Below are 455,686 nucleotides of genomic sequence, written 5' to 3'. Positions count from 1 at the left end.
GGAGATCGCCGAGCCCGACAAGGAAGGCGGTTCGCTGCGTTATCGCGGTGTCGACATCGAGGACCTGGTCGGCCATGTGTCCTTCGGGAACGTGTGGGGCCTGCTGGTCGACGGGAAGTTCAACCCCGGTCTGCCGCCCGCCGAGCCCTTCCCCATCCCGGTGCACTCCGGCGACATCCGGGTGGACGTGCAGTCCGCGCTCGCCATGCTCGCCCCGGTGTGGGGTCTCAGGCCGCTGCTGGACATCGACGAGGCGGAGGCGCGCGACGACCTCGCGCGCGCCGCCGTGATGGCGCTGTCGTACGTCGCCCAGTCCGCGCGCGGCCAGGGGCTGCCCATGGTGCCGCAGAAGGAGATCGACAAGGCGCACTCCATCGCCGAGCGGTTCATGATCCGCTGGCGCGGCGAGCCCGACCCCAAGCACGTCGCGGCGGTGGACGCGTACTGGACGTCGGCGGCCGAGCACGGCATGAACGCCTCCACCTTCACCGCCCGGGTCATCGCCTCGACCGGCGCGGACGTCGCCGCAGCGCTGTCCGGCGCGGTCGGCGCCATGTCGGGCCCGCTGCACGGCGGCGCGCCGTCCCGCGTCCTCGGCATGATCGAGGAGATCGAGCGGACCGGGGACGCGGAGGCGTACGTGAAGGCCGCCCTCGACAAGGGTGAGCGCCTGATGGGCTTCGGCCACCGCGTCTACCGCGCGGAGGACCCGCGGGCGCGCGTGCTGCGGCGTACGGCGCGCGAGCTGGGCGCGCCGCGCTACGAGGTCGCGGAGGCGCTGGAGAAGGCGGCGCTCGCCGAGCTGCACGCCCGCCGCCCCGACCGGGTGCTCGCCACGAACGTCGAGTTCTGGGCGGCGATCATGCTGGACTTCGCGGAGGTCCCGGCGCACATGTTCACCTCGATGTTCACCTGCGCCCGTACGGCCGGCTGGTCCGCGCACATCCTGGAGCAGAAACGTACCGGCCGCCTTGTCAGGCCCTCGGCGCGCTACGTGGGGCCCGGTGTCCGCGGACCGCGGGACATCGAGGGTTTCGCGAGCATCGCGCACTGAACCGCGGCGCATTTCGGCGCAGGGCGCGGGAGGGCCGTCGGGCCGGTCCTCGCGCGCCCCTTCGCCGTTTCGCGCGCCGGTGCGCGACGCGGGGCCAGGTGCCCGGCCGGCCGGGGCGCACACCCTGTGTGACACCGTCTCACCCGATGGAACGCTCCCGGAAACACGCCCGTGACGGACTACGCTGCGACCGTGGCCGATATCGAGATTCCCGCTGACATCAAGCCCGCCGACGGACGATTCGGGGCGGGCCCCTCCAAGGTGCGGACGGAAGCGCTCGAAGCGCTGGCCGCGACCGGGACGTCCCTGCTCGGTACCTCCCACCGGCAGGCGCCGGTGAAGAACCTGGTGGGCCAGGTCCGCCAGGGAGTCAAGGAGCTCTTCTCGCTGCCCGACGGCTACGAGGTGGTGCTCGGGAACGGCGGCTCGACCGCGTTCTGGGACATCGCCACGCACGGGCTGATCGACAGCAAGTCGCAGCACCTGTCCTTCGGCGAGTTCTCGTCGAAGTTCGCGAAGGCGGCGCAGCTCGCGCCGTGGCTCCAGGAGCCGACGATCGTGAAGTCGGAGCCGGGTACGCACCCGGAGCCGGTCGCCGAGGCGGGCGTCGACGTATACGCCTTCACGCACAATGAGACGTCCACGGGTGTCGCGGCGCCGCTGCGCCGGGTCGCGGGCGCGGACGACGGGGCCCTGGTCCTGGTGGACGCCACCTCGGGCGCGGGCGGTCTGCCCGTCGACATCACCGAGACGGACGTCTACTACTTCGCGCCGCAGAAGAACTTCGCGGCCGACGGCGGGCTGTGGGTCGCCGCCTTCTCCCCCGCCGCGCTGGAGCGGGCGGCCTCGGTCGCCGCGTCCGGGCGGCACATCCCGGCGTTCTTCGACCTGCCGACGGCGATCGACAACTCGGTGAAGAACCAGACGTACAACACCCCGGCGCTGTCGACGCTCTTCCTGCTCAAGGAGCAGCTCGAGTGGATCAACGGCCAGGGCGGTCTGGAGTGGGCGGTCAAGCGCACCGCCGACTCCGCGTCGCGGCTGTACGGCTGGGCGGAGAAGTCCTCCTTCGCGACGCCGTTCGTGGCGGACCCCGCGCAGCGCTCGCAGGTCATCGGCACCATCGACTTCGAGGACGGCGTCGACGCGGCGGCCGTCGCGAAGGTGCTGCGGGCCAACGGGATCGTGGACACCGAGCCGTACCGCAAGCTGGGCCGCAACCAGCTCCGGGTCGCGATGTTCACGGCCGTCGACCCGGCCGACGTCGAGGCGCTGACCGCCTGCATCGACTACGTCATCGGTCAGCTCTGACCGCTGCCACACATACGGCAACCGCGACCCCGGCCAGGCAGGACGGCCGGGGTCGCGGCATACCGTCGTATTGTCGGCCCGCCCGGCCCGCTCATACCGCCCGTACGCCCGTACGCCCGTACCGCCCCTACGCCCGTACCGCCGCGCCCAGCCGGCGTCAGTCGCGGTGGCGTTCCCGGTTGCGGCGCAGCAGCTTGCGGGCGCCCACGCCGATGGCGCCGATCACGGCGAGCACCCCGATGCCCACGACCCTGCTGCCGGTGCTCGTGGTGCCGGTGTCCTTGGCCGTGCCCGGTGAGGCCCCGGGAGAGGCTGCGGAAGAGGCTTGAGAGCCCTTGTGGTCGTCCGCCGACGCGCTCGCCGAGGCGGCCACGCTGTCGGGCAGTTCGTCGCCGCTGAGCGGCGCGCGCCACACGTCGCTGTTCTTGCCCTCGCTGCCGAACATCAGATTCCGGCCGTCGGTGGTGAAGGTGACGGACTCGCCCTGCCGTTGCATGGGGACGTCGAGGCTGCCGATCTTGTGCGGGGCCCCGTCGGCCCAGCGGTAGCCGGTCGCCCCGAGGTAGCCGCGCAGCACCAGGCGGGTGCCGTCGGGCGAGAAGGCGCCGTCGGTCACCCAGGGGACGTCGGCTATGCGGTGGAAGGTGTTGACGCCGCCCGCGCTGAGCTCGGCCGGACCGGCGTAAAGCGCCCCGCCGTCCTGATTCTTGCTGGCGATGTACACCCGGCCCGTCTTCGGATGCACCATCAGGGCCTCGGCGTTACGGGGTCCCGCGTCGTAACGGACGGTGTAGCGGGTGACGTCGACGGTGCGGTCGCCGAGCTGCTTCGGCTCGGGGAAGCGGTAGATCCAGACCTCGGGCCAGGTGCCGCCCAGATTGTCGCCGATGTCGCCCACGTAGAGGTCGCCGTCGGGGCCCAGGGAGATCGCCTCCACGTCCCGCGCGTGGATGCCGCGCATGGTCACCCTGGCCACGGTCTTGCCGGTGGCCGAGTCGACGGCGTAGACGTACGGGCCGTCGTCGCTGTCGTTGTGCGTCCAGTACACGCCGGGGTGGAGGCGGCTGGCGGCCAGGCCGCTGGACTCGGTGATCCGCGGGTCGCGGAGGGAGAAGGCGACCGAGGGGCCGCTGTCGGCGACGGCGGGTACGGCGGTGCCGCAGGCCAGGGCCACGGCGGCGCACGCGGCGGCCGTCAGGAGATACGCACGCATGCACCCCAGTGTCCCTGGTCGGCGGGCGGTCGGGGATGATGCCCGGCATGCGTTACCTATTCGTCGGCGACTCCATGACCGTGGGCGCCGCGGGCGACTACACGTGGCGCTACCGCATGTGGCAGCACCTGAACGAGCTGGGCGAGCCGTTCACGGTGGTGGGGCCGCGCACCACGCTGTACGACACGGCGGCCGGCGCGGCCGTCTCCTCCGACTACGCCGACCCGTTGTTCCCGGAGCGGGCCAGGCGGCATCTGGCGGGCTGGGGCGAGGGCTGGCACCACATGGTGCCGATGATCGGCGACGTCGTACGGGAGCACCGCCCGGACGTGCTGCTGATATCGCTCGGCCTGATCGACCTCGGCTTCTACACCGACGCCGAGCAGACCGCGCGCAATGTGGAGCGGTTCATCGCGGCGGCCCGCGCGGCGGGCCCCGCGCTGCGGATGGTGCTGCTGCCGGTCATCCCCAACACCAGGGCCGATCTGGATCCGGGCTTCGCGGACCAGTGCGCGGAGCTGAACACCCGCATGGCGAAGGCGGTCGCCGAGCACGACTCGCCCGCCTCGCCGCTGCTGCTGGCCTCCCGCCCCGAGGGGTACGACATCCTGCTCCACACCTATGACGGCACCCATCCCAACGCGGCGGGCGAGCACAAATTGGCGGCGGCTTTCGCGGACGCGATGTACCAGGCGTGGGACATCGGGGCGCCCTACAACGAGTACTGAGCCGAACGGCGCCAGGCCCGCGGGCCGAACGGCGGACGACGCCGCGGGTGCCCCCCGGATTGCCCCTTGATTCGAGCGCACTCCAAGAGCTTGGCTGAACGCCATGGAGTACACACAGCTCGGACGTACCGGCCTCAAGGTCAGCCGTCTGGTTCTCGGCACGATGAACTTCGGCCCGGAGACGGATGAGGCGGACAGCCACTCGATCATGGACGCGGCCCTCGCGGCGGGCGTCAACTACTTCGACACCGCCAACGTCTACGGCTGGGGTGAGAACAAGGGCCGCACCGAGAAGATCATCGGCACCTGGTTCGCCAAGGGCGGCGACCGCCGCGACAAGACGGTGCTGGCCACCAAGGTGAACGGCTACATGGGCACCGCGGACGAACCCTGGCCGAACCACGACAAGCTCAGCGCGCTCAACATCCGGCGCGCCGTCGAGGCCAGCCTCAAGCGGCTGAACACCGATTACATCGACGTCTACCAGTTCCACCACGTCGACCGGGACACTCCGTGGGAGGAGATCTGGCAGGCGATCGACGTCCTGATCCAGCAGGGCAAGATCCTCTACGCCGGGTCGAGCAACTTCGCGGGCTGGCACATCGCGCAGGCCAACGAGGCGGCGGCGCGGCGCGGTTCGCTCGGTCTGATCACCGAGCAGTGCCTGTACAACCTGGCGGAGCGGCGGGCGGAGATGGAGGTCATCCCGGCGGCGCGGCACTACGGCCTCGGCGTGATCCCCTGGTCGCCGCTGAACGGCGGTCTGCTCGGCGGCGCGCTGCGCAAGCAGCGCGAGGGCGGCGGCGCGCGTTCCACCAGCGGGCACACCGCGAAGGCGCTCCAGGACGGCAAGCTGCGCGACCAGGTCCAGGCGTACGAGGACCTGTGCGACAAGCACGGCCTCCAGCCCGGTGACGTCGGTCTCGCCTGGCTCCTCACCCGTCCGGGTGTGACCGGTCCGATTGTCGGCCCGCGCACCCAGGACCAGCTCGACTCGGCGCTGCGCGCGCTGGAGCTGGAGCTGTCGGAGGAGTTCCTGGCGGCGCTCGACGAGATCTTCCCCGGTCCTGGGCCGTCCCCGGAAGCCTTCGCCTGGTAGGTCCCGGCACCGAGGGAACCCAGAGGAACCCTGAGGAACACGGCGGGTACGGCGGGCGCGGCGCTCGGAACAGCCGCGGCGGCCGTGCCCGCCGAGCCGTGATCCGGCCCGGACGGCCGGATGGCCAGGCGGCCATGCGGCCCCCGCGCAGCCGGGCGGTGTGGACGGACTGTCCGGGGTGCCGCCGCGGGTCAGCCCAGCGCGGCGGCGACGACCACCACCACGAGCATCAGGACGAAGGCGGCGGTCATCACACGAGTACGGGTCTTGGGGTCCACACCCCGAGGTTAACCGGCCCCGGTCACCCCTCCGGCCGGTGGGCCGCCGGGCGCCCCAGCGGCCAGGACTCCTGCGTCGTGTAGCGGGGCTGCTCGCCGGGGACCCCGGAGCGCGGCAGGGCGCTGCTGACCAGGTGGAGGGTGTCGGCGCTCCAGGCCGCCCCGTGGAGGGCGGTGAGGGCGTCGGCGAAGGGCCGCAGGCTCACCGCGTGGCCGCGCTGGGCGCGGGCCAGGGTGAGGTGGGGCCGGAAGGCGTGCTCCGCGTCGGGTGGCGCGCCCGCCCGCCGGGCCGCGTCCCGTACGGAGCCGGCCAGCGCGGCGAGACCGGTCAGGTCGCCGTCGGCGCCCGCCCACAGCGCGCGGTCGCCGAACCGGCCGCCGCCGGACAGCCGCAGTGCGCAGGGATCGTGACGGGCGGCGGCCCGGCCGAGGCGTTCCGCCAGCTCAGGTCTGACGGGGTCGGCCACCTCGCCGAGGAAGGCGAGGGTGAAGTGCCAGCTCTCCCGGGCGGTCCAGCGCAGCGCCGAGGCGTCGGGCAGACGCCTCAACGGGCCGACCGCGTCGGCCAGTTCGTCGGCGACGGACGGTGGCGGCAGCAGCGCGACGAAGAGCCTCACGGCACCGGCCGTACCGGGACCGGGCGAGCCGTGGCCCAGCGAGCCGTGACCGGGCGGCCCGGAACCCGCCGGGCCGGAGCGAGGCATGCCATAAGCAGGCGTGCCCGAACCGACCGGGCCGGAACCGGCCGTGCCCGAACCGACCGGGCCGGAACCGGCCGTGCCGGAACCGACCCGGCGGGGGCCACCGCCCGCACCGGCTCCGTGAACCCGCGCGGGCTCATACGGGCCGCGCCTGGGACCGGGTCCGGGACTGAGCCTGGGACCGGTCCCGCGCCTGGGCCGCTGCCCGCACCGGCCCCGTGAGCCCGCGCGGGCTCATACGGCCGGGGTGAGCCGGGGCGCCGACTCGTCGTCCTGAGGCTGGGTCTGAGGCCGCGCCTGGGCCTGGGACCGGTCCCGCGCCTGGGACGTGGCCCGCGCCTGGCCCTGAGGCGTCGGCGTCTTCGCGTTCGGGCCGGGCGCCGGAGCGCCCTCCCCCGCCGCCTCCGGCGCGTCCTCGGCGTCCACGTCGCCGGTGACCGGCTCGCGGGGCACGAAGGAGAGCAGGGGCCGGCCCTTGGCCCTGCCGCGGCGCAGGTTCAGACGGGGCCGGAGGCCCCCGATCCGCGCCAGGACGACGGCGACGGCCACCGCGGCCACCGCGGAGATCAGGCCGCCGGACAGGAAGCCGACGCGGGCGCCGTAGGTGTCGGTCACCCAGCCCATCACCGGACCGCCGATCGGGGTGCCGCCGACGAAGACCATCATGTACAGGCTCATCACCCGGCCGCGCATGACGGGTTCGGTGGCGAGCTGGACGGTGGCGTTGGCCGTCGTGTTGAAGGTCAGGCCGAAGATGCCGATCGGGACCAGCAGGACGGCGAAGATCCAGAAGGCGGGCGCCACGGCCGCGGCGGCCTCCAGCAGCCCGAAGACGCAGGCCGCGGCGACCAGCATGCGCAGCCGGGTACGGGTGCGGCGGGCGGCGAGCAGCGCGCCGAGCAGGGAACCGGCCGCCATCAGGGTGTTGAGCAGGCCGTAGGTGCTGGCGCCGCTGTGGAAGACCTGGTTGACGAAGGCGGAGAGCCAGATCGGGAAGTTGAAGCCGAAGGTGCCGATGAAGCCGACCAGGACGATCGGCCAGATGAGGTCCGGCTTGCCCGCCACGTAGCGCAGGCCCTCGCGGAGCTGGCCCTTGCCGCGGGGCACGCGGTCGACCCGGTGCAGCTCGGAGGTGCGCATCAGCAGCAGGCCGACGAGCGGGGCCATGAAGGACAGGCCGTTGAAGAGGAAGGCCCAGCCGCTGCCGACGGCCGTGATCATCACACCGGCGACGGCGGGGCCGATCAGGCGCGCGGACTGGAAGTTCGCGGAGTTGAGCGAGACCGCGTTGCGCACATGGCTCGGGCCGACCATCTCCATGACGAAGGTCTGCCGCGCGGGGTTGTCGATCACGGTGACCATGCCGAGCAGGAAGGCGATCGTGTAGACGTGCCAGACCTGGACGACACCGCTGAGGGTGAGGGCGGCCAGCAGGAGTCCCAGGAGGCCGAGTACTGCCTGGGTGAGGATCAGGATCTGCCGCTTGGGGTAGCGGTCGGCGATGACGCCGCCCCAGAGGCCGAAGAGCAGCATCGGCAGGAATTGCAGCGCGGTGGTGATGCCCACCGCGAAGGACGAGCCGGTGATGCTGAGCACCAGCCAGTCCTGGGCGATCCGCGACATCCAGGTGCCGGTGTTGGACACCACGGCGCCGGTCGCGAAAAGCCGGTAATTGCGGACCTTGAGCGAGCTGAAGGTGCTCGTCCTGCCGTCCTCGGGTCGGTCAGGTTCGGTTGCGGTGCCTGGTCCGGCTGCCGAACTCAATCGGGTCTCGCCTCCCCTTCAACAGGTGGTCGGTCATGCTGTCCGATGGCTCGCGCGGCACAGGTGTCGTACGGGTCATACAGCTCGTGCGGTGCATACGGTCGTGCGGTTCGTGCGGGTCGTGCTGGTCATACGGTTCGTGCAGGTCATACGGTCATACGGTTCGTGCAGGTCACACGCTTCGTGCTGGTCATGCGGTCATACGGTTCACGCGCGTCGTACGACGTCCTACCGGTCACAGGTGAGCGAGCTTCTCCAGGACGGGAGCCGCCTCGCGGAGCACCGCGCGCTCCTCGTCGGTCAGCCCCTCGGTGAGCCGGGCCAGCCAGGCGTTCCGCGTGTCGCGGGCGTCGGCGAGGATCGCCTCGGCCTGCTCGGTCTGGCTCACCACGACCTGGCGCCGGTCGTCGGGGTGGGGTTCCCGGCGGACCAGCCCCTTGGCCTCGAGCATCGCCACGATGCGGGTCATCGACGGCGGCTGCACGTGTTCCCTGCGGGCCAGTTCGCCAGGGGTGGCGGACCCGCAGCGGGCCAGGGTGCCCAGCACCGCCATCTCGGTCGGGCTGAGCGTCTCGTCGACACGCTGGTGGCGCAGTCGGCGGGACAGGCGCATCACCGCGGAGCGCAGCGAATTCACCGCGGCGCGGTCGTCCTCGGACAGTTCGGTCACGTTCATTAGGTTAGCTCATTAGCTAATCTAAGTAAAACTTGGCCAAGCGGGACCCCACTCAACCCTCATGTGCCCTTATCTCACCCATACGGGTGAGATGGCCGCCGAAAGTCCCCCGCGGCGGCCCCCCGTCCGGGGACCTTTGGGCGTATGGCATCGAGAGTGCTCAGCCTCCGCATAGACGCAGACCTGTGGGACCGGATCCGCGACCATGCCGCCAAACGCGGAATGAGCGCCCAGGACTATGTGGTCCAGGCGCTCATCCGTGACGACTTCGACGAACGGTTCAAGACGGCCGTCGACGAGACGGAGCGGTTCTACGGGCAGGACGGGCCGCTGAGCGGACCCGCCCCCACCCCTCAGGCACCGGCTCAGAGCAGGCCGAGCGCGGGCATCAGGTAGTAGAAGGCGAAGACCGCGGCCACGGCGTAGAGCGCGACCGGCACCTCGCGCCAGCGGCCGGCGGCCAGCCGCAGCAGGCAGAAGCTCAGGAAGCCGATGCCGATGCCGTTGGTGATCGAGTACGTGAACGGCATCATCACCATAGTCAGGAACGCCGGCACCGCGATGGTGAAGTCGCTCCAGTCGATCTCCCGGACCGAGCCCGCCAGGATCAGGAAGCCGACCGCGACCAGGGCGGGCGTGGCCGCCTGGGCCGGGACCATGGTGGCCAGCGGTGTGAAGAACAGCGCGAGCACGAACATCAGGCCGGTCACGATGCTGGCGAGACCGGTCCTGGCGCCCTCGCCGACGCCCGCCGTGGACTCCACGAAGCAGGTGTTGGCGGACGAGGAGGAGGCGCCGCCGACGGCGGTGGCGATGCCGTCGATCATCAGCACCTTGTTGATGCCGGGCAGGTCGCCCTTCTCGTCGAGCAGATCCGCCTCGTCGCTGACGCCGAGGATGGTGCCCATCGCGTCGAAGAAGCAGGACAGCAGCACGGTGAAGACGAAGAGCACGCCGGTCAGGATGCCGACCTGGTGGAAGCCGCCGAAGAGGCTGACCTTGCCGATGAGGCCGAAGTCGGGGCTGGCGACCGGGTTGCCGGGCCACTTGGGAACAGTGAGGCCCCAGTTGGCGGCGGGGATGTCGGCGACGGCGTCCACGATCACCGCGAGGACCGTCATGGCGACGATGGAGATCAGGATCGCGCCCGCGACCTTGCGGATGATCAGCGCCAGGGTGAGCAGCGTGCCGAGGATGAAGATCAGCACGGGCCAGCCGTTGAGGTGGCCGTCGGAGCCGAGCTGGAGCGGCACGGTGGTGTGAGCGGCGTCCGGGATACGGGTGACGAAGCCGGAGTCGACCAGGCCGATCAGCATGATGAACAGGCCGATGCCGATCGCGATGCCCTTGCGCAGGCCGAGCGGCACCGCGCTCATCACGCGCTCCCGCAGCCCGGTGGCGACCATGATCATGATCGCGAAACCGGCGAGCACGACCATGCCCATCGCGTCCGGCCAGCTCATCTTGGGCGCGAGCTGGAGGGCGACGACGGTGTTCACGCCGAGCCCGGCGGCGAGCGCGATCGGCACATTGCCGACCACGCCCATCAACAGGGTGGTGAAGGCGGCGGTGATCACGGTCGCGGTGACGAGCTGGCCGCCGACCAGGTGGTGGCCGTACTTGTCCACGGCGGAGCCGAGGATGATCGGGTTGAGCACGATGATGTACGCCATCGCGAAGAACGTGGCGAGACCGCCGCGAATCTCCCTCGGGATGCTGGACCCGCGCTCGGAGATCCGGAAATAGCGGTCAAGGCCGGGGGCGGCGGGCGGCATACGGGTCCTCAAGGTGCTCAGCTTGGATGATCATACGAACAAATTCGGCCAGCGCGTGGCTGCTTCAGTATGAATAAACAACTTGTCAAACGCCATCTGCGCGCGTAGATCCTTGAACCGCACGGCCGCCACCACCTCGCGGACACCGCGACCGGCCCCCTTACGATGGGCGCATGAGCAGCAACCGGACCCCCCTGCGCGAGGCCCCAGAGCCGCTGGAGGCCAACGATGTGGCCACTGTCACAGTCGGCACGATCATCTGGGCCGTGCTGTTCGTCGTGCAGCTCCCCTTCTACGGCTGGTACGCGGATCACGGCCATACGTGGCTGATCTGGACCTGTCTGGCGGGTGCGGGGCTCGGGCTGATCGGCCTGAAATACGTCACCGCGCGGCGGGCCGCGATCCGTCGCGCCGCCGCGGCGCGCGGTCAGGAAGGGACCTCCGCCGGGTAGAAGCGCCGGGCGCCACGTACCGTCGGACCCATGACGGAACGCACGGACACGGAGGTCGTCACCCGGAAACCGGGACTGACCGGCGGCGAGGTCGCGGAACGCGTCGCGCGCGGCGAGGTCAATGACGTACCGGTACGCTCCTCCCGCTCAACTTCCGAGATCGTCCGGGCGAATGTCTTCACCCGGTTCAACGCGATCATCGGCTTCCTTTTTCTGATCATTTTGGTGGTCGGTCCGATCCAGGACGGCCTCTTCGGCTTCGTGATCGTCGCCAACACCGCGATCGGCATCATCCAGGAGCTGCGCGCCAAGCGGACCCTGGACAGCCTCGCCGTGATCGGCGAGTCCAAGCCCTCGGTGCGCCGTGACGGTGCGTCGGCCGAGATCCACACCTCGGAGATCGTCCTCGGCGACCTCATCGAGTTGGGCCCCGGTGACAAGGTCGTCGTGGACGGCGTCATCGAGGAGGCTGACGGCCTGGAGATCGACGAGTCGCTGCTGACCGGTGAGGCCGACCCCGTGCTCAAGCACGCCGGGGACCAGGCGATGTCGGGCAGCTTCGTGGTGGCGGGCGGCGGCGCCTTCACCGCCACCAAGGTCGGCCGGGAGGCGTACGCGGCGCAGCTCGCCGACGAGGCGTCCCGCTTCACGCTGGTCAACTCCGAGCTGCGCAACGGCATCAGCCAGATCCTCAAGTACGTGATGTGGATGATGGTGCCGACCGCGGTCGGCCTGATCATCAGCCAGTTCACGGTGGAGAGCCACGACGGCAGCGAGGCCGTCCGCCGTACGGTCGGCGGCATCGTGCCGATGGTGCCGGAGGGCCTGGTGCTGCTGACCTCGGTGGCCTTCGCGATCGGCGTGATCCGGCTGGGCCGCAAGCAGTGCCTGGTCCAGGAGCTGCCCGCGATCGAGGGCCTGGCCCGGGTGGACATCGTCTGCCTGGACAAGACCGGCACCCTCACCGAGGGCGGCATGGACGTCTCGGACCTGCGCCCGCTGGACGGCGCGGACCGCGACTACGTCGCCCGCGTCCTGTCCGCGCTCGGCGCCTCCGACCCGCGCCCCAACGCCAGCCTCCAGGCCATCATCGACGCCTACCCCCGGCCGGGCGGCAGCGCTTCGAAGGACGGCTCCAACGGCGGCTCCGAGGGCGGCCACCGGGACGACAGCGCCGCCAAGGACACCGCCGCGGACGGCGGTTGGCGCTGCACCGAGGCACTGCCCTTCAGCTCGGCCCGCAAGTACAGCGGCGCCGCCTTCAACGAGCCCGACGGCACCAGCAGTACGTGGCTGCTCGGCGCGCCCGACGTGCTGCTGCCCACCGGCCACGGCTCGCTCGCCGAGATCGACCAGCTCAACAACGAGGGCCTGCGGGTGCTGCTGCTGGCCCGCACCGACCGCCCGCTCGACGACCCGCGGGTGGCCGAGACCGTCACCCCGTACGCGCTGGTCGTCCTCGAACAGCGGCTGCGGCCCGACGCCGGGGACACGCTGCGGTACTTCGCCGAGCAGAATGTGCAGACCAAGGTCATCTCCGGCGACAACGCGGTGTCGGTCGGCGCGGTCGCCGGCAAGCTCGGGCTGCCGGGCGCGGACGCCCCGGTGGACGCCCGCCAACTGCCCACCGACCAGGACGAGATGGCGCAAGTGCTGGAGGACGGCGCCGTCTTCGGGCGGGTCACGCCGCAGCAGAAGCGGGACATGGTCGGCGCCCTCCAGTCCCGCGGGCACAACGTGGCGATGACCGGCGACGGCGTCAACGACGTACTCGCCCTCAAGGACGCCGACATCGGCGTGTCCATGGGGTCGGGTTCCGAGGCCACCCGCGCGGTCGCGCAGATCGTGCTGCTCAACAACAGCTTCGCGACGCTGCCTTCGGTGGTCGCCGAGGGCCGGCGGGTGATCGGCAACATCACCCGGGTCGCCACGCTGTTCCTCACCAAGACGGTCTACTCCGTGCTGCTCGCGGTGCTCGTGGTGTGCTGGCAGGTGCCCTACCCCTTCCTGCCGCGGCACCTCACGCTGCTGTCCACGCTCACCATCGGCGTGCCCGCCTTCTTCCTGGCGCTCGCGCCCAACAAGGAGCGGGCCAAGCCGCATTTCGTCCGGCGGGTCATGCGGTACTCGACCCCCGCGGGGATCATCTGCGGGCTCGCGGCGATGCTGTCGTACCTGCTGGCCCGGCACCACTACTCCGGCAGCGGGGCGCTGGACGCCGAGACCAGCGCGGCCACGCTCACGCTGTTCCTGCTGGAGGTGTGGGTGCTGGCGATCGTGGCCAGGCCCTACACCTGGTGGCGGATCGCGCTGGTGCTGGCGATGGGCGTCGGCTTCCTGATCGTGCTGGTCGTCCCGTGGCTCCAGTCCTTCTTCGCGCTGAAGCTGGTGGGCGCGCAGATGCCGTGGACGGCCGTCGGTATCGCGGTGGCGGGCGGACTGGTGCTCGAAGTGGTGTGGGGGTGGGTGCGCAGGCGCGACACGGCGTGAGCCGCCACGCCTGAGGGCCCGTCAGTCGAACCAGCGGTCCATGGCCAACTCCTCGGTACGGGTGGGGTCTTCGAGGAGTGCGGCCAGTTCGAAGCGGCGGTGCCAGTGGGCCGTGGCCCACGCCAGGCCCGCGGCCACGCCCTCGACCGTGGAGGCGTGCAGGGTGCCGTCGACGTAGCGCCATGAGAGTTCGACGTCCCCGTTGACGAGCAGTTCCTCGTGCTCGATGTACGTGGCGGGGGCGCCGGGGAGCAGGTCGTGAACGGCGGGCAGCACGTCGTGGATCTCGCCCTCGGAGACGACACGGGCCTCGACGGCGTCGCTGAGGCGGCGGACCTGGAAGAGGTCGGCGAGGTCCGCGGCCAGCCGCGGCGGCACGGGCAGCAGGGCGCGGCCCGCGGCGAGCGGCAGCAGGTCGGGGGCGTCGGCGACCAACGCGTCGGCGGCGTCGACCACGCGGGGCACGCCGTCCACGACGGCCCGCAGGTCGTCGGGGAGCGTGACCTGCTCGGGGTCGAGTTCGGCCAGCGCCGCGTAGAGGTGGTGGAGCTGGGCGGGGGTGACCCGCCGCTCGGGGTCGGCCAGCCGCGCGAGGAGTTCGGCGGCCCCGCCCGGTTCGTCCAGCAGCGCGCGTACGGAGGTGCGGACGCCCAGCGCCCGCAGCACCTGCTCGTCCACGGCCGTGCCGGTGGCGGCCTCGTCGTAGAGCCCGGCGAGCAGCGGGTCGCCGCCCGCCGCGCGCAGGCCGACCGGGCGGCGGCCGTCGAGCACGGGGTGGTCGCGGAGCCACCAGGCGGCGTAGGGGCGTACGGAGTCGGTGGTGCCGTCGGGGAGCAGGACGCGTACGGGCGCGGTGATCGCGTCGCGCAGCGGGGGGCGGGAGAGCAGCGCCAGCGCCTGCGGCCAGGCGTCGTCGTCCACCAGGTCGAGGTCGCGGACGCCGATCACCTCGGTGGCGACCGGCGGCACGTCGGTCTCGGGGAGGCGGTCCAGGACGTCCTCGCACCACACGTCGACGGCGTCGAGCAGGCCGATGTCGTCGGGCTCGGCCCAGTCGCTGTCGCGCGGTTCGAGGTCGTCGGGGTCGAGGACGACGTCGGCGGCGCGGACCAGCGCGAAGGTGGCGAGCACCCCGACCGCGGCGAGCGGCTGTTCGCCCCAGCGCTCGGCCAACTCGGCGTCCACGGCGGCCAGTTCGCCCTCGCGCAGGACGGATTCCAGGGCGCTGCCGGGGAAGACCAGCTCGCCGGCCGGGGCGAGTTCGCCCTCCTCGTCGGGCAGCGCGAGGGCGGCGAGCCACGGCTCCTCGCCGGGCGCGAGCCCCGCGGCGCGGGCCAGAGCGAGGACGGTGTCGGCCAACTCCTCGGTGTCCAGGGCGTTCTCGTCGTCCCAGGCGGCGCCCTCGTCGTCCAGCGAGGCGGCCACGGCGGCCCTGACCTGAGGGGTGGTCAGGACGGCACGCGGGGTGGCGGGGGACGCTCCGAGCTTTTCGAGCAGCGGGTGCACGGCGTCGGCGTGGGCGACGCGCAGGCCGAGGCGGGCCAGCGCGGCGGGGTCCACCGCGCCCGTGTCGCCGTCGTCCCCCTCCCCCGGCACCGGCAGCAGCACCTGGCGCGGGCCGACGACCGTACGGCCGTCGGCGAGCGGCACCGGGAGGCCGCTGAGGACGTCGGCGTCGGTTCCGGCCAGCGCGTCGTACAGGCGCCACCACCAGCCCGCGGGGCGTTCGGTGCCCGCGAGGCGGTCCACGGCGTCGGCGAGGGTCAGCCGGGCGACGCCCAACTGGCGCAGCGCGGGCCGCCGTTCGAGCGTGGAGGGGACCAGCGTCGGCAGCACCTCGGCCAGGACGCGTACGGCTTGCGCGGTGGCGCCCTCCACGACCTCGGCCTCGACCGGGCGCAGCGCGGGCGCCTCACCGGCCAGCGGGCCGCCGCCGTCCCAGGAGCCGTCGTCCGCGGCCTTCTCCGCCGCCTCGGGGCCGTCGGGGCCGTCGTCGGGGCGCGGCTCGGCGGCGCGCGGCAGGAAGGCGGTACGGGGCAGCTCGGCGAGGATTCTGCGGCGCAGCTCGGCGTCGAGTTCGCCCTTGCCCAGCGGTCCCGGCACCAGGTCGACCACGCCGGTGCCGACCGGCCGCCAGCCGGCCAGCAGCGCCACGTACGACTCGGCGGCGCGGGCCAGCAGGAAGTCGGTGAGCGGGCCGAGGGCGGCGTGGCGGCGGGTCGGGTCGAGCGGGAAGGAGGCGAGCAGCAGCGCGGGCAGGCCGTGCGGTTCGTCGGTGGGCGTGGGCGCGTGGACGACGGGCGCGGTGCGGGGCGCGGCCGGGGCGCCCTCCTCGTCCACGGGGACCGCCCAGGTCACCGACCAGACGGGGCGCAGCCGTTCCTCGACGGGGCGGTCGGCCAGCAGGTCGGGGGTGAGGGCGCCGGAGGCGGACGACACCCGCCAGCGGGCGGCGCCGTCGCGGTCGCTGTCCTCGATGACCACGTCGCCGTCGTCGGTCTGACGGCGGGTCAGGGTCCGTACCCCGTCCGGGGTTTCCACCACGACCTCGGACAGGCCCGGCAGCGCGAGCAGCAGCGCGTCGTCCACGGCCGCCAGCAGCCGGGCCGCGAGGTCGCCCGCGGCGCCGTCGCGCAGCGGCAGCAGCACGACGGTGTCGTACGTGTCGGGCGCGCGGCCCTCCGCGGGGAACGGCAGCCGCAGCAGCGGGACATGGCCGTCGCGGCGTCGCAACTCATCGGTCAGGCCGGGGACTTCGGCGGCCAGCGCGCGGGCCTCGGCCAGCGACCAGCGGACGCCGCCGGTGCGGCCCACCACGGCCGGTTCGTCGCTGACGGCCAGCACCGCCGCGAAGCCGACGCCGAAGCGGCCGACGGCGGCCGGGCCGTCGTCGCGCTTGGCGGAGGCGCGGAGCGTGGACAGCGACTCGACGGCGGCGGCGTCGAGCGGGGCGCCGGTGTTGGCGGCGGCCAGCAGGGCGGGGTCGTCATCGCCCTCACCGGCCCCGTGGAGGGTCAGCCGCAGGCGGCCGGGGACGCCGGCCCGTACCGCCGCGTCGGCGGCGTTCTGGGCCAGTTCCACGACGAGGCGGTCGCGGTAGCCGCCGAGGGCCAGGTCCTCCTCGGCGTTCGCGTCCTCACGGAAGCGGGCGGCCGACGCGGACCAGGCGGTGGTCACGCCCGCACGGAGCGCGGCGGTGCCGAAGGGGTCGCTGGTGGCTTCCGTGACGACCGTCGGTCGGGTCCCTGCGCGGCTCACGTGGCCCTCCGGTTGTTGCTGCGGCCCGCGGCCGGGCCCCTGTCGGGGCGACCGTACCGCCAATGGCGCCGCGCCCGCGCGGCGCGGTCGCCCGCACGGGGTTCACCGCCGCCCCCCGGCCGACCGGCCGGGGGTACCGCGGCTACGAGCGGCCCGGCCCGTCCGCCGCGGCGGCGTCGTCGTCCGCCGGGGACACGCGGCCGGGGTGCAGGGAGACCTGCTCGGTCTCCTCCATGTCGTCCAGGACCATCGGCGGCGGGGTGGGGGTCTTGGGCATCACGGCGGCCTCGGAGTGGCCGCCGCAGCCGTAGGACAGGGAGACCAGGCGGCCGTCGGCGGGCGAGAACTCGTTGGCGCAGATCCCGAACGCCTGGCTGAGGGAGCCCTTGATCGCGACGAGGAAGCCGCAGCTCACGCAGTTGGCGGGCGCGGCCTGGGCCATGGGCGTCTTGGCGCCGAACTGCTCCTCCCAGCGGTCGGCGGCGGCGTGCAGACCGTAGCGGGAGAGCACCCGCGGCCGTCCCATGCCGATCTCGGCGGCGACCGCGGTGATCGTCGCGGGCGTGGGCACCACGAAGTCGGCGTCGGAGGAGTCCGCGCCGCTCTCGGGACCCGCGGAGCCGTCCGGGGCGTCGGCCGACCCGTCGGGGAAGCCCGGGAAGCGCTCGTCGTCCTCGCCGGTCCACCCCGGCTCCAGGCGCAGGTCGTCGGCCTCGGTGGGCAGCAGGTCGCCGGGGCCCATGTCGCCGGGCCGCAGCCGCTCGCTCCACGGCACCCATTCGGGCGCGAGAATCGCGTCGTCGCCCGGCAGCAGCACCGTCTCGTCGATGGTCACGACCTTGGCGCGGGAGGCCCGCGTGAGGGTGGTGGCCCAGCGCCAGCCGCGGTAGGCGGGCTCTTTACAGGCGAAGTAGTGGGTGACGACGCGGTCCCCCTCGGCGACGACGCCGAGGTGCTCGCCGACGGACTGCGGCCCCGCCGCCTCCTCCGTCACAGCCAGCGCGACATCGACCGCCTCGGCGCACAGGCGGTCAGGGGTACGGCTTCGCATCGCAGCACTCACAGAAATCGTTTCTCTCTCTACGCCGTCTCACGTGTGCGCCGCGACGCGACGGACCCGACGCGGAAAACCGGGGCGGAGCGGACCTGCGGACCGCTTCGACGCCTTGGTTTTCTGCCTTCGTGGCCCTGCCCGAGCGTCTTCGGGCGCACCTGTTGTCACCCATTCTGCGCGATCGCACGCTACCTGTGCGCACCACGTGCGCAAAGGAGGGGGTGCGTGGTCTTCCGATTGGGGCAGGATTGCTGTCGTGGCACGAACGGTGACTGCGGGCCCAGGGCCCGTGCGCAGGGCCGGACGCGCCCTCGCTAACGGCGTGGGGCGGTCCGGCGGTGCCTTGCGCCGTCGTATCAGGCGTACGACACACGCGGGCGGCGCGGGCGAGTCGGGGCTGGCGAAGCTGATCGAACTGCACGCCGTGAACTCGGCGGGCGACATGTTGATCACGATCGCGCTCGCGAGTTCGGTGTTCTTCTCGGTCCCGACCGGACAGGCCCGTGGCCGGGTCGCGCTCTACCTGCTCGTGACGATGGCGCCGTTCGCGCTCCTGGCCCCGGTGATCGGTCCGCTGCTCGACCGGCTCCAGCACGGCCGCCGGGCGGCCATAGCGATGGCGATGATGGCGCGCGGCGTGCTGGCCTGGACGATGGCCGGGGTGATCAGCACCGCGGGCCTCGGCCTGTATCCGATGGCGCTGGGCGTGCTGGTGGCGTCGAAGGCGTACGGCGTGGTGCGAAGCGCGGTGGTGCCACGGCTTCTGCCGGACAGAACGACACTCGTGAAGGCCAATTCACGGGTGACGCTGGCGGGTCTGCTCGCGACGGCCATCGCCGCGCCGGTCGGCGCGGGGCTGCACGCCTTCGGCCCGCAGTGGCCGCTCTACGGCGCCTTCGTGATCTTCATCGTCGGCGCGCTGCTGTCGATGTCGCTGCCCTCGAAGGTCGACTCCTCGCGCGGCGAGGGCAAGGTCCGGCTGTCGGCCGACGAGGAGGCGCCGCCGGAGCCGTCGGGGATTCCGGGCAAGCGGCCGAGCCTGCTGGGCGTCGGCTCCTCGGTGCTGCACGCCCTCCAGGGCAACGCGGGGCTGCGCTCGCTGTCCGGCTTCCTGACGATGTTCCTGGCGTTCATGCTGCGCGAGCATCCGCTGGGCGGCCTCACCGCGGCGACCTCCCTGGGCGTCGTGGTCGTCTCCGCCGGCGCGGGCAACGCGCTGGGCACGGCGCTCGGCGCGTGGCTGAAGGCGCGCGGCCCCGAGATCATCATCGGCAGCGTCCTGATCTGCTCGCTGACGGCGACGATCGCCGCGGCCACCTGGTACGGCCTGGTCACCGTCGCCGCCGCGGCGGCCGTCGCGGGCATCTCGCAGGCCCTGGCGAAGCTGTCGCTGGACGCGCTGATCCAGCGCGACGTGCCGGAGTTGGTGCGCACCTCCGCCTTCGCCCGCTCCGAGACCGCCCTCCAGCTCTCCTGGGTGGTCGGCGGCGGCCTGGGCATAGTGCTCCCGCTCAACGGCCAGCTCGGCATGTCGGTCGCGGCCTGTCTGGTGCTGGTGGCGTTCGTGGTGTCGGTACGCGGCCTGTTCGGCTCGGCGCGGCGCGGCGGCAACACGGCGTCGGCACGGGTGGCGTAAGGACACCGGCCGTACGCGGTAGGGGCCCTGGCGTACGCGGCGGGGGTCCGGCGGTAACCGGTACGGGTGTACGGCGGCGGTGATCGCCGGGCCGTCGCGGGACACGTCCCACCCCCGCGCGGCCTGGGGGCAACAGCCCGGTAGCCTCCTGCCATGAGCATTCGCCGCGCTGCCACCACCATCGGTGCCGTCTCCCTCGGGCTCGTCGCCCTGACCGCCTGCGACAAGCCGACCCCCCTGGCAACCGTGACCGTGGGCACCCGGTCCGTGACCGCGGAAGCCGTGGACAAGTGCTACGCCCACGGCAAGCTGCTCCCCCAGGCGATCTTCGAGGCGTGTCTGACGGCCGCCCCCAAGCACCACCTCACGGTCGGCCTGGGCGACCAGGTACGCATCGGCGTCGACCCGAAGCTGGCGAAGAAGGGCTGGCTGCTCGCCAACGGCACCCAGCTCGTCACGCAGGAACTGCTCAAGAACCAGACGTACTGGACGCTCGACAGCGGCACCCTGTTCACCGTGCAGGACCAGCAGACCGGCCAGTCCACGCAGGTCAAGGAAGTCACCTTGAACATCGTGGAGTCCGGCGACCTGACGGGCCGCAAGACGTACGGCATCTGGAAGATCAAGCTCGTCCGCGGCAAGTGACACCCGACCGCGCCGCCGGTCCCGCGCCGGGCCCGGAACCCGGTCCCGCGCCCGCGCCTTATGGCAGGCTCCTCGTCGTGACCGCGGTGGACGCCGAACGCGCGGCCGTCGAGGCCGGGCTGAGCGCGGCGCCACCGCCCACCGCCGTGACGGCGGACGTGATCGCCGCCGGTGTGGGTCCGGCGGCAGCGGCGGCGGGCACCGCGACCGCGCTGGCGCTGGCCGAGGCGGCGGGTGCTCCGTACGGCCTGGTGGTCTGCGCCGGGATCGCGGGCGGTTTCGCGCCGGTCGCGCCCGTGGGCCATGTGACGGTCGCGGAGACGGTCGTGGCGGCGGACCTGGGCGCGCAGACCGACGAGGGCTTCGTACCGGTCGTGGAGCTGGGTTTCGGCACCTCTGAGCACCGGCCGCCCGCGCGGCTGAGCCGGGGCGTGGCGCGGGCGCTGGGCGCGGCGTACGGCCCGCTGCTGACCGTGAGCACGGTCACCGGCAGCGGGGAGCGGGCCGCGGAGCTGAGCGGCCGTCACCCGGGCGCCGTCGCGGAGGCGATGGAGGGCTTCGGGGTGGCGGAGGCCGCCGCGGCGCACGATGTGCCGATGCTGGAGATCCGCGCGGTGTCGAACGCCGTCGGCCCCCGTGACCGCGAGGCGTGGCGGATCGGCGACGCGCTGGCGGCCCTGACGGTGGCGTTCGGGAAGCTCCCGGCCGCCTTGGAGGTTGAAGCCACACATGACGACTGACACCGCGAACACGGGCCCGGCCGGGGCGCCGCACGACGCCGCGCTGCGGATCGCGTACTCCCCCTGTCCCAACGACACCTTCGTCTTCCACGCGTGGGCGCACGGCCTGGTGCCGCAGGCGCCGCCGCTCGACGTGACCTTCGCGGACATCGACATCACCAACGGGATGGCCGAGCGCGGCGAGTTCGACGTGCTGAAGGTGTCGTACGCGGTGCTGCCGTGGGTGCTGGACGAGTACGCGCTGCTGCCGTGCGGCGGGGCGCTGGGGCGCGGCTGCGGGCCGCTGGTGCTGACCCGGGAGCCTGGCGCGGATCTGGCGGGCAAGACGGTCGCGGTGCCCAGCGAGCGGTCGACGGCGTATCTGCTGTTCCGGCTCTGGGCGGCGACCGAGGTGCCGGGCGGGGTCGGGGCGATCGTGGTGCTGCCGTTCCACGAGATCATGCCCGCGGTACGGGACGGCCGGGTGGACGCCGGTCTGGTGATCCACGAGGCGCGCTTCACGTACCGGAACTACGGCCTGCACAAGCTCGCGGACATGGGCGAGCACTGGGAGGCGACGACCGGGCTGCCGATCCCGCTGGGCGCGATCATCGCCAAGCGCTCGCTCGGCAAGGAGCGACTGCACGCGCTCGCCGAGTCGGCCCGTACGTCGGTGCGGATGGCGTGGGACGACCCGGAGCCGTCGCGCGACTACGTGCTGGAGAACTCGCAGGAGATGGATCCCGCGGTCGCGGACCAGCACATCGGGCTGTACGTCAACGAGTTCACCGCCGATCTCGGCGAGGACGGATACGCCGCCGTACGCGGACTGTTGACGCGGGCCGCCGCCGAGGGACTGGTGCCGCCGCTCGCCCCCGACGCGCTCGCATTCTGACCGAGATTTTCGTCGGGTGGCCGGAATTCACCGTGCCCGTTGCGCACTTGCGCACTTCGGCACTTGCGTACTTCGGCACTTCGCCGCTTTACCGGAAGGCGGGCTTCCGGCAAAGCGGCGCTAAAAACGGTCGACTTCCCTACGTCATAGCGGACTCATACGTCGAGCTGATCGGCGACAACGCGCAGTACGGAAGCGATCTTGTGTCCGTGCGCCTTGTCGGGATACCGGCCGCGCTGGAGGGAACGCGCGACGTCTTCGAGCAGCGTGGTGAGGTCCTGGACGATCGGCAGCAGCTCATCGGGTTTACGGCGCTGTGCCGCCGCCACCGAGGGAGCGGGATCCAGAAGTGTCACCGAAAGCGCCTGATCACCGCGCTGTCCTGCGACGACGCCGAATTCCACGCGCTGGCCGGGCTTGAGCGCAGCGACTCCGTCAGGCAGCACCGACGAGTGCACGAAGACGTCGCCGCCGTCATCGCGGGAGAGAAAGCCGAAGCCCTTCTCGCTGTTGAACCACTTGACTTTGCCGGTAGGCACGTCCGACCTCGTCCTCATTGCTCGAAACGACTCTGAATAAGACTTCAGCGGGTCCATCGGAGACCCGCTGGCACCAAGGCTAATGGCCTGGTGCTGTGTGACAAGACGCCAAGGTCCCGTTCCCCGGCCGTTCGACCGCCCCCTGAACGGATCTACCCTTGTCCGGTGAGCAAACAAACCATGGGCGCCGGTGACCTCCTGGTCCGTGTCGGCGCGATCGTCTTCCTCGTGGGCGCGGTCGGCACTCTCGTCACCGTCGCGCCGCTGTTGCTGGGCACGCATACGCTGCCGACGCCCGCGTATTTCGTGTCCATGCTGATGGGCGTGGGTATGGCGGTGGCGCTGTGCGGGCTGCTGCGGTCGGCCCTCGCGCAGCGGCAGACCTCACGGGAGCGGGGCGCGGCCGGTTCCTGAACCGGCCGCCGGGCTCTCCCGCCGAAGCCGGCGGCGGCTTGCGCCGTCCCCGGTGCGCTCAGGCAGCCGCGGACGTGTGGGCCGCGAACCAGGCCGGAAATTCGGTGAGATCGTCCAGGACGACATCGGCTCCGGCCGCCCGCAGTTCCGCCGCGTCGCACGGGCCCGTGGCCACCGCCACCGACAGCGCGCCCGCCTTCCGCGCGCCGCGCACGTCCCCGACGTGGTCGCCGACGTACACGCTCGCGCCGTACTCGATCAGCGCCTGCGCCTTCTGCTCCGCCCACAGCCAGCCGCGCACCTCGGCCTCGATCCCGACGTGCGCCAGGTGCAGTTCCGCGTTGGGCCCGTACTTCGCCGTCACCACCACGGGCCGCCCGCCGCCCGCCCGCACCGCCGCGACCGCCTCCGCCGCACCGCGCATCGCGGGCGTCGGCGCGATGGCGTGGTCCGGATACAGCGCCCGGTACAGATCGCCGATCTCGGCCACGCGCTCCGCGGGGAACCAGTTCGCCAGCTCGTCGTCCAGCGGCGGGCCCAGCCGCGTGACCGCCAGCTCCGAGTCGATCCACACGCCGGTTTCCGCCGAGAGCCGGTCGTACACGGCCTTGATCCCCGGGCGGGAGTCGATGAGGGTCATGTCGAGGTCGAAGCCCACCGTGAGGGTGGGCCGGGGCGGTACGGGGCTGAGGTCGCTGGTCACGCCCTCCATTCTCCCCTGCCGGGTCAACCCGATTTTCGTCCCCGTAGGGGGCGCGGGGAACTGCGCGGCCCGCCCCCACCGGCCGGTGGTCGGGACACCACCGATCTGCCCCTCTGGGGCCGGTGGTGACCTGCGGGAGCATCGTGGCTGAGCGCGCAGTTCCCCGCGCCCCTAAAAGATCGGCCCGCCGCCCAGCGCAAAGGGGCCGCCTGGGGCCGCGCCCCTAAATGATCGGCCCGCCGCCCAGCGGAAAGGGACCGCCTGGGCAGCGCCCCTAAAGGAGCGGCCCCCCGCCCCGGGGAGAACCCGCCTTCGCGAGGGGGGCGTACCGGGGCGGAGCCCTAGGCGCGGCGTCGGGCGCGGAGGATCAGGTAGAGGGCGGAGCCAACGGCGGCGACGCGGACCGCGAAGGGATAGGCGTCCTGGAAGGCGTGGCCCATCTGCCCCTGGGCGATGGGATCGCCCCATTTGCCGGTGTCGCGCCCCCAGACCCAGACGACGAGCCCGAGGGCGGCGGCCCCGGGAATCCCGAGGATGCCGAATTTGGCCTGGCGGCGGGTGAGTTGGCGGGAGAGATAACCGGCGAGCCAGCCGAGGCCGAGGGGAATCCAGGAGCCGATGACGGCGCCCGCGACGAGAAGGGCGGCGGCGAGCAGGAGCAGCGGGCTGCCCCAGGTGACGGTACGGGCGGCGCGGCGGCGCGGCAGCCAGCGGCGGCGCGGACGGGCGGCGACCTCCTCCTCGTACGCGGCCTCCTCCTCGGCGTCTTCCTCGACCGGTGCACGCGGCGCCCCGGGCCTGACCCTGGCCCGGGTGTCACCGTCGTCGTCCAGATCCTCGTCGTCGAAGGGGATGAAGACGCCGCCGGTCATACCGGGCAGGCCCGTGAGTTCGTCACCGGCCCTCAGGTGACCGTCGCGGCGCTCGTCCCGGTCCCACCAGTCGTCCTTCTTCCCCGCGCCCCCGCCGCCGCCCCTGCCGCCGCCGCCCTTGCCGCCGTCGGCCTTCTCCGTACCGTCCCTGCCCGCCGTCTTCCGCATCGACGGCACGCCGTACGGGCCGTAGGAGCCCCCGGCGGGCGCGGACGGGGACGAGGGCGGGGCCGGGACCTCGGGGGCGGCGGCACCGGACGAGGCGTCGCCGGAGCCGCCTGCCGCGGCCTCCACGACGGCGTCCGGGCTGCCGATCCGGCCCAGGATGCGGCGGACGGTCGCCGGGTTGTCGCTGTCCTTGCGCTCCCGGTCGATGTCGGTGCGGAGCTGCGCGACCAGCCGCATGCGCTGGGAGGCGGGCAGCGCGGTCTGCGCGAGGTCGCCGATCCGGCTGAGGTAGTCGAACACCATCTGGTCGCTCTCGACACCCACCGCCAAGCCCCTTTGTCCGCGCCCGTGTCCGACCCTGCACCGACCGTACCCGTCCGCCGTCACCGCTGTCCTCATCCGCGGCCGCCATCCATGGCCGCCGCGACGAGGGGGGCTAATGTGGAACGGATGACGACCGGAGGGCAAGGATCTGTCCCGCGCACGCTCGCGGAGGACCTGCGCGCACGTGACGACGAGGCGCTGGGGCGGCTGCTGCGTGCCCGGCCGGACCTGCTGAGCCCCGTACCGAACGACCTGACGCAGCTCGCGACCCGCGCCTCCACCCGTACGTCGGTGGTCCGCGCGCTGGAGCACCTGGACCGCTTCACGCAGCAGGTCGCCGAGGCCCTGTCGGTGACGCGGGACCCGTGCTCGTACGGGACGCTGCTCACGCTGATGACGGGCGGCCCCGAGGGCACCGGCCACGCGGAGCCGCTGGACGCGGAGCTGGTGGCCGCGGTGACCGCCGCGCTGCCGCGCGCCGTGGACGTACTGCGGGCGCGGGCGCTGCTGTGGGGCCCCGACGACCGGCTGCGGCTGGTGCGCACCGTGCGGGACGTGCTGGCGCCCGCCGCCACCGTGCCGTCCGCGACCGGCCTCGGGCCCTCGGTGAGCGAGGCGACCTCGGGCATGTCGCCCTCCCGGCTCCAGGAGATCCTGGCGGACGCCGGGCTCGATCCGACGCACGACCCGATGAGCGCGGTCACCGCGCTGGCCGGACTCTTCGCGGACCGCGACCGCACGGCGGCGCTGCTGGACACCGCGCCGGACGGGGACGCGCGCAAGGTGCTCGACCGGCTGGTGTGGGGGCCGCCGTACGGCGAGGTACGGGACGCGACCGTGCCGGTGCGGGCCGCGGACGCGGTGACGCCCGTGCAGTGGCTGCTCGCCCGCGGCCTGCTGCTGCCCGCGGGTCAGCACAATGTGCTGCTGCCGCGCGAGGCCGCGCTGAGCCTGCGCGGCGGCCGGGCGCACCGTACGCCGGAGCCGCTGCCGCCCGCCGTCGCGCCGGTGCCGCGTACCGAGCGGACCGTGGACATGACGGCGGCGGGGCAGGCGTTCACGGCCGTCAGCACGGTCGGCGAGCTGCTGAAGGAGTGGCAGACCGGCGGTCCTTCGGTCCTGCGCGCGGGCGGCATCAGCGTCCGCGACCTCAAGCGGACCGCGACCGCGCTCGACCTGACCGAGGCGCAGGCCGCCTTCTGGCTGGAGCTGGCCTACGCGGCCGGGCTGATCGCGACGGACGGCGAGCTGGACGAGGCGTACGCGCCGACGCCCGCGGCCGACGAGTGGCTGCTGCTGCCCGCGCAGGAGCGGTGGGCGACGCTGGCCAGCGCCTGGCTGACGGCGACGCGGACGCCGGGCGTGGTCGGCAGCAAGGACGCCAAGGGCCGCGCGCTGTCGGCGCTCGGCCCCGACCTCGACCGGTCGCTCGCGCCCCGGGTGCGCCGCCGCGCGCTGCGCGTCCTCGCCGATCTGCCGCCGGGCTCAGCGGCGGCCCCCGACGAATTGCTGGCCCGGCTGCGCTGGGAACGGCCGCTGCGGCCCGGCGCGGACGCGCTCCGCGCCGACCTGCTGCGCTGGACGCTCCAGGACGCCGAGAATCTGGGCCTGACCGGGCGCGGGGCGCTCGCCGCGCACGCCAGGCCGCTGCTGGGCGGCGCGGGGACCCGCACGGCGGCGGAGTCCGCCGCGGCGGCCGGTGCCGCGGCCGGGCTGCTCGCGCCGCTGCTGCCCGAGCCGCTGGACCACGTGCTGCTCCAGGCCGACCTGACGGCGGTCGCGCCGGGGCCGCTGATGGCGCCGCTCGCCGAGACGCTCGGGGTGCTGGCCGACATCGAGTCCAAGGGCGGCGCGACGGTCTACCGCTTCACCCCGGAGTCGGTACGGCGCGCCCTGGACGCCGGGCGCACGGCGGCGGAGCTCCAGGACTTCCTGACCTCGCACTCGCGCACGCCGGTGCCGCAGCCGCTGAGTTACCTGATCGACGACGTGGCGCGCAGGCACGGCACGCTGCGGGTGGGGGCCGCGTCGGCGTATCTGCGCTGCGACGACGACGCGCTGCTGACCGAACTGCTCGCCGACCGGCGCGCGTCGGGCCTCGGGCTGCGCCGCCTGGCGCCGACGGTGCTCGCGGCCCAGTCCGAACCGGCCGTGCTGCTCGACAAATTGCGCGCGATGGGCCTGGCGCCCGCCGCCGAGTCCGCGGACGGCGATGTGCTGATCACCCGCGCCGATGCCCGCCGCACCCCGCCGCGTACGCCGCCCACGCCCGTCACGGACGGGCCGCCGGTGCCCGCGGAGGCGCTGCTGGGGGCCGCGGTGAAGGCGGTCCGCGCGGGCGACCGCGCCTCGACCGCCGTGCGCCGCTCGCCGGACTCCGCGGTGTCCTCGGCCGCCGCCGGGAGCGCGGACGGCGGCCTGCCCCGTACGCCCGCCGCCGACACGCTCGCCACCATGCAGGCGGCGGTGCTGAGCGGCGAGTCGCTGTGGATCGGCTACGTCAACGCGGACGGCGCGGCGAGTCAGCGGGTGATCGCGCCGGTACGGGTCGAGGGCGGCTATGTGACGGCGTACGACCACACCGTGGACGAGGTGCGCACCTTCGCGCTGCACCGGGTCACGGGCGTTTCGGAGCTGGCCGACGACCCGGCCTGACGCGCGCCCGCACGGTCCCTTCCGGCCGCGCGGTCCCTTCCGGCCGCGCGATCCCTTCCTGCCGCAGGCCCCGCCGGACGTCCCGGCGTCCGTCCTGGCGCGGTCCGCTGTCCGGGCGCCTGCGCTGCCACCAGTGGTGGCGGCGCGGGTAGAGGGCGCGGCCGAGGCGCAGGCCCAGCAGCAGGTAGCCGATGAGGGCGCCCGCGGTGTTGAGGATGACGTCGTCGATGTCGAAGGACCGGCCCACGATGATGACGCCCTGGGTGGTCTCCACCGTCAGCATCACCAGACCGGTCAGCACGCCCACCCTGAGCAGGCCGCGCGCCTTCGGGAACAGCATCGGCAGCAGGATTCCGAAGGGCACGCCGAGCAGGATGTTCCCGCCGATCTGCTTCACCGCGTCGCGCGTGCTCGGCCCGTTGAGGTAGGCCCTGATCGAGTGACCCGGATGCAGATTGGAGTGGATCAGCGAGACGGAGGCCGGTGACGGCACCAGCGTGACCTTCGCCAGCGCCACCGCGAAGGCCACCATCCCGACGATCGCCGCCGCGAGCACCACCACGCGGGCGAGCGTCGCGCCCCACGAACGGCGTTGCAGCAGGGGGACGTACGGCTCCTCGACCGGCTCGGGCTCGACGACGGGCGCGGCCTTGGGCTTCGGCCCGAACCTGGACTTCAGCGTGGGCCTCGGCTCGGGCTGCGGGGTCGCCTTCGGACCGGCCTCGGCGGCCGGGGGCGCGGCCTTCGTCCAGGGCCAGGTCCGGGCGGGCGCCGTGTCCCGAGCCGTCGTCCGTGCCGTCGCTGCCGTCTTCGCGGGTGCTTTCGCCGGTGCCTTCTGACGGGTCCTGGCCTGGGCGTTGGTACGCGGCTGGGCGGCCTTGCGTACGGGGGTGCGTGCGGGCTTGGCCGCGGACTTCGCCGTGGTGGCCGGGTCCGCCGTGGCCTTCGGCGCCTTCGCCTTCGGCCCGTCCTTCGGTTCCTTCGGCGCCGTGCGGAACAGCGCCATCCTCACCGCCATGAACCCTTGCCCCCCTCGGATAGGCACCGTCATGGCGGCGCATACCCGCGACCGGCCGCCGTACGCCGTCCGCACACGACGACTCGGACGGCCGATCTCCTTGGGCGGCAGGGGACTTCAGCCGTGGCGGCCCCTGCGGCGCGTCGCCGCGACGAGCAGCCCGCCCGCTCCCAGCGCTCCGGCCGCCGCGACGGCCAGCCACTCGGTCTCCGCACCGGTGTGCGGGAGGTGTCCGGGGGGCGAGGTCGGAGGAGACGTGGGCGGGGAGGTCGGGGGCGTCGTCCAGCCCGTCGTGGGCGGAGTGGTGGGGGGCGTCGTGGGGGGTGTCGTCGGAGGTGAGGTGGGGGGCGTGGTCGGCGGGGACGTCGGGGGCGTCGTGGGAGGCGTGGTCGGAGGCGAGGTGGGCGGCGAGGTGGGCGGCGTCGTCCAGCCCGTCGTGGGCGGGGTCGTGGGGGGCGTGGTCGGAGGCGAGGTGGGCGGCGTGGTCGGCGGGGTCGTCGGAGGCGTCGTCCAGCCCGTCGTCGGCGGCGTGGTGGGCGGGGACGTGGGAGGCGAGGTCGGAGGCGTCGTGGGAGGCGTCGTGGGAGGTGACGAGTACGGCGGGGTCGTCGGCGGGCACGACGTGCTCTCGCCGGGCGACGGCCACCCGGTGTCGGGGGCGGACGACCATCCCGTATCGCTGTACGAGGGCCCGTCCGCCGGGCTCGGGGCCGCGCCGGCCGCCGAACCGGGGAGCAGCAGCCCGGCCGCGGCCATGACCGCGGCGCCGACGACGGCTGTGGAGGCCGCTACGGCCCGCAGCTTCCCCCGCTCACGCGGGTCTGCGGGGGGAAGCGCGGGGGGAGGAGACAGTGGGTTGTCCATAGCGGGCAGATAACAGCAGGTCGGGTGCGACGCGCCGGTCGCCACGTACGCGATCGGCGCAGCTTCGCTCGGATGGCGAACGGTTGCGCGCAGGGTTGGCCGCCATCGGGGTGAACCGCGACACGCGGTCTTGACCGCCATTCGCAGTACAATTCTCTGTTCGGTCCCGTCAGCGGAGGTAATGCGTGTCCTGTCTCATCGTGCAGAGCGACAAAACGCTCCTCCTGGAGGTCGATCACGAGCAGGCGGACGCCTGCCGCCGCGCCATCGCGCCCTTCGCGGAGCTGGAGCGCGCCCCCGAGCACATCCACACCTACCGGCTGACCCCGCTCGGCCTGTGGAACGCGCGGGCGGCGGGCCACGACGCCGAGCAGGTGGTGGACGCGCTGGTCGAGTACTCGCGCTATCCGGTGCCGCACGCGCTGCTGGTCGACGTGGCCGAGACCATGGACCGCTACGGGCGGCTGCGGCTGAGCAAGCACCCCACCCACGGCCTGGTGCTGACCAGCACCGACCGCCCGGTCCTCGAGGAGATCCTGCGCTCGAAGAAGATCCAGCCGCTGGTGGGCGCCCGGATCGACCCGGACACGGTGCTGGTGCACCCCTCCGAGCGCGGCCAGATCAAGCAGGTGCTGCTCAAGCTCGGCTGGCCCGCCGAGGACTTCGCCGGTTACGTGGACGGCGAGGCGCACCCGATCGAGCTGGACGAGACCGGCTGGGCGCTGCGGCCGTACCAACGGCAGGCCGTGGAGAACTTCTGGCACGGCGGGTCCGGTGTCGTCGTGCTGCCCTGCGGCGCGGGCAAGACGCTGGTCGGCGCGGGCGCGATGGCCGAGGCCAAGGCGACCACGCTGATCCTGGTGACGAACACCGTCTCGGCGCGGCAGTGGAAGAGCGAGCTGATCAAGCGGACGTCGCTGACCGAGGAGGAGATCGGCGAGTACAGCGGCACCCGCAAGGAGATCCGGCCGGTCACCATCGCCACGTACCAGGTGCTGACGACCAAGCGGAAGGGCGTCTACGCGCACCTGGAGCTGTTCGACTCCCGCGACTGGGGCCTGATCCTCTACGACGAGGTGCACCTGCTGCCCGCGCCGGTCTTCAAGTTCACCGCCGACCTCCAGGCGCGGCGGCGGCTCGGCCTGACCGCGACGCTGGTCCGCGAGGACGGCCGCGAGTCCGACGTCTTCTCCCTCATCGGCCCGAAGCGGTTCGACGCGCCCTGGAAGGAGATCGAGGCGCAGGGCTACATCGCGCCCGCCGACTGCGTCGAGGTCCGCGTCAACCTCACCGACTCCGAGCGGCTCGCCTACGCGACCGCCGAGCCCGAGGAGAAGTACCGCTACTGCGCCACGACCGCCACCAAGCGGCGCGTCACCGAGGCCCTGGTCGCCCAGCACAAGGGGCAGCAGACCCTCGTCATCGGCCAGTACATCGACCAGCTCGACGAGTTGGGCGAGCACCTCAACGCCCCCGTCATCAAGGGCGAGACCACCAACGCCCAGCGCGAGAAGCTCTTCGGCGCCTTCCGCAACGGCGAGATCTCCGTCCTGGTCGTCTCCAAGGTCGCCAACTTCTCCATCGACCTCCCCGAGGCCACCGTCGCCATCCAGGTCTCCGGCACCTTCGGCTCCCGCCAGGAGGAGGCCCAGCGCCTCGGCCGCGTCCTGCGCCCCAAGGCCGACGGCCACGAGGCCCGCTTCTACTCCGTCGTCGCCCGCGACACCATCGACCAGGACTTCGCCGCCCACCGCCAGCGCTTCCTCGCCGAACAGGGCTACGCCTATCGCATCATCGACGCCGACGGCCTCCTGGAAGGCGAGACGGCCTAGACCGTTTCCGATCTCCTGGCCGTTTCCGATCTCCAAGGCCACGAAGGGGATCTCCGTATGCGCGGGCACGGCGTCCGACGACCGGGGAGAGGGCGGTGAGCAGCGCTTCATGCCACACGGGACTGCGCTCACCGCGCTGAGGGACGCCGTCGCCACCGGACGCGACCAGTACGAGGTGCGGCTCACCTCTCCGGGCCTGAGGAAACTCGCCGCCTACGCCTATGTGGCCGAGCAGTTCGGCTACCGGTACGCGGGCCCGGCGCCCGGCAGCCGTTCGATGAACCAGCCGCTGATGACCTTCCGGGGGAGCCCGGAGTCGGGGGATCTCGCCGCGCGGACCGCGGCCCGGTATCCCGACCCGGCCGGGGGCGGTCCGCTGCCGGGGATGGTCGAGGGACGCGGACTGCGGCCCGCGAAGTCGGCGGCGGGTGAGGTGCGCCTGATCCATTCGCGGATGGTCGTCGACGCGTGCCTGCGCTACGGCCGACGGGTGCGGAAGAACATCCTGGTGCTGCTCGTCGTCATAGCGGTCGTCCTCTTGTTTCCCGGATACACCGTGCGTCACGTCCTCGTCGGCGCGGGCGTATGGCTGGCTTTCTTCGCCGTGTACCTGATCGGGCTCGGCATCGCGCGGCTCAGACTCGCGCGGCACCGGAACCGCTTGGCGGCAAGCGGAGTCCGGTGGCCGCCGCCGTAGATCCAGGCGGCGGGCGGAAGTCCGCGGAGGCGACTGCGACCGCTGCCGTGCGGGCCCGGCGTCATGACGACGGGGCTCAGCCGGCGGCGGGGAGGTGGAAGTAGATCAGGAGGGTGGTGACGGCGAGGAGCGGGGCGGCGAGGGAGGCGACGGCGCGGGTCGTGCGGTGGCGCAGGCGCCAGGGGAGGGCCCAGGACACGACGAGCGCGACGACGGCGAGCAGGAGGACGGCGGGGGCGACCAGGAGCATGGTGGTCAGCGCCTGGCAGCCGTTCGGCGTGCAGGAGTCCGTCGCCATCGGGGAGAACATCGCGATCAGGCCGCAGAAGGCGATGACCGGGCCGCCGAGGACGGTGGCGATCAGCGGGGCGACGTAGGCGTGGCTGTCGTGGTCCGGCGGCCTGAAGCGGGGCACGAAGGGAGGCATGACGGGGGCGGGGCCGTAGGCGGGGCTCTGCCGGACCTGCGGACGGGCGCCCGCGCCGTGCTGCCACTCGTGCGGCTGCGGCGGGCCGTACGGGTCCTGCGGGACGTACGGGCGGCTGTTGGTCATGTCATCCATTCAACGGACCGGACGGCCGGGCCGGATCCGGCGTCGTACTCAGGTCGGCGTGGGCGGGTACTCAGGGCGGTGCCGGCCAGCAGGGCGAGGCCGAGCAGGGGGTAGGGGGCGGCGAGGGGCTGTTCCCACCAGGAGAAGCGCAGGTCGCGGTCGCCCTGGTGCGGTACGAGCCACATGCTGCGGCCGTAGAAGACGGCGGCGCACCCGAGGAGCGCGGCGCGGCGGCCGAGCAGGACGGCGGCGCGCGGGCCGCGCGACCGTGCTGTACGGGAGCCGGGGCCGGGACCGGGCCCGCTGCCTGGGCCCGGGCCCTCCGCGGACAGGCGCGTGGCCAGGAACGCCAGGAGGGGCACGCACCAGACCCAGTGGTGGGACCAGCTCACCGGCGAGACCAGCAGCGCGGTGACGGCCGCGCAGAGCAGGCCGAGCGCGGGCCGGCCGCCGCGGTGGGCGCGGGCGGCGACGGCGAGTCCCGCGGCGGCGGCGACCAGGGCGGACGCGGCCCAGAGCAGGCCGGGGGCCGGGGTGTGCAGGACACGGGCGAGCAGACCCTGGAGGGACTGGTTGTCGACGATCCAGACCTCGCCGACCCGGTCGGTCTCGTAGAGCCGGGCGGTCCAGAAGTCCAGCGAGGCGCCGGGCAGGACGGCGAGCCCGAGCGCCGCGCTCGCCGCGAATCCGGCGGCGGCGCGGGCCGCCTCCCGGCGGCGGCCGGTGAGCGCGAGGTGCACGGCCAGCAGCGCGGGCGTGATCTTGACGCCCGCCGCGAGGCCCAGCGCGAACCCCTTGCCGCGCGCGCCCTCGGGGCGGGTGAGGTCCCACAGGACGAGGACGGCGACGGCGAGGTTGATCTGCCCGAAGACCACCGTCTGGAAGACGGGTTCGAGCCAGAGCGCGCCCGCGGTGCCGAGCAGGACGGGCGCCGCGTACCGCCGGGACCGTACGGCGTCGGCGGCGGCGGTCCCGGTGTCCGCGGCCAGCCGCAGGGAGAGGCGGACGAGGGCGGCCAGCAGGGCCAGATTGGCGGCGACGCAGGCCGCGCGGGCGGCCGACAGCGGGAGCCGGGCGACCGGGGTGAAGAGCAGGGCCGCGAAGGGCGGATACGTGGCGGGCAGCCGCCAGCGTGTGACGCGGAATCCGTACAGGTCCCGGCCGCCGAGGACGGCGGCGCCTTCGGCGCGGTAGACCTGAAGGTCGGCCATCGGGACCGGGCGGCGGAGCCACCAGGCAGCGAAGAGGGCGAGGGAGAGCGCGAGCGCGGCGAGCGCCAGCGCGGTGGTGCCGGGACAGCGGGCGCTACGGGGACGGCGAGGGTCGGCGGGACGGTCGGCGGGGGGCGCCGGGCCGAGCGCGGGAGCGGTCACCGCGGCGACAGTAGTGGACCTGCCCGCCGGTGATCGTCAACGCGACGCGGGGCCGCCGCTCAGTGGCGCTTGCCCTCGCTGCCGAGCAGCACCACTTCGACGGCCGTGACGGCGAAGACACGGACCGCGCGCAGCGTGCTTCCCAGCAGGTGGCGGGGGTGATCGGGGCGGGCACCGAGAGCGGTGCCGCCGTGGACGGTGGGACCTGGGGCAACGGTGGTGGTGGTCATGAATCCACCGTACGAAATCAGGCATACGGCCTACGTCGGGCTCAGGGCTTAACTCGCACGCTCCGTGTCCGACTCTGGTCTGACACCGGACCCTGACCCGGGTATCAGGGTCACCCCTGAGGCCCTACGACCTGCGGCTCCCCCGGGCCCCCGGGCCGCGTCTCCGCCCCGTCCGACCGCAGGTCGAACGGGGGGTGAAATTCGTTCGCGGCTCCCCGCGCGGACGCGTATGATCGCCGGTCTTGCCGCCTCCCCACGGGAGTGCCGCCGGCCGGACGGAAACCGGTCGGCTCGTCGCCTCGCCGACGACCCCTCGCGTACGCACTCGTATCAGCCGGAGGCAAAGCCGTGCCCTCGCACGTCCCGACCCAGGGCAGCAGCCCCAGCCCGCAGGACCGCACCGACCACTCCCCCGACCCGCTCGGCAGGGAACGCTCCCACCTCGCCTCGTCCCGTACCGCGCTGCGCGCCATGCGGCACGACGTGGAGTCGCTCGACATCACGGACGTGACGGGAAACTGGGTCAACGCCAAGATCCTCGCCGCCGAGATCGACGACCGCATCAAGGCGCTCTCCGACCTCGCCGACACCCCGCTCTTCTTCGGCCGCCTGGACTACCTGCACGCGCCCGGCACGGAACTGGCCGAGGGCGCGACCGGCGAGCAGTTCTACATCGGCCGCCGCCATGTGCACGACGCGGACGGCGACCCGATGGTGATCGACTGGCGCGCGCCGGTCTCGCAGCCCTTCTACCAGGCGTCGCGCCGCAAGCCGATGGACGTACGGCTGCGCCGCAGGTTCGGCTACACCGGCGGGGACCTGACCGCGTACGAGGACGAGTACCTCACCGACCCGCCGGAGGGCGCGGCGGATCCGGGGACGTCGAGCAAGCTGCTCCAGAGCGAGATCGAACGGCCCCGCGTCGGCCCCATGCGCGACATCGTCGCCACCATCCAGCCCGAGCAGGACGAGATCGTCCGCGCCGACATCACCGGCAGCGTCTGTGTGCAGGGCGCGCCCGGCACCGGGAAGACCGCAGTCGGCCTGCACCGGGTCGCGTATCTGCTCTACGCGCACCGCGAGCGGCTGGCGCGGACCGGCACGCTGGTGATCGGGCCGAACCGGTCCTTCCTCCAGTACATCGAGCAAGTGCTGCCCGCGCTGGGCGAGTTGCAGGTCAAGCAGGCCACCGTGGACGACCTGGTGGCCCATGTCGAGGTGCGCGGCACCGACTCGGCGGCGGCGGCCACCGTCAAGGGCGACGCGCGGATGGCGGAGGTGCTGCGACGGGCGGTGCGGTCCGGCATCCGGATGCCCACCGAGCCGGTGATGGTGGTGCGCGGCTCGCGGCGCTGGCGGGTCCCGGCGTACGAACTGGAGGAGATCGTCAAGGAGTTGGCGGCCCGCGACATCCGGTACGGCGCCGCGCACGACGCGCTGCCGCAGCGGATCGCGCACGTCGTCCTCGTACAGATGGAGCGCTCGGGCGAGGCGCCGGACGACCGCGTGCAGGACGCGGTGGCGCGAACTCCCGCCGTGAAGGCGGCCGTCAAGGCGTGCTGGCCCGCGGTCGATCCGGCCAAGACGGTGCTGCGGCTGCTGTCGGACCCGGAGTTCCTGGCCGAGGCGGCGGACGGGGTGCTGGACGCCGAGGAGCAGCGGACGATCCTGTGGGCGAAGCCCGCGCGGGGGCTCGCGTCGGCCAAGTGGTCAGCCGCCGACGCGGTGTTGATCGACGAGGCGTACGACCTCGTGCAGCGGACGTCGTCGCTCGGGCATGTGGTGCTGGACGAGGCGCAGGACCTGTCGCCGATGCAGTACCGCGCGGTGGGGCGGCGCTGCTCGACCGGGTCCGCGACCGTGCTCGGCGACCTCGCGCAGGGCACCACGCCCTGGGCCACCGGCTCGTGGGCCGAAGCGCTGGGTCATCTCGGCAAACCGGACGCCCGCGTCGAGGAGTTGACGGCCGGTTTCCGTGTGCCGCGCGAAGTGATCGCGTACGCCACGCGGCTGCTGCCGCAGATCGCGCCGGGCCTCGCGCCCGCCACGTCCGTCCGTGAGGCGGCCGGCACGATGTCGGTACGGGCCGTCGCCGCCGGCGCGCTGGACGCGGCCGTGCTCGCGGCCTGCGACACGGCGCTCCGGCACGAGGGGTCCGTCGGCCTGATCGCCGCCGACCCGCGGATTCCCGTACTGGCCACGGCACTTGAGGCCGCCGGAATCCAGTACGTCTCGCCCGGTGAGGAGACCTCCGCCGAGGCCCGCGTCACGCTGGTGCCCGCGTCCCTGGCCAAGGGCCTGGAGTACGACTACGTCGTGCTCGACGAGCCCGCGGACATCGTGGCCGCCGAGCCCGACGTCCGCACCGGCCTGCGACGCCTGTACGTCTGCCTCACCCGCGCCGTCTCCGGCCTCGCGGTGCTGCACACCGCGCCGCTCCCCGAGGCCCTGGCCCCGGCCTAGGCCGCGTCCGCAAGGTCTCGTCTGGCTGGCGCGCCGCTGCGCGCTACGCCTGCTCGATGCGGAAGAAGTTGCCCGCCGGATCCCGTACGGCGCCGTCCCGTACCCCCCACGGCTGGCTGGCGGGCTCCTGGAGCACCTCGGCCCCCGCCGCCCCCGCGACGGCCTCGAACGTCGCGTCGAGGTCGTCGCTGCGGAAGTGCAGCGGCCGCAGTTCCCCCTTGGCCAGCAGCGCCGCCAGCGTGTCCCCGTCCTCCTTCGACCGCCCCGCGTGCGGCTGCGACAGCACGATCTGGATCTCCGGCTGGCTCTTGGTCGTCAGCGTGATCCACCGGAAGCCGTCGTGCTCGACCTCATTGCGCACGGTGAGACCGAGGGTGTCCCGGTAGAAGACGAGGGCGGCGTCGGGGTCGTCGACGAAGACGTGCACGGCACTGATGGAAACGGTCATACGGCCGATGCTAGGGGCTGTGCGGCCGATATCGGAGGCGACGGGCGCGGGCTCACAGCGGCGAACGCGCGGCGGCGCCTCCCGTCTTGCGGGGGCGGGTCACCAGCATGACCTGGCAGCCGGGGACGACCTCCAAGTCGCTGTGGTCGCGGGCGCGGTAGGCGCTGGGGGTCTCGCCGACGATCTGGGTGAAGCGGGCGGAGAAGGAGCCGAGGCTGGTGCAGCCGACGGCGAAGCAAGCGTCGGTGACGCTGACGTCGCCGCGCCGCAGGAGGGCGGTGGCGCGCTCGATGCGGCGGGTCATGAGGTAGGAGTACGGGGTCTCGCCGTACGCCGCGCGGAACTGGCGGCTGAAGTGGCCGGTCGACATCAGCGCGGTCCGGGCCAGGGCCGGGACGTCGAGCGGCTGGGCGTACTCGCGGTCCATACGGTCGCGGGCACGCCGAAGGAGCCGCAGCTCGTCCAGGTCCATGACGCTCATGGCTCCATTGTGGCGCGGGGGTACGACAACCGCCGGTACGCGCCCCGGCCCGGCGGGACCGTCCGGGGCGGCGCGACGGCCGTACCGCCCGGCCTCAGGAGACCGGGACCGGGGTGTCCAGGGCGGCGCGCCAGCGGGCGACGGCGCGGACGTCGACCGGGGAGGCCCAGCCCGCGGGGCGCACGGCGCCGCCGACGTGGAAGCCGTCGAGCCCGGCGCCGCGCAGGTGCGGCACATGCTCCAGGAGCAGGCCGCCGCCGACGAGGAGCTGGGGTTCGTACCCCGGCTCGCCGGTGCGCGCGGCCTCGTCGCAGAGCACCGGGAGCCCGGCGGGCACGCCGTCCGCGGCGCCCGCGGTGAGGTATGTGTCGAGGCCCGGCAGCCCGGCGAGCTGGAGGCGGAGCGCGTCGCGGTCGGCGGCGCGGTCGATGGCCCGGTGGAAGGTCCAGCGGCAGCCGTCGATGACGTCGACCAGCGCGTGCACGGCGTCGAGGTCGGCGCGCCCGCCGTCGTCGAGGAAGCCGAGGACGAACTCGTCGGCGCCCTCGGACCGCAGGGACTGCGCGGCGGCGCACAGGGCGTCGAGGTCGCGCGCGTCACCGGCGCTGAATCCGTCGGACAGCCGCAGCATGACGCGCAGCGGGATGTCGACGGCCGCCCTGATCGCCCCGAAGGTGGCGCGGGAGGGGGTGAGCCCGTCCGCGGCCATGTCGGTGACCAGTTCGAGGCGGTCCGCGCCGCCGTCCCGGGCCGCTACGGCATCGTCCGCGCCGAGGGCGATCACCTCGAAGATTGGTCTAGACATATGAGCAAGGGTGCCACATGCGTCACTCCCGCGCGAGACGTGTAGCGCACAATTACCGGCATGTCCTTCACGCCCGCCGCCCCTCACCCCCGCTACGACGCCCTGCTCGCCGAGTGGTGCGACCTGCTGCGCCGCTGCCAGGAGCCGACAGCGGACGACGCGCCCGCCCCCGACCCCGCGCCGTACGGCGCCGATCTGCTCGGCCGCTGGGCCGAACCGCAGCGGCGTTACCACACGCTGGACCATCTCCAGGCGGTCCTGGACCACGCCACCGAACTGACCGCGTACGCCGCCGATCCGGACGCGGTGGCCCTCGCCGCCTGGTTCCACGACGCGGTCTACCGCCCCGACCGCTCGGAGAACGAGGAGCGCAGCGCCCACCTCGCCGAACGCGCCCTGCCCGAGGCGGGCGTGGCCGCCGACCGCACCGCCGAGGTCGCCCGCCTGGTGCGTCTGACGGTCACCCACGACCCGGCCGAGGGCGACCACAACGGCGAGGTCCTCTGCGACGCCGACCTCGCCGTCCTGGCCGGCGACCCCGCCGCCTACGCGGCCTACGCCGCCGCCGTCCGCTCCGAGTACGGCTTCGTCCCCGACGACGCCTTCCGCGCCGGCCGCGCCGCCGTCCTGCGCCAACTCCTCGCCCTCCCCGCCCTGTTCCGCACCCCTTACGGCAAGGACCAGTGGGAACGCACGGCCCGCCGCAATCTGACGACGGAGCTGGAGCTGCTCACGGCCTGACGGAGCCGGACCTGCTCACGGCCTGACGTATTTGCGCCGCCGCAGGCCCGCGGCGGTCAGCAGGCGGACGATCTCCTTGCTGCCGGTCTCGACCGCGCCGAGGGCGACCGCGTCGGCGTACCGCTCGGAGGGGATGTCGTAGTGGTCGCGTTCGAAGGCGCGGGACGGGGCGCCGAGGCGGGTGGCGAAGGCGTGCAGTTCGGCGTAGGAGACGTCGCTGACCAGGTGGGACCAGTGGCGGCCGTGGCCGGGCCAGGTCGGCGGGTCGATGTAGAGGGTCATGAGGGGTCCGACTCGGCGTCGTGGGTCATACCGGGTTCACCGGGGTCAGGGCGCCGACGGGGGCGACGACGGCGCCGCGGGCCTCGCAGACCCAGTGCGGGTCGGGGCCGAGTTCGGGTTCGACGGCCAGGGCGTGCGGGTCGTCGCAGTCCGGGCACAGCGGCCAGCGCCCGTAGCGTTCGAGCAGGGCGTCCTGGACGTCCTGGGCGAGCAGCCCGGGGATGTACTCCGCGCCGTCCGGCCACTGCTCCAGCCACCAGCGGCGCTTGCTGACGGCGTCCTCGACCAGCGAGACGATATCGGCCTCCGCGACACCGCGGGCGCTGAGGTCGGACAGCACGAGAGCGCGGGCACCATGCAGCACGGTTTCACCTTCCATCCCTCCATTGTCGCAAGCCCGGCGGACGCGGACGCCGTGATCGTCGGGTGCCTTGACGTACGGCCGTCTCTGAAAATACCTTTCAGAAGGTGACCTATAGCGTGAAGGAAACTTTCTCCCCGAGCGTCCGCGCCCTCCGCGGCGTGTCCGGCGCGCCCGTCCTCCCCGTCACGCCCCCCGACCCGGGGGCCCTCGCCGCCAAGGTCCGCACCCTCGCGCCGTCGATGACCCGGTCCATGCACCGGGTCGCGGAAGCCGTCGCGGGTGATCCGGCGGGCTGTGCCCATCTGACCGTCACGGCGCTCGCGGTGCGTACCGGCACCAGCGAGGCGACCGTCGTCCGCACCGCCCGGCTGCTGGGCTACCCCGGCTACCGCGATCTGCGGCTGGCGCTGGCCGCGCTCGCCGCCCAGCAGGCCACCGGGGCGCCGCCCGCCGTCACCGCCGACATCGCCGTCGACGACCCGCTCGCCGACGTGGTCACCAAGCTGGCCATGGAGGAGCAGCAGACCCTCGCCGACACCGCCGCCCAGCTCGACATGGGCCAACTGGAGGCCGCCGTCGCCGCGTTGGCCGCGGCCCGGCGGACCGACATCTACGGGATAGCCGCGTCCGCGCTGGTCGGCCAGGACCTGGCGCAGAAGCTGCTGCGGATCGGCCTGATCGCGCACGCGCACGCCGACCCGCACCTGGCGGTCACCAACGCCGTACAGCTCAAGCCGGGCGATGTGGCGCTGGCCATCACGCACTCGGGCAGTACGCACGACGTCATCGAGCCGCTGCGGGCCGCGTTCGACCGGGGGGCGACGACCATCGCCATCACCGGCCGGGCGGACGGCGCGGTCACGCAGTACGCCGATCTGGTCCTGACCACGTCCACCTCCCGCGAGAGCGAGCTGCGGCCCGCCGCGATGTCCAGTCGTACGAGTCAGCTCCTCGTCGTCGACTGTCTGTTCATCGGCGTCGCGCAGCGCACCTACGAGACCGCGGCCCCGGCGCTGTCCGCCTCGTACGAAGCGCTCGCGCACCGGCACAGTCCCCGCTCGGGCCGCGCCTGACGGCCGGTCCGCACCACTCCACGACCCCCACAGCAGAAGGATGAACGAGCCGCATATGTCGCACTACACCGAGCTGCGCCGCGAGCTGGAGACCCTCACCACCGAGGCGTTCCGGCCCGAGCTCGCCGAGATCGACCGGATGCCCACCCTGGAGATCGCGCGGACCATGAACGGTGAGGACGCCACCGTTCCGGCCGCGGTCGCCGGGCAGTTGCCCGTGATCGCCGCCGCCATCGACGGGATCGCCGCCCGGATGGAACGCGGCGGACGGCTGATCTACGCGGGCGCCGGTACGGCGGGCAGGCTCGGCGTGCTCGACGCGAGCGAGTGCCCGCCGACCTTCAACACCACGCCGGGACGCGAGGTGCTCGGACTGATCGCGGGCGGCCCGTCCGCGATGATCACCTCCATCGAGGGCGCGGAGGACAGCAAGGAGCTGGCCGCCGCCGACCTCGCCGCGCTCGGACTGACCCCGGCCGACAGCGTCGTCGGCGTCTCCGCCTCCGGGCGCACTCCCTACGCGGTCGGCGCGGTGGAGTACGCGCGCGCCACGGGGGCGCTCACCGTGGGCCTGTCCTGCAACGCGGACTCGCCGCTCGCGGCGGCGGCCGACCACGGCATCGAGGTCGTCGTCGGGCCCGAACTGATCGCCGGTTCCACCCGGTTGAAGTCCGGCACCGCGCAGAAGCTCGTGCTCAACATGCTCTCGACCATCACCATGATCCGGCTCGGCAAGACGTACGGGAACCTCATGGTCGACGTGCGGGCCTCCAACGAGAAGCTGCGGGCGCGCTCGCGGCGGATCGTCGCGCTGGCCACCGGCGCGGACGAGGAGGCGATCGAGGACGCGCTGACCGCCACCGACGGCGAGGTCAAGCACGCCATCTTGACGCTGCTCGCCCATGTGGACGCGGCCACGGCGGCCCGGCTGCTGACGGAGTCGGGCGGCCACCTGCGGCAGGCGCTGGAGGCCGCGCCGAAGTAGCCGCGCGGGAGCGGGAGTTCACTGGCGCTTGGCGGACTCGGCCGCCATCATCACCGAGGCCAGCCATTCGCCGTCGAAGAGGGTGGCGTCCGCCAGGCGGTGGGCGCCGCCGTACGCGTTGAGCATCGTCTTGGCGGCGCGCAGCGCGGCCGGGGAGCGGCGGAGCATCGGCCGCGCCCACTGGTCGACGGCGGCGTCCAGCCCGGCCTCGGGCACGGCCTTGTGCAGGACGGACAGCTCGACGGCCCTGGCCGCGTCGAACGCCTCGCCGGTGAGGACGAGTTCGCGGATGCGGGCGGCTCCCACCTCGTTGAGCAGCCGGGGCAGGATGCCGCCCCAGGCGGGCGGCAGGCCCAACGCCAGCTCGGGCAGCCGGAACCGGCTGGTGTCGGCGCCGACCCGCAGGTCGCAGAACATCGCGAGCGCCACGCCCGCGCCGATCACGTCGCCGTGCACCCGCGCGACGGTGACGGCGCCGAGCGTGGCGAGCGCCTCGCACACCTGCCGCGCCTTGTTGCCCATGGTGCGCAGGCCGGACCCCGTGGGGTCGGCGGCCAGCGACTCGGCGAATTCCCTGCGGTCGCCGCCGAGGCAGAAGTGCTCGCCGGCGCCGGAGAGTTCGAGCACCCGTATGCCGGGGTGGTCCTGCACCGAGCGCAGTACGGCCAGCAGTTCGTCCAGGACCGGGCCGGTGACGGCGTTCCCGGTCTCCGGGGTGTTCAGCCGTACGCGCAGCAGCGCTCCTTCCTGGCTGACGCGCAGGACCTTGAAGTAGTTCATCATGCTGTCGTTCGCCACCGGTTCTCTCGTACGGTCGTGCCGCGTGCGGCCTACAGGTCTCTGGGGCCCGCCTGTTCGGGGACGCGGGCGGACGCGGAGTCGGACACCGTCAGTGTCGTCATCCGCCGGAAGGCGACCCGCGGCGCCCACTCGGGGTCGCGGTGGACGCTCAGTCCCGGCAGCTTCCTGAGCAGCGCGGTCAGCAGCGCGGTGGCCTCCATCCTGGCCAGCGGGGCGCCGACGCAGTAGTGGATGCCGCCGCCGAAGCTGAGGTGGCTGACCTTGCGGCGGATGTCGAAGATGTGCGGGTCGGCGTACTGCGCGGGGTCGTGGTTGGCGGCGGCGAGCATCAGGTGGACGGTCTCGTCCTTGGGCACCTCGATGCCCGCGAGCGTCATGTCGTCGCCCGCGACCCGCGTCACGACGTGTATCGGCGGGTCGTAGCGCAGCACCTCCTCGACGGCGCCGGGGATGTCCTGCGGGTGGGCGCGCAGCCAGCCCATCTGGCGGGGGTGCTCGGCGATCAGCCACGTCATGGTGGACAGCAGATTGGAGGTGGTCTCCAGGGCGGCGAGCACCACCAGCAGCGCGAGGTAGTAGACGGCCTCGTCGGCGCGGTCGCGGTCCGGCTCCAGCCCGTCCCAGGTGCGCAGCCACTGCGAGACCGGGTCGTCCCCCGGTGACCTGCGCCTTTCGCGCACCAGCGCGGCGAAGTACTGGTGCAGTGTCACGGTGGCTTCGTCGGAGATCGCGAGCTGGCTCGGGGTGGGCAGCAGCTCCTGGGTGAACACCTGGGCGTGGGTCAAGTCCCGCAAAAGGGGGAAGTCAGCGGAGGGCAAACCCATCCACTCCCCTATCGCGCGCACCGGCAGCTCCTCGCTCACCAGTGAGACAAAATCGGCCACTCCGTCGCGCAGGCGTTCCGCGAGCCGGCCGACCAGGCGGTCCGTTGTCTTTTCCACCGATATCCGAATGTCACCGAGCGCCCTCCGGTCGAACATATTTCCGACCGAGCGGCGCATCAATGTGTGATGCGGTGGATTGAGCCGGACCAGAGTCTGACCGATCTGCCGTGAGGAAGGCGCGCTCCAGCGCGTTCCCTGGCCTTGCCTGGCGGCCCATTCGTTGTCGGTCACACGCCAGGCCCGGTCCCTCAGCACCTGGTCGCTGAGGCCGAACGACGTGATCAGGTGGCCGCCCCAGGGCGCTGGGACGACATCCCCCATCGAGCGAAGCTCGTCGTAAAGAGGCAGCGGACTTTCCTGTCCGCCGGGCTTACGGAGTCGGGAAAAAAGTGATACAACTCTTCGCCGGTCGGTGGGGGCGACCGAATACGGTGTGACCATGGCGGCATTTCTCCTTGGTCCTCAATGCCAGGCCGGATTGACCTGTCCTGCATACCCCGGGCACGAGATGCGTATCCGATCGGACACTGCTCGTAATTGTGGCAAGCGTCACACCGTCGGCGATGATTTCCGGCCAGGTCCGTTCTTTATCGAAACCGGCCGACCGCGAAGCCGCGGTCGGCCGGTTTTCGACTTGTGCGTCGCCGGGTGTTACGCCTTGAGCCAGTTGAGGAACGAGCTCCAGCGGCTGGCCGCCTTCGGCTTGCCCTGCGTGTGGTCGGCCGGAGCCTGAGCCGACTGGCTCTCCTGCGAGCGGACCGGCTGCCGCGCCGGGGTGAACCGGGCGGGCAGCGAGGTGAGCGCGCGGTGGAAGGGGCCCGGACGCCAGGTCAGGCTCTCCACCGGCACCGCCAGGTCGATGTCCGGCAGCGTGTTGAGCAGCTTCTCGATGGCCCGCAGCGAGATCAGCGTGGCCGGGTCCTTGGCCGGGCAGACATGGGGACCCGCGCCCCAGCCCAGGTGCGCCCGCTTGCTCATCGTCTGGCCGCCGCCGCCCAGGCTCGGGTCGGTGTTGGCCGCCGCGTAACTGATCACCACGGGGTCGCCCGCGCGCAGCGTGATCCCGGCGAGGTCCACGTCGTGCACCGGGTAGTGCACGCCGTAGTTGGCCATCGGCGGGTAGTTCCACAGCACGTCGTTGAGCGCGTCCTCGACCAGCAGGCCCGCCATGTGCTGGCTGTCGGCGTACTTGTCGTCGGACAGCAGCAGCCGCAGCGCGCTGGAGATCATGTTCTGCACCGGCTCGGTACCCGCGGCGATCATCGGGAAGAGCTGGTGGATCATCTCCTCGGTGGTCAGCGCGGAGCGGTGCTGCATCATCCAGGAGGTGATGTCCTCGCCCGGCGTGGTCCGCTTCAGCTCGACCAGTTCGACCAGCGCCCCGGTCAGCACCTCCAGCGACTTCTCGACATCGATGCCATCGAAGATGCCGGAGATCCCGAACACCAGCCGGTTGCCGATGTCCTCGGTGCAGCCGAAGAGGTCGTTGAAGACCAGCAGCGGCACCTGCTGCGCGTAGTCGGCGACCAGGTCGGCCCGCCCCTTGGCGCTGAACTGGCTGATCAGATACGAGGCGACCTGGTCGACGTGCCGGCTCAGCCGGTGCGAGTCGACCATGGCCAGGCTGTCGGTCGCCGCCTGCCGCAGCCGCATGTGCTCGGCGCCGTCGGAGAACAGCAGATTCGGCCGGTAGGCCATCATCCCCATCACCGGGCTGTCCGCCGGTATCTGACCCTCGTTCATCGCGCGCCAGCGGCGCGAGTCGCGGGCGAAGGTGCCCGGGTTCTGGAGGACCCGCAGCGCCTCGGTGTAGTCCGTGACGAGTTCGGCCTCCACGCCCGGCGCCAGCTCCACCGGAGCGCTCGGGCCGAACTGCCGCATGTAGGAGTAGAACGCCTCCGGAGCGGCGGCGAACTCCGGGCCGTACAGCGGCACACTCTGGCCGCTGTCGTGCGCGGGGCAGCCGGGCGGCGGGGCCTGGAAGTCCGGAGGGGTCTGCATGCCTGTGCTCCTCGTTGAAATACCTGAGCTACCTGAACTACCTGCGGTGACCTACTAGTTGAGGCGAGACTGCAAATACTGCACCAGAGCGATCAGTGAACCCGCCGATGACCGCTCGTCGCGTGCGTCGCACGAGACCACCGGGGTCTCGGGAAGCAGATCCAGCGCCTCGCGCACCTCTTCGAGCGAGTGCGGGGGCGCACCGTCGAAGCGGTTCACGGCGATGGCGTACGGCAGACCATGCCGCTCCACGAGGTCCATCACGGGGAAGGACTCCTGGAGCCGCAGCGGGTCGACCAGCACGAGCGCGCCGAGCGCGCCGCGCGACAGGTCCTCCCACAGCCGCACGAACCGCTGCTGGCCCGGCGTACCGAACATGTACAGCACCAGTTCGTCGCTGAGGGTCAGCCGGCCGAAGTCCATCGCGACCGTGGTGGTGGTCTTGTTGGGCGCGCCCCTGAGGTCGTCGATGTCCGCGCTGGCCTGCGTCATCACTTCCTCGGTGCGCAGCGGCGGGATCTCCGACATGGTGCCGATGAACGTCGTCTTGCCCACGGCGAAGTGCCCGACCACGAGGATCTTGGCGACCGTCCGTACCGAACTGGGCAGATAGACGTTCTCGCGCGGCGTCTGGGGAGCACTGTCCCTATCCGAAGCGAGCCCGGAGCCCATGCAGCACCTCCTCCAGCAGTTCCCTCTCGACCAACTGCGCGCGGGGAACGGGTGCCCGCGCGAGCAGATACCCGTCCTCCACCAGATCCGACAGAAGGATCTTGACCACGCCCATCGGCAGCCCGGTGTGCGCGGCGATCTCCGCGACCGCGAGATAGCCGCCCGAGCACAGTTCCATCACCCGCAGCTTCTCGGGATCAAGAACCCTTGTCCGGGGCGCGTTTTCGGATACGGCGACCAGTGTGATCATCGTGAAGCCGCCGTCGACCGGAAGCTCGCGACCGTTGGTGATCACATACGGGCGTACTAATTCCGTGGCTTCTAACTCCAGCTCCGGTTCGCCCGTCAATTGACGTCAGCGTTCTCGCGAGGAGGTGTGGTCAGCACCTTGCCGAGTTGGCCGACGAGCTGCTGCATCCGGAAGGTGATCTCCGCGAGGTCCGCGTCCGGGGACGCGGAGACCGCGAGATAGGCGCCTTCACCTGCCGAGATGAGGAAGACCCAGCCGTGGTCGAACTCCACCAGGGTCTGCCGCCACTCCTGGCGGCGGTCGTCGCCGCCGACGAAGTCGGACACCGTACGGCTCAGCGACTGCATGCCGCTCATCGCCGCCGCGACGGTGTCGGCGTGGTCCCTGCCGACCTCGTTGGAGCGGGCCATCAGCAGGCCGTCGGCCGACACCAGGATCGCGTGCCGGGCCTCGGGCACCTCAAGGGCGCTGTCGAGCATCCACGACAGATCTCTTCCGATCATTGGGCTCATTGGGCGTCCTGCCCTTCGCTGCTCGCGCCGATGGAACGGCGGCCGGACTGAGTGCCCCGCTGGAACGCGCCCATGCGGGAGGCGACTTCGTGGCTGTCGCGCACCGGCTCGGGCGCCCGCTCGACTCTGTCCCCGGCTCTGTCACTGGTTCTGTCGTCGGACCGCTCCTCGGCCGTGGGCACTATCGAGATCGGGTGCCGGAAGCGCCGCCGCTTGGGCAGGCCGCCGAATGTGGTGGCGGGCACCACCGGCTCGGGCGCGCTCTGCTCCACCGGCTCGGACGCTTCACCCACGACGGGAGTCTCCTCGGGCTCGATGGTGGTGGTGAGGAGTTCGTCGGGGAGCAGCAGCACGGCGCGCACTCCGCCGTACGGCGAGGTGGAATCCACCGAGACGCTGAATCCGTAACGGTTGGCGAGTACGCCGATCACCGCGAAACCGAATTGCGGCGGATTTCCGAGGCCGGAAACACCCGGAGTGCGCTGGCCGGTGAGGAGTTCTCCCGCCAGCGTCTTCTCTTCGTCGCTCATGCCGACACCCGCGTCGTCGACGACGATGCAGACGCCCTTGGGCACGGGCTGGATATTGATTTCGATGGACGTTTCAGGGGCCGAATAACTCGTGGCGTTGTCGAGCAGTTCGGAAAGGGCGAGTGCGACCGGTTCGACCGCGCGGCTCACCACCGCGAAATTGCTCTGCGAACGGATTTCCACGCGCGTGAAATGCCGGATGCGGCCCTTGGCGCTGCGGACCACGTCGTAGACGGACGCCGCGTTCTTGCGGCGGCCGAGCCAGCCGTCGCAGAGCACGGCTATGGACTGGGCGCGCCGGGTGAACTGCGCGTTGCCGTGGTCCACGTCCAACAGGCCCTGGAGCGCCGCGTGCTCGCCGTTCTCCCGCTGGAGCTTCGCGATGGCGACCTGCTGCTCGCCCGCCAGACCCTGGAGGGTGCGCATGGCGGCCTTGAGCACGCTCTTGGTGCCCTCCTCGGCCCGGCGTCTGGCCTCATCCACGATCTGCTCGCGGCCGACTTCCAGGGAGGCGCGGCGCGCCGACTGCTCGGCGAGCGCGGCACGGAGCTTCGCATTAGTTTTCCGGCTGAGCGCAATCGCGGTCGCGGCGACAGGAGTACCTGCGATCAGGCCCCAAAGTGCTGGATCATGTAAGTAGGACGTCATGAGGCTCTCTTCAGGCGAGGGGCCGCCATTTGCGGAATCTCTTTCAAATCCGAACAAAAATGCGGAACACTTGCGCATGACACTTGCCAAGCAATGAGAGCCTAGCAGCAGGTTTGACCCCGGTACCCCCCGTACTTGTCCTGCTACCGGCATCTGACGGTAATTCAAAATTGCCCCGTTTTGGGACAGTCTTGGTGAATTGTTCCGAACAATGCGCCGGACACAAAGACGGCACCCCCCGGGTGACCGGGGGGTGCCGTCGTGCGGTCCTGCTGATCCGGGCTCGCGCCCCGTGGATCAGAAGTCCATGTCACCGCCGGGCATGCCGCCCGGAGCGCCGCCGGGGGCGGCCTTCTCCGGCTTGTCGGCGATGACGGCCTCGGTGGTGAGGAACAGCGCGGCGATGGAGGCCGCGTTCTGGAGCGCGGAGCGCGTGACCTTCGCCGGGTCGATGATGCCCTCGGCGATCATGTCGACGTACTCACCGGTCGCGGCGTTGAGGCCGTGGCCGACGGGGAGGTTGCGCACCTTCTCGACGATGACGCCGCCTTCGAGACCACCGTTGACGGCGATCTGCTTCAGCGGGGCCTCCAGCGCGAGCTTCACGGCGTTGGCACCGGTCGCCTCGTCGCCCTCGAGCTCCAGCTTCTCGAAGACCGCGGTCGCCTGGAGCAGAGCCACGCCGCCACCGGCGACGATGCCCTCTTCCACGGCGGCCTTCGCGTTGCGCACCGCGTCCTCGATGCGGTGCTTGCGCTCCTTGAGCTCGACCTCGGTGGCGGCACCGGCCTTGATGACGGCCACGCCGCCGGCCAGCTTCGCCAGGCGCTCCTGGAGCTTCTCGCGGTCGTAGTCCGAGTCGCTGTTGTCGATCTCGGCGCGGATCTGGTTGACCCGCCCGGCGACCTGGTCGCTGTCACCGGCACCGTCGACGATGGTGGTCTCGTCCTTGGTGATGACGACGGTACGGGCGCGGCCGAGCAGGTCCAGGCCCGCGTTCTCCAGCTTGAGGCCGACCTCTTCGGAGATGACGGTGCCACCGGTGAGGATGGCGATGTCGCCGAGCATGGCCTTGCGACGGTCACCGAAGCCGGGCGCCTTGACGGCGACGGACTTGAAGGTGCCGCGGATCTTGTTGACCACCAGGGTCGACAGGGCCTCGCCCTCGACGTCCTCGGCGATGATCAGCAGCGGCTTGCCGGACTGCATGACCTTCTCCAGCAGCGGGAGCAGGTCCTTCACCGAGGAGATCTTGGAGTTGACGATCAGGATGTACGGGTCGTCGAGCGACGCCTCCATACGCTCCAGGTCGGTCGCGAAGTAGGCGGAGATGAAGCCCTTGTCGAAGCGCATGCCCTCGGTGAGCTCGAGCTCGAGCCCGAAGGTCTGCGACTCCTCGACGGTGATGACGCCTTCCTTGCCGACCTTGTCCATGGCCTCGGCGATCAGCTCGCCGATCTGGGTGTCGGCGGCGGAGATGGAGGCGGTCGAAGCGATCTGCTCCTTGGTCTCCACGTCCTTGGCCTGCTCCAGCAGAGCGGCGGAGACGGCCTCGACGGCCTTCTCGATGCCGCGCTTGAGGGCCATCGGGTTGGCGCCGGCCGCGACGTTGCGCAGCCCTTCCTTGACCAGGGCCTGGGCCAGGACGGTCGCGGTGGTGGTGCCGTCACCCGCGACGTCGTCGGTCTTCTTCGCGACCTCCTTGACCAGCTCCGCGCCGATCTTCTCGTACGGGTCCTCGAGCTCGATCTCCTTGGCGATGGACACACCATCGTTGGTGATCGTGGGGGCGCCCCACTTCTTCTCGAGGACGACGTTGCGGCCCTTCGGGCCGAGGGTGACCTTGACGGCGTCGGCGAGCTGGTTCATCCCGCGCTCGAGACCGCGCCGTGCCTCCTCGTCGAACGCGATGATCTTTGCCATGTGAAGTGTCCTCCGCGGACTGGGGTTCCCCCACCGGAGCAGGGGGCGACGGCTCGGACCGTGTGGTGCCCGCGACGGACGGCCGACCTGGTCGCCGGTTCCTTCCCGGCGGCCGGGCGGGCCTCACCGACCCGGTCCTTCAGCACTCTCACTAGGAGAGTGCTAACGCCAATGATTAGCACTCGACCCCATCGAGTGCAAGCGCCTGTGGACAACTCCGGGCCACGCACGAAGGGCCCGTCCCCCCTAAGAGGTACGGACCCTTGGTGCGTGAGTGCGTCGTGTCGGTCGCCGAGCGCGCCGGGCCGTCAGGCGGTGGCCAGCCGGACCATGTCCGCCTGCGGCCCCTTCTGACCCTGCGAGATCTCGAACTCGACCCGCTGGCCTTCTTCGAGGGTGCGGTAACCGTCCATCTGAATCGCGCTGTAGTGGACGAAGACATCCGCACCACCGTCGACCGCGATGAAGCCGTAGCCCTTCTCCGCGTTGAACCACTTGACGGTGCCCTGAGCCATTCCTAACTCCCCTATTACTGGCCCTATCGCGGCCCCGCACTCCGCGGGTCCGGGTCAGACCTCACCGCCGGGGAAGCCGTTGTCTGAGCGACAGGGGATCCCTGGTGGTGTGCGCCGGAACGCGTCGACCGCGGCTGAATGTATCTGCACGGATGCCCTCTGCAACAGGTCAATCGGACGAGAATTCGGGGAGCGACCGATCGGAAATACACCAGAATAGGGCGCTATGGCGGGGCATCTCGGACCGGACATACGTCGCCTATGCGACAATCCACACGTGAATTTGGCGATAAATCGCCGCACTGACCGTTCGCGGCGGCAACTTGCCCGTGGCAACAGTACAACCTTTCAACTACCGCCCAGGACACAGCCGTTCGGCCCGGTCCGGCCCCCGTACAGCACTGTGCCCCATCCACCGCAAAAGGGTGAACGGGGCACAAAACGGCAGGTGTAGCCGGGCCGTTACGGGAAGTTGATCAGCCGCCCGCTACCGCCGGAATGATCGAAACGCTCGCGCCGTCGGGGACAGCGGTGGCGAGACCGTCGGAAAAGCGAACATCGTCGTCGTTGACATAGACGTTCACGAAACGACGGAGTTTTCCGGTGTCGTCGAGAACGCGCGCCGAAATGCCCGCGTGATTCTTCTCCAGCGAGTCGATCACCTCGGCCAGCGTGCCGCCCTCGGCCGGAACCTCGGCCTGGCCGCCGGTGTAGGTGCGGAGAATGGTGGGGATACGAACAGAAGCACTCATGCGAGGCCAGCCTCTCGGAACGCGTCAAGGGTCGGGCGGATGGTGGCGGTCGGGCCGGTGGTCGGCGCCACCGCGTCCAAAGTCTTCAGTCCGTCGCCGGTGTTGAGGACGACGGTCTCGGCGGCCGGGTCGAGCTGCCCGGTCTCGATCAGCTTCTTCAGCACCCCCACGGTCACCCCGCCCGCGGTCTCCGCGAAGATCCCCTCGGTGCGCGCGAGCAGCTTGATCGCGTCCACGACCTGCTCGTCGTTCACGTCGTCGACCGCGCCGCCGGTCCGCCGGGCGATGTCCAGCACGTACGGGCCGTCCGCCGGGTTGCCGATCGCCAGCGACTTGGCGATGGTGTCCGGCTTCACCGGCCGCACCACGTCGTGCCCCGCCTTGAACGCCGCCGAGACCGGCGAGCAGCCCTCGGCCTGGGCGCCGTAGATCTTGTACGGCTTGTCCTCGACCAGGCCGAGCGCGATCAGCTCGCGCAGGCCCTTGTCGATCTTGGTGAGCTGGGAGCCGGACGCGATCGGGATCACCAGGTTGTCGGGGATGCGCCAGCCGAGCTGTTCGCAGATCTCGTACGCCAGGGTCTTGGAGCCCTCGCCGTAGTAGGGCCGCAGATTGACGTTGACGAAGCCCCAGCCCTCGCCGATCGGGTCGCCGATCAGCTCGGAGCAGAAGCGGTTCACGTCGTCGTACGAGCCCTCGATGCCGACCAGTTCGCCGCCGTAGACCGCGGCCATGACGACCTTGCCCGCCTCCAGGTCGTGCGGGATGAACACGCAGGAGCGGAAACCGGCGCGCGCGGCGGCGGCGCCGACGGCGCCCGCGAGGTTGCCGGTGGAGGAGCAGGAGAGCGTGGTGAGGCCGAAGGTGCGGGCGGCCTCCAGGGCGATGGCGACGACGCGGTCCTTGAAGGAGTGCGTCGGATTGCCGGAGTCGTCCTTGATGTGCAGGCCGCCGGTGATGCCCAGTTCACGGGCGAGGTTGTCGGCCTTGACGAGCTTGGTCCAGCCCGGGTGGAGGTTGGGCTTGTCGGTGACGTCGGCGGGGACCGGCAGCAGCGGCGCGTACCGCCAGATGCTGGTGGGTCCCGCCTCGATCCGCTTGCGCAGCGACTCGGGGTCGCCGAGCGGCAGGTCGTACGCGACTTCGAGGGGCCCGAAACACTCCTCGCAGGCGAAGATCGGGCTCAGCGGGAAGCGGGTGCCGCACTCCCGGCAGGACAGCGCGGAGGCGGGTCCGAAGGGGGGAGTGCTGGTGCTGTCGTGGGTGCTGGCGACGGTCTGCACAGCCATGATGGCGAGGCCCTTTCTCCTCATCTTCCTTGTGACGTACGTCGCCACAAGACGGAATTGGCACCTTCCCCACCGTGTGACCTCGCGGTCGGCGGGAGGGTTGCCGGGGCTTCAACGGGCCGTTCCCTCTGCCCCTCTGGATGAGCGGTATGGCGCCTGCCCGCCTTCTGTGCGGCGGCGACGCGTTTGTCACGCGCTACGACCCCCGGCATGCGGCGGTCATACGCGTTGTTCAAGACTGTAACCGACAAGCGTGACAGTTGAGATAGTCGTCCGAACGGCGAGATGGCCGCTGGGGCGGCCGTCCGGCTGGTTTCTGAGGGCTCCCACCGTACGAAAAGGGGACGGGATCGTGCTCGATGAGGTGGAGCGGTGGCTGGAGCGGCGGTCCTGGTCCGCCGCCGACCGGCCGCTCGACCTGCTGCTCGCCGCGAAGCGGGCCGCGGGGCCGCAGGGCACGGTCAGCGTGGTGCTGCCCGCGCTCGACGAGGAGGCGACGGTCGGCGAGATCGTGGCGGCGATCCGCCGCGACCTGATGACCGACGAGGTGCCGCTGGTCGACGAGCTGGTCGTGGTCGACTCCGGCTCCCGCGACCGTACGGCGCAGGTCGCGGCGCGGGCCGGGGCGCGGGTGGTGCAGCGCGACGCGATCCTGCCGCGGCTGCCCGCGCTGCCCGGCAAGGGTGAGGTGCTGTGGCGGTCGCTGCTGGTCACCCGCGGCGAGATCGTCTGTTTCGTGGACGCGGACCTGCGCTCGTTCGACTCGCGCTTCGTGTCGGGGATCGTCGGGCCGCTGCTCACCGAGCCGGACGTGGAGCTGGTCAAGGCGATGTACGACCGGCCGCTGGAGACCGGCGGCGCGGTGGTGCCGGCGGGCGGCGGGCGGGTCACCGAGCTGGTCGCCCGGCCGCTGCTCAATCTGCACTGGCCGCGGCTGGCGGGCTTCGTCCAGCCGCTGGGCGGGGAGTACGCGGCGCGGCGCTCGCTGCTGGAGCGGCTGCCGTTCCCCGTCGGGTACGGCGTGGAGCTGGGCATGCTCATCGACGCCCTGTCCCTGGCGGGGCTCGACGCGCTCGGGCAGGTGGACGTGGGCGTCCGGCACCACCGGCATCAGGACGGGCAGGCGCTCGGGCGGATGTCGGCCGCCATCTATCGCACGGCGAGCCTGCGGCTGTCCCGGGCGCCCCTGGTCCGCCCCCGCCTCACCCAGTTCCACCGGGACCCCTCCGGGGGGTTCACCCCGCTCACCCACCCCGTCGACGTCGACGAACGCCCGCCCATGGCCCACCTCCCCGAATACCTCGCCCGCCGCGCCGCCTGACGGCTCCCCCGCCAGGCGCCCGCGCCGCCGGGGCCGCGGGGCTGACCGGCGCGGTCTCCTACGGAGCAGGAGGGTCCACGACGTTTGGGGCGGAGCCCACGCGGCTAGGCTGGCGGCATGGTCGAAACGCGTGCGGCACGGATTCTGGTCGCTTCGAATCGGGGGCCGGTTTCGTATGCGCTGGGGGACGACGGGGAGCTGAGCAGCAGACGCGGCGGCGGCGGCCTGGTGTCGGGCCTGAGCGCGATCGGACCCGAGGCGGACGCGGTGTGGGTGTGCGCGGCCCTGGGCGAGGGCGACCGTGAGGCGGTACGGCGCGGGGTCGGCGAGCCGGGCGCCCGGATGATCGCCGTCGAGGAGAGCGTCTTCGAGGCCGCGTACAACGACATCGCCAACTCGGTGCTGTGGTTCGTCCACCACCTGCTCTACCAGACGCCGTTCGAGCCGCTCTTCGACGAGGACTTCCGCGGCCAGTGGGCGGCGTACCAGGCGTACAACGAGGCGTTCGCCGAGGCGCTGGCGGAGGAGGCGGCGGACGGCGCGCACGTCCTGGTGCAGGACTACCACCTGTCGCTGGTCCCGGCGCTGCTCCGGGCCCGCCGCCCCGACCTGCGGATCGGCCACTTCACGCACACCCCGTGGGCGCCGCCGGACTACTTCCGGCTGCTGCCCGACGACATCGCCGCAGAACTGCTCGAAGGCATCCTCGGCGCGGACCGCGCCGCGTTCCTGACCCGGCGCTGGGCCGACGCCTTCGCCGCGTGCTGCGTCAGCGTGCTGGGCGCCACGCTCGGCGACGACGGCCGGGCGGTCACCCACCGCGGCCGTACGACCCGGCTCGGCGTGCACGGCCTCGGCGCCGACGGCGACTTCCTGCGCGAGCGCTCGCACCGCCCGGACGTCGCCGAGCGCATCACCCGGCTGCGGTCGGAGACGGGTGCCGACCGCAAACTGATCGTGCGCGTGGACCGTACGGAACTGTCCAAGAACATCGTGCGCGGCCTGCTCGCCTACCGGCAGCTCCTCCAGGAGCACCCCGAATGGCTCAGCCGGGTCGTCCACGTCGCCTTCGCCTACCCCTCCCGGCAGGATCTCGCGGTCTACCGCGAGTACACCGAGGGGGTCGCCCGGCTGGCCGAGGAGATCAACGCCGAATTCGGCACGCCCGACTGGCAGCCGGTGCTGCTCAAGGTCGACGACGACTTCGCCCGCTCCCTGGCCGCCTACCGGCTCGCCGACGTGGCCCTGGTCAACCCGATCAGGGACGGCATGAACCTCGTCGCCAAGGAGGTCCCCGTCGTCTCCGACAACGGGGTGGCCCTGGTGCTGTCCCGCGAGGCGGGCGCCTTCGCCGAGCTGGGCGACGACGCGATCGTCGTCAACCCGTACGACATCCGCGAGACCGCCGCCGCCCTGCACACGGCCCTCACCCTCCCGGAGGCGGACCGCGCCGAGCGCACCAAGCGCCTCGCCGACGCGGCCACCGCGCTTCCCCCGTCCCGCTGGTTCCTGGACCAGCTGCACGCCCTGGACGGCTGAGCACCGGGTCCGGGCTCAGTCCAGGGCGTCCGCGAGGGCGTCGAGGAGGGAGACGACGCCCTCGGGGCCGGGGACGGCGAGGTCGGCGGCGCGGAGGACTTCCTCGGGCGTCTCGGGCGCGGCGCTGGCGACGAGCAGGCCGGGCAGGCCGTCCTCGCGCAGGGCCTGGACGGCGGCGAAGGCGGCGAGGTCGCCGAGGTCGTCGCCCGCGTAGAGCACCGAGCCGGCGCCGACCTCGCGGAGGTAGGCGGCCAGGGCGACGCCCTTGTCCACGCCGGGCGGGCGCAGTTCGAGGACGAAGCGGCCGGGCTCGACCATGAGGCCGTGCCGGGCGGCGAGTTCGGCCAGCGGACCGCGCAGCGCCTCGAAGGCGGCGTCGGGGTCCTCGGCGCGGCGGGTGTGGACGGCGACCGCGCGGCCCTTGTCCTCCACCCAGGTGCCGCGCCAGGCGCCGTTGCGGTCGAGGAAGCCGGGCAGCTCGGCGCGGACCGAGGTGACGCCGGGGTGGTCGCCGGGGGTGTGGACGGAGCCGGTGGGCGCGTCCCAGCGCTCGGCGCCGTAGTGGCCGAGCACGACGAGGTGTTCGAGTCCCGCGACCCCGGCGAAGCCGCCGTAGCGTACGGCGACGCCCGCCGGGCGGCCGGTGACGACGGCGACGGCGGCGAGGTGCGGGGCGAGCCTGACGAGGGCGGGGACGGCGCCGGGGTGGGCGCGGGCCTGCTCGGGGTCGGGCACGATCGGGGCGAGGGTGCCGTCGAAGTCAAGGGCGACGACGGCGCGTTCCGGCCGCGCGAGCAGGGCCGCGAGACCTTCCTTTCCCTCGGGCGTGGTGGGGGCGGGGATGTCGGCGGAGGCCATGCAGCCGACCCTACCCGCGTCCCCCGGGCGCATGCCCGGCGTACGGTGGCACGCGCGCCCCGCGCGGGCCGTCAGCGCAGGTCGCGGCGGGCGTCGCGCTCCTTGCGCAGCCGGTTGACCGTCACCGGGTCGTGGGCGACGGCCCGGGGGTCGTCCAGCAGGGCGTTGAGGAGCTGGAAGTACGCGGTCGGGGACATGCCGAGGCGTTCGCGTATGGCCCGTTCGCGCGGTCCCGGTCCGGTCCAGGTCCGGGCGGCGATGGCCAGGACGGCGATGTCGCGCGCGGAGAGCGGTTCTTCCCGTGTCATGGCGCCCCTCTCCCCTGTCGGTGCGGTCGGGCCGTCGGCGTACCCGACGGCCGTCACCGTACCGCCGCGGGCCGCTACTTGCCGGAGTCCGTCGTGAGCGCGAAGCGCTGGAGGTCGGACAGGACCGTCTTCGGGTCGCCGTGCACGGCCTGGCCGATGTTCTTCTTGACCTCGTCGCTGACCGGGCCCCACGAGGTCTTGTTGACCGGGTAGAACACGGCGTCGGGCAGCAGGTTCAGGAACTGGACCAGGTCCTTGTTGGCCGGGTTCTTCCGCATCGCCTGGGACGCGGTGATGGTCACCGGCAGCAGCCCGTACTGGTTGAGGAACTTCAGCGAATTCTGCTCGTTGAAGACGAACTGGAGGAATTTGCCGTCCGCGTCCCGGTTGCCGTTCTGCTTGAACGCCATCATCCAGTCGGCGACGCCGAGGGTGTCGCTGCTGGGGCCGCTCTGGCCGGGCAGCGGGACGACGCCGACGTCGATACCGGCGGCCTTGGCCTGGGTGAGCAGGGTGGGGTGGCCCATGACCATGCCCGCCTTGCCGGCCAGGAAGGCGGCGAAGGTGTCGCGGCGGTTGGTCTTGGCGGGGTCGGTCGGGCCGACCAGGCCGGTCTGGACGAGGTTCTTCTTGACCCAGGCGAACGCCTCGACGTTGGGCGCGGAGTCGAAGGTGTAGCTGCCGACGGTGTCGGTGTAGCCGCCCTGCGCGCCGAGCATCCACATCAGGGACTCGGCCTGCGCCTCCTCGGGGGCCAGCGGCAGTCCGTAGGGCACCTTCACGCCGTCGGCCTTGAGCTTGACCGCGTCGGCCTTGAGCTCGTCCCAGGTCTCGGGGGCGTGCTTGATGCCCGCGCTCTTGAAGAGCTTCTTGTTGTAGAAGAACATGCGCGAGCTGGAGACGAAGGGTATGCCGTACTGGGTGCGGTCCACGGAACCGGCGTTGACCATCGAGGGGATGAAGTCCGACTGCATGCTGATCGGGAACAGCTCGTCGGCGCTGTAGAGCTGCTTGCCGGCGGCGTAGGCCGCGTAGGAGCCGATCTGCGCGACGTCGGGGGCCTTGTTCGCCTTGACCATCTGGGCGACCTTGTCGTCCACGTGGTCCCAGTCGATGATCTCGACGTTGATCTTGATGTGCGGGTTGCGCGCCTCGAAGGAGCGCGCGAGGTCGTCCCAGTACGTCTTGGAGCTGTTGTTCGTCTTCGGGTCGCCGTAGTCGGCAGCGACGAAGTGCAGGGTGACGTCGCTGTTCAGCGGTGAACTGTTGCCGCACGCCGTAAGAGTGGTGATCGCCAGGGCCGACGTGATGCCGATCGCCGCCAAGCCGTGAAGTCGTCGCCGCTGCACCGTTCCTACCGCCTTCTTGCACACTTGCTCGCGTACCGCTACGGAAGCGTCGAGTCTTCCCCACACCTTTGCCCAAGGTCTACACCATGAGTGGTATCGCTTGCGCAACGGGTCCGCGCGCGGACCGGCGACGGGTCCGCGCGCGGACCGGCGACGGGCGCGCTCCGGGACCGGCGGGAGACCGGCACGCGAGCGGCACGCGACCTGCGCGGGACCAGCCCGGAAAGCGGCCAGGAAAGCGGCCCGGAAAGCGGCACGGAACCGGCGTACGTCCGGCGGGCGTCCGTCGTGTGTCCCCCGGATGTCCCGTCGCGGCGCGCCCGAGTGTCCCGTTGCTCCGCAAACGCCGCCTGACGCGTGATCTTTCCTCGCGGAGTGGACTAGACCTTTTTAGGTGTTAGCCGCGACACTGTCCCCGTGAGACATGTCATCGCTCTCGATGTGGGCGGCACCGGAATGAAGGCCGCGCTGGTCGGCGCGGACGGAACGCTCCTGCACCAGGCGCGCCGTCCGACCGGCAGAGAACGCGGCCCCGACGCCGTGGTCGCCGCGATCCTCGACTTCGCGGCCGAACTGCGCGACCACGGCGTGCGCGAGTACGGCGAACCCGCCGCCGCGGCCGGGGTCGCGGTGCCCGGCATCGTCGACGACGTCAACGGGATCGCCGTCTACGCAGCGAACCTCCGCTGGAAGGACGTCCCGCTGCGGGCGTTGATGTCCGAGCGACTGGACGGCGTACCGGTCGCGCTCGGCCACGACGTCCGCACCGGCGGCCTCGCCGAGGGCCGGATCGGCGCGGGCAACGGCGCCGACCGCTTCCTCTTCCTCCCGCTGGGCACCGGCATCGCGGGCGCCATCGGCATCGAGGGCCGGATCGAGGCGGGCGCGCACGGCTACGCGGGCGAGATCGGGCACATCGTGGTCCGCCCCGGCGGCCCGGAGTGCGGCTGCGGGCAGCGCGGCTGTCTCGAGGCGCTGGCCTCGGCGGGCGCGGTCTCGCGCGCCTGGGCCGAGGCGAGCGGCGACCCGGACGCGGACGCCGCGGACTGCGCGCGCGCCGTCGAGACCGGCGACCCGCGGGCGCTCGCGGTGTGGGGCGAGGCGATCGGCGCGCTGGCCGACGGCCTGGTCACCGGGCTCACCCTTCTGGACCCGCGCGTGCTGATCATCGGCGGCGGGCTCGCGGAGGCCGGGGACACCCTCTTCGGGCCGCTGCGCGCGGCCGTGGAGGCACGTATCACCTTCCAGAAACTTCCCCTCATCGTCCCCGCCGCGCTGGGGGACACCGCTGGATGCCTGGGCGCCGGCCTGCTCGCCTGGGATCTACTCTCCGTGGAGGTAACCGCCTGATGGCCCCCGTAACGACAACGCAGCGCACGGTGCTGGCGGGTGCCCGTGTGGTCCTGCCGTCAGGTGTGGTGGAAGGCGGCCGGCTGACCGTCGAGGGCACCCGGATCGCGGCGAACGAGGCCGACGAGCACGTCTCGACGGCCACCGTGGACCTCGCGGGCCACACCGTCGTGCCCGGCTTCGTGGACATCCACAACCACGGCGGCGGCGGCGCGTCCTTCACCTCGGGCACCGCCGACGACATCCTCACCGGTGTGCGCACCCACCGCGCGCACGGCACGACCACGGTGGTCGCCTCGACCGTCACCAACGCGCTGGACGTCCTGGCCAAGCAGGCCGGGCTGCTGTCCGAGCTGGTGGAGCAGGGCGACCTCGCCGGAATCCACTACGAGGGCCCGTTCATCTCGCCGTGCCGCAAGGGCGCGCACGACGAGGCGCTGCTGCGCGACCCCGACCCGGCCGATGTGCGCAAGCTGGTCGAGGCGGGCCGCGGGGCCGTCCGGATGGTCACCCTGGCGGCCGAACTGCCCGGCGGAATCGATTCCGTACGGCTGCTGGCCGACCTCGGCGTGATCGCGGCGATCGGCCACACCGACGCCACGTACGAGCAGACGCTGGAGGCCATCGACGCGGGCGCGACCGTGGCCACCCACCTGTTCAACGCGATGCCGCCGCTCCAGCACCGCGCGCCCGGCCCGATCGCGGCGCTGCTGGAGGACGAGCGGGTGACCGTCGAGCTGATCAACGACGGTACGCATCTGCACCCGGCCGTCCTGGAGCTGGCCTTCGGGAGCGCGGGCGCCGGGCGGGTCGCCTTCATCACCGACGCGATGGACGCGGCCGGTTTCGGCGACGGCCACTACGACCTGGGCCCGATGAAGGTCGAGGTGCTCGACGGGGTCGCGCGGCTGGTCGAGGGCGGCTCGATCGCCGGGTCGACGCTCACCCTGGACACCGCCTTCAAGCGGGCCGTCACGCTGGACGGGCTGTCGCTGACCGACGCCGTACGCGCCATCTCCACCAACCCGGCGCGGCTGCTCGGCCTGGACGACCGCATCGGCACGCTGGAGCCCGGCAAGGACGCGGACCTGGTGGTGCTGGACGCGGCGTACGACCTGGTGGGCGTCATGCGCAAGGGCGAGTGGGTCGTCCGGCCCGACTAGCCGTCGCCGGAGGGTGCGCCCGGGAGGTGTGTTCGGGGGCGCCCGGGCGGTGGGTTCACCCGATTTTCGCGGATTCTCGCTAAAAGCTGCGTAACGGCGGTCGGCGCGCACTGGGCCGACCGCCGTACTTTTGTCATCATCGTCAGGTGATCATCACCGTCACGCTGAACGCCGCCCTCGATGTGACCTACCGGGTCCCGTCGCTCCGACCGCACTCCACCCACCGGGTCACCCACACCGCGGAACGCCCCGGCGGCAAGGGACTCAACGTCGCCCGCGTGCTGGCCGCGCTCGGCCGCCCCGCCGTCGTCACCGGCTTCGTCGGCGGCCCGGTCGGCGCCGAGCTGCGCGAACGGCTCGCCGAGCGGGCCGCCGAGTACGACGACGGGCTGCTGACCGACGCGCTGGTGCCCATCGCGGGCACCACCCGCCGCACGGTGGGCGTCGTGGACGACACGACCGGCGACACGACGATGTTCAACGAACCGGGGCCCACGGTCACCCCGCGCGAGTGGGGCGGGTTCCTGGAGCGCTACCGCGCGCTGCTCGCCGACGGCCGCGCGACGGCCGTGGCGCTGTGCGGCAGCCTGCCGCCGGGACTGCCGGTGGGCGCGTACGCGGAGCTGGTGCGCGAGGCGCGGGCCGCCGGGGTGTTCGTGCTGCTGGACACCAGCGGGGAGCCGCTGCGCCGCGGGCTGGCCGCGCGCCCCGACCTGATCAAGCCGAACGCGGTGGAGCTGACCGGCCTGACCGGCTTCTCCGAGCCCGCCCGCGCGGCCGGTGACGCCCGGCGGCGCGGCGCCCGCGCGGTGGCCGCCTCGCTCGGCGAGGACGGGATGCTGGCGCTGACCGAGGAGGGCGGCTGGCAGGCGCTGCCGCCCGCGCGCCTGGCGGGCAATCCGACGGGCGCGGGCGACTCGGCGGTGGCGGGGCTGCTGTCCGGGCTCGCGGAGGGCCTGACGTGGCCGCGCCGGCTGGCGCGGGCCGTCGCGCTGTCGGCGGCCACGGTCGCGGCGCCCGCGGCGGGCGAATTCGACGCGGCCGTCTACGCGGAGCTGCTGCCCCAGGTGACGGTGGTGCCCGCGGAGCCCGGCGCGGCGGTGTGAGGGCGGGCCCCGGCGGCGGCTACTCGGTGACCTGGCCCTGCTTGAGTTCGAACTGGTCCAGGTTGACCGCGCACTGATTGCCCTGCTGGCAGCTCAGCGTCACGGTGTTGGAGCCCTCCTTGAGGTCGATCCAGGAGTAGGTGTGGTTGTTCCACGCCTTCGCCCAGTCCGTGTAGTGGCCGTAGTTCTTCAGATTGACGGGGCCGCTGCGCGCCTTGCCGTTCACCCCGAGGGTGAGCGTCGCGTCGTCGCCCGCGTTCCCGTAGTACGTGAAGAGCGTGTACGGGCCGTCCTTCGGCACCGTCACCGTCCACGTCACGGTCGCGCCGACCTGCGTCAGGTGGTCGACATAGGTGCCGCCCGCCGCGCTCGCGCCCGGGTGCTCGGTGCTCGTCTGCGCGCCGCCCGTCAGGACGAGCGTCGAGGCGTCGGTCTTCTTCGAGTCGTACGGGGTCGGCTCCGCGGAGACCGACGGCGTCGTCTCGGTGGGCGCGGCCGAGGTGACCGCCGGACTGGACGGCTTGTCGCTGGCCTTCTTGTCGCCGTCGCCCGAGCCGTTGGTCATCGCGAAGGCGATGCCGATGGCCACGGCCGCGACCACGGCGACCGCCGCGATCAGCAGACCCTTGCGGTTGGGCGCGCCGCCGCCCTGCTGGCCGCCGCCGCCCGCGCGACGGGTGTGCGGGGGCTGCGCGGGAGGCTGCTGGCCGGGATAACCCTGCTGGCCCGGGTATCCCTGCTGGCCCTGCTGCCCTTGCTGGCCGCCGTACTGCTGCTGGCCGGGCTGCTGGCCGTACGCCTGCGTCTGCTGCTGGGTCTGCTGCGGATAGCCGTAGCCGGAGGGCGACTGCTGCTGCGGGTAGCCGTAGCCCGAGGGCGTCTGCGGCGGCTGCGGACGACGCTCACCGACCCGCTGGATCTGGTGGTGCGAGGTACGCGGCATGCCCGGCTGCTGCACCGGGGCCTGCTCGGGCTGCTGCTCGCCGCCCTCCGACCGGTAGAGATAACCGAACGGGTCGTCGTTCTCAGGGGCGCCGTCGTTTCCGGCAGTCATCCGCTGTCCACTCCCTCACTGCACTGCACACACGCTGCACACGCCGTCGCGGCGCCTGTGGTATCTCCGGAACACTACCGGCCCCGAGAGACACCCCGCTCAAGCCTTCGACGCATCTCCAGGTCAGGAAGGTTCCCCTGTGAGCAGGCACACTTCACCGGACACGTACCGTTAACCCCGTGGACAGCGAGTGGCGGGAGCGGTGGGTGCCCTGGCGGGAGGCCATGGACCGCGCCCTGTACGGCCCCGAGGGCTTCTTCGTACGGGAGTGGCCCGCGGCGCATTTCCGTACCTCCGTGCACGCCTCCGCGCTCTTCGCGGGGGCCGTCGCCGAGCTGCTGGTCCGGGTCGACGCGGCCCTCGGGCACCCGGCCGAGCTGGCCTTCACCGACATGGGCGCGGGCCGCGCGGAGCTGTGCTCCGGGGTGCTGGCCGCGCTCCCCGCGCCGGTCGCCGGCCGCGTACGCGTCCACGCCGTCGAACGCGCGCCGCGCCCGCCGGGGCTCGACCCGCGGATCACCTGGAGCGACCGGCCGCCGCGCGGTGTGCGCGGCCTGCTCTTCGCCAACGAGTGGCTGGACAATGTGCCGCTCGACGTCGCCGAGACGGACGAGGCGGGCGTGCCCCGCCAGGTGCTGGTCCGCCCGGCCGACGGCGCGGAGCGCCTCGGCGAGCCGGTGCGCGGCGCCGACGCGCGGTGGCTGGAGCGGTGGTGGCCGCCGTCGCCGGAGCCCGGCGCCCGCGCCGAGATCGGGCTGCCGCGCGAGGCCGCCTGGGCCGAGGCGGTCGGCTCGCTGGACGCCGGGGCGGCCGTCGCCGTCGACTACGCCCACACGCGCGCGGCGCGGCCCCCGTACGGCACGCTCACCGGCTACCGCGACGGCCGCCAGGTGGAGCCCGTCCCCGACGGCTCCCGCGACCTCACCGCCCATGTCGCCCTCGACGCCCTGCCGGGCACGGCGCTCCCCCAACGCGCCGCCCTGCGCTCCCTCGGCCTCTCCGCCGCCCGCCCCCCGCTCGCCCTGGCCGCCGCCGACCCGGCCGCCTACGTCCGCGGCCTCGCCGCCGCGGGCGAGGCCGCCGAACTGACCGCCCGCGGCGGCCTCGGCGACTTCACCTGGCTGGTGACGGAGGTCGGCGTGACCGGCGTCCTGGCGGCGGTTCAGGACTCGGCGGACGCACGGCGGTCGCCGCGGGCGCGCTGAGCCCGCGGGCCCGGCACCGCCCGTGGGATACGGGCGGGGAGTCCTGAGAGGATGGCGGCATGACGGAGACCACGATCGGAGTCGGCGGGGCGGCCGAGGGCACCGACATGGTGCTGAACATCGGGCCGCAGCACCCGTCCACGCATGGGGTGCTGCGCTTGCGGCTGGTGCTGGACGGGGAGCGGATCCGCAGCGCGGAGCCGATCGTCGGATACATGCACCGGGGCGCGGAGAAGCTGTTCGAGGCGCGGGACTACCGGCAGATCGTGATGCTGGCGAACCGGCACGACTGGCTGTCGGCGTTCGCGAACGAGCTGGGTGTGGTGCTGTCGGTCGAGCGGATGCTCGGCATGGAGGTGCCGGAGCGCGCGGTGTGGACGCGGACGCTGCTCGCGGAGCTGAACCGGGTGCTGAACCACCTGATGTTCCTGGGCTCGTACCCGCTGGAGCTGGGCGGGATCACGCCGATCTTCTACGCCTTCTCCGAGCGGGAGAACCTCCAGCACGTGATGGAGGAGGTCTCCGGCGGCCGGATGCACTACATGTTCAACCGGGTCGGCGGCCTGAAGGAGGACCTGCCCAACGGCTGGCAGGGGCGGGTGCGCCAGGCGGTCGCCGGGGTGCGGTCGCGGATGGGCCGCTTCGACGACCTGGTGCTCGGCAACGAGATCTTCCGCGGCAGGACCCGCGGTGTCGGCGTCCTGTCCCGCGAGGCCGTGCACGCGTACGGCGTCAGCGGGCCGATCGCGCGCGGCTCCGGCGTCGACTTCGACCTGCGGCGCGACGAGCCGTATCTGGCGTACGGGGAGCTGGGCGACACCCTGAGGGTGGTCACCAGGACCGAGGGCGACTGCCTGGCGCGCTTCGAGGTGCTGCTGGAGCAGACGCACAACGCGCTGGACCTCGCGGACGCGTGCCTGGACCGGCTGGCGGAGCTGCCGCCGGGGCCGATCAACCAGCGGCTGCCGAAGGTGCTCAAGGCCCCCGAGGGGCACACCTACGCGTGGACCGAGAATCCGCTCGGCATCAACGGCTACTACCTGGTGTCGAAGGGCGAGAAGACGCCGTACCGGCTGAAGCTGCGCTCCGCGTCGTACAACAACATCCAGGCGCTGGCGGTGCTGCTGCCGGGCACGCTGGTGTCGGACATGGTCGCGATCCTCGGGTCGATGTTCTTCGTGGTCGGCGACGTCGACAAGTAGCGCCGCCGGGCGGTCCGCGCGTCACATTCGGGGTCACTGGTCCGTCAGGAGAGTGACGGCATGTGACGGAGGACCGACCGATGGACGCACCCATGGACGACGGCTTGGACGACGGTGGGCACGACGGCGTGCCCGACGGCCTGGAAGACGGCAGGCACGACGGCAAGGACGACAGAGAGCTGCTGGCGGCGCGGTTCGAGGCGAACCGCGCCCATCTGCGGGCCGTGGCCTACCGGATGCTCGGCTCGGCCGACGAGGCGGACGACGCCGTCCAGGAGGCGTGGCTGCGGCTGAACCGCACCGACGCCGCCGAGGTCCGCAACCTCGGCGGCTGGCTGACCACGGTGGTCGGCCGGATCTGCCTGGACATGCTGCGCTCGCGCCGCACCCGCCGCGAGGAGCCGATCACCGCGCCGGACGGATACGAGTACGGGTACGTGGGCGCGGTGACGCTGCCCGCGCCGGGGCCCGAGCAGCAGGCCCTGCTGGCCGACTCGGTGGGGCTCGCCCTGCTCGTCGTCCTGGAGACCCTGGACCCGGCCGAACGGCTCGCCTTCGTGCTGCACGACATGTTCGCCGTGCCCTTCGACGACATCGCGCCCATCGTGGAGCGCACCCCCGCCGCCGCCCGCCAGCTCGCCAGCCGCGCCCGGCGCCGCGTCCAGGGCGGCACCGAGGTCTCCGACCCCGACCCGGCGCTGCGGCGCACGGCCGTCGAGGCGTTCCTCGCCGCGGCGCGCGACGGGGACTTCGACGCGCTCCTGGCGGTCCTGGACCCCGAGGTCACCGTCCGCTCCGACGTCCCCGGGCGGCCCGGCGTCACCTCCACCCGCCGGGGCGCGGCCAACGTCGCGCGCGGCGCGGTCAGTTACGCCGCGATGGCCTCCACGGCGCGGCTGGTGCTGGTCGACGGGCTCCTGGCGGCGGCGGTGGACCTGGACACCGCGGACGCGCGGGTCCTGACCTTCGCGGTCTCGGCGGCGGACGGGCGGATCACGGCCGTCGACATCGTCACCGAGCCGGGGCGGCTGGCCGCGCTGGACGTGCGCCCGCTGGCGTGAATCCCCCGCGCCGTCAGGCCTGGGCGCGCAGTTCCGACATGTCGAGCTGTTCGGTCTCGTCGTGGGCCGTGAGGTCGATGACCTCGGGGCCCGACTCCGCGACGGCCTGGGCGTGTTCCGCGACGGCCTCGTCCCCCACGACGTCGTCCAGGTCGGCCACGTCGTCCAGCGCGTCCACCCCGGAGACGTCCTCCGGGTCCGCACCGCCCGCGGGCTTCTGCGTGCCGAAGAAGTCGAAGCCGCCGATGGCCCGGCTGCCGTTGCCGCCGGGGGCGCCCGGCGAGCGCTGGGGCTGCGCGTAGGGCAGGACGGCGGCGGCGACGGCCGGGACGAGGCGGTGTTCGCGGACCGGCAGACCGGCCGGTGACGTGGCGGGCGCGGCGGTCCGGGTGTGGCTCTCGGCCTCCGCCGCGTGGCGGCCCTGCGGCTCGTCCTCGGGGCCCGCGGTGTCGCGGCGGCGGGCGTCCTCGACGGTGCGCCTGGCCTGCTGGCGGGCGGCGTTGCGGCCGAGGTCCCGCAGCGCCTGATCGGCCTTGAGGAAGGCGGCGGGGCCGACCGGCGAGGCACCGCCGGTGAGGGCGAGCTGCCGCGGGGCGGAGTCCAGTTGGAGCTGACGGCGGCTCTCCAGCACCTGGGCGCGCTCGCTCTCGGCGGTGGCGTACCGGCGGAGCAGGTCGGCGTGCTCGGTGCGGAGCCTCGCCAATTCCCCGCGCTTGGCCCGGAGTTTCTTCTCCAGGCGCCCGCGTATCTCGCGGGACTCCTCCAGGTCCGTCTCCAACTCGGCGGCCCGCTCGTCGGTCCGCCACTCCTCGCGGACGCGCGCCGCTTCGAGTTCGGCGACCGTACGGCCGGCGGAGCGGTCCCAGGTGCGGGCGAGGGCGGCGCCCGCGCACGCGGTCAGCGCGGTGGCGACGGTGAGCACCCGGATCACGCCCGTATCGCCGGAGAACAGGGCGGCGGCGGCGAGGACCGCGGCGCTGCCGACGACGGTCAGCGGCGGCAGCATCCGGTGCAGCGGCTGCGAATGGCGGTGACGTCCACGGGGCATGGCCAGAAATTTAGCGTGTGTGAAGGGATCGTGGGGAGGCGGGTCCCGAATATCTGGGCGGATTCTCACGGCGATTCGTCCGGCGAATACGGAGGGCATTCGGCGCTGCACGATGTGTCCCCCCATGTGCCGTCGGCCAATGCCGTCCTCATGTGCCGCCGCGGCGGCGCCGAGGCCCGTCCGCGCCGCCCCACCGGGCCCCGGGGCCGCCCCCGTTGGGTCCGGCGCGGGGTCCGGTGCCGGGCCCAACGGGGGCGATTACGGCGGCGCCGATACCCAGGTTCGGCGACCTGGGTCCGACGTCAACTCCGGTTCGCGGAAGGGGTTGTTGGGGTATTCCCCGACGCACTCCGGGAATTTGATCTTGAGCTTCCCCGCGACGGGATCAGTGCCGCGATCAGAGCGCGATCGGTAGCGGGATCAGTAGCGGGATCAGAAAGCGCCTTCGGCCTGTGCCGCGATGTGCGCGGTGGGGACCGTCGGGGTGCCGTCCGGCGCGGTGACCGGCAGGCCCGCCGCGCGCCACGCCTGGAAACCGCCGTCCAGGTCGGTGGCCGCGCGCAGCCCGAGGTCCTGGAGGGAGGCGGCGGCGAGCGAGGACGCGTACCCCTCGTTGCAGATCACCACGACGGTCAGGCCGGGGCCCGTCGCCTGCGGGAGGCGGTGGGTGCCCTCGGGGTCCAGCCGCCATTCGAGTTCGTTGCGCTCGACGATGACGGCGCCGGGGATCGTGCCGTCGCGGTCGCGCAGCGCGCCGTAGCGGATGTCGACCAGCAGGGCGCCGTCGTGTTCCGCGGCGCGGGCGGCGGCCTCGGGGCCCAGCCGGTCCAGCCGGGCCCGTACGGCCGCCAGGCGCGCGTCGAGCGCGGTCACCACTCCTCCGGGCGCTCGACCAGCTCCAGGCGCAGCGTGCTGCCCTTGCGGCTGTAGCGGCGGATCAGCGGCAGCGGCGGGTAGTAGGCGTGCACCGAGACGGCGTGCGAGGACGGGGAGCTGTTGGTGACCTGGTGGACGTGGTTGCGGCCGAAGGCGCGGCCGACGCCTTCCGGCAGCACGCGCCTGCGGTCCAGGCCCTCGGCCAGTTCCAGGGAGCGCCAGCCCTCGGAGGGCAGCGGCACGGACAGCGACTGCTCGGTCAGCTCACCGGCGGCGGTGACGAAGACGCCGTACGAGCCGCCGTGGTCGTGCCAGCCGGTCTCGGCGCCGGGCGGCCAGCCGATCAGCCACGCCTCCGCGCCGCCGGGGCCCTCCAGCCGTACCCAGGTGCGGCCTTCGGGGTCGAGCGGCAGATCGCCGACGACGGCGGGGTCGGCGGCCACCTTGCGGGCGAAGTCGAGGAGATCGGCGGCGGTGGGCGCGGCGGGAGCGGTCGAGGGCGCGGTGGAGACAGTGGACACGGCGGAGGCGGAAGCGGCGGCGGGTTCGGACGAGGGAGCAGCGGAATTCAAGGGACACCACCCGGGGATACGCCGCGTCGGCGGGCAGCGGGGGCGTGCGTACGAGAGATCCCTTGAGAATGAAGCGTGCCGGGTTCGTACGAAAATCAGGCCGGGGCTGCGGCTACGACGCGAAAGATGAACGAAGGACGTCGGAGGCGCGCGTCAGCGCGCGGTCGTACAGATGCAGCCCGCGTACCGGACGAGGTCCAGGTGGACCTTCCGGTGCAGATGCCATCCGGGTTCGCTCACGTAGCGGACTGAACCACGCCACCCGCCCGCCGGTCAAGCCGGACGTCCGAGTGGTGGCGTCGGCCCCGCAACGGCGGGGACCACGGGTGTCGGATACGTCTCAGGATGCGGGATACGTACCCGGGGGCGGGAGGTGCGGCCGGGACACGGGTACCTCGGGCGCGGGTCAGCGGCGGTGCGGGGTCGTGCCGTGCGGCACCGTGTCGTCGTCCTCGGGGAGGCGGCAGACCCGCTCCAGGAAGATCGCGGCGGCGATCACCGCGATCCCGGCGACGACGGCCAGGCCCGCGTAGATGGCCTGCTGGCGGCGCGGGTCCATGTCGAGGTCGTACATCACCAGGTAGAGCCCGGTGCCCGCGTACATGCCGACGACGAGGGCCGCGACGAGGGCGCTGGCCTGGCCGAAGACGACCGCGCGGGCGGCGGCCAGCGGGTCGACGCCCTTGGCGCCCGGGTGCCGTTCGCGCTGCGCCTTGAGCCGGGCGCGCAGCGACAGCGCGGTGGCCAGGAGCGCGACGGCGATCAGCGCGAGCACGATCGGCGCGGCGACCGGCACGCCCGGCAGCGTCCCGACGTGGTCCCACAGCCGCGCGGCGGCCCATGAGAGCACGCCCGCCACCGCGAAGAGCCCCGCCAGCGTCCTGATCCGCAGCGTCCTCACCGAGTGCCCGCCTCCACTTTCTGTGCAGTGCGCCGTCCGCGCGCCTGTGTGCGCTCGTCCGCCCGCGCCCGCCCGTGGCGGATGCGCGGTACGCAGGTCCCAACGATTATTCGGGCAGCCGGAGTTCCACGTCCGTGCGCCGTCGCACCCCCGCGGAGCCGACCGCCCCGATCAGTTCCGCGACCGGGCCGTGCCCCGGCAGTTCGGCCGCCGGGTCCACGTCGTACCACGGCACGAGCACGAAGGCACGCTCGTGGGCGCGCGGGTGCGGAAGTGTCAGCGCCGGGTCGTCGGAGGCCACGTCCTGGTACGCGATGATGTCGACGTCGATGGTGCGCGGCCCCCAGCGCTCGGTGCGCACCCGCAGGAACGCCTCCTCGATGGCCTGGGCGCGCTCCAGCAGCGACTCGGGCGGCAGCGTGGTGCGCACCAGCGCCACCGCGTTGAAGTACGTGGCCTGGGAGCCCTCGGGAACGCCCCAGGGCTCGGTCTCGTACACGTGCGAGACGGCCTTGACCCGGACGCCGGGGGTGTCCTCCAGCGCGTCGACCGCGCCTTGCAGGGTCTCCAGCCGGTTGCCGAGGTTGCCGCCGAGGGCGATCACCGCGGTCTTGGGGTTGTTCAGGGTGAAGTCCGCCGCGTCGACCTGCGCGACCACGGAGGCCGGTACGGGCTGCACGGTCGGGTCGAACGCGGGCTTGTGGGCGTGCTCCCGACGGGGGGAGTTCACGGGCGCCTCCGGGTGATGGTCACGGTCACGTCGTCGAAGGGCACGGTGATCGGCGCGTCCGGTTTGTGCACGGTCACCTCGACCTCTTGCACGACGTCGTGCGCCAGGCACGTGTCGGCGATGCGCTGGGCGAGGGTTTCGATGAGGTCGACCGGTTCGCCGGAGACGACGGCCGTGACCTCTTCGGCGACCACACCGTAATGCACGGTTCTGGTGAGGTCGTCATCGGCCGCCGCGGGGGCCGTGTCGAGGCCCAGCACGAGGTCCACGACGAAGACCTGGCCGTCCTCGCGCTCGTGCTCGAACACACCGTGGTGGCCCAGGGCCTTCAGGCCCCGCAGCGTGACACGATCCACGAACTCTCTCCCGCCGGTCGGTCGGACGGCCGCCGTCCGGGGTGTCCCGGCCGGCGGCGGACGGGGCGGTCCGCCCCGTCGTCTGCTCCGAATCTACCGTCGGTCACCGACAGAGCCGGTCACGGGCGGCCCGCGGTCACGCTCCCGCCGTCCCGTCGAAGCCCTCGTCGTCCAGCAGATCGTCGCCGGGACCGCCGGATCCGCCGGGGCCCTCGCCGTCCTCGTCGTCCTCGTCGTCGTCCTCGGCCAGCACCGGCGAGCCGTGGTGGACCCACATCCGCCAGCCGTCGGCGGTGCGGCGGAAGACGTTGGTGGCCACCACCAGGCCGCCGACGAGCGAGCCCGCGGAGCCGTCCTCCTCGGCGGGGCCGCCGGTCAGGATGTTCTCGGTGCAGGTGACCACCGCGCTGTCGCCGTCGACGGCGACCTCCACGTCGGTCAGGAAGAACTGGATGTAATCCGTGTTGGCCATGATCAGCGCGTACGACCGCATGACCTCGCGGCGTCCGCGCAGCACCGGCCAGCCGGGGTGCACGACGGCCACCGACTCGGCCAGCGGCCCGTCCAGGACCACCGACTCCAGCGCGTCCAGGTCCGAGGTCTCCACGGCGTCGTAGAACGCCTGGTTGGCCCGCTCGACGGCGCGGGCCTCCGCGGTGCGCGGCGTCATGCGCGGACCCCCCCGATCTCGATGGCGCGGGCGACGCGGACGGCGTCGGCGCTGGCGTGCACCTCGTGGACGCGGACCGCCCAGGCGCCCTCGCGGGCGGCGATGGCGGTGACGGCCGCGGTGGCCGCGTCGCGTTCCCTGGCGGGCGGCGGTTCGCCGTTGTCACCGGCCAGGATGCGGCCGAGGAACCGCTTGCGGGAGGCGGCGACCAGCAGCGGACGGCCCAGTTCGCGCAGCGCGCTCAGGTGGGCCAGCAGCGTCAGGTCGTGGTCCGCGGTCTTCGCGAAGCCCAGGCCCGGGTCGAGGATCACCAGGCCGGGGTCGATGCCGCCGGCCACCGCCCGGTCCAGGCCCGCGCGCAGTTCGGTGACGACCTCGCCGAGCACGTCGGTGTAGACGGCGCGGTTGTTCATGTCGATGCTCTGGCCGCGCCAGTGCATGACGACGAACGGCACCCCGGCGGCGGCGACCGCGGGGACCATCGCGGGGTCGGCGAGGCCGCCGCTCACGTCGTTGACCAGCCGGGCGCCCGCGGCGACCGCCTGCTCGGCGACCGAGCCGCGCATCGTGTCGACGCTGACCAGCACCCCGGCCGCGGCCAGCTCCCGCACCACCGGCACGACCCGGCGCAACTCCTCCGCCTCGTCGACCCGCTTGGCGCCGGGCCGGGTGGACTCGCCGCCCACGTCCACCATGTCGGCGCCCTGCGCCACGAGATCGAGGCCGTGCTTGACGGCCAGCTCCGGGTCGAACCACCGCCCGCCGTCGGAGAACGAGTCGGGCGTGACGTTCACCACGCCCATGACCGCGCAGCGGTCCCACTCCGGCAGTCCGACGGGCCTGACGCGGCCCAGCAACGTACTCATGCGCCCAGCGTAGGGGCTACGCCCTACGCCACCGCACTCCGCTCGGTCGCGTCCACCGACGTCGCGTAACCGGGCTTGTGCCGGTGCGGGGGGCGGGTGGCGCGCCCGGGCAGGAAACGCTGGACGGCGTCGGGCAGCGGAAGGGACAGCGTGACGAAGCCCTCGGCCTGCATGATGGCGAAGCCGATCCTGGGCAGATCACGGGAGTTGGGGAAGACCAGGAAGCGCGGCACCCACTCGGGCTGGAACTTCGCGTTGAACTTGTACAGCGACTCGATCTGGAACCAGCGGGACAGGAACACCAGCAGACCGCGCCAGCCGCGCAGCACCGGGCCCGCGCCGATCCGCTCGCCGCGGGCCAGCGCGGAGCGGAACATCGCGAAGTTCAGCGACACGCGGGCGATCCCGAGGGCGGGCGCCTCCTGGAGCGCGGCGACGATCAGCAGTTCGTTCAGGCCGGGGTCGGCGGCCCGGTCGCGGCGCATCAGCTCCAGGGACATGCCGTCCGCGCCCCAGGGCACGAAGTGCAGCACGGCCCGCAGGTCGCCCAGTTCGGGGTGCGGGGCGCCGGGCTCGCGGTCCTTGTGCGCGGTGACGACCACGCAGTCCCCGTCCAGATCCTCGCCGAAGCGGCCGAGCGCCATGGAGAAGCCGCGCTCGGTGTCGGTGCCGCGCCAGGCGTCCGCGGCCAGCCGTACGCGGTGCTTCTCGTCCTCGCTGAGGTCCCGCACCCGGCGTACCCGGCACACGTATCCGGACCGCTCGATGCGCTTGACCATCTGGCGGACATTGCGCATGGCGCGGCCCTGGAGGGTGAAGGCGGAGGTGGTGACGATCGCCTCGTCGCCCAGCTCCAGGGCGTCCAGGCCGGTCTCGCGGGTCCACACCTCGCCGCCGGTCTCGCTGCACCCGACGACGGCGGGCAGCCAGGCGTGCGCGCGGGCCAGCTCCATGTACTGCTCGATGGCGCCGGGCCACGCCTCGACGTCGCCGATCGGGTCGCCGCTGGCGAGCATGACGCCGGACACCACGCGGTAGCAGACGGCGGCCTTGCCGCTGGGCGAGAAGACCACGGACTTGTCGCGGCGCAGCGCGAAGTGGCCGAGCGAGTCGCGGGCGCCGTGCCGGGCCAGCAGCGCGCGCAGCCGGTCCTCGTCGGCCTCGCTCAGCTCGGCGACCGGGCGTCCGGGGCGCAGCGCGAGGAAGGCGGTGGAGATCGCGATGAGCAGGCCGAGGCCGCCCAGCGAGTAGCCGACCAGGTCGTTGACCCGGTCGCTGGTGTACGTGACGGGTCCCTCGAAGCCGAACAGGCCGAGCAGGACGTGCTCGCAGCGGTCGAGGAAGCCGGGGTTGCCGCGCTCGGAGGACGGGTGGGCGCTGGTGATGACCAGGCCGAGGGAGAAGGCGACGGTGCTGAGGCCGACGAAGTTCAGCAGGGCCCGCCAGCGGGTGCGCGGGTCGGACAGCGCGGTGAACTCGTCGCGGTAGGAGATCAGCACCCACAGCAGGCCGAGCGAGACCAGCGCGCCGAAGATCGAGTGCCGGTAGACGAGCTGGGTGGCCGCGCCGACCGGCAGCAGCACGACGGCCGCCCACCAGGCGCGGACCTTCCCGCGCTTGAGCGCGTGCGCGAGCATCAGCAGCAGGACGCCGGTGACGACCGCGGTGGCGGCGGCGAGCGAGCTGACGGTGCCGGGGAAGACCGCGGCCATGTGGTGCATCCGGCCGTTGCGGAAGGCCGGGAAGACCGCGGAGACCACGTCCAGCAGCCCGATGACCGCGGCGGCGCTGCCGATGATCCCCGGGACGGCGGAGGGTCGCAGCCGCCAGCGGCGCGAACGCGGGGCACAGGCACGGTCAGCGGACATGCTTCACCAGGGTCCAGTACGAGCGAGTGAGTGGCGCCCAGTAGGACGCGAAACCCTGTCTGTGGGTTCCTTCGCGGGCAACGCAACTGTGACAGCTACGGCGCGTCTACGTAACGGCTACGGCGGCCCGGTACCGCACCGTGCCTACCGGGGCCGCCAGGCCCGTGCCCGAGCAGGCCCATGCCCGGAGGCAGCCCGTGCCCGGTCAGCCGCGTGCCCGGTCAGCCGCGCCCGAGGATCAGGCTCATCGCCTCCGCGCGGGTCGCGGGGTCGCGGAGCTGGCCGCGTACGGCGGAGGTGATGGTCTTGGCGCCCTGCTTGCGGACCCCGCGCATCGTCATGCACATGTGCTCGCACTCGATGACCACGATCACCCCGCGCGGCTCCAGGATGCGCATCAGGGCGTCGGCGACCTGCGTGGTCAGCCGCTCCTGCACCTGCGGGCGCCGGGCGTACACGTCGACCAGCCGGGCCAGCTTGGACAGGCCGGTGATCTTGCCGCTGACGGCCGGGATGTAGCCGACGTGCGCGACGCCGACGAACGGCACCAGGTGGTGCTCGCAGGACGACATCACCTCGATGTCCTTCACCAGCACCATCTCGTCGTGCCCGAGGTCGAAGGTGGTGGTCAGCACGTCCTCCGGCGTCTGCCAGAGCCCGGCGAATATCTCCTTGTACGCGCGCGCCACCCGCGCCGGGGTCTCCCGCAGGCCCTCCCGGTCGGGGTCCTCGCCGACCGCGTACAGCAGCTCGCGCACCGCGGCCTCGGCCCGCTTCTCGTCGAACTCGCCGATCGAACCCTCGCCGTCGATCGTCACGGGGTCGGTCATGATGCCTCGTTCCTCCGAAGTTCGGCGAAGTGGGAAAGCTGGCCCAAAAACGGCAATGGCCCCAAGGTTAAAACCCTGGGGCCACTGCCTGCATTCCGGGTCCGGCCCGGACTGCCTGTTCTCGTGCCTGACCGGCTCGCGCCGGTCAGCTCTCCGGCGTGCCGTCCTCGGGACGGTCGACCGGCTCCGCGACGGGCTTGGTCGTGCTGACCGAACCCGTCGTGATGCCGTTGGCCGGCTGCGAGCCGTTGGTCAGTGCCAGCTCCTTGGGAGAGAGCACCGGCGGGCGGGTGGACGGCGTACGACGGGCGGAGCCCGTCCAGGCCGGACGCGGGGGACGCCTGACGATCGGAGCGAAGATCTCGGCGATCTGCTCCTTGTTCAGGGTCTCCTTCTCCAGCAGGTTCAGAACGAGGTTGTCCAGGACGTCCCGGTTCTCGACCAGGATCTCCCACGCCTCGTTGTGCGCCGTCTCGATGAGCTTCTTGACTTCCTCGTCCACCAGCCCGGCGACCTCTTCCGAGTAGTCGCGCTGGTGACCCATCTCACGGCCGAGGAACGGCTCCGAGTCGCTGGAACCGAACTTGATCGCGCCCAGCCGCTCGGTCATGCCGTACTGCGTGACCATGGCACGGGCGGTCGCGGTGGCCTTCTCGATGTCGTTCGACGCGCCGGTGGTCGGGTCGTGGAAGACCAGTTCCTCCGCCGCCCGGCCGCCCATCATGTAGGCGAGCTGGTCGAGCATCTCGTTGCGCGTCGTGGAGTACTTGTCCTCGTCGGGCAGCACCATCGTGTAGCCCAGCGCGCGGCCGCGGGACAGGATCGTCACCTTGTGGACCGGGTCGGAGTTCGGCGAGGCCGCCGCGACCAGGGCGTGTCCGCCCTCGTGGTACGCGGTGATCTTCTTCTCCTTGTCCGACATGATCCGGGTGCGCTTCTGCGGACCGGCCACGACGCGGTCGATCGCCTCGTCCAGCGTGGCGTTGTCGATGACCTTCTTGTTGCTGCGCGCGGTCAGCAGCGCCGCCTCGTTGAGCACATTGCTCAGGTCGGCGCCGGTGAAGCCGGGGGTGCGGCGGGCGACGGCCATGAGGTCGACGTCCGGTGCGACCGGCTTGCCCTTCTGGTGCACGCTGAGGATCTCCACGCGCCCCTGGAGGTCCGGCGGGTCGACCGCGATCTGCCGGTCGAAACGGCCGGGACGCAGCAGCGCCGGGTCCAGGATGTCGGGCCGGTTCGTGGCGGCGATGAGGATCACGCCGCCCTTCACGTCGAAGCCGTCCATCTCGACCAGGAGCTGGTTGAGGGTCTGCTCGCGCTCGTCGTGACCGCCGCCCAGACCCGCACCGCGGTGCCGGCCGACGGCGTCGATCTCGTCGACGAAGACGATGGCCGGGGCGTTCGCCTTGGCCTGCTCGAACAGGTCGCGGACGCGGCTGGCGCCGACACCCACGAACATCTCGACGAAGTCGGAGCCGGAGATCGAGTAGAACGGCACGCCCGCCTCACCCGCGACAGCGCGGGCCAGCAGGGTCTTGCCGGTACCCGGACGGCCGTACAGCAGCACGCCCTTGGGGATCTTGGCGCCGACGGCCTGGAACTTCGCGGGCTCCTGGAGGAATTCCTTGATCTCCTGGAGCTCCTCCACCGCCTCGTCGCAACCGGCCACGTCGGAGAACGTCGTCTTCGGCGTGTCCTTGGTGATCAGCTTCGCCTTGGACTTGCCGAACTGCATGACGCGCGAGCCGCCGCCCTGCATCTGGTTCATCAGGAACAGGAAGACCACGACGATGAGGACGAACGGGAGCAGCGACAGCAGAATGCCGACGAAAGCGTTCTGCTTCGACGGCGAGACGGTGTAACCGTCGGGAAGGGTGGTCCCCTTCACCTTGCCGTCGACGATGTTCTGCAGCTCCGCGGCGATGGCCGAGCCCTGGTTGCCGATGTAGCTGGCGCGGACCTTGGAGCTGCCCTCGACCTTGGATCCGTCCCTGAGCTGGATCTTGATGGAGTTGTCGTCGCCTGTCGTCAGCTCGGCGGACTTGGCCTGGTTTGATTCGATCGCATGTAGAACCTCGCCGGTATCCACCGTCTTGTAGCCGCCGCCGGACCCGACGACCTGCATCAACACGACCACGGCGAGGACAGCCAGCACGATCCACATGACTGGCCCACGGAAATAGCGCTTCACGTCCATCCATGCGGGGCGAAGTCGCCCCGTCCCTCCTGCCACAGTGAGGCACCGCCGCCTGCTGGCCGCGCGTGCATGCCGGTGTATGACCCGACCTTCGGACGGTACCCCAGCATTGTCACCCGAGGTTGCCGCCGACCGTTAACAATCCCGCCTTCCCCTGCTCCAACGGCGGGAAACCGACTGGGGTTCCCGGGGCCGAACGGGGTGTGGCCGACGTCATGACTGTGCCGCGCCGGACCGCCGGCGGCGGGCCGACGGGAGTCAGCCACCGTATACGTGCGGGGCGAGTGTGCCCACGAACGGGAGATTGCGGTACTTCTCCGCATAGTCCAGGCCGTATCCGACCACGAACTCGTTGGGAATGTCGAACCCGGTGTACTTCACGTCGAGCTGGACCTTGGCCGCCTCGGGCTTGCGCAGCAGCGTGCAGACCTCCAGGGAGGCGGGGCCGCGCGAGCCCAGGTTGCTGATCAGCCAGGACAGCGTCAGCCCGGAGTCGATGATGTCCTCGACGATCAGGACGTCACGGCCCGCGATGTCGGTGTCCAGGTCCTTGAGGATGCGCACCACACCCGAGGACTTGGTGCCGGCGCCGTAGGAGGACACCGCCATCCAGTCCATCGTCACGTTGCTCGACAGCGCCCGTGCGAGGTCCGCCATCACCATCACGGCGCCCTTGAGGACACCGACGATCAGCAGGTCCTTGCCCGCGTAGTCCCGGTCGATCTGCGCGGCGAGCTCGCTGAGCTTCGCGTCGATCTCTGGCTTGGAGATGAGCACTTTCTCAAGATCGGCGCCCATGTCGTTCTCGTTCACTGCGCGGTATGTCCCTCAAGTAGTCGGCTCCCGGGTCGCTGGGCGACGGCAGCTCTACGACGGCGAGAACACCAGTCTGCCATTGGCCCTGAGAACGGCGACGCCGCCCGGCAGGTTGAGGGCTTTCTGTCCGTGCCAGCCGGTGACCAGCCGGTCGACCTCCTCGATGTGCCGGGCGAAGAGGAAGCCGGGGGGCGAGCCGGCGGCGATGGCGGCGCGGCGCAGGACGCGGCGGCGTACGGCGGCGGGCAGGCCGTGCAGCCGCAGCGCGTCCAGGCTGCCGTCGTCGCCCGCCGCGTCGGCCTCGGCGTCCGCGGCCCACTGGTCCAGCGCGTCGGCGTCGTCCCTGGAGAGCTGCGCGGTGCGGGCCAGCGCCTCGACGACGCCTTTGCCGAGGGACTTCTCCAGGACGGGCAGGGCTTCGTGTCTGACGCGGGAGCGGGTGTACGCGGGGTCGTGGTTGTGCGGGTCCTCCCACACGGTGATGCCCTGGGCGAGACAGCCCTTGCGTACGGTGTCGCGGTCCAGCAGCAGGAAGGGGCGCCGGTACCGGCCGCCGGTACCGGAGACCGCGGCCATTCCGGCCAGCGAGCGGGTGCCGGAGCCGCGGGCGAGGCCCAGGAGCACCGTTTCTGCCTGGTCGTCACGTGTGTGGCCGAGCAGGACGGCGGCGGCGCCGTGCGATTCGGCGGCGGAGTCGAGCGCCGCGTACCGGGCGTCTCTGGCGGCGGCTTCGGGACCGCCCTGGCGGCCGACGGTGACGCCGATCGCGTCGACCGGGTCGAGGCCGAGGCCGCGCAGCCGCCCGGCGACCTCTTGGGCGCGGCCGGCGGAGCCCGCCTGGAGGCCGTGGTCGACGGTGACGGCTCCGGCGCGCACGCCGAGCCGGGGTGCTTCGAAAGCGAGGGCGGCGGCCAGCGCCATGGAGTCGGCTCCGCCGCTGCACGCGGCGAGCACCAACGGGTGCGGGTCGGTGGACGCGGTGAGGACGTCGTGCAGGACGCGGCGGACCGCCAGGCGTATCGCCGCGACCGTGGGGTGGGGTCCCATGTCCGGTTTCCCTCCTGAGGAGGCTATGAGGAAAGCGCCGAAGTGACGCAGGGTATCCAGATGGTGACAGAAGCTCGGGGCTTACCCGAGCATCGCACGCGCTACCCTGCGCCTACGGTCCCTCGGACGGGTGAACCCGAGGGCGGACACGGCCTTCATGAGCGGTTACGCCCTCACGATTCGCTACGGCTGTGCACCCGCGCGACCCACTCGGCGGGTTTGGCGATCTCCGCCTTGGTGGGCAGCGTGTTGGGCGAGGTCCACACCCGGTTGAAGCCGTCCATGCCGACCTCGTCGACGACCGCCCGGACGAAGCGCTCGCCGTCGCGGTACTGGCGGAGCTTGGCGTCCAGGCCGAGGAGCTTGCGCAGCGCCTGGTCCAGGCGGCCCGCGCCGCTGGCCCTGCGCTGGCTGAACTTCTCCCGGATCTCGGCGACGGTCGCCACGACCTCGGGCCCCACGCCGTCCATCACGAAGTCCGCGTGGCCTTCGAGCAGCGACATCACGGCGGTCAGCCGGGCCAGGATCTCCCGCTGGGAGGGGGTCTGCACCAGGTCGACGAGGCTGCGGTCCTCGTCCCGGTCCTTGTCGGCGTCTTCTTCCTTGCCGCCGCCGGAGCCGGTGAAGGACTGCACGGCCTCCCTGACCCGCTCGATCACCGTCGAGGCGTCCAGTTCGGTCTCGCCGAGGAACGCCTGGATCTCGCCCTCGATGTGGTCGCGCAGCCACGGCACCGCGGAGAACTGGGTGCGGTGCGTCTCCTCGTGCAGGCACACCCACAGGCGGAAGTCGTGCGGGTCGACGTCCAGCTCGCGCTCGACGTGCACGATGTTCGGCGCGACCAGCAGCAGTCGACCGGCGCGGGACTCGCCGGGGCCCGGCTTGACCGGTCCCGCGGGCATGTCGCGGCTCGGCGGCGCGAAGGTCTCGTACTGGCCGAGCACCCGCGAGGACAGGAAGCTCAGCAGCATGCCGACCTCGACGCCGGTCACCTTGCCGCCGACCGTGCCGAGCACGACTCCGCCGGGGCCGCCGGGGCGGCGCGCCTGCATCTTCCCGAGCAGGGGCTTCATCACCTCCCGGAACCCGGCCACGTTGGCCTTCACCCAGCCCGCCCGGTCCACGATGAGCACCGGGGTGCCGTGCGGTGGCACCTCCGCGTCCCCGTACATCCGGGTGAACTCCCTGACGTGCGCCTCCGACTCCTGCGCGTGCGCCCGCAGCTCCGCCACGATGGCCCGAGCCTCGTCCCGGCTCACCTCAGGCCCCGGCCGCGTCAACCGCTGCGCGGTCGCCACGGCGAGGTTCCAGTCGACCATCTCGCTTCCACCGATGCTCGTCATGCCTTCACGGTACGTTGCCGCTCCCCCTTTGGGCTCCCCCGCCAACAGGTTCCCCCTCCGGCCGCCCCCCGAAATACGGCTTCAGCCCCTCCGGCTAACGCCGCCTCAAACGCCGGCGGGGCTGTTCCCCCCACCCACCCGCCCTTCCCCCTGCCGGGGGGGGGCACCCCACCCGGAGACGTCGTTCAAGGCCAAAGCCAGCGCCTGGCGGGCGCGCCAGAAACACCGATCCAGCCCGTCCGGCGATTGAGGACACCAGCCCGTGGCCCGCGCCCGCTTCTTCAAGCCCGTTCGGCGATTGAGGACTCCCGCCAGTGCCCCAACCCCGTTTCTTCGAGCCCGTCCGGCGATTGAGGACATCGGGGACGCGGGCTAGGGGTGGGTGGTGAGGGCGGCGGCCAGGTGGTCGAGGGCTTTCTGCGCGCCGCCAGGCGAATCCGTGCCGTGGGTGAGGAACGCGAAGGCGAGGAGGCGCCCCGCGGGGGACACGGCGGTGCCGGCGATCGTGTTGGTCCCGGTGAGCGTCCCGGTCTTGGCGTGGACCACCCCGGCGCCCCCGCCGCCCCGGAAGCGGTCGGCGAGCGTGCCGGTGAAACCGGCGACCGGCAGCCCGGTCAGGACCGACCGCATCTCGGGATGCGCGGGACTCGCCGCGAGCGCGAGAATCCGGGCCAGCGTGGTGGCCGACAGCGCGTCGTCCCCGTCGAGTCCGCTCCCGTCGTGGAAGGCGGCGCCGGCGAGCGGCACCCCGAGCCGCCGCAGGGCGTCGGGAATGGCGCTCGCCGCCCCGGCGAAACTGGCGGGCCGCCCGAGCGCGCGGGCCACATGCCGGGCCAGCGCCTCGGCCACGTCGTTGTCGCTGTCGGTCAGCATCCGCTCCACCAGCTCCGACAGCGGCGCGGACTGATGGGCCGCCAGCCGCGTACCCCCGTGCCCGCCGGCGGGCGCCGCCTCGCCCTTGACCCTGATCCCCCGGTCCCGCAGCAGGTCCGCGAAGGCGTCGGCGGCCGACTCGGCCGGATCGTCGGCGCGTTGCGCGGGCCCGCTCGAACTGTGGTCGAGCCGCCCCTCGCGGACCATGAGCGCGGTGACCGGCGCGAGGTTCTCGTTGGGCCCGATGGGGTGGAGCGCGGTGCCGCTGAACAGGGACGTGTCGTAGCCGAGCCGTACGGACGTGGTGCCGCGCGCCTTGAGCGCGGCGGCGGTGTCGTCGGCGAGCCCGCCGAGTTCGAGGGTCGGGTCGCCGCCGCCGACCAGGACGACCCGGCCGGCCGCGGTGACCACCACGGTCGTGGTGAGGCGGCGGCCGGGCCCGAGCGTGCCGAGCGCGGCCGTCGCGGTGGCGAGCTTGGTGGTGGAGGCGGGGGTGGACGGCGTACCGGCCCGGTGGTCGTACACGACGGTCCCGGTGGCCACGTCGATGACGGTCCCGGTGCGTACGGTGCCGAGCCCGTCGGCGTTCATCAGCGGGTCGAGGAGGGACTTGAGGGCGGCCGGGTCCGGCGGCGTACCGGCGGACGAGCCCTTGCCCGTACCGGGCGCGGCGGCGGGTACCGGGGCCAGTACGGGGGCGGCGGACGGCGCGGGCGGGGTGATCCGGGGCGTGGGCGCGGCGGTGCGCGGTCCCGAGGCCACGACGTGGTCCCGGCCGGCCGCGTGCTCGCGCTCGGCCGTACGCTGGCCTGCGTCCCACGGGCCTGCCGCGGCCACCGCCCCGGCCGCCACCGCCAGACCTATCGCGGCCGACCCCGCCACGACCTGCCACGTCTTGCCGTGCGGCACCCCCGACCAGCCCCTTTCGCGACCACCCACATGCGTGGGAGACACTTAATCACCCGCAGTATGCGCTGATCATGGAGGAGTAGGGCCTTGGAGTTCGACGTCACGATCGAGATCCCGAAGGGTTCGCGGAACAAGTACGAGGTGGACCACGAGACCGGTCGTATCCGCCTGGACCGCAGGCTCTTCACCTCGACCAGTTACCCGGCCGACTACGGCTTCATCGAGAACACCCTCGGCCAGGACGGCGACCCGCTGGACGCGCTGGTCATCCTGGACGAGCCGACCTTCCCCGGCTGCCTCATCACGTGCCGGGCGATCGGCATGTTCCGCATGACGGACGAGGCCGGCGGCGACGACAAGGTGCTGTGCGTGCCCGCGTCGGACCCGCGCGTGGAGCACCTGCGTGACATTCACCACGTCAGCGAGTTCGACCGGCTGGAGATCCAGCACTTCTTCGAGGTCTACAAGGACCTCGAGCCCGGCAAGTCCGTCGAGGGCGCCAACTGGGTCGGCCGCACCGAGGCCGAGACGGAGATCGAGGAGTCCTTCCGCCGTCTGAAGGAGCAGGGCCCGGGCCACTGAAGCCCCGCCGCACCTGAACGCCGGGCGGCCGACACGTCATCAGCGACGTGTCGGCCGCCCGGCGTTTCCGTGCCCGAGCGGGGTCAGAAGCCGCGGGTGCGTTTGGCCGCGCCGCGCGGGGCGGCGGGGCCCGGCGGCTTGAGGACCAGGCGGGCCAGCTCGCCGCCGAGGTTGACGCCGATGGCGATGGCCAGGGCGAGGGCGGCGGCCCGGGTGAGCAGGGTGAACGCCTGGTCGGAGTGGTTGTTGGTGAGGGCGAGCAGCCCGAAGTACGTGGCGGATCCGGGCAGCAGCGGGCCGATGGCGGCGGTGACGTACGGCAGCACGGACACGTACCGGTAGCGGGCCATCAACTGGCCGAAGAGGCCGACGAGTCCGGCCGCGGCGGCGGTGGCCGCGACCTGGTTGCCGCCCGCCTGCTGGTGCAGGACGCCGTAGACCGTCCAGGCGATGCCGCCGTTGAGGGTGACCAGCGGCAGGACGCCGCGCTCGCACTGGAGCAGCACCGCGAAGGCGAGGGTCAGCACCATCGCGGCCAGCAGCTGCACCCACGGGTGGTCGTACGCGCGCAGCGCCTGGTCGGGGTTGAGGTCGGCGCCGAGGGTGGTGAAGCCCGCGTAGAGGATGACGGTGACGCCGATGACGATGCCGACGACGAGGTACATCACCTCCAGCAGCCGGGCGGAGGCGGTGATGTAGAAGCCGGTGAGGCCGTCCTGGACGGCGGCGACCAGCGCGCGGCCCGGCAGCAGCGCGAAGAGGCCGCCGGTGATCACCGCCGACGCCTGGACGCCGTTGGCGCCGGGGATCCAGTGCGCGTACCGGTCGATGAGGACGCCCATCGCGGCGGCGGGCATCGCCGCCGCCGCGAACTGGTAGAACTCCGGCAGCCCGCGCCCGGCGAGCAGCCACGCGAGCCGGTCGCCGAGCATCGCGGCCAGCGCGGCGGCGGCGAAGATGACCGGGCCGCCGCCGACCAGGACGCTGGCCGCGCCCGCGAGCAGCCCGGCGGCGCCGGTGAGCGCCCAGGAGCTGTACGGGTGCCGGTTGCGGCGGATCTCGGCGAGCCGGCGGTACGCGTCCTCCAGCGTCGCCTCGTGCGCGGTGATCTCCTCGACGAGCTGGAAGACCGCGGCGAGCCGGGTGTAGTCGGTGCCGCGGCGGCGCACCGTGCGGCTCATGGTCAGCGGCGGGTCGGTGAGCGAGGGCTGGAAGGAGATGCCCAGCAGCGTGAAGGTGACGTTCGGCTCGACGCGGGCCAGTCCGTACGCGTAGCTGACGCCGAGCATCGCCGCCTCGACGTCCTCGGCGCCCTCGCCGCCCGCGAGCAGCAGTTCGCCGATGCGCAGGGTCAGGTCGAGGACGCGCGGTACGGGGACCAGGTGCGCGGTTTCCTGGCGGTCCGCGGGGGTCTCGGGTGCGGGGCGCTCGGTGACGGGGATGCGGACCATGGCCCGCATCCGGTCCTGCCACCGCGCGTCGGTGGGCGGCAGGACGACCATCGGAATGCTCCCGGTGGTGCTGGTGAGGCTTGTCGGGCCCGTCGTACCCGTTGTTCCGGAAGCTCCGGCTGTTCCCGGTGCTCCTGTTGCTCCGGGCGTTCCCGCTGTTCCCGCTGTTCCCGCCGTTCCGCCGGGCGGGGCGAATGCGCTGCCCGTGACGACCGGGGGGAATGTGGTGCCTGTGGGGGGTGTGAATTCGGAGCGGACCTCGTCCGACTCAGGTTTTCCGTCGTCGGACACCGGTCGTGCTCTCCTTTCCGCAATCCGCGTTTCTGTGAATCCTGTGAATCACGGGAATCCCGCCGACGCCCCCGTTCCCCCGTTACGGCGTCGGTTCCCGCAGGTCAGCGCTTTTGCGCGCGGTGCCGGCCGGGGGTGCGCGGCGCGGCCGGAACCGGCTCGGGGCCACCCGCCGCCGGGCCCGCACCGGCTCCCGTACCCGGAATCACGGCCTCCTTTTTCGCCTTGCCGCGCGACCGCAGGTATTCGATGCCGATCGGCACCACCGAGAGCAGCACGACCAGGACGAGCATCGCTTCGATGTTCTTGTGCACGAATTCGATCTGGCCGAGCCAGTATCCGAGTACGGTGACACCCGCACCCCACAGTGTCGCGCCGATGAGGTTGAAGGTGACAAAGGTGCGGTAGTTCATTCGGCTGACGCCTGCGACGATTGGGGTGAACGTTCGTACGATGGGCACGAAGCAGGCCATCACGATCGCCTTGGGTCCGTGGCGCTCGAAAAAGGCATGTGCCTTCTCGATATTCTCCATCTTGAACAAGCGTGAGTCGGGCCTGCGGAACAGCGAGGGTCCGACCTTGCGGCCGAACAGATATCCCGCCTGTTCGCCGAGCACCGCCGCCACCGCGATCAGCGCGGCCACCAGCGCGAGCGGCTGGTGCAGCGTGCCGGTCGCCACCAGCAGACCGGTCGTGAACAGCAGTGAGTCTCCGGGCAGGAAGAAACCGATGAGGAGCCCGGACTCGGCGAACACGATCAGCAGTACGCCCCACAGGCCGTACGTGTTGATCAGATGGTCCGGGTCGAGCCAGCTCGGGCCGAGCGCGATGGTCGTCACGGACCAAAACTATCAATCCAGTGTTGATACAAACGTTCCGCAACCTGCGGTTGGTGCACTACCTTCTCCGCAGCGTCATCCACGCACCACCCTAAGTTTCGCAAGTCTGGCATCTCTCCCCCCACGTGCCCCGTCACCGCGTCCGACCACCTGGCGGCTCCCGTTATGACTCGCGCCATCGCACTGCACGAAGTTTCCAAGTACTACCCGAAGCAGCCGTCGCCTGCTGTGGACCGGTTCTCGCTCGACATCGCACCCGGAGAGTTCCTGGTGCTGCTCGGCCCGTCCGGCTGCGGCAAGTCCACGGTCCTGCGCATGATCGCGGGTCTGGAGGACATCACCACCGGCGAGTTGCTGCTCGACGGGGAGTACTCCAACGACCTCGCACCCGGCGACCGCCGGATGGCGATGGTGTTCCAGAACTTCGCGCTGTACCCCAGCATGACCAGCCGGGAGAACATCGGCTTCCCGCTGCGCTTCGAGATGCCCGGTGAGGAGCACGGGCCCCGGGTCGACGAGACCGCCCGCATCCTCGGCATCGAGGAGATCCTGGACCGCTACCCCGGACAGCTCTCCGGCGGCGAGCGGCAGCGGGTCGCGATGGGCCGGGCGATCTCCCGGCACCCCTCGGTCTTCCTCATGGACGAGCCGCTGTCCAACCTGGACGCAAAGCTGCGCGCGCACCTGCGCGCCGAGATCGCCCGGCTGACCCACGGCATGGGCGTCACGACGGTGTACGTGACGCACGACCAGGCCGAGGCCATGTCGCTGGGCGACCGCGTCGCGATCATGCGCAGCGGTGTCCTCCAGCAGATCAGCACGCCGCGTGAGGCGTATCACCTGCCGGAGAACGTGTTCGTCGCCGCTTTCGTCGGCACGCCCCGGATCAATCTCCTCCAGGCGACGGTCCTGGCGCCGCTCGGCGGCGGCATGTGGATCGACTTCGGCCGCCAGCGGCTCGGCATGCCGGAACCGCTCAGCCTCGACCACCAGATGCTCCGCATCCAGCAGGGGCGCCGCATCATCGTCGGGCTGCGCTCGGAGGCCGTCCGCATCGCGCAGCCGAGCCAGGCGCACGCGGGCGAGGTCGTGCTGAGCGGGATCGTCGAGCACGTGGAGTACCAGGGCCACGAATCCCTGGTGCACCTCAACACCGGGTCGCGGCCCGCCGTCGTCCCCGAACTGGAGGCCCCGCGGCCCGCGCAGGCGCCGTCCCGCTCGGGCACCCGGCGCGCGGCGAACGGCTCGGGCACCAGCCTCGGCAAGCTCGCGCAGAAGGCCGCGCGGCGCATCCAGGCGTCGGTGCCGGCGCGGGACGGCGGCTCCAACGGCGGCGGCGTCCCGCCGCGGCCGAACCACGCGCCCGGCCGCGCTCCGGTGACGGTGATGGACCGCCCCCTGGGCGCGCCCGAGACCCAGACCGGCGACCTCGTGGTCCGCACCGGCCCCGACATCCGCGTCCGCCGCGGTGACCGCGTGCCCCTGCTGGTGGACCTCGCCCACCTGTACGTCTTCGACCACGAGGGCCAGCGCATCTGTCCCGCCCCGGTCCAGGCCCCCCGCCTGGAATAGCCGCGTCGGCGTATTCGCGGGTGCGGAGCGGGGAGGTGCGGGGCAGGCTGCCGATATGGGAATCGAAGAGTACGGCGGCGGCCAGGAGCAGGGCGCCGAGATCATTGTCGTCACGACGAACGACGTGCCCGGCTTCCGGGTCGAGCGGGTCATCGGTGAGGTCTTCGGCCTCACCGTCCGCTCGCGGCACCTGGGCAGTCAGATCGGCGCCGGGCTGAAGTCCATGATCGGCGGCGAACTCAAGGGCCTGACGAAGACGCTGGTGCAGACCCGTAACCAGGCCATGGAGCGCCTCGTCGAACAGGCCAAGGCGCGCGGCGCCAACGCCGTCCTCATGATGCGCTTCGACGTCACCGACGCCGCGGACCTCGGCACCGAGGTCTGCGCGTACGGCACCGCCGTGGTCCTCGCCCGCGAGTAGCCGCCGCGCGGGGCGCATGAGGTCCGGGTCACCTGAGGGGCGGCGCCCGGTCCGGGGTCTTGTCGTACCCCGGTGGAATGCTGGGCGTCGCCGACCTCAAGGAGGATGCCATGCAGGACACCTCGTCCCCGGACCCCGAGACCACGATGCTGCTGTCGTACCTGGACGCCCAGCGGCGTCACGTGCTGGGGATTCTGGAGGGGCTGGACGAGGAGGCGCTGCACCGGCCGGTGCTGCCGTCGGGGTGGAGCTGCGCGGGGCTGGTGCGGCACCTCGCGCTGGACGTGGAGCGCTTCTGGTTCCGCGGGGTGGTGGCCGGGGAGAAGGCCGTGATCGACGCGGCGCTGACCGGCCCCGACGACGCCTGGAAGGTGGGCCCGGAGGTTTCGGCCAAGGGCGTGCTCGACCTCTACCGCCAGGAGACGGCGCTCGCGGACGCCGTGATCACCTCGACGGCGCCGAGCGCCGCCCCGGCCTGGTGGCCGACCGAACTCTTCGGGCCCGACGGCGGCATTCGGGACCTGCGCGAGGCGATCCTGCACGTCACGGTGGAGACGGCCTGCCACGCGGGTCACCTGGACGCCGTCCGTGAGCTGATCGACGGCAGGAAGTGGCTCGTGCTCACCGAGTCCTGAGCCGGACGCCCGGCCCAGTCTCCTGGGGGAAGTTCCGGGGCGGGAGCGGGCGCGGGGCGGCGGGCGGGTGCAGGCTGGGCGGGTCGGGAAAGACGCCCGCGCACGCGCTGCCGGGCTCGCCACGGAAGGCTGACATGTCACTGCACAAAGGCACGGACTCCGCCCGCAACATCGCCGTCAACCCGTTCTTCGGTGAGGCGGACCCGGTCGACGGCCGGATGACGGCTCCGCCCAAGCACAAGCTGGCGGACGGACCCATGCCGCCGCACACCGCGTACCAGATCGTGCACGACGAGCTGATGCTGGACGGCAATTCGCGGCTGAATCTGGCGACGTTCGTCACGACGTGGATGGAGCCGCAGGCCAGTGTGCTGATGGCGGAGTGCGCCGACAAGAACATGATCGACAAGGACGAGTACCCGCGTACGGCGGAGCTGGAGCGCCGCTGCGTGGCGATCCTCGCCGACCTGTGGAACGCGCCGGACCCCAGCTCGGTGGTGGGCTGTTCGACCACCGGCTCGTCCGAGGCGTGCATGCTCGCGGGGATGGCGCTCAAGCGCCGCTGGATGCGGCGCACGCCCGGCTATCCGGCGACCGCGCGGCCCAATCTGGTGATGGGCGCGAACGTGCAGGTGTGCTGGGAGAAGTTCTGCGCCTTCTGGGAGGTCGAGGCGCGGCTGGCGCCGATGGAGGGCGACCGGCTGCACCTGGACGCGGAGTCGGCGCTCGCCCTGTGCGACGAGAACACCATCGGTGTGGTGGCCGTGCTGGGCTCGACCTTCGACGGGTCGTACGAGCCGGTCGCGGAGATCTGCGCGGCGCTGGACGCGTACGAGGAGCGGACCGGTACGCACATCCCGGTGCATGTCGACGGCGCGTCCGGCGCCATGATCGCGCCGTTCCTCGACGAGGACCTGGTGTGGGACTTCCGGCTGCCGCGGGTGGCGTCGATCAACACCTCGGGCCACAAGTACGGCCTGGTGTACCCGGGCGTGGGCTGGGCCCTGTGGCGGGACACGGAGGCGCTGCCGGAGGAGCTGGTCTTCCGGGTGAACTACCTCGGCGGTGACATGCCGACCTTCGCGCTGAACTTCTCGCGGCCGGGCGCGCAGGTCGTGGCGCAGTACTACTCCTTCCTGCGGCTGGGCTGGGACGGCTACCGCGCGGTGCAGCAGGCCAGCCGGGACGTGGCGATGTCGCTGGCGGCGCGGATCGCGAAGCTGGAGGACTTCACGCTGGTCAGCGCGGGTGACCAGTTGCCGGTCTTCGCCTTCACCACCGCGCCGGGGGTGGAGAACTACGACGTCTTCGACGTGTCGCGGCGGCTGCGCGAACGCGGCTGGCTGGTCCCGGCGTACACCTATCCGGCCGACCGCACCGATCTCGCGGTGCTGCGCATCGTCTGCCGCAACGGCTTCTCCGAGGACCTGGCGGACCTGCTGATGGAGGACCTGGGCCGCCTGCTGCCGGAGCTGCGCCGCCAGCCGCACCCGCTGAACCGCCCGGAGAACGTGGCGACCGCCTTCCACCACTAGCTGTCCGGGGGTCTCACGGCTGGCTGAGGCTCACCGCCAGCACCGCGCGGTCGTCGGCGACGGGCGCGCCGCCGGTCCAGGTGACCAGGTCCCGCAGCAGGACGTCGATGGCGTGCTGCGGGCCGGTCACCGGGCCGAGGCCGGAGAGCCGGATCTCGGGGTCGTAGAAGACGCCTTCGCGGTCGCGGGTCTCGGTCACGCCGTCGGTGACCAGCAGCAGTGTGGCGCCCGGCGGGAAGGCCAGCTCTTCGGGCACCGTGCGGACTCCGCCGAGGTCGCTCATGCCGAACGGCACGTCGGGGGCGGCGGCTTCGAGGGTACGTACGGTGCCGCCGTCGAGCAGGTACGGCGGCGGGTGGCCGCGGTTGAGCAGCCGCAGGGTGTCGCACACCTCCTCGGGGTCCTCGGGGCGGTGGACGAATTCGGCCAGCAGCCCGGTGGTGAAGCCCTCCAGGTACTCCTCGCCGCTGCCGCCGCCGCGCCGTTCCCGGTCCCGGTCCAGCGCCCGGTCCAGGCGCCGCGCGAGGCCCGGCAGGTCGGGTTCCTCGTCGGCCGCCTCGCGGAAGGCGCCGAGCAGCACCGCGACGCTGGCGACCGCGCCCATCCCCTTGCCGCGCACGTCCCCGATCAGCAGCCGTACGCCGTAGCGGGTCTGCTCGGCCGCGTAGACATCACCGCCGATCCGCGCCCCGCTCTGGGCGGCCTCGTACCGGGCGGCTATGGCCAGCGGGCCGATCCGGGGCGGCGGGTCGGGCAGCAGGGCGCGCTGGGCCGACTCGGCGACGTCCCGCACGGTGGCGAGCCGCCGCCCCGAACGGGTCAGCGCCCGGTTGACGGCGAGGCCGATGACGGCGGAGAGCACCACGTTCAGGATCTCGGCCACGCCGACGCCCTCGCGGATGATGCCGCCGTGGACGGTGAGCACGAAGACGCCCACCAGCGACGCCAGACAGGTGAGGACCGCGATGCGGGCGGACTGGATCGCGCCGGCCAGTACGCAGGCTCCGGCCAGCATTGTGTCGCCGGTGTAGGGATTGGGCGTGACGAGGTCGAAGACCAGTCCGCCGACGATCATGGCGGCCGGGACCCAGCGCATCATGGCGGTGGGCCAAGGGGTCACAGTCCGCACATCGTCCACTTGAGGATAATATGCCCGATTCGGGGTGAAGGGGATGCCCCGGCGGAGCCGTCCGGGACGGAACGGGACGGATGCGTCCCGCGGTGATGCGGGCCGCGCCCGTCTGCGGCACGGTGGAGGGACCTCCGAAGGAAAGGTCCGTCATGGCCGAGCACACCTATCGGGTCACCGAGATCGTCGGCACCTCGCACGAAGGCGTGGACGCCGCCGTCAGGAACGGCGTCAAGCGGGCCGCGCAAACGCTGCGCGGTCTCGACTGGTTCCAGATCACCGAGGTCCGCGGGCACATCGTGGACGGCGAGGTCGAGCACTACCAGGTGGGGCTGAAGGTGGGGTTCCGTCTGGAGGACACGGACGGCTCCGCCGGGTAGCGCCCGCCGCACGGGGTGCGCCCCGTCAGGGGCGCCGGGCCCGCGACGGGCGCTGCGGCACCGCCCCGGACGGCCGTACGGTGTCACCCGCTCGGCGCGGCCGCACCCCCGTTCGGCGTATCACCGGTCGCCGTATCCGACAGGGCGTCAGATCCTTTTGTCATTAAGGCGGGTCATAGCCGGATTCGGCCCCCGCCGTGGACGCTGACGCACTCTCGGGAGCCCGTATGAGCCAGGAGACGCCCACCCCGCCGCCCCCGCCGGGGTACACACCCCCGCCGCCCACGCCCCGCGAGTCCGCGTGGGCCGCCGGTGGCACCGTCTTCGCCGGGATGATGCTGGTGTTCGGCGGCGCGCTGGCGATCCTGGAGGGGATCGTCGGCATCAGGAAGAACTCGGTGTACGTCTCCACGCGGGACTACGTCTACAAGTTCGACGTCACGTCCTGGGGCTGGATCCACCTGGCGCTCGGCGTGGTCGCCGTCCTCGTCGGCTTCGGCCTGCTGGCCGGTTCCGCCTGGGCGCGCTGGGGCGGCATCCTGATCGCCGGGCTCAACCTGGTGGCGAACTTCATGTTCCTGCCGTACCAGCCGGTCTGGGCCGTGGTCATGATCGCCATCGACGTCTTCATCATCTGGGCGCTGGCCACGTACGAACCGGCCGGGCACGGTCACGGGTCGCACGGCGGCTCGCACGGCGGGCGGCACGGCACCTCCGCCCCGGGCGCCGGGGGCCGGCTGTGACGTACACGAGCCCCACACTGGAACAGCTCCGCCGCTGCACCGTCGCCGTCGACATCGGCGCCGCCCGTACCCGCGTCTACGTCCGCAACGTCGGCGTCGTCGCCGACGAGCCGAGCGTGGCCGCGGTCGACGTACGCACCGGCGCGCTGATCGCGGTCGGCGAGCGCGCCGAGCAGATGGCCGGGCGCACCCCCGGGCACATCCGGGTGGCCAGGCCGGTCGCGGGCGGCGCGGTCGTCGACATCGAGATGGCGCGGCGCATGCTCAAGCACGTGCTCGGCGACAAGCTCGGCAAGCGGTGGCGGCGCATGCCGGTGCTGCGCGCCGCGGTGTGCATGCCGCACGGCAGCGAGCCGATCGCGCGGCGCGCGGCCATCGAGACGCTGTACGGGCTCGGCGCGCGCAAGGTCGAGCTGGTGGACACGCTGATCGCCGCTGCGGTCGGCTGCGGGCTGCCCGTCGAGCACCCCGAGGCCACGATGATCGTGGTGTGCGGCGCCGGTACGACGCAGGTCGCCGTCCTGTCGCTGGGGTCCATCGTGGCCGCGGAGACGGTGCCGGTCGGCGGTGACGCCATCGACCGCGCGGTCGTCCAGCACCTGCGCAACCACCACGAGTTGATGCTGCCCAGCCAGTCGGTACGGCCGCTGCACCAGATGCTCGGCTCCCCCGGCACCGGCGGGACGGTCACCACCGAGGTCCACGGCCGCGACGTCGTCAGCGGCCTCGCCCGCTCCGTCCTCGTCGAGACCGAGGGCGTGCGCCACGCGATGCGCACCCCGCTCACCTCCGTGCTCGACGCCATCACCACCGTGCTGCGCGCCTGCCCGCCCGACCTGGTCGCCGATCTCGCCGACCGGGGCATCATGCTGGCCGGCGGCAGCGCCCTCATGCCCGGCCTCGACCTCATGCTCGGCCAGGCCACCGGCATGCCCGTCCACATCGCCCCCCGCCCCGACACCGTCGCCGTCCAGGGCCTCGGCGCCATGATCGAGGGCCGGGTCCGCCCCATGGTCCTCGACCCCCTGACGGTCTAGGCGTATTGACCACCAGCCCCCCCGTCACCCGCGTCGACAACCCTCCGGGTCCCTACGCCCAGGGCGGTCCGAGGGCACCCTCCCCCCACGGCGGGTGCCCTCCCAGGACGCGCCTTCAGCGCGCGGCCCGGTACGCCAGGCCCCGTACGAAGGCGTCCCGCACGCTCGCCCTCAGCTGCCGGGCCCAGGGCGGGTCGGTCTCGCCGCGCGCCGTGCTCCAGCAGGCGAGGGCGTAGCCGTACTCCGCCGGGCTCAGGTACCCCATCCGGTACCAGGGCTCGTCCCCGCGGCCGGTGAGCATCCGGTCGGTGAGATCGCCGACCGGCACCACCGAGTACCCGGCCGCCTTCACGTAGTCGTCCGCGGCGTTGGCCGTCAGGACGCCCATGCCGAGGTGGACGGTCACCAGGTCGGTGAGGCGCTCCTCCTGCGCGCGGGAGATGCCCAGCCCGGCCACCCGCCGCTCGCCGACCAGCCGGGCGTGCGCCAGCTCGTGGGCGACGAGCCCCGCGAACGCGTCGGGCCGCGCGGCCACACCGCGGTCCAGTTCGATCACCGCCCAGCCGAGCACCTTGCGGTACTCACCGACCCGGTGCCTCTTGCCCGGGACCCGCTCCGGGGAGTCCACCAGCAGCACACGGACGCCGGAGACGTCCGCGCCCATCACCGCGCCGATCCGCCGCACCAGCGGCTCGACCCGCTCCCGCGTACCGCTGAAGTCCGCGGGGACGAAGCCCGGCAGCGCGATCTCGCGGTGCGCGGTCGCGGGCCCGAACTCCTCGGCGCACCACCGCAGCCACCGCTCGGTCCAGGCGCGCTCCCTGTCCGGTACGGGACACGCTCCCGGTACGTCGGCCCGCAGCCACGGTTTCGGCCCCGTCGTCCTCGGCCCGCCCGGCGCCGGGTCCCTCCCCCGCAGCCAGTCCGCCACCCCGTCCGGCACCCGTCGGCCCATGCCACCCCCCGGTGTTCCCACCCGCCCCCTCCCCCCAGGACGCCCCCCGACCTCCCGCCAGTTGCACCGGCCGGGCCCGCCGCTCGCCACTGACCGGCGCGGGTCCTCGCGGCTCCCGCCGCCGCGGCCGCCGGAGGTGAACACGGCGTGGCCAGGGGCGGAAATGTGGTCGGCGGGGATCGCGGGGGGCGCCAGGGGGCTGGGAGCATGCGGGCGTGACGGGTGCGGCGGCGGGACAGTTGAGGCGGCGCCTCGGTGTGGGGGACGCCGTGGTGATCGGGCTCGGGGCGATGATCGGCGCCGGGGTCTTCGCGGCGTTCGCTCCCGCGGCCCGCGCCGCGGGCACCGCGCTCCTCGCGGCCCTGGCGGTCGCTGCCGTCGTGGCGTACTGCAACGCGACGTCCTCGGCGCGCCTGGCGGCCCGCCACCCGCGCTCCGGCGGGACGTATGTGTACGGCACGGAGCGGCTCGGCCCCCTCTGGGGCTACCTGGCCGGGTGGAGCTTCGTGGCGGGCAAGACGGCCTCGTGCGCGGCGATGGCGCTGACGGTGGGGGCGTACGCGTGGCCCGAGCACCGCCGCGCGGTGGCGGTCGCGGCCGTGGTGGCCCTGACGGCCGTGAACTGCCTGGGCGTACGGAAGGCCGCCTGGCTGACCCGGCTGATCGTGGCGGTGACCCTCGCGGTCCTCGCGGCGGCGGTCACCGCGTGCCTGACCAGTACGCGGGCCGACGCGGGACGGCTGGCGTGGGACGGTGCCGCCTCCGGCCCGCACGGCGTGCTCCAGGCCGCCGGTCTGCTCTTCTTCGCCTTCGCGGGGTACGCCAGGATTGCCACGCTCGGCGAGGAGGTGAAAGACCCGGCGCGGACCGTCCCCCGCGCGATCCCGCTGGCGCTCGGCGTGACCCTCGTGGTCTACGCGGCCGTCGCCGTCGCCCTGCTGACCGTTCTCGGGCCCGACGCCCTGGCCCGCTCGGCCGCGCCCCTCACCGACGCCGTCCGTACGGCCGGGGTGCCGGGTCTGGCCCCGGTGGTCCGCGTCGGCGCGGCCGTGGCCGCCCTCGGCTCCCTGCTGGCGCTGATCCTCGGCGTCTCCCGTACCACCCTGGCGATGGCACGCGACCGGCACTTCCCGTACGCGCTCGCCGCCGTCCATCCGCGCCACGGGACCCCGGTCAGGGCGGAGGCGGCGGTCGGCGCCCTGGTCGTGGCGCTCACCGCGACCACCGATCTGACCGGGGCGATCGGCTTCTCGTCCTTCGGCGTCCTCGTCTACTACGCCGTCGCCAACGCCAGCGCCCTGCGGCTGGGCGCGGACGAGCGCCGGCCGCACCCGGCCGTTCCGGTCGTCGGCCTGACCGGCTGCGCGGTGCTGGCCGCGAGCCTCCCCCCGGCCTCGGTGCTGGCCGGTCTCGGCGTGACGGCGGTCGGCGCGGTGGCGTACGCGGTGGCCCCGCGCCGGGGCGGCCGGTCGTCCTGAGCGGCACCCGGTGTCGACCGCGCCGAGCAGTGCCCGCGCCGGGGCGGACGACCGGCGTAAATCGCGTGACCGCCTCCAGGGGCAGCGGCGAGACTGACGCCATGACCGGTTCCGCACCGCCTCACCCGCTGCGACCGCGCGCGCTGGGGCCCGGGGATCTCGTGGTCCTCGCGGCGCTGTCCGGTCCGCTGTCCGCCGCGCACGAGCCCCATGTCGAGCGGACGGTGGCGGTGCTCGAACGGATGGGATTCCGCGTGCGCCGGGCTCCGCTGCTCGAAGCGGGCCGAAGCCACTGGTGGAGCGCGGCCGCACCGGCGGAGATCGCCGCAGAGCTCAACGGCCTTCTGCGTGATCCCGAGGTGCGCGCGATCGTCGCGAGTGACGGCGGCCAGACGGCGCTCGGCTACCTCGACCTGATCGATGTCGAGGCGATCAGGGCCGACCCCAAGCCGATCCTCGGCTACAGCGACATCTCGCTGCTGCATCTGGTGCTCCACGCACGCACGGGCCTGGTCGGGTTCCACGCCGACATGGCCGTCCCCGGCTTCGGCGGGCACTGGCGGTCCGCGCCCGCTGCGCGCCAGGCGGAACTCGAGAAGCTCTACTCCAGGCTGCTGACCTGTACCGAGGCGATCGGCGCGCTGCCCGCGAGCCCGTCGTGGGAGTGCTGGCGTCCCGGTCGTACCGAAGGCCGTCTGATCGGAGGGGTGATCAACCGCGTCGTGCTGGCGCAGGCGACGCGGTTCGCGCTGCCGCTCGAACGGTTCGACGGCGCGGTGCTGTTCTGGGAGGAGACGGGCGGCCTGGCCTCGCACGTGTGGAGCTATCTGCATGTGCTGCGGCACTCCGGCGTCCTCGACCGGATCTCCGGCATGGTCGTGGGCGTTCCGGGCGGGATCGGCGGACTTGAGCCCGGCGCGTCCCCGACCCTGCCCGAGCTGGTCCTCGACGTCCTCGGCGACCGTGACATCCCGGTCCTGGGCAATGTCGAGTTCGGGCACGCCGGTCCGAATCTGCCGATGCCGGTCGGCATTCGCGTCGGCCTCGACGCGCGACGGCGGACGTTGTCGCTCCTCGAACCGGCGGTGGGGCCGCGCGCGACGACAGGCACGGTCGGCTGAGCACCGCCGATCAGCGAGCGGGGCCGCGCGCGGCGACGGGCCCGGTCGGCTGAACACCGCCGATCAGTGAGCGGACGGCGGGCGTACGCGGTCACCGGCGGTGAGAGGGCGTCCACGCGGACGCGACCGTGGGGGCCGGGCGCGGGCTCTCCTGAGACGAGCGGTGGGGCCGGGGTTCAGAAGCGGGCGCGGTCGGCCGCCGCCTCGCCGTGGCGCCAGCCCTCGGCGTCGCGGCCCTTGAGCCGCGAAGTGGTGGTGGACGGGAACATGCGGCGGGTCGCGTCGCGTACGTCGACCTCGCGGGCGGCGAGGACGGGCAGCAGGTCGGCGGGCGGGGTGGCGGTCTCGGCCTGGGCCTCCCGGGTGGCGGCGGCCAGGCGTTCGCGGACGCGGCCCGCGTAACCGATCAGGAAGGACTCGCGGAAGTCGCGCGAGCGCGAGGTGCCGCCGCGCAGGGCGTGGTCGGCCTGGACGAGCAGCGAGGTGTAGAGGAGTTCGACGGCCTCCAGGTCGGTCGCGAAACCGACCACCGTCGAGAAGCCGAAATCGGCCGCCCACACCGCCTGGCAGCGGTTCGCCGCCGCGACGGCGTCCAGCAGCAGGGCCTTCGCGCCCTCGTACGGGCGGTCCACCCCGATCCGGCACGCGCCGGGGCCCCGGCCCGGCGCCCCGGGCGCTCCCGTGGCCGCGACCAGCGCCTCGTCGATGCTGTGCCTGGCCATCAGGTGCTGGGCCTTCGCCGACAGCGCCTCGGCCTCCTCGGGGAAGCCGGTGGACTCGGCCTTCGCCAGCAGCGCCCGGATGCGGGCGAGCATCTTGGAGTGCGGGCCGGTGGCCGGGGGCGCCGACGCGGGGCCCGGCGTCAGGGGGGTGATGCGGGGCAGCCGCCCGTACAGGCAGAGCAGTTCCACGAGGGCCGTCGCCGCGCTGAAGCGGTCGAGCCGCTCGCTGCGGGCGAACTCCGCGAGGAAGGGTTCCTCGCCGTCCCCCGCGGCCCGCGCCAACCGCTCGTGCCGCGCGTCGAGTTCCCGCCCGGCCATCCGTACGAGGTCCCGAAGCTCCCACCCGCGCGCCCCGCACTCCCGCACCACCCGCCCGGCCAGCTTCCCGGCCGCGCCCTCCCACCGCTCACCCGCGGCGGCCAGCACCGACGCCGCCGCGTCCACGGCGGCTTCCTCCGCCGTCGCTCCCGCGCCGGAAGCCACCGCCGCCGCATACGCCCGCTCGAACTCGTCCACGGATCCATGGTCGCCGACGCGGCGCGCGTCGCTCGCCGGCCCCCGCTGGCCGAGCGCGTACGCGGTCCCCCGCACGGGCCCCGAGAGCCGGAACGTGTTGCGGCCATGTCAATTTGTCCCTTAGGTTGACGCGCGTCGACACAGCCTGCGCGCAGAGGAGTTGATGTGCTGTCCGTGTTCTGGTGACGCCGCCCGGACCGGGCTCACCGGCCGCTCACAGTCCCGGCACCCCCACCCCGACTCCCACCGCCGACGACCGCACCGCTACACCCCCGGCTCAGCGCGTCAGAGCGTGTCCCCCTCCACACACCCCTGGGAGCATCATGTCCGCAACCACCCCCTCGCGGTTCAGGCCAGCCACCCGCGGTACGGGCTCGGGCCGGAAGACGGCGTGCGCGGCCGGGCTGCTGGCCGCCGCCGTGACCCTGCTGGTCCTGCCCGGCACCGCCTCCGCGTCGACCGCCGCCGACGACGGCCGCGGCACCCCGACCCGTATGACGCACCCGGATCAGGACCACGCCGGATCGGGGCTCGGGAGCCCGGGCGCGGGAACGCTGTCGGCCGCGGCGCGGGCGGCCGTCGGCACGGGCCCGGCCGGTCTCGACGTCAGCGGTTACCAGGGCAACGTCGACTGGGCGTCCGTCAAGAGCAAGGGCGCCGCCTTCGCCTACGTCAAGGCCACCGAAGGCACCACGTACACGAGCCCGAACTTCTCCCAGCAGTACAGCGGCTCCTACAACGCCGGGCTGGTCCGCGGCGCCTACCACTTCGCGCTGCCGAACAATTCGAGCGGTACGGCGCAGGCCGACTGGTTCGTCGGCCACGGAGGCGGCTGGAGCGCCGACGGGAAGACGCTGCCGCCCGCCCTGGACATCGAGTACAACCCGTACGGGGCCACCTGCTACGGGCTGAGCCAGAGCGCGATGGTGAGCTGGATCCGGGACTTCAGCAACGAGGTGCGCACCAGGACCGGGCGCTACCCGACGATCTACACCACCACCGACTGGTGGACGTCGTGCACCGGCAACAACAGCGGTTTCGGCGCCACCAACCCGCTGTGGGTGGCCCGTTACAGCAGCGGCCCCGGCACGCTGCCGGCCGGCTGGTCGGCCCAGACGATCTGGCAGTACGCCGACTCCGGCACCTTCCCCGGTGACCAGGACACCTTCAACGGCACCCTCACCGACCTCCAGAACTTCGCCAAGGGCAGCGGCTACAACCCGCCGCCGACCACGAGCTGGCCGACCGTCCAGCAGGGCGCGAGCGGCGAGCGGGTCAAGACGGTCCAGTACCTGCTCAACGCGCACGGTTCGTCCTTGGCGGTGGACGGTGCCTTCGGCGCGGGCACCAACACCGCCGTCCGCTCCTTCCAGTCCGCCCACGGCCTCACCGCCGACGGGATCGTCGGCCCCAACACCTGGCAGGCCCTGATCGTCACCGTGCAGCAGGGCTCGTCGGGCGCCGCGGTCCAGGCCGCGCAGAGCCAGCTCAACGCGCACGGTTCGTCCCTGGCGGTGGACGGTGCCTTCGGCGCGGGCACCAACACCGCCGTCCGCTCCTTCCAGTCCGCCCACGGCCTCACCGCCGACGGGATCGTCGGCCCGAACACCTGGCAGGCCCTGGTCTCCTGACCCTCGGCACACCCTGACCGGACAGCGGCACCACCCGCGATCCCGGTACGGCACCCCGGCCGCGCTCCTCCGGCCGGGGTGCCGTTCGCGTGAACGCGGAAGGCACGGGTCACCGCGCGCCGGCGCCGCGCGACATCGGCCCCCTCCCGGGGCCGGGGGCCTCGGGCGACGGGCGACGGGCGACGGGCGACGGGCGACGGGCGACGGGCGACGAGGTCAGCGTTCGCCCTGGGCGACCTCGATGGAGCCGTGGAGGTCGTGGGCGGCCTGGAGGGCGCTGGCGGCGGACAGGGCGAGGCAGGAGGCCAGGACGAGGGCTATGGCGCGGGGGGCGCGGGCGCGGAGGTGGGGGGTGGTCGGGGGGTGGGCCAGGAGGGCGGCGACGCGGCGCGGCACGGGCCCGGTGGCGGCCGGGAGCGCGGCGTGCGGCCGGACGCCGGGCCGGGAGGCCAGGGCGGCGCGCCCGATGGCGCGGGCGGCGAGGCGGCGGTCGCCGACGGCGAGGGCGGCGGACTCGTCGGCCCAGCGTTCGAGGGCGTAGGACAGCGGCCCGCGCAGGCCGCGCAGGGCGGGGTGGCAGGAGGAGGCGAGGGCGAAGGCGGCGAGGAAGAGGTGGTGGCGCCCGGCGAGGTGGGCCCGCTCGTGGGCGAGCAGCGCCTCGCGCTCGGCGGGACCGAGGGCGCGCAGCATGCCGGTGGTGACGACGATCCGGCCGGGCCGTCCGGGCAGCGCGTACGCGTCGGGGCCGGGGTCCTGGAGGACGGTGAGGTCACCGGCCGCCGTACCGGCCGCGACGGCGCGCCTGCGGGCCCGCGCGGCGAGCACGAGGTGGCGGCGCGAGGTGCGGACCAGCGCCGTGACGACGGCGGCCAGCAGCACGGCGGCGACGCACGCGGCGGCCACCGTCACCTGGTCGCCGACCACCGGCAGCACGAAGTGCGCGAAGGCGGCGACCGGCGGGAGCCGCAGGGCGCCCGCCCCGGCGAGCAGCAGCAGCGCGGTGGTGCTGCACGCGGCGAGCGCGACGGCGGACCCGGCGAGCAGCCAGGCCGCGGCGCGCGGCGGCAGCGCGTCCGCCAGCCGCCGCGCGGCGGGCACGGCGAGCAGCGGGAGCAGCAGCGGCGCCCAGACGGCGAGGTTCACGGGCGGCGGCCCTCCGGGGCGGGACCGGCGGGGCCGGAGGCCGGGGACGGCCCGTCGTCCTCCGCCTGGACCAGCAGCTCGCGCAGCAGCCGTTCGTCGTCCGGGTCGAGCTGGGAGACGAAGCGGGCCAGGACCGTACCGCGGTCGTCCTCACCGGACTTGTCCAGCTCGGTGCGCATGCGGCGGGCGGCCAGGCCCGGCGAGTCCTGGACCGGCAGGTACGCGTAGCCGCGCCCCGAACGGGTGCGGCTGACGGACCCCTTCTCGTAGAGGCGCGCGAGGATCGTGGTGACGGTGGTGCGCGCGAGGGCGGTGCCCAGGTCGCGCTGGACGTCGGCGGGGGTCAGGGCGCGGCCGTCGGCCGCCCACAGCGCGGCCAGCACGCTCGCCTCGAGTTCACCCGAAGGCCGCCGGGCCGACGCGTTGGCCTCCGTCATGGATCGCCCCTTCCGGCTCGTTCGTCTACAGTTCTGTAGACCGACTACACGACTGTAGTCGGGGAGGGTGCCGCGCGGCACCCCAGGACCCATTATGGGAGGGCCCCACCGTCATGCCCCTGCCCGCGCTCGATCAGGCCGTGAACGTCCTGGACGCGACCTCCCTGCTGTCGTCCTTCGGGGCCATCGGCATCGCGGTCATCATGTTCGCCGAAACCGGCCTGCTCATCGGCTTCTTCCTGCCCGGCGACTCGCTGCTCTTCACCGCCGGGCTGCTGTGCGTGCCCGGCGCCTCCGATGTGGTGCATCTCTCGCTGTGGCAGGTGCTGCTCGCCGCCGTGGCCGGGGCGCTGCTGGGGGCGCAGACCGGTTACGTGATCGGACGGCGCGGCGGCCCCGCGCTGCTGAACCGCACGAAGAACGCCAAGCTGCACCAGGGCGCGGCCAGAGCCGCGGAACTCCTCGAACGGTACGGCCACGCCAAGGCCGTCGTCCTGGCCCGCTTCATCCCCATCGTGCGCACGGTGCTCAACCCGCTCGCCGGGACGCTGAACGTGCCGGTCCGCACCTTCACCGTCTGGCAGATCGCGGGCGGCGCCGTCTGGACCGTCGGCCTGGTGCTCGGCGGCTACGGGCTCGGCTCGTCGATCCCGCACGTGGACACGTACCTGCTGCCGATCGTCGCGGTGATCGTGGTCGTCTCGCTGGCGCCGCTGGTCCTGGAGGTACGGCGCAGCCGCCGCGACGGCGCGAAGGCGGCCGACGCCGAGCCCGTACCCGCCGCGTCCGCGCCCGCCGTGACGACCCCCGCCGCCTCTGACCCGGAGCGCCCGTGACCTCGCAATTCGACGCGGGCCTGTACCGCTGGATCACCGACCTCGCGGGGCGCACCCCGCAGCCCGTGGACGACACCGTCCGCTTCTTCAGCGACTACGGGCTCGGCCTCTTCGCCGTCCTGATGCTGATCGTCTGGTGGCGGGCCCGCCCCGCCGGGTCCGCCGCGATGGCGGCGGCGCTGGCCGTGCCGTTCACCGTCGTGGTCGCCTTCCTCGTCAACGACGGGGTCAAGGCGGTCTTCGACGAGCAGCGGCCCTGTCAGACACTGCACACCGTCACGGTCGAGACGTGTCCGGCGCTCGGCGACTGGTCCTTCCCCAGCAACCACTCCGCCATCGCCGCGGCCGCCGCCGTCGGCCTGCTCTTCGCCGACCGGCGCCTGGGACCGCGCCTCGCCGTCCCCCTCGCCCTCCTCATGGCCGCCTCCCGCGTCTGGATCGGCGTCCACTACCCGCACGACGTCGTCGTCGGCCTCCTCGTCGGCGCCCTCGTCGCCTGGCCCGTCTCCCTCCTGGCCCCCCGCGCCGCCCCCGCCGTCGACCGCCTCCGCGCCACCAGACTCCGCCCCCTGGTCCACGCCCTGCGTCCCGCCGCCGAATAGCCTTCCGGGGTACGGCCCCGGTCGGTCGACCGCGCCGCGCTGTGGCGCGGCCTGGGGCTCGGGGGTTTGCGTACGGGTCTGCGTACGGGGCTACATGCGGGGCTACATGCGGGATTTCAGGACGTCGACCTCGCAGCCCGGGGCGAACGGGTCGAAGCCGTGTTCGGTCAGCCAGCGGACGCCCAGGAGGGCGCGCAGGGACCACCAGGCGCGCAGGGCGTCGAGGTCGACGTCGGCGCCGTAGCCGGTGAGGAGGTCGCCGAGGCGCTCCTCGTGGCCGAGGGTCAAGGTGGCGAGGTCGAAGAGGGCGTCGCCCCGGCCCGCCTCCGACCAGTCGATGACGCCGGTGACCTCGGCGCCGTCGACGAAGACGTGATCGATCTGGAGGTCGCCGTGCGCGAACACCGGCGTCCACGCCCGGAGCGCGGCCTCGGCGACCCGGCGGTTGCGGGTGACCAGGGCGGCGGGCAGGACGCCGCTGGTCACCAGCGCCTCGCACTCGGCGTCGAGTTCCACCGCCAACTCGCCGGGGTCGCGGCGGCGCCGGCCGGGCCAGGGCGGCAACGGCGCGTCGTGCAGCCGCCGGACGGCGGCGCCCGCCGCGGCCCACGCCGCCGGGGACGCGGGCGACGGCTCACCGAGGCGGCCGAGCGCCGTGCCCCGGACCGCGGCGAGCGCGAGCACGGGCGGCTCGCGCCACAGGACCTCCGGGGTCGGGACCGGCGCCAGGGCCATCGCCTCGACCTCGACGTCGATACGCGCCTGATCGGCGTCCACCTTCAAGAACACGTCGCCGACGCGCAGGGTCGCGCGCTCGGAGTGGGCGACCACCACATTGACCTCGTCCATGGGCGGCAGTATCCGGGAGGAGGGCCCCGGCGTCACCGGATTTGCCGCGTGGGCCGACGCGGCCGGCCGTGTCCCGCTACCCCGCGGCCGTACCGCCCCCCGCGTAGGCGGACCTGATGGCGGACCACCGGGCCGCCTCGGCGGGGGTGAGCCGGTCGCGGAGGGCGGCGAGGTGGAGGAGGGCGGATTCGGCGCCGGAGGCGAGGGTCTGGGCCTCCGCGCGGTAGTGGTCGTCGATGACGGCCTCCAACTCGGCCTCGTTCATGGCGGGTTGGATACGGGCGGCGAGGCGGGACATCGTGCGGTAGGAGCCCTGGAGGAGGAACGGCGGCTCGGTGCGCGAGGCGTCGGTGCGGGCCGCGGACGCGATATAGGCGGCGTTGACGGCCAGCACGGTGGCGCGGGCGCGCAGCAGATGGCGCAGGACGGCCACGATGTCCTCGCGCTCGGCGGCCGGATAGGGGTGGGCGAGGTCGTCCGCGCGGGCGGTGGGGTCGTCCTCGGCGAGCCGGATGAGGAGTTCGAGGTCGCCGCGCTCGCGCCCGGCCAGCGGCGCGAGCGTCTCGTTGGCGGTGAGCGCGTTCTCCACGTAGCTCAGCGCGAAGAGCGCCTCCCTGCCGGTCAGGACGTCACCGAGGTTCCAGACGTCGGCGCGGTTGGCGAGCATGTCCGGGACACGGAAGAGGCGGCCGGACTCGGTGTACGGGTTGCCCGCCATGCAGACCGCGAACCGCTTGCCCCGCAGGTCGTACGTGCCCGCCGCGCCCTCGACGCGGCGCTGCGCGTCGCACAGCGTGATGAATTTCTGAAGGAGCTCGGGCGAGGTGTGCTGGATGTCGTCCAGGTAGAGCAGGACGTTGGAGCCCAGCTCCAGCGCGAAGTTGATCTTCTCGACCTCGCGGCGCGAGGTGGCGTCGGGGGCGCGCTCGGGGTCGAGCGAGGTGACGCCGGTGCCGAGCGCGGGCCCGTCGATGGTCACCAGGGCGAGGCCGAGCCGGGCGGCCACGTACTGCACGAGCGAGGTCTTGCCGTAGCCGGGCGGCGACATCAGCATCAACAGGCCGCCGGACGGGCCGAATTGGCGGGCGAGGTTGTCGCCGATGAGCGGCAGCGACACCTCGTCGAGCAGCCGGTTGCGGACGAAGCCGGTCAACGGCCGCGGGCGGTAGGCGTCCAGGTCGAGGCGGTCGCGCTCGGCGGCCACCACGGAGGTGCGGTGCCGCTGGTAGGTGCGGTAGGCGGGGACGTCCTCGGCCCTGAACCGCCGTACGCGGGTGAGGGTTTCGTCCAGGCGTACGGCCATCCGCCGCGCGGTGATCCGGGGGTGGGTGCCCAGCAGCCCGGTCACGGTGGTGCCGACGGCGGCCTCGGAGGCGTAGACCGCGAGGTCGGGACCGCAGACGAACGCGGCGGCGGCCTCGGCGAGTTCACCGTCCGCGGTAGAGACGGAAGAGACGGAAGAGGCCGAAGAGGCCGAGGAGCTCGTGGCATGCGCGCCGAGCCAGCCCGTCACGAGCTGCCAGCGCGCGCCCAGGTCGTCGCCGAGCGCCCCGAGGTCGTCGAGGAACTCCTTGTACGGCACGCCCTGCGCGCCGCCGAGCGCGGAGACGAACCGCTCCCGCAGCGCCCGCGCCTCGGCGCCCCCGACGAAACCGGTCCGGTCGGCGGCCAGTTCGGCCACCAGGTAGTCGCCGACGGGCGTCCCCTCCCCCACGGCGCCGATCCGGCCGAGTCCGGCACGAGCCGCGAAGTCCCGGACGGCGGCGTCGAGTTCGGCGGCCAGCTCGGTCAGCGCGGGCACGGCGGCGGCGGAGTCGCCGAAGGCGGACGCGGCCCTGCTCAGCGAGCGGGCCCTGGTGGTCCAGGCCGGCCGGGCGGCCGGGGCGGCGCCATGGGTCCAGAAGAGCTGGGCCAGGGCGCGGTCGGCCGCGGGGTGGCGGAGCAGGCCCGCGGCCGTGTCCAGCTCGTGCAGCGCGGTCAGCAGCAGCGTCGCGTCGTGGTCGTGGACACCGCGCTCGTAACCCTCGTCGAGCCGGGCCGCGGCGGCCTCCTTGACCAGCGCGGGGATGTCGGTCAGAGCGCCGGGGGCGTCGAGCAGCAGGGTCGCGGCGAGGTATTCGGCGCGGTAGAGGTCGGGCGACTCCGAGACGACCGGGCGGTCCCAGAAGCGGCGGGTGGCCGCGAAGGCGGGGTCGGCGACCGGCACGAGGTAGTCGGTGCCCGAGATGGTGAAGGCGAGGCCGTCCGCGTGCGGGACGAGGGCGAGTTCCAGCGGCTGGGTATTGACGGCGAAGCGGTGGCGGCCGAGCCGGATCACCGTGCCGTCCGCGTCGTAGAGGTCGAGCCGGTCGCGCAGCGAGCGGCCCGCGTCCTGCCGGGCCGCGGCCAGTGCCGCCTCGGCCTCCGCGGCCCGCGCCGGGTCGCCGAGGTCCCGCAACTGCGCGGCGATCCGCCGGTGCTGGGCGGCCATCGGGTCGGACGCGAAGTAGGTGTTGACGTCGTCAAGGCTGGGCAGCGCGGCGGCGCGGCGGCGCACCCCGGCCAGGACGCGCTCGGCGGAGGCCGCCAACCGCTGGGCCCGCTGTGCGCGTTCGTCGGCGAGCGCCTGCTTGCGGGCGGCGAAGGTCTGGTGGATCTCCTCGCGACGCTCGTCCAGGGCCGCGAGCCGGGTGTCGTCGGCGGCGAAGCGCGTGGTCAGGTTCTCGATCCTGACCAGCAGCCGGCCGAGCTGTTCCTCGCAGCTCTCCGGGGTGTCGGCGGCGGCCAGCGCCCCGCTGACGCTCTGTGCCAACAGCGCGCTCTCGGCGGCGAATTCGCCCTCGGACTCGGCGGCTGCCAGCTCCCTGCGGCGGCCGTCGAGCACGGCCCGCGCCTGGTTGACGGCGCCGAGCACGTCGGCGACGGCGGCCAGGATGCGGGTGCGGACGGTCGCGTCGTCGATCTCCAGGGTGCCGACGATCTCGGTGACGGTGGCGAGCCCGGTGGCCTGCTCGTCCAGGACGGCGGCGACCTCGGCCGCGTCCGCCGCGGCCCCGATGGCCTCGGCGTCGGCGGCGGTCGCGGCGACCCGGTCCCGGTAGCCGTCGAAGGCGTGCTCGTCGGCGAAGTACCCCGCCGCGCGGCGCGCGGCGTCCGCCAGGTCCTTGGCCAGGCTCGCGGTGAGCGCGTCCAGGCGCTCGGCGTCGACGTACCGCATCTCGCGCAGGGACATCAAGTGGCCCTGCGCGCGCCGCAGTTCGGTGAGCCGTTCGACCCACTCGTCCGCGGACTTCACGGCCTCGCCGCGCGCCTGCCGGACGAGGACGGCGATACGGGCGGCGCTCTCGTCGACGGCGGTCGCGGCGCGCGCGGTCAGGTCGCGTACCCGCGCGTACTCGGCGAGCACCTGCCGTCCGGTGTCGCGGACCTGGGCCAGCGGCGCGACCAGGTCGCCGGAGGCCGCGTCCGCCGAAGCGGCGTCCTCCTCGATGTCGCCGAGCCAGTGGTAGCGGTCGAGCACCCGCTCGCACTCGCCGACCAGCGCCTCGTAGCCCGGCAGCGCGGGCGCGGCCTCCAGGGCCAGGGCGGTACGGGCCACCGACAGCGTGTCCGCGACGGCCCGCACCAGGTCCGGGTTGCCGATCCGCTCCAGCGGGCCGCCGCCGACCGGCTGCGCGGCGGCGTAGGCGTCGGACAGGAACGGCGTCTCCCACCGCTGCACCATGTGCACGCGGGCCGCCTCGCCGCCGTCGGCCGGGCGCAGCGTCAGCAGCGTGCCGTCCTCGTAGAGCGCGGCGCCCTGGACGTGCAGCGGCGCCGCGGCCTCCTTGCGGATGAGGTTGTACGGCAGCAGCAGGCGGCGGCCGTCGGCGGCGAGGAAGACGTACAGCACGTCCTCGCCGTTCGCGGACCGCACGATCCGCTCGAACTCCAGCTCCTCCGGACCGGTTTCGTACGCGCGGGTGCCGCCGGTGGCGAGCGCGTAGCCGCCGGGGAAGACCACGCCCTGGTCGTCGGGGAGCCGCAGGCACGCCTGGCCGAGGGCGTCGAGCCGTTCGATCTCGCCGGTCCTGGTGTTGACCGCGAAGTGCCGGTCGGCGTTCTCGCGGTACGGCCGGACGCGCAGCAGCACCAGCGGGCCGACGGTGGCGTAGGCGACGTCGGCGTCCGCGAGGGCCTGGAGCGCGTCCTCGACGGGCTCCTCGTACGACGCCTCGTCGGCGCCGATGGCGAGCGTGCCGCCGGAGGTGGCGACGGTGACGGTGCCGCCGTCGGCCGCGGTCAGCGCGAGGTGCGGGTCGCGCCCCGCCACCTGGTCCTCGCGGGTGACGGCCGCCCAGGTGACGGTGTAGACGCCGCCGTCGGAGTCGGCCCACTCCTCGCGCGCGGTCCCCTCGTACGCGCAGCTCCCGTCGGGCGCGACCCGCCAGCCGACCACGCGGACGTCGCCGACGCCGGGCCCGGTGCTGAAGACCGCGAGCAACCGCCCCTCGGCGACGCGCAGCCGCAGCAGCCGCGTCTGCCGGTAGTAGCGGTACAGCTCGCCGAACTCCCGTACGAAAACGGGGTCGTCGAGCAGCCCGGCGGGACCCGCGTCGCCGCCGCCCGCACCGCCCTCGCCGCCCGCACTGCCCTGCCCGCCCCCACCGCCCTCGCCGACCGACGCCGCCGGGAGCGCCTGGAAGACGTCGCCGACCGAGGTGACCTCCGGCGGGTTCGAGGCGAAGAGCAGATACGGGCCGACGGCGGCCACGTCCGCCGCCTGCGCGGGGTGGGCGGTGCGCAGCCGCTCGGTGCCGTCCAGGCGCAGTTCGGTGGTGCCGAACACCTCCTGGCGGCGGGAGTTGAGCGCCCCCGCCCGGTCCGCGAGCAGCCGCGCGGACGCGGTGAGCCGTGCGCGCAGCACCTCGTACGCGTCCCCGTCCAGCCCGCCCGCGGCTGATCCGCCCGCCGGGCGCGGCCCCCCTGAGGCCGCGCCCGGCGAACCCTCGGGTGCCGTGCCCCGCGACTCCTGCGCCCCGCTCACGCCCGGCCCCCTCACTTCTTGACGAGGCCGTTGGCCGAGGAGGCCGCGGGCTGGGCGTCGGGCGCGGCACCGCGCAGAGCGCTCAGCGGCGCGTCGGCCAGGCCCAACGACCGTGCCTGGTCGAGGAGTTTGTTCAGCGAACCCGTTTGGGGACCGCCCTCGGCGATCAGGCGGCCGAGCACCGCGGAGACGGTGAGGTTGGCGACGTCACCGGACCCGAGCGAGGACAGCACGCGCGTGGCGTCCTCGGTGAAGCTGTTGCCCGAACCGTCGAGCCAGGTGCCCGCGAGCGTCTTGACGGTGTCGGAGTTCGCCACGAAGTTGTCGACGCTGCGCCCGGCCGAGACCGCGCCGAGCAGCTTGTCGAAGAAGACGCTGTCGCCGCCGACGATCTGGATGTCGGCGTGCTCCAGGCCGGTGGCCAGCACCGTCGCCTGCGCCTCCGCGATGGAGCGCTGCGTGTCGAGCCCGGCCATCCGGATGTCCTTCTCCGCGGCGAGCCGCAGCCGGTACTCCTCGTGGCCGCGCGAGGCGTCGTCGAGCGCCGCCATCGCGGCGGCCTTCTCCGTCAGGCCCTCGGCCTCCGCCTTCAGCTTCTCGCCGATCATCGCCGCGTCGGCCTTCGCCTGCGCGGTCGTGCCCTCGGCGTTGGCGAGCGCCAGCAGCCGCGAGCCCTCCGCCTCCGCCTTGAGCCGGGCCTCGGTGGCCTCGGCCTCGGCGTGACCGACCTTGGTGATCGCCTCCGCGCTGCGCTCGCGCACCTCGACGTCGGCGAGCCCGGCCGCCGCGGCCTCCGCCCGGATGCCCTCGGCCAGCCGGATCTTGGCGGCGGCGTCCAGCTCGGCGGCCTGCTTGCGGGCCTCGGCCATGGTCAGCGACTCGCGTGCCTTGTGGTGCGCGGCCTGCTCTGACGCCTCCGCCGCCTTGATGTCCTTGACGAGCTGCTCCTGCGCCTGCGCCTCCGCGGTGATGATGAGCGCCTGCCGCTCGCGCTCGGCCTCCTGCACCAGCCGCAGCGCCTTGATCGACTCCTCCTGCTCGGCCACCGTGCGGTCGACCGCGATCCGCTCCCGGATGACGTCCGCGACCTCGCGGCGCTCGGACTCGACCTCCTTCTCCTTGGAGATCCGGGACAGCTCCGTCTCCCGCTCGCGGGCGATGACTTCGAGGACGCGGTCCTTCTCGATCCGCTCGTTCTCCACGGCGATGACCCGCTCGCGGTTCTTCTGCGCGACCGCTATCTCGCGCTGCTGGTTCTCGCGCTGGACGCCGAGCACTTCCTCGGTGCGGATGAACGCGCCCTGCGCGCCCAGGCGTTCCTCCTCCTGCACGCGGGCGGTGGCCGCCTCTTCCTTGGCGCGCAGCGTCTCGACCTCGCGGCGCTGCTTGATCTCGGCCTCGGCCTGACGGCGTTCGAGCTCCAGGATGGTCTCGCGCGCGTCGACGTTCTGCCGGGTGATCTCCTTCTGCTCGGTGCGCTGGAACTCGTTGGTGCGCACGTGCTCGATCGCCGTCAGCTCGGTGATCTTCCGGATGCCCTGCGCGTCCAGGATGTTGGCCGGGTCGAGCTGCGTCATCGGGGTCTGCTCGAGGAAGTCGATCGCGCAGTCTTCCAGGTGGTAACCGTTGAGGTCGGTGCCGATGACCTGGATGATCCGGTCGCGGAAGTTCTCGCGGTGGGTGTAGAGGTCGACGAAGTCGAGCTGCTTGCCGACGGTCTTCAGCGCCTCGGAGAACTTCGCGTTGAACAGCGTCTGCAACGTCCCCTGGTGGCTGGCCCGTTCGGTGCCGATCGCCTGCGCGACCTTGATCACGTCCTCCTTCGTCTTGTTGACGCGGACGAAGAAGGTCAGGTGGATGTCGGCGCGGATGTTGTCCTGGCAGATCAGGCCCTCGCGGCCGGTCCGCTGGATCTCGATGGTCTTCACCGAGATGTCCATCTGCTCGGACTTGTGCAGGACGGGCAGCACGACGGCGCCGGTGAAGGTGACGTCGACATGCTTCGCCTTGGAGATGATCAACGCCTGGCCCTGGGCGACTTTTCGGAACAGCCGGCTCACGGTGAACAGCGTTCCGAGGGCGATGAGCAGAAGCACTCCGAAGAGCACGCCGATTCCGATGGCGGTGGCATCCATGGCAGATCCTCAGGTTCTACGGGTCTGGTGGTGCGGGGACGATGTGCCGCCGTACGGCGGGTTGGTGCCGCGCGGCGAGGCGGACCGGCCGGAGTGGTCCGGCCGGCGGGGACGTTCAGTGGGGACGTTCAGTGGGGGTGCGGACGGGCGGGCGCGGCGAGGCGTCGCGGCCCCGAGGCGGTGAAGCCTTCGGGCGCCGCGGCCTTCAGGGGTTGAACCGCTCAGACCGTCGCGGGGCCGATGCGTTCGTAAGGGTCGAACGGCGCGACCCAGAAGAACTCGCCGTCGGGCTCGTACGCGTAGATCAGCGCGGTGCTGCCCGCCGCGTACCTGTCCTCGCCGCTCTGCCGGACCTGGACCACCGCGGTGGAGCCGTCCGGCGAGGTGACCTCGGCCTGGCCGAAGGCGCCGGTGACGCGTCCGGTGCGGATCACGCAGGGCTGCCCGACGAAGTCCTCGCGTGAGGGCGGGCGTTCGTGCGGGAAGAGCCGTCGCAGCGGGCGGACCAGCACCCAGGTCAGTGACCAGGAGCCGATCACGGCGCCGCACAGGACGGCGAAGGACAGCAGCGTGCGCACCAGGCCCGGCGGGCCGGCGCCGTCGAGCGCCGCGGAGCCGGCCAGGCTCAGGAACCAGGCGAGCGCGGTGAGCAGCGAGAAGACGACGGTGACGGGCACGCCGTCCAGTCCCGTGGCGGCCAGCAGGCCGCCGAGTCCGCCGTGGCCCTCGTGGCCGCCGTCCGGGGCGTCGTGCGCGTGCGCGTCGAGCCCGCCGTGACCGCCGTGACCGGCGCCCCCGAAGTCGGCGTCGGGGCCGTGGTGTCCGGGTCCGTTGGCATCGGCCCCCCCGAGGAGCACAACGAGCCAGAAGCAGACCACGACCACCAGGGCCCCGCCGAACAGGACGGTCGGAAAGCCGAGAACGATGCTGGTGAACTCCCCCATCCCCAACACCTCCCCCCTGTGCGGCTCTCCCCCGCCCCGCGATGATTGTCGCAGTCCGGGAACCTTTGTCGCATTGCCGGTTCCCGGCAGTCTTCACCGCGTCTACACGTCCTGAACCGACCGCAACCGAAACGGCTCCGGCCGCCGTCCGCGCGGAGTGACCCGTACGGAGGGCGGCCGGAGCCGTGGAATACGCCGCGCGAAGGCGGGAGAACGCGTGATCTGCGGTGCCGTGGATGGGCGGGGCGCGGGGGCCTCAGCCCTGGGCGGCCTCGATCTCCAGCGCGATGCGGATCTTGTCGCTGACGGCCGCGCCGGCGGCGCCGCCGGTCACGCCGAAGTCGCTGCGGCTGATCTCGGTGGCGGCCGAGAAACCGGCGATGGCGTGGCCCTGAGGGGCCGTGCCGAAGCCGTTCAGTTCGAGCTGGAGGGTGACGGTCTTGGTGACGCCGTGCAGCGTCAGGTCGCCGTCGACCTCGAACAGCTCGGAGGTCTTGGGGCGGATCGCGGTGGAGGTGAAGGTCAGCTCCGGGAACTTCTCCACGTCCAGGAAGTCCGCGCTGCGGACGTGGTTGTCGCGCATCTCGTTGTTGGTGCTCACCGAGGTGGTCTTGATCACCGCGGAGACCTTCGAGTCCACCGGGTTCTCGGCGGTCTCGATGGTGCCCTCGAAGCTGTCGAAGCTGCCGCGGACCTTGGAGACACCGAGGTGACGGACGTAGAAGGAGACATCGGAGTGGACCGCGTCGATCGTCCACTTGCCGGCGACGTAGCCGTCGATCACTTCGGTCTGGGAGGACATGTGGGGCTCCTTGAGCGGTGAACCGGGGTATTTGGTTGAGCGCTCACCCACCATAACGCCATGGTGTTGAGAGTTCAACCACCCGTATGCTGGTGGGCATGGACGATGTGCGCTGGCTGAGCGACGACGAGCAGGAGATCTGGCGTGCGTATATGACCGCCAGCGTGGAGTTCTCGGCGTATATCGACCGCCAGCTCCGCCGCGAGTCCGGCATGCCCATGGCCTACTACGAGATTCTGGTGCGGCTCTCGGAGGCGTCCGGGCGCAGCCTGCGGATGAGCGAGCTGGCGGAAGCCTCGCAGTCCTCGCGCAGCCGCCTCTCGCACGCGGTGTCCGCGCTGGAGAAACAGGGCTGGGTGGTACGCAGCCCCGCCGACTGCGACCGGCGCGGCTGGGTGGCGACGCTCACCGACGCCGGGTTCGCCGCACTGGAAGCGGCGGCCCCCGGGCATGTGACGGCCGTCCGCGAGCACCTTTTCGACGTCCTGACCCCCGAGCAGCTGGCCACGCTGCGCGACGCGGGCCGGGCGATCAGCGCCGGGCTCAAGACGGAGTGCGAGGAGGCCCGCTCGGAGGAGGACCGGAGCTGCCCGACGCAGGAGGCGGAAGCCGCCGAAGTGGCCGCCGCCCGCGCCGCCGGAGCGGCCGCGATACCCACCGGCGCGACACCGCCCCCGCCGGCCGCGTAGCCCCGGCCGCCGCGTCGGCACACCAGCCACGTCAGCGCACCCGCCGAGCCGTCCCGCCCGCCGCGTGGGCAGGGCCCTGGCTCGGGCGCGCCCGTCCCCGTCAGCGCACGCGCCGCGTCGGCGCGCGGCTCACAGCGGTTTGGTCGGCCAGTCCAGCAGCCTCGCGCCCATCGCGGCCGTCTCCAGGGTGTAGCGCTGCAAGGCGTCGTCCGGGTCGAAGCCGGTCACGGCGGCGATACGTTCCAGCCGGTACGACAGCGCGCGCACGCTCAGGTCGAGCCGCCGGGCGGCCTCGGCGTTCACGTACCCGGCGGCGGCGTACGCGGTGATCGTCTCCAGCAGCGGCAGCGCCCCGCCGCGCGCCTCCTCCAGCGGGCCGAGCACCGTCTTGACCAGGTCGAGCATCGCCGCGCGGTCCCGCATCAGCACCGGGAAGACCAGCAGGTCGGCCGCGTTGAGCACGGTCGCCTCCAGGCCGAGCCGGTCGGCGAGGTCCAGGGCGCTGAGCGCTTCCTCGTACGAGCGGACCACGCCGGAGGCGCCGCTGTGCGAGCGGCCGACGGCGGTCCTGGGCGCGGCGACAGTCTTCACGAAGGCGTCGAGCACCTGGCGCTGCGTGCCGGGCACGACGCAGACCATCCGGCCGTCCTTGGGCGCGACCAGCGCGTCGTGGTCACCGAAGCGGCCCGCCAGTTCGCGCTCGACCCGGCTGAGCGCGGGGTGCGTCTCGTCGTACGGCCCGTCCTCGGGCGCCGCGGCGACCGCCACGACGTGCTGGCCCGCGAGCCGCAGTCCGAAGCCCTCGGCCTGTTCCGCGAGGCGGCCGGGGTCGCTGCGGCCGTAGAGCAGGTCGTCGACGAAGGCGCGGCGGGCGAGGGCCGCGCGGCGTACCGAGTGCCGCTGCGCCCGGCTGTGGCCCTCGGCGAGGGCGGCGACACCGGTCTCCAGGGCGGCCAGGACGGCGGCGCCGACCTGCCGCAGCTCGGCGGTGCTCCTGGCGTCCGCCACGCCGGGCAGTACGGGCCAGGTCTCGCGGACGGCGGTGAGGTGGGTGCCGATCAGCGACGGCAGGGCTATGCCGGAGTCCGCCGCCTGCTCGCCCAGCGCGCGGCGGCTCTCGCGCTCGGCGCGGCTGAGCGGGCGGCAACTGCGGGAGACCTCGGCGAGCGTTTCGGGAAAACCGGTCAGAAACTCCGGCGGTACGGCTTCCGCGGCGCTGTCCGTACCCGTGGTCACCACTGGCCCCCCGTCACTCCACCGGATCCGGCCTTCCGGTTCCTGGACATCAGGAACGTATCAAGGCTGCCGGATCCCGGAAACGGGGGGCGGGGGCAGGCCGCGTCCCAGCGGCGTCCGGCGGGGGGCCGACGGGCGCTTCGCGGTGATTCGGCCGGATACCCGGCGGACGCGGCGGTGAACGCCGCGCGCGGGGCGGCTACTTGGCCGTGGTCGTCGGCTGCGGAGTCGGGGTCGTCTCGCTCGCGGTCACGACGTCGCTCGGGGTGATGGCCTCGGGCGCCGGGGTGGCGGTGGCGGTCGGCTCGGGGCTCGCGGGCCCCGTGTCGTCGCTCTTCATCGCCTTCGCCTCGGACTTGAGGATGCGCATCGACTTACCGAGTCCGCGGGCCGCCTCCGGCAGCTTCTTGGAACCGAACAGCACGATGACGACGATCGCCACCACGATCAGGTGCCACGGCTCCAGCCCGTTTCGCAACATGGAGATCCTCGCTTCTTTCAGGGGGCCAACTGTGCCGAATACTTCAGCTTCGACTGTCGCATTGTCACCCGAAAGCCGTCGCCGACGGCACCCGGGTACTCAAAGCATGCGCAAAAAGCTTGTGAACGGGAAGCCCCCCTTCCCCCGGTCCGGTCGGCGGCGGACCGGAGGAGGGGGCGGGGGGAAGGCCCTGCGAGGCGCCGGGGGACGGGCCGGGAGACGGGCCGGGGAACGTCCGGGCCGGGGGCGGTGTCAGCCGCCGTACGTGCCCGCCAGGCGGGCGGACGCCTTGTCCTTCGCCGACGGGTCCATGGCCGCGTTGTCCCTGGTCGCCTTGTCCGGGTCGGGCAGCGCGTCGATCACCCGCTGCCAGCGCGGGTCGGTGACGATCTTGGCGAGCTGGGCCGAGCTGAGCGGCGGATTCGGACGTGAGATCGGGGCGTCCTTCTCATCCCTGGAATTCCACTCGCTCAGGCTGATCACGGCGCCGGAGGGTGTGACGAGGGTCGCGTACCACTCCTTGGTCTCGGCCCGGTGGTCGGAGTACTCGAAGCCCTTGGAGATCGTCAGCGTGCCGCCGTGCACGTGCGTCGACGTGCACGAGGTGTCCGGGTCCTGCGAGGGGAAGTCCGGGCACGACGGCACCGCCTCGCCCACGCCGATGCCGAGCGTCACCAGCCCCTTGTTGAAGACGACCGCCGCCAGCGGAATGCCCTCCTCGGTGCCGCGGCTGGGCCAGGTGGACTTCGTGACATGACCCTTGGGCAGCGTCGCCAGGAACAGGTCCATCACCTGCTTGGCCGTCATCGCGGGCCTGGCCGGCTTCGCCGCGGAACTCGCCTTGTCCGAGGCCGCGGACGACACCGCGGGCTTCGTGGGCGCCGACGCGACCCCGCTGCCCCCGTCGCCCTTGACCAGGCCGCCGACCAGCGCGCCGCCCACCCCGACCAGGGCGAAGGCCGCGACGCCCGCGGTGATCGCGGCCGTACGCCTGCGGCGCAGTCTGCGGCCGTGCGCGTGCCCCTCCGCGACCAGGCCGCGGGAGTCGTCCGGCTGGAACGTGTCGGCGGTGCGGCGCAGCGCGTCGCCCAGCTCGTCTTCGAATTCGATCGGTTCGATGGGCATGGCGGAACCACCGTCTCGGTTTGGTGTGTACGGATGCGGTCTACGTGTGGGGGTACGGCCACGGGTGCGGCCGGTTGGTCTGTCTGTCTGTCGACGGAAATCGGTTGCAGCCGACGCGGCTCAGCGGGCGATGAGATCGGCGAGGCTGCCGCCGAGGTCTGCCCTGAGCCGGGCGAGCGCGCGTACCGTGCGGGTCCTTATGGCTCCCGGTGTGGAGCGCAGGGCCTCGGCGGTCTCCTCGATGCTGCGGTCCTCCCAGTACCGCAGCACCAGGACCGCCCGGTCCTTCGGCGAGAGCCGGCCGAGCGCGTCGAGCAGCGTGATCCTGAGCGTCGCGTCGTCGCCGTGCCGCGTGGGGCTGTCCGGCAGCTCCGCGCTCGGGCGTTCCTTGCTACTGCGCCGCCGCTGGTGGGTCAGGAAGGCGCGGACCAGAACCGTCTGGGCGTACGCGGCCGGATTCCCCACCTTCGCCATCCGGCCCCAGACGACGAACATCCGGCCCAGCGTCTCCTGGACCAGGTCCTCCGCCAGGTGCGTGTCGCCGCTGGCGAGCAGACAGGCCGACCGGTACAGGTGGCTCGCGCGGACCGCCGCGAACTCCAGATACGCCGCCGTCTCCCCCTCTCGCATCCCGCTCCCCTTCCCCCGTCCGACCCTTCACCTCTTCGACGCGGCGGGGAACGGGGAATGTTACGGGGCGCCCGGGGACGTCTCCGGGCCGTTACGCGGCTGCCGCCACACCGTCCCGGTCCAACGGCTTCGCGGCCTCGCGGGTGCCCTCGCGGGCGGCATCGCGGGCGGCCTCGCGGGCGGCCTCGCGGGCGGCCTCGCGGGCCGGGTTCCGGGTGGGGAAGACCAGAAGGCGCAGCGTCGCGAAGCGGGCGATGCCCGCCAGGGCGGAGGCCCCCAGGTACACGGCCTGCGCCAGCAGGGCGCCCGGGTGCGGGTGCGCGTGGTCCAGCGTCAGGACGGCCGCCGTCGTGAACAGGTATGCCCCGAGCAGCGTCAGCGCCGACTTGCTGTGCACCCGCCACCCCGCCCATCCGCCTTCGGCGGACCTGAACGTGATCCGGTGGTGCAGCTCCGTCGCCAGCAGGGTCGACACCACGGTGACCACCGCGTTCACCAGCGCGAACGGGGCGTGGCCCGCCGCCGCCACCAGCACCGCGCTCGACAGCAGGCCGACGCCTCCGCCGCACACCACGAATTTCCCGAACGCCGCCGCCTTCGCTGCCGCTCTCTCCCCGCCCACCGTCTTCTCCATGCCCCCACCCTCCCCCCGCCCACTGACACGCCGCCCACACCCCACTGACACGCTCCCGCTGTGGGCCCCCCGATCTTTCCCGGCCCGCGCCCCCGAACAGCGCCCTTTGCCCAGGGCGGCACACCGAATCTTTTAAGGGGCGCGGGCTCTTGCGGATGAGGACGAGGGCCGCTGGCCTTGCGCGAGGCGGGGCATTTCAGGGGCGCGGGGAACTGCGCGGCCCACCCCCACCGGGCTGCCAGCCCGAAAACAACCGCATCTGCCCCACCGGGGCCGGTTCTCACGGCGCACCACCGCCGTGGCTGAGCGCGCAGTTCCCCGCGCCCCTAAAAGATCGGCGTGGCGCCCTGGACAAAAAACGGTCCGCCCCACCAGGGGCGCGGGGAACTGCGCGGCCCGCCCCCACCGGGCTGCCAGCCCGAAAACAACCGCATCTGCCCCACCGGGGCCGGTTCTCACGGCGCACCACCGCCGTGGCTGAGCGCGCCCACGCGGCGGCAGCCGCACATCAAACACAGCCCCGCGCCCCTAAAAGCCCGTGCCTGCCCCCCGGACAAAAAGCGGTCCGCCCCACCAGGGGCGCGGGGAACTGCGCGACACGCCCCCACCGGGCTGCCGGCCCGAAGGCGACCGCATCTGCGGCGTGCGCAGGGGCACGGCCTTGCGGAGAGGCGAGGCGGTCTTCCCGCGCCCGGAGGGCGGGAGGGGGCGAAGTGGTCGGGTCCGGCCGCGGCGTGCCGCGCCCCCGTTGCGGCGGTGGATGGACCCACCCGCGCCGCCGGGCCGGACCCGGAGGTCAAGCATGGAGGGGGGCGCCAACCGGCCGCTAACATGGGGCTAACGCGCCGTTCGGGGGAACGGCCAGAGAGGGCCACGGATGCGGTTCGAGCTGCTCGGAGCTGTGACCGTGGAGGGTGGCGGCGTCGGCTCGGCGAAGGCGCGGGCACTGCTGGCCGCGCTGTTGAGCAGTCCGGGCCGGGCGGTGCGCCCGGAGGCCCTGAAGGCGGCGATGTGGGGCGAGGAGCCCCCGCCGACGGCGACGGCGTCGCTGCACAATCATGTGGCCCGGCTACGACGGCTGTTGGCCGAGGACGACCGCCCGGGTTCGCGCCTGCGGGCGGTCCCGCAGGGCTACGTACTGGACGTGGCGGTCGGCGAGCTGGACGCCGAGGTGTTCGTACGGCATCACGCGGCGGCGCGGGCGGCGCACCGGGACGGGGACTGGCCGGCGGTGCTGGCCGAGTGCCGGGCGGCACTGGCGCTGTGGCGCGGCGACCCGCTGGCGGACGTACCGGCGCTGTCGGACCCGCTGCGGGCGTACGCGGCGCATTTGGCGGAGGCCCGGCTCCAGACCCTGGAGTGGCGGTTCGACGCGGAGTTGGCGCTGGGCCGCCATCAGGGAATGGCGGCGGAATTGGCGGCGCTGACGGCGGCGCATCCGCTGCGCGAGCCGTTCCACCGCCAGTGGATGCTGGCCCTGCACCGAACGCACCGGCAGGCGGAGGCACTTGCCGCCTTCCACGACCTGCGCCGCACGCTGGTCGACGAGTTGGGCGTGGAGCCGGGCCCCTCGGTGCAGGCCGCGTACCGCGAGATCCTGGCGGCCCCCGAGGACGAAGCGGCCCCGCAGGAAGCCCAGCCGTCCACTCCACCGGCCCAACTCCCGGCCGACACCGGCGACTTCACCGGCCGTACGGACGAACTGGCCGCGCTGCTCGGGGTGATACGCCCCTGCGACCCGGACGCCCCGCGCGTGGCGGTCGTCACCGGCATGGGCGGCATAGGCAAGACGGCGCTCGCGGTGCACGCGGCGCACCGGGCGCGCCGCGACTTCCCCGACGGCGTGCTCTACGCCGACCTGCGCGGCTTCGGCGCGGGTGACGCGCGCCGCCCGCGCGACCTGCTGGCCCGGTTCCTGGGCGATCTGGCCGACGGCGGCGCGCCGGGCACCGGCGGCGCGCTGCCGCTGCCGGACGACCCGGACGACCTGTCGGCGCTGCTGCGGCAGGCGCTGCACGGCCGCCGGGTGCTGCTGGTGCTGGACAACGCGGGCGACGCGGCGCAGGTGGTGCCGCTGCTGCCGGGCCGCGGCGACAGCGCGGTGATCGTGACGAGCCGCAGGACGCTGGCGGATCTGCCCGGAGCGGTACGGCTGCCGCTGGAGCCGCTGGGCGCGGAGGAGCAGCACCGGCTGCTGGTCGCGGTGTGCGGGCAGCAGCGGGTGGCGGCCGAACCGGCGGCGGCGGCCGGGGTGTTGGCGGCCTGCGGCGGACTGCCGCTGGCGCTGCGCATAGCGGGCGCCCGGCTGGCGGCCCGCCCCAACTGGCCGCTGACCGCGCTGGCGGAGCGGCTGGACGGCGCGGGCGACCGGCTGCACGCGCTGTCCGCGGGCGGCCTCGCCGTGCAGGACACCTTCGCGATGAGCTATCTCGCGATGCGTGACAGCCCGCAGGCCGCCGAGCGCGAAGCGGCCCGCGCCTTCCGGCTGTTGGGCCTGTGGCCGGGCCATCCGCTGGACCTCGTCCCGGCCGCCGCGCTGATCGGCCGCGACCCCGCCCCGGCCGAGGACCTGCTCGAAGCGCTGGTCGACACGCACCTGTTGCAGACTCCGCGGGCCGGCCACTACTCCTTCCACGATCTGCTGGGCGAGTACGCGGCGACCCGCGCCGCCGAGGAGGTGCCGCCGCGGGTCCGCGAGAACGGCCTGCGCCGCCTGCTGGTCTGGTACACGGTCACGGTCGCCGGGACCGCGGCCCTGCTCGCGCCCGAGGGCCATCCGATACCGCCGCTGCACGAGCAACCGGCCGTGCCCCCGCTGGAGTTCGACAGCGAGGAGGCCGCGCTGCGGTGGTGCGTCAAGGAGCTGCCCGCGATCAAGGAGGCGATACGGCTGGCGGCGGCGCGCCGCTGGCCCGACGTGGCGTGGCGGCTGGCGGCGGGTCTGTTCGGCTACGCGCAGGCGTACTGGTGGACCGGTGAGTGGGACCTGTGCCTCCAGGAGGCGATGGCCTGCGTGGAGGAGACCGGGGACGTCCAGGGCAGGGCGTGGATGCACAGCAGGCTCGGCGTCGCGCACGGCATGGCCGACCGGGTGGACCCGTGCCTTGAGCATCTGGGCGTCGCCCGGCGGTACTTCGAGGCGGCGGGCGACCTCCAGGGGCAGGCGGCGATCCTCAACAACCTCTCGGGGCTGCACCACGCGCTGGGCGACCACGATCTCGCGCTGGAGTACGGCAGGCAGTCGCTCGACCTGCATTACGCGGTGGGCGACGCCGACCGGGTCGCGACCGTGCTGGGCAATCTCGGTGACGCGCACCTGGGCGCGGGCGACCCGGCCGCCGCGATCGCCTGCTACCGGCGGGCGTTGGGGATGTGGCGCGAGCGCGGGCTGCTGACCAGCACGGCGCGCAGCCTCACCAGCCTCGGCGAGGCGCTGCGCACCGTGGGCCGGTACGACGAGGCGGTCGCGGCGCTGGAGGAGACGGTCGCGATCCTGGACCGGCTCGGGGACCGCGGTACGGCGGCCGACACCCTGGAGGTGCTGGCCCGTACGCACTTCGAGCGCGGCGACCCCGCCTCCGCCCGCAAGCACTGGGACCGGGCCCTGGAACTCGCCCGCACCTACCGCCTGGAGGCGAAGGCGCGGACGATACTGGCGGGCCTGGCGCGACTGGACGCGTGCGAGTCGGCGTGCGTGCGGCAGAGCGAGGACGGGGTCGCGTAGCAGCGGGGCCGGGCCTCCGGCCCGAACTCCGCCGCGCGGCAAGGGCCTTGGGCCCGCGGGCCCGGTGGTCAGACGGCCATCTCGCGCGGCACCGCCGCCAGCGCGTCCTGGATCGCGGTGATCAGCGCCCGCGCGGAGTCCGCGGTCAGCTCCAGGGCGACGCGGGCCGAAGGCCCCTTGGCGGGGGCGGCGAAGTCGATGTTCAGGGTGTGCTCGGCCAGCGCGTGCACGGGGTGGTCGAAGTAGACGGTCACGTCGGTGACGTGGAACCAGGAGCCGCCCGGCCCCTTGGCGCTGCCCTCGACCTCGGCCTTGACGGTGGAGTACGTGCACATGGTCAGCCCTCCAGGTGCTTGCCGTAGAAGTCCGCGATGCGCTCCCAGCCGTCCTGGACGGCGGGCACGTTGTAGTTGGGGCGGTCGACGGCGAAGAAGCCGTGTCCGGCGCCCTCGTAGCTGTGGAACTCGTACTCCTTGCCGAGGTCGGTGAGGATGCGCTCCAGCTCGGCGACCTCGGCGGGGCTGGGGTGGCTGTCGGCGGCGCCGAACAGGCCGAGCAGCGGGGCGCGGAGGCCGGGGAGCTGGTCGACGAGGTTGGTGATGCGCAGGACGAAGCCCTCGGGGACGGTGCCGGTGACGAAGGCGCCGTAGCAGTCGACGGCGGCGTCCACGTCGAGGTGGCAGGCGCTGAGCACGGCCTGACGGCCGCCCGAGCAGTGGCCGATGACGCCGGCCTTGCCGTTGGAGGTGGGCAGGGCGCGCAGGTACGCGACCGCGCCCTCGACGTCGCCGACCAGCCGCTCGTCCGGAACCCCGCCGTTGGCGCGGCCGACCGCGGCGGCGTCGTCGGGGGCCGCGCCGGGGGCCTCGCGGTGGAAGAGGTTGGGGCAGACGGCGTCGTAGCCCATCTCGGCGAACCGCCGCGTCATCTCCTTGGTCGGGCGGTCGTATCCGGGCAGGTGGTGGATGACGACGACACCGCCGCGGCGGTGGTCGCCCTCCGGTCGGGCCACGTACGCCTCGATCTCGTCGCCGCCGTGGCCGGTGATCGTGACGGTGGTGGCGGTCAGCGAACCGCTGGGGGAAACAGTCATGCGCCAGCTATACCATAAGCCTGGACTGATAAGTTTATACTGATCATCATGACGACCAGCAGCGACGCGGCTGGCACCGCGGCCGACGCGACCGGCACGGCGGCGAGCCCGGACGACCCGGGCGACCCGGCCGGTACGGGCAGTCCGGCCGAGGCCGGACGCATCGCGGTGGACCTGCGTGTGGCGCTGAGCCCGCTGGTGCGGCGGCTGCGGCAGGTGAAGCCGGACGGGGAGCTGACCTTCTCGCAGATCTCGGCCATGGTCCGGCTGGACCGGGAGGGCCCGGCCACCGCGACGGAGCTGGCCGCGGGCGAGGGCATCAGGCCGCAGTCGATGTGCACGATCATCGGCGTGCTCCAGGAGCGCGGCCTGGTCGTCCGCGACCCCGACCCGTCCGACGGCCGCCGCATCGTCGTCTCCCTCAGCCAGGCCGGTCTCGACGGCCTGCACGGCGCCCGCGCCGAGCGCGCCCGCCGTCTGGCCCGCGCGATCGACGAGGAGCTGACCCCCGAGGAGCAGCGGCTGCTGGCCGACGCGATTCCCCTGCTGGAGAGGATCACCCGCCGTGTCTGACCCCGCGGAGCCCGACCCCTCGGACATACCCGCCCGCGCCGCCCCGCCCGGTCCCGGCCCCGCGGGCCCCCGCCCCGACCGCTACAAGTGGATCGCGCTGTCGAACACCAGCCTCGGGATGTTCATGGCGACCGTGGACTCCTCGATCGTGATCATCTCGATGCCCGCGATCTTCCGCGGCATCCACCTGGACCCGTTCGCGGCCGGGAACATCAGCTACCTGCTGTGGATGATCATGGGGTATCTGCTGGTCACCGCGGTCCTGGTGGTCACCCTCGGGCGGCTCGGCGACATCGTCGGCCGGGTGCGGATCTACAACCTCGGCTTCGTCGTCTTCACCCTCGCCTCGGTCGCGCTCTCCTTCGACCCCGCGCACGGCGGCGCGGGCGCGATGTGGCTGATCTGCTGGCGGATCGTCCAGGCCGTGGGCGGCTCCATGCTGATGGCGAACTCCGCCGCGATCATCACCGACGCCTTCCCCGCCGAGCAGCGCGGCATGGCGCTGGGCATCAACCAGATCTCGGCGCTGTCCGGCCAGTTCGTCGGCCTGGTGCTGGGCGGGCTGCTGTCGGCGTGGGACTGGCGGGCGGTGTTCTGGGTCAATCTGCCGTTCGGCATCCTCGGCACCGTGTGGGCCTACCGCTCGCTGCGCGAGACCTCCACGCGCAGGCAGTCCCGTATCGACTGGTGGGGCAATCTCACCTTCGCCGTCGGCCTCGGTCTGCTGCTGGTCTCCATCACCTACGGCATCCAGCCCTACGGCGGCCACACCATGGGCTGGCTGAGCCCGAAGGTGCTGACCGGGCTGATCTCCGGCGTCGTGCTGCTCATCGTCTTCGTGGTCGTCGAGACGCGCGTGGCGCAGCCGATGTTCCGGCTCGCGCTGTTCCGCAGCCGCGCCTTCGCCGCGGGGAACGCGGCCTCGCTGCTGGCGGCGGTCGCCCGCGGCGGCCTCCAGTTCATGCTGATCATCTGGCTCCAGGGCATCTGGCTGCCGCTGCACGGCTACGCGTTCGACGACGCGCCGCTGTGGGCCGGGATCTTCCTGCTGCCGCTGACCGCCGGGTTCCTGATCGCGGGGCCGCTGTGCGGGTGGCTGTCCGACCGGTACGGCGTACGGGCGTTCACCACCGGCGGTCTGCTGGTCTTCTCGCTCAGCTTCGTCGGCCTGCTCCTGCTGCCGATCACGTTCTCGTACTGGGCGTTCGCGCTGCTGATCATGTGCAACGGGATCGGCTCGGGGATGTTCTCCGCGCCGAACACCTCGGCGATCATGAGCAGCGTGCCCTCCACCGACCGCGGCGCGGCGTCCGGGATGCGCTCGACGTTCCAGAACTCCGGGATGTCGCTGTCGATCGGGGTGTTCTTCTCGCTGCTGATCGCGGGCCTGGCCGACCGGCTGCCGTCGGCGCTGGACAGCGGGCTGCGGGCGCAGGGCGTGCCCCCGGACGTGGCCCACCACGCGGCGTCGCTGCCGCCGGTCTCGACGGTCTTCTCGGCCTTCCTCGGGGTCAATCCGGTGCAGACGCTGCTCGGGCCGACCGGTGTGCTGGACACGCTGCCCGCGCACAACAGGGCGGTGCTGACCGGGAAGGAGTTCTTCCCGCACCTGATCTCGGCGCCCTTCCACCACGGGCTGGTGATCGTCTTCGCGACGGCGGCCGGGATGGGCCTGCTGGCCGCCACCGCGTCGCTGCTGCGCGGTGGGCCCGCGACGCGGGCGGTGACGGCCGAGGCCACGCCGCCCCAGGTCAGGGCCGGTTCAAGACGATCGAGTTGACCGGGGTGAGGTTGTACGACCAGTGGTCGTTCAGCTCCAGGGTGATCCGGCAGTCGCCGCCGTTGTACTGCCAGCAGAGCTGCGAGCGCGGCGGCGCCCCGCGTGATCCTGCGCATGGTGATGTCCCTCCGTCCGCGGCCGGACCCCCGCCGGCCGTCGCGTCGGCGGCCGGGTCCCGCCGGCCGCCGTCACCGCCTGACGCTAGGAGACGCCGGGCCCGGTCCGCTCCTGACGAATGACAGGGACCGGCGCGATGGTGCCGTCGAGGCGGACCTGGAGGGCGGGGTGCGGCGGGGTCGCGAAGCCGAGGCCGGTGTAGAGACCGGCGCCGTCCGCGGTCGCGTTGAGGTTGATCACCCGCGCCTGGGTCTCGTCGGCGAACCAGTCGAGCACCGCCTCCATGCAGGCCCGCGCGTAACCGCGGCGCAGGCGGCGCGGGTCGGTGCAGACGTTGGAGATGTGGCCGTGCAGACCGCTGAGGTTGGTCGGGCCCGGCGCGTGCCGGTCGCAGGCGCCCACCGCGTTGCTCACCACGCCCAGTTCGGGGTCGTCCACGACGAAGGCGGCGAACTCGCCCGTGGCGGCGAGGCGTTCGGTGAACCACGTACGGGCCCGCGCCCGCCACGGCGCGTCGTCCCCGCCGACCCGCGTGCCCATCGCGTCGAGCATCACGGCTCTGAGGCGTACGAGGGCGTCCGCGTCGGCGGCCGTCGCGCGGCGCACGATCACGTCGGGGGCCGAGTCCGAGGCGGCCGGGTCCGGGGCGGCCGGGCCTGAGACAGCCGGGTCCGAGACAGCCGGGTCCGAGCCCAAATCCCGCTCGGGGGCGGGGAGTTCACCGTCGGTGCCGATCTTCATACGGCGCATTGTCACTCATACGGACAGCGCACGGCATCTCAGTTCCCCGAGCCCTTCACAACAGCGCTCAGGAGTGGTAGGTGGGGCGGATGGTACGTGAAGGTGGTACGGGCGGCCTCGCGGTCGTCCGTACCACCGGGTTCCGGAGTCGGTGCTCCGGACTCAGTACCGGATCAGCGCTCGGGATCGATCCTTCGCTCGGGGTCGATCCTCCGCTCGGCGCCCAGCCCACGGTCGGAACGCGCACCGCGGTCCGTGCTCATCGCGCGGTCCGAGCTGAAGCCGCGCTCCGCGCGGTCCGAGCCCATCCGGCCGCCGCCGGCCGGGAGCCCACGGCTCCTGGACCGGCTACGGCCGAGCATGCCCATGCCCATCGTGGCGAGTCCGACCAGGCAGATCACCGCTCCGGTGATCACGTTGCTGAGGATGGTCTTGTGCACGTGGGGGCTACCGGACACCACCCAGGGTGCGACGATCGTGAACGCGCCGATCACCACGGCGGCCCAGCCCAGTCCGTGCGTACGTTCCAGGACGGAGCCGAAGCCCAGGGCCAGGACGGCCAGGGCGATGCCGAGGATCAGGTTGGTCACGGTGAGAGCGTGGAAGCCGGTGAATCCGGCCACCCACGGCGAGATCGCCAGGTAAAGCCCGGCCAGCAGGGCCAGACCTTCAACGAGACCGGCCCATGGCTTCGCCGCCGCTTCCTCGTACCGGCCCCGAAGGGCCATCAGGTCCGGGTGGGTATCGATTCCCGTCGTCGGGTTGGTCGATTCGGTGGCCATTCCAGCCACCTCCTTTGCTGAGTGCAGTCGCTTCTACCACCGGATGTCCTTCGGGTCTCCGCCCCGAAGCTGCCGCATCCTCACACAGCGTAAATCGCCTGATACCACTCAGGCCACTCGGATGGCGTACATATCTCCTCATATCGCCCTGCCGCCCCCCGCCGGACCCTTGCGACGACCGCCCAAGGGCGTTCCTCGCCGATTTCCTCACCGAATCGCGGGGCAGGGGTGCCAGCGGCGGCGCGGGCGGGGGTGCGGGCGGGGGCGGCCCGGCCCGGGACCCGGCGGATCACGGGCGGGGGGTGCGGGCGAGGGGTGGCCGGGGCGCACGGCCTCGGCTCGGCCCGGCTCGGCTGGTGGCTCGTCGCCCCGGCCGTACGCGCCAGGCGGTCGGGGCTCAGCGGGCGCCGAGCGCCTCCACCGTACGGACCAGCGGCGCGAGTTCGGGCTCGCGGGCGGCCTCGTCGAGGGCTTCGCGCAGGGCGCGGTCGTTGGTGGGGCGGGCCTCGGCGAGCAGGGCGAGCCCGGTCTCCGTGACGTCGGTGTAGATGCCGCGGCGGTCGGTGTCGCAGAGGTAGCGGACCAGCAGGCCGCGGTCCTCCAGGCGGCTGACCAGCCGGGTCGTGGCGCTCTGGCTGAGCACGACCGCGTCGGCGACCTTCTTCATCTGGAGGTGGCCGCCGGGGCCGTTGTGCTGCTTGCTGAGCACGTCGAGCAGCGAGAACTCGCGCACGCTCAGCTCGTGCCCCGCCTGGAGCGCGCGCTCGATGTGCGCCTCGATCCTGCCGTGCAGCAGGGACAGCGCGCACCAGCCCTGGGCCAGCGCCACGGTCTCGGTCATCCTCGGCTCCTCCACCGGCCTCGCGGCGGCTCGCACCACCCTCGTCCCCGACCGGCCGGTTCGCACCGGTCGGTCCCGCGGTCGTCGTCGGCCGCGTCTTCAGGATAGCCCGCTTCCGCAATAGGCGGCGTTTGCACTTATCCCGCGTCTGCAATTATTGTGGGCGCTGGTTAACCGCGCACCGGTCCCGTACCCGTCCGTACCGCCGGTTCCGTCCCCTCTCCTCCGGAAGGTGTTTCCCATGCCGCTCGCGCTGCTCGCCCTGGCCCTCGGGGCCTTCGGCATCGGCACGACCGAATTCGTGATCATCGGGCTGCTGCCCGACATCGCCGGGGACTTCGGGGTGTCCATCCCGACCGCGGGCTTCCTGGTGACCGGCTACGCGCTCGGCGTCGTCGTCGGCGCGCCGCTGATGACCGTGCTCGGCACCAAGATCTCCCGCAAGCGGATGCTGATGCTCCTGATGGGGCTCTTCATCGCCGGAAACCTTGTCTCCGCGGTCGCGCCCACCTTCGCCCTCATGCTGGCGGGCCGCATCGTGGCCTCCCTCGCGCACGGCGCCTTCTTCGGCATCGGCTCGGTCGTCGCGGCCGGTCTGGTCGCCGCGGAGAAGAAGGCCGGGGCCATCGCGATGATGTTCACCGGCCTGACCGTGGCCAACGTGGTCGGCGTTCCGCTGGGCACCTTCGTCGGGCAGTCCGCCGGGTGGCGCGTCACCTTCTTCGTCGTCGCCGGTTTCGGCGTCCTCGGCCTCGCGGGCATCGCGAAGCTCGTCCCCGAGATCCCCCGGCCCGAGGGCGTACGCCTCCGGCACGAACTGGCCGCCTTCCGCAACGTCCAGGTGCTGCTCGCCATGGCCATGACCGTGCTCGGCTTCGGCGGCGTCTTCGCCGCGATCACGTATCTCGCGCCGATGATGACGAACGTGACCGGTTACGCGGACTCGTCCGTCACCTGGCTGCTGGTGCTCTTCGGGCTCGGCATGGTCGGCGGGAATCTGCTCGGCGGCCGGTACGCCGACCGGCGGCTGATGCCGATGCTCTACGCCACGCTCGGCGGGCTCTCGCTGGTCCTCGCGCTCTTCACCGTCACCGCGCACAACAAGGTGGCCGCCGCCGTGACCGTCTTCCTGATCGGCGCGCTCGGCTTCGCGACCGTCCCGCCGCTCCAGAAGCGGGTGCTCGACCAGGCGTCCGGCGCCCCGACGCTCGCCTCCGCCGTCAACATCGGCGCCTTCAACCTCGGCAACGCGCTGGCCGCGTGGCTCGGCGGGCTCCTTCTCTCGGCCGGGCTCGGCTACACCGCCCCGAACTGGCTCGGCGCGGCCCTCGCCGCGGCGGCGCTGGCGCTGGCCGTGACCTCGGCCGCCCTCGGCCGCGGCTCCGCTCCCTCCGGCCGACGGCCGGGAAGCGTCACGTCCGCGCGCGCCCCGAAGGGGCGCGGGGAACCGCGCGAGCAGCCCACCGCCGGGCCGGTGGCCCGACGACAGCCGGACTACCCCGCTGGGGCCGGTGGTGACCTGCGCGAACACCGTGGCTGAGCGCGCGGTTCCCCGCGCCCCCGAAAGGGCCGCTCGCCGTCGCGCCCAGGGCACCGGCCCCGCGGGGGGCTGGCGGGCGACCCGTGGAGGCCGGCGGATCGCCCGTGGGGGCCGGCGGATCACCCGTGGGGGCCGGCGGATCACCCGTGGGGGCGCGTCGGCGCAAGGTAGTGACGGAGTGTCAGCGTCCGTGCAAGAGTAGTGAGTTATGACTCATGGGGACGGGGAGCCGGGCCGCAGGATCCGGATTCGGGTCACTGGCGACGACGCGCAGGATCTGGAAGCGCTGTACCGCTGGCTGAGCCTGGAGGACTGGTTCGCGCAGGCCGAGGCCGCGCATCAGCTCACGGCGGAGGTCCGCGAGTACGACGGCGGGCGGCACGACCCGGAGGAGCGGCGGGACGGCCCGCCGATGAGCGGCGGCCTCGTCGAACTGGTGCTGGTGATCGCGGGCGCGGCCATCACCCCGGTCTTCGAGGACCTCTACAACCGCGCGAAGGTCGCCGCCCACGCGTGGGCGGCCAACAGCAGCAGCGACGACCACCCCATGGTGACCGACGTCCAGGCGGACGGCGCGGGCGACGGGGTCGACGGCGGCGACGGGGACGGGGACGGGGACGGGGACGGCGCAGCCAACGGGGGCAACGGGGCGGACGACACGGACGACGCCGACGAGGAGCCGGAGGACGACGAAGGCGGAAGGAACACCTAGCCATCGTGTCCTCGCATGCTTACGACCCACGCGGCAAGGCCAATCGCGCACTGCTCTTCGGGGTGTACCGGTACGACCACTTGGACGACCTGCCGGGCGTGCGGCACAACCTCGGCCAGTTGGTCGAAACCCTGATGGCCGGAGGGGTGTTCGGGGCCAACGAGGTCCGGCAGGTGCTCCCCAGGACCCAGCTCGAATTCCTCTCGCACCTGGAGAACGAGGCCAAGGCCGCCGAGGGCCTGTTCCTGCTCTACTTCGCCGGGCACGGCGGAGTGGACCGCAACGGCGACAACTTCCACCTGCTGGTCGGCGAGTCCCGCAGGATCGGCCGCGACGACTACGCGGAGGCGGTGTCCTGGAGCAGCCATGTGCTGCCCAGGCTCAGGGACATCGCCGAACGCCGGCTGGTCGACCGGATCGTGGTGATCCTGGACTGCTGCTACGCGGGCAACGCGCTGCTCGAATTCAAGCCGGGCACGCTGCACCGCGGCAGGGACCGTATCTCGGTGCTGACCGCCGTCCAGATCAACCGCCGGATACCGGGGGGCAACGGGCACGAGCCGACGCCGTACACCAAACAGCTCATCCGGCTGCTGCGCGACGGGCTGCCGAGGACCGATGAGGACGTCGGGCCGGAAGAGGCCGCGCGGATCGAGCTGATCCCGCTGTCGGCCGCGCTGTACGAGGCGATGCGGCACAAGTTCACGGAAGGCGGCGACGATCCGTGGGTGCCGCGTCACCACGCCGCCGAGTCCCGGCAGGACGTGCTGCTCGGGCTCTCGCCGCGGCTGCTGGAGGAGATCGACCGGCGGAACGCCGCGGGCCGGGCGGCCTGGTGGCGGGCGGCGCTCGCGGCGGCCGGGATCGGCGCGGGCGCGGGGCGTACGGGGCGGGGCCGTCGCGGAGAGCGCGGAAGCCGTGGAGACCGGGGTGGTCGCGGGGAGCGGGGAAGCCGTGGGGAGCGCGGCCGTCCTGGGGAGCGCGAGCAGCGCAAGGGCCGTCCCCGTAAGGAGAGTTCGGGCACAGCCGGTCCCGGCAAGGGCCACAATCCCAAGGTCCTCATCCCCCTGTTCACCGCCTTCGCGGTGCTCCTCGCCGGAGGCGGCTACGGCGTCTACACCTGGGCCGGCGGGAGTACGGCCTGCGCGCCGCCGGTCGAACTGCGGCTGCTCACCGACCCGGACGCGGCCCCGACCGTGAAGAAGGCCGTGGCCGCGTATCTGACCTCGGGCGCCAACCACACGGGGAGCGGCTGCCGCCGCTCCGGGATCAGCCTGGTCGACCCCAAGTCCGCCGACGCGGTGACCGGTTTCCAGCACGCGGCCGACTGGCGTACGCCGCGCTCGACCGGTGAACTGCGCCCGCAGCGCGACATCGGCGCGCAGCCGGACATCTGGATACCGGGCTCCGACGTCACCCTGGCCCGCGCCAAGTCCCTTGTCGGCAAGGGCGACGACGTGGAGCTCGGCTCGCTCGGCCCGGTCGCGTACACCCCGGTCGTGCTGGCCATCCCGACGACCCTGGCCAGTACCCCGGCCTCGGTCACGGGCACCCCGCTCGGCCAGCTCCTCGACCAGCTCAAGCGCAACAACCCCAAGACGGTGCCGGTGCTCCGCGCCGATCCCGAGTCCACGGATTCGGCGCAGCTCGCGACGGTCGGGGTGTACGGGCAGAACGGCGTCGCGCCCGTGAGCGACGCGGTCGTGGGGCAGTTCGAGCGGCAGGCGGCCCAACTGCGGCCCGCGCAGCCCGACTCGTACGCGCTGATGTGCGCGCTGGCCGGGGCGGACCCCGAACTGAAGGACAACGCGGCGGTGTTGGTGCCCGAGCAGGTGATGACGCAGTTCAACACGCACGCGGACGCCAAGGCACGGGTGGGCTGCGACAACAACAGGCTCCATCCCCGCGCGCCGCAGTATCCGGCCGATGTCGCGCCGCTCGACCTGCCGTTCGTGCACGTCACGTGGAAGGGCGCGGACCGCGACGCGACGGCCAGGAAGGACGCCGTCGACCGTTTCCACACCTGGCTGACCGGCGCGGCCGGGCAGAAGGTCTTCACCGACGACGGCTACCGGACGGTCGGGGGCGCGACCGGCACCACCAGCGGTTCCGCGAGCGGCACGGCGACGGACACGGGCTCCGGGGCCGTCGTTCCCGGCAGTACGGTCATGCCCGGCACCTACCCGCCCGACGCCCAGTGGCTGGCGAGGTACGCCGCCGCCGTGGGCAGTGCGCTGGACCGCTACCGGCACGCGCTCGGCCCCGGCCGGGTGCTGTATCTGCTGGACAAGTCCAGCTCGATGGACACCTACTGGAGCAATTCCGCGGGCGCCCTCGACCTGCTGTCGCAGTCGCTCGACACCTTCGGGCCGGACGACGCGTACGGCGTGTGGACGGTGGTCGACAAGCCGCCGACGCAGCAACTGGTGCCGCTGGGCAGGCATTCCGACCTCGCCGGTATCCGCCGCGAGGTCAAGGCGACGAAGCTGGTGGACGAGGAGTCCTACCCGGGACCCGCGCTGGACGCCGCGCTCACCGAGATGACGGAGCACCAGAAGGCCACGGGCGGGGCGCAGTTGATTGTCTACATCACCGACGACGAGGACGACGAGCACTTCAAGGGCCGGGATCTCCCCGACCTGCTGGCGCGGATCGCCGCCCGTCCCGTACCGGTGGAGTGGGTGTCTCTGGCACCGGGCGGCGGCTGCGCTGCCGGTTCGGTCGGCGCGCAGATCGCCAGGACCAGCGGCGGGCGCTGTCTGAACGCGTCGAGCAGCCAGGTCTCGGAGCTGCGCGACGACGTCGCCCGCGCGGGAACGGGGAACGCCCGGTGAGGCGGCGTCGCGCGGCGACCGCCGCCCTGTGCCTGCTCGCGCTCGCTGCCGCCGCGTGCACCGGCGGGGGCGGCGGGGGCCGTGCCGCGCAGCCCACGACGACCGGCGGCGGCGAGATCATCGTGGCCAGCGGTCTGGACGTGACCGGCAGCGACGGGGTGCGCCAGCAGCTCATCGAGCAGTGGAACGGGACGCCGGAGGGCAGGCGGCACCCGGCGCGGCTGGTCGAGCTGCCCGGTGAGGCCGACCAGCAGCGCAGCCAGTTGCTCGGCGCGCTCCAGTCCGGCAGTTCCGCGTACGACGTGGTGAATCTGGACGTCACCTGGGTGCCGGAGTTCGCGCAGGCCGGGCTGATCAGCCCGCTCGACCACCAGATGAATCTCGACGACGGGGACGTCATCCCGTCCGTCGCGGGCACCGCGCGGTGGGACGGCCACACCTACGCGGCGCCCTTCAACAGCGATGTGGGGCTGCTCTATTACCGCGCCGACACCATCAAGGCCATCGGCATCGATCCGGCGAGCTTCCCGAAGGCCGACACCACCTGGCAGGAGCTCCAGACGCTCATCAGCGATGTCGACGCCGACAAGGACCACCAGCCCAAGGGCTACATAGCGGGGTGGACGAGCCAACTCGGCGCGTACGAGGGGCTGACGGTCAACGCCATTGAGGCGTTCGCCTCGGTGGGGGTCCAACTCGCGGACGCCGAAGGTCATTACACGGCCGACCCGGCGAAACTGCGGGCAGCTTTGAGCGAGTTGAAGTCCCGCGCGGGCCATGACGAGACGCTGCCCGAGGCGCTCACCTCCGACGAGTCGACATCCCTCGGCGACTTCGCGGCCGGGCACACCGTCTTCCTGCGGCACTGGCCGTACGCGTACGGCGCGCTGTCGCGGACCTTCGGCCCCTCGCGGATGCAGGTGGCGCGGCTGCCGGGGAAGGCCGTGCTCGGCGGGCAGAATCTGGCCGTGGCGGCGGGGTCGCCGCGCGCGAAGTACGCGCTGGACCTGGTCAAGTACCTGACGGACGCGCAGTCGGAGCGGTGCCTGCTGGACGCCGGATTCGCGGCGACGCGGGAGTCGGCGTACAAGGACGCGAAGGTGCGGTGCACGCTCGCGCCGGGCACGAAGGGGTCCGGGGGTTCCGGCGGGTCCGGGGGTTCCGGGGGTTCTGGGGGTTCCGCGGGCTCCGGCGGCTCTCCGAGTCCGGGGGCCTCGGCGTCGTCGGAGTCGCTCGACATGCCGCGCGACGCCGACGGCCGCCCCGCGTACGCCGCTTCCACGCTGCTGCCCGCGCTGACCCAGGCGGTGCAGCGCCCCCGCACCCCGTACTACGGCGCTCTCACGCAGCTTCTCCAGGCGCAGTTGCACGACTGGATCTCCGACACCGGTCCGTTCAGCGGGGGCGGCTCGTCCATCGACCCGGGGCCGCTCGCCGATTCCCTCGACCGGTCGCTGGCGAAGATCCTGAAGGGCAAGTAGGGCGCTGGTGATCGTCTTTGACACGCCTGGGGCCGGTGAGGCAACTCGGGCGGTGCTCCAGCGTGTTGACCGGAGTATGAGATCTCCTCTTCGATCCACCGTCCGCACGGCGGCGGCCTCGCTGCTGCTGGCCGCCGGGCTCCTGGCGGCGGGCACGCAGACACCGGCCGTCGCCGCCGTACCGCATGCGACCGCCGAGACCGCCGCCACGACCGCAGCCACGACCGCCGCCGGCGTCGGGACCGCCGAATACGACCTCGGGGACACGGCGTTCACCGATCCGGAGTCCGGCACGGTCAGCGAGGTGCGGGCCGTGGTGCACTACCCGCGTCATCTGACCGGGCGGCTGCCGCTGGTCGTCATGTCGCACGGCTCCTGGTACGCCTGCGACGACGCGGACGCGCAGACCTGGCCGTGCCCGGCGGGCTCGCACCCGTACCCGAGCTACCGGGGCTACGACTACCTCGGCCGCGCGCTGGCCGAGCGCGGCTTCGTCGTGGTCTCGCTCAGCGCCGACGCCATCAACATGACGTCCTTCGACTACGGCGACCGCGCCCGCCTGATCAACGAACACCTGCGGCTGTGGCGGGACTTGGCCAACGGCGGCGGCGCCCTGAAGGGCCGCTTCACCGACCCGGCGACCGGCCGCGCGGTCGCGCCCGCGTTCACCGGCCACGTCGACATGACGCGCGTCGGCACCCTGGGGCACTCGCGTGGCGGCAAGGGCGCCATGTGGCAGGCGTCCGACAAGCACCGCGCCGAGTGGCCGACGGGCGTACGGGTGAAGGCCGTTCTCGCGCTGGCGCCGGTCAAGTTCGACTACCCGGAGGGCGAGAACAGCGACACCCTCGACACGAAGGTGCCGTTCGCGGTCGTCACCAGTACCTGTGACGGAGCCGTCCACGAGCAGGGCCAGGAGTATCTGGACGACATCGCGGGCCTGAACACCGTGACGGACTTCTCCGTCTCTCTCCAGCACGCCAACCACAACTACTACAACCGGTCCTGGACCCCGCCGGCCCCGCTCGGCGAGGACGACAGCACCTGCCCGGCGCAGGAGTTGACCCCCGCCCACCAGCAGGACGCCCTCACCGCGTACGCCGTCGCCTTCTACCGCTACGAGCTGTACGCCGACCCCACCGGCCTCCCCGTCCTCACGGGCCGCCACCCCCTCCCCCACACCCCCGCCACCACCCGCATAGCCCTCCCCGCCCCCACCCCCTAGGCCCGGTCAGCGGCCCGCAACACGGCGCCGTACTTCACCAACCGCCGCCGGGACAGCAGCACCCCCAGCCCCCACAACCCGACGAAGAACGCCCAGACACCGCCGCAGACGAGCAACGGCCCCGCCGTGAACCCGAACTGGGACAGCGGGATCAGCAACGCCAGCGGCAGCACCACTACTTGGATCAGGCCGCGCCTGCGATGACCTCGCGCGTAGTCCACCTGAATACGCGCGTGCAGCAGCTCGACCTCTTCTCGCACCTCCGGCGACGGCCGCAGCCGCCGCCGTCCCGGCCGCATTCCCGGCAACTGGCCGCCGCGCAGTCCCTCGGGATACCGCGCGGCGGCCAGGGTCGCCCGTTCCGCCGCGTCCGCCTCCCGCCGGAACCCGAAATACGGATTCGGACTCCCCTTCGGCGACGTCGCCGCCATCCCCTCGTACCGGTAGCCGTACTGCTCGGCGACAAAGGCGAACGCCGCGAATCTCCGCCACGACCCCACCAGATTCCGCGCCTCATGCCGCGCCGCTCCCCGCGCCCCGTCCCGCATCAGCGCCTTGAGTTGAGCCTCCACGAACATCACGACCTCCGGCCTCCGTGGTCTGGCATGACCTTCTGTCCGGTCCCCGCCGGCGGACCCGCATCCGGGACTCGGCGGAACCATCCATACCGCAAGGATCTTCTTATAGCTTGGTCAAGAAAAAGTCATCTCTGAACGAAGCGGCATGAGTTCGTCATGCGGATGGGGGGCGAGCGTGGGCTCGTTGAAGTATCCGAACCTTGGCTTCGATCCGGCTCCGGGGGATCTGGAAACCGTCCGTCTGATGGTCTCCGCGGTGGGGCAAGTGGCCCACAATAGCGGCAGCGCCCAGAGCCAACTGAGCAAGATCGGCACCTCGGACGGTGTATGGGTGGGGAAGTCCGCCGACGCCTTCACGGAGTCCGTGGAAAAGATTCCGCCATATCTCAAGAAGGCCCTTGACGCGGTGAATTCGGCGCACCGGGCCCTGGCGGGCTGGGAGACCAGTCTGGACGGCTTCCAGTCGCGGGCCCGCGGGCTGGAGGAAGAGGCGGCTGCCGCGGCGCGGAAGGTCGACTCGACCAAGAGTTCCTTGACCGGTCTTCCCGCGGACACCTCCACGATGTCCGACACGGAGAAGGAAGCGCACGAGCGGGACAAGAAGGGCAAGCAGCAGGCGTACGACACGGCGCACGGCGAACTGGAGTCGGTCCGGGGGCGCGCCCGTACTCTGCACGTCGAGTACACCACCGCGGCCGACTCGACGGCGCGCGCGCTGAAGGACGCCACCGACGACGCCCCGCCGAAGCCGGGTTGGTTCGACAATCTGGTCGACAGCGTCACCGACTTCCTCGCCGACGCGTGGAACGTCCTGTCCGATCCGAACTTCTGGAAACTGGTCGGCGACATACTCGCCGACATCGCGATGGTCATCGGCGTGATCTGCCTGGTCGCCCTCGCTCTCGGCACCGGAGTGGGGGCGCTCGGCCTGATCGGCTTCATCGTCGGCGTGGGCGCGCTCGCCGCGCACAGCGCCGCGATGATCGGCGGCGCCGAAGGTGTGACCTGGCAGACTCTGGCCTGGGACGCCGCGGGTGTGATCGCGGGCGGTATCGGTCTGGCGGGCGGCAGCATGATGAAGGCCGGGCGCGCGATGGTACAGGCGGGGCGTGAACTGCGTGTCGCGGAAGGCATCGTGGCGACGCTCGGCAAGATCCGGCCCGGCGCGCTGGGCAACATCGCCAAGATACCCAGCGGTGTCGCCAACACCCTGCGCGGTTTCAGCATGGCAGGGCAGGGCTGGACGTATGTGGCCACGGGCAAGGTGTTCGACTTCGTGGGCACCGTCACCGGCGCGGGCTTCGCGCTCGGGTCCAACGCGAACGACGGCCGGTGGACCGACGGCGACTGGAACATCTCCGACATCCCCGTAGTCGGGCCGATCGCCGGATTCGTCAACTACAAGGCGCCCGACAACAGTCCCACGGTCATGGCGCCCGGCCCGCTCGGCCCGACGTTCGACGTCCCCACGACCTTGACGTCAGCGGGCAACAGCTTCGCCAAGGGGCTGGAGCAGGGGCAGTACGGGACAGCGGCGTGAGCGGCCCGACTGCCCAAGGCACGGCAAAGGGCGCGGGGCGGGAGATCCCGTACGCGTTCGGATACCAGGTACCCGACGAGTTCATCCGGCTGCCGGAACCCACTGAGTCCGAAGGCTGGCACGAGGCGCTGGCCACGTTGATGCCCGACGCCGACGAGGAGCAACTGGCTTCTGCGGGAGCGCAGATGCGTGCCAGTCTGCCGGGTCTGGCCGCGGGCAGCGGGGACACCGTCGTCCTTACCGCGATGTGCCTGGGTACGGAGGACGTGGAGGGCGACGAACGCCTGTCGATGGGCCTGCTGGCCGTGACGGTACGGCCCAGCACGCACCGGGACCGGTTGCTCGCCGCCGAGGCGATCTTCCAGGCGGAGCAGCGCAAGCTCTTCGCACGCGAGGGCCGGCTTCAAGAGCTGAACTTCCCTCTGGGCAAGGGTGTGCAGGGCAGGCAGGACATCCTGATCGCCGCGAAGCTGCCCGCGGGGCCCGGCGTGATGTCGACCTCGCTGCGGCTGCTGACGCTCCCCGCGGGCATGGCCGCCGCGGCCGGAGTCGAGGATCCTACCGGCGCCGCGGCGACAATACGGCCGACGCTGCCCGTGGCGGCGCTGCAACTGATCGTCCCGGCGCCCCGCGACTACTGCGTCTACGTGACGATCTCGACGCCGTCGCTCTTCCTGCTGGACTCCTACAGCGGGCGGCTCGCACACATCGGGCGGACGTTCACCTTCAATCCGTCCCAGGAGCACGACGGTTGAGGCCGAGGCGCGGGGAGTGGGCCCGCGGGGCGAGCGGCGGACGGATTACTCGCCGCCGCCCTCGCCCGCCTTCTTGAGTTCGTCGAGGAGCTTCTGATCGATCTTGGCGAACTCCCCGGCGGCCTGATTCGCGAACTCCGAGACGCCCTGGGTGAGTTTGGAGAGCTGGCCGAATCCGTAGTCCCAGGAGTCGGCAAAGTCGTCACACGCCGATTCCAGACCGGAGTGGCCGATCTCCTTGGTGTTGGCGTGCTTCATCTCCTTCGAAGCGCTCTTCATCTGGTCGCCGCTGGTCTCCAGCTTGCGTGCCATGTCCTTGACCTCGTCGCCCGCGAACCGCAGAAAAGACATCCGGCCCCCCGTCCGTATCGCGTCTTCGTGTCGCGCCTCTGCCGATTCCCAGAATAGGTCCAACTGCCCTGGCGCGGCGGTGAGCTCAGGGTTTGAGGAGGGCGTGGAGTTCGGCTTCGTAGAGCTGGGCGGGGTCGAGGGACATGCCGGTGAAGTGGCCGGCGGCTTCGAGGGAGAGGACGCCGTGGAGGCGGGTCCAGCAGGTGAGGGCGCGGTGGAGGGCGGTGGTGGGGGCGGGGTGGGGGTCGGCCCATGCGCGGTGGGTGGCGAGGTGGGCGTCGAAGGGGGTGACGGGGGCGGTGGCGTCGGGGTCGAGGGCGACGCAGGCGTCCAGGAGGACGGCCATGATCTCGGACGCGATGCCGGTGATGTCGTCGGGGGCGTGGTAGCCGGGGACGGGCGTGCCGTAGAGGAGGAAGTAGCGGTGCGGGTCCTCCAGGGCCCAGCCGCGCAGGGCGTGGGCGAGGGCGACCAGTTCGGGCCGGGAGTCGTAGGCCGAGGCGGCGGCGTGGACGCTGAGGAAGGTGTCGGCGAGGCTGCGGTAGCCGTCCCTGACCAGCTCGGTGATGAGTTCGTCGCGCCCGGCGAAGTAGCGGTAGAGCGCGGGGCCGCTCATGCCCATCTGTTTGGCGATGGCGTTGAGGGAGAGCGCTGAGGCGCCCGCCGTCGCGATCTGCTCCCACGCGTGTTTCTTGACCTCCTCGCGGACCTGGGCCCGGTACCGCTCGCGCGGGGTGCTGGTGGTCGTACCCGGTTCAGCCACTGGCCTTGCCTCCTTCCCGTACGTCGTGCCCGAGCGTCGTGCCCGTGTTCCCTTTAGTTAGAGGCTATCACGAACGCTATTGACACTCCCGATCGTGAGGTGTTAGAACTTCTAACGAACGCAAACGTCAGTAACGAGCAGCTCGCAGCGGAGGCCGCCATGAACACCACCGAAGAACTCACCGAGGTCGTCCTGCCCGGCAAGGTCGAGCCGGAGGGCCTCCAGGTCAGGCACGGCACCGTCCCCACGCCGGGCCCCGGCCAGGTCGTGGTGCGGATGGAGGCCACCGGCGTCTCCTTCGCCGAGCAGCAGATGCGCAGGGGCCGCTACTACGACCAGCCCCCGTTCCCCTTCGTGCCGGGTTACGACCTGGTCGGCACCGTGCAGGCGGCGGGCGAGGGCGTCGGCACGGACCTGGTCGGCACGCGGGTCGCCGCGCTCACCAAGACCGGCGGCTGGGCCAGCCACGTGGTGGTCGACGCCGCCGACACCGTCCCGGTGCCCGAGGGGGTCGGCGCGGCGGAGGCCGAGGCGATGGTGGTCAACGGCGCCACCGCCTGGCAGATGCTGCACCGCAAGGCGCGCGTCCGCGCAGGACAGACCGTCCTCGTGCTCGGCGCGAACGGCGGCGTCGGCTCCGTCCTGGTCGAACTGGCGCGGGTCGCGGGCGTCAAGGTGATCGGCACGGCGTCCGTACGGCACCACGACGCGCTCAGGGAGCGCGGCGTCACACCGGTCGACTACCGCGCGGGCGACGTCGCCGCCCAGGTCCGCGCCCTCGCGCCCGGCGGGGTGGACGCCGTCTTCGACCACGTCGGCGGCCGGGGCGTCGTCGACTCGTGGCGGCTGCTCGCGCCCGGCGGCACGCTCGTCTCCTACGGCACCGCGTCCACGCTCAACGACGAGGGCTCCAAGCAGTGGCCCGTGCTCAAGATCATCGCCCGCGTCTGGGTCTGGAACACGCTGCCCAACGGCCGCCGCGCCTACTTCTACAACCTCTGGGCCGGAAAGGCCCTGGCCAAGGACCGCTTCCGGGCCCGGCTGCGCGCCGACCTCACCGAGGTCTTCGCCGCGCTCCAGCGCGGCGACGTCACCGCCCGGGTCGCGGCCCAACTGCCGCTGGCACGCGTGGCGGAGGCGGTCCGGCTGGCCGAGTCGGGGACGGTCGCCGGGAAGGTCGTCCTCACGGCGTGACGCGCCCGCCGCGCCGGTCGAGCAAGGGCCCGGCCGGTCCGGCACCGGCACCGCCCCTCAACCCCGGCACCGGCACCCACCCCGACCCCGCCACCGACGCGCCGCTGACGCCACCGACGCACCGCTGACGCCCGGACGCGGTCACGGCATCGGCAGGGCATCGGCCTTGCGGAGCAGCAAGGCGCGTTCGCGGGTGTTGGGGCAGTGGCGGGCGGCGAGCTGGAGTGCGGCGCGGGCTTCGGCGGTGCGGCCGAGGCGGGCGAGGAGTTCACCGCGCACGGTGGGGAGGAGATGGGAGTGGGAGAGGTGACCGGCGGCGGCGAGTTCGTCGACGAGGTCGAGGGCGGGCTGCGGCCCGTGGGCCATCGCGACGGCGACCGCGCGGTTGAGGTCCACGACCGGCGAGGGGGCGATACGGCCGAGGGCTTCGTAGAGCACGACGATCCGTTCCCAGTCGGTCGCGGCGACGGAGGGCGCAGCGGCGTGGCAGGCCGCGATGGCCGCCTGGAGGCCGTACGGGCCCAGGCCGCGCCCGACGGTGGAGGCGCGTTCGAGAGCCGCCCGGCCACGGCGGATCGCCGAGCGGTCCCACAGGCGCCGGTTCTGGTCCTCCAGGAGTACGGCCTCGCCGTCGGGGCCGGTGCGGGCGGGGAAGCGGGCGGCGGTCAGTTCGCAGAGGGCGAGCAGACCGTGCACCTCGGGCTCGCGCGGCAGCAGGGCGGCCAGTACGCGGGTGAGCCGGATCGCCTCGTAGGCCAGGTCAGGGCGGAGGAGGTCGTCGCCGGACGTCGCGGTCGACCCCTCGGTGAAGATGACGTAGAGCACGCTGAGGACGCCGCCGAGCCGTTCCCGCCGTTCCTCGGCCGGGGGCAGGGCGAACGGGACCTCGGCGGCGGCGATCGTACGTTTCGCACGGGTGATCCGCGCCTGGACGGTCGGCACCGGCACCAGGAAGGCGCGCGCGATCTCCTCGCTGGCCAGGCCGCCGACCGCGCGCAGGGTCAGGGCCACGCGGGCCTCGGGCGAGAGGACCGGATGGCAGGAGATGAACATCAGGGCCAGGATGTCGTCGTCGATACGGTCCGGGTCCCAGGGCAGGTCGGCGTCGGCCGCCGAGCCCACACCCGTATCCGGGCCCGCGGCCCTTCCCGTGGCCACGCCCGTACCCGCGTCCTCGGCCGCCTCCCCCGCGAGCAGCGCGTACCGCTGGTCCAGCGCCGAGCGGCGGCGGAAGGCGTCGATCGCCCGCCGCCGCCCGGTCGCGAGCAGCCAGCCCACCGGGTTCGCCGGTGTGCCGTCGCGTGACCAGCCGACCAGCGCCTCGGCCAGGGCCTCCTGCGCCACGTCCTCGGCCAGTTCGAAGTCCCCGGTGTAACGGGCCAGGGCCGCGACGACGCGGGCCGACTCGATCCGCCAGACGGCCTCGACGGCGCGGCGCGCGGCCTCCGTACTGCGGGGAGCCGGTCCGTCGGGAGCCGACCTGTCGGGAGCCGGTCCGTCGGGAGCCGACCCGCCGGGAGCCGACCCGCCCGGAACCGACCCGCCCCGAGCCACCTCGTCAGGAACCGGTCCGCTCAGATCCGGCCCGTCAGGAACCGTCCCGCTCAGATCCGACCCGCTCAGATCTGGCCCGTCCGCTCGCGCCACGCCCGCTCCTTGGTGATCCACTCGTTGTCCTGCGGGAACTCCTCGATGCTCGGCACCCGGCGCACCTCGCACTTCGAACCCGCGACGGCGGGCAGCCGCTTCGCCCACTCGACCGCTTCCTCCTTCGAGGCCACGTCGATCAGGTAGAAGCCGCCGAACAGCTCCTTCGTCTCGCCGTACGGGCCGTCGGTGACCACCGGCGCCTCACCGCTGAAGTCGACCACGACCCCCTGGCCCGGGTCGTCGAGCCCCTCCGCCGCCACCAGGACCCCGGCCCGGATCAGCTCTTCGTTGAACCGGCCGACCGTCTCCAGCATCTCGTCGAACGGGGTCTCCATCATCTTCGCGACGGACTCGTCCGTACCACGCATGATCAGCATGTACTTCGCCATGACGGCTGTCTCCACTCTGTTCTGTTCCGTGCGTTCAGCGCTGACGCGCTCCGGGGGCCGTTTTCCGACCCTCTCACCCCCAAGGTCGAACGGCGCGGGAGCGGATCGACACGGCGGCCGGATCGAATTCGGAGAATTCACGGGACCTGGCCGGAGGCCACCGCCAGGTCGGCGTCCGGGACCGGCCCGGCGTCGGTGTCCGCACCGCCGTGGGACGGCGTGCGGTACGCCCGGAGCGGCGCGTTCGTCGCGGCCACGGCCAGCACCGCCAGGACGGCGGACACCCCGCCGAGGACCAGCGAGAACGGGGCGGAGGTGGCCGAGGCCAGCAGGCCGCCCCGGAAATTGCCGAGTTCGGGCCCCGCGACACCGATCACGTGCTCCACGGAGGAGACCCGCCCCCGGTACGCGTCCGGCGTCTCCCACTGGACCAGGGCGCTGCGCGTGACGACGGACACGGTGTCGGCGGCCCCCGCCGCGGCCAGGCAGCCGAGCGCCAGCCACAAAGGCCCCGCCAGCCCGAACCCGGCCAGCGCCAGGCCCCAAACCACGGCTGCGGAGAGCTGTACGAGGCCGCCGCGCCGCCAGCGGGTCACCGTGCCGGAGAGCAGACCGGCCGTGATGCCCCCGACCGCGACGGCCGAGAGGAACAGGCCGAGGGTCCGCGGGTTGCCGCCGAAGCGGATCTCGTTGACGAGGGGGAAGAGCGCCACGGGCATGGCGAGGAGCGTCGCGGCCAGGTCGGTGGCCATCGAGCCCCAGAGGGTGGGTCGGCGCAGGACGATCCGCCACCCGCCGCGCTCGGCACGCCGCCGACCGCCCCGCGAAGGCCCCGGCCCACCGCCCTTCGCGCGCCCAAGCCCACCGCCCTTCGCGGGCCCAAGCCCAAACACGCCGCACTTCGCGCGCCGACGCCAGCCACCGCCCCCCTCGGACGCCGTCCCCTCACCCCCCTCCGGCCGCATCGCCGGGAGGCGAATCACCGCGAGCATCGAGACCGCCATGGCCACGGCCTGAATCCCGTACGCGGCGGGGAAATCCCAGCGGGCGATGATCAGTCCGGCCGCGGCGGGCCCGGCCAGCATCGCGGCCTGGAAGGAGACGTTGGTGAGGGCGAGACCGGCCGCGACCTGGTCGCCGGGCAGCAGCCGGACGGGAAAGGTGCGCCGGGCGGGAGCGCCGAGCGCGCTGAAGACGGTGGCCAGGGCGACGAGGGCGAGCAGGAGCAGGACGTTCCTGTTGTGGGCCAGGGCCTGGGCGCACAGGGCAGCGGCGACCAGGAGTTGGCCCGTGGTGGTGGCGCGTACGAGCGCGCGGCGGTCGACGGTGTCGGCCAACGCGCCGCCGAGCAGCCCGAAGAGCAGCATCGGCAGCCCGGTGGCGAGCCCGATCGCGCCGGTGCCGACCGGGCTGCCGGTGAGGTCCCAGACCTGGGCGAGGACGGCCACATTGGCTATCTGGCCGCCGAGTTGGGAGACGGACGTGCCGATCCACAGGTCGCGGAAGGGCTGACTGCCGCGCAGCGGACGGGTGTCGAGGAACCGGACGCGTATCCGTCCGCTCACTTCGGCGGCTCGACCAGGCGGTTGAGGATGCGCTGGCGCATCGACCGGTGTTCCAGCGCGCGCCGCACCTCCTCGACGACGGCGGTCATGGCGTACGGCACCTCGGCGTCCAGTTCGGCGACGGTCTCGTGGGTGGCGCGCCACTCCGCCTCCAGGAACGGTACGAGCGACCGGCCGCGTTCGGTCAGGTCGATCCGCCGGGTGCGGGCGTCGGGGCCGGGCTCCGAGGTGACCAGGTCCTCCTTGCGCATGGCGGCGACGGTCTGGCTGATCGCGGAGTGCGAGCGGTTCAGGGACTTCGCCAGCTCGCGGATGGTCAGCGGCCCGGTGTGCGCGAGCCGGATCAGCGGATACGCGAACCGGGGCCGTACGCCCGTGATGCCGCGCTCGACGTAGAGCTGCTCGATCTCGGCGTCCATGGCCGCCAGCAGCTCGTGCAGGGTGTGCCAGGGGTCGGGGAGCGCGGTGGGATCAGAAGTTGTCACAGCGCTAATATAACAGCGCTGCGACAATTGCGGAGGCTACGGCTCCGGGCGCGCCGGGGCCAGCCGCGAAGTGGCCCCCGAACCCCCGGAGATCGGGGCGGCTTTCCCTTGCCCGAATCGACATTTCGTGGCTCCAGCCGACCGCCCGTACGGTCCCTGGCATGGACAGAAGCTTTCAGACGGCGGAAGAACTCCGTGCCGCCCTGCGCGCCGGTGACGTGACCTCGGCGGAACTGACCGACGAGGCGATAGCCCGTATCGAGCGGGACGACGAGGCGGTCAACGCGATCTGCGTGCCGGACTTCGACCGCGCTCGGGCCGCCGCGCGGGAGGCCGACGCGGCGCGGGCCCGCGGCGAGGACCGGCCGCTGCTCGGCATTCCCGTGACGGTCAAGGAGTCGTACGACGTGGCCGGGCTCCCCACGACCTGGGGCATGCCGCAGCACCGGAACCACCTGCCGGCCGAGGACGCGGTGCAGGTGTCGCGGCTCAGGGCCGCGGGCGCGGTGGTGCTCGGCAAGACCAATGTGCCGGTCGGGCTCCAGGACATCCAGAGCTTCAACGAGATCTACGGCACCACCAACAACCCGTGGGACCACGGCCGCACGTCGGGTGGCTCCTCCGGCGGATCGGCGGCGGCCCTCGCGTCCGGCTTCGGCGCGCTGTCCATCGGCTCGGACATCGCCGGTTCGCTGCGCACCCCCGCGCATTTCTGCGGGATCTACGCGCACAAGCCGACGCTCGGGCTGGCGGCGAACCGCGGCATGGCCCAGCCGCCCGCACCGGCGCTGCCGGTCGACCTCGACCTCGCCGTCGTCGGCCCGATGGCGCGCTCCGCGCGCGACCTCGCGCTCCTGCTCGACGTCATGGCAGGACCCGACCCGCTGACGTCCGGTGTGGCGTACGAGGTGAGGCTGCCGCCCGCGCGCCACGAGCGGCTCGGCGACTTCCGGGTCCTGGTCCTCGACCAGCACCCGCACATTCCGACCGGGGCCGCGGTACGGGCGGCCGTGAGCCGGGTGGCCGACGCCCTGGCCGACGGCGGCGCCCGCGTCGAACGGCACAGCCCGCTGCTGCCCGATCTGGCCGAAGCCGCGGTGGTCTACACACAGCTCCTGATGTCGAGTTCCACGGCGCACTTCCCGGTCGAGGCCCAGGAGCAACTGCGGGCTCTCGCCGCCGACTTGAGCCCGGACGACCAGAGTCTGGAGGCGACGCGGCTGCGCGCCATGGTGTTGAGCCACCGCGACTGGCTCGGCGCGAACGGCCGCCGCGAGCTCCACCGGCACGGCTGGCGGCGGTTCTTCGCCGAATTCGACGCCGTGGTCTGCCCGATCACGCCCACCCCCGCCTTCCCGCACGACCACGGCCCCGACCCGAGGCGACGCCGGATCGACATCGACGGCGCCGGGTACCCGTACTTCGACCAGCTCGTCTGGGCCGGTCTGCCCACCATGCCCGGCCTGCCCGCCACCGCCATCCCGGCGGGCCGGTCCCCCGAGGGCCTGCCGGTGGGCGTCCAGCTCGTCGGCCCGATGTTCGAGGACCGCACCCCGCTGCGCCTGGCCGAACTGCTCGAACCACTGACCGGCGGCTTCCACCCCCCGACATAACCCCGCCTCAGCGGGCCGGGGTGGTGGGGTGGTGGTCGGGCCAGGGGAGGGCGTAGGCGGGGGTGGGGGTGGCGGGGCGGGTGAGGCGGGTGAAGCGGAGGAGTTCGCGGACGATGCCGGCGGTGCCCATGGCCCAGCCGGGGTGGGGTTCGAGGGTGCTGGGGGTGGCGCGGTGCTCGATGTTGGACCAGCGGGCGCCGTCGCGGTCGCGGGTGGCGCGGGAGGAGAGGTCGGCGGCGAGGAGTCGGGCGAAGTCCGGGGGGTCGCCCTGTTCCGCCAGCCGGTCGCAGGCGAGGGCGAGGACGCCCGCGGTGCCGCAGCAGCGGCCGTTGTTGTCCCAGAAGCGGGGCCGCAGGCGGCGGGGCAGGCCGGAGTGGGTCACGGTGTGCCAGCAGCGGTCGGCGAGCGACTGCCAGGCGGCGGGCTCGTCGAGGACGTCCCGGAGCAGCCGGAAGACCTGGGCGTCACCGGCCGGTCCGTGACACCAGCCGTAGCTGTAGCGCTCGATGAGTTCGGGCCGGTCCTGCGGGTCGGAGTGGGGTACGAGGAAACCGTCCGGCCCGTCCTCGTCGCGCGCCACGACGTCGGCGGCGCCCGCCCGCGCCAGCTCGACCAGGTCGGTGCGGCCGGTCGCCGAGCCGACGCGGGCCAGCGCGTACACGATGCCGAGCGTGCCGTGCGAGATGTGGTGCAGGCGCGGGGCCGCGTCGGTGCGCACCTCCCAGTGGACGCCCGCCGAGGTCTCCTCGGCCGTCCGCAGATACGGCTCCACGGCGAGCACGGCCAGGTCGGCGTCGCCCATCGCCAACGCGCCCAGGCCGATACCGGCGTTGCCGCCGAGGAGTTCGAACAGCACGCCCCAGCGCGTCCCGTCGAAACGGGAGCGCACCAGGTCCAGGGCCCGCGCGGCGCCTGCCGCGGCCTCCGGGGCGCCCAGTTCGTCGTGGACGGCCCGCAGCGCGAACGCCATGCCGGTCAGGCCGAAGTACAGCGAGCTGCCGTCCCAGCCGTCGACGGCGGCGGAAACACTACGGGCGGCGCGCACGGCCGCGTCGCCGTACCGGTCGTCCGCGAAGTGCCGCCGCGCTTCGAGGAGTACGGGGATCACACCGGCCGTACCGCTGTAGAGCGAGGCGTTCGGCTCGTCGTCCGAGGGCGTGGTGGTCCAGGCGAGCCCGCCGTCCTCGCCCTCCCGCGCGTTCCCGAGCAGCCAGCGCAGCGCGTCCGCCGACAACTCCTCGACCTCATCCGCTGTTACGTCTGTTGCGTCAGCCGTCATAACGCCCACTTTGGCACGCTCTCGCTACGGGGCCACTTCCAGGGGAAGGGGGAGGTCGAGTTCGGCGCGGAGCGTCTTGCCGACGGGGTCGCGGGGGAGGACCGACCAGCGGGTGGCGAGGGCTTCGACCAGGAGGAGCCCCCGGCCGGAGTCGGAGAGCGGGGAGGCGGGACGGAGCTGGCCGGGGTCCGGGGGACGGCGTTCCCCGCGGGCGTCGGAGACGTCGATACGGAGCAGGGTCGCCGTGAGGCGGATACGGAGTTCGAAGTCGCGCCCGGCCACGCGGCCGTGGGTGGCGGCGTTGGTCGCCAGCTCGGCCACCAACAGGGCGGCCGTCTCGGCCAGTTCGGTGCCGTGCGCGACACCCCACAGGTGGAGCTCGTTCGACGCCGCGTGCCGCGCCAGCCGGGCCCCGCGCCGCGTGGCGCTGAACCGCTGGCTGAACTCACGTTCGGTCACGGGGAGTTCGTGCATCGTTGGTGCTGTCATACCGCCCAATGTGACCCCGGCCCCGCCCCTCCCACCAGGGTCCCGCCGCGTACGCTGCGCCAGCGTACGCGCACCAAACGTAGACAGTACCCGTCACCCCCTGTGAGCATTGTCCGACTCGATGTGGTCAAACGGGCGGGCGCGCGGGAGGTGGCCAAGGATGGCCGATGGCATGGACGGTGCGGGAGACAACGGTACGGGGACGTTCGGCAGTGAGCCCGAGACGTCGGACAGCTTGCGCACCTTCGGTGCGTTTGTCCAGGCGCTCCGGGAACACGCGCGTCTCAGCCGCGAGGAGTTCGGCGACCAGGTGCGCTTCTCCAAACACACGATCGCCTCGATCGAGCAGGGGCGACGCATGCCCGACGCCGACTTCGTGGACCGCGCCGAACCGGTTCTCGGCAACACCGGAGCTTTACGCAAGGCGCTCGACCATGTCGGGCGGCAGCCCGGCCTCGCGGCCTGGTTCCACCAGTGGGCGCGCCTGGAGAAGACGGCGATCAGCCTCGACACATACGACTGCCGCATCGTTCCTGGGTTGTTGCAGACGGCGGCATACGCGCGCGCTGTCGTCGAGAGCGTCCCGCCGCTGGTCAGCGAGAAGGCCATCACTGAGCGCGTCACAGCGCGGCTCAAGCGGCAGGCCCTGCTGTCCACCCACCGCGATCGGCCATGCGCGTTCAGCTTCATCCTCGAACAGGCCGTTCTCGAAAGGCATACCGGCGGCGAGGACGTCACGCGGGAATTGCTCGACCATCTGCTGGACGTCGTCGCGACGCACTGGAACATCGTGTTGCAGATCATGCCGCTCCAACGGCCCGTCCACGCTGGCCTGGACGGACCGCTCGCTCTCCTGGAGACGCCGAAGAACCGCTGGTACGCCTACTCCGAGGGGCAGAAGAACGGCCGCCTCATCGGAGACCTGAAAGAGATCAGCGAGCTCCAGCAGCGGTATGCAAAACTGCGCTCGCAGGCTCTGACGCCCGATGACTCGCGGGGCCTGCTGGAGCGAATGCGAGGAGCGCTATGAGCACGTCCGATCTGGCCTGGTTCAAGAGCAGTTACAGCAGTGCTCAGGGTGACAATTGCATTGAGGTGGCCGCCACCTGGCACAAGTCCAGCTACAGCGGATCTGAGGGCGACAACTGCGTAGAGGTCTCGGCCTGCCCGAGCACCGTCCACGTGCGGGACTCGAAGGACAAGGAAGGGCCCCAACTCGCCTTCTCCCCCGCCCAGTGGGCGGACTTCCTGAGCTTTGCGAGCCAACTCTGAGGCTGGCGGGGTAGGAGGAGGCCATGAAGGTCGGATTCGCACTGCCGCAGTTCAACAAGCAGGCTTTCGAGGTCGCGCGGGCCGCCGAGTTCGCGCGCGGGATCGAGTCGGCGGGCGGAGCCAGCCTGTGGGTGGGCGACCGGAATCTGGCCGCCGTCGATCCGAGCGTCGGGTACGGCGGCGGGAGCACGATTCCGCCGGAGTTGAACGCGGCGGCCGATCCGTTCGTCCTGCTCGGCGTGGCCGCGAGCGCCACCGAGCACGTCCTGCTCGGCAGCCACGTACTGGTGGCGCCGCTGTATCCGCCGGTCCAACTGGCCAGGTCGCTCACGACCATTGACCTGATCAGCGGGGGACGCCTGCTCGCGGGGTTCGGCGTGGGCTGGTCGCCGGAGGAGTACGAGGCCGCGGGCGTGGACTTCGCCACGCGGGGCGCCAGGATGGACGAGACCCTGGACGTACTCGAAGAGATCTGGACGAAGGACCCGGCCGGGTACAGCGGGGCGCGGTTGTCGGTGCCGCTGCACCACGCGCCGCTGAAGCCCGCGCGGCGGCCCCGGCCGCCCGTGTACCTGGGCGCGCGCTCGGGGCGGGCGCTGCGCCGGATCGGGGAACGCGCCGACGGCTGGCTGCCGGTGTGCGTGGTGCCGGGCTTCGTGGACTTCGACGGCATCGTCCGGCAGCGGGCGCGGGTGGACGAGGCGGCGCGGACGGCGGGCCGCGATCCGCGCGTCATCGACGCGGTCTTGCGCGTCAACATCGAGGCGGGCACGTCCACGGAGCAGGTGGTGACGGTGATCAAGGCCGCGGGCGAGCGCACCGGTATCGACCATGTGATGGTCGACACGATGTACAGCGACGCGGGCGTCGACCAGTCCGTGGAGCGGGCCTTGGCGATCCTCGACGGCGTCCGCGCGGGCTGATCCGAGGAGCCGGTACCCCGGCCGGGCGCCGTACGTCGCCCGGCCGCCGGTTCGTACCCTCGCGGGCCCGCGGACTCGCAGACTCGCGGGCTCAGAGGATCTGGATGCTCTTGACCCGCGGGGGGCGGTTCGGGAACGTGATGTCGGTCCAGCGGTTGATCCGCACCGAGTCGCCGTTGACGTCGTAGTAGATCAGGTCGTTGTTGCCCGTGACGATCCGGTCGACCCACCAGCCGCCGAAGTCGGTCCGGCCCGAATTCGCGTAACAGTCCACGCTGTCACGGCCGTTGAGGTGCGAGTAGATCTTCAGGTAGTCCGCGCCGCCGACGCACTCGACGTGGTCGATGGCGAAGGCGGGGCCGCTCGGCACGGCGACGGTCAGCGCGGCGGCGGCGGCCAGCGCCATGGTCATCGAGCCGATGACCTTCTTGGCTTTCGAGATCACGTAAATCCCCTTCACACGGAGCCCGGCACCCGGCCCGGCTCGCTCGCTTCTTCAGGCCGGACAGCGGCCCGCCGCCGATCTTGGTGTGATGCCTCTGGCAAATGCGGCAAGCGGAGCGATGTCGTCGGTTTTTGACTCGATCGAGCGAAGGTGTGTTTGTTCCGGGCGCGATTGGTTACGGGGCGGGCTCGGGACGGGGGCGGTCCGTACGCGCGTAGACCAGGGCGGCTTCGGTGCGGTTGCGGACGCCGAGCTTCTCCAGGATGTGGGAGACGTGGACGGCGACGGTGCGGTCGCTGATGTAGAGGGAGCGGGCGATCTGGCGGTTGCTCTCGCCGCGGGAGAGCAGGGCGAGGACCTGGGCCTCGCGTTCGGTGAGGTCGAGGCGGGCCTGGGCGGCGACGGACCGGGTCGTGGGGTCGGGCGGCCGGGTGAGACGGCCGCGGGTGGCCAGTTCGTGGGCGAGGCGCAACAGCGGTGCTGCGGACAGGGGTTCGGCCAGGCCCAGGCAGGCGGCCAGGGCGCGGCCCGCCTGTTCGCGGCGGCCCGCGCGGATCGCGGTCCCGGCCTCGCGCAGGCGTGCGTACGCCTCGCGGTAGGGCTGGTCGGCGGCGCGCCAGGCGTCGGCGACCTGCCGCCAGGTCGCCCGGTCGTCGGAGCCGTCGGCGCGGGAGTGTTCGGCCGCGGCGAGGGCGCCGAAGGCGGCGACGACGGGTTCGCCGCAGTGGCGGGCGGCGATGGCGGCGGCGCGTTCGGCGAAGGTCACGGCGGAGCCGTCCCAGGCGGCGGGCAGGCCGTGGGGGCGTACCGGGCCCGGCAGCAGGGCGAGTTCGGCGGCGAGGCGGGCGCCGTCGGCGAGCAGCCGGATCTCCTCCTCGGCGAGGGCGCCGCCGCCGACGGCCCGCAGGCCGTGCAGGACGTGGTCGGCGGCTGTCGCCAACTCCCCCGCGTCCAGCGCCTGTTCGGCCTGGCAGGCGTGGCAGGGGCCGAGCAGGCGGGGGTCGTCGGGGGCTTCGGCGAGTACGGCGGTGAGTTCCGCGGTGCGGCGGCGGTCGCCGCGGGCGACGGCCAACTCCAGTTGGAGCAGGTGCAGATAGCGGGTGATGTGGGCGCTGGACTGGCCGACGAGTTCGGCCAGGAGCTGGTCGGCCTCCGGCCAGCGGCCGGTGGCGACGAGGACCGCGGCCGTGTTGAAGTCCAGGACGGCGGTGAGCGGGGGCGGCGCGCCGAGTTCGCTGGCCGCGCGGCGTCCGGTCAGGGCCACTTCGCGCGCCTCCGCGAAGCGGCCCCCCGTACAGAGCAGGTACATGTGGTTGCTGGCCGCGCGCAGGACGTCCTCGACGGAGTCCGTACGGCGGGCCAAGTCGCGTGCGGCGCACAGGGCTTCGAGGCCCGCCTCCAGGTCGCCGCGCTGGGCGCGGACGATGCCGAGGGTGGTGAGGGCGTGGGCGTGCTCGGCGAGGGCGCCGATGCGCTCGGCCATCCGTAAGGCCCGTTGCGCCAGCGGCAGCGCGCCGTCCGGGTCGCCGACCTGGACGCGCATGTCGGCCGCCGCCGCCAGGACTCTGGCTTCGAGGGCGCCGGTCGCCTCGGGCGCCGTGGCCAGGAGCCCTTGCGCCTCTTCCAGTGCGGCGATGGCGCCCCAGGGGTCTCCGGCCTCGCGGCGGTAGGCGCCGAGGCGTTCGAGCAGGCGGGCGCGGTCTTGTGCGTGTGCCTGTGCCTGCGCTTCTGCGTGTGCTTGTGCGTGTGCCTGCCCTTGTACGGCGGCTGCCGCGTGGCTTCCGTCGGCGCGGTACGCCTCGGCCGAACGCGGTCCGTGGCGTGGTGTGTCGAGGGTGGCCGGGCCGCCGCCCGCCGACAGGGCCAGCGCGCGGGTGACGTACTCCGTGGCGCACTGGGGCTCGCCCGCGTAGCTGGCCGCGCGGGCGGCCTCCGGCCAGAGAGAGGTGGCGGCGGCCTCGGAGAGGTGGTCGGAGAGGGTGACGGCGAGGGCGTAGAGGCGGTGGGCCTCGGGGTACGCGCGGGCGTTGACGGCCAGGCGGGCGGCCGTCAGGGCCGAAGTGGCCGCGCGGGCGGGGCAGTCGGCGAGGTGCCAGTGCCGGGCCAGGAGGGCGGGGTCCGAGGCGGTACGGGCGGCGAGGGCGTGCGCGTAACGGCGGTGCAGGCGGCGGCGCTCGCCCGGGAGCAGGTCGGCGTACAGGATCTGGCGGATCAGGCCGTGCGGGAGGGCGTAGCCGTCCTCGGTGGAGGTGAGCAGGCGCTGCTCGACGGCCCGGCGCACGGCGGCCAGCAGCGTTCGCTCGGGTAAGGGGACGGTGGCGGCGAGGAGTTCGTGCGTCATGCCGTCGTCGGTCACGGATATCTGGTCGATGACCTCGCGGACGTCGGCGTCCACGCAGCTCACGCGGGCGAGGACCACTTCCGCGATGGACGCGGGCGGCCAGGGGCGGGCCGCCCGCGCCAACTCCTGTGCGTACAGCGGGTTTCCCTCCGCCGCCGATACGGCCGCCGCCACGTCGGCGGCGTCCGCGTCGGCCGGGAGCAGCGCGGTCACCAGCTCGGCGACCTCCGCGTCCGCCAAGCCGCTCAGCCGCAGCCGCGTCACCCTCGGACATCGGCCCAGCTCCGCGAACCAGCGCCGCGCGTCCGCCGTCAGCTCCTCCTCCCTCACCGTGGCCACGATCAGCACCGGCTGTCGTCTCAGCCGCACCGCCAGAAACGCCAGCAGATCGCGCGTGGACGCGTCCGCCCAGTGCAGGTCCTCCAGCACCAGCACCAGCGTCGTACGCGCCGACATCTCCCCCAGCACCCCCAGCACCCGCTCGAACACCCGCTGCCGCGTGGCCGGCCGCCCCCCACCGAACGCGTACGCCGCGCCCCGTCCACCAGCCGGCCCGGTCTCAGCCCACCCGTCAAAGCCCCCGCGCCCGCGCGCAGCACCCCCGGCTACGGGCGCGGGGCCGACCCCGGCATCGCCGGACCCCCTCCCCGCGCCGGAACGGCCGGACCCACCGGCCACGCCGTCCGCCACCGGGCCGCCGTCCGACGGACCGGCCGCACCCCCGAAGCTCCCCGGCGAACGCGCGCCGCCGTCCGGCGAGGGTTCGCGCTCGTGTGGAGCGGCGCCGGGGGCGGGGTGGGGGGCCGCGCCGGAGGCGAAGAGGTCGCGGAGGGCGGCGATGAAGGGGCCGTAGGCGAGGGTGGGGCCGGTGAGGGGGACGGAGTCGCCGGTGCGGAGGCGGGCGTGGCGGGGGGCGGTGGTGACGAGGGTGGCGAGCTCTTGGACGAGGCGGGTCTTGCCGAGACCCGCCTCGCCGGTGACGAGGAGGAGTTGGGCCTGGCCGGCCGCCGCGCGGTCGAAGGCGGCGACGGCGGCGCGCTTCTCGGGGTACCGCCCGACGAAGGGCGCTGACTTGGTCATGTGCGCAGTGTGAGCACGCGGCAGCGGTGTGTCGACGGCGAAGCGAAGAAGCTGCCATCGGGGGCGGAGCGAAACCGGCCCATTTTCATCGTGGCCGGTACGGGCGTTCCGCAAAGGCCGCGTGAAGGTTTGGTGCCTGGTGGCGGACGGTGTTCGCTCACCGGACGCGGCGGGAATCCGGCGTGATTCCCCGCGCCGCGCCCCGGCGGCGGTCTCGTATCTGTCGCAAACAGAAATCCGTGAAGTCCCCGGCCGTACACGGGTATACGCCGAAAAGGGGTCACCCGGCGGTCGTGGACGAGTACATCTAGTCAATTCCCACATACGCGCCTACGTCATGTTGCAGACGTGCGCGAGCGCTTTACCACCGCATAGTTGGCCCGGTTCGGCCCGGCGGCCAGCCGCGGCCGAAGACCGCTCGACGGAACCGGGAGGAGGAAACCCCATGAAGAAGATGTCGATCCGCAAGGCCGGCACCATCCGCCTGACCAGCTCCGCGTACTACTGCTGCTCGGCCCTCTAGCAACACCGCCGGAGCCGGGCCCTGTTGACCACTTCGCGCAGGCCCCGGCTCCGGTGACCGGCTCCGGTCACCGACTTCCCCGTAGAGAGGCACCCCGCATGACCGTGACCTCGTCGGACGGCACCACGACCGCGCCGGACGGCGGCGGGGGCGCGGTCCTGCTGCACAAGCTCACGATGATCCCCGAGGACGACGGCGTGATGGTCGGCCGTCCGGACACCGCCTCGTACGCCGTCTTCCCCGAGGAGGGCGCTGAGGCGCTGCGGATGCTGGAGGCCGGGGTGCCGGTGGCCGAGGTGGCCGCCTGGTACGAACGGACCTGCGGCGAGCCGCTGGACGTGGACGACTTCCTCGACGTCCTGGCCGATCTGGGGTTCCTGCGCGGGGACGGCGAGGACGAGCCGGCCGGCCCGGTGCGCTGGCAGCGGCTCGGCGCCTGGACGTTCTCCTGGCCCGCCTGGCTGGTCTACCTCGCGCTGATGGTGACCGCCGCCGCCTGGATGATCAGGGACTCGTCGCTGCGGCCCTCGTACCACGACGTGTTCTTCACCGACCATCTCGCGCTGATCCCCATCGCCCTGACGGTCGTTCAGATCCCCTGCATCCTCGTGCACGAGGGCTATCACGCCCTGTCCGGGCGGCGGCTGGGGCTGCCGTCCACGCTCACGATCAGCCGCCGGCTGTACTACCTGGTCGCAGAGACCCGGCTGGACTCGCTGTTCAGCGTGGAGCGCAAGCGGCGCTATCTGCCCTTCGTGGCCGGGATGCTGGCCGACGCCGTGCTGATCTCGGGCCTGACGCTGCTGGCCGTGGCGCTGCGCGGACACGGCCCCGCGTGGATCTCCGCCCTGATGCTGGCGATCTCCTTCACGTGTGTGATGCGGCTGCTGTGGCAGTTCATGTTCTACCTGGAGACCGACCTCTACTACGTCCTCACCAACGCCCTGCGCTGCTCCGACCTCCAGAACGCCGCCCGCTTCCAGGTGCGTACGCTCTTCCGCCGCTGGACGCGCAGGCCGCCCCCGGTGGCCGACCCCGACGCCGAATGGTCCGACCGCGACCGGCGGATGGCGCGCTGGTACGCGCCGATGCTGGTGGTCGGTTACGGATTCTCGCTCGGCAGCCTGCTGTGGGCGGGGATTCCGACCACCGTGCACTTCTGGTCGCAGATCAACAACCGCTTCAGCGATTCCGGGACGGCCACCAGCGGGATTCTCGACGCGATCAGCTTCGTCGGCCTCACCGCACTCCAGTTCGGGCTGCTGCTTTACGTGACAGTACGGGACCGGCGCGCCGCGAAGGAATCCCGTGGGGATTCGGAACGGGAAGAGGAGCAGGGCCCGAACGGCCAGGAGCCGGAAATCGCAGGCGTCGCTTAAAGCACACCTTTCCTCTTGGAGCGCTCGGCTCGCTTCCCCCGCTTTGCTCGCTCAGCCCGCTTTGTTCGCTCACCCCGCTTTGTTCGCTCGCCCCGCTCAGCTCGCATGAACCCCACGAACCTCAGGAACTCCCAGGAACTCCAGGACCACAAGGAGCACTTCATGACCTCGTCCCCGCCTCGGCACTGCTGGGTCGCCGCCACCGGCACCGCCGCCGACCCCGCCGACCCGGCCGGTTCCGTCACGTACGGCGACCTCCCGCCCGCGCCCGAGCCCGACATCGACGTGCGCTGTCACCGCCGGCTGCGGGGCCCGTACACCGGGGGCGGGGCCCTGCTGCGCGCGGTGATCCCCGAACTGGCGGGCGAGCACGACGAGTTCATTGCCGCGCGGGCCACCGAGGTGATCTCGCTGGCACCCGACCTGGCACCCCGGGTGCCGATCGCGCCGCAGACGCTGACCGCGCTCGCCAGCCGCGCCGAGCGCACCCGCTTCTACTCCGTCGCCCGTACGCTGCGCGTCTCGCACGGCGTCGCCGAGCTGCTGACGGACTGGGCGCGTACCGTCCGCCCCGGCGGTACGGTGATCCGCTTCCGTGAGCTGGACGACGCCGACCCCACCGACCGTGAGCTGGTCTCCGTCCTGCTGCGGCGCTGCGACCCGGCCGTCCTGCGGCTGGTGGTGGAGACGGACGGTCTCGCCGACGACGAGTTGGGGCAGGCGCTGCGCACGTACGCCGACCGGGCCGCGCCGGAAGCGGCCGGGACCCCGGACGAGCGGCCTGCCGAGCTGCCGGACGAGCACCTGGACGAGCACCTGGAGGGCGCCGATCTCGCGCAGCTCTTCATCGACGCGGACGGCACCAGCAAGGACCCGCGACTGATCGCCGCCTACGAGGCGTTGGACCCGGCCGAGCGGGCCGCCCGGCACAGCGCCCGCGCGGAGCTGCTGGCCGAACGCGCCGAGCCGGGTGTGTCGTTGGGCGCGCACCTGTACCACCTGGAGCACGGCACCGACCCGGCGGCCGGGGCGGGCACCGCCTTCGTGGACGCCTGCGAGTCCTGCTTCGACAGCGGCTTCTACGAGGCGGCGCTGGAGATCTCGCAGCGCGGGCGGGCGCTGTTCGGCGACGCGCGGCCCAAGCCGTACTGGAACCTCACCAACAAGATCGGCGCGTGCCTGTCGTATCTGCGGCGCGGCGAGAAGGGCTTCTCGTACTTCGCCGAGCTGCGGTCGGGCAGCACCGAGCCCGAGATCCACATGAATAGCTGCTACATGATGGCGATGCTCTACACCCGCCACCTGCCCAAGGGCATGCACGACGAGATGCGGGCGCTGGAGTGGGTCAACACCGCGATCGCCATCGCGGACTGGAACCCGGACCCGCACCGCCGGGTCTTCGTGGGCGCTTTCATGCGGAACGCGAAGGCGCTGGTCGAGCTGCACCGCGCCGACCTGGACGCGGCGCTGGCGCTGGTCAACGACGCCATCGCGATGACGGACGAGGATCTCGGCCCGGACGAGCAGCTTCTGCACCGCTCGGTGCTGCGCTACAACCGCGCGCAGATCCTGGCCGCGCGCGGCGACCACGAGGGCTCGCTCGCCGACTACGACCTGGTGATCAGCCGCGACCCCGACTACGGCGACTACTACTTCGAGCGGGCCGGAGGGCGGCGCGCCAACGGGCAGTTCGACGCGGCGCTCGCCGACTACGCCGAGGCGATCCGGCTCAGCCCGCCGTTCCACGAGGCGCACTTCAACCGGGCCGATCTGCTGCGGGAGTTGGGCGACGAGGAAGCCGCGCTGCGCGATCTGGACTACGCGGCGATCCTCGACCCCGGCCACGTCGACACCCTCGTCAACCGGGCCGACCTGCTCATGGCGCTCGGGGAGATCGAGCAGGCGACGGCGGACGTCGAGGCGGGCCTCGCGCTGGACTCCAAGAACGCCAACCTGCTGTGCGCGCAGGGGACTCTGCTGGCCGAGTCCGAGCAGGTCGACGCGGCCTTCACCAGTTTCACCGCCGCCCTGGAGTCCGACCCGTCGTTCGTCGCCGCCTGGGTCAACCGGGCCGTGCTGTCGTACTCCGCCGGGCGGCTGCCGGAGGCCGTGGACGACCTGGACCACGCGATCGAGCTGGCCGACGACCCGGTGCTGCGCGGCAACCGGGCGCTGGCGCTGTACGACCTGGGCGCGTACGAACGGGCCCTGGCCGACCTGGACATCGCGATCCCGGCGCTCGCCGACGAGGACCCCGACCTGCTCTACCGGCGCGGCGCCGTACGCCTCGCGCTCGGCGAGACGGACGGCGCCTTCGCCGACTGGCGCGACCACCTGGCGGCCTACGGGGAGGGCGAGGCGTCGCCCTTCGTGGAGGAGATCGCCGAGCGGATGCGGGAGTTCGTGCCCGGCGACGGGGAGTCGGCAGCGGCCGGCCGGGAGTCCGTACCGAGCGGCCGGGAGGGCGCGGCGTGACCGCGTCCGCCGAGGCGCCCGCCTCCGTACCGGAGTTGGAGGCCGGTGTGGGGCCCGGGCTCTACCGGGCGGTGATGCGGCAGCACGCGAAGGGCGTCGCCGTCATCACCGCGGGCGAGGACGCCGGGCCGCCGGTCGGCTTCTGCGCCACCTCGCTGACGTCGGTCTCCCTCGACCCGCCGCTGGTCTCCTTCACCGTCGGCCTGCACGCGGCGTCCTTCACCGCCGTGGAGAGCGCCCGCCATGTCGCCGTCCACCTGCTCGCCGAGGGCCAGGAGGACACCGCCCGGCGCTTCGCCCACGGCGGGGCCGCGAAATTCGGGGCGGCCACCGCCTGGCACCGGGGGCCGCGCGGCCTGCCCGTGCTGGACGACGTCCTCGCCGCTCTGATCGTCTCCCTCGTCCAGCTCGTGCCGGTCGGCGACCACGCCCTGGCCATCGGCCGGGTCGTCGAGGCCACCCACGCCCCCTCCCCCGCCCGGCCGTTGATCCACCACGACGGCGCGTTCGTCCATCTGGCTCTTCCCTAGGGCGTGTTGACGGCCCGGCGGGACGACGCCGCGGGCTCCCCGTCCACCGTGCGGTGGACAGCGGAGTACCCGTACGGTCGTCCCGCCGGGCCGTCCGCCCGGTCGACCGGCTCGGCGCCCGGCCGGAGCGCCCCCGGCTGTCCGAGCGCGATGCGGTACGGATTCCGCGAACCCCTCTTCCGCGTCGTCGGCGTGACGGGGGGTCAGCCGGTGGCGGTCACCGGCGCCATCTTGTCGGCGATCCCCGGATTCTTCGCGAGCCACTTCTTGACGCCCGCCGCCGTGTTGTCCTGGCCGGCGGACTGGATGTCGGCCTCCAGGGAGCTGAGCTGCTCCTCGGTGAGGTGGAAGTCCTTCATCCAGGCGGTGACCTGCGGCAGCTTGTCCGCCCGGCCCTTGTTGGCCAGATTGTGGATGGAGTCGGCCTTGCCCCACAGGCCCTTGGGGTCGGCGAGCTTGGTCAGCTCGTACGTGCTGTAGGCCCAGTGCGGGGACCACAGGACGACGGCGACCGGCTTGTGCTGCGCGTAGTCCCGCTTCAGCTCGGCGAGCATGGCGGAGGTGGAGCTGCTGACGACCTTGTACTCGCTGTCGAGGCCGTAGCCCTTGAGCACCGTGGAGTTGAGCAGCTTCATCTCGCCCGCGCCCGGCTCGATGCCGATGATCCTGCCGCCGAACTCCTTGCCCCGGCCCTTGAGATCGGCCATGGACGAGACGCCCTTGACGTAGGACGGGACGGAGACCTCCAGGGACGTCTGGTCGTACCACTTGCCGAGGTCGGCGTAGTCCTTGCCGTACTGCTGGAGGTAGGACGCGTGCGTGGTGGGCAGCCAGGCGTCGGTGAGGTAGTCGAAGTTGCCGGTGGACAGGCCGGTGAAGGCGGCGCCGGGGTCGTAGGTGTTGACCTGGGCCTTGTAGCCGCGCGAGTCCAGGACCTCCTTCCACAGGTTGGCCGACGCGATGGACTCGTCCCAGTTGAAGGAGCCGATCTTGACCGTCCGGCCCTTGCCGACGTCCGCCGAACCGGCCGTCGCGGGGCCGTCGTCGGAGTCGCCGCCGAAGATGCCGGTGCCGCAGGCGATCAGGGCGAGCGCGACGACGGCGGACAGGCCGACGGCGGGGCGCGGGCGGTAGCGCAGCACGCTCAGGCCGCGCGTCGGGAGCTTCGCGCGGGCCAGCGCGAGGGCGCGGCGGCCCAGCGGCGAGACCTGGTCGCCGAGCGCGCCGGTGATCCGGTCGAGGTAGATGGCCAGGATGACCACCGCGATGCCGCCCTCGAAGCCGAGGCCGATGTTGACCTGGCTGATCGCGCCGAAGACGGTCGAGCCGAGCCCTTCGGCGCCGACCATGCCGCCGATGACGACCATCGACAGCGTCAGCATGATGACCTGGTTGACGCCCGCCATGATGGTCGGCAGCGCCAGCGGCAACTGCACGCGCATCAGCGTGCGGCCCGGCGACGTACCGAACGCGTCGGCGGCCTCGACCAGTTCCTCGTCCACCTGCCGGATGCCCAGCTCGGTCATCCGGACGCCGACCGGCATCGCGAAGACGATGCAGGCGATGACGGCCGGGACCGTGCCGAGGCTGAAGAAGATGATCGCCGGGATCAGGTACACGAAGGCGGGCAGCGTCTGCATGACGTCGAGCACCGGCCGGACGACCATGCTCGCGGTCCGGCTGCGCGCCGCCCAGATGCCCAGCGGCACCGCGAGCAGCAGGGCCACGACACCGGAGACGACGACCAGGGACAGCGACTGCATCGCCTCGTCCCACTGCGCGATGGAGTCGATCAACGCGAAGCCGAGGAAGGCGAGTACGCCCGCCGGGAGGCCGCGCATCCACAGCGCGATCACCGCGAGGATGGCCGCCATGAGCAGCGGCGGCGGGCCGCCGAGCACCCATTCCACGCCGTCGTACATGTGGTTGACGACGCTGCTGATCGCGTCGAAGAGCCAGGAGAGGTGGTCCGTCAGCCAATTGACGGCGTCCTCCGCCCAGTTACCGAGGTGAATCCTAGGCACGGGCGGCCTCCTTCCCTTCGAAGGACCCGGATTGGACGGTCCCGGATTCGGCCCCGGCTTCTACGGTCCCGGATTCGGGCGCGGTCTCGTCCTCGTGGTCGCCGAGCGCCGCGAGCAGCGCCACGCGCGGGATCACTCCGGTGAGCCGCCCGTCGTCGTCCACGACGGCCAGCGGCAGCTTCGTCCGCGAGGCGGGCGTGAGCAGGCCGGACAGCGGGGTGTCGGCCTGGGTCGTCACGCAGTCGGTGTCCATGAGGTCGCGCACCGTGCCATCGTTGTCAGCCTGCGTGCAGCTGACCTCGGTGACCGTGCCGACCAGCTTGCGACCGCCCTCGGCCCCGCCCTCGACGACGAAGGCGGCGGACGCGTGGTCGTCGCGCAGGACGCTCATCGCGGCGCGCGGCCCGTCGTCCGGGCTGACCATCACGCGCGGTTCCTCCATGATCGAGGCGGCGGTGAGCACACGGGAGCGGTCGACGTCCTGCACGAAGCTGGCCACGTAGTCGTCGGCCGGTTCGGTGAGGATGTCCTGCGCGGTGCCGATCTGGACGATCCGGCCGTCGCGCATGACGGCGATACGGTCGCCGAGCCGCATGGCCTCGTTCAGGTCGTGGGTGATGAAGACGATGGTCTTGCGCAGCCGCTGCTGGAGTTCGAGGAGCTGGTCCTGCATGTCGCGGCGGATCAGCGGGTCCAGCGCGGAGAACGACTCGTCCATCAGCAGCAGTTCGGCGTCGGTGGCCAGCGCGCGGGCCAGGCCGACGCGCTGCTGCATACCGCCGGACAGCTCGTCGGGCCAGGACTTCTCCCAGCCGCTGAGGCCGGTCATCGCCAGCGCCTCGGCGGCCTTGGCCTCGCGCTCCTCGCGCGGGCGGCCCTGGACCTCAAGGCCGTAGGCGGCGTTCTCCAGCACGCTGCGGTGCGGGAAGAGCGCGAAGTGCTGGAAGACCATGCTGATCCTGCGGGAGCGCAGGTCGCGCAGGGCCTTCGCGGACAGGGCCGTGAGGTCCCGCCCGTCGAACAGCACCCTGCCCGAGGTGGGCTCCAGCAGACCGTTCAGCATGCGCAGCAGGGTGGACTTGCCCGATCCCGACAGGCCCATCACGACGAATATCTCGCCGGGTTCCACGGTGAAGGAGGCGTCGACGACCGCAGCGGTCGTCCCTTCCTCCCTCAGTTTCTCGCGGTCGGCGCCTTCCTGAAGCCGACGTACTCCTTCCTTCGGCCTTCTGCCGAAGATCTTGCTTACGTGCTCGACGACGAGCTGTGTCACGGTGGCCTTTCGGGGCAGGGGACAGAGCGGAGCCGAACCTTCCGACTCCGCGTCGCCGCCTACCCGAGGTCACACGCAGCGCAAACAAGACGGCTTAAATCGGTCCTCTATGCCCGATTTGATGTCGCTTTGCGGGGCAGCTCATTGTGACCGGATCGTGTCCAAGAACGCAGGGGGCTCGTCAGCCCCGCCTGACACTCAGACCCCGTGCGGCGCACTGGCGGCGTCCGTCTCCGTCATCGTGTCCGTCCCGGCCGCCGTGTCCGGCTCCGCGTCCGGCTTCAGGGTGCCCGCCGCGACGCTCGCGATGACACAGAAGGCGACCGGCAGGGCGAAGGTGGCGTTCAGCGGCATGAAGTGGGTGAGCGGGCCGATGACGGCCGGGCCCGCGAGCATGCCGAGGTAGCCGAGGCCCGCCACGCGGGAGACGTTGGCGCCCGCCGCGTCCTTGTCCGCGTGGCCGGCGGCGCTGAAGAGCTGCGGGATGCAGCCGGACAGGCCGATACCGAAGACCGTCCAGCCGATGAGGGCCAGCGGGACGCTGTTGGACAGCGCGGCAGTGGCGAGACCGACGGCGCCGAGGGCGGAGCCGTACCGCAGGACCGCGACCGTGCCGACGCGGGCGGCGACCGAGTCGGTCAGGAAGCGGCCGACGGTCATCGCGGTGGCGAACGCGCCGTACGCGAGGGCGGCGGTGGCCTGCGGGGCGTCGAGGACGTCGCGCAGGTGGAGCACGCTCCAGTCGTTGGCGACGCCTTCGCTGAGCATGAGCATCAGGGCGAGGGCGGCGAGGATCCAGATACGGGAAGGGGTCCTGCGCGCGGACTTGGCCGCCGCCTTGGGCGTATCCGTGGCCGTATCCGTACCCGTCACCGCGCCCGTGGCCGTCGCCGCGCCCGTGGCCGTATCCGTGGCCGCGCTCGCGTCCGCCCGCTCGGCCACTTCCTTGGGGAGCAGCGCCGGGGCGGCCAGGGCCATGACGGCGAGGCCGACCAGGGCCGCGGCGCCGAGGGTGACCGCCGGGCTCCAGCCGAGCTTCAAGGTGAGCGCGCCGAGCAGGGAGGCGATGACGCCGCCGACCGAGAAGACGGCGTGGAAGGCGGACATGATGGGCCGGGCGTATCCGTGCTCGACCTGGACGGCGTGGGTGTTCATGCTGACGTCGAGGGAGCCGTTGCCGAAGCCGAAGACGAACAGGGCGGCGGCCAGCGCCCACGGGTTGGTGGCCAGGCCCGGCAGGACGACGGCCGCGGCGCACAGCGTGGCGCTCGCGGGTACGACCTTGCGGGAGCCGATCCGGTCGGTGAGGGGCCCGGCGAGCTGCATGCCGATGAAGGCGCCCCCGCCGAGCAGCAGAAGGAGCCAGCCGAGCACGGCGTGGCTGATGCCCACGCGGTGTTCGATGGCGGGAATGTGCACGATCCACATGCCCAGGACGAAGCCGTTGAGAGCGAAGAAGGCGAAGGTGGCCAGCCGTCCGGCCCGCAGGGATCTCTCCATGGTTCGAACGTAACGAACAGATTCTCTGTTTGTAAAGTTGCAATCCGAACATCTCGGGTGTTCGATTGCGTCATGGCGAGTACGGCGGGCGGTACTGAGGGAACGGGCGGCGCGGCGCACGCCGGGGCGGCGGAACGGCTGCGGCGGATCGCGGAGGCCGTGCGCGAGGCGGGCCGGATGAGCGTCGCGGACCTGGCGGAACTCACCGACACCTCCGAGATGACGATCCGCCGCGACCTGGAGGCGCTGGCCGAGCAGGGCGTCATCGAGCGCTACCGGGGCGGCGCCCGGAGCCTGCTGCTGCGCGGCGAGGAGCCGCCGTTCGCGCTGCGCGCGCAGGACGGGAGCGACGCGAAGCGGCGGATCGCCGCCGCCGTCGCGCAGATGCTCACCGACGGCGAGTCCGTCGTGCTCGACAGCGGCACCACATGTCTTGAGGTCGCGCGCGCCCTGGAACACCGGCGCCTGACCGTCATGCCGCTGTCCCTCCACGCGGCCAACGCCCTCACCGGCGCCGCCCACGTCAAGCTGCTGCTTCCGGGAGGCGAGCCCCGCCCCGGCGAACTCGCCCTCACCGGACCGCTCACCGAGGCGTCGCTCGCCTCCCTGCGCTTCGACACCGCCGTCATCGGCTGCTGCGGCCTCACCGCGGCCGACGGCCTCACCGCCTACGACCTCGCCGACGCCGCCGTCAAGCGCGCCGCGATCTCCGCCGCCCGCAGGGTCATCGCCGTCGCCGACGCGGCCAAGTTCTCCCGTACGGCGCTGGCGTTCGTCGCCGCGCCGACCGCCCTCGACGCCGTCGTCACGGACGGAGCGGCCCCCGCCGAGAAGACGGAAGCCCTCGCGGCGGCCGGAGTCACGGTCCACACCGTCTGAGACGTGTCCCTCGGGGGCTTTCCCGCCTCCCGCGAACGGCGCGCGGGCAGGGGGCGCGCCGGGGTGAAACCTTGTGACGGGGGGATCACCCGAACCCGTGAAGGGTGGGGAAAACGCCTGGCGGCGGGGGTGCGGCGGCGGGCTGAGGTGATCGCGGGGGCGCGCGCCCCTTCCCGCCTCGGCCGGCAGGTTTGCACCACTCGCGGCGCGAAGTCGCCCCCCGCGCGCCGTACCGGGACGGCGCCCCGGGCTGTTTCGCTGGTTCCCGTGCGGTGGGCCGTCCGGTCCCGGGGCCGTTCGGTCCCGCGGGCCGTCCGGTCCGCGACCGGCCTGTGCGCACAGCTCTGTTCCCCGTCCCGGAGGCAAAGTGCCCGCTTCGGAAAGCACCATCAGCCCCACGACCGACGAGCCGCCGCCCGCCGCACCCGGCGACGGCGCGCGGCTCACCAGCCTCAGCACCCTGGGGGCGCGGCAACTCGCCACCACCACCAAGTCAGAACCGCAGATGCGCGGGATCAGCTCGCGCTGGCTGCTCAGGATGCTGCCCTGGGTGGACGTCCCGAGCGGCACCTACCGCGTCAACCGCAGGCTCCAACTCCACGTCGGCCAGGGCAGGGTGAGCTTCGACCAGAACGGCGCCGACGACGTCCGGGTGATCCCGGAGACGCTGACCGAACTCCCGGCGCTGCGCGGCTACCAGGACACCGCCGTGCTGCGGGAACTGGCCGGCCGCTACGAGGTCCGCCAAGTGCGCGCCGGAGACACGCTGTTCACGGCAGGGCAGCCGATCACCGAGACCTACCTCGTCGTCCACGGACGGCTGACCCGGTACACCGAGGGCAAGTACGGGGAGGAGGCGGTCACCGGAGTCGTCACCGACGGGGGCCAGTTGGGGGACGAGTCCATCGGCCAGGACGAGCCGCGGTGGACGTCCTCGGCGCGGGCCGACACCGCGGCCGTCCTGCTCACCGTCCCCTGGACCGTCGTCGCCGAAGTCGCCGACCGCGTCCCCTCCTTCGCCGCGCACCTGGCCGCGTACGCCGAGCGGCAGCGGCGGCCGACGAACCGGCGCGGCGAGGCGGACGTCCCGACGCAGGCGGGGCACCGCGGCGAGCCGTCGATCCCCAGCGGCTACGTGGACTACGAACTGGCCCCGCGCGAGTACGAGTTGTCGCTGACCCAGACCACGCTGCGCGTGCACAGCAGGGTCGGGGACCTCTACAACGACCCGATGGACCAGACCCAGCAGCAGCTCAAGCTGACCATCGAGGAGATCCGCGAGCGCCAGGAGTGGGAGCTGGTCAACAACCGCGACTTCGGGCTGCTGCACAACACCGAGTACGACCAGCGGATCAGCACCTTCAGCGGGCCGCCGACACCGGACGACCTGGACGAGCTGCTGTCCATGCGGCGCGGCACCCGCTTCCTCATCGCCCACCCGAAGGCGATCACCGCCTTCTTCCGGCAGGTGAGCAAGCGCGGTCTGATGCCGGGCCTCGCCGACGTCAACGGGCACGCGGTGCCCGCCTGGCGCGGTGTGCCGCTGCTGCCCTGCGGCAAGATCCCGATCACCGGGCACCACACCAGCAGCATCATCGCGCTGCGTACCGGTGAGGACGACCAGGGCGTGGTCGGCCTGCTCCCGACCGCGCTGCCGGATCAGCTCCAACCGGGCCTGAACATGCGCCGCATGGGGGTGAGCACGACGGCGGTCATCAGCTATCTGGTCACCGCCTACTACTCGATGGCGATCCTCGTGCCCGACGCGGTCGGCATCCTGGAGAACGTCCAGCTCGGCAGGACCGTCGAGTGACCGGGCCGAGCGTGGACCACGCGACGGGCGCGCCCCCGGACACGGACGTGTCGCGGGCGGCGGCCACCACGGTGGCCGCCGTCACCCCCACCGTCCCCCGGCAACTGCCCGGTCCGCAGAATCTCACCCGGACGCTCAAGGCCCGGCGCACCGGGGCCGTTCCCGGTCTCAGGTACCAGCCCGCGCCGCCCGTGGACCAGGCGAAGGTCGACGAGGTGGACCGGCGGCTCGAGGAGTGGGCGCGCGGCCTCGACCTGTTCCCGCCCGCGTGGAACGGGGACTTCGCGGGATTCCAGTTCGGCCGGGCCGTGGTGCTCCAGCATCCGGGCGCCGCCGACCTCGAACGGCTCACCGTCGCGGGCGAGTTGCTGCTCGCCGAGAACCTGGTGGACTCCTGCTACTGCGAGGAGGAGGAAGGAAGAGGCGGTTCCCACCAGGGCCTCGGCGGGCCGCTGCTCATGGCCCAGTCGGCGATCGACCCGCACCACGGCACGCCCGAGTCCGAGGCCCAGTGGCGGCTCGGCATGCAGGCGGACGGGCCCCTGCGCTCGTACCACTGGGCGATGAGGGACTACGCGGAGTTCGCCACCCCGAGCCAGACCACCCGCTTCATGCACGACATCGCCCGGCTGCACCTGGGCTATCTCGCCGAAGCGGCCTGGGCGGAGAAGCGTTTCGTCCCGCAGGTGTGGGAATACCTGGTGATGCGGCAGTTCAACAACTTCCGCCCCTGCCTGTCGATCATCGACGCGGTCGACGGGTACGAGCTGCCCGAGGCCGTCTACGCGCGGCCGGAGATCCAGCGGATCACGGCGCTGGCCTGCAACGCGACGACCATCGTCAACGACCTCTACTCCTTCACCAAGGAGCTGGAAGGCGACCCGACGCACCTCAATCTGCCGCAGGTCGTGGCCGCAAACGAGGGATGCGGACTCAAGGCGGCCTATCTGGAGAGCGTCGAGATCCACAACCGGATCATGGGCTCCTTCGAGGAGGAGGCCGCCGCCGCGTCGGCGACGTCACCGCTGGTCGCGCGGTACGCACGCGGGCTGTCGGACTGGGTGGCCGGCAACCACGAATGGCACGCGACCAACACCCACCGATACCGCCTGCCCAACTACTGGTAGGCGCAGGCCGCTTCACCCGCTCCACGGCACGATGACCGATCCCAGTACCAAGAGGAGTCAGCGTTGACCATTTCGCACCCCGGCGTCGCCAAGGCACCGGTTCCGGCCCAGTCCACGTACCAGACCCGCGTCGCGGACTACTGGAACGCCGAACAGAATCCGGTCAACCTCGAACTCGGCAGGATCGACGACCTGTACCACCACCACTACGGTGTCGGCGACGTGGACTGGTCCGTACTCGACGAGACGGACCCCGCCAGGCGCCGGGATCTGATCACCACGGAACTGCACCGGCTCGAACACGCCCAGGCCGAACTCCTCGCCAAGCACCTGGGCCCGCTGAGCCCCGAGGACCGGGTCTTCGACGCCGGCTGCGGGCGCGGCGGCGGCAGCGTCACCGCGAATCTGCGCTACCAGTGCCACGCCGACGGCGTCACGCTCTCCACCAAGCAGGCCGACTTCGCCAATGAGCAGGCGCGGGCGCGCGGTATCGACGGCAAGGTCCGCTACCACCACCGCAACATGCTCGACACCGGCTTCCAGACCGGCGGTTACGCCGCGTCGTGGAACAACGAGTCGACGATGTACGTGGAGTTGGACCTGCTCTTCGCCGAGCACGCCCGGCTGCTGCGCCGCGGCGGTCGCTACGTCGTCATCACCGGCTGCTACAACGACACGTACGGGCGCGCGTCCCGCGAGGTGTCCCTGATCAACGCCCACTACATCTGCGACATCCACCCGCGCTCGGCGTACTTCCAGGCGATGGCCAAGCACCGGCTGGTGCCCACCCACGTCGAGGACCTGACGGCCGCGACGATCCCGTACTGGGAACTGCGCAAGTCCGCGGACCACTTGGTCACCGGAGTCGAGGACGCCTTCCTGACCGCGTACAAGAACGGCAGCTTCCAGTACCTGATGATCGTCGCCGACCGCGTCTGACCTTCGGCGCGCGAGACCTCCGGGGGGACCCCGGCTCGGACCAACACGAGCCGGGGTTCCGGGGGTCAGTGGCGGCGCGGCGGAAGGGGGGCGGACAGGCCCGTACCGAACAGACGGTGGTCGACCTCGTCGAGGGCCAGGCGCAGGGCGCCGAGGGCCACGCCCTCGTCGGCGAGCGTGGAGGCCCGGATCTCGGGGAGGCGCAGGCACAGGCGACGGACACGGTGTTCCTGGCCGTACACGGCGTCCAGACCGGCCGGTTCACCGCCGCGAGCGAGCCGGAGGCCGACATCGGGCGGGCCCTGATCGCCGCCGCACGGCGAACCGTCGTGCTCGCCGACTGATCCTGGCCGGCGACCCATCCGCGGCCGGAGCGGCTCCGAATACGGGGCAGGAGAGCGTCTCCGTGTGGTCGTCGTACGGGAAGGACCGGGCCTGCCGCTTACCTCCACTGAGCTGTGGAGGTGTCGTTTCCGGACCGCGGGATCTGCTGAATTTCTGCGCATTCAGCCCGCGTCCGGAATTTGTCGTGCCCGAATACCGGGACGCTCCCGATGAGCTTTGTGGTGCGTGAGTGAATTACTCGCGAGTAAAAGGATCACCGTAATGATCATCACCACTCTCGCCGCGCTGACCAGCATGTTTGATCGCAGCGGGCATATTCGGGATTCACTCCGTGTCCGAGATTGAACGGAAAGTGAGAGGGCTTGTCAGTTTCGTTCAAGTGTGCTGATATTCGGGCTGGATTCCTTTCGCTCCGAGGCGCTGCGGAGTCGGCTTCCTCAGGGGGGAGGCCGATTTCGCGGAAGCGGGCACCAGCCCGTGACGCCCCGGTCCCGGTCGTCCGGGCGGCGGTCGTCACCGCCGCGCGGGCGCCGTTCCCCTTCCAACCCGTGAGCGGTCCATGTCGCAGAACTTCTTCGAGCCCCGCACACCGGTACGGCGGCCACGGCCGCCGGGACCGGCGCTCGGCCTGCCGCCCGGCCTGGTGCCGGGGCTCGAACCCGCGGCCCGGGAGGGGAAGGCCGCGGGACCGTCCGGGGGCGGGGGGCCGTCGGGGCCTGGTGAACCTCCCAGACCCGGCGGCCCCGACGAGCCGTCCTGGCTCCGGATCTACTGGAACACCCTGCGGTCCTTCGTCCGGCGCCACCTCGGGCTGAGGCCGAAGGCGCCGGCCGCGCCCGGCGAACGGGCCGCCCGGCGGCACCGGGGCCGGGCGCTCGCGGTCACCGTGCTCGTCCTGGCGGTGGTGTCCGCGGCGGCCGTGGTCGTCCTGCGCGACCGCGGCGGCTCCGGGACCGGGTCCGGGACCGAGGGCTCCGACCGGCCGACGGCGGCCGTCGATCCGAACGCGTCCGCGTCCGGGTCGTCTTCCGGGTCGTCGTCCGCGTCGTCTTCCGCGTCGGTCTCCCCGTCCACGCCACCGCCGATCCGCGACGCCGTCGCGACCTGGGTGGCCGGGCACATCGGCCCCACCCACGTCGTCGCCTGCGATGTCGCCGTCTGCGCCGCGCTCGTGTCGCACGGCTTCCCCGCGGGCTCCACGCTCACCGTCACCTCCTCTCCGCAGCAGCTGCTCGGCGCCGATGTCGCCGTCGTCACCGGCCCGTTGCGCGCGATGGCGGGGGACGCGCTACGGGATCTGACCGGCCCGCAGCCGCTCGCCGTGTTCGGCGGGGGTGAGGGTGACGGGGCCGGGGCGGGTGACGAGGCGGGTGACGGGCCCGGCAGCGGTAGCGGGACGGACGCGGCGGCCGACGCGCAGCGCGCCGAGGTGCTGCCGATCGCCCACGCCGGGCGTACGGCGTACGAGCGCGTGGCCGCCGCGGACCGCGCGGAGCGGCGCTTCTCGGGGGCGGCGCTCGCCGCCAACCAGCGGATCACCTTCCAAGGCGGCACGCGCGCGCTTCTGACGAGTGGTCATGTCGACCTGCGCGTCTGCGCGTTGCTCGCCGTCCTCAGCAGCGGTCACACCCTCACCGTCGCGTCCTTCGACGCGCCCGCGCCCGGCGCCGGTGCCGACGTCCCGCGCGGCGGCGTGGCGATCTCGCGCGTGGACGGCGCCCCGGCCACGGGGAGCGGACCGCAGGCCGCCGCGCTGCGCGCCCTCGTCGACGCCCAGCAGCCGCCCTACCGGCCGCTGCGGACCGCGGCCCGCACCGGCGGCGCCGGAACCCCCGCCGTCCTGACCGTGCTGTACGACCAGCCCGCGCCCGACGGCCTCGTCAGCGCCAACTCCCCGTCGTGAACGCCGCATCGCCCCCGCCCGGCCCGCCCTCCGGGCCCGGCCCGAACCCGGACCTCGACCGTGGACGCCGCAGCCGACCCCGTACCGGCCCCCGGCCCGACCGTGAACGCCGGACCGACCGGCCCACCCCGTTGGGCGGCCCGACCCCGAGCCGCCCCGACACAGGCCCCGACCCCGACCCCGCCCCTGAACCCCGAGCCGACCGGCACACCCGCCCGTCAGACGGCCCGACCCCGGCCCGCACCGACGCACGCCCAGACCGCGCCCTCGCCCCCGCCCCCGCCCCCGCTCCTGAACGCCGGACCAATCGGCGCAATCGCCCGTCAGAAGGACTTCGCATGAGGCTTTTCCCGCGGGCGACCGCGCGCACCGGATCGTCGTCCAGACCGTCGTCCAGATCCTCGTCGCGGGCCGCCGCGCTCGGCGCCGCCGCCGTTCTCACGCTCAGCGCCGCGGTGCTGGCGGGCCCGGCCGCGGCCGGTGCGTCGGCGGCTCCCGCCTGGTCCGGCGGCTGGCTGCGGCTGGCGCACTTCTCGCCCGGTACGCCGCCGGTGGACGTCTACCTCTACCCCTTCGGCGGATCGAAGGCCGCGATGGTGCTCAAGAGCGTGTCGTACGGGCACGCTTCGCCGTACGAGTCGGTCGCCACCGGCCAGTACACGGTCGCGATGCGCAAGGCGGGCGACCCGGCGTCGGTGTCGCCGGTCATCTCCTCGACCGTGCGGGTCGTGCAGGGCCGCGCGTACACCGTCGCCGGGCTCGGCCCGAACTCGGCGCTGCAACTGCGCACGCTCTCCGACCAGTTGTCGGCCCCGCAGGGCCAGGCGGCGGTACGGGTCATCCAGGCGTCGCTGAGCCAGCCCGCCGTCGCGGTCCACGTGGCCGCGCTGAACCAGGGTTCGCTGCGCTTCCCCGCCTCGACCCCGTACCGCACGGTGTCCGCGGGCAGCACGACCGTACGGGTCTCGGCCGGGGCCGCGACGACCTCCCGTACCGTCCAACTGACCGGCCGCAGCACGCACACGCTGGTCGTCCTGTCCTCCACCGGCTCCGCGCCCGGCCTGCTCGACCTCACCGACTCCGCGGGGCCGAGCCGTCAGCCCCACGGCGGCGTGGACGCGGGCTTCGGCGGTCTCGACCAGCGGAAGGCGGCGGCCGAAGGCTCCCGTACGCCCCAACTGGTCGGCTGGGGAGCCGCCTTGGTCATCGGCTCCGGCCTGCTGGTGCTGTCGGTACGCCGACTGCGGCGCGGCTGAGCGGCGTCATGGCGCCGCGACACGCACGGCCCCGGCCGCGTCATCGGGGAGCGGCCGGGGCGCTCGCCGTCCTCGGAGCGGTGACGGTCGCGGGCGGCGCCGTCGGCCTCGCCGCGAATCTGGGGACGCGGCCGGGCTCCGGCCACGCGCGCGCCGCCGTCGGGGCGGTCGCCCCGGAGCCGGGCCGGGTCGTCAGCCGGCCCGTGGCCCCGACGGAGGCGACCGACGCCCGGCCCCGCGCGCTCGCCATCCCGGCCATCGACGTCGACACCCCGCTCGAACCGCTCGGCCTGACCCCTTCCGGCGCCCTGGACACCCCCTCGCGGCCGAGCCGGGCGGGCTGGTTCGACGCGGGCCCGGTCCCCGGTGCCCCCGGCCCCGCCGTGCTCGTCGGCCACGTCGACTCCCCCGGCGGCCCCGCCGTCTTCTCCCGTCTCTCACTCCTGCGGGTCAACGACGTCATCCGCGTCACCCTCGACGACAACCGGACCGTCCGCTTCCAGGTGACGTCCGTCCGGAGCTACGCCAAGGACGCGTTCCCCACCGAGGCCGTCTACGCCCCGCGCCCCGACCCCCAACTCCGCCTGATCACCTGCGGCGGCCGTTTCACCGGCCACACCTACCTCGACAACATCGTCGTCTTCGCCCGCCTCCTGCCCTGAGGCCGCCCGCCTCGTCCCCCGCGACACAGCGCGCCGTGAGGATTCCGAATGCGTTTCGCGGGAGCGGTCTGACATTCCCGCAACGCCGTTCCGGATAGCCGTACATCGCGGAAAACGGAATGCCGCACCTTACTTGCAGCGTGAATCAAGTTGAATCCGGAATTCCGCGCCGGAGGGCCGTTTCCCGGATCTGATTCAAGCCGCATACCGCCGAGAACGCGCCAAGCCTCGGTACGGGATTCGAGGTCGGCCGGATCCGCGCCTATCGTCGGCCGGGTTGCCGCGGACCACCCGGCACCGGCACGGGGGAGCACACATGCGTGGGATCAGAAGACCGCCCATCGGCGCAGCGCAGCACGTGAGACGGTACGGGCCCGCAGCGGCGACCGCCTGACGCGTCGCCGTCCGCACCGGCGCCCGCCCGCCCGCGCCGGGCGTCCACGTACCCCGTACCGCCCGAAATCCGGCCCCCGGCCGGACATCGCGCGGTGCGGAATTCCCGCTTCCCATTCGCCTGCCGACCACCGCCGTCGCCGCCCGCTGACGCCGGTGGATTCAGGCATGGGCGGACCGTTCCGACCCGCCCGCGACAGGCAATTCCCGGAGCGCAATTTCATGGTTGCCAGTGCAACTGAATGTGTGCCAGGGTTCTGCCTCGTCCGATCAAGCCCACGAGAAAGCGGAGTTCATTCATGAACAAGAAAACCGGAATTAAGGTCGCCGTCGCCGCTGTCGCCCTCAGCTTCGCCGCCGCCACGCCGGCCCTGGCCACCTCGGTCGACGTCGGCGGCGGCAAGTGGAGCTACGACCACGGCGCCAACACCGCGTGGTCGAACTACAAGCACCCGACGAACAAGCACGCGTCGTCGGTGAAGATCGGCACCGTCGTGTTCGGCAGCGGCTGCACGGCCAAGGGCGTATGGTCCCTGGCCTCCGCGGGGCTGAACGGCAACTCGGTCAGCTACTACTACAACCCGTCCTGCTGACCCTCCGTCAGCGAGGAGGCCGGTCATGGCTGACCGGCCGGGCGGTACCGGTCGGGCGGTACCGGTCGGGCGGTAGCCGCCGGGTGGTAACGGCCGGGTGATCCGGCGCGGTTGTGGAGGCGGGGACGTCACCGCCTCCACGGCCGCTCGCCCCTCCCGCGCCCGCCGTAAGCCGCAAGCCGCAAGCGGTAAGCCGTGAACAGCCGGTACACCGTACGTCGCCGTCACGCCGTCACGCCCGTCTGAATTCCCGAGCGCCCTCAACCGAGGAATCACCATGCTGCATCGCGGTATTCGAGTCGTCCACGCCGCCCTTCTGGCCTTCTCCGCCATCCTGGCCTTCCTCTTCGTGCGCGGACTCGACGAGGACGGGGTGCTGGGCAACTCCGCCATGGTCGACGTGCTCGACTCCGACGGATCGACGAGCGCGCCCCACGTCGTTCAGGCCGTCGAGTCGTTCGCGGCGCGGCACGGGGTCGGGGTCGCGCGCGAGGTGCCCGACCTCAAGAACCCCGACACGGTCCGCCACCTGTACCTCGCGCCCGGCGGCACCGGTACGCGGACCGCGAAGTGGCTGGACCACGGCTACCCGGCGTTCAGCGAGAACTTCACCACCCGCGTGCACCCGCTCGCCGACGTCGGCCAACTCGACCCGCGCGGCACGTACTACGTCTTCGGGCCGGCGGGCGCCGCCGACGCCCTGCGGCTGGAGTTCACGCACCTCGGCATGACGGTCGAGGTCAGCCACCCGCTGTCCGCACGGGGGTTGATCGACCGGTACAAGAACGACTCGCTCTTCCGTTCCTTCTACGTCGTCGCCCTCGCGGCGCTGACGATGACCGGCGCGAGCGTGCTGCTCAACGCGCGGGCGTACGGCGTACTGCGCATGCAGGGCATGTCCTTCACCGGCATCCTGCTGCGCGACCTGCGGCGGCTCGCCGTCTTCTGGCCGCTGTCGGCCGCCGTCGTCGCGGCCGCGGTCCTCACCTTCCTCGGCCTCTACAACGGCCTCGCGTGGCTCGGCCTGTTCGCCGCCGTGGCCGCGGTCCTCGCCGTCCTGCTGGCCGCCGTCGTCCTGGCCGCGCACGCGGCGGCGCTCGCGCTGACGTTCAAGGTCGGCGTCCTGCCCGCACTCAAGGGCGAACTCCCGTCCCGAGCCGCGTCCTTGAGCGTCTACCTGGTCCGTGTCCCGGCGCTGCTGCTCGCGCTCAGCATCGCCACCAACGCCACGCTCGCGAGCCGCGACGTTCTCACCCGTGAGGACAACCGGGACGCGTACCACGCGGTCGGCGACGCCGTGTCGATCCGGCTCAGCGGCGCATTCGCCATGCACATGGACCAGTTGGACCAGCACGTCGGGCCGTGGCTGCGCAGAGCCGACGCGCGGGGCGAGGTGATCGTGGCCGGGCGGCGGGACCTCCAGATGTCCGCGCCCGGTGAGCACCTGCCCTCCGGCGAGATCCTCGTCGTCAACGACACCTATCTGGCACGGCAGCCGATGGTCGACCCGGCGGGGCGGCGCTACGCGTCGCAGGCCGGGAGCGCGACGGCCGCGGACGCCCGCGCGGTACGGCTGCTGATCCCCGACACGCTCGCGTCGGACACCCCCGCGATCACCAAGGCCGCCGAGGCGATCATCGACCCCGACCTCACCGGGCGCGTCCCCATGAAGGTCTCGGCGACCCGCGGCGGCCAGCGCGTCTTCGGCTACAACACCGGTGAGTACTCCTACCGTTCGGGCCACGACGCGGCCGAGGACCGATCCATGGTGCGCGACCCGGTCGTCATCGTCGTCCCCAACGGATCGCGCTTCCTCACCGACGACGCCTACACCGCCATCGCGACACAGGCCGGAGTCGTCTTCCCCGACCCCGCCGACGTGACCGCGGGCATCCGCGCGGAACACCTCCAGGACTACGTGAACTCCATGAGTCCGGTGGGCGAGAAGACCGCCCTCGACCTCAGGAAGGCGCTCACCGAACTCCGGGTCCAGATCTTCAACCTGGTCATCGCCGCGATGGTGCTCCTCATCGCCGCGGTCGGCGTCTGCCTCATCTACGCCCGCAAGAACGCGCAGAGCATCTTCGCCCAGCACGTCAGCGGCTGGCGGTACGTCGCCTCGCACCGCTTCCTCCTGGCCGTCGAGGTGGCCATCGCGGTGATCTTCGCGACCCGGGTGCCGTTCCAGGCGTGGCAACAGCGCCAGCACCTGCGGCAGTTGGCCGCCGCCGGTGAGCCCGCGACCTTCGAGCCGACCCGGCTGACCGCGCTCGACCTCGGTGTCATCAGCGGTCTGGTCGTCTTCGAACTGGCCGCCGTGCTGCTCGCCCTCGCCTACTTCCACCGCCGCATCGTGAAGGAGGGCGCGACCGGGACCTGAGCCGGCCGCGCCCACGGAATTCCTCCACCGAGCAGGAGTGTGCCTGTCATGACGAAGCTGATCGAGATCGAGAGTCTTTCGAAGTCCTATGGTTCCCGCACGTTGTGGGACAACGTCAACCTCACCGTGGAGCGCGGCGAGATGCTGGCTCTCGTCGGTCCCAGCGGATCGGGAAAGTCGACCCTCCTCAACTGCCTCGGACTGCTCGACCGCCCGACGTCCGGTGCCATCCGGTACGAGGGGAAGGACATCACGCGGTTCGGCCGCCGCGACATCCGGCAATTCCGCCGTGACACCCTTGGATATCTCTTCCAGCACTACGCGCTCATCGAGAGCGAGACCGTCGAGCAGAATCTCGAAGTCGCGGCCAGGCCGCGGCCGTTGCTGCGCGGCAAGGCAGGGCCCGCGATCGCCGAGGCCCTGGAGCGGGTCGGCCTCGCGGGGCGCGGCAAGGAGACGGTCCATCACCTCAGCGGCGGTGAGCAGCAGCGGGTCGCGCTGGCGCGCGTGCTCGTCCAGCGCTCGGCGCTGGTGCTGGCGGACGAGCCGACGGGCGCGCTCGACGACGCCAACTCGGCCGTGGTGGTGGACATTCTGCGGGAGCTGAGCCGGTCGGGGTGCGCGGTGGTGATCGCCACGCACGACGCGGGCGTTCGGGACCGCTGCGACAACGTGTTCGCGGTGGGGAGGGGCGCGGGGGCCGCACCGGGGGCGGGGGCCGCACCAGGGGCAGGGGCCGCAACGGCATCCCCCCGGCAGGCCGTACCCGCGCCCGCATCGACCGCCGCATCGGCCGCCGCGCCGAACAACGTACCGAACAACGCGCCGAACACGGCGCCGAACAACGTTCCGGCCACCGTACCGACGGCCATTTCGAGCGGTGCGCGCGCGGAGAAATGACGTTCCGAAAGTCCGCCGCGCGCGCCGGAGTAGGATGCGTGTCACCGCCATCAGTGGGTGTCGATCACGCTTCCTCCAGGCGGTTCACAATTCAACAAACTGCCTCGGGTGCCTCTTTGACGTCCACCGACAGCAAATCCCGTTCGATTCAAAGCCGTTCGGGATTCAAAGCAACCATCACGGCCTCTCGGGCATCTTTACCGAGTCGGGCGATGCTGATCTGGCTGATTCCGCCGCTGTGGACTCTCGCCCTCGGCCTCTGGGGACTCTCCCGGCAGCACACCGTCTGGCGTGACGAGGCGGCCACCTGGCAGGTGGCCGGGCGGTCGACCCCCGAGATCCTGCGCATGCTGCACCACGTGGACGTCGTGCACGGCCTCTACTACCTGCTGATGCACGCCCTGTTCAGCGTGTTCGGACCCCACACGACCACGCTGCGGCTGCCCTCGGTGCTGGCCGGCGCGGTGGCGGCCACCTGCGTCGCGCTCATCGGGCGGCGGCTGGCCGGTCCCGCCGCGGGCCTCGCGGGCGGGCTGGCGTTCGGGCTGCTGCCCGCCGTGCAGTTCTACCTCCAGGAGGGGCGGCCGTACGCGCTGGTCGCCGCAGGGGCCGGGGTGTCGACCCTGCTGCTGGTCGCCGCGCTCCAGGAGGACACCGGACCGCGCCGCCGCGCGTGGCGCTGGGCGGGATACGGCGGCGCCGTCCTCGTCTGCGGGCTGCTGAACTGGTTCTCGCTCCTGATCCTCCCCGCGCACCTGGCCACACTGCTCTGGTCCCGGGCCGCCGACCGCCGTACGTGGGCCGCCTGGACGGCCGCCTCCGCCGTCGCCGTCCTGGCCGTCACTCCGCTGGCCCTCTTCAGCCGGGGCCAGTCGGCGCAGGTGTCCTGGATTCCGCCGCTGACCTGGCACATGCTGATCGGGCCCGGGGTGCTGGTGCTGATCGGCGGCGTCTGCGCGGTGGTGTCCGGCCGCCGTATCGCGGGCCGCGCCCGTACGGACGTCTTACGTATCGCCCCACCTCGTACCGGCACGCCTCGTATCGCCCCACCTCGGTCAGACGCGCCTCGTACGGACGGGCCTCGTACGGACGCGCCTCGTACGGACGGGCCTCATGCGGACGCGCCTCATGCGCATGCGCCTCGTACGGACGGGCCCCGTACGGACCGGTTGTCCGCCGCCGCCGTGGGGCTGCCGTTGCTCGCGGTGCCGCAACTCGGCCTGGTCTGCGTGTCGTTGTTCCAGCCGCTGTTCCTCGACCGCTATGTGCTCTTCAGCATGCTGGGCCTCGCGCTGCTCATCGGCGCGGCGATCGGCGCCGCGGTGCGCGCCGCCCGGCCCCGTTTCCCGCGCGCGTCCGCGTGGATCGTCCCCGTGGCGGTCGCGCTCGCGACGGTGGCGCTGATCCCGCAGTCGCTCGCCGAGCGCTCGCCGAAGAGCCGGGTCGACGACGTCATGGCCGTGGCCTCCGACGTCCAGCGGCTCAAGCGCCCCGGCAACGCCGTCCTCTTCATCCCCTCCGCCCGCCGCGACACGGAATCCGTCTCCCCCGGCGCCTTCTCCGGCCTGCACGACATAGCGCTGACCGAGACCCCGGAGCGCTCCGGAACGCTGAAGGGCCTGGAGGCGGCCCCGGACCGCATCCGTACGGCGATGCTCGCGCGGGACCGCATCCTGCTGGTCACCGACGTCCCCTGGATCGCCCGCCCCCTGACCGCGGCGCAGGACCGGATGAAGATGCGGGTCCTGCTGACGTACTTCACCCCGGTGGCCGATGTCCGCGTCCACGGACGGCGGTTGACGGTGTACGAACGCCTTCCCCGCCCCGCGCGCGCCGCCCGCTGAACCGTCCGGCCGCACGGGACTGGGCCGGGCAGCCGAATCCTGCGGCCATGCGACTGACATATGCCAGGAGCAGGGGCGCTCCGGGACCTACGCCGTTACCTTGATCATCCCGGCCGGGTGGGTGGTCCTCGTTCCCGTGCCGCGTCGTGCTGTCCGCGTGTCCCGGAGCCATGGAGAGCCCCATGCCGAGATATTGCGCTGCCCGCCGCACCGTCCCGCTCGCCGCCGCCACCGTGCTGCTGAGCGCCGCCACTCTGGCCGGCCCGATGCTCGGCAGCAGCGAGGCGGGCGGACACATCGACTCCCCGTCCGTCGCGGCCGACCCGGCGGCGAACATCACCGATGTCTACGCGTTCACCAGCCCCGACAAGCCGGACATGGCGACGCTGGTGCTGAACTCGTACCCGTTCCAGGCGCCGGGGACGGCGGTGGCGAACTATCCCTTCGCGACCCGCGCCCGGTACGAGCTGCACATCGACGGACGCGGCACCGGGGTGCCGGACATCACGTACCGCTGGACGTTCCGCAACGAGGACCGCCGCTTCCTCGGCGCGGGGCCGATCGCGTCCGGGCCCGCGCGGTCGGTCGACGATCGCACGCTGCTGTTTCGTCAGCACTACACGCTGGAGCGGATCAGGGGCGGCGGCGCGCCGGAGGTGCTGGTGGCCGACGGCATCGCCGCCCCCACCCGTACGGGCGCGCTCCAGATGCCGGACTACGGCGGACTGCGTGCCGGGACGGTGCGGAAGCTGCCCGGCGGCGGCCAGACGGTGGCCGGGCAGGCGGCCGAGCAGTTCGTGACCGACGGGCGGGTCTTCGGCCTGTTCGTCCTGGGTACGGCGGGGCCGGTTCCGGGCGCGCTGTCGGCGGCCAATCCGCTGCCCGCGGCGAATGTGAACAGCCTGGTCCTCCAGGTCCCCAAGAGCGAGCTGGCGCTCGGCGGTGACGCGCGGCGCAATCCGGTGGTCGGGGTGTGGGGCACGGTCTCGCGCGAGGGCGCCGACCTCAAGAGCAGCCTGCGGGCGCAGGAGCCGTCGTACCGCCAGGTCGCGCGGCTGGGCAATCCGCACATCAACTTCGCGCTGCTCGGCTCGTTCGCGGCGACGGCGGTGCCCGGCGGCCCCGAGGACCGGTTCAACTTCCGTCCGGCGGAGCGGGATCACCTCGACGCGGCGTTCATGGCCGCCGCGCTCGACCCGGCGCCGCCGCACCGGATCGAGACCGCCCAGGGTTTCATCGCGCCCCCCGGTCCCCGTACCGACATCCGCGCCCTGTTCCTCAGCGGCCTCGGCAAGGACAACGGCGCCAAGTTCGGCATCGACCTCAACACGCAGGCCATGAACGCGGACGCGGACCCGAAGGCGATCACCTTCGCCGACGAGCTGCGGCTGAACCTCACGACTCCGGTCACCGCCAAGCCCGACAAGTACGGGGTCCTGGGCGGTGACCTCCAGGGCTACCCCAACGGCCGGCGGATCAACGACGACATCGACCCGGCGCTGCTGCGGATGCTGGAGGGCGAGCCGGGCGGACGCTCCGCCGCGGGGCTGCTCCCGCCGCCCGCCTTCATCCTCCAGCCGACACCGGCCACCGACGTCTTCCCGTACGTCAACCTCCCGCACGCGGGCCCGTGACGGCGCCCGGCCGCGCGGGCCGCTCGGGGCGCGGGGGCGGACCCGAATCCGCGCCCGACCTCACATCCGACCTCACGCCTGGCCCCGCGCCGGACCTCGCTCCCGGTCCCGCGCCCGGTCTCACCCCTGGCCCCGCGCCCGGCCTCGCTCCCGGTCCCGCATCTGACGCCGCGCCCGAAACCGCGCGCACGCGCGGCCTTCCGCGTCGTCGGCCGCCGGCTCTCGCGGTGGGGGGTGCCGTCGTCGTCGTGCTGGCGTGCGCGGCGGGGTTGCTGGCCTTCGGGCGGACGGCGCCGGCGCACCGGGGGGCGCCGGGGCTGGACGCGTCGCCTCCGGGGGCGGTCGGCCAGGTCGACACGGCCAGGGCCGCCGTAAGGGCCCGGCCCAAGGACGCGGCGGCGTGGTCGCAGCTGGGCCTGGCGGAGGTCGAGCAGGCGCGCACCACCATGGACGGGCGGCAGTTGACGGGTGCGGCGACCGCCTTCCGGCGTTCGTTCGCACTGCGTCCGAAGGAGAACTACGACGCGGTCGCGGGCTCCGGCATGCTCGCCAACGCCCGCCACGACTTCGGCGCCGCCCGGGACCTCGGGCGGCGGGCGACCGCCATGGCACCGGACCGGGCGACCGGCTACGCGGTGCTCGCCGACGCGTACATCCAGCTCGGCGACTATCCGGCCGCCACCGACGCGGCCCAGCGGCTCCTCGACCTCGCGCCCGCGACCGCCGGATACACCAGGGCCGCCTACGACCTGGAGACCCACGGGCGGACCGCCGACGCCGCCATCGCCCTCCAGCGCGCGCTGGACACCGCCGCCATCCCGGCCGACACGGCGTTCTGCGAGCACCGCCTGGGCGATCTGGCCTGGGACTCCGGCGATGTCGCCGCCGCGAACACCCACTACCGGCGCGCCCTGGCCGCCTCACCCGGCGACTACTACGCGCGGATCGGACAGGCCAGGACGGACGTGGCGCGCGGCAGGACCGCGCGGGCGCTGGCCGGTTACGCCGCCGTCGCCGACCGGGTGCCGCTCCCGCAGTTCCTGCTGGAGTACGCCGAACTCCAGCAGGCCACCGGTCACCGGCAGGACGCCGAGGCCCAACTCGCCGCGCTGGCGGGCGAGGTGCGGCTGCTCCGGGCCTCCGGCGGCCCGGTCGATCCGTACCTCGCGCTCTACCAGGCCGACCACGCGGACCCCGCGGTCGCCGTCGCGCTGCTGCGCGGCGAGTGGAGCCACCGGCACAGCGTCCTGGTGGCCGACGCGCTCGGCTGGGCCCTGCACCGTACCGGCCGGGACGCCGAGGCGCTGGTCTACGCACGGCGGGCGGCGGCCACCGGCTGGCACAGCGCGCTGTTCGTATATCACCGGGGAGCCGTCGAAGCGGCGCTCGGCCTGCCGCGGGCCGCGGCCGACCTGCGCGCCGCCCTCCGCATCAACCCGCACTTCTCCGCGCTGCACGCCCCGTTGGCGGTCCGCCTGCTGGAGCGGGAGCCCCGGGCGAGCTGACGCCCGGGCGTCGGCACGGCGGGGCCGCTGTTCGATCAACCGCTTCGGCGTACGAATTAGTCGTTCGAGCGAAGCTGTGCGCCCGATTGACGGGCCAGAGAGAGTCGACGGCCAATTCCGCACACAACGTCCGTTATGAACCACTTCCGTGCGTGGGGGAATCCGGCTCCTCGGGCCGGTACCCCCCCCCGTCACGGACCGGGCGCTCCCGCCCGGGCAACGACCGTCGACTCACCCCACAAGGAGAATCACGTGCGCGCCGTCCAGAATCTGACCGCACTCGCCCTGGCCACCGGGCTCGCCGTATCGCTGGGCCTGGCCGGCTCGGCCACCGCCGCCCCCACCACGCCGAACGCCGCGTCGTCCGTCACGGCCGACGGCATCTACATCTCGCCCTGGGGCAGCGCGGACGTCGCCTTCAGCCCGGCGGCCAAGGCGTACTTCGCCGAACGGCACGTCACCCTCGGCGCGATCGCGCCGTTCACGAAGACCCCGGACGGATTCCACATGCCGATCGGCAGCACGGAGGGCGACCACGTGGACAGCAAGGGCCGGATCTTCTACCCGGGCGGCATGTCGTTCACGTACCCCAACGGCACCGTCGTGGAGCTGCGGCCCACCTACATCCGCGTGATGCCCACCCCGGGGTACTCCGCGGGCGTCGTGGTGAACGGGAAGCAGGTGTCGCCGGAGATCCTGGCGGCCACCACCACCCCGGCCGAGGTGCTGGCCAACGGCCGCCCGACCTTCACCGGCTTCAAGCTCGACCGGGTTCCCTTCCACATCACCCAGGAGCTGACCGACACCCTCGCCCAGGCAAGCGGCGAGCCCGGCCCGAAGGCGGGCGACCTGTTCGCCACCCTGACGCCGTACTTCGACTACGTGCCCACCCGCGCCACGAACTGACCCCCACCCGCCCGGCCACCCGGGCTCCGGCTCGGCCACCCGGCCCGGCCCCGGCTCGGCCGACGCGGCGACGGCGCCCTCCGAGACTTCGGGGGATGCCGTCGCGACGCCCTCCTCGTGTGCCGTCCTTCTAGAGGCCGACGAGGGGGAGGTCGGTGACCGCGCGGGTCGTCGAGGCCCTGCGCCCGGACACCGGCCGCGCCGCCTTCCCGTACGGCGAGCGCCATCTGACGCATAATCAGCGAATTTCGCCGCCTTCACGCTGCCCTGGGTCCAACAGGCGCCCTGACCCACGCCGTTGGGGGGAGCGCCCTCACCCGGGGGTGATCCCGCCGCGCCCCGGCCCGGAGGCTTCCCCGCTCAGGGGAGGACACCCGCCGGGGTGCGGACGGTACGGACGGTACGGCGCAGGCGGGCGGCGTCCCGGCTGGGGGGCGCGCCGAACTGGCGCCGGTACTCGCGGCTGAACTGCGAGGGGTTGTCGTAGCCGACGCGCTGCCCGACCCCCGTGACGTCGCCCGGATGGGTGGTGAGCAGCAGCCGGGCCTCCTGGAGCCGGATCCGCTTCTGGAACTGGATCGGGCTCATCGCGGTCACCGCCTGGAAGTTGCGGTAGAAGGCGGACACGCTCATACCGGACTGCCGCGCCACGTCCTCGACGCGGAAGGGCTGCGCGTAGTGCTCGCGAATCCAGCGCACGGCGCGCGAGACATGGCTGAGGCTGCTGTCGGCCAGGCCGAACTGCCGTACCGCCGCGCCCTGTTCGCCGGTGATCAGCCGCCACAGGATCTCGCGCTTGACGAGGGGCGCGAGGACGGCCCGGTCGTGCGGCTCGTCGAGCAGGCGCAGCAGCCGGACGACCGCCTCGAGCAGCGCGGGCGGCGCGTCGCTGACGACGATGCCCGACGGCGTACCGCCCCCGGTGCGGGGGGAGTTGCCGGGCCCGGCCTGGAGCAGCAGTTCGGCGACGGCGGACGGTTCGAGGACCAGGCCGAACCCCAACGCCGGTTCCTCGGCGTCGGCTTGGAGGAACTGTCCCGTGACCGGCAGATCCACGGACGCGATCAGGTACTGCCCGGCCCCGTACTCGAAGACCCGCTCCCCCAGGGCCAGGCGTTTGGCGCCCTGGGCGATGACCGCCAGGACCGTGCCGGACATCGAGGGGGCGGGCGGGTCGGGGCGGTCGACCTTCGAGATGAGGACGCCGTCGATGGCGGTGGTCCAGCCGGAGCGCGGCGCGTGCCGTGCCAGCAGGGCGCGCAGCTCGTCCAGGTGTTCTTCACGGGTCATACGTCCATTGCACCACCCCACCGCGCCCTGGCTCCCGCGACCGCGAGGATCGTGCAAGTACGAGCGAGGAACGTTCTAACATTTCCGCAGGTCAGAGCGGTTCAATGGAATCACCGCACTCCAACGGAGAGAAGAAGGATTCCATGAACGCGAACTACGGCTTCAACGCCACGCTGACCGCCAAGGCCGGAATGAGCGACCAGCTCGTCGAGCTGCTGCTGACCGGTCTGGACGAGGGCAGCCCCGGCGCGAGCGAGCACTGCGTCGTCTACCTCGTCTCCCGTTCCGCCTCCGACCCGGACGTCGTCCACGTCACCGAGGGCTGGACCAGCGAGGAGGACCACCACCGCGTCTTCGCCGGCGAGGCCGCGCAGGCCATCGTGGCGCGGATCGGCCCGCTGCTGGCCAAGGAGTCCGACTACACGGATTACGTGCCGGTGCGGGGCAAGGCCGCTTTCTGATCCGCCTGCTCCGACCTCCCATCCGCCGGCTCCCGCTTACCGGCTCATCCGTCGGCTCCCGCTTTCTGATGCGCCAGTCCGCCGCCACCACCCTCTCCACCTCTTGAGAAAGGCACCGCCCATGACCACGCCCCGCCCCGGCCTCGACCCCGAACTGCACGACCTGCTCGCCGACTTGCCGCTGATGTCCGGGCTCAGCCCGGAGGTGCTCGCGCAGGTCCGCCCCTTCTCCTCGGCGCCCGTCGAACCGCTCCTGGAAGGGCGCGCGATCGACCGCCGCGAGGTGACCGTCCCGAGCCGGGACGGCGAACCGATCGCGCTGTCGGTCTTCAGCCCCGCGGCCACCGGCGGCCGTACCACCGCGGCGCCCTGCGTCTACTGGATGCACGGCGGCGGGATGGTCATGGGCGACCGCTTCTCCCAGATAGACATTCCGCTGGAGTGGCTCGACGCGTGCGGCGCCGTCGTGGTCACCGTCGAGTACCGGCTCGCGCCGGAGTCCGGCGGCACGATCCCCGTCGAGGACTGCTACCAGGGGCTGCTCTGGGTCGCCGAGCACGCGGCCGAGCTGGGCATCGACCCCGCCCGTATCGTCGTCGCGGGTGCCAGCGCGGGCGGCGGCCTCGCCGCCGGGGTGGCGCTGGCGGCCCGCGACCGGCAGGCCCCGGCCATCGCCGCCCAGGTGCTGATCGGCCCCATGCTCGACCACCGCAACACCACCGCCTCCAGCCGGCAGTACGCGAACGAACCCGGCGTATGGACCCGCGAGATGAACGAGTTCGGCTGGAGCTGCCTGCTCGGCGGCCTCGTCGGCGACGACGTACCCGCGTACGTATCGCCCGCCCTGGCCGACGACCTGTCGAATCTGCCGACCGCCTACATCGACACCGGTTCCGCCGAGGTCTTCCGCGACGAGGACACCGACTACGCCACCCGGATCTGGGCGGCCGGCGGCCAGGCCGAGCTCCACGTCTGGGCGGGCGGCTTCCACGGCTTCGACGCGCTGTACCCGCAGGCCCGTATCGCGGCCACCGCCCGCAGGACCCGCACCGACTGGCTCGCCCGCGCCCTGTCCGCGTAGGCCCACCCGGCCGGGTGATGCCGCCCGGTCACGTAATCCGGCCCGGTCACGTAAGCCCACCCGGTCACGTAAGCCCACCCCTTCTGGAGGACCACCATGAACGTCGCCATCGTCACCGGGGCCAGCTCCGGCATCGGACAGAGCGCCGCGATCGAGATCGCCAAACGCGGAACCGGCGTCATCCTCACCTACGCCAACAACCCGGCCGGCGGCCGGGAGACCGTCGCCGCCATCGAGAAGGCAGGCGGCACAGCCGTCGCCCTGCCCCTGGACGTCGGCGAGGCCGGCACCTTCGCCGCCTTCCGCGACACCGTGGCCGCCGTACTGCACGACACCTGGCAGCGCGACACCTTCGACTACCTGGTCAACAACGCCGGTCTCTCCCTCACCTCGCTGATCGAGGACACCACCGAGGAGACCTTCGACCGGCTCATGCGCGTCCTGCTCAAGGGTCCGTACTTCCTGACGCAGAAGCTGCTCCCCCTGATGGCCGACGGCGGCGCCATCGTCAACACGAGCAGCAACTCGACCGCGTCCGCCGGCCTCGAACCCGGCTACTCCGTCTACGCCTCGATGAAGGGCGGCCTCGACGTCCTGACCCGCTACATGGCCAAGGAATTCAGCCCGCGCGGCATCCGGGTCAACGCCGTCTCCCCCGGCTCCACCCGCACCCGCATCGCCAACGACGCCTTCACCCAGTTCCCCGAGGTCATCCCGGCCCTCGCCGCGAAGACCGCGCTCGGCCGCCTCGGCGAACCCGCCGACATCGGCCCCATGATCGCCGCCCTCACCTCCCCCGAGTCCCGCTGGGTCACCGCCCAGACCATCGAGGTCTCGGGCGGCTACAACCTCTAGCGCCTCTAGAACCTCTAGCGCCTCTAGCACCTCTGGACCGGCCCCCCGGCGGCGGACCCGCTGCGCGCACAGGCCGCCGTCCGGGTGGCGGCGGCACCCGCAGACGGGTGAGGGCTGCGCACGTTCGGCCCAACGTGGCAATTTATCCTAGTTGTTGGAGATTGTCCGGCGTATTTTCAGCGGTGCCCATGCGTGTCATTGCACATCAGGAACAGGAGAAGTCCCTTGGCGACATTCGCTGCTCTTCCTTCCCTCCGAGGCCGCATCATCACCGGCGCCAGCGCGCTGACCACCGCCGTCGTACTCGGCACCACGCTGCTCGGCGCGACGGCCGCCCAGGCCGCCGCCCCGACCGCCACCCCGGCCCGCCCGTACGGCACGGTCGTCGCCGGTGACGGCGTGGTCCAGCGCCAGTTCCCGAGCACGGACTCGTCCGTCAAGGGCTCGCTGCGCTACCACCAGCAGGTCGGCCTGCGCTGCAAGGTCCGCGCCCAGAACATCGCGGGCAACGACGTCTGGTACCTGCTGCGCGACAACTCGAACTGGGTCTCGGCGAAGTACGTCGACAACACCGGCAACGTCTCCTACTGCAAGGACGTCCTGCGCAGCGACCTCTCCACCCTGAAGGCAATCCCCAAGGGCGCCAAGGGCTGACCCCCTCCCCCGCGCACGAGCCGGCCCGGAGTCGCCCAAGTCCCCACCCGCGACTCCGGGCCGGCCTCATTGCCGTGGCGCGGCACCGGGCCACCCGCTCACGCACGCCGACGGCCAACTGCATGCGAAAACCCAGTGGTGAATCGGCACGGCCCTCATCCACACTGCGCCGATGAGCGCCCCCCGCGGAGACGCGTCAGCGGGAGACGGCATGCATCAGGGCGTCGGTGTCGTGCGTGCCCAGCAGGACGAACACCGGGGTCCGGCTCAGGTCGGCGGCGTAGCCCGTCAGCTCGGCGGGTCCGTGGATCGTCCTCCGGTGCAGGACGTCGTACCACTGGCCCGGCGGGACATGGATGTCGCGCCGCGTCTGATCGGTGAGGACGGGCGCGGCCATCAGCGAGTCGCCGAGCAGCCACTGGTCGGCGATCGTGTAGGCCGCCTCATCCTGCGGGTAGTTGAAGAACAGCGGCTTCATGATCGGTTCCCCGGTGCGCACCGCCCGCTCGGCCTGCGACTCGATGTACGGCGCGAGGCGTTCGTGCGCCTGGACCGCGGCGACGTAGAGGTCGACCGTCTCCTGATCGTACTTCTGGCTGCCGTAGGCGTTGGACACTCCGAGCGGCGAGGTGGAGGAGTACATCAGCGGCATCAGCGACGCCGCCTGCGCCCACCGCACGAGCACCTGCTTGGCAGGCGGGGCCTTGCTGAGGGAACCGCCGATCATGTCCGTCTCGACGAAGGGGTAGCCGACGGTGCTGATCGAGAGGTTCTGCGCCACCGCCGCGCGCAGCGAGACCCAGCTTGTTCCCTTGTCGATCTGCCGGGTGACGAAGCCGTACCGCTGCGAGCCGGTCCAGTGGATCCGTACGCCGGCGCCTTGCAGGTCGAACTGGTCGCACAGTTCCGCGCCGAGCTTGAGGTAGTCGAGCGCGGTGTGACCGGGATACGGCGCACAGGTCTCGTCGTAGAAGCGGGTGTCGAATTTGAACCCGTCGACGCCGTAGTCCTGCCGCAGGCTCTGAAGGTTCCCGACATACCAGGCGCGGGCCTCGGGATTGGCGATGTCGACGATGCCGGCGGTGCCGTTCCACCACTTGACCAGGCCCGGTTCGGCCGGGTCGGTCCTCGATTTCAGGAGGTAGCCGTGGTCGGCGGCATAGGAGAAGTTGTCGGCGTCGGTGTTGATCCACAGCGTGACCCAGATCCCGAAGTCGTATCCCATCGCGTGGATCTCGTCGGACATCGCCTTCGGCGCCGGGAATTTGCTGTTGAAGGTGAAGTCGCCGTAATGGCTCATCCAGCCGTCGTCCATCTGGACCGTGTGCCCCGGCACTCCCGCGTCGTGCAGGCTCCTGGCCCAGCCCAGCAGCGAGTCCTGTGAGACGGCGGAGTAGAACTGCGCCCACGAGTTCCACAACGGCTTGGCGTACTGCGCGCTCGACGCGTCGCTCTTGGCGGGCGTGCCGGTGATGCCGATGTAGTTCTCATAGACGTCTCTGGCGTTGCGTTCCACGAAGACGGTGGCGTCCATCGTGGAACTCTGGGTGAGCGTGTAGCCGAAGACCCCCTGCTGCGCGTCGTTGATGGACACATCCATGACGTCTTCGGTGTTGACCCACAAGCCGGTGCCCCGCTGGGTGAACCAGAACGGCTCGGTGACCAGATACTCCGCGGGCGCCATCGTCTTGTCCCGGACCTTGCCGGAGTCCAACGGCCACGGCTGGTCGATGTACGGCGCACCGGTCGCGGTCACCGCCTCGCCCTGCCCGTACCAGTGACCGGCAGACTCGACCAGATAATGGCTGGCCACCTTGGTCGCGGCCACCTGTCCCTGGACCGACCAGGTCATCCGGTACTGGTCAGCGGCCGGAGTGATCCGGTAGGTCACGGTGCTGCCGGGTACGGTGGTCGCCAGCGTCAGTACGAGCACACCGTCGCTCCACCGCGCGCTCGTAACGGACGTGGCGGTCGCCCACGCTCCCTGTGCCGTGCGGAAGACCGCGGGGCCGGACCCCGACGACGCGGACGAGCCCGCGTCGGTCTGCAACACCACCTTGCGATCGCGCAGTGTGGTGATCTGGAAGGGCGACTTGGTGACGACCACGGTGTAGCCCGGGGCCTTCGCCGCGGCCGACACAATGAGTCTGACGCTGTCGACGGTGTCCTCGAACCGCGTGGGCGCCGGGGCTCCGGTCGCACCGTTCCCCGGCTGCCCGGTCGCGCGCGACTCGCCACGAGCAGCCGACTGACCACTCGTCAAAAGCGCACCCGACACGCCGACCGCTCCGCCGACGGCGAGCAAACGCCTTCGAGGCATCCCTTGTTCAGCCATGGTGCTCCTCCTGGTGAGCAGCGTCGAGTCGCTGCATTGGATGGTGCGGCTGTCGAACGGACATGGCCTTCAGTATCCGATCCCAGGGCCGGGCGGGGCCCCGCTGAGACGGCCCGATCACTGCGCAGCGCAGGCTAGCCAGTCCCATTCGTGAGCACAATAGCTCGAAACATGGCCATATCGAGCAACGCGGCTCATTTTCCGCACCAGAGCGCGCCGGAGCCGCGCCGGGGTCGCGGCGGGGTCGCGGCGGGCCGCGGCGAGCAGGTGCCGGTGGCGGAGGTGCTCGCGGTGGATGTAGACGGTCGCAGCGACGTCCACGGCCGCCAGGTCCACATCGACGACCGCCGCGGCCGGGCCGTCACCTGCCGGTGCGGCGGCGGTCCAGGAGGCGCGGATCACGGCCGGCGCACGGCGCCCTCCAGGATCGCGGACAGTCGGGCTTCGGTGCTGGTCGGATCCCCCGGCGTAGTCGGAAGCCGTCGTCCCCGGTGTGACCCGTGTGGCTGGTGTGCCCCGTGTGCTGGGCGCGTCCGGGCGGAGGTCACCGACGGCGTGCCTAGGGTGCCTTTGATCCCGGTTTGCCGCAGTGGGCGGTGGCTGGTCGTCGAGGAGAGGCCGATGAGGCAGAGGTTGTGTTGGATCGCGTTGAGCGCGCTGGTACTGGCCGCCGCTCCGGTGACTGCCGCGGCAGTGAGCCCACAGGCCGCGCGTTTTGTGCCGGCACCTGGTTCGGACAGCAGCGTGGTGACGGTGCGGACCGGGGGAGACCGGGTCTCTGAGGACGAGGCGGCGCCGCTGGCAGGAGTGGGCCTCGCGCTGTACGCGAGTCCGGACGCGACCGATCCAATCGGACAGGCGTGGGCCCGGTGCACGTCCGACGCCGAGGGGGACTGCAGCTTCGTCGTCCCGGACACCGCCGCGGGCCAGGCGAACCACTCCGCGGTGATGACGGTGCGCCAGACGGCGGCGCCGACCGGGTGGTACACCAACCCGGTGCTGCGCACCGGACCGGGCAGCGGCTCGGGGTCGGTGGCCTCGCCCTACCGGTTCCAGACCCCGCCGCTGCAAGCGGGGAACACCTACCGGTCGACGCGCGAGTTCATGTACAGCTCGAACAACGGGCTGCCCACACGGTCGGGCGGGGTATGGCAGTCCTCGCGGGACAATCCGCCGCTGCCGCCGTCGTGCGGTCTGGACGTCGCGGTCGTGCTCGACCTGTCGGCGTCGGTCGGCAGCCAGCTGCCGGCGCTGAAGGCCGCGACGGACGCCTTCACCGACGCGCTGACCGGCACGCCCTCGCGGATGGCGCTGTTCTCCTTCGACGAGGCGTCGCCGTCCACCAGCGTGGGCGTGAACTATCCGCAGCTGCGTTCGGTGTCCACGCAGGCCGGAGCGGACTCCTTCAAGGACCTGTACGCCGACTGGACGCTGGGCAAGGGCACGAACTGGGACCAGGCGCTGTGGGCGGTGGCGCAGGCACCGGAGCACTACGACGCGACCGTGGTACTGACCGACGGCAACCCGACCCGTTTCGGCGAACGCCGGGGCGACGGGTCGAACACCCACTTTATTGACGTGGAGAACGGCGTCTTCTCCGCCAACTCCGTGAAGGCGAAGGACACCCGGGTGATCGCGCTGGGTGTGGGCAGCGGCGTCGCGGGGGTGTCCGGGCTGAACCTGCGGGCGATCTCCGGACCGACCGCGTTCGACGGGTCCAACACCGTGGCCGCGGACTACTTCCAGACCGCTGACTTCGGCCAGGCCGGTCGCCAACTGCACGACCTGGCAGTGGACAAGTGCACCGGCACGATCAACGTGGTCAAGCAGATCACACCGGCCGACACCACCGGCGAAGACGTGACCGGCTCGGTTCCCGCCGGCCCGGGGTGGACCTTCGCTGCCTCCACCACCACACCGGGAGTCACCGGCCTGCCCGACTCCCGGACCACAACCGCCGACGGCACCGGCACGGTCACCTTCACCCCCGGCTACGGCGCCAACCCCTCTGCTGACGTCACGGTGGACGAGATCCAGCACCCCGGATACCAGCTGGTCACCCAGGGCGGCCAGAACGCGGTGTGCACCGACCTCGACACCGGCCGGCGCGTACCGGTGGAGAACACCGCGTCCGCGGCCGGCCCCGGCTTCACCGTCGACGCTCCCCGCCAGGACGCGATCACCTGCACCGTCTACAACCGGCCCGCGGAGGATGACGGCGAAGCCGACCTGACCGTCGACAAGGAGTGGGACGTCGACGGGCACCTCTACCCCGAGGGCACCCAACCCGACGGCCTCGACGCCCAGCTCACCCTCACCGGCCCCGACACCGCGTCACCGACGCCGCAGCCTTGGGGCGTCGCCCGCCCCGGCTACACAGTGGGCGACCAGGTGACGATCGGTGAACAGGTCCACCTGGGCAACGACGCCTGCACGCTCACCCGCTCCGAAATCACCGAGATCGACGGCACGCCCGTGGACCTGCCCTTGCCGTACGAGACCACCCTCACGGCACACCACCAGCACGCCACCGTCACGAACACCGTGACCTGCTGCCCACCCGATGACGGCGGCGAGCACGGCGGCTACGGGAGCAGCAGCGACACGCACGTCGCAGACGGCCGCCCAGGCGTGACCGTCGCCCGCGGCCACCGCGCCACCCTGGACCGCCCCGGCCGCTGACCGGCCGGCCGACCCCTGCGCACCACCATTCCAGCGCCCGCCTGCATCCCAGTCTCGGCGGACGGTTCCCCGACCCATGCTGGTTCGCGCGCGTACCCGAGGGAGGAGATCCCGACGTGGGCCACACCCGCTACGTGCGGGCCGCGTTCGCGGCTGCCGACGAAGCGGTCTGCGACGCCCTGGCCCGCGGCTGGCTGCCGGGCGAGCGGGTCGCGGTCGTCCACGCCGCGACCCGGGCCGACCTCAGCGCCTGCTCACCTGCGGCGACGCCACCGATGTCATTGTGACCGCCGCCGACGTGGGTTTCGACGGCGAAGAGATGCGGCTCGGGGCGTCGGTGGGGATCTACGACCGGCCCGCGCAGGAAGTCTGCCGTCCCTTCCCAAAGGGCACACGAGGGTTCGTCCTGGGCGAGGGGGCCGCGGCAGAATCTATGAGCACCCCGGTCACCAGACTGAATTTTCCGTGGGGGTCGGCGCCAGCCCGCCCCGGCGCCGCAGCGATGCCTGCTCCTGATCCGTCAACCGGACGCGGCACCGGCGCCGCGCCGGACCGCCGCGCCCGCGTTCCACGACGACGGCCGGTGACTTCGGCGGGTCATAGCGCTCGACCCGGTCGACCGAAGCCCCAGGGCTTGCAGGTGAGGACTTCAGCGCGACCTCGTGGCCGGACTCGGTGGGCAGCACCTGGCCGCGGCAGCCGCCCAGGGTTCTGCTCATCGCGGTCTTCTCCGCCGGGGTGATCCACAGCTTGTACTTCGTCTTCACCGCGACCTGCCGTGCCACGTACTCGCACCGGAATCCGGCCGCTGCCTGCGGCAGCCAACCGCTGGCGTCGTCGTCGCCCTTGTCGTCGTTCGCCGGGCCGTCCGCGGCGGTCAGGTTCAGCGGATCGTTGGCCAACTGCTCGCGCACCGGCTTCGACAGCGCCTTCGCGCCGGTCTGCCAGGCGTTGCCGAGCGCCACCATATGGTCGATCTGCACCGCCGGACTCGTCTTCCGGCCCCGGGTGAAGCGGATCGTCCGGCCGGTGCAGGGGTCCTTCAGGACACCGGACTCGACCTCGCACCTGCCCTCGAGCTTCACCTCGGTGAGATCACACCGCAGGATGTCGTCCCTCGTCTCGCAGCCGTTGTGGCCGCCGGGCGCGCCTTGGCCGTGGGACGCGCCTTGGCCGTCGGACGCGCCTTGGCCGTCGGTCCACGCCGCGCCGAAGTCGGCGATCCGGTCGTAGCCGGAGATCGGCCCGTCCGGCTTCACCGCGAGCTTCGCCAGCGCCCCCAGCGCCGACCCGCCGCTGATGGAGCGGGCGACACCCGCGCTCCGCGCGGGCACCTTCCCGTTCGCGCTATCGGACTTCGGCTGGCAGCCCGCCAGCACCAGCCTCGCCAGACGAGTGCGCAAGGACGGATCTAGGACGGATCCAGGACGGAAGCTCTTAGCCTCGATTAGCAGGGTGACAGTCGGCTGGGCCGCCTGGTGGCCGGGCCACGGCCGCGCACGGCATCCGAGCGGGATGCATCACCCATCGCCGGATACTGACAACTATGAGGACTGGGAGAAACACTCAATGGCTCGTGTGATCACGGCTCTCGGCGCGCTTGTGTTGGCTGGGGCATCGATCCTCGGCGCGTCCTCGCAGGCGTCTGCGGATCCGAATCCGAACGTTCACGACTCCAACCCGCAGATGGCCACGCTGATCACCCAGTACCACGCGGGGGTCTACAGCTCCCCCCGGGCGGACTCCAAAAAGATCGACGGCCTCATCCTCGCGCCGGGGCAGCAAGCTTACGTGGACTGCTGGGTGTCCGGCGGCACCGTCGGCACCACCGGCGACGTCTGGTACCGCACCTCGGGGATCATGGTGAACGGCACCTACCTCGATGTATATACCTCCTCCGGGGGCCCCGGCTGGACCTACGGGCCGTACGTGGATGGTGACCAGAGGTTCTGGATGTCGCCCGGTGGTCTGCCCCACTGCTAGTGCCGCATCAGGCAACGTTCGCCTGATCCGAGCCGAGATCCTGATCCGCGCGCTGGACCGGCGCCCCGGTAGCGAGTCTGACGACCAGCAGTCCTGAACCCTGGCTGCGCCGCGCAACCGGCTGCGTCACGCCGCCCACGGCGGGCCCGGCATCGCGGTCACCGGCTGGCCCGTTCGGCGAGGGCGACTTGCTGCGCGCGGTGCACCCGGCATACCGGCTGGGTCGGCAGCGCGGGCCGGTCGCACGGCACGCCGTCCAGCCCTGTGCACGTCACCCGATTCATGCCCGGCGCCGGGTCGATCACCCGGCCCTCCTGCTCCTGGCGGCATGGCTTGCACAGCCCGTCGAACACTGCGGCACCGGTCAGGAAGATCCGCGCACCGCGGTTGCAGCAGGCGCCGCGCGGCCGGTTGTCCAACCCGCCCGGGACAATCTGCACGGCATGGCGCGGGACACGGTCGTCCTCGCAGCCCGGACAGGCCCCGGACCGATCTGCGGCGGCGCCGTGGCCCCGGGCACAGGCCCTGCTCGATGCGGCGGGCCGGCGGCGGTCGGCGACGATCGAGGCGCACACCTCGCAGCGCGCGCCGGTCGACCACAGCACGCCGGCCTCGCAGTCCTCGAGGCCACAGCCCCACCGCGGCAGTGCCACTCCGAGCAGCCACCGGCCCGGCTCCCGGATGTCGGCCGGGACGGCTGCGGCGAACCTGGCGCGCAGCCGTGCCGCCAGCCGCTCGGGGTCGGTGCCGGTGCGCAGCTGCCGCCCGACCTCCCGGGCGATCTGCCGCTGCATGAACGCGCTGTCCACCTGCTCCAGCAGCCAGTGCACCGGCTCCCGCACGCCGTAGATCGCGGCGGACATGGTCAACTGCGGTCCGGTGTACGACGGCCGGACCGGCCCCCGCCCTTGCTGCGCTTTTCGCCTTCGACCTTCGGCGCGAGATGCACTCCATCCGCGCGGAGCGCGAGACCAGCGCCGCCCATCGCGGCCGCACTCGAGGTCAAACGGTTTTCCACAGCCGGCCCGGCGACTACCAGCGCCACCGACGCGATGGGGGTGGGCGGGGTCGGCGGGAACGTCACGACGTACACCTACGACGCGCTCGGACGCCCGCACACCGCCACCGACGGGCGCGGCATCACCACCACGTACGCCTACGACGACCGCGACCGCACCACCGGCGTGACCACCTCCGGCGGCGCGACCGTGGGCTACGTGTTCGACGGTGACGGCAACCAGACCTCCCGCACCGATGCCACCGGCACCACCGCGTACCTGCCGGACGCCCTGAACCGCGAGTCGCTGCGCACCCTGGCCGACGGCTCGACAACGCTGCTGACGTACGACCCGGCCGGGAACGTCGCCACCTACACCGACCCCACCGGACCGGTGGTCTACGGGTACGACAATGCCAACAACCTCAAGACGCTCAAGGACCCCTCCGGGTCGACCGCCACATACCGGTACAACAACGACGACGTCCTGACCTCGGTCGCCTACCCCGGCGGCACCACGCAGACCATCACCCCGGACAACTCCGGCCGCCCCTCGAACATCAAGACCGCCGCCGGCTCCACGACACTGGTCGACCTCTCCTACACCTACACCTCCGGGAAGTCAGGCACGGACGGCGACCTGCGGCACACCCGCACCGACAACCAGGCCGGAAAGACCATCACCTACAGCTACGACTCCCACAACCGCCTCGCCAAGGCAAAGGAGTCGGCCACCGCGATCTGGCTGTACTGCTAAGACGCCGCCGGGAACACCGTGTCAGCCACGGCCGGCTCCGACGACGCCTGCCCCGGCACCACCACCTACACCTACAACGACGCCTCAGAGCTGACCTCCAAGAACGGCTCCGCCACCGGCTGGACCTACAACCCGGCCGGCGACGAAACCAACGGCGCCTCCACCACCGGCATCCGCACAGGCGAGACCTGGTCGGACTTCAACCAGCTCACCTCCCTCACCGCCGCCGGCACCGCCTACACCGCCGCCTACGCCGGCACCGACAACGCCGAACGCACCCAACTCGGCGCCACGGCCTTCCACAACGGCCCCGAAGGACTCGCCGCCTCCACCGCCACCGGCGCCGACACCGGATTCACCCGCGAGCCCGGGGGCACACTCAACTCCATGAGGACCGGGGGAAAGAGCTACTACTACCTCACCGACGCCGACGGCTCCGTCCTCGGCCTGGTCGACAACGCCGCGCACCGCGTGAACACCTACACCTACAACCCCACCGGCATGCCCCGCACCGGCGGCGTGAGCGAGACCGTCCCCCAGCACTACCGCTACTACGGCGCCTACCTCGACCCCACCGGCCTGTACAAAATGGGCGCCCGCTACTACGACGCCGTCACCGAACGCTTCACCCAAACCGACCCCTCAGGCCAGGAAACCAACCCCTACGCCGCCTTCGGCGCCGACCCCGTCAACCACACCGACCCCAACGGGCTCGGATTCCTCGATGCCGTTAGCGAGTGGGCTGGACCGGTTGGCGACCTCGCTCAAGCTGGCTATCACGCATACCAAGGCGACACAAAAGCTTTGTGGGGAGACTTGGCTGGTGTTATGGCTGGTGGAATCGTAGGAGGTATGTGCACTAGCCTTGCCGTGGCAGGAGCTCCTGAGACTGAAGGAATTTCCCTTGTAGCGGGACTGAGGTGCTACGCACTTTCCAACGCGGCGAGCCAATATGCATCAGGTGAAGTCTCAGGATAATTGATTTGAGTTCTGCGCAAGATTTCTGGGGCTGAGGCGACGCAGTCGCCTCAGCCCCTTCATGAAAGTAGAGTTAGAGGGGGTAGCTGCATGCCTGATCTCGGATGGAACATTCGACAGCGTGCGGCACTGCGACGTTCGGTCATCTTCACTAGTGTATTTGTATTCCTTGGGCTGGTGCTTTCAATCGCACTTATCGCCATGGGAAACAAAGGCGGGTGGTTCCTTCTGGCGTTCATTCTTATGCTATCAGGTCCCTTTTTCTACATCATGCGGGTGAAGTCAAAATCCCAGCCCTGAGGTAATGGTCACGAGGAGCATTAACTGAGCCTTTTCAGCGGGTCACCGATCGGGGGACGGGGGCGGCGTGAGGGCGGGGCCGCAACGGACAGGGCTCCCGTCACGAGACCCTCGCCCGCCTTGCAGTCGCCTTCGGGATATCCGTCGGCACCGCGCATGGATACGTCACCGCCGTCACCGGCCTGCTTGCCGATCGTGCCCCGGGACTGCTGAAGACGCTGCGCGACAACGACCCGGACTTCGTCCTCCTCGATGGGACCCTCGCCGAGTGCGATCGCGTAGGCGACAGCCGCGCCGACTATTCGGCCAAGCACCGCCGCCATGGCGTGAACGTCCAGGTCGTCACGGATCCCGCCGGCGGGGTCCTGTGGATCTCGCCCTGCCCGGCCGCACTCACGACCTGACCGCCGCCCGCACGCACGCACAGGATCATCCGGATCTGTGAACGGCAAGGCATCCCGGTCCTGGCCGACCGCGCCTACCAGGGCGCCAGCGCCTGGGTCACTACCGGCGTCAGACGACTACCCGGTGGCGAACTCAGCCCCACCCAGCGCACCGTGAACCGGGCGCCGGCCCAGGCCCGAGTCCCCGTCGAACGCGGCATGGCACGGCTGAAGTCCTGGCAGATCTTCCGCAGATCCCGCATCAGCCCCAACCGCATGACCGTCATCGCCAAGGCCGTCCTCACCCTGGAGAGGCAACGCTGAAAAGGCTCAGTGCGCTGCGCCCTTGTCGCAACTCGACAACCCTTCAGCCCTGAACGAACCGAGCACCGACGGTCCTACTGCACGCTGCCTGCACGCGCGGCCACCGGATGGCCACCGGGTCCGGCCTTCGGAGAGCAGACTAGAAGGCGGATGGCGATAAAGTCTCAGGTCAGAGCACTGACCCGAAGAAGCGACCGCTGAGAGCCAACCGCAGACCTACGCATTACGATGCACAGACCGCGCGTGTCCGTTTCACCCGAATTCCAAGGTCAACCAGAACAAGAAACCCCAGGTCAGAGGCCCGACCTGGGGTTTACCGTGGAGCCGCCTTCGGGATTCGAACCCGAGACCTACGCATTACGAGTTGTACGATCTTGGTCCGGCATTGTCCACCAACGTCCATCTTCCCTGGTCAAGCAGCGATAGTGACCGCGACGTACACCAGTGGACGAGGGTGGACGAAAGGACAACTGAGACTGCAACTGAGACTAGGGAGCAACTGTGATGAGCGCCGGACCTGCGCCCCGCACTTCGCCTGCACGTCGCTGGTAGAGGGCTCCCGAGTTGCGGTGCGGCAAATCCACCGTTCTGACGTGTTCGAAACCCTGAGATTCGTAGTAGCGTCCTAGGTCCGCATTCGTCTTCCATGCGTCGAGCCTTAGCCACTTCTTTCCGGCAATCTCAGCCTTGCCAGAAGCCCAATCCAGCATTGCGCTCCCTAGAGATGTACCGCGCGCCGAGTCGCGCACAATGACGCGATGAACATAGAGCGCATCTTTCGGATTGTCGCCTGCTCGCCAGAATTCTGGGTCCGCTGACTCATCGATCGATATTGTCCCCAAGCATTCACCTGCCCGGAAAACCAAGAAGGCGTTCCCACTTCGGACATCCCGATTCACCTTGCTTGGGTCGGCGGGATACTGCCACTGGTCGTACCCGTGACCCTTGAGCCATGTGGAGGTTTCCGCCCACATCTGCTCTATTAGTGCAGCTTCTTCGGCTCCGGCAACTCGGATTTCGAACGCGTCGCTTCTACCGTTCATGAGTTCCCAATTCGTAGCGCAGCACGTTGCGATCAGTCGGCATTACAGTAACTGTGACGCGGATAGGACGCGAGTCGGTGTAACCCACGCGAGTCCTCACAAGAAGCGGGACGCCAGGATCCATCGACAGCATTTCCTCTTGCTTCGGGTTCGGCATGCTGGCCGTTACATCATCGACGTACCTCACTTGGGCATGCCCCATAGAGGCCATGAATGCAATGACGCCCTGAGGTATGTCGGCTGGTTCAGCGATTGGCGTATCGCGAACAAGGTCATGCGGATAGTAAGAATCCTCCGTCGACCAGGGTTGATCATCAACGTAACGCACTCGCCGCCGGACGAGAAGTAGTTCGCCTTCCTCAAGGTTCAGCTTTCCAGCAATAAGTGGATTCGCCTTCTCAATGCCAACCGTGATTTGCTGGCTCGGATTCCTGCCTTGCTCGCGGATATCCTGCACCCAAGCATCAACGCCCGCAGAAAGTCGCCGGTTCTTCTCTTCCGACTTTGATGCGTTGTAGACCAAAACGTCTTGTCGATTGACGATGTAACCGCGCCCTTGGCTTGGGGAAATGAGCCCTTCGGACACCAGTCGCTGAAGTCCTAGTCGAACCGTATTTCGAGAAGCCGCGTACGTCTCCGACAGGGCTCGCTCACTGGGCAGCTTGTCGCCCGGCGCGATCTCAGTGCCGATCTTCACTCGAAGCCTGTCCGCGAGCTGCATGTACAGGGGTGTCTGTCCGCTTGCCATGCAGCCATGATGCCCCACCGATGCGACTGGTACCAACAACCTGGACCAATCCCCTTGACACCTGACCGCAGGGCAGTGCAGCATCTTCCCCAAGTGGTTGGTACCAGTAGAACCACTAGGACCACCAGGGGCCCCGCGTTGGTCGGGGGGAGGTTCCCGGCGCCTTGTCAGCCGGAGGGCACGAGACCGAAAGGTCACGTCTCTGCCTGAAACAGGCCATGGCGGCTCTACCTCGTACGGGAGCCGCAGTCCTGAAGGAGACAACAAGCACGTCAAGCACTGTTCGTCGTACTGCGAGGTGCACATGTTCCAGCGAAGTACCAAGGGCCCCGTCCGGCTTTGACCAGCCGGACGGGCGGGCCCTCCGCGTCATCGCGTGATGCCGAGACGGCCGGATAGCGGCTGGCATCACGGGTGCGTGTCGAGCGCGCACGGTCCGGCGTCGCCGTCTTGCGGCGGCGCTGGTCCGTGGCTGCTCGAACCGACCAGCCAAAACGAGTGCGGCGTCCGGGTGGCCCCCCGGACGCCGCTGTACAGGAACCCCAAGGAGGAACCTGTGGTCACCATCATCTTCCTGAACGACAAGGAACACGAGGACTTGTCGCGCAAGGTCGGCGAGGCCAACCGGCGCAGCGAGAACGGGGGCGGGAAGTGAGTGCCGCGGCCGGTACGTTCGCCGCGGTCTTCGCCTCCCTGTACGTCGCCCACAGTGTGGGTGATCACTGGGTGCAGACCTCCGCGCAGTCCGCGGCCAAGGGCCGTCCCGGATGGGTCGGCCGGTTAGCCGACACCCGGCACGTGGCGACGCTGACGCTGACGAAATTGGTCGTCCTGGTTCCTGTGGGTCTGCTGCTGGGTCTGCACCTGTCGGTGTGGGGTCTGGTGGCCGGTCTGGGCGTGGACGCGGTCACGCACTGGTGGGCCGACCGGCGTTCGACGCTGGCGTGGCTGGCGGACCTCGTCGGGTCCGGCGGCTTCTACCGCATGGGCGCGCCGCGGCCCGGCCATGACGACAACCCGTCGCTCGGCACCGGCGCCTACGCGCTCGACCAGTCGTTCCATCACCTGTTCCTGCTGGTCGGCGCACTGCTGATCGCCCTCGTCTGAGGGTCTGACGGCTGCCTGATCCGCCCGCGCCCGGCAATCCGGGCGGGCGGTGACGGGGAGCCGGACAGCCCGGCTCACGACCGAGGGAGATCAGCAGTGTTCAGCAACAAGAGGAAGCAGGAAGCTCAGGCCCGCGCCGACCAGCTCCGCGCTGAGACGCGCGCGTCGAAGCAGGGCCTCATCCGCCGGGCGAAGGCCGACGCCGCGGCGGCGTCGGCCGATGTCGACGTGTGGACGCGCCGTATCCAGGAGAACGGCGACTACACGGCGTCCAAGGACTTCGCGGTCCGCGAGCGCGGCAACGCGCGCGCACGTCTGCGCGCTGCGCAGCAGCGCGAGGAGTACATCCGCCGCAACTTCGGAGGCTGACAAGCGCACTGCACCACCAGCCCCGGCCGCACATCCGCCACGACACCGGCCGGTCCCGGCCCTCAACTCCCCTTGGAGACTTCCCGTGCATGACTACATCGGCCCCCACCGGGCCCTGACCACTGACGATTTCCTCGAACTCGCCCTGGGCACGCCGCTTGACCTGTGGCTCGGCGAGGACGGCGAGACGCCCGACGAGCGGGCCGCGCGAGAGGCCGCGGCGCGGGACATCCTCGCCGACGACCCCGCCCTGTTCGACCGCACGACCGCGCTCGCGTCCGAGGTGATCGGCCGCACCATGCCGGAGCTCCTGCGCCTGACCCCGGCCCGCCCGGCGCGCCGGAGCGCGGCCCGTGGGGCGGTGGCGGCATGAGCGCCCGCACCGCGGCCGTCGCCCGATGGCGCCGGTTGCTGACCGTGCTGCCCGCTGTCGTGATGACGGCCGTGTCGATGGTCCTGACGTTGGCCGTGGTCGTGATGTGGCTGGGCACGGCGATGCCCTCGCCGGTCGCGCTGGTCGTCGGCCTCGGCCTGGACGGCGGCTGGCTTGCCACCTTGGCATACGAGCGGCGGCTTGCCGCGCAGGGCGACCACTCCCGCGGCGTGACCGCGGTCGGCTGGTGCTTCGGCGCCGTCGCGACCGCCGTCCTGGTCGCTCACGCGCTGCTCGCGGAGACCTCCGCGGGCGCGTGGCTGGCCGTCGCGTGGCTGCCCCTTGCGGCCAAGGCCCTGTGGCTGGTGCACGGGCTGTGGGAGCGCACCGCGCTCACTCCCGTCGCGCTCACCGCGATCCGCGGTATCCAGCAGGAAGCCCGCGACGCCGCCGCGGTCGCGCGGGCCCGGCTGCACGCGGACGCCACCACCGAGGAGACCCGGCTGCTGGCCGTGACGCACGCCGGGTCCCGCGTCGCCCGCGTCCAGGCCACCACCGCCGCCGCACTGTCCGAGGCGTGGGCGGTGCTGGAGAAGGCGCGCGCCGACGAGAGCGCCGCCGCCGCGCTGGCCAGCGTGACCGGCCGTGTCACGGCAGCCGACACGGCCCGCTGGGACCTGCCGGTATGGGGCCCGGTCGAGCCGGTCCCGGCCCTGGACGCACCCTCCCTGAGTGACGCCGACCTCGACCGGATCGTGGCCGACCTGCTGGCTGGCCAGACCCCGCCGCCGTCCTACCGCGAGGCCGCCGCCCGGTTCCGCGCCGCCGGACACACCGCCGCGGAGATGCGGCTGCGCGCGGCATGGAAACGCTGCACCACCGAGTCCGTCACCGGCTGACACCGGCCCCTGTCCGCACGCCATCAGCCCGGAGGTATCTCTCCCATGTCCGACCTGCCGAAAGCCACCGCCGACGCGGTCGAGGCCGCCCGCCAGGGCGAGCAGTTCGCGATGATCCTCGCCGCGATCCAGACCGCTCAGACCGTCCAGTCCCAGCAGCAGCCCGTTCCGCCCCCGGCCCCCGTCGCGGTGCAGCAGACCGGCACCGCGGGCAAGTGGCTCGCCATCGCCGCGGGCGGCTCCATGCTCATGATTACCGTCGCGTTCGCCGCGGTCGCTCTCGCGATTGCCTCCGCGTGCATCGCGCTCGTGGCCCTGGTCGTCTACGGCATCTACCGCGACATCAGGCGGCGGTAGCCCGCCGCGGCCCGGCGGGGTCGGTGGCATCCATGGGCATGCACACCGCCTTCACCGCGACCGCAGGGCCCGTGACCGGCGCATGCGCCGACAGTGCGGGCGCCACGGCCATGATGGCCGCCGGAGCAGCCGGTTTCACCCCAGAGGGGATACATATCGCGCTCGCTGCGCCAACCGGTCCGAGAACCACCGCCGCCGCGGCCAGACTGACCGCCGCCGTCTTCATGCCTATCACTCAGCCACGCCCTTGCATCCATGATCGACTCTCTTGATCGCGGAGAGTACAGGCGTGCATACAGGCGCACCAAACTGACGTTCCATCAGGAGAATCCGTCACTCCGAATAGGGGCAACCATGATCCGCACCCACCCCGACGACCCCCCGCTGACCGGCGCGGAAGCCTCCAGAATCGCATGGCTGGTCGCCCGCATGACCAAGCGCGGCCTTGCCGGTGAGGAAGTAGACCAGTCCGACTTGCAGGCGGGAATCGACAGCATCCTCAAGGGCGCGCGCAGGCGCGAGGAACGCGAAGAGTGGAAGACCACCGCGCGCAGGCCCACGTAGCTCCGCCCCGGACCGGCCGCACATCCGCCAAGACACCGGCCGGTCCGGGCCCCTACCGCTCCCGTGCAGAAACGGAGGAACCACCAGCATGACCGAGATCATCGACATCCACACCCGGCGGCCCCGCCCCGCCCCGGACTTCACCAAGCACGACACCGACCCGGACACCACCACAGCGCCCGCCGACATACCCGCCGACGCTCCGCGGGAGGTGCTTGAAGGCGTGGTCATTCCCTCCGGCATCCCCGGGCAGGGGAAGGAAGAAGCCGCGGGCCGTGCCGGACTGCGCCACCTCGAACGCGTGCGGCGCGCCGCTGGTGTGACGGCCCACGTCATCACCCATGACCGGACCAAGTCCGGTATGCGGCTCGCGGTCCGTCACACCGCGTACGTCGCCGGGGGTGCCCGCATCATCGCCAAGCGCACGTGGGACGGGCGCACCGTGGCGCGGCACGAACGGATGATGCGCAGCGCGGAGGCTGCGGGGCAGCATGAGGTGGCGATGGAGTGGGAGCAGCGCGCGGCGCTGTTCCGGCAGCAGCGTCACCAGCGCCGTATGGACCTGCTCACCTCCGGGCCCCGGCTGGTGAAGTCCGCCGCGTTCGGCGCTGCCGGAGGTGTGGGCGGTCTGCTCGCGCTCGGTACCGTCCTGGCTATCGCGGAGCACGATCCGCTGATGGTCATCGGCCCGGTGATGTTCACCGTGCAGATGATCCGCTGGGCCGTGCTCATTGTGTCCGTCGTGTGGGGTCCGGCGCTGTTCCTTGCCCCGTGGCTGGCGTTCCTCGGGTTGTGGGAGACGGGGCGCCGGGGGCAGGCGGCGCCGCAGTGGGCGCTGCCGGTCTCGGAGCAGGAGCAGCGGGACGTGGTCCCGGATGAGGGCGCGATCCTGGACGCGCTGCGGCACCTGGGCATCGGCCCGATGAACCAGGCGTTCAAGGCCGGTTGGCAGCCGCGGTGGGTGCAGCCCACCACCCGGCTCGGCAAGGGCTGGCACTCGCAGGTGCAGCTCCCGATGGGCGTCACCGTCGAAATGATCAACAAGCACAAGGACGTGCTCGCCCACAACCTGCTGCGCCTGCCCGTGGAGGTCTGGCCGACCGAACCGGCCACCGCCCCCGGCACCCTGGACCTGTGGGTGGCCGACCAAGGGTCGCTGTCCGGGACGGTTCCGCCCTGGCCCCTGCTCGGCGACGGCACCGCGGACTACTTCAAGGGCGTGCCGGTCGGTGTCTCGCAGCGCGGGGAGCCGGTCACCGGCAAGCTCATGGCCAGCAACTACATGGTCGGCGGCATCATGGGCTCGGGTAAGTCGTCGCTGGTCGTGGGTCTGCTGCTGGGTGCGATGCTCGATCCGCTGGTGGAAATCGACGTGTATGTCATGGCCTACAACGTCGATTACGACCCGATGCGCGACCGGCTCCGGACCCTGGTCAAGGGCGACGATGACGAGCAGGTCAGGGATGCCCTCGAAGCGCTGCGGGACCTGCGCGACGAGGTCACCGAACGCGGAAAGCTGCTGGCCGAACTCGGCGGGGACAGCGTCAAGCTGACCCGGGACCTGGCCGAACGCGACCCCCGCATGCGCCCCCGCGTCGTGGTGTTCGATGAGTGCCACGAGCTGTTCGAGCACAAGGAATACGGCCCGGAGGCTGCTGAGCTGGCCATCAAGGTGCTGAAGAAGGCGCGGAAGGTCGGCATCACCCTGGTGTTCGTCACGGTCTCCCCGACCGCGTCCAGCATCCCCAAGGACGTGACCCGGAACACCAGTCACCGGGTGGCGTTCGCGGTCGGCGACCACGTCGCCAACGACGGACTGCTCGGCACGGGCAAGCACCGGGCCGGGATCACCGCCACGACGCTGAACCCCGCGGAGAACATCGGCACCGCGCTGACCGTGGGGTTCACCAAGAACGCGTTCGAGCTGGTCCGTGCGTACTACGTCCGCAAGGATGCCAGCACCGACCAGGTGTCGCCCGTGGTGGCGCGGGCTTTGGCGCTGCGCGAGGGCATCACCCCCGCCGCCTCCCCGGTCGCCACCGACGGCGGCGGCACGCCCGATCATCTCGCGGACGTGCTCACCGTCCTCGGCACCGAAGCGCGGGTCCGAACGCAGGAAGTCCTCCGGCTGCTCATCACGCACAACTCGCGCGAGTACCGCGGCTGGACCTTCACTGACCTCAAGCGCGTCCTGGACCCGTACGGCGCGGTCCGCAAGTCGCACGGGCAGATGATCGTGGACCGCGAACGCGTCCGCGACGCCCTCACCGACCGCACCGAGGACGCCCGTCCGGATGCGGCTGAGTTCGACGGAGAGTGACGGGGAGGGGCCGGGGAGGCGGGGAGATCTCCCCAACCGCCTCCCCGGTACTGCCTCCCCCGCACTGAACTGCGTTAACACCCCACGGGGGAGGCGGGGAAGCGCACCCCGCGGACCTGCGGAAACCCCTGAGACACGGGGTCCGGCAGCATCCCCCGCCTCCCTCCCCTGCCACACACAGTCACCAACCTTGCGTCCAGGACGGAGACGCCATGACCCTGCCCGTCTACCGCTACCACCTCGCCCCCGATGGCCTCATGACGCGCCGTCAGCTCCACGCGGCCGGTCTCAGCGCATGCCGTGCGGAAGTCGTCGCAGAACTGCGCTGGCGCTCCAAGAAGGCCCGACACGTCGGGGGATGGCGCGTTGCCTACCTCTACGACCCCGCCACCGCCCGGCCCCTGCGCCCGATGACACCGGGCCGCTGGCGCTCGCATGCGGCGATGATGCGCGCCCGCCGCACCTGCCCCGCCTGCCGGACCGACGCCGGATACGTCATCCCCACCTCGCTCGGCACCTGCGTGCCGTGTGCCGCCTGAACACGCCCGTGGGCGGTGGCCTCCCGACCAAGGAAAACGCCACCGCCCACGGCCCATCCACATCCCCGAAGGGACTGGAGACCACCAGCATGACCCATCAGACCCGTACCGCGCTGCTGCGCGCAGCGCTGGACGCCGCCGACCAGGGATGGCCCGTCATCCCCCTGCACCCCGGAAGCAAGATCCCCGCCTTACACGGTGACCGGCGCTGCCCCCGAACCGGCGACTGCACCAACGGTCACAAGACGTTCGAGCAGCGCGCCACCACCGACCCCGCCCGCATCGAACGCTGCTGGGCCGCGGGCCCGTTCAACGTCGGCATTGCCACCGGGCCCGCCGGTCTGCTGGTCGTGGACCTCGACACGGCCAAGCCGAAGGACAAGAAGGGCACGCCTGACGGCGCGGCGAACTTCTCTGCGCTCTGCGAGCGCGCCGGGCACACCGTCCCCACCACACGCCGTATCCGGACCCCCAGCGGTGGGGAGCACCTGTACTTCCGCACCCCCGCCGGGCTTCAACTCCCGTGCAGCGCGGGCACGTTGGCGCCAAAGGTGGACACCCGTGCATGGGGCGGGCAGGTGGTTGCCCCCGGGTCGGTGACCCCTGACGGCCCCTACGCCGTCCAGGACGATTCTGCGGCTGCTGAGCTACCCAACTGGCTCCGCACCGCCCTGACGGCCCCACAGCGAGCCGCTATGGGGCCGTTGCGGCCCGTTGCGGCCCGTGATGCGCCTCGGCTCGCCGCCGTCGTCCTCGAACGCGAGGTTGCCGCGGTCGCCACGACCGATGAGGGCGGGCGGAACGCCGAACTGCTGCGCGCCGTGAGGGCGGTGGGCCGGTTCGTCGCCTGGGGCGACCTCGACCGCACCACCGTAGAAGCTGCTTTTCAGGCGGGGGGCGAGACGGCCGGGCTACCGGCTGCCGAGTGCCGCACCACGATCCGCAGCGCCCTCGACTACGCCGTCCGCACCGCCCGGCCCCGGCAGGCCGCCTCATGACCCCCGCCGCGGGCCGAACCCCCGCCCTGAAAAGCCTCACCACCACCCCCGACCAGCATCGCCCCGCCGAATCGGCCGGTGGGCCCACCGGCCGTAGCGCGCCGAAGGTCGCCGCCGAAGGCGTCCTGTCTGCCCTTCGTCCGGACCCGCGCCCAGCAGATGGACGCCGCCCCATCGCATGGCTGCACATCATCGCCCCGTCCGCATGGGAGATGCCGCCGCGTGCAGTGTCCCGCTGCGACTGCGGCCGGTACGTCACCGCACGCGGCCGGGCCGATGTCCTCGCCCTGATCGACGCTCACACCGCGCATCGCGGCTGCTGCCCGCTGCGCCACCCCGACACCGAACGGAGGCACGCCGCATGAGCGAGAACGGCGCTGCGCTGCTGGACGAGATCGAGGCATTCCACCGCCGCTTCAACGTCTTCCCCACCGAAGCCGCGTTCGTCGCGGTGACGTTGTGGGACGCCCACGCGCATCTGTTGGACGCGTTCGACTCCACGCCGCGCCTTGCCTTCCTGTCTCCCGAACCGGGGTCGGGGAAGTCGCGGGCCCTGGAAGTGGTGGAGAGCCTGGTTCCGCGGTCGATGGCTGCTGTTGATGCTTCTGCGGCGGCCTTGTTCCGGTCGGTGTCGGGCATCGACGGCGGGCGTCCGACGATTCTCTTCGATGAGATCGACACCATCTTCGGTCCCAAGGCCGGGGAGAACGAGCAGCTCCGGGGGTTCATCAACGCCGGTCACACCCGTGGCCGCGTGATGTACCGGTGCGTTGGGGACGGCTCCAACCAGCAGGTACAGGGGTTCCCGTCGTACTGCGCCGTCGCCGTCGCCGGGCTCGGCTCTCTGCCCGACACGATCCTGACGCGCTCGGTCATCATCCGCATGCGGCGCCGGGCCACGAACGAGAAGGTGGAGCAGTTCCGCACACGCATCCACGTCCGCGAGGGAAACGCGCTGCGCGACCGGCTCGCCAAGTGGGCCGAGAGTGTCCAAGAGCAGGTCACCGACGTCTTTCCCGAGATGCCCGATGGCGTGGCCGACCGGCCCGCCGACGTCTGGGAACCCCTGCTCGCCATCGCGGACGCGGCCGGGGGCGCGTGGCCGACCCGGGCCCGGCAGGCGTGCGTGTCCCTGGTCAAGGCATCGCAGGTCAACGACAAGGGCAGCATCGGTATCCGCCTGCTCACCGACCTGCGCGATCACGTGCTGATCGGCATCGACCGCCTCCCGACCGTGGCCATCCTCGACAGGCTCAACGCTCTGGATGACGCCCCGTGGGCGGACTACCAGGGCAAGCCGCTCGACTCCCGCCGCCTGTCACGGATGCTCGGTGAGTACGTCACCGCTGACGGCACGCCCGTCTCCTCGCGCAACATCAAGACCGGCGGAGGAGTCCTCAAGGGCTACCACGCCGCCGACTTGCGCGACGCCTGGCAGCGCTACTGCCCCCCACCCCCGGAAAGTCCGCTACTTCCGCTACCCGAGAACGAAAACCGGTTCTGACCAGCGCAAACCCGGTAGCGGCAAGGCCGCCGCACGCCGCTACCGGGTTTGCCCTATCCGCTACCGCTACCCATTCCCGCTACCCCTCACAAGGCTCTGACCTGCAAGGTAGCGGAAGTAGCGGAAGTAGCGGACTTCTGAGGACAGGGCAACCGCCCCGCTCACCTAGGAGTCTCCTCCATGAGCACCGCCACCGCACCCATCCCCCGTCTCCTCTACCGCCCGGAAGACGCCGCCGAAGTCCTGTCGTTGGGCCGCTCCACCATCTACGAGCTGATGGCGGAAGGCGCCCTCAAGTTCGTGAAGTGCGGGCGCTCTCGCCGCATTCACCACAACGAGCTTGAGCGCTTCGCCGCAAGCCTTACCGACCGCCCCTGCTGAACACGCGCATCCGAGGCGGGCCGAGGACACTCGGCCCGCCTTTTCGCATGGAGGAACCCATGAGTCCCCGCAATCTGAACATGGAATCATCCATTTACTTCGGAGATGACGGATGGTGGCACGGCCGCGTCACTATGGGCGTCAAGAGCGACGGCAGTCCCGACCGGCGTCATCGCATGGCAAAGACCGAGACCGAAATCAAGCGCAAGGTTAAGGAGTTGGAGGCGCTGCGCGACAAGGGCCGCGCCCCGAAGGCCGGTCGCAAGCCCACCGTTGAGAAGTGGATGACCACCTACCTGACGGACATCGCCAGCCTGAAACTCCGACCGCGCTCACTGGACGACTACTGGTCCAAGACGCGCAACGACATCATCCCCGGCATCGGACAGCACCGACTCGACAAGCTCGAACCGGAACACCTTGAACGGATGTACCGCTCACTACTTGAGGCCGGACACGCACCATCGCACGTCGTCAAGGTGCACCGTATTCTGTCCCGTGCCCTGAAAATCGCCCACCGCCGACGACTGGTCGTGGAGAACGTTGCGACCCTCGTAGACCCTCCAAGCCTGGACGAAACCGAGGCGAATCCCTTCACAATCGAAGAGGCAAAAGCCTTCCTGGCCGCAGCGCTCAAGCGTCCCAATTACATGCGATGGGTGGTCGGTGTCGGGATGGGTTTCCGACAGGGGGAATGCCTCGGTCTGCGGTGGAAGTATGTGGACCTCGAAGCGGAGCTTTTCCACCCACAATGGCAGCTTCAACGGCTCACATGGCGGCATGGCTGCACCGACCCGCGCGAGTGCGGAATGCGTCTTCACAGGTTCGACGCCTGCCCGCAGAACTGCACGCTGCACAAGGGCTACAAGCGAGGCTGCCCGAAGCCCTGCCCGAAGACGTGCACCGGTCATGCCAGCGCGTGTCCGGAACGCAAAGACGGCGGCCTCGTATTCACCCGGCCCAAGACGAAGAAAAGCCGGTCCGAAGTGCCGATCCCCCCACCGTTCATCCCCTACCTGCGGGGCCACAAGACTCAGCAGGAGGAGATGAAAGCCGCCGCCGGGATCGCATGGCAGGAGTGCGGTGCAGTGTTCACACGGCCGGACGGCCGACCGCTGGACCCCCGACAGGACTGGGAGGAGTTCAAGGAAATCCTTGCAGAGGCGGGAATCGATGACCGGCGGCTGTACGACGGCAGCAGGCACACCGCGGGCACGATCCTCAATGAGCTGGGCGTGGACATCGTGACCATCATGGAGATTCTGCGACACACGCAGATCAGCCAGACGCGCCGCTACGTCAAGGGGCGGTCGCACCTCAGCAAGGCCGCCATGGGCAGGATGGGGGACACCTTCCTGCCGCAGACTCAGGCCCCAACTGAGACTAGAACTGAGACTACGGACAGCCGGTCGGACCGCGCCCGTCGCCGTCGTCGCATCCGCTGAACGAGAAACCCCAGGTCATGAGCTATGTGACCTGGGGTTTGGTGGAGCCGCCTTCGGGATTCGAACCCGAGACCTACGCATTACGAGTGCGTTGCTCTGGCCAACTGAGCTAAGGCGGCGCGCTGCGCCTGGATACCAAGGGTGGCAGGCGCAGCGGCGCCAAGTCTACAGGGTTCCGGGGGGTGGTTCGGACCGTTGGGGGATCAAGGGGGGTGCAGGTCAGGGGTTAGGTGCACTTCTGGTCTTTGGGGGGGACGGTGTCGTCGAGGAGGTAGGCGTTGACGGCGGTGTCGATGCAGTCGGAGCCGCGGGCGTAGGCGGTGTGGCCGTCGCCGTCGTAGGTGAGGAGGTGGCCGGAGGAGAGCTGGGAGGCGAGGGAGACGGCCCAGGCGTACGGGGTGGCGGGGTCGCGGATGGTGCCGACGACGAGGATCGGGGCGGCGCCCTTGGCCTCGATGCGCTGGGCGTGGCCGGTGGACGGCAGGGGCCAGTAGCCGCAGATGAGGGAGGACCAGGCCAGGGTCGTACCGAAGTGCGGGGAGGCGGCGCGGAAGGAGGGGAGGGCGCGTTCGACGTCGGCCGGGGAGGACAGGGCCGGGGGCAGGTCGAGGCAGTTGACGGCGGCGTTGGCGTACATCAGATTGCTGTACTTGCCCTTGTCGTCGCGCTCGTAGTAGCTGTCGGAGAGCTTGAGCAGCGGGCCGCCGTCGTCCTTGAGGGCGCTGGCCAGGGCGCCGCGCAGGGTCGGCCAGGCGCCCTCGTCGTACATCGCGGCGATGACGCCGGTCGTGCCGAGGGCCTCGGTGAGCGGGCGGCTGGTGCCGGTGGAGAGCGGGTGGCTGTCCAGGGAGGCGAAGAACGCGTCGAGGTGCTTGCCCGCGTCGTCGGTGGACGTCGTGCCGAGCGGGCAGTCGGAGCGCTTGACGCAGTCCGCCGCGAACGCCTTGAAGGCGACCTCGAAGCCGCCGGCCTGGGCGCGGCTGCTCTCCAGCGCGCCGACGGAGGGGTCCATGGCGCCGTCGAGGACGAGACGGCCGACGCGCTGCGGGAAGAGCCCGGCGTAGGTGGCCCCGAGGAAGGTGCCGTACGACTTTCCGACGTACGTCAGTTTCTGGTCGCCGAGCAGCGCGCGCAGGATGTCCATGTCGCGGGCGGACTCGACGGTCGAGACGTGGCCGAGGATCTTGGCGGAACGCTTCTCGCAGCCGTTGGCGAAGCCGCGGTCGGCGGTGACGAGCTTGTTGACCTCGGCGTTGTCGTCGGGCGTGGTGTCGACGGCCGTGAACGCGTCCATCTGCGGGTCGCTGAGGCATTCGACGGGCTCACTGCGGGCGACGCCGCGCGGGTCGACGGCCGCCATGTCGTACCGGGAGGTGACCGCGGTCGGGTAGCCGAGGGCCGCGTACTGGAGGTAGTCGATCGCCGAGCCGCCGGGGCCGCCGGGGTTGACCAGCAGCGAGCCGAGCCGTTTGCCGGGGCCTGTCGCCTTCTTGCGGGCGACGGCGAGCTTGAGGTCGTCGGCGGTGACGGGGTGCGCGTAGTCCAGCGGGACCTTCATGGTCGAGCACTGGAAGCCGGGGACGCCGCAGTCGTGCCACGACAGCTTCTGTCCGTAGTACGGCGCCAGGTCCGCGGGGCTCTCGGACGGCAGCGGTGTGAGCGAGGTGGTGGCGGGGACCGGCGACGACGCCCCGGCCTTGTGCCCGCCCCCCTCTGAGGTGCATGCGGACAGCAGCAGTCCGGTCACCGCGATCACGGTGGCCGGGATGCGGAGCAGGCGCTTGGAGTGCATCGGCGGCTCGGATCCTCCCGTCGGGTGCTTGCGAGCGTATCGGCCGGGGGGCGGGGACAGACGCTCAAGCTGTCCCCTTACGAGTGATACGCGCGATTATGAGCGTTTGAGGGGGGTGGGGGTGGGCGCCGCCCCGGTCGCGGCGTGGGCTTCCGGTACGGCTGTCGCATGACGGGCCTTCGATACGGCCGAGGTGCCGGGCGCCTCCGGTACGGCCGAGATGGCGCGCGGCTTCGATACGGCCGAGGTGCCGCGCGGCTTCGATACGGCCGAGGCGGCTTTACGGCTCGGCCCCTCCAGCTTCTCCGTCAGATACCCCGCGACCAGCGCGTACATCTCGCGCCGCACCCGTACGCCGTCGATGATCCGGACCTGGTCGCCGCGCGGGCGCAGGGCGGCGCGCAGGCGCAACGCCGAGGCGCGCGGGGCCAGTTCGCCGGTGGTGGCGGCCAGCAGCAGGGCCGGGTGCGGGCCCGCGGCCGGGGCGAGCGGCGGATACGTACCGGAGATCCCGGCGGCGGCGCGGTACCGGCCCGGGTGGGTCAGCGCCTCGTGCACCGCGCAGGGCGCCTGCGCGCCGAGGCCGATGACGGCGTGCGCGCCGCTCGCGGGCAGCGCGCGGAAGTGGCGGGCGGCCTCCGCCAGGACGGCGACCGGGTCCTGACCGCAGTCGCGCGGCATGACCAGCAGGAACGGATTGGCCAGGCCGCGCTTGGCCTGTACGGCGAAGCCCTCGAAGAGGTCGGGGGCGCCGGTGGCGGGCAGGTGCGCGAGGACGACGGGGTACGCGAGGCTCGCCGCGCCCGCCGACTCGTAACGCGGCGGCAGCCAGACGCGGATGCCGTCGCGCAGTTCCATCAGGGTGCCGCCCGCCGGGTGGCCGACCGTACGCATCTCGGGCGCCGGCGGGGCGGGGGCGGGGGTACGGCTGGGGGCGGGCGGCACGGTGGCCGTGGCCTCGGCCGACTCCCCGGCGGGGGCCCGGTCGGCGCGGCCGGTGTCGCGGGAGTCGCTGAGCAGCGGCACGGCGAGCGACAGGGCGGTGAGCGCCGCGACCCCGGCCGCCCCCGCGCGCAGGGCGGTGCCGAGGCGGTCGGCGGGCAGTTCGTACGGCCGCCCGGCGCGCTCTGACCACCAGTGCCGCAGGGCGCGGTGGGCCAGCAGTACGGCGGCGGCGGTCGCCGCGAGCAGCAGGACGGACAGGACGACGTCGGCCACGGCGGAACCCCTCGGGTGCGGGTGCGCTCCCGCTGGGACGGTGCGGCCGGGTACGGGGAGCTGGTCCTCGGGCCGGGGCCTTGGACCAGGTTCCTGGGCCTGGGCCTGGGCCTTGGTCTTGGACCGGGGCCTTGGGCCGGACCCTTGGGCCGGACCCTTGGGCCTGGTCGGGTCCTCGGGTCGGTCCTCGGGGTGGGATGACCCCCGGGGCGGTTGGTGATTCCGTACGGCGGCGGAAGCGCGGGAACGCTGTCTGCACCTTGCAACGGCTGCGGGCCGTGGGGTGGGAGACGTTACGGGGGCGGGGGCGGGATCACCCGGACGGACCAAGGGGGTGGCCTTCCGGCGGATGAGCCCCGGACCGCCGGGGTGCCCTTCCGGCGGACGAACCCTCCGGCCGCCGGGGCCCTTCCGGAGGACGAACCCCGGACCGCCGGGGACCCTTCCGGCGGACGGACCCCGAGCCGCGGCTCGGCCCTCAGCCCGCTCGTAGCGCCAGGGTCATGGCCTCCACCGCCAGCAGCGGGGCGACGTTACGGTCCAGGGCGTCGCGGCAGGCGAGCACGGCCTCGATCCTGCGCAGGCTGTTCTCCGGCCGGGACGACGACGCGATCTGCTCGATGCCCTCGCGGACCTCGGTGTTCGCGATGCCGACCGCCGAGCCGAGCTGCAACGACAGCACGTCGCGGTAGAAACCGGCGAGGTCGGTGAGCGCGAGGTCGAGGGTGTCGCGCTGCGTACGCGTCGAACGCCGCTTCTGCCGGTCCGCCAGCTCCTTCATCGCGCCCGCCGTGCCGCGCGGCATCCGGCTGCCCGCGCCCGCCGCCGCGCCGAGGGCCGCCCGCATCTCCTCGGTCTCCTTGCCGTCGACCTCCTCCGCGACCGCCTTCGCGTCCTCCTGCGCCGCGTCCACCAACTCCTGCGCCGCGCGCAGGCACCCGCCGATGTCCGCGACCCGCAGCGGTACGCGCAGCACCGCGGCGCGGCGGGACCGTGCCTGCTCGTCCGTCGCCAGCCGCCTCGCACGCCCTATGTGGCCCTGGGTCGCCCGCGCGACCCGCTCCGCCAGCGCCGGGTCGATGCCGTCGCGCCGCATCAGTACGTCCGCGACCGCCTCGGCCGAGGGCGTACGCAGGCTCAGCAGCCTGCACCGCGAACGGATCGTCGGCAGCGCGTCCTCCACCGACGGCGCGCACAGCAGCCACACCGTGCGGGGGGCGGGCTCCTCGACGGCTTTCAGCAGTACGTTGCCCGCGCCTTCCGTCAGGCGGTCCGCGTCCTCCATGACGATGACCTGCCAGCGGCCTCCGGCCGGGGACAGCGCGGCGCGCCGCACCAGGTCACGGGTTTCTTTGACGCCGATGGAGAGGAGGTCCGTGCGGACGAATTCCACGTCGGCGTGGGTGCCGACGGCCGTGGTGTGGCAGCCGTCGCAGAAGCCGCAGCCGGGGGCGGCGCCGAGGGCTCGGTCGGGGCTGACGCATTGGAGTGCGGCGGCGAAGGCTCTGGCGGCGGTGGATCGGCCCGAGCCGGGGGGGCCGGTGAACAGCCAGGCGTGCGTCATTCTTGACGCCTCGGGTTGTGGACGGCCTTCTTCGTGGGCCGTCACCAAGGCGTTTGCGTCTGCCGCCGCCGCCGATAGCTCCGCGACTACGCGCTGCTGGCCGACGACGTCGTCCCATACCGTCATGTCGACCTCCCTTCGCCTTGTCCCCGTCGGTTCCCCGAGGACCATTCTGCGTCACCCCACTGACAGGGGTGGGCGCCTTTGCGGTGCCTGGGCCTTCCCACCCGCCCACCCGTGCGAGTGCTTTCTTCGTCTGCGGGTGCCGCCTGTGCCTCGTCGGTCCCGGCCCGGGGCACCTCCTCGGGCGACGAACCTGCGGCCACCTCCACTCGCTTCTGCCCTTGCCCGTTCGTCCCCCTGCGGGGGCACCCCGCACCGTCCCCTCCGGTCCGCCGGCGCCCGCCTGTCCGCTGTAGCTGAGGGGGGAGGCGGGTGGGTGGATGTCCAGGCCCCGCGCGACCGACCGTCCACCCGGGGTGGCGGACGGGGGTGGGTGGGGTGCCGGACCTTGCGCCACCCGACCCTCAGGCGGGGTGGGTAGAGCGGGACCTGCGCGGTCGACGTCCGACGGCCGACGGGGCGTCCGGGTGGGGGTAACCGCCGGGGCGTCGTGGGGCGCTTGGAGAAGGGCCCCCCACCGGGAGGGGCCACCGGCGCAGGGCGGTACGCCGCAAAGACCCCCTACCCTCCCCGGCAACCCCCACCGGCAGGCGGACGCCGACGTACCGGGAGGGGACGGGCCGGGGTGCCCCCGCAGAAATGCGGTGACAAGAAGGGCACCGGATACACGGGGCCAGGTAGCCGCATTTCGAGGAGGTGCCCCGGACCGGCACCGACCCAGGCACAAGCGGCATCCGCAGACGAAGAAAGCACCCGCACGGGTGGGCGGGCGGGAAAAGGAGAAGGCGAGGTCAGAGAGAGAGGCGCTGGACGCCGGAAGAGAGGGCGCGGGGATCAGTGGGAGTGGCGGGATCGGTCCAGCACGACCCCCGCCGCGCAAGCAGCCGCCGCAGCCAGACCTCAGTGGCGACAAGGTCGCCCAACCCGTCGAGATCCGCCGGCACCCCACCCCCGTCCGCGACAGCGACCAGCGCGGAGCGCACCACCCGAGCGTCGATGAGCCCGGCATCGGCAAGCAGCGGCGCGTCAAAAAGGTCCAGAAGGTCGTCCAGCGCCAAACGCAACCCCGTGCGGGCCGCCGCGGCAGCGGTGGAGTGGGAGTTGGCGCCCCACCCCGGCGGCAGGTCACGGACCCCGGCGCCTTCGAGGACGTCGCGCAGGACGTCGGCCCGGGCGCCGGGCCGTACGCGAAGGGCGCCGGGCAGCGCCCGGCAGGCCCGGACGACCTGGTTGTCGAGGAAGGGCGCGTGCAGCCGCTGGCTGGGCACCGCCGCGGCCTGCTCGAAGGCGCGGAAATCCGCGGCGGTACGCGCCAGCACGGCGCGGGCGCGCCGCTCCCCCGGCCGGTCCATCGGCCACGGCCGCCGCGCGGCGTCCTGGAGGCGTACCGACACCTCGGCCAGCGCCTCCCCGGTGAGCCAGCGGGCGGCGGGCCCCGGCCGTACCCAGGTCATCGCGGCGAGGGACGCGGCCAGCGGCCCACTGCCGGCGGAGCCGAACTCGTGCCGCTGGAGCCGCGCCGCCGCGTCCTCCACACCCTGTTGATACGGGGTGCGGGCCAGCCGCCGGGCGGCGCGGTAGACGGTGATCGGCACGGTGAAGGGCACGAGCGCGGGGTGCCCGAGGGCCCCGTCGGCGCGGGTGAGCGCGGCCACCGGCCGTACGAGGTGGCGGCGGCGCCGGTCCATCAGGAGGTCGGCGAGCCGCGCGGGATGCGCGTCGAGGACCTGCCGGGCGCCGTATCCGATGAGGTGGTCGGCGCCGCCCGCGGCGAGCCGCCGCCGGTTGCGTTCGGCGTCGACGAGGGAGGGGGCGGGCTCGTCGGTGAGCGCGCCGCCGCCGAGGTCGGCGTACGGCAGCGCCTCGGGGCCGCCGGGGACGACGACGTGCCGCAGCCGCGGGTCGGCGCCCATGATCCGCGCCCGCTCCAACTGCGCTTCCCTGGAGTGGAGTCCGCCGCCCGAGGGCTCCCCGCCGGAGGACCCCGGAGGTCCGCCGCCCGCGAGGTCGTTGAAGGTGACGGCGAGCAGCCGCTCGCCCGCGAGGGAGCCGGGCGCGCCGGGCAGCATGCCGGGGTTGCCGGGCAGCCCGGCGGCGAGCAGCGCGAGCGTGGCGGAGGCGCTGCCGCCGGAGAGGTCGGCGCCGATGCCGGGCGCGGGCCCGTCCCCGGGGTCGGGTACGAAGCGGGCCTGGGAGAGCCTGGCGCGTACGGCGTCGACGAGCGCGTCCCGTATGCCCTCGACGGCCGCGGTGGCGTCGGCGTTGTTGGTGGGCTGGTGGCCGACGGCCAGCGAGGCGGTCTGTTCGTAGCCGCTGATCTCCGGGGCACCGTCGCGCAGGATGAGCGCGTGGCCGGGCGGGACGCGGCGGACGCCGAGGTACGGGGTGCCGTCGCCGAGCGCTTCGGGCGAGTCGGGGCAGGCGAGGAGTGCGGCGAGGTGGGTGACGTCGAGCCCGGCCTCGATGAGGTCGGCGAGCGGGAGGGCGGCGGTCGCGTACGCCGTACCGCCCGCCCAACGGGTGTGGAAGACCGGCCTGGCACCGGCGAGGTCGCCCAACACGGTGATGCGGCGGCCGAGTTGGAGTACGGCGGTGTAACTGCCCGACCAGGCCGTCAGATGGCGCAGCGCGCCGCCGCGGGCGGCGACCAGGCCGAGCCGCAACTCGGCGTCGCTGGCGCCGCATCGGCCGAGTACGGCGAGCCGGGCGACGGTGTGCGGGGCGCCCCCGCCGTGCCCGTTGCCATGGGAGCCGTTGCTGTGGGAGCCGTTGCTGTGGGAGCCGTTCGAACCGCCGCCGCCCCGGCCGCCGTTGCGGTACGCGCCGCCGTCGCCGTACGCGGCACCCGCCCCGCCGTACGTGTCGCCGTAACCGTCCCCGTAGGCCGCGCCCCCGGAGCCGTACGCCGCACCTTTGCCGCCGCCGAAGGCGTACGCGGCGCCGCCGCCCGGATCGGCCTGGACGACACGGACCTCGTCGGGCCGCCAGTCACCGACGGCCCACAGCGGATCCGGTTCCGACCACAGGAGTTGGGCACCGACGGGCAGGAGCGTACGGGTCCTGCTGCCGGGAACGGGACCCGCGGTGGCACTGCTCCACCCCACCAACCACCGCATCGCCGCCTCCACAGGCTGTGGACAGCCGGTACGCGGGGGGCCGCTCTGCCGCCGCCCCACTGCTCTACCGCTTCGCTGCCACGTCTGACGTCCGAAAGACCATGCTGCCACGTGAAGGCGCGCAAAGCGGCGCATGGGTGCACCAAGGAGCGCCGGGTCGCGCGCTGAGGGCAGCCGCGAGGCGAGTGTGAAACACGCATCAGCCGAAACGTCTGATTCGCGCCAAAGTCTGCGGCACATGCCGGAGTTGATATGCCGGAAAGCCACGTACGCGACCAGGGACCGGTTGAGGACCGTTCGAGGTCGGCATGCGGGACATTAAGGGCACGTTCCGGCGCGGGCGGGGGCGGTGAATGTGGTGAAGGAGACAGTGGTGAGGGCCGTGGAGAAGGTGTGGAGCAGGTGTGGACCGCTGGTGGAGCACCTCCCGCGGACGCCGGGCGGCGCGGGCGGGGCCGGGCGCGGGCGCGCCGTCGCGGGGAGGCTTCGGCGCAAGGGGAGGTCCACGGCCCGGGAGGGCGCTGACGCACCTCCCGGGCCGGTCCGCCGCCCGCGGGGATTGTGGCAACGGAACCCCCTGGCCCGCCGTACCACCGCCATAGCCGCCTGCCGGGGCCGCGGGCCGACCCACGGACCCTATGCAAGCGCCGCCGTCCCGGACGGCACAGAGCGCACGGCCGGGCGCACGGCCACATATACCGGGAGCACGGTCCAATGAGGTGGCGAGTAAGGGGCAGGAATCTCGCCATCCGGGACGAGACTCTTAACGGTCGGGATGCGGCGAACTACGCTGGGTGTACCCGGTTCGCACACGTACGCGCGGCTCGGGTGTCCGGCGCATGCGCCGCACCGGCCGCCGAGCGGTCACCGCGGTGGCTGAATCGGGCTCCAGGGGAGGGTGACCCCCGTACCCCACGACAAGACCAGGCCGGCCGGCCTGCCCCCCAGCGGCATCACGAGGTGAACCGCAGTGAACAGAGAACACCGCGGGCCGAACGAGAAGCTCGGCACCCTTCTCGCTCTGGCGGGCATCAGCAACGCCGGACTGGCCCGCAGGGTCAACGACTTGGGCGCCCAACGCGGCCTGACCCTGCGTTATGACAAGACGTCGGTCGCCCGGTGGGTGGCCAAGGGCATGGTCCCGCAGGGCGCCGCGCCGCATCTGATCGCGGCGGCGATAGGCGCCAAGCTCGGCCGTCCCGTGCCGCTGCACGAGATCGGTCTGGCCGACGCGGACCCGGCGCCCGAGGTCGGTCTCGCCTTCCCGCGCGATGTCGGCGAGGCGGTGAAATCGGCCACCGATCTGTGGCGGTTGGATCTCGCCGGACGGCGCGGACCCGGCGGCACCGGCATCTGGCAGAGCTTGGCCGGATCTTTCGCAGTGAGCGCTTACGTGACCCCCGCGTCGCGCTGGTTGATCACCCCCGCGGACGCCACCGTGGCCCGCGACGCGCCCGCGCCGGGCATGAACCACGTCGGTCACAACGACGTGACCAAGCTCCGCGAAGCCGCCGAGGACGCCCGCCGCTGGGACTCCAAGTACGGTGGCGGCGACTGGCGTTCGGGCATGGTCCCGGAGTGCCTGCGGGTCGAGGCGGCGCCCCTGCTGCTCGGTTCCTACAGCGACGACGTGGGCCGCGCGCTGTTCGGCGCGACCGCCGAACTCACCCGCCTCGCCGGGTGGATGGCCTTCGACACCGGCCAACAGGAGGCCGCCCAGCGGTATTACATCCAGGCGCTGCGGATGGCCCGCGCCGCCGCCGACGTACCGCTCGGCGGTTACGTGCTCGCCTCGATGTCGCTCCAGGCCACGTACCGCAACTTCTCCGACGAGGGCGTCGACCTCGCCCAGGCCGCCCTGGAGCGCAACCGCGGTCTGGCGACCGCCCGCACGATGAGCTTCTTCCATCTCGTGGAGGCCCGCGCGCACGCCAAGGCGGGCGAGGCCGCCGCCTGCGGGGCCTCGCTGGCCGCCGCGGAGGCGTTACTCGAGCGCTCCCGCGAGGGCGACGCCGACCCGCAGTGGCTCGGCTTCTACTCCTACGACCGGCTCGCCGCCGACGCCGCCGAGTGCTACCGCGACCTGCGCGTCCCGCGCCAGGTGCAGCGCTTCACCGAGCAGGCCCTCGCCCGGCCCACCGAGGAGTTCGTCCGCTCCCACGGCCTGCGCCTGGTCGTCTCCGCCGTCGCCGAACTGGAGTCCGGGAACCTGGACGCCGCGTGCGCCGCGGGCACCAAGGCCGTCGAGGTCGCGGGCCGCATCTCCTCGGCCCGCACCACGGAGTACGTCCGCGACCTGCTGCACCGCCTGGAGCCGTACAACGACGAGCCGCGGGTGCTGGAGCTGCGGGAGCGGGCCAGGCCCTTGCTCGCGGCCCCGGCGTAAACGATTCAGCCGGGCGGGCCGGCAGGCGCGTGCGGGCGGACCGGCGGCGCGGGCGGGCGGACCGGCGGCGCGGGCGGGCGGACCGGCGGCGCGGATGCGCCAGCAGCGAATTCCGGGCCGTCCGGCGGTTTCCGGCCGGTACGGCGTTTGAGGAGCGGGCCGCCGGGCTATGAGGGCCCCACAGGCAGGAGGCGTCATGACCCGCAGCACCGCACCCGCCTCCCGCCCGGAGGATGTCCTTGTCGTGGGCGCGGGCATCATCGGCCTCTCCACCGCCTACGCGCTCACCCGCGCCTCCCCCGGCATCCGCGTCACCGTCCTGGAGAAGGAACCGGGCCCCGCACGCCACCAGACCGGCCGCAACAGCGGAGTGATCCACAGCGGCATCTACTACCGCCCCGGCTCCCTCAAAGCCCAGTACGCGCTGGCGGGTTCGGCCGAGATCGGCAAATTCTGCGCCGAGCACGGCATCCCGCACGAGACCACCGGCAAGCTCATCGTCGCCACCGCCCAGGCCGAACTCCCGCGGCTGCACGCCCTGGTCCAGCGGGGCCGCGAACACGGCATCCCGGTAAGGGAGTTGGGCCCGGCCCAGATCGCCGAGTACGAGCCGAAGGTCGCGGGGCTGGCCGCCATCCACGTCGCCACCACCGGCATCTGCGACTTCCGCGAGGTCGCCGCCACCCTGGCCCGGCTGGCCGGGGACGCGGGCTGCCGGGTCCGCTACGGCGAGCGGGTCCGTACGATCGAGCGCCGCGCCGACGGCCTGGTCGCCGTCCGCAGCAGCGACGCCGAGGGCCGCCCGCGCCCCGAGATCCGTACGAAAGTTCTGGTCAACTGCGCGGGGCTGCACAGCGACCGGATCGCGGAGCTGGCCGGGGACGACCCGGGCATGCGGATCGTGCCCTTCCGCGGCGAGTTCTACGAGCTGATCCCGGTCCGCCGCGGGCTGGTGCGCGGTCTTGTCTACCCGGTGCCCGACCCGGACTTCCCCTTCCTCGGCGTCCACCTGACCCGCGATGTGCACGGCGGCGTCCACCTCGGTCCGAACGCGGTGCCCGCGCTCGCCCGCGAGGGCTACCGGCGCGGCACCGTGGGACTGCGCGACCTCGCCGCGACCGCCCGCTTCCCCGGCACCTGGCGGATCGCCCGCCGCCACTGGCGCCAGGAGGCGGGCGAGATCCACCGCTCGCTGTCCAAGCGCGCCTTCACCGCCGACGCCCGCCGCCTGCTGCCCGCGCTGCGTCCCGGCGACCTCGTCCCGGCCCCCGCCGGAGTCCGCGCCCAGGCCGTACTCCCCGACGGGACCCTCGTCGACGACTTCCTCTTCGCCGGGACCGCCCCCTTCGTCCACGTCCTCAACGCCCCCTCCCCCGCCGCCACCGCCTCACTCCCGATCGGCCGCGAGGTCGCCCGCCGGGCCCTGGAGGCCCTGCGCGCCGCGTAGCCCCGCGGACGGCGTTCACGGTTCGCGCCTGCGCCCCCGGCCGCCGTACGGCCCCGGACCTGGCCTTACGCGGTGCGTCCGCGCACCGGTACGTGAGCCCGTACGCCGCTGGCAGCCGCTCCGGGGGGCCGCGGGCGCCCCGTAGAATCGACGGCATTGTGTCCACGTCACCCACTCCCCCCGCCACGCGTACGAGCGCGCCCGCCGTACGCGAGACCGATGCCGTAGCCCTAGCCGTAGCCGTCTCCGTCACGGAAGCCGTCACGGAAGCCGACGCCGAATCCGTCACGGAAGCCGACACGGAAGCCGTTGCCGGAAAGGCCGTCTCCGGCGTCGGCAGGCAGCAGCGCTTTCCCAGCGGGCCCGCGCCCGATCCGGCGGGGTCGCGGGAGGAGCACCGGATCAGGTCGTTCCATGCCCGGCGGGGGCGGATCACGCAGGCGCAGGCCGCGGCGATCGAGCGGCACTGGGAGGCGTGGGGGGTGGAGCTGGACGGCGCGCCGCTGGATCCGGGCGCGCTCTTCGGCGACCCCGAGCCGCCCGTGGTGCTGGAGATCGGCTTCGGGATGGGGGACGCGACCGCCGCGATGGCGGCGGCGGACCCGGCGACCGGCATCCTGGCCGTCGATGTGCACACCCCCGGCCAGGGGAATCTGCTGGCGCTCGCCGACCGCCTCGGCCTGACGAACGTCCGGGTGGCCAACGGCGACGCCGTCGTCCTGCTGCGGGACATGCTGCCGCCCGCCTCGCTCGCGGGGCTGCGCGTGTACTTCCCCGACCCCTGGCCGAAGGCCAAGCACCACAAGCGGCGGCTGATCCAGCCGGACTTCCTGGCCATGGTGCTGCCGCTGCTGCGGTCCGGCGCGGTCGTGCACTGCGCGACGGACTGGGAGCCGTACGCCGAGCAGATGCTGGAGGTGCTGGCGGCGGAGCCGGGGCTGGCGAACCGGTACCCGGCGGAAGGTTTCGCCCCCCGGCCGGACTTCCGGCCGATGACGAAGTTCGAGCGGCAGGGGCTGGCGAAGGGGCACATCGTACGCGACCTGCTGTTCACCCGTATCTGAGGGAGGCGGCGGGGGGCGTCCTGCGTAGGCGCGTGGGGCGCGGGGCGCGACCGGCGTACGGGCACGGGGCGCGTACGGGCGCGGGGACGTCCGGCGTACGGGCACGGGGCGCGTACGGGCGCGGGGACGTCCGGCGTACGCGACCGGCGCGCGCTCCGGGAACCGTCTCCTGGCCCGTCCCTGGTCTCGTCCCTGGCCCGGTCCCTGAGCCGCCGCCGGAACCGCCCCTGACCCGCCCGTTCGGGCCGGGCAGCGTCGGTCACCTGCGCGAACCGATGCCGACGCACCCTCGCGTACGGCCGCCCGGCCCCCGTACTGTCGACGGGTGTCCATGTTTTCGCACCCGGCTGCCGGGGCCGCGGGTCCTCAGGAGGCCGCTGCCCTGCCCGCGTCGGGGCCGCCGCCCGGGTCCGCCGCGCCGGGACCGCAGTCCGGGACCGCCGGATCGGGCTTCGACGGATCAGGTTCCGCCGGATCGGGCTTCGACGGATCAGGTTCCGACGTATCCGGTCCCGACGTATCCGGTGCCGACGCGTCGGAGGCCGCACCCGCCGGGCCGCCGCCCGGATTCGCGCCCGCGCCCGCTCCCGAGACCTGGCAGTACGCGCCCCGCCGTCCGTTCTGGGAGAGCCGGGCGGTCCGTACGGGCGCGCTGTTCACGGCACTGGCCGTCTGCGGTGTGATCATCCTCGCGGTCGTGCGCCAGCACATAGGCACCGAGAGCTTCCTGGTCGGCCTGGTGCTGGCCGTCCTGCCGGTGCCGTTGCTGGTCTGGGCGTTCCTGTGGCTCGACCACGTGGCGCCGAGCCCCTGGCAGAACGTGGTCTTCGCCTTCTCCTGGGGCGCGTGCGCGGCGACCCTCGTCGCGCTGTTCGCCAACGAGTACGGCGCCAAGCTGATCGCCACGACCTTCTCCGCGACTCCGACGCAGACCGACCACTGGGGTGCGACTTTCGTCGCGCCGCTGGTGGAGGAGACGGCGAAGGGCGCCGCGCTCCTGCTGCTCTTCCTCTTCCGGCGCCGTCACATCGAGTCCGTCGTGGACGGCATCGTGCTGGCGGGGCTGGCCGCGACCGGCTTCGCCTTCACCGAGAACATCCTGTACATCGGCTCGGCCTTCGGCGAGGACAAGGCGCTCGGCTCCTCCGTACTCGACTCGGCGACCGCCGCGACCTTCTTCGTCCGCGTCCTGATGACGCCCTTCGCGCACCCGCTCTTCACGGCGATGACCGGCATCGGTTTCGCCATCGCCGCCACCAGCCGCCCGCGCAGTGTGTGGCGCTGGCTCGCGCCGCTCGGCGGCTGGCTGCTCGCGATGGTGCTGCACGGCCTGTGGAACAGCTCCTCGATGCTCTCGCCCGTCGGCTTCCTGACCGTTTACGTGGCCGTCATGATCCCGGTCTTCGGCCTCGTCGTCTGGCTCGCCTTCTGGGCCCGCGCCCGCGAGTTGCGCACCATCCGCACCAACCTCCCCGTCTACGCCGCCGCCGGCTGGCTGACGCTGCCCGAGCCGACCGCCCTGGCCTCGATGAAGGCCCGCAGCCAGGCCCGCGACACCGCGCGCCGCTACTACGGCGAGAGCGGGGCGCGCGCGGTACGCGACTACACCGCCTTCGCCACGCACCTCGCCTTCCTGCGCGCGGCGGCCACCCGCGGCATGCCCGCGCCTGACTTCACCGCGCGCGAAGCCGAACTCCTCCATCACCTCTGGCAGCGCAAGTCCCTGGTGCGAATCCCGCTCGCCCAGGCCGCGACGCCGCACCTCCCGCCCGCCGCCTGGGCGGCGCCCTTCCCGCATCCGCGCCAGGCCCCGATGTGGGGTCCCCGGCCGTGGGACGGCCAGGCGCCCGGCCAGTGGGGTGCGCCCGGCGCATGGCACGCGCAGGCGCCGGGCACGTGGGGCGCCCCCGGACCCGGCAAGCACCGTTAATCTCCGCACCTCGCGCCCACCGCGTCGCCCCAGCCTCCGCCATGGCTCACACCGCGCCCGCATTGCCCTCGATCGCGGCGAGTTGCCACCGGGTCCGCGAGCCCGCGCAACAGCCTGGCCGGCGATCCGGCCCGCAAGGCGTCGAACACCGTAGCCGTCCTGCTGTGCGGCACGCGGGACGACGCGCGCCGGTGAGTTCCTACGCGCCGGCCTGGCCGCCGCGTGCGTCGCCACCACGCACCTCGTGGTCAACCCCGCGCCGTCGGGGACGGCCGTCGCGATCGTCGAGCGGGGTACGGGCGACAACTCCACCGTGGTCGCCCAAGGCGCCAACCTGCCGCTGCCCGCCACCGTCTCGCGCCCTTACCCGCAGGGCCCGGAGCATCGGTAGGCTGACGGCCCCGTTAGCGCGCCCAGCACGACTGCGCCTTCGGCGACGGCAACGTCCCCGTCGGCCCCGGCCGTTCGCAAGCCGCTCAGGCTGAAGGAGGTATACGTTTGCTCCCCCTCGACCACTCGGCTGCCACGAACATCGCGTCTGCCGACCAGGACGACCCCGAGCTTGCGGCCGTCGTGGAAGCGCTCCGGGCGGCGGATCCCTCGGGCTTCCGGTTCGCAACAGTGCTCCGGAACACCATCGACCAACTCCTCGACGGGGAGAGCACAGGCCGTTACGACTGGAAGACGCTCTTCAAAACGGAGAAGACGCATGCGGGCACGGTCGTAGAGATCAATCTCCAGCGGGAGTTCCGGTTTGCTGACGGTGACGCCATGGACTACAAAATCGCGGGCGTCGACGTGGACTGCAAGTATTCCCAGACCTTCGGCGGCTGGATGATTCCGCCGGAGGCAATTGGCCATCTGTGCCTGCTCGTCTGGGCTGATGACTACAAGAGCCGGTGGAGCGCCGGCCTGGTGCGCATCAGGGCGGAGTTGCTGAACCAGGGCAACAACCGGGACCTCAAGCAGACGGTCAACTCCAAACAACGGGAAAAGATCACGTGGCTATGGCGCGATGCGGAACTCCCGGAGAATGTGCTGCTCCACATGGATCCGACCGACCGGAAAGCAGTGTTCGCATCCTCATCTGGGCAGGCGCGCTTGAACGAACTCTTCCGCAGAGTCCAGAAGCGCCGGATCGGACGGAACGTCGTGCGGACGGTAGCGCAGCAGAAGGACTACATGAAGCGGGTCCGCGGCAATGGGGGTTCGCGGAGCGCACTGCGCAGGGACGGCATCCTCATCATCGGCGACTACGAGAGCCACAGGCGGATCGCCGAGCAACTGGGCATACCGGTACCCCGCGAAGGCGAGTTCGTCAGCGTTCGTGCCGTTGAGGTCGGACCGGCGGAGACCCTCCGGCCCACCGTCGTTCTCAGTGAACGCCGCTGGGCCTGCGCCCTGCCGGGCGAACCGCCCCAGGCGGCTCCGCTGCTCCCTACCCACACCAAGTGAACGGGCTGACTGCCAGCGCAATGTCTTCGGCCAGCCCACCCGTAGGCTCGGTACCGTTGAGTGCCTCTGGACGGCTGAAGGCCGAACTGTGCGTCCGGGGCGTACGTGCCTCAAGGGGGGAGAGCAGGTTGACGGACGACTGGTCCCCACCGCCGGGTTCCTGGGCCTCTTCTGAGAGCCGCCGACGGAACATGCAGGCTATCCGGAGCCGGGATACGGGGCCGGAGTGGCTGATACGGCGCCTGGTGCATGCGCGGGGGCTGCGCTATCGCGTCTCAGCGCGCCCCCTGCCCGACCTTCGCCGGACGGCGGATCTGGTGTTCCGGCCGGCAAAGGTCGCCGTCTTCATCGACGGCTGCTACTGGCACGGCTGCCCGGAGCACTATGTGTCGCCGAAGACCAATTCGGGCTACTGGTCAGAGAAGGTCGCCAGGAACATAGCGCGGGACCAGGATACGAACGAACGGCTCGCTGAAGCCGGCTGGACGGCGCTGCGCTTTTGGGAGCACGAGTCACCGGACGCCTGCGCGCTCACGATCGCCGCCACGGTTGACAAGATGCGTGCGAGCAGGAGCTGACGGGGCGGAGACTTCAAAGAGAGCGGAGTCCTTCTCGATCTGCGCGTCCTTCTCACGCTTCCCCGCGGCCAAGGCGGCGACGATCTGTTTGCCGACGGCTTCGGCGACAGGCGGCGGGAAGGCGTTCCCCACCTGGCGGTATGCCGCCGTCTTCCGGCCGGAGAATTTCCAGTCCTCGGGGAATCCCTGGATGGTCGCTGCCTGCAGCACGGTCAGCTTGGGACCGCGCTCCGCGTAGAGGTCCCGCTCCGGATCCTGAAGGTCCGACGGATCGTTCGCGACGCCCAGCCCGCACACACCGAGCTTCCGCCAGGCTTCCTTCGCCCGGCTGGGGCCGAGATCCGCTCCGCCGTGCTTCTTTGATCCGCCCACCAGCGTGGGCGCCACGGTGCCGGTCTTCGCGGCCTTGAGCCACTTCTTGTAGGCGGTCTCCCAGCGGGCGGTGTAAAGACCCTTCCAGCGAGGGTCCTGCCCGCTGGCCTGGTAGCGCTCACGCATGGACTTCGCCAAGGCTTTCGCAACCGTGAGCAGCTTGGTGTGCTCCGGTTCAGTCCAGGCGAAGTGCTTCGCATACTCCGGCTTCATCGCTACGAGAATCGCCCGCGGCCGAAGCTGCGGAACCCCGTAGTCCCGTGCTTCCAGCACTTTCCAGTAGCAGATCGTGTATCCAGCCTCTTTGAGGCGGCGCTCGATGACGTCTTCGCGGTACTTACGGAACTTCTCGGGCGGTTCCAGCAGTGCCCGGACGTTTTCAATCATCACGGCCTTCGGCTGCAGGAAGCCGATCAGGTCAAGCATCGTAGGAAAGAGGTCACGCTCATCCTCGTGGCCCAGTTGCTTGCCTGCCGCCGAGAACGGCGGGCACGGGACGCCGCCCGCCAACAGGTCAAGCACTCCCGGCTTGAGCTTCAGCCGGCGTGGGTCAAACTTCGTGAGATCGGCCTCGATGACCTTGCAGCCGTCCCACTTCGGATTGCCCTCGACGTTGTCCTTGAGCGTCTGGCAGGCATTCGGGTCGATCTCGATCAGGGCAAGGTGCTTGAACCCCGCCCGGTGCAGGCCCACCGCCTGGCCGCCTGCTCCGGCGCAGATCTCCACCGAGGTGAACTGTGGCTCAATGCTCGTCATGCACCCTCATCCCAGTCGCGCCGTGTGAGCGTCTTGCATCTCACTGTCACAGAGGGTGGCAGACCCCACTGACAATCCGCTCAAGTGTCGCGCAGCGGACGGCAGTCTTCGGGCACCCGTCACGCCACAGCGAGCAGTCCTACGATAAGGCGCATGCGGAACCCTTCTTGGCAGCGGGATGAACTCCTCCTCGCGTGCGCCCTCGTCGTGCAGAACGGCTGGAAGGAACTTCGCGAGAACGACCTCCAGGTAATGGACTTGTCCGACCTGCTGCAAGTGCTCCCCCTCCACCCGGTCGAGACCCGCAGCGTCAAGTTCCGCTCCACGGGAAGCGTCAGCCGCAAGACGACGGACTTGGCCACGGCTCACCCGTCCCACCAGGGCCCGCCGACCCGGGGCGGACGCCTGGACAAGGAAGTCGTGGCCGCCTTCATCGCCCGGCCCGAGGAGATGCTGGCCGCCGCCGAGCGGATTCGGAACGTAGCCGTCAACGGTCCGTTTCAGCTCCCTGCCGAGCCACCGGATCCAGACGACGAAGCCGCGCCGGAAGGCCGGCTGCTCGCTCGGCTCCACCACGCGAGGGAGCGGGATCCGAAGCTCCGGGCCAGGAAGATCAAGTCCGTGCTCGCAGCCGGCGGCAGCCTGCGCTGCGAAGTGTGCGACTTCAGCTTCGCTGAGACATACGGCAGCCTTGGCGACGGCTACATCGAGGTGCATCACACGCTCCCTCTCCACGTTTCCGGGGAGACCACCACGTCGCTCGACGACCTCGCCCTGCTCTGCTCGAACTGCCACCGCATGTGCCACCGCAGTGCAAGCCCCGAGGAGCCGTGGCGGACCCCGACGGCTCTCCGCGCACTTCTGACGAACTGACCCCTCCTTGCGTAGGTGCGGCATCGCACTGTGGGAGGTGGGGTGGGGTGGTCTACTGGGGCGGTTTTAGTGGTGAGTGCGGGGTCTTTGGGGCGTCGCGGTGTGTGGGGAGACGGATATTTCGGAGAACGAGCAAGGGCATGAGACGCGGGCGGCGGAGCGGCTGATTTTGTTTTCGGACGCGGTGGTGGCGATCGCCATCACGTTGCTCGCGTTGGAGTTGCCGGTGCCGGAGGGGCACGATGTGTCGGAGTTCTGGCACTCGGTGCGGGCGGATGACGGGCATTACCTGGCGTTTTTGATCAGTTTCGTGGTGATCGCGATGGCGTGGGGCGAGCACCACAGGGTGTTCAGGACGGCGCTGCGGGTCGATACGCGGCTGCGGAAGATCAACATGGTGTGGCTGATGATGATCATCCTGAATCCGTTCGCGACGAAGATGCTGATCGAGGAGGGGCACGACACCGTCGCCACGCATGCGCTGCGGTGGGGTTTCTACGCGCTGTTGCAGGTGCTGGCGAATGTCACGCTGCTCGCCCTGACGTATTACCTGAAGACGCTGAACCCCGCGGGAACGGGCGCCGGGGTGGCCGGGAACGAGGGGTCGTACGGGGTCATCGTCGGGTTCGGTCTGTCCATTCCGGTGTTCTTTGCGACGACGCACGCGTGGGTGCTGTGGATTCTCGGTCCGCTGCTGGCCCGGCGGGTGTACCGGCGTTTCTGGGGGCGGGGCGACCGGGAGTTGCGCGACGCGTGAGGGCGCGGGCGGCGGCGGCCAGGAGGACGAGGGCGGCGAGGGCGAAGACGGCGCTGCCCGTCAGGGCGAGGGACAGGGGGACGTCGAGGGTCGGGGACTGCGTGAAGCCGACCCAGGCGTAGGTGAGGACGGCGCCCGCGGCGAGCGCGAAGCGGTGGGCGGCGGACCACGCCGGGCTGCGGGACCAGCGGAGCGCGAGGCATACGAAGGCGGCGACGGCCAGCAGCCACAGCGCGGGGTCGGTCCAGTCGGGGACGCCGGAGGGGAACAGGCCGCCGCGCGCCCAGTAGAGGGACGTGGCGGCGAAGGCCGTGGCGCCGACGAGCCAGGGGCGGGGCGTACGGGCCGTCGGGCGGGTCGCCGGGCGGGCGGGGAGCGTGAAGGCCAGCGCGATCAGTACGAGAATGACGGCGCCGCAGCCGATGAGCCGCGCGGGCGAGGCCATGAAGTGCTCGCTGTGCTGCTGCGCGACGGCGAGGAAGAGCGAGTCGGCGACGAAGGCCGTGGCGACCAGCGGCAGGCCGATGTTGCCCAGCCACGGCCGGATCTCCCGTCCCGCGCGCCCGCCGCCCCACGCGAAGGTCTCCACGATCGCGATCGGCACGCACACGCTCCAGACCGTGTGGATCGACAGCACGTCCTCGATCATCCCGACGCTCGTCCCGAGGAACGGCACGTACGTCCCCGCGTACGCGCCCGCCATGTCGAACCCGCCGTAGTGCGGATTCCACAGCATCTGGTCGATCGGCCCCTCCTCGACCAGGGCGTACGCCGCCGCGAGCACGATCATCGTCGGCCAGCCCCGGCCGAGGCGCCGCGCGCACTCGCGGATCAGTACGGCGCCGCCGCCGTACATCGGCGCGAGGATCAGGACGGACGGCAGCGCGGTGACCGGCTGGTTGCCGAGCAGGAACTCCCCGATCAGGGGAGAGAGGAAGAAGAGGGCCACCGCGAGCCGGAGACGGTGATACGGGCGCCGGTCGTGTGGGTGCCGGTCGTGCGGGCGCGGGTCATGCGGGCGCCGGTCATGCGGACGCGGGTCGGCCGGGCGCGGGTCGGCCGGGCGCGGGTCGGCCGGCGGCCGGTACGCGGATACGGTCCGGGGGTCGGATACGGTGCCCGGCCGGGAGTCGGCTCCAGGGTCGGATACGGTCCCCCGGCCGGCCTCGGCCCCCAGGCCCGAGGCGGAAGCGGCGGCCCGCGGCAAAGACGTCCGTACTGCGTCATCGGAAGGCATACCTCCGACGCTAGGCACCCGCCCCGTTCACGGCCTCGGCCGACCGGCCAGACCCGTCACCCCACCGACCGGCCCGTGCCGTACACCTACCTGCCGGCCCCGTACACCCACCGGCCCGCATCCCCGCCGGAGGCGCTACGGGACGGGACCGCCGCGAGCACCGCCCCCTCACTCCTCCCCCGCGTCATGCGCCAGCAACGCGAGCTGAATCCGGTTCTCGACCCCGGCCTTCCCCAGCGCGCTGGACAGATGCGCCTTGACCGTCCCGACCGACACATGCAGCCGCGCGCCGATCTCGGTGTTGGAGAGCCCTTCGGCGACGGCCCGGGCGACGTCGCGCTCGCGCTCGGAGAGGTCGGCGAGCCGCTGCCGGGCGGCGTCGGCGCGGGAAGAGGAGCCGGTAGCCGCGTGGGCGATGAGGGCACGGGCGGCGGACGGCGACAGGACGGGTTCGCCGCGAGCCGCCCGGCGTACGGCCTCGACGATCTCCTCCGGCTCGGTGTGCTTGAGCAGATAGCCCGCCGCGCCCGCGCGTACCGCCTCCAGGACGGTGTCCTCGGCGCCGAAGGTGGTCAGCACGATGACCTGGGGCGCGGGGTCGCGCCCGGTGAGGGCGCGGGTGGCGGTGATGCCGTCCATGACCGGCATGCGGATGTCCATGAGGACGACGTCGGGACCGTGCTGCCGTACGGCCCCGGGTACGGCCGCGCCGTCCCCCACCTCGCCGACGACCTCGATGCCGTCGGCGCCGCGCAGCATCATCTTCAGCCCGGCGCGCACCAGCGGGTCGTCGTCGACCAGAAGTACCCGGATCATGCCGTCGCCCCTCACGCCTCGCCCTTCCCCCGTTGCCGGGGATCACGCGTTGATGTCGCGGGCCACGGTAGCCGTACCCGTACGGTGAACACGCCGTCAGCGCGGCCGTGTTCGAGGGTCCCGCCGTCCAGGGCGACGCGCTCGCCGAGGCCCACGAGACCGGTGCCGGAACCGGGGATCGGGCGCGGCGGCCCCGAAGTCGCCTCGTACGCCTGCGGGTTGGTCACCTCGACGGTGAGGTCCGCGCCGGGCGCGCCGCTCAGCCGTACGGTCACGGGTGAACCGGCCGCGTGCTTACGGGCGTTGGTCAGCGCTTCCTGCACCGCGCGGTAGGCGGTGCGCTGGACCTGCGGGCGCAGGTCGGACGCGAGCGCGGGGTCCACGTCGTTGTGGAACTGCACGTCCTGGCCGGCCGCCCGCGCCTCGGCCACCAGTACGGCCACGTCCGCGAGCCGTGGCTGCGGCGCGGCCGTGCCCTCGTCCTCCGTCCGCAGCACGAGCAGCACTTCCCGCAACTCCTCCAGCGCCTGATGGGCGTTGTCCCGGATGACGCGGGCGCTCTCCTCGATCTCGGCGGCGTCCAGAGCGGGGCCGTCGGCGCTCCTCGTCCGGTACGCCAACGCGCCCGCGTGCACGGACAGCAGCGAGATGCGGTGCGCCAGCACATCGTGCATCTCCCGTGCGATGGCGGTCCGTTCGGCGCGGCGGGTGTCGGCGAGCCGCCGCGCGTGGTCGGCGCGCTCGCGTACCGCGTCCTCCCGCAGCCGGACGAGGAGTTGGCGTCGGCTGCGCAGGGCGCTGCCCGAGGCGAAGGAGACGAGGTAGTACGCCACCGAGAAGGCCGCCGCCGTCCAGTCGGTGCCGTGCGGGTCCGACAGCAGCAGCGCGTCCGGCACCGACGCGGCCACGAACAGCCCGAGCACCGGCAGCGAACGGCGCAGCGGCTCGTACAGCGCCAGGCTCGCCGTGATCACCATCCCGGCGCCGAACACGCTGTTGGACAGCGCCAACGCGGGTACGGCCAGCAGCGCCACGGCCATCGGGTACCGCCTGCGCCACCACAGCGACACGCACGCGAGCGCGCCGAGCGGCAGGTCGACCGCCTGGATCCACACCGGCCGGTCCTCGTGCTGCGCCGCGACGCCCTACACCACCATGCCGACCAGTACGGCGAAGCAGAGCGCGGCCGCGTCCACGGCCCAGTCGCGGGGCGTACGGCCCTCCGGGCGGCCCTCGGTACGGCCCTCCGGGCGGCCCTCCGTACGGAGGTCGGCGTCGGTCATTCCCCGAGGGTAGGGGCGGCGGGGGTCCCGCCCGGGGAACCGTCCCCTGTCCGCCCTCGGGTGCCGGACGGTGGGGCGTGGCCGACGGGTGGGCGCTCATTGCCGCTGGGGCTAGTCCTCAATCGCCGGACGGGCTGATTCATGGCTTCTGGCCCACCGCCAGCCCCGGCCTCCGTCCTCAAACGCCGGACAGGGCGACTCGCCGCCTCTGGCACACCCGCCAACCGCGGCTCCCGTCCCCAAACACCGGACGGGCTGAATCATGGCCTCCGGCACACCGCCAACCCCGGCCTCCGTCCCCAAACACCGGACAGGCCGACTCGCCGCCTCTGGCACACCCGCCAACCCCGGCCTCCGTCCCCAAACACCGGACAGGGCGACTCGCCGCCTCTGGTCGCGGACCCCCTCGCGGAGGGGGCGGGCGAGGGGCGGTTAGCCTCGGAGGCAAGGCTTCGGGGTTGGTGCGTGAGGAGGAGGACGGGATGGCTGGGGTTCCGGCGAGTGTGGTGGCGGCGGGCGGGCTGATCGGCGGTTACGGGGTGGCCCGGTGGACGCGGAAGCGGGCCCTGGGGGGCGTGGCCCTCGCGGCGGCGGGCACGCTCGCGGCCCGCGAGTGGCACGCGCGCTCGGGACCGGCGGTCGCCACGACGCTGACCACCGTCTACGTGGCGGCTTTCGCGGGTTCGCACCCTCTCGCCCGCAAGCTCGGCGCCTGGCCCGCCGTCTTCACCGTCGCGGGTGGCGTGGCCGCCGCGTCCTGGGCCGTGACGGGCCGACGCCGTTGAGAGCCGCGCGTATGAACGCCGACGCGGGCGACGCGCCCAGGGCGGTCGCGGCCCGACGCCGACATCGCCGCCACCCCTGAGACCACGCCCCGGCCGTGACGGGCCCGCGCGGCTGAGAGCCGCGTGTTTGAATGCCGCGCATGGACGACGACGATGTCACGAGCGGCGGCGGGGCCGCCGGTTCCGGGTCGGCGCGGATATGGATCGGCGCGATCCCGTCGGTGGATCCGGACGGCGTGGAAGTCATTCTGGACCTCGATCTGGACTCGCCCGACCCGGCGGAGCGGATGATCCGTCTGCTGCTGAACCGGGGGCACGAGGGCGAGGAGGGCGTCTTTTATCTGCTGCCGGACGACCTCTCGGCGCGTTATGAGCGGATCGGCGAGCGGTTGGCCGTGACGGTGCTGTCGCACCGCGCGGTGCTGGACGCCGATCTGGGCGAGACGGACGAGTTGCGGACGCGCCTCGCCGGGCTGGCCCGCGATCCGCTCGACGCCGACCGTCTGGTGCTGCTGCGGGGCGAGATCGTCACCGACTTCGTGCCGGCGGTTCAGGACGACGGCGCGCAGCCGTTGCTCGTCATCGAGCACACCGATGCCGCCGCCACGCTGGCGGATGTCCTGCGCCAGTTCGACGAGGGCGAGACAGGTATCGCCGTGCTGTCGGCGACGCTGGACCGGAAGGGCCGACCGAGCGAGCCGCATGCCAACGGCCCTGGCGTCGGGGGGGGAGCGCCAGGGCCGTCGGGGTTAACCGGAGGAGCGGTCCCGGGTGGAGCGGGACCGTCCCAGATGGTTCAGACGGCGATGTCGTGGGCGCGGAGCCAGACGGCCGGGTCGATGGGGGCGGCCCCGGCGGCGGGGCGGACCTCCAGGTGGAGGTGGGGGCTGGTGACGTTGCCGGTGGCGCCGACGCGCCCGATGGTGTCGCCGGTGATGACCTCGCCGGAGGTGACGACCATGGTGGAGAGGTGGCAGTACCACAGCTCGGTGCCGTCATCGAGGGTGAGGATCACGCGGTAGCCGTACGAGCCCGCCCACCCGGCCGAGGTGACCGTACCGGTGTGGATGGCGTGCACCGGGGTGCCGGTGGGAGCGGCGAAGTCCTGGCCGGAGTGGGTGTTGGCCCACAGGGAACTGGCCTCGCCGAAGCTGTCGGTGAGCGTGTACGAGGCGAGCGGCTTGAGGTACGAGACCGCGAGGTGGGCCAGGCGCTCGGACTCGGCCTTGGCGGCGGCCTCGGCATCGGCCTTGGCCTGTGCTTCCGCCGCGGCCTTCGCGGCGGCGGCCTGCTCACGTACCTTCTGCGCGGCGGCCTCGCGGGCGGCCTGCTGGGCCGCCGCCTTCTCGGCCGCCTCGCGCTCGGCCCGCGCGGCGGCGTCCCGCTGCCGCGTGGCCTCGTCGATGATGCGGGCGCGCAGGGCCTCACCGGGGTCGGTGGGCACGGGGGCGGCGGACGGCGCGACGTCGACGGAGGAGGCGGCCACCACGGCGGTCGTAGCCGTGGTCGAAACCGGCGCCAAGTCCGTAGCTGGCGCCAAGTCCGTGGCCGGAACCAAGTCCGTAGCCGGAGCCAAGTCGGGGTCCGGAGCCAAGTCCGTGGCCGTATCGGCGGCCGTGCTCGCGGAGGTGTCGGGGGCCGACACGTCCCGTACCGCCGCGCCGAAGAAGTCACCGGCCGTGGGCAGCGCCGACACGCCGGGGGAACCGGCGGGCGAGACCCCGGTCGAACTCGGGGGCAGGTCAAGGGAGTCGGGAATTTCCGGCAGATCCGGGACCGCTATGGGCGCGGGTACGGCGTCGGCCGCGACGGCTACGCCCCCGGCCCCTACGGCGGCCATCGCGGCGACGCCGAGGACGGTCGAGCCACGGGCCACGGAGCCGACGGAGCGCTGGCGCGGAAGCCGGTGACGGTTCGCGCCCTGAACGCCGTACGCGCCGTATCCGCCCGGCGCGCCCGCGGCACCGGGGTCGCCCTGGGCCGCGACGTACGCGGCGGCTTCGGCAGGGGCAGCGACAGAGGCAGAAGCAGTGGCTTCGGCAGAGGCGGCGGAATCCCCTGGAGAATTCCAGTCGTCCCACTCGCCGGGGGGATCGGCCGCTGGGGCCGCCGGGGCGGGAGCGTAGGCAGGCTGGTTGGACGCCACGCGGGCGCACTCCTTTCCTTCCTTGTCGCCTACCGGGTTAGCTGACGGGTTCGGAGCAGGAAGGTCTCCTACGGGCCTGGATGCTGCCCGATTCACCCCATTGGACCCCTCCCGTACGCCAGGGTATGGCGAGCAGGAGGGCGGGTCCCCGGTTCCCGCGGACGGGATTCGGCAAGCGCGCGGTGCCGCCTCTGTGGCGGTGGTGACAACCGCGCTGCGTTATCGAACGTTAATAGAGCCGGGGTCGTTTTCCAAGCCGAATCAAAGAGTTGACGTCGGGAACCAAACGGTCACAGAGTGCGTGATACGGGTAAACCCGGCACCGGATGTGGCCGGGTAGTGATGTGAGTGTGTGTCAGTTGTTATGCACAGGGGGACGGTTCGATTACGTACGGTCAGGGCGCGGCGCCGATTCCGTGTGCACGGCTGTGTACGGCGTCGACCGACGGCCGGGGTCCGGCAGCCAAGCAACGGGCGGCGACGGGGCCGCCGCGGTCTCGCCACCGGTGTGGACCTCTGCCAATTCGCGAATCGCTTGGCAGGTCACGCACCCGGACCCCACCATGAGCAGGCCCCGTACTTCTGTCATGCACTCGTCCTCTCCATGACGCCCAAGGGAGCTTTTCATGGCACGCCCCAGCGACCCCCAAGTACCCGCGCTGTCAAGCCCGTTGAGCCCGGCCGGTGAATCCGGCCAGGTTGGGCGCGAAGTCGACGCCACGGGCACGCCCGGAGTTACGTCCACGGGTACGTCCGGGGTTACGTCCACGGGTACGTCCGGGGCCGTGTCCGGGGTCCCGGTCCCGTCCGGGGTCGTCTCCGGCGCCGAACCCACCAGCTCACCCGGGCGCATACCCGGCACCCCCGCCGGGCCCCCGCTCGCGGCGGAGACGCCCACCCGGCGCTCGCTGCTGCGCGGCACCCTCGCCTTCGGGGCCGCCGTCACCGTCGGCGTCACGGCGGACCTGACGTCCGGGATCGGCCGCGCGTCGGCCGCCACCGTGGACTACCCGTCGGCCTCCTGGACCCCGGCCAGTTCCGGCAACTACACGGCGTCCAACCGCACTTCGACCTACCCGATCAACCTCGTGGTGATCCACGTCACCCAGGAATCCTTCACCGACACCATCAGCCTCTTCCAGGACCCCTCCCACGCGGCGGCGGCACACTACGTCGTCCGCTCGGGCGACGGCGCCATCGCCCAGTGCGTCCGCGAGCGCGATGTCGCCTGGCACGCGGGCAACTGGGACTACAACACCCGCAGCATCGGCATCGAGCACGAGGGCTGGGTCGACCAGCCCGCCTACTTCACCACCGCGATGTACCACTCCTCGGCCGCCCTCACCGCCGAGATCTGCGACAAGTACGGCATCCCCAAGGACCGCGACCACATCATCGGCCACGTCCAGGTCCCCGGCACCGACCACACCGACCCCGGACCCAACTGGGACTGGGTCCGCTACATCCGCCTGGTCAACGGCACCTGACGCCTCCGGCGCGGAATCGGGGACGTGCCCGGGCCACTACCGAGCAAGTACCTGAGCGCACGGCGGCCTTCACCTCGTGGACGTGGCCGCGTCCAGGGGAGGCAGGAGGTCGCCGTGGTGGAGGCGGAGGAGCCGGTCGTGGGCGGGGGTGAAGAGCGCGCGGCCGGTGTCCGGCGGTACGTCGCCGGGGGCGGCCGGCGGGGGGAGTGCGGTGACCGGGAGGGACGTGTGGCCCGTCGCGCGCAGGAGGCGGGCGAGTGCCTCTTCGCGCGCGGGGCCCGCGAGTTCCTCGTCGGTGATCACGCAGACCGCCGGGTGGCGGAGGAGCCACTGGCTCCGGCGGGCCTCGTGCATGCCGGGGAAGCCGGGGTCGGTCAGCGCGAGGGTGATGCGGGCGTCCAGCGTCGGCAGGGCGGTGAGGATGTCGCGGTAGACGAGGTGTTCCGGCAGGGAGCCCACCTGGCCCTCGGGCCGGGTGAGGGCGCGGATCTGGCTGATGATCCGGTCGCGGATGTCCCGGTGGTGGAAGACGATCGGCGGCCGTCCGCCGGAGTGCCAGACGCGCAGAAGGTCGGCGTCGGCCCGGCGCAGGTCCAGGCCGGTGACGTACCAACAGCCCCTGCCCGGAAGCAGATCGAGCAGTTCGGCGGCGGGCAGCCGGGCCAGCCGGGCTTCGGCGTCGGGGTCCACGGGTGAGCCGTGCGTGACCGGCTGGCCCAGGCGCGTCCACCACACCCGCCACAGGGCGCTGACCGCCTCGTGAAAAGCGGGCTCCACATTCGGGTTCGGACTCGGATTCGGGTTCAGCAGGCGGGCGGCCCTCTCGGGACCGTAGGCGGCCGTGAGCAGCGAATACACCTCGCCAGGACCGGGCTGCCGCGGCCCGGCCGACTGATCTCCGCTCATCGTGCCGAGCGAGGCATACCCGAGCGCGCCGGTGATCCCGGCCACCACCGGCGTCCCACTGCCCGGCAAAGACACGACGATCAAGTGGGCAGCGGACATGTAACTCTCCGAAGAAGTCGGGGCGGGCCGGGCTTGCTGCCCGGCGATGAGCGCGCCATGGCGGGGGTACGTGGGCGCGTGGCGCTTACGGTCACCGGGCCCGGTCGCGGGTACGTGACCACACGTGAGACCGACCGGTATGCGGGCCGCACCGACGTACGTTGCGCGTGGTGCACGCGGGTGCGCGGCCAAACGGTGGGTCGCCACCCGCGACGGGCCACCAGTACGCGGGCCTCGCCGACGTACGTGGCGCGCACGCGCCCGCACCCGCGCGGCTGGTGCGGCCGTCCGATCGGAGCCACCCTGGGCGTGGCGCGCACGCACGCGTAAGGCCGCCGGGACACGGCCAGGCGTGCGGCGCACGGGGACGCGCGGGGCGAGGAGCGGTCGGCCGCGGGGGCGGACGGGACAGCCACGGACGGCGCGGGGGTACGCGGTCGGCGGTGTGGCGGTCACGCCGGAGTATGTGGCGGTCGGCGGTCGGCCGCCGGGTCAACGGAGACGACCGGGCCGCCCGGCGTAAGGAGAAGGTCTTCGTATACGTGGTGGCGGCGGGCCGTGACGCGGTCGTGGAGCAGGGCGGCGGCGCGGGCGGGTTCTCCGGCGTCCGCGAGGGCGCGGGCGAGGGTGTCGTGGATGATCTCGCGCTCCACGCGCACCCCGCCGATCCGGTCCGCCGCCTCGCCCAGGTCGGTGAGGAGGTCGGCCGCTGCCCGGGGGCGGCCCGCGGTGATCTCCGCCAACGCCCGTACCACCGGGGCCAGTACGTCGCGGAACTCTGTGCGCGGGTCGGCGGCGGCGCGGCGGGCCAGGGCGTGCAGGTCGTCGGTCGCGGCCTCCACGGCCAGGGCGAGGGCGAGGTTGAAGGTGTGGAAGACCTCCGCCATGCCGCCCGGTCCGGCCAGCAACTCCCGTACGTGCGCGGGGTCGTTGCGCCCGGCCGGTTCCTGTCCGGCCAGCAGCAGGCGCCAGTTGGTCGCGGCCCGCATGCCGACGTCGGACCTGGACAGGGCCGCGTCCGCGCGGCGACGGGCGTCGGCGAAGTCGCCGCAGGCGATGGAGTGGAGCGCGGCGTGCCAGGTGAGATGGCGCGACTGCACCGCGCGCGGGTCCGCCGCGAGCCACGCGTCGAGGAATTCCGTGCCCGCCCGCCCGGTGCCCAACTCGTGCTCGGCGTGGGCGAGGGCGTGGGCGGCGACGCCCGAGCGCGGGCAGATTTCCAGGGCGCGTACCGCGAGCCGGTGGGCGTCGCGTACCCGCCCCTGCTCGGCGCGGGCGGCGGCCAGCCAGCTCGTCCAGGGCCAGTTGGCGGGGCCCGCGAGGGCGGCCTGTTCCTCGACGAGGGCTTCGCCCCGCGCGCGACCGGCCGGGTCCGCGTCCGCGGCGAAGGCGCCGAGCATGAGCCCGGCGACCTCGTCGGCCGGCCACCGGGCGAAGTGCCCCACCAAGTGGTCCGCGGTGAGCGCGTACTGCCGGTGCGTGAAGAGGAACACGCCGTACACCACGCTCGCCTGGCGCTCGCCGGCCGCCTGCGCGTCGCGGTACGCGACGGCCAACTCCGCCTTCAGCTCCGCGTCGCCGAGGCCGTCGCCGGTCGCCAGGGTGAGCAGCGCACGGGCCAGGCCGCAGTCCGGTTCCGAGGCCGCCCACCGGCGGAGCGACGGCAGCGCCTGCCCGCTGAGGGCGAGCAGTTCGGCCACCGCCCGGTCGCCGGGCGCGGCGCCCGCGGCCACACCCGTACCGACACCCGGAGCAGCCCACGTACCCACGCCCGCACCCGTACCGACACCCGGCGCAGCCCACGTACCCACGCCCGCACCAACGCCCGCCACCGTAACCACCGTTGTGCCCGCCGCTGCCGTCATCCGACCGGCCGCCGCTCGCCGCTCCGCCGCTCCCGCCCGGGTCAGACGGACGACATGAAGACGGCGGTGCAGACGATCCCGCTGCCGCCGCAGTGGTTGCGCGGCAGGCTGAGCGGCAGACCGGTCTGGTTGCCGCCGCCCACCCCGCTGCCCGCGACCGTCGCGCCCGCCGACCGTACGCCGTGGTCCTGGTTGACGCAGGCGTTGCCGAACACCGCGTCGCCGACCCCGAGGACGCTCGCGTGCGCGACACCGGCCGGAAGCAGCGCCGCTCCCGCGACCGCGCCCAGCACGGCGGCCCGCGCACCCAGCTTGCCCACGCCGCCGACCATGTCCCGCACCTCTGCGCCCATCACGTTCCTCCTTGGTCCGGGACCGAGTCCCGCCGCTGACACCGACCATGCCCGCCGCATATTCGCGGGGCCACGCCCTGGTCAACGAGCCACCGCCGGAACTGACACGCAGCGGCGGCGATCACGGAACGCCCCGAAGGACGCTCGTCGGGCCCCGGCGGCGCGGGCCCGAAATCCAGCGGGCCAACGGCTCAGCGGCTCAACGGCTCAGCGCCTAGCGGCTCAGCGACTCAGCGCCCTAGCGACATCAGCGGCTCAACGTGATGACCGGAATCGTGCGCCCCGCACGCTGCTGGAAGTCCGCGAAGAACGGCGCCGCGCGCAACTGCTGCGCCCAGAGCCGGTCGCGCTCCGCGCCCTCGGTGATGGTGGCCGTGACGTCGAAGGACTCGGTGCCGACCTCGACGTGGGCGGCGGGGTCGGCGCGGAGGTTGTAGAACCAGTTGGGGTGAGTGGGACGGCCCCCGTTGGCGGCGAAGACGACGAGGTCCGGGCCGTCCGTGGCGTAGGCCATCGGGGAGGTGAGGCGGCGGCCGGTACGGGCGCCGGTGGTGGTGAGCAGCAGCAGAGGGAGACCTCCGCCGCCCAACTGGCCTCCGTTGGCGCGGAATTGGTCAATGATTAACTGATTGCGCTCGACTCGCTCTGACACCGGCCCGGTCCTCCAGGATGTCGCCGACGCCCCCGTTGGGCGTTACGCCGGGTCCGAACCTACCCGCACCGACACGTCCGCCGTGGGCCGTACGGCCGACGGCCTCGTATCGGCTACGACCAGGTGTCCGCGTCGCCGCCGACCCACTGGATCAGGTCGGTCTCCTCGACCTCTATGTCGTCCAGACCGGCGCGGCGGAGGAATTCGACGAGGTCGGCTATGCGGTGGGCGCGGCCCACGTCGGTGCCGCGGATGGTGACCCGCCGCCCGCCGCCGGGGCCCGGCGGGTGCACGGTGATCGGCGGAGTGTCCATGACACCAGCCTGCCCCGCCTGCCCCGGGTCCGCACCCCGGATCAGCCGCGACCCGACCGGCCGGACCCGCCGCCCGACCCCGGACCCGGCTCCCGCCCCGATTCCAAGCCCGATTCCAGACCCGATTCCGCGCCCGGTTCCGCGCCCGATTCCGGTCCCGGCTCCCGCCCCGCGCCCCCTGCGGCCTCGGCCGCCAGTCCGTCCAGCACCGGCAGCCCCGCGACCAGCAGCCCCCTGCCGTACGACCGCCGCCCGCCCGCCTCCAGCAGGCGCCACAGGCCGGGGTTGGCCGCGAGCACGCGCGGGTCGAAGGCGGCGCGCCCGCCCTCGGCGTCGATGAGGACGAGCCGGGGGGTGCGGCCGGGGAAGAGGTGGATACGGACCAGGCGGTCGGTACGGACGCGGTGGCCGCGCAGCACGCCCCGCACCCGGAGCCAGCCGTCACCCGCCGTGACCAGGGGCGGACACAGGGCCCCGAAGACGGCGGCGGCCAGCGCGGTCCAGAACGCGGCCCGCACGGGGTCGAGGGTGCCCAGCGCCCAGTCCGCCGCGGTCAGCGCGGCGAGCAGGCCGCCCGCCACCCCGAGGGCGACCCGGAATCCGGCGCGCCACCCGTGGTCGTACGCCGTCGCGGGCCGATGGACGCGCACCTGACCGGGCAGCCGCCCGTACGCGGATACGTGCGCTGATACGTGCGCGGCGCCGCGCGGGCGCGGGCGTCCGTACGCCGAACCGGGCCCGTACCCGGCCGCGGGCCCGTACCCGTGCCCGGCCGCGGACGCGTGCCCGTGCCCGGCCGCGGGCGCGTGCCCGGCCGACACCGGGGAAGCCCCCGACCGCGCCGTCTCGACCGCCTCGCCGTATCCCATGTCTCCGACGCTACGGGCGCCCGGCGGCCCCGTACCGACCGCTGACGTGGCCCTGACGCCCCCGCCCGCGGTCTTGACGCGACCCTGACGCCGGGCCGCCGGGCCGCCAGGCCGCCGCGACCCCGACGCCAGCCCGCCGCGCCTCCGCGCCCCTGACGCCGGGCCCCGGACGCCAGCCCGCCGCCGCTCACCCGGCTGCCGTAATCGTTCGCGCGCCGCCCCGCTGACCTGCGGCGCGGCCGTACGCCCCGGCAGAGCCCGGCAGGACACGGCCTGCGCCGTCAAGACGGTGTCAACGTGGCCGTCCGCCGCGCCAGGGAAGCGTTAACAGCGCCGGACGGGCCCCGGTCAGGCCGTCTCATGAGCGATGTCCTTCCGTTCACCTCTCCACACGATCCGGGGTTCTCGCCCATGTCCGATGTTGTCTTCGTCCTCGTGACGGTCGCGGTGTTCGCCGTGCTCGCCCTGGTGGTCAAGGGGGTCGAGAAGCTGTGAGCGCCGAGAACGTCGTCGGCCTCGTCGTGGCTGCCTGCCTGCTCGTCTACCTCGTGCTGGCCCTGATCTTCCCGGAGAAGTTCTAGTGAACGACACTCTCGCGGGCTGGCTCCAGATCACCGTCCTGATCGCGGCACTGGCGCTGTCCTACCGCCCGCTGGGCGACTACATCGCCCGCATCCTCACCACCGCCAAGCACCTGCGCGTCGAGCGCGGCATCTACCGGCTCGGCGGCGTCGACGGCGACGCGGACCAGAAGTGGTCGGCGTATCTGCGGGGCGTGCTGGCGTTCTCCGTGGTGTCCGTGCTCTTCCTCTACGCCTTCCAGCGGCTTCAGAACCACCTGTTGCTGTCGCTGGGCTTCGCGCCGGTCAAGGCCGACCAGGCGTTCAACACGGCCGCCTCGTTCGTGACGAACACCAACTGGCAGTCGTACTCGGGCGAGGTGACGATGGGTCACCTCGTCCAGATGACGGGTCTGGCGGTGCAGAACTTCGTGTCGGCCGCCGTCGGCATCGCCGTGGTCGCCGCCCTCATCCGCGGCTTCACGCGCCGCAGGACGGACCGGGTCGGCAACTTCTGGGTGGACCTGACGCGGATCGTCGTACGGCTGCTGGTGCCGATGGCGTTCGTCTTCGCGATCGTGCTGGTCGCGGCGGGCGCGGTGCAGAATCTGCACGGCGTCCACGAGATCACCACACTGATCGGCGACAAGCAGTCGATCACCGGCGGTCCCGTGGCCTCGCAGGAGGTCATCAAGGAACTGGGCACCAACGGCGGCGGGTTCTACAACGCCAACTCCGCCCACCCCTTCGAGAACCCCAACGGGATCTCCAACATTCTGGAGATCTACCTGCTGTTGGTGATCTCCTTCTCGCTGCCGCGCACCTTCGGCAAGATGGTCGGCGACCACCGCCAGGGGTACGCGATCCTCGCCGTGATGGGCCTGATCTGGGCCGCGTCGGTGGCGCTCATCACCGTCAACGAGCTGCACAGCGTGAGCAGTTCGGCCGGTCACGCGGCGGGCGGGATGATGGAGGGCAAGGAACAGCGGTTCGGGATCTGGGCGTCGACGCTCTTCGCGGCCTCGACCACGCTGACCTCGACCGGCGCCGTCAACTCCTTCCACGACTCGTTCTCGCCGGGCGGCGGCGGCATGACGATCTTCAACATGATGCTCGGCGAGATCGCGCCCGGCGGTACCGGCTCCGGTCTCTACGGCATCCTGATCCTCGCGGTCATCGCGGTGTTCGTGGCCGGGCTGATGGTCGGCCGCACGCCGGAGTACCTGGGCAAGAAGCTCGGCGCGCGCGAGATGAAATTCGCGTCGCTGTACATCCTGGCCACGCCCGCGGTCGTCCTGATCGGCACCGGTACGGCGATGGCGCTGCCCGGCGAGCGCGCCGCGATGCTCAACTCCGGTCCGCACGGCTTCTCCGAGGTGCTGTACGCCTTCACCTCGGCCGCCAACAACAACGGCTCGGCGTTCGCGGGCCTCAGCGTCAACACCGAGTGGTACAACACCGCGCTCGGTCTGGCGATGCTCTTCGGCCGCTTCCTGCCGATGATCTTCGTGCTGGCGCTGGCCGGTTCGCTCGCCGGACAGCAGCCGGTGCCCGTCACCGCGGGCACGCTGCCCACCCATCGGCCGCAGTTCGTCGGCCTGCTCACGGCCGTGATCATCGTGGTCGTCGGCCTCACCTACTTCCCCGCACTCTCGCTGGGCCCGCTCGCGGAAGGTCTGCACTGATGTCCGTCACCACTGACAGGCCGCCGTCCCCCTCGGGGGGCCACGGCGCCGCGGCGGCGCAGCCGTCGCACCGGATCTCCGGCGGGCTGCTCGATCCCAAGCAGTTGCTGATCTCGCTGCCCGACGCGTGCCGCAAGCTCGACCCGCGTGTCATGGCCAGGAACCCGGTCATGTTCGTGGTCGAGGCGGGCGCGGTGCTGACCACGCTCTCCGCGATCAAGGACCCGAGCATCTTCGCCTGGGTGATCACCGCGTGGCTCTGGCTGACCGCCGTCTTCGCCAATCTGGCGGAGGCCGTCGCCGAGGGCCGCGGCAAGGCGCAGGCGGAGACGCTGCGGCGTACGAAGACCGAGACGGTGGCGCGTCGGCTGGCCAACTGGAGTCACGGGCAGGGCACTTCCGCCGCGGGGTCCGCGGGGGCGGTCGCCGAGGAGCCCGTGCCCGCCGCCGAACTCCGGCTCGGCGACCACGTGGTGGTCGAGGCCGGGCAGATCATCCCCGGCGACGGTGACGTCGTCGAAGGCATCGCGTCGGTGGACGAGTCCGCGATCACCGGTGAATCGGCTCCCGTCATCCGGGAGTCGGGCGGTGACCGGTCGGCGGTGACGGGCGGCACCCGCGTGCTGTCCGACCGTATCGTCGTCAAGATCACCTCCAAGCCGGGCGAGACGTTCATCGACCGGATGATCGCCCTGGTCGAGGGCGCGTCACGGCAGAAGACGCCGAACGAGATCGCGCTGAACATCCTGCTGGCCTCACTGACCGTCGTGTTCCTGCTGGCCGTCGTCACGCTCCAGCCGATGGCGATCTACGCGGGCGCCGAGCAGTCCATCGTGATCCTCGTCGCGCTGGTCGTGGCGCTCATCCCGACCACCATCGGGGCGCTGCTGTCCGCGATCGGCATCGCGGGCATGGACCGGCTGGTGCAGCGCAATGTGCTGGCCATGTCGGGCAGGGCCGTCGAGGCGGCGGGCGACGTCAACACCCTGCTGCTCGACAAGACCGGCACCATCACCCTCGGCAACCGGCAGGCCGCCGAGTTCCTGCCGTTGGGCGGCGCCGACATCGGCCGGCTGGCCGACGCGGCGCAGCTCTCGTCGCTGTCGGACGAGACGCCCGAGGGACGGTCCGTCGTGGTGCTCGCCAAGGAGCGGTACGCGCTGCGCGCGCGGGCCGAAGGGGAGCTGCCGCACGCGGAGTTCGTGCCGTTCACGGCGCAGACCCGGATGAGCGGCGTCGACCTGGTCGAGGACGGCGGCCAGCGGTCGCTGCGCAAGGGCGCGGCCTCCGCCGTCATCCGGTGGATCCGCGACGCGGGCGGACAGCCGAGCCCCGAGGTCGGCGAGATCGTGGACGGCATCTCGGCGAGCGGCGGCACACCGCTGGTCGTCGGCGAGATCGTGCGCCGCGACGGCGGGACGACCGCGACCGTGCTCGGCGTGATCCACCTCAAGGACGTCGTCAAGGCCGGGATGCGCGAACGCTTCGCGGAGCTGCGGACGATGGGCATCCGCACGGTGATGATCACCGGCGACAACCCGATGACGGCCAAGGCCATCGCGGAGGAGGCGGGCGTGGACGACTTCCTCGCCGAGGCCACCCCCGAGGACAAGATGGCGCTCATCAAGCGGGAGCAGGCGGGCGGCAAGCTCGTCGCGATGACCGGCGACGGTACGAACGACGCGCCCGCGCTCGCGCAGGCCGACGTCGGCGTGGCCATGAACACCGGCACCTCGGCCGCCAAGGAGGCCGGGAACATGGTGGACCTGGACTCCAACCCGACCAAGCTGATCGAGATCGTCGAGATCGGCAAGCAACTGCTCATCACCCGTGGCGCGTTGACGACCTTCTCGATCGCCAACGACGTGGCGAAGTACTTCGCGATCATCCCCGCGATGTTCACCGTCGCCTATCCGGGCCTGGACAAGCTCAACGTCATGGGCCTGCACAGCCCGCAGTCGGCCATCGCCTCCGCGATCATCTTCAACGCGCTGATCATCGTCGCGCTGATCCCGCTCGCGCTGCGCGGTGTCCGCTACCGGCCGTCGTCCGCCGCCGCCCTGCTCAACCGCAACATCTGGGTCTACGGACTCGGCGGCCTCGCCCTGCCGTTCATCGGCATCAAACTCATCGACCTGATCATCCAGTTCATCCCCGGACTGCGCTGACCGCCGCCTCCGGGCGAGCGACACCTCTTCACGAAAGGAAGGTGCGACACGATGTTCACGTTCCACTCCAGCGCGGTCCGCAGGCACCTCTCGGCGCTCCGCGTCCTGCTGCTGATGACCGTGATCGCGGGGATCGTCTACCCGCTGGCCGTCACGGGCGTCGCCCAAGTCGCCTTCAGCGACAGGGCGAACGGCTCCGAGGTCACGCAGAACGGCCAGGTCGTCGGGTCCCGGCAGATCGGGCAGAGCTTCGACCTGCCGAAGAAGAACCCCGACGACGCCGACGAGGCGGCCCGTCCGGACCCCAAGTGGTTCCAGCCGCGCCCGTCGGCCGGCGGCTACGACCCGCTGGCCTCGGGCGCGTCCAACCTCGGCCCCAACGACCCGGGCCTGGTCAAGACGATCGAGCAGCGCCGCAAGGACGTCGCCGCCTTCGACGGTGTCGACCCGGCCTCGGTCCCGGTCGACGCGGTGACCGCCTCCGGCTCCGGCCTGGACCCGGACATCTCGCCCGCGTACGCGTACGAGCAGGTGAACCGGGTCGCCAAGGCCCGCGGGCTCTCCGCGGACGCGGTACGCGAACTGGTGGCCGACCATGTGTCGGGGCGCGAGCTGGGCTTTCTCGGCCAGAAGCACGTCAATGTCCTCGACCTCAATCGCGCGTTGGCGTCGCGGCACTGAACCCGTGGCGATCGGCGTACAGAGATCCGTATCGAGATCCGTACCGAGATCCGCGGAGAGATCCTTCCGGGTATTTCCCGGGTGCGCCGTCAGCCCTCCGGTATACGCTTCCGCCGAAACGGATGCGCGTGCCGGGGGGCTTTCGCATTCTCGGGGCAGGGGGGAGGGCCATGACGGACCGGCTCAGTGTGCGGAGCGTTCTCGGGCGGGTCGAGGCCATTGAGGACTGGCTGCTGACCTCGGAGGAATGGGGTGCGGTGGGGGCCGCGCTGGACGCGTTGAGTATGGCGCTGGCGGACGGGAGCGAGGAGGGCGTGCGCGACGCGCTCGGCGCGCTCCAGAGGCTGGAGGAGTCGCGGCGCGCGCTGGCGCGTCCCGGCCCGGTGAAGTCCTTCATCCCGCAGCGGCAGCGCGAGCAGCGCAACATCCTGGTGCGGCGGCTCACGTTGGACCTGAGCAGCGAGGACCGGGGCCCGGCGGCCGGGCCTTCGACGGGCGGCGGCCCCTCGTCGACCGGCCCCGCCGCCTGATGCGCGGCATCGTCAAACCGGCCCTGCTCGTCGCCTGCTTCGCCCCCACCGCCTCCGCCGACGACGAATCCGCACACGCCTATCTCAACGATCTCTGGCAGGCGTGCCGAGCGCTCGGCATGACATCGCCGATTACCGGACTTCCGTTTCACGCGGCCCGCTTACCGGCCATTCCCGGCCATACGAAGGAGCTGGAAATCCTCGCGGCGGCCGAACGCGGCGGCGCGACCTCCGTTCACTCCGCCTTCGTCTTCGCGGAACACGACACCGTTGGCCTGATCGCGCTGCTCGCCCCGAATGACACCCATTCCGGCCTCGAACAGTGGAATGACCTGCTGACCGAATGGAACACGGCGGTCGCGAGCACCGGACGGCCGGGCGCCGGGCCCCCGCCGGACGGAATCCTCGGCGAATTCCGCGTCTTCGAGGCATTGCGCCGGCGCACTGTCGGCGTGAACGACCAGACGGTGTGCGAGGAGATACGCCGGTACGGCCCGCCGGTGCCGGGACCGGGTTCCGTCAGCGGTACGGGGTCGGTCAGCGGTACGGGTTCGGGCAGCACGGCCTCGGGCTCGGGCCGCGACGGCGCCTGGTGGCGCGGCTTCGACCGTACCGACCACGGCTTCGACGTGTGGCGGCCCGACGAGGACCCGGCGCACGACGCCGTCTCCCACCTCTACGTGCTCGCCCCGGCCGCACTGGAGGCCGAGTTGGACGCCTGGGCGTGGGCCGTGGACGGCGAGAGCGGACTGCGGCCGCTGACCCGCTATCTGCTGCACGCCTCGAAACTGCGGTACGAGGCACGGCAGTACGCGGCCGACGAGCCGGTGCACGTACGGGTGGAAGTGAGTGAGCGTCATACGCGCGAGCTGCTACGGGAGTTGGAGCCCGCGGCTTCCGGGCAGCCGATCGCGCTCGGCCGGGTGCTGCGCGCGGCGGCGCTGCTGGACGGGACGCAGCTCGGCGCGCAGGGCATGACGTGGACGATCACCGGGCTGCGGCAGTTGAGCCGTACGGTCGCCATCGCCGCCGCCAACATGCGCATCCACGCGCCCGTCGTCCACCGCCGGGGCCCGGGCGCGTCCTGGCCCGAGGCCGACCTCGCGGCGGCCGAGGCGCTGATCGCGCAGGCCGAGAGCGACCAGGTGTATCTGGAGACGACGCGCGAACGCGCCGAGGCGGCACGGGCGTTGGCGACCACCATCGTGGACCGCGCCTTCGACGACCGGCGCGGGAAGCTGACGCTCATCCAGGGCTCGGTGCTGGGCGCGGCGGCCACCGCGCTCGCCGCCGTCCAGTCGTTCTCGTACCACGTACCGCTCTCCCGCTTCCTCCAGTCCCCCACCATCGCCGTGCTCACCGCGCTCGCCCTGGCGCTGCCGCTGACCGTGCTGCGCTGGGCGGGGGTCAGGGCGACCACCTCCTACGCGTGGCTGGTCAGTTGGGCGGCCGGGCTGGTCGGCGCGTCCCTGTGCTGGCTGGTGACCGTCCTGGTCCGCCGCCACCTCGATCTCGGACCGCTCCCCGTCGCCGTGACACTGCCCTGCGCCGTGGTGTCGGGGCTGATCGCGTACGGCGCATCCCGCTGGCTCACCCGACGGCACTGAGGTTTCCCATGACATCCGCGTCACCCTCCCCAGAAGGCGCCTTAGGCCCGGCGTCCCGCCCCGCCCCCGCCCCCGGCGGCCGATCCGCCTCCTCCGCCATCCGCGCCTTCGTCGAGACGCTGGACGTCGAGGACCTGATCACCCGCTTCGACGTCGACTTCGACATCCCCATGCGCCAGTCCGACGCCGTCGGCATGCTGCGGCTCGCGGACGCGCACAGCCCGGCCCCCGGCGGCGGCACGCGGACGACCGCGCGGCGCGTCGGCGCGTACTGGTGCGAGATCGTCCGGGCGGACATGGCGTACGAGCCGCTGACCGGCCTCCAGCTCATCGACGCGTCCAGGGCCGACGCGGAGGGGCTCCTGGCGCGCCTGGCGCAGGCGCCCGACGAGTTCGCCTCCTACGCGGTGGCCCGCTGGTACGACGGCGTCGGCCGTATCCGGTACCGGCTGGGCGACTTCACCCCGGCCAGGATCGCCTTCGGTACGGCCGTGCGCACGGCCGTGACGGCCGGGCTGTGGTGGGTGCTGCCCGACCTGCGGAGCAATCAGGCGCGCGCCGCCTTCGAGGAGCGCAGCCAGACCGCGCGCGACCGTCCGGGAGGCACCGACGCCCACGGTCTCGTACCGGAGCTGGAGGCGCTGTGCGCCGATGTCCGCGCCGGTCTGGCGGAGTTCGGGATCGCACTGCCCACCTCGCCCGACGCGCCGCCCCGGCACCGGGAGTTCCTGCGCGGCTACGCGAACGCCCTGCACAATCTGGCGACGGCGGTACGGCAGGACGGCGACGCGGGCCGGGCGCTGGAGGTCATCGGCGAATCGCTGGTCGTCAGTCGGGCCCTCGGCGACTCCTACCGGGTCGCCCAGTCGGCGAATCTGAGCGCGCAGTGCGACCCCGCGAACGCCGTCGCGTACTACGAGGACCTGCTCGACCAGCCCTGGGCGCGCGGTGCCCGGATCGCCCGGCAGAATCTCGCGATCAGGAGGGGCGGCCCCGAGGGGCTAGCCGAACTGGCCGCGCTGCTGGACGAGTTGGAGCAGGACGACAGCGGTATCGGCCGGCAGACCGGGATGGACGTCGACTTCTACGCGTACACGGTGCGCGGCTACGCGCGGGTGGCGGGGCAGCTCCCCGAGGACCGCCGTCCCGCCGACGTCCTGGACCGCCGTCTGACGATGGCCAGGACCGTACGCGGCGCGGTCGCGCTGCCGGTCTACAAGCGGGCCTACGCGCGGCACATGCGGCCCGCGTACCTCCAGGCCATCGCGGCGCGGGTCGAGACGGGCGACGGGTCGCGGGAGAATCTGGAGCAGATCCTGTCGCTGGTCGAGGAGTCCTCGGGGCGTGAACTGCTCGACCTGCTCGGCTCCTCACGGCCGCCGCTGCTCGCGCCGCCGACGGACCGTCAGGCGGGGGCCGAGGTAGCCGAGTCCGGGGCGGAGCCGCCGCCGGGCACGGGGCGGCGCGCCGCTCCCGGCACCTTGGCGGACGAGGAGGCGGAGCGGCTGCGGACGCTGATCGTGCGGCGCGAGCAGGAGTACGAGGAGTGGTTCCTCCAGCACCCGCTCACCTCGGTCACGCACGACGAGGACATCGCCCACCAGCTCGTGCAGTACACCCTCAACCACCAAGGATCCTGTGTGGTGCGGTACTTCAGCTACGTGGCGCCGGACGGGGTGCGCCGCGACGGCGGCGCGGGTGCCGCCGTCGCGGACCGGCTCGGGGTCATGGTGTGCCGCGACGGCCTGCTGACGCTGCTGCCCGCCGTCCCGTACGACGACGTGACCGCGCTGGCGCGGGAGGTGACCGCCGACCTGGAGGCGGGCGCGCCCGGTGCCGAGACCTGCCACCGGATCTGGGACCTGCTGATCGCGCCGGTCTGGGAACACGCCACGCGCGGCGGCCCGTTGACGCATCTCACGATCGTCCCGACCGACGACCTCTTCGCGATGCCGCTGCATGTCGCGACCGAGCGCGGCGACGCCCGGCCGCTGGCGGCGCGCGTACCGCTGTCGCACTCGGTGAGCGTCGCGGCCTTCGTGACCCGTGGACGGCACCTGCTCAAGCGGCAGTTGGCGGAGCGGGACGACGACCTGGCGGCGCTGCTGGTGACCGACGCGCACGCGACGGGCCGCGAGGTCGTCGGCACCGGCTGGCCGCCGGACCACATCGTGCTGGCCGGTGACGTCTTCGGCGGCTTCCCCGACCCCACGACGGCCCCCGGCGCCGCGCAGCGGCACCCGGCCGACTGGTCGGGGGTGGCGGCGCTCGTGGAGTGCAAGCCCGAGTTCTTCGTCTACGCCGGGCACGGCACGTACGTGGACACCGCCGAGGGCGCGGGGCCGCTGCTCAACCTCGGCCAGGAGGACGTCCTCACGCAGTTCGACCTCGCCCTGCACCTGAGCCTGCCGCGCAACAAGCTGACCGTGCTCGGCGCGTGCCTCGCGGGCCAGGGCATGCGCTCGGACGGCGGTGACGTCCTGGGCTTCATGCGGTCGCTGATGGTCAGCGGGGCGGGCGCGATCGGCGTCCCGCTGTGGAAGGTCCTCGACACCACGATGGTCGCCACCGTGCGCGCCCTGCTGCGCGAGAGCCGCCGCGTGCTGGGCCCCGGTCCGGCCGGCACCGGCGTCTTCGACGTGGTCGAGGCCCTGCACCGGCACTACCGGCAGGACATCGAGACGTACGACGGGCTCGCCGCGCGCGTCGAACGCCTGCCGCTGGCGCTGTACTTGTGAATCTATGATCGGGCCAGGCGACGGCCGGCAGGCCGCCGATCACCGACGACGGGGCAGGAGACGGGGATGGGCATCGCCGAGGACGAGACGTCGGAGAGCGGTTCCAGCGGCGCGGAGGGGTCCGCCTCCGCCGCCGACAGGGCCGACGCCGCTCGGGAGGCCGACCGGGGCCCTGAGGCCGACCGGGTCCGTGAGGCCGACCGGGTCCGTGAGCGGCGCCGCGCCCGGCTGGCGGCGTACGACGAACTGCGTTCCCTGCGGCCCGAGTTGTTCGAGAATCCGCCCGGTGCGGCCGTCGAGATCCTGCTCGACAGCGCGGACCAGGACGAAGTGATGCGGCAGACGGCCGAGTCGGCGGTCGCCTGCGGCCTGTCGGAGGACGTCGGGGACATCGGCGTGGTCTACCGGGACCCGTATCTGCGGCTGGTGCGCGACGCGGTCCGGTTCAGGAGCGGGCGGCTCGGTACGTACATCCGCGCGGTGGGCGACACCGCGATCGGCGGGGCCGCCGCGCTGCCGGTGCTCAGCGACGGGCGGATCGTCCTGCTGCGCCACTTCCGGCACGCCACCCGCGCCTGGCACTGGGAGATCCCGCGCGGCTTCGGCGACGCGGGCGAGGGCGGCGAGGCGACCGCGCGGCGCGAGGCCCGCGAGGAGCTGGGCTGCGAGGTCCGCGAGGTCGTGCACCTCGGCGCCTTCGTCTCCGACTCCGGACTCAGCTCGATCGCCGACCAGTTGTACCTCGCGCGCGTCGACGCGGACGACTTCAGCGAGGAGCCGGACGAGGGCGCGCTGGAGGAGGGCATCGCCCGGAGGCTGGCGCTGACCCCCGAGGCGTTCCACACCATGCTGGTGGACGGCGCGATCTCGGACGGTTACACGCTGTCGGCGTACGGACTCGCCACGGCGCGCGGGCTGTTGGAGCGACCGGGCGGCTGACGCGTACGTACCCGTGACGCATGAGGCAGGGCGTGACCTGAGGCATCCGGTGTGACAGGCGGTGAGCGATGTCACCGGCGGAGTGCGCCCGGCGCGAGCCCTTGCGCGTACGCCCTCTGATGGAGCGGCATTTCCCGTTCCGCTTGCGCGGACACCGCGAGTGACGGTGGACTGTACGCCTGCCCCGCCACGACCACCCGGAGGGCTCATGCCGACGTCTCGCGGTCTCGACGTCTCGTCGTACCAGGGCAATCAGGACTGGAAGTCCCTGGCCAGGAGCGGCATCACCTTCGCCTTCGCCAAAGCGAGCGAGGGCGAGCACACCAAGGACAGCGCTTTCGCCACGCACATCGCGGGCATCATCGGCGCCGGACTCGTGCCGGGCGCCTACCACTTCGGCTGGCCGAACCAGAACGCGGCCACGGAAGCCGCCAATTACGTCGGCGCCGTGAAGTCCCATGCCAGAAAAGGCTTCCTGCACGTCCTGGACCTGGAGCGCCGTTCGGACGGCGCCAACTACTCGGGCCGGACCGCCGCCCAGATCCGCGCCTACGCGCAGACCTGGATCACCGCCGTACAGAAGGCGTTCCCCGGACAGCGCGTCGGCGTCTACACCTCCGCCGACGACATCGCGGCCAAGCACCTGCCCGCCAATTCGGCCTTCCTCTGGTACCCGGCGTATCCGGCCGGGGCCATGTCGTACGCCGACGCGGAGAAGCGCGCGCAGCCGTCGCCGTCCGGACTGCGCCCGCTGTTCTGGCAGTTCACCAGCACTCCCACCGACCGCAATCTCGCCTATCTCTCCCCCGCCGCCCTGCGCGCGTGGGCGAGCGGCACCCCGGAGGACGACATGCCCGATCCCAAGGACCTGTGGGCCTACAAGGGCCAGATCAACGGCAAGGCCGACCCGCACGACGCGTACAGCTATCTGCGCGGCACCAACGCCGACGTGAAGACGCTGATCACGCGCGTGACCGCGCTGACCGCCACCGTCAACACCCTCGCGCAGGCGCTGGCCACCGCGAATCCGGCGCTGGACACGGACACCCTGGTGTCGAAGGTGCACCAGGCCATCGACGACGCGGTGGCGGCGGACGCGGCCCCGGAGTAGCCCCCGGCGGCCCCGCCCCTCGGCCCGCCGCTGCCACTTGTCCCGATTCGGTGTCCCGTAACGGCGCTTTGTGGGGCCCGAGTTGCGCGCGGGGTCCTCCGCCAGGTATCCACAAGCGGTGATGCTGCGGGGGAAGGTGACACCATGGCCATGGCTGGACTGACGGCTGCCTGGAAGCGGTCCGCGCCGGGACGGCTGTGGAAGCAGGCCACCCACATAGAGTTGATGCACCGTTCGATGGGCTTCGCCGCGCTCGGCTTCGTCACGCTGATGCCGCTGCTGGTCGTGGTCGCCGCCGCGACGCCGTGGGAGAACCGGCCCGGCTTCGCGCAGTGGGTCGTCGACGGCATGGGCCTGAACGCGGACGGTTCGCACAGCGTCCGCAGCCTGTTCGCGGCGCCGCGCAACATCCTGAGCGCCACCAGCGCGTGGAGCCTGGCCTCGCTCGCCTACTTCGGCCTCACCTTCGTGGCGAGCGTCGAGACCGGCTACCGCAAGATCTGGGACCTGCCGTCCGGGCCCTGGCACCGCGACGTGCGGCGCGCGGTGTGGCTCGCGGTGCTCACCGCCTATCTGTTCTGCGAGTCGCAGAGCGCCGCGCTCATGGGCAGCGGGCTGCTGCGCGGCGGCGTACGCATCGTCCTCACCTTCGTCCTCGGTGTCGTCTTCTTCGCCTGGGGCCAGCGCTTCCTGCTCGGCGGCGGCGTGGACGTCCGCACCGCCCTGCCCGGCGCCGTGTTCACCATGCTCGGCCTCGCGGGCCTCCGGCTCTTCTCGCACCTCTTCTTCGCCCCGATGATCGTCTCCAACGCCGTCACGTACGGCCCCGTCGGGACCGTGCTCACCGTCGTCACCTGGCTGGTCGGCGTCGGCTTCGTCGTCTTCGGCGGCGCGCTGCTCGGGCGCCATGTGCGGGACGGGCGGATGCTGCGGCAGGGCGGCGAGATTCCCCGGCCGCAGCGGCCGGAAGGGTGGTACGAGGAGCCGAAGGAGACGGCGCCCGGTGTGCTGTGGCGGTCGGACGGGTCGGGCGGGACGATCGACTGACGGCGGGGTCGGGGGGCCTTGGGCGGGACCTATTACGTGGGGCCTCGCGCCGCCCCTGGAGGGGGCTCAGCTCGCCGCTGTGGCCGTCTCTCCGAGGAGCGGTGCCGGCGGGACGGCGTCCCGTGCGGCGGTGCGCAGGGCGGCGCTGCGGGCGCCGTCGATGCCGGTGAGGACGCGTACGGGCTCGGGGAGCGGCGCCGCCGGTTCCAGAAGCGCCGCCGGTTCCAAAAGCGCCGCGGGCTCCAGAAGCGGTGCGGGCTCCAGAAGCGGTGCGGGTTCCAGAGGCGGTGCTGGCTCCGGGAGTTGGATGGCCGCCGCCATCTCCGTCGCGCTCTCCGTGATCGCGATCCGCCCGCCGAGCCGTGGCGCCGGAAGCGCGCCCGCGTCACCGCGCAGCAGCAGCCGTACCGCCGACCACGGCAGGTTCACCCCGGTGAAGGCGGTCTGAAAAATGCCCGCGGAGGCACGGGGGTTGGCCTCCAGGAGCACCGGTCGCCCCATGCGGTAACGGAGTTGGACGTTGGACAGATACGCGAGCCGGAAGTGCCCGACCAGCCGCCGCGCGATGGCGACCAGCGCGGGATCGTCCAGCAGCAGCCGGTAACGCCCCTGCTTGGAGCGGGCGATGCCGGTGAGCATGGCGCCGCCCGGAGCCGACAGGCAGTCCACGCTGACCTCGGGCCCGTCCAGATACGGCATCACCAGGAATTCGGGTACGGCCTCGCCCTCGTCCGCCGCCCGCTTCAGCGCGCCCGCCACCGAGGCCACCGACGCCAGCGGTACGGGCGCGGCCAGCAGATCCTTGAGCCGCAGCGGCCGGTCCTCCAGGATGCGGAAGCCGAACGCCGAGAACTCACCGGCGGGTTTGACGCAAATCCGTTCCCCGGTCTCCCCCAACTCCCCGACCGCCGCCCGGAACCCCTCGGCGTCCGACACCACGCGCCACGGCGGCACCGGCACCCCGGCCGCCCGCGCGGCCTCGTACGTACGGCCCTTGCTCGTCAGCACGTCGACCGCCTCGGGCGGTGAACACATCAGGCGCGTGCCGACCGCCGCGAATTCCTCCGCCCGCCCGGCGAGCGCCGCCAGCCGTCTGGGCGGGATGAGCACGTCGATCGCGTGCCGCCGGCAGAATTCGACCGCGAAGGCGGCGTATTCGTCGTCGCCGACGTACCGCGGCTCCGACTCCCCCACATCGCACGCCGCGAGCGCCGGCGCGTCCCGCAGCACATTGGTCCCGTAGATCCGTACGTCCACCGCGTCCGGGTTGTCGCGCAGCATCCCCATCACCTGGGTCGTGGCCACCCCCGCGCTGCTGAGCCATATCCGAAGTGCTATCGCGATACTCCTTCGCCCTCCGTGCGAACCCCCCAGAGCCCGCCGTCCGACCATGCGGGCGCGAGCCGCCGACGGCCCTGGAACCCCGAGGCCGCGCGTCTTTCCCCGATCATGTGTGAGCGCACCTTAACCCCGGACTGTGACGCCCACATTTCCCACCCGCTTCAACTCGCCAACATCACCTGCCGGGACGGCGGCGCGCCGTCGCTCACCAGGTCGTGGCGAGCCAGGCGGTGACGGCCGCGAGGGCGATGAGGGCGATGTTGAGGCCGGTGACCCTGGCCTCGCCGCGGGAGAGGTGGAGGGCGGTGGCCAGCACCTGGAGGACGAGGAAGCCGAGCGCGGCGACCAGCGCGAGGACGGGGGCGACGCCGGTGAGCGGCGGGAGCAGCAGCCCTGCGGCGCCCAGGATCTCGACGGCGCCGACTGCGCGGACCGCGGGCATCGGGACGGTGTCGACCCAGCCCATCATGGGCGCGAGCCGCTCCTTGCTCTGCGCGGTCTTCTTGCCGCCCGCGTAGAGGTAGAAGACCGCGAGCAGCCCGGCCAGGATCCAGTAGGCGGTCTCCATGGGTGCGTCCTCCGTCATGGTTACGACTTGTAAGTAAGCACATGATCGGTGACTATGGAGGCGCTTACAAAAGGCACATGGGTGTGCCTTACGCACACGGACCGGCCGCGGTGCCCGCTGTTGTACGACGGGCTGTGTGCTCCGGGCTTGTGCTGTGGGCTTGTGCTGTGGGCTTGTGCTGTGTGACCACGCGACGGGGGGCGCCGATGTCGAAGTACCGCCACTCCTGCCTCATCCGCGGCGACGGCGGCCGTGCGATCCGGGGCATCCTCGACCGTGTCGGCGACAAGTGGACGCTGCTGGTCGTCGCCACCCTCGACGGCGAGCGCCTGCGCTTCACCGAGCTCCAGCAGCGCGTCCCCGGCATCTCCCAGCGCATGCTCACCCGCACCCTGCGCCACCTCGAACGCGACGGGCTGGTCTCCCGCACCGTCTACGCCGAGGTCCCGCCCCGCGTCGAGTACGAGTTGACCCCACGGGGCCGCACGCTCATCGCCCCCGCCGTGGCCCTGGCCGAGTGGGCGGTCGACAACAATCCGGCGATCGAACAGAGCCAGGCCACGTACGACGCCGCTGCCCGCCAACCCTGAGGACGGTTCCGCATGAAGCGTGCTTACGACGACGAACGGCTCGCCCGCTCCTACGAGTCGGGCAACGAGATGCCCGATGACGCCCTGCGCGCGTGGGTCGGCCTGATCGGCTCCTACGTCGACCGCCCGGCGCCCGACGTGCTCGAAGTCGGCTCGGGGACCGGGATGTTCGCGGCGGCGATGGCCCGGTGGATCGACGGCGCGAGCGTCCTGGGTGTGGACGCCTCCGAGGCCATGCTGTCCGAGGCCCGGCGGCACCACCCGCACCCGTCGGTGCGGTACGCGCACGGCACCGCCGAAGCGCTGCCCGCCGGCGACGACGCCTTCGACCTCGCCCTGCTCTCCCGGGTGATCCACCACTTCCCCGACCGCACCGCCGCCGCCCGTGAACTCGCCCGCGTCCTGCGCCCCGGCGGCTCGGTCGTCGTTCGCACCACGTTCAAGGAGCGCCTGGACGCCGTCGTCTACGACTACTGGCCGCCCCTGCGCCCCACCGACGCCCTCCGCTTTCCCGCCGAGGACGACGTCACGGCCGAATTCACCGCCGCCGGCTTCGACTTGCGCGAGATCCGCTCCTTCGTCCAGCCCGTGACCCGCAGCCTGCGCGACTACCACGCCCGTATGACGACCCAACCCCAGTCGAAATTCGCCCTCTTGACGCCGACTCAGTTCTCCTCCGGCCTCGACCGACTGGCCGCGGCGGCGGACCGCGAGCCGTACGACGAGCCGGCCCCGGTCGACGAGCGCTACGACGTGGCCGTCTTCACGCTCCGGTGAGCGCGGGCCGGGTGGGGGACGTCGCATGCGTGACCGCGTAGGCGTGACGTCGTATGAGTGAACTGGTCGACCGGGTCGACGAGCAGGACCGCGTCCTGGCCGTCGTAGACCGGGCGGAGGCGATCCGTGAGGGCTGGCTGCACCGCGTCGCCACCATCGTGTGCCGCGACCCGGCCGGGCGCTTCCTTGTGCACCGCCGCCCGCGGGACTCCTCGCGCTTCCCCGGCCAGTACAACTGGCTCCTCGGCGGCGCCGCCGACGTCGGCGAGTCGTACGAACAGGCCGCGGCCCGCGAGCTGTTGGAGGAGCTGGGCGTGCGGGCCGCGCCCCGCTTCGTCCTCAAGTTCCGCTGCGCCGGGGCCATCAGCCCCTACTGGCTCGGCCTCCACGAGACCGTCGTCACCACGGCGATCCGGCCCGACCCGTACGAAGTCCCCTGGCACACCTGGCTGACCGCTTCCGAACTCGAATCCCTCGCCCAGGGGCCGGAGTTCGTGCCCGACGGACGCGAGGCGTTCATCCGCTACCGCGCCGTGGGCGGCGGAACGCCTGGCATGTGACGCCTCCCGTACGACGACAGTTTCCCCCCAATTCCCGCCAACGCCCCCTGCCCCCGCCCCCGTCCCGAAGCGGGCCCGGGGCACCCTTCCCCCGTCGACTCCACGGTCCTGTTCGACGCGATACGCGCCTCCGGCCGCCAGGTGACCCCGGCCCCGACGTGGCCCCTGGACGCCTCCCTCCTCGACACGGACCGCTGCTGCGTCCGCCTCATGCGCATCACCCCGGGCGCCTCCACCGCCGACCCGGGCGACGAGGACGACTACCTCCCCATGACCACCGCCGCCCTGCGCGCCGTCTCCCAGGTCACCGACCGCGCCCTGTCCCGCCTCCGCACCCTCCCCCTACCGCCCCCTCCCGCCCCTGGGGCGACGTCCCCCACACCCCCCACACCGCGGCCCCATCCCCTTCTCCCTCTTCCACCCCTAATCCCGTGCGGCCCGGCCCTGTGGCGGCGTCCGAGGTCGTCCTGGGGGCGATCGGCGGATGCCGGCCTGTCCGCTCTCGCATCGTCGCGCGAGGCGCCTGCCCAATCGCAGGTATAGGAGTACCATCTGGTACCTAAGGAGGCTGACACGTGGGGATCAAAGAGGAAACACGAGGTCGGGCGGCTCGTACCACAGCGCCTTTGAAGGTGGATCCGGCGGTGGACGAGCTGATCGCGGACGGCGCCCACTTTCTCGGCATGACCAAGAAGGACCTGGTCGCTGCGGCAGTGCGGACCTATCTGGAGATCCGCCGTGAGGAAGTTCGGGCCAGCATGGTGGAGAAGATGCGCAAGCTCGACGGATCGGTCGAGTCGAGCGTTTCACTCGTGACCGGACTGTCGCCCGAGCGGATCAGGGAACTCGGCGGCGTGGGCGAGGACGACTGACCATGCAACCGGCACGCCCCACGCTTCGTGCGCTCCGCGACGATCTGAAGTTATCCCTGCCCTCGGCGCGACAGCCTCTCGACGAACTGGATCACCCCCTTCTCGTGAAGGCACGGGAGCTCTTCGCCGAGGACAAGACCGGACACGAGCGCATCCGCGCCATTGACGACGAGATCCTTTTCAAGGTCAAGGTCCAGCGGTGGCGCGGAGCGGTCTGGACCGACAAAGACCTGAACCTGCCGTGGCTCGTCGCCGCCGGGCAGCGCGAAGACGGCTCGATGGACGACTTCTACTCGGCGTTGGAGGCCAACGCCAAAGCGGCCCGCGCTCGTTACAACACCGACCACCGCCAGCCTCTCCCGGGCGGTACCTACGTAGGCCATCTTCTGCCAGGCAGGGACGATCACGACCGCTATCAGCTCGAAGCGGGCACACGTCTCGTACGACAACTCTCCTCAGCGATCCGCGAACTCACCCGCGGGTCCCTGCACGACGGACATGAACACGCCGCTGACTTCGCCACGTTCCGCCTCGGCATCCTGGTACGCGCCGAGGACGGCCACGAGACCTACGTGGCGGTACGCATCACAGGCTCCGTCCCCGAGGATCTCACCGCCGTGGTCCTCCGCCACGTCCCTGGGTGCGAACCCGCTGACTGGTACCCCGAATACGCTCTTCCCAGCCGTTCCCTGCTCCCGGCGGAACAAGCCTGGTCGACGCTGATGGATCCCAAGGCGGCAGCGGAACTCCTGAACGAGGGATGACCTGATGGGCTGCCTCTGCGGCAGTCCCTGGCCCCGGAACATCCCGTTCGGCAAGAAGTCAGGGCATCTGACCGAGAACAGCCCCGAGTCCCGCACCGCCCCGGTGTCGACCCCTTGAGAGATCGCATTCGTGAGGGTCGCCCACCGTTTGAGGAGGCGCCATCGTGCCCGAGATCGATACAACCGTCCCGCACAGCGCGAGGATCTGGAACAACTGGCTGGGCGGGAAGGACAACTATCCGGCCGACCAGCAGGCTGGCGACGCGTACGAGAACGTGTTCCCGGACATCAAGCCGTTCGCCCGCGCCTCGAGGGAGTTCCTGATCCGCAGCGTCCGCTACCTCGCCGCCGAGGTGGGCATCCGGCAGTTTTTGGACGTCGGCGCCGGGTTACCGACAGCGCACAACACACACGAGGCAGCGCAGCGAATCGCGCCCGACACGCGAGTGGTGTACGTCGACCACGACCCGCTGGCTGTGCGCTATTACGCGTCGATGATCAGCAGCTCGCCGGAAGGGGCCTGCGCCTACGTCGAGGCTGACATGCGCGACACGGACACCGTGATCGAGCGCGCTGCCCAGACCATCGACCTGGGCAGGAGGCGGACCGTGTCGTCAGCGCGGGCGACGGGGCAGCCCACGGGCCTGATCATCTCAGACGCCATGGGCCACATCACCGACTACGGCGAAGCCCTCGCCGTGGTCCGGCGCCTCGTAGACGCGATGCCGTCCGGAAGCTACCTCATGCTCTCCCACGGCTCCGACAACGACCCCGTACAAGTCACCGCCCAGAACGCGTACAACAGCAGCGGGGCCGTACCGTACATCCTGCGGACCCCGAAACAGATCGCCGCCTTCTTCGACGGCCTCGACCTGGTCGAACCTGGCCTGGTCAAGTGGCCGGACTGGCATCCCGACGCGGCCACGACGCCCGGACCGCTCTCCGCCGGATACGGCGCCGTCGCCCGGCTCCCGTAGCTCACCGACAGGGGCCCGCTCCCCGCCCCGGCCCTACCTGACCGGGGCGGTATCGCCATTCCCCCCAGTGACCGAGAAACCGCACATCGTGTCCATGTCCCTCATCCCCTTCCACCGGCTTCCCGTCGAGTCCGAGCAGGACGCCAGGCCGTGGAAAAGGGCGATGGCGCAGCACGCGACGACGCTGGCAGGCAGGCTCGCACGCGACGGTGCCCCGGCCGCTTCGAGCGGCCGGGGCACCGTGAATTCGCAGGTCAGCGCCTCGTCACGAGACCTGACCCTGTAGGCCCTGTGGGACTTGAACCCACAACCAATGGATTAAAAGTCCTGGTCAGGGCATGCCGGGCGGTGGGGTGCAGTAAGCAGCCATCCGAAACCCGCGGGTCAGCAGGCACCGGCTTGCCGCCGCGTCCAGCGTCGAGCGTCGGATGCGTGCACGTCCGCTCACGCATCGCTCACGCATTCAGCAGCTGCGACCTCGACGCGACGGGCGACCCGGAGCAGATCGTGGGTCCGGAAGTAACCTTCAGGTCCCGGCTGGCTCACGGGCTATTGAACCTGGCCCACGGCGGGGAACATCGGAGCCAGAGCCCAGCACCACGATGACACGGGGATCGCCTGGCCAGCCTTTCGGCGCCATCGCACACAGCTTCCCAGCCCTCGCAGTGCCTCCCAGCGGCCCGTTAGTTGGCCGCCCCTTCACCCGTACGGGCGTACCAGGCACCTGCTTCGTCTGCTCGGTAGCGGCGCGTGAGGCTGAGCTGAGATGCTTGGAAGAGCTAGTAGACCTGAGCCGAAGGACCGAAGGGAGGCGTGACCTCATGGCTTACTCGACGCGCATGGCTGCAGCCCTGTCCGGTGCGACCATGGGCCAGCTTCGGTCCTGGCGCCAGGACCGTGGCAACGGGCCGATACTCCGTCCAGAGCTGACCACCAAGCCGGCCCTTTACTCGTTCCGCGACGTGCTGGCACTCCGCGCCTTCGCTCACCTTCGCCAAGACGTGTCTCTTCAGAAGATCCGCAAGGCCCTGGCGACGCTGAAGAAATTCGGCGAGGTCGGACACCTTTCGAGCTACTCCCTCGTGGCCGACGGCGACTCGATCGTCCTCGTAGGAGAAGACCATGCGACGGACCTCGTAAAACATCCCGGCCAACGAGTCATCGCCACCATGGCGGACATTCTGCAAGAGTTCGCGCCTCGTCCTGGAGTGGTGGTGCCCCACCTGCTGCAGCCCAAGCAGAACGTCAGCGTCGATCCCGAAACGCAGGGCGGACAACCGGTCATCACTGGAACCCGGGTTCCCTTTGACGCCGTGGCAGAACTGGTGGAGGACGGAGTCCCGCCCGAAAAGATCGGCGAATACTATCCGGGGGTAACACCAGAAGCGGCACGCGATGCGATGTCGTTCGCCCTCTACGTTGACAGCTACAGCCCTGGTCAACGCGCCGCCTGATGCGAATTCTCATCGACGAGAACGTCCCAGTGCAGATGCTCGAAATGCTCAGGCGACTCCTCCCTGATCACGAGGTTCGTCACGTCAGCGAGATAAAATGGGCGGGCAAGAAAGACCTCGCACTGTTGCCCGACGCCGCACGCAAAGGTTTTCACGCGTTCCTCACCAAGGACGGGCGCCAACTGGAGATTCCGTCGGAAGTCGCTGCGATCAAGAAGTCTGGAATGCACCATATCCGGTTCAGTCACGGCCACAGGGGAATGGCGGGACTTGACCTAGCCATGGGAGCCGTGATTGCCGCCATGCCGCTGATAGTTCACGAACTGGAGGATGCAGAAGCACAGCGGTTAGTGCATATCAAGGGCCTCAATCCGGCAAACAAGCACCGTTTCGACCTGACCGACCCGGCGAAGTCGCCTCCGAATTACTGGCCCCGATAGACGCAGTCAAGGCCCCACCGCCCCCACACCGTCGCGAAGCAATTCGGGCCGTCGCATGGGCGGGGCCGCCAGCGCTGCTCGAAGTCTCCTGGCTAGGCGGCTACTCACGTGCTGTGTGGCCTCGGGAAATGACACGAAGGCGGTGTCGGACAGTTCGCCGTCGTGGGGGCGGAGCTCAGCGATTTGGTCCCGGGTGAGAACTCCGCCGTCGAAGATGAAGGCGAGTTGGTCGTCCCAGGGGCCGTGGGGTGGGACCCAGTCGACGACGAGGAGGCCGTGGAGGGTGACATCGAGGCCGAGTTCCTCCTTGAGCTCGCGGCGGGCTGCGTCGTCGGGGGATTCGTTGGCCTCGGCCATGCCGCCCGGGAGGTCCCAGCCGGGTTTGTAGGTGGGCTTCACCAGGAGGACGCGGCCCTGCTCGTCGCGGAGGAGGACGTCCGCGGAAACGCGTTTGCGGGCCTGGGTGGCGTTGCCTTCGGCGAGGTAGGCGTTCCAGGCTTCGGGGTCGGCGGGGGTTGGCCTCATGGGGTGGCGCCTTTGCTGGGCGGGGGAACGATGTCGGCGAGTAAGAGCATTCTCGCCCGACGCGTTTCGTCAAAACGCTGCAGCAGAGCGCGGACCGGAGGATGACTGCGGTGGACGGCGAGCGCCGTGTGGAGACCGTCGAGCTGGCGGAGCACGCGGATCGAGCCGAGGTTGGGGTCAGCGGCGAGCACCTCGTGGCCGACCGCGACGGCGGCTTCGAGGTCGTCGCACCGCAGGTGCAGCCCTGCCAGAGTGATCCGGCTCAGGGCGAGTGACCGTGCGCGGTTCGACTCCCGCAAGCGGATGGCATGTTCGGCGCGCGTACGGGCGTCGTCGTGACGTTCGAGGTCGCTCAGTACGAGGGCCGATTCGAGGGCCAGCGCCGCCGCGTCGAAGGGACTGAGCCAGGGTCGTTCCGCCTCCGAGGCGCTGTCGAGAACTTCCTCGGCGCGGCCGAGCGCCCGCAGCGCCGGAGTGGGCTGGCCGGCGGCAGCCAGGGCACGCGCGGACATCGCGTGGAGGCGAGCGATCAGGGTGGGGACGATCGGCCCGGCTTCCGCCAGGTCGAGTCCGGTCTGCGCCCAGTGCACGGCTGCTGCCGAGTCCCCGGTCTGGAGGGCGAGATGGCTGGTGCTCGCCGCGATGCTGGCCGCGAGCGGTGTGTCACCGGAGGCGTGAGCGAGGGGCAGAGCGCGGGTGAAGTGGCGCCCGGCCACAGCGTCCTGGCCCGAGTCGTGGGCCATCCATCCCGCCATCTCCGTGAGCACAGCCGCCACCGCGAAGACCTGCGCCGTACCGTCGGCATCGACCAGCCGCGGGCCGATGTTGTCCCGTAAGTGCCGGAGCACGGCACTGTAGAGACGCCCCCCTCCGGCCTGACGGTCGGCGGTGCGGAAGGCGTCCATGGCGGCCATGTCGTCGCCATCCGGAAAGGGCTCGCTCACACAGTTGGGCGACGAAGGAGAGGCAGGCTCCCAGGGCCGCTTCGCCAGGCCGAGCAGGTGACCGGGAATCTGGAAGGCGTCGGCGATCTGCTCGAAGATGGCCAGCTTCTCGACCCGGCTCTTGCCGTTCATGTAGTCGTAGAGTCGGCCTTGGGTGATGTCGACGGCCGCGGCGATGCGTCGAGTGCTGATGCCACGGTGGTTGAGCAGTCGGAACAGCGTGCCCATGTCCCGCTCCGCGCAGGCGGCGAGCAGCCGCCGGTCGGCGAGAAGTCCCGCGACGATCTCGCGCGGTTCGCGCTCCGCAACGGTCACGAGCACCTTCTTCCGTACCGGTCTGGTCCGAGGCTACGGCCCGTATCCGCCCCCTGACTCCAACTTGGGGTCACGCGCTGGAGTCTCTTGCGTGTGGCACGCAGTCGTGTACTGAGGGTGCTCCGTTGCTCCAGGTGACGCAACGGCGCCTCCGCTCCGACCGCACTCCCGAGAGGTCAAGAGCCATGCCCAGCACCGTACTTCCGCGTCACCGCGGCCAACTTCCCTCGAGGTGGCGCAGGTGATGGCGGACGAGCGCACACGAACCCTCGGGTTCCGCGTCGATACCGAACCAGGGGCGGTGCCCGAAGCTCGGCGCAAGATCGCTGCGCTGGTGCGGAGTTGGGGCGTGCCGTTCGCGGAGGAGGCGTACGAGGACCTGGAACTGCTGTCGACGGAACTGATCACGAACGCCATTCACTACAGCCGAGCCCCGTGTGCGGTGGCCGTGCGCTGGACCGGCGTGCGGGTCCGGGTCGAGGTCACGGACTCGGATCCGGCCCGCCCGCGACCACGCCACGGCTCGGTGGACGCCGAGGACGGGCGGGGTCTGATCCTGGTGGAGGCCCTGTCCGCCGCGTGGGGAAGCAGTCCTGATCCGGCGGGCAAGGTCGTCTGGTTCGAGGTCGGGCCGGATGACCACCACAGCCTCGCGGCGGCGTCACGGCATCAGCCGCAACCGTGGAGCACGCCGGGGCTGTGGAGGATCACCACCACCGACGGCTCTGCGACCTCCGGTTACCTGCCCGCGTGGGCCGAGGACGACCCGTCGGAGGTTGGGGTGCCATCCGACCAACTCCCGTCCCGCCTCGCACACATCAACCACCGGAATTTCTTCGAGGGCCTGATGATGCCGATCGTCGCGCCGGACCACTGGGACGGAGCCGAGGAGGACGCCGTCCTGGAGGGAAGCATCGACTGCGACCCGTACGACGAGGACCCGCACCTCCGAGTGCCAGTCGTCAACCTCCAGGTCTGCGTGGGGCGCTGGATCCTCGGCCTGGACCCGCCGGGAGTCGCCGAGGCCGCCGCGAAGCTCCGCGCCCACGCCAACTTCCTCGACGAGAAGGTACGCCCCGCGCTCATCGCCGCCCGCGAGGACTGGGCCGCCCACCAACCGTCAGCCCAGCATCGCTCGCCAGCCTCAGGTCCGGCGGGCCGCACATAACCCGCACACTCGGCGCCCCGGCCCTTCCCCCTCCCTGTTGGCGCGGCTGTGCGAGCGCCCATGGAGAGCCCCCGGCGCCAGTGGACGTCATCGGTTACCGGACCCCGGACTGCACGACGTCACGCCTTCAGGGTGCCGAGGGGGTCCCCAGCAGTCACGGGCGAACCAGAAGCCTTATCGATTCCCCAGATCAGGAGGACAGCATCATGACCACAGCCCCGCAGATCGACAGTGGTGTCGAGTCACGCACTCGGGACCCGAGGGAACTCCTCAACGCCGTCCAGCCGCACATCGCGCACCTGACCGTCAATATCCGCGACAGCGGCATGACGCTCTGGGACCGCGAGATCGCCCTCCTGCTGCGTGACCACACCATGGTCCGCGACATGGCCGAACGGATCCTCGGCAACGCCGTCATGTACACCCTCGCCTGCATCGAGCACCCCGAGGTGCACCTCGGGGTCGGCAAACTCGTCGACATCGGCGTCCACCAGCTCATCCTCGACACGCCTGTCTGGTTCGCCCTCTGCGATCTCTACAACGGCGGTCGGTACAAGCACCACGCTCCGTTCATCGAGCGCCGCAGCGACGGACTGTGCCTGCGCACCGCCGACTTCCTCACCTCGATCGGCTTCGAGATCGACACCGAGCTGTGGGCGATCGACGGCACGGACTGCTCGCCGTGCGACAACAAGGTCCCCGACAGCCACTGAACCGAACGGTGCCTCGCCCGTCCGGTGCCTACGGGCATCATGGGGCGGGGCGCCGCCTTCTTCGGCAAGCAGAGGACAGATATGCCTGCGCAACACGACATCGTCGCCGAGACCGAACTGTGGGACACCTACGCCCGCACTGCCTTCAAGGACGAAGCCGAGCCGGTCTTCCGCTGGACGCAGTACGCCGGTCACGGACCCGGCCCTGAGCTCCTGGGTGACCCGGGCAGCGTCCTGGAGATCGGCTGCGGCACCGGACGCGCGCTCGCGCACCTGGCGCAGAGCGGCGTGAAGGCCACAGGCGTGGACCTGTCTCCGGTGATGGTCGAGAAGATCTCTGAGCGCTGGGCCCCGTCGGGAGCGCAGTTCCACTGCGCCGAAGTGCTGGATTACCTCGGCTCCACCGCGGAGACCTACGACGCGGTGTACTCGATCTTCGGCGCGGCCTGGTTCGCCGACCCGTCGAAGCTCTTCCCGCTCGTCCGCCGCCGGCTCAATCCCGGCGGGACCTTCGTCTTCTCCCAGCCACCCGCGATCCCGGGCGCCTACGGCCCACAGGGCATGTACAAGGGTGGCTTCGCGGGGAAGGCCATGTTCACCTACCGCTACAGCTACCGCCCGCCCGTATGGGAACGCCTGCTGGCCCGGGCCGGTTTCACCGATGCCCAAGCCCGCGTCCTCGACGCCCCCGAACCCGACCACATCGGTACGCTCCTGGTCCGCGCCCAGGCGTGACGCCGGGCCCAGCCCACGTCGCCCCCGCCGAACGGCCGGAGCCTTTCGCTGTGCGCGGCCGGATTGCCCTTTGTGGACGTCCCCGATCCCATCGTCGGCTCCAGGGACAGCGCAGACGGGGCATTCGTCGCGCGCATCCGGACAGAGCAAGTTCAACGCCCGTTGATCGAGCATGGAGGAGGTTTGCGAAGGAAAGGGGAGGCTCCGGAACGGTACCCCTGGACGCAGGTCGGTATCAGCGAACGTCGCTACTACAAGCTATTGCCGCTGTTCGCTCAGAAGGTCAACGGCCGCTACGAGTACGAACTCGACGACGTGGTGACACGCATGAAGGCCCGCCTTAACCGGGCAGACGACGCGCGGCCCGTGCGAGCAGCCGCCCTCGATGTCCTCCGGTCCCACGGATTCAACGAAGAGGCCGCGCGCAAATGGCGGCAGCGACACCGACCTGAGCAGGCTGTAGACGCCTGGCCGCGCAGTCGGCGGCCACAGGAACTGTAGGTACCCGTCGCGGTGCGGTACAGCCGTCACCTGTCCTCACCGCGGCAGTGCCCCGCGTGGCTGCGGCCACGACAACCTCGCCGTCGCGCTCCCGCTCACGCACGGCCCCCGCACGCCGGTGCCCCGGCCGCCATCAGACGACCGGGGCACCATAACCGCAGGTCAGCGCCTCGTCACGAGACCTGACCCCGTAGGCCCTGTGGGACTTGAACCCACAACCAATGGATTAAAAGTCCACTGCTCTGCCAATTGAGCTAAGGGCCCGCTCCCCGCAGCATAGCTGGGACCTGCGGGGGAGGCCGAACCGGTTAGGGCCTGTCCGGCGGATCATGGGCGGTCCAGGCGGCGGCTGGCGCCGGACAGGCCCTAGGGCTGGGGGGTGTCCGTGGGGCGGCGGAGGAACCAGTGGCGGGCGGAGACGAGCCACCAGGTGGTGGCGAAGCCGAGGACGGCGAGGACGGCGATGGGGGCGTAGTTGAAGGTCTTCCAGGTGATGGGAGAGAGCTGGGGGAGCATGAAGAGGACGGTGATGAGGGCGACCCAGGCGACGGCGACGACGCCGATGGGGCGGGACCAGCGGCCGAGGTGCCAGGGGCCGGGCTCGAAGGCGGGGCCTTTGCGGAGGCGGAGCAGGGTGGGGATGACGTAGGCGATGTAGAGGCCGATGACGGCGATCGAGGTGACGGCGGCGTAGGCGGTGGCGTTGATGAGGTACGGCAGGCCGAGGCAGAGCGCGCCGGCCGCGGCGAGCCAGACGGCGGCGACGGGGGTACGGGTGCGCGGGCTGACGGTGCGCCAGACGCGCGAGTAGGGCAGCGCGCCGTCGCGTGAAAAGGCGTAGATCATACGGCTGTTGGCGGTCACGGACGCCATGCCGCAGAAGAGCTGGGCGCCGATGACGACGAGCAGCAGGAGTTTGCCGCTGGTCGCGCCGAGCGCGTCGAGCAGGATCTGCGCGGGCGGCGCGCCGGTCGGTGAGCCCAACTCGGCGTCGTACGACTGGATCGCGAAGGTGAAGCCGAGCAGCAGAACGAAGCCCGCGATCCAGGACGTCCAGATGGAACGGACGATGCCGCGCGGACCGGCGGTGGCGGCGTCGTGCGTCTCCTCGGTCATGTGCGCGGAGGCGTCGTACCCGGTGAAGGTGTACTGCGCCATCAGCAGGCCGATCAGCACCACGTAAATGCCGCTGCCGAAGCCGGTGTTGTTCACGTAGTGCGTGAACACGAAGCTCGCCGAGCGGTGGTGGTCGGGCACGAAGGCGAGCGCGCCGACGATCAGGCCGACGCCGAGCACGTGCCACCACACGCTGACGTTGTTCAGGACGGCGACGATCCGTACGCCGAAGGTGTTGAGCAGGCCGTGCAGGAGCAGGATCGCGGCGTAGAGCAGGATCGTCCGGCCGGGGCTGACGCGGAAGTCGAACTGGAGGTTCAGATACGCGCCCAGGAACGACGCCGCGCCGAAGTCGATGCCCGCGGTGACGGCGACCTGGCCGAGGACGTTGAACCAGCCGGTGAACCACGCCCACGCGGCGGCGCTGCGCTCCGGGGCCAGCCGGTGCGCCCAGAAGTACAGGCCCGCGGACGTCGGGTACGCCGAACAGATCTCAGCCATCGCCAGCCCGACGACCAGCGTCATCAGGCCGACCCCGACCCAGCCCCAGGTGATCAGGGCCGGGCCGCCGGTGTTCATCCCGAACAGGTACAGCGTCAGACAGCCGGACAGCACCGAGATGATCGTGAACGAGACCGCGTAGTTCGAGAACGCCGACATCCGGCGCGCCAGATTCTGCGTGTAGCCGAGCTGCGCGAGCCGCTCCTCGTCCGACACGGACGAGGAAACGGACGAGGAAACGGACGAGGAGACGGAGGAGGAGACGGGAGCGGAATCCGGGGGTACGGAAGAGGCGGAGAGAGGGACGTCCTCAGGTGTCATGCCCCAGGCTTCCCGCACCCAGGGCATGACATGCACGCGTCGTCTAGTACAGGGCCTTCACCATGCTCCACGACCCCCCGAGGCTCTTCCGCGGCGCGAACGTCCCCTTGCCGCTGCCGTCGTAGCGGTACAGAACGCCGGAGGCGTCGGCGGCGAGGACATCGTTGCGGCCGTCCTGGGAGAGGTCGCCGATGCCGACGATGTCCTTGTAGATCTGCCAGCCGGCGCCGATCCGCACGCGCGGCGCGAAGGTGCCGCGGCCGGAGCCGTCGTAGCGCCACAGCACGCCCGCGGTGTCACGGGCGAGAAGGTCCGCCGCGCCGTCGCCGTTGAGGTCGTTGGCTCCGACGATCTTGTTGAAGATGTTCCAGCCGGGACCGATCCTGACCCGCGGGGCGAAGGTCCCGCGTGACGTGCCGTCGTACCGCCACAGCACGCCCGCGGCGTCCCGGGCCACCGCGTCGGGGAAGCCGTCCCGGTTCAGGTCGCCCGGCGAGACGATCGCGTTGTAGATGTTCCAGCCGGGACCGATCAGGACGGACGGACCCGAGATGTCGGGAAGGGTCCCGTCCGAGCGGCCCGGGAGGCGGCGCAGTTCACCGGAGGTGGTACGGATCAGCAGGTCGTTGATCCCGTCTCCGTCGGCGTCACCGGTCGGGACGAGCAGCGAGCCCTTGCCCCAGCCCGCGATGCGCAGCGGGTACGGCGTGAAGTCGCCCTTCTCCGTGCCCCGGAAGACGGTGTCGAGGTTCGCTTCGACGCCCGTCAGGAAGAGGTCGGGGAAGCCGTCCTTGGTGTAGTCGTGCGGCACGGGCGCGCCGTGCTGGGCGAACTGCGTTCCCCCGTCGAAGGCCAGGCCGGGGCCCTGACCGTCGGCGGGCCTCGCGGTCACCTCGCTGCGGTACAGCCCGTCGGGCACGGGGACGCCGGCGTCGGTCCGCTCGTCCCAGTTCGCCGCGAGGTAGTACTCCCGTACCGCCCCGAAGCTGCGGGTGGCGACCCGCGCGCCGGTCACCTTCCGTATGTAGTCGACCTTCCACGAGCCGACCGGCCTGCTCGGGTACCACGCTCCCCCCGCCCCGACGTTCTCCAGCGGAGAGCCGGGCACCCCGGTCCCGAGGACGTGGAAGGTGCCCGCGCCGTCCGCCCAGGCCACGCCGCCGCCGAACCGGTCGACCGTCCAGTGCCAGCCGCGGTCGTCGGTGAGCGAGGCCGCCGGAAGGTCGGCGATCGTCCGGTCGGGGCCGGCGGCCGTACCGCCGTGGAAGTCGTTCAGCACCAGGTGGTCGCCGATGTGGCGCACCAGGTAGCCGTCGCCCAGCAGCGCGGTGCCGCTCGGGAGCGCGACGTTCTTGTTGGCGGTCAGGTCGTACGCACCCGCCGGGCCGGTCGGGCCGCAGGACCAGTACAGCCAGCGTCCGGCGCTCTGCAACTCCGTCGGAACGCAAGGGGCGTTGGTCACCACGGTCCGCTTCGGGCCGTGTCCGAACTCGCGGATCACATCGGCGGTCAGCACGCCCTTGGCGGCAGTGGGCCGCCACAGGATGTCGCCGCGCACAGTGGCGGCGGAAAGCGGCTGGTCGACCGGTGTGTGGTTCGAGCTGTTGTTGTCGAAGACGTAGAGCCGCGCGGGAGTGCCGCTGGCGTACGCGACGTAAGGGCCCCAGGCGTCGACCAGTCGGCCGCCCTTGCCGGGGGTCGTACGCGGGCCGATCGTGTCGTAGCCGCCGTCCGTGACGGGACCGGTGGAGAGATAGCTGAGTTGCTGACTGCCGCCGAAGAGCCGGACGCAGGACGAGCCGGGCTCGCAGGGGACGGCGGTTGCGGCGACGGCGCCCTTCGGGACCGCCGGGCCGGTGGGCAGGCCATCGGCGAGGCCGAGTTCCTGGCTGTAGAGATTCCGGCCGAGCGAGCCGTCGTAGCGGGCGGCGGCCGTGGCGTACCGCACCACACCGCGGTCCATCGTCATGCCGTCGACCCGTACCGCGGCGGGGCTCATGGGCAGGACGGGAACGCCCGCGCCGATCGGCCCACCGTCGGCCGCGAGCACCCGTACCGCCCAGTCGGCGGCGTCCGCGCCGCCCTCGACGAGCGCCCGCCCGTCGCCGGTGGCGAGCAGGCGGCCGGTGGAGCGCGGCAGTACGGTCACCGGCGCGCCGCCTGCAAGCGGTACGGCCACGACCGGAACGCCCCACGGCGTGAGGGTGTCGGTCGGCGTCGCGGTCGCGGTCGGGGCGTCGGAGACCAGGGCGGAGTCGCCGACCAGGCTCACGGACCGCCGCGTCGACTGCGCCTGGGCGGGAAGCGTGGCGGTCGTCCGCGGGCCGCCGAGGTCGTCCCGGCCGACGGACCGGATCGTGGAACCGTAGTACCAGGCAAGCCTGTTGGGCGTGAGCAGGAGCATGGGGTGGGCGGTGCCGGTCTGAGCGTCGCCGAGGGCGTGGAAGGCGGCGGCGGCCAGATCGACGTAGCCGATGTGGAGCGCGCCCGACGGCATGCGGTAGGTGAGCACCGCGCCCCGGTCGTCGCCGCCGTCCACGCTGAAGACGTTGACATCGTCCGGCAGGGCCACCGCGGTGTCGGTCGTGGCGTCCCCCGCTCGCTCGCCCGCGCGCAGGATGTGCAGTCGCCAGGTCCCCGCCGTACGGTCGCCCGAATCGGTGAGTGCGGCGCTGCCCGCCATCGCCCGGAAATTCTGCCCGGCCGGGATGGCGATCTCCGATGTGCCGCCGTCGGCCATGTCCCGCAGCAGCAGGCGCTTGCCGCCGTTCGCCGTGTTCAGTGTGGTCAGGATGTCGCTGCCCATGGACACGCGGCTCGCGGTGACCCAGTCGTTGGCCACCGGCGGCACCTCGGTGGACGAGCCGTCCGCGTAGCGCGTCCAGAACTCGTGCTCACCGTCCTGGGACTTGCGCAGCACGCCCGACGCGCCCGCGAAGACGGTCCGGGCGTCGGGGGACCACGGCACCGCCGCCTGGAACGACGTCGGAGCGCCGCCCGCGGGTACGTCGGCCGCCGCCGCGGTGGTCACCGTCCCGGTCCCCGCCCCGAACGACACGGCCAGAGCGAAAGTGGCGAGCGCGGCGAGAGCACCGTGCGCGCGGGGGCGTTGTGCCACCCGTTCCTCCTGAGGTCATCAAGAACACGGCATGGCGGGACCCCGGCCTGTCCGGCCGCGTCAGCGCACTGCGGTGAAGCCCCCCAGCCCCCCGGCTGTACCCCCCATGCAAGTGACCGCACTCTAACACTCGCCCCACCTGCGCAAACAGGCCCGCCCGGTGTGCCATGTGCACACCGGGCGGGCCCGTTCTGCGGCTGAGCGGTCAGCGGTCAGCCGTTGCGCTTCCAGCGGGGCTTGCGGTCGTAGGAGGAGCCGGCGGCCGGGGCGGCGCCGGGGGCGCGGCGGTCGTCACGGTTGCCGTAGGAGGGACGCGAGTCGCGGTCGCCGTAGGAGGGGCGGCTGTCGCGGCGGTCGTACGAGGACGACGTGGACGGACGGCTGCTGTCGCGGCGGTCGCGGTTGAAGGGACGGTCGCGGTCGTCGCGGCTGTTGTACGCGGGACGGCGGTCGTCACGGTTGCCGTACGAGGGGCGCGAGTCGCGGCTGTCGCGGCTGGTGTACGGGGTGGACGGACGGCCGCTGCGCTCGCCGTACGAGGGGCGGGAGTCACGGCGGTCGTCGCCGCGGCGGTCGTCACGGTTGCCGTAGGACGGACGGCTGTCACGGCGGTCGTCGCGGTTGCCGTCGCGGTTGCCGTACGACGGACGGGAGTCGCGGTTGCCGTCGCGGTTGCCGTACGACGGACGGCTGTCACGGCGCTCGTCACGGTTGCCGTACGAGGGGCGGTCGTCACGGTTGCCGTACGACGGGCGGCTGTCGCGACGGTCGTCACGGTTGCCGTACGAGGGACGGGAGTCGCGGTTGCCGTAGGACGAACGGTCGTTGCGGCGGTCGAAGTTGCCGCGGTCGTCGCGGCGGTCCTCGCGCTGCTCCGGCACGGGGGCCGGGGCGGCGGCGGCCAACGCGGCGGCCTCGGCGGCGAGTTCGGCGGCCTTGGCGGCCACCGCCTCCTCCGGGTCCTCGCCGCGCTCGCGGGCCGAACGGGCGGTGAGGCGGTCGGCCTCCTCGCGCAGTTCGGTCGCGCGGCGCTGGAGCCGCTCCAACTGACGCGTGACGTCCGCGACTTCGCGCTCCGCCTGGAGAGCGGCGTTCTGTACGGCGTCGGCCTGGACGTCGGTCAGCGAGCGCGCGCCGGTGATCTTGGCGACGTCCTCGTCGAAGACGCCCGCGCCGCCGATGATGTGGCGCGAGGCGTCGACGCCCGCGTCCTCCATCAGCCGGAAGATCTGCTTGCGCTGGTGCGGCAGGGCGAGCGAGACGACCGTGCCGGACTCGCCCGCGCGGGCGGTACGGCCCGAGCGGTGCAGGTAGTCCTTGTGGTCGGCGGCCGGGTCGACGTTGAGCACCAGGCCGATGCCGTCGACGTGGATGCCGCGGGCGGCGACGTCGGTGGCGACCAGGACGTTGACCTGACCGGCCTTGAAGTCCTCAAGGGTGCGGGTACGGGCGCCCTGGGTCATGCCGCCGTGCAGCGCGTCGGCGCGGACACCGGCCTCGATGAGCTGCTCGGCGACGCGGTCGGCGCCCATCTGGGTGCGGACGAAGATGATCGTGCGGCCCTTGCGGGCGGCGATGGCGGCGGTGACCGGCGCCTTGTCCTTCGGCTTCACGACGAGCACGTGGTGGCTCATGGTGGTGACGGCGCCCTGGGCGGCGTCCACCTCGTGGGTGACCGGGTCGACCAGGTAGCGGCGGACGAGGCTGTCGATCTCGTTCTCCAGCGTCGCGGAGAACAGCAGGCGCTGGCCGCCCGCCGGGATGAGGTCGAGGATCTCGGTGACCTCGGGCAGGAAGCCCATGTCGGCCATCTGGTCGGCCTCGTCGAGGACCGCGATCTGCACCTGGTCGAGCACGGCGGAGCCGCGGTTGATCAGGTCGCGCAGCCGGCCGGGGGTGGCGACGAGGACGTCGACGCCGCGGTCCAGCGCGTAGATCTGGTTCTGCATGGACGTGCCGCCGCAGACGACCTTCATCTTCAGGCCGAGGACGTCGCCGTACGGCTGGAGCGCGTCGGCCACCTGCATGGCCAGCTCGCGGGTCGGGGTGAGGATGACGCCGCGCGGGCGCTTGCGCTCGGTGTGGCCGCCGGACAGCAGGGTCAGCAGCGGCAGGCCGAAGGAGAGCGTCTTGCCGGAGCCGGTACGGCCGCGGCCCAGGATGTCCCGGCCCGCCAGCGCGTCCGGGATGGTCGCGGCCTGGATCGGGAAGGGGGTGGTGACGCCGTTCTGCGCGAGCTTGCGGACGATGCCGTCGGCGAGGCCGAGGTCGGCGAAGGTCACGGTGGGCTCGGCGTCGGTGTCGTCCTCGGCGTCGGCCTCGGTGTCCGCGTCGATGACGTCGGTGATGCCGGTGGTGCCGGTGGTGATGCCGGTGTCGAGGACGTCGGTCGCGTCGTCGGCACCGGTGATGTCGGTGATGTCGGTGTTCTCTGCGGTGTCGGCGGTGGTGATGTCCACCACGTCCGCTACGGCGAGGATCTCGTCGTTCTCGGGCATGACGGAACGGTCGGCACTGTCAATGGACATGCTGAAGCTAAACCTCTCGGAGACTTACGGCACGCGCCAGCTCCGTAGGTTGCTTACAACCGCCTCGATGCGGTCAGCCACAGGAGAAAAGGAACGCGCCACGCGGCGCACATCGGATCAGGCGCCAGGCAGTGGGATCAAACGATCTACCAGCATACGCATCTGTCGGCGCCTTTGCCAATCGCCTTCCGGACGGGGCGCTGACCAGCGGCGATACCGCCACGATGCGGTCAGCGGTCGCGGCGGTCCCCGCGCCGTTCGGCGCTCGGGTCGGGCGACCCGCTGGGGTCGGAGCTGGGGCTGGCGGTCGGCGGGTCGGTGGTCGGCGGCGCGGTCGGCGCGTCCGTCGTCGGCTGGCCGGTCGGCTGGGAGGCCGTCGGCGAGGGCTGGGCGGTCGGCTGCGGCGCCGAGGTGCCGTCGGACGCGGTCGGCACGCCGCCGGGTCCTGCCGGGCCGCCGCCCGCGCCGCCCGCCCGGGCCGTCGCGGGGGCCCGCGTGTCGCCGGGCGAGGCCGTACCGGTGACGGACGGGGACGGGGACATCGGGCCGCCGCCGCGGTGCGGGTCGCCCGCGCCCTGCGGGACCCGCGAACCGTCCGCGACGGTCCCCGCGCTCACGCCGGGCGCGTGCTTCGGCGCCTTGGGGTCGGACTCGCTCCCCGCGCTCACGCACGCCGCGACCCCGGCGGCCACCAGCGTGACGAGGACGGCGGACCGCAGCCCCGTACGGACGGCTCGGGCCCGGTCGCGGCGGGGGTCGCGGGGGCGGTCTGGGGCAGGGAGCACGTGTACGCACCTCGGGCTCGGTACAGGCGGACGCGTACGGTCGTACGGTCGTCGTACCGCCGCACGTCCGTACGCACCGGTCGGCGGTCGGATCGCCGTGTCCAACGCCGCGCCTCCCGCCAGGACACGCCCCGCGTCCCTGGCGTCACCCGTGGCGCGCAGCCGGGCCGCCGCCCGCGGCCGTCAGCGCGAAAGGGCCCCCGACACCGTCACCCGTACCCCAGGGCGTGCAGCCGCTCGTCGTCGATGCCGAAGTGGTGGGCGATCTCGTGCACGACGGTCACCTCCGTCTCGGCGACGACCTCCTCGCGCGTGGCGCACATCCGCAGCGTCGGGCCCCGGTAGACGGTGATCCGGTCCGGCAGCACCCCGGCGTACCACTCGCCGCGCTCGGTCAGCGGCGTCCCCTCGTACAGCCCGAGCAGGTCCGGCTCCCCCGGCGCGGGCTCGTCCTCCACGAAGACCGCCACGTTGTCCATCAGCCGGGTCAGCTCGCCGGGAATCCGGTCGAGCGCCTCCCCGACCAGCTCTTCGAACTCCTCACGCGTCATCTCCAGCACGCTGCCCATTGTCCGCCACCCCGCCGCGAAAAGCGTTTTGGCGAACCCCCGGCCCATCCCATATGCTGCACCCGTCCCCGACGTGCGCCTCGGCGCCCACGGTCGGCCATCCAGCCCTCATCGTCTAGTGGCCCAGGACGCCGCCCTTTCAAGGCGGTAGCACGGGTTCGAATCCCGTTGGGGGCACCACAGTTGATCTTTGCCGCAGGTCAGGCGGCGTTTTAGCCGCTCGCACCGTCGAGTCACCTCCGGGTGATCTCGTCGCGTAGCCGCAGCGCCCGCGGGTCGGTGAACGCCGTGAGCAGCTCGAGTGCCTCGGCTCGGGCGTCGGCGGCCTCCTGCCGGGCGTCGGCATCGTCCAGGGCTGCCGCCAGATGTGTCAGCGTCTGCGCCGTCTCCCATGTCTGCCGAAGGTCTCGATAGACGCTCGCGGACCGACGGTGGCAGTCGACGGCTTCCCGCGCACGGCCGAGTTGCAGCAGCGCCTGCCCGAGACCGTCCCATGCCGCTGCTTGACGAGCGCGGTCGCCCAACGGTTCCTGGAGCGCGGCGGCGCGCCGGTAGGAGGCCAGCGCACCGGTGAGGCGGCCGGTGGCGCGTTGAGCGTCGCCCAAAGCCATGAGCCAGTACGCCTCCGCGGCCGTGCTGTGGATCTCGGTGGCGATGGCCACGGCCTGCTCGGCGTGTGCCAACGCCGTGTCCGCGTCCCCGCTCTCCAATTCCGCCGCGGCGAGGAGTCTGAGGCCGTTTCCCTCGGCGCGGCGGTCGCGGTACGTCCGGAACACCTCGATTCCTCGACGTAGAGGCCCGAGAGCACGCTCGGGGTGACCGAGTTCCATGTCCACCTGAGCGAGATTGACCGCCACGCGGGACTCCCAGAATCCGTCGTTCCGCGCGGCGAACAGTCCCATGCTGTTCTCGAACGCCTCCCGTGCCTGCGCCAGGTTGCGGCGGCGTAGTTCGAGCAGTCCGAGACCGTTGAGTGTCAGTGCCTCACCGAGGGTGTCCTTCAGGGCCCGGCGCAGGGTCAGCGCCGCCCCGTAGTGCTCGGCCGCGGCGGCCAGGCTCTGGGACTGGGCATACGCCATGCCCAGGCTCTCCTCCAGTTCGGCTTCGGCACGGCGGTCGCCGTCCCGGCGTGCGGCCTCAAGACCGGTCCGGGAAGTGGCCAGCCAATCCTGGAACGGATTGGTGGTCATGTAAACGGCGCGCAGAACCACCGCCAACTGCCATGCGATCCGGTCCGATCCGCCGCTCGCGGCGGCTCGCACCGCGGCCACCAGGTTGTCCCGCTCCGCCGCGTACCAGTGCATCGCCTGCGCTTCGTCGGTGAACGCGGGCGTGGGCGGCCCTCCGTCGGCCGGTACCAACTCCACACGAGGCTCCTGCGGTGCGATACGGGCCTGGACCGCGTCGGCGGTGTGCAAGTACCAGATCAGCACTCTGCGCAGCGCGTCCTCACGCTCCTGTGGGGTCTCTTCCAGCCGTGCCCGGTCGGCGGCGTAGGCGCGCAGCAGGTCGTGCAGGCGGAAGCGGTCGGACGCGGTCTGTTCCGCCATGTGCGCGGCGGCGAGGACATCGAGGAGACGCCTCGCGGTGCGGACATCGATCCCTGCCAGAGCCGCCGCGGCCGCATCGCTGACGTCCGGTCCTGGAGCCAGTCCGAGCAGCCTGAACAGCCGGGCGGCATCCGACGGCAGCGCCCGATAGGACCACATGAACACCGAACGCACCGCCTCGGACTCCTGGTCGTCGTCTGCTGACAGAACTTCCCACCGGCCGGACTCGTCACGCAGTTCACGGATCAGCTCCCCCAGGTGTGTCAACGGCCGCCTCGTCGCCCGCTCGCCGGCGATCCTGAGCGCCAACGGCAGGCGCGCGCAGAGGAAGGCGAGCTCCGCCACGTGGACGGGATCGTCCCCGTCCCGGTAGCCCGAGATAACACTGCGCAGCAAGGCGACGGAGCCGTCCTGGTCGAGCACGTCCAAGGTGATGCGCCGTGCTCCCTCCCGGATGCTCAGGCCGGGCAGACGGTGCCTGCTCGTCACGATGACCAGACACCCGGGAGTGGCCGGAAGCAAGGGCCTGACCTGGGCCGCGCCGGCGGCGTTGTCGAGCACGATCAGCAGCCTGCGGCCAGCCAGCCGTGAGCGGAAGGCCCCGGCCATCTGCTCGCCGTCGGCGTGAAGGACATCCGCGGGGGCACCGAGCGTACGCAGGAAACCCTCAAGGACCCGCTCGTACGTGACCGGGGCCCGGCGGTCGTAGCCATGCAGGTCGGCGTACAGCTGACCGTCAGGAAACCGGTCGCGGACCGCGTGCGACCAGTGCAGCACCAGCGATGTCTTGCCGACACCCGCGGTGCCGGTCACCAGGATCACCCCCGCGTCGGCAGGACGGTCGTCGAGCAGCCGGTCGAGCGCTCGACGCTCGGTGTGCCGGTCGACGAAACCCGCCCCGGCCAAGGGGAGTTGCTGCGGGACCGGAAGCGAAACGCGGTCAGTTGCCGGGGCGTGGAAATGTATCCCGCCGTGGATGTCACGACCCTGCACCACGTCACGGGCAGAGCCCGACAGAGAGGAGTTGACCTCCTCTCGCGGCTCAGACACCCGTCGGGGGCGTGCGATCGGCGACCTCGCGGGCGAAGAACGTGCCGATGTCCTCCCCCGACGCGTACAGCCCTTCGACCCGCGCCGCGACACGATCCCTCGTTCCCCGATCGAGGTACCGCACAGCGCCTTCCAGTACGCCGTCGGCGTCGTAAAGGATCTCGTACACCGTGTCGTCGTTGAGCGTGACCAATTCGGGAACCGGTCCCTCGTGCTCGTACTCCGCGAGGTGCTCGGGTCCGATGACGCGGATCAGCTCACCGCACTCCGCCCGCACACGCAGGAGGTTCAACTCCCATCGCAGGTAAGCGGTGAGCGGGAACTCCACCGCGCGGACGCGCAACAGGCGGCAGCCATGGCTCGCAGCCAGGCGGGACAGGTCGAGCAGTTCTTCCCGCTGGGCCTCGATCAGCCGCAGCGCCCCCTCCCAGTCTCCCTGGGTGAAGGCGTTCCAGCTCGGATCACCCGGCTCGCGGAAATCCTGGCGACGCTCCAACTTCCAGGAATCACAGCCGTCAACAGCGAAATCCCTGCGCCGGAAGTCCGCCCGGTAGGCGTCCAGCCCCAGCCGCACGCCGTGCGAGGCACCCAGCAGGTCACTCATCCGGGATGTGTGCCTTGGCGGCCAGCAGCGTGGCGCGGGGAATGACGACAAGTCGTTCACCGCCGCCGATGACCGCGTCCTCGGGCAGCCCCTCGGCGTAGACCGACGTGAGATCGCGGCCGATCACGGCGAAATCCCCGTTGTCGAGCTCCCAGATGTCGGGACATCCGTCTCGGCCCCCCGTGGTGCCCAGCTCGGACGGCGCCCTCCCGATCCGCCGGGCCAGCCGCGCCTGCGGATCCGCGTCCCACGTACTGTCCATACCTCGCCCCCCTGCACGTTCCCCGAGTTGACCACCCAGCGTACGGACGCGATATCAGAGCGTCCACGATGCTCACGCGAACCAGCCATCTGCCGCGGCCACGACGCTGGGCGGTGACCGGGCGAGTCCGGCCCCGGCGCGATGTGCGTCGGGGCCGGGCTCGGTTCGGGGTGGGGGCGGGTGAGGGGCGGGGGTCAGCCGCGGGCTACGGCGATTTTGCCGGCCAGGCGTTCGCCGGACTCGTAGACCATGTAGGGGACGCCGTTCTCGGTGCCGAAGCTGGGGGCGGCGCTGCGGCCGTTGTCGGGGGCTCCGTCGGAGGAGTTGAAGAAGACGCCGAGGTGCTTGCGGAGGCTGAAGTCGTTGCCGACCTCGGTGATCATCAGGTCGCCGCCGTGCGCCTTGTCCTTGTTGTAGGTGACGTACGCGCTGCCGTCGCGGGTGAGCAGGTGGGGGCCGCCGACGTCGCCCGCGCCGACATCGGTGTGGCGGATGAGGGGCGTCTGGGAGAAGGTCCAGTTGCGGGCGTCCGCCGACCAGCCCCAGCCGATGTCACGGTGGTTGGTGGTGTTGTTCAGCATGAACAGCATGACGAAGTGGGCGTTCTTCGCGGGGAGTTCGTGGGCGAAGACCCGGGCGTAGGAGGTCTCGGTGGTGCCGGACGGCAGCATCGAGGTCGACAGGACCACCTTGTCGTACGTGAAGTGGATGCCGTCCTTGGACCGGGCGAGCCGGGTCGTGGTGTTCTCGCCGTGGAAGTAGAGCCACATCTCCTTGGCGCCCTCGACCCATATGACGTGCGGCGACGAGACATGGCTGACCGAGTAGTGGGGCGACCACGTGCGGGAGACGACCGGGTTGCCCGCGTACTCCGTGAACGGGCCCTCGATGTGGTCGCCGTAGGCGAGGCAGACGCCGCCGGGGGCGTCGTGCGGCGCGTAGTAGAGGTAGTAGCGGCCGAGGGGCGCGGTGAGGCGGCCGACCGTGCCGCGTATGCACGGGAAGATGATCTCGCCGGTCGGGTTGTACGCGAGCTGAGACGGCGTCAGAAGGGTCTTGACGTAACGGTAGTCGGGGAATCCGCCGGGGGTGGCGGCCGAGGCCGTCGCCGTGCCCGCCGTCGTGCCCACGGCGAGGGCGGCGGAGGTGGCGACGGCCCCGCGCAGGATGACGCGACGGCTCGGGCTCTGCGGACTCTGCGGGATCTGCGGGTTCTGCTGCTCTGACATGGGGAACTCCGTCCCGGAGGGATGTCGGAAAGGGCAGAAGTACGGGAAGTGCGGGAAGCGGGAAGTGCGGGAAGCGGGAAGGAAGTACGGGACGTACGAAGGAACGCGGACGAGCCGCTCAGAGGTACTGCACGGCCGTGGCGCAGAAGCCGCCGAGCGCGACGCACCAGACGTACGGCAGCGTGCGGACCATCACCGTCTGCGGGGTGACGCCCGCGTACTGAGCGGCCCAGACCGTCTGCGTACTGGTCGGGTCGGCGACGCCGAAGACCTGGTTGTACGAGGTGGTCAGGCCGAGGACGGCGATCGCCGGGTACACGCCCGCGGCGATCAGGACCCCGGCGATGCCCGCGCCGAGACCGAACACGTTCAGCGGCCCGCGGTAGAGGCACAGCGGCACGAGCACGGTGAAGACCAGGACGAACAGCACGGCGTTCTGCGGGCTGACGGCCTTCACCAGCGGTTCGAGCGCGTCGACCGCGCCGGGCAGTTTCACCGCCGCCAGCAGGATGCCGATGGAGATGAAGAGCGTGATCGGCGGCGCCGCGACCTCGAATCCGGCGTAGAGCGTACGCAGCAGCCGCTTGTTCATCTCGCGCGGCCGGGTGGTGGTGACCAGGGCGTAGAGCACGCCCGCCAGCAGCGACGGGATGATCGCGATGTCGAGGCCGAGCGCGAGGATCAGCGGCACGGCGGGGGTGAACAGCGCGTACCAGGGCGCGTCGCCGAGCTGCTTGCGGCGCGTGCCGGAGTTCGGCCCGGGCCGCTCGGCCACCGACTTGAGGGACCAGGAGTGCTCGACGCCCTTGCGGCGGTTCTCGATCAGGACGAAGAGGACCGCGGCGACCAGCGCGAACGGGAACAGCTTGATCATGAAGCCGCGCACGGTGTGCACGGGCAGTTCGAGCGCCGTGGAGAAGAACTGCCAGACGGGCAGTTCGAACGGCATGCCGGCGGCGATGCCCATCAGGATCGTGCCCGCGGCGGTGGCCTTGGGGATGCCGACGGCGATCATCGCGGGGATGCCGATGATGCCCGCGAGCATCGCGGCGGGCGCCGAGCCGGTGACCGTGCCGACCAGCGTGGAGACGGCCAGCACGCCGAGCGCGACCACCACGGGCCGGTCGCCGCCGAATTCGACGATCTTGCGGACGAGGGTGCCCGCGATGCCCGTCTCGTCCAGCAGCTTGCCGAGCCACGACCCGAGCAGGATCGCGATCATGGTGGCGGCCAACGCCGGGGCGCCCTCCTGGAGCACCGTGTCCAGCACGCTGTTCTTGCCGGTCAGCGGCGCCCCGGAGACCAGGGCGATGGCGACGGCCAGCAGGATGAGTGCGAAGGCCGTGGGGAGCTTGCGGGTGAGCATCGCGGCGACACCCGCCGCCATGATCAGCAGAATGACGACACCCATGGCGTCACTTCTCTCTTCCGTGCGGTGTGCGTCTCCGCGGGGTCCGTGTTTGCGGGGTACGTGTTTGCGGGGTCCGTGATTGCGGGGTACGTGATTGCGGGGTGGTCGCCCCAGGGGCGCGTGTCTGCGGCGACGCGGTCACCCACTCGGCGAGCGCCGCCGTCAGCAGCAGCGGACTGCGGCCGAGACCGCAGACCGTACGGGCGTACGCGTGCGCCGCGATCTCGTCGGCGCCGGCGACGTGCCCGTACCAGCGGCGGCTGCCGAGCCGCAGCACGACATGGCCGAGCGCGCGCCTCAACTCGGCCTTGGCCGGCCCGTGGTGGAGCCGCGCGTGCGCGGCCTCGTGGGCGACGGCCGCGGCGCGGACGGAACCGGCCGGGTACCAGTCGCGCCAGCCGAGCCGCTCCGCGAGGCCGTCGGCTGCCGCGATCGTGTCGGTGAACAGCTCGATGGCGTCGGGCCGCGAGGTGTAGCGCGCCAACAGGCCCATTTCCAGGCCGCCGTCGCTCTCCACGACATCCGCCGCGCAGGCGACGGGTGCGAGCGCGGCACCGAACTCGGCCGCCGCGCGGGCCCATTGACGCAGCAGCGCGGGGTCGCGGCCCTCGTGGGTCGGGGTGCCCGCGAGCAGCCGCACGCCGAACTCGACGTCGTCCAGGTCGGCGAGGCGGCGCAGCGCGGCCAGGTCGGGCGTACGGGTCAGGACGGATGCCGTCATGTCCGTGCCTCCACAACGGCCACCACCGGCTCGTCGGCGGCGCGGCTGCTCAGTTCGCTGCGGGCGAGCGCGAGCAGCGACTGCGGTTCCACGACGCCCGACAGGTCGGAGATCCGGGACCCGATGAGCAGTCGCAGCGCGGGCGCGCGGACCCCGCCGTCGCCGTACGAGGTGACCTCGTCCACGAGCGTGGCGAGGACTTGGGGCGCGGCGCCCGCCGTGGTGGTCTCGACGCGGGCGTCGGGCGAGTGCAGCCGGACGACTCCGTCGGCGTCCACGACCCGCACGGGGTGGCGGGTGGCGCGGTACCGGCGGCGCAGCTCCGTGCCGTACACGGTGTGCGAGGGCGTGCCCGCGAGCACCCGCACCTCGGCGGGGTCGGCCTTGAGGCTGGCGGCGGCGGCGCGCAGCCGTTCCCCGTCGTCGGCGCGGTGGGCCCGGTCCTGGGTACGCAGTTCGGTGGCGCCGGTGGCGACCGCGCGTACGGTGCTGGTCTGCGGGTCGACGGTGACCTCGACCTCGACGCCGTCAGCGGCGGCGCCCTGGGCGACGACCGCGCGTTCCGCCTCGGCCCGTACGGCCAGGATCTGCTCCTGTCCGGCGCCCGGGATGATCCGCTCGATCTGCTCGCGGACCAGCGCGAGGGCGACCCCGATGGGGCTGATGACCTCGCTGTGGGCGGCGATCCTGCCCTCGCGTTCGCAGACGACGGCCAGGTGCGGTGTCACGGACGCGGCGCCGCCGCCCCCGCCGACCAGGACGGCGTTGTCCTTGTCCAGGCGGTACTCGGAGATCAGGGTGTCGACCACGGCCTTCACCTGGGCCGTACCGGCGTCGAGCACCTGGGTCGCGGCGGTGGCGACGTCCACGCCGAGCGCGGCGGCCAGCGGCGCCAGCGCGGCCTTGGCCGTCTCCTGGTCCGAGCGGGCGAAGTCGCCCTCGGGGACCCGGCCGAGCGCGTTGGCCGCGCAGGTCATGGTGATCGCGAACCGGCCGCCCGCGGCGTCGAGGACCGCGTAGTCGGCGGGGTCGTCGGCGAGCGGGCTGACCGTGGCGAGCGCGGCGTCGCGCAGGTCGTCGGGGTCGGCGAAGCAGGCGTACGGCAGGCCCGCGATGTGGGCGCTGCGCGGTCCGACCGCGGTGACCTTCCGGCCGGAGCCGCCGGTCCCGCCGGAGCCGCCGGAGCCGCCGGTCCTGCCCGTACCGCCCGTACCGCCCGTCCCGCCGCTGATCCTGACCATGGACCCGCCGCCGACGCCGACCGTCCGCACGTCGAGCGCGGACAGATAGGACGTCTTGCCGAGGATCGTGGCGTGCCGGACGGCGACCTTGCCGCGCCGTACGACGCTGATGTCGGTCGAGGTGCCGCCGGTCTCCAGGAACAGGCCCTCGCTGATCCGCTCCTGCATCAGGGCGCCCGCGACGCCGGCCGCGGGTCCCGACAGGACGGTCAGCAGCGGCCTGCGCCGCATCTCGTCCAGCGACATCACGCCGCCGTCGCAGCGCATCACCATGAGCGGGGACGTGACGCCCGCCTTGGTGATGGCCGCGTCGACCAGGTCGGCGGTGGCGAGCATGCGCGGCAGGATCGCGGCGTTGACCACGGCGGTACGGGTCCGCTTCTGGAGTCCGTACAGCGAGGTGATCCCGTGGGCCGCCGTCATCGGCAGGCCCTTGCCGCGGGCCGCTTCGAGCACGGCCTCCTCGCCCTCGGGACGGTCGACGCTGAACGGCTGGCTGGCGACGAGGACTTCGGCGCCTTCCCGTACGACCTCGTCGACGGCCCTGCGCACATCGGCCGCGTCGTCGGGGTCGGCGACATGGGCGTAGTGCAGCGGGAGCCGCTTGCCGGGGGTGAGTTCGAGGTTGCGGAAGGACGCGAGCCGACGAGTGAACGCGGCCCCCGGACCCGTACCGATGCCGATCAGGCCGACGGTGGCGACGTCACCCTCCAGGAGGGCGTTGGTAGCCTGGGTCGTACCGTGGGCCAGGAAGGCGACGTCCTCAGGGGCGTTCCCGGTCTGCTCCAGCAGGCGGTCGAGCGCTTCGACGATGCCGTGGGCTACGCCGTCCTCGTGGTGGTGGCTGGTGGGCACTTTCACCTGCCCCCGGAGTTCGAGGGTCGCGGCGTCTACGGCCACGGCGTCGGTGAAGGTCCCGCCCACGTCGATGCCGACGCGGATACGGTGGGTGGTCATGGTCTGGGCACCTCCTTGTGCAGTGTTGGCGAATACGCGGGCGGTGGGCCGGGCGGGGCAGGTGGAGCTGCTTCCGTCCGGCCGTTCTCCCTTGGGGGCGGCAGGTCCCGCTCAGTAGCCGCGCACGTCGGGCCAGTGGCGCTGGATCCCGGCGCGGTCGAGCACGGCGGCGAACGCGTCGAACCGCTTGTCCTCGGCCTGGACCCGGTGCGGTTCCACGCCTTCGGCGAGGCAGTGGGCGGCGAGGGCACCGGCGACCTCGCCGATGTTCCACTCCACCGGGTGCAGCCGGTAGCAGCCGTTGGTGATGTGGGTGGTGCCGATGTTCTTGCCCGCGGGCAGCAGATTGCGGACCCTGCGCGGGATGAGCGCGCCGAGCGGGATCTCGAACGGCACCGAGCCGATGTCGATGTAGTTGTCACCTCCGGTGGACGGGTGCAGGTCGATGCGGTAGCCGCCGACGCCGACCGAGTCGCGGTACGTGGTGCCGCCGTGCGGGCCGACGAGGTCGATCGCGAGGTCCTGCTCGGTGATGGTGGTGACGGCCTTGATCCGGCGGGACTCGCGGACGTACGGCGCCTTGGCCAGGCCGTCCGCGGTGCCGGTGATGTCGGGGCGGAGCCTGAGGCCGGGGAAGCCCTTGCCGCCGTCGGCGCGCGGCGCCTCGGTCTGGAGCCAGTACAGGACGGACAGCGACAGCTGCCGCGCCTCGGCCACGGCCTGGGCCGAGGTCTCGGGGCCCGCGCCGATCAGCGGCTTGAGCCAGTAGTCGTTGAGCGGCCAGTTGACGAGGGTGATGTCGGAGTCGAAGGCGCCGGGCCGGTGCAACCGGCGGGCCAGAATGCGGCGGAAGCCCCACAGCTCCTTGTCGCCCGCGTCCTCCGACTGGTCGGCGTTGACGTCGAGCGGGTCGAGGTCGGGGTTGGGGACGAAGGTGCGCGGCACCGCTTCGAGCGTGCGCGGGTCGGGGGCGAGGAAGCCGAGCAGCGGGCCCGGCCAGAAGTCGGGGCGGTAGTCCCGCCAGAACTCGTAGTCGGCGGGCTTGTCGATGGTGTGGTCCTCGCCCTCGTGGTGCGAGAGCGCGAAGCACACCGTGATGCCCTGCTGGTTGAGCGGGTCGGCGGTCTCCGGGGCGTGCGGCTCGCCGAATTCGTCGCGCGACTCGGCGCCGACGGCGTGTTCGACACCGGCCAGCTCCAGCAGTTCGCCGGTCTCGGTCGCGTCGATCACGTACCGCGCCGCGATGGTGCGGCGGCTGCCGTCGCGCAGGCTCTCCACCGTGACGGACCGTACGGTGTCGTCCTCGGCCGCCGCCGCGACCGGGCGGTGCTCGGTCAGCAGCGTGAGGCGGCCGGACGCGAGGTGCGGCGCGAGCATCGACTCCAGCACGGCGAGGCCGACGCGCGGCTCGTGGCAGAGCTTGCTGACGCGTCCGGCGCCGGGGTTCAGCTCGGTGAGGGCCAGCGCCTCCGAGCGCATCGGGTACCACTGGCGGTAGTACGACCTGATGGATTCCCGCAGGTGGCGGTACGAGGCGGTGGTGCCGAACTGTTCCACCCACGGGTGCTCGTCCGGCGGGACGGCCTGCGAGGTGAGCTGGCCGCCGATCCAGTCGGTCTCCTCGGTCAGTACGACGCCGCGCCCGGCGCGGCACGCGGCGAGTGCCGCCGCCACGCCGCCGAGGCCGCCGCCGACGATGAGAATGTCCGGTCCGGGTTTCACGAGTCTCCTTGAGGTGGTGCGTACCGCCTGCGGCGGTGCTGTCGAAAGATTGCGTGGTGCGTCGGATGACGGCTCTGCCCGGTACCCCGGACCCTCCGGCGTCCGGTTCGCCGAGGACGCCCTACGGCCACGTGCCCTGACGCCGACCGGCCGCGGGGCCCCCGCCCGTTAAGGGCTCCGCCCCCAAAGACCCCGGCCTCCCGGGGTGAGGGCTCGCGGCGAGCGGGCCGCCGAGCACCGGGCCACCAGCGCGAGGGCCCACGGCGAGCGGGCCGCCGAGCACCGGCTCCCCGGCGCGTGGGCTCGCGGGCGGCGGGCAGGGCGGGTGGGGGGTCATGGGCGTGGGTCCCGGGGCCGCGCCGGAGGCGGTCCCGCGCTGGCGCCCGGCCGGAAGGGGCAGGCCACCAGCGGCTCGGTGGCCGCCGCGATGTCCTCGCCCGCCACGAGGGCGGCCAGCATGCGGACGGCCGCGGCGCCCAACTCCGGCCGGGGGATGTCGAATCCGGTGGGCACCGGCTCGCCCGCGAGGTCGGGCGGCGGGCTGCCGAGCAGGGCGAGCGAGGCGTCGCGCGGGGCCTCGATCCCGGCGGCGCGGGCGGCGCCGCGCAGGGCTCGCCACGCGCTGCCGGTGTCGGTCTCCTCGGCGACGAACGCGGTGACACCCTCGGCGAGCCAGCCGCGCAGCCGCTCGGGCGTCAGCTCGCGCTCGGGCGCCGCCGAGCGGAAGACGGCCGCGGGGCCGCCGGGCAGCCCGGCCGCCTCCAGGCCCTTGAGGAAGCCGTGTTCACGGTCGGTCGACGCGGGCGCCTCGTCGTCCTCGCGTACGAGCACGATCCGGCGGTGGCCGACCTCCGCGAGCCGGGCCACGACCTCACGAGTGGCGTTGACGTAGTCGGCGCCGACCCAGGGCAGACCCTCCAGCTCGTCCCTGCGGCCGATGTGGACCACGGGGAAGCCGTCGCCGACCAGGCGGCTCAGCTCCTGCGCGGGCGCGTGACGGCCGAGGAAGAGACAGCCGTCCGCCAGCCGGACCCGGCTCAGCGCCTCGGGTCCGGCGGCCCCCGCGCCGCCGGAACTGGAGCCGGTGAAGAGCACCAGGTCGTAGCCGCGCGCGGCGGCCTCCTGCTCGACGCCCACCAGGAACGGGTAGTACGAGTGCTGCACGTCGGTGGGGAAGGTCGCGGTGAAGCTGAAGACGCCCAGCAGGTCGTTGCGGGCGGCGGCCAGCCTGCGGGCGGCCGGGTCGGGGACGTATCCGAGGCTGCGCGCGGCGTCGAGCACCTTGCGCCGGGTCTCCTCCGAGATCGCGACACCCTCCCGCTTGCCGCCGAGCACCAGCGAGACCGTGGCCTGCGAGACGCCCGCGAGCCGCGCGACCTCCGCCTGGCGCGGCCGTGACGTGCGCCCGGTCGGCGAGGGCGCCCGGCCCGGCCGGGATCGCTTCCTGGGTTCGTCCACCTGTGCTCCTCCTTCGTTAATGCGCATTAGTAATGCGCATTAACGAGCACTGTGGACCTTGCCACGCGTCACGTCAAGAGGATGGACCGCATTTTCCGGCCACGCCCGCGCGCCCCGCCGACCTGTGGTTATCGTCGGGAGCGCCGTCTTGGGTGGCGGGAAACCTTGTCCCGCTGGGGCCGCGGCGCCTCATCGGCGGCCGTCGGCGTCACCGTCCCCCCGGCCGCTCAGGGAGCGGCCGGGCGGGACACATCCGCGCGGAACGTATCGGCGCGGGAGGGTATCGGCGCGGGAACCTGCACCGGCCGAGGACGTACGAGTCGAGGACGTACGAGCCGAGGACGGACGAGCCGTTACGGCTTGTACGCCACTCCCCCGTACATCGCGACCTGCGAGTCGTCGACCGTGCCCTCGGCGGCCGGGTCCGGGCGCCAGTTGTGGACGAGGGTGACACCGGGCTCGACCAGGTCGAGGCCCGCGAAGAAGGGCAGCACCTCGGCGTGGGTCCGGTTGCGGGCGGGCATGCCGCGCTTGGTGTACTCGGCGACGACACCCCCGATCGGCTTCGGGCTGGAGTCGGTGGTGACCGTGGAGATCGCCAGGTAGCTGCCGGACGGCAGGATGTCCACGTACTGCTTGACCAGGTCGTACGCCTTCTGGTCGTCCGTGACGAACTGGAGCACGGCGATGATCGACAGGGCGACCGGCCGGGACAGGTCCAGGGTCTCGGCCAGCTCGGCCGAGCCCAGGATCGCCGCCGGGTCCTTCATGTCCGCGTGGATGTAGGCGGTACGGCCCTCGGGCGTGCTGGTCAGCCGGGCGCCCGCGTGGGCCAGCACGATCGGGTCGTTGTCCATGTAGACCACCCGCGCGCTCGGGGTGACGCCCTGCGCGACCTCGTGGAGATTCGGCGAGGTCGGAATGCCGGTGCCGATGTCAAGGAACTGGTCGATGCCCTGCTCGGCCATGAAGCGGACGGCCCGGTGCATGAATTTACGGTTCTCACGCATCGATATCCGCAGACTGGGCCAGCCGCTCAGCATCTGCTCGGCGGCCTCGCGGTCCAGCGGGTAGTTGTCCTTGCCGCCGAGAATGTAGTCGTACACGCGTGCCGAGTGCGCGACGCTCGTGTCGATCTCGGGCGGCTCGTAGTTCGCAGGCCGCCGCGTCCAGGCCATGTCGTCGGGCATCCGCTGTTCCTCCTGAGTACGCCTGCGTTAAGTAAGTGATGAGCGTCAGGAAACCGGGAGGCTGGCCTGTCCAGCCTCCCAGCCCTGGGAGAAGACGTCGAGTTCGATCTGCGTGAAGATCAGCGCGGGACCTTCCGGATCAGTGGACTGGCGGACCGCGTAACGGCCGTCGGGAAGCCTGCGGACCTCCACGCAACTGCCGCCGTTGCTCCCGCTCCACGGCTTGTGCCAGCCTTCCGCTCCCAGCGTGAGAACAGCGTTGTGTATGCGATTCACTGGCCTAGAGCTCCTTGCGAATGGCACCGAGGAATTCTCCGGTGCGTTGTACTGGCAGGGCGTGGGCGCACATACGGTCCAGGGCTTCCTGGAACGTCGTGACATCGTCGTACTCGTCGAGATAGACGGCACCGACGAGATTCTCGACATAGACGATGTCGGAGATCTCCTCGTGCGGGAATCGGAAGATGTGGAACGACCCGTACATGCCCTCGTGCGCGCAGATGCCGAAAGGCATCACCTGAAGCTTGATGTTCGGCTGTTCGGCCGCTTCGATGAGGCGGTCGATCTGGGCCCGCATGATCTCGGCGGGCACCATGGGACGGCGGAACACGGTCTCGTCCATGACCACCCACAATTCGGGCGGATTCGCGGAGGTGAGCAGTTGCTGCCGCTGTTTGCGGACGGCGACCCGGCGCTCGACCTCCTGGGCGGCCTTCTCCTCCGCGTCGTGGAGGCCGGCCCGCAGCACGGTCAGCGCGTATTCCTCGGTCTGGAGCAGGCCGGGGATGTAGTGGGGTTCGTAGGCCCGGATGAGGCTGGCCTCTTCCTCCAGGCTGACGTAGCCGCTGAACCAGGTGGGCAGGGCGTCCCGGTAACGGTGCCACCAGCCGGGCTGGTTGGCCTCGCGGACGAGGGCGAGGAAGGTCCTGGCCTCGTCGCCCGGGACGCCGTACTCCTCCAGCAGCGTCTTGACGTAGGGGAGCTTCCACTTGCCCTTGGCCAACTCCATGCGTCGGATCGTCAGAGGAGCCACGTCGAGGACGACGGCGGCGTCCTCGAACGACTTCCCGGCGGCGACCCGCAGGTCGCGCAATCGTCTGCCGAGCACCATCAGCCGAACGGTCGAGCCGCCCGACGACTGCGCAGCGGTCACGCCCCGGCTCCTCTCACCGAGTCCATGGGAGAAGTGTGCCACCCCCTCAGTGATATCCACACCTCGATTGCCTTCTCGGTGAAATTATCAAGATTAACCTTGCCCACTGAGCGCGTCGGGGCGCATAGTGGCCAGGTGACCACGTTCACGCACACGCGATGGAGAGGAATCTCCGCTGTGGGTTCACCTACCACCGATACCGTGAGTTCCCGTCTGACTACTCCCGGCATTGGCTCCGCTTCCCGTACGCCCCGCCCCCGTGCCGACGGCTGCACATTCGAACTGCTGGCATGCGGCGCGTCGGTTTCCGAGGCACGGCGCCGTGCGCGCGCATATCTGACCGCGCGCGGATGCGGGCTGGACGCCTGCGATACGGCCGCTCTGTTGGTGAGTGAACTCGTCACCAATGCCGTGCGTCATACGACGAGCCCGACCGTCATCTGTTCCGTCCGGCGGGACGGCGTACGAGTCCGTATCGAGGTCGAGGACCACGGAAACGTCGGCGAGGGCCCGGTGATGCGCGACAGCGGCACCCATGAGGTCAACGGCCGCGGGCTGCTGCTGGTGGACGCGGTGTGCGACGAGTGGGAAGTGGCCCCGGGCCGCGACGGCATCGGCCGGATCGTGCGCGCGGTGTTCCGCGACGAGACGGTCTGACGGCCTCGCCCTCGCCTGCTCACCGGCACCCCGCTCCGCCCGCTCACCGAAAAGGACCACCTCGGGGGTCTGCTACGCTGATCCAGCGACGTGCCCCTGTCCCAGCGTGATCCTGCGGTCACTTTCTGGTCCCGGATCAGCGGCGGACAAGCGGTACGGAGCACCCGAGATCCTGTGCGAGAATTATCCCGCACAAGCTTGGTCCTGTGGAGCAGTTTGGAGTGCTCGCCACCCTGTCAAGGTGGAGGCCGCGGGTTCAAATCCCGTCAGGACCGCTGCGGCTGGGTAGCTCAGTTGGTACGAGCGACCGCCTGAAAAGCGGTAGGTCGCCGGTTCGACCCCGGCCCCAGCCACCGCACGACGTAGGCCCCGTCTCCGGACGGGGCCTACGTCGTTCCCGTGCGCCATGCGCCCCACCGTCACCGTGCGTACCGCCGCGGGGAAATGCGTTCGCCGCGCGCCCGCCGCAGATGCGATCCTGGACCGCGTATGTCTACCCAACCCACCTCCGCTGATCTCGCCGAACGGCTGCCGTCGCTGACTTTGCGCGACGAGCAGCGGCTCGGCCGCCGACTCGACGGCGCCCGCCGTATCCGCAAGCCGGAGGCGCGGGCCGCGGTGCTGGCCGAGATCGCCGCCGAGATGGACAAGGGCGAGGCGCGGCTGGCGGCCCGCCGCGCCGCCGTGCCGAGGATCAGCTATCCCGAGGCGCTGCCGGTCAGCCAGAAGAAGGACGACATCCTGGCGGCGATCCGCGACCACCAGGTGGTGATCGTCGCGGGCGAGACCGGCTCGGGCAAGACGACGCAGATCCCGAAGATCTGCCTGGAGCTGGGCCGCGGGGTGCGCGGCCTGATCGGCCACACCCAGCCGCGCCGGATCGCGGCCCGTACCGTCGCCGAGCGCGTGGCGGAGGAGCTGGCGACACCGCTCGGGGAGGCGGTCGGCTGGAAGGTCCGTTTCACCGACCAGGTCGGCGACTCCACGCTGGTCAAGCTGATGACCGACGGCATCATGCTCGCCGAGATCCAGACCGACCGCGAGCTGCGCGCGTACGACACGATCATCATCGACGAGGCGCACGAGCGCAGCCTCAACATCGACTTCATCCTCGGCTACCTGGCCCAACTCCTGCCGCGCCGCCCGGACCTGAAGGTGATCATCACCTCGGCGACGATCGACCCGCAGCGCTTCTCCCGGCACTTCGGGGACGCGCCGGTGGTCGAGGTCAGCGGCCGGACGTATCCGGTGGAGGTCCGCTACCGGCCGCTGTCCGACGAGGGCGCGGACGGTGACGAGGGGGCCGACGACCGCGACCAGATCACCGCGATCTGCGACGCGGTCGACGAACTCCAGGCCGAGGGGCCGGGCGACATCCTGGTCTTCCTCTCCGGCGAGCGCGAGATCCGCGACACCGCGGACGCGCTGACCAAGAAGAACCTCCGCTCGACCGAGGTGCTGCCGCTGTACGCGCGGCTGTCGTCGGCCGAGCAGCACCGCGTGTTCCAGCAGCACAGCGGGCGCCGCGTCGTGCTGGCCACGAACGTCGCCGAGACGTCGCTGACCGTCCCCGGCATCCGGTACGTGATCGACCCCGGCACGGCCCGGATCTCCCGCTACAGCCACCGCACCAAGGTGCAGCGGCTGCCGATCGAGCGGATCAGCCAGGCCAGCGCCAACCAGCGCAAGGGCCGCTGCGGCCGTACGTCGGACGGCGTCTGCATCCGGCTGTACGACGAGGACGACTTCCTGTCCCGGCCGGAGTTCACCGACGCCGAGATCCTGCGCACCAACCTGGCCTCGGTCATCCTCCAGATGACGGCGGCCGGGCTCGGCGACATCGCGCGCTTCCCCTTCATCGACCCGCCGGACAGCCGGAACATCAAGGACGGTGTCCAACTCCTCGAAGAGCTGGGCGCGTTGGACCCCAAGGAGAAGGACCCGCGCAAGCGGCTGACCCCGCTGGGCCGCAAGCTCTCGCAGCTCCCGGTGGACCCGCGGCTCGCCCGTATGGTGCTGGAGGCCGACCGCAACGGGTGCGCGCGCGAGGTCATGGTGATCGCGGCGGCGCTGTCCATCCAGGACCCGCGCGAACGCCCCGCGGACAAGCAGACGCAGGCCGACCAGCAGCACGCCCGCTTCCGCGACGAGACCAGCGACTTCCTGTCCTTCCTCAGCCTGTGGGGCTATGTCCGCGACCGGCAGAAGGACCTGTCCTCGTCGGCCTTCCGCCGCATGTGCCGCTCGGAGTTCCTGAACTACCTGCGCATCCGCGAGTGGCAGGACATCTACAGCCAGCTCCGTACGGTCGCCAAGTCCCTGGGCATCACGGTCACCGAGCCCAGGTCCGAGGACGACGCCGCCGATCCGGTACGGGTCCACCAGTCGTTGCTGGCGGGGTTGTTGTCGCACCTGGGGCTCAAGGACACCGACAAGAACGAGTACTTGGGCGCCCGCAGCGCGAAATTCGCCGTCTTCCCCGGCTCGGCGCTGTTCAAGAAGCCGCCGCGCTGGATCATGTCGGCCGAGCTGGTGGAGACCTCCCGGCTGTGGGCGCGGGTCAACGCGCGGATCGAGCCGGAGTGGGTGGAGCCGCTGGCCCAGCACCTGGTCAAGCGCACCTACAGCGAGCCGCACTGGGAGAAGGACCAGGCGGCCGTGATGGCGTACGAGCGCGTCACCCTCTACGGCGTCCCGCTGGTCGCCCAGCGCAAGGTCACCTACGGCCGGATCGACCCCGAGGTCTCCCGCGAGCTGTTCATCCGCAACGCGCTGGTCGAGGGCGACTGGCGCACCCACCACCAGTTCTTCCACGACAACCGCAAACTCCTCGGCGAGGTCGAGGAGTTGGAGCACCGCGCCCGGCGCCGCGACATCCTCGTGGACGACGAGACGCTCTTCGACTTCTACGACGCGCGGCTGCCGGAGGACGTCGTCTCCGGCGCCCACTTCGACTCCTGGTGGAAGCAGAAGCGGCGCGAAGAGCCGGAGTTGCTGAACTTCGAGCACTCCATGCTGATCAACGAGAACGCGGAGGCCGTCACCAAGGACGACTACCCGGACTCCTGGCGGCAGGGCGCGCTCAAATTCCGCGTCACGTACCAGTTCGAACCGGGCGCCGACGCCGACGGCGTCACCGTCCACATCCCGCTCCAGGTCCTCAACCAGGTCTCGGCCGACGGCTTCGACTGGCAGATCCCGGGCCTGCGCGAGGAGGTCGTCACCGAGCTGATCCGCTCGCTGCCCAAGGCGATCCGCCGGCATTACGTCCCCGCGCCGAACTACGCCAAGAAGTTCCTGGAGCGCGCGGTCGCCGGGCCCGACCCCCTGCCGTCCGTGCTGGCGCGGGAGTTGCAGAAGATGGTGGGGGTGCCGGTCACCGGGGAGGACTTCGACCTCGGCAAGGTGCCCGAGCATCTGAAGATCACCTTCCGAGTGGTGGACGAGCGGCGCCGCAAGCTCGCCGAGGACAAGGACCTGGACGCGCTGCGGCTGCGGCTGAAGCCGAAGACGCGGGAGGCGATCACGAGGGCCTTCGAGTCGGCCTCCGACCCCGCGCTGGCCTCGGTCCAGCAGCGCACCGGGCTCACCGACTGGACGATCGGCGCGCTGCCGCGCACCTTCGAGGCGCGGCGCGCGGGCCAGCCCGTCAAGGCGTTCCCGGCGCTCGTCGACGAGGGCGCCACCGTGGCCGTACGGCTCTTCGACACCGAGCCGGAGCAGGCAGCGGCGATGTGGCGGGGCACACGGCGGCTGATCCTGCTCAACGTGCCGGTGAATCCGGCGAAGTTCGCCGCGGACAAGCTGTCCAACCAGCAGAAGCTGGCGCTCTCGCGCAATCCGCACGGCAGCGTGCAGGCGCTCTTCGAGGACTGCGCGACCGCCGCGGCCGACCGGCTGATCGCCGACCACGGCGGGCCCGCGTGGGACGAGGAGTCCTTCCGCAAGCTGTACGACGCGGTCCGCGCCGATCTGGTCGAGCTGACCTCGCGCAGCGTCCAGCGGGTCCAGCAGGTGCTGGCCGCCTGGCAGTCCTGTGAGCGGCGCCTGAAGGACACCACGAGCCTCGCGCTGGTCGCCAACCTCCAGGACGTACGGGAGCAGCTCGCGGGCCTGGTGCACGCCGGTTTCGTGACCGAGGCGGGGCTCAAGCGGCTGCCCGACCTGATGCGGTATCTGGTCGGCGTCGACCGCCGCCTCCAGCAGATGCCGACGGGGGTCCAGCGGGACACCACGCGGATGGAGAAGGTCCGGGAGATCCAGGCCGAGTACGGCGAGCTGCTGGCCGCCCAGCCGGCCGGGCGGCCGGTGCCGGCCGCGGTGCGGGACATCCGCTGGATGATCGAGGAGCTGCGCGTCAGCTACTTCGCGCACGCGCTGGGCACGGCGTTCCCGGTCTCCGACAAACGCGTCTTCAAGGCCCTCGACGACGCCTGGGCCTGACCGCCCCGCACCGCCCGGCCGCCCCCCGGCAACGAGTTCGACCCCACCCCCTGACCTGCTGTACAGTCTGTCTCGCAGCCGAGCCCAACAGGCTGTGACACCAGGTCCTGTGGAGCAGTTTGGAGTGCTCGCCACCCTGTCAAGGTGGAGGCCGCGGGTTCAAATCCCGTCAGGACCGCCGTACCGTCTGCCACTAGGCCCGCACCTCCCCAGGTGCGGGTCTTTTCGCTGTCCCCGCAGACCGCACCACAGTACGTCGTAAGGCCCGTGCCTCCTCAAGGTGCGGGCCCTTTCGCTGTTCCCCGAAGCCGCGCCCGCTACGGCCTCCTCGTACCGCCGCGGGCGGGGCACCGGCGTCGGCGCGGAGAGCGCTCTCGGCCTACTCCCTCCGCGCCGGGGGGAGTTCATTAGCGCACGGGGATCAAGATCCACAAGAGCCCGGCGTGTGACGGGAGTCACGGAAACCCGTTTCGGGAGTGGGGAACTCGACGCCCTCCGGAAGGCTCTCGATTTAATATGTGCAATTGCACCTCCCTGGGGACGACTCCGGCGCTAGCACGCAACCGCCCCCAGGACCCCACAGACCACGCCCCCGGCGCGCACGGAACGCCCACAAACCGCCCGCGCGGCCCCACATGACCCCGCGCCGCCCCGGCGCCGCCCCGGGCCGCCGCGGGCACGAAAAAGACCGCATCGGACCCGGCGGAGTCCGATGCGGTCTTGGTGAAGCTGGGTGGAGCTGGTAGAGCTCGTAGCTCCCTCCGGCGTCCCCGATGGGGGCAGGTGGCCTTCGGGCCGGGCGACGTATGGGGTGGGGGCCCCGTTAGCCGCCCAAAAGGGCTGTCAGGCCTCGCTGCGCTGCTGCGGAATGCCCGCCAACAGCGCGCGGACCTCCGCCTCGCGGTAGCGGCGGTGCCCGCCGAGCGTGCGGATGGATGTGAGCTTGCCGGCCTTTGCCCAGCGCGTGACCGTCTTCGGGTCGACGCGGAACATGGTGGCGACCTCAGCAGGGGTTAGCAACGGCTCGGCATCAGGGGTGCGAGCGGTCATGAGCGGCCTCCTCGAGAGAACCGAACCAACGCGGTTCTTTCCTCTAAATTCTGCACCTTGACCCACGTTGCCCGAAATGGCAGACGCGGGCCGAGTCGGTAATAGGACGAACGGCTTGTCCTCGGCACTACAACTACACCATCCGTCCAGCCTCGTCGGCCAAACCGATGGAATTGCCCTCTCAGGTGTTCAAGCTCGGCGGAAGCCGATGGACCGTGTCATAGCGGACAGTCACACCAACGTGACGATCAGTCACAACCTGATCATCTGCCCCATCCCCACCTTCGAAACGAGTCCGAGGAGGACCCGATGTCCCATTTTGACACGAGACATGGTGATGCAGGCAAGAGTCCGCTTACGTGCTCTCCGTCACGCTTGGGCCATTACCGCCGCTCTCGATGCCAAAAGGCAAGCTGAGAGGCGGAAGAGACACAACGAGACAACAGAGGACCCGCGAACCCTGCGCCGAAGGTCACATCGGCCCATGCGTCGAACGCGGAGTCGATGCCAGGGCCAGAGCTTCGGCGCACATTCCGCCGGAGCCCCGACCGTGACCCGCGTCACGTCCCGCCTGCCCTCAACTGGAGAACTGAAGCTCCCTGACCGCCCGCCACCGGTCGGTCAGCCGCTCGTACGCCACCCCGGCCGCCGTCGAGTCCCCGGCCCGCAGCGCGGCGAGCCCCTCGGCCACATCGGCCGCCGAGCGGTCCTCCGCGAGCGTGTCCTGGCCCATCACGTGCACCAGGCCGCCGTAGTCCAGCTCGACCAGCGAGCGCGGGTGGAACTCCTCGAGCCAGCGCCCCACATCGATCAGCCCGTCGATCAACGGGCCCTCGTCCAGGGCGTCCTTGAGCACCCGCAGCGCCCGCGCGACCCGCCGCCTGGCCTGGACCATGGGCGTGCGGTACCGCAGCAGCGGCTCCTTCGACTCCCCCGCGCCCGACGGCTCGTACTCCCGCTCGTCGTCCCCGACGAGGGCGAACCAGCGCACCGGCACGTGCCAGGTGGCCGAGCGGATCCACGGCCGGGCGTCCGGATTCCGCTCCCGCCAGCTCTCGTGGTCGGCGGCGGCCTGCCGGCGTACGACCGGCGGCAGCATCGCGTCCAGCACCGGCTCGGGCAGCAGCTCCCCCACGTTCTCCAGGGCGAGCCAGCCGCGCAGCCGGGTGCGCCAGGGGCAGATGTGGGTGACGCCGGAGACCACGGCCACGAAGGCGTCGCCGCTCTCGTGCACCGGGACGGCCACCGGGGGCACCGGCAGGAGGTCGGCCAGGGACTGCCGTAGCTCGTCCTGAGCGGTACGCGTCAGCCCGGCCGACGCATACCGGTACCAGTGGGTGCGTTCGGGCTCTGGAAAGGCCGCCAGGGGCTCGTAGACCCGCAAATAGGCCGCGTACGGGACCAGTACCGGTGAACCGCCCACACCCGCTCCCTCGTCACGGCCTTGATGCTCCGATCGTCCCACGCGACCCCCCGCCCCGGAGGTGATCCCGGCCACTGTGAAAAACCGTCGCGGGATCACCGGAAACCCACACATGTACGCGGTCCCATGATCGCCCGCCCAGGGCCTACCCTTCTGCATATCCGGCCTCCCGCCACCCGCACGGGGAGCCGGAGGCCAGCAAGGCCAACCGGGTTCGCCCGGAAAAACTGGACTATGGGAGTCACCACCGTGACCGACGTACGACAGACCGACCGCTCCTCGTCAGTCGAGTCGACCGGCTCCACCGCGTCGACCGTCCTCGCCAAACTGTTCCGATCGGAACAGGGCGGGCACGAGCAGGTCGTCCTGTGCCAGGACCGCGCAACCGGCCTCAAGGCCGTCATCGCGCTCCACTCGACCGCCCTGGGCCCGGCCCTCGGCGGCACCCGCTTCCACGCCTACGCCTCCGACGAGGAGGCCGTCGAGGACGCGCTCAACCTCTCCCGCGGCATGTCGTACAAGAACGCGCTCGCCGGGCTCGACCACGGCGGCGGCAAGGCCGTCGTCATCGGCGACCCCGACACGCTCAAGACCGAGGAACTGCTGCTCGCCTACGGCCGGTTCGTGGCCTCGCTCGGCGGCCGGTACGTCACCGCGTGCGACGTCGGCACGTATGTCGCGGACATGGACGTCGTGGCCCGCGAGAACCGCTGGACGACCGGCCGCTCGCCGGAGAACGGCGGCGCCGGGGACTCCTCCGTGCTCACCGCCTTCGGTGTCTTCCAGGGCATGCGCGCCGCCGCGAAGACCCAGTGGGGCGAGCCGACCCTGCGCGGCCGCCGGGTCGGCGTGGCCGGCGTCGGCAAGGTCGGCCACCACCTGGTGGAGCACCTGCTGGAGGACGGCGCCGAGGTCGTGATCACCGATGTCCGCGCGGACGCCGTCGACCGGATCGTCGCCCGTCACCCGCGGGTCACCTCGGTGAGCGACGCGCAGGTGCTGGTGCGCACCCCGCTCGACGTGTACGCGCCCTGCGCGCTCGGCGGCGCCCTGGACGACGCGACGGTCGCCGCGCTGACCGCCACGGTGGTCTGCGGCGCGGCCAACAACCAGCTCGCCCACCCCGGCGTCGAGAAGGACCTCGCCGACCGCGGCATCCTCTACGCGCCGGACTACGTGGTGAACGCCGGTGGCGTGATCCAGGTCGCGGACGAACTGCACGGTTTTGATTTTGACCGCGCGAAGACCAAGGCCACGAAGATCTACGACACGACTCTGGCCATTTTCGACCGGGCCAGGACCGACGGCGTCCCCCCGGCCGTGGCCGCGGACAGGCTCGCGGAACAGCGGATCGCGGACCGTACACCGGCTTCGGAATGGCTGCGTCCGGAGGGGTCCGCGTGACCGACAGCACGGCCCGATAGCAAGTTCGCGCTAGAAGAAGGTAAAATCGGCCCTGACCAGGCAGAACAGGGCCGTGAACGACCCCTGTTCCGACGCGTGTCGTGCGGGCGACGTACCGTGCGGCGTCGGAAGCAGGTACCGTTGTGGGCCTACGGACCGGTCTCTCTCCGGGGAGGCCGCTCCGAATCATGAACGCGTGTCAAGACTCGGGGCCGCTGAGCCCCGCCGTTAAGGGGGTCGAGCCATGGGGCGCGGCCGGGCCAAGGCCAAGCAGACGAAGGTCGCCCGCCAGCTGAAGTACAACAGCGGCGGCACGGATCTCTCACGTCTGGCCGACGAGCTGGGCGCATCGTCACCGCTTCCGGTCAATCCGGAGCCTGTCGAGGACGATGACGACGAGGATGACGACCCGTACGCACAGTACGCGGATCGCTACAACAACGACGGGGACGAGGACGACGAGTCCGAGTCATCCCCCCAGCGCCGTCACGCTTGACACCTGTCACGTAGACGCACATCACCGCATGTCACGTCGGCCCGGTCCGGGGTCCCGCCCCGGACCGGGTTTCGTCGTCGGCTCGTCGGCGCTGAGGACCCCACCGCTCTACCGCGCGTAGTCGCCGGTCAGTTCGACGGCCGCCGTGCCGCTTTCGCGTGCCGTGATCTCGCCGCTCACCCAGGCCCCGACACCCCGGTCGGCGAGGGTCGCGAGCGCGACGTCCACGGACTCCTGCGGCAGGACGGCGATCATGCCGACGCCCATGTTCAGCGTCTTCTCCAGCTCCAGGCGCTCGACCCCGCCCAGCTCCCCGACCAGTCCGAAGACCGGCGCGGGCTCCCAGGTGGAGCGGTCGACGGTGGCCCGCAGGTGGTCGGGGACGACCCGCGCCAGGTTGTTGGCGAGCCCGCCGCCGGTGATGTGCGAGAAGGCGTGCACCTCGGTGGTACGGGTCAGCGCCAGGCAGTCCAGCGAGTAGATCTTCGTCGGCTCCAGCAGCTCCTCGCCGAGCGTGCGGCCGAACTCCGGCACCTGCCGGTCCAGCGACCAGCCCGCCCGGTCGAACAGCACGTGCCGGACCAGGCTGTAGCCGTTGGAGTGCAGCCCCGACGACTCGATGGCGACGACCGCGTCACCGGGCCGGATCAGGTCCGCGCCCAGCACTTGGTCGGCCTCGACCACTCCGGTGCCCGCGCCCGCCACGTCGAAGTCGTCCGCGGCCAGCAGCCCCGGGTGCTCGGCGGTCTCGCCGCCGACCAGCGCGCAGCCCGCGAGCACACAGCCCTCGGCGATGCCCTTGACGATGGCCGCGACCCGCTCGGGGTAGACCTTGCCGACGCAGATGTAGTCGGTCATGAACAGCGGTTCCGCGCCGCACACCACGAGGTCGTCCACGACCATGCCGACCAGGTCGTGGCCGATCGTGTCGTAGACGCCCATACGGCGGGCGATGTCCACCTTGGTGCCGACGCCGTCGGTCGCGGAGGCGAGCAGCGGGCGCTCGTACCGCTTGAGCGCGGAGGCGTCGAAGAGTCCGGCGAAGCCGCCGAGCCCGCCGACCACCTCGGGGCGGGTGGCCTTGCGGACCCACTCCTTCATCAGGTGGACGGCACGGTCGCCGGCCTCGATGTCGACGCCCGCGGAGGCGTAGCTGGCACCGGAGAAGTCAGCGCCGGTGGAGGCGGCGCCGGTTGACTCAGACATAGCTGGGGAACCTTCGTGTCGTTCGTGCGGAGGGCTGCGTGGCTGCCGCGGAGCCTACGGGCGGCGGAGCGCGTCCGCGGCGTCCGCGCCACCGGCCAGTTCGGTCTCCAGCAACTGCTTGCCCAGCAGCTCCGGGTCGGGCAGGTCCATCGGGTACACGCCGTCGAAGCAGGCGCGGCAGAGGTTGTCCTTGGGGATGGTGGTCGCCTCGACCATGGCGTCGATGGAGATGTACGCGAGCGAGTCCGCGCCCAGCGAGGTGCCGATCTCGTCCACGGTCATGCCGTTGGCGATCAGTTCGGCGCGGGTGGCGAAGTCGATGCCGAAGAAGCAGGGCCACTTCACGGGCGGCGACGAGATCCGTACGTGCACCTCGGCGGCGCCCGCCTCGCGGAGCATCCGGACCAGGGCGCGCTGGGTGTTGCCGCGGACGATCGAGTCGTCCACGACCACCAGGCGCTTGCCGCGGATGACTTCCTTGAGCGGATTGAGCTTGAGCCGGATGCCGAGCTGCCTGATGGTCTGCGACGGCTGGATGAACGTACGGCCGACGTAGCTGTTCTTGACCAGCCCGGAGCCGTACGGGATACCGCTGGCCTCGGCGTACCCGACGGCGGCCGGGGTGCCGGACTCCGGAGTCGGTATCACCAGGTCGGCGTCGACCGGGGCCTCCTTGGCGAGACGGCGGCCCATCTCGACGCGGGAGAGGTAGACGTTGCGCCCGGCGATGTCGGTGTCGGGGCGGGCGAGGTAGACGTACTCGAAGACGCAGCCCTTGGGGGCGGCCTCGGCGAAGCGGGAGGTGCGCAGGCCGTTCTCGTCGATGGCGATCAGCTCGCCGGGCTCGATCTCCCGGACGAAGCTGGCGCCGCAGATGTCGAGGGCGGCGGTCTCGGAGGCGACGACCCAGCCGCGCTCCAGCCGGCCGAGGACCAGCGGGCGGATGCCCTGGAGGTCGCGGGCCGCGTACAGGGTGTGCTCGTCCATGAAGACGAGGCTGAAGGCGCCCTTGACCTGCGGCAGCACCTTCGTGGCGGCCTGCTCGACGGAGAGCGGGTTGCCCTCGTCGTCGACCTGGCCCGCGAGCAGCGCGGTGACCAGGTCGGTGTCGTTGGTGGCGGCGACCTTGGTGGCCCGCCCCGGGCCCTGCGGGAGGGAGGCGACCAGTTCGGCCAGCTCGGCCGTGTTGACCAGATTGCCGTTGTGCCCGAGGGCGATGGAGCCCTGGGCGGTGGCGCGGAAGGTGGGCTGCGCGTTCTCCCACACGGACGCGCCGGTGGTCGAGTAGCGGGCGTGGCCGACGGCGATGTGGCCGGTCAGCGAGCCGAGGGAGGTCTCGTCGAAGACCTGGGAGACCAGGCCCATGTCCTTGAAGACCAGAATCTGGGAGCCGTTGCTCACTGCGATGCCCGCGGACTCCTGTCCGCGGTGCTGCAGGGCATACAGCCCGAAATAGGTGAGTTTGGCGACCTCTTCACCGGGGGCCCAGACACCGAAAACGCCGCAGGCGTCCTGGGGGCCCTTCTCACCGGGGAGCAGGTCGTGGCTGAGTCGTCCATCACCACGAGGCACGTTCACGAGTCTAGGGCAGGATTGCCCATCGTCCGAACGGGCGACCCTTGCATCTCCAGGTTCTATGCGCGTAGTGCCTTGCGGGGCAAGGGCATGTGACGTGGGCCCCGCCGTTCGGGTGCCACCGGTCCGGGCGGGGCAGCTCCGGGTGCCGCCGGTCCCGGGGGGCCGGGTCGGCTCCGGGTGCCACCGGTCCCGGGGGCCGGGTCGTCGTCCGGTGGGGAGGTCAGCCCAGGAGGGGGAGGTACGCGTCCAGGTCGGCGCGCTCGCCGCTGGCGCTCACGGTCGCGGCGTCCACTTCCCGCGCCCAGGTCGTACGGCCGGTCGCCAGCCGGATCCAGGTCAGCGGATCGGTCTCCACGACGTTCGGCGGCGTGCCCCGGGTGTGCCGCGGGCCCTCGACGCACTGCACCGCCGCGTACGGCGGGACGCGGACCTCCACGGAATTGCCCGGCGCCTTGGCGGCGAGCGCGTCCGCGAGCAGCCGGACGACGGCCGCGACGGCGTGCCGGTCCAGCGGCACGTCCACGCCGGTCGCCCGCGCCAGGTCGTCGCTGTGCACCACCAGCTCCACGAGCCGCGTCACGGTGAAGTCCAGCGCCCGCATCCCGCCGAACACGTCCGGCACCACCAGATCCGTCCGCAGCGCCCGCTCCCTGCACCCGGCCAGTTCCTCGGCCGCCGCCGCCATCGCCTCGGCCGGGTCCCCCATGGCCGCGGCGGCCTCCTTGGTCGTGGCGTCCAGCCGGTCGGCGATCCCGGCCGTCGAGACGGCCCAGGTGTCCAGGTCGGTCAGCTGCCCTTTCCCGGCGGGCACGGCTTCGGCCACGTAACGCGGCAGCACCACGGTCTGCCGTACGACATGCGCGACGAGCGTCCGTACGTCCCAGCCGGGCAGCCCGCTCTCCCGCTGGAGCCGCTCCCCCGTCAGGGCGCTCACGGCCGACCGGAGATGCCCCGCCTGCGCGGTGAGCGCCCCCCATGTCCGGTCGGGCTCATACGTCCGCGCGCGTCGGCGCCGTTCAACGGGCATGCGCCCGAGGTTATACGGGCCCACTGACAGCGACGGTCATCGGCGGGACGGGGCCGGGAGGGCGGGCATGAGGGCGAGACGGCGGGCGAGGGCGCTGACCTGTTGGGGGCCGAGAGCGAAGGCGTACCGCTTGAGGGCGAAGGTGGCGGCGTCCTTCATGTCCGCCTCGGCGAGACCGGCGACCAGGTCGGCCAGGATGGGCGGGCTGCTCTCGGTGAGGGAGCGGCTGGCGATGACCGCGTTGACGCACTCCGGCAGGGAGTGGTCGTGCAGGGCGACGAGCCACCTCACCAGGTAGGTGCCTGTCGCCACGTAGTGCTGGCGGGACAGGGCGGTGCGGACCTGCTCGCCGTATCCGGCGGCCCACAGCGCGGCGGTGGCGTAGACGCGCGCTTCGAGGGCGGCGGTCGGACCGACCAGACGGCTCACCTCGGCGACCGACAGCTCGCTGTCGCCGTCCCGCTCCTTGGCGGCGAGCGCGGCCAGCACGGCCCTCTCGACGCCGAACGCCTCCGCGTTGTCGATGAGGAAGAGCAGCCGCCTCGCGGCTCCCATCGGGTCGGCGCGGATCTGGAAGCGGAACAGCGTGACCAGGGCGGTCGGGTCGTCGGCGGCGCGCAGCGCCTCCAGGACCTCCAGGAAGTCCTCGTCCGGCAGGAGCGCGACCGAGGCGAGGAAGTCCTCGTAGTCGCCCGGCGCTGCCAGCAGACCGCTGAGGAGCCGGAGCCGGTCGGCGACCGGGCGGCTGTTGACGGCCGTGACCAGTTGGGCGCGGTCCCGCTCCCGGCCCGGCCCGAACGACGCGAGCAGCGCCGCGATCTCCGCGGGCGAGCGGGTCAGGGCGGTGGCGAGCAGCCGGTTGGCGTCCACCGGCCAGCCCATGTCGCGCAGCGCCTCCACGAAGTAGGGGGTCGTCTCGACGGGATGCGTGAAAGCGGCGGCGCGCATCAGGTGGCGTACGCCGTCCGCGTGGCCGCTCTCACGGAGGGCGTCGGCCAGCTCCACGACGGCGGGGGCGTCGTACGACTCGGCGGCTGCCGCGAGCGCGATCAGCGCGCGGCCCTCCATGCCCGCGCTCCACAGCGCCTCGCACAACTCGGCCAGCCCGGCGGGTGTTTCGGCCTCCGCGACGGCGGTGTCGAGCAGGGTGGTCGCGAATCCCTGGAGCAGGACGATCCGCGCGTCCGCCGTCTCGGGCGGCCGGCCCCCGGTCCGCTCCTCGTCCCGCTCCTCCTCCCGCTCCTCGTCCAAGGCCTTGAGGACACGGATGAGGTCGCCCGGCGACCTTCGGACGACGACCGCCGCGGCCCGCACGTACAGCTCGAACGCCTTCTGCCGACGGCCCATCGTCAGCAGCGCGTCCGCGAACCGTACGGCCTCCTCGTCCGACTCGGTGGTGGCCTCGGCCAGGACGCGGTCGGCGTCGGCGTCCAACTCCGCGGACCACAGGGCGCCGAGCAGGCCGAGGACGTACTCGGTGTACGCGTTCTCCGCGACCGTCCTGGACAGCAGCCGGTCCGCCTCGGCCGGGTATCCGGCGGCGCGCAGCGCCCGCACCGTGCCCACGACGATCTCGGGGATCTGGGTGGTCACCACCTCGATCAGCCCGTGCGGGGCCTCTTCCGCGCCGTCCACGGCGTACAGCGCCTCCAGGCACTCCACGACCGCCTGCGGGCCGCGCGCGGCGACTTCCTGGAAGGGGATGCCCCAACTGTCCCCGTTCAGAAGGGCGACGAGCGCCGCGACCTCCTGCGGGGGCCGCAACGCGCCCGCGAGGCGCAGCAGTTCCCGGGCGTGCGCGCGTCCGCCTTCGGTCTGCCCCAACCGCACGTACTCCCTCGCGAGGGCACGGGGCTTTCCTCGCAGCGCCTCCTTCAGGTCGTCCGGGATCGTGAGGGCGGGCGGGGCGGGCTTCGGGCCCGGCAGCGTCTCGGACGGCGGCGGCGCCGCGTGCGCCGCCCCGTACCGGTTGCGGGCGATGGCCAGCGTGCGGCCGGTGTTGCTCAGCCGCTGCTGCGGCAACGGCCGTCCCTTGGCGAGGAGTTCGCCGCGCAGCCGCTCGTAGACGCTGGTGACCTCGATCAGGGAGTCGCCGCCGGGCAGGCCCTGGTCGAGGAGGCGGATCAGCTCGCCGGTGAAAGCGGTGTAGGTCTCGCCGGGCGGGGCGAGCGCCTTGCGGGTGGCGGCGCTCGCGGTGAGGAGGTACGACCCGGCGATACGGGTCTGCTCGGCCATCTCGACCGGCGCGTTCGCCGCGCCGCCGCCGCTCATGCCGCCGACGAGCGCGCCGCCGCTGTAGCAGCAGTCGAGGATCACGATGCGGTTCGCGTCCCGTCGGGCGGTGAGGACTTCGCGGCGCACGGAGTCGAAACCGACCGAGGTGTAAGGGCGTTGGGGGTCGGTGGACGGCAGCGTCAGCAGCAGGCCGTCGGCGTCGCTGAGGCCGTGGCCCGCGTAGTACACGAGCAGCGTGTCCTCGGTCCTGCGGGCCGCGTCGTGGACCGCGTCCAGCACCTCGCCCGGCGACGCGGGTTCCGGGACCCGTACGCAGCGGTCGGGCGGCAGGCCCCAGACGGTGGGGTCTTCGAGCAACTCCCCTAAGCGGGCGAGGTTGTTCGCGACGGCCGGCAGGTCGTCGAGGCCCGGGTCGGCGAAGGTCGAGGAGCCGATGAGGACGGCGTACGAGCGGAGCGGGTCGGCGAGTTCCACGGCCCTACTCCACCTCGGGCGGCCCCGCGGGCGGCTGCTGCGGCTCCGCGAGGACGGCCAGCAGGCGGCGTACGGCCTCTTCGGAACCGTCCTGCCCCGACACGGTCACGGTCAGCCCGTCGGATTCACGGGTGAAGGTGAAGCCCGATCCCGGCGGGCGCGGGGCCCGCGACTTCCACCAACCGGCGTACACCACGGCGAGGTTGGCGAGGGCCACGGCGTGCGTGAGCACGAGGTCGATGACCTCGACGGGGCCCATCTCCCCGGCCTTACCGCCGGTCCGCGTCGCCAGCCGGACCTCGTCGGGACCGTCCTCGTCGGTGCGCAGCCACTCGGACAGCTCCCGCAGCTCAGCGGCCCCGTCCTCGTCCTCGTCCACCGCCGCAATACTCAACCGCACTACCGCCACCCCCCGGCGTCCGTTCCCGCGCCCACCAGAACACGGTCTCACCGGATCGTGTCACAGCCGGGCGCGCGCCCGGCACCGGTTCGCCACAAGTGAGCCGGTCGGCCGGTGCGGACGCGCGCCGCGGGCGGGCGGGCGGGGCCGGACGCCGGCCGACCGCGACCCGGCCCGGTGTCCTTCCGCCCCCGGTTCACACACCTGACACGACGCCGTCACACTCGGCGGAATACCTGGTCAGGAGCGCGGGGTTCTCACCACCATGACTGTAGGAGTGACACTCCACGCGTCCGAGGCGGCGAACCAGGTCGACGCCACCGTAGAACTCGCCCGTGAGGCCGCGGCTCACGGCCTGCGCTCGGCCTGGTTCGGGCAGACCTTCGGCGCCGACTCGCCGCAGCTCGCCGCGATCGTCGGACGTGAGGTGCCCGGCCTCCACGTCGGCACCTCCGCGATCCCGGTCTTCGGGCGGCACCCGCTGCTGGTCTCCAGCCAGGCCCAGACCGCCCAGGCGGCCACGCACGGCCGCTACCACCTCGGGCTCGCGCTCGGCACCAAGCTGCTGACCGAGGCCGGATTCGGCATCCCCTTCGAGCGGCCCGTGGCCCGCCTGCGCGAATTCCTCACCGCCCTGCGGCAGTTGACGCAGACCGGCGCCGCCGACTTCCACGGCGAACTGCTCACCGCCGCCACCCCGGTCCCCGCGCGCGTGCCGGGCGCCGAGGGCGGTGTTCCGCTCCTGGTCGCCGCGATGGGGCCGCAGGCCCTGCGCGTCAGCGGGGAACTCGCCGACGGCATCCTGCCCTACCTGGCCGGGCCGCGCGCCCTGAGCGAGCACATCGTCCCGGCCGTCACCGCGGCGGCGCGGGCGGCGGGCCGCCCCGCGCCCCGGATCGTGGCCCTGGTGTCCGGCGTGGTGACGGACGACGTCGACACGGTCCGGGCGAAGGCCACCGAGCAACTGGCCTTCTACGAGCAGATCCCCTCCTACGCGCGCGCCATCGAACTCTCCGGCGGCCGGCGCGCCTCCGACGTCGCGGTCATCGGCGACGAGGAGACGGTCGCGGCCGAGGTACGGCGCTACCGGGACGCCGGCGCGACCGAGGTGGTGTTCTCGGGCACCGACATCGCGGGCGAGGCGGACCGCCTGCGCACCTGGACGCTCCTCGGCGAACTGGCGGGCTGACCAAGCCGCTTCACCGGGCGGGCGTCGTTATTCGCCGTCGTCTGTCGCCCGTCCTCAATCGCCGTCATTCTCAATCGCCGTCGTCAGTCGCCCAGGAGGTCCAGGTCGGCCTTGGTGATCGTGGTGGTGAGCAGAAGGTCGGTGATGAGGTTGTGGTTGAGCGCGTTGCCGACCGGCGGGGGCACCTCGTGTTCGAGGAGGCCGCGGATGTCGGTCTCGCGGTGGAGACGGCGGCGGAGCTTGGCGACGACGTGGGCCGCGCGTTTGGCGCTCCAGGGGTCGGCGGGGTGGAGGTCGGTGAGTTCGTAGGCGACCTGGGACCAGGTGAGGGGCTGGGGCTGGGGGTCGTTGCGGAGGTAGCGCTGGGCGAGGCAGGTGAGGACCAGCTTCTCCTCCTCGGTGAGGTCGCGGGTCTCGCGGTCGCTGGTCTCGCGCTCGTGGGCGACGGAGGCCGAGCCCCGGACGGCGGCGCCGGGCTGCGGGCCGGCGGAGGCGATCCGGACCTCCAGCAGGTGCTCCTGGCGCGGGGCGACGATGAAGAGCGGGGTGTAGCCGGTGCTCAACTCGGCCTGGTCACCGCCGAGTACGAGACGTGAACCGGGAAAGCGGATCGGCAGCTTGCCCGTGTTGCCGAGGGTCCAGCGGGAGTGCGCGTAGGTGATGATCCCCTGGCGGCGGCTGACGCACGCGTCGCCCGTGCCGACGCAGACGTGGACGTCCAGCTCGTTGCGGCCGAACATCACGGCGAAGTCCGCGTCCGGGGCGACACTCATGCCGCCGCTCGGGCCGAGCACGAAGAGCGTGCCGGGCGCGGCGGCGGGAATTCCCCGGCTGAGGCTGCCGATGTCCTTGGGCAGGAAGCTGACTTTGCTCACCATGGTGAATGCCTTTCTCCTGGGCCGGGGGCGCACACGCTAACCGTCGAGCCCCGGGAGGGGTCCCGGCAGGGAACTGGACCCGCCCCCCGCGATGTCGGTGGGATACGTCGGACCGAACGGCGTTGTGGTGGGAGCGCGTTGGTCGAACACCGCGCTGCCGTCCAGCAGGATGCGGCAGTGCGCCGTGCCCGAGCCGAGGGTGAGCCTGATCTCCCAGCCGACGGAGCCCGCGACCCCCGGCACCTCGACCGTCCTGCGCCAGGGCAGCTTCTGCGGCTTCCTGCTCCTGGTCACCTTGCCGTTGACGGCGTACGAGACCGTCGTCAGGGTGCCGGTCCCCGTGACCTCGAAGACCAGGGAGACCGGCTTCGCCGAGGGCGTGGGGGTCGTGGGGGCCGCCGTGGCCGTGGGAGTGGCGCCCGCGCGCGAACGCGTGGGCGTCGTACGCGACTTCCCGTCACCGCCCGGTCCCTCACCGGACGACAAGCCGTCCGAGCGCGTGGCCAGCACCGCCGCCGTGCCCCCGGCCACGGCCACGACGGCCGCCGCCACGCCGCCCAGCAGGACGCGGCGCCGACCCGGCCCGGTCGACGGGGGCGAGAGGCCGGGCGGGTTGTCGGCGGCGCTCGCGTTCGCGTCGATGGCCGTGACGACCTGCGGCGGGAGCCAGTGGACGGCGGGGACCGCGCTCTCGTCCGGCGCCGGGGCGAGCCGTTGGACCAGCGCGGCGGCGGTCGGGCGCGCGGCGGCGTCGGGCCGTCGGCAGTCGGCGACGAGGGCACGCAGCGCGTCCGTACCGCCGCCGTCCTCGACCCCGCCGTCGGCGCTCCCGTACGCGTACGCCAGCGTCGCGCCCAACGAGTAGACGTCGCTCGGCGGACCGGCCGCGCCCGCGACCTGCTCCGGGGACATGAAGCCCCAAGAGCCCGCGTGGCCGGACGCGTTGACGGATACGTGGCCGGGTCCGGGCGGCATCCCGGGCGGCGCGGGCGGGGCCGTCGTCGCGATGCCGAAGTCGATCAGCCGGGGGCCGTCGGCCGTCAGCAGGACGTTCGCCGGCTTGACGTCGAGGTGGGCGACCCCGTTGCGGTGGAGGTCGGCGAGGGCTTCGGCGAGACCGGCGGCGAGGCGGCGGACGGAGGCGGCCGGGAGCGGCCCGAAGCGCTCGACGGTGTCGCGCAGGGAGAGCGACGGCAGGAATTCGGTGGCCATCCAGGGCGTGGCGGCGTCGGGGTCCGCGCCGAGGACGGAGGGGCTGTGGACGCCGCCCACGGCGGAGTTGGCGGCGATCTCACGTCGGAACCGTTCGCGGTACGGGAGTTCGCGGGCGAGGTCGGCGTGCATGACCTTGACGGCGACGGACCGGCCGCCCCGGGAACGGGCCAGGTAGACGGTGGCCATGCCGCCCGTGCCGATGCGCGCCAGGGTCCGGTACGGGCCGACCGTACCGGGGTCGCCGGGTTCAAGCCGCAGCATTCGGGGCTCCGTTCGGTGATCCACTCGGTGTGACGCTCGGCGCTCCACTCGGCGTGACGGTCGGTGCTCCACCCGGCGCGACGGTCGGTGCCACGCCGCCTGACGTCGCGCCCGGCGTTCCGTTCCGGCTTCCGTCCTGCGTTCCGCTCCGGATTCCGTCCGGCGGGCTGACCGCGTCGAGGTAGCCGTCCCGTGTGCCCAGGACGACGAGCTCGCCGACTGCCAGCGCGCCCCACGCCGGATCGGCGGAGGCGCCGGGTTCGTTCATCGCGTCGGCGCCGTAGGTCCACAGGACGCTGCCGTCTGCGGCGTCGAGGGCGTAGACGACGGAGTCGGTCGTGCCGACCCAGAGCGTGCCGCCCGACAGGCCGATCGCCGTCGACTGGCCGTACGGACTCGCCGTGTCCTGGCCCATGCGGCGCGACCAGACCTCCGCGCCCGTACTGGCCCGCAGCGCGCGAATGTGGCCGTCGACGTCGTCGGCGAAGAGCAGGCCGCCGCCGGTGCGGCGGTACGAACTCCGCGTGTCCACCGTCTTGTTCCACGCGGCCTTGCCGGTGGCGGAGTGGAGAGCGAACAGATTGCCGTACGCGTCGTGGGTGAACACGAAGCCGTCGCCGCCGATGACGGTGTCCATCGGCTGGTCCGCCAGCTTGTGCGTCCAGCGGACGCGGCCGGTGGTCGCGGACAGGGCGGTGATCGCGTTGGTGCCCCGCGCGGTGCTCTCGACCAGGACGAGCCCGGCGCCCGCCGTGGCGTACTGCCCTTCCACGGTCGTCCGCCAGATGACCTTGCCGCTCTTGGCGTCGAACGCCGTCACCGCGTCGCCGCCCGTGACGCAGACCATCGAGCCGGTGGCCGCCGCGCCCCATACGAAGTTCATGAGCGGCACCCGGTAGGTCCACAGGGTGGCTCCCGAGGCCGGGTCGAGGGCGCGCAGCGTGGAGGTGTCGTTCTTGCGCTCGTCGATCACGAACACGGCGCCGTCGCCGACGGTGATCTTGGATGCCTGGGTGGCGAAGTCGATGGGTCGCGACCAGAGTTGCCTTCCGGTGCGCGCGTCGAGGGCGCGGGCCACGGCGGTGCCCGTGTCGTTCGCCGTGAGGAGGACGTCGCCGGTGGCGTAGATGTCGGGGTAGCCCTGCCCGTTGGCGGGCACCTTGGTCTTCCACCGCGAGGTGGCTTCCGGGGGGTCGGCGGGGGACGGCGGCGAGGCCGGGCCGCTCGACGGCTTCGGCCCGCCGGACGCCCGGCCCTTGCCGGACGGCCCGGGGCCCGGGGCCGAGCTGGTGCCCCGTATGGCCAGTACGACCCCTGCCGTGACGGGTACGGCGGCGGCGGCCACCGTCAGCAGCAGTGTGCGGCGGCTCGGGTCGCGGAGGGTGCCGGGTGGCTTCGGGGGCCCGGGCGGCAGCGGCGGCGGACCGGCGGGCGGGTCGGCCGTCGGGTCGGCCGTCGTCTGGCCCGGCGCCACGGCCTGCGGTCCCGGCGCTCCTTCGGGCCGCACCTGCCCCGGCGTCGGGGCGTACGGCGGCGGCTCCGCTCCCGTCATCCGCCGGTCCACCGCCTCGGCCATCGGCGGCGGCAGCCACCGCGTGCCCTGCACGGACGCCTCCGGCTCGCCGAGCCGTTCCAACAGGGCGGCGGCGCTGGGGCGTTCGCCGGGCTCGCGGTGCAGGCAGGACGCGACGAGGGCCCGCAGCCCCCGATCCGTCACCCCGGTGAGATCCGTCCGCGCGCGCCGTACCCGTTCCAGCGTGGCCGCCCGGTCGCCGTCGCCGAAGGGCTCCCGCCCGGTCGCCGCGAACACCAGCACCGCGCCGAGCGCGAAGATGTCGCTGTCGGAGCCCGCGAGCCCGCCGGACGCCTGTTCGGGCGACATGAAGCCCGGCGTGCCGAGCAGCGCGCCGGGGGCGGTGATCGACGTGGCGCCGTCGGGGCGGGCGATCCCGAAGTCGATCACGCGGGGGCCGCCCGCCGTGAGCATGATGTTCTCCGGCTTGAGGTCCCGGTGCGCGAGGCCCGCGCGGTGGATGTCCACCAGCGCCTCGGCCAAGGCCGCCGCCAACAGGCGTACGGCGGCGGGCGGCAGACCGCCGTACGCGCCGACCGCCTCCCGCAGCGACAGGCCCGGCAGGTACTCGGTCACCAGCCACGGCACGGCGGCGTCCGCGTCGGCGTCCAGCAGCGGCGCGGTGAACGCCCCCGTCACCGTACGGGCCGCCGCCACCTCCCTGCGAAAGCGCGCCCGATAGCGCGCGTCCCGCGCGAACCCGGCCTTGACGACCTTGACCGCCACCGCGCGTCCGCCCGGCGAACGCCCCAGGTACACCACGCCCATTCCGCCCGCGCCCAGTCGCGCCAGCAGCCGATGGCCCCCGATCTGCTCGGGGTCCTCCGGTTGTAGCGGCTCCACGGCGCTCATTCCTTCTCGGCCGCCGGGGCGGGAGTCACAGGAGCACCAATTGTCGCCTTGTGCGGGGCGGGGATCGCGGGGTCCTCACAAGGACTTCACAGCACGTTCTAGAGGGGGCGGGAGCTGGTGCTTCAACGCGTCCGGTCAGTGGCGGACTTCGCTTGCCAGTGCGCCAGCCGCTCGCGTACGAGAAGGAGGTCGCGGTGCTCGGGGTCGAGCACCTTGACCATGTCGTCCAGCACCGACGTGAGAGCGGTGACAGCGGCGGCGGCGCTGCTGTCCACGCCGAGCCAGTTGGCAAGCCTGGCACGGAGGAGGAAGGTGTGCGGATGCTCGGGGCCGAGCACCCGCGCGTAGTCCTCGTACAGCGCCTCGTACGCGGCCACGGCACCGGACGGAGCACCCGCTCTGCCCTGCCATTCGGCGAGGTGCCCACGGATGGCAAGCGTCTGATCGTGATCGGGGCCGAGCACCCGCGTGGCGTCCGCCAGGAGTTCGACGTACGTCGCGACGGCTGAGGACGGATCGCCTGTGCCGCCTTCCTGGTGAGCGAGGTCGCTGCGGATGGCGAACGTGAGCGGATCGTCGGGGCTCACCTTCAGATGCGGGCTCTCCAGCCACTCCCCGAGCGCGGCGGCGGCCGTACCGTCTCCTGCCGCGCGTTGCCACAGCGCGAGAAGGGGACGGACAAGGTGCGTGTACGGATGGCCGGGTCCCAGCAGGTGCTCCATGTCGTTGAGGACGTCCGTCAACGCGGCGGCGGTGCCCGCAGCGTCCCCCGCCCGCCCGTACCAGTTGGCGAGGACGGCACGGTTGAACAAGGTGTGCCGGTGGGCGGGGCCCAAAAGCGTGTGCGACACGCGTACGACGTTCGCGTAGTAGGCGATGGCATCGGAGACTTGGCCCGCCATTCCCAGCGACCTGCCGTAGCGGTGCAGCACGACGTGCGACGCGGGCTCGTACAGCGCCTTCTCCGCGACCCCGATCACGGCGGCCGTGTTCGCCCGCAGCGACTGCGCCAGTTCGGTGTCCCGCTCGACCTCGGGCCAGGCTTCCACCAACCCGTCGGCGGCCACCCGCGCCAGCGCGTCCTGTTCCGCCTCGGTCAAGGTGTCGCGCACCGCGCGCTGGACGAGGCGGTGGACGCGGACGGCGCGGCGCGGGGTACGGGGGCTGTGGTCGAGGAGGCTGAGGCGGTGGAGGACGCGGAGGGTGCGGACGGCGTCGTCGGAGGAGACCGTGTCCTGGGAAGGGGCTTCTTGGGCGAGCCAGTTGAGCGCCGGGGCGCCGGTGAGGACGGCCTCGGGGATGCCGTTGGGGTCGAGCATCGAGGCGAGTTGGAGCATGGGGCGGGCGAGGCCGACCGGGGCGTGGTGGTCGGCGCGGTCGAGCGACAGGGTCCAGGCTGCGGCGACGCCGGTGGTCTGGTCGTCGGGCAGGGCGGTGGGGTGCAGGTCGGCGAGGCGCTGGGCGCGGTCGGCGAGGCGGGCGCGGTAGGTCGCGCAGGTGATTCCGGCGTCCACGACGTACGCCGTGGCCTGGGACATGGCGAGCGGCAGCCAGCCCAATGCGCTGCCCAGCGCCATGAGTTCGCGCAGCGGCTCGCGGTCGTGGGCGGCGAGGGCGGTGGTCAGATAGCCCTCGCTCTCCTCTTCGGTGAAGACGCCGACGGTGACCTGTCGGCGGCCCCGGCCGGTGAGGGCGGCGTCGCGGCTGCGGGTGGTGACGACCGTACGGCCGGTGGGGCTGTCGGGCGGCCACAGGCCGGTGAGGTCGGCGGGGTCGGTGACGTCGTCCAGGACGACGAGCCAACGCGGCGCTTCCGGGGCGGGTTTGGGCTCAAGCCACGCCAGGAAGGCGCGGGCGGCGCGCTCGGGGTCCTCGCGGTCCGCCCCGAGCAGCGTCTGCGCGGCCTCCGCGAGGCCGTCCACCACCGCCTGGCGGCTGGTCGCCGTGACCCACACCAGCAGGTCGAGGCGGCCGGACCGCCACGCGTCCCGGGCGTGCCGCGCGGCGAGTTGGGTCTTGCCCACGCCGCCCATGCCGGTGAGGACCTGGCCGACCACGGCCGTACCGGCGTCGGTGAGCGCCGCGTCCAGGGCGCCGACGGCCGCGCGGTCCTGGAAGCAGTCCGCCTCGCGCGGGACGACGCCGATCTGTACGGGCCAGGCGGCGGGCGGGCGCGGGGGCGGGTGGTGGTGCTGGTGGAGTCCGCCGTGGACGGTGTGGGCCGCGACGGAACCGTCAACGGCCTTTATCGTGACGGCCGTTGGCGTCCTCGTGGGCTCGTCGGGTGGAGCGCCGGGTGCGCTCAGGCCTGTGGCGGACCCGGCACCTGAGGGTCCGGCGCCAGCGGGTTTCCGATCGTCACGTCACCCATCCGTACGGCGGCGGCCGAGCCGCCGTCCGCGCGGATCTCGACGTTTCCCCCGATGGCGACGCCGTCGCCTTCCGCCGAGGCCGTCGCGGGCGTCAACGCCCGTACCTCGTCAACGACGCGGCGCAGCGCCTCCGCCAACTCCCCGTCCTGCTCGACCGCTTCGTCCAGCGCGTCGGTCAGACGACGGCGCGTCCTGGCGGACACCTCCCCGGCGTCCGCCTCCCGTGCCGCCCGTTCCAGCGCCGGGTCCTCCCCCAGCGCACCGGAGACCAGCGTGTGCAGCCGGTCCATTCCGGCGTCCAGACCCCGGTCCACCTCCGCGTCCGCCCGCCCCGCCACCCGCCGCGCCTTGGCCACCAGCCACGCGCACACGTACCCGATCGCAATCTCCACACCGGTCACTCTTCGACGGTAGCCCCAACTCCCGTGCCGCCGCACCGAAAGCGGCGGCACCACCGGGGCGCGGCGGGCGGCCCCGTGAACTCCGCCCCCTCCGCCGCCCTCACCCACGACGTGCCCCGCCATGGGCCGCGACCCACCCCCGCCGGGCTGCCAGCCCGAAAACAACCGCATCTGCCCCACTGGGGCCGGTTCTCAAAGGCGCACCAACCCCGTGGCCGGTCGCGCAGTTCCCCGCGCCCCTAAAAAGACCGACTCACCGCCCGGACAAAAGACAGTCCGCCCCGTCAGGGGCGCTGGGGGCACCTCCCGGCCGAAGGCTGGGGGAGGAACTGCGCGAGCAACCCACCACCGGTCGGTGGTCCGGGAACAACCGAACTGCCCCGCCCGGGGCGGGTGGTGACCTACGGGAGCGCGGTGGGTGAGCGCGCCCACGCGGAACGGCGCCGTCAGGCGCCGACGGCGCCGTCGATGGCCTCGCGGAGCAGATCGGCGTGGCCGTTGTGACGGGCGTATTCGAGGATGACGTGCTGCATGACCAGGCGGAGCGAAACGTCCTCGTCGTGGCGGGAGTTGTGGACGACGAGGTCGAGCGTGGGGGCGGCGCCCTCGATGCGGCGGGAGTGGGCGACCTCGGCATGCCAGGCGGAGAAGGCTTCGTCGCGGGTGGAGCCGGAGGCGTCGTACGCCTCCTGGAAGTCGCCGGTGGCGGACCAGACGAGAGGGATGTCCTCGCCGTCGATGATCCGGCGGAACCAGGCGCGTTCGACCTCGGCCATGTGCCGGACGAGCCCGAGCAGGCTGAGGGTGGACGGCGGCATGGAACAGCGGCGCAGTTCGTCGTCGGTGAGGCCGTCGCACTTCATGGCGAGGGTCTCGCGGTGGTAGTCGAGGAAGCCGCGCAGCGTCTCGCGCTCACCGCCCGTGGTCGGCGGGCCGGTGCGCGGGTCGGGGGTCTCGGTCTGCTCTGAGGTCACGGTCCATTCTGCCCGGCCCCCCCGGCACCCCGGCCCCCCGGCCCCCCGGCGCCCGCGGCACCGGGAGGCGGTCATCCCCGAGTGGCGAACGCTCTCAGCACTCCCGCAGGCCGGGCGCCAGGTCCTGGCCGGTGTAGAGGTCGACGGCCGGGACGTTGCCCCAGGCGCCGTTGTCGAGCTGCGTCCAGTACCAGATGTCGTTCTGGCCCGCGTGCGGGTCGCCGTGGCCCCAGCAGACGAACCAGTTGAAGCCGGTGGTCAGGGTGCCGCGGGTCGCCGAGCGGTAGGAGCGGTCCGCGAAGCCCCTGGCCCCGACCTTGTTGCCGCAGTACAGACGGCCGTCGGACCGGACACCGCACTCGGCGGCCGGCCTGACCTTCTCCTTCGCCGGAGCTGCGGCGGCGGCCGTGGCCGAGGCCCCGCCGGTCATGGCGAGACCCGCCGTCATCACGGCGGCGGACAGCAGCACGGCGATGTTCTTACGTGTGATCACTGCACATTCCCCTCGTTTCGTGCGCCAACGTGCGAGCGCGCGAAACGATCATGGGTGACGGCGCACAGCCCCGAGCACCGCCATACGGGTGGATCCGGCACATGCCGTCTTATGACGCCTCCGGCAATTGCCACGACGCCCGATTCCCGTAAAACGTCAAGCCGTTCGTCAGACCGTTAAGACCATCGCCGGTCCACGCCACACCGCACAGATGCCCCGGCCGCGTCATCGCGGCCGGGGCACCCGGTGGACTTTTCCGTCACATCAGCGGAACGCTCAGGCGAGCAGCGCCGGAATCGTCCCCTCGTGCGCGGCGCGCAGTTCGCCCAGCGGAATGCTGAACTCCCCCTGCACGTCGATCTCGTCGCCGTCGATGACGCCGATCCGCGCCGCCGGAAGCCCCCGCGCCCCGCACATGTCGGTGAAGCGCAGTTCCTCGGAGCGCGGCACCGCGACGACGGCGCGGCCCGCGGACTCCGAGAACAGGAACGTGAAGGCGTCCAGACCGTCCGGGACGACCAGCCGCGCGCCGTGCCCGCCGCGCAGGCAGGACTCGGTGACCGCCTGGACGAGACCGCCGTCGCTGAGGTCGTGGGCGGCGTCGATCATGCCGTCGCGCGACGCGGAGATCAGGATCTCGCCGAGCAGCCGCTCGCGGTCGAGGTCGACGGCGGGCGGCAGACCGCCGAGGTGGTCGTGGACGACCTGCGACCAGGCCGAGCCGCCGAACTCCTCGCGGGTGTCACCGAGCAGGTAGATCAGGTGGCCCTCGTCCTTGAAGGCCATCGGCGTACGCCGGTTGACGTCGTCGATCACGCCGAGCACCGCGACCACCGGGGTCGGGTGGATCGCCACGTCGCCGGTCTGGTTGTACAGCGACACATTGCCGCCGGTCACCGGGGTGCCGAGCTGGAGGCAGCCGTCGGCGAGACCGCGGGTGGCCTCGGCGAACTGCCACATCACGGCCGGGTCCTCGGGCGAGCCGAAGTTCAGGCAGTCCGAGATGGCCAGCGGCTTGGCCCCGGAGGCGGCGACATTGCGGTACGCCTCCGCGAGCGCCAACTGCGCGCCCGTGTACGGGTCGAGCTTCGCGAAGCGGCCGTTGCCGTCGGTGGCGATGGCCACGCCGAGGTCGGTCTCCTCGTCGATCCGGATCATGCCGGAGTCCTCGGGCTGCGCCAGCACCGTGTTGCCCTGCACGAAGCGGTCGTACTGGTCGGTGACCCACGCCTTGGACGCCTGGTTCGGCGAGCCGACCAGCTTGAGCACCTGCTCGCGCAGTTCGGCGGAGGTGCCGGGCCGCGGCAGCTTCCCCGCGTCGTCGGCCTGGAGCGCGTCCTGCCAGTCCGGCCGGGCGTACGGGCGGTGGTACGTCGGCCCGTCGTGCGCGACCGAGCGCGGCGGCACGTCCACGATCTGCTCGCCGTGCCAGAAGATCTCCAGTTGCGAGCCCTCGGTCACCTCACCGATGACGGTGGCGATGACGTCCCACTTCTCGCAGATCGCCAGGAAGCGCTCGACCTTGTCGGGCTCGACGATCGCGCACATGCGCTCCTGCGACTCGCTCATGAGGATTTCCTCGGGCGAGAGCGTCGCGTCGCGCAGCGGCACGGTGTCCAGTTCGACGCGCATGCCGCCGGAGCCGGCCGAGGCCAGCTCGCTGGTGGCGCAGGACAGGCCCGCGCCGCCGAGGTCCTGGATGCCCGCGACCAGTTGCTCGCGGAAGATCTCCAGGGTGCACTCGATGAGCAGCTTCTCCTGGAAGGGGTCGCCGACCTGGACGGCGGGGCGGCGGGACGGGCCGGTCGAGTCGAAGGTCTCGCTGGCCAGCACCGAGACGCCGCCGATGCCGTCGCCGCCGGTCCTGGCGCCGTACAGGATCACCTTGTTGCCCTGGCCCGACGCCTGCGCGAGGTGGATGTCCTCGTGCTTCATGACGCCCACGCACAGCGCGTTGACCAGCGGATTGCCCTGGTAGCAGGGGTCGAAGACGACCTCGCCGCCGATGTTGGGCAGGCCGAGGCAGTTTCCGTAGCCGCCGACGCCCGAGACGATGCCGGGCAGGACGCGCCGGGTGTCGGGGTGGTCGGCCGCGCCGAACCGCAGCGGGTCCATCACGGCGACCGGCCGCGCGCCCATCGCGAGGATGTCGCGGACGATGCCGCCGACGCCGGTGGCCGCGCCCTGGTAGGGCTCGATGTACGACGGGTGGTTGTGCGACTCGATCTTGAAGGTGACGGCGTAGCCCTGGCCGACGTCCACGACGCCCGCGTTCTCACCGATGCCGACGAGCAGCGCGTCGGTCTGCGGGGCCTTCTCGCCGAACTGCTTCAGGTGCACCTTGCTCGACTTGTACGAGCAGTGCTCCGACCACATGACCGAGTACATCGCCAGTTCCGCGCCGGTCGGGCGGCGGCCCAGGATCTCGCGGATCCGGGCGTACTCGTCCTCCTTGAGGCCGAGTTCCTTCCACGGCTGCCCGGCCTCGGGCGTCTCGGCGGCGTGCTTGACGGTATCGAGGGTCATGCGGAGACCAACTTCTTCAGGACCGAGGTGAAGAATCCGAGGCCGTCGGTGCGGCCGGTGCCGATCAGCGGCTCGACGGCGTGCTCGGGGTGCGGCATGAGGCCGACGACATTGCCCGCGGCATTGCTGATGCCCGCGATGTCACGGAGCGACCCGTTCGGATTGCCGTCCAGATAGCGGAAGACCACCCTGCCCTCGGCTTCCAGTTCGTCCAGCACCCGCTCGGCGGCGGTGTAGCGGCCGTCGATGTTCTTCAGCGGGATGGAGATCTCCTGGCCGTCCGCGTACTGCGACGTCCAGGCGGTGGCGCTGGTCTCGACCCGCAGCTTCTGGTCGCGGCAGACGAAGTGGAGGTGGTTGTTGCGCAGCATCGCGCCTGGCAGCAGATGCGACTCGGTGAGCACCTGGAACCCATTGCAGATGCCGAGAACCGGCATTCCGGCCTTCGCCTGTTCGATGATCGTTTCCATCACCGGCGAGAAACGCGAGATCGCGCCGGCCCGCAGATAGTCGCCGTACGAGAAGCCGCCCGGCAGAACCACCGCGTCGACCTGCTGGAGATCCTTGTCACGGTGCCACAGCGGTACGGCTTCGGCGCCCGCGACCCGGACGGCGCGCTGTGTGTCACGGTCGTCGAGCGTGCCGGGGAATGTGACGACGCCAACGCGCGCAGTCACGACTCCACCTTTACGGCGAAGTCCTCGATCACGGTGTTCGCGAGAAAGGTTTCCGCCATCTCGCGAATGCGGGCGAGGGCGGCGTCGTCGACCGGCCCCTCGACCTCTAGTTCAAAGCGCTTTCCCTGGCGGACGTCGGAGATCCCGTCGAAGCCCAGGCGCGGCAGTGCTCGCTGCACCGCCTGGCCCTGGGGGTCGAGGATCTCCGGCTTGAGCATGACGTCGACTACGACGCGTGCCACTTGCACTCCCGGTGGTGTGGTGCGTGAGGTTCTCTCAGCGTACCCGGTGCGAAAATCTACGCGAGTAGATATGAACGCGACCCCTAGCGCACCCCTAGATCACTGATCACGTTTATGTATCGGCCGCCGAAATGCTTGGGGAAACCCGTAGGTGAAACATAGGGTCCCGATTACGAAGCGGCACCCGGGGGAATTAACAGGTGTCACGATGTATCACGCGGTGCCCATTTCGTGGCATCGTACAAATGAAAACTTGTCGACACTCGACTTGTCGGCCCACCCGTGACACCGGGGCCCGGCGTCCGGTCGCGACCGTTCCCGCTCGCGACCGCCACGACACACGGGCCGCGTGCGATCGCCGGGCCCCGGCAAGGCCGATGGCGTACGAAAGGACCACATCCCTATGGCGCAACGCGTACTGGTCACCCTCGCCGACGACCTGGACGGCGGAGAAGCGGCGGAAACCATCGCATTCGGCGTCGACGGTCAGTGGTACGAGATCGACCTCTCGTCCCAGAACGCGGACAAGCTGCGCAATGACCTGGCTCCTTACGTGGAGGCCGGCCGCCGCCGCACCCTTTCGGGCCGCGCCTACAAGCGCACGCCGATCGCCCCGACCCCGGCCACCGTCCGCGCCTGGGCGCAGTCGAACGGCTTCGAGGTCCCGGCCCGCGGGCGCATCCCCAAGAAGGTCTACGAAGCGTTCAACAAGGCCAGTTGACGGTTCCGCGACAACTCACTGACAACCGCCGGGCGAACGGGCGGGGGCGGTGGTGCCGACTGGACAGCCACCCCCACCCTTCCGCTAGTGTGTGGAGCACGCCGAGGGCAGGGCCGAAAAGGCCAGGTCAGCGGAGGTCACGCGGGTGTAGCTCAGTAGCAGAGCGCCCCCCTTCCAGGGGGGAGGGGCAGTGTGCAATTCCTGTCGCCCGCTCTGGTCGCTCCGGCCGGTCCTATGGATCGGGTAGAGTGGCCGCAGCAATGCGGACGTGGCTCAGTTGGTAGAGCATCACCTTGCCAAGGTGAGGGTCGCGAGTTCGAATCTCGTCGTCCGCTCCAGCGTCACGAAGGCCCCGGTCACCACGACCGGGGCCTTCGTCGTATCCGGGCGTCCGCTCGGCGCGTCGCCGGGCGTCCGCTCGGCGCGTCACGGGGCGACGGGATATATCGGTTTCTAATGGCCGCGTCCGATCGGGTACAGTGTCTGCACGGCCTGCGGACGTGGCTCAGTTGGTAGAGCATCACCTTGCCAAGGTGAGGGTCGCGAGTTCGAATCTCGTCGTCCGCTCCAGCATCGCGAAGGCCCCGGTCACCACGACCGGGGCCTTCGTCGTCTCTCCGCTTCCGCGCCGGGGTGCTACGACCAGGCGGTGCCGGTGAGGCGCTCGTACGCCTCCACGTAGCGGGCGCGGGACTGCTCGACGACCTCGGCGGGCAGGCCGGGCGGCGGCTCCTCGCCGTTGCGGTCCCAGCCCAGCGCCGGGTCGGTGAGGTGGTCGCGGACGAACTGCTTGTCGAAGGACGGCTGCGCGCGGCCCGGCTCCCACAGGTCGGCCGGCCAGAAGCGGGACGAGTCGGGGGTCAGCACCTCGTCGGCGATGACCAGCGTGCCCTGTTCGTCGTAACCGAACTCGAACTTCGTGTCGGCCAGGATGATGCCCCGCTCGCGCGCGATGTCGCGGGCCCTGCCGTAGACGGCCAGCGTGGTCTGCCGGAGCAGCGCCGCGGTCTCGGCGCCGACCTCGCGGGCGACCTCCTCGTACGACACGTTCTCGTCGTGCTCACCGACCTCGGCCTTGGTGGCGGGGGTGAAGATCGGCGCGGGCAGCTCGGAGCCGTCCACCAGGCCCTCGGGGAGCGCGAGGCCGCACACCGTACGGTCCCGGTTGTACTCGACCAGGCCGGAGCCGGTCAGATAGCCGCGTGCGACGCACTCGACCGGCACCATGCGCAGCGAACGGCACACCATGGTGCGGCCCGCCCACTGCGCGGGGGCGCCCTCGGGCAGCTCGGTGGAGATCACGTGGTTGGGCACGATGTCGGCGAGCAGGTCGAACCACCACAGCGAGAGCTGCGTGAGAATCCGGCCCTTGTCGGGGATCTCGGTGGGCAGCACCCAGTCGTAGACGGAGGTGCGGTCGCTGGCGACCATCACCAGGTCGCCCTCCGCGTTCTGGTACAGATCGCGCACCTTGCCGGTGTGCAGATGTACCAGTCCCGGCACCTGGACAGGCTCGGGTTTCTCGACGAATCCGGACACGGGTCGTCCTCCCCACTCGGCGGTTCAGCTCCCGATTCTCGCTTATCGGGACAGCTGGAGCGCGCGGGGGCTCCTCTTTTCGCCGCCCGCTCGCCTCCGGCGGCTTGGACCCGGTGCGCCGCCTCCGGCGCGCCGGCCACCGGCGGACCCACCCCTCAGTCGTGCTTGCAGATGCGGTCGAGGAGGTTGGCGGTGGCGCGCTGGACGCGCGGGTCGACGTGGTTGGGGCGGTCGAGCGCCGGGGACCAGGCGAAGGTGCCGGAGGCGAAGACGTACGCGCCGCTGGGGGCCTGGTAGAGCGAGGTTTCCTGGTGGCAGCGGCGGCCGTCGGTGGACTCGTACGGCGAGTGGGCCAGCAGGATGCGTTCGATGCTCTCGGGCAGCGGGGCGCGCGGGTAGTAGCGGTCGGCCTCGCCCGCGACCAGGCCGTCGATCTCGTCGCCCTCGGTGGCGCCGGTGGCCTCCCACAGCCAGTGCTCGGCGTTGCGGACGACGAGCGGCGACGGCTGGGGGACGCGGCCCGCGTACTGCACGCCGAGCACGAGCTGTTCCGGCTCGCCGAGGTCGCGCCAGAGCGCGGTGCGGCCCTTGTTGTCGCCGCGGCGCTTGCGGCAGCTCAGCAGCCGGTCCGCGTCCCCGGCCGGGGACGCGGCCAGCTCGACCTGCCAGTACATGGTGTTGGCCGACAGGAAGACCAGCGAGGTGCCCGCGTCGCGCGCGGTCTCGGCGGCCCGGCGCATCGGCTTGGACCAGTACTCGTCGTGGCCGGGGAAGACCAGGCCGCGGTAGCGCGTGGGGTCGATACGGCCCGCGTGCAGGTCGCGGGCGTCGGCGTACGCGAGGTCGTAGCCGTAGCGCTCGGCGAAGCGTACGAAGTCGTAGGCGTGGCCGATGTGCAGCGGGAGCCCGGCGCCCGCGTAGGGGCGGTCGAAGGAGACGGTGGTGGCGGCCTGTTCCTCGCCGAGGAGCTGCCCCTTCTCGTCCCACGCGTGGTACAGGCTGGCGCCGGTCCTGCCGTCCTCGGGGTAGAGGTTGTACGCCTGCCACGTCACGTCGGGCATCAGCAGGAGCAGGTCCGCCTCGTGGGTGGCGCGGACGGTGAAGGGGACGTGGCTGCGGTAGCCGTCGGCGGTGGTGAGGACGGCCACGTACGCGCCGGTGTTCCAGTACGTGGGGATCTGCAACCGCCAGGACTGCCACCAGTGGTGGCAGGAAACCGTCCTTCCGGCGGCCAGCGGCGCGGGCTGGACGATGCCGGACAGCCGGGGGCTCGCGGACATCTTCGCGGCGCCGTCGCCGCCGTAGTGGCCGATCCGGTAGACGTCGACCGTGAACTCCTGCGGCGGGTCCACGGTGATCCGGAAGTCGATGGCCTCGCCGGGCACGACGGATCCCGCGGAGGCGAAGCCCTTGATCTGACGGCGTACGTCGTCGGCGGTACGCGGTCCGGGGAAGCGCGGGCGGTGCGCGGCGTCGCCGCTGCTCACGGCCAGGTCGACGTACCAGGGGACGACCTGGCCGTCGTCGTCCAGGTACTGGGAGGCGCCGCGCAGCCAGGGCAGCGGGCCCTGGCCGAAGGGGTCGGAGACCCCGTGGGCATGCGCTCCGGACTCCCACCGTCGGATCTGGTCCGTACTCATCGAAGCCCCTCCCTCACCCGATCCCCGGCCGCGCCGGCTCCCGCGGTTCCCCGCTCCACCCGTGGTTCACCCATGCGGTGCAATAGTGCGGCGCACATACCCAGCACATCACAGAAAGCACCGCACCGGTTACCGTTCGTGGTGAATTATCGGAACGGATCGGGCGACGAGTGAAGCAGATTCGGTCAACCGGTGTGTGGTGAACGTCACATGACCCAGGTCAAGAGGTCGCGCCGCGCGCTCCGAGCGGTCGGGAGCGGGCGGTACGGGCCAGAAGCCGGGCGGGTTCCGCGCCGTGTGGTGCGCCGCGGGGCGGTGCGCGAGGCGGTGCCGGGCGGTGTGCGGTCGTGGCCGAAACGCACCGCCCCCGGACGGCGCTCGCGCGGGGGCGACGTGGCGCTTGTCACATTGGTTGATCATGACGGCGCGTCCGTCGGTTGGTCACGACGGCGCGTCACGTCGGTCGATCACGACGACGGGTCACGCCCGTCGATCACGACGGCGCATTACGTCGGTTGATCACACCAGCCGGATCGGCTTGTCGGGGCGGACGCCGACGGCCCTGAGCCAGGAGCGCAGCGGTGCCGCGTCGCCGTTCTCGACCAGGCGGAGCACCGGCCAGGTGAGATCGGCCCGGCGGGCGCCGCCGACGAGCAGCGTGGGGCCGTCCAGCCAGTCCAGGCCCGCGTCGGCGCCCGCGGTGTCCACGGCGGCGCAGCAGACGACGGCGGTGACGTGGTCGGTCAGCAGCTCACGGCCGGTGCGGGGCGGCAGCAACGGGGAGACGGGCACGGGGGTTTCCTCCGTACCGCCGCCGGTTCCGCCCCCGCTTCCGCCGCCGGTTCCGCCGCCGCCCTTGGCGTTCTCGGCCGTCGCGGCGTGCCGGGCCGCCTCGTCGCGGGCGGCGAGCGCGCCGATCCTGGCGGCCAGCTCCTCGCTGCCGCCACGCGAGAGCCGCTCGATGACGCGGGTGAGGGTGGCGCGGCCCGGCTCGTCGGCGAGCGCGGCGGCGGCCCGTTCCGCCGCCGAGGTGCGGGCGGCGGCGGTCGGCCCGGTCATGGCCCGGTCGCCGAGGAGCAGGCCGCTGCGGCGCCCGCCGCCGATCGCGGCCGGTCCCTCGTCCTCTTCCTCGGCCGCGGCGGCGATGCCGGGCTCCGGCGGCGGCACCTCGTCCAGGACGCGTATCAGCCGGGCGGCCTCGGTGCGCCAGATGCGGTCGACGACCTCGTCCGGATAGCCGTTCCAGCTCACCGGCGCCCAGTCGGGGCCGGGCCGCTGCGGGCCCGCGTGGAAGAGCCGGGCGGCCAGCAGCGAGACGGCCTCGTCCATCGCGCCGGGCTCCTCCAGGAGATCGCAGGCCGGGCGTTCGCCCAGCCGGGTCTCGAAGCCGTCGGCGAGCCGGTCGCGCCGGGACAGCTCGGTGAGCGCGGCGACCACCCCGGCGTCCAGCCGGGACGGCCAGCGGCCCATCCGCCAGGCGGGCAGCGCGACGCGGGTGAGCAGCCGGTCCCAGCCCGCGTAGGCCAGGCCCACCTGTTCCTGGGCGACGATCCGCAGCCCGTAGTCGACGGCCTGCGCGCGCTCGGAGGCGGAGGCGGCGACGCCCCGCTCCATCTCGGCGACATGGACACGGCAGCCGTTCAGCAGCAGCCGGACCGTCCAGCCGAGGACGCCGAACACCGGTCGCAGCAGCACAGTGCCCTCGCGGCCGTGCGCGGCGACTCCGGCCGCCGCGTCGAGGCCGCGCACGAAGCGGCGGGCGGCCGCTATCTCCGGATCGGCGGCGGGTCCCGTGCCCGCGACCACGGGCGCGAGCAGCGCGCGCAGCTCCGCGATCCGCATCCACCACATGAAGGGCGAGCCGATCACCAGCACGGGCGCGGTCCGCCTGCCCTCTTCCCTGGCGGCCTTCCTGGCCTTGCGGCCCGCGGGCCGGTCGGCCCTGCGCTCCTCCAGCCAGCTGTCGCAGTCCGGCGTCAGCTCTATCGCCGACGGCGCGGGCACCTCCATCCGCTCCGCCAGGTCGCGGACCATCCGGTAGAGGTCGGGCGCGGCGGTCTCGGCCACCGGCACCGCGGGACTGACCGCGGGCCTGGCCCGTACGATCACCGCCGCGACGGCCGCCGCGACCAGCAGCACCACCAGCGCGCCACCGGTCATCCCCCAGCGCACACCGTCCCAGCGCGAGCCGATCCGGCCGGTCGCGCCGCCCGCGTGCAGGACGACGGCGACGGCGGCGGGCAGCAGGGCCGCGCCGAGCGCGGCGCCCCGGACCCGGAGCACCGCCAGGGCACGGGAGCGCGCGACCGCCTCACCTGCTTCTCCGGCCATCGGCGACTCACCCCCTGCGCTGTGGTGACCGCCCCGATGGCGGCCTCCCCCCACTGTCGCACCGCCCACGGACATCGCAATGGCCGTACGGCTGATTGCCGCAATGTCCCGCAGTGCGCTTTCGGGGCACCCTAGTTCGGCGCCGGGAAGGAGTCAGCCTTATGGCCGAGTCATCACTCCTTGGAGTGGCTTTGGTCAGAGACCGGCCGCTTTCGCGGCGATGTCCGTACGGTGGTGGCCACCGTCGAGACCGATCCGGTCGACCGCGCGGTAGGCCCGGTCACGGGCCTTGGCGAGGTCGGAACCGGTCGCGGTGACCGACAGCACCCGGCCGCCCGCGCTGACGATCCGCCCGTCGTCCTCCCGGGTGCCCGCGTGCAGGACGTACGCGTGCTCGTCCTTCTCGGCGACGTCCGCGAGCCCGGAGATCGGGTCGCCGGTGCGCGGGGTGTCCGGGTAGTTGTACGAGGCGATGACCACGGTCACCGCCGCGCCGTCGCTCCAGCGCAGCCGCGGGAAGGCGGCGAGCTGCCCGGTGGCCGCGGCCCGCAGCAGTCCGGCCAGCGGCGTCTTGAGCCGGGCGAGTACGACCTGCGTCTCGGGGTCGCCGAAGCGCGCGTTGAACTCGATGACCCGCACACCGCGCGAGGTGATGGCGAGACCGGCGTAGAGCAGGCCCGCGAAGGGCGTGCCGCGGCGGCGCAGCTCGTCCACGGTCGGCTGGAGCACGGTCCGCTCGACCTCGTCGACGAGCTTGGGGTCGGCCCACGGCAGCGGCGAATAGGCGCCCATACCGCCGGTGTTGGGGCCCTCGTCGTCGTCCAGCGCCCGCTTGAAGTCCTGCGCGGGCTGGAGCGGTACGACCGTCTCGCCGTCGGTGACCGCGAACAGCGACACCTCGGGGCCGTCGAGGAACTCCTCGATGACCACCCGGTCGCAGCTCAGCGCGTGCGCGCGGGCGGTGGCCAGGTCGCCGGTGACGACCACGCCCTTGCCCGCCGCGAGCCCGTCGTCCTTGACGACATAGGGCGCGCCGAAAGCGTCGAGCGCCACGTCGACCTCGTCGGCCGTCGTGCAGACGTAACTGCGCGCGGTCGGCACCCCGGCCGCCGCCATCACGTCCTTGGCGAACGCCTTGGAGCCCTCCAGCTCCGCGGCCCGCGCCGACGGGCCGAAGCAGTCGATGCCGCTGGCCCGTACCGCGTCGGCGACCCCGGCGACCAGCGGGGCCTCGGGCCCCACGATCACGAAGTCGGCGCCGAGGGAGACGGCGAGTTCTGCGACGGCCGCGCCGTCGAGGGCGTCGACCTGGTGCAGCTCGGCGACCTCGCCGATTCCGGCGTTGCCGGGCGCGCAGTGCAGCGAGGTGACGTCGGGGTCGAGCGAGAGGGAGCGGCACAGGGCGTGTTCGCGGGCGCCGCCGCCGATGACAAGGACCTTCACGCGCACCAGGGTAGTGGGCCGCGGGGCGGCGGGCCGCCCTCACTCTTTCGAGCGACCGCATTCATCGGCCTATACCTGATCACGCTGCCCGTATGGGCGGATATCCGGAGATCGCTACCCCGCGCTCAGCCGTTCGGCGGTAAGAAGAGTGCTTCACCACCGGGCCGGACATCCGGCGCCGAAAGCCGCATATGAGGTCCACGAGGGGCCCTTGGGGCCATACGAGGGAGCGTGCAGTGAGCCAGCCGGACATGTTTCCCGAGGAAGCACCTCGGGACGAGCCTCAGCGGCGGGCGCTGCACCATCAGCACGAAGACCTGCGGGCGCTGCCGTTCCCGCTCGGCGACTGGGGCGAGCCCGCGGAACGCCTGGCGGAGCTGTACCGCTGGGCCGAGACGGGCGCCGTGCGCACCGCCGACTGGTACCTCGACGACCGTATCCGCAAGCGCCGCGCCGCCCGCGCCCTGCGTCTGGGCGCCGTGCTCTTCGGCACCGCCGGCGCCGCCCTGCCGCTGGTGGAGCTGACCGGCACCGCGGACACCAGCGCGAGCTGGGGCTATCTCGCGCTGCTCCTGGCGGGTGTCTGCCTCGGCACCGACCGCCTCTTCGGCCTGACCTCGGGGTGGATGCGCGACGTCGCCACCGCCCAGGCCGTCCAGCGCCGCCTGGAGTCCCTGCGCTTCGACTGGGCCTCCGAGAGCGTCCGCGAGGTCCTCGGCCCCACCGAGGGCACCGCCGCCGAGGCCGCGGAACGCTGTCTGGCCATCCTGCGCCGCTTCTGCGACGACCTGGCCGACCTCGTCCGGATGGAGACGTCCGACTGGATCGTCGAATTCGGCGGCCACACCTCCGGCGCTCCGCTGCGCACCCAGTCCGCCGCCTGGTGGCCGAGCCGCCAGGAGCCGCCGCCGGGTCCGCGCCTGGCGCACCCGAGCACGCGCCCCAACATGCCGCGCCAACGGCCGCCGGAGAGCCCGAGGTAGCCGGGGGCGGCTCGCCAACTGGCCGGGGTGGCCGGGGGCGGCTCGCCAGGCAGCGCGGTGCGGCTCACCAAGGAGCCCGGTGCAGCTCGCCAAGGAGCCCGGTGCGATTAGCTGAAGACGATCATCGAGCCCTGGCCCAGGCTCCGCGTCGCCGCCGCGTGCAGGCCGAGCCACACGTGGTGTTCCCGCGCGAACGGCCCGTTGCCCACAACCGGTGAGACGGCCGGCTCCTCAAGAGTGGTGTGGTGTTCGGGCGGCGCGGGCGGCAGCGGCGGGTTGGCGGGGTCGATGCCGATGACGGGGGCCACGAATTCGAGTTCGCGCAGCAGCCCGTGACTGGAGCCGAGGGGGCCGCCGCCTTCGAGGAGTTCGTCGTTGACGACGGGCTGGGGGAAGTCGAGGGGGACGTACGCGCCCGCGTGGTCGTAGTGCCAGACCAGGTGCGACCGCTGGGCGGTGGCCTCGAACATCTCCAGGAGCTGTTCGTAGTCGCCGCCGAGGGCGTCGACCGGGGTGACCTCGAGCCCCTGGAGGCTGAGCAGATAGGCGCGGCGCAGGAAGTGCAGGGCGTCGTAGTCGAAGCACGCGATCGGGCCGACGTCGCCCGACAGCCCCGGCATGTAGTTGTAGACGGGGACGGGCGGCTGTCCGGCGTCGTTCAACGCCTTGTCGTATCGGGCGAGTTCCTCGGAGAAGGGGTTTTCCGGGCTGTGGCAGAGCACGTCCACGAGGGGCACCAGCCACAAGTCGCAGGCCACGAACACTCCATCCGGTCGGGGGCGTACAGCCTAAAACGCCCGTGCCGGTCGCGTCATGGCCGGGCGGGGATGAGCTTTTCGATGAGGGCGCTGGTGTGGTCGCTGTGCTCCAGGGTGAGCTGCCGGGCGGTCGCGGTGTCGCGGGCGGCGACGGCGTCCACGAGGGCGACGTGGTCGGACCAGCAGACCCCGGCGGTGTCGTGCAGGGCGCGCAGGTGGGGGACGGCGTAGATCCAGGTCTGGGTGCGCATGCGGTCGAGGAATTCGCAGATGTGCGGGTTGCCGCCGAGGGCGGTCAACTCGCGCCAGAAGCGCAGGTCGCAGCCGATGAGGATGTCGAGGACACCGGAGCGGGCGGCGCGGGCGGCGGCTTCGGCGCGGCGCCGTACGGACGCGATGGCGTCGGGCGGCACGTCGCCCATGCCGACCTCGGCCATCCGCCGGAAGGACGCCTCGACGACGAAGAGCCGCGCTTCGGTGAGGGTGCGGAAGTCCTGCGCGGTGAAACGGCGGACCTGGAAGCCGCGGTGCTGCTCGACTTCGAGCAGTCCCTGTGCCGCGAGGTCGACCAGGGCCTCGCGGACGGGGGTCGCGGAGACGCCGTACAGCTCGGCGATCTCCTTGACGGTGAAGTGGCGGCCGGCCTGGAGCCGTCCGGTCAGCACCTCGTCGCGCAGGGCGTCGGCGATCTGCTGGCGCAGACTGCTGCGCCGCACAGGCGATACGCCGCCGTCCGGCATGCCGTCTCCTTCGTCGTCCTTGTGCGTCGCGCGCGCCCACGTACTCCGGTGATTCGTACGTTCGTACGCGCGGGTGACTGCCGCACACGATATGCGAAGCCCGTACGCGTATGCGCGGCGAGCGGAACGGGGAACACCTCTGACCCCCTGCCGTTCATACGCTTATTCTTCGCCGTACGGGTGGGCGGCGGCGCGGTGCCGGGACGGAGCCGCACAGTGCGGAGCGGGACGGGGAAGAGCGACGATGGACGAGCTGAGGTCCGGCGATCCGCGGTCGATCGGCGCGTACCGCCTCCTGGGCAGGCTCGGGGTGGGCGGGATGGGCATCGTCTACCTGGCGCGTTCCGAGCGCGGGCGCACGGTGGCGGTGAAGCTGGTCCGCGACGAACTGGCGTCCCAGGAGGAGTTCCGCACCCGTTTCCGCCGTGAGGTGCAGGCCGCGCGCCGGGTGGGCGGGAAGTGGACCGCGCCGGTGCTGGACGCCGACACCGACGCCGAGGTCCCGTGGGTGGCGACCGGTTATGTGGCGGGGCCCTCGCTCAGCCAGGTGGTCAAGGAGTACGGTCCGCTGCCGGAGCGTTCGGTGCGGGTGCTCGCCTCCGGGCTCGCGCACGCGCTGCGCGACATCCACGCCGCCGGTCTGGTGCACCGCGATCTCAAACCCTCGAACGTGATGATCACCATCGACGGTCCCCGGGTGATCGACTTCGGGATCGCGCGCGCCCTGGAGACGGTCGTCGACGGCGGCTCCCTCACCTATACCGGCGCCATGGTGGGCTCCCCCGGTTTCATGTCGCCCGAGCAGGTGCGCGGCGACCGGGTGACGCCCGCCTGCGACATCTTCTGCCTCGGTTCGGTACTGGCCTACGCGTCGACCGGTCTCCAGCCGTTCGGCGCGGCGGCCAGCGGTGTGCACGCCCAGATGTTCCGGATCGTGCAGGAGCCGCCCGACCTGGACGAAGTGCCCGACGGGTTGCGCGAGTTGGTGGCCGCCTGTCTGGTGAAGGAGCCCGAGGAGCGGCCCTCGCTGGCGCGGGTGCTGGAGCGGCTGGGCGAGGCGGACGGCGGGAGCGACGACAGCGCGGCGCAGGACTCGACCGCCGAGCCGTGGCTGTCCGGCGCGATCGTGGCGCAGCTCGGACGGCACGCGGTGCGGCTGTTGGAGGTGGAGGCGGCGGCGGAGTCCCCCACGCCCACGGAGCTGGACGTGGGGGTCGTGGCCGCGGGCGGACCGGGCGCCCCCACGCCGACACGGGCGGACCCCGGCCACCTCTCGGACACCGGCGCGCGCACCGACGGCGCGACCCCGGTCAGGCAACCGCCGCCGACCGCGTACTCACCGACCTACGGCTCGTACGCGCCCCCGGCCGGTGCGGCACCGGCCGGTCCGACGCCGCCCCCGCCGACGTACACGCAACCTCCGCCGGCAGGGCCGGACGCGGGCGGGCCGCGCAAGACGCGGCGCGGGCCGCTGATCGCGGCGATCGTCGCCCTGGTGGTCGTCGCGGGCGGCGTGACGGCGTACATCGCGGGCCAGGGGGGCACGAAGAACACGGCCGATCCGGACCCCGGTGTGAGCACACCCACCGGTCCGACGTCCCCGCCGGTCTCGGGTCCCGCGCGGACGTCGCCGGGCCAGGCGGACCCCGCGAACGCGGCGGTGCCCAGCGGCATGGTCGGCACCTGGCGGACCTCCTTCACCAGTGACGACGCGGGCGACAACACCCGGACGCTGACGGTGAAGGCGGACGGCTCCGTGGAGCTGTCGGGCGACAGCGCCTCCTACGCCTGCTTCTGGTCCATGCACGTCGTCTCGGTGGGCCCGCCGGTCGAGTTGAGCCCGTCGCAGGTGGTGACGGGGAAGCCCGCGTCCTCGTGCAGCCCCGGCGACGGCACCACGCTCACCCTGGTGGACGACACCCATCTGCGCCGCGACAACCTCGACACGAGCAAGGCGCCGCTGACGTACACCAAGGTCGACCAGTGACCGCGTACGGACACAGGTAAGCCCCGCTCACCTGGGTGGGCGGGGCTTACCTGTGGAACCGGGGCCTGGGGCCTGGGGCCGTTCTAGAGGAACGAGTTGATCTCGATCGTCTCGGTACGGCCGGGGCCGACGCCGATCGCGGAGATCGGGGCGCCCGACATCTCCTCCAGCGCCTTCACGTACGCCTGCGCGTTCTTCGGCAGGTCGGAGAGCGACTTGGCCTTGCTGATGTCCTCCGTCCAGCCGGGCAGGTACTCGTAGACCGGCTTGGCGTGGTGGAAGTCGGACTGGCTGTAGGGCAGTTCCTCGACCCGGCGGCCGTCGATCTCGTACGCGACGCAGACCGGGATCTGCTCCCAGCCGGTGAGGATGTCCAGCTTGGTGAGGAAGAAGTCGGTGAGGCCGTTGACCCGGGTCGCGTAACGGGCGATGACCGCGTCGAACCAGCCGCAGCGCCGGTTGCGCCCGGTGGTGACGCCGAACTCGTGGCCCACGGTGCGCAGTCGCTCGCCGTCCGCGTCGAACAGCTCGGTGGGGAACGGCCCGGAGCCCACACGCGTGGTGTAGGCCTTGAGGATGCCGATCACCCGGCTGATCTTCGTGGGGCCGATACCGCTGCCGGTGCAGGCGCCGCCGGACGTCGGGTTGGACGACGTGACGAAGGGGTACGTGCCGTGGTCGACGTCGAGGAGCGTGCCCTGGCCGCCCTCCATCAGGACGACCTTGCCCTCGTCGAGCGCGTTGTTGAGGATCAGGGTCGTGTCGGCGACGTAGCTCCTGATCTGCTCCGCGTAGCCGAGGTACTCCTCGACGACCTGGGCGGTGCTGATCGCGCGCCGGTTGAAGAGCTTGACCAGCACCTGGTTCTTCTCGCTGAGCGCCGCGTCGACCTTCTGCTGGAGGATCGATTCGTCGAACAGGTCCTGGATGCGGATGCCCACCCGGTTGATCTTGTCGGCGTAGGCCGGGCCGATGCCGCGCCCGGTGGTGCCGATCTTGCGGTTGCCGAGGAACCGCTCCGTCACCTTGTCGATGGTCTGGTGATACGGCGTGATCAGGTGCGCGTTACCGCTGATCAGGAGCTTGGACGTGTCGACACCGCGCTCGTTCAGCCCGCTCAGCTCGGAGAGCAGGACCGCCGGGTCGACGACGACACCGTTCCCAATGACCGGGGTGCACCCCGGTGACAGGATTCCGGAGGGGAGGAGATGCAGTGCGTACTTCTGGTCGCCGACGACGACCGTGTGGCCGGCGTTGTTGCCGCCCTGGTATCGCACCACATAGTCCACGGAGCCACCGAGCAGGTCGGTGGCCTTCCCCTTGCCCTCGTCACCCCACTGAGCACCGAGCAGCACAAGTGCGGGCACAGGCGTACACCCCTTCCGGGCGGGGCATGTCCAACGTGCAGAGAGCCGTCGAACCTGCCCCGGAATAGACGAAGCCCCTGACGCAAAGGCGCAAGGGGCTCTTGCACCGAGATTTTACCTGAGGAAGGACCAAGGTGTCGGCCGTGTCTCCTGGGCATCCTCCCCCGGACTCCGACCGGGGGCACCCCCTGCTCCTGGTCATCGACCCCGCGGCACGCGCGGTCGACGGCGAATCCGTGCGGATCGCCAAAGATGTCCTGTGCGCGGGCGCGTACTCCGTAAAAGTTTGCGTCCCGGATTCCGCGGAGGAGGCGGAGCGCGCGCTGGCGCACCGCGGTCGCCGTCACCCTGTGGTGCTCGGCGACGACGCGGCGCTGCTGCGGATGGTGCGCGCGCTGCACCGCGACCGCACGCTCGGGGAGGCGCCGGTCGCGCTGGTGCCGATCGGGCCGCGGTCCGCGCTGGCCCGCGGCCTCGGGGTGCCGGGCCAGGTGCTGGCGGCCGCGCGGGCGGTGCTCGACGGCGTCGAGCGGGAGCTCGACCTGCTGGTCGACGAGAGCGGCGGGATCGTGCTCGGCACGCTGAGCATCCCGTGCGGCACCCCGGTCTCGCAGACCGCCGCGCACTGGTGGACGCCGGTCGAGAAGACCGCCCGCTCCCTGGTCCGCACCCTCACCGCGCCGATCCCGGTCAACGGTCAGCAGCCGCGGCAACGGCTGCGCGTGGAGGCCGACGGTGTGCTGCTGGCCGATCTGGACCAGCCGGTGCAGGAGATCTCGGTCCGCACCTCGCCGTCGGGCGTGGCGGAGGTCTTCGTCCGCCGTACGGAGGGCGCGGAGCACGTACGCGCGCAGGCGCGGACCATCACCGTCTCGGGCCGGGACTTCCGCTACCGCGCGGACTCCGCCGTCACCGGGCCGGTGCGCAGCCGTACGTGGACGGTGGAGCGGTCGGCGTGGCGGCTGACGGTGCCGCGCTGAGGGCGGCAGGAGCGTTTCAGCGGGCCGCGCGTCACATCGTGGCCTTGTGCTCCCGCCAGCGGTCCATCATCGCGCCGAGCTCCCTTTGCAGGAAGTCGAAGAAGGCGGCGGTCTCGGCGAGCCGCTGACCCGCGTCCGTCTCCTCGCCGACGGTGTCTATTCCGGTGCGCAAGGTGTTCTCCCAGCGGGCGAGGACGCCGCTGCGGCTGGTGAACGTCTCGTACCACTGGTCGTGGTGCACCCGGTACAGCTCGCGGCGCGAGCCGGGGTCGCGCTCGCGGTGCACCATGCCGACCTGGGCGAGGTAGCGCACGGCGCCGGAGACCGCGGCCGGGCTGACCTGGAGCCTTTCGCTCAGCTCGGCGGAGCTGAGCGCGCCGTTCTCGGACACGAGCAGCGCGGAGAAGACCCGGGCGGCCATCCGCTGCATTCCGGCCTCGACCATCTCGGCGGCGAAGCGCTCGATGAAGGTCAGCACCTCCGCAGGTCTCTCTTCGTCCCGCGGGTCCGCCATGGCCGCCGCCTCCCTCGTCCGATCCGATCACGTCACGCTGAGTGAAGTTTATCCGCTTCGTCATCTTCACAAATTTCTGAATGTACTGTAGCTTCACAAGCATGACGGACGCAATCATGGTGGCCGGGCTCCACAAGACCTTCGGCCGCACACACGCACTCGACGGACTCGACCTGTCCGTCCGCACCGGCGAGGTGCACGGCTTCCTGGGTCCCAACGGGGCGGGGAAGTCCACCACGATCCGCGTCCTGCTCGGCCTGATCAGAGCCGACGGCGGCGAGGCCCGGCTGCTCGGCGGCGACCCGTGGCGGGACGCGGTGGCCCTGCACCGGCGGATCGCCTACGTGCCGGGCGATGTCACGCTGTGGCCCAATCTCAGCGGCGGCGAGATCATCGACCTCTTCGGCAGACTGCGCGGCGGAGGCGGCGGAGGCGCTGTGCGCGGCCGGTGGCGCGGGCGCGGGCGCGGGGAGACCGGCGAGCGGGCCGACGGCGGTGCCGCGAGCCGGAAACAGGAACTGCTCGACCGGTTCGAGCTGGATCCGACGAAGAAGGGCGGCGCGTATTCGAAGGGCAACCGGCAGAAGGTCGCCCTGGTCGCCGCCTTCGCCTCGGACGCCGACCTGCTGATCCTGGACGAGCCGACCTCGGGACTCGACCCGCTGATGGAAGAGGTCTTCCAGGGCTGCGTGGAGCAGGCCAGGGACCGCGGGGCGACCGTGCTGCTGTCCAGCCACATCCTCAGCGAGGTCGAGGCGCTCTGCGACCGGGTCAGCATCATCCGCCAGGGCCGCACCGTGGAGACCGGCGCCCTCGGCGAGCTGCGCCATCTGACCCGCACCAGCGTCACCGCGGAACTGGCCGCCCCACCGCGCGGCCTCGACGAACTGCCCGGCGTGCACGACGTGGACGTCAGCGGGCACCACGTCACCCTCCAGGCCGACACCGACAAGCTCGACGCCCTGCTGCGCGCCCTCGCCGACACCGGCGTCCGCAGCCTCACCAGCCGCCCGCCCACCCTGGAGGAGCTGTTCCGCAGGCACTACGAGGACCCGGACGCCGACGGTCACGCGTCGGCTGCCGAGGGCCGGGCCGGTACGCCGTCCGGACCCGGCGGGACGACCGCGACCGGTACGCCCGCATCCGGACCCGACGGGACGACCGCATCCGGTACGCCGTCCGGACCCGACAGACCGTCCGCATCCGGTACGCCGTCCGCGACCGGTCCGCGTAAGGCGACGCCCCGATGAGCGGCTTCGCGGGCACCGGCGCCCTCACCCAACTGGCTCTGCGCCGCGACCGGCTGATGATCCCGGCCTGGCTGTACGTGCTGGCCGCGTCCGTCATCGGTACCGCCGCCTCCTTCCGCACGCTCTACGGCGACCAGGCCGAACGCGCGGACCTCGCGCGCAGCACCAACGCCAGCGCGCCGCTGCGCGCGCTCTTCGGACCCATCTACGACTGGGACACGATCGGCGCGCTCACCGGCTGGCGGATGGGCGTGCTCGGCGCGTCCCTCACCGGGCTGATGAGCATGCTGATCGTCGTCCGGCACACCCGTGAGGAAGAGGAGACCGGCCGCCAGGAAATGCTCGGCGCGACCATGGTCGACCGCCGGGCCCCGCTCACCGCCGCCCTGTCGGCCGCCGCGACCGCCGACGTCGCCATCGCCCTGGTCGTCCTGTGCGGCATGACCGTGCTCGGCCAGAGCCTGACGGGCTCGGTCGCGCTCGCCCTCGCCCTCGCGGTCGGCGGCATGATGTTCGCCGGGGTCGCCGCGGTGACCGCCCAGGTCACCGAGACCGCGCGGCTCGCCAAGGGTGTCGCGGGAGCCGTGCTCGGCGGCGCCTTCCTGCTGCGCGCCGCCGGGGACGCCGCGACCACCGACTCCTCCTCGCCCCTGGTGTGGATCTCGCCGCTGGGCTGGCTCGAACACCTCCATCCGTACGCCGACGAGGCGTGGTGGGTGCTGCTGCCCGCCGCCGCCTTCGCCGTACTGACCTGCGGCGCCGCGTACGCGCTGGTCGCCCGCCGGGACACCGGGGCCGGTCTGCTGCCCGCCCGTCCGGGACCCGCGCGGGCGGCCCGCTCGCTCAACGGACCCCTCGCCCTGGCCTGGCGATTGCAGCGCGGCACCCTGTACGCGTGGGCCGCGGGCCTGGCGGTCGCGGGCGGGGTCTACGGCTCGGTCACCGACTCCGTCGGGGACCTGATCGGCGGCAACGGCCAGGTGGACGACATCTTCCAGCGGATGGGCGGCCACCAGGGCCTGACCGACGCGTTCCTGTCGACCGCGATGGGCCTGCTCGGCATCATGGCCGCCGTCTTCGCCGTGCAGAGCGTGCTGCGGCTGCGCACCGAGGAGACCGGGCAGGGCGCGGAGGCCGTGCTCGCCCAGTCGGTCGGCAGGGTGCGCTGGGCCGCGAGCCACCTCGTCCACGCGCTGCTCGGCACGGTCGTCCTGCTGGCCACCGGCGGCCTGCTGATGGGCCTGGCCTACGGCGGCGCCATCGACGACATCGGCGGGCAGGTCCCCCGGCTGATCGGGGCGGCCGTCGCGCAGGCGCCCGCCGTGTGGGTGCTGATCGGGCTCGGCACCCTGCTGTTCGGCCTGCTGCCGAGGGCGTCCACGGCCGCCTGGGGCCTGCTCGGGCTCTTCGTGATGATGGGCCAGCTCGGCCCGGTGCTGCGGCTGCCGCAGCCCCTGCTCGACCTGTCGCCGTTCACCCACGTGCCGAAGCTGCCCGGCGGCGATATCACCGCGACGCCGTACGCCTGGCTGATACTCGTGGCCGCCGGGACCCTCGCGGCCGGCCTGGCCGGGCTGCGCCGCCGCGACCTCGTCACCGGCTGACCCGCGGCGATCCGCGCAGGGGGCCGTGCGCGCGGGCCCGCCGTACGGTCCCGCGCGCGGCTGCCCGTACGGTCCTGCGCCCGTCCGCCCGTCCGCCCGTCCGCCCCACGGCCCTGCGCGCGTCCGCCCCACGGCCCTGCGCGCGGTCCCGCGCCGTCACCAGGTGACCAGCAGCTCCTCCGGTCCGCGGATCACATAGCCGGGGCTCCAGGCGGGCTCGGCGACCAGCCGCAGGCCGGGCGCCTGGCGCAGGAAGGTGCCGAAGGACGCGCCGAGTTCGAGGCGGGCCAGCGGGGCGCCGAGGCAGTAGTGGATGCCCGCGCCGAAGCTGACATGGCGGTTGTCGGCGGCGGGGCGGGTGACGTCGAAGCGGTCGGGGTCGGTGAAGCGGGCCGGGTCGCGGTTGGCGGAGCCGAAGAGCAGGGCGACCTCGGAACCGCGCGGGATGACCGTGCCGCCGACCTCGATGTCGTCCAGCACCCAGCGTTCGAACATCTGCAAGGGGGTGTCGTAGCGCAGCATCTCGTCCACGCCGTCCCGCAGCCGCTCGGGGGCGTCGTAGAGGAGTTGGAGCTGGTCGGGGTGGTGGAAGAGGGTGAGCCAGCCGATGGTGGTGGTGTTGACCGTGGCCTCGTGGCCCGCGTTCAGCAGCAGCACGATGGTGGAGATCATCTCCTGCTCGCTGAGCACGTCCCCGTCCTCGCGGGCCGCGATCAGCGCGCTGATCAGGTCCTCGCCGGGGTCGGTGCGCCGGGCGGCGATGAGTTCGTGCAGATACGCGGAGAACTCCTCGCTGGCGGTGACCGCGCGGCGGGCGCTCTCCTCGGTGGGGTTCAGCTCGAACATCCCGGTGATCGCCGCCGACCAGGGCCGCAGCAGACCGCGGTCGGCGGCCGGGATGCCCAGCATCTCGGCGATGACCGCGACCGGCAGCGGCTCGGCGACCCGGGAGAGCAGGTCGCCGCCGCCGTCGGCGTGCAGGGAGGTGATGAGTCCGGCGGCCAGGCGCTCGACGGTGGGGGCCAGATTCTCCACCGTGCACGGGGTGAAGGCCTTGGCGACCAGGCGGCGGATGCGGGAGTGCGCGGGGGCTTCGAGATCCAGCATCCCGTTGCCGTTGAGCGTGGTGAACGGCTCGTGCTCGGCGGGCGGCGCCTCGCGGCCGAACTCCTCGTGGGTGAAGCGGTGCAGGTAGGTGCGGCCCAGACGGCGGTCGCGCAGCAGGGCGTTGACGTCGTCGTAGTGCGGGATGAGCCACTGCCTGGTCGGCTCGAACCAGTGCGCGCGGCCGGCCGCGCGCAGGGCCTCGTAGGCCGGGTAGGGGTCGGCGACGAAGGAGGGCGACCAGGGCTCGAAGGCGGGTCCGGGCGAAGGGGCGGCGGGTGATGCCGGAGGGGTGGGTGTCATGGCAGATCGATGAGTCCGTGTTCGCGTAGGTAGGCCAGCTGGGCCTGGACGGAGAGCTCGGCGGCGGGCCACAGGGAGCGGTCGACGTCGGCGTAGACGTGGGCGACGACGTCGGCGGCGGTGAGCAGCCCCGACTCGACGGCGGTCTCGACCTGGGCGAGCCGGTGCGCGCGGTGGGCGAGGTAGTACTCGACGGCGCCGCGGGCGTCGGTGAGCACGGGGCCGTGCCCGGGCAGCACGGTGTCCACCCCGCCGTCGACCGTCAGGGCCTGGAGCCGCCGCAGCGAGTCCAGGTAGTCGCCGAGCCGCCCGTCGGGGTGCGCGACCACGGTGGTGCCGCGGCCCAGCACGGTGTCGCCGGTCAGGACGGCGCCGTCGGCCGGGAGGTGGAAGGAGAGCGAGTCGGCGGTGTGGCCGGGTGTGGAGACGACCTGGAGTTCCAGGCCGCCGGTGGTGACGGTGTCGCCCGCGGCCAGGCCCTCGTCGCCGAGCCGCAGCGCCGGGTCCAGGGCCCGTACGCGGGTGCCGGTCAGTTCGGCGAAGCGGGCCGCGCCCTCCGCGTGGTCGGGGTGGCCGTGGGTGAGCAGGGTGAGGGCGACGCGCTTGCCCGCCCGCTCGGCGACCTCCACCACGTGGGCGAGGTGGCCCTCGTCCAGCGGGCCGGGGTCGATGACGACGGCCAGCGGTGAGTCGGGTTCGGCCACGATCCAGGTGTTGGTGCCGTCCAGGGTCATCGCCGAGGGGTTGGGCGCCAGCACGCACAGGGCGCGGGCGGTGGCCCGACCGCCGATGGTGGCCCGCGGCTCGCCGGGCGGCTTCGCGGCGGTCATCGGCCCGCTCCCTCGTCCTGGGCCCGGTCCGGGTCCTCGCTCCGCACCGCGTCCTGAGCCCGGTCCTGGTCCTGAGCCCGGTCCTGGCCCTGGTCCTGAGGCCGGTCCTGGTCCTGGTCCTGGTCCTGAGTCTGGCCCTGGCCCCGGTCCGGCAGCGGACCCGCCGTGCCCGGGATGAAGCGGGTGAACTCGTCGTGTCCCGGCCAGGTCAGGACGACGTCGCCGTGCTCGTCGAGGGCGGCGCGGGCCAGGACCGGGGTGAGGTCCCGGTCACCCGCGGCGGTGAGCGCGTCCGCGGCAGAGGCGTACGGCAGCAGGTCGCGCAGCGTGGTGACGGTCGGCGGCAGCATGCTCAGCTCGCCGCGGTCGTAGCCCGCGACGGCCTCGGCGGGCGGCAGCCACACGGTGTGGTCCGCCTCGCCCGACACGTCCCGCGTGCGCTGCCCGGCCGGGAGGGTGGCGAGGAAGAACCAGGTGTCGTAGCGGCGCTCCTCGAACTCCGGGGTGATCCAGCGCGCCCAGGGGCCGAGCAGGTCGGAGCGCAGGACGAGTTCGCGGCGGGCCAGGAAGTCGGCGAAGGACAGGTGGTGAGCGGCCAGCGCGGCCCGGTCCGCCTCCCAGTCCGCCCCGGTGATGTCGGCGACGACGGTCTCCGGGTCGGGCCCGGCGAGCAGCACCCCCGACTCCTCGAAGGTCTCCCGCACCGCCGCGCACACCACGGCCTGCGCGACCGCCTCGCTCGCCCCCAGCGCCGCCGCCCACGCCGCCAGCGACGGCCCGGCCCACCCCACGGGACGCTCGTCGCGCGGGTCCACGCCGCCGCCCGGATACGCGTACGCGCCCCCGGCGAAGGCCATGGAGGCGCGTCTGCGCAGCATGTGGACGGCCGGTCCGCCGGCGTCGGTGTCCCGCAGCAGCAGTACGGTCGCCGCCCGCCGCGGCGTGACGGGGACCAGTTCCCCGCTCGTCAGCGCCCGGATGCGGTCCGGCCACGAGGCGGGGAACATCTGTCCGTCGGTCCTGGTCATGGGCGGGATGCTACGTCCATCCGGCGCGATGTTCGAGAGCCGCCGCTCGCGGGGGCCTCCCCGCGATGTTCGAGAGCCGCCGCCCGCGGGGACCTCCCCGCGGGCGGCGGACCGGCGGACTCAGTCCGTCAGCTCGACCTGGACCTCGACCTCGACCGGGGCGTCCAGCGGGAGGACGGCCACGCCGACGGCGCTGCGCGCGTGCACGCCCTTCTCACCGAGGACCTCGCCGAGCAGCTCGCTGGCGCCGTTGATCACACCGGGCTGGCCGGTGAAGTCGGGGGCGGAGGCGACGAAGCCGACGACCTTGACCACACGGGCGATCCGGTCGAGGTCACCGATGACCGAGCGGACGGCGGCCAGCGCGTTGAGCGCGCAGATGCGGGCCAGGTCCTTCGCCTCGTCGGCGGTGACCTCGGCGCCGACCTTGCCGGTCAGCGCGAGCTTGCCCTCGACCATGGGGAGCTGCCCCGAGGTGAAGACGTACCGCCCGGAGATCACCGCGGGCTGGTAGGCCGCCAGCGGCGGGACCACGTCCGGCAGCGTCAGCCCCAGCTCCGCGAGCCGCACGTCGACGGCGCCGCTCACGCCGCCTTCTCCCGCTTGAAGTACGCCACGAGCTGCTCGGGGCTCATCCCCGGCACGACCTGCACCAGTTCCCAGCCGTCCTCGCCCCACGTGTCGAGGATCTGCTTCGTCGCGTGCACGAGCAGCGGCACGGTCGCGTATTCCCACTTCTTCGCCATACGGCGACTGTAGTGCCTCCCCGGCGGCCGTCCGGCACGGCGCTCCCCGACCGGCGGGGACCGTACGCGGACCACCCGCGGACCACTGCCGCGCCCCCCGTTCGGCCGCGCGCCGTCACCCCGGATCGACACCCGGCGGTCATCGCGCCGTCACCCCAACCGCACGGCCGCCCGAGTACGTGGTGCCTTCAGTGGTTAGGCTCGCAAGGTGAGCCCTCAACAGTCTTCCGCCGTCAGGCTCCACATCGTGACGGGCAAGGGCGGCACGGGAAAGACCACGGTCGCCGCCGCGCTGTCCCTCGCGCTCGCGTCCGAGGGACGGCGTGTGCTGCTGGCCGAGGTGGAGGAGCGGCAGGGCATCGCCCAGCTCTTCGAGACCGAGGCGCTGCCGTACCAGGAGCGGAAAATCGCTTCCGCACCCGGCGGCGGCGAGGTGCACGCGCTGGCCATCGACGCCGAGCTGGCGATGCTGGACTACCTGGACATGTTCTACAAGCTCGGCCGCGCCGGGCGCGCGCTCAAGAAGCTCGGCGCGATCGACTTCGCCACCACCGTCGCCCCCGGGCTGCGGGACGTGCTGCTGACCGGCAAGGTCTGCGAGGCCGTCCGCCGCAAGGACAAGGCGGGCTGGCCGGTGTACGACGCGGTGGTGCTCGACGCCCCGCCCACTGGGCGGATCACCCGCTTCCTCAACGTCAACGACGAGGTCGCCGGGCTGGCCCGGATGGGCCCCATACACAACCAGGCGCAGACCGTGATGCGCGTGATGAAGTCCCCGCAGACCGCCGTCCACCTGGTGACGCTCCTGGAGGAGATGCCGGTCCAGGAGACGATGGACGGCGTCGCGGACCTGCGCTCCGCCGGGCTGCCGGTGGGCGCCGTCATCGTCAACATGGTGCGCCCCGTCCTCCTGGAGGACGCCGCCCTCGCCCAGGTCACCGACCTCCCGGCGGGCGGCAGCGGTGGCGGCGTCGGCAAGCGGCGCACGGCCGTCGCCAAGGCGCTGTCCCAGGCCGGGCTCGGCGGCGCCCGGCGCGGCGGGGTCGCCGAGCGGCTGGTCGACCCGCTGCTCGCCCAGGCGTACGAGCACGCCGAGCGGGTGGTCCTGGAGCGCGAGCAGCGCGCCGAGATCGGCGGACTCGGCCTTCCCGTAAGGGAGTTGGAGCTGATCGGCGAGGGCGTGGACCTCGGCGGGCTCTACCGGCTGGCCGACAGCCTGCGCAAGCAGGCCGTGCCGGGCTTCGGCGGCACCTTCGCCAAGGACGGCGCCCGCGGGAAATCCGCCGCTCACCCGGACGAAGACACCGACACCGGAGACGAGGCCTGACCCATGAGCCTGGAGAGCCCCGTGCTGGAGATCGACCCGCTGCTCGACGACCCCAAGACGCGGATCATCGTGTGCTGCGGTTCCGGCGGTGTCGGCAAGACGACGACCGCCGCTTCCCTGGGCGTACGCGCGGCCGAGCGCGGCCGTACGGCCGTCGTACTCACGATCGACCCGGCGCGGCGGCTGGCCCAGTCCATGGGCCTGACCGAACTGGACAACACCCCGCGCGAGGTGGCCGGAATCGATCGGTCCGCCGGCGGTTCGCTGCACGCGATGATGCTGGACATGAAGCGGACCTTCGACGAGGTCGTGGTCCAGCACTCCGATCAGGAGCGGGCCCGCGCGATCCTGGAGAACCCCTTCTACCAGTCCCTGTCGGCCGGTTTCGCGGGCACGCAGGAGTACATGGCGATGGAGAAGCTGGGCCAGCTCAGGGCCCAGGACGCCTGGGACCTGATCATCGTCGACACCCCGCCGAGCCGCAGCGCGCTGGACTTCCTGGACGCGCCCAAGCGGCTCGGCTCCTTCCTCGACGGCAAGTTCATCAAGCTGCTGATGGCCCCGGCCAAGGTCGGCGGCCGGGCCGGGGTGAAATTCCTCAACATCGGGATGTCGATGATGACCGGCACCCTCAGCAAGGTGATGGGCGCCGGGCTGCTGCGCGACGTGCAGACCTTCGTGGCCGCCATGGACACCATGTTCGGCGGCTTCAGGACCCGCGCCGACGCCACGTACCGGCTGCTCCAGGCGCCGGGCACGGCCTTCCTGGTGGTCGCCGCCCCGGAGCGGGACGCCCTTCGGGAGGCGGCCTACTTCGTGGAACGCCTGGCGGCCGAGGACATGCCGCTCGCCGGTCTCGTCCTCAACCGCGTCCACGGCAGCGGCGCCGCGCACCTCACCGCGGAGCGGGCGCTGGCCGCCGCCGAGGCCCTGGAGGAGGCGCTGGAAGAAAATCTTGCGGACGGCGGCATTGTGGATCATCCGACCGGGAAGGCTGACTCCCAGCGGGCCTCCGCGGCCAGTCAGGCAAGCACCGCCGGCAGCTCGAGCGCCAGCGGCTCAGGCACGTCCAGCACTGCGAGCACGGGCAGCACAGCGAGCACGTCCAGCACAGCGACCGCGGCCGGTACCGAACGGCTGGCCGCCGGATTGCTGCGCCTCCATGCCGAACGCATGCAGGTGGTCGCGCGTGAACGACGCACGCGCGACCGCTTTGTGTCCGTCCACCCGGAGGTGCCCATGGTGGACGTGACAGCGCTGCCCGGTGACGTACACGATCTGACCGGGTTGCGGGCGATCGGCGAGCAGTTGGCGGACGGTCGGCCCGCGGCCGCGTAGTGGTGCGAGGTCGGACCGCGCGGTGACGCGGGGCCGGACCACGTACGTGATGGTGCGGTTCTGACCGGTCGTCAGCCCGCGGCGGCGTAGTCGTCCTCGTCGTCGAGCGGGATGAGGCCGGTGCTGCGCTCGTACTCGGTGCGTGCCGTCTCCAGCAGTCTGCGCCACGAGGTCACCATGGGGCGCCGTCGCAGCAGCGCACGGCGTTCACGCTCGGTCATACCCCCCCACACGCCGAACTCCACCCGGTTGTCGAGCGCGTCCGCCAGGCACTCGGTCCGCACCGGGCAGCCGGTGCACACCGCCTTGGCCCTGTTCTGAGCCGCGCCCTGGACGAACAGCTCGTCCGGATCTGTGGTCCTGCACGCCGCCTGCGTGCTCCAGTCGGTTACCCAGCTACTCATGCTGGCGCCGTCCTCTCCCGAATCGAGGCTCCCCCACGGCGGCAAGCGGCATATTCACCGTTGCCAGTTGAGGACGTTACGGAAGGTAGGCGCGGCGCAACAGCCCTTTCCGGCCCAATCTTGCATGGCCCGAACGGACTATGCGTGCGCGGGAGATCACCCAACGGAGTGAGGCGGGCTTATGTGGCACCAATATCGGACTTAAGAGGCGAAGTAGCACACATCGTCTCGCCATAAGGGACAAGTCCCTCGGCATATGCCGAATTTCGGGCAGTTCTCATCACTCACAAGAGTGACGAAGGAAGGCAGGAACGCGCCCGACGATCGCGCCCTGTCCGTTACAGAGTAGGCGAACAGTTGGGCGCACGTCCGGGGAATCGCAACGTAGGCTGCCTCCATGGCACACAAGCGATCGGGCGGGGGGCTGAGCACAGCCCAGCAGGCCGCCAAGTTCCTCGGCGTCAGCGTGCTCTCCGGCGTGGTCCTCGCGGGCATCGCGCTGCCCGCCGTGGGCGCGCTCGGCCTGTCGGCCAAGGGCACCGCGGCCGGCTTCGACGACCTGCCGGGCGAGCTGAAGACCCCGCCGCTCAGCCAGGCGTCGAAGATCCTGGACGCGCACGGCGGCCTGATCGCCACGGTCTACTCGCGCGACCGCACCGTCGTCCCGATCGAGGACATGAGCCCCAATGTCCTCAGCGCCATCGTCGCCATCGAGGACTCGCGCTTCTACGAGCACGGCGCGCTCGACCCCAAGGGCATCCTGCGCGCGCTCAGCAACAACGCGTCGGAGGGCGGCACCCAGGGTGCCTCGACCCTGACGCAGCAGTACGTGAAGAACGTCTTCGTGGAGGAGGCGGGCGACGACCCCAACAAGGTCGCCCTCGCCACCCAGCAGACGATCGGCCGCAAGATCAAGGAAATGAAGTACGCGATCCAGGTCGAGAAGGAACTCGGCAAGAAGAAGATCCTGGAGAACTACCTCAACATCACCTTCTTCGGCGAGCAGGCGTACGGCGTCGAGGCGGCCTCGCAGCGGTATTTCAGCAAGCACGCCAAGAACCTGTCGCTCACCGAGGCCGCGCTGCTGGCGGGCCTGGTCCAGTCGCCGAGCCGCTACGACCCGATCAACGACGAGCAGGAAGCCCTCAAGCGCCGCAATACGGTGCTGGCGCGCATGGCGCAGCTCAAGGACATCACCCCTGAGCAGTCCGCCACCGCGCAGAAGGCGCCGCTCGGCCTGAAGGTCAGCTCGCCGAAGAACGGCTGCATCACCGCCGTCAACGGCGCGGGCTTCTTCTGCGACTACGTGCGCAACACCTTCCTCACCAACGCCGCCTTCGGCAAGACGAAGGAGGAGCGCGCCAAGACCTGGGACACCGGCGGTCTGACCATCAAGACCACGCTCGACCCCAAGGCGCAGGCGGGTGTGCTGGACGGCATCAGCAAGCACGTCTACAAGAGCGACGCCATCGCCGCCGCCGTCACCCTGGTGGAGCCCGGCACCGGCAAGATCGTCGCGATGGGCCAGAGCAAGCCGTACGGCTTCGGCAAGAACGAGACGCAGATCAACTTCTCGGTCAACGCCAACATGGGCGGCGGCCAGGGCTTCCAGAACGGTTCGACGTTCAAGCCGATCACGGCCGCCGCGGCGCTCGAAGCGGGCTACAAGCCGGACCAGTCGGAGCCGTCGCCGAACAAGATGACGTACCCCGACGTCACGACCTGCGACAACAACACGATCCACGGCACCGACGAGACGGGCAACGAGGACCCGTCCGAGGTGGGCCCGTACCAGATGCCCGAGGCGCTGAAGAAGTCGATCAACACCTACTTCCTCCAGCTCGAGAGCCAGACCGGGCTCTGCCCGATCGTCAACATGGCGACCAAGCTGGGCCTCAACCGCGCCGACGGCAAGCCGCTGAACCAGATCGCCTCGCTCACCCTCGGCACCAACGAGGTGTCGCCGCTCAATGTGGCCGCCGCGTACGCCGCCTTCGCCAACCGCGGCGTCTACTGCACGCCGATCGCCATCCAGTCCGTGACGGCGGCGGGCGGCAAGAAGCTGACGGTGCCCAAGTCGCTCTGCTCGCAGGCGATGTCGCAGAACACGGCCGACACCATCAACACGATGCTCAAGGGCGTCGTCGACGACGGTACGGGCGAGGCGGCCAACCTGGACGACGGCCGGGACACCGCCGGTAAGACCGGTACGACCGACGACCGGTGGGCGGCCTGGTTCGCCGGCTACACGCCGAACATGGCGGCGGCCGTGTGGATGGGTGACCCCAAGCACTCCAAGAAGATGAAGAACATCACCATCGGCGGCAAGTACTACCCGCTGGTGTACGGCGCCGACGGCCCCGCCCCCATCTGGAAGGACGCCGTCTCCGCGTCCCTGGAGGGCAAGCCGGTGCTCAGCTTCGTGACGGTGCCGCTCAACATCCAGGACAAGGGCAAGAACCCCCCGGCGTCGCCCGATCCGAACAACCCGGGCAACGCCACCAACACCGACGACAAGCACAAGGGCCGCGGCCACGGCCCCGGCGGCGTCACCACGATGGGCACGACCACCGGCGCCATCACGGCGGGCGCCGCCGGCGGCGGCACCAACGGCGGTACGACGACGGGTACGACCGTGGGCGCGACCGGTGCCAACGGCGCCACCAACGGCAGCCCCAACCCCTTCCCGACCTTCCCCGGCCTGACCACAGGCGGCGGGAACGGCCGGGCGGGGGGTACGACGGGGGCGACGTAGGGGTCGACGCAGGTCGACGCAGGTCGACGCAGGTGTGAGGCGTCGGCCCGCGCATAAGTGACGTCGTAAGGGGCGCCCTCCTGGGAGGGCGCCCCTTACTCGTGAGGTCCGCTGATGAGTGCGCGGATCAGCCCGCGAGCTGGCGCTTCACCTCGGCGGCGACCCGGCCGCCCTCCGCGAGCCCGGCCACCTTCGGGTTGACGATCTTCATGACGGCGCCCATGGCGCGCGGTCCCTCGGCCCCCGACTCGGCGATGGCGTCCCGCACGATCGCGGTCAGCTCCTCGTCCCCGAGCTGCTTGGGCAGGTACTCCGCCAGCACCTCGCCCTCGGCGCGCTCCCGCTCCGCCGACTCCGCCCGGCCGCCCTGCGCGAAGGCCTCGGCCGCCTCCCGCCGCTTCTTCGCCTCGCGCGTGATCACCTTCAGCACCTCGTCGTCGGAGAGGGTGCGCGCGGTGGTGCCCGCGACCTCCTCCTTCGTGATGGCCGTGAGGGTGAGCCGGAGCGTGGCGGAGCGCAGTTCGTCGCGTCCCTTGATCGCCTTGGTGAGGTCGTCGTGCAGTCGCTGCTTGAGCGTGGTGGTCATACGCCGAGTTTCGCATCCCTGCGCGGCGGTCGCGCCGCATATACGAGGGAGGCGGGGGGCGACTGCCCGTCGGGGGGTCTGTGCGGCTGGCCGTGGCAGGGTGCGCCGTGGCTGAAGGGTGCCCGTCTGGAGGGGGCTCCTGTCTGAAGGGTGCGCCCGGCTGAAGGGTGCGCCCGGCGCCGGTCGAGGGGCCTTGGCGCGCGTACGGCCCGGACTCTGACACGATGGACGTATGCGCGCGCGATACGGAATTCCCCTCGGTGTGACGGCGGCCGGCGCGGCCGGCCTGGCGTACGCGGCCGGTTTCGAGGCGCGGTCCTTCCGCCTGCGCCGCGTCGACATCCCGGTGCTGCCCGAGGGCATGCGCCCAATCCGTATCCTCCAGGTCTCCGACATCCACATGGTGTCGGGCCAGAACAAGAAGCGCCGCTGGCTCCAGTCGCTGGCGGGCCTGCGCCCCGACCTGGTCGTCAACACCGGCGACAATCTGTCGGACCCCATCGCCGTACCCGAAGTCCTGGACGCGCTGGGCCCGTTGATGCAGTTCCCCGGCACGTACGTCTTCGGGTCGAACGACTACTACGGCCCCAAGTTCCGTAATCCCGCCCGGTACTTGGTGGAGAAGGCGCGCGGCCAGCACGGTCTGAACGGCAAGGACCGCGCCGCGCACGGCGTCCTGCGCAACCCCTGGGGCGAGCTGCGCGACGCGTTCGACGCGGCGGGCTGGGTCGGCCTCAGCAACTCCCGCGGGCAGCTCAAGCTCGACCACGGCCCCGTGCTCGGCCTCACCGGCCTGGACGACCCGCACATCAAGCGCGACCGCTACGCCGCGGTCGCGGGCGGCCCCGACCCGGACACCGACTTCAACCTGGCGGTCGTCCACGCGCCCTACCTGCGCGTCCTGGACGCCTTCACCTCCGACCGCTACCCGCTGATCCTCGCCGGGCACACCCACGGCGGCCAGATCTGCGTCCCCTTCTACGGCGCGCTGGTCACCAACTGCGACCTCGACACCGACCGCGTCAAGGGCCTGTCCACCCATACGGCCACCGGCTCCACGTCCTACCTGCACGTCTCCGCGGGCTGCGGCGCCAACCGCTTCACCCCGGTCCGTATCGCCTGCCCGCCCGAGGCGACACTCCTGACGCTCACCAGCCGCTGACCCGTCCCGCCGTCCGCCGTCTCGTACGGTGAGGCATGCCTGCAATCCCCCGTTCGTACGTGGCGGCCTTCCGGCTGCTGATCGCGGCAGCGGCGGTGACGGGAATCACCATCGAGTGCGCGCACTTCCCGCCGCTGCGGGTCTTCACGTACTTCACGGTCCTCACCAACGCGGCGATCGCGCTGACCTTCGCCTGGTCCGCGTACCGCACCTGGACCCGGCGTCCCCCGATCCCCCCGCTGATCCACGGCGCCGTCCTGCTCTGCATCGTGATCACCGGCCTCGTCTACCACCTCGTCCTCGCCAATGACGCGAGCGACTTCTCCGAGTCCGAGGCCCTGGGCGCCCGCACCGGCGCCCTCGCCTTCTCCAACCAGCTCCTCCACACCGTGACCCCCCTCACGGTCGTCCTCGACTGGCTCCTGCTCACCGCCCCAGGCCGCTTCCCCTGGCGCTACGCCGGCCAATGGCTCCTGCTCCCCCTCGCCTACTTCGCCTTCGCCCTCATCCGCGGCCCCTTCTCCGGCTACCCCTATCCCTTCCTCGACGTCGACACCCGCGGCTACCCCGCCACCCTCCTCACCGCCCTCCTCCTCGCCCTCGCCTTCGCCGCCCTCTCCCTCCTCCTGATCCTCCTCGACCACCACCGCCCCTCCCCCCGAGGAAACCGGATTTCGCCCTCAGCCCCCCGTCCGCTAAAGTAAACCCCGTTGCACCGGGGTGTGGCGCAGCTTGGTAGCGCGCTTCGTTCGGGACGAAGAGGCCGTGGGTTCAAATCCCGCCACCCCGACTGGTGACACTGCACGTGAGGGGCGGTCTTCCGATCAGGAAGACCGCCCCTCACGGCGTTTGCGGGGGGGGTCTTGGGAGAATATTGGGAGAAGATCTTGGTCGGGGGCTCTCTTCTTCCGCCTTCTGGCCTGGTCTTTCTCCCGATCTGAGGAGCCCGTCGAGCGCCCCGACCGGGGAGCCGGGACTCATTGCGCGGCGTATGTCGAGTGCCTCCTCCCACTGCTCGGTGAGCACGTCCATGAGGCGGGCGCGCATGCGCGGGGTGACGTGGGAGTAGCGGGCCTGGACGGAGCCGTCCTCGTGTCCGAGCCGCTCGTCCATGAGCTTGGGCGGGGTGCCGGCCTCCTCCATGATCGTCCGGTGGGTGTGCCGGAGCCCGTGGGGCGTCAGCCCGGGCGCGATCGGCACCCAGCAGGCCTGGGCACGCTGGGCAGCGCCCCTCCCCCGGGCGGGGATGCCGGGCCAGGGCTCGGCGAGCAGCGGCACGGGGTGGGCGTCGCGAGGAGCCCGGGTCGGGTACGAGCCGGTGGTGGCCGGATAGAAGAGCCACGAGGCGAAGCCGCTGCGCCGCCAGTGGGGCGCGAGTTCGCCTGAGGCGGCGTTTCGGACGTACCCCAACTCGGCGATGGCAGCCTCTACCCGGAGCCGCCTGTCTCCGATACGAGGCCCGGCCAGTTGAGGACGTTGGAGACGGTCCCGGCGGAGACTCCCGCCTTGCGGGCGACATCGACGATCTTCGCGCCGGGTCGGCGGGCGGCCCCGTTTGCGGCGCTGTAGCCGTTGAAGGCGTACCGCAGTCCGTGGCAGCGGCAGGGCTCCGGCCGCTTGGCGGCGACGTGCCTCGCGAGCAGTCCCGTCAGGAAGTCGGGGGTGTCGATGGTCCGGTAGGAGTCGTCCTTGGGCGGACACCGGTGGAACTCGCCGCCGTCCAGCTCGTAGAGCTGCCACTCGACGCGGAGAGAGCCAGGCCGTATGAACTGCGCTTCCAGGCCCATGAGTTCGCCCCACCGGACACCGGTGTAGCCCTTGGTGACGACGGCGACGAACTCGTCGTCCCGCCCGGTCAGCAGTGCGGCGCGCTCGGCGATGAGCAGGATGCCGAGCGCGTCCGTGATCACCTTCTCCGGCCCGCGGTTGCGCGAGCGCCCGGCACGCTTGCCGCGTCCCCTGCGCCGCGCGGCGGGGTTCGTCTCGCGCAGCCCGTCGTCCACCGCGTCACCGAGGATCAGGTGCAGGGTGCTGCGCCAGGTCTTCAAGGTGGCAGGCGCGTATCCCCGCCCTCGCTCCTGCCGTTCCCACTCCTCGACGTGGTGCCGGTTGATCTCGCCGACCTCCAGGTCGTTGAAGTACGGGAGCAGGTGCTCCTCGATGTGCCGCCGGTAGTTCTGCATGGTGGAGAGAGCGAGGTCCTGCAGGGTGAACCAGCGGTTGGCGTACTCCCCGAAGGTGATCCGCGCCGCCGCCGGGTCATGCCACCGCCCGCCACGTACCTTCGCCTCCTCCTCGTTGGCGGCCTGCTCGGCAGCCCGCTTGGTGTGGAAGCGCAGCAGCTCGCCGTTGGCGTCGGCGAGGGTGCGGTACTTGCCGGGCGCGATCTTGTAGCGGGCGCGCCAGTAGTCGCCGCGCTTCTCGCCGTATCCCATGTCTGGCTCCTTCCGGGGTGGTGGTCGTAGGTTCTGTGGATGTCCTGCGGCGTCGCGGCGGCCGGGCGTTGAGCCGTGGCTCGGCCGCGACCGGTGCGGCGCGGGCCGTCCGGTGCGCCGACCTGGCGGACGGAAAGGTGCTGGCCTCGGGCGGGGAGAGCGGCCGTTCCTCGAAGATGCGGATGATCTCCGCGAGGTGGCCGGCGGTGAAGCGGTAGCTGCCGCCGAGCCGGGTGAACGGAATTCGGCGCCGCCGGGCCTGCTCCTTGACCCACCACTCCGAACAGCCGAGGACGTCGGCGATCTGGGCGGGCCGGTAGAGGACGGGCAGGTTGACGGGATCGGGAGGAGGCATGGTGGGGTCCTCGTGAGGGCGTGCGGATGCGTGCCGTTGGCCCCAGCGACCGGACGCGTGGGCGCGGCGGGGTCGGACCGGGTGATTACTCAGGCTGACGAAGCGTCAGTGCATCGCTCTACGAGACCCGTTGAGAGCCCAGCGGCGCGCGACTGGCGAATGCATGGACCCTCCTCTCTCGGCTGTTCGGTCGCGGCGGTCAGATGGCGGAGGTGCTGTTGCACCTCGTCGTCACGGCGGTGGGGAAGCGTATTCAGGTGCGACTTTTCCCTGGTCGGGCGACTGCGCCGGGACGTTGGCACGGAATCGCGGACGCATCCCGGCGGACCGTGACGAGAAGTCGGTTGAGCGCCAGGATCCCGGCTCGGCATACTCGCGCGATGACCGATGATGCGCCTTCCGAGGCAGCCGAGGGCTGGTGGGACGAGCCCTGGTACCGGGTCCGTACGGATCGTTTCGTGGCGTCCTTCCTGCCGAGTGCGGGCGAGGATCTGGACGCGGTGTGCAACGTCGACGTCGAGGTCCGCCTCACTGACGGCTCACGCTCGAGCGCGACCGTATTTACCGTCGCCGAGGTGCAGCGCCTGATGGAAAGGTGGGCCCAGAGCGGTGAGGAGGCGGGAGGTCGCTATTTCTGGTGCTCGGACGGGCTGATCGTCCGCGAGGCCGGCATCGCCAATATGACCGAGGCGATCAGCAGCGTACTCAACGAAGGCGACTTCGAGCAGATCCTCCAGCGAATGGAGGACGAGTAATCGCCGTATGACTGCGGCGTGGTGGCCTGGGCCGTCCGGCGCACCGACGCCGAGCTACGAGCCCTCCACTCCTGGCCGGTAGTTCGGATTCGGCCGGAAGTCACCGTAGATCTTCCCGAGTGCGTTGACCTGCCACGCTCCGATAATGGCCTCGGGGGGCACGTCCCCGTTCGGGTCGTCGACCATCTCCCCGTCGATCTCGTAGACCCAGCCTCCAGGATTGGCCCTGGCCTCGTCGACCAACTCCGGCGGAAATTCCCGCTGGCCGGCCCGTTTTCCGCTGAACATCCCCATGCCCCACCCCTACCTGGTGCCAGGGGCAATGCACACCTGATCGCCCGCCCGAACCGCCTGGACCTGCAGCCCCCGTAAGCTACTGGCCAGGACAGCAGCCTTCCGTACGGGGCGGTCGGTGTGAAGCTGAAAGGTGAACCGCATGAGCGGCGTGCCTGAGCACCCGGAGATGTGGGCCTTCCTCACATCGCTGGCCCCCGGCGCGACGCTGTCCGGCACCGTCGCGGTGATTGAGCCGTTCGGGGTCTTCGTCGCCCTTGACGACGGCCCCAGCCACCCGCTCTTCCCCGGCGTCGGGTTCATCACCTACCCCGAACTTTCCTGGCAGTCCTTCGACGAGGCAACCGAGGTTGTCCAGGTCGGGCAGCGGGTGACGTGCGAATTCCTCCAGTTCGACACGTGGAACCTGGAGGCCAGGCTGTCACTGCGTGCGATGCAGCCGGACCCCTTCCAGATGTTCGCCGACCGCGTCGTGGTGGGGCAGGAACTGCGCGGCGAGGTGACCAAGGTGGTGCCGTTCGGCGCCTTCGTCCGGGTCGACGGGATCGAGGGAATCGAGGGGTTCGTTCACCGGGAACACCTCATTGCAGGGCCCGAGGAGGTGCTGTCGGGCGTCGTCCGCATCGGCGAGGAGATGACGCTCGTCGTCACCGAGGTCGACAGGACCCGCCGCCGGCTATCTCTCTCCCGACAGGGACCGATCACGGACAGCTGATCACGTGCAGTAGAACAGCGACATGGATGCCGCACTCCTCGAACAGTTGCTGAACGATGCCTTCGACAGCGCAGTGGTGCATCACGGCTACACCAGCTACATGCGGGACTACGAGGTCATTGTTCACATGACGGCAGATCCCCGCACCGGCATCGAACCGGCCTACGTGCGGTACCTCTTCAAGTACTGCGTCGAAGCCCGCTGCCAGACGACGGTGCAGCCGGAGACCTGGCGTTCCTCGCTGGACGAGCGCCTCATCGACTACGAGACAGGCGTCGACCTCGATGGATACGTCTGGGGCGTGAAGTGGCATCCCTTCTACCCGGGCGCCACCGTCCTTTCCGAGTCCGAGACCGCACGTCGCTGGAAGCAGAGCATCGGGATCGACTTCCATGAGGTCCGCATCGAGACCAATGCCCACCGTCTCACCCTGGTCTTCTCAGATCTGCAGGTCAGCGAGCTGCCGGTGGGTTACGCGCCCTTCACCACGGATTGACCCGCCGGACCGTGATCCCGCGGGGCGCCAGGACCATACGGGAATCGGCGTCGCAGGCCCATCCGGGAAAAGGGTGTACCGTCCGCTCCCACCGCCGGGCGCAGCTCGGACCGCTGACCGAGGGAGGACGCCGTGTACTCGCTTCACGCCGACGTCGGCTTCCTCGTTCTCGGGAGGAACGTTCCGCCTGATCGCAAGCCGCCCAAGAGCAGTCGATCTTGGGCGAACCGCGTGGTACGTTCTGTCACCGACGAACTTAATAGGGTGACCCCGGCAGCGCGCCAACGCTCCGGGGTCCGGCACAGGAGGAACTCACTCCCGATGCAGATTCATCGTAGCCGCCATACGCGCGGCTTCACGGTCCTGCCCAACGCGTTGTTGCAGGACCGACGGCTGTCCTACACCGCCCGCGGCCTGCTGGCCGACCTCCTCTCGCGCCCCGACGGCTGGCGCGAGGACGGCCGCCACATGGCCGACACCAGCCCCCAGGGCCGCCCGCCTCCTCGAACGCGTCGCCCTCACCGTCGCACACGTCGCCTCGGCGGTAACCGCCCTTCCCCCGGCCGGAACGAAGCAGTCACCTTGTCCGACGACGCCTGCCGCCGATATCGGCCGCTACCACCGCCGACGATCGCGCACCGCCCGCCGGAACCGCGCCCACCCCTGCTTCAGCGACAGCGAATGGGCCGACCTCATAGCCGCAGCGCGCGTCTGCCACCTGAAGCCAGGCGGATACGCCGCCGTCGCCGCGCTCCTCGCCGCGCGCTCCGCCGATCCCAGGGCGGCCATCGCCGACACCCGCCGCCGGCTCGAAGAACTCATGGAGTCCAATCGCCAGTTCGCCGCCGTCGGCAACAACCTCAACCAGGTCCTGGCCCACCTCCGCCCCAGCGACGCTCTCCACGCCTTGGCCCAACGCACCCTCCGGGTCATCCACATAGCCTTGGACGACGTGGATACGGCCGCCCTCCAGATCGCCTGGCGGTAGCCGCCGTGATACCCAAGATCACCGAAGGCGCCGGCGGCACATACGGCCTGATCACGTACCTCTACGGACCCGGCAAGGCCAACGAACACACCGACCAGCACATGGTCGCCTCCTGGAACGACTTCGCCCCCGACCCCGGTCCCACGGCCAGCCGCGAGGCGATCACGAAACTCGCCCGCCAACTCGACCTCCCGGTCAAGTCCCTCCCCCGCGAGCAGCGCCCGAAGACGACGATCTGGCACTGCTCCGTCCGCGCCGCCGCCGACGACCGTCCCCTGACCGACGACGAGTGGGCCGCCGTCGTCCACCGCATCGTGCACGCCGCCGGCATCGCGCCCGAAGGCGACACGAAGGCTTGTCGCTGGGTGGCCGTACGTCACGCGCCCGACCACATCCACATCGCCGCCACCCTCGTCCGGGAGGACGGCCGTACCGCCCGCCGGAATTTCGACCGGAAGGCAGTCCAAGCCGAAGCCCGAGCCATCGAAACGGACTTCGGCCTGCGCGAACTCCATGCGGGCGACGGCACAGCGGCGAAACGCGCCACCAGCGCCGAACGCCGAAAGGCCGACCGCCGCGGATTGGACCGCCCCGCCCGCGACCAACTCCGCGACGCCGTCCGCCGCGCCCTGGCAGGGGCGTCCACCGAGGAAGAGTTCTTCCGCCGTCTCACCGCACAGGGCGTCCGGATCACCAAGCGTGTGGCCCCCTCCGGTGACGTCACCGGCTTCACCGTCGCCCTGCCCGGCGACCGCAACCGCGACGGCAAGCCCATCAGGTTCTCCGGCTCAAAGTTCGCCCCCGACCTCTCCCTCCCCCGCATCCGGCAGCGCCTGGCCGCCGACGCCGTGCCGCCCTCCGAAGGAACCGCCGAACCAGCCCGAGCCCGTCGCGCCGCAACCACAGCCGCAGCGGACGCCCTCCGGTCACTGGACCAGGACGACAGCGGAGAAGCCGCCGACCAACTCGTCGGCATCGGCGAAGTCCTCGACGCCCTCGCACAGACCAGCCCAGCCAACACCCGCGCCGAACTCCAAGCGGCGGCGCGCAGCTTCGAACGCGCCACCCGCTCCCACATTCAGGCCGGCAACTCCCACAACCAGGCCCTCCGCAGGGCCGCCCGCGACCTCGTCCAGTCCGGCCCAGCCCTCGGCAAGGGCGAAGACGGCGCGGCAACGGCCATGCTCCTCAGCATCCTGATCACGGCCGCCGTGGTGGCAGCCGACTGGCACGCCGCCCGCGGCCACGCCCAGCAGGCAGCCGCCTCCCGCCAGACCGCCACCCACCTCCGCGCGGCCTACCAGGCCGCCGCGAGCGCACCCCTCACCACGATGCGCGCCACCGGCCAGTCCCTCCCCGCCCCGGCCCAGCACCACGTGGCGGAAGTGATCCGCGCTGTCCTCCCGACAGAGGCCGCCCGCATCTAAGCCGAACCCAACTGGCCGGCCCTCGCGGCCACCCTCACGGAAGCGGCCCAGGCTGGCCACGACCCCGTCGCCCTCCTCCACAGGGCTGTGGACAACCGCAAACTCACCACGGCCGGCGCCCTGACCGACGTCCTCCTCTGGCGCCTCCGCCACGCCGCCAACCTCCCCGCCGCCCCACCCACCACACCGCACCGGAAGCGCCCCACGCCGACGTCGCGGCCCGTACCACCTGGATCCCCGCTGCCCTCGCAGGGTGCCCATAGGAGGAGGTAATTCGCCCAGCTTCGACGCGACCGGCCGTAGCGGACACTGTGATCCAAAAGGGCGGCGCTACGAACGTGGTGTCGCCGGAAGAGAGGGCTCACGTCGTACCATGCGGCGAGGACCAGCAAATCCACAGTCCCGGAGATCGGCGTACGGCGACCGCCGCAACGGCATGCCACAGACCCCCGGCATCTACTACCGACCGCGCCGATGCTTGGCGCCTCTGCGCCTGGCCGAAGATTCTGGGCTCGCCGGCAGGGCAGCGTCCACGGCGCGTCCTTCCGCTTCATCGGCCAGGAGGATTGCCTGCCAGACCCGTTCCTGGAGTTCGATGATGCAGGGGCCGCACGCGTACATCGGTGCCTGGGCTCCGGCGACGTTGGCCGGACCGATCCTCAGGACACGGGTCCACTGCTGGCCACAGAACAGCCAGCAGTAGCCGTCGGTCCAGTTGTTCCCGTCGTCCGTCGTCGCTGGCTCCGGGAGGCCGCCGCGGGCGAAGGCGGCGATCCCGGGGATGACGCGATGCTGGAGGGAGAGTTCCGTCAGCATGGCTGCGCTCCGGGCATCACGGACGTTGCGAGGCCGTCGCGGGCTCCGCGCTCTTGCAGGCGTCGGAGAAGAGGAGGGTTGGTTCGGCGAGGATGTCGCGGCCGGCCTCGCTCTTGTAGATGGCGTCGACGCTGCCGAACCGGGCCTCTGAATAGTCGAGGCCGAGGCGGGCGGCGGCGTCGCGGACGGACGGTTCGTCGGGGCCTTCGATCTCCAGGAAGGTGGAGAGGTCGGGCCAGGTGTCGAAGTCGAAGGCGACGTCGCCGAGCTGCCATTCCTCGCGGAAGTTTTCCTGGTAACGGACCTCTCGCAGGCCGAGGTTGGTGAGGATCTCGGCCATGGCGTGGAGGTCGCCGACCTCGGTTTCGATCTCGGTCGTCCCGTGGATGGACGTGGCGTCGGTGACCTGCTTGAGGGTGAGGGTGGTGCGGGTGCCTTCGTGGCGGAGGCGTACCCATTGGGAGCCGTCGAGGACGTCGCTCTCGAAGATCTTCCGGGTGAGCAGGGTACGGGGGAACGCCTGTACCGCGCCGAGGGCCGCGAGCTTGGCTTGGAGTCCGGCGACGTCGACGGCGAGGAACTTCGCTTCGTACTCGTGCTTCATGATCGCTTCATGCCCTTTCAGAGGTCACGGGAGAGGTGCGGGTCGCCAGGAGCAGGCCCATGCGATGGGTGTGCGGGTGGGGCTGGCCGATGTGCGGACGTTCGACGTACTGGCCTGATCGCAGGGTCAGTTGGATGTTCCATCCGTCGGAGAAGAGTGGGCTGAGCTTCTCGGGGGACGTGTAGTGCTCGGTGAGATGGTGCCGGGCCGTGACGGGCATCATGAACTCGGCGCCGAACAGACCGTGGACGCGCACCAGGCCCTGCATGCGGGTGATGAAGTCGGCCAGGGGGCGGTGGTGGTTGGCACTGTAATGCCAGGAACAGCTCGTCCAAACGGCGTCGTACTGCGCGTCGGCGGGCAGGCCGGCGTCGAGGAAGTCCCCTTCCACGATGTCCACGCGGTCGGACAGCTCTTCCTGTTGAAGCCGCTCGGTCAGGCCCGGGGCGTGGGCCTCGGTGCCGTCGGGCAGGCGGACGAGTCCACCCTGAAGGGCTACCGGGTCTCGTTCGATCGCGGTGACGCGGTGGCCGGCTGCGGCCAGCGGCAGAACCAGCCTGCCGTCGCTCGCTCCGATCACCAGCACGGTGGCGTCAGAGCCAGCGTGTTCCGACAGGGCCGCGCGGAACTGGGGGAAGAAGGTGAGGGTGTGCTCCCACCGGCTCAGGGTCTGCACCGCTGACTCCTTGGGCAGTGACGTCGAGGATGGCGTGGACGACCTGTTCGGGCGTGCGGCCCGTGGTGTCCACGCGGTGCATCGGGAAGGGGGCGTAGGCGTGGGTGATCTGTTCGGCGACCTCTTCGGCGAGGCCGTCCCAGCGTGAGGTCGGCTTGTGGCGGGCGGCGAGCCTGCGGCGGCGTTCGCTCTCGTCGCACACGAGGCTGTACGTGACCGGCTCCGGCAGATCCGGCGGCAGGGTGATGCCGAGGCGGGAGCCGTAGGCGCGGTGGTTGGCGAGGCAGCGGGCGAAGTAGCTGTCCACGACGACCGGGGTGCCGGCGGATAGATGTGCGCGGATGTCGTCGGTGGCCGCGAACAGTGCGGAGAGGTAGAACGCCATCCGGGCTTCTACGTTGTCCCGTGCGTCGATCTCCTGGCGCAGCGACTGGTAGAGCGCGGGCACGGTGGGGATGAGGACGGCGCCTCGGGCTGCCGCGAGTAGCGGTGCGACGGTGGATTTCCCGGTGCCGCGTAAACCTTCGAGGCTCTCGAAGAGCGGCTGGTCAGGCACGGGCGTAGATCACGCCGGGCACGGCGAGGGCGAGTTCGTCGGTGGCGGAGGGGCGGTGGACGACGTGCCCGGCTTCCTTGTCGTACCAGAAGGCGTTCGCGTCCTTGCCGACCGCCTTGCAGGACATCGTGAGTGCGCCGCGCGGGTCGGCCTCGATCCGGGGGATGGCGGCGGTGCCGCTGAGCGGTTCGCAGACCTCGGGTGCGCCGTCCTCCGACAGGTCCTCGTCCACGATGACCTCGATGGTGAGGTTGTCGGCGGTGCGGAGCTGCTCGCGCAGGCGGCCGTACGCGGCAGTGCCGCTGATGAGGAGTTCGGGGTGGTGGGCGGCGTTGCCGACCGGCCGCAGGTGGTGGAGCTTCAACTGCCTTGCGCCGTAGTCCTGGAGGGTGCGGGCGAGCGGCAGGACTTCGTCGATGTTGCGGGCGTTGACCGTCATGGTGGCGCCGGTGGGGATACCAAGGTCGCGGGCGTGCGCCAGGGCGGACAGGGCTCCCTGGTAGCTGCCGAACCTGCGGATGGCGTCATTGGTGGCGCCGTTGCCCTCCAGCGAGATCCGCAGAAGGTCGAGGTGCGGGGCGATGTCGGTGAGGCGGCGTTCGATGCGGTAGCCATTGGTGCAGATCTCCACGTGCAGGCCCAGCTCCTGCTTGGCGTAACGGACGACCTCGGGCAAGTCCTTGTAGACGAACGGCTCGCCCCCAAGCAGGTTGACGGCCTCGGTGCCGTACTCCTTGTGCATCAGCCGCATCAGCGTGATGGCCTCTTCGAGCGTGAACGCGTCGGCGTGCTGGAGGCGTTCGCCGTGGAAGCAGTGCTGGCAGGCGAAGTTGCAGCGGTAGAGCAGTTGCAGGTAGAGCATCCGGATCGTCTTGATGCCGGTGATCTCCGTGATCATGGTGACCTCCCTGGGCGTGGTGCCTGGGTTGAGGCCCTGATCGTGGCCGGGCTGCACGGGACCGCGTCACCGCGTAAAGGGACGCGCCCAGGACGTCCTGGGAAGTTTTCAGGCTCGCGCGATGTCCTCCAGGTGGCGAAGGACGCGGTCGGTGTCCGCCAGGTCGGGCAGGACGACGGGGGCGCCGGCGGCTTCGAGTGCGGCGGGGCTGTCGACGCCGGTGGCCACGGCGATGATGTGCGCACCCGAGGTCAAGGCGGCCTCGACGTCCCGGGGCGTGTCGCCGACCAGGACGACGGGAGTGCCGGCGGACAGGCCGCGGTCGCGCTGCATGCGGCGGCGGGCGACGTCCACCAGATGCGGCCGTTCCTCGGCGTCGGCGCCGTACGCCCCCACTGGCAGGTCCAAGGGCGCGTCTAGGCCGAAGGCCGAGAGCTTCACGCGGGCGTTGGCGGCTATGTTGCCGGTCAGCACCGAGGAGACCCAACCAGGTTGTGCGGCAGCCGCCTTGAGTACGTCCTGCACGCCGGGCAGCGCTGTTCCACGAGCTTTCAGCGTTCCAAGCCTTTCCGCTCCCGCTTGGACCAGCGCGGCTTCGACGTCCGGCCACGCGGGCTCGGCCGCACCGTTCCGGCCGAACATGTCCCGCATGATCAAACGGTCCGTACGCCCCTCGGTGACGGCCGCCACGACCGGACGGTTGCCCGTCACCGTCTCGTACGCGGCGGCGTAAATCTCCTTGCTCACACCGGCGTTGTCGATGAGCGTGTGGTCGATGTCCCACAGGACGATGAGCGCCATACGGCCAGCGTAGGTGCCCCTCGGGAATCATCGGTTCCGCCAGGGTTCGACCAAACGGGCTTGCTCACCTGCCGGACCCTGCACTTGTATGGCTTCTGTGAACGAGCGACTCCACTCCGTACTCGCCCAGCGCGGTGTCACGCCCGAGTTGCTCGCCGAAGCGTGCGAAGTGGACCCCAAGACCGTCGGCCGATGGCTCGGCGGACGCATCCCCCACCCCCGGCACCGCCATCGCGTCGCCAAACACCTCCGCGTGGAGGAGACCTTCCTGTGGCCCGCCCCGCAGGCACTGAGCAGGCCGACGGCCGGTGTCCAGGGCACGGAGCTGCTTGGTACGTACCCGAATCGAGCCAGCGTCCCGCGGGATACGTGGCTCGGTCTGCTCCAACAGGCCCAGGAACAGATCGACGTGCTCGTCTTCTCCGGCACCTTCTTCGCTCAGAGCAACCCGCACGTCGCCCGCATGCTCGCCGCCCGCGCCGCCGACGGCGTCCGCGTACGGCTGTGCTTCGGCGATCCGAGCGGCCAATCAGTCTCCATCCGGGGCCGCGAAGAAGGCATCGGCGACACCCTGGCCGCCAAGATCCGCGCCTCCCTCACCTACTACCGCTCGCTGTTAACGGTGGCCGGCTGCGAGGTGCGGCTGCACGACGCCACGCTCTGCACCTCGCTCTTCCGCTACGACGACACCCTGCTGGCCAACCCGCACATATACGGCCAGCCCGCCAGCGCCAACCCCGTCCTCCACCTCAAGTGGGCAGAGACCAACGGCTGGTTCGACACATACGCTCACAGCTTCGACGCCGTCTGGGCCGGCGCACGCCCCTGGACGTCCGACCGGGAAGAGGCCACCGCGCATGGGCAGGACTGAGTACTACAACGACCCGAGCGCCCCCAAGGCCAACACCCTCATCCCCGCCAGCAACCTCCTGGTCGTCGACGAGTCCGGCGCGATCCTGCTCCAACGCCGCCGCGACACCGGCCAATGGGCGCTGCCCGGCGGAGCCCAGGACATCGGCGAGACCGCCGCCCAGTGCGCGGTGCGCGAATGCCTCGAAGAGACCGGCATCATCGCCGAGATCACCGGCTTCCTCGGCGTCTACACCAACCCCAAACACATCGTCGCCTACACCGACGGCGAGATCCGCCAGCAGTACGAGAACACCTATATCGGCCGCCCGGTCGGCGGCGAGCCGACCATCAACGACGAGGCCGACGGCGTCCGTTGGATCCAGCCCGATGACCTCGACGCGTACGACATCCACGCGAGCATGCGCCAGCAGATCGGCGACTATCTCGCGGGCACCTACCCCTACCTCGGCTGAGCCTTGAGCGCCGCCTCCACTCGCCCCACAGCCGCGTAGATCTCCGGCTCCGCCCGCCGAATGAACCGCCCCACAAGGCTGTCCGCCCCGTACCGGCTGACGATCTCCGCAACCCGCTCCCGGGCGCTCGTCGGCTCGCCGTCGGGCGTCGTCGTCATGTCGCAATACACGAGCGCGTCCACGAGGAATTGGTCGTCCAGCAGCGGAAACTCGGTCTCCAGCGCTCCGCGCAGCCCCCGCTCCTCCGCCTCCAGCAGCGCGAACGAGTGGTTCGCCACCAGCCGTGTCACCTGCTCATCGGCCCCATGCTCATCCCGCAGAAACCGGGCGCCGTCCAACGGATGAAACCCGGTCACCGCGAGCCGGGGCGCGTACCCGACATCGTGTAGAACGGCTGAACCCTCCAGCAGCGGGGCAACGTCCTCAGCCACGCTTGCCAGTTGGGCTGCCCGCGCCGCCACACCCTGCGAATGTGCCCATCTCCGAGGCAGCGACGGGGCCAATTCGGCTTCGGCTATCTGCCACGCCCAAGTCATGAACCCTCCACAGCGATCATGTATCGATTCATCGTCGCAGTAGGGACATGGCTCTCGAGAGCCTGCTCCATGCCTAGCCCACATGCGGGTCTGACCGGTTTGATCATTGTCACTCCCGGCTCAGGGGACCGCAAAGCTCCCCGGAGCAAGGAAGCCCCCACGGCGAATGCCTGTAGCGCTCGACGCCTGTTTCACAGTGGGCTACATCCGTCCCATCGCACCCAGCTTGGGCGTTCTCGCACGACAAGCGCGACCTAACGTCTATCATCGAAGATGCGGATCGTAGAGTTCGGCAGGTTGCGTGGTCTCGCTCGCCGTCGACGGGGTCGCAACGGCCTAGATCAACACTGGTCACTCGAAGGGGATCCCTTATGGAAAAGGTAGAACCGGCCGACACCGTGGAACTCGCAGTATCTCCAGCTCTGTCGCTGGAGGCAGAAAGTGTCGCCCTGAAGCGCCTGATCGAAGAGGTCCGGACGGGCGAACCGGTGATGTCCGGTAATTACAACCGGACCCACAATCGCCACAACCGCTAGAGGTTGGGGTCGGCCCTGAACCGGCAAATTGATACCGTACTGGTCAAGACGGCCAGTCGGTGCAACCTTGACTGCAGCTACTGCTACGTCTACAACCTCGGTGACGAGGGATGGAAGAGTCAACCTCGCCGTATGGCAGATGCGGTGATGGCTGCTGTCATTGATCAGTTGGGCGCACTCAGCAAGTCGCAGTCGCACCCGCTGAGCGTGGTACTGCACGGGGGTGAACCCCTTCTGCTTGGCCTCGGCGCCACCGAACGTTTCATCAGCGGTCTCAAGTCGAACCTGCGCGCAGATGCCGGTCTGCACGTCCAAACCAACGGCGTACTGTTAACCAACGAGTTCATTGACATTTTCGATCGCTTTGACGTTGGGATCTCGATCAGCCTTGATGGTCCGGCTGAACTGCATGATCGAAATCGCCTGGACCGACACGGCGACGGTTCTCACGAGCGTGTGGTGGCCGGCGTTGCTCGACTCGTCGCACACTCGGCGCGTGATCGGTTATTCAGCGGCTTGCTCGCGGTTGTCGATCCGACGTCAGACCCTGTTGAGGTGTACGAATTCCTGAAGGCCACCGGGGCGCCATCATTCGACTTTCTCTATCGGGACGGAAATCACGACGCCCTTCCTCCAGGGAAGAGCCAGAGGGACTCGACTGAATACGGCGACTGGATGGTGCGTTTACTTGACCACTATCTCGCCGACTTGACCCCGCCTCGAATACGCGTACTCGATGACCTCATACGTCTCATCCTTGGCGGCCAAGGTCGCAAAGAAGGTATCGGGCAAGACGAGTACGGCATTCTTGTCATCGACACCGATGGGCGTATCACGCGTAACGATACACTGAAAGTGGCGTTCCCGGGTGCTGATCGCTTCTCGTTTGATCCCTCAATCGTCAACCGAGACCTCCTCGACCAGCTCGCCGGAGCAGAACTCGACGATTACTTCAACCTTCATCATCCGACGTCCCCGACCTGCGAAGCCTGTCCCGAGCTGACGGTCTGCGGCGGAGGAATGCCTGCGCATCGCTGGTCTACCAAGAACGGCTATTCCAATCCGACTGTCTTTTGCAGCGACCAGCTGCAACTGATCTCGGCCGTTAGGAGCCGTCTCGGCATTGCCGCCAAGGGAATTTACAGCCACGAGGGATCGCCATGACAACCAACGTTCCGCCTGAACAAGACGCATTGCAGGAATACGGCACGGCGGGTTGGACGCAGCCAGATTTAGGCAGCCGCGAGCTGGTCGAAACTCCGTTTCGATACGCAACATTGACTAATTGCCTCACACCACAGATCGGTGAATACGTACTCGAATGGTTTGAGCGCGATGCACCGTGGATCGCGAAGCGGACCGACTTCTATGAGCAGTACGAGTTCAGTTGCTGGGATAGTGCGTCACCGGCAGCTTCCTACCTAACCAGAAGCGACGTGCTCGGTGCCATCGGTATCACGATGACGGGCATGTTCGGATGCGAGTTTGAGCCGGACGTCAGCGTCGTGTGCCATAAGCTTGTGCGCGGACATCGGATCGGCATACATAATGACTATCTCGTCGGAGAAGAAACACACCGACTGACCATCCAGCTAAACCGTGGCCTCTCCGACACCGATGGCGGCTTTCTGATGCTCTTCAGCTCTGGAGATCCCGCCGATGTTCACCGTGTACTACGTCCGCAACATCTGAGCGCACTTGCCTTCGAAATCTCGCCCGATTCATTTCACGCGGTTTCCGAGATGCATGGAGGAGCTCGATACACCATCATTTACTCGCTCCGAGCTCGACGTGACTAGCCCCCTCAGTTTGCGCTTGAGCGAGGAGCACTTGCTTTGGTTTCCTGGCCTGACAGTTGGGCTTGTAGCCGACTTCGTATCACGCAATCGAGTCGAGCCAAGTCTCATCGAGACGTATGGGACGTCTCGTTGGCTGGCCGGCGACGCGAAGCCCGCGCCCGACGGCGGTGAAATCCAGCTTGGCACTCACGTTGCGAAGATTGAGTATTTGTCGAGTGAGACGCCTACGGGGTTTGAGGGTTTGCGCTTTCCTTCAAGTCGTGATCCGAAAACCCCTGATCGAATTCAAGCGGCGGCTGACGTACTTACACATATCCCGAGCCTGGCTGAGAGTATCGGCTCGGTCGTGAAGGTAATTCATCCAATTATATCCATGCGGGATCACGATGTCAGCCACAGCACACCCGAGGTGCCATTCTCGATCTTTGTCTCCATACCGGAAGAAGACGAGCGGGACACCTTGCCAAGGCTGGCCGAGTCGATCATTCATGAGTCGATGCACCTCCAACTCACTCTTGTAGACTCAATCGAGCCCCTGGCCACCGATGACCGTTCAACCGGTTACTCTCCGTGGAAGGATGAAGATCGCCCCATCACCGGACTCTTGCATGGCCTCTACGTCTTTGCTGTCATTCATCAGGCGCTCGGCGTCCTGACCAACGTACGCGGCGAGTGGCGCCCGTACTTTCGCAAACGCAGCAGTGAGATCAAACGTGAGATCGCTACGCTCCCGGAGGCACCGGAAGAACTATCCGGAATTGGCATCTATTTGTGGCGACGCTGCCTCGAAAGCATTGCAGCTGAGTAAACCTTCACGCTCAGGTACCAGTTGGCCAACTGGTACGAGTCCGAAGCGGAAGTGGGCGAGCATGTACGTGGTTTCGACCAGTTGACCATCAACCCCGCTCAGTGTTGAACTGACCGATGAGATGCGGTAGTTCGGCGAGCGAGTCAATACGCATCGTCGTAATGGCGGTGGCGTCGGGATCATGCTGCTGAATCGTTCCCCACGGTCCTCGGCGGATGAGCGCGGTCAGCAGGCCAGCCTGCACCGCCGGCCGTTTGTCGTTGTCCAGGCGGTCTCCGACGTACAGAATCTCGTCCGGCTCAGCGGGCGCTGTCTTGACGATGTGCTCGAAGAAGGCGACGTCAGGCTTCGATACGCCCCAGTCGTCGCTCGTCGCGATGAAGTCGGCAGGCAGGTCGAGGCTCCGCAGGATCCCTCCGGCGCGGGACGTCTGGTTGCCTGCGATTCCTACCCACAGGCCCGCCGACCGCAGCGCGGTCAGAGCAGGCCGTGCATCCGGATAAAGGTCGTCTTCGCCAAACCACTCCGGCTTGCCCGCCTCCGCTCTCCGCTTCCGCTCCTCGTCGAGGTCGAAGCTGGGCTGAAAGATCTGGAACGTCTCGCGGTAGTCACGCCCCTGCGCGATGACTGCGCCGAAGACGGCCGCGAAGGTGTGCCGAGGCACACCGAGCCAATCCGCCCAAGTGCCGTATTCCCGGGTCTCGTCGACCAGACACTCACCGACGTCGAACACCACGGCACGGATCATGGGGGCAGCGTAGCCGGAGGGTGGCCTTGCCACATTTGGTCCGGCGAGGGCCGGACAAGCCGCTCCTCATCTCGGGAGGACGTCGTCGAGGTACTGCTGCACGGGCGGGAGGAGGCCGGCGGGAACGTACGCCGAGATCTCGGAGTGCGCACACCAAGTCACCTCTGCCACTTCATCGCGGTCGGCAACGTGGGCTGTGCCGGAGACGACCTCACAGGCGATGTACGACATGTGCCGGTGCGTATCCGGGTGGATGCGCTCGCCCAGCGACCGAACCGCTTCGACGCTGAGGCCGGCTTCTTCGAGGGTCTCGCGGACGGCGACTCCCTCCGGCGACTCACCCGGCTCGATCTTGCCCGCGGGAAACTGCCACGACAGCTGTCCTTCCGCGACTCGACGTCGCACCATCAGCACGCGACCGCGCTGGACGACGACCGCTGCTGAGATGTGGGGACGGCTTTCAGCGCCTTGATCCGTCACGATGGAACCTCCAATCGACGCTCCCCCGAACGGAGTTGGAGTGCGGGGTCAGGAGGCATAAGGACCTCACCCGGACGGAGGCAGGTTCTGGGCGTAATAGGCGCGAAGTGCTGCTTCGCTGCCGGAGCCGGTGGCGGTCATGATGCGTTGGAAGCGGGAGAAGCGGAGGTCTCCCGCGGTGAGGATGCGGGGGTGCTGGCGGTCGGGCGGGCAGTAGCCGGTGCTGTCGGGAATGAGAGCTCCGGGTGGGGGCGTGGGCGCGCTGCCGAGATTCAGGTAGACGGCGTGTGCTGCTTGGGTGCCGGACTGCCCTTGTCTGTCGGTCCATTCCGCGGCGAAGGTGCCCTCGGCGGCAGAACGTACCGACAGCCGTGTCAGCGGCAGCAGCGTCACGCTGGGGGCGCTCCGCACCTCGTCGGCCTTGTAGTCGTCGCCGGCCGGGTACGCCACCACGATCTCGGTGGAGTGCGAGGCGTGGGCTCGTAGGAAGGTGCCGAGTGGGCGGTCGGCGCCGAGGACGAGCAGCGGGCCGGCCTCGCTTCCAGGGATCGCCGCTCCCCAGAGAGTGGGCAGCACCATGTCCTCGGCGACCGTCAGCCAGGAGACGTCGTCTGCCGCCAGCGGGCCCACACCGGTGGCGACGATCGCATAGGCCGCGGCCAGCCGGCGGCCAGTGTCGAGAGTGACGGCGACATGATCGTCGGAGGCGTCGATTCCGTTGGCGTGCACGCCGAGCTTGACTTGACAGAGGTCGGTACGGGCGAGGTCCTTGGTGATAGCGGCGGCCAGTTCGGGGCCGCTGGTGTGGCCGCCGGCAACGTTGTTGACCGCTGTGATGTGCTGGAGCTTGCCGCACAGCGCATCCCCCGCCTCGACCAGGACCGAGCGCATGCCGACGCTCGCGGCCATCAGCGCCGCCGCGCAGCCTGCTGGACCTCCGCCCACAATGATCAGGTCGACGTGGCCATTGGGAATTGGAGTGGCTGCCATGGCACCTATTCCAGCACCGGCGCTTTGAGCCGCGGTGCGAGTTGGCGGAGGACATCGTCGGTGGTGATGAGCTGGCGGCGGCCGATGAGGCGGCGCGCGACGACCAGACCCGCGTCGTGGACGGCGGGGCCGGCGTCGCTGGCCGAGGCGTCGGTGACGATCCACGGTGAGTGGCCTCGCTCGAACGCGTCGGCCGCTGATTTGAGTACGCAGCTCTCGGTGGCGATGCCGCAGAAGACAAGATCCTTCCATCCAGCCTGCTCGATCAGCGCGACACCTTCCTCGGTATAGAGGGAGTACGCGGGCTTGTCGAGCACCGCGTACGCGGACGCGGCCTGCTCCGCCAACTCGGCGACGATGTCGGTTTCGGGGGCGTGCTGGAGCCGCGACCAGTCGAAGAACCGCTCGAAGGGGCTGTCCGCGTAGTTGAGGTAGCGGGTGAAGACGACAGGGCATCCGGCGGCCGACCAACGCTCCACCAGCCCGGCCAAGACAGGGACGACATGCCGACTGTGATGGTTGGTGAAGCCGTTCTGCATGTCGATGACGATCAGGGCCGCGTTGTCGACGTCCATGGCTGCGGTATCTCCTGTCGTCGTCAGCCGACGCTGTCCCGAAGGGCGTCCTGCGCGGCCCGCAGTCGTTCCGCGAGACCGCTTGTCTTCATGATGACCTCTCGCATGAGGCAGTGCTGCGCGGTCTCCTGGGCACGTGCTGTCGTGAGACGGGAGTATCCGGCGCGCAGGAAGCGCCAGCCGAAGTCGTCGGGGGTGGAGGGATCCTGCCCGTCTTCGACAAGTGTCTGGATCTGACGGGAGAAACACCACAGTGCTTGGACGGTGAGTTCGCAGGCCACGAGGTCGTCGCTGGTAAGACTGCGCTCGGGGGTGTGGGCTGCGTAGGCCACTCCTACCGCAGACTGTTCCCATGAGGTCGGGCATTCTGCTGTACGGGCCACCGGCAGCGGGCAAGGACACGGTCACTACGGCTCTGGCCGCACTCGACGGGCGGTACGTCCCCTTCCGGCGGCTCAAGGTCGGCAGCGGGAAGTCGTCGGGCTACCGTATGGGTACGGCCGCTCAGTTAGCCGGACTGGAGGCCTACGGCGACGTCGTCTACCGCAACGAGCGGTACGGCAATATCTACGTCGTCGACCGGCCAGGGCTCGACCGGGCCTTCGAGGGTGGAGCGGTGCCGGTCATTCATCTCGGCCAGGTGACGGGGGTGGAGCAGGTCGCAGCCCTCTCCGGGGCGCGCTGGGTGCGCGTACTTCTGTGGTGCTCCCGGACCTCCACAGCCGAGCGGTCGCAGCGCCGGGGCGATACAGACACGGCGGCCCGCCTGGCAGCGTGGGACGCCACAAGGGAGGACCTCCATTCATACCCTCAGGCCATGTGGGAGGTGCGGGTCGACACAGATGTGGCCACGCCGCAGGAGGCGTCCCAGCAGATCGACGCGTTCGTCCGCAGCGCCGCACCGCAGTCCTGACCGAAGCAGGCCTGCCGGCGGCCCTACGTCGGGGCGTCCGGCTCCCTGCGCAATGCTTCCAGCGCCTCGGCGATGGTGAGCTGCTGGTCCTTGCTGCCGTCCCACCGGGCGAGCGTCGTGGCAGCCGCGTGCATGAGAGAGTCCGGCAATCCAGCGTCGGCGAGCAGGCCGGCAGCGTCCTCGATCTCCGGACCCCAGCGCCAAGCACGGGCGGCGGTCTTGGGGATGTAGTCGGTCTCGACGAGGTAGCTGCGGGTGCGCTTGGCCGCGATCGCCAGTAGCTCGTCCCCGACGCCGTACGCGTCGGCCGCTCCGTACGCCACGGCGGCCAGCACGCGAGAGACCTTCTGATAGCTGGTGTACGCGAGCTTGAGGGCGGAGGCCGCGCCGAGGCTGCCGCCGAGGACGTGCGTCCGGATATCCGTACCCGCAAAGAGCTGCACGATCCGATCGGTCCGGTCGTGGACGCCGGCGAGATAGAGCGTCGGTGTCTTGCATCCGATCGGGGGCGAGCCGACGACCGCAGCATCGACCACCGGCATGGGTGCGAGCATATCGGCGGCATGTTGCACGCGTGAGGGCGTCACCGCGTTGGCTTCGACGTAGATCGCCTCCACGCTCGTGGGCCGAACGTCCGCGACCGCAGCGGCAACCTCCTCGGCGGCAGCCGGAGGGCACAAGGAGAGCAGCACCTCGGAGCGAGCAACGAGTTCCGCCAGTGCGACGGGGCGGAGGCCCGCGGCTTCCGCCCGAAGACGGGTCGCGTCGCTGCGACCGTCAGGGCACCATACGACCGTGTGACCGCGCGCACGCAGTTGCGCGCCGAAGGCGGCCCCCATGCTGCCCGGATGCAGCAGCCCGACTGTCGTCACGAGGTGGTGCTCACGTGATCTGCCTCGATATGAAGCAGGCGGTCGATGGCGTCGATGACATCGGCAACCGTGTGGTCGGGGGCGGGAACCCGTGGATCCCAGGGCCGGCCGTTGTCGACCCAGATCGTACGCAGCCCTGCCGTGTGACCACCCCTCACGTCGTTGACGGGATTGTCCCCCACCATCCAGCCGCCATCCTCCAGCGCCGCCCCGCACCGCTCTGCGGCAAGAGCGAAGTGGCGAACGTCAGGCTTCCGCGCGCCGGCCTCCTCGGAGACGAAGGCACCGTCTACGTAATTGGCGATCCCGGTGGCCCGCAACTTGGCCCACTGGATGTCCGCCGCCCCGTTGGTCGCCACCCCCACCCGCCAGCCGGCCGCACGCAACTCGTCCAGCCCGTCCAGCACTTCACGGGGGCAGGACACCATGGCCGCGATGTCCGCGCAGTACAACCGCCACAGCTCCTCCGTTGGCGCGGTCAGCCGAAAGCGGGTTCGGATCGTGTCGAAGGTAGACGGATACGTCCGCTCGGACACCATCCCCAGGACGTACGTACGCGCCTCGTCTCCCAGCCCGTGCCGAGAAACGAACTCGGCAGCCCAACCATCGAGCGTCCCCCGACGGTCCACGAGGGTGTTGTCGAGGTCGAAGAGAACCAGGGGTCGCCGCACACCTGCACCATAACGAACGCCCTTGCCTCTCGTATGCCTGACCGAGCCACCGTCGCCCCAGATCTGCGGGGGCTGCGACTCATCGGTCTCCTGTGCTATTCGTCGACGTCGACTCCGTAACCGCGGGCGAGCGCGACGAGGCCGTGGTCGTAGCCCTGGCCTATGGCGCGAAGGCGCCAGCCTTCGCCGCGACGGTAGATTTCCGCGAGCAGCATCGTGCGCTCCGTGGTGGCCGCGTCAAGGGTTGCCCGGACGGTAGGGGCTGCGGCGATCCCACGAGTGGCGGTCACCTCGATGGCGCCGACGTCGGAGAAGGTGGCGCTGCCGTCAATCGCTGCCGCGACGACTACCCGGGACACTTCCAGGGGCAGCCGTTCCAGGTCGACGGTGACGGCTTGCTCGGTCGGGCTGTGGGTGGCCAGGCGAACGACGCCGTCCGGGTGCTCGGGGGCGTTGTAGAAGATGAAGTCCTCGTCCCCCGCGACCCGTTCGTGCACGTCCAGCCGGAAGGCGACGACGTCGATCGCGCAGGCAGTGTGCTGCTCCCACGCGGCGGTTACCGTCCAGGCCGTACCGTCGGAATCCGGCAGGTCGATCACCGCTCCGCGGACCAGTACTTCCGCCGCGTCCGACTCGTTCACGACAGGGCCTGAGGGCGCGGGCGCGACAAGCCAATCGGCGTCGTGCACGCGCAACCCGAGCAATGCGATACGGGCCATACGCCGATCCGATTCGCCGCCGGGGAGCACCACGACATCCGTGACCTTGGCCGAGAGGTTGACCGCCGCCGACGCGCCGAAGTCGACGACGCGCACGCGCGCCGCTGCCGCCTCCTCATGAGTGCCGCCCAGGACCAGGACGCGGCGTCCGGTCAGCAGCTGAGCCACTCCGTCGGCGGGTGACGGGGCACCGGCACCGGAGGGGTTCTGGGCCGTCGTCGCCCTGCCGGGCATACCCGCCCTGCCGCGTGGCATCGGGGCCGGAAGCGCGGCTCCCTTGGACTGACCGGGCCGCACGTTCTCCAGCAGCCGCAGATAGGCCGACTCGTCGATGAGAGGAACCCCCTCCGTCGCGGCACGGCGGAGTTTGCTGGACCCGGCGCCTGGGTCGTTGGTGACGACGACGCTTGTTTGTCCGCTGACCGACGTCACCATGTTCAGCCCGGCAGCCACGGAGCGGACGATCAGGTCCTCCCGTGCGACCCGTGTGTCCCCGGTGACGGCGACCTTCATGCCTTGCACCAGCGGTCCGCCCGCCGTCCATCGACCCGGGTTGCGGTAGGCGCAGGGCGTCTTGGGCACATATGGCCGGTAGTCCTGACGTGGCGGACAGGTCAGCAAGGGCAAGGAGAGACCGAGTTGGTCGGCGGCCTCCAGCGAGCCGCGCAACACGCCGGAGAGGACGCGTACATCGTCCCGGGCGTCGTGGGCCCGTTCCTGCCGTACGCCGTAGTACGCGGCGAGGGTGCCCAGTTTGAGGTCAGGGGTGGCCGGTCCGATTAAGCGGTTGAGTGCCAGTGTGCACAGACGGCTGCTGACCGGGGCGAAGGAGCGGGCACGGGCGAACTCATGGGCCAGGAAGTCGTAGTCGAACTGGGCGTTGTGCGCGACCATGACGCCGCCGCCCAGCAACGCCTCTACCTGGGGAGCGATCTCCTCGAAGGTCGGTGCTCCCACCAGTCGGGCGCGAGTAAGGCCGTGGATATGCACCGGGCCGGGGTCGCAACCAGGATTGAACAATGTGGAGAACTCCCCCATCTGCCGGCCATGCCCGTCCAGCCTCAGGATCGCCAACGACAGGACGCGGTCCCGGCCCGGCCGCAGTCCCGAGGTCTCTACGTCCACCAGCACCCAGTCGTGGACGTAGTCGAACGTGGTGGGCCACTTCAGGCTCGGCGACAGTGCGGCCATGCTGGGGGCTCCTCCCTGGGCGGCTGTGCGGGCGACGAAGTGCCCTCCCGCTGTGGCAATCGGCCCGAATTCTCCCATGTGGGGGAGGCGTTCCAGGCCCAGTCGTGCGACCGACGGATACGGAACAGCGCGGGGCAATCGTCAACGGACCCCATCGCCGATAGCCGAAGCGCTCCTTACTCCATCCGGTCTCCGGGTAATCTGACCCCATCGTCATCGCGGCCCGACGGGCTTCCGCTCCACTCAGGTGGAGTCTCGAAGGACATGCCCCCACCCGCACGAGTCATTTCGTGCTGCCTGGGGGAAATCCTTGCTGTTCCGCGCGTCGGCCAGGACGGTCGCCGTCATGGCGCTCGACGGCTCGCTCTTCCTGCACCTCACCGAACAGTTCGTCCACATGCACGGATACCGCCCTGGAACCTCCGAGGTCCGCTCCTGGGAGCGCAGTATTCCGGCATTGGCATCGGCCCTGAACGACGCCAGCCTTGGGGACGTCGAAGTGATGCTGGAGTACGCCCTGCCGCTGAACAGCAAGCGCGCCGACGCCGTGCTCGCCGGAGCGCATCCGGTCAGCGGGGAGCCGTCCTACGTCGTAGTCGAGCTGAAGCAGTGGAGCCAGGCAGAGCCGCACGAGGACGATGCCCTGCTCTGCCACATCGACGCCTACGCGCAGCCCGTGCTCAACCCGATAGAGCAGGTACGGCGCTACTGCGAATACCTGGTCAACTTCAACGGCGCCCTCGCCGAGCACCCGAAGCGGGTCAGCGGGGTGGCATACCTCCACAACGCCACGGAGTTCGGCGTGAGCGGGCTACGGGAGATCGAGACCGACGACCGGGGGCAGCTCTTCACCGCCGAAAGCCGGGGCTCGTTTCTGGACCACCTCCGCACCAAGCTGAGCAACAAGCATCCGGGGGCACGGGCGGCCGACGAGCTCCTGGCGGGCAAGGCGGCGCCGTCGAAGCAGCTCATGGCGCTGGCCGCGCAGGAGGTGCGGGAGCGCGAGCAGTTCGTCCTGCTGGACGAGCAGCAGGTCGCGTATCGGATGGTCCTGAACGCGGTCCGCAAGGCGAAGCAGTCCGACCACAAGGAGGTCGTAGTCGTCACCGGCGGGCCGGGCACCGGCAAGAGCGTCATCGCGCTGTCCGTTCTCGGTGAGCTGTACCGGCAGGGCGTCCCGGCACTGCACGCCACCGGCTCCAAGTCGTTCACCCAGACCATGCGGAAGGTGGCCGGCGCGCGCAAGCGCGAGGTGCAGGATCTTTTCAAGTTCTTCAACGGCTTCATGACAGTCGAGAAGAACTCCCTCGACGTACTGATCTGCGACGAGGCCCACCGCATCCGGGAGACCTCGGCCAACCGCTTCACCTCTGCCGCCCACCGGACGGGCCGACCGCAGATTGACGAACTGATCGACGTGGCCCGGGTCCCGGTCTTCCTCCTGGACGAACACCAGGTGGTGCGGCCTGGCGAAATGGGGACGGTCGCCGAGATCAAGGCAGCCGCGACCCGCAAGGGGGTCGAGTGTTCCGTCGTCCGTCTGGAGAGCCAGTACCGCTGCGGCGGCAGTGACGCCTATCTGCGGTGGGTCGTGCGCCTCCTCGGCCTGGAGCCAGGTGGTCCGGTCGCCTGGGAGCCCGACGACCGCATGCAGCTCCAGGTCGCCGGGAGCCCGGAGGAGATGGAGGCGTACCTCCAGGACCGGCGCGGCGAGCGCTACGGCGCCCGCATGACCGCGGGCTACTGCTGGCCCTGGTCCGATGCGAAGCCCGGGCAGCCGCTACCCGCGGACGTCGTGATCGGCGACTGGGCGCGCCCCTGGAACCTCAAGGGCGAGCGCGCCATCTCCGGGGCCCCGCCGTCCGCGCTGTGGGCCACCGACCCGGCCGGCTTCGGCCAGATCGGCTGCGTCTACACCGCGCAGGGCTTCGAGTACGACTGGTCCGGCGTCATCATCGGCCCCGACTTCGTCTGGCGCGGCGACCACTGGGTCACCGACCGCACGAAGTCCAAGGACCCGGCTTTCAAGAAGACCACGTCCGACGCCGACGTGGACCGCCTGATCCGTAACACCTACAAGGTCCTGCTCACGCGCGGCATGGTCGGCACGGTGGTGTACTCAACGGACCCCGAGAGCCAGGAGAAGCTGCGGGAGCTGGCCGAGGGAAGGCTGAGGGCCATTACGGCCTGACCGCTACCCTCGTTCCCGAGGTACCAGACATCCTTGAGGACACGGGCATCTTCCGGGGTGGCAGCAGTACGTGGAACGAGGAGGGCGAACTGCTGGTCTGATCGGTCCGCGAGGGCTCAAAGGACCCCTGCTCCCGTCGCTCCAGCACGAAATACGACGCGCTCAATCCGCATGCCACCGAGAATCCTTCATGGAACCGATCGACGCCGCTCGCGGCGTTGTGGAAGAACACCATCCCGACGCACGAGCTGCCTTCCTCGGCGGCAGCGTCGTCACCGACCGCCGCACGGCGACCGCGCGAACCGGAGACACCGAAAGAGTCATAGCGCGAACGTAGCACCAGGCTGCAGCGTCAGTACGAGCGAGCCCGAACTGCCCCAAGCAGTAGCCCAGCTCGTACTGCGGCGAGGATTCACGCAGTGGGTGGAGGCGGGCAACCTTCAGGGCATGACGTACATCGTGCTGAGCCTGCCCGGCAGTTGAGTCGACGGGCTGTCACTGCCGCGTCTCCCATCGCACCGCCTCCTCAAGGACGAACCGGGCCCCGTCGAAGTCGGCCAGACGGGCGGCGACGGTGTGTGCGGCGAGGTGCTCGGGCAGGGCGGCCGAAAACTTCAGACCCTGTACGGCGCGGGGGTTGACCTCGGGTAGGACCAGGCGCTCGGTGAGGTCGGCGAGGGCATCCTGCCAACTCTGCCGTGTCATTGCTGCACTGAGGCGGATACAGGCGTCGTCGGGCTGTTGTACGGGGTCAGCGACGGCACCGAGGGAGGCAATGAGGGTGGCGTTGGCGCGGAAGCCGGCCCAGGTCCACCATTCGAGTTTGTCACCCTCGCGGAGCAGGAGTGTCCCGCGCGCGTCGACGTGTGCGGCGCGGTTCTCGCGGAGCTCGGCGAGGCGTGCTTGTGCGCGCCGGGTGAAGCGGACGGGCGGGTCCGCGCCGAGGAGTACGTCGCGCATGGCGCGGGTGAGCGGGAAGGAGAGGCCGCTGAGTCCGTAGCTCTCCCATCGGGCGCGACCGCCGCCTTCGGCGGGTTCGACGAAGGCGCGTCTGCGGTTGAAGTCGATATGGCCGACCTGCCAGCTGCGTCCGCCTAGGAGTAGCAGGCGCGGCCCATCCCGCTGTTCCAACAGAAGCCCTGGGTCGATAGTGCCGAGATCCTTGCGGCCGAAGTAGACGGTGAATTGCGGCGGGGCGGTGAAGGCAGCAGTGAGGGCCATGAAGTGGCGGCGGCCGAAGTGCTTCTCGGCCTGGGAGCCGATGAAGAGGAGTCCGTCGTCGGTGTCGAGGAAGCCCTCACCGACCAGGTACTTCAGGATCGGCGTCGCGCTCTTGTCGAAGGGGGCGAGACCGTTCCACTCCTCGTGCCAGGTGTGGTCGCCGAGCGTGTGCTGCTGCAGGACCGCGGCGAGAATCTGCTGGGCAACGAGGTGGCGCGGCTGTGGCGGCGGGACGACGGGCTCGATCCAGTGACGGCCCCACAGCAGGAGCAGTGCCGCGGCTTTCAGGAAGGCAGGCTCGTCGACGGCGAGGAAGAGGGCATTGCGTATGGTCCCGGTGCGCCGTCCCGTGCGGCCCAGGCGTTGCAGGAAGGCGGCGACAGTGTCAGGGGCGCCGACCTGGATGACTCGATCCAAGTCACCTACGTCTATGCCGAGTTCAAGGGTCGACGTGGAGACAATCACGCAGTCGCGGGCCTCTGCGAAGGCTTCTTCGGAGCGGCGCCGCTCGTCGAGGGAGAGGGAAGAGTGGGAGAGGTAGGTCGTCACGCCGCGGAGGCGGAGCTTCTCACCGAGTTCCTCGACCGAGGCGCGGGAGTCGCAGAAGACGAGACGCTTCTCGCCACTGTGGAGGAGGGAGATGAGTTTGGCTGCGTTGTCGAGGGAGCCCACATAGTCGAGTTCGATGTCGCCGGGTGGTGGGGCGCTTCCTGCGGGCGCCGTGCGATGAACGCCAGGTGCGACGACGCGGCCCGCGCGCTCGTGTGGTTGTGCCCCTTGCAGCCAGTGCAGCAGGTCCTCGGGGTTACCGACGGTGGCGGACAGACCGATGCGCTGGATGCGCCGCCCTACGAGGCGCTCGAGTCGCTCGAGTACGGCGAGCAGGTGCCAGCCGCGGTCGTCCGAGGCAAAGGCGTGCACCTCGTCGACGACGACGGCCCGCACCCCGCCGAGCATGTGCTTGTGGTCAGTCTTCTTGCTGATGAGCTGCGCTTCGAGAGATTCGGGTGTGGTCAGGAGGATGTCGGGGCTTTCGACCCTCATCCGCTTGCGGGCGGATTCCCTGGTGTCGCCGTGCCACAGCCCCGCCGTACGGCCTAGCCATCCCGCGTAGGTCTCGAGGCGCGGTTCGAGGTTGTTGAGGAGAGCTTTGAGGGGAGCGAGGTAGAGCACCGACGTGCCCTGCCAGTCGCTGTTTTCCATGGCCGCGAGCAGCGGGAAGGAGGCCGCCTCGGTCTTGCCACCCGCGGTGGGGGCGAGCAGTACGGTGTCCTCCCCGTCCATCAGCGGGTCGATGGCGGCCTTCTGCAGGGGACGCAGGTCGGGCCAGCCGAGGGTGTTGACGATGTGGTGCAGGAGTACGGGATGCAGGCGATTCACCGGATCTGGGCGCTCCGCCTGGTCCGATGCCATCACAGTTCCAGGCCGATGTCGTCGGCGGCCGCCGCGTTGCGTTCCACATCGCTCAACTCGGTCCGGGAAACGGTGAGGTGGTAGTGGACCCGCGGGTCGAACTCCTCGAACTGGTCGATCCGGTCGAGGACGTCCCCGACGAGCTTCTTCAAGAAGATCCGCGGGGCGACGCCGACCTTCCCGCCTAGTCGCCCGCCGACGGCCTTGGCGAGGTCACCGATGTAAGCCTCGTCGGCCACCTCCCGGATCCGTACTGGATCGCCTGCCCCGGCGGCGTAAAGGTCCCGGACCTTCAGCCCGAGCTGGACGAGGCGCTCCCCGGTGAAGCCCGGCAACCGGATCTGTACGGCGCGCGGGTTGTCGAAGCGCGGGTCGGTCGAGAAGTCGGTGGCGAGCCGCTGCGCGAGGGGGGCGAGTCGCTGCACACCCTGCGGCCCGTCGTAGAAGGCCGGGGTGCCGGTGATCACCAGATAGAGGCCGGGGAATCGTCCGGAGTGCACCTCATCGATGAGCTGGCGCAGCGCGTTGAGGGCCTTGTCGCGGGCGTCGGAGCGGACCCGCTGCAGCGTCTCCACCTCATCGAATACGACGACGAGGCCGGCGTGACCGGTGTCGCGCAGGACGGTGAGGAGCCCCTGGAGGAACCCGAGTGCCCCGAAGTGGTCGAGGTCACCGCGCACCCCGGCCGCCTTGCGCGCCGCGGCGGACACGTGCGGCTGCCCACCGAGCCAGGCGAGGACGGCGGCGGCCGATGTATCGTCGCCGACCTCGAGCGCCTGTCGGTAGCCGCGCAGCGCGGCGGCGAAAGCCGGCGCTTGCCGGGAGACCTCGGCGAGGCGTGCCGACATCAAACGCTCAACGGCGTCAGCGAGCGCGTCCTCGGCGACACCGTCGGCGAGGGCGTCCTCCTCCAGTGCGTAGAACCAGCCGTCCACAACCTGCTGAAGCGCACTGGGTGGATAGGCCGCAGTGGTAAGCCGCTCGATGAGCCTTCGGTAGACGGTTTCGAGTTTGTGCAGCGGCGTCTCGTTCTCCGACACCTGGATCTCACAGACGGCAAGGCCGCGGGCCTTGCCGCGCTCGGCGAGCCATCGGGTGAAGAACGTCTTGCCGGAGCCGTACTCGCCACGCACTGCTTTGAAAACGGAGCCGCCGCCTGCGACGGTTTCCAGCTCCTCGTCCAAAGCGGGGGTGAACCGGTCGAGGCCGGTCGCGAGCAGATCGAGCCCCTGCTCGGGCACGGCTCCCCGTCGCAGTGCGTCCACGACGCCTCGTCGCCGTACGGCGCTGACCTGACCACGTACGTCATTCACGGGCACCATCCTCGCAAACCTGACCTGCTGCTGCCCGGGAGTCGGTGTGCGCGATGACTTCGGTACCGCGATCCCGGGGCCGGAAGGCCCATGTGCGGGATGAGCGGAAAAGGGCTGGGGGAAGGTGATCGCGCCCGTACAATCTGACAAACTGACAACCCATCAGGGTGGCTGTCGGGATGCCGGACACGAGCTGCTCGGTGCAACCGTTCACCACCGGGGTCAGCACTTACGGCAGGGCGCGGGGGGATCGGAGAGCAAGGCTGATGAAGAAGGGTCGCTGGACGGCCGTCGCTCCTTCCGAGTTCCCGCACGAGCAGGCGGCCCTAGAGAGGATCCTCACGCCTCTGCCGGACGACGGTCCATGGCGGGCCTGGTCCAACTTCACCTTCGTCAGTCAGACGGGTCACGTTCGTGAGGTCGACCTCCTGGTCGTGACGCCGGGTGGCGTGCACATGATCGAACTGAAGAGTCTGCACGGCCGGGTGGAACGGCGTGGCGGCCAGTGGGTGCAGATCCCGCCGGGGAACCGACGCGGGTACGGCAAGGGTCTCGGCGATCCCCTGCGCCTCACCAACCAGAAGTCCAAGGAACTGGCTTCCCTGCTGCGCAGGTACGGCGCGAAGGTATACATCACCGAGGGTGTGTGCTTCACCGAGGACGGCCTCGACCTGGCGCTGCCGCCGCACGAGTTGAACGCCCACATCTACAACGGCATCCCGGCCCTCCTCGCAGAACTTCAGCTGCCGCCGCGCGAGGACCGGTTCAGAATCTCGTCCCAGGGCAGCGTCGACATCGACAGGACGCTCGCCCAGGTCGGTATCCAGCAAGTTGTCAGGGAGGCGAAGGTCGGACCGTTCATCCTGGACAAGCGGCCCTTCGACACTGGTGCCACCTGGGCCGATTACGTGGGCAGCCACGAGCAACTATCCGAGACCGTACGGGTACGGGTCCATCTGCGGCCCCGTAATTCGAGCAGCGAGGCGCGCAAAGCACTGGTCGAGGCGGCGAGGCGGGAGGCCGACACACTGAAGCGGATCCACCACCCAGGTGTGGTGCGCATCCGGGACTACTACCCCTCCGACCATGAAGCGGGCCCGGCGCTCACCTTCGATCACCATCCGGAGCGGCTGCACCTGGACGAGTTCCTCGACCGGTGGGGCGGGAAGCTGGACCTGGAGGATCGGCTCGCACTTGTCCGCCAGATCGCCGAGGCGATCAAGTACGCACACGCCAAGCGGCTTTATCACCGCGCCCTCACCCCACGCTCGATCCATGTCATCCCCCGTTCCAAGGGCGCGGCAGGGCGTGAGCTGAGCGAGGAGGAGCGCTGGCGGCGGCCCGTGATGCAGGTCTCCGACTGGCAGTTGGCCTCGCGTACGGTGACCTCCAGTGGAGTGTCCCTGGCGCCGTCCACCGTGTCGGGCGGGAGTGTCGACGACGCCTCGGACCCTTACCTGGCGCCGGAGTTGACCGCCCCGAAGGCCGATCCGGCGCGCATGGACGTGTACGGCATCGGCACGCTCGCCTATCTTCTCACCGCCGGCAGCGCTCCCGCCCCGACCCGCGCGGAGCTGCAGGCCGGCGCGGAGAGGGGCGAGCGGCTGGCACCGTCGGTGGTCAAGGACGGCATCCCGCCATTCCTGGATGACCTGATCGATGCCGCCACCGCCCAACAGCCGGACCGGCGACTCGACGCAGTGGGCGACTTCCTGGAGATGCTGGCGGACGTCGAGGAGGACCTCCGGCCCGCTGCTGTACCGGACGACGAGCAACCGCTGCAGGAGGAGGCCGCCGACGACCTCGATCCGCTGGAGGTCCCACCCGGCACGTTGTTGCGGGGACGCTGGCTGGTACGCCGCCGCCTCGGTACCGGCTCGACGGCGCGCGCCCTCCTCGTACTCGACGAGCAGCAGGGGAAGAACGACGCGTTCGCGGTGCTGAAGGTGGCGCTCGACGACGACAAGTCGGAGGCATTGCAGCGCGAGGCGGAAACCCTCGGTCGACTGCGGGACTCGAACATCATCCGGCTGCTCGTGCCTGGCACGTTCACCGTGGGCGGGCGTACGGTCCTGGCCACCGAGTACGTCGGCAACATCAAGGCCGAGGCCGACGACAAGCGCGACGACCGCACCGCGCGGGACGAGACCATGGCGCGCGTCTTGGGTCGCCAGGGCCGTCTCACCATGGACGACCTGGAGCGCTACAGCGACAACCTTTTCAACGCCCTCTACTACCTGGAAGGCGAGAGCGTCTGGCATCGCGACATCAAGCCGGACAACATCGCGATCCGGATCCGTCCCAACGGCACTAGGCAGGCTCTGCTCCTCGACTTCTCGCTGGCCGCCGTCTCGGCCCGCGAGACCGGCGCCGGCACATCCGGCTATCTGGACCCGTTCGTCGGCACTGTCATGCGGAACCTGTACGACGACGCCGCGGAGCGGTACGCGCTCGCCGTGACACTGCACCAGATGGCCTCGAACGAGCTGCCCCAGTGGGGCGACGGGTCCGTCACCCCACGTATGACGGATCCGAAGGAGTGGCCGTACCCGACGATCCAGTCGGAGGGCTTCGAGGACGAACTGCGCGACGGGCTGACCGAGTTCTTCCGCAAGGCGTTAAGTAGAGATGCGAAGCAGCGCCACAAGGACCTGCGGGACATGCGGACGTCCTGGCAGAGGGTGTTTCAGGACGCGCAGCGGCTGGCCGCCAGCGCCGGACACGAGTCACTGAGGCGGCAAGGACAGAGCTCCGCGCCGGACAGCGAAGCAGACACCGCTGAGCTGCGCGACCAGCTGGCCGAGGTCGCCACCCGTGACACTCCTCTGGTGCGTGCGGGTCTGACACCGTCCGCTTACTCGATCCTGCGGGACATGAAGCTCACCACGGTCGGTGCGTTCCTCGACCGGGCCAGCCAGACGTTCATCAACCGGCCGGGGCTCGGCGCCCGGACACGTACGGAGATCCAGCGCCGGCAGAAGGAGTGGCGTGCCCGCCTTGGCTCGCGGCCCGAGCCGGAACCGGAGCCAGAGCCGTCGCCGGAGGAGAGGACGCAGCGCGAGGCGGATCCCGAGCACATTGTCGGGGTGGTCTCCGACGCCCAGGACATCGACCATCTCCTGGTCGGGATCGTCCCGCCTGCCGCCGGTCGGACGAAGCGGCTGCACGAGGTGGCCGTGCACCTGCTGCGTGTACCCGGCGCCGACGGGACGCTACCGAACCTTCCGGTGTGGCCGCGACAGTACGACGCAGCGCAGGCTGTCGGGTTCGCCAACCAAGCGTCGATCTCGGGCGAGTTGAAGAAGTTACGCAAGCGCTGGGCGGAGGACGAGGGCCTGCTGGAGCCGCGAGCGGCGGTTCTGGAGCAGCTCCGCGTGCTCGGCCGAGTCGCCTCCGTGGATGCCCTTGCGGGCTGGCTGCTCGGCACCCGTGGCTACTCCCTGGGCGATCCGGAGGTACGACGGGCCGCCGCCTTCGCCGTGCTGCGCGCGCTGATTGAACGCGAGCAGCATCTGCCCGTCGATGAGCGGGCCTTCCAGCACTTCGCCCCGTACAAGGCAACCGATCCGGTGCGCCGCGCGGGCTTCCTCGCGCTGGAGGTCGACCCGGACAACGAAGCCGACGGCCCCGACACCCCGACCGCGCCCGCGCTGCTGAGCTATGTGAAGCGGCTCGGCGACGCCGCCGACCGGCTCGCGGGCCGGGACGCCCTGCCCGGCTTGAGCACCGTCCTCGCCGAGCTCAGCGCCGTGAGACTGCCCGAGGGTGACTTCCCCTGGGACGACCGGCGCGTCGCCACCCTCGCCGCCCAGGCGAGTCAGAACGCCGCGCTGTCGCCGCGGCTCGAGATCTACCCGCGCGACCTGGGCCTCGATCGCGCCCTGCGGCTCACCCAGGCGGGTCTGGTCCGCATCCTGCCGGGTCTGCCCGAGCAGCAGCAGCCAGGGCTCCCCCTGCGCGAGGTCCTCGAACGGGTCAACGACCGCTTCCCCGCTCTGGCAGTGCTCACCGGGATGAAGGACAGGCCCGAAGAGCTCCTCAAGGCGCTTCGCGAGGCAGGGTTCGACCTCAAGTACGCGGCCGACAAGAAGACGTTCCTGCCCCGGAAATTCGAGGCGGTCCAGTCGTACATCTCGGCCCTCAGCGGCAGCGGCTCCGGAACCGGAGGCCTGCTGGATCGGGAGTCGACCGCAGCTCGGGCCGATGCGCAGCTGGCGGGCGCCGCACGCCGCGACGGGCTCCGAGTGCTGACCGTGCGCGCGCGGATCGCGCCGGTGGTGGGACGGGAGCTGCACCGCCAGTACGGGGCTCGGGCAATGTCGGTGACCGAATTGTTCCTGAAGGGGCTGCGGGGCGACCTCACGCCCGGGCGCGAGATGCCGAAGTGGGAAGTCGTCGTCAAGGCGGACACCCTCCCGGCCGGGCAGCGGCCGACGGGGTTCGCGAACCTGCTGGCGGCGGTGTGGCAGGCCGTGCAGGGAGTCCTGGAAGGGGAGCTGGCGACGGGACACGAGGCTGACGCCGGCCAGGGCCCCGTTCTCCTCACCGACGCCGCCGTCTTCGCCCGCTACGACGGCATGCACGTCCTCGACCGGCTGACCGCGCTCGCCAGGCGTGGCGGCTGCCCCCTGTGGGTCTTGGTCGCCCAGGACGACGAATCCGCTGTCCCGAAATTCGCCGGACGCCCCGTCCCGTACCTCGAGGCCCAGCAGGAGTGGATCTCCATTCCCAAGTCCTGGACCCGCATGCACGAACCGAACGCCCTTGAAGGAGCCACCACGTGATCGACCGCAAGGCGCTGTTATCCGACCTGCAGGCACAGGTTAAGGCGGCGGAGACAGACCTCGAGGGTCAGGCGAAGAGGGAAAGCGCGGTACGCGAACGGCTCCGTGCCGAGTACGAAGCCTCGAAGAAGGTCGGCCGTACGGCGGCGACCTGGCAGTCCTGGCTCGATGAGCGGATCACGCAGGTGGCGGTGGCGTGGGTGCTCGGAACCGTCTTCGTACGGTTCGTCGAGGACAACGGCCTGGTACCGGAGCCGTACATTACCGCGCCCGACATCGCCGGGCGCGAGGTCGCGCAGGCACGGTACGACGAGTACGTGGATAAGGCGAAGGACCCCACGTACCGCGGCTGGTTCGAGCGAGCCTTCGAAGAACTTGCGGAAGGGCCGGCGGGGGCACTGCTGTTCTCGCCGCACAATCCGTTACGGCAGATCCCGCTCTCGCACGAGGGAGCGGGAGCGCTGCGGGACTTCTGGCAGCGCACGATCGACGATGAGGTCGGCACGCTGATCCATGACTTCACGGACCCGCTGTCGGGCGACGGCGACGGGACAGAGGGGTGGGACACCCGGTTCCTGGGCGACCTGTACCAGGACCTGAGCGAGGCCGCCCGGAAGAACTACGCGCTGCTGCAGACCCCGGAGTTCGTGGAGGAGTTCATCCTCGACCGGACGATGAACCCGGTGATACGGGAGCGGGGCGGCGTCGAAGGCCTGAAGATGATCGACCCGACGTGCGGGTCGGGCCACTTCGTGCTCGGTGCCTTCCGGCGGCTGGTACGGGAGTGGGCTGCGCAGCGGCCGGAGCTGGATGCGTACGCGCGGGTGCGCGGGGCGCTGAAGTCGGTGCACGGGGTGGACATCAACCCATTCGCGGTGGCGATCGCGCGGTTCCGGCTGCTGATCGCGGCAATGGCGGCGGCAGGGGTGCGGACGCTGGGGGAGGCGGCGGGGATCGATTGGCCTATGCAGTTAGCGGTGGGGGACAGCCTCATAAAGCCACGCGAGGTGACGGGCCGACTGTTCACGGCCGAGGGCGACCCGCTGGCCGAGTTCAAGTACGCGACCGAGGACATCCAGGACCGTCCGCACCTTCTGGACGAGGGCCGCTACGACGTGGTCGTGGGCAATCCGCCGTACATCACGGTCAAGGACAAGGAACTCAACAAGCACTATCGGGAGTTGTACGACGCCTGCTCAGGTAAGTACGCGCTGTCGGTGCCGTTTGCTCAGCGCTTCTTCGAGTTAGCGAAGAAGGGCGGGGCCGACGGCAAGGGCTATGGCATGGTCGGCCAGATCACGGCGAACTCCTTTATGAAGCGGGAGTTCGGGACGAAGCTCATCGAATCCTTCTTCCGTGATGCGGTGGAACTGACCGAGGTCATTGACATGAGCGGGGCGTACATCCCAGGACACGGGACGCCGACGGTCATCCTTGTCGGACGGAACCGTGACTGGACGCAGGGGCGGGGGGACACGATTCGCACGGTGCGCTCGGTGCAGGGGGAGCCTTCGGCTCCGAAGGAGCCGGAACGGGGACTGGTGTGGTCGGCAATCGTCGAGCAGATCGATGAGCCGGGGTCGGTGAGTCAGTGGCTTTCGGTGGGGGACCTGGACCGGGGGGAGTACTTCGGGAGGCATCCGTGGGTATTGGCAGCCGGTGGTCGAGAGATGCTGTCCCGGCTTGCGGACAGCTCGAATGGATCACTGTCCGCACTCGCAAGCGAGGCCGGCATCATGTCGGTCACAGGCGAAGACGATTTGTACCTGCTGCCAGCCGACTGCACGGCGTCGCGGATCGGTGTGCCGCAGACTCATCCACTTGTGACTGGTGACGCCATCCGCGACCACGAGATCCGTTACACATACGACACGGTTTGGCCGTACGACGAGAAGTTTAAAGTCCTTCCCCTGGCGGAGATCCCAGAGGTCGCCAAATATCTGACGCCTTACCGTGCGGCGATTTCGCGGCGCCGCCGTTTTGGCACTCCCATGATTGAGCGCGGACTTGCCTGGTACGAATGGCAGGAGCTCTATGCCGCCAAGCTGCGTTCTCCCCTCTCCATCACCTGGGGCGAAGTCGCAACCCATAACCACTTCGTGTTGGACCGGAGTGGAAACGTGTTCAACAGGACTGCTCCGGTGGTCAAGCTGAGAGAAGAAGCGACTGAGGAGGAGCACCTCCAGTTGCTCGGCGTGCTCAACAGCTCCACGGCTGCGCTCTGGCTCAAAATGGTCTGCCACGACAAGGGTAATGGCGGTATTGGCGGTGGAATTGCGAGTGGGGAATGGGAGCGCTTTTACCAGTTTAACGGTATGAACGTCCAAGATTTCCCCCTCCCGCCCGCCTACTCCACCACCCTCGCCATCGCCCTAGACACCTTCGCACAGCAACTCGCCACCACCACCCCCACCGCCGTAGCCACCTCCGCCACTCCCAGCGCCGCCGCCCTCCGCGAAGCCCGCACCACCTACGACGCCACCCGTGCCCAGATGATCGCCCTCCAAGAGGAGCTGGACTGGCACGTCTACGTGCTCTACGGTCTCACCGACACCGACCTTCGCCCCGCCGACCCGGCCGACGTCCCGCCCCTCGCTCTCGGCGAGCGCGCCTTCGAGATCGTGCTGGCCCGTGCCATCGAGCGCGGCGAGGCGTCCTCCGAGTGGTTCACTCGGCACAACTCCGCACCCATTACCGAGTTCCCCGCCCACTGGCCGGCCGCGTACAAGGACATCGTCAACCAGCGCATCGCGATGATGGATTCGAACTCCGCCATCGGCATGGTCGAGCGCCCCGAGTACAAGCGGCGCTGGGCCACCGACGGCTGGGACACCATGCAGAAGCAGGCGCTCCGTGCCTGGCTGCTCGACCGGATCGAGGCCAAGCGTGAGCTGTGGTTCGACAGTGCCGACCAGCCCACGCTCATCTCCCTGTCTCGCCTGACCGACCGCCTCCAGGAGGACGACGACTTCGCCGCCGTCCTCAGCCTCTACGCGCCTCGCGCCGACTTCGCGAAGACAGTCGCCGAGTTGGTCAGCGACCAGCACGTCCCGGCCGCCGCCGCCCTGCGTTACAAGCCCGCCGGCCTCAAGAAGCGCGCCGACTGGGAGCGCACTTGGGAGATGCAGCGCAACGAGGACGCCGCCGCCTCCGAGGACGAGAAGCGGAAGATCCGTGAGGCGACCGCAGTGCCGCCCAAGTACACCTCCGCCGACTTCCTGCGCACCAGCTTCTGGGCGCAGCGCGGCAAGCTCGATGTCCCCAAGGAGCGCTTCATCTCCCACGGCGCGCAGAACGTCCAGACGCCCGCGCTCCTCGGCTGGGCGGGCTGGGACCATCTCCAGCAGGCGCAGGCCGTCGTCGGTTATCTAAACGAGAACCAGCTGACGCAGGATGAGCTCGTCCCGTACCTCGCCGCCCTGCTTGAACTCCAGCCCTGGCTGGGCCAGTGGCACGGCGAGTACCTCCCCGACTTCGGGCAGTCCGCGGCGCAGGCGTACCACGACTTCCGTCTCGGTCTCCAGGGCGGGCTTGGGCTGACCGACGAGGACATCCGGGCCTGGCGGCCTGTGGCGGCGGCGCGCGGTGGCCGCGCCAAGAAGACGAAGTGAGTAGGGACAAAGACATGGCAGCGAACCCCGCAAACGGCAACCCCGGCACCCCCCTCCTCCGCGAGCTGATCCACATCAAGCCGGAGGTGTCCAGCTCCGACTACGTCCTCCAGCTCGCCGACGCCACCACACCCGAGGGCGCTGAGAAGGCTCTGGCCGATTACGTCGTCACCGACGACCTCGTGCAGCACTTCAACGAGGCCCTCGGCATTATCAAGTCGGCGGTGGACAGCCACTCCTCGAAGGCCGCGTATCTGCACGCCTCCTTCGGTGCCGGTAAGTCGCACTTCATGGCCGTACTGCACGCCCTGCTCAACCAGGCTCCGGCGGCTCGCAACAAGACCGACTTCGACCCGGTGTTCGCGAAGAACGGGTGGCTGCAGGACGGCCACCGGCGGTTCCTGATGGTGCCGGTGCACATGCTCGACGCCAAGTCGATGGAGCAGCGGATCCTCGGCGGGTACGTCAAGCGGATCAAGGAGTTAGAGCCCAAGGCTTCGACCCCGCGGGTGTACCGCACCGATGCCATGTTCCGAGACCTGCAGTCCATGCGGGAACGGCTGGGCGACGAGGCCGTGATCGAGTTCCTGGCGGGTGCCGTGCCTGCCGAAACCAGCGGAGACTGGGGCGAGTTCGGGGCCGATTTCGCCTGGACCTCCGAGCTGCTCGATGAGGCCATGGCCGCCGAGGAGCTGGAGGTCGGAGAGGAGTTCAACCCCGCTGACCCGTCCGCCCCGGGGGAGCTGCGGGCCCGGCTTGCCCAGGACACCGCCAAGGTGCTGCCCGGCTACGAGGAGCGCGCCGTCGAGCAGGACGGCGGCTTCATCAGCCTCGACCGGGGCCTGTCGGTGATCGCCCAGCACGCGAAGAGTCTGAACTACGACGGGATCGTGCTCTTCCTCGACGAGCTGATCCTTTGGTTCGCCTCCCGTATCTCCTCCTCGGAGTTCGTATCCCGCGAGACCGCGAAGATCACGAACCTGGTGGAGGGTGGCGACGAACGCCGGGCCGTCCCCGTCGTGTCGTTCATCGCCCGCCAGCGCGACCTTCGCGACCTGGTCGGGTCTGCTGAGGACGGGGGCCGCTATCAGCGCGCCATCGTCGACAACCTGGAACTCGCCTCGGGGCGGTTCGACCGCATCAGCCTAGAGGATCGCAACCTTCCTCAGATAGCCCACTCGCGCCTCCTGAGGCCGCTGTCGACCGAGGCGAATGCGGTGATCGGGGAGGCGTTCAAGAAGGCGAAGTCCACCAACGCCAAGTTCTGGGACGAACTCCTGGGCGGCGACGGGAACAACGTGGGTGCCACGGAGACCGCGTTCCGCTTCACGTACCCCTTCTCGCCAGCCTTCATGGACACCCTCGTCCACCTGTCCTCGGCCCTTCAGCGCTCGCGCACCGGCCTCAAACTGATGGGTGAACTCCTCGCCGCGCGGCGCAATCTGCTGCGCGTTGGCGAGCTGGTACCGCTCGGCGACGTCTGGGCACTGATCTCGGGCGGCGGCGACAAGCCGTTCACCGACGAGCTGCGGGCTGTGTTCGAGGAGGCAGACCGGCTGTACCGCAACCGGATGCGTCCTTACCTCCTCGACCAGCACCGGGTCGAACCGAGGCAGGTCGCGGCGTACCAACAGGACCCTGCCGCCATCGAGGATGGTGACCTCTCCCGCAGGCTCAAGCAGTTCACCGACGACGACCGGTTGATGTCGACCCTTGTCCTGTCCGCCCTCGCGCCCGCCGCGCCCGCCTTCCAGAACATGACGGTCAAGCGGCTCCTGGCCCTCAACGCCGGCACCATCAAGGCGCTCCTCCCCGGCGGCGAGATACCCGCTTTGATCAACAAACTGAAGGAGTGGGCGGGCCGCATCCCTGAGATCAAGCTCGCGGGCGACGGCGTGGCGATGACCGTACGCCTGGAACTGACCGGTGTGGACATCGACTCTGTCGTCCGTAACGGCCGCGAAGCCTTCGACAAGCCCCGCTACCGTCACGATGCCGCTGTCGAGCTACTGCGCTCGGAGTTCGCACTGACCGTGGCCAAGGGGCAGGGCGGTTTCGACGCGTACGACACCGTCGACTTCACCTGGCGGGGCAGCAAGCGGCGTACCGAGGTCGTCTTCGCCAATATCGCCGACCGGGAGGAGACCCCCGACTCCACGCTCACTCCCACCGACACAGAGACCTGGCGACTCGTCGTCGATCTTCCGTGGGACGAGGGCGAGTTCGGGCCGCGCGAGGACCTGAACCGTATGAACAGCTTCTGGGAGCGGCACCCCGAAGTCCAGCACTCCCTTGCCTGGGTGCCCACCCATATGACGACGACGATGTATGCGGACTTCAACCGGTACGTGGTCATCAAGCGGATCCTGAACAGCGGCAGCGACTTCGACAGCCGTTTTGCCGCTCACCTCGGCCCCGACGACCGGGTGCGAGCACGAGGGCTGCTCGCCACGCAGGCCGACACCCTGCGCGACCGGGTTCTCGCCGCGTTCAAGCAGGCGTATGGCCTGGCAAAAAAGCAGGAGGGGGACGTCCTCGACGACTTCTCGGACCACATCGCCACCAAGCCGGGCGCGACCACGCCCGCGCTCGGTTTGAGCGCCGCACCGCGCGAAGCGATCCGTGACATCGCGGGCAAGATGCTCGCCTGGCAGTACCCGGCGCACCCCGACCTCGGCGCACAGGCCGTCACGCCCGCCCAGGCGCGTACCGTCCTCGGGTACATCAGCGACGCTGCCGGGGCCCGCGAGGGCAAGGCGGAGATCGCGCGCGGAGACCAGGAGCTGATGCGGACGGTCGCACAGCCGCTCAAGCTCGGCACGATGGGGGAGAGCTACTTCACCCTCAGCGGGCATTGGCGCGAGCACTTCAACCGGCTCGCGAAGAACGACCCGAACCCGGACATAGGCTACGGCTCGCTGACCGCGTGGATGGACGAACCGCAGCGTATGGGGCTCCCGACCCACATCCAGCAGCTCATCGCGGCCGCGTACGGCGAGATGGAGGACCGAGTGTGGGTCATCGGCGGGGCCCCCGTAGCCGACCTCAAGCTGGGCGAGATCAAGGACGGCTGGGCGTTGCGGCGCCAGCCCTTGCCCTCCGAGCCGGACTGGGAGTCGGCCCGCGCGCGCTGCGAGAAGGTCTTCGGCAAGAAGGCCCTCGTGCAGTTGCGCGGGCGGATCGTCAACTCCTTCGCCGATCTGGTGCGTACCGAAGTCGACAAGCTCTTGCCGGCCAATCGCGAGCTGGTGGCCGAGCTGGAGCGGCGAGCGGACTTCCTCGGCCTCGACGACACCGCCGTCACCGGCCGTCTGCACACCGCACGCCGCGGCCTTGCCCTGCTCGAGGAGCTGCTCGCCGAGAAGGGACGCGGGGCCAAGCGGGTCGTCGAGGCCCTCGCCGCCTTCGGCCTCGGCGAACTGACGCCGGAACGGATCGGCTCATCCGTCACGACGGCGGACGCGGTGGCGTCCGCCCTGCAGAACGCGTCCTGGGACGTGCTCGAACTCGGCGCGGGCATGGATGCCCTCACCACCCTCCAGGAGGACGCGCGCGAGGACCAGTTCAGCAGGAAGCTGCAGGACGCCCTGCCGCGTGCTCAGCGGGCGATCACCCAGGCCCTGGCCGTCCAGCGGCAACAGCAGAGGCGGACCGAACCACCGGTTGCCACCCCGGCCTTGCCCACCCCGGACCAGGTGCCGCTGACCGCCGACACCTCGCACTCGAAGGTCGAGACCACTGCTCGTACAGGCTCGGTGCGGGGCAGCGCTGCCGAGGTCGAGCAGGCCCTGCACCAGGTGGCGGCTGCGCATGCCGGCAAGGCCATCGAGATCACGTGGAAGGTGGTCGACTGATGCCCCAGGCCGGTCGGGGCATCGCCCGCCTCACGCCCACCGCTGTCGCGAACTACCTTGCCGGTCAGCGCGAGCTGCTCAAAGGTCTCCAGCAGCCTGGCGGCGACACTCGCCGGGTGGTGCTCCTGCGCTCGGCACCCACGTGGGAGGAGCACGCCATACTGGCCTGGAACGGCGGCCGGCGCGCACGAGTGGCGACCGCGCCGTCCGTGCTCGCCGTCTACCAGGAGGCGCTCAGCCACCTCGACGCCCCCTATCCCGATGCGGTGGCGGACCCGTCCCTGCTCGTGCTGCTCACCGACCGGGAGGACGCCGAACTCGACCCCGGCATCCTGGTCCGCGCGTACCGGCACGCCATCCAGCACGTCGACAACTGGGACCTCATCCGCGAGACCTTCACCGCCTCCGGTATCGATCCACGACTCGGCGACGAAACCTGGGGGGTGGCCGAGGCACTCCTCGAAGCCACCCCCGCGGGCGGCTGGCCCGGCCTCAACCGGCAGGTACTGTCCCGTACGCACGCCCTCACCGCCCTCGCGCGGCGGCGGCTGCTGCTCGGCGCGGACGCCCAGCTCGACATCGACACTCTGCTGCTGTGGAGCCGCACCTCCTCCGAGGGGCCGCGCGCCTACCGCGCGCTGCGTGACGGGGAGCGTGCCGGGCTGCGGCGCTTCCTCGCCGAGGTGGACCAGGCCGGTCCAACCGCCGATGCCCTTCTGTCGATCGCCGAGCACGACGAGCCGTCGGTCGCCCTGCCGTTCGGGCTTGTCGCCGCCGCGCTGTGGCAGCACGCCCCGGACGGCCCCGAGGTCTACCGTGCGCGCGGCCGAGCGGAGAACATACTCGGCCGCGAGTTCACCGACGAGGCCATGCGGCGCTACGGGGAATCCGCCGAGAACCTCGTCGCACGCAACGCACAGCTCCTCGCCGAGGTCACCCCGGACGCCGAACGGCTCGCCGGACATCTGGGTGCGACCGAGGCCGTAGGCCACAGCCCCTACCTGCCCGCAGGACTCGAAGCGCGCCTGGCCGCCGTGGGTTCGGCGATTGCCGGCCGCGATCTCGACGCCTGCCGTACGGCGCTACGCGCAGTGCAGGCGCACCACCTTGCCGAGACGGCCCGCACCCGGATCGGCCGCGCCCGGATGGCCGTGCGCCTGGTGCAGTGGTTGGCCGCCGAACCTGAATGGACACCGGACACCGTCGCGGGCGCCCTCGCCCATTACAACTCCGAACTCTCCTGGGCCGACCGTGCTTTGGAGTACCTGGAGGCGGGCGGCGATAACGAGCCCGCCCTGTCCGTCGCCTACGACGCGCTCGGCGCCGACGTGCGTAAGGTGCGGCGCCGCATGGACCGGGCTTTTGCCGAGCGGGTCGCCGAGTGGACTACAGCGGGTACCGCTCCCGGTTCGATGCTGACGGTCGAGTCCTTCCTCGAGCGGGTCGCGAAGCCTGTGGTGAAGTCCCAGCGGCGACTGATGCTGCTCGTCGTGGACGGCATGAGTGCCGCCCTGGCGGGACAGCTCGGCGAGGAACTTGCGGCGAACTGGACCGAGTACGACCCCACCGGCGAGAAGCAAACGCCCCCCACCCGCCAAGCGATGGCCGCCGCCCTGCCCACCGTCACCGCCGTCAGCCGTACCACTCTCCTCACCGGCACCCTGCAACGAGGGGACCAGAAGACCGAGAAACGTGAATTCCCGTCCCTACGACTGTGGTCGGGGCACAAGGCGGCCGTTTTCCACAAGGACGACCTCCGTCCGACCAGCACAGGTGGACGCTTCGGGCCCGCCCTGGAGGCGGCGCTGGCCGACGATGTCTCACACCTCGCGGTCGTCCTCAATACCGTCGACGACGGCCTGCAGAATGACGAACGCCTCGACGAATGGGACTGGACGATCGATGACATCGATGCCCTGACCCCGCTGCTGGACGAGGCCCGCCGACGAGGCATGGCCGTACTGATCACCAGCGACCACGGTCACGTACTGGAGCACCGGGGCGTGAAGGTCCCCACCCTCGAGGCCGTCAACGCCCGCTATCGCGACGTCCCGGACGGTGTCGCCGAACCACTGGTCAGCGAAGCGGAGACGGTGCTCGCTGGCCCACGAGTGGTCGGGGGCCCCATCGTCGCCCTGTGGTCGGCCGACACCCGCTACACGAGCCGCGCCGCCGGATACCACGGAGGAGTCCACCCGGCCGAGTTCACCATCCCTGTGCTCGCGTACCTGCCGGACGGTTCGACCGAGCACATCCCACCAGGTTGGCGGCAACTCACTGACACCTACGAGCCGGACTGGTGGAAACTGGACACCACGCGCCTGCGCACGACCTCGACACCGCCCTCCACGGAGACCGGGACGGCACAGGAGACGAAGCCTAGGCGCACCCCAAAGAAGTCCGCTCCACAGGACGCGGGTCTGTTCGACATCGCGGTGTCCCCCAAACCCTCCGCGACCGAGGGAACACTGCCAGCCGTGGCAGCTCAGTCGCCGGTGGAGCAGCTCCTGGACGACCTCTTCGCCTCCCGAGCCTTCAGCGACCAGCTCGCTCTCCTCCCTCGCAAACAGGACCCGGAGAGACTTCGCCAGGCCCTCGCAGCACTCTGTGAGAACAACACCCTCCCTCTGACAGCTGTGGCCGCCGCCGCGGGCATGCCACCGGCCCGGGCTCGCGGCTACGCCGCCATCCTCACCCAGCTCCTGAACATGGACGGAGTCCAGGTCCTCGAGCTCCTCCCTGACAACAAGACACTGAAGCTCAACCCGCCGTGGCTGAGAGCCCAGTTTGGGCTTGAGGGGTAGGTCCGTTGCGGGCCTCGCCCTGCACGGAGCCGGCCACGGCTCCGACGATGCCGTTCGACGCCCGGGTGTCATCGCGGCACATCTCGTGTGGCCCCGCTGGGAGAAAATTGGGAGACGATCATGAAAAACCCGCCTCCCGAGACCCGCTCAGACCAACCCTCACCAACCCCCTGACCTGCGGTTTCCCGAATCGCGCAGGTCACACCAGGGGCCTCAACTGCGTTCGGGACGAAGTGGTCGTGGGTTCAAATCCCGCCGCTTCGACTGGTGAAACTGCAGGTGAGGGGCGGTCTTCCGATGCGGAAGGCCGCCCCCACGGCGTTGTGGGAGCCTCCCGGGTGGTCGAGGTTGGAGGCGGGGGCGGCACAGATGCGGTATGTGCTGACGGCAGGTTCGAAGGATGGGGCTGCGATCAGCGGGGGGACTGAGTCCGGCTGCTTCAGGAGGCGGAAGCCCGGCTGTTGGGCCCATGCCCTGAGGAACTTCGCTGAGCAGTATGCGGCGGTCCACGGTTCGGTCATCACAGCGAGGCTGCCCGGAGGGACAGCCACAATCGAGTTCGGCGTTGGCGACGCCGCCGGCCATGTCCGTGACAGCGGCTGTCAGGGAGGCCGTGATGACGTGGTCGGCGGGGGGCGGGGTGGGGCCCATCAGGGGTTCCTGGTCCGCCTCGTCGGCGTGTTCGGTGCCGCGGAGCGGACCAGTGCGCGGACGGACTCCGCCGGCTCGGTCGCCGATACCGGTCCGGCCGTGGCTCGGAGGGCATCCAGCCGGGTCATCGTCCCCCATGGATCACGCGGATGGCGCGCGAGCTGCTACGCGGCGGGGAACTAGCGGTCAGAGGGCGGTGTTGTATTGGTGGGCGGGGAGGACGCCGGTGAGCTCTCGTTTGGCGAAGGGGGCGGCGGCGTTTCCGGTGCCGAGGTAGCGCCATGTCGTGCCGGTGCTGTCCCGGGTGATGAGGTCGGGCTTGCCGTCGATGTTGCTGTCGCCGATGCCGAACATCTGCGTGTAGACGTTCCAGCCCGGACCGATCTTGATGCGGGGGGCGAAGGTGCCGTTGCCCCTGCCCGTGTACAGCCACAGCAGACCGGCGTTGTCCCGGGCGATCAGGTCGCCGGCTGAGGAGCCGGCGATGTTGCCGACCGCGACGATCTCTTTGTAGATGTTCCAGCCCGGACCGATCTTCGTGCGGGTGGCGTAGGGCGCCCTGGCGTTCCCGGTGCCCCGGTAGAGCCACAGCGCACCGGAGCCGTCGCGGGCCACGAGGTCGGCACGGCCGTCGCCGGTGAAGTCTCCGGTTCCGGTGATCTGCGTGTAGACGTTCCAGCCCGGACCGATCTTCGTCCGCGCGGCGAACGTGCCCTTGCCCGTACCGGAGTAGAGCCACAGGACGCCCGCGTTGTCCCGGGCGATCAGGTCGCCGGCTGAGGAGCCGGCGACGTTGCCGACCGCGACGATCCGGCTGTAGATGTTCCAGCCCGGACCGACCTTGACCCGGTCGGAGCCGGTCAGTTGGTGGCTCTCGGGGTAGTACACGGTGTCCTCGCGCCACAGGACGCCGGAACTGTCGCGGGCCAGGATGTCCGGGGAGCCGTTGTCGGTGTAGTCGTGCGGAGCGGGCGGGCGCGCGACGGTGAAGCCGCCGCTCACGTTCAGCGTCGGCCCGAGGTTGTCGTACGGCTTCGCCGTGATCTGCCAGGTGTAGGCACCGTTGGGGGCGGAGCCGCTGTCGATCCCCCCGGTCCAGTCCATGAAGATCCGCCCGGCCCAGTCCATCCGCACCCAATCGGTGGTGTTGTCGGTCCGGTCCAGATGCCACCGGCCCACGGCTCCCGTCGCGGTGTGGAGCAGGGTGACGGTCACTTCGGCGTTACTGCGGGACAGTTGCCACCGCGCCTTCCACGGCGCCGGGTCGAGAGTCGCCGCCACGGGGACGCTGGAGCCGAGGAGAGCGAGCTTGGTCGGAGCTCCCTTGCTGGCGACCATGTCGGCGACCGGCGCGCCGTCGGGGCCGACGGAAACCCGGTACACGCCCTCGCCCTTGGCGACAGTGCCGCCCGTCACGAGCACCGCGCCGTCCGGCGCGGGGACGACGGTGGTGGCGTGGTCCAGGACCTTGCGCACGGCGCCGCCGCCCACCGGGACGGCCCGCAAGGAGAAGTCCCAGTCGGCGGAGCCCGCCCCGAGCTGTGTGTCCGGACCGAACACCGCCCAGTTCCCTGCCAGGCCGGTCAGGGGGTAGCCGGGACCCAGCGCGGACAGCCGCGTCACCGTGCCCGTGGCCCGGTTCTCCACGCTCAGCACCGGAGCGTTCCCGGTGCTCACGCTGGACACGTACGCCGGGGAAATGGCGGTCGTGAATCCGGCCGAGGCGAGGTGCGACGTGGTCGCGGTACCGGACGCGAGGTCGACCACCGCGAGACCGTCGGCCGTGGTCCCGCCCGCCACGGAGGTCTTGTAGGACAGCGCGAGCGCGCCGGTCGTGGCGGCCGCCGCCCGCAGTCCGAAGGCACCGCTGGGCAGGCCCGTGACCACCCGGTCGGTCGTGACTCCGTCACCGACACTCATCAAGTGCGCCTCGGTGCACGTGTCATCCGTGGGATACGGCACCCGGCACGCCACCACCGTCGATCCGACGACCCCCTTCAGGGAACGGTTCCTCCCCAACGGAACGACCGAGATGTCACCGGTCCCCATGTCGTGCAGTTCCACCCGGTGGTCCGTGTCGTACTCGGTGCCGCGCTCCAGGGCCACGACGTCGGACACCGACCCGTGCATCAAGGTCGCGGTGGACCGGCCGATGTCCCTGCCGAGCGGCGTGGTGGCGCCGCCCGCGTACCGGGTCCACAGCAGGTCCGAGTCCAGGCCGATCGAGAGGAAGCCGGTCGTACCGGCGCTGATGACATCTGCCGGAACCGGCAACGGCGGCGTGGCGCGGGGCGCGAGGCGTGAGGAGGGACGGTTCGAACGGTACCGATCCGCCGGGAACGTGAATCCTCCGGCGGCCCCCCACGTTCGAATTCGCCAGGATCGTAGCAGTCCACGGTCTTGATCGCCGAGGTCCGCGCGGCGGGCCCGGACCCCGACAACCTGACTGATCTGCGGCTCCGCGCCCCGGCCGACGCCGACAGTGACACCTCCCACCTGGTGATCAACTGCGCTGCGCGAGCCGGGAGTTGGCGCGTGCCGGGGTCAGAAGGTGCCGTTGAGGCCGTACCAATCGGCGCCGGTCCTCGATGCCGTCACCGGTGAAGTCGCCGTGCCGGGTCATCGCCGTCATGGAATTCCAGCCGGGGCCGATCAGCCGTCCGCGACCGCTGCTGCCGGGAACGAACCACAGCCGACCGGCCAGGTCGCGGGACAGCACGTCCGCGTACCGGTCGCCGTCGATGTCCCCGAACCCCGCCTTCACCGGGTTCTTCTCCGCCAGCCACCACCCGTAGGACGGCTCCGTGCACTCGCGCTCGGTCTTGAAGAACTTCAGCGAGGTCATCGTCCGCAGATACGAACCACCCGCGCCTTCCCCCGCCCTGCCGGGCTGCTGGCGGGACGCCGATCCGGCGAGCCGACACCGGGCGGTTGTGGGGTACTTGACGCGATCGGGAACGCGGGCGCTGGGCCATTGCCGGTTTGCCTCGGGTGTGGTCAGGCCGGGTGGAGTACCGCCGTGGCGATCTCGCGGACGCGGGCGGGCGTGATTCCGGTGCGCTGTTCGACGGCGAGGGGGTGGTCGGTGGGTTCGAGCTTGATGAAGGGGCGGGTGCCGAGCGGCCGGGTGTGGGCGTTGGTCTTGAGGTCGGTGGTGCTCTCGGGATAGAGGGACAGCTCGGTGCTGAGCCAGCCGAAGTACGGCTTCTCGGCCTCGCGGCCCTCGGTGTCCCACAGGTCGACGGCGCGGGTGAAACTGTCCTTGCTCAGGGAGACCCAGACGCCCCACGAGAAGACGTCCTCGCCGCCGATCACGGGTATCTCGATCAGGCCCTTGATGAAGAAGTGCTGGCCCCTGATGACGCACTGGTCCGACGACAGCATGCTGTTCGTATCGGCCTCGAAGGCGGGGTCCCAGACGTCCGGGGCGGGGGTCGAGTAGCTCATGGGGAGCTCCGCGTGATGGTTTCCGCAGCACGAACACGTGAAGCCGAGATCGTCAGACATGGCGGGATCCTAGTGGTCACGAAGCGCGAGGCCGCACCCCGAGGTTTCGGGCCCGCGCCCCGGGGATTCCCGTTGCCCGTACGCGTCGCCGGGCGCGTACGGGTGGATCGGTTCCGTGCCGGAAGCCGCCGTCCCGCGAGACCTCGGGGCCGGGCGCGGGCCGAGCCGAGCGTGGGACGTGGGACGTGGCGGGAGGGCGGCGGAATCCGTACGTTCCGGCGGTCAGCGTTTGGAGCGGACCAGGCCGGCGTCGTAGGCGAGGATGACGGCTTGGATGCGGTCGCGGGCGCCGATCTTGGCGAGGACGCGGCCGACGTGTTTTTTGACGGTGGACTCGGAGAGGACGAGGTGGCGGGCGATCTCGGAGTTGGTCCAGCCGTTGCCGATGGCGACGAGGACTTCGCGTTCGCGGGCGCTGAGTTCGCGGAGTCGGGGGTCCTGGGCGGCCGGGGAGTCGGGCGGGGTGAGGACGTGGTGGGCGTGGGCGTCGAGGAGGCGGCGGGTGAGGCTGGGGGCGACGACGGCGTCACCGGTGGCCACGGCCTGGATGCCCGAGACGAGTTCCTCGGGGCCCGCGTCCTTGAGGAGGAAGCCGCTGGCCCCGGCGCGCAGACCCTCGTAGGCGTACTCGTCGAGGTCGAAGGTGGTCACGATGAGGACGCGGGTACGGCCGCCGGCCGCGATGATCTGGCGGGTGGCCTCCAGCCCGTCCATGCCGGGCATGCGGATGTCCATGAGGACGACGTCGGGGCGCAGTTCGGCGGCCATGCGGACGGCCTCGGCGCCGTGGGTGGCCTCGCCGACGGGGGTCACGCCGGGGCTGCCCTCGAGGAGCATGCGCAGGCCGAAGCGCTGCATGGGCTGGTCGTCGACGATCAGCACGGAGGTGGTCATGGCAGGTGGCTTTCCGCCTTGTGGTCGGTGGGGTCGACGGTCGCGTCGAGCTGGACGTCGACGGTCCATCCGGGCTGGTCGGTGGTGGGGCCGATGGTGACCGTACCGCCGTAGAGGGCGACGCGCTGGCGGATGCCGACGAGGCCGTGGCCGTGCTCGTCGTCCCCGGTGGCGGGTGCCGCGGGGCCGGCGGCGTGCGACGGAGGGCCGGTGTCGGTGACGCGGATGCGTACCGTCCCCGCGTCGGCGGTCACGGTGACCTGCGAGGCGGTGGCCGTACCGGCGTGCTTGAGGGTGTTGGTCAGGGCTTCCTGGACGATGCGGTAGACGGTGAGTTGCAGGCCCTCGCCCAGTTTGGCGAGTTCGCCCGTGGTGCGGTACGTGACCGCGAGGCCCGCCGCGCGGACCCGTGCGAGGAGCATGTCGAGGTCGCCGATGCCCGGTTGCGGTCTGAGCCGCCGGTCCGCGGCGTCGTCGTCCCCGCGCAGGACGCCGAGCACGCGGCGCAGTTCGCCCAGCGCCTGCCGCCCGGTGTCGCCGACCATGCGCAGGACCGGGGTCGAGCTCTCGTTGTTGCGGGCGGCGAGCGTCGAGGCGCCGTCGGCGAGGGTGACCATGACGGAGAGGTTGTGGCCGACGATGTCGTGCATCTCGCGGGCGATACGGGTGCGTTCGGCGGCGGCGGTGAGCCTCGCGCGCTGGTCCCGTTCGACCTCCAGGCGCCGGGCGCGGTCCTCCAGCGCGGTCAGGTACAACCTGCGGGTCCGCAGGGTCAGACCGGTGGCGACGGCGGCGGTCACCAGTCCGAGGAGGAAGAAGAGGACGAGGAACTCGCTGCCCGCGGGCTCCAGGGCGAAGACGTCGACCACGTTCGCGGCGGCGGCCACGGCGGTGGCCCAGCCCAGCACGCGCGGGGAGCTGTGCCGGGCGACATTGTGCAGGGCGATGAGCGGGCTGAACGAGGCGACGAGCCCGGCGTCCATCGCGGACTGGACGAGGAAGGCGGCGATCGTCACGACCAGCACGGTGGCCGGGGCGCGGCGGCGCCACCACAGCGGCAGGACGAGCGCGGCGAACAGCACGTAGAGGGTGGCGGTCGACGGCGCCCCGTGCGCGTCGGCCGCCGCGACGGCCGCGGGCGCGCCGCCGGAGAGCAGGTTGGGCAGGCAGACGCCCGCGAAGAGCAGGACGACCGCGGTGTCCAGCAGCCAGGGGTGCCGCCGGTCGTACTCCCGCAGGAGGCCGCTGGCTTGCAGCATGAGGTTCAGGACCGGGTGCCCCAGGGCGGCCTCGGGACCGAGGGACGGCACCGGCGTCCCCCGGTCCGGGGCGGCGAAGGCGGTTCGGGGGTCGCGGTCGGAGAATCCGGCCCCGGGGCCCCGGTCCCAGGCGGAGACCTCGACGCGGGGGTCCCGCCTCCTGGCCAGAAACCCGACTCTGAGATCCCGCCTCCCGGCCAGGAACCGCGCCCTGGCATCCCGGCCCCGAGCCGAAAGCCCGTCCCTGACATCCCGGCCCCGAGCCGCGAGCCCGTCCCTGACATCCCGGCCCCGGGCCGCGATCGTGGCCCTGAAGTCCCGGTCCCGGTGCATAAGCCTCATTGTCACCGCTGGTGACCCTTCCGACGAACGGTCGGCCGCCGCGACGATCAGACGTCGGACCGCTTCAGCCGGATGGCTGCGGCGCCCAGGGCCACGGCCACCCAGGCGGCGAAGACGGCGAGTCCCGCGCCGGGCGACAGGGAGTCCGACGCCTTGTGCAGGGCGTAGATCGCCGAGCCCGCGTTGCCGGGGGTGTACCGCTCGACCGCGTCCTGGAGCGAGTCGGGCAGCAGCGCGGTCAGGCCGGGCAGCAGCATCAACAGGCCGACCAGGGCGGCGATGCTCCCGGAGGCGGAGCGGATCAGCGTCCCCAGGGCCACGCCGAACACGGCGAACAGCGCGAGGTAGACACCGGCGCCGACCAGGCCGCGCAGCACGCCCTCGTCGCCCAGGGACAGCGCGATGTCGTCGCCGCGCAGGCTCGCCGCGCCCAGGCCGAAGGTGACCACGGCGGCGACCGCGGTGAGGACCAGGACCAGCGAGCCGATCACGGCGCTCTTCGACGCCAGGACCGGCCACCGGCGCGGCACCGCCACGTAGGTCGAACGGACCATGCCGGTGCTGTACTCGCCCGCGGACATCATCACCCCGAGCACGCCGACGATCAGGCCGGTGACGCCCGCGCCCGTCAGCGCGAGGCCGACCGGGTCGTCGGGCGTCCCGGTCGCGTCGGCGCCGGGGGGACGGTAGACGGCGGCGGCGATCACGCCGAAGGCGACGAGTACGGCGACCGAGGCCCCCAGGGTGATCCAACTGGAGCGCAGCGAAAGGAACTTGCTCAGCTCCGAGCGCAGGACGCGGCGGCCGGTCACCCCCTGCCCGTCCCGGTCGGCGCGTACGGCGACGGCGATCGTGTCGGTGGTCATCAGGCGGCCTTCCGCTCGGTGCCCGCGGGGTCGCTGTGGTACTCCACGGAGTCATGGGTGAGGCGCATGAAGGCCGTCTCCAACGAGACGGTCTGCGGGGCCAGTTCGTACAGCGCGATCCCGCAGTGCGCGGCGACCGTACCGATGTCGCGGGCCGCCCAGCCGTGGACGAGCAACTCCTCGTCGGAGGAGGACGTGATGGTGACGCCCGGCGCGGCCAGCGCGTCCCGCAGCCGGGCGGCCTCGCCGCTGACGACCCGCACCCCGCCGCCGCCGGCCTGGTGCGTGAAGTCCTTGAGCGAGGTGTCGGCGAGGAGCCGTCCGCGCCCGATGACCACGAGGTGATCGGCGATCAGCTCCATCTCGCTCATCAGGTGCGAGGAGAGCATCACGGCCCGGCCCTCGGCGGCCAGCCCGGTCAGCAGATTGCGCACCCACAGCACGCCCTCGGGGTCGAGGCCGTTGACCGGCTCGTCGAGCATGACGGCCTCGGGGTCGCCGAGCAGGGCGGCGGCGATGCCGAGCCGCTGGCCCATGCCGAGCGAGAACGCGCCCACCCGCTTGCCCGCCACGCTGCCGAGTCCCGCCAGTTCGATGACCTCGTCCACCCGGCCGCGCGGAATGCCGTGCGTGAGCGCGAGCGCCTTCAGGTGCCCGAACGCGCTGCGCCCCGGGTGGACCCCCTTGGCGTCGAGCAGGACACCGATCTGGCGCAACGGCGCCCGGTGCCGGGCGTACGGGCGGCCCCCGACGGTCGCCGAGCCCCGGGTCGGGGCGTCCAGGCCGACGATCATGCGCATCGTCGTCGACTTCCCGGCCCCGTTCGGCCCGAGGAAGCCCGTCACCTCACCGGGCTTCACGGAGAACGACAGCCGGTCGACCACCGTCTTGTCCCCGTACCGCTTCGTCAGTTCACGCACTTCGATCATCGGCCTCTGGTCCCCTGGTCCTCTCACGTCCCGCGCGCACGCCTCGCGTACGGAACTCACGCGCTCACCGCGTTCGCAGCAGTCGTCGCACTCATCGCGCTCGTCGCACTCGTCGCGCTCATCACGCTCTTCGCACTCGTCGAGGACGCGGCGCGACCCGCACCTTCGACGTTACGAGGGCGGGCGGGGCGATCCCTGGAACCGTGGGAGACCCTTCGGCACGGCACTGGTACCGCGGTACCAGTGCGCTCTCATCACCCAGAACGACGGGCGCCACTCACGGCGTGACGAGGGGGAAGTCCGGGTCCGGGGTGGCGAGGAGGGAGAGGAGGCGGGAGAGGGTGTCGGGGGTGCCCTCGGTGGTGACGTTGTCGAGGTTCCGGGTGGCGAGGGCGGTGAGGAGCTGGGCTTGGGTGAGGGTCAGGGTGAGGTCCGCGGTGGTGGCGGTGGGGGCGCCGGGAGTGGACCGGTAGGTGAGGGCGCCGTTGGACAGGGTCAGGCGCCAGGTGCGGCGGTGGTCGGTGACGTGCCAGTCCATCGTCAGCCGGGTGTCCCAGGCGCGGGGGCCGTCGACGCGGACGGCGAGGGAGTCGATGAGCTGGTCGACGGTGAGGGCCATGGCCATCTCGGGGTTGGCGGTGTCGAGGCGGACCTTGGCGAGGCGGCCGCGCAGCTCCATGGCGCCGGTGAGGTAGAAGTTGCGCCAGGTGCCGTTCTCCGCGCCCTGGCCGAGGCGGTCGTAGACGGCGGCCAGCGCCTCGCGCGCGCCCTGGTGTCCGGGCTCGGCGAACACGGCGTGGTTGAGGAGCGTGGCGGCGAACCGCAGGTCGTCGGCGTCGGCGTACTCCCGGCCCTTGGCCACGAGGGCGTCGGTGCCGCCGTAGTCGGCGGCGAAGCGGCGGGCCTGCTCGACCGGCGGGTGCTCCCACAGGTGGGCCGGGTTGCCGTCGAACCAGCCCATGTAGCGCTGGTAGACCGCCTTGACGTTGTGCGAGACCGAGCCGTAGTAGCCGCGGGCCGCCCACGTACGTTCCAGAGCGGGCGGGAGGGTGAGCTCCTCGGCGATCTCCGGGCCGGTCAGGCCCTGGTTGATGAGCCGCAGGGTCTGGTCGTGGAGGTAGGAGTAGAGGTCGCGCTGCCCGGTGAGGAACGCGGTGATCTCCTCCTGGCCCCAGGTGGGCCAGTGGTGCGAGGCGAAGACGACGTCCGCCTTGCCCTCGAACATCGCCAGGGCCTCGGAGAGGTAGTGCGCCCAGATCCGGGGGTCGCGGACGACCGCGCCGCGCAGGGTCAGCACATTGTGCAGCGTGTGGGTGGCGTTCTCGGCCATGCACAGGGCCCGGTGGTCGGGGAAGAGGAAGTTCATCTCCGAGGGGGCCTCGGTGCCGGGGGTGAGCTGGAAGGCGATGCGTACGCCGTCGACCGTCTCCTCCTGCCCGGTGCTGGTGATGTGCACCGTCGGCGGCACCAGGCTGATCGTGCCGGTCGAGGTCGTCGCGCCGAGACCGGCGCCGATCTGGCCCGCCGGCCCCTTGGGCAGCTCCGCCCCGTACATGTAGACCGCGCGGCGGGTCATCGCGGTGCCCGCGTACACGTTCTCCGCGACCGCGTGCTCCAGGAATCCGGCCGGGGCCAGGACCGGGATGTCCTGCTCGGTGCCGTGCGGGACGATGGCGCGCGAGCCGCCGAAGTGGTCGCCGTGGGAGTGGGTGTAGACCAATCCGGTGACCGGGCGGTCGCCGCGGTGCTCGCGGTAGAGCGCCAGGGCCGCCGCCGCGGTCTCCGTCGAGATCAGCGGGTCGATGACGACGACGCCGCGCTCCCCCTCGACCAGGGTCATGTTCGACAGGTCGAACCCCCTGACCTGGTAGATCCCCCGCGTGACCTCGTACAGGCCGTACCGGGCGCAGAGCTGCCCCTGCCGCCACAGCGACGGATTCGCGGTCGGCGGGCACTGCGCCGCCGTCATGAACGCGTACGCCCCGCAGTCCCACACCACCGACCCGTCCTCGGCCGTCACCGCGGTGGACGCGGGCGCGGCGACGAAGCCGCGGTCGGCGTTCACGAAGTCCCGGACGTCGTCGAAAGGGAGGTCAGCCATGAGATGAGGCTAGGGCGCTATGCGGCTTTTGTCCTCGGGGCGCCGAAGTGAATCGCTGAGGTCAACAGGGGGCGGCGGCCCCGGGGGGCCGGGCGGGGTCAGAGACCGGCCGTGCGGGGCGGGACGCGGAGCGCCAGCAGGGCGGTGTCGTCGCTCGCCCACCCACCGCTGTGGTCGTCGAGGACGCGGCCGATCCGCTGGACGACGGAAGGGGCGTCCATGCCGTGGCAGGCGGCGAGGGCGGCGGCGAGATTCTCCTCGCCGAACAGCGGCCGCGGGGCTCCCGGGACGATGGGGCGGGGACGGGCCTCGGTGGCGCCGTCGGTGTAGAGCAGAAGCGTGTCGCCGGGCGCGAGCCGGAAGCGGACGTCGGTGAGATGCACGTCGGGCAGGACGCCCAGCAGGCTGCCGCGGCGGCCCGACTCCTGGACGCGGCCGTCGGCGCGCAGGATCAGGGCGGGCGGGTGCCCGGCGGTGCACAGGCGGCCGGACACGCCGGTGGCGGTGGTACGGAAGGTGGCGTGCACGGCGGTCAGGAACCGGCCGTCCGTGCGCTGGTCGAGCAGCGCGGAATTGAGGTGGTCGAGGACCACGGCGGGCGACAGGTGCTGCGTGGCCTGCGCGCGCAGGGTGTACCGGGCCAGCGCCGTGACCTTGGCGGCCTCCGGGCCCTTCCCGCACACGTCGCCCATCGTGGCGCACCACCAGGGGCCGCGGGCCTGGAAGAGGTCGTAGAAGTCGCCGACGACCATGCCGCCGTCCGCCGGGGTGTACGAGGCGGCGGCGTCCAGACCGGAGACCGTCGGCAGGACGGGCGGCAGGAAACTGTCCTGGAGGCTGCGTACGAGGTCGGTGGTCGCGGCCAGCGCGGTGCGCGCCGTCTCCAGCGAGGTCCGCAGATTGATCTCGTTGCCGACCGCCCGCGCGAGGGTGGCCAGCGTGGCCAGTTCCGTGGGGCGCCAGGCGTGCGGGCGGTCGTCGATCACGCACATGCTGCCCAGCACCTCACCGCCCGGTCCGAGGATCGGGTAACCCGCCCACGCGCCGATCTTCATCGGCTGTACGGAGGGGTGGTCGCGGGTGCGCGGGTCGGTGGCCGCGTCCTCGACGGCGAAGGGCTCGCCGTCCAGGCCGACCAGGAAGTAGCAGAAGCTCTCGCGCACCGGATTCTGCCGCCCCGCGATCTCCGTGATGTCGACCCCGACGCACGACTTCCAGAACGAGCGGCGCTCGTCGACCAGCGTGATGAACGCCCGGGAGCAGCCGGTCACCGCACCGGCCAGGGCCGCCAGGTCCTCGAACTCCGGCTCGGGACCGGTGTCCAGCAGGCCGGTCGCCGCCACCGCGGCCAGCCGCCGCGGATCGTCGAGCGCGGCGGGCAGCCCGTCCGCCCGCAGCCCGCCCCGGAAAGCCACACCCTGCATCGCAGCGCCCTCCCGGACGATCCCGGCCACCCGCGACCGGGGGCCAGAGAGGAGCCGCCGCGCACACCGACGGACGCCAAACATTTGACGTATGGCAACAATAACCACGGACGGGGGCGGGGAGCGGTCGGGCGGGCCACATTCTCCCGCCGCGGGAGGCCGGGCGGCGGCGGGGAGCCGGGCACGCCACGGCCACGGGCACCGCGACGCCGAGCGGTGTGATCGTGAGCACAGGGGCCGCGGGCGCGGCCGGTGCCTGGTCCGGGCCCGGCCGGGGCGCGGTCGGTGCCTGGTCGGGGCCTGATCCCGGAGCGGCCGGGGCGTGGCCGGTGCCTGAACCCGGAGCGGCCGGTGGCTGGTCCGGGCCCGGTCGGGGAGGCCGGGCGTCGGGGGCGGGCGTAGAGACGTACCGCGGGGGCGTACGTACGCGGGCACGTACGCCCCTCCCGCCGCGGCCGGGCCCCGCGTACCGGCGTCTCGATGCACCCGGCCGCCCACCCGCCCGAGGCCGGGCCGGGCTCAGCCCGGAAGCGTCCACGCCTGGTTCGCGCCCCCGTCGCAGTCCCAGATCTGCAACCGCGTCCAGTCGGCCGCCGAGAAGCCCGGATCGTCGAGGCAGCGGCCCGACCGCGGATTGAGCAGCGACCCGTCGGACTGTACGACCCAGCGCTGATTCGCGCCGCCGTTGCAGGACCAGAGTTCCACGAGGGCGCCGTTGGCGGTGGCGGCCCCGGCGATGTCGAGGCAGCCACCCAGCGCCCGGATCGCGCCGCCCGCGCCGAAAGTGACCGTCCACTTCTGCGCGGCCGTGCCGTTGCAGGTGTAGAGCTGGACGGCCGTGCCGTTCGCGGTGCCGCTGTTCGCGATGTCGACGCACTTGCCGGGGATGCCGGAGGTGATCGCGCCCGCCGTCGTGACGCGGGCCCGGCGCCTCACGCACGGGCCCGCGGCGGCGACCTCAGTGCCGCTGCGTCGGAAACCGTCCGCACAGCCAGTTGCCCGGCTCCGCCGGGTCGTCGCTGATCCAGAACTGGCGCCACAGCAGGGTGAATTCCTCACGGCTGAGGTGGCCGTCCCCGTTGAGGTCGAGGAGTTCGAAGACGCCGGTCATGTCGACGGGCCGGCCGTTCCAGGTCTCCACGAGCGTGCGGTGCTCCTCCGGGGAGATGACGCCGTCACCGTTGGCGTCCACGGCCTCGAACACGGTGTCGGCGGTGGCGACGACGTCCGCGATCATCGTGGGCAACCGGTCGACGAGCGCGAGCAGTTCACCCCAGTCGACCGCGCCGTCCCCGTTGGTGTCGCCGGTCTCCAGCAGCGCCGCCCACCAGCCCATCAGCAGCGTCTCGACGCGTGCGCGCAACTCCGTGCCCGGCGCCACCGCGGGCAGCCGGTTCCAGCGGGCGACGAGCGCCCTGAAGTCCTCCTCGCGCAGGTAGCCGTCACCGTCGGCGTCGAACGCGCCGAACATCCCCCTGAGCTTCTGCTCCTGAAACGCGCTGGCCATGAGCGGTCCCCCTCGACCTCGACCCGAACCACGAAGCACCCGTGCCCGCCGCCGCGCGGCGACAGCGGGCAACAATCAACGGTAGGCCGGGACGCGCTCGCGCCACCACAAGCACATATGTATGGACATTCACCCTTCGGGGCCAGCCGCGCCCCGGACCCCAACACCCGTCCGCCGCGCGGCAGTCGACCCCTGACGGATGCGCGGAGATGCCGGACGGACGCGTCCGCTCCGCGGCCCCCACCTGGCACCTCACCGCCTGCGGGGTCCTCGCGAACGCCTAGGGACCGCCCGGCGGCCGGCGGTCGGCTAGCCGACGCCGTCGATGACCGGCGGTGAGAGCGTGACAATCTCGCGGTCGAAGAAGTCGCCGAAGGGCTCGCCCCGCGCATAGAGCGACGCGAACCCCGCCCTGGTCTCGGCGATCAGGGCGGGTTCCGCGTACCTCCTGGCCCCGTCCGCGTTTCCCTCGTCGTCGTACTGCACCTCGTACATCACCACGTCACCGAGGATCACGACCTCCGGCACCGTGCGCTCGCGCTCGATGTCCGCGATCGTCCGCGCGTCCAGGACCCTGATCCGGTCGCCCACGGCCGCGCGCAGGCGCAGGACGTGCAATTCCCACTGCACGTACGGCGTCACGGGGAATTCGACGACTCGGAGCCGCCGCTGCGCGACGCCCAACTCCTCCGCCTCGGCGAATTGCCGGGCGTAGGCCGGACGCCTTTCCTCGATGAGCGCGAGTGCTTCTTCCCAGCGCCCGGCGGCGAATGCCTCCCAGCTCGCGAAACCGCGTTCCTGGAAATGCTGGCCGCGTTCCAGCTTGTCCTGGCTCCTGACGCCGCTTTTGAGGATCCGGAAGAATTCCTCGTGGTAGGCGGGCCGGGCGAGGCGTTCGAAGGTGCCGTTGGGAAAGGAGTCAAACACTGGGAATGTCCGGTTTCGCCGCGATCAGCATGTTTCTCGGGATGACGACGAGTCGCTCGTCGGAGCCGACCGAGACCCCGGCGGGCAGATTCCGCCCGAGGGAGGCCGTCAGATCCCGGCCGATGACGGCGATGTCGCCGTTCTCCAGCTCCCAGATGTCGGGGCAGTCGGGGGTGTCGGTCGTATTCCCCAGCTCCTGAGGTGATTTACCGAGGCGCTTTAAGAATGTGGTGTCGGGATTTGCTTCCCATGGTCTGGTCATGGTTGCCCCCAGGATCGGCTGCGTACTGTCGTACCGCGTGCGGATCGTACCCGCATCGGCGTCACTACAGCCGGAGCGTACCCGATAACCAGCCGTCTGGCATATGCCACGGCAACGGCGGCGACCGCCTGCGGATGCCTATCGCAATTCGACTCCCGGTGCAATAATGATCCACACCGGACGTTACCGGTCCTCATATTGGCTCAAAGCCAATATGATCAGATTATTGAATGGTAGGGGGAGCTGTGGATCCGGAACTCGCGGTGCTCACGCGGACCGCCGGAGCCCCCGTGGTCGCCCCGATGGCGACCGACGCCTGGCGGACCACGCGTCACCGCGTCCTGGCACAAGGGCGCCGCGCCCGGACCGGTCGCTTTCGGACCGGCCGCTTCCAGCCCGCTCGCTTCCAGCCCGGCCGCCTCCGGACCGGCCGCTTCCAGCCCGGCCGCGCCCAAACCCGCCACGACCAGCGCGTCACCGAGCGGTGAGCGGTACGACCGGCGGGTCCATGGACGGCCGCGCCCAGGACGACGGCCGGGTCTACCAGGCGTCGGGAGATCAGCACATCAGCGAGCACCACCACTACGACGGCGGCCCGCAGGCCCCGGCCGGTCCCGACTCGGTGCGCCGACCCGCCGTCGGCCGCCCGCCCCTGGTCCTGCGGGACCGCACCGAAGTCCTCGACCGGTTGAGGAGCGCCCTCACCGCGCAGAGCGGCGACGACATCTTCGTGCTGTACGGCATGGGTGGCTGCGGCAAGACGGCGGTCGCCCACGCCTTCTTCCAGACCGCCACCGCCGAGTACGGGCGGGTGGGGCTCTGGGTGAACGCCACGGACCGGGCGAGCCTGCGCTCCGGGATGCTCGCGGTCGCCGCGGACCGCGGCGCGGCCGACGGCGAACTGCTCGCCGCCCGCAACGGCTACCGGCCCGCGGCCGACCTCGTCTGGCGGTACCTCGCCGGCTCCCCCGATCCCTGGCTGCTGGTGCTCGACAACGCGGACGACCCCGCGATCCTCAGCGACGGCAGCTGGCTGCGCACCAGCCCGCGGGGCACGGTGCTGGTGACCACCCGCCGAGCCGCACCCCGCTGGTGGCCCGGCGCGGAACTCCAGCACATCGGCGTCCTGCCGCGCGAGGACGCGGCGCGCGTCCTGCGCGACCTCGCCCCGCACACCGGCACGCTCGCCCAGGCCGCCGAGATCGCCGACCGCCTGGGCCGCCTCCCGCTCGCGCTCACCCTCGCGGGCGGCTTCCTCTCCCACCAGGTCATAGAGCCCTGGACGATGGATGTGTACGGACGCCATCTGGAGGAAGAACTCCCAGTCCAGTTGCTCGACCGAGGGGCCGATGCCTTGAGTGATGCGGACCCCCGCCATCTGGTGGGACAGACCTGGCAGTTGACGCTCGACGCCTTCGCGGCGCGCGGACTGCCCGAAGCGGTCGACCTGTTGCGTCTGATCGCCCGGCTGGCCCCCGAGCCGCTGCCGCTGTCGGTCCTCAACGACGACGGCATCAGCGCCGTATTGCCCCGCGGTCGCGCCGAGTCGGCGCTGCGCGCCCTGCTCGACCACTCGCTCGTCGAACGGGTCGACGTCGGCGACAACGCGGGGCTGCGCTGCGTTCTCGGCCACGGCGTACTGCTCGACAGTGTCGTGGCCGCCACCCCGGCGGCGCAGGCCCCTGTGCTGGACGCGACGGCCGGCCGCCTGCTCGGCGCCGCGCTGCCGGAGGTGCCCGACGCGGGCCCGTACGATCCCCGGCTGCGGCTCCTGGCGCCCCACGTACGCGCACTGCTCCGGCGGACGGGCGAACCCGCCGCCGTCGCCGAGGTGTTGGAGGTGGCCACCCGGCTGGCCACCGCGATGCACCGCACCGGCGACTACCCGTCGGCGTGGGAGACCGTCGGCGCGGCGGCGGACATCGCGGCGCGGACGCTCGGCGACGGACACCGGGCCGTACTCGCGGCACGCTCACGCGCCGGACGGGTCCTGTTCCGGCTGGGCCGCTACACCGAGGCCGAGGAGTCGCTGCGGCGCACGCTCACCGCCCAGCGGCAGCGGTTCGGAGCCGACGACCCGGACAGCCTCGACAGCGCGCACGGGCTCCAACTCGTCCTGCGCAATCTCGGCCACGCCGAGGAGTCGCTGACGCTCCTGTACGCCACGGCCGCGGGCCGCCAGGCCGCGCTGGGGCCGTGGCATCCGCTGACGCTGCGCTCCCGGTCCAGCATCCTGGCCGCGCTCGGCGCCGCGGAACTGACCGCGGAGGACGGACGCACGGGCCTGCTGTCGCTGCCGGGGCAGTGCGCGGAACACCTCGGCGTCGACCACACCGTCTCCGTGGGGGCCCGCCACAACCACGCCTGGGCGCTCTTCCAGTTGGGCCGCCTCGAGGAAGCCGACAGCGAGATCGGCGAGGTGACCGAGACCTATCTGCACCGCTTCGGCCCCGACTACCCCATCGCCCTCGCCGCCCGCCAGCTCCAGGCCCGCACCCGCACCGCGCTCGGTCACACCGGCGAAGGCATCGCGCTCATGGACGACGTCGTCGCGCGCCGCGCCCAGAGCCTCGGCCAGGACCACCCCTTCACCGTCGCGAGCCGTGACCTCCTGCGGAGGCTGCGCGCCGAGCGTCCGTAGACGCGTCACGCCTGGGCGGCGGGAGTGACGCTGCCCAGCCAGAGGGTGTCGCGGGCGCGGGTCATGGCGACGAAGAGCTGGCTGCGGCCGAGTTCGCGGCGCTCGCGCTCGGTCTCGGAGAGCCCTTCGGCGCCGGTCAGCAGGGAGGTGTCGTACCGCGGAAGGTAGACGCGTTTGAACTCAAGTCCCTTGGCACGCCGGTAGCTTCCGAGCTTGACGCCCTCGACGGCGTGACCGGCGTAGCGCTCCAGCGGGCAGACCGGGAGGCCGGAAGCCGTGAGGAGGTCCCGGTAGCGGCCGATGGCCCGCACGGAGGGGCAGAGCACGGCGGAGTCGGCCCGCTCGGCGGGGGTCAGGGCCAACAGCGCTTCCAGAAGGGCCCGGTCGTGGTCCTCGACGGTCGGCCGGTCCACGCGCCGCACCTGGCCGTCGTGGTAGGTCAGGTCGACTTCCCTGGCGCCGGAGCTGCGTACGCCGTCGATGTCCTCGAAGGCGTCGTCGGCGACCACCGCGAGGGCCGCGTCGAGGATGTTCTTGCTGTTGCGGTAGTTGGTGCTGAGCACCTGCCCGCGCTCGCCGCGGATGTCGATGCCCGCGTCGGAGAGCCGGAATCCGCCGGGGTAGACGGCCTGCTGCCCGTCCCCGACGAGCAGCAGGCCGTTGGGAGCGTCGCCGATCAGGGCGTGCAGCAGCTTGACCCCGACGAGGGTCAGGTCCTGGACCTCGTCGACGATGACGGCCGCGTACGGCGCGGCCTCGGTGGAACTGCTCGCCTCGGCGAGCGCGAGGGTCAGCACGTCGTTGAAGTCGTGCACACCGCGTTGGACGCGCAGCGACTCGTACGCCTCGTAGAGTCCCCAGACCGCCTGCCGGTGGGGCCTTCGCAGGCCCACCCGACGGCGGCGGCGCGGCAGGACGGCGTATTCCTCGAAGGAGGTGATCCCGCGGCCCTTGATGACGTAGTCGATCTCGTCCTTCCAGTAGCGCGGCAACGGGTCGAGTTCGGTCAGCGGGCTGTCGCGTCCCGCGTGCGTCCAGGCGAGGCTGAAGGCCGTCTCGGCCTTGTCCCCGTTCAGATTCACCGGCACACCGCGGTCCTGCGTGTACTGCTGCGCCCACGAGTGCAGGCTGCGGAACTCCACCCGGTCGGCGACCGCGGGGGACATCGCGTGCAGGAACGTCTCCTGCACGCGCGGGAGGTTGCTGGCGAAGGTCACGTACAGGACGCGTCCCGTGGTGCGTTGGGCGAGGTAGGACGCGCGGTGCAGACCGACGACGGTCTTGCCCGTACCGGCGGGTCCGCTGATACGGGCGGGGCCGGACCAGTTGCGGCGGACGAGGGCCACCTGGTCCTGGGCGAGGAAGGTCATCCACTGCTCGATCGGTGCCCGCATGGCGGCGTCAAGTGCGGCCTCGCGCATGCCGTCGAGGTCGAACAGCCCTGCGGCGGGCTGTTCTTGGCGTCCGGAGCGCGGCACGGTGGACGGCGCCATGGTCGACGCTGTGGCGGGCTCGGTGACGGGCTCTGTAACCGGCTCGGTGACGGACGATCCCTCGTACTCGGGGAACACCCGCCCCAGGTGGTCGGCTATGACGCGCACCGAGGCGGCGTTGAGCCGGTGACGCTCCGCCAGCAGATACGGACCGACCTCCCGCTCCCCCAGGAGCCGGATTCTCCCCAGCGCGGTGTCCACGCGCTTGTCGGCGAAGACCATCAGCGGCCGGACCGCGACCGGGGACATCCCCAACGAGGCGACCGCCGTCTCGGCGGCCTTGGTCACCGCCGAGAGCTTGCGCGCGTGCTCGTCCCTCACCTCACCGCCCGCGAGGAGCCGGCCGTCCTCGACCTCCGGGTCGGCGCGCCAGTTCTTGACGTCCACGACGAAGACACCGGCCGGGCCCGACCAGCAGCATGTCCACGTTCGCGGACCGCGTACCCGGCCACCGCCGGTCCACCAGAAGCCGCCAGCCGCGCTCGGTCAGCACCAACAACTGTGCGCTGACGCGCTGTTCGCCCTCGCTCGCGCTCTCCCACTGCCGCGCCTGGCGCCGCGCCGCCTGCCACTGCTCCCGCAGCAACCGCTCCTGCCGACGCGCCTCTTGAGCCCGCCGCGAAGCCGATCCCCCCGCCGCCATGACCCACCCCCTCCCACGTAGCGCGACGATCATAGGACGCTCCGCTACGAAGCGGCAGGGGGCGTCGGCCGGGGCGAAGTGCGGCCGGACCGGCGGCGCGTCGGAGATTCCGGCGCCTCCGTAGTCGTCTCTCGGCCTCAGAGGTCGGCCGTCTGCTGCTGCTCCACGGGGCCGGAGGGCTGGGCGGGGATACCGGGCGCGCGGTCGTTCTGGAGGAGCCACAGGTCGTGGAAGAGGCCGGGTGTGTCGCGGAGTTGGGCGAAGGTGCCGTACTGGACGAGGCGGCCCTGGTCGAGGACGGCGATCTTGTCGGCGACGGTGACATTGGTGAGGCGGTGGGTGACCAGGACGACCGCGCGGTCGGCGGCGAGGGTGCGCAGGCCGGTGAAGATGCGGTGTTCGGCGCGGGGGTCGAGGGCGGCGGTGGGTTCGTCGAGGACGAGGAGACCGGCGTCGCGGTGGAAGGCGCGGGCGAGGGCGACGCGTTGCCACTGGCCGCCGGAGAGTTCCTGGCCGCCCCACCACTCGCGGGCCAGGAGGGTGTCCAGGCCCGAGCGCAGGGACGTGACGACCTCGTCGGCGCCGGAGGCGTGGGCGGCCGTATCAACCGCCCTGTGCGGGTGGTCGGTTCGGGGCTGGCCCAGGGTGATGTTGTCGCGGGCGGTCAGCGGCCACTTCGCGTACTCCTGGGGTACGACGGCGACGCGTGACCAGGCGGCGTGCGCGTCCAGGGTGCGGGTGTCGGCGCCGTCCCAGACGACGGCGCCGCGGTCGGGGAGGTAGAGGGCGGACAGGAGTTTGCTGAGGGTGGTCTTGCCCGAGCCGTTCTCGCCGACCAGGGCGAGGACTTCGCCGCGCCGCACGTTGAGGCTGACATCGAGCAGGGCGGGCCGGTCGGCGTGCGGGTAGGTGTACGTGAGGCGGTCGGCGCGTACGACGGCCGGGCCGATCGGTACGGTCTCGCCGCGGGCAATCCGGTGGCCACCGGCCTCGTCCAGGAAATCTGACCAGTCGTCAAGGTACATCCCCGTACGGAAGATGATGGCGCCGTAGCCGATGATGCCGCGCAGTCCTGAAGCGACCGTGCGCAGTGCGAACGTCGCCGTGCCCGCGGACGCGACGGACACGCGGCCGGTGCTGATCAGGAAGAGCAGCGCCGCCCAGACCGCTCCGGCCGCGACTCCCCCGGCCAGGCTCCCGACGAGCGACATCTTCGCCGCGCGCCAGGCGGCCCGGTCGGTCGCGGCGTCCACCCGCGCCCCGGCCGCCCGGTACTTGCCGAGCAGGAAGTCGGCCATCGTGCCGGAACGGATCTGGTCGGCGTGCTGCTTGTCGACCAGATTCCACCGCAGGACGCCCAGCAGGCGGCGGTCCTTCATCGTCTCCAGCGACGCGAGGTAGTTCAGCCGGGCCCCCCGTACGCCCGCGATGGCCTGCGGCAGCGCGGCCAGGACGAGCAGCGGCAGCAACACCGGGTGGACGCTGGTCAGTACGGCCGCGGCGGCGATCAACGATGCGGCGGCGGCGAGGATGTTCTGGGACTGGTTGAGCATGTCCTGCGAGACCTCGACGCCCCGGTCGGCCGCGTCCCAGCGGTCGTTGTAGCCGGGGTGGTCGTACGCGGTCAGCTCCGCGTGGGTCGCCGCGTCCAGCAGCCGCAGCTCCGCCTCCCGCGAGATCCGCGGGGCCAGGCGCGTGGACAGACCGGTGATCGCGATGCCGAGTACCGCCCGTACGCCCGCCGCCGAGGCCAACAGGGCCAGGGAGGGCGCGGCTTGGCGGAGCCGTTCGTCGATGTGGCCCGACGCGATGACGGCCGTGATCGTGCCGGTCACCGCCAGCAGGCCGAGCGCTTCCAGCACGCCGGACAGGACCTGGCAGGCGAGCAGCGCGGTGACCGCCTTGCGGTCCACGTGCCAGGCCATGCCGAGCGCCCGGCGCACCAGTTGGGGCAGTCGGCGGGCCATGGCGCGCAGCGTGATCGCGTAACCGGCCTCCTCGCTGCGGTCGCCAGGAAACGTCAGGCGCAGCTCCTCGTCGGGTACGGCCTTTTCGTCGTCGCTGGCAGCAGCGGTGCGCGCCGTGGCCGTGGGGGGCTGGCCGGTCGTCGGAGGCTCTTCGGTCGTCGGGGGTTCGGTCATCGGTGTACGCCCTTCGCCGTGACGTGGCGGTCGGCACCGGACCGGCTCGGCGGAAGGAGGACGAAGGCACCGGCTCGGCCCGCCCGGCTCGCGCCGACGCGACGCGGCCCACCAGTCTGCTCCAACCGCCCCGCCGCCACCCCCCGCTCGCGAAGCCCCGGTCGGCGCAAGGACGCAGCCGCCGCCTCGACGGCGTACGCCGGTCCGCTACGGCCCGCGCCGTCCGCCGCGAAAGCGCCCGGCCGCCGAGGCGGCACCGCGCCTGTGGCGAGTTCGGGCGGCTGATTGGGGGGAAGGAGCGGGGGCACGCGTTCTGGCATGGACCACAGTGCGGGTGAATCGGGGGGACCGGCGTTCGTGCTGGGGGGCGGCGGGGCCCTCGGGGCGTACGAAGTGGGCATGCTCAAGGCCCTGTTCGCGCAGGGGGTGAAGCCGGGGATGGTGCTCGGGACCTCCGTCGGAGCGATCAACGGGGCCGCCGTGGCCGCCGAGCCGTCGCAGACCGCCGTCGGCCGGCTGATCGAGCTGTGGACGGGGCTGGGCAAGGCCGGGGTGTTCGCCGGTTCGCTGATGGGCCGCGTGAGCACCGCCGTGCGGAGCCGTACGCACCTCTACACCCCGGCGCCGCTGGTCGACCTCCTGCGTGAGCACGTACAGGTCGCGCTCATCGAGGAGTTGGAGGTGCCCTTCCAGTGCGTGGCGGCGAGCATCGAGAACGCCGCCGAGCACTGGTTCGACCGCGGTCCGCTGATCGAGGCGGTGCTCGCCTCGTCGGCCGTGCCCGGACTGCTGCCGCCGGTCGACGTCGACGGCGAGCACTTCGTGGACGGCGGCCTCGTCAACAGCATCCCGGTGGGCAGGGCCGTCGCCCTGGGCGCGCGCGAGATCTACGTCCTCCAGGTCGGCCGCATCGAACGGCCGCTGACGCCACCGAAGTTGCCGTGGGACGTCGCCATGGTCGCCTTCGAGATCGCCCGCAGGCACCGGTTCGCCCGCGACATGGCCGACCTGCCGTCGGACGTGACTGTGCACGTACTGCCCAGCGGGGCGGCGTCCGGTGAAGCAGCCGGGGCGCTGGGCCAGTTGCGGCACCGGGCCTTCGGGCAGACGGCGGACCGTATCGAGCGGGCCTACGCCGCGTCGTCGCGGTATCTGGAGAGCGCGCTCGACGGGGCCTCCCCCAAGTCCCTTGTTCCGGAGGGCTCCGGCGCCGAGGACCCGCACTCCGCCGAGGGTCCGGCGTGACGGGCCTCGACTCGGGCCTGAACGCGGGGCCGGGTCCGGCGGGTTCAGGCACGGGTCCAGCTACGGGTCCAGCGAGTACGGGCCCGGCGGGTGCAGGTACGGACGCGCTCGCGAGCGCCGACCCGGCCGCGCGGGTCCGGCCGTCGACCCGTACCCGTACCCGTACCGGCACCGCCGCCGCTGCCGCGGGCGCCGCGCTGGTCACGGCCGCCCGGCGTACGGTCACCACCGCGCTCGTGGTCGCGCTGATACCGGTGGCCGCGGCGCTCCTCATCACCGTGACCGTGCTCAGCGCGCCCGTGTCGATCCCGTCGCGCGGCGCGTGGCGGCCGACGCGTATGGCCGGATTCCTGCTCGTCTACCTCGTCGTGGACCTCACGGGAGTGCTGGCGGCCTCCGCGCTCTTCCTGCACCACCCCCGGGCGGACCGGGACCGGCGGGCGGCCGAGGCGTTCGCGCTCCTCGCGCGGCTGCTGGCCGTACTGCGCAAGGTGGCGGACCGGCTGTTCCGGCTGGAGGTGGAGATGACGCCCGCGCTGCCCGTGGGCGAGCGGCCGCCGGACGTACCGCTCGTGGTGTTAGTCCGGCACGCGGGTGTCGGCGATTCGTTCCTGCTCCTCCAGACGCTGCTCACCGACGTACGCCTGCTGCCGCACACCGTGCTGAAGGGCGTCCTGCGCGCCGATCCGTGCCTCGACGTCCTGCTCGGCCGGGTCCCGCACTGCTTCCTGCCCCCCGCGCACGGCACCGCCGAGGACGCGATCACCGAACTGGCGGCGGGGCTGCGGTCGCGCGACGCGCTCGTGATCTTCCCCGAGGGGGGCAACTTCACCCCGCGCCGCCACCGCCGCGCCATCGCCAGCCTGCGCCGCCTCGGCCAGTACCGGCGCGCGGCCCGCGCGGCCCGGCTGCGGTACGTGCTGCCGCCGCGGGACGCCGGAAGCCTCGCCGTACTGGCCGCCGCGCCCACCGCCGAGGTGGTCTTCGTCGTCCACTCCGGCCTCGACGTCATCGCGTCCGCGCGCGCCGCCTGGGACTTCCTGCCGTTCCGCCGCCCGGTGCGGGTCCACTGGTGGCGGATACCGGCGGCCGAGGTCCCGGTCGGGGACGCGGCGCGCAGCGAGTGGCTGCTCGGGCAGTGGGAGCGGATGGACCGGTGGACGGCGGAGCAGGCGGTCGCGGCGACGCCGCACGTATAGAGGGCGCGCGTACGGGGGTTCGTGTGCGGGGGGGCGCGCGTGCGGCGGCTCATGTACAGGGGTCCACGCGTACCGGGGCTCACGCGGAGAGCCGGGGGCCGTACGGCGATCCGTACGGCCCCCGGCCCCAGCGCCCTCAAGAACCCCGTCTCACAAGGTGCGTTCGAGGCGGTCCGCGACCAGCTTCACGAAGCGGGAGGGGTCTGGGAGTTCGGCGCCCTCGGCCAACAGGGCGAGCTGGTGGACGAGTTCGGTGGTCTCTTCGAGGGCCGGGTCGTCGGGACGCTCGGCGTGGGTGCGGTTGAGGCCGACGACCAGCGGGTGCTTGGGGTTGAGTTCGAGAATCCGCTTGGCGTGCGGGATCTCCTGGCCCATGGCGCGGTAGATGTTCTCCAGCGCCGGTGACACGTCGTTGGTGTCCGAGACGACGCAGGCAGGCGAGACGGTGAGCCGCGAGGAGAGGCGTACGTCCTTGACCTGCTCGCTCAGCAGTTGCGTCATACGGGCGAGCAGGCCCGCGAACTCCTCCTGCTGCTTCTCCCGTTCGGTCCCCGCCTCCTGCTTCTCCTCCTCCGTGCCGAGGTCGACCTCGCCCTTGGCGACGGAGCGGAACTGCTTGCCGCCGAACTCCGGTGCCGTGTCGACCCAGACCTCGTCCACGGGATCGGTCAGCAGCAGCACCTCGATGCCGCGGGCCTGGAACGCCTCCATGTGCGGGGAGTTCTCGACGGCCTGCCGCGATTCGCCGGTGACGTAGAAGATGTGCTCCTGGCCGTCCTTCATCCGCTCGACGTACTGCGCGAGCGTCGTCGGCGCGTCCTTGTCGTGCGTGCTGGCGAAGGAGCTGACGCCGAGGATCGCGTCACGGTTCTCGAAGTCGCCGAGCAGCCCCTCCTTCAGGACGCGGCCGAACTCCCGCCAGAATGTGGCGTATTGCTCGGGCCGCGCGGCCATCATGTCCTTGACCGTCGACAGCACCTTCTTCGCCAGTCGCCGGTGCATCAGCTCGATCTGGCGGTCCTGCTGGAGGATCTCGCGCGACACGTTCAGCGAGAGGTCCTGCGCGTCGACGACTCCCTTGACGAAGCGGAGGTACGGCGGCATCAGCGCTTCGCAGTCGTCCATGATGAAGACGCGCTTCACGTAGAGCTGGACGCCGCGCTTGTAGTCGCGCATGAACAGGTCCTGCGGCGCGTGCGCCGGGATGAACAGCAGCGCCTGGTACTCGAAGGTGCCTTCCGCGTGGAGGCGGATGATCTCGAGCGGGTCGTTCCAGTCGTGGCTGATGTGCTTGTACAGCTCGTGGTAGTCGGCGTCGCTGACCTCGTCGCGGGAGCGGGCCCACAGGGCCTTCATGGAGTTCAGCGTTTCGAGCCGGGGCTCGGGCTTGGGAGCCGCCGCGTCAGTACCGTCCTCGGCGTCGCCTTCGGTGTCGGTGTCGGTGTCGGCGCCGGCGCCGGTGTCGGCGTCGGTGTCGCCTCCGGGCGCGGGCTCCGCGGCCATCCTGATCGGCCAGGTGATGAAGTCCGAGTACCGCTTGACGATTTCCTTGATCTTCCACGGCGAGGTGTAGTCGTACAGCCGGTCCTCGGCATCCTCCGGCTTCAGCCGCAGCACGATCGCCGTCCCCTGCGGGGCGTCCTCGACGGTCTCCACGGTGTACGTCCCCTCACCGCTGGACGTCCACCGCGTGCCCTCGGTCTCCCCCGCGCGCCGCGTCAGCAGCGTGACCTCGTCCGCCACCATGAAGCTCGCGTAGAACCCGACCCCGAACTGCCCGATCAGGCCCTCTGCGGCGCCCGCGCCCTCGGCCTCCTTCAGCTCCCGCAGGAACTTCGCCGTCCCCGAGTTGGCGATCGTCCCGATGAGCTGGACCACTTCCTCCCGGGACATCCCGATCCCGTTGTCCCGCACGGTGAGCGTGCGGGCCTCCCGGTCCACCTCCAGCCCGATGTGCAGGTCCGACACGTCCACGTCCAACTCGCTGTCCCGCAGCGCTTCGAGCCGCAGCTTGTCCAACGCGTCCGAGGCGTTGGACACCAACTCGCGCAGGAACACGTCCTTGTTGGAGTAGATCGAGTGGATCATCATCTGCAGAAGCTGACGCGCTTCCACCTGGAACTCGAACGTCTCGGTCGGCATGGTCCGCTGTTCCTTCTCACATCACCGGCTGACAGGCACTGACCGCAGCACTGTAGATGAGCCCCCGCCGCCCGCACGTCAGCCTTCGCGGCCCGCGATGAGTTTCCGCCTCGCCGCCGGTCCTACCTGGTGAACGCCCGCGGACGTCCCCGGCCGGGGCGCGCCACCGAAAGCTGCTGAACAGGCGGTATCCACGATGGACAAGCGATTCACCGCGACCCTGCTGAAAAGCCCGAACAAGGGCGGCTGGACCTACGTCGTCTGGCCCGAGTCCGCCGCCTTCTTCGGCACCCGCGGCCTCGTCAAGGTCCGCGGCACGATCGACGGCCACCCCTTCCAGAGCTCCTTCATGGCCCTCGGCGACGGCACCCACAAACTCCCCGTCACGGCCGAGCTGCGCAAAGCCATCAGCAAACAAGAGGGCGACACCGTCACGGTCCACCTCCAAGAGCGCCTCCCCTCCTAGGCCGTGTGTCGAAAGTGGATCTTGAGTGGTGAATGATCACGGTTTATGGGGCGGGGAGATCTCACAGACGAGCAGTGGGCAGTGCTAGAGCCGTTGTTGCCGAGGGGGACGAAGGCAGGTCGGCCGCCCGTCTGGCCTCGCCGGCAGCTGATCGACGGCATACGGTTCCGGGTCCGAACCGGTGTGCCGTGGCGGGACATGCCCGTCGAGTACGGGCCGTGGGGCCGGGCCTACGACCTGTTCCACCGATGGCAGCGGAACGGCACCTGGCACCGGATCGTCACCCGGCTCCCGTCCCTGGCCGACGCGAAGGGGGCGATCACATGGGACCTGAATGTCGACTCCACGGTGTGCCCCGCATCGGACCGGGCCGGCCACGCGTCCGCCCCGATCGCGTGCGGGCCGATAATGCCTACGCCTCCCGCAAGAACCGCGCCTACCTACGCCGCCGTGGAATCCTCTGCACCATCCCCGACAAGGCCGACCAGGCCCTCAACCGCCGAAAGCCCGGCTCCCGCGGCGGGCGGCCGCCGCATTTCGACCCGGTCGACTACCGCGAGCGTCACGCCCTCGAGTGTGGAATCAACCGCCTCAAGCGCCACCGGGCGGTGGCCACCCGCTACGACAAGCTCGCGGTCCGCTCCGAGGCCACAGTCCCCGTCGCGGCCATCAACGAGTGGCTGTGATCAGCGCACGTTGCTACAGCTCGTAGTCCTGGGCCAGTTCCTCCCAGCGAATGCTGCGAAGCGCAAGGTCAGCATCCTCACCCGCCGGTACCGCCGGTGCTGGCTGAAACCAGGCGATGATGAGGGTGGAGCCGTCCATTGCCGGGTCGAGCGCCGTGGAGTTGAAGACGCCGACGCAGGCCACAGAAGGCAGCACTTCAACGGGACCGAAGGCGCCGCCGGTCTCGTCCGGGTACTCGCGCGAGGGCGGAACGAGATAGACCGGCATGGAGGGAAACGCAAGCTCGGCCTGCCGCTGGACCCAGCTGACCTTCCGGTCGTTGATGCGCTTGCACGGGTAGCCCTCCAGCATCCCCCCGTAGGTCGAAGACATCCGTAGCTCGGTAAGCCGGATCGATCGACCGGACAACAGGACTATGCGACCCAGTGACATGCCGACACCCTATGCGCACGATCCACTTCCGATACACGGCCTAGCCCCACCCCCGCCCTCAAAAAACCACAAGCCCGCCACCCCGCCCATCCGCCACGATGCCCCCCATGCCCCACACCCCTGCCCCGCCCTGCCCTGCCCTGCCCGACGGCGGGATCACGTGTGCCGCTGCGAACTTCCGCAGCTGGTAGCTGGAGTGGCTGAGCGACCGTGAGGCCGCCGTCGGGGGCCGGGCTTCGTGACGGCGGGCGCGGGTGTGCGAACGGTGCTAGAGGGGTGCCGAGTTGACGGCCCTGCGCGCTCTCGGTCGCGCGCCGTTATGACGTATGCGCGCCGCCCGCGATCGCGGCTCTGACGACGGTGACGGTGTCGAAGGCGTCGCCCAGGGAGCACAGCACGTCGCCGTCTATCGCGTGCAGTTCGAGGCGGTGGACCTGACGCGTCGTGCCGCCCTGGCCGATGGCGACGGAGTCCTCGCGCTCGACGACGCGGATGTCCGGCCAGGGGTGGACGTCGATCCGGGCCGGGCGGGTGATGACGATGCCGCCGTCGAAGACGTGCAGCCGCGGGATGCGGTTGTCGCGGCGCTTCTCGTAACGGAACGCGGTGATCGGCAGCGCGAGGGCGAGGACGAGGAAGGTGACGCCGATCGAGGTGACCACCGGGTTGTTCGGGTGGAGGACCAGGCCGATGCCGGGCGCGAGCAGGACGACCGCGAGGCCGAAGGCGACGCAGCCGACGTCACCGCCGCCGAGCGCGTGGACGGCGCGGGACTCGCCGAAGCCGTGCCGTTGGGCGAGTCGGGCGACTTCGCGCAGGGTGGCCGGGCCGTTCGTCCCCGCCGCGTCCCGCGAACCGCCGCCCGTATCCGTACCCGTACCCGTATTCGTACCGGCTGCCGCTCCCGTGTCCGTCATCGCCCCGCCGCCTCTCCCCCGCGCGCGGCCGCGTACCAACGGCCGTGCCTCTCCTGCTCCTTACCCGCGGGCGGGGGTGCCGTACCTCCACCTAGGAGGTACGGCTGCCTGTACGGCTACGCGTACGCCTATACGGCCGCGGCGCGCGGCTCGCGCCACATCGGCCACATGTGAGGCCCGTCCGGGAGGTCGATCGTGCGGCCGGTGAAGACGAAGCCGAGCCGCTCGTACAGGCCGCGGCTGCGCTCGCTGCTGGCCTCCAGATACGCGGACAGGCCGTCGCGGTCGCAGCGTTCGAGGACGGCGGAGATCAGTTCGGTGCCGCGGCTCTGGCCCTGCAACTCCGCGTCCACGGCGATGAGCAGCAGGTATTCGTGGGCGGGGCCCGTGGGGTGGCCCTCGCCGAGGATGCGGGCGATCTGCTCGACGCGCTCGTTGTCCGGGTCGACCGCCTCGCGGAAGGCGGCGGGGTCGTCGTCGTCCGCGTGCGCCTGGGCGTCCTCGGGAGCGTCGGTGGTCGCGGGTATCGACATCCACAGGGCGACCGCCTTGCCGTCCTCCGTCATGTCGACGTAGCCGTCGGCGAGTACCTGGTCGGCGAAGGCGCCCATCAACGACGCGTGCTTGCGCAGCCGGTGCTCAGGGTCGGGGAAGACCCAGCTACTCACGGGGTCGTTCCTGAACACCTTGTCCAGCACCCCGACCACGACCTCCCGGTCGTCCGCCCCGGCCCTCCGGATCGCCACACCCATCGCCCTGTCCGCCCTTCACGTCGTCGTCCTGTGTCGTCTCACGTTGTCGGTGCGCGCTGCACCGCACGCGTCTGATCAACTGATCATGCGCGTACGGCGGTTGCAGCCTAGAGGGTGCGGCCCGGTGTGTCCGGGCGTGCCGGGGAAGAGGGCGGAGACGGTCCTTCCCCGCGGGGCCGGAGGTTCAGACCGTACGCACCTGGACGACGGCGTACGTCCCGCTCGTACGCCAAGCCCCGCCGTTCGCCGCGCTGTTGGCGTCGAGCGCGGTGACCGTACCGGCGTCGAGGCCGACGATGACATCGGACTTGAGGGTGCGCAGGGCGGCCAGCGGACTCGGGAAGTAGCCGGTGGGCAGGGAGAACTCGGTCGTCGGGGACCACAGGCGGTCGCCCACCAGGCGGCGGTAGTTGAGGTCGCCCTTGAGCACCGTCAGTGTGGCGCGGCCCAGTTCCGCCCGCAGATCGGCGGGCATGTCGGCGTACGGCAGCGGCGCGCAGGCGAACGGGTGCGCGCGGACGACGAGTCGGCCGGTGCCCAGCGCCGACCACAGCCGCGCGCCCGTCTCCCGCGCTCTGCGGCCCGGCGCCTGCCCGATCCGGCGCAGGCAGTCGACGACGTCCGAGGTCGTCGCGTCCGAGACGAAGTACGGGTACGGCTTCACGTGCAGGACCGCGGTGGCGGCGCGGCCGGTGTGCAGGAGATGGTCGATCAGGATCAGGTCGGGGATCAGCTCGCGGCCCGCGTTGTCGGCGATCACGGTCACCGCCGCGGTGCCGGGCGGGGCGGCGGCGAGGTGCCGCCAGAGGGCCGCGCTGTCGTCGGCGAGGAGGTCGTCGGAGGGGGTGCTTGTGGGGGCGGGGGTGGGGGACGCGTGCGCGGAGGACGTGTTCGTGGAGGACGCGTTCGCGGAGGACGCGTTCGTAGAGGACGCTTCCGCCGTAGGAGCTTCTGCCGAGGGCGCTTTCGTGGAGGACGCTTCCGCCGTAGACCCGTGCGCCGTAGGCCCGTTCGCGGAGATGCGGAAGCCGAGGTCCGCGCGGTTGCCCCACAGGGCGCCTTGGAGGACGGCGCGGTCCCGGTCGTCGGGGGCGAGGTCGTCGAGCGCGTCGAGGGCGGCCAGTTCGTCGGCGACCTCGGGCCCGGTCAACTCGGCCCGCTTGAACGGCGCGAAGGGGTCGACGCCCTGCCACGGCCCCGGCCCGAAGTAGCCGACCGCGTCCAGCAGCCTGCGGTAGAAGTAGCTCTCGGCCCACAGGAAGGGCACCTCGTACCACGACGCACGACCGACGTACGCCTCCGCGCCCCATTCGGCCCACCGTCGGACGTCGTCGGTGCGGGTGTCGGTGCCGGTGCGGGTGCGGGTCGACAGCGGGCCGATCGGCGGGCCCGAGGTCGCGTCGGCCGAGGCGGGCGCGGCCGTCTCCTCCGCGAGCGCGTCGAGTGCGCGGCGCTGCTCGGGCGGGTACGGGAAGGCGTCCGCGACCTGCCTGATCAACGCCGGGTGGCGGTCGGCCAGCACGCTCCTGGCGAAGGAGCCGGGCGTACCGCTCATGACGACGGGGGCGGCGGGGGCCGCGGGGTCTGACAGGCCGGATGGGCCGGATTCGGGCGGGACGTCTCCTGTTTCGCGCACCGTTCAAGAATGGCAGGGGGTGGGGCTGGCCCCACCCCCGACCGGCCGGGCTGCCGGATGCCGCGAGAGGGGTGCCGAGCGGGATCGTCTAGGTATCAGGACGGAACGGTCCCCACCGCGATGATTCGAGGCCAGCGATGACCGCCAGCACATTCCCCCACGCCACTCAGAGCGCCGCCGCTCAGGCGTCCACCGCTCAGGCGTCCACCGCGCAGCCGCACTCCTCTCCTCCCGCCGCCGCGTCGCAGGCCCGGCCCGGCCTGCTGGCGGCTCCGGACGCCGGGCATCCCGCGTACGGTTCGCCCGCGAAGGGTCCAGGACCCGGCCGCGTCCCGCCCGGCTTCTGGCGCGCGCCCTTCTCCGCCGTCACCTTCCGCGAGGTCGGTTACGCGCTCACGTCGCTGCCGATCGCCATCGCCGGATTCGTCTTCGCCGTCACGATGTTCGCCGTCGGCACCAGCCTCGCCCTCACCGCGATCGGGGTGCCCGTCCTGGCCGCGATGCTGACCGGGGCCCGCGCGCTCGGCGGCGCCGAACGCGCCCGCGCCGGGAGCCTGCTCTCCCACCGCGTCGGCGAGCCCGCCCCCGTACCCGCGCCCCGTACCCCCGGCCGCTGGGCCGCCATGACCGCCAGGCTCCGCGACGCCTCGGCCTGGAAGGCCCTCCTCTTCCAGGTCCTCATGTTCCCCTGGCGCGTCGCGAGTTTCGTCCTCACCCTGACCTTCCTCGTCACCGGCTGGACCGTCGCCTTCTACCCCGCCTACGCCTGGGTCTTCCCCCGTTACGTCGACTGGCCCGGTTACCGCCTCTTCGAGTACACCTCCGGCGGCGTCCACCACGCCTACTACCTCTCCTCCCCCCTCCAGATCGCCGGCGCCTCCCTCCTCGGCCTCCTCCTCGTCTTCCTCACCCCGCCCCTCGTCCGCGCCCTCACCACCGTCGACCGCGCCGCAATCCGCTCCCTGCTGTCGTAGGGCGGGGCCCGCACCCGCGCGAAATGAGGGACCGCACCCCGCAGAGGGACCGTCATACTGGGCGCCTGGCCAGACGGGGGACGCGAGGAGGCGGCTGGGCGTGCAAGGCCCGAACGACACGAGCGATACGAGCGGCACGGGCGATACGAGCGCCTCGCACGGCTCCAACGGCTCCAACGGCTCCAACGGCTCCAACAGCACAGCGACAGGCGCCGACGCGAAAGCGACCCGCATCGGAAGCTACGTCGTCGTTCGCAAGCTCGGCGAAGGCGGAATGGGCCTGGTGTACCTGGCCCGTTCGCGGGGAGGCCGCCACGTGGCGGTAAAGGTGGCGCGGCCGGAACTGGCCGCGGACCCGTCCTTCAGGGAGCGCTTCCGCGCCGAGGTCGCCGCGGCGCGCATGGTGGGCGGTTTCCACACGGCGCCGGTGGTGGACGCGGACCCGGACGCGGAGGCCCCGTGGCTGGCGACGGCGTACGTGCAAGGTCCGACGCTCGGCCAACTGCTCGCCGCGCGGGGCCCGATGGGCGAGGAACAGCTCAAGGCGCTGGGCGCCGCGCTCGCCGAGGCGCTGGAGGCGATCCACCGCTGCGGTCTGGTGCATCGCGATCTCAAACCAGGCAACATCATCATGGCCGAAGACGGCCCGCGCGTACTGGACTTCGGCATCTCACGCGCCGTCGAGAACACCCGGATCACCACCACGGGCACCTCCTTCGGCACCCCCGGCTTCCTCGCCCCCGAGCAGGCCGAGGGCCGTGACGTGGACGGCGCCGCCGACATCTTCGCGCTCGGCGCGGTCCTGGTGGCCGCCGCGGGCGGCAGCGCCTTCGGCGGCGGCACGCCGGTCGCCCTGATGTACCGCTCCGTGCACCACGAGGCCGACGTCTCCGCCGTCCCGGAGGCGATCCGCCCGATGGTCGCGGCCTGCCTCACGAAGGAGCCCTCCCACCGCCCGAGCACGGACCAACTCCTCGACTGGTTCGGCGATTCGGGTACGGCCGAGGCGGGTACGGGCGACGCCCCGCACCGCACCGGGGACGCGGCCCCCCGCCCCTCGGACCCGCGGACTCCCGTACCCCCGCCTCCTCCGGCCGCCGCCAACCCGTACGCCTCAGGGGCCGTTCCGCCGCCTCCCCCGTACGCGCCCGGCGTCCCCGGTCCGTCGATCCCGCCGTCGAACCCGCCGTCGAACCCGCCGTCGACCTCGCTGGCCACGGCCTACCCGGCGCATTCGCCCGCCCCGGTCCCGGGCGTCCCGGCCTGGTCGCCGGAGGACGACGTCCCCGAATTCCTGGCGATGGACCGGAAGAACGCACTACTTGCGGACGATTACGGCATCTCCCTCGGCGAGAACGGCCAGACCGTCGACCTCCCCTGGCCGATGATCCGTTTCGCCGAGTGCGTCGTGGAGGACCACGAATCCGTCTTCCGGATGGCCGTCGTCCTGACGAACGGCACCATCCGCACCGGCCGCGTGTCCAGCCGCAGCCTGGCCGAACTGACCGAGTGGGCAATGCGGTTCACCCTGGTGCGCGACCGCTACCTGCGCCAGTAGCCGTTTCCCACGGCCGCAGCGGTGAGCCGCGCGGGCGCCAACTCCGTATCCAGCGAAGGCGCGAAGGCCCGGCCCCTCCGCTTCCACGACGGCGCGGAGCCGCGCGCCGACCCGGCCCGGAAACCGGACGCGTATCCGACGCGGACCGGCGACCGCCCGAAATGCCCCGCCACGCACTGCTTGTCACGCACGCTTGGCGTGTGGGCCGACCGTTTCCGGGGTCGGACGGGCAAGCGAGGCGAGGGAGACGGCCATGGGCGAGGCGGCGCGGAACACGGGGACGGGCACGGCAGCGGGCGCGGGCTCGGACGCGGGATCAGGCGCGGGCACGGGCTCGGACGCGGGCTCCGCCAAAGGCTCGGGCACAGGATCAGGCGCCGATCCCGGCACGGGCTCCGGCGAGGGCTCCGGTACCGGCTCCGGTATCGGCTCCGGTACGGGCACGGCCGCAGGCAGGATCGTCGTCGGGGTCGACGGCTCGGAACCGTCGCTCAAGGCGCTGCGCTGGGCCGCGCGGCAGGCGGCCCTGACCGGCGCCGCGCTGGAAGCGGTCATCGCGTGGGAGATGCCGTCGGCGTACGGCTGGGCCGGGCTGCCGGGGCTGCCCGACGACGTCGATCTGGAGGCCAACGCGGACCAGATCCTGGCGCGGGCCGTCGAGGCGGCCCTCACGCCGGAACAGGCAACGACCGTCACCCGCCGTACCGTGCTCGGCAACCCGGCCCAGGCCATCCTCGACAGCGGTGAGGGCGCCGACCTGATCGTGGTGGGCGTGCGCGGCCACGGCACCTTCCGCTCCACCCTCCTCGGCTCGGTCAGCCACACGGTCACCGTGCACGCCTCGTGCCCTGTCGTGGTCGTACGCGGCACGGCGGGCACGGCCCCCGCGGGCGGCGCGTCGTAGCAGCGGGGCGGTGATCCGCGGCGGCCGGGGCACGGAGTTATCCACAGGCTGTGAAGAGTGGGTGCCCGAATGTGGTCGGGGCGGAGCATCATGGGGGCATGAACGAGATCACCGGATCCCCGGCGGGGTCCATGCCGGAGTGGGAGAAGCGCTTTCGGGCGCCGCGGGTCGGGCTGCCCGAGTGGGCCGAGGACGCCCCGGACCGCAGCCTGTTCGTGTCGAACGTGACAGGGACGTACGAGCTGTACGCCTGGGACCGGACGACGGGCGGGCGACGGCAGGTCACCGACCGGCCGAACGGGACGACGGACGGCACGCTGAGCCGGGACGGCGCGTGGGTGTGGTGGTTCTCGGACACGGACGGGGACGAGTTCGGGATATGGATGCGGCAGCCCTTCGCGGGCGGTGAGGACGTACCGGCGGCGCCCGGCCTGGAGGCGTCCTACCCGGCCGGTCTCGCGCTGGGCCCCGGCGGCCTGGCCGTGGTCGGGCGGTCCACCGACGACGAGGGCACGTCGGTGTACGTGGTGCGGCCGGACAGCGAGCCGGTCGAGGTCTACCGGCACGCGGAGTCGGCGAGCGTCGGCGACCTCTCGGAGGACGGCACGCTGGTCGTGATCGAGCACACCGAGCACGGCGACGCGATGCACAGCGCGCTGCGGGTGCTGTCGGTCGCGGACGGCTCGACGGTCGCGGAGCTGGACGACACCGACGGCGGCCGGGCCGAGCTGGGCCTGGACTGCCGGGGATTCGCCCCCGTCGTCGGCGACACCCGCCTCCTGGTCGGACACCAGCGGTCCGGCCGCTGGCTGCCGATGATCTGGGACACCGCGACCGGCGTGGAGACGCGGCTGGCCATAGACCTGCCCGGTGACGTGCACGCCGAGTGGTATCCGGACGGCTCGGCGCTGCTGGTCGTCCACGACTACCAGGCGCGCGGCGAGATGTTCCGGTACGACCTGGCGGCCGGCACCCTGGCGCGGCTCGACACCCCGCCGGGTTCGGTCAGCGGCGCCACCGCCCGGCCCGACGGGACGGTGGAGTACCTGTGGTCGTCGGCGCAGCGCCCGCCCGCGGTGCGGTCCACGACCGGCGCCGTCGTGCTGGAGGCGCCGGGGCTGCGGGCGCCGGAGTCGGTGCCGGTGGAGGACGCGTGGGTGGAGGGTCCCGGCGGCCGGATCCACGCGCTGGTCCAGAAGCCGGTCGGCGAGGGGCCGTTCCCGACCGTGTTCGAGATCCACGGCGGTCCCACCTGGCACGACTCGGACTCCTTCGCGGCGGGTCCCGCGGCCTGGGTCGACCACGGCTTCGCGGTGGTCCGGGTCAACTACCGCGGTTCGACCGGCTACGGCCGGGAGTGGACGGACGCGCTCAAGCACCGCGTCGGCCTGATCGAGCTGGAGGACATCGCGGCGGTCCGCGAGTGGGCCGTGTCCTCGGGCCTCGCCGACCCGCGGCGGCTGGTGCTGTCCGGCGGCTCCTGGGGCGGCTATCTGACCCTGCTGGGCCTCGGCACCCAGCCGGAGGCGTGGACGGTGGGCATAGCGGCGGTCCCGGTCGCCGACTACGTGGCCGCCTACGCCGACGAGATGGAGGCCCTCAAGTCCCTGGACCGCACCTTCTTCGGCGGCTCCCCCGAGGAGGTCCCCGACCGCTTCGAGGCGTCCTCCCCGCTCACCTACGTCGAGCGGGTCGCCGCCCCCGTCTACATCAGCGCGGGCATGAACGACCCGCGCTGCCCGATACGCCAGATCGACAACTACGTCGAGCGGCTGCGGGAGCTGGACAAGCCGCACGAGGTGTACCGGTACGACGCGGGGCACGGTTCGCTGGTCGTGGAGGAGCGGATCAAGCAGGTCCGTCTGGAACTGGCCTTCGCGCTGAAACACGCGGGCGGGTAGGCGGCAGGGCCGGTGGCCGACCGGGGTTGGACCAGCGCGGGTCCGACCCCGGGCCAGCCCCGGGCCTCCGGCCGGGCGGATGCGCGTACGGCCGGACAGCTGGACACGCGCCTCGGCGGACGAAAGGCATCCGGACAGTCAGCCGGGCCAGCGCACGGCTGGACGTGCGGCCAGGGTGCGCCTCGGCGTCCGGCCCTGGGCGTCGGCGGACGCAGACGCGGTGACCACAGCGTCCGCCCGGCCCGCGCCGGAAGCGTCCGGCCCTAGGCGTCGGCAGACGCCGACGCGGTGACCACAGCGTCCGCCCGGCCCGCGCCGGAGGCGTCCGGCTCTGATTCCGCCTTCGGCGCGGACCCCGGCTCGTCGTCACCGTCGTCGGGGATGAGACCCAGCGCGGCGTCGGCGCGTGTCTCGGCCTCGCGGCGGGCCAGTCGGAACCACATGAAGACGACGAAGCCGGCGAAGACGAACCACTCACCGGTGTAGCCGAGGTTCTGGAACGCCTTGATGTCCAGACCGCTGTTGGGGGCCGCCGCCGGGGGCACCGCCTTCAGCGGCGCGGCGGGGTCGCTCGCGGTGATCCAGCCGCTGTAGACGGGGTAGGGCAGCACATTGACCAGCGAGGCGGCGCTGATCATGCCGAGCTGTCCGGAGGGCAGCGCGCCGTTGGACTGCACGCCGTCGGTGCCGGTGCTCTCCGGGTACTGGAGGGCGCCGGTCACGGTGACCTCGCCGGTCGGCGCGGCCGGTACGGCACCGGTACGCGCGGCGGCGGAGGCGTCGCCCGGCAGCCAGCCGCGGACGACGGGCAGGGCGGCGCCGTCCGCGCCGACCCGCAGGGGGGTCAGTACGTAGTAGCCGTCGTGGCCGTCGAGGGTGCGGCCGGGGACCAGGAGCTGATGGGAGGAGTCATAGCGGCCGGTCGCGCTCACCGAGCGCCCTGAGGCGCCGTCGGGCACCTGGGTGCGCGGCTGCGGCAGCAGTGTCGCCAACGGCACCGCCGCCTCGGCGACGGCCTTGCCCTGGGCGTGCTCGGCGCTCTTGTGGGAGTCGACCCGCAGCTCGAACCGGCTCAACTGCCAACTGCCCATGAAGACGCAGAACGGCACGGCGAGCAGCGACAGCACGCTGACCGCCAGCCAGCGCGGGGTGAGCAGGAACCGGTACACACCACAACGGTACGGGGGGCCGTTCGCGGCCCCGCAACCGGGGACCCGCACCGGCCCGGAGCCGACGCCGGGCGCGCGGCCAGGCGCAGGGCTCGGCCCCCGGTGACCAGGAGCGCCGGTCCTGGTCCCGCGAGGTGCGGGGAGGGGGTCCGGGGAGAGTTCCCCGAAGTACCCGAAGTCGCCGAAGTACCCGCAGTGCCCGGAGGCCCTACGAGCCGGAGCCGGTCGCTCCCGAGTCGGTTCCGGTGCCGCCGCTCGTCCCCGTACCGGGGGTGGTGTTGCCGCTGGTGGTGCCGGGGAGCGCGGCCGTCGTGTAGAGGGTGCCCGCGCAGGCGTTCTGGATGACGGGGCCGTCGACGACGGGGGCGCCCGCGGCCGGGGTGTGGTTGAGGGCGACGCTGCCGGGGGGCGGGCTGGTCGGCGGGTCACCGCTGCCCAGCTGGGTGGAGGCGCCGTTGCTGCCGCTGCCACTGCCCGTGCCGGTGCCCGGGTCGGAGCCGGTGGGGCCGCCGGTGGTCGCGGGGTCGCTCGACGTCGGCGTGGGTGTCGGGGTGGTCGGCGGCGTGGTGGGCGTCGTGGGGCAACCGCCGGTGCCGTTGCCCGCGGGGATCCACGCGAACTGCACCTCGTAGGTGTCGCCCGGTGCGAGCACCACGGGTCCGTCGACGCCGGAGGGCAGCCTGCTCGCCGGGTCGCCCGGGGTGTGGCCGACGACCTGGATACGGGAGGGGTCGGCCGAGCCCTCGGCGAGGACCTGCACCTGCCCGCTGCCGGGGACCGTACAGGGGACGCCGGAGACGTTGGCGACGCGGAACCAGCCGTAGACGCGGCCGGAGGAGTCCGGGGAGTCGGCGGAGCTGGTGCCCTGGCCGAGCTGGACGCTGGAGCAGTCGGGTGCGGAGACCGCCGCCGAGTCCGAGGGGGTGGTGGTCGCGGGCGGCGGATCGTCGGTGGGGCTCTTCGTCGAGGTGCCCGCGCCGCCGGTGCCGGTGGCCGCCTGGCCCGAGGAGGGGCCGCCCGCCCAGTAGTTGGTGTGGCCGTCCTGGCCGGGGGCGGAGGCGTGGGTGCTGGAGACGTTCGCCGGGAGGGCGTTGGTGCTGCTGGAGGTGTCGGCGGCGTGGATCAGCGCGGGCACCGCCATGCCGGCCAGGACCACGGCCGCGGCGGCACCGGCCAGCGCCTGCCGACGGTGCTGCCTGCGGGCCGGGACCGCGCGCCGCAGGTGGTCGAGCGCCTCCGGGGACGCCTCTATGCCCTGGACGGCGTTGTGCAGCAGCGCCCGCAGCGCCGCCTCCTCCGGGGTGTGCTCGACGCCGTCGGCACTGTCGAGGTCGAGTTCGAGACTGGCGAAGTCGAAGCCGCCGTCGAGGCCGAAGAGGCCGTCGGCACCGGAGCCGTAGCCGGACGCACTGTCGGAGCCCGAGGCGGAAGTGCGGTCGGAGCCGGAGCCCGAGGCGGAAGCGCCGTCCGAGCCAGAGGCGTCAGCGGCGTCGGGGGAGCCGAAGCCCAGGTCGCGGCCCCGGCCCTCGCCGTGGTCCGCGCCCTTGCCCTGGTCCTGATCCTGGTTCTTGTTCTGGTCTTCCATACCGTGCGCGTCGTCGGGGGTGGTCATGCCGTCGCCTCCATCGCGACGCGCAGCGCCGCGATGCCTCGCGAACCGTACGCCTTCACCGAGCCCAGGGAGATACCCAGGGTCTCGGCGACCTGCGCCTCGGTCATGTCGGCGAAGTATCGCAGCACCAGCACCTCGCGCTGCCTGCGCTGAAGCGTACGCATCGCGGCCTTGAGCTGGTCGCGCTCCAGGATCTCGTACGCGCCCTCCTCCGCGCTCGCCATGTCGGGCATCGGCTTGGAGAGCAGCTTCAGGCCCAGGATGCGGCGGCGCAGGGCGGAGCGGGAGAGGTTGACGACCGTCTGGCGCAGATAGGCCAGGGTCTTCTCCGGCTCGCGGACCCGGCTGCGGGCGGAGTGCACCCGGATGAACGCCTCCTGGACCACGTCCTCGCACGAGGCCGTGTCGTCCAGCAGCAGCGCGGCGAGGCCGAGCAGTGAACGGTAGTGCGCGCGGTAGGTCTCGGTGAGGTGGTCGACCGTGGTGCCTACTGCCATCGCCGAGTCAGAGTCCTCGCCTTCCGCGGCCGTGACCCGCACGACCGGCCAGGGCGCGATCACCGGGATGCCACCGGAGAGCGCACCGGACGCCGACGCGCGTGGACGCGGCAGCCGGGGCGGCGTGATCGTCCCGTGCCGTCCGAATGCCGTCTCGATACCCAGTGCCTCCGCCACGACTGTTGGACACGCATCCCCCCCTCAGGGTTGTACGCGCAAGACACGCCGCTCGACGGAGCGTCAAATATCCCCATGCGTACCAGCTCTTCCTCAACGCCCTGTTTGCACCGACGCTTCCCCCCGGACCACGCTCGGTGTGCAGCACCTTAGGGACCAGACCATAGGGCAGTGCGCTGACACAAAGACGCTCCCCCGAGCGAGTCGGTTCCCGCGGGGGAATGCAAAGTCTCCAACGTTCGGGTACATGAGTTCAAGTGGTCCAGACCAGCAACTTCGTCCCCGTGCACATTGCCGAGGACGCGCCCGAGCGGCCTCAGACGGCGATGTCCGCCGCCACCACCTCGGCGATCTGGACGGCGTTCAGCGCCGCGCCCTTGCGCAGGTTGTCGCCGCAGACGAACAGTTCGAGGGCGCACGGGTCGTCGAGCGAGCGCCGTACGCGCCCCACCCACGTGGGATCGGTGCCGACCGCGTCCGCGGGCGTCGGGAACTCACCCTGCCCCGGGTCGTCGGAGACCACGACACCCGGCGCGTTCCGCAGGATCTCGTGCGCCCGCGCGACCGTCACCTCGTTCTCGAACCGCGCGTGCACCGACAGCGAGTGGGTCGTGATCACCGGGACCCGTACGCAGGTCGCCGTGGCCCGCAGACGGGGCAGCCCGAGGATCTTGCGCGACTCGTTGCGTACCTTCATCTCCTCCGACGACCAGCCGTCGTCGCCCGCGAGCGAGCCCGCCCACGGCACCACATTGAGCGCAAGCGGCGCCGCGAACGGCCCGAAGTCGCCCACCGTGCGGCGCAGATCGCCCGCCTGCGTGCCCGCGTCCGTCCCCGCGACCTTCGTCATCTGGTCGCGCAGCGCCGCGATCCCGGCCTGCCCGGCGCCCGAGGCCGCCTGGTACGACGAGACGATCAGCTCGGTCAGCCCGAACTCGGCGTGCAGCGCGCCGACCGCCACGATCATCGACAGCGTCGTGCAGTTGGGATTGGCGACGATGCCGCGCGGGCGCATCCGTACCGCGTGCGCGTTGACCTCGGGCACCACCAGCGGCACCTCGTCGTCCATCCGGAAGGCGCCCGAATTGTCCACCACGACCACGCCCTTGGCCGCCGCGATCGGCGCCCACCGCGCGGCCACCTCGTCGGGCACGTCGAAGAGCGCGACGTCGATCCCGTCGAAGGCCGCCTCGTCGAGCGCGACGACCTCCGCCTCGGTACCGCGCACCGGCAGCAGCCGCCCGGCCGAGCGCGCGGACGCGACCAGCCGGATCTCCCCCCACACGTCCTGGCGCGTGCTGAGGAGTTCGCGCACCACCGTGCCGACCGCTCCCGTCGCCCCCACCACGGCGAGCGACGGTCGCGGCGCGGCGCTCATCGCCCGGTCCCTCCGTAGACGACCGCTTCGTCGCTGTCGCTGTCCAGGCCGAACGCCGAGTGCACGGCCTGCACGGCGGGCTTCACGTCGTCGACCCGGGTCACCACCGAGATACGGATCTCGGATGTCGAGATCAGCTCGATGTTGACGCCCGCGTTGGACAGCGCCTCGAAGAAGGTCGCCGTGACACCGGGGTTGGTCTTCATGCCCGCGCCGACCAGCGAGATCTTGCCGATCTGGTCGTCGTAGCGCAGCGAGTCGAAGGCGATGACCGTCTGCGCCTTGGTCAGCGCCGCCATCGCCTTCTGGCCCTCGGCCTTGGGGAGCGTGAAGGAGATGTCGGTGAGCGCGGTGGCCGCGGCCGACACGTTCTGGACGATCATGTCGATGTTGATCTCGGCGTCCGCGATGGCCCGGAAGATCGTCGCCGCCTCGCCCGGCTTGTCCGGCACACCGACCACCGTGATCTTGGCCTCGGACGTGTCGTGCGAGACGCCGGAGATGATCGCCTGCTCCATCGGACTGTCTCCCTGTGCTGACTCGTACGCGGCACGCGCTTGCTGCGGTCGCGGAAGGTTCGCGGGCCGTTCGCTGCTCACCCAGGTGCCGGGCAGCCCGGAGAACGACGACCGTACGTGGATCGGGATGTTGTAGCGGCGCGCGTACTCCACACACCGGTGCAGCAGCACCTTGGAGCCGGAACTGGCCAGCTCCAGCATGTCCTCGAAGGCGATCCAGTCCATCTTGCGGGCCTTCTTGACCACCCGCGGGTCGGCCGTGAAGACGCCGTCGACGTCCGTGTAGATCTCGCACACCTCGGCGTCCAGCGCCGCCGCCAGCGCCACCGCGGTGGTGTCCGAGCCGCCGCGCCCGAGCGTGGTGATGTCCTTCTTGTCCTGCGAGACGCCCTGGAATCCGGCGACGATCGCGATGTTGCCCTCGTCCAGCGCCGTACGGATACGGCCGGGCGTGACGTCGATGATCCGCGCCTTGTTGTGCACCGAGTCGGTGATCACCCCGGCCTGGCTGCCGGTGAACGACTGCGCCTCGTGCCCGAGGTTCTTGATCGCCATCGCCAGCAGCGCCATCGAGATGCGCTCACCGGCGGTCAGCAGCATGTCGAACTCGCGCCCCGCGGGAATCGGTGACACCTGCTCCGCGAGATCGATCAGCTCGTCCGTCGTGTCGCCCATCGCGGACACCACGACGACCACTTGGTGGCCCGCCTTCTTGGTGTCGACGATCCGTCGGGCGACGCGCTTGATGCCTTCGGCATCGGCGACGGAGGAGCCGCCGTACTTCTGCACGACAAGGCCCACGTGCGCTCCTCGCTCAGGGATTCCCAGGGGGTGCCGGGGGATTTCCAGGGGTTGTGCGGTCGGCCCAGTTTAACGAGCAGGCACGATCCGCCCCGCACGTATCGCATGGTGAGATACGTCGCCCGAGGCGTGATCAGCCGCAAGTTTTACGGCCGGAGGCGCGGGGGCGTCCTACGTCGCCGGGCGCAGCCCCAGCGTCCCCAGCTCGGCCTCCATGACCTTGCCCGCCTCCTCGGCCAGCTCCTCCTCGTCGTCCCCGTCGCCGCCGGTGTCCAGGCCGTCCAGCTCGTCCAGCGGGCTGTCCAGCCGTACGTGGGCCACGAGCGACTGGAGCGCGCGCAGGCTGGCACTGGCCGTGGAGCCCCAGTTGGACAGATACGAGAACTGCCACCACCACAGCGCCTCGGAGATCCTCCCGGCCCTGAAGTGCGCGAGGCCGTGTGTGAGATCGGCCACGACATCGGCCATGTCGTCGGAGATACGGCAGGCCACCGGCGTCGACCGCGGCACGTACGGGTCGAAGACCTCGGAGTAGACGTCGATCGGTTCGAGGAGCGCCGCGAGCCGCTGCCGCAGGTCGTCCTCGTCCGGCTCGGGACCGACGTCCGGCTCGTACCGCTCGTCCGGGACGATGTCCTCGTGCGCGCCGAGCCGGCCGCCGGCCAGCAGGAGCTGCGAGACCTCCAGCAGCAGGTACGGGACCGCGCTGTCCGGATCGTCGCCCTTGGCGACCTCGCGGACCGAGAGGATGAAGCTCTCGATCTGGTCCGCGATCTGTACGGCGAACTCGTCCGGTTCCTGCTCCTTGCCCGCCACGTCCTGTGCCCGACCCCGCATCTGGTCCTGCTTCTGCTTCCGGTCCTGCCTCTGGCCCTGCGCCTGGGCCTGCTTCTGGCCCTGGTCCTGGTCCTGCTTCTTCGTCACGGTCTCAGACATCCAGCAACCGCCTCCCTTCGAAGGCCCGCCCCAGCGTGACCTCGTCCGCGTACTCCAAGTCACCGCCCACAGGGAGGCCGCTGGCCAGTCGCGTGACCCGCAGTCCCATGGGCTTCACCATCCGGGCCAGGTACGTCGCTGTCGCCTCGCCCTCCAGATTCGGGTCCGTCGCGAGGATCAGCTCGGTGACGGTGCCGTCCGCGAGACGGCTCAGCAGCTCCCTTATCCGCAGGTCGTCGGGGCCGACGCCCTCGATCGGGCTGATCGCGCCGCCGAGCACGTGGTACTTCCCGCGGAACTCGCGGGTCCGCTCGACCGCCACCACGTCCTTCGGCTCCTCGACCACACAGATCACCGAGGGGTCGCGGCGCGGGTCACGGCAGACCCGGCACTGCTCGTCCTGCGCGACATTGCCGCACACCCCGCAGAACCGCACCTTCGCCTTCACCTCGGACAGCACGTGCGCGAGGCGCCGTACGTCCGCCGGATCGGCCTGAAGGATGTGGAAGGCGATCCGCTGGGCGCTCTTGGGACCCACGCCGGGCAGCCTGCCCAGTTCGTCGATCAGGTCCTGGACCACGCCTTCGTACACGCCGACGAGCCTTCCTCACGGTTTCCGCGGTTCTCCGGTGGGGTTTCCGGAGGGGTCAGAACGGGAGGCCGGGCATGCCGCCCAGCCCCTGGGCGAGCGGGCCGAGCTTGGCCTGCTGGATCGCCTGCGCCGCCTCGTTCGCGTTGTGCACCGCGGCGACCACCAGATCGGCGAGCGTCTCGGTGTCGTCGGGGTCGACCGCCTTGGGGTCGATGACCAGGCCGCGCAGCTCACCGGCGCCGGTCACCTTCGCGGTGACCAGGCCGCCGCCCGCGGAGCCCTCGACCTCGGTCTCGGCCAGCTCCTGCTGGGCCGTGGCGAGGTCCTGCTGCATCTTCTGGGCCTGCTGGAGCAGCGCCTGCATGTTCGGCTGACCACCGGGAATCACGGTTTCACTCCTGACTGGCGTCTGCGGTGCGGTGCCACCTTTTTCGTGACAGGGCGAGCCTACGTGTTCGTACGGCCCAGCGCCCTACGCCGTACGGAGGATCGGAACCGGGCGGAGACCACCCGACGGGAGTACAACGCGTCCACCAGGGGTGGGGTGCCCGAATCCGGTGGTGAACTCGGCCGGGGACCGGGCCGAGTCGTGGGCCGAGTCCTGTGCCGGGTCCTGTGCCGCGGACGCGGTCGGGCCCCGCGCCGTGCCCTGTGCGCCGCGCCCTCAGTCGTGCGCGATCTCCTCTATGACCGTGGCGCCCAGCTCCCGCACGAAGAGGTCGTGGCCGCTGAGCGCGGAGTCGACGAGATCCGGGTCGTCGTCCTCGGGGACGTCGTCCTCCAGCGGAGGCGGCATGTCGTCCATGGGGGGCGGCCCGGACTGGTAGGACGCGGACGGTGCCTGGGACGAGGAGTGGGACTGGTACTGGCCTTGGCCCGGCCCCTGGTCGTGCCCGTATCCCTGTCCCTGGCCCTGGGACAAAGGGGGTCCGGCCTGGAAGTCCGGTCTCGGGGCGCCCTGGGGCCGGTCCTGCCCCTGGCGACCGGCCGGCGGCTGCGGCGGGCCCGAGGGGCGGGGGGCGCCACCGCCGCCTCCGTAACCGCCGCCTCCGCCCTGCCCGCCCGCGCTCCCGGCGCCGCCGCCCCCGTTCGGGGCCACGATCGCCTCGATCTTCCACTGCACGCCGAGCGCGTCGCTGATGGCGGCCTTGAGTACGTCCTCGCTGCCGCTGTTCGCGAAGCTGTTGCGGGCGCCGGGGTTGTCGAAGCCGACCTGGAGGGTCTCCCCGTCGAAGCCCGCCACCTGGGCGTTGTTGAACAGCAGCATCCAGGTCAGGCGGCGGCGGTTCTTGACCGCCTCCAGGATGTCCGGCCACATCTGGCGCACCCGGCTGGGGTCGCCGAGCGAGGCGGTCGGGGCGGGGGCCTGCGACTGGGTCTGGGCCTGGGCCGGTGGGGTCTGCGGCGCGGCGGGCGGGGGCGCCTGAGCCGGGGGCTGCGCCGGGGTCCGGTTCTGCGGCTGGCCGGGCGAGGCGGCGGACGGCCAGGCGCCGGGGCGCTGGGCGGGGGGTGCCTGGGCGGGCGGCACCTGGGCCGGGGGCGCCTGAGCGGGGGGCGGCGGCACGGGCGGTGCGGCGGGCGCGGCGGCCTCGGCGCCGGGTGCCTCGGAGGGTACGTACGCGGGTACGGCGGGGGCCGGGGGCTGGGCCTGCGGTTGGACCTGGTGCGGGGGCGGTGCCTGGGCGGGGGCGTACGCCGTACCGTTCTCGCCCGAGGTACGGCCGCCGCCGAGTGCGGCTCTGGCGGCGGCGGGTCCGACGGCCTGCGGCGCGCCCGCAGCCGGACCCGTACCCGTACCCGTGCCCGTACCCGTGCCGCTGGACGGGCCGCCGCCCTGGGCGAATCCGGCGGAGACCCCGGCGGCGACGCCGCGCTCCAGCCGTTCCAGGCGGGCCTGCAACGAGCGCTCGTCCTCGTAGGCGGCGGGCAGCAGCACGCGGGCGCAGATCAGCTCCAGTTGGAGGCGGGGCGAGGTGGCGCCGCGCATCTCCGTCAACCCCGTATTGACCAGGTCGGCGGCGCGGCTCAGCTCGGCGGCGCCCAGCACGGAGGCTTGCGCCTGCATCCGCTCCACCACGTCGCGCGGCGCGTCGATGAGGCCCTTGTCCACGGCGTCCGGGACGGCCGCGATGATCACCAGGTCCCGTAGCCGTTCCAGCAGGTCGGCGACGAAACGGCGCGGGTCGTGCCCGCCCTCGATCACCCGGTCGACGATCTCGAAGACCGCCGCCCCGTCCCCCGCGGCGATCCCGTCCACCACCTCGTCGAGCAGCGCGGCGTCCGTGTAGCCGAGCAGCGCGGTCGCCATGGCGTACGTCACGCCGTCCGCCGCCGCGCCCGCCAGCAACTGGTCCATGACCGACATCGAGTCACGTACCGACCCGGCCCCGGCCCGTACGACCAGCGGATACACCCCGTCCTCCACGGCGATGGCCTCGCGCTCGCACACCTGCGCCAGGTAGTCGCGCAGCGTGCCGGGCGGCACCAGCCGGAACGGATAGTGGTGCGTACGCGACCGGATCGTGCCGATGACCTTCTCCGGCTCGGTGGTCGCAAAGATGAACTTCAGGTGCTCCGGGGGCTCCTCGACCACCTTCAGCAGGGCGTTGAAGCCCTGCGGGCTGACCATGTGGGCCTCGTCGATGATGTAGATCTTGTACCGACTGCTGGCCGGGCTGAAGAACGCCTTCTCCCGCAGATCACGGGCGTCGTCCACACCGCCGTGCGACGCCGCGTCGATCTCGATCACGTCGATCGACCCCGCGCCGCCCCGCGCCAGGTCCACGCACGACTGGCACACCCCGCACGGCGTCGGCGTCGGCCCCTGCTCGCAGTTCAGGCACCGTGCCAGGATCCGCGCGCTCGTCGTCTTCCCGCAGCCTCGCGGCCCGCTGAACAGATACGCGTGATTGACCCGGTTGTTCCGCAGCGCCTGCTGCAACGGGTCAGTGACGTGCTCCTGTCCGATGACCTCGGCGAAGGACTCGGGACGGTAGCGGCGGTACAGAGCAAGGGACACGCCTACGAGGTTATCCGGGCCCACCGACATCCGGCCCCGTCATCCCCGCCGGCCCACGCAAAGACCCCCCACGCACCCGCCAGAGCCCACCTACCCTTGCTGCCTTCCGGCCCTGGGGGAGTTCAGCGAGATAGCGCCACGTGAGGGGCTGCCGCCCACTCTACCCGATCCCCCACCCCCCCATCGAGTTCGCAACCACCCCCCCACGCCCTGTACTGTTCCTCCCGGAGGATTCGCCTAGTGGCCTAGGGCGCACGCTTGGAAAGCGTGTTGGGGGCAACCCCTCACGAGTTCGAATCTCGTATCCTCCGCACTTGCCTGAACAGGCAAAACGAAGCGGCCCCGCTGATCACAGCGGGGCCGCTTCGTTGTCCGCTCAGCCGCCGTTGTCCTGGTTTTTGTCCACAGGGGGTGCGGCGGGGCGACCCCAGATGGCTTCGGCGATCTTCCGTGCGACGTCCTTGAGCATGGCGTCGGGCACGTGCAGGTAGCGCGCACGCATGCTCGCGGACGTGCCCGGCTCCCACCCCATGATCTGATCAATGACGCGGGCGGGGACGCCAAGCAGCATGAGGACCGTCGCGGCGGTGTGCCGTGCGTCGTGCAGTCGCCCGTCCCGGACCCCCGCGTCTGCCAAGAGGCGTTTCCAGTCGTGATAATCCGTGTTCGGACTCAGCGGGCCTCCCAGCGGTTTGGTGAACACGTACTCCGACTCCGTCCACAGGTTCCCGGCCGCCTTCCGCTCCCGCGCTTGAGTCGCCGCGTGCGCACGGAGCATCGACACCAACGGGCCCGGAAGGGGCACGGCGCGGCGACCAGCGCGTGACTTGGTGTTCTTCGTCTCCCGACGGGTCTGCACCCGACGCGGGCAGTAGCCCGCTTTCCGGCCGCACGGCGAGGTTTCCGGGCATCCGTGCTTGTACCGGGGACGCAGTCGGTTCCGCCGCAGCTTCAAATACTCGTTCTCCAGATCCACGTCAGACCATCGCAGTCCGAGCGTTTCGCCCTGGCGGAGTCCGAGCGCCAACGCCAGCATCCAACGGGCGCTGTTCCGGCGCTTGTTGGCTTCCAACAACAGGCGCTGGACCTCTTCCACTGAGTAGGGCTCGACCTCGGATTCGTCCTCTTCCATCCGTGGCGGCTTCGCCAGACTGGCCGCGTTCTTCGCCGCATAGCCGCGCCGCGCCGCCTCTCCCAACGCCGTATGGGCGGTCCGGTGTGCCTGGTGAGCCGTACTAGCCTTCCGTTCCCCGCTCGCCTGCATTCGGCGGTACAGGCTCTCAAGGTGCTCGGGCTGCAAACGGTCAAGGCGGTGCTTGCCGATGCCGGGAACGAGGTGGACGCGTACGGCGACCTCGTATCCGTCGTACGTGTTCTCGCTGACCCTCGGTTTGGCGATGTTCTCCACCCAGTGTTCGAGCCACTTCCCAACCGTCCATGGCTTGCCGGGCTGTTGTGCCGATCCCGCGTCGCGCTGCCTCTCCAGTTTCTTGACAGCGTCCACCAGGACGGGGCGCGTCTTGCGGGTGATGTGGCGTCGGTACGGCTCCCCGTTGTCCTTGTAGCCCATCGGCACGCGGGCGTGCCAACGGCCGTCCGCTCCGAGGTAGATCGCGGATTCGCCGTTGGCGCGGCGGGTGCCTTTCTTCTTGTCCTCTGCCATGGGCAGGCTCCTGTCTCTTGCGTGTCGGGATGGAGCCGGGGCGGCGGGCTGTCCTGTCCGGGAGTGCCGCCGCCCCGGGGTGGTCAAGCTGTGCGGTGGGCGGTGCGGAGTCGGGTGACGTAGGCGGCCGGTGCGTCGACGGGGACGCGACGGAGACGGCCGACGGGTACGGATTCGAGTTCTCCAGTACGGATGAGTGCGTAGCAGGTGGTGCGGCCGATACGCAGTCGGCGGGCGGCTTCCTCGACCGTGAGGAGAACGAGAGTGGTGTCGATTGCTTCGCTGAGCGGAGTGATGTCCACGCACAGCACCTTTCGTCTCAACGCTCTTCGGGGTGGCTGTGTCTGTCCGAGGTGGAGATTTCTGCGTCACCGCGTCACGTGCGTCATACGAAGCTGTGACCTGTGGGTTTGGGTGACGCAGGGGTGCGGGTGTGCGTCATCCCTGCGTCACAGGCTTCGTCACCGAGTGACGCAGGTGACGCAGGATGACGCAGAGATTTCCGTCTGCGTCACGCCCGTTTCGGCAGGCCAGGACCGGTTTTCGGTCTACTGGTGACGCAGTGACGCAGAGGTTCCTCTCTTAGGACAAAAGATGGGGTGCCTGTAGTGCTTGGGTGCGCCTTCAGGCGTGATTTAAGGAGCCGCTTCGCGGCGCGACCTTGGGGCGCGCGCTGCGCCGAACAGCAAGAGGAGCACCCGGGGCCGTGGTGCTCTTCTTGCTTGTCCGGGCGAACGCCGGTCAGAACGCCCGCTGTTGCTCGGGCGGGGGCGGCGGTGCGGGCCGGGTCATTTCGAGATAGCGGCCCTCTCGGGTGCGGCCGGAATCGATGAGGACGCCACGGGCGGCAAGGGTGGGCTGAAGGCGTTTGAGGCGGTCTGAGAGGACTTTCCCGGTGGTTGGCCACCCTTTAGGCATCGGGCGCAGTTCCTCACTCGCGTAGAGGCGGCTCAGGCACGCTAACCACTCGGTGGACGTCATCCGCTCCTCAGTGCCCGGAGCGATGCTCTCGGCGTGTTGAAGGACGGTCTGCGCGAGCAAGTCCCCCTCAATGACGTCGTCGTTGAGGTCGTCCAGACTGGCCCGGTAGGCGCGCAGAGCTCCGAGGCCGGTTGCCGCGTCAAGTTGCGCGCACAGGTGGGCGAAGTCCGCCATCCGCAGATCCGTCGGTGTCTCCGCCGTGACCGCCCGGACCTTGACCGTCAGATCCAGCAGAGACCCGAGCACGACCGGCAGCGCTTCGGCGTACTCCGCCCACAGCTCCGCCTCGGTGCGCCGGACCGTGGGGCGTTCCAGCCGCAGAGGCAGCAGCCGCTCCGCAAGGTCCGGGCGGATGACTCCGACGTCGATGCCGGTCAGGAGCAGGGGGCGGCGGTAGCGGGACCGGTGGACGTCCCCGTCGGTGAACAGAGCGCGCTTGACAGACTCGGCTCCGGTGACGATGCAGCACATGGCGTCGGACAGGTCCGGCGTCATGTAAGAGAGGTTGTCCAGCGCGGTGACCCACCCGGCCGCGACGGCGGCAATCAGGTTCTCTTCATCCTTCGGGGCCCGGCGCAGGTCCCCGCTCATGCCCTCAATGATCCGGATGAGCATCCGCCCCCCGGTGGACTTGCCCGCCCCTTGGGGCCCGGTGAGGAACGGCGCGGGAACGGGAACCGACGGCCCGAGACAGCCGATCAGCCACGCAATGGCCAGGCACTCAGTCTCAGCGGTGGCGAAGTTGCACAGCCTCAGCAGCAGATCGATTCCCTTGCCGTCGGTGTCCTTGACCGGCAGGGGGAGTTCCCCGGTGAGTTGCGTGCGGCGCCAGCACACCTCACGCGGGTCAGGAACCAGGATCTCCCACCCGGTGGGATGGATACGGACCGACCGTCCGTCGTCGCGGCCAAGGTCCAGCCACGTCGCACCGTCGAATCCGGGGGCGACGCGGATGTTCACCGGCTGCACGTCCTCAGTCAGCGCAAGCGCCTCGATCAGGTCCAACGCCTCTTTGAGGGCGGTGCCGTTGAAGACGCCACGTCCGTCGCGGAACAGGCCGACCATGAGTTCCTGGCGGTGGCTGCCGGTGGTCCCCTGGGAGCGGATCGGCCGGGCCACGGGGTGGCCGTTCTTCTGTGCGTAGACGGTTCCGTCGGCGGTGCGGAAGTACCGGAAGTTCGCTTGCGCGTAGTCGGTGATGATCTCGCGGCCGGGAGTCTTGTCGTCCTCGGACACGGCTACACCCCCAGCCGGGTACGGGCATTGGTCCACGCGTCGGTGCAGTGCCGGACGCTTTCGCCTTTGGCCTGAGCGGCGGCGAACAGCCGCGCCATGTGCGCCTCGGTGAGGCACCCGCACCGGCCGTGCGCGGAGAGCACGGCGAGGAACGTCCGGTAGACCGTGGTGTGGACCCCGCTGGACGCGGCGTTGATGGTCTGTTCCGCCATGGTGATACCGCGTTCCAGGTACGTCGGGGTGCGGTGACGGCACGCCCCGCCACCTCCCGGCATAGGTGCGGTCACCGGCCGGACCGGGGAAGGCACCTTGACCACCAGGGCGCGCACCACGTCCGGCAGAACGGCGAGAGTGCCGGTGCCGGGCCCGAGCCAACGGGCATAGGACATCGTGGATTTGATGTCGACGCCCGGCCGGACCGAGTTCGCCGACGGCATGACGCCCCGGTAGAGCCAGTGCTCACCCCGCGTGGTGCGCACGGTCCGCGTGGCGGGCAGAACGGTGCGGGCCCAGGTGATGGCGTCGGCGTCGTCGAGGTCCACGACGGTGAGACCGGCGCCGCCGGGGTGGTAGGCGACGGCCGCCGCGTCCCGCCACGCGGACGCCCGTGCGGCGGAACGCAGGGTGTCCGCGTCAGTGGAGGCGGCGGCCCAACCGTGGCAGGGGCGCGAGCACTGGCACGGGCCGGGGGTCTTCATGTTCGGCCGCCCGCCGCACGCGTTGCCCTTGCACGCGGGGCAGTTGCCGAACGGCACCTTGCCCGCCCGTAGCGGCAGGACCGGGATACCGGCCGCCGCAAGGGCGAGAGCTGTGCGCAGGTGGTTCCCGTCCGGCTGATTCGCGTCGGTGAGATGTGGGGGTTGGCAGTCAGGTGTCATGCTGGACGTCTCCTGTTCTGCAATGTCGGGATACGGAGACCGTGGGCGGCGGGCTGTCCTTGTCCGGGAGTGCCGCCGCCCACGGGCGGAGCTAGAAGGGCGGTTCGTTGCTGTAGTCGCCGGGGCCCCACGGGTCGCGGCCGGTGCCGCGTCGCGGGAGCCACCGGGGCCGGTGCGGCAGGGGCAGCAACAACCACCGGCCGTCGGGGTTCCAGCACGGGCAGTAGGCCCAGTCGGTACCGGCGTACTCGCCCGTGTCGTCGCCGTAGTCCCACTCGTGGATTCCCTGACCGTCGCAGTCACCGCAGCGCGGCCGTGGGGAATCGGTCAGGTACAAGCCCGGCCGCGGGAAGTTGGTGCGTTCGATGCGCACTCGCATAGGGCGGGTCTCCTTCGTCAGCCGTAGAACTTGTTGCGCTTGATGACGGCCTTGCGGATGTTGACCGTCGTGCCCCGGCCGGTGTCGCGGCCGGTGAAGAGCTGCACGGCGACGAATCCGCCGACGAGGACGGCGGCGAGGATGACGAGCTGGGTCACCAGCGCGGTCAGGGCCGCGATGAAGGTGGTCAGCATGAGCAGTCCGCCGCACACGGCGAGGAACCCGATGCCCCCGAGTGCGACGTTGACCGCTGCACGCGAGACCTGCGGCTTGTGGACGGCCGGTTCGGGCTTGGCGGGTTCGATGGCGTAGCCGGTGATGACGCGGCCGTCGGGCAGGAGGATGGTGGTCACGGCCGGGTCGGTGCCCGGTTGCACGGGCACGAGCGGTGCGGCGTGGCCGGTGGCGAGCGGGCCGGGGGTGTGGACGGCGGCGGGGGCCGTCTCGAAGTGAGTCGGACGCCTGTACGGGGTGGGGTGGTTCACGATGGCTGGTCTCCGTTCGGGTCAGCGGGTGACGCCGGGAAGGGCGTCGGTGACGGCGTTGACGAGCTGGTTGACGGTGTCGGCGGCTCCGGTGTGGGCGAGGTAGAACCCGAACAGGGCGACGGCGACGAATGCCCCGGCGCCGACGGCCTTGAACCGCAGCAGCAGCCCGGCGACGACGGCCAGCAGCAGAACGAGCGGGATGGTGAGGACCATGCGGTGTCTCCCGGCGGGTTAGCGGGTGCCAGCGCGGTAGGTGCGCGCGGCGCGGTTGTAGATCCAGCGGCCGACGCGTATGCGCTTGCCGGTCGCGTCGCAGCGGCGGCAGTCCTTGCCGCGCTTGGTCTTGCCCTTGCGGTTGGTGGTGAAGGCGTGGCCCATGCCGCCGCAGCGGTGGCAGTCCCCGAACGGGCTCAGCCAGCACCGAACGATATAACCGAGAGTGATGAGCATGAGGCAGGCGAAAGCGAGCATGACGAGGGCCATGAGGTGCCTCTCAGGCGGGTTTTGGAGGGTTTCCGCAGGTCGCCCGCTAGCCGCTAGCGGGCTGATCAGGGGTGGTTCGGGTCGCTAGCAGGGTCGCTAGCGCTAGCGACGGTTACCGCTAGCGCTAGCGACCCCGGAGACCTATCCGGCATCCCTGCTGCTGTTGCGCTCTGTAATCGCCGTGGCGACGTCGTCGCGCTTGATGCCGCGCTTGTTGACGGTCTTACCCTCGACGCGGCGGCCGATCTGTTCGGTACCGACGCCATACGGCTTGAGCGCGGCGGTGAGCGCTTCCGCCTTGGGCTTGGGCTCCAGTGCCGCCCACGGGCCGTACACGTCCGGGCGCAGGTCGGCGAGACGGTCAACGACCGTCTCGGACCACACCTTGGCCTCACCCTTGCCGAGCACGGCCGCGACGTCGTCCAGAACCGTCACTGAGGTTTCCGGGGCGGGTGCCTGTCCGGCCGCGTCGCCGGACAGCGTGCCCTCCGCCTCCCGCAGCGCGGCGGCGCGGGTCAGGACGCGGTCGGCGTCCCGGCCGTCGGCGAGGTACGTGCGCACGATCCCGGAGTCGTCCGACATGCCCTTGAGCAGGCCAACACCCTTGTGGGACTTCAGCAGCTTGGACGCGTCCAGACCCTCGGAGTACGAACCGGCGCCGAGGATGGTGTCCGAGACCTGATAGGCGCCGACCCGCAGCGCGAACCGCGCTTGGTGCTGGTCACGCAGCTCCGACGGGCACGCCTTGTCGTCCGGCTTCTGCGTCGCGGTCATCACCGACACACCGACCGCCGGGGCGACGCGGGCGAGGTAGACCATCAGAGACAGGATCTCTTTCCCGTGCTCGGGATGGGTGAGGTATTCCTGCACCTCATCGACCACGAACAGGGTCAGCGGCATGTTCAGCTTCTTGTCCCGGCTGATCTCCGGGGTCAGCTTGCCCTCCGGGCAGATGTGCAGCGGCAGCTCCGACAGCCGGTGGTACCGGTCCTCAACGTCCGCCTTCAGCTCCCGCAGCGAGGTCAGCAGGTGCGCAACGGGGTCGAACCCGTTCTTGGGCACGATGCCGAACCCGATCCGGTGGGCGACCTTGGCGAAGTTGCGCCAGTCCGGCGACGCCTTGCCGTCGAACACGTACAACCGAACGTACGGGTCCAGTGCGGCGGCCAGCGCGATCGTGCGGGCAGAGAACGTCTTGCCCTGACGCGGCACGGCGCCCACCAGCAACGACAGCCACAGCATGGACGCCATGACCGGGTTGCCGCGTTCGTCCACGCCCCACGGGAACGGCTTCCAGAAGTCGACCCGCGTCGCGCCCAGAAGCGGGGACTTGCCCGACGGCACGGCAAGCGGGTCACGGTCGGCGATCCAGTACGACACCCGCCGCCCGCTCGTCTCGTCCTTGTCGAGGAAGAGCTGAGTCGGGGCGATGTCCATACCGGACGCCAACCGGGCATGCGCCTTCATCGCGTCCTCGAATGTCTTGCCGTAGGGCAGATCGACCACGACCCGCCATCCGTCGCCGTCCCGCCCGATCGGGCGCGGGAAGCCGATCGTCTGGTCACGGCTGGTCAGCCCGGCGACCTCGTGTGCCCGGATGACGATGTCGGAGGACAGCTTGCGCTTGCGGAACGACACCTTGGCCATGTCGATGAGCGGCCGGTCGGCCGGGGCCCCCACGACTCCGAGCGTCGTGGTGAGCGCGGCGACCGACAGCAGCAACAGCCACGACGGCGCCATGACGTACAGGGTCAGGGCGGCGGCCAGACCGATGAAACCGCCGATCGCGGCCACGATCCCCCGGAACCGGACGCGGTCGTTGCGCTGCCGAGACAGCTTCAGGTACTCCGCCGCGTCCTCGTTCGCCACCGACGCCAACCGCAGCGACTTGCCTTCCGTGTCGAACACCCACCGACCGGTGGCGGTCGACCACCGCCACGCACCGCGCGGCGCGTACAGGCAGATCTTCGGCGTGTAGACCACCGGGAGGCGCACCGCGTGATACCCGGCAACCGCCGAGTAGTGCCGCACCGCCCACTTGCGAACGGCCCGGCGCTGGTCAGGGAGCTTCACCCAGTCCGGCAGCACCGGAAGCCGGGCCTTGTCCTTGGCCTCCATCCACTCCGCGACCGAGGCCGGGTATGCCTCACGCGGCGGGTCCACCGGCGCCCCATCGGTGAGGCCATCGGCCTCCGGGTCGTCGGCGTCGGGGAGTTCGGCCTCCCACTCCCCCGGCTTGGACCCGCCCTCATCCGGGGCGGCCACGGCGGGGGCGGTCTTCTTCTTCAGCGGGAACGGCAGCACGTCCGCCGTCGGCCGCTCGATGCCCTCCGGATCGTCCGGGGGCGTGAACACAGGTGTTTCCGTCACGATGTACGCACTCCTTCGGGAGTCGAGGGGCCCGGCCGGTTGCTGTGGAAGGTGGGCGGCCGGGCCCAGGATGCGAACGGTCAGGCGGCGCGCTGTTTTTCGGGAAAGGCGCAGGTCACACAGGCCCTGAGCGAGGTGGGGATGACGTATCCGGCGTCGCGGTGACACTCGGGGCAACGGCGGCGGGCGCGCATCATCGCTTCGTGCGCCCGCCACCGGCCCGGCGTCATCGCCCGCACCGGCCGCGCGAGGTCGACCCGGTACAGGTACGCGGTCAGCGGCTCCCGCCGACGGCGAGGCCGGAGGATCTGTGCCGCGATGTCCTGACCGCCCGGCCGCAAGCCGCGGCTTCGCAACTGGCGGCGGGTGGCCATGCCGTCGGGGGCGCAACGCCACGGGAAGGTGGGAATCCCGAAGCGTTCCCCGGCGGGGTCGACGCAGTCGGCCAGTGTCAGCCGACTCACGCGGCCCTACCGCCCTGACCGGCCCGTTCCGCAAGGAGCGTGTCCCGCAGCGTCCGGGCGTTGGCCGGTGAGGTGTGGAGTTCACGGCGAATGCCCTCCGCCGTGATCCGGGCGTCGGCCCAGTCCGCCGTGACGGTACGGGCCTGATCGAGCAACTGTGCCGGGGTGCGCTTCGGCCGGGGCGACCGGGCCACGTCCGGAACCCGGCCGGTCGCCCGACGGGATCGGGGGGAATCGGCCGCCACGTCCCGCCGTACGGACGGCGCCGGATCGGCCATGACAGGGGCGGGAGCCGGGGCGATCGCACGCACCGGCTTGAGCGGGATGACCGGCTTGAGGAAGTCGACCGTCACGGGATCGGGCACCGAGAACCGGGGCAGTGGCAACGACGCGGCCGGGGTCGATTCCCGCAGGTCAGCCGTAGACCGATTCCTCATGATCTCGGTAGATTCCTCCGCATTCACAACCGGTGCGGGAGCCGGGTCCGAGCCGCCGAACATCGAGGCGAGCGCGGCATTCGCGCCGTCCGTGATCCGGTCACGCTGGACTTCCAGCAGCCTCGATCCGAGCGCCGCGTCACCGGCACCGACCTTGCGGGCCAGCCGCCACGACGCCCGATCCGACCGCTTCCTGACACGGTCGACCGGGTGGTGAGCCGCCCGCGCCCGGTGGTACGCGAGCGCCTGAACGATGTCGGCCGTACGCCGCTCGTTCTCCGCGTCCCGGCCGTCGGTGTGGACCACGATCCGGCGGGCGAGGAACGCCATGCCCTCCGCCGACACCGACATGCCCATCGGAGTGAGCGCGTAGATCACGGTCCGGCCGGGGTCCGGCGCAGCCATCGCGCCCATCACGGCGGCGGCCGTCGGCAACGCCCACAGCCCCATCCGTACGATGCGCGGCGAGGACTGCCCCAGCATGGTCAGTCCCAGCAGAACCAGGGCGAGAACGGCCGTGGCACCCTCCCCGGCGCCGAGCGCGCCGAGCGCGGTCCCCGTGCCGTAGGCGTGCCCGATGTTGCTGTATGTGCCGATCCCGCCGACCACACCCGTGGCCAGCATCGGCACGAACGCGGCAGCCAGAACACCGATCTGAAGCTTCGTCAGAGGCTTACGGGTCTCGTTCATGCCGCACCCCCCGCCATGGTCACGGCGGCGGCCGGGTCGGTCGCGTAGGCGGTCAGCATGACCTCGGCACCGCCGTACGGACCCGTCACCCGCAGGACGCGGGTCCGGCCGTTGGCCTGGACGCGGAAGGTCACCGCGCCGGACGCCATGCCGAGCGCTTCCCGCCACATCTCGAACACGTTGAAGGTGTCGCCGCTCAGGTCCACGTCGTGGAGCGAGAGCTCCACGCGCGCCCCGTCAACGGGCGACAGGTGCACGAACGGCGCAGGCAGATGGGCGCACTCGACAGCGATGAACCGCAACGCCCGCAACGCGGGCGCCATCTCTTCCAGAGTCAGCGCCTCACTCATGCCGCTTCCCCCGTCCCCGGCCGGTAGCCGCGAGCGGCGCGCCGCAGGAACGGCACCGTACGAGTCAGCGCGTCGGCGTACAGCGCGTCCCAACCGGCGATCTCGTCACCGGTCTCCGCGTCCGCCCGCAGATCAGCGAGCACGTCACGGGCCGCCGCCTCACGCGCGGCGCGGTCCTCATCCGCCTCGAACTCCAGCGGCCCCCGGAACAGGTCGACGTCGATACCGAGCGCCAGTTCCACGAACTCAAAGTCGCCGTGCGCTTCCTGACCGGCGACGAACGTACGCATTCGCATGGTGGATCTCCTTGAACGTCGGGATGAGCGCGGGGCGGTCGGCTGTCCTGTCCGGGAGTGCGACCGCCCCGCGAAGAGCGGGGGTCAGACGGTGGCGATGATCAGCGCGGCAACCAGCAGCCACAGGTAGTGGAATGACTGGTCAAGCGCGTACGCGCCGGTACCGATGTGCGGGTTGTCGTCGTGGTCGGCGCGCGGGGCACCGAGCCGGTAGAACTGCGCCTTGCCGGTCACGCGGGCAAGCCACGCGAGCGTGCTGCGCCGGTCAGCCCACCAGTGGGTGACCGCGTCGACGCCGAGACCGGCGACGACGGCGGGCACCGACAGGTGCAGCCCCAGTAGCGCGGCGGCCGGGATGAGCACGGCCAGCTTGGTGAGCGTCAACGTGGCGACGTGCCGGGCGTCCGCAAGACGGCCGACCCAACCGGGGCGCCCTTTCTGCGCGGACTGGTGCGAAGTCTGAACCCAGTGGTCACCCACACTGTGGGCGACGTACAGGGCAATGAACACAGCGGCGAACGTGGCAGCGTGCATCGGGCGAGATCTCCTCATTGAGTCGGGATGCGGGAGATCCGGCGCGGCGGGCTGTCCTTGTCCGGGAGTGCCGCCGCGACCGGAGATCAAAGGCCAACACCGCACGAAGCGGCGGGCCGAGTAGCCCCGGACGGAAGTCGATTCCGCGCCCTTCACGGCTGGTCACCGGGGCCGACGGACATCACCCGGCCGTCACGGGGACGGGGTCAACCCCCGTCGATCACATCACTCTGTTGAGTTTTCAAGGAACATCGGTCACTTCGGTCCGTTGAGCCGTGCAGACAGCACAGACCCTCGATCCCCTCCGGCCAGTTCGTGGGTTTGTGGGCAAACCTGCGAAGTGAGAATGACGGTAGCCCGCATCGTGGGGCCGCGCAAGGGGTTTGCCCACAAACCCACGATCCGGGATGCTGGGGGCATGGAACCTCAGCCAACAGCCGTGCAAGCACCGATCCATCTCCGCATCGCAGATGACCTGCGGATGCAGATCGAGCGGGGCGACCTGGCCCCCGGCGACTCGCTGCCGACGCTGGCCGACATCTGCGACCTCTACGCCTGCTCCATGAACAGCGCTCGGTCAGCCGTGGCCCTGCTCAAGGCTCAGGGGCTCATCACAGCAGGACGGGGCAAAGCCCCGGTCGTTCGCATCCCGCCGGGGAAGGTCGTCCGGTCCTCCGAGCGTCATCAGGCGGAAAAAGACTTGGCTCGGCGGCCGGAGAAGGAACGGGGGGCTATAGGGGAAGCTGAAACCAATCTCAATATGTCAATCGTGGATCAAGTTTTCAAATCCACATACGACCGAATCCCAGCGACTGAAGATCTGGCCGAAGTCTTTGGGATCTCTCTGGGTGACGAACTATTGAGGCGAAGATACGTCTCAAACGACTCTCGCACCGGTCATCTGTTGTCGTTCAGCACTTCGTATATGCCGCTCGCTCTCGTTGAGTCCAATTCAGACCTATTGGACGAAAAAAACGAGCCGTGGCCCGGTGGTACACAGCACCAACTCTCGACCGTCGGAGTCGAGGTCATGTGCATGGTTGACCAAGTCACGGGAAGGATGCCCACCACCGTGGAGGCCCAGCAGTGGGGACTTCCCGACGGCGTTCCGCTCCTTCTCTGTCGCAGAATCTCACTGGACGCGGATAACCGAACAGTTGAGATCTCCGACGCGGAGTACCCGGCCGATCGCACGGAACTAAGATTCGTCACCCCGCTCAAGCCCTGGCGGAAGAAGACAAGCTCCAGGTCCTGAAGCAGCCGAAGGGAACATAGTGAAGACCGCACTATCGGACGCAGACCAGGAATTCCTAGCCCGTGCGATCGATCTTTCTCGTCACGCGCTCGAAGACGAAGGCAAAACACCATTCGGAGCAATCGTAGTGATCGGCGGAGAAATCGTAAGCGAGGGAACAAGTAGCGTCGTTGAACTCGCCGACCCGACCGCACACGCTGAGGTGATGGCCCTTCGCAACGCGGGTAAGAGCCTAGGCCGACACCTGTTTGAGGACGGCGTGATGTACGCCAGCAGCGAGCCATGCCCGATGTGCCTGGTCGCCTGCTAC

395 protein-coding genes, 11 tRNA genes, 1 other RNA gene, 9 pseudogenes and 2 riboswitches (2 of these 418 running past the window's edge) are annotated in these 455,686 nt (G+C 71.5%); of the genes and pseudogenes, 187 read left to right on the top strand and 229 right to left on the bottom strand.

Annotated features, from left to right (window positions below):
• Nucleotides 1-1,054 carry the 3' portion of a citrate synthase 2 gene (locus ACFZAM_RS06065; RefSeq protein ID WP_355337452.1) on the top strand. 47 nt of this gene lie to the left of the window's left edge, so the window shows 1,054 of its 1,101 coding nt (coding positions 48-1,101); its start codon lies off the left edge, out of view; it ends in the stop codon at nucleotides 1,052-1,054.
• A gap of 192 nt (nucleotides 1,055-1,246) precedes the next feature.
• Nucleotides 1,247-2,365, top strand: a complete 1,119-nt coding sequence (serC, locus tag ACFZAM_RS06060; protein ID WP_391043108.1) for a phosphoserine transaminase — start codon at nucleotides 1,247-1,249, stop codon at nucleotides 2,363-2,365.
• Nucleotides 2,366-2,522: 157 nt separating this feature from the next.
• On the opposite strand, the gene ACFZAM_RS06055 is transcribed toward serC, so the two are convergent.
• Nucleotides 2,523-3,578: a hypothetical protein gene (locus ACFZAM_RS06055; RefSeq protein ID WP_391043106.1), complete on the bottom strand. Its 1,056-nt coding sequence runs from the start codon at nucleotides 3,576-3,578 to the stop codon at nucleotides 2,523-2,525.
• A gap of 47 nt (nucleotides 3,579-3,625) precedes the next feature.
• Here ACFZAM_RS06055 and ACFZAM_RS06050 point away from each other — a divergent pair, with 47 nt between their 5' ends.
• Nucleotides 3,626-4,306 (top strand): GDSL-type esterase/lipase family protein, encoded by a 681-nt coding sequence (locus ACFZAM_RS06050; RefSeq protein ID WP_391043103.1) that lies wholly within the window; start codon nucleotides 3,626-3,628, stop codon nucleotides 4,304-4,306.
• Nucleotides 4,307-4,409: 103 nt separating this feature from the next.
• Complete coding sequence (locus tag ACFZAM_RS06045; protein ID WP_391043100.1) at nucleotides 4,410-5,405, top strand: aldo/keto reductase; 996 nt, start codon at nucleotides 4,410-4,412, stop codon at nucleotides 5,403-5,405.
• Between the two features lie 301 nt (nucleotides 5,406-5,706).
• Here ACFZAM_RS06045 and thpR read toward each other — a convergent pair whose 3' ends face one another.
• From thpR to ACFZAM_RS06030, 3 genes are all read right to left on the bottom strand, one after another.
• Nucleotides 5,707-6,300: an RNA 2',3'-cyclic phosphodiesterase gene (gene thpR, locus ACFZAM_RS06040; protein WP_391043099.1), complete on the bottom strand. Its 594-nt coding sequence runs from the start codon at nucleotides 6,298-6,300 to the stop codon at nucleotides 5,707-5,709.
• A gap of 318 nt (nucleotides 6,301-6,618) precedes the next feature.
• On the bottom strand, nucleotides 6,619-8,148 hold the full coding sequence (locus ACFZAM_RS06035; protein ID WP_391043097.1) for an MFS transporter: 1,530 nt from the start codon (nucleotides 8,146-8,148) through the stop codon (nucleotides 6,619-6,621).
• Nucleotides 8,149-8,383: 235 nt separating this feature from the next.
• Complete coding sequence (locus tag ACFZAM_RS06030; RefSeq protein WP_355337431.1) at nucleotides 8,384-8,824, bottom strand: MarR family transcriptional regulator; 441 nt, start codon at nucleotides 8,822-8,824, stop codon at nucleotides 8,384-8,386.
• A 144-nt stretch (nucleotides 8,825-8,968) separates the two neighbouring features.
• Here ACFZAM_RS06030 and ACFZAM_RS06025 point away from each other — a divergent pair, with 144 nt between their 5' ends.
• Nucleotides 8,969-9,220, top strand: a complete 252-nt coding sequence (locus ACFZAM_RS06025) for a ribbon-helix-helix protein, CopG family (RefSeq protein WP_355337428.1) — start codon at nucleotides 8,969-8,971, stop codon at nucleotides 9,218-9,220.
• Here the strand turns inward: ACFZAM_RS06025 and ACFZAM_RS06020 are convergent.
• The gene (locus ACFZAM_RS06020; RefSeq protein WP_391043570.1) at nucleotides 9,190-10,599 is read right to left on the bottom strand and encodes a solute carrier family 23 protein; all 1,410 of its coding nucleotides are present in this window, start codon (nucleotides 10,597-10,599) and stop codon (nucleotides 9,190-9,192) included. The two genes, ACFZAM_RS06025 and ACFZAM_RS06020, sit on opposite strands and share 31 nt — an antisense overlap.
• A 173-nt stretch (nucleotides 10,600-10,772) precedes the next feature.
• On the opposite strand from ACFZAM_RS06020, the gene ACFZAM_RS06015 reads away from it, so the two are divergent.
• Both ACFZAM_RS06015 and ACFZAM_RS06010 read left to right on the top strand, forming a co-directional pair.
• Nucleotides 10,773-11,051, top strand: a complete 279-nt coding sequence (locus ACFZAM_RS06015; RefSeq protein ID WP_355337425.1) for a DUF2530 domain-containing protein — start codon at nucleotides 10,773-10,775, stop codon at nucleotides 11,049-11,051.
• A 30-nt stretch (nucleotides 11,052-11,081) separates the two neighbouring features.
• Nucleotides 11,082-13,541, top strand: coding sequence for an HAD-IC family P-type ATPase (locus tag ACFZAM_RS06010; RefSeq protein WP_391043093.1), 2,460 nt, complete (start codon nucleotides 11,082-11,084; stop codon nucleotides 13,539-13,541).
• 21 nt (nucleotides 13,542-13,562) lie between these two features.
• Here ACFZAM_RS06010 and ACFZAM_RS06005 read toward each other — a convergent pair whose 3' ends face one another.
• Together ACFZAM_RS06005 and ACFZAM_RS06000 are read right to left on the bottom strand one after the other, a co-directional pair.
• Complete coding sequence (locus ACFZAM_RS06005) at nucleotides 13,563-16,799, bottom strand: sacsin N-terminal ATP-binding-like domain-containing protein (protein WP_391043091.1); 3,237 nt, start codon at nucleotides 16,797-16,799, stop codon at nucleotides 13,563-13,565.
• Nucleotides 16,800-16,941: 142 nt separating this feature from the next.
• Complete coding sequence (locus ACFZAM_RS06000; RefSeq protein ID WP_391043089.1) at nucleotides 16,942-17,850, bottom strand: DUF3027 domain-containing protein; 909 nt, start codon at nucleotides 17,848-17,850, stop codon at nucleotides 16,942-16,944.
• A 259-nt stretch (nucleotides 17,851-18,109) separates the two neighbouring features.
• On the opposite strand from ACFZAM_RS06000, the gene ACFZAM_RS05995 reads away from it, so the two are divergent.
• The 4 genes from ACFZAM_RS05995 (at nucleotide 18,110) to ACFZAM_RS05980 (ending at nucleotide 21,748) form a co-directional block, all read left to right on the top strand.
• Nucleotides 18,110-19,489 (top strand): MFS transporter, encoded by a 1,380-nt coding sequence (locus tag ACFZAM_RS05995; RefSeq protein WP_391043088.1) that lies wholly within the window; start codon nucleotides 18,110-18,112, stop codon nucleotides 19,487-19,489.
• A 153-nt stretch (nucleotides 19,490-19,642) separates the two neighbouring features.
• The gene (locus tag ACFZAM_RS05990; RefSeq protein ID WP_355337414.1) at nucleotides 19,643-20,134 is read left to right on the top strand and encodes a hypothetical protein; all 492 of its coding nucleotides are present in this window, start codon (nucleotides 19,643-19,645) and stop codon (nucleotides 20,132-20,134) included.
• Between the two features lie 77 nt (nucleotides 20,135-20,211).
• On the top strand, nucleotides 20,212-20,874 hold the full coding sequence (locus ACFZAM_RS05985) for a futalosine hydrolase (RefSeq protein WP_355337411.1): 663 nt from the start codon (nucleotides 20,212-20,214) through the stop codon (nucleotides 20,872-20,874).
• Nucleotides 20,864-21,748: a 1,4-dihydroxy-6-naphthoate synthase gene (locus tag ACFZAM_RS05980; protein ID WP_355337408.1), complete on the top strand. Its 885-nt coding sequence runs from the start codon at nucleotides 20,864-20,866 to the stop codon at nucleotides 21,746-21,748. The genes ACFZAM_RS05985 and ACFZAM_RS05980 overlap by 11 nt, the downstream gene beginning before the upstream one ends.
• A 155-nt stretch (nucleotides 21,749-21,903) precedes the next feature.
• Here the strand turns inward: ACFZAM_RS05980 and ACFZAM_RS05975 are convergent, their stop codons facing one another.
• Nucleotides 21,904-22,287: a cold-shock protein gene (locus ACFZAM_RS05975; protein WP_033173507.1), complete on the bottom strand. Its 384-nt coding sequence runs from the start codon at nucleotides 22,285-22,287 to the stop codon at nucleotides 21,904-21,906.
• A gap of 165 nt (nucleotides 22,288-22,452) precedes the next feature.
• Here ACFZAM_RS05975 and ACFZAM_RS05970 point away from each other — a divergent pair, with 165 nt between their 5' ends.
• A complete protein-coding gene (locus ACFZAM_RS05970) occupies nucleotides 22,453-22,701 on the top strand; it encodes a hypothetical protein (protein ID WP_355337403.1) in 249 nt (82 codons plus the stop codon).
• A gap of 58 nt (nucleotides 22,702-22,759) precedes the next feature.
• Here the strand turns inward: ACFZAM_RS05970 and ACFZAM_RS05965 are convergent, their stop codons facing one another.
• Together ACFZAM_RS05965 and ACFZAM_RS05960 are read right to left on the bottom strand one after the other, a co-directional pair.
• Complete coding sequence (locus ACFZAM_RS05965) at nucleotides 22,760-23,413, bottom strand: haloacid dehalogenase-like hydrolase (RefSeq protein WP_391043085.1); 654 nt, start codon at nucleotides 23,411-23,413, stop codon at nucleotides 22,760-22,762.
• Nucleotides 23,414-23,745: 332 nt separating this feature from the next.
• Entirely contained in the window at nucleotides 23,746-24,768 is a 1,023-nt protein-coding gene (locus tag ACFZAM_RS05960; RefSeq protein ID WP_391043082.1) for a hypothetical protein, read from the bottom strand.
• Between the two features lie 126 nt (nucleotides 24,769-24,894).
• Between ACFZAM_RS05960 and ACFZAM_RS05955 the strand changes: the two genes are divergently transcribed.
• A complete protein-coding gene (locus ACFZAM_RS05955) occupies nucleotides 24,895-27,423 on the top strand; it encodes a helicase-associated domain-containing protein (RefSeq protein ID WP_391043081.1) in 2,529 nt (842 codons plus the stop codon).
• Here the strand turns inward: ACFZAM_RS05955 and ACFZAM_RS05950 are convergent.
• A complete protein-coding gene (locus tag ACFZAM_RS05950) occupies nucleotides 27,386-28,441 on the bottom strand; it encodes a VanZ family protein (protein ID WP_391043078.1) in 1,056 nt (351 codons plus the stop codon). The genes ACFZAM_RS05955 and ACFZAM_RS05950 overlap by 38 nt on opposite strands.
• 117 nt (nucleotides 28,442-28,558) lie before the next feature.
• Nucleotides 28,559-28,678, bottom strand: a pseudogene (locus ACFZAM_RS05945) (LPXTG cell wall anchor domain-containing protein); the annotation flags it as partial.
• Between the two features lie 112 nt (nucleotides 28,679-28,790).
• On the opposite strand from ACFZAM_RS05945, the gene ACFZAM_RS05940 reads away from it, so the two are divergent.
• The 3 genes from ACFZAM_RS05940 to ACFZAM_RS05930 all read left to right on the top strand — a co-directional run bounded on the left by ACFZAM_RS05940 (nucleotide 28,791) and on the right by ACFZAM_RS05930 (nucleotide 31,834).
• Complete coding sequence (locus ACFZAM_RS05940) at nucleotides 28,791-29,318, top strand: hypothetical protein (RefSeq protein WP_391043602.1); 528 nt, start codon at nucleotides 28,791-28,793, stop codon at nucleotides 29,316-29,318.
• 172 nt (nucleotides 29,319-29,490) lie between these two features.
• Nucleotides 29,491-31,137 carry a DNA repair helicase XPB gene (locus tag ACFZAM_RS05935; protein ID WP_355337392.1) on the top strand — a complete coding sequence of 549 codons (1,647 nt, stop codon included), beginning with the start codon at nucleotides 29,491-29,493 and terminating at the stop codon, nucleotides 31,135-31,137.
• A 109-nt stretch (nucleotides 31,138-31,246) separates the two neighbouring features.
• Nucleotides 31,247-31,834 (top strand): hypothetical protein, encoded by a 588-nt coding sequence (locus ACFZAM_RS05930; protein ID WP_391043074.1) that lies wholly within the window; start codon nucleotides 31,247-31,249, stop codon nucleotides 31,832-31,834.
• Nucleotides 31,835-31,910: 76 nt separating this feature from the next.
• Here the strand turns inward: ACFZAM_RS05930 and ACFZAM_RS05925 are convergent, their stop codons facing one another.
• From ACFZAM_RS05925 to ACFZAM_RS05915, 3 genes are read right to left on the bottom strand one after another with little or no spacing between them, the layout of a single operon-like run.
• The gene (locus tag ACFZAM_RS05925; protein WP_355337386.1) at nucleotides 31,911-32,387 is read right to left on the bottom strand and encodes a hypothetical protein; all 477 of its coding nucleotides are present in this window, start codon (nucleotides 32,385-32,387) and stop codon (nucleotides 31,911-31,913) included.
• Complete coding sequence (locus tag ACFZAM_RS05920) at nucleotides 32,384-33,760, bottom strand: glycosyltransferase 87 family protein (protein WP_391043071.1); 1,377 nt, start codon at nucleotides 33,758-33,760, stop codon at nucleotides 32,384-32,386. Before ACFZAM_RS05920 ends, ACFZAM_RS05925 begins: the two co-directional genes overlap by 4 nt.
• 59 nt (nucleotides 33,761-33,819) lie before the next feature.
• Entirely contained in the window at nucleotides 33,820-33,990 is a 171-nt protein-coding gene (locus ACFZAM_RS05915; RefSeq protein ID WP_391043069.1) for a hypothetical protein, read from the bottom strand.
• 348 nt (nucleotides 33,991-34,338) lie between these two features.
• Between ACFZAM_RS05915 and ACFZAM_RS05910 the strand changes: the two genes are divergently transcribed.
• Entirely contained in the window at nucleotides 34,339-36,453 is a 2,115-nt protein-coding gene (locus ACFZAM_RS05910) for a HelD family protein (protein ID WP_391043067.1), read from the top strand.
• 43 nt (nucleotides 36,454-36,496) lie between these two features.
• Here the strand turns inward: ACFZAM_RS05910 and ACFZAM_RS05905 are convergent, their stop codons facing one another.
• From ACFZAM_RS05905 to ACFZAM_RS05895, 3 genes are all read right to left on the bottom strand, one after another.
• Nucleotides 36,497-36,901, bottom strand: a complete 405-nt coding sequence (locus ACFZAM_RS05905; protein WP_188285367.1) for a VOC family protein — start codon at nucleotides 36,899-36,901, stop codon at nucleotides 36,497-36,499.
• 52 nt (nucleotides 36,902-36,953) lie between these two features.
• Complete coding sequence (locus ACFZAM_RS05900) at nucleotides 36,954-37,373, bottom strand: helix-turn-helix domain-containing protein (RefSeq protein WP_391043567.1); 420 nt, start codon at nucleotides 37,371-37,373, stop codon at nucleotides 36,954-36,956.
• A 103-nt stretch (nucleotides 37,374-37,476) separates the two neighbouring features.
• Nucleotides 37,477-38,187: a copper homeostasis protein CutC gene (locus tag ACFZAM_RS05895; RefSeq protein ID WP_391043066.1), complete on the bottom strand. Its 711-nt coding sequence runs from the start codon at nucleotides 38,185-38,187 to the stop codon at nucleotides 37,477-37,479.
• A gap of 60 nt (nucleotides 38,188-38,247) precedes the next feature.
• On the opposite strand from ACFZAM_RS05895, the gene ACFZAM_RS05890 reads away from it, so the two are divergent.
• The gene (locus ACFZAM_RS05890; protein WP_355337369.1) at nucleotides 38,248-38,928 is read left to right on the top strand and encodes a hypothetical protein; all 681 of its coding nucleotides are present in this window, start codon (nucleotides 38,248-38,250) and stop codon (nucleotides 38,926-38,928) included.
• 15 nt (nucleotides 38,929-38,943) lie between these two features.
• Here the strand turns inward: ACFZAM_RS05890 and ACFZAM_RS05885 are convergent, their stop codons facing one another.
• Both ACFZAM_RS05885 and ACFZAM_RS05880 read right to left on the bottom strand, forming a co-directional pair.
• Entirely contained in the window at nucleotides 38,944-39,210 is a 267-nt protein-coding gene (locus ACFZAM_RS05885; RefSeq protein WP_391043065.1) for a DUF4031 domain-containing protein, read from the bottom strand.
• Nucleotides 39,211-39,235: 25 nt separating this feature from the next.
• The gene (locus ACFZAM_RS05880; RefSeq protein ID WP_391043064.1) at nucleotides 39,236-39,589 is read right to left on the bottom strand and encodes a hypothetical protein; all 354 of its coding nucleotides are present in this window, start codon (nucleotides 39,587-39,589) and stop codon (nucleotides 39,236-39,238) included.
• An 89-nt stretch (nucleotides 39,590-39,678) separates the two neighbouring features.
• Between ACFZAM_RS05880 and ACFZAM_RS05875 the strand changes: the two genes are divergently transcribed.
• Together ACFZAM_RS05875 and murQ are read left to right on the top strand one after the other, a co-directional pair.
• Nucleotides 39,679-40,647, top strand: coding sequence for an SIS domain-containing protein (locus ACFZAM_RS05875; RefSeq protein ID WP_391043062.1), 969 nt, complete (start codon nucleotides 39,679-39,681; stop codon nucleotides 40,645-40,647).
• A gap of 40 nt (nucleotides 40,648-40,687) precedes the next feature.
• Complete coding sequence (gene murQ, locus ACFZAM_RS05870; RefSeq protein WP_355337360.1) at nucleotides 40,688-41,632, top strand: N-acetylmuramic acid 6-phosphate etherase; 945 nt, start codon at nucleotides 40,688-40,690, stop codon at nucleotides 41,630-41,632.
• A gap of 18 nt (nucleotides 41,633-41,650) precedes the next feature.
• Here murQ and ACFZAM_RS05865 read toward each other — a convergent pair whose 3' ends face one another.
• From ACFZAM_RS05865 to thrC, 11 genes are all read right to left on the bottom strand, one after another.
• Nucleotides 41,651-42,415 (bottom strand): enoyl-CoA hydratase-related protein, encoded by a 765-nt coding sequence (locus ACFZAM_RS05865; protein ID WP_391043565.1) that lies wholly within the window; start codon nucleotides 42,413-42,415, stop codon nucleotides 41,651-41,653.
• Between the two features lie 47 nt (nucleotides 42,416-42,462).
• Complete coding sequence (locus tag ACFZAM_RS05860; protein ID WP_355337357.1) at nucleotides 42,463-43,374, bottom strand: cytochrome P450; 912 nt, start codon at nucleotides 43,372-43,374, stop codon at nucleotides 42,463-42,465.
• A gap of 594 nt (nucleotides 43,375-43,968) precedes the next feature.
• Nucleotides 43,969-45,318: a cytochrome P450 gene (locus ACFZAM_RS05855; RefSeq protein ID WP_355337354.1), complete on the bottom strand. Its 1,350-nt coding sequence runs from the start codon at nucleotides 45,316-45,318 to the stop codon at nucleotides 43,969-43,971.
• Between the two features lie 54 nt (nucleotides 45,319-45,372).
• Complete coding sequence (locus ACFZAM_RS05850) at nucleotides 45,373-45,990, bottom strand: ATP/GTP-binding protein (protein WP_355337351.1); 618 nt, start codon at nucleotides 45,988-45,990, stop codon at nucleotides 45,373-45,375.
• Complete coding sequence (locus tag ACFZAM_RS05845) at nucleotides 45,965-46,339, bottom strand: DUF742 domain-containing protein (protein WP_355337348.1); 375 nt, start codon at nucleotides 46,337-46,339, stop codon at nucleotides 45,965-45,967. Before ACFZAM_RS05845 ends, ACFZAM_RS05850 begins: the two co-directional genes overlap by 26 nt.
• Entirely contained in the window at nucleotides 46,336-46,740 is a 405-nt protein-coding gene (locus tag ACFZAM_RS05840) for a roadblock/LC7 domain-containing protein (RefSeq protein ID WP_355338031.1), read from the bottom strand. Before ACFZAM_RS05840 ends, ACFZAM_RS05845 begins: the two co-directional genes overlap by 4 nt.
• 8 nt (nucleotides 46,741-46,748) lie before the next feature.
• The gene (locus tag ACFZAM_RS05835; protein ID WP_391043057.1) at nucleotides 46,749-47,930 is read right to left on the bottom strand and encodes an ATP-binding protein; all 1,182 of its coding nucleotides are present in this window, start codon (nucleotides 47,928-47,930) and stop codon (nucleotides 46,749-46,751) included.
• Between the two features lie 297 nt (nucleotides 47,931-48,227).
• Complete coding sequence (groL, locus tag ACFZAM_RS05830; protein ID WP_188285378.1) at nucleotides 48,228-49,853, bottom strand: chaperonin GroEL; 1,626 nt, start codon at nucleotides 49,851-49,853, stop codon at nucleotides 48,228-48,230.
• Nucleotides 49,854-50,161: 308 nt separating this feature from the next.
• Nucleotides 50,162-50,368: a cold-shock protein gene (locus ACFZAM_RS05825; RefSeq protein ID WP_093715500.1), complete on the bottom strand. Its 207-nt coding sequence runs from the start codon at nucleotides 50,366-50,368 to the stop codon at nucleotides 50,162-50,164.
• Nucleotides 50,369-50,844: 476 nt separating this feature from the next.
• Nucleotides 50,845-51,120 (bottom strand): MoaD/ThiS family protein, encoded by a 276-nt coding sequence (locus ACFZAM_RS05820; RefSeq protein WP_188285379.1) that lies wholly within the window; start codon nucleotides 51,118-51,120, stop codon nucleotides 50,845-50,847.
• Complete coding sequence (gene thrC, locus ACFZAM_RS05815; RefSeq protein WP_355337341.1) at nucleotides 51,117-52,409, bottom strand: threonine synthase; 1,293 nt, start codon at nucleotides 52,407-52,409, stop codon at nucleotides 51,117-51,119. The genes ACFZAM_RS05820 and thrC overlap by 4 nt, the downstream gene beginning before the upstream one ends.
• A 17-nt stretch (nucleotides 52,410-52,426) precedes the next feature.
• Nucleotides 52,427-52,556: riboswitch (SAM riboswitch) on the bottom strand.
• A 205-nt stretch (nucleotides 52,557-52,761) separates the two neighbouring features.
• Between thrC and ACFZAM_RS05810 the strand changes: the two genes are divergently transcribed.
• Together ACFZAM_RS05810 and ACFZAM_RS05805 are read left to right on the top strand one after the other, a co-directional pair.
• On the top strand, nucleotides 52,762-53,730 hold the full coding sequence (locus ACFZAM_RS05810; RefSeq protein WP_391043052.1) for a glucosyl-3-phosphoglycerate synthase: 969 nt from the start codon (nucleotides 52,762-52,764) through the stop codon (nucleotides 53,728-53,730).
• Nucleotides 53,731-53,847: 117 nt separating this feature from the next.
• Nucleotides 53,848-55,269 (top strand): trehalose-6-phosphate synthase, encoded by a 1,422-nt coding sequence (locus tag ACFZAM_RS05805; RefSeq protein WP_355337335.1) that lies wholly within the window; start codon nucleotides 53,848-53,850, stop codon nucleotides 55,267-55,269.
• Between the two features lie 15 nt (nucleotides 55,270-55,284).
• Here ACFZAM_RS05805 and otsB read toward each other — a convergent pair whose 3' ends face one another.
• The 3 genes from otsB to ACFZAM_RS05790 form a co-directional block, all read right to left on the bottom strand.
• Nucleotides 55,285-56,127 carry a trehalose-phosphatase gene (gene otsB, locus ACFZAM_RS05800; protein ID WP_391043051.1) on the bottom strand — a complete coding sequence of 281 codons (843 nt, stop codon included), beginning with the start codon at nucleotides 56,125-56,127 and terminating at the stop codon, nucleotides 55,285-55,287.
• A gap of 71 nt (nucleotides 56,128-56,198) precedes the next feature.
• Nucleotides 56,199-56,435: a DUF3263 domain-containing protein gene (locus ACFZAM_RS05795; RefSeq protein WP_188285385.1), complete on the bottom strand. Its 237-nt coding sequence runs from the start codon at nucleotides 56,433-56,435 to the stop codon at nucleotides 56,199-56,201.
• A 74-nt stretch (nucleotides 56,436-56,509) separates the two neighbouring features.
• The gene (locus ACFZAM_RS05790; protein ID WP_355337328.1) at nucleotides 56,510-57,760 is read right to left on the bottom strand and encodes an extracellular solute-binding protein; all 1,251 of its coding nucleotides are present in this window, start codon (nucleotides 57,758-57,760) and stop codon (nucleotides 56,510-56,512) included.
• A gap of 441 nt (nucleotides 57,761-58,201) precedes the next feature.
• On the opposite strand from ACFZAM_RS05790, the gene ACFZAM_RS05785 reads away from it, so the two are divergent.
• The 3 genes from ACFZAM_RS05785 to ACFZAM_RS05775 all read left to right on the top strand — a co-directional run bounded on the left by ACFZAM_RS05785 (nucleotide 58,202) and on the right by ACFZAM_RS05775 (nucleotide 61,403).
• Nucleotides 58,202-59,134 carry an ROK family protein gene (locus ACFZAM_RS05785; RefSeq protein WP_355337325.1) on the top strand — a complete coding sequence of 311 codons (933 nt, stop codon included), beginning with the start codon at nucleotides 58,202-58,204 and terminating at the stop codon, nucleotides 59,132-59,134.
• A complete protein-coding gene (nagA, locus tag ACFZAM_RS05780; protein WP_391043049.1) occupies nucleotides 59,134-60,297 on the top strand; it encodes an N-acetylglucosamine-6-phosphate deacetylase in 1,164 nt (387 codons plus the stop codon). Before ACFZAM_RS05785 ends, nagA begins: the two co-directional genes overlap by 1 nt.
• A 146-nt stretch (nucleotides 60,298-60,443) precedes the next feature.
• Nucleotides 60,444-61,403, top strand: a complete 960-nt coding sequence (locus ACFZAM_RS05775) for a 1-phosphofructokinase family hexose kinase (RefSeq protein WP_355337319.1) — start codon at nucleotides 60,444-60,446, stop codon at nucleotides 61,401-61,403.
• 19 nt (nucleotides 61,404-61,422) lie between these two features.
• Here ACFZAM_RS05775 and ACFZAM_RS05770 read toward each other — a convergent pair whose 3' ends face one another.
• Nucleotides 61,423-62,457, bottom strand: coding sequence for a carbohydrate-binding protein (locus ACFZAM_RS05770; protein WP_391043047.1), 1,035 nt, complete (start codon nucleotides 62,455-62,457; stop codon nucleotides 61,423-61,425).
• Nucleotides 62,458-62,681: 224 nt separating this feature from the next.
• Here ACFZAM_RS05770 and ACFZAM_RS05765 point away from each other — a divergent pair, with 224 nt between their 5' ends.
• The 3 genes from ACFZAM_RS05765 (at nucleotide 62,682) to ACFZAM_RS05755 (ending at nucleotide 65,925) form a co-directional block, all read left to right on the top strand.
• A complete protein-coding gene (locus tag ACFZAM_RS05765; RefSeq protein ID WP_391043562.1) occupies nucleotides 62,682-63,662 on the top strand; it encodes an SAM-dependent methyltransferase in 981 nt (326 codons plus the stop codon).
• 59 nt (nucleotides 63,663-63,721) lie between these two features.
• A complete protein-coding gene (locus tag ACFZAM_RS05760; protein ID WP_355337313.1) occupies nucleotides 63,722-64,864 on the top strand; it encodes an NADH-quinone oxidoreductase subunit D in 1,143 nt (380 codons plus the stop codon).
• 80 nt (nucleotides 64,865-64,944) lie between these two features.
• A complete protein-coding gene (locus tag ACFZAM_RS05755; protein WP_391043044.1) occupies nucleotides 64,945-65,925 on the top strand; it encodes a sigma-70 family RNA polymerase sigma factor in 981 nt (326 codons plus the stop codon).
• 13 nt (nucleotides 65,926-65,938) lie between these two features.
• Here ACFZAM_RS05755 and ACFZAM_RS05750 read toward each other — a convergent pair whose 3' ends face one another.
• The 15 genes from ACFZAM_RS05750 to dacB all read right to left on the bottom strand — a co-directional run bounded on the left by ACFZAM_RS05750 (nucleotide 65,939) and on the right by dacB (nucleotide 81,827).
• Nucleotides 65,939-66,973, bottom strand: coding sequence for a hypothetical protein (locus ACFZAM_RS05750; protein ID WP_391043041.1), 1,035 nt, complete (start codon nucleotides 66,971-66,973; stop codon nucleotides 65,939-65,941).
• Nucleotides 66,974-67,405: 432 nt separating this feature from the next.
• On the bottom strand, nucleotides 67,406-67,846 hold the full coding sequence (locus ACFZAM_RS05745; RefSeq protein WP_391043039.1) for a rhodanese-like domain-containing protein: 441 nt from the start codon (nucleotides 67,844-67,846) through the stop codon (nucleotides 67,406-67,408).
• The gene (locus ACFZAM_RS05740) at nucleotides 67,843-68,370 is read right to left on the bottom strand and encodes a cysteine dioxygenase (RefSeq protein ID WP_355337304.1); all 528 of its coding nucleotides are present in this window, start codon (nucleotides 68,368-68,370) and stop codon (nucleotides 67,843-67,845) included. Before ACFZAM_RS05740 ends, ACFZAM_RS05745 begins: the two co-directional genes overlap by 4 nt.
• Nucleotides 68,371-68,827: 457 nt before the next feature.
• Nucleotides 68,828-69,322 (bottom strand): DUF3180 domain-containing protein, encoded by a 495-nt coding sequence (locus ACFZAM_RS05735; protein ID WP_355337301.1) that lies wholly within the window; start codon nucleotides 69,320-69,322, stop codon nucleotides 68,828-68,830.
• Between the two features lie 106 nt (nucleotides 69,323-69,428).
• Nucleotides 69,429-70,052 carry a 2-amino-4-hydroxy-6-hydroxymethyldihydropteridine diphosphokinase gene (gene folK, locus ACFZAM_RS05730; RefSeq protein ID WP_355337298.1) on the bottom strand — a complete coding sequence of 208 codons (624 nt, stop codon included), beginning with the start codon at nucleotides 70,050-70,052 and terminating at the stop codon, nucleotides 69,429-69,431.
• Nucleotides 70,049-70,408: a dihydroneopterin aldolase gene (folB, locus tag ACFZAM_RS05725; RefSeq protein ID WP_355337295.1), complete on the bottom strand. Its 360-nt coding sequence runs from the start codon at nucleotides 70,406-70,408 to the stop codon at nucleotides 70,049-70,051. Before folB ends, folK begins: the two co-directional genes overlap by 4 nt.
• Before the next feature lie 136 nt (nucleotides 70,409-70,544).
• Nucleotides 70,545-71,078, bottom strand: a complete 534-nt coding sequence (locus tag ACFZAM_RS05720; protein WP_355337292.1) for a nuclear transport factor 2 family protein — start codon at nucleotides 71,076-71,078, stop codon at nucleotides 70,545-70,547.
• A complete protein-coding gene (gene folP / locus ACFZAM_RS05715; RefSeq protein ID WP_391043034.1) occupies nucleotides 71,075-71,944 on the bottom strand; it encodes a dihydropteroate synthase in 870 nt (289 codons plus the stop codon). The genes ACFZAM_RS05720 and folP overlap by 4 nt, the downstream gene beginning before the upstream one ends.
• A gap of 23 nt (nucleotides 71,945-71,967) precedes the next feature.
• Nucleotides 71,968-73,812, bottom strand: coding sequence for a phosphatidylglycerol lysyltransferase domain-containing protein (locus ACFZAM_RS05710; RefSeq protein ID WP_355337286.1), 1,845 nt, complete (start codon nucleotides 73,810-73,812; stop codon nucleotides 71,968-71,970).
• 221 nt (nucleotides 73,813-74,033) lie between these two features.
• Nucleotides 74,034-74,642 carry a GTP cyclohydrolase I FolE gene (folE, locus tag ACFZAM_RS05705; protein ID WP_188283469.1) on the bottom strand — a complete coding sequence of 203 codons (609 nt, stop codon included), beginning with the start codon at nucleotides 74,640-74,642 and terminating at the stop codon, nucleotides 74,034-74,036.
• Nucleotides 74,643-74,787: 145 nt separating this feature from the next.
• Nucleotides 74,788-76,839 (bottom strand): ATP-dependent zinc metalloprotease FtsH, encoded by a 2,052-nt coding sequence (gene ftsH / locus ACFZAM_RS05700; protein WP_355337283.1) that lies wholly within the window; start codon nucleotides 76,837-76,839, stop codon nucleotides 74,788-74,790.
• A 258-nt stretch (nucleotides 76,840-77,097) separates the two neighbouring features.
• A complete protein-coding gene (gene hpt, locus ACFZAM_RS05695) occupies nucleotides 77,098-77,652 on the bottom strand; it encodes a hypoxanthine phosphoribosyltransferase (RefSeq protein ID WP_355337280.1) in 555 nt (184 codons plus the stop codon).
• A gap of 54 nt (nucleotides 77,653-77,706) precedes the next feature.
• A complete protein-coding gene (gene tilS / locus ACFZAM_RS05690; RefSeq protein ID WP_355337277.1) occupies nucleotides 77,707-78,702 on the bottom strand; it encodes a tRNA lysidine(34) synthetase TilS in 996 nt (331 codons plus the stop codon).
• A gap of 173 nt (nucleotides 78,703-78,875) precedes the next feature.
• Nucleotides 78,876-80,045: a zinc-dependent metalloprotease gene (locus ACFZAM_RS05685; RefSeq protein ID WP_355337274.1), complete on the bottom strand. Its 1,170-nt coding sequence runs from the start codon at nucleotides 80,043-80,045 to the stop codon at nucleotides 78,876-78,878.
• Between the two features lie 372 nt (nucleotides 80,046-80,417).
• Nucleotides 80,418-81,827 (bottom strand): D-alanyl-D-alanine carboxypeptidase/D-alanyl-D-alanine-endopeptidase, encoded by a 1,410-nt coding sequence (gene dacB / locus ACFZAM_RS05680; RefSeq protein WP_391043028.1) that lies wholly within the window; start codon nucleotides 81,825-81,827, stop codon nucleotides 80,418-80,420.
• An 87-nt stretch (nucleotides 81,828-81,914) separates the two neighbouring features.
• On the opposite strand from dacB, the gene ACFZAM_RS05675 reads away from it, so the two are divergent.
• Nucleotides 81,915-82,409, top strand: coding sequence for an inorganic diphosphatase (locus ACFZAM_RS05675; RefSeq protein ID WP_188283474.1), 495 nt, complete (start codon nucleotides 81,915-81,917; stop codon nucleotides 82,407-82,409).
• An 83-nt stretch (nucleotides 82,410-82,492) separates the two neighbouring features.
• On the opposite strand, the gene ACFZAM_RS05670 is transcribed toward ACFZAM_RS05675, so the two are convergent.
• Nucleotides 82,493-83,911, bottom strand: coding sequence for a threonine/serine exporter family protein (locus tag ACFZAM_RS05670; RefSeq protein ID WP_391043026.1), 1,419 nt, complete (start codon nucleotides 83,909-83,911; stop codon nucleotides 82,493-82,495).
• 344 nt (nucleotides 83,912-84,255) lie between these two features.
• Nucleotides 84,256-84,990, bottom strand: a complete 735-nt coding sequence (locus ACFZAM_RS05665) for a VTT domain-containing protein (protein ID WP_391043024.1) — start codon at nucleotides 84,988-84,990, stop codon at nucleotides 84,256-84,258.
• 165 nt (nucleotides 84,991-85,155) lie between these two features.
• On the opposite strand from ACFZAM_RS05665, the gene ACFZAM_RS05660 reads away from it, so the two are divergent.
• The 4 genes from ACFZAM_RS05660 (at nucleotide 85,156) to ACFZAM_RS05645 (ending at nucleotide 89,153) form a co-directional block, all read left to right on the top strand.
• Complete coding sequence (locus ACFZAM_RS05660) at nucleotides 85,156-86,562, top strand: ATP-binding cassette domain-containing protein (protein ID WP_391043022.1); 1,407 nt, start codon at nucleotides 85,156-85,158, stop codon at nucleotides 86,560-86,562.
• Between the two features lie 55 nt (nucleotides 86,563-86,617).
• The gene (locus tag ACFZAM_RS05655) at nucleotides 86,618-86,983 is read left to right on the top strand and encodes a YbjQ family protein (protein WP_355336414.1); all 366 of its coding nucleotides are present in this window, start codon (nucleotides 86,618-86,620) and stop codon (nucleotides 86,981-86,983) included.
• A 110-nt stretch (nucleotides 86,984-87,093) separates the two neighbouring features.
• Nucleotides 87,094-87,618 (top strand): DUF664 domain-containing protein, encoded by a 525-nt coding sequence (locus ACFZAM_RS05650; RefSeq protein WP_391043018.1) that lies wholly within the window; start codon nucleotides 87,094-87,096, stop codon nucleotides 87,616-87,618.
• A gap of 134 nt (nucleotides 87,619-87,752) precedes the next feature.
• Nucleotides 87,753-89,153, top strand: coding sequence for a glutamate decarboxylase (locus tag ACFZAM_RS05645; RefSeq protein ID WP_355336412.1), 1,401 nt, complete (start codon nucleotides 87,753-87,755; stop codon nucleotides 89,151-89,153).
• Nucleotides 89,154-89,166: 13 nt separating this feature from the next.
• Here the strand turns inward: ACFZAM_RS05645 and ACFZAM_RS05640 are convergent, their stop codons facing one another.
• The gene (locus ACFZAM_RS05640; RefSeq protein ID WP_391043015.1) at nucleotides 89,167-90,291 is read right to left on the bottom strand and encodes a SpoIIE family protein phosphatase; all 1,125 of its coding nucleotides are present in this window, start codon (nucleotides 90,289-90,291) and stop codon (nucleotides 89,167-89,169) included.
• Between the two features lie 143 nt (nucleotides 90,292-90,434).
• Here ACFZAM_RS05640 and ACFZAM_RS05635 point away from each other — a divergent pair, with 143 nt between their 5' ends.
• The 3 genes from ACFZAM_RS05635 (at nucleotide 90,435) to ACFZAM_RS05625 (ending at nucleotide 92,442) form a co-directional block, all read left to right on the top strand.
• A complete protein-coding gene (locus ACFZAM_RS05635) occupies nucleotides 90,435-90,662 on the top strand; it encodes a dodecin (protein WP_355336410.1) in 228 nt (75 codons plus the stop codon).
• A 227-nt stretch (nucleotides 90,663-90,889) separates the two neighbouring features.
• A complete protein-coding gene (locus ACFZAM_RS05630) occupies nucleotides 90,890-91,405 on the top strand; it encodes a hypothetical protein (protein WP_355336409.1) in 516 nt (171 codons plus the stop codon).
• On the top strand, nucleotides 91,402-92,442 hold the full coding sequence (locus tag ACFZAM_RS05625) for a rod shape-determining protein (protein ID WP_355336408.1): 1,041 nt from the start codon (nucleotides 91,402-91,404) through the stop codon (nucleotides 92,440-92,442). The genes ACFZAM_RS05630 and ACFZAM_RS05625 overlap by 4 nt, the downstream gene beginning before the upstream one ends.
• Nucleotides 92,443-92,557: 115 nt before the next feature.
• Here the strand turns inward: ACFZAM_RS05625 and ACFZAM_RS05620 are convergent, their stop codons facing one another.
• Nucleotides 92,558-93,397, bottom strand: a complete 840-nt coding sequence (locus tag ACFZAM_RS05620; RefSeq protein ID WP_391043011.1) for a hypothetical protein — start codon at nucleotides 93,395-93,397, stop codon at nucleotides 92,558-92,560.
• 215 nt (nucleotides 93,398-93,612) lie between these two features.
• On the opposite strand from ACFZAM_RS05620, the gene ACFZAM_RS05615 reads away from it, so the two are divergent.
• A complete protein-coding gene (locus ACFZAM_RS05615) occupies nucleotides 93,613-94,875 on the top strand; it encodes an amino acid permease (RefSeq protein WP_391043009.1) in 1,263 nt (420 codons plus the stop codon).
• A gap of 101 nt (nucleotides 94,876-94,976) precedes the next feature.
• On the top strand, nucleotides 94,977-95,996 hold the full coding sequence (locus ACFZAM_RS05610; RefSeq protein ID WP_391043007.1) for an LD-carboxypeptidase: 1,020 nt from the start codon (nucleotides 94,977-94,979) through the stop codon (nucleotides 95,994-95,996).
• Nucleotides 95,997-96,172: 176 nt separating this feature from the next.
• Here ACFZAM_RS05610 and ACFZAM_RS05605 read toward each other — a convergent pair whose 3' ends face one another.
• Complete coding sequence (locus ACFZAM_RS05605; protein ID WP_355336404.1) at nucleotides 96,173-97,234, bottom strand: DUF2786 domain-containing protein; 1,062 nt, start codon at nucleotides 97,232-97,234, stop codon at nucleotides 96,173-96,175.
• Nucleotides 97,235-97,557: 323 nt separating this feature from the next.
• On the opposite strand from ACFZAM_RS05605, the gene ACFZAM_RS05600 reads away from it, so the two are divergent.
• Nucleotides 97,558-98,865, top strand: a complete 1,308-nt coding sequence (locus ACFZAM_RS05600; RefSeq protein ID WP_391043006.1) for a GH25 family lysozyme — start codon at nucleotides 97,558-97,560, stop codon at nucleotides 98,863-98,865.
• Nucleotides 98,866-99,081: 216 nt separating this feature from the next.
• On the opposite strand, the gene ACFZAM_RS05595 is transcribed toward ACFZAM_RS05600, so the two are convergent.
• Both ACFZAM_RS05595 and ACFZAM_RS05590 read right to left on the bottom strand, forming a co-directional pair.
• Nucleotides 99,082-100,008, bottom strand: coding sequence for a M56 family metallopeptidase (locus tag ACFZAM_RS05595; RefSeq protein ID WP_355336403.1), 927 nt, complete (start codon nucleotides 100,006-100,008; stop codon nucleotides 99,082-99,084).
• Entirely contained in the window at nucleotides 100,005-100,445 is a 441-nt protein-coding gene (locus ACFZAM_RS05590) for a BlaI/MecI/CopY family transcriptional regulator (protein WP_391043004.1), read from the bottom strand. Before ACFZAM_RS05590 ends, ACFZAM_RS05595 begins: the two co-directional genes overlap by 4 nt.
• A 113-nt stretch (nucleotides 100,446-100,558) precedes the next feature.
• Between ACFZAM_RS05590 and ACFZAM_RS05585 the strand changes: the two genes are divergently transcribed.
• Both ACFZAM_RS05585 and ACFZAM_RS05580 read left to right on the top strand, forming a co-directional pair.
• Entirely contained in the window at nucleotides 100,559-101,281 is a 723-nt protein-coding gene (locus ACFZAM_RS05585) for a DedA family protein (RefSeq protein ID WP_355336401.1), read from the top strand.
• Complete coding sequence (locus ACFZAM_RS05580) at nucleotides 101,278-101,883, top strand: phosphatase PAP2 family protein (protein WP_391043001.1); 606 nt, start codon at nucleotides 101,278-101,280, stop codon at nucleotides 101,881-101,883. Before ACFZAM_RS05585 ends, ACFZAM_RS05580 begins: the two co-directional genes overlap by 4 nt.
• A gap of 102 nt (nucleotides 101,884-101,985) precedes the next feature.
• Here ACFZAM_RS05580 and ACFZAM_RS05575 read toward each other — a convergent pair whose 3' ends face one another.
• From ACFZAM_RS05575 to ACFZAM_RS05555, 5 genes are all read right to left on the bottom strand, one after another.
• Entirely contained in the window at nucleotides 101,986-102,732 is a 747-nt protein-coding gene (locus ACFZAM_RS05575) for a phosphotransferase (protein WP_391042998.1), read from the bottom strand.
• A 76-nt stretch (nucleotides 102,733-102,808) separates the two neighbouring features.
• Nucleotides 102,809-107,737, bottom strand: coding sequence for a DNA repair ATPase (locus ACFZAM_RS05570; protein WP_391042996.1), 4,929 nt, complete (start codon nucleotides 107,735-107,737; stop codon nucleotides 102,809-102,811).
• A gap of 11 nt (nucleotides 107,738-107,748) precedes the next feature.
• On the bottom strand, nucleotides 107,749-109,872 hold the full coding sequence (locus ACFZAM_RS05565; protein WP_391042994.1) for an SPFH domain-containing protein: 2,124 nt from the start codon (nucleotides 109,870-109,872) through the stop codon (nucleotides 107,749-107,751).
• 221 nt (nucleotides 109,873-110,093) lie between these two features.
• Nucleotides 110,094-110,816, bottom strand: a complete 723-nt coding sequence (locus ACFZAM_RS05560; RefSeq protein WP_355336396.1) for a hypothetical protein — start codon at nucleotides 110,814-110,816, stop codon at nucleotides 110,094-110,096.
• A 256-nt stretch (nucleotides 110,817-111,072) separates the two neighbouring features.
• Nucleotides 111,073-111,618 (bottom strand): YceI family protein, encoded by a 546-nt coding sequence (locus tag ACFZAM_RS05555; protein ID WP_355336395.1) that lies wholly within the window; start codon nucleotides 111,616-111,618, stop codon nucleotides 111,073-111,075.
• A 98-nt stretch (nucleotides 111,619-111,716) separates the two neighbouring features.
• Here ACFZAM_RS05555 and ACFZAM_RS05550 point away from each other — a divergent pair, with 98 nt between their 5' ends.
• Nucleotides 111,717-112,307, top strand: a complete 591-nt coding sequence (locus tag ACFZAM_RS05550; protein ID WP_355336394.1) for a MarR family transcriptional regulator — start codon at nucleotides 111,717-111,719, stop codon at nucleotides 112,305-112,307.
• A gap of 129 nt (nucleotides 112,308-112,436) precedes the next feature.
• Here the strand turns inward: ACFZAM_RS05550 and ACFZAM_RS05545 are convergent, their stop codons facing one another.
• The 5 genes from ACFZAM_RS05545 to ACFZAM_RS05525 all read right to left on the bottom strand — a co-directional run bounded on the left by ACFZAM_RS05545 (nucleotide 112,437) and on the right by ACFZAM_RS05525 (nucleotide 116,413).
• Entirely contained in the window at nucleotides 112,437-113,543 is a 1,107-nt protein-coding gene (locus tag ACFZAM_RS05545) for a helix-turn-helix domain-containing protein (RefSeq protein ID WP_391042990.1), read from the bottom strand.
• A 199-nt stretch (nucleotides 113,544-113,742) separates the two neighbouring features.
• Nucleotides 113,743-114,024, bottom strand: a complete 282-nt coding sequence (gene tatA, locus ACFZAM_RS05540) for a Sec-independent protein translocase subunit TatA (RefSeq protein ID WP_355336392.1) — start codon at nucleotides 114,022-114,024, stop codon at nucleotides 113,743-113,745.
• Nucleotides 114,025-114,276: 252 nt separating this feature from the next.
• Nucleotides 114,277-115,149 (bottom strand): hypothetical protein, encoded by an 873-nt coding sequence (locus tag ACFZAM_RS05535; protein WP_391042986.1) that lies wholly within the window; start codon nucleotides 115,147-115,149, stop codon nucleotides 114,277-114,279.
• 120 nt (nucleotides 115,150-115,269) lie between these two features.
• Nucleotides 115,270-115,779 (bottom strand): SigE family RNA polymerase sigma factor, encoded by a 510-nt coding sequence (locus tag ACFZAM_RS05530; protein WP_355336390.1) that lies wholly within the window; start codon nucleotides 115,777-115,779, stop codon nucleotides 115,270-115,272.
• A gap of 91 nt (nucleotides 115,780-115,870) precedes the next feature.
• A complete protein-coding gene (locus ACFZAM_RS05525; protein ID WP_391042984.1) occupies nucleotides 115,871-116,413 on the bottom strand; it encodes a hypothetical protein in 543 nt (180 codons plus the stop codon).
• Between the two features lie 877 nt (nucleotides 116,414-117,290).
• Here ACFZAM_RS05525 and ACFZAM_RS05520 point away from each other — a divergent pair.
• Nucleotides 117,291-120,137 (top strand): BTAD domain-containing putative transcriptional regulator, encoded by a 2,847-nt coding sequence (locus ACFZAM_RS05520; RefSeq protein WP_391042982.1) that lies wholly within the window; start codon nucleotides 117,291-117,293, stop codon nucleotides 120,135-120,137.
• A 68-nt stretch (nucleotides 120,138-120,205) separates the two neighbouring features.
• Here the strand turns inward: ACFZAM_RS05520 and ACFZAM_RS05515 are convergent, their stop codons facing one another.
• A complete protein-coding gene (locus tag ACFZAM_RS05515; protein ID WP_355336387.1) occupies nucleotides 120,206-120,472 on the bottom strand; it encodes a DUF6295 family protein in 267 nt (88 codons plus the stop codon).
• 2 nt (nucleotides 120,473-120,474) lie between these two features.
• Nucleotides 120,475-121,230 (bottom strand): dienelactone hydrolase family protein, encoded by a 756-nt coding sequence (locus ACFZAM_RS05510; protein WP_391042981.1) that lies wholly within the window; start codon nucleotides 121,228-121,230, stop codon nucleotides 120,475-120,477.
• A gap of 48 nt (nucleotides 121,231-121,278) precedes the next feature.
• Here ACFZAM_RS05510 and ACFZAM_RS05505 point away from each other — a divergent pair, with 48 nt between their 5' ends.
• Complete coding sequence (locus ACFZAM_RS05505) at nucleotides 121,279-121,803, top strand: MarR family transcriptional regulator (protein WP_391042978.1); 525 nt, start codon at nucleotides 121,279-121,281, stop codon at nucleotides 121,801-121,803.
• Nucleotides 121,804-121,921: 118 nt separating this feature from the next.
• Nucleotides 121,922-123,583 (top strand): MFS transporter, encoded by a 1,662-nt coding sequence (locus ACFZAM_RS05500; protein WP_391043560.1) that lies wholly within the window; start codon nucleotides 121,922-121,924, stop codon nucleotides 123,581-123,583.
• Nucleotides 123,584-123,784: 201 nt separating this feature from the next.
• Here ACFZAM_RS05500 and ACFZAM_RS05495 read toward each other — a convergent pair whose 3' ends face one another.
• From ACFZAM_RS05495 to ACFZAM_RS05485, 3 genes are all read right to left on the bottom strand, one after another.
• On the bottom strand, nucleotides 123,785-124,441 hold the full coding sequence (locus ACFZAM_RS05495; RefSeq protein ID WP_391042977.1) for a GNAT family N-acetyltransferase: 657 nt from the start codon (nucleotides 124,439-124,441) through the stop codon (nucleotides 123,785-123,787).
• 173 nt (nucleotides 124,442-124,614) lie between these two features.
• Nucleotides 124,615-125,223, bottom strand: coding sequence for an SPW repeat protein (locus tag ACFZAM_RS05490; protein ID WP_391042974.1), 609 nt, complete (start codon nucleotides 125,221-125,223; stop codon nucleotides 124,615-124,617).
• A 397-nt stretch (nucleotides 125,224-125,620) separates the two neighbouring features.
• Nucleotides 125,621-126,064 (bottom strand): MarR family transcriptional regulator, encoded by a 444-nt coding sequence (locus ACFZAM_RS05485; RefSeq protein WP_391042971.1) that lies wholly within the window; start codon nucleotides 126,062-126,064, stop codon nucleotides 125,621-125,623.
• Between the two features lie 241 nt (nucleotides 126,065-126,305).
• Between ACFZAM_RS05485 and ACFZAM_RS05480 the strand changes: the two genes are divergently transcribed.
• From ACFZAM_RS05480 to ACFZAM_RS05460, 5 genes are all read left to right on the top strand, one after another.
• Complete coding sequence (locus ACFZAM_RS05480; protein WP_391042969.1) at nucleotides 126,306-127,604, top strand: MFS transporter; 1,299 nt, start codon at nucleotides 126,306-126,308, stop codon at nucleotides 127,602-127,604.
• 208 nt (nucleotides 127,605-127,812) lie between these two features.
• Nucleotides 127,813-128,316 carry a hypothetical protein gene (locus ACFZAM_RS05475; protein ID WP_391042966.1) on the top strand — a complete coding sequence of 168 codons (504 nt, stop codon included), beginning with the start codon at nucleotides 127,813-127,815 and terminating at the stop codon, nucleotides 128,314-128,316.
• A 5-nt stretch (nucleotides 128,317-128,321) separates the two neighbouring features.
• Nucleotides 128,322-131,150 (top strand): substrate-binding domain-containing protein, encoded by a 2,829-nt coding sequence (locus ACFZAM_RS05470; protein ID WP_391042963.1) that lies wholly within the window; start codon nucleotides 128,322-128,324, stop codon nucleotides 131,148-131,150.
• Nucleotides 131,147-132,631 carry an extracellular solute-binding protein gene (locus ACFZAM_RS05465; RefSeq protein WP_391042960.1) on the top strand — a complete coding sequence of 495 codons (1,485 nt, stop codon included), beginning with the start codon at nucleotides 131,147-131,149 and terminating at the stop codon, nucleotides 132,629-132,631. The genes ACFZAM_RS05470 and ACFZAM_RS05465 overlap by 4 nt, the downstream gene beginning before the upstream one ends.
• Nucleotides 132,632-132,707: 76 nt before the next feature.
• Nucleotides 132,708-133,856, top strand: coding sequence for an alpha/beta hydrolase (locus tag ACFZAM_RS05460; RefSeq protein WP_391042957.1), 1,149 nt, complete (start codon nucleotides 132,708-132,710; stop codon nucleotides 133,854-133,856).
• Here ACFZAM_RS05460 and ACFZAM_RS05455 read toward each other — a convergent pair.
• Nucleotides 133,853-134,434 (bottom strand): hypothetical protein, encoded by a 582-nt coding sequence (locus ACFZAM_RS05455; RefSeq protein ID WP_355336376.1) that lies wholly within the window; start codon nucleotides 134,432-134,434, stop codon nucleotides 133,853-133,855. The genes ACFZAM_RS05460 and ACFZAM_RS05455 overlap by 4 nt on opposite strands.
• 145 nt (nucleotides 134,435-134,579) lie before the next feature.
• Between ACFZAM_RS05455 and ACFZAM_RS05450 the strand changes: the two genes are divergently transcribed.
• On the top strand, nucleotides 134,580-135,974 hold the full coding sequence (locus ACFZAM_RS05450) for a putative T7SS-secreted protein (protein ID WP_391042954.1): 1,395 nt from the start codon (nucleotides 134,580-134,582) through the stop codon (nucleotides 135,972-135,974).
• Entirely contained in the window at nucleotides 135,971-136,729 is a 759-nt protein-coding gene (locus ACFZAM_RS05445) for a hypothetical protein (protein ID WP_355336374.1), read from the top strand. The genes ACFZAM_RS05450 and ACFZAM_RS05445 overlap by 4 nt, the downstream gene beginning before the upstream one ends.
• A 45-nt stretch (nucleotides 136,730-136,774) precedes the next feature.
• Here ACFZAM_RS05445 and ACFZAM_RS05440 read toward each other — a convergent pair whose 3' ends face one another.
• Together ACFZAM_RS05440 and ACFZAM_RS05435 are read right to left on the bottom strand one after the other, a co-directional pair.
• The gene (locus tag ACFZAM_RS05440; RefSeq protein ID WP_391042950.1) at nucleotides 136,775-137,080 is read right to left on the bottom strand and encodes a hypothetical protein; all 306 of its coding nucleotides are present in this window, start codon (nucleotides 137,078-137,080) and stop codon (nucleotides 136,775-136,777) included.
• A gap of 85 nt (nucleotides 137,081-137,165) precedes the next feature.
• Nucleotides 137,166-137,843 carry a WHG domain-containing protein gene (locus tag ACFZAM_RS05435; protein WP_391042947.1) on the bottom strand — a complete coding sequence of 226 codons (678 nt, stop codon included), beginning with the start codon at nucleotides 137,841-137,843 and terminating at the stop codon, nucleotides 137,166-137,168.
• 159 nt (nucleotides 137,844-138,002) lie between these two features.
• On the opposite strand from ACFZAM_RS05435, the gene ACFZAM_RS05430 reads away from it, so the two are divergent.
• Together ACFZAM_RS05430 and ACFZAM_RS05425 are read left to right on the top strand one after the other, a co-directional pair.
• Complete coding sequence (locus ACFZAM_RS05430) at nucleotides 138,003-139,037, top strand: zinc-binding dehydrogenase (protein WP_391042944.1); 1,035 nt, start codon at nucleotides 138,003-138,005, stop codon at nucleotides 139,035-139,037.
• Complete coding sequence (locus ACFZAM_RS05425; protein ID WP_391042942.1) at nucleotides 139,034-139,165, top strand: hypothetical protein; 132 nt, start codon at nucleotides 139,034-139,036, stop codon at nucleotides 139,163-139,165. Before ACFZAM_RS05430 ends, ACFZAM_RS05425 begins: the two co-directional genes overlap by 4 nt.
• 13 nt (nucleotides 139,166-139,178) lie before the next feature.
• Here ACFZAM_RS05425 and ACFZAM_RS05420 read toward each other — a convergent pair whose 3' ends face one another.
• The 4 genes from ACFZAM_RS05420 to ACFZAM_RS05405 form a co-directional block, all read right to left on the bottom strand.
• The gene (locus ACFZAM_RS05420) at nucleotides 139,179-140,591 is read right to left on the bottom strand and encodes a DUF6596 domain-containing protein (RefSeq protein ID WP_391042940.1); all 1,413 of its coding nucleotides are present in this window, start codon (nucleotides 140,589-140,591) and stop codon (nucleotides 139,179-139,181) included.
• Nucleotides 140,592-140,656: 65 nt separating this feature from the next.
• Nucleotides 140,657-141,076, bottom strand: coding sequence for a YciI family protein (locus ACFZAM_RS05415; protein ID WP_188285869.1), 420 nt, complete (start codon nucleotides 141,074-141,076; stop codon nucleotides 140,657-140,659).
• Nucleotides 141,077-141,213: 137 nt separating this feature from the next.
• Entirely contained in the window at nucleotides 141,214-142,641 is a 1,428-nt protein-coding gene (locus tag ACFZAM_RS05410) for an MFS transporter (protein ID WP_391042937.1), read from the bottom strand.
• Complete coding sequence (locus ACFZAM_RS05405; protein WP_355336369.1) at nucleotides 142,638-143,126, bottom strand: MarR family transcriptional regulator; 489 nt, start codon at nucleotides 143,124-143,126, stop codon at nucleotides 142,638-142,640. The genes ACFZAM_RS05410 and ACFZAM_RS05405 overlap by 4 nt, the downstream gene beginning before the upstream one ends.
• A 161-nt stretch (nucleotides 143,127-143,287) precedes the next feature.
• On the opposite strand from ACFZAM_RS05405, the gene ACFZAM_RS05400 reads away from it, so the two are divergent.
• Complete coding sequence (locus tag ACFZAM_RS05400) at nucleotides 143,288-144,739, top strand: amidase (RefSeq protein ID WP_391042934.1); 1,452 nt, start codon at nucleotides 143,288-143,290, stop codon at nucleotides 144,737-144,739.
• Nucleotides 144,740-144,746: 7 nt separating this feature from the next.
• Here ACFZAM_RS05400 and ACFZAM_RS05395 read toward each other — a convergent pair whose 3' ends face one another.
• Together ACFZAM_RS05395 and ACFZAM_RS05390 are read right to left on the bottom strand one after the other, a co-directional pair.
• Nucleotides 144,747-146,018 (bottom strand): lanthionine synthetase LanC family protein, encoded by a 1,272-nt coding sequence (locus ACFZAM_RS05395; protein WP_391042932.1) that lies wholly within the window; start codon nucleotides 146,016-146,018, stop codon nucleotides 144,747-144,749.
• A gap of 24 nt (nucleotides 146,019-146,042) precedes the next feature.
• Nucleotides 146,043-146,507: an ATP-binding protein gene (locus tag ACFZAM_RS05390; RefSeq protein WP_391042929.1), complete on the bottom strand. Its 465-nt coding sequence runs from the start codon at nucleotides 146,505-146,507 to the stop codon at nucleotides 146,043-146,045.
• A 160-nt stretch (nucleotides 146,508-146,667) separates the two neighbouring features.
• On the opposite strand from ACFZAM_RS05390, the gene ACFZAM_RS05385 reads away from it, so the two are divergent.
• From ACFZAM_RS05385 to ACFZAM_RS05375, 3 genes are read left to right on the top strand one after another with little or no spacing between them, the layout of a single operon-like run.
• Complete coding sequence (locus tag ACFZAM_RS05385; protein ID WP_391042927.1) at nucleotides 146,668-147,537, top strand: Scr1 family TA system antitoxin-like transcriptional regulator; 870 nt, start codon at nucleotides 146,668-146,670, stop codon at nucleotides 147,535-147,537.
• Complete coding sequence (locus ACFZAM_RS05380) at nucleotides 147,534-147,779, top strand: DUF397 domain-containing protein (protein ID WP_391042926.1); 246 nt, start codon at nucleotides 147,534-147,536, stop codon at nucleotides 147,777-147,779. Before ACFZAM_RS05385 ends, ACFZAM_RS05380 begins: the two co-directional genes overlap by 4 nt.
• A gap of 23 nt (nucleotides 147,780-147,802) precedes the next feature.
• Nucleotides 147,803-148,702 (top strand): TIGR03619 family F420-dependent LLM class oxidoreductase, encoded by a 900-nt coding sequence (locus ACFZAM_RS05375; protein WP_391042924.1) that lies wholly within the window; start codon nucleotides 147,803-147,805, stop codon nucleotides 148,700-148,702.
• Between the two features lie 91 nt (nucleotides 148,703-148,793).
• Here the strand turns inward: ACFZAM_RS05375 and ACFZAM_RS05370 are convergent, their stop codons facing one another.
• A complete protein-coding gene (locus ACFZAM_RS05370) occupies nucleotides 148,794-149,147 on the bottom strand; it encodes a beta/gamma crystallin domain-containing protein (RefSeq protein WP_355336359.1) in 354 nt (117 codons plus the stop codon).
• Between the two features lie 175 nt (nucleotides 149,148-149,322).
• Nucleotides 149,323-152,568, bottom strand: a complete 3,246-nt coding sequence (locus tag ACFZAM_RS05365) for an AAA family ATPase (protein ID WP_391042922.1) — start codon at nucleotides 152,566-152,568, stop codon at nucleotides 149,323-149,325.
• A 621-nt stretch (nucleotides 152,569-153,189) separates the two neighbouring features.
• Here ACFZAM_RS05365 and ACFZAM_RS05360 point away from each other — a divergent pair.
• From ACFZAM_RS05360 to ACFZAM_RS05350, 3 genes are all read left to right on the top strand, one after another.
• Nucleotides 153,190-154,470 (top strand): hypothetical protein, encoded by a 1,281-nt coding sequence (locus ACFZAM_RS05360; protein ID WP_391042920.1) that lies wholly within the window; start codon nucleotides 153,190-153,192, stop codon nucleotides 154,468-154,470.
• Between the two features lie 105 nt (nucleotides 154,471-154,575).
• A complete protein-coding gene (locus ACFZAM_RS05355; protein ID WP_391042917.1) occupies nucleotides 154,576-156,945 on the top strand; it encodes a tetratricopeptide repeat protein in 2,370 nt (789 codons plus the stop codon).
• Nucleotides 156,946-157,019: 74 nt separating this feature from the next.
• On the top strand, nucleotides 157,020-157,475 hold the full coding sequence (locus tag ACFZAM_RS05350; protein WP_355336440.1) for a flavin reductase family protein: 456 nt from the start codon (nucleotides 157,020-157,022) through the stop codon (nucleotides 157,473-157,475).
• 203 nt (nucleotides 157,476-157,678) lie between these two features.
• Here the strand turns inward: ACFZAM_RS05350 and ACFZAM_RS05345 are convergent, their stop codons facing one another.
• The 3 genes from ACFZAM_RS05345 to ACFZAM_RS05335 form a co-directional block, all read right to left on the bottom strand.
• On the bottom strand, nucleotides 157,679-159,499 hold the full coding sequence (locus ACFZAM_RS05345) for an ABC transporter permease/substrate binding protein (protein WP_355336351.1): 1,821 nt from the start codon (nucleotides 159,497-159,499) through the stop codon (nucleotides 157,679-157,681).
• Nucleotides 159,492-160,772, bottom strand: coding sequence for a betaine/proline/choline family ABC transporter ATP-binding protein (locus ACFZAM_RS05340; protein WP_391042914.1), 1,281 nt, complete (start codon nucleotides 160,770-160,772; stop codon nucleotides 159,492-159,494). Before ACFZAM_RS05340 ends, ACFZAM_RS05345 begins: the two co-directional genes overlap by 8 nt.
• A 198-nt stretch (nucleotides 160,773-160,970) precedes the next feature.
• Entirely contained in the window at nucleotides 160,971-162,272 is a 1,302-nt protein-coding gene (locus ACFZAM_RS05335) for an MFS transporter (RefSeq protein WP_391042911.1), read from the bottom strand.
• A gap of 72 nt (nucleotides 162,273-162,344) precedes the next feature.
• Between ACFZAM_RS05335 and ACFZAM_RS05330 the strand changes: the two genes are divergently transcribed.
• The 15 genes from ACFZAM_RS05330 (at nucleotide 162,345) to ACFZAM_RS05260 (ending at nucleotide 181,351) form a co-directional block, all read left to right on the top strand.
• A complete protein-coding gene (locus tag ACFZAM_RS05330; protein ID WP_391042909.1) occupies nucleotides 162,345-163,151 on the top strand; it encodes a DeoR family transcriptional regulator in 807 nt (268 codons plus the stop codon).
• A 367-nt stretch (nucleotides 163,152-163,518) separates the two neighbouring features.
• Complete coding sequence (locus tag ACFZAM_RS05325; RefSeq protein ID WP_391042906.1) at nucleotides 163,519-164,964, top strand: family 2B encapsulin nanocompartment shell protein; 1,446 nt, start codon at nucleotides 163,519-163,521, stop codon at nucleotides 164,962-164,964.
• A 71-nt stretch (nucleotides 164,965-165,035) separates the two neighbouring features.
• Nucleotides 165,036-166,091, top strand: coding sequence for a family 2 encapsulin nanocompartment cargo protein terpene cyclase (locus tag ACFZAM_RS05320; RefSeq protein WP_355336438.1), 1,056 nt, complete (start codon nucleotides 165,036-165,038; stop codon nucleotides 166,089-166,091).
• Between the two features lie 63 nt (nucleotides 166,092-166,154).
• Complete coding sequence (locus ACFZAM_RS05315; protein ID WP_355336343.1) at nucleotides 166,155-167,030, top strand: geranyl diphosphate 2-C-methyltransferase; 876 nt, start codon at nucleotides 166,155-166,157, stop codon at nucleotides 167,028-167,030.
• 116 nt (nucleotides 167,031-167,146) lie between these two features.
• Nucleotides 167,147-167,374 carry a hypothetical protein gene (locus ACFZAM_RS05310; protein ID WP_391042904.1) on the top strand — a complete coding sequence of 76 codons (228 nt, stop codon included), beginning with the start codon at nucleotides 167,147-167,149 and terminating at the stop codon, nucleotides 167,372-167,374.
• Between the two features lie 560 nt (nucleotides 167,375-167,934).
• Entirely contained in the window at nucleotides 167,935-169,278 is a 1,344-nt protein-coding gene (locus tag ACFZAM_RS05305) for a hypothetical protein (RefSeq protein ID WP_391042902.1), read from the top strand.
• Nucleotides 169,279-169,616: 338 nt separating this feature from the next.
• Nucleotides 169,617-170,534: a DUF4397 domain-containing protein gene (locus tag ACFZAM_RS05300; protein ID WP_391042900.1), complete on the top strand. Its 918-nt coding sequence runs from the start codon at nucleotides 169,617-169,619 to the stop codon at nucleotides 170,532-170,534.
• Between the two features lie 8 nt (nucleotides 170,535-170,542).
• A complete protein-coding gene (locus ACFZAM_RS05295; protein ID WP_391042897.1) occupies nucleotides 170,543-171,196 on the top strand; it encodes a class F sortase in 654 nt (217 codons plus the stop codon).
• Nucleotides 171,197-171,888: 692 nt separating this feature from the next.
• Nucleotides 171,889-172,182: a lactococcin 972 family bacteriocin gene (locus ACFZAM_RS05290; protein WP_355336333.1), complete on the top strand. Its 294-nt coding sequence runs from the start codon at nucleotides 171,889-171,891 to the stop codon at nucleotides 172,180-172,182.
• Between the two features lie 277 nt (nucleotides 172,183-172,459).
• Entirely contained in the window at nucleotides 172,460-174,562 is a 2,103-nt protein-coding gene (locus ACFZAM_RS05285; protein ID WP_391042894.1) for a hypothetical protein, read from the top strand.
• Between the two features lie 48 nt (nucleotides 174,563-174,610).
• Nucleotides 174,611-175,462, top strand: a complete 852-nt coding sequence (locus ACFZAM_RS05280) for an ATP-binding cassette domain-containing protein (protein WP_391042891.1) — start codon at nucleotides 174,611-174,613, stop codon at nucleotides 175,460-175,462.
• 212 nt (nucleotides 175,463-175,674) lie between these two features.
• Nucleotides 175,675-177,306 (top strand): glycosyltransferase family 39 protein, encoded by a 1,632-nt coding sequence (locus tag ACFZAM_RS05275; RefSeq protein ID WP_391042889.1) that lies wholly within the window; start codon nucleotides 175,675-175,677, stop codon nucleotides 177,304-177,306.
• Nucleotides 177,307-177,488: 182 nt separating this feature from the next.
• Nucleotides 177,489-178,940, top strand: a complete 1,452-nt coding sequence (locus ACFZAM_RS05270; RefSeq protein WP_391042888.1) for a DUF4331 family protein — start codon at nucleotides 177,489-177,491, stop codon at nucleotides 178,938-178,940.
• A gap of 227 nt (nucleotides 178,941-179,167) precedes the next feature.
• Nucleotides 179,168-180,445, top strand: a complete 1,278-nt coding sequence (locus tag ACFZAM_RS05265) for a tetratricopeptide repeat protein (RefSeq protein WP_391042886.1) — start codon at nucleotides 179,168-179,170, stop codon at nucleotides 180,443-180,445.
• Between the two features lie 252 nt (nucleotides 180,446-180,697).
• Nucleotides 180,698-181,351, top strand: a complete 654-nt coding sequence (locus ACFZAM_RS05260) for a hypothetical protein (protein WP_391042883.1) — start codon at nucleotides 180,698-180,700, stop codon at nucleotides 181,349-181,351.
• Between the two features lie 360 nt (nucleotides 181,352-181,711).
• Here the strand turns inward: ACFZAM_RS05260 and ACFZAM_RS05255 are convergent, their stop codons facing one another.
• Entirely contained in the window at nucleotides 181,712-182,641 is a 930-nt protein-coding gene (locus tag ACFZAM_RS05255) for an AraC family transcriptional regulator N-terminal domain-containing protein (RefSeq protein ID WP_391042880.1), read from the bottom strand.
• Nucleotides 182,642-182,784: 143 nt separating this feature from the next.
• Here ACFZAM_RS05255 and ACFZAM_RS05250 point away from each other — a divergent pair, with 143 nt between their 5' ends.
• The 4 genes from ACFZAM_RS05250 to ACFZAM_RS05235 all read left to right on the top strand — a co-directional run bounded on the left by ACFZAM_RS05250 (nucleotide 182,785) and on the right by ACFZAM_RS05235 (nucleotide 185,692).
• Nucleotides 182,785-183,102 (top strand): antibiotic biosynthesis monooxygenase, encoded by a 318-nt coding sequence (locus ACFZAM_RS05250; RefSeq protein WP_355336309.1) that lies wholly within the window; start codon nucleotides 182,785-182,787, stop codon nucleotides 183,100-183,102.
• A 121-nt stretch (nucleotides 183,103-183,223) separates the two neighbouring features.
• Nucleotides 183,224-184,183, top strand: coding sequence for an alpha/beta hydrolase fold domain-containing protein (locus tag ACFZAM_RS05245; protein WP_391042877.1), 960 nt, complete (start codon nucleotides 183,224-183,226; stop codon nucleotides 184,181-184,183).
• Between the two features lie 96 nt (nucleotides 184,184-184,279).
• Entirely contained in the window at nucleotides 184,280-185,038 is a 759-nt protein-coding gene (locus tag ACFZAM_RS05240) for an SDR family oxidoreductase (RefSeq protein WP_391042875.1), read from the top strand.
• 225 nt (nucleotides 185,039-185,263) lie between these two features.
• Nucleotides 185,264-185,692, top strand: a complete 429-nt coding sequence (locus tag ACFZAM_RS05235) for an SH3 domain-containing protein (RefSeq protein ID WP_355336303.1) — start codon at nucleotides 185,264-185,266, stop codon at nucleotides 185,690-185,692.
• Between the two features lie 196 nt (nucleotides 185,693-185,888).
• Here the strand turns inward: ACFZAM_RS05235 and ACFZAM_RS05230 are convergent, their stop codons facing one another.
• Nucleotides 185,889-187,832: a TIM-barrel domain-containing protein gene (locus ACFZAM_RS05230; RefSeq protein ID WP_391042871.1), complete on the bottom strand. Its 1,944-nt coding sequence runs from the start codon at nucleotides 187,830-187,832 to the stop codon at nucleotides 185,889-185,891.
• A gap of 948 nt (nucleotides 187,833-188,780) precedes the next feature.
• On the opposite strand from ACFZAM_RS05230, the gene ACFZAM_RS05225 reads away from it, so the two are divergent.
• Both ACFZAM_RS05225 and ACFZAM_RS05220 read left to right on the top strand, forming a co-directional pair.
• Entirely contained in the window at nucleotides 188,781-190,709 is a 1,929-nt protein-coding gene (locus ACFZAM_RS05225; protein WP_391042868.1) for a vWA domain-containing protein, read from the top strand.
• 116 nt (nucleotides 190,710-190,825) lie between these two features.
• The gene (locus ACFZAM_RS05220) at nucleotides 190,826-190,996 is read left to right on the top strand and encodes a hypothetical protein (RefSeq protein WP_391042865.1); all 171 of its coding nucleotides are present in this window, start codon (nucleotides 190,826-190,828) and stop codon (nucleotides 190,994-190,996) included.
• A gap of 159 nt (nucleotides 190,997-191,155) precedes the next feature.
• On the opposite strand, the gene ACFZAM_RS05215 is transcribed toward ACFZAM_RS05220, so the two are convergent.
• The gene (locus ACFZAM_RS05215; RefSeq protein ID WP_391042863.1) at nucleotides 191,156-192,112 is read right to left on the bottom strand and encodes a DUF1524 domain-containing protein; all 957 of its coding nucleotides are present in this window, start codon (nucleotides 192,110-192,112) and stop codon (nucleotides 191,156-191,158) included.
• Between the two features lie 283 nt (nucleotides 192,113-192,395).
• On the opposite strand from ACFZAM_RS05215, the gene ACFZAM_RS05210 reads away from it, so the two are divergent.
• Nucleotides 192,396-192,692, top strand: coding sequence for a hypothetical protein (locus tag ACFZAM_RS05210; protein WP_391042861.1), 297 nt, complete (start codon nucleotides 192,396-192,398; stop codon nucleotides 192,690-192,692).
• Nucleotides 192,693-192,850: 158 nt separating this feature from the next.
• Here the strand turns inward: ACFZAM_RS05210 and ACFZAM_RS05205 are convergent, their stop codons facing one another.
• Nucleotides 192,851-193,555 (bottom strand): hypothetical protein, encoded by a 705-nt coding sequence (locus tag ACFZAM_RS05205; protein WP_391042858.1) that lies wholly within the window; start codon nucleotides 193,553-193,555, stop codon nucleotides 192,851-192,853.
• A 195-nt stretch (nucleotides 193,556-193,750) separates the two neighbouring features.
• On the opposite strand from ACFZAM_RS05205, the gene ACFZAM_RS05200 reads away from it, so the two are divergent.
• From ACFZAM_RS05200 to ACFZAM_RS05190, 3 genes are all read left to right on the top strand, one after another.
• Nucleotides 193,751-194,446 carry a hypothetical protein gene (locus tag ACFZAM_RS05200; RefSeq protein ID WP_391042856.1) on the top strand — a complete coding sequence of 232 codons (696 nt, stop codon included), beginning with the start codon at nucleotides 193,751-193,753 and terminating at the stop codon, nucleotides 194,444-194,446.
• Between the two features lie 18 nt (nucleotides 194,447-194,464).
• Nucleotides 194,465-195,424 (top strand): RHS repeat-associated core domain-containing protein, encoded by a 960-nt coding sequence (locus ACFZAM_RS05195; RefSeq protein ID WP_391042853.1) that lies wholly within the window; start codon nucleotides 194,465-194,467, stop codon nucleotides 195,422-195,424.
• 90 nt (nucleotides 195,425-195,514) lie between these two features.
• Entirely contained in the window at nucleotides 195,515-195,724 is a 210-nt protein-coding gene (locus ACFZAM_RS05190) for a hypothetical protein (protein WP_391042852.1), read from the top strand.
• A 20-nt stretch (nucleotides 195,725-195,744) separates the two neighbouring features.
• Here ACFZAM_RS05190 and ACFZAM_RS05185 read toward each other — a convergent pair whose 3' ends face one another.
• A complete protein-coding gene (locus tag ACFZAM_RS05185) occupies nucleotides 195,745-196,047 on the bottom strand; it encodes a hypothetical protein (protein ID WP_391042851.1) in 303 nt (100 codons plus the stop codon).
• Here ACFZAM_RS05185 and ACFZAM_RS05180 point away from each other — a divergent pair.
• Nucleotides 195,931-196,431: pseudogene (locus ACFZAM_RS05180) on the top strand (transposase family protein). The gene ACFZAM_RS05185 and the pseudogene ACFZAM_RS05180 sit on opposite strands and share 117 nt — an antisense overlap.
• Before the next feature lie 488 nt (nucleotides 196,432-196,919).
• Here ACFZAM_RS05180 and ACFZAM_RS05175 read toward each other — a convergent pair.
• Both ACFZAM_RS05175 and ACFZAM_RS05170 read right to left on the bottom strand, forming a co-directional pair.
• Nucleotides 196,920-197,474: a GNAT family N-acetyltransferase gene (locus ACFZAM_RS05175; RefSeq protein WP_391042848.1), complete on the bottom strand. Its 555-nt coding sequence runs from the start codon at nucleotides 197,472-197,474 to the stop codon at nucleotides 196,920-196,922.
• Nucleotides 197,464-198,222 (bottom strand): UTRA domain-containing protein, encoded by a 759-nt coding sequence (locus ACFZAM_RS05170; RefSeq protein WP_391042845.1) that lies wholly within the window; start codon nucleotides 198,220-198,222, stop codon nucleotides 197,464-197,466. The genes ACFZAM_RS05175 and ACFZAM_RS05170 overlap by 11 nt, the downstream gene beginning before the upstream one ends.
• A gap of 651 nt (nucleotides 198,223-198,873) precedes the next feature.
• Between ACFZAM_RS05170 and ACFZAM_RS05165 the strand changes: the two genes are divergently transcribed.
• From ACFZAM_RS05165 to ACFZAM_RS05110, 12 genes are all read left to right on the top strand, one after another.
• Nucleotides 198,874-199,329, top strand: coding sequence for a transcriptional regulator (locus tag ACFZAM_RS05165; protein WP_391042842.1), 456 nt, complete (start codon nucleotides 198,874-198,876; stop codon nucleotides 199,327-199,329).
• Between the two features lie 96 nt (nucleotides 199,330-199,425).
• On the top strand, nucleotides 199,426-199,698 hold the full coding sequence (locus tag ACFZAM_RS05160; protein ID WP_391042840.1) for a hypothetical protein: 273 nt from the start codon (nucleotides 199,426-199,428) through the stop codon (nucleotides 199,696-199,698).
• Between the two features lie 85 nt (nucleotides 199,699-199,783).
• Nucleotides 199,784-200,071: a hypothetical protein gene (locus ACFZAM_RS05155; RefSeq protein WP_391042837.1), complete on the top strand. Its 288-nt coding sequence runs from the start codon at nucleotides 199,784-199,786 to the stop codon at nucleotides 200,069-200,071.
• Nucleotides 200,068-200,970, top strand: a complete 903-nt coding sequence (locus ACFZAM_RS05150) for a protein spdB (RefSeq protein ID WP_391042836.1) — start codon at nucleotides 200,068-200,070, stop codon at nucleotides 200,968-200,970. Before ACFZAM_RS05155 ends, ACFZAM_RS05150 begins: the two co-directional genes overlap by 4 nt.
• A 45-nt stretch (nucleotides 200,971-201,015) precedes the next feature.
• Nucleotides 201,016-201,327 (top strand): hypothetical protein, encoded by a 312-nt coding sequence (locus ACFZAM_RS05145; protein WP_391042834.1) that lies wholly within the window; start codon nucleotides 201,016-201,018, stop codon nucleotides 201,325-201,327.
• 354 nt (nucleotides 201,328-201,681) lie between these two features.
• Nucleotides 201,682-201,891: a DUF6257 family protein gene (locus ACFZAM_RS05140; RefSeq protein ID WP_391042832.1), complete on the top strand. Its 210-nt coding sequence runs from the start codon at nucleotides 201,682-201,684 to the stop codon at nucleotides 201,889-201,891.
• Between the two features lie 88 nt (nucleotides 201,892-201,979).
• The gene (locus ACFZAM_RS05135) at nucleotides 201,980-204,211 is read left to right on the top strand and encodes an FtsK/SpoIIIE domain-containing protein (protein WP_391042829.1); all 2,232 of its coding nucleotides are present in this window, start codon (nucleotides 201,980-201,982) and stop codon (nucleotides 204,209-204,211) included.
• A 212-nt stretch (nucleotides 204,212-204,423) separates the two neighbouring features.
• Complete coding sequence (locus ACFZAM_RS05130; RefSeq protein ID WP_391042828.1) at nucleotides 204,424-204,750, top strand: RRQRL motif-containing zinc-binding protein; 327 nt, start codon at nucleotides 204,424-204,426, stop codon at nucleotides 204,748-204,750.
• A gap of 89 nt (nucleotides 204,751-204,839) precedes the next feature.
• The gene (locus ACFZAM_RS05125) at nucleotides 204,840-205,748 is read left to right on the top strand and encodes a bifunctional DNA primase/polymerase (protein WP_391042827.1); all 909 of its coding nucleotides are present in this window, start codon (nucleotides 204,840-204,842) and stop codon (nucleotides 205,746-205,748) included.
• Nucleotides 205,749-206,109: 361 nt separating this feature from the next.
• The gene (locus ACFZAM_RS05120; protein WP_391042825.1) at nucleotides 206,110-207,252 is read left to right on the top strand and encodes a DUF3631 domain-containing protein; all 1,143 of its coding nucleotides are present in this window, start codon (nucleotides 206,110-206,112) and stop codon (nucleotides 207,250-207,252) included.
• A gap of 180 nt (nucleotides 207,253-207,432) precedes the next feature.
• Entirely contained in the window at nucleotides 207,433-207,633 is a 201-nt protein-coding gene (locus ACFZAM_RS05115; protein WP_391042822.1) for an excisionase family DNA-binding protein, read from the top strand.
• Nucleotides 207,634-207,692: 59 nt separating this feature from the next.
• Nucleotides 207,693-209,078 carry a tyrosine-type recombinase/integrase gene (locus ACFZAM_RS05110; protein ID WP_391042819.1) on the top strand — a complete coding sequence of 462 codons (1,386 nt, stop codon included), beginning with the start codon at nucleotides 207,693-207,695 and terminating at the stop codon, nucleotides 209,076-209,078.
• 42 nt (nucleotides 209,079-209,120) lie between these two features.
• Here ACFZAM_RS05110 and ACFZAM_RS05105 read toward each other — a convergent pair.
• From ACFZAM_RS05105 to ACFZAM_RS05085, 5 genes are all read right to left on the bottom strand, one after another.
• Nucleotides 209,121-209,197 (bottom strand) — tRNA-Thr (locus ACFZAM_RS05105).
• Between the two features lie 107 nt (nucleotides 209,198-209,304).
• Nucleotides 209,305-210,870 (bottom strand): alpha/beta fold hydrolase, encoded by a 1,566-nt coding sequence (locus ACFZAM_RS05100; protein WP_391042816.1) that lies wholly within the window; start codon nucleotides 210,868-210,870, stop codon nucleotides 209,305-209,307.
• A 96-nt stretch (nucleotides 210,871-210,966) separates the two neighbouring features.
• Nucleotides 210,967-212,088 carry a hypothetical protein gene (locus tag ACFZAM_RS05095; RefSeq protein ID WP_391042815.1) on the bottom strand — a complete coding sequence of 374 codons (1,122 nt, stop codon included), beginning with the start codon at nucleotides 212,086-212,088 and terminating at the stop codon, nucleotides 210,967-210,969.
• Between the two features lie 478 nt (nucleotides 212,089-212,566).
• Nucleotides 212,567-213,778: a DNA polymerase III subunit delta' gene (locus tag ACFZAM_RS05090; RefSeq protein WP_391042814.1), complete on the bottom strand. Its 1,212-nt coding sequence runs from the start codon at nucleotides 213,776-213,778 to the stop codon at nucleotides 212,567-212,569.
• Between the two features lie 788 nt (nucleotides 213,779-214,566).
• Nucleotides 214,567-216,891: an asparagine synthase-related protein gene (locus ACFZAM_RS05085; protein WP_391042811.1), complete on the bottom strand. Its 2,325-nt coding sequence runs from the start codon at nucleotides 216,889-216,891 to the stop codon at nucleotides 214,567-214,569.
• A 970-nt stretch (nucleotides 216,892-217,861) separates the two neighbouring features.
• Between ACFZAM_RS05085 and ACFZAM_RS05080 the strand changes: the two genes are divergently transcribed.
• The 7 genes from ACFZAM_RS05080 (at nucleotide 217,862) to ACFZAM_RS05050 (ending at nucleotide 225,751) form a co-directional block, all read left to right on the top strand.
• The gene (locus ACFZAM_RS05080) at nucleotides 217,862-219,277 is read left to right on the top strand and encodes an MFS transporter (protein ID WP_188283634.1); all 1,416 of its coding nucleotides are present in this window, start codon (nucleotides 217,862-217,864) and stop codon (nucleotides 219,275-219,277) included.
• A gap of 196 nt (nucleotides 219,278-219,473) precedes the next feature.
• Nucleotides 219,474-220,724 (top strand): L-2-hydroxyglutarate oxidase, encoded by a 1,251-nt coding sequence (gene lhgO / locus ACFZAM_RS05075; protein ID WP_355336277.1) that lies wholly within the window; start codon nucleotides 219,474-219,476, stop codon nucleotides 220,722-220,724.
• 158 nt (nucleotides 220,725-220,882) lie between these two features.
• A complete protein-coding gene (gene trmB / locus ACFZAM_RS05070) occupies nucleotides 220,883-221,788 on the top strand; it encodes a tRNA (guanosine(46)-N7)-methyltransferase TrmB (RefSeq protein WP_391042807.1) in 906 nt (301 codons plus the stop codon).
• Between the two features lie 331 nt (nucleotides 221,789-222,119).
• Nucleotides 222,120-223,718 (top strand): PrsW family glutamic-type intramembrane protease, encoded by a 1,599-nt coding sequence (locus ACFZAM_RS05065; RefSeq protein WP_391043557.1) that lies wholly within the window; start codon nucleotides 222,120-222,122, stop codon nucleotides 223,716-223,718.
• Between the two features lie 244 nt (nucleotides 223,719-223,962).
• Entirely contained in the window at nucleotides 223,963-224,109 is a 147-nt protein-coding gene (locus tag ACFZAM_RS05060) for a hypothetical protein (RefSeq protein WP_391042804.1), read from the top strand.
• Nucleotides 224,110-224,216: 107 nt separating this feature from the next.
• Complete coding sequence (locus ACFZAM_RS05055) at nucleotides 224,217-225,173, top strand: NaeI family type II restriction endonuclease (RefSeq protein WP_391042802.1); 957 nt, start codon at nucleotides 224,217-224,219, stop codon at nucleotides 225,171-225,173.
• Between the two features lie 128 nt (nucleotides 225,174-225,301).
• A complete protein-coding gene (locus ACFZAM_RS05050; RefSeq protein WP_391042800.1) occupies nucleotides 225,302-225,751 on the top strand; it encodes a DNA mismatch endonuclease Vsr in 450 nt (149 codons plus the stop codon).
• Here the strand turns inward: ACFZAM_RS05050 and ACFZAM_RS05045 are convergent.
• Nucleotides 225,686-226,879, bottom strand: a complete 1,194-nt coding sequence (locus ACFZAM_RS05045) for a DNA (cytosine-5-)-methyltransferase (RefSeq protein WP_391042797.1) — start codon at nucleotides 226,877-226,879, stop codon at nucleotides 225,686-225,688. The genes ACFZAM_RS05050 and ACFZAM_RS05045 overlap by 66 nt on opposite strands.
• 153 nt (nucleotides 226,880-227,032) lie before the next feature.
• Between ACFZAM_RS05045 and ACFZAM_RS05040 the strand changes: the two genes are divergently transcribed.
• Nucleotides 227,033-227,752, top strand: coding sequence for an HNH endonuclease (locus tag ACFZAM_RS05040; protein WP_391042795.1), 720 nt, complete (start codon nucleotides 227,033-227,035; stop codon nucleotides 227,750-227,752).
• 76 nt (nucleotides 227,753-227,828) lie between these two features.
• Nucleotides 227,829-228,167, top strand: a pseudogene (locus tag ACFZAM_RS05035) (TMEM175 family protein); the annotation flags it as partial.
• A 199-nt stretch (nucleotides 228,168-228,366) separates the two neighbouring features.
• Here the strand turns inward: ACFZAM_RS05035 and ACFZAM_RS05030 are convergent.
• The 4 genes from ACFZAM_RS05030 to ACFZAM_RS05015 all read right to left on the bottom strand — a co-directional run bounded on the left by ACFZAM_RS05030 (nucleotide 228,367) and on the right by ACFZAM_RS05015 (nucleotide 231,845).
• The gene (locus ACFZAM_RS05030) at nucleotides 228,367-229,458 is read right to left on the bottom strand and encodes a hypothetical protein (protein ID WP_391042792.1); all 1,092 of its coding nucleotides are present in this window, start codon (nucleotides 229,456-229,458) and stop codon (nucleotides 228,367-228,369) included.
• Between the two features lie 456 nt (nucleotides 229,459-229,914).
• Nucleotides 229,915-230,562, bottom strand: a complete 648-nt coding sequence (locus tag ACFZAM_RS05025; protein ID WP_391042790.1) for a response regulator — start codon at nucleotides 230,560-230,562, stop codon at nucleotides 229,915-229,917.
• A gap of 11 nt (nucleotides 230,563-230,573) precedes the next feature.
• Entirely contained in the window at nucleotides 230,574-231,677 is a 1,104-nt protein-coding gene (locus ACFZAM_RS05020; protein WP_391042788.1) for a histidine kinase, read from the bottom strand.
• 30 nt (nucleotides 231,678-231,707) lie between these two features.
• Nucleotides 231,708-231,845 (bottom strand): hypothetical protein, encoded by a 138-nt coding sequence (locus tag ACFZAM_RS05015; RefSeq protein ID WP_391042786.1) that lies wholly within the window; start codon nucleotides 231,843-231,845, stop codon nucleotides 231,708-231,710.
• A 482-nt stretch (nucleotides 231,846-232,327) separates the two neighbouring features.
• On the opposite strand from ACFZAM_RS05015, the gene ACFZAM_RS05010 reads away from it, so the two are divergent.
• Nucleotides 232,328-232,630 carry a hypothetical protein gene (locus tag ACFZAM_RS05010; RefSeq protein WP_391042784.1) on the top strand — a complete coding sequence of 101 codons (303 nt, stop codon included), beginning with the start codon at nucleotides 232,328-232,330 and terminating at the stop codon, nucleotides 232,628-232,630.
• Between the two features lie 796 nt (nucleotides 232,631-233,426).
• Here ACFZAM_RS05010 and ACFZAM_RS05005 read toward each other — a convergent pair.
• Nucleotides 233,427-234,776: a peptidoglycan DD-metalloendopeptidase family protein gene (locus ACFZAM_RS05005; protein WP_391042782.1), complete on the bottom strand. Its 1,350-nt coding sequence runs from the start codon at nucleotides 234,774-234,776 to the stop codon at nucleotides 233,427-233,429.
• A gap of 11 nt (nucleotides 234,777-234,787) precedes the next feature.
• A riboswitch (cyclic di-AMP (ydaO/yuaA leader) is annotated at nucleotides 234,788-234,960 on the bottom strand.
• A gap of 667 nt (nucleotides 234,961-235,627) precedes the next feature.
• Between ACFZAM_RS05005 and ACFZAM_RS05000 the strand changes: the two genes are divergently transcribed.
• Nucleotides 235,628-236,263 carry an N-acetylmuramoyl-L-alanine amidase gene (locus ACFZAM_RS05000; RefSeq protein WP_391043555.1) on the top strand — a complete coding sequence of 212 codons (636 nt, stop codon included), beginning with the start codon at nucleotides 235,628-235,630 and terminating at the stop codon, nucleotides 236,261-236,263.
• A 69-nt stretch (nucleotides 236,264-236,332) separates the two neighbouring features.
• Here the strand turns inward: ACFZAM_RS05000 and ACFZAM_RS04995 are convergent, their stop codons facing one another.
• The 6 genes from ACFZAM_RS04995 to ACFZAM_RS04970 all read right to left on the bottom strand — a co-directional run bounded on the left by ACFZAM_RS04995 (nucleotide 236,333) and on the right by ACFZAM_RS04970 (nucleotide 241,321).
• Nucleotides 236,333-237,268 (bottom strand): hypothetical protein, encoded by a 936-nt coding sequence (locus ACFZAM_RS04995; RefSeq protein ID WP_391042780.1) that lies wholly within the window; start codon nucleotides 237,266-237,268, stop codon nucleotides 236,333-236,335.
• Nucleotides 237,269-237,720: 452 nt separating this feature from the next.
• Complete coding sequence (locus tag ACFZAM_RS04990; RefSeq protein WP_391042778.1) at nucleotides 237,721-239,037, bottom strand: hypothetical protein; 1,317 nt, start codon at nucleotides 239,035-239,037, stop codon at nucleotides 237,721-237,723.
• A 137-nt stretch (nucleotides 239,038-239,174) separates the two neighbouring features.
• Nucleotides 239,175-239,486: a hypothetical protein gene (locus ACFZAM_RS04985; protein ID WP_355336251.1), complete on the bottom strand. Its 312-nt coding sequence runs from the start codon at nucleotides 239,484-239,486 to the stop codon at nucleotides 239,175-239,177.
• A gap of 247 nt (nucleotides 239,487-239,733) precedes the next feature.
• The gene (locus ACFZAM_RS04980; protein WP_391042774.1) at nucleotides 239,734-240,138 is read right to left on the bottom strand and encodes a nitroreductase/quinone reductase family protein; all 405 of its coding nucleotides are present in this window, start codon (nucleotides 240,136-240,138) and stop codon (nucleotides 239,734-239,736) included.
• A 113-nt stretch (nucleotides 240,139-240,251) separates the two neighbouring features.
• Nucleotides 240,252-240,452 (bottom strand): hypothetical protein, encoded by a 201-nt coding sequence (locus tag ACFZAM_RS04975; protein ID WP_355336247.1) that lies wholly within the window; start codon nucleotides 240,450-240,452, stop codon nucleotides 240,252-240,254.
• Between the two features lie 41 nt (nucleotides 240,453-240,493).
• Entirely contained in the window at nucleotides 240,494-241,321 is an 828-nt protein-coding gene (locus ACFZAM_RS04970; protein WP_391042771.1) for a hypothetical protein, read from the bottom strand.
• A 360-nt stretch (nucleotides 241,322-241,681) separates the two neighbouring features.
• Here ACFZAM_RS04970 and ACFZAM_RS04965 point away from each other — a divergent pair, with 360 nt between their 5' ends.
• The 11 genes from ACFZAM_RS04965 to ACFZAM_RS04915 all read left to right on the top strand — a co-directional run bounded on the left by ACFZAM_RS04965 (nucleotide 241,682) and on the right by ACFZAM_RS04915 (nucleotide 254,387).
• Nucleotides 241,682-241,816, top strand: a complete 135-nt coding sequence (locus ACFZAM_RS04965) for a hypothetical protein (protein WP_355336243.1) — start codon at nucleotides 241,682-241,684, stop codon at nucleotides 241,814-241,816.
• Nucleotides 241,813-241,902 carry a K(+)-transporting ATPase subunit F gene (gene kdpF / locus ACFZAM_RS04960; protein ID WP_188283652.1) on the top strand — a complete coding sequence of 30 codons (90 nt, stop codon included), beginning with the start codon at nucleotides 241,813-241,815 and terminating at the stop codon, nucleotides 241,900-241,902. The genes ACFZAM_RS04965 and kdpF overlap by 4 nt, the downstream gene beginning before the upstream one ends.
• Entirely contained in the window at nucleotides 241,902-243,566 is a 1,665-nt protein-coding gene (gene kdpA / locus ACFZAM_RS04955; RefSeq protein ID WP_355336241.1) for a potassium-transporting ATPase subunit KdpA, read from the top strand. Before kdpF ends, kdpA begins: the two co-directional genes overlap by 1 nt.
• Nucleotides 243,566-245,734, top strand: coding sequence for a potassium-transporting ATPase subunit KdpB (gene kdpB / locus ACFZAM_RS04950; RefSeq protein ID WP_355336239.1), 2,169 nt, complete (start codon nucleotides 243,566-243,568; stop codon nucleotides 245,732-245,734). The genes kdpA and kdpB overlap by 1 nt, the downstream gene beginning before the upstream one ends.
• Nucleotides 245,735-245,785: 51 nt before the next feature.
• Nucleotides 245,786-246,415, top strand: coding sequence for a potassium-transporting ATPase subunit KdpC (gene kdpC, locus ACFZAM_RS04945; RefSeq protein ID WP_355336237.1), 630 nt, complete (start codon nucleotides 245,786-245,788; stop codon nucleotides 246,413-246,415).
• A 170-nt stretch (nucleotides 246,416-246,585) separates the two neighbouring features.
• Entirely contained in the window at nucleotides 246,586-246,945 is a 360-nt protein-coding gene (locus tag ACFZAM_RS04940) for a CATRA system-associated protein (protein WP_391042765.1), read from the top strand.
• Nucleotides 246,945-248,552, top strand: a complete 1,608-nt coding sequence (locus ACFZAM_RS04935; protein ID WP_391042762.1) for a CATRA conflict system CASPASE/TPR repeat-associated protein — start codon at nucleotides 246,945-246,947, stop codon at nucleotides 248,550-248,552. Before ACFZAM_RS04940 ends, ACFZAM_RS04935 begins: the two co-directional genes overlap by 1 nt.
• Before the next feature lie 8 nt (nucleotides 248,553-248,560).
• Nucleotides 248,561-251,290, top strand: coding sequence for a CHAT domain-containing protein (locus ACFZAM_RS04930; protein ID WP_391042760.1), 2,730 nt, complete (start codon nucleotides 248,561-248,563; stop codon nucleotides 251,288-251,290).
• A 66-nt stretch (nucleotides 251,291-251,356) separates the two neighbouring features.
• Complete coding sequence (locus ACFZAM_RS04925; protein WP_391042758.1) at nucleotides 251,357-252,229, top strand: NUDIX domain-containing protein; 873 nt, start codon at nucleotides 251,357-251,359, stop codon at nucleotides 252,227-252,229.
• Between the two features lie 208 nt (nucleotides 252,230-252,437).
• Entirely contained in the window at nucleotides 252,438-253,340 is a 903-nt protein-coding gene (locus tag ACFZAM_RS04920) for a GH25 family lysozyme (protein ID WP_391042756.1), read from the top strand.
• Nucleotides 253,341-253,484: 144 nt separating this feature from the next.
• A complete protein-coding gene (locus ACFZAM_RS04915) occupies nucleotides 253,485-254,387 on the top strand; it encodes a YhjD/YihY/BrkB family envelope integrity protein (RefSeq protein ID WP_355336225.1) in 903 nt (300 codons plus the stop codon).
• Nucleotides 254,388-254,453: 66 nt separating this feature from the next.
• On the opposite strand, the gene ACFZAM_RS04910 is transcribed toward ACFZAM_RS04915, so the two are convergent.
• Both ACFZAM_RS04910 and ACFZAM_RS04905 read right to left on the bottom strand, forming a co-directional pair.
• Nucleotides 254,454-255,692 (bottom strand): ATP-grasp domain-containing protein, encoded by a 1,239-nt coding sequence (locus tag ACFZAM_RS04910; RefSeq protein ID WP_391042755.1) that lies wholly within the window; start codon nucleotides 255,690-255,692, stop codon nucleotides 254,454-254,456.
• A 241-nt stretch (nucleotides 255,693-255,933) separates the two neighbouring features.
• Complete coding sequence (locus tag ACFZAM_RS04905) at nucleotides 255,934-256,296, bottom strand: DoxX family protein (protein WP_391043553.1); 363 nt, start codon at nucleotides 256,294-256,296, stop codon at nucleotides 255,934-255,936.
• Nucleotides 256,297-256,502: 206 nt separating this feature from the next.
• Here ACFZAM_RS04905 and ACFZAM_RS04900 point away from each other — a divergent pair, with 206 nt between their 5' ends.
• From ACFZAM_RS04900 to ACFZAM_RS04860, 9 genes are all read left to right on the top strand, one after another.
• Nucleotides 256,503-256,886, top strand: coding sequence for a helix-turn-helix domain-containing protein (locus tag ACFZAM_RS04900; RefSeq protein ID WP_355336221.1), 384 nt, complete (start codon nucleotides 256,503-256,505; stop codon nucleotides 256,884-256,886).
• A gap of 12 nt (nucleotides 256,887-256,898) precedes the next feature.
• Nucleotides 256,899-257,663 carry a methyltransferase domain-containing protein gene (locus tag ACFZAM_RS04895; RefSeq protein WP_391042752.1) on the top strand — a complete coding sequence of 255 codons (765 nt, stop codon included), beginning with the start codon at nucleotides 256,899-256,901 and terminating at the stop codon, nucleotides 257,661-257,663.
• Between the two features lie 53 nt (nucleotides 257,664-257,716).
• The gene (locus ACFZAM_RS04890) at nucleotides 257,717-258,223 is read left to right on the top strand and encodes an NUDIX domain-containing protein (protein ID WP_391042749.1); all 507 of its coding nucleotides are present in this window, start codon (nucleotides 257,717-257,719) and stop codon (nucleotides 258,221-258,223) included.
• Nucleotides 258,224-258,867: 644 nt separating this feature from the next.
• The gene (locus tag ACFZAM_RS04885; RefSeq protein ID WP_391042746.1) at nucleotides 258,868-259,095 is read left to right on the top strand and encodes a hypothetical protein; all 228 of its coding nucleotides are present in this window, start codon (nucleotides 258,868-258,870) and stop codon (nucleotides 259,093-259,095) included.
• A gap of 2 nt (nucleotides 259,096-259,097) precedes the next feature.
• Entirely contained in the window at nucleotides 259,098-259,859 is a 762-nt protein-coding gene (locus tag ACFZAM_RS04880) for a hypothetical protein (protein ID WP_391042743.1), read from the top strand.
• Nucleotides 259,860-260,020: 161 nt separating this feature from the next.
• Entirely contained in the window at nucleotides 260,021-260,836 is an 816-nt protein-coding gene (locus tag ACFZAM_RS04875; RefSeq protein WP_391043552.1) for an SAM-dependent methyltransferase, read from the top strand.
• Nucleotides 260,837-260,903: 67 nt separating this feature from the next.
• The gene (locus tag ACFZAM_RS04870) at nucleotides 260,904-261,122 is read left to right on the top strand and encodes a hypothetical protein (protein ID WP_391042741.1); all 219 of its coding nucleotides are present in this window, start codon (nucleotides 260,904-260,906) and stop codon (nucleotides 261,120-261,122) included.
• Nucleotides 261,123-261,657: 535 nt separating this feature from the next.
• Nucleotides 261,658-262,290: a DUF433 domain-containing protein gene (locus ACFZAM_RS04865; protein ID WP_223187486.1), complete on the top strand. Its 633-nt coding sequence runs from the start codon at nucleotides 261,658-261,660 to the stop codon at nucleotides 262,288-262,290.
• On the top strand, nucleotides 262,290-262,730 hold the full coding sequence (locus tag ACFZAM_RS04860) for a DUF5615 family PIN-like protein (protein ID WP_391042739.1): 441 nt from the start codon (nucleotides 262,290-262,292) through the stop codon (nucleotides 262,728-262,730). The genes ACFZAM_RS04865 and ACFZAM_RS04860 overlap by 1 nt, the downstream gene beginning before the upstream one ends.
• Before the next feature lie 6 nt (nucleotides 262,731-262,736).
• Here the strand turns inward: ACFZAM_RS04860 and ACFZAM_RS04855 are convergent, their stop codons facing one another.
• Both ACFZAM_RS04855 and ACFZAM_RS04850 read right to left on the bottom strand, forming a co-directional pair.
• Complete coding sequence (locus ACFZAM_RS04855; protein WP_391042736.1) at nucleotides 262,737-263,255, bottom strand: NUDIX domain-containing protein; 519 nt, start codon at nucleotides 263,253-263,255, stop codon at nucleotides 262,737-262,739.
• Complete coding sequence (locus tag ACFZAM_RS04850) at nucleotides 263,252-264,514, bottom strand: helix-turn-helix domain-containing protein (protein ID WP_391042734.1); 1,263 nt, start codon at nucleotides 264,512-264,514, stop codon at nucleotides 263,252-263,254. The genes ACFZAM_RS04855 and ACFZAM_RS04850 overlap by 4 nt, the downstream gene beginning before the upstream one ends.
• A 301-nt stretch (nucleotides 264,515-264,815) precedes the next feature.
• Between ACFZAM_RS04850 and ACFZAM_RS04845 the strand changes: the two genes are divergently transcribed.
• The 4 genes from ACFZAM_RS04845 to ACFZAM_RS04830 all read left to right on the top strand — a co-directional run bounded on the left by ACFZAM_RS04845 (nucleotide 264,816) and on the right by ACFZAM_RS04830 (nucleotide 267,631).
• Nucleotides 264,816-265,682 carry a DUF6907 domain-containing protein gene (locus ACFZAM_RS04845; protein WP_391042732.1) on the top strand — a complete coding sequence of 289 codons (867 nt, stop codon included), beginning with the start codon at nucleotides 264,816-264,818 and terminating at the stop codon, nucleotides 265,680-265,682.
• 206 nt (nucleotides 265,683-265,888) lie between these two features.
• A complete protein-coding gene (locus ACFZAM_RS04840) occupies nucleotides 265,889-266,395 on the top strand; it encodes a hypothetical protein (RefSeq protein WP_391042730.1) in 507 nt (168 codons plus the stop codon).
• Between the two features lie 81 nt (nucleotides 266,396-266,476).
• Nucleotides 266,477-267,130 carry a methyltransferase domain-containing protein gene (locus ACFZAM_RS04835; RefSeq protein WP_391042727.1) on the top strand — a complete coding sequence of 218 codons (654 nt, stop codon included), beginning with the start codon at nucleotides 266,477-266,479 and terminating at the stop codon, nucleotides 267,128-267,130.
• 72 nt (nucleotides 267,131-267,202) lie between these two features.
• Nucleotides 267,203-267,631, top strand: coding sequence for a hypothetical protein (locus ACFZAM_RS04830; protein ID WP_391042725.1), 429 nt, complete (start codon nucleotides 267,203-267,205; stop codon nucleotides 267,629-267,631).
• 191 nt (nucleotides 267,632-267,822) lie between these two features.
• Here the strand turns inward: ACFZAM_RS04830 and ACFZAM_RS04825 are convergent.
• The 6 genes from ACFZAM_RS04825 to ACFZAM_RS04800 form a co-directional block, all read right to left on the bottom strand.
• Nucleotides 267,823-267,895 (bottom strand) — tRNA-Lys (locus ACFZAM_RS04825).
• 102 nt (nucleotides 267,896-267,997) lie between these two features.
• A complete protein-coding gene (locus ACFZAM_RS04820) occupies nucleotides 267,998-269,569 on the bottom strand; it encodes an amino acid permease (protein WP_391042723.1) in 1,572 nt (523 codons plus the stop codon).
• Between the two features lie 43 nt (nucleotides 269,570-269,612).
• The gene (locus ACFZAM_RS04815; protein WP_391042721.1) at nucleotides 269,613-272,687 is read right to left on the bottom strand and encodes an FG-GAP-like repeat-containing protein; all 3,075 of its coding nucleotides are present in this window, start codon (nucleotides 272,685-272,687) and stop codon (nucleotides 269,613-269,615) included.
• 212 nt (nucleotides 272,688-272,899) lie between these two features.
• Nucleotides 272,900-275,215, bottom strand: a complete 2,316-nt coding sequence (locus tag ACFZAM_RS04810) for a DEAD/DEAH box helicase (protein ID WP_391042718.1) — start codon at nucleotides 275,213-275,215, stop codon at nucleotides 272,900-272,902.
• Between the two features lie 230 nt (nucleotides 275,216-275,445).
• Nucleotides 275,446-276,000 carry a hypothetical protein gene (locus tag ACFZAM_RS04805; RefSeq protein ID WP_355336197.1) on the bottom strand — a complete coding sequence of 185 codons (555 nt, stop codon included), beginning with the start codon at nucleotides 275,998-276,000 and terminating at the stop codon, nucleotides 275,446-275,448.
• 209 nt (nucleotides 276,001-276,209) lie between these two features.
• Nucleotides 276,210-276,560, bottom strand: coding sequence for a metallopeptidase family protein (locus tag ACFZAM_RS04800; RefSeq protein ID WP_355336196.1), 351 nt, complete (start codon nucleotides 276,558-276,560; stop codon nucleotides 276,210-276,212).
• A gap of 113 nt (nucleotides 276,561-276,673) precedes the next feature.
• Here ACFZAM_RS04800 and ACFZAM_RS04795 point away from each other — a divergent pair.
• A tRNA-Glu gene (locus tag ACFZAM_RS04795) sits at nucleotides 276,674-276,749 on the top strand.
• A 53-nt stretch (nucleotides 276,750-276,802) separates the two neighbouring features.
• On the opposite strand, the gene ACFZAM_RS04790 is transcribed toward ACFZAM_RS04795, so the two are convergent.
• The 12 genes from ACFZAM_RS04790 to ACFZAM_RS04735 form a co-directional block, all read right to left on the bottom strand.
• Complete coding sequence (locus ACFZAM_RS04790) at nucleotides 276,803-279,112, bottom strand: AAA family ATPase (protein WP_391042715.1); 2,310 nt, start codon at nucleotides 279,110-279,112, stop codon at nucleotides 276,803-276,805.
• A gap of 49 nt (nucleotides 279,113-279,161) precedes the next feature.
• A complete protein-coding gene (locus ACFZAM_RS04785; RefSeq protein ID WP_355336192.1) occupies nucleotides 279,162-279,773 on the bottom strand; it encodes a DUF6879 family protein in 612 nt (203 codons plus the stop codon).
• Entirely contained in the window at nucleotides 279,766-280,035 is a 270-nt protein-coding gene (locus ACFZAM_RS04780; RefSeq protein ID WP_391042712.1) for a hypothetical protein, read from the bottom strand. Before ACFZAM_RS04780 ends, ACFZAM_RS04785 begins: the two co-directional genes overlap by 8 nt.
• A gap of 194 nt (nucleotides 280,036-280,229) precedes the next feature.
• Entirely contained in the window at nucleotides 280,230-281,264 is a 1,035-nt protein-coding gene (locus tag ACFZAM_RS04775; RefSeq protein WP_391042710.1) for a hypothetical protein, read from the bottom strand.
• Nucleotides 281,265-281,382: 118 nt separating this feature from the next.
• Nucleotides 281,383-282,675, bottom strand: a complete 1,293-nt coding sequence (locus ACFZAM_RS04770; RefSeq protein WP_391042707.1) for a transporter — start codon at nucleotides 282,673-282,675, stop codon at nucleotides 281,383-281,385.
• Between the two features lie 4 nt (nucleotides 282,676-282,679).
• Nucleotides 282,680-283,396, bottom strand: coding sequence for a hypothetical protein (locus ACFZAM_RS04765; RefSeq protein WP_391042705.1), 717 nt, complete (start codon nucleotides 283,394-283,396; stop codon nucleotides 282,680-282,682).
• Nucleotides 283,393-285,594 carry a hydantoinase/oxoprolinase family protein gene (locus ACFZAM_RS04760; RefSeq protein WP_391042702.1) on the bottom strand — a complete coding sequence of 734 codons (2,202 nt, stop codon included), beginning with the start codon at nucleotides 285,592-285,594 and terminating at the stop codon, nucleotides 283,393-283,395. The genes ACFZAM_RS04765 and ACFZAM_RS04760 overlap by 4 nt, the downstream gene beginning before the upstream one ends.
• Nucleotides 285,595-285,705: 111 nt before the next feature.
• Nucleotides 285,706-287,316, bottom strand: coding sequence for an FAD-dependent oxidoreductase (locus tag ACFZAM_RS04755; protein WP_355336180.1), 1,611 nt, complete (start codon nucleotides 287,314-287,316; stop codon nucleotides 285,706-285,708).
• A 333-nt stretch (nucleotides 287,317-287,649) separates the two neighbouring features.
• On the bottom strand, nucleotides 287,650-288,774 hold the full coding sequence (locus ACFZAM_RS04750) for a substrate-binding domain-containing protein (protein WP_391042699.1): 1,125 nt from the start codon (nucleotides 288,772-288,774) through the stop codon (nucleotides 287,650-287,652).
• A gap of 353 nt (nucleotides 288,775-289,127) precedes the next feature.
• Nucleotides 289,128-289,964, bottom strand: a complete 837-nt coding sequence (locus ACFZAM_RS04745) for an SAM-dependent methyltransferase (protein WP_355336177.1) — start codon at nucleotides 289,962-289,964, stop codon at nucleotides 289,128-289,130.
• A 45-nt stretch (nucleotides 289,965-290,009) separates the two neighbouring features.
• Nucleotides 290,010-290,240: a DUF397 domain-containing protein gene (locus ACFZAM_RS04740; RefSeq protein WP_355336175.1), complete on the bottom strand. Its 231-nt coding sequence runs from the start codon at nucleotides 290,238-290,240 to the stop codon at nucleotides 290,010-290,012.
• A 4-nt stretch (nucleotides 290,241-290,244) separates the two neighbouring features.
• A complete protein-coding gene (locus ACFZAM_RS04735) occupies nucleotides 290,245-291,117 on the bottom strand; it encodes a helix-turn-helix transcriptional regulator (RefSeq protein WP_355336173.1) in 873 nt (290 codons plus the stop codon).
• 24 nt (nucleotides 291,118-291,141) lie between these two features.
• Between ACFZAM_RS04735 and ACFZAM_RS04730 the strand changes: the two genes are divergently transcribed.
• The 5 genes from ACFZAM_RS04730 to ACFZAM_RS04710 all read left to right on the top strand — a co-directional run bounded on the left by ACFZAM_RS04730 (nucleotide 291,142) and on the right by ACFZAM_RS04710 (nucleotide 296,395).
• The gene (locus tag ACFZAM_RS04730; protein ID WP_355336171.1) at nucleotides 291,142-291,774 is read left to right on the top strand and encodes an ATP-binding protein; all 633 of its coding nucleotides are present in this window, start codon (nucleotides 291,142-291,144) and stop codon (nucleotides 291,772-291,774) included.
• A 200-nt stretch (nucleotides 291,775-291,974) separates the two neighbouring features.
• Nucleotides 291,975-292,049: transfer RNA gene (locus ACFZAM_RS04725), tRNA-Asp, on the top strand.
• 4 nt (nucleotides 292,050-292,053) lie between these two features.
• Nucleotides 292,054-292,127: transfer RNA gene (locus ACFZAM_RS04720), tRNA-Phe, on the top strand.
• Nucleotides 292,128-292,263: 136 nt separating this feature from the next.
• A complete protein-coding gene (gene hrpA / locus ACFZAM_RS04715) occupies nucleotides 292,264-296,217 on the top strand; it encodes an ATP-dependent RNA helicase HrpA (RefSeq protein ID WP_391042696.1) in 3,954 nt (1,317 codons plus the stop codon).
• 103 nt (nucleotides 296,218-296,320) lie between these two features.
• Nucleotides 296,321-296,395: transfer RNA gene (locus tag ACFZAM_RS04710), tRNA-Asp, on the top strand.
• A gap of 665 nt (nucleotides 296,396-297,060) precedes the next feature.
• Here the strand turns inward: ACFZAM_RS04710 and bldC are convergent.
• Complete coding sequence (bldC, locus tag ACFZAM_RS04705) at nucleotides 297,061-297,267, bottom strand: developmental transcriptional regulator BldC (RefSeq protein ID WP_003949541.1); 207 nt, start codon at nucleotides 297,265-297,267, stop codon at nucleotides 297,061-297,063.
• A gap of 577 nt (nucleotides 297,268-297,844) precedes the next feature.
• The gene (locus ACFZAM_RS04700; protein ID WP_391042693.1) at nucleotides 297,845-298,690 is read right to left on the bottom strand and encodes a hypothetical protein; all 846 of its coding nucleotides are present in this window, start codon (nucleotides 298,688-298,690) and stop codon (nucleotides 297,845-297,847) included.
• Between the two features lie 234 nt (nucleotides 298,691-298,924).
• Here ACFZAM_RS04700 and ACFZAM_RS04695 point away from each other — a divergent pair, with 234 nt between their 5' ends.
• Nucleotides 298,925-300,094 carry a Glu/Leu/Phe/Val dehydrogenase dimerization domain-containing protein gene (locus ACFZAM_RS04695; protein WP_355336165.1) on the top strand — a complete coding sequence of 390 codons (1,170 nt, stop codon included), beginning with the start codon at nucleotides 298,925-298,927 and terminating at the stop codon, nucleotides 300,092-300,094.
• Nucleotides 300,095-300,338: 244 nt separating this feature from the next.
• Nucleotides 300,339-300,590: a DUF3073 domain-containing protein gene (locus ACFZAM_RS04690; protein WP_355336163.1), complete on the top strand. Its 252-nt coding sequence runs from the start codon at nucleotides 300,339-300,341 to the stop codon at nucleotides 300,588-300,590.
• A gap of 108 nt (nucleotides 300,591-300,698) precedes the next feature.
• On the opposite strand, the gene purM is transcribed toward ACFZAM_RS04690, so the two are convergent.
• The 5 genes from purM to ACFZAM_RS04665 form a co-directional block, all read right to left on the bottom strand.
• On the bottom strand, nucleotides 300,699-301,796 hold the full coding sequence (gene purM / locus ACFZAM_RS04685) for a phosphoribosylformylglycinamidine cyclo-ligase (RefSeq protein WP_355336161.1): 1,098 nt from the start codon (nucleotides 301,794-301,796) through the stop codon (nucleotides 300,699-300,701).
• Nucleotides 301,797-301,850: 54 nt separating this feature from the next.
• Nucleotides 301,851-303,368, bottom strand: coding sequence for an amidophosphoribosyltransferase (purF, locus tag ACFZAM_RS04680; protein ID WP_355336160.1), 1,518 nt, complete (start codon nucleotides 303,366-303,368; stop codon nucleotides 301,851-301,853).
• 226 nt (nucleotides 303,369-303,594) lie between these two features.
• Complete coding sequence (locus tag ACFZAM_RS04675; RefSeq protein ID WP_391042690.1) at nucleotides 303,595-304,401, bottom strand: sterol carrier family protein; 807 nt, start codon at nucleotides 304,399-304,401, stop codon at nucleotides 303,595-303,597.
• Nucleotides 304,402-304,437: 36 nt separating this feature from the next.
• The gene (locus tag ACFZAM_RS04670; RefSeq protein WP_391042689.1) at nucleotides 304,438-307,110 is read right to left on the bottom strand and encodes a caspase family protein; all 2,673 of its coding nucleotides are present in this window, start codon (nucleotides 307,108-307,110) and stop codon (nucleotides 304,438-304,440) included.
• 4 nt (nucleotides 307,111-307,114) lie between these two features.
• A complete protein-coding gene (locus ACFZAM_RS04665; RefSeq protein ID WP_391042686.1) occupies nucleotides 307,115-307,489 on the bottom strand; it encodes a hypothetical protein in 375 nt (124 codons plus the stop codon).
• Between the two features lie 253 nt (nucleotides 307,490-307,742).
• Here ACFZAM_RS04665 and ACFZAM_RS04660 point away from each other — a divergent pair, with 253 nt between their 5' ends.
• A complete protein-coding gene (locus ACFZAM_RS04660) occupies nucleotides 307,743-308,699 on the top strand; it encodes a TIGR03564 family F420-dependent LLM class oxidoreductase (RefSeq protein ID WP_391043550.1) in 957 nt (318 codons plus the stop codon).
• Between the two features lie 83 nt (nucleotides 308,700-308,782).
• Here the strand turns inward: ACFZAM_RS04660 and ACFZAM_RS04655 are convergent, their stop codons facing one another.
• From ACFZAM_RS04655 to purS, 10 genes are all read right to left on the bottom strand, one after another.
• On the bottom strand, nucleotides 308,783-309,577 hold the full coding sequence (locus tag ACFZAM_RS04655; RefSeq protein ID WP_391042684.1) for a hypothetical protein: 795 nt from the start codon (nucleotides 309,575-309,577) through the stop codon (nucleotides 308,783-308,785).
• A gap of 36 nt (nucleotides 309,578-309,613) precedes the next feature.
• On the bottom strand, nucleotides 309,614-311,053 hold the full coding sequence (locus ACFZAM_RS04650) for a phosphotransferase (protein ID WP_391042681.1): 1,440 nt from the start codon (nucleotides 311,051-311,053) through the stop codon (nucleotides 309,614-309,616).
• Complete coding sequence (locus tag ACFZAM_RS04645; protein WP_391042679.1) at nucleotides 311,040-313,469, bottom strand: PQQ-binding-like beta-propeller repeat protein; 2,430 nt, start codon at nucleotides 313,467-313,469, stop codon at nucleotides 311,040-311,042. Before ACFZAM_RS04645 ends, ACFZAM_RS04650 begins: the two co-directional genes overlap by 14 nt.
• A gap of 131 nt (nucleotides 313,470-313,600) precedes the next feature.
• Nucleotides 313,601-315,535: a tetratricopeptide repeat protein gene (locus ACFZAM_RS04640; RefSeq protein ID WP_391042678.1), complete on the bottom strand. Its 1,935-nt coding sequence runs from the start codon at nucleotides 315,533-315,535 to the stop codon at nucleotides 313,601-313,603.
• 245 nt (nucleotides 315,536-315,780) lie between these two features.
• Nucleotides 315,781-316,242 (bottom strand): hypothetical protein, encoded by a 462-nt coding sequence (locus ACFZAM_RS04635; protein ID WP_391042675.1) that lies wholly within the window; start codon nucleotides 316,240-316,242, stop codon nucleotides 315,781-315,783.
• Nucleotides 316,243-316,697: 455 nt separating this feature from the next.
• Nucleotides 316,698-317,225, bottom strand: coding sequence for a DinB family protein (locus tag ACFZAM_RS04630; protein WP_355336143.1), 528 nt, complete (start codon nucleotides 317,223-317,225; stop codon nucleotides 316,698-316,700).
• Nucleotides 317,226-317,319: 94 nt separating this feature from the next.
• Nucleotides 317,320-317,718 carry a hypothetical protein gene (locus ACFZAM_RS04625; RefSeq protein ID WP_391042672.1) on the bottom strand — a complete coding sequence of 133 codons (399 nt, stop codon included), beginning with the start codon at nucleotides 317,716-317,718 and terminating at the stop codon, nucleotides 317,320-317,322.
• Nucleotides 317,719-317,994: 276 nt separating this feature from the next.
• A complete protein-coding gene (purL, locus tag ACFZAM_RS04620) occupies nucleotides 317,995-320,244 on the bottom strand; it encodes a phosphoribosylformylglycinamidine synthase subunit PurL (RefSeq protein ID WP_391042669.1) in 2,250 nt (749 codons plus the stop codon).
• Complete coding sequence (purQ, locus tag ACFZAM_RS04615; protein ID WP_355336137.1) at nucleotides 320,241-320,921, bottom strand: phosphoribosylformylglycinamidine synthase subunit PurQ; 681 nt, start codon at nucleotides 320,919-320,921, stop codon at nucleotides 320,241-320,243. The genes purL and purQ overlap by 4 nt, the downstream gene beginning before the upstream one ends.
• The gene (purS, locus tag ACFZAM_RS04610) at nucleotides 320,918-321,163 is read right to left on the bottom strand and encodes a phosphoribosylformylglycinamidine synthase subunit PurS (RefSeq protein WP_093716007.1); all 246 of its coding nucleotides are present in this window, start codon (nucleotides 321,161-321,163) and stop codon (nucleotides 320,918-320,920) included. The genes purQ and purS overlap by 4 nt, the downstream gene beginning before the upstream one ends.
• 403 nt (nucleotides 321,164-321,566) lie before the next feature.
• Between purS and ACFZAM_RS04605 the strand changes: the two genes are divergently transcribed.
• The 4 genes from ACFZAM_RS04605 to ACFZAM_RS04590 all read left to right on the top strand — a co-directional run bounded on the left by ACFZAM_RS04605 (nucleotide 321,567) and on the right by ACFZAM_RS04590 (nucleotide 322,454).
• Complete coding sequence (locus ACFZAM_RS04605; protein ID WP_188284161.1) at nucleotides 321,567-321,884, top strand: Lsr2 family protein; 318 nt, start codon at nucleotides 321,567-321,569, stop codon at nucleotides 321,882-321,884.
• 141 nt (nucleotides 321,885-322,025) lie between these two features.
• Nucleotides 322,026-322,097 (top strand) — tRNA-Gly (locus tag ACFZAM_RS04600).
• Nucleotides 322,098-322,146: 49 nt separating this feature from the next.
• A tRNA-Gly gene (locus ACFZAM_RS04595) sits at nucleotides 322,147-322,222 on the top strand.
• Nucleotides 322,223-322,378: 156 nt separating this feature from the next.
• A tRNA-Gly gene (locus ACFZAM_RS04590) sits at nucleotides 322,379-322,454 on the top strand.
• A gap of 66 nt (nucleotides 322,455-322,520) precedes the next feature.
• Here the strand turns inward: ACFZAM_RS04590 and ACFZAM_RS04585 are convergent.
• From ACFZAM_RS04585 to purD, 4 genes are all read right to left on the bottom strand, one after another.
• Nucleotides 322,521-323,423 (bottom strand): phosphoribosylaminoimidazolesuccinocarboxamide synthase, encoded by a 903-nt coding sequence (locus ACFZAM_RS04585; protein WP_391042666.1) that lies wholly within the window; start codon nucleotides 323,421-323,423, stop codon nucleotides 322,521-322,523.
• 155 nt (nucleotides 323,424-323,578) lie between these two features.
• Nucleotides 323,579-325,063 carry a N,N-dimethylformamidase beta subunit family domain-containing protein gene (locus tag ACFZAM_RS04580; protein WP_391042664.1) on the bottom strand — a complete coding sequence of 495 codons (1,485 nt, stop codon included), beginning with the start codon at nucleotides 325,061-325,063 and terminating at the stop codon, nucleotides 323,579-323,581.
• Between the two features lie 519 nt (nucleotides 325,064-325,582).
• A complete protein-coding gene (locus ACFZAM_RS04575; protein ID WP_391042661.1) occupies nucleotides 325,583-327,394 on the bottom strand; it encodes a hypothetical protein in 1,812 nt (603 codons plus the stop codon).
• Nucleotides 327,395-327,589: 195 nt separating this feature from the next.
• Entirely contained in the window at nucleotides 327,590-328,837 is a 1,248-nt protein-coding gene (purD, locus tag ACFZAM_RS04570; RefSeq protein WP_355336130.1) for a phosphoribosylamine--glycine ligase, read from the bottom strand.
• 236 nt (nucleotides 328,838-329,073) lie between these two features.
• Between purD and ACFZAM_RS04565 the strand changes: the two genes are divergently transcribed.
• Nucleotides 329,074-329,820 carry an SLATT domain-containing protein gene (locus ACFZAM_RS04565; RefSeq protein WP_391042658.1) on the top strand — a complete coding sequence of 249 codons (747 nt, stop codon included), beginning with the start codon at nucleotides 329,074-329,076 and terminating at the stop codon, nucleotides 329,818-329,820.
• A gap of 107 nt (nucleotides 329,821-329,927) precedes the next feature.
• On the opposite strand, the gene ACFZAM_RS04560 is transcribed toward ACFZAM_RS04565, so the two are convergent.
• Both ACFZAM_RS04560 and ACFZAM_RS04555 read right to left on the bottom strand, forming a co-directional pair.
• Complete coding sequence (locus ACFZAM_RS04560; protein WP_188284155.1) at nucleotides 329,928-330,578, bottom strand: hypothetical protein; 651 nt, start codon at nucleotides 330,576-330,578, stop codon at nucleotides 329,928-329,930.
• A 53-nt stretch (nucleotides 330,579-330,631) separates the two neighbouring features.
• The gene (locus tag ACFZAM_RS04555) at nucleotides 330,632-331,318 is read right to left on the bottom strand and encodes a GntR family transcriptional regulator (protein ID WP_391042656.1); all 687 of its coding nucleotides are present in this window, start codon (nucleotides 331,316-331,318) and stop codon (nucleotides 330,632-330,634) included.
• A gap of 244 nt (nucleotides 331,319-331,562) precedes the next feature.
• On the opposite strand from ACFZAM_RS04555, the gene ACFZAM_RS04550 reads away from it, so the two are divergent.
• Nucleotides 331,563-333,305, top strand: coding sequence for a protein kinase (locus ACFZAM_RS04550; protein WP_391042654.1), 1,743 nt, complete (start codon nucleotides 331,563-331,565; stop codon nucleotides 333,303-333,305).
• 83 nt (nucleotides 333,306-333,388) lie between these two features.
• Here the strand turns inward: ACFZAM_RS04550 and ACFZAM_RS04545 are convergent, their stop codons facing one another.
• A complete protein-coding gene (locus ACFZAM_RS04545; protein WP_355336123.1) occupies nucleotides 333,389-334,672 on the bottom strand; it encodes an adenylosuccinate synthase in 1,284 nt (427 codons plus the stop codon).
• A gap of 134 nt (nucleotides 334,673-334,806) precedes the next feature.
• Between ACFZAM_RS04545 and ACFZAM_RS04540 the strand changes: the two genes are divergently transcribed.
• Nucleotides 334,807-335,652 (top strand): diacylglycerol kinase family protein, encoded by an 846-nt coding sequence (locus tag ACFZAM_RS04540; RefSeq protein WP_355336121.1) that lies wholly within the window; start codon nucleotides 334,807-334,809, stop codon nucleotides 335,650-335,652.
• 31 nt (nucleotides 335,653-335,683) lie between these two features.
• Here ACFZAM_RS04540 and ACFZAM_RS04535 read toward each other — a convergent pair whose 3' ends face one another.
• Entirely contained in the window at nucleotides 335,684-336,166 is a 483-nt protein-coding gene (locus ACFZAM_RS04535) for a helix-turn-helix domain-containing protein (RefSeq protein WP_355336119.1), read from the bottom strand.
• A gap of 101 nt (nucleotides 336,167-336,267) precedes the next feature.
• Here ACFZAM_RS04535 and ACFZAM_RS04530 point away from each other — a divergent pair, with 101 nt between their 5' ends.
• Both ACFZAM_RS04530 and ACFZAM_RS04525 read left to right on the top strand, forming a co-directional pair.
• Nucleotides 336,268-337,416 carry an ATP-binding cassette domain-containing protein gene (locus ACFZAM_RS04530; RefSeq protein WP_391042650.1) on the top strand — a complete coding sequence of 383 codons (1,149 nt, stop codon included), beginning with the start codon at nucleotides 336,268-336,270 and terminating at the stop codon, nucleotides 337,414-337,416.
• The gene (locus tag ACFZAM_RS04525) at nucleotides 337,413-339,020 is read left to right on the top strand and encodes an ABC transporter permease (RefSeq protein WP_391042648.1); all 1,608 of its coding nucleotides are present in this window, start codon (nucleotides 337,413-337,415) and stop codon (nucleotides 339,018-339,020) included. Before ACFZAM_RS04530 ends, ACFZAM_RS04525 begins: the two co-directional genes overlap by 4 nt.
• A 156-nt stretch (nucleotides 339,021-339,176) precedes the next feature.
• Here ACFZAM_RS04525 and ACFZAM_RS04520 read toward each other — a convergent pair whose 3' ends face one another.
• From ACFZAM_RS04520 to ACFZAM_RS04500, 5 genes and pseudogenes are all read right to left on the bottom strand, one after another.
• Nucleotides 339,177-340,427: a cytochrome P450 gene (locus ACFZAM_RS04520; protein ID WP_391042646.1), complete on the bottom strand. Its 1,251-nt coding sequence runs from the start codon at nucleotides 340,425-340,427 to the stop codon at nucleotides 339,177-339,179.
• Nucleotides 340,424-341,257, bottom strand: coding sequence for an MBL fold metallo-hydrolase (locus ACFZAM_RS04515; protein ID WP_391042643.1), 834 nt, complete (start codon nucleotides 341,255-341,257; stop codon nucleotides 340,424-340,426). Before ACFZAM_RS04515 ends, ACFZAM_RS04520 begins: the two co-directional genes overlap by 4 nt.
• Before the next feature lie 170 nt (nucleotides 341,258-341,427).
• Nucleotides 341,428-342,285, bottom strand: a pseudogene (locus tag ACFZAM_RS04510) (NUDIX hydrolase); the annotation flags it as partial.
• A 120-nt stretch (nucleotides 342,286-342,405) separates the two neighbouring features.
• Entirely contained in the window at nucleotides 342,406-342,873 is a 468-nt protein-coding gene (locus tag ACFZAM_RS04505) for an Atu1372/SO_1960 family protein (RefSeq protein ID WP_391042641.1), read from the bottom strand.
• Nucleotides 342,870-343,031 (bottom strand): DUF4177 domain-containing protein, encoded by a 162-nt coding sequence (locus ACFZAM_RS04500; RefSeq protein WP_188284144.1) that lies wholly within the window; start codon nucleotides 343,029-343,031, stop codon nucleotides 342,870-342,872. The genes ACFZAM_RS04505 and ACFZAM_RS04500 overlap by 4 nt, the downstream gene beginning before the upstream one ends.
• Nucleotides 343,032-343,239: 208 nt before the next feature.
• Here ACFZAM_RS04500 and ACFZAM_RS04495 point away from each other — a divergent pair, with 208 nt between their 5' ends.
• Complete coding sequence (locus ACFZAM_RS04495; protein WP_355336106.1) at nucleotides 343,240-344,358, top strand: ArsA-related P-loop ATPase; 1,119 nt, start codon at nucleotides 343,240-343,242, stop codon at nucleotides 344,356-344,358.
• A 3-nt stretch (nucleotides 344,359-344,361) separates the two neighbouring features.
• Nucleotides 344,362-345,696: an ArsA-related P-loop ATPase gene (locus ACFZAM_RS04490; protein WP_391042638.1), complete on the top strand. Its 1,335-nt coding sequence runs from the start codon at nucleotides 344,362-344,364 to the stop codon at nucleotides 345,694-345,696.
• Between the two features lie 71 nt (nucleotides 345,697-345,767).
• Here the strand turns inward: ACFZAM_RS04490 and ACFZAM_RS04485 are convergent, their stop codons facing one another.
• A complete protein-coding gene (locus tag ACFZAM_RS04485; RefSeq protein ID WP_093716024.1) occupies nucleotides 345,768-346,100 on the bottom strand; it encodes a WhiB family transcriptional regulator in 333 nt (110 codons plus the stop codon).
• Nucleotides 346,101-346,497: 397 nt separating this feature from the next.
• On the opposite strand from ACFZAM_RS04485, the gene ACFZAM_RS04480 reads away from it, so the two are divergent.
• Nucleotides 346,498-348,855: a transglycosylase domain-containing protein gene (locus tag ACFZAM_RS04480; RefSeq protein WP_355336102.1), complete on the top strand. Its 2,358-nt coding sequence runs from the start codon at nucleotides 346,498-346,500 to the stop codon at nucleotides 348,853-348,855.
• A gap of 127 nt (nucleotides 348,856-348,982) precedes the next feature.
• Here ACFZAM_RS04480 and ACFZAM_RS04475 read toward each other — a convergent pair whose 3' ends face one another.
• Complete coding sequence (locus ACFZAM_RS04475; RefSeq protein WP_391042635.1) at nucleotides 348,983-349,441, bottom strand: GatB/YqeY domain-containing protein; 459 nt, start codon at nucleotides 349,439-349,441, stop codon at nucleotides 348,983-348,985.
• 232 nt (nucleotides 349,442-349,673) lie between these two features.
• Here ACFZAM_RS04475 and ACFZAM_RS04470 point away from each other — a divergent pair, with 232 nt between their 5' ends.
• From ACFZAM_RS04470 to ACFZAM_RS04460, 3 genes are all read left to right on the top strand, one after another.
• Entirely contained in the window at nucleotides 349,674-350,603 is a 930-nt protein-coding gene (locus tag ACFZAM_RS04470; RefSeq protein WP_391042633.1) for a metallophosphoesterase, read from the top strand.
• A 35-nt stretch (nucleotides 350,604-350,638) separates the two neighbouring features.
• A complete protein-coding gene (locus tag ACFZAM_RS04465) occupies nucleotides 350,639-351,307 on the top strand; it encodes a Pr6Pr family membrane protein (RefSeq protein ID WP_391042632.1) in 669 nt (222 codons plus the stop codon).
• Between the two features lie 12 nt (nucleotides 351,308-351,319).
• Nucleotides 351,320-351,393, top strand: a tRNA-Pro gene (locus tag ACFZAM_RS04460).
• A gap of 50 nt (nucleotides 351,394-351,443) precedes the next feature.
• Here ACFZAM_RS04460 and ACFZAM_RS04455 read toward each other — a convergent pair.
• Nucleotides 351,444-353,038 (bottom strand): annotated as a pseudogene (locus ACFZAM_RS04455) (LacI family DNA-binding transcriptional regulator).
• Nucleotides 353,039-353,279: 241 nt separating this feature from the next.
• Nucleotides 353,280-353,393, bottom strand: a pseudogene (locus tag ACFZAM_RS04450) (DNA-binding protein); the annotation flags it as partial.
• A 380-nt stretch (nucleotides 353,394-353,773) separates the two neighbouring features.
• Between ACFZAM_RS04450 and ACFZAM_RS04445 the strand changes: the two are divergent.
• Nucleotides 353,774-354,148: a hypothetical protein gene (locus ACFZAM_RS04445; protein WP_391042630.1), complete on the top strand. Its 375-nt coding sequence runs from the start codon at nucleotides 353,774-353,776 to the stop codon at nucleotides 354,146-354,148.
• 54 nt (nucleotides 354,149-354,202) lie between these two features.
• Here ACFZAM_RS04445 and ACFZAM_RS04440 read toward each other — a convergent pair whose 3' ends face one another.
• Complete coding sequence (locus ACFZAM_RS04440) at nucleotides 354,203-354,436, bottom strand: hypothetical protein (protein ID WP_391042628.1); 234 nt, start codon at nucleotides 354,434-354,436, stop codon at nucleotides 354,203-354,205.
• 148 nt (nucleotides 354,437-354,584) lie between these two features.
• On the opposite strand from ACFZAM_RS04440, the gene ACFZAM_RS04435 reads away from it, so the two are divergent.
• The 4 genes and pseudogenes from ACFZAM_RS04435 (at nucleotide 354,585) to ACFZAM_RS04420 (ending at nucleotide 358,341) form a co-directional block, all read left to right on the top strand.
• Complete coding sequence (locus tag ACFZAM_RS04435; RefSeq protein ID WP_391042626.1) at nucleotides 354,585-355,157, top strand: S1 RNA-binding domain-containing protein; 573 nt, start codon at nucleotides 354,585-354,587, stop codon at nucleotides 355,155-355,157.
• A 22-nt stretch (nucleotides 355,158-355,179) separates the two neighbouring features.
• Complete coding sequence (locus tag ACFZAM_RS04430) at nucleotides 355,180-355,653, top strand: hypothetical protein (protein ID WP_391042624.1); 474 nt, start codon at nucleotides 355,180-355,182, stop codon at nucleotides 355,651-355,653.
• 820 nt (nucleotides 355,654-356,473) lie between these two features.
• Nucleotides 356,474-356,641, top strand: coding sequence for a hypothetical protein (locus ACFZAM_RS04425; RefSeq protein ID WP_391042622.1), 168 nt, complete (start codon nucleotides 356,474-356,476; stop codon nucleotides 356,639-356,641).
• A 5-nt stretch (nucleotides 356,642-356,646) separates the two neighbouring features.
• Nucleotides 356,647-358,341, top strand: a pseudogene (locus ACFZAM_RS04420) (mobilization protein).
• A 186-nt stretch (nucleotides 358,342-358,527) separates the two neighbouring features.
• On the opposite strand, the gene ACFZAM_RS04415 reads toward ACFZAM_RS04420, so the two are convergent.
• From ACFZAM_RS04415 to ACFZAM_RS04390, 6 genes are all read right to left on the bottom strand, one after another.
• Nucleotides 358,528-358,884, bottom strand: coding sequence for a hypothetical protein (locus ACFZAM_RS04415; RefSeq protein WP_391042620.1), 357 nt, complete (start codon nucleotides 358,882-358,884; stop codon nucleotides 358,528-358,530).
• A 16-nt stretch (nucleotides 358,885-358,900) separates the two neighbouring features.
• On the bottom strand, nucleotides 358,901-359,488 hold the full coding sequence (locus ACFZAM_RS04410; protein ID WP_391042619.1) for a CYTH domain-containing protein: 588 nt from the start codon (nucleotides 359,486-359,488) through the stop codon (nucleotides 358,901-358,903).
• Between the two features lie 7 nt (nucleotides 359,489-359,495).
• Nucleotides 359,496-360,164, bottom strand: coding sequence for a methyltransferase domain-containing protein (locus tag ACFZAM_RS04405; protein ID WP_391042617.1), 669 nt, complete (start codon nucleotides 360,162-360,164; stop codon nucleotides 359,496-359,498).
• On the bottom strand, nucleotides 360,082-360,720 hold the full coding sequence (locus ACFZAM_RS04400) for an AAA family ATPase (RefSeq protein ID WP_391042615.1): 639 nt from the start codon (nucleotides 360,718-360,720) through the stop codon (nucleotides 360,082-360,084). The genes ACFZAM_RS04405 and ACFZAM_RS04400 overlap by 83 nt, the downstream gene beginning before the upstream one ends.
• A complete protein-coding gene (locus ACFZAM_RS04395) occupies nucleotides 360,713-361,618 on the bottom strand; it encodes a radical SAM protein (RefSeq protein ID WP_391042613.1) in 906 nt (301 codons plus the stop codon). The genes ACFZAM_RS04400 and ACFZAM_RS04395 overlap by 8 nt, the downstream gene beginning before the upstream one ends.
• A 108-nt stretch (nucleotides 361,619-361,726) precedes the next feature.
• Entirely contained in the window at nucleotides 361,727-362,419 is a 693-nt protein-coding gene (locus tag ACFZAM_RS04390) for a haloacid dehalogenase-like hydrolase (RefSeq protein ID WP_391042611.1), read from the bottom strand.
• Between the two features lie 97 nt (nucleotides 362,420-362,516).
• On the opposite strand from ACFZAM_RS04390, the gene ACFZAM_RS04385 reads away from it, so the two are divergent.
• Nucleotides 362,517-363,290, top strand: a complete 774-nt coding sequence (locus tag ACFZAM_RS04385; RefSeq protein WP_391043549.1) for an XRE family transcriptional regulator — start codon at nucleotides 362,517-362,519, stop codon at nucleotides 363,288-363,290.
• Complete coding sequence (locus ACFZAM_RS04380; protein ID WP_391042610.1) at nucleotides 363,277-363,744, top strand: NUDIX domain-containing protein; 468 nt, start codon at nucleotides 363,277-363,279, stop codon at nucleotides 363,742-363,744. The genes ACFZAM_RS04385 and ACFZAM_RS04380 overlap by 14 nt, the downstream gene beginning before the upstream one ends.
• Here ACFZAM_RS04380 and ACFZAM_RS04375 read toward each other — a convergent pair.
• Entirely contained in the window at nucleotides 363,732-364,280 is a 549-nt protein-coding gene (locus tag ACFZAM_RS04375) for an HD domain-containing protein (protein ID WP_391042608.1), read from the bottom strand. The two genes, ACFZAM_RS04380 and ACFZAM_RS04375, sit on opposite strands and share 13 nt — an antisense overlap.
• Before the next feature lie 371 nt (nucleotides 364,281-364,651).
• Between ACFZAM_RS04375 and yhhA the strand changes: the two genes are divergently transcribed.
• Genes yhhA through ACFZAM_RS04355 form a run of 4 tightly spaced genes read left to right on the top strand, consistent with a single transcriptional unit; the run spans nucleotide 364,652 to nucleotide 367,423 of the window.
• On the top strand, nucleotides 364,652-364,816 hold the full coding sequence (gene yhhA, locus ACFZAM_RS04370) for a YhhA family cyclophane-containing RiPP (RefSeq protein WP_391042606.1): 165 nt from the start codon (nucleotides 364,652-364,654) through the stop codon (nucleotides 364,814-364,816).
• Between the two features lie 3 nt (nucleotides 364,817-364,819).
• Nucleotides 364,820-365,980, top strand: a complete 1,161-nt coding sequence (yhhB, locus tag ACFZAM_RS04365; protein ID WP_391042604.1) for a cyclophane-forming radical SAM/SPASM peptide maturase YhhB — start codon at nucleotides 364,820-364,822, stop codon at nucleotides 365,978-365,980.
• On the top strand, nucleotides 365,977-366,615 hold the full coding sequence (yhhC, locus tag ACFZAM_RS04360; RefSeq protein ID WP_391042602.1) for a cyclophane-containing peptide 2OG-Fe(II) oxygenase YhhC: 639 nt from the start codon (nucleotides 365,977-365,979) through the stop codon (nucleotides 366,613-366,615). The genes yhhB and yhhC overlap by 4 nt, the downstream gene beginning before the upstream one ends.
• Nucleotides 366,616-366,631: 16 nt before the next feature.
• Entirely contained in the window at nucleotides 366,632-367,423 is a 792-nt protein-coding gene (locus tag ACFZAM_RS04355; protein WP_391042600.1) for an aKG-HExxH-type peptide beta-hydroxylase, read from the top strand.
• Between the two features lie 88 nt (nucleotides 367,424-367,511).
• Here the strand turns inward: ACFZAM_RS04355 and ACFZAM_RS04350 are convergent, their stop codons facing one another.
• From ACFZAM_RS04350 to ACFZAM_RS04330, 5 genes and pseudogenes are all read right to left on the bottom strand, one after another.
• On the bottom strand, nucleotides 367,512-368,171 hold the full coding sequence (locus ACFZAM_RS04350; protein ID WP_391042598.1) for an HAD-IA family hydrolase: 660 nt from the start codon (nucleotides 368,169-368,171) through the stop codon (nucleotides 367,512-367,514).
• 66 nt (nucleotides 368,172-368,237) lie between these two features.
• Nucleotides 368,238-368,651, bottom strand: a complete 414-nt coding sequence (locus ACFZAM_RS04345; RefSeq protein WP_391042595.1) for an NUDIX domain-containing protein — start codon at nucleotides 368,649-368,651, stop codon at nucleotides 368,238-368,240.
• Between the two features lie 66 nt (nucleotides 368,652-368,717).
• Nucleotides 368,718-369,641: an FAD-dependent oxidoreductase gene (locus ACFZAM_RS04340; RefSeq protein ID WP_391042592.1), complete on the bottom strand. Its 924-nt coding sequence runs from the start codon at nucleotides 369,639-369,641 to the stop codon at nucleotides 368,718-368,720.
• A gap of 5 nt (nucleotides 369,642-369,646) precedes the next feature.
• Nucleotides 369,647-370,216 (bottom strand): isochorismatase family protein, encoded by a 570-nt coding sequence (locus ACFZAM_RS04335; RefSeq protein WP_391042590.1) that lies wholly within the window; start codon nucleotides 370,214-370,216, stop codon nucleotides 369,647-369,649.
• A gap of 23 nt (nucleotides 370,217-370,239) precedes the next feature.
• Nucleotides 370,240-370,551: pseudogene (locus ACFZAM_RS04330) on the bottom strand (hypothetical protein); the annotation flags it as partial.
• Between the two features lie 17 nt (nucleotides 370,552-370,568).
• Here ACFZAM_RS04330 and ACFZAM_RS04325 point away from each other — a divergent pair.
• Nucleotides 370,569-371,129, top strand: coding sequence for a guanylate kinase (locus ACFZAM_RS04325; RefSeq protein WP_391042586.1), 561 nt, complete (start codon nucleotides 370,569-370,571; stop codon nucleotides 371,127-371,129).
• A 23-nt stretch (nucleotides 371,130-371,152) separates the two neighbouring features.
• On the opposite strand, the gene ACFZAM_RS04320 is transcribed toward ACFZAM_RS04325, so the two are convergent.
• The 3 genes from ACFZAM_RS04320 to ACFZAM_RS04310 all read right to left on the bottom strand — a co-directional run bounded on the left by ACFZAM_RS04320 (nucleotide 371,153) and on the right by ACFZAM_RS04310 (nucleotide 374,582).
• Nucleotides 371,153-372,001, bottom strand: coding sequence for a DUF1932 domain-containing protein (locus tag ACFZAM_RS04320; protein ID WP_391042583.1), 849 nt, complete (start codon nucleotides 371,999-372,001; stop codon nucleotides 371,153-371,155).
• Nucleotides 371,998-372,672 carry an HAD-IA family hydrolase gene (locus ACFZAM_RS04315; protein WP_391042581.1) on the bottom strand — a complete coding sequence of 225 codons (675 nt, stop codon included), beginning with the start codon at nucleotides 372,670-372,672 and terminating at the stop codon, nucleotides 371,998-372,000. The genes ACFZAM_RS04320 and ACFZAM_RS04315 overlap by 4 nt, the downstream gene beginning before the upstream one ends.
• Before the next feature lie 95 nt (nucleotides 372,673-372,767).
• A complete protein-coding gene (locus ACFZAM_RS04310; protein ID WP_391042579.1) occupies nucleotides 372,768-374,582 on the bottom strand; it encodes a TerD family protein in 1,815 nt (604 codons plus the stop codon).
• A gap of 310 nt (nucleotides 374,583-374,892) precedes the next feature.
• On the opposite strand from ACFZAM_RS04310, the gene ACFZAM_RS04305 reads away from it, so the two are divergent.
• Nucleotides 374,893-376,773, top strand: coding sequence for a DNA/RNA helicase domain-containing protein (locus ACFZAM_RS04305; RefSeq protein ID WP_391042576.1), 1,881 nt, complete (start codon nucleotides 374,893-374,895; stop codon nucleotides 376,771-376,773).
• A gap of 495 nt (nucleotides 376,774-377,268) precedes the next feature.
• Here ACFZAM_RS04305 and ACFZAM_RS04300 read toward each other — a convergent pair whose 3' ends face one another.
• Together ACFZAM_RS04300 and brxD are read right to left on the bottom strand one after the other, a co-directional pair.
• Nucleotides 377,269-379,407, bottom strand: coding sequence for a DEAD/DEAH box helicase (locus ACFZAM_RS04300; protein ID WP_391042573.1), 2,139 nt, complete (start codon nucleotides 379,405-379,407; stop codon nucleotides 377,269-377,271).
• Nucleotides 379,407-380,729, bottom strand: coding sequence for a BREX system ATP-binding protein BrxD (brxD, locus tag ACFZAM_RS04295; RefSeq protein WP_391042571.1), 1,323 nt, complete (start codon nucleotides 380,727-380,729; stop codon nucleotides 379,407-379,409). Before brxD ends, ACFZAM_RS04300 begins: the two co-directional genes overlap by 1 nt.
• A 170-nt stretch (nucleotides 380,730-380,899) precedes the next feature.
• On the opposite strand from brxD, the gene pglW reads away from it, so the two are divergent.
• The 4 genes from pglW to pglZ are packed head-to-tail and all read left to right on the top strand — an operon-like array spanning nucleotide 380,900 to nucleotide 395,773.
• Nucleotides 380,900-385,504 carry a BREX system serine/threonine kinase PglW gene (gene pglW, locus ACFZAM_RS04290; protein ID WP_391042569.1) on the top strand — a complete coding sequence of 1,535 codons (4,605 nt, stop codon included), beginning with the start codon at nucleotides 380,900-380,902 and terminating at the stop codon, nucleotides 385,502-385,504.
• Nucleotides 385,501-389,115, top strand: coding sequence for a BREX-2 system adenine-specific DNA-methyltransferase PglX (gene pglX, locus ACFZAM_RS04285; RefSeq protein WP_391042567.1), 3,615 nt, complete (start codon nucleotides 385,501-385,503; stop codon nucleotides 389,113-389,115). Before pglW ends, pglX begins: the two co-directional genes overlap by 4 nt.
• A gap of 14 nt (nucleotides 389,116-389,129) precedes the next feature.
• Nucleotides 389,130-392,969: a DUF6079 family protein gene (locus tag ACFZAM_RS04280; RefSeq protein ID WP_391042564.1), complete on the top strand. Its 3,840-nt coding sequence runs from the start codon at nucleotides 389,130-389,132 to the stop codon at nucleotides 392,967-392,969.
• Nucleotides 392,969-395,773: a BREX-2 system phosphatase PglZ gene (gene pglZ / locus ACFZAM_RS04275; RefSeq protein WP_391042562.1), complete on the top strand. Its 2,805-nt coding sequence runs from the start codon at nucleotides 392,969-392,971 to the stop codon at nucleotides 395,771-395,773. Before ACFZAM_RS04280 ends, pglZ begins: the two co-directional genes overlap by 1 nt.
• A 245-nt stretch (nucleotides 395,774-396,018) precedes the next feature.
• On the opposite strand, the gene ACFZAM_RS04270 is transcribed toward pglZ, so the two are convergent.
• The 14 genes from ACFZAM_RS04270 to ACFZAM_RS04205 all read right to left on the bottom strand — a co-directional run bounded on the left by ACFZAM_RS04270 (nucleotide 396,019) and on the right by ACFZAM_RS04205 (nucleotide 410,442).
• On the bottom strand, nucleotides 396,019-396,324 hold the full coding sequence (locus ACFZAM_RS04270; protein WP_391042559.1) for a DUF6368 family protein: 306 nt from the start codon (nucleotides 396,322-396,324) through the stop codon (nucleotides 396,019-396,021).
• A 286-nt stretch (nucleotides 396,325-396,610) separates the two neighbouring features.
• Nucleotides 396,611-398,698 carry an FG-GAP-like repeat-containing protein gene (locus ACFZAM_RS04265; RefSeq protein WP_391042557.1) on the bottom strand — a complete coding sequence of 696 codons (2,088 nt, stop codon included), beginning with the start codon at nucleotides 398,696-398,698 and terminating at the stop codon, nucleotides 396,611-396,613.
• 229 nt (nucleotides 398,699-398,927) lie between these two features.
• Nucleotides 398,928-399,269, bottom strand: a complete 342-nt coding sequence (locus ACFZAM_RS04260) for an FG-GAP repeat domain-containing protein (RefSeq protein ID WP_391042556.1) — start codon at nucleotides 399,267-399,269, stop codon at nucleotides 398,928-398,930.
• Nucleotides 399,270-399,421: 152 nt separating this feature from the next.
• Nucleotides 399,422-399,871 (bottom strand): DUF2199 domain-containing protein, encoded by a 450-nt coding sequence (locus ACFZAM_RS04255; RefSeq protein WP_391042555.1) that lies wholly within the window; start codon nucleotides 399,869-399,871, stop codon nucleotides 399,422-399,424.
• A 282-nt stretch (nucleotides 399,872-400,153) separates the two neighbouring features.
• Nucleotides 400,154-400,825: a response regulator transcription factor gene (locus ACFZAM_RS04250; RefSeq protein WP_355335994.1), complete on the bottom strand. Its 672-nt coding sequence runs from the start codon at nucleotides 400,823-400,825 to the stop codon at nucleotides 400,154-400,156.
• On the bottom strand, nucleotides 400,822-402,084 hold the full coding sequence (locus ACFZAM_RS04245; protein WP_391042552.1) for a histidine kinase: 1,263 nt from the start codon (nucleotides 402,082-402,084) through the stop codon (nucleotides 400,822-400,824). Before ACFZAM_RS04245 ends, ACFZAM_RS04250 begins: the two co-directional genes overlap by 4 nt.
• Before the next feature lie 389 nt (nucleotides 402,085-402,473).
• On the bottom strand, nucleotides 402,474-403,292 hold the full coding sequence (locus ACFZAM_RS04240; RefSeq protein WP_391042550.1) for an ABC transporter permease subunit: 819 nt from the start codon (nucleotides 403,290-403,292) through the stop codon (nucleotides 402,474-402,476).
• Complete coding sequence (locus ACFZAM_RS04235; RefSeq protein ID WP_355335988.1) at nucleotides 403,292-404,221, bottom strand: ABC transporter ATP-binding protein; 930 nt, start codon at nucleotides 404,219-404,221, stop codon at nucleotides 403,292-403,294. Before ACFZAM_RS04235 ends, ACFZAM_RS04240 begins: the two co-directional genes overlap by 1 nt.
• A gap of 277 nt (nucleotides 404,222-404,498) precedes the next feature.
• Entirely contained in the window at nucleotides 404,499-406,322 is a 1,824-nt protein-coding gene (locus ACFZAM_RS04230; protein ID WP_391042547.1) for an alkyl sulfatase dimerization domain-containing protein, read from the bottom strand.
• A gap of 98 nt (nucleotides 406,323-406,420) precedes the next feature.
• Nucleotides 406,421-407,746: a SpoIIE family protein phosphatase gene (locus ACFZAM_RS04225; protein ID WP_391042544.1), complete on the bottom strand. Its 1,326-nt coding sequence runs from the start codon at nucleotides 407,744-407,746 to the stop codon at nucleotides 406,421-406,423.
• 519 nt (nucleotides 407,747-408,265) lie between these two features.
• Complete coding sequence (locus ACFZAM_RS04220; RefSeq protein WP_391042542.1) at nucleotides 408,266-408,682, bottom strand: ricin-type beta-trefoil lectin domain protein; 417 nt, start codon at nucleotides 408,680-408,682, stop codon at nucleotides 408,266-408,268.
• A 22-nt stretch (nucleotides 408,683-408,704) separates the two neighbouring features.
• Nucleotides 408,705-409,253, bottom strand: a complete 549-nt coding sequence (locus ACFZAM_RS04215; protein WP_355335982.1) for an EF-hand domain-containing protein — start codon at nucleotides 409,251-409,253, stop codon at nucleotides 408,705-408,707.
• 309 nt (nucleotides 409,254-409,562) lie between these two features.
• The gene (locus ACFZAM_RS04210) at nucleotides 409,563-410,180 is read right to left on the bottom strand and encodes a DUF6879 family protein (protein ID WP_391042538.1); all 618 of its coding nucleotides are present in this window, start codon (nucleotides 410,178-410,180) and stop codon (nucleotides 409,563-409,565) included.
• Complete coding sequence (locus ACFZAM_RS04205; protein WP_355335978.1) at nucleotides 410,173-410,442, bottom strand: hypothetical protein; 270 nt, start codon at nucleotides 410,440-410,442, stop codon at nucleotides 410,173-410,175. The genes ACFZAM_RS04210 and ACFZAM_RS04205 overlap by 8 nt, the downstream gene beginning before the upstream one ends.
• Before the next feature lie 508 nt (nucleotides 410,443-410,950).
• On the opposite strand from ACFZAM_RS04205, the gene ACFZAM_RS04200 reads away from it, so the two are divergent.
• The gene (locus ACFZAM_RS04200) at nucleotides 410,951-413,083 is read left to right on the top strand and encodes a tetratricopeptide repeat protein (protein WP_355336426.1); all 2,133 of its coding nucleotides are present in this window, start codon (nucleotides 410,951-410,953) and stop codon (nucleotides 413,081-413,083) included.
• A 5-nt stretch (nucleotides 413,084-413,088) separates the two neighbouring features.
• Here the strand turns inward: ACFZAM_RS04200 and ACFZAM_RS04195 are convergent, their stop codons facing one another.
• Together ACFZAM_RS04195 and ACFZAM_RS04190 are read right to left on the bottom strand one after the other, a co-directional pair.
• Nucleotides 413,089-414,963 (bottom strand): UvrD-helicase domain-containing protein, encoded by a 1,875-nt coding sequence (locus ACFZAM_RS04195; protein WP_391042535.1) that lies wholly within the window; start codon nucleotides 414,961-414,963, stop codon nucleotides 413,089-413,091.
• A gap of 393 nt (nucleotides 414,964-415,356) precedes the next feature.
• Nucleotides 415,357-417,360 carry an ATP-binding cassette domain-containing protein gene (locus tag ACFZAM_RS04190; RefSeq protein WP_391042532.1) on the bottom strand — a complete coding sequence of 668 codons (2,004 nt, stop codon included), beginning with the start codon at nucleotides 417,358-417,360 and terminating at the stop codon, nucleotides 415,357-415,359.
• 318 nt (nucleotides 417,361-417,678) lie between these two features.
• Here ACFZAM_RS04190 and ACFZAM_RS04185 point away from each other — a divergent pair, with 318 nt between their 5' ends.
• Together ACFZAM_RS04185 and ACFZAM_RS04180 are read left to right on the top strand one after the other, a co-directional pair.
• On the top strand, nucleotides 417,679-418,605 hold the full coding sequence (locus ACFZAM_RS04185) for a patatin-like phospholipase family protein (RefSeq protein WP_391042530.1): 927 nt from the start codon (nucleotides 417,679-417,681) through the stop codon (nucleotides 418,603-418,605).
• On the top strand, nucleotides 418,602-419,804 hold the full coding sequence (locus ACFZAM_RS04180; protein ID WP_391042528.1) for a hypothetical protein: 1,203 nt from the start codon (nucleotides 418,602-418,604) through the stop codon (nucleotides 419,802-419,804). The genes ACFZAM_RS04185 and ACFZAM_RS04180 overlap by 4 nt, the downstream gene beginning before the upstream one ends.
• Before the next feature lie 150 nt (nucleotides 419,805-419,954).
• Here ACFZAM_RS04180 and htpG read toward each other — a convergent pair whose 3' ends face one another.
• Nucleotides 419,955-421,946, bottom strand: a complete 1,992-nt coding sequence (gene htpG, locus ACFZAM_RS04175) for a molecular chaperone HtpG (RefSeq protein ID WP_391042526.1) — start codon at nucleotides 421,944-421,946, stop codon at nucleotides 419,955-419,957.
• 196 nt (nucleotides 421,947-422,142) lie between these two features.
• Here htpG and ACFZAM_RS04170 point away from each other — a divergent pair, with 196 nt between their 5' ends.
• Nucleotides 422,143-422,412 (top strand): DUF1905 domain-containing protein, encoded by a 270-nt coding sequence (locus ACFZAM_RS04170; RefSeq protein ID WP_391042525.1) that lies wholly within the window; start codon nucleotides 422,143-422,145, stop codon nucleotides 422,410-422,412.
• A gap of 45 nt (nucleotides 422,413-422,457) precedes the next feature.
• Nucleotides 422,458-423,098, top strand: a pseudogene (locus ACFZAM_RS04165) (transposase).
• 13 nt (nucleotides 423,099-423,111) lie between these two features.
• On the opposite strand, the gene ACFZAM_RS04160 reads toward ACFZAM_RS04165, so the two are convergent.
• The 4 genes from ACFZAM_RS04160 to ACFZAM_RS04145 all read right to left on the bottom strand — a co-directional run bounded on the left by ACFZAM_RS04160 (nucleotide 423,112) and on the right by ACFZAM_RS04145 (nucleotide 426,755).
• Entirely contained in the window at nucleotides 423,112-423,531 is a 420-nt protein-coding gene (locus tag ACFZAM_RS04160; protein ID WP_391042523.1) for a hypothetical protein, read from the bottom strand.
• Between the two features lie 317 nt (nucleotides 423,532-423,848).
• Nucleotides 423,849-424,448 (bottom strand): hypothetical protein, encoded by a 600-nt coding sequence (locus ACFZAM_RS04155; protein WP_391042522.1) that lies wholly within the window; start codon nucleotides 424,446-424,448, stop codon nucleotides 423,849-423,851.
• A 128-nt stretch (nucleotides 424,449-424,576) separates the two neighbouring features.
• A complete protein-coding gene (locus tag ACFZAM_RS04150; protein ID WP_355335962.1) occupies nucleotides 424,577-425,200 on the bottom strand; it encodes a GNAT family N-acetyltransferase in 624 nt (207 codons plus the stop codon).
• A 184-nt stretch (nucleotides 425,201-425,384) separates the two neighbouring features.
• Entirely contained in the window at nucleotides 425,385-426,755 is a 1,371-nt protein-coding gene (locus tag ACFZAM_RS04145) for an ARMT1-like domain-containing protein (protein ID WP_391042520.1), read from the bottom strand.
• 218 nt (nucleotides 426,756-426,973) lie between these two features.
• Here ACFZAM_RS04145 and ACFZAM_RS04140 point away from each other — a divergent pair, with 218 nt between their 5' ends.
• The 4 genes from ACFZAM_RS04140 to ACFZAM_RS04125 all read left to right on the top strand — a co-directional run bounded on the left by ACFZAM_RS04140 (nucleotide 426,974) and on the right by ACFZAM_RS04125 (nucleotide 432,173).
• Entirely contained in the window at nucleotides 426,974-427,810 is an 837-nt protein-coding gene (locus tag ACFZAM_RS04140; protein WP_391042518.1) for a sensor domain-containing protein, read from the top strand.
• Between the two features lie 100 nt (nucleotides 427,811-427,910).
• Nucleotides 427,911-429,368, top strand: a complete 1,458-nt coding sequence (locus tag ACFZAM_RS04135; protein ID WP_391042516.1) for a protein kinase — start codon at nucleotides 427,911-427,913, stop codon at nucleotides 429,366-429,368.
• 424 nt (nucleotides 429,369-429,792) lie between these two features.
• The gene (locus ACFZAM_RS04130) at nucleotides 429,793-430,272 is read left to right on the top strand and encodes a universal stress protein (protein ID WP_391043546.1); all 480 of its coding nucleotides are present in this window, start codon (nucleotides 429,793-429,795) and stop codon (nucleotides 430,270-430,272) included.
• Between the two features lie 98 nt (nucleotides 430,273-430,370).
• Complete coding sequence (locus tag ACFZAM_RS04125) at nucleotides 430,371-432,173, top strand: prolyl oligopeptidase family serine peptidase (RefSeq protein ID WP_391042515.1); 1,803 nt, start codon at nucleotides 430,371-430,373, stop codon at nucleotides 432,171-432,173.
• 263 nt (nucleotides 432,174-432,436) lie between these two features.
• Here the strand turns inward: ACFZAM_RS04125 and ACFZAM_RS04120 are convergent, their stop codons facing one another.
• The 10 genes from ACFZAM_RS04120 to ffs form a co-directional block, all read right to left on the bottom strand.
• Nucleotides 432,437-433,342, bottom strand: coding sequence for an SURF1 family cytochrome oxidase biogenesis protein (locus tag ACFZAM_RS04120; RefSeq protein WP_391042514.1), 906 nt, complete (start codon nucleotides 433,340-433,342; stop codon nucleotides 432,437-432,439).
• Between the two features lie 208 nt (nucleotides 433,343-433,550).
• Complete coding sequence (locus ACFZAM_RS04115) at nucleotides 433,551-434,954, bottom strand: hypothetical protein (RefSeq protein WP_391042512.1); 1,404 nt, start codon at nucleotides 434,952-434,954, stop codon at nucleotides 433,551-433,553.
• Nucleotides 434,951-435,628: a SigE family RNA polymerase sigma factor gene (locus tag ACFZAM_RS04110; protein ID WP_391042510.1), complete on the bottom strand. Its 678-nt coding sequence runs from the start codon at nucleotides 435,626-435,628 to the stop codon at nucleotides 434,951-434,953. The genes ACFZAM_RS04115 and ACFZAM_RS04110 overlap by 4 nt, the downstream gene beginning before the upstream one ends.
• A 316-nt stretch (nucleotides 435,629-435,944) precedes the next feature.
• Nucleotides 435,945-437,006: an aspartate-semialdehyde dehydrogenase gene (locus ACFZAM_RS04105; protein ID WP_355335950.1), complete on the bottom strand. Its 1,062-nt coding sequence runs from the start codon at nucleotides 437,004-437,006 to the stop codon at nucleotides 435,945-435,947.
• Complete coding sequence (locus ACFZAM_RS04100) at nucleotides 437,003-438,325, bottom strand: aspartate kinase (RefSeq protein ID WP_355335948.1); 1,323 nt, start codon at nucleotides 438,323-438,325, stop codon at nucleotides 437,003-437,005. Before ACFZAM_RS04100 ends, ACFZAM_RS04105 begins: the two co-directional genes overlap by 4 nt.
• Before the next feature lie 171 nt (nucleotides 438,326-438,496).
• Nucleotides 438,497-439,162: a DUF5063 domain-containing protein gene (locus tag ACFZAM_RS04095; RefSeq protein WP_391043543.1), complete on the bottom strand. Its 666-nt coding sequence runs from the start codon at nucleotides 439,160-439,162 to the stop codon at nucleotides 438,497-438,499.
• A gap of 91 nt (nucleotides 439,163-439,253) precedes the next feature.
• Entirely contained in the window at nucleotides 439,254-439,853 is a 600-nt protein-coding gene (gene recR, locus ACFZAM_RS04090) for a recombination mediator RecR (RefSeq protein ID WP_355335946.1), read from the bottom strand.
• A 55-nt stretch (nucleotides 439,854-439,908) separates the two neighbouring features.
• Nucleotides 439,909-440,241: a YbaB/EbfC family nucleoid-associated protein gene (locus tag ACFZAM_RS04085; RefSeq protein WP_391042507.1), complete on the bottom strand. Its 333-nt coding sequence runs from the start codon at nucleotides 440,239-440,241 to the stop codon at nucleotides 439,909-439,911.
• Between the two features lie 276 nt (nucleotides 440,242-440,517).
• On the bottom strand, nucleotides 440,518-442,872 hold the full coding sequence (locus ACFZAM_RS04080; protein WP_391042505.1) for a DNA polymerase III subunit gamma and tau: 2,355 nt from the start codon (nucleotides 442,870-442,872) through the stop codon (nucleotides 440,518-440,520).
• A gap of 59 nt (nucleotides 442,873-442,931) precedes the next feature.
• An RNA gene (gene ffs / locus ACFZAM_RS04075) (signal recognition particle sRNA small type) lies at nucleotides 442,932-443,022 on the bottom strand.
• Nucleotides 443,023-443,098: 76 nt separating this feature from the next.
• On the opposite strand from ffs, the gene ACFZAM_RS04070 reads away from it, so the two are divergent.
• Nucleotides 443,099-443,183, top strand: a tRNA-Ser gene (locus ACFZAM_RS04070).
• A 65-nt stretch (nucleotides 443,184-443,248) separates the two neighbouring features.
• Here ACFZAM_RS04070 and ACFZAM_RS04065 read toward each other — a convergent pair.
• The 14 genes from ACFZAM_RS04065 to ACFZAM_RS04000 form a co-directional block, all read right to left on the bottom strand.
• Entirely contained in the window at nucleotides 443,249-444,535 is a 1,287-nt protein-coding gene (locus ACFZAM_RS04065) for a tyrosine-type recombinase/integrase (RefSeq protein WP_391042504.1), read from the bottom strand.
• Between the two features lie 83 nt (nucleotides 444,536-444,618).
• Complete coding sequence (locus ACFZAM_RS04060) at nucleotides 444,619-444,837, bottom strand: excisionase family DNA-binding protein (protein ID WP_391042502.1); 219 nt, start codon at nucleotides 444,835-444,837, stop codon at nucleotides 444,619-444,621.
• 439 nt (nucleotides 444,838-445,276) lie between these two features.
• Nucleotides 445,277-446,752 (bottom strand): ATP-binding protein, encoded by a 1,476-nt coding sequence (locus ACFZAM_RS04055; RefSeq protein ID WP_391042499.1) that lies wholly within the window; start codon nucleotides 446,750-446,752, stop codon nucleotides 445,277-445,279.
• A gap of 2 nt (nucleotides 446,753-446,754) precedes the next feature.
• Complete coding sequence (locus tag ACFZAM_RS04050) at nucleotides 446,755-447,630, bottom strand: bifunctional DNA primase/polymerase (RefSeq protein WP_391042497.1); 876 nt, start codon at nucleotides 447,628-447,630, stop codon at nucleotides 446,755-446,757.
• A 91-nt stretch (nucleotides 447,631-447,721) separates the two neighbouring features.
• Nucleotides 447,722-448,009 (bottom strand): hypothetical protein, encoded by a 288-nt coding sequence (locus tag ACFZAM_RS04045; RefSeq protein WP_391042495.1) that lies wholly within the window; start codon nucleotides 448,007-448,009, stop codon nucleotides 447,722-447,724.
• Between the two features lie 17 nt (nucleotides 448,010-448,026).
• Entirely contained in the window at nucleotides 448,027-448,494 is a 468-nt protein-coding gene (locus tag ACFZAM_RS04040; RefSeq protein ID WP_391042494.1) for a hypothetical protein, read from the bottom strand.
• Between the two features lie 21 nt (nucleotides 448,495-448,515).
• A complete protein-coding gene (locus tag ACFZAM_RS04035) occupies nucleotides 448,516-448,710 on the bottom strand; it encodes a hypothetical protein (RefSeq protein WP_391042492.1) in 195 nt (64 codons plus the stop codon).
• An 18-nt stretch (nucleotides 448,711-448,728) separates the two neighbouring features.
• A complete protein-coding gene (locus tag ACFZAM_RS04030; RefSeq protein WP_391042490.1) occupies nucleotides 448,729-448,980 on the bottom strand; it encodes a hypothetical protein in 252 nt (83 codons plus the stop codon).
• Between the two features lie 141 nt (nucleotides 448,981-449,121).
• Nucleotides 449,122-451,350, bottom strand: coding sequence for a cell division protein FtsK (locus tag ACFZAM_RS04025; RefSeq protein ID WP_391042488.1), 2,229 nt, complete (start codon nucleotides 451,348-451,350; stop codon nucleotides 449,122-449,124).
• Between the two features lie 80 nt (nucleotides 451,351-451,430).
• Entirely contained in the window at nucleotides 451,431-451,814 is a 384-nt protein-coding gene (locus tag ACFZAM_RS04020) for an RRQRL motif-containing zinc-binding protein (RefSeq protein WP_391042486.1), read from the bottom strand.
• Entirely contained in the window at nucleotides 451,811-452,941 is a 1,131-nt protein-coding gene (locus tag ACFZAM_RS04015) for a conjugal transfer protein (protein WP_391042484.1), read from the bottom strand. Before ACFZAM_RS04015 ends, ACFZAM_RS04020 begins: the two co-directional genes overlap by 4 nt.
• Nucleotides 452,938-453,291, bottom strand: coding sequence for a hypothetical protein (locus tag ACFZAM_RS04010; RefSeq protein ID WP_391042482.1), 354 nt, complete (start codon nucleotides 453,289-453,291; stop codon nucleotides 452,938-452,940). The genes ACFZAM_RS04015 and ACFZAM_RS04010 overlap by 4 nt, the downstream gene beginning before the upstream one ends.
• Nucleotides 453,288-453,581, bottom strand: a complete 294-nt coding sequence (locus ACFZAM_RS04005) for a hypothetical protein (protein WP_391043540.1) — start codon at nucleotides 453,579-453,581, stop codon at nucleotides 453,288-453,290. Before ACFZAM_RS04005 ends, ACFZAM_RS04010 begins: the two co-directional genes overlap by 4 nt.
• A gap of 90 nt (nucleotides 453,582-453,671) precedes the next feature.
• Nucleotides 453,672-454,121, bottom strand: coding sequence for a transcriptional regulator (locus tag ACFZAM_RS04000; RefSeq protein WP_391042480.1), 450 nt, complete (start codon nucleotides 454,119-454,121; stop codon nucleotides 453,672-453,674).
• Between the two features lie 418 nt (nucleotides 454,122-454,539).
• Between ACFZAM_RS04000 and ACFZAM_RS03995 the strand changes: the two genes are divergently transcribed.
• Together ACFZAM_RS03995 and ACFZAM_RS03990 are read left to right on the top strand one after the other, a co-directional pair.
• Nucleotides 454,540-455,376: a GntR family transcriptional regulator gene (locus tag ACFZAM_RS03995; protein WP_391042478.1), complete on the top strand. Its 837-nt coding sequence runs from the start codon at nucleotides 454,540-454,542 to the stop codon at nucleotides 455,374-455,376.
• A 19-nt stretch (nucleotides 455,377-455,395) separates the two neighbouring features.
• Nucleotides 455,396-455,686, top strand: partial view of a deaminase gene (locus ACFZAM_RS03990; RefSeq protein ID WP_391042476.1) — the 5' portion only. It continues 216 nt past the right edge of the window; the window shows 291 of its 507 coding nt (coding positions 1-291); its start codon is at nucleotides 455,396-455,398; its stop codon lies beyond the right edge, outside the window.

Origin of the sequence: Streptomyces sp. NPDC008079, assembly GCF_042957385.1 — a bacterium.
Lineage (GTDB): Bacteria > Actinomycetota > Actinomycetes > Streptomycetales > Streptomycetaceae > Actinacidiphila.
This window is presented reverse-complemented; position numbering and strand designations above follow the sequence as displayed.

Excerpts from the sequence above, each read along its gene's own strand:
- ACFZAM_RS06055 (WP_391043106.1), bottom strand. The coding sequence starts at position 3,578 with ATGCGTGCGTATCTCCTGACGGCCGCCGCGTGCGCCGCCGTGGCCCTG.
- ACFZAM_RS06050 (WP_391043103.1), top strand. The coding sequence starts at position 3,626 with ATGCGTTACCTATTCGTCGGCGACTCCATGACCGTGGGCGCCGCGGGC.
- ACFZAM_RS06045 (WP_391043100.1), top strand. The coding sequence starts at position 4,410 with ATGGAGTACACACAGCTCGGACGTACCGGCCTCAAGGTCAGCCGTCTG.
- ACFZAM_RS06030 (WP_355337431.1), bottom strand. The coding sequence starts at position 8,824 with ATGAACGTGACCGAACTGTCCGAGGACGACCGCGCCGCGGTGAATTCG.
- ACFZAM_RS06025 (WP_355337428.1), top strand. The coding sequence starts at position 8,969 with ATGGCATCGAGAGTGCTCAGCCTCCGCATAGACGCAGACCTGTGGGAC.
- ACFZAM_RS06020 (WP_391043570.1), bottom strand. The coding sequence starts at position 10,599 with ATGCCGCCCGCCGCCCCCGGCCTTGACCGCTATTTCCGGATCTCCGAG.
- ACFZAM_RS06015 (WP_355337425.1), top strand. The coding sequence starts at position 10,773 with ATGAGCAGCAACCGGACCCCCCTGCGCGAGGCCCCAGAGCCGCTGGAG.
- ACFZAM_RS06010 (WP_391043093.1), top strand. The coding sequence starts at position 11,082 with ATGACGGAACGCACGGACACGGAGGTCGTCACCCGGAAACCGGGACTG.
- ACFZAM_RS06000 (WP_391043089.1), bottom strand. The coding sequence starts at position 17,850 with ATGCGAAGCCGTACCCCTGACCGCCTGTGCGCCGAGGCGGTCGATGTC.
- ACFZAM_RS05990 (WP_355337414.1), top strand. The coding sequence starts at position 19,643 with ATGAGCATTCGCCGCGCTGCCACCACCATCGGTGCCGTCTCCCTCGGG.
- ACFZAM_RS05980 (WP_355337408.1), top strand. The coding sequence starts at position 20,864 with ATGACGACTGACACCGCGAACACGGGCCCGGCCGGGGCGCCGCACGAC.
- ACFZAM_RS05965 (WP_391043085.1), bottom strand. The coding sequence starts at position 23,413 with ATGGAGGGCGTGACCAGCGACCTCAGCCCCGTACCGCCCCGGCCCACC.
- ACFZAM_RS05955 (WP_391043081.1), top strand. The coding sequence starts at position 24,895 with ATGACGACCGGAGGGCAAGGATCTGTCCCGCGCACGCTCGCGGAGGAC.
- ACFZAM_RS05950 (WP_391043078.1), bottom strand. The coding sequence starts at position 28,441 with ATGGCGGTGAGGATGGCGCTGTTCCGCACGGCGCCGAAGGAACCGAAG.
- ACFZAM_RS05930 (WP_391043074.1), top strand. The coding sequence starts at position 31,247 with ATGCCACACGGGACTGCGCTCACCGCGCTGAGGGACGCCGTCGCCACC.
- ACFZAM_RS05925 (WP_355337386.1), bottom strand. The coding sequence starts at position 32,387 with ATGACCAACAGCCGCCCGTACGTCCCGCAGGACCCGTACGGCCCGCCG.
- ACFZAM_RS05915 (WP_391043069.1), bottom strand. The coding sequence starts at position 33,990 with ATGACCACCACCACCGTTGCCCCAGGTCCCACCGTCCACGGCGGCACC.
- ACFZAM_RS05905 (WP_188285367.1), bottom strand. The coding sequence starts at position 36,901 with ATGACCGTTTCCATCAGTGCCGTGCACGTCTTCGTCGACGACCCCGAC.
- ACFZAM_RS05900 (WP_391043567.1), bottom strand. The coding sequence starts at position 37,373 with ATGGACCTGGACGAGCTGCGGCTCCTTCGGCGTGCCCGCGACCGTATG.
- ACFZAM_RS05895 (WP_391043066.1), bottom strand. The coding sequence starts at position 38,187 with ATGTCTAGACCAATCTTCGAGGTGATCGCCCTCGGCGCGGACGATGCC.
- ACFZAM_RS05890 (WP_355337369.1), top strand. The coding sequence starts at position 38,248 with ATGTCCTTCACGCCCGCCGCCCCTCACCCCCGCTACGACGCCCTGCTC.
- ACFZAM_RS05885 (WP_391043065.1), bottom strand. The coding sequence starts at position 39,210 with ATGACCCTCTACATCGACCCGCCGACCTGGCCCGGCCACGGCCGCCAC.
- ACFZAM_RS05880 (WP_391043064.1), bottom strand. The coding sequence starts at position 39,589 with ATGGAAGGTGAAACCGTGCTGCATGGTGCCCGCGCTCTCGTGCTGTCC.
- murQ (WP_355337360.1), top strand. The coding sequence starts at position 40,688 with ATGAACGAGCCGCATATGTCGCACTACACCGAGCTGCGCCGCGAGCTG.
- ACFZAM_RS05865 (WP_391043565.1), bottom strand. The coding sequence starts at position 42,415 with ATGATGAACTACTTCAAGGTCCTGCGCGTCAGCCAGGAAGGAGCGCTG.
- ACFZAM_RS05855 (WP_355337354.1), bottom strand. The coding sequence starts at position 45,318 with ATGCAGACCCCTCCGGACTTCCAGGCCCCGCCGCCCGGCTGCCCCGCG.
- ACFZAM_RS05850 (WP_355337351.1), bottom strand. The coding sequence starts at position 45,990 with ATGGGCTCCGGGCTCGCTTCGGATAGGGACAGTGCTCCCCAGACGCCG.
- ACFZAM_RS05835 (WP_391043057.1), bottom strand. The coding sequence starts at position 47,930 with ATGACGTCCTACTTACATGATCCAGCACTTTGGGGCCTGATCGCAGGT.
- groL (WP_188285378.1), bottom strand. The coding sequence starts at position 49,853 with ATGGCAAAGATCATCGCGTTCGACGAGGAGGCACGGCGCGGTCTCGAG.
- ACFZAM_RS05825 (WP_093715500.1), bottom strand. The coding sequence starts at position 50,368 with ATGGCTCAGGGCACCGTCAAGTGGTTCAACGCGGAGAAGGGCTACGGC.
- ACFZAM_RS05820 (WP_188285379.1), bottom strand. The coding sequence starts at position 51,120 with ATGAGTGCTTCTGTTCGTATCCCCACCATTCTCCGCACCTACACCGGC.
- thrC (WP_355337341.1), bottom strand. The coding sequence starts at position 52,409 with ATGGCTGTGCAGACCGTCGCCAGCACCCACGACAGCACCAGCACTCCC.
- ACFZAM_RS05805 (WP_355337335.1), top strand. The coding sequence starts at position 53,848 with ATGGTCGAAACGCGTGCGGCACGGATTCTGGTCGCTTCGAATCGGGGG.
- otsB (WP_391043051.1), bottom strand. The coding sequence starts at position 56,127 with ATGGCCTCCGCCGACATCCCCGCCCCCACCACGCCCGAGGGAAAGGAA.
- ACFZAM_RS05795 (WP_188285385.1), bottom strand. The coding sequence starts at position 56,435 with ATGACACGGGAAGAACCGCTCTCCGCGCGCGACATCGCCGTCCTGGCC.
- nagA (WP_391043049.1), top strand. The coding sequence starts at position 59,134 with ATGGCCCCCGTAACGACAACGCAGCGCACGGTGCTGGCGGGTGCCCGT.
- ACFZAM_RS05770 (WP_391043047.1), bottom strand. The coding sequence starts at position 62,457 with ATGACTGCCGGAAACGACGGCGCCCCTGAGAACGACGACCCGTTCGGT.
- ACFZAM_RS05765 (WP_391043562.1), top strand. The coding sequence starts at position 62,682 with ATGGACCGCGCCCTGTACGGCCCCGAGGGCTTCTTCGTACGGGAGTGG.
- ACFZAM_RS05760 (WP_355337313.1), top strand. The coding sequence starts at position 63,722 with ATGACGGAGACCACGATCGGAGTCGGCGGGGCGGCCGAGGGCACCGAC.
- ACFZAM_RS05755 (WP_391043044.1), top strand. The coding sequence starts at position 64,945 with ATGGACGCACCCATGGACGACGGCTTGGACGACGGTGGGCACGACGGC.
- ACFZAM_RS05750 (WP_391043041.1), bottom strand. The coding sequence starts at position 66,973 with ATGCCCCGTGGACGTCACCGCCATTCGCAGCCGCTGCACCGGATGCTG.
- ACFZAM_RS05720 (WP_355337292.1), bottom strand. The coding sequence starts at position 71,078 with ATGACGCCGCGCACCGCGGAGGCCCGCGCCGTCGAGCGGGCCAACCAG.
- folP (WP_391043034.1), bottom strand. The coding sequence starts at position 71,944 with ATGAGTACGTTGCTGGGCCGCGTCAGGCCCGTCGGACTGCCGGAGTGG.
- ACFZAM_RS05710 (WP_355337286.1), bottom strand. The coding sequence starts at position 73,812 with ATGTCCGCTGACCGTGCCTGTGCCCCGCGTTCGCGCCGCTGGCGGCTG.
- folE (WP_188283469.1), bottom strand. The coding sequence starts at position 74,642 with ATGACCGACCCCGTGACGATCGACGGCGAGGGTTCGATCGGCGAGTTC.
- ftsH (WP_355337283.1), bottom strand. The coding sequence starts at position 76,839 with ATGGACGTGAAGCGCTATTTCCGTGGGCCAGTCATGTGGATCGTGCTG.
- tilS (WP_355337277.1), bottom strand. The coding sequence starts at position 78,702 with ATGGGACCCCACCCCACGGTCGCGGCGATACGCCTGGCGGTCCGCCGC.
- ACFZAM_RS05685 (WP_355337274.1), bottom strand. The coding sequence starts at position 80,045 with ATGACGAGCATCGGTGGAAGCGAGATGGTCGACTGGAACCTCGCCGTG.
- ACFZAM_RS05670 (WP_391043026.1), bottom strand. The coding sequence starts at position 83,911 with ATGGTCGTCCTGCCGCCCACCGACGCGCGGTGGCAGGACCGGATGCGG.
- ACFZAM_RS05660 (WP_391043022.1), top strand. The coding sequence starts at position 85,156 with ATGACTCGCGCCATCGCACTGCACGAAGTTTCCAAGTACTACCCGAAG.
- ACFZAM_RS05655 (WP_355336414.1), top strand. The coding sequence starts at position 86,618 with ATGGGAATCGAAGAGTACGGCGGCGGCCAGGAGCAGGGCGCCGAGATC.
- ACFZAM_RS05650 (WP_391043018.1), top strand. The coding sequence starts at position 87,094 with ATGCAGGACACCTCGTCCCCGGACCCCGAGACCACGATGCTGCTGTCG.
- ACFZAM_RS05645 (WP_355336412.1), top strand. The coding sequence starts at position 87,753 with ATGTCACTGCACAAAGGCACGGACTCCGCCCGCAACATCGCCGTCAAC.
- ACFZAM_RS05635 (WP_355336410.1), top strand. The coding sequence starts at position 90,435 with ATGGCCGAGCACACCTATCGGGTCACCGAGATCGTCGGCACCTCGCAC.
- ACFZAM_RS05630 (WP_355336409.1), top strand. The coding sequence starts at position 90,890 with ATGAGCCAGGAGACGCCCACCCCGCCGCCCCCGCCGGGGTACACACCC.
- ACFZAM_RS05620 (WP_391043011.1), bottom strand. The coding sequence starts at position 93,397 with ATGGGCCGACGGGTGCCGGACGGGGTGGCGGACTGGCTGCGGGGGAGG.
- ACFZAM_RS05610 (WP_391043007.1), top strand. The coding sequence starts at position 94,977 with ATGACCGGTTCCGCACCGCCTCACCCGCTGCGACCGCGCGCGCTGGGG.
- ACFZAM_RS05600 (WP_391043006.1), top strand. The coding sequence starts at position 97,558 with ATGTCCGCAACCACCCCCTCGCGGTTCAGGCCAGCCACCCGCGGTACG.
- ACFZAM_RS05590 (WP_391043004.1), bottom strand. The coding sequence starts at position 100,445 with ATGACGGAGGCCAACGCGTCGGCCCGGCGGCCTTCGGGTGAACTCGAG.
- ACFZAM_RS05585 (WP_355336401.1), top strand. The coding sequence starts at position 100,559 with ATGCCCCTGCCCGCGCTCGATCAGGCCGTGAACGTCCTGGACGCGACC.
- ACFZAM_RS05575 (WP_391042998.1), bottom strand. The coding sequence starts at position 102,732 with ATGGACGAGGTCAATGTGGTGGTCGCCCACTCCGAGCGCGCGACCCTG.
- ACFZAM_RS05565 (WP_391042994.1), bottom strand. The coding sequence starts at position 109,872 with ATGGATGCCACCGCCATCGGAATCGGCGTGCTCTTCGGAGTGCTTCTG.
- ACFZAM_RS05560 (WP_355336396.1), bottom strand. The coding sequence starts at position 110,816 with ATGGGGGAGTTCACCAGCATCGTTCTCGGCTTTCCGACCGTCCTGTTC.
- ACFZAM_RS05555 (WP_355336395.1), bottom strand. The coding sequence starts at position 111,618 with ATGTCCTCCCAGACCGAAGTGATCGACGGCTACGTCGCCGGCAAGTGG.
- ACFZAM_RS05550 (WP_355336394.1), top strand. The coding sequence starts at position 111,717 with ATGGACGATGTGCGCTGGCTGAGCGACGACGAGCAGGAGATCTGGCGT.
- tatA (WP_355336392.1), bottom strand. The coding sequence starts at position 114,024 with ATGTTGCGAAACGGGCTGGAGCCGTGGCACCTGATCGTGGTGGCGATC.
- ACFZAM_RS05535 (WP_391042986.1), bottom strand. The coding sequence starts at position 115,149 with ATGCCCATCGAACCGATCGAATTCGAAGACGAGCTGGGCGACGCGCTG.
- ACFZAM_RS05530 (WP_355336390.1), bottom strand. The coding sequence starts at position 115,779 with ATGCGAGAGGGGGAGACGGCGGCGTATCTGGAGTTCGCGGCGGTCCGC.
- ACFZAM_RS05525 (WP_391042984.1), bottom strand. The coding sequence starts at position 116,413 with ATGGAGAAGACGGTGGGCGGGGAGAGAGCGGCAGCGAAGGCGGCGGCG.
- ACFZAM_RS05520 (WP_391042982.1), top strand. The coding sequence starts at position 117,291 with ATGCGGTTCGAGCTGCTCGGAGCTGTGACCGTGGAGGGTGGCGGCGTC.
- ACFZAM_RS05515 (WP_355336387.1), bottom strand. The coding sequence starts at position 120,472 with ATGTGCACGTACTCCACCGTCAAGGCCGAGGTCGAGGGCAGCGCCAAG.
- ACFZAM_RS05510 (WP_391042981.1), bottom strand. The coding sequence starts at position 121,230 with ATGACTGTTTCCCCCAGCGGTTCGCTGACCGCCACCACCGTCACGATC.
- ACFZAM_RS05505 (WP_391042978.1), top strand. The coding sequence starts at position 121,279 with ATGACGACCAGCAGCGACGCGGCTGGCACCGCGGCCGACGCGACCGGC.
- ACFZAM_RS05500 (WP_391043560.1), top strand. The coding sequence starts at position 121,922 with ATGTTCATGGCGACCGTGGACTCCTCGATCGTGATCATCTCGATGCCC.
- ACFZAM_RS05495 (WP_391042977.1), bottom strand. The coding sequence starts at position 124,441 with ATGAAGATCGGCACCGACGGTGAACTCCCCGCCCCCGAGCGGGATTTG.
- ACFZAM_RS05490 (WP_391042974.1), bottom strand. The coding sequence starts at position 125,223 with ATGGCCACCGAATCGACCAACCCGACGACGGGAATCGATACCCACCCG.
- ACFZAM_RS05485 (WP_391042971.1), bottom strand. The coding sequence starts at position 126,064 with ATGACCGAGACCGTGGCGCTGGCCCAGGGCTGGTGCGCGCTGTCCCTG.
- ACFZAM_RS05480 (WP_391042969.1), top strand. The coding sequence starts at position 126,306 with ATGCCGCTCGCGCTGCTCGCCCTGGCCCTCGGGGCCTTCGGCATCGGC.
- ACFZAM_RS05475 (WP_391042966.1), top strand. The coding sequence starts at position 127,813 with ATGACTCATGGGGACGGGGAGCCGGGCCGCAGGATCCGGATTCGGGTC.
- ACFZAM_RS05460 (WP_391042957.1), top strand. The coding sequence starts at position 132,708 with ATGAGATCTCCTCTTCGATCCACCGTCCGCACGGCGGCGGCCTCGCTG.
- ACFZAM_RS05455 (WP_355336376.1), bottom strand. The coding sequence starts at position 134,434 with ATGTTCGTGGAGGCTCAACTCAAGGCGCTGATGCGGGACGGGGCGCGG.
- ACFZAM_RS05450 (WP_391042954.1), top strand. The coding sequence starts at position 134,580 with ATGAGTTCGTCATGCGGATGGGGGGCGAGCGTGGGCTCGTTGAAGTAT.
- ACFZAM_RS05440 (WP_391042950.1), bottom strand. The coding sequence starts at position 137,080 with ATGTCTTTTCTGCGGTTCGCGGGCGACGAGGTCAAGGACATGGCACGC.
- ACFZAM_RS05430 (WP_391042944.1), top strand. The coding sequence starts at position 138,003 with ATGAACACCACCGAAGAACTCACCGAGGTCGTCCTGCCCGGCAAGGTC.
- ACFZAM_RS05415 (WP_188285869.1), bottom strand. The coding sequence starts at position 141,076 with ATGGCGAAGTACATGCTGATCATGCGTGGTACGGACGAGTCCGTCGCG.
- ACFZAM_RS05400 (WP_391042934.1), top strand. The coding sequence starts at position 143,288 with ATGGACAGAAGCTTTCAGACGGCGGAAGAACTCCGTGCCGCCCTGCGC.
- ACFZAM_RS05395 (WP_391042932.1), bottom strand. The coding sequence starts at position 146,018 with ATGACGGCTGACGCAACAGACGTAACAGCGGATGAGGTCGAGGAGTTG.
- ACFZAM_RS05390 (WP_391042929.1), bottom strand. The coding sequence starts at position 146,507 with ATGACAGCACCAACGATGCACGAACTCCCCGTGACCGAACGTGAGTTC.
- ACFZAM_RS05385 (WP_391042927.1), top strand. The coding sequence starts at position 146,668 with ATGGCCGATGGCATGGACGGTGCGGGAGACAACGGTACGGGGACGTTC.
- ACFZAM_RS05380 (WP_391042926.1), top strand. The coding sequence starts at position 147,534 with ATGAGCACGTCCGATCTGGCCTGGTTCAAGAGCAGTTACAGCAGTGCT.
- ACFZAM_RS05375 (WP_391042924.1), top strand. The coding sequence starts at position 147,803 with ATGAAGGTCGGATTCGCACTGCCGCAGTTCAACAAGCAGGCTTTCGAG.
- ACFZAM_RS05365 (WP_391042922.1), bottom strand. The coding sequence starts at position 152,568 with ATGACCAAGTCAGCGCCCTTCGTCGGGCGGTACCCCGAGAAGCGCGCC.
- ACFZAM_RS05360 (WP_391042920.1), top strand. The coding sequence starts at position 153,190 with ATGACCGTGACCTCGTCGGACGGCACCACGACCGCGCCGGACGGCGGC.
- ACFZAM_RS05355 (WP_391042917.1), top strand. The coding sequence starts at position 154,576 with ATGAACCCCACGAACCTCAGGAACTCCCAGGAACTCCAGGACCACAAG.
- ACFZAM_RS05350 (WP_355336440.1), top strand. The coding sequence starts at position 157,020 with ATGCGGCAGCACGCGAAGGGCGTCGCCGTCATCACCGCGGGCGAGGAC.
- ACFZAM_RS05335 (WP_391042911.1), bottom strand. The coding sequence starts at position 162,272 with ATGGAGAGATCCCTGCGGGCCGGACGGCTGGCCACCTTCGCCTTCTTC.
- ACFZAM_RS05330 (WP_391042909.1), top strand. The coding sequence starts at position 162,345 with ATGGCGAGTACGGCGGGCGGTACTGAGGGAACGGGCGGCGCGGCGCAC.
- ACFZAM_RS05305 (WP_391042902.1), top strand. The coding sequence starts at position 167,935 with ATGTCGCAGAACTTCTTCGAGCCCCGCACACCGGTACGGCGGCCACGG.
- ACFZAM_RS05300 (WP_391042900.1), top strand. The coding sequence starts at position 169,617 with ATGAGGCTTTTCCCGCGGGCGACCGCGCGCACCGGATCGTCGTCCAGA.
- ACFZAM_RS05295 (WP_391042897.1), top strand. The coding sequence starts at position 170,543 with ATGGCGCCGCGACACGCACGGCCCCGGCCGCGTCATCGGGGAGCGGCC.
- ACFZAM_RS05290 (WP_355336333.1), top strand. The coding sequence starts at position 171,889 with ATGAACAAGAAAACCGGAATTAAGGTCGCCGTCGCCGCTGTCGCCCTC.
- ACFZAM_RS05285 (WP_391042894.1), top strand. The coding sequence starts at position 172,460 with ATGCTGCATCGCGGTATTCGAGTCGTCCACGCCGCCCTTCTGGCCTTC.
- ACFZAM_RS05280 (WP_391042891.1), top strand. The coding sequence starts at position 174,611 with ATGACGAAGCTGATCGAGATCGAGAGTCTTTCGAAGTCCTATGGTTCC.
- ACFZAM_RS05275 (WP_391042889.1), top strand. The coding sequence starts at position 175,675 with ATGCTGATCTGGCTGATTCCGCCGCTGTGGACTCTCGCCCTCGGCCTC.
- ACFZAM_RS05270 (WP_391042888.1), top strand. The coding sequence starts at position 177,489 with ATGCCGAGATATTGCGCTGCCCGCCGCACCGTCCCGCTCGCCGCCGCC.
- ACFZAM_RS05255 (WP_391042880.1), bottom strand. The coding sequence starts at position 182,641 with ATGACCCGTGAAGAACACCTGGACGAGCTGCGCGCCCTGCTGGCACGG.
- ACFZAM_RS05250 (WP_355336309.1), top strand. The coding sequence starts at position 182,785 with ATGAACGCGAACTACGGCTTCAACGCCACGCTGACCGCCAAGGCCGGA.
- ACFZAM_RS05245 (WP_391042877.1), top strand. The coding sequence starts at position 183,224 with ATGACCACGCCCCGCCCCGGCCTCGACCCCGAACTGCACGACCTGCTC.
- ACFZAM_RS05240 (WP_391042875.1), top strand. The coding sequence starts at position 184,280 with ATGAACGTCGCCATCGTCACCGGGGCCAGCTCCGGCATCGGACAGAGC.
- ACFZAM_RS05210 (WP_391042861.1), top strand. The coding sequence starts at position 192,396 with ATGGCCACGCTGATCACCCAGTACCACGCGGGGGTCTACAGCTCCCCC.
- ACFZAM_RS05205 (WP_391042858.1), bottom strand. The coding sequence starts at position 193,555 with ATGTCCGCCGCGATCTACGGCGTGCGGGAGCCGGTGCACTGGCTGCTG.
- ACFZAM_RS05190 (WP_391042852.1), top strand. The coding sequence starts at position 195,515 with ATGCCTGATCTCGGATGGAACATTCGACAGCGTGCGGCACTGCGACGT.
- ACFZAM_RS05185 (WP_391042851.1), bottom strand. The coding sequence starts at position 196,047 with ATGGCGGCGGTGCTTGGCCGAATAGTCGGCGCGGCTGTCGCCTACGCG.
- ACFZAM_RS05175 (WP_391042848.1), bottom strand. The coding sequence starts at position 197,474 with ATGAACGGTAGAAGCGACGCGTTCGAAATCCGAGTTGCCGGAGCCGAA.
- ACFZAM_RS05170 (WP_391042845.1), bottom strand. The coding sequence starts at position 198,222 with ATGGCAAGCGGACAGACACCCCTGTACATGCAGCTCGCGGACAGGCTT.
- ACFZAM_RS05150 (WP_391042836.1), top strand. The coding sequence starts at position 200,068 with ATGAGCGCCCGCACCGCGGCCGTCGCCCGATGGCGCCGGTTGCTGACC.
- ACFZAM_RS05145 (WP_391042834.1), top strand. The coding sequence starts at position 201,016 with ATGTCCGACCTGCCGAAAGCCACCGCCGACGCGGTCGAGGCCGCCCGC.
- ACFZAM_RS05140 (WP_391042832.1), top strand. The coding sequence starts at position 201,682 with ATGATCCGCACCCACCCCGACGACCCCCCGCTGACCGGCGCGGAAGCC.
- ACFZAM_RS05135 (WP_391042829.1), top strand. The coding sequence starts at position 201,980 with ATGACCGAGATCATCGACATCCACACCCGGCGGCCCCGCCCCGCCCCG.
- ACFZAM_RS05130 (WP_391042828.1), top strand. The coding sequence starts at position 204,424 with ATGACCCTGCCCGTCTACCGCTACCACCTCGCCCCCGATGGCCTCATG.
- ACFZAM_RS05125 (WP_391042827.1), top strand. The coding sequence starts at position 204,840 with ATGACCCATCAGACCCGTACCGCGCTGCTGCGCGCAGCGCTGGACGCC.
- ACFZAM_RS05120 (WP_391042825.1), top strand. The coding sequence starts at position 206,110 with ATGAGCGAGAACGGCGCTGCGCTGCTGGACGAGATCGAGGCATTCCAC.
- ACFZAM_RS05115 (WP_391042822.1), top strand. The coding sequence starts at position 207,433 with ATGAGCACCGCCACCGCACCCATCCCCCGTCTCCTCTACCGCCCGGAA.
- ACFZAM_RS05110 (WP_391042819.1), top strand. The coding sequence starts at position 207,693 with ATGAGTCCCCGCAATCTGAACATGGAATCATCCATTTACTTCGGAGAT.
- ACFZAM_RS05100 (WP_391042816.1), bottom strand. The coding sequence starts at position 210,870 with ATGCACTCCAAGCGCCTGCTCCGCATCCCGGCCACCGTGATCGCGGTG.
- ACFZAM_RS05090 (WP_391042814.1), bottom strand. The coding sequence starts at position 213,778 with ATGACGGTATGGGACGACGTCGTCGGCCAGCAGCGCGTAGTCGCGGAG.
- ACFZAM_RS05085 (WP_391042811.1), bottom strand. The coding sequence starts at position 216,891 with ATGCGGTGGTTGGTGGGGTGGAGCAGTGCCACCGCGGGTCCCGTTCCC.
- lhgO (WP_355336277.1), top strand. The coding sequence starts at position 219,474 with ATGACCCGCAGCACCGCACCCGCCTCCCGCCCGGAGGATGTCCTTGTC.
- ACFZAM_RS05065 (WP_391043557.1), top strand. The coding sequence starts at position 222,120 with ATGTTTTCGCACCCGGCTGCCGGGGCCGCGGGTCCTCAGGAGGCCGCT.
- ACFZAM_RS05045 (WP_391042797.1), bottom strand. The coding sequence starts at position 226,879 with ATGACGAGCATTGAGCCACAGTTCACCTCGGTGGAGATCTGCGCCGGA.
- ACFZAM_RS05040 (WP_391042795.1), top strand. The coding sequence starts at position 227,033 with ATGCGGAACCCTTCTTGGCAGCGGGATGAACTCCTCCTCGCGTGCGCC.
- ACFZAM_RS05025 (WP_391042790.1), bottom strand. The coding sequence starts at position 230,562 with ATGATCCGGGTACTTCTGGTCGACGACGACCCGCTGGTGCGCGCCGGG.
- ACFZAM_RS05015 (WP_391042786.1), bottom strand. The coding sequence starts at position 231,845 with ATGACCGACGCCGACCTCCGTACGGAGGGCCGCCCGGAGGGCCGTACC.
- ACFZAM_RS05010 (WP_391042784.1), top strand. The coding sequence starts at position 232,328 with ATGGCTGGGGTTCCGGCGAGTGTGGTGGCGGCGGGCGGGCTGATCGGC.
- ACFZAM_RS04995 (WP_391042780.1), bottom strand. The coding sequence starts at position 237,268 with ATGTCCGCTGCCCACTTGATCGTCGTGTCTTTGCCGGGCAGTGGGACG.
- ACFZAM_RS04985 (WP_355336251.1), bottom strand. The coding sequence starts at position 239,486 with ATGGGCGCAGAGGTGCGGGACATGGTCGGCGGCGTGGGCAAGCTGGGT.
- ACFZAM_RS04975 (WP_355336247.1), bottom strand. The coding sequence starts at position 240,452 with ATGGACACTCCGCCGATCACCGTGCACCCGCCGGGCCCCGGCGGCGGG.
- ACFZAM_RS04970 (WP_391042771.1), bottom strand. The coding sequence starts at position 241,321 with ATGGGATACGGCGAGGCGGTCGAGACGGCGCGGTCGGGGGCTTCCCCG.
- ACFZAM_RS04965 (WP_355336243.1), top strand. The coding sequence starts at position 241,682 with ATGAGCGATGTCCTTCCGTTCACCTCTCCACACGATCCGGGGTTCTCG.
- kdpB (WP_355336239.1), top strand. The coding sequence starts at position 243,566 with ATGTCCGTCACCACTGACAGGCCGCCGTCCCCCTCGGGGGGCCACGGC.
- kdpC (WP_355336237.1), top strand. The coding sequence starts at position 245,786 with ATGTTCACGTTCCACTCCAGCGCGGTCCGCAGGCACCTCTCGGCGCTC.
- ACFZAM_RS04940 (WP_391042765.1), top strand. The coding sequence starts at position 246,586 with ATGACGGACCGGCTCAGTGTGCGGAGCGTTCTCGGGCGGGTCGAGGCC.
- ACFZAM_RS04935 (WP_391042762.1), top strand. The coding sequence starts at position 246,945 with ATGCGCGGCATCGTCAAACCGGCCCTGCTCGTCGCCTGCTTCGCCCCC.
- ACFZAM_RS04930 (WP_391042760.1), top strand. The coding sequence starts at position 248,561 with ATGACATCCGCGTCACCCTCCCCAGAAGGCGCCTTAGGCCCGGCGTCC.
- ACFZAM_RS04925 (WP_391042758.1), top strand. The coding sequence starts at position 251,357 with ATGGGCATCGCCGAGGACGAGACGTCGGAGAGCGGTTCCAGCGGCGCG.
- ACFZAM_RS04920 (WP_391042756.1), top strand. The coding sequence starts at position 252,438 with ATGCCGACGTCTCGCGGTCTCGACGTCTCGTCGTACCAGGGCAATCAG.
- ACFZAM_RS04915 (WP_355336225.1), top strand. The coding sequence starts at position 253,485 with ATGGCCATGGCTGGACTGACGGCTGCCTGGAAGCGGTCCGCGCCGGGA.
- ACFZAM_RS04905 (WP_391043553.1), bottom strand. The coding sequence starts at position 256,296 with ATGGAGACCGCCTACTGGATCCTGGCCGGGCTGCTCGCGGTCTTCTAC.
- ACFZAM_RS04900 (WP_355336221.1), top strand. The coding sequence starts at position 256,503 with ATGTCGAAGTACCGCCACTCCTGCCTCATCCGCGGCGACGGCGGCCGT.
- ACFZAM_RS04895 (WP_391042752.1), top strand. The coding sequence starts at position 256,899 with ATGAAGCGTGCTTACGACGACGAACGGCTCGCCCGCTCCTACGAGTCG.
- ACFZAM_RS04890 (WP_391042749.1), top strand. The coding sequence starts at position 257,717 with ATGAGTGAACTGGTCGACCGGGTCGACGAGCAGGACCGCGTCCTGGCC.
- ACFZAM_RS04880 (WP_391042743.1), top strand. The coding sequence starts at position 259,098 with ATGCAACCGGCACGCCCCACGCTTCGTGCGCTCCGCGACGATCTGAAG.
- ACFZAM_RS04865 (WP_223187486.1), top strand. The coding sequence starts at position 261,658 with ATGGCTTACTCGACGCGCATGGCTGCAGCCCTGTCCGGTGCGACCATG.
- ACFZAM_RS04860 (WP_391042739.1), top strand. The coding sequence starts at position 262,290 with ATGCGAATTCTCATCGACGAGAACGTCCCAGTGCAGATGCTCGAAATG.
- ACFZAM_RS04855 (WP_391042736.1), bottom strand. The coding sequence starts at position 263,255 with ATGAGGCCAACCCCCGCCGACCCCGAAGCCTGGAACGCCTACCTCGCC.
- ACFZAM_RS04840 (WP_391042730.1), top strand. The coding sequence starts at position 265,889 with ATGACCACAGCCCCGCAGATCGACAGTGGTGTCGAGTCACGCACTCGG.
- ACFZAM_RS04835 (WP_391042727.1), top strand. The coding sequence starts at position 266,477 with ATGCCTGCGCAACACGACATCGTCGCCGAGACCGAACTGTGGGACACC.
- ACFZAM_RS04820 (WP_391042723.1), bottom strand. The coding sequence starts at position 269,569 with ATGACACCTGAGGACGTCCCTCTCTCCGCCTCTTCCGTACCCCCGGAT.
- ACFZAM_RS04810 (WP_391042718.1), bottom strand. The coding sequence starts at position 275,215 with ATGTCCATTGACAGTGCCGACCGTTCCGTCATGCCCGAGAACGACGAG.
- ACFZAM_RS04785 (WP_355336192.1), bottom strand. The coding sequence starts at position 279,773 with ATGAGTGACCTGCTGGGTGCCTCGCACGGCGTGCGGCTGGGGCTGGAC.
- ACFZAM_RS04780 (WP_391042712.1), bottom strand. The coding sequence starts at position 280,035 with ATGGACAGTACGTGGGACGCGGATCCGCAGGCGCGGCTGGCCCGGCGG.
- ACFZAM_RS04775 (WP_391042710.1), bottom strand. The coding sequence starts at position 281,264 with ATGTCAGAGCAGCAGAACCCGCAGATCCCGCAGAGTCCGCAGAGCCCG.
- ACFZAM_RS04770 (WP_391042707.1), bottom strand. The coding sequence starts at position 282,675 with ATGGGTGTCGTCATTCTGCTGATCATGGCGGCGGGTGTCGCCGCGATG.
- ACFZAM_RS04765 (WP_391042705.1), bottom strand. The coding sequence starts at position 283,396 with ATGACGGCATCCGTCCTGACCCGTACGCCCGACCTGGCCGCGCTGCGC.
- ACFZAM_RS04760 (WP_391042702.1), bottom strand. The coding sequence starts at position 285,594 with ATGACCACCCACCGTATCCGCGTCGGCATCGACGTGGGCGGGACCTTC.
- ACFZAM_RS04745 (WP_355336177.1), bottom strand. The coding sequence starts at position 289,964 with ATGCCCGACGACATGGCCTGGACGCGGCGGCCTGCGAACTACGAGCCG.
- ACFZAM_RS04730 (WP_355336171.1), top strand. The coding sequence starts at position 291,142 with ATGGGAGAAGTGTGCCACCCCCTCAGTGATATCCACACCTCGATTGCC.
- hrpA (WP_391042696.1), top strand. The coding sequence starts at position 292,264 with ATGTCTACCCAACCCACCTCCGCTGATCTCGCCGAACGGCTGCCGTCG.
- bldC (WP_003949541.1), bottom strand. The coding sequence starts at position 297,267 with ATGACCGCTCGCACCCCTGATGCCGAGCCGTTGCTAACCCCTGCTGAG.
- ACFZAM_RS04695 (WP_355336165.1), top strand. The coding sequence starts at position 298,925 with ATGGGAGTCACCACCGTGACCGACGTACGACAGACCGACCGCTCCTCG.
- ACFZAM_RS04690 (WP_355336163.1), top strand. The coding sequence starts at position 300,339 with ATGGGGCGCGGCCGGGCCAAGGCCAAGCAGACGAAGGTCGCCCGCCAG.
- purM (WP_355336161.1), bottom strand. The coding sequence starts at position 301,796 with ATGTCTGAGTCAACCGGCGCCGCCTCCACCGGCGCTGACTTCTCCGGT.
- ACFZAM_RS04675 (WP_391042690.1), bottom strand. The coding sequence starts at position 304,401 with ATGCCCGTTGAACGGCGCCGACGCGCGCGGACGTATGAGCCCGACCGG.
- ACFZAM_RS04655 (WP_391042684.1), bottom strand. The coding sequence starts at position 309,577 with ATGGTGAGCAAAGTCAGCTTCCTGCCCAAGGACATCGGCAGCCTCAGC.
- ACFZAM_RS04650 (WP_391042681.1), bottom strand. The coding sequence starts at position 311,053 with ATGCTGCGGCTTGAACCCGGCGACCCCGGTACGGTCGGCCCGTACCGG.
- purL (WP_391042669.1), bottom strand. The coding sequence starts at position 320,244 with ATGACCCTCGATACCGTCAAGCACGCCGCCGAGACGCCCGAGGCCGGG.
- ACFZAM_RS04605 (WP_188284161.1), top strand. The coding sequence starts at position 321,567 with ATGGCGCAACGCGTACTGGTCACCCTCGCCGACGACCTGGACGGCGGA.
- ACFZAM_RS04580 (WP_391042664.1), bottom strand. The coding sequence starts at position 325,063 with ATGAGTACGGACCAGATCCGACGGTGGGAGTCCGGAGCGCATGCCCAC.
- ACFZAM_RS04575 (WP_391042661.1), bottom strand. The coding sequence starts at position 327,394 with ATGGCCGGAGAAGCAGGTGAGGCGGTCGCGCGCTCCCGTGCCCTGGCG.
- ACFZAM_RS04555 (WP_391042656.1), bottom strand. The coding sequence starts at position 331,318 with ATGCCGGACGGCGGCGTATCGCCTGTGCGGCGCAGCAGTCTGCGCCAG.
- ACFZAM_RS04550 (WP_391042654.1), top strand. The coding sequence starts at position 331,563 with ATGGACGAGCTGAGGTCCGGCGATCCGCGGTCGATCGGCGCGTACCGC.
- ACFZAM_RS04535 (WP_355336119.1), bottom strand. The coding sequence starts at position 336,166 with ATGGCGGACCCGCGGGACGAAGAGAGACCTGCGGAGGTGCTGACCTTC.
- ACFZAM_RS04530 (WP_391042650.1), top strand. The coding sequence starts at position 336,268 with ATGACGGACGCAATCATGGTGGCCGGGCTCCACAAGACCTTCGGCCGC.
- ACFZAM_RS04525 (WP_391042648.1), top strand. The coding sequence starts at position 337,413 with ATGAGCGGCTTCGCGGGCACCGGCGCCCTCACCCAACTGGCTCTGCGC.
- ACFZAM_RS04520 (WP_391042646.1), bottom strand. The coding sequence starts at position 340,427 with ATGACACCCACCCCTCCGGCATCACCCGCCGCCCCTTCGCCCGGACCC.
- ACFZAM_RS04515 (WP_391042643.1), bottom strand. The coding sequence starts at position 341,257 with ATGACCGCCGCGAAGCCGCCCGGCGAGCCGCGGGCCACCATCGGCGGT.
- ACFZAM_RS04500 (WP_188284144.1), bottom strand. The coding sequence starts at position 343,031 with ATGGCGAAGAAGTGGGAATACGCGACCGTGCCGCTGCTCGTGCACGCG.
- ACFZAM_RS04490 (WP_391042638.1), top strand. The coding sequence starts at position 344,362 with ATGAGCCTGGAGAGCCCCGTGCTGGAGATCGACCCGCTGCTCGACGAC.
- ACFZAM_RS04485 (WP_093716024.1), bottom strand. The coding sequence starts at position 346,100 with ATGAGTAGCTGGGTAACCGACTGGAGCACGCAGGCGGCGTGCAGGACC.
- ACFZAM_RS04480 (WP_355336102.1), top strand. The coding sequence starts at position 346,498 with ATGGCACACAAGCGATCGGGCGGGGGGCTGAGCACAGCCCAGCAGGCC.
- ACFZAM_RS04475 (WP_391042635.1), bottom strand. The coding sequence starts at position 349,441 with ATGACCACCACGCTCAAGCAGCGACTGCACGACGACCTCACCAAGGCG.
- ACFZAM_RS04470 (WP_391042633.1), top strand. The coding sequence starts at position 349,674 with ATGCGCGCGCGATACGGAATTCCCCTCGGTGTGACGGCGGCCGGCGCG.
- ACFZAM_RS04465 (WP_391042632.1), top strand. The coding sequence starts at position 350,639 with ATGCCTGCAATCCCCCGTTCGTACGTGGCGGCCTTCCGGCTGCTGATC.
- ACFZAM_RS04445 (WP_391042630.1), top strand. The coding sequence starts at position 353,774 with ATGACCGATGATGCGCCTTCCGAGGCAGCCGAGGGCTGGTGGGACGAG.
- ACFZAM_RS04440 (WP_391042628.1), bottom strand. The coding sequence starts at position 354,436 with ATGTTCAGCGGAAAACGGGCCGGCCAGCGGGAATTTCCGCCGGAGTTG.
- ACFZAM_RS04435 (WP_391042626.1), top strand. The coding sequence starts at position 354,585 with ATGAGCGGCGTGCCTGAGCACCCGGAGATGTGGGCCTTCCTCACATCG.
- ACFZAM_RS04430 (WP_391042624.1), top strand. The coding sequence starts at position 355,180 with ATGGATGCCGCACTCCTCGAACAGTTGCTGAACGATGCCTTCGACAGC.
- ACFZAM_RS04425 (WP_391042622.1), top strand. The coding sequence starts at position 356,474 with ATGGAGTCCAATCGCCAGTTCGCCGCCGTCGGCAACAACCTCAACCAG.
- ACFZAM_RS04415 (WP_391042620.1), bottom strand. The coding sequence starts at position 358,884 with ATGCTGACGGAACTCTCCCTCCAGCATCGCGTCATCCCCGGGATCGCC.
- ACFZAM_RS04410 (WP_391042619.1), bottom strand. The coding sequence starts at position 359,488 with ATGAAGCACGAGTACGAAGCGAAGTTCCTCGCCGTCGACGTCGCCGGA.
- ACFZAM_RS04395 (WP_391042613.1), bottom strand. The coding sequence starts at position 361,618 with ATGATCACGGAGATCACCGGCATCAAGACGATCCGGATGCTCTACCTG.
- ACFZAM_RS04390 (WP_391042611.1), bottom strand. The coding sequence starts at position 362,419 with ATGGCGCTCATCGTCCTGTGGGACATCGACCACACGCTCATCGACAAC.
- ACFZAM_RS04380 (WP_391042610.1), top strand. The coding sequence starts at position 363,277 with ATGGGCAGGACTGAGTACTACAACGACCCGAGCGCCCCCAAGGCCAAC.
- ACFZAM_RS04375 (WP_391042608.1), bottom strand. The coding sequence starts at position 364,280 with ATGACTTGGGCGTGGCAGATAGCCGAAGCCGAATTGGCCCCGTCGCTG.
- yhhA (WP_391042606.1), top strand. The coding sequence starts at position 364,652 with ATGGAAAAGGTAGAACCGGCCGACACCGTGGAACTCGCAGTATCTCCA.
- yhhC (WP_391042602.1), top strand. The coding sequence starts at position 365,977 with ATGACAACCAACGTTCCGCCTGAACAAGACGCATTGCAGGAATACGGC.
- ACFZAM_RS04350 (WP_391042598.1), bottom strand. The coding sequence starts at position 368,171 with ATGATCCGTGCCGTGGTGTTCGACGTCGGTGAGTGTCTGGTCGACGAG.
- ACFZAM_RS04340 (WP_391042592.1), bottom strand. The coding sequence starts at position 369,641 with ATGGCAGCCACTCCAATTCCCAATGGCCACGTCGACCTGATCATTGTG.
- ACFZAM_RS04335 (WP_391042590.1), bottom strand. The coding sequence starts at position 370,216 with ATGGACGTCGACAACGCGGCCCTGATCGTCATCGACATGCAGAACGGC.
- ACFZAM_RS04325 (WP_391042586.1), top strand. The coding sequence starts at position 370,569 with ATGAGGTCGGGCATTCTGCTGTACGGGCCACCGGCAGCGGGCAAGGAC.
- ACFZAM_RS04310 (WP_391042579.1), bottom strand. The coding sequence starts at position 374,582 with ATGGCCGCACTGTCGCCGAGCCTGAAGTGGCCCACCACGTTCGACTAC.
- ACFZAM_RS04300 (WP_391042573.1), bottom strand. The coding sequence starts at position 379,407 with ATGGCATCGGACCAGGCGGAGCGCCCAGATCCGGTGAATCGCCTGCAT.
- brxD (WP_391042571.1), bottom strand. The coding sequence starts at position 380,729 with ATGGTGCCCGTGAATGACGTACGTGGTCAGGTCAGCGCCGTACGGCGA.
- pglW (WP_391042569.1), top strand. The coding sequence starts at position 380,900 with ATGCCGGACACGAGCTGCTCGGTGCAACCGTTCACCACCGGGGTCAGC.
- ACFZAM_RS04280 (WP_391042564.1), top strand. The coding sequence starts at position 389,130 with ATGGCAGCGAACCCCGCAAACGGCAACCCCGGCACCCCCCTCCTCCGC.
- pglZ (WP_391042562.1), top strand. The coding sequence starts at position 392,969 with ATGCCCCAGGCCGGTCGGGGCATCGCCCGCCTCACGCCCACCGCTGTC.
- ACFZAM_RS04260 (WP_391042556.1), bottom strand. The coding sequence starts at position 399,269 with ATGACCTCGCTGAAGTTCTTCAAGACCGAGCGCGAGTGCACGGAGCCG.
- ACFZAM_RS04255 (WP_391042555.1), bottom strand. The coding sequence starts at position 399,871 with ATGAGCTACTCGACCCCCGCCCCGGACGTCTGGGACCCCGCCTTCGAG.
- ACFZAM_RS04250 (WP_355335994.1), bottom strand. The coding sequence starts at position 400,825 with ATGACCACCTCCGTGCTGATCGTCGACGACCAGCCCATGCAGCGCTTC.
- ACFZAM_RS04245 (WP_391042552.1), bottom strand. The coding sequence starts at position 402,084 with ATGCTGCAAGCCAGCGGCCTCCTGCGGGAGTACGACCGGCGGCACCCC.
- ACFZAM_RS04240 (WP_391042550.1), bottom strand. The coding sequence starts at position 403,292 with ATGACCACCGACACGATCGCCGTCGCCGTACGCGCCGACCGGGACGGG.
- ACFZAM_RS04235 (WP_355335988.1), bottom strand. The coding sequence starts at position 404,221 with ATGATCGAAGTGCGTGAACTGACGAAGCGGTACGGGGACAAGACGGTG.
- ACFZAM_RS04230 (WP_391042547.1), bottom strand. The coding sequence starts at position 406,322 with ATGGCTGACCTCCCTTTCGACGACGTCCGGGACTTCGTGAACGCCGAC.
- ACFZAM_RS04225 (WP_391042544.1), bottom strand. The coding sequence starts at position 407,746 with ATGCAGGGTGTGGCTTTCCGGGGCGGGCTGCGGGCGGACGGGCTGCCC.
- ACFZAM_RS04215 (WP_355335982.1), bottom strand. The coding sequence starts at position 409,253 with ATGGCCAGCGCGTTTCAGGAGCAGAAGCTCAGGGGGATGTTCGGCGCG.
- ACFZAM_RS04205 (WP_355335978.1), bottom strand. The coding sequence starts at position 410,442 with ATGACCAGACCATGGGAAGCAAATCCCGACACCACATTCTTAAAGCGC.
- ACFZAM_RS04200 (WP_355336426.1), top strand. The coding sequence starts at position 410,951 with ATGGACGGCCGCGCCCAGGACGACGGCCGGGTCTACCAGGCGTCGGGA.
- ACFZAM_RS04190 (WP_391042532.1), bottom strand. The coding sequence starts at position 417,360 with ATGACCGAACCCCCGACGACCGAAGAGCCTCCGACGACCGGCCAGCCC.
- ACFZAM_RS04185 (WP_391042530.1), top strand. The coding sequence starts at position 417,679 with ATGGACCACAGTGCGGGTGAATCGGGGGGACCGGCGTTCGTGCTGGGG.
- htpG (WP_391042526.1), bottom strand. The coding sequence starts at position 421,946 with ATGCCGACCGAGACGTTCGAGTTCCAGGTGGAAGCGCGTCAGCTTCTG.
- ACFZAM_RS04170 (WP_391042525.1), top strand. The coding sequence starts at position 422,143 with ATGGACAAGCGATTCACCGCGACCCTGCTGAAAAGCCCGAACAAGGGC.
- ACFZAM_RS04160 (WP_391042523.1), bottom strand. The coding sequence starts at position 423,531 with ATGTCACTGGGTCGCATAGTCCTGTTGTCCGGTCGATCGATCCGGCTT.
- ACFZAM_RS04155 (WP_391042522.1), bottom strand. The coding sequence starts at position 424,448 with ATGACGGACACGGGAGCGGCAGCCGGTACGAATACGGGTACGGGTACG.
- ACFZAM_RS04150 (WP_355335962.1), bottom strand. The coding sequence starts at position 425,200 with ATGGGTGTGGCGATCCGGAGGGCCGGGGCGGACGACCGGGAGGTCGTG.
- ACFZAM_RS04145 (WP_391042520.1), bottom strand. The coding sequence starts at position 426,755 with ATGAGCGGTACGCCCGGCTCCTTCGCCAGGAGCGTGCTGGCCGACCGC.
- ACFZAM_RS04140 (WP_391042518.1), top strand. The coding sequence starts at position 426,974 with ATGACCGCCAGCACATTCCCCCACGCCACTCAGAGCGCCGCCGCTCAG.
- ACFZAM_RS04125 (WP_391042515.1), top strand. The coding sequence starts at position 430,371 with ATGAACGAGATCACCGGATCCCCGGCGGGGTCCATGCCGGAGTGGGAG.
- ACFZAM_RS04115 (WP_391042512.1), bottom strand. The coding sequence starts at position 434,954 with ATGACCACCCCCGACGACGCGCACGGTATGGAAGACCAGAACAAGAAC.
- ACFZAM_RS04105 (WP_355335950.1), bottom strand. The coding sequence starts at position 437,006 with ATGAGCGCCGCGCCGCGACCGTCGCTCGCCGTGGTGGGGGCGACGGGA.
- ACFZAM_RS04095 (WP_391043543.1), bottom strand. The coding sequence starts at position 439,162 with ATGCGGGGTCGGGCACAGGACGTGGCGGGCAAGGAGCAGGAACCGGAC.
- ACFZAM_RS04065 (WP_391042504.1), bottom strand. The coding sequence starts at position 444,535 with ATGGCAGAGGACAAGAAGAAAGGCACCCGCCGCGCCAACGGCGAATCC.
- ACFZAM_RS04050 (WP_391042497.1), bottom strand. The coding sequence starts at position 447,630 with ATGACACCTGACTGCCAACCCCCACATCTCACCGACGCGAATCAGCCG.
- ACFZAM_RS04045 (WP_391042495.1), bottom strand. The coding sequence starts at position 448,009 with ATGCGAGTGCGCATCGAACGCACCAACTTCCCGCGGCCGGGCTTGTAC.
- ACFZAM_RS04035 (WP_391042492.1), bottom strand. The coding sequence starts at position 448,710 with ATGGTCCTCACCATCCCGCTCGTTCTGCTGCTGGCCGTCGTCGCCGGG.
- ACFZAM_RS04030 (WP_391042490.1), bottom strand. The coding sequence starts at position 448,980 with ATGGCCCTCGTCATGCTCGCTTTCGCCTGCCTCATGCTCATCACTCTC.
- ACFZAM_RS04015 (WP_391042484.1), bottom strand. The coding sequence starts at position 452,941 with ATGAACGAGACCCGTAAGCCTCTGACGAAGCTTCAGATCGGTGTTCTG.
- ACFZAM_RS04010 (WP_391042482.1), bottom strand. The coding sequence starts at position 453,291 with ATGAGTGAGGCGCTGACTCTGGAAGAGATGGCGCCCGCGTTGCGGGCG.
- ACFZAM_RS04005 (WP_391043540.1), bottom strand. The coding sequence starts at position 453,581 with ATGCGTACGTTCGTCGCCGGTCAGGAAGCGCACGGCGACTTTGAGTTC.
- ACFZAM_RS04000 (WP_391042480.1), bottom strand. The coding sequence starts at position 454,121 with ATGCACGCTGCCACGTTCGCCGCTGTGTTCATTGCCCTGTACGTCGCC.
- ACFZAM_RS03995 (WP_391042478.1), top strand. The coding sequence starts at position 454,540 with ATGGAACCTCAGCCAACAGCCGTGCAAGCACCGATCCATCTCCGCATC.